Annotated in this window: 382 protein-coding genes, 6 rRNA genes, 3 pseudogenes and 5 riboswitches (2 of these 396 running past the window's edge); of the genes and pseudogenes, 294 read left to right on the top strand and 97 right to left on the bottom strand. The window is 45.8% G+C overall.

The window, feature by feature from the left end; translation table 11 throughout:
* From queG to MKY73_RS26345, 6 genes are all read left to right on the top strand, one after another.
* On the top strand, positions 1-1150 hold the 3' portion of the coding sequence (gene queG / locus MKY73_RS26370) for a tRNA epoxyqueuosine(34) reductase QueG (protein ID WP_339304263.1). Its footprint begins 740 nt before the window's first position; the window shows 1150 of its 1890 coding nt (coding positions 741-1890); its start codon lies beyond the left edge, outside the window; its stop codon occupies positions 1148-1150.
* A gap of 20 nt (positions 1151-1170) precedes the next feature.
* Positions 1171-2202 (top strand): HD domain-containing phosphohydrolase, encoded by a 1032-nt coding sequence (locus MKY73_RS26365; RefSeq protein ID WP_339304261.1) that lies wholly within the window; start codon positions 1171-1173, stop codon positions 2200-2202.
* A 165-nt stretch (positions 2203-2367) separates the two neighbouring features.
* The gene (locus MKY73_RS26360; protein ID WP_017690778.1) at positions 2368-2631 is read left to right on the top strand and encodes a YneF family protein; all 264 of its coding nucleotides are present in this window, start codon (positions 2368-2370) and stop codon (positions 2629-2631) included.
* Between the two features lie 50 nt (positions 2632-2681).
* Positions 2682-3275: a GTP cyclohydrolase I FolE gene (gene folE / locus MKY73_RS26355; RefSeq protein ID WP_339239415.1), complete on the top strand. Its 594-nt coding sequence runs from the start codon at positions 2682-2684 to the stop codon at positions 3273-3275.
* A 192-nt stretch (positions 3276-3467) separates the two neighbouring features.
* Entirely contained in the window at positions 3468-4322 is an 855-nt protein-coding gene (locus MKY73_RS26350; RefSeq protein ID WP_339304259.1) for a lipoate--protein ligase family protein, read from the top strand.
* Positions 4323-4393: 71 nt separating this feature from the next.
* A complete protein-coding gene (locus MKY73_RS26345) occupies positions 4394-4618 on the top strand; it encodes a hypothetical protein (protein WP_339304257.1) in 225 nt (74 codons plus the stop codon).
* Positions 4619-4771: 153 nt separating this feature from the next.
* Here the strand turns inward: MKY73_RS26345 and MKY73_RS26340 are convergent, their stop codons facing one another.
* Both MKY73_RS26340 and MKY73_RS26335 read right to left on the bottom strand, forming a co-directional pair.
* On the bottom strand, positions 4772-6052 hold the full coding sequence (locus MKY73_RS26340; RefSeq protein ID WP_339304255.1) for a Fe-Mn family superoxide dismutase: 1281 nt from the start codon (positions 6050-6052) through the stop codon (positions 4772-4774).
* A 159-nt stretch (positions 6053-6211) separates the two neighbouring features.
* Positions 6212-7237, bottom strand: a complete 1026-nt coding sequence (locus MKY73_RS26335) for an alpha/beta fold hydrolase (RefSeq protein WP_339258701.1) — start codon at positions 7235-7237, stop codon at positions 6212-6214.
* Positions 7238-7596: 359 nt separating this feature from the next.
* On the opposite strand from MKY73_RS26335, the gene MKY73_RS26330 reads away from it, so the two are divergent.
* Entirely contained in the window at positions 7597-8340 is a 744-nt protein-coding gene (locus tag MKY73_RS26330; RefSeq protein ID WP_017690772.1) for an IclR family transcriptional regulator, read from the top strand.
* Positions 8341-8488: 148 nt separating this feature from the next.
* A riboswitch (TPP riboswitch) is annotated at positions 8489-8602 on the top strand.
* A 416-nt stretch (positions 8603-9018) separates the two neighbouring features.
* A complete protein-coding gene (gene thiC, locus MKY73_RS26325; RefSeq protein ID WP_339308763.1) occupies positions 9019-10803 on the top strand; it encodes a phosphomethylpyrimidine synthase ThiC in 1785 nt (594 codons plus the stop codon).
* 528 nt (positions 10804-11331) lie between these two features.
* On the opposite strand, the gene MKY73_RS26320 is transcribed toward thiC, so the two are convergent.
* From MKY73_RS26320 to MKY73_RS26305, 4 genes are all read right to left on the bottom strand, one after another.
* The gene (locus MKY73_RS26320; protein ID WP_339304253.1) at positions 11332-12021 is read right to left on the bottom strand and encodes a hypothetical protein; all 690 of its coding nucleotides are present in this window, start codon (positions 12019-12021) and stop codon (positions 11332-11334) included.
* Between the two features lie 176 nt (positions 12022-12197).
* Positions 12198-12365, bottom strand: a complete 168-nt coding sequence (locus MKY73_RS26315; RefSeq protein ID WP_017690769.1) for a hypothetical protein — start codon at positions 12363-12365, stop codon at positions 12198-12200.
* 418 nt (positions 12366-12783) lie between these two features.
* A complete protein-coding gene (locus tag MKY73_RS26310; protein WP_339304251.1) occupies positions 12784-13626 on the bottom strand; it encodes a zinc ribbon domain-containing protein in 843 nt (280 codons plus the stop codon).
* 81 nt (positions 13627-13707) lie between these two features.
* Entirely contained in the window at positions 13708-14658 is a 951-nt protein-coding gene (locus MKY73_RS26305; RefSeq protein WP_339304249.1) for a YafY family protein, read from the bottom strand.
* A gap of 348 nt (positions 14659-15006) precedes the next feature.
* Between MKY73_RS26305 and MKY73_RS26300 the strand changes: the two genes are divergently transcribed.
* The 7 genes from MKY73_RS26300 (at position 15007) to MKY73_RS26270 (ending at position 19504) form a co-directional block, all read left to right on the top strand.
* Complete coding sequence (locus MKY73_RS26300) at positions 15007-15705, top strand: response regulator transcription factor (RefSeq protein WP_339304247.1); 699 nt, start codon at positions 15007-15009, stop codon at positions 15703-15705.
* On the top strand, positions 15698-16786 hold the full coding sequence (locus MKY73_RS26295; RefSeq protein ID WP_339304245.1) for a HAMP domain-containing sensor histidine kinase: 1089 nt from the start codon (positions 15698-15700) through the stop codon (positions 16784-16786). The genes MKY73_RS26300 and MKY73_RS26295 overlap by 8 nt, the downstream gene beginning before the upstream one ends.
* A 99-nt stretch (positions 16787-16885) precedes the next feature.
* A complete protein-coding gene (locus tag MKY73_RS26290) occupies positions 16886-17749 on the top strand; it encodes a M15 family metallopeptidase (RefSeq protein WP_339304243.1) in 864 nt (287 codons plus the stop codon).
* A 27-nt stretch (positions 17750-17776) separates the two neighbouring features.
* Positions 17777-18334, top strand: coding sequence for a VanZ family protein (locus MKY73_RS26285; protein WP_339304241.1), 558 nt, complete (start codon positions 17777-17779; stop codon positions 18332-18334).
* Positions 18335-18346: 12 nt separating this feature from the next.
* Positions 18347-18556 (top strand): hypothetical protein, encoded by a 210-nt coding sequence (locus MKY73_RS26280; protein WP_339304239.1) that lies wholly within the window; start codon positions 18347-18349, stop codon positions 18554-18556.
* Positions 18557-18755: 199 nt separating this feature from the next.
* Complete coding sequence (locus MKY73_RS26275; protein WP_339304237.1) at positions 18756-19193, top strand: hypothetical protein; 438 nt, start codon at positions 18756-18758, stop codon at positions 19191-19193.
* A complete protein-coding gene (locus MKY73_RS26270) occupies positions 19190-19504 on the top strand; it encodes a hypothetical protein (RefSeq protein WP_339304235.1) in 315 nt (104 codons plus the stop codon). The genes MKY73_RS26275 and MKY73_RS26270 overlap by 4 nt, the downstream gene beginning before the upstream one ends.
* 108 nt (positions 19505-19612) lie before the next feature.
* On the opposite strand, the gene aroC is transcribed toward MKY73_RS26270, so the two are convergent.
* Entirely contained in the window at positions 19613-20668 is a 1056-nt protein-coding gene (aroC, locus tag MKY73_RS26265; RefSeq protein WP_339304233.1) for a chorismate synthase, read from the bottom strand.
* Positions 20669-20779: 111 nt separating this feature from the next.
* Here aroC and MKY73_RS26260 point away from each other — a divergent pair, with 111 nt between their 5' ends.
* Positions 20780-21661, top strand: a complete 882-nt coding sequence (locus MKY73_RS26260; RefSeq protein WP_339304231.1) for a LysR family transcriptional regulator — start codon at positions 20780-20782, stop codon at positions 21659-21661.
* Between the two features lie 150 nt (positions 21662-21811).
* On the opposite strand, the gene acnA is transcribed toward MKY73_RS26260, so the two are convergent.
* Complete coding sequence (gene acnA, locus MKY73_RS26255; protein ID WP_339304229.1) at positions 21812-24526, bottom strand: aconitate hydratase AcnA; 2715 nt, start codon at positions 24524-24526, stop codon at positions 21812-21814.
* 376 nt (positions 24527-24902) lie between these two features.
* Here acnA and MKY73_RS26250 point away from each other — a divergent pair, with 376 nt between their 5' ends.
* The 14 genes from MKY73_RS26250 (at position 24903) to MKY73_RS26185 (ending at position 40909) form a co-directional block, all read left to right on the top strand.
* Positions 24903-25907: an amidase domain-containing protein gene (locus MKY73_RS26250; protein WP_339308762.1), complete on the top strand. Its 1005-nt coding sequence runs from the start codon at positions 24903-24905 to the stop codon at positions 25905-25907.
* Positions 25908-26044: 137 nt separating this feature from the next.
* A complete protein-coding gene (locus MKY73_RS26245; protein WP_339304227.1) occupies positions 26045-27145 on the top strand; it encodes a D-alanine--D-alanine ligase in 1101 nt (366 codons plus the stop codon).
* A gap of 30 nt (positions 27146-27175) precedes the next feature.
* Complete coding sequence (locus MKY73_RS26240; protein ID WP_062837611.1) at positions 27176-27499, top strand: hypothetical protein; 324 nt, start codon at positions 27176-27178, stop codon at positions 27497-27499.
* Positions 27500-27656: 157 nt separating this feature from the next.
* Positions 27657-28658, top strand: a complete 1002-nt coding sequence (gene uvsE, locus MKY73_RS26235; protein WP_339304225.1) for a UV DNA damage repair endonuclease UvsE — start codon at positions 27657-27659, stop codon at positions 28656-28658.
* Between the two features lie 98 nt (positions 28659-28756).
* Positions 28757-29629 (top strand): inositol monophosphatase family protein, encoded by an 873-nt coding sequence (locus MKY73_RS26230; RefSeq protein WP_339304223.1) that lies wholly within the window; start codon positions 28757-28759, stop codon positions 29627-29629.
* 221 nt (positions 29630-29850) lie between these two features.
* Complete coding sequence (locus tag MKY73_RS26225; RefSeq protein WP_339239431.1) at positions 29851-30141, top strand: hypothetical protein; 291 nt, start codon at positions 29851-29853, stop codon at positions 30139-30141.
* A gap of 206 nt (positions 30142-30347) precedes the next feature.
* Positions 30348-31670 (top strand): stalk domain-containing protein, encoded by a 1323-nt coding sequence (locus MKY73_RS26220; protein ID WP_339304221.1) that lies wholly within the window; start codon positions 30348-30350, stop codon positions 31668-31670.
* Between the two features lie 249 nt (positions 31671-31919).
* Entirely contained in the window at positions 31920-33707 is a 1788-nt protein-coding gene (locus MKY73_RS26215) for a histidine kinase (RefSeq protein ID WP_339304219.1), read from the top strand.
* Positions 33682-35235, top strand: a complete 1554-nt coding sequence (locus MKY73_RS26210) for a response regulator (protein ID WP_339239436.1) — start codon at positions 33682-33684, stop codon at positions 35233-35235. The genes MKY73_RS26215 and MKY73_RS26210 overlap by 26 nt, the downstream gene beginning before the upstream one ends.
* A gap of 220 nt (positions 35236-35455) precedes the next feature.
* On the top strand, positions 35456-36739 hold the full coding sequence (locus MKY73_RS26205) for a sugar ABC transporter substrate-binding protein (protein WP_339304217.1): 1284 nt from the start codon (positions 35456-35458) through the stop codon (positions 36737-36739).
* A 139-nt stretch (positions 36740-36878) separates the two neighbouring features.
* Positions 36879-37781: a sugar ABC transporter permease gene (locus MKY73_RS26200; protein ID WP_253429934.1), complete on the top strand. Its 903-nt coding sequence runs from the start codon at positions 36879-36881 to the stop codon at positions 37779-37781.
* Positions 37782-37786: 5 nt separating this feature from the next.
* Positions 37787-38626, top strand: a complete 840-nt coding sequence (locus MKY73_RS26195; protein ID WP_339242906.1) for a carbohydrate ABC transporter permease — start codon at positions 37787-37789, stop codon at positions 38624-38626.
* A gap of 74 nt (positions 38627-38700) precedes the next feature.
* Positions 38701-39942, top strand: a complete 1242-nt coding sequence (locus MKY73_RS26190; RefSeq protein ID WP_339304216.1) for a GDSL-type esterase/lipase family protein — start codon at positions 38701-38703, stop codon at positions 39940-39942.
* 550 nt (positions 39943-40492) lie between these two features.
* On the top strand, positions 40493-40909 hold the full coding sequence (locus tag MKY73_RS26185) for a sensory rhodopsin transducer (protein ID WP_339304213.1): 417 nt from the start codon (positions 40493-40495) through the stop codon (positions 40907-40909).
* 75 nt (positions 40910-40984) lie between these two features.
* On the opposite strand, the gene MKY73_RS26180 is transcribed toward MKY73_RS26185, so the two are convergent.
* From MKY73_RS26180 to MKY73_RS26165, 4 genes are all read right to left on the bottom strand, one after another.
* Complete coding sequence (locus MKY73_RS26180) at positions 40985-42142, bottom strand: Ger(x)C family spore germination protein (protein ID WP_339304211.1); 1158 nt, start codon at positions 42140-42142, stop codon at positions 40985-40987.
* Positions 42139-43608 carry a spore germination protein gene (locus tag MKY73_RS26175; protein ID WP_339304209.1) on the bottom strand — a complete coding sequence of 490 codons (1470 nt, stop codon included), beginning with the start codon at positions 43606-43608 and terminating at the stop codon, positions 42139-42141. Before MKY73_RS26175 ends, MKY73_RS26180 begins: the two co-directional genes overlap by 4 nt.
* A complete protein-coding gene (locus MKY73_RS26170) occupies positions 43589-44695 on the bottom strand; it encodes an endospore germination permease (RefSeq protein WP_339304208.1) in 1107 nt (368 codons plus the stop codon). The genes MKY73_RS26175 and MKY73_RS26170 overlap by 20 nt, the downstream gene beginning before the upstream one ends.
* A gap of 264 nt (positions 44696-44959) precedes the next feature.
* Positions 44960-45904: a DMT family transporter gene (locus MKY73_RS26165; protein ID WP_339304207.1), complete on the bottom strand. Its 945-nt coding sequence runs from the start codon at positions 45902-45904 to the stop codon at positions 44960-44962.
* Between the two features lie 168 nt (positions 45905-46072).
* Here MKY73_RS26165 and MKY73_RS26160 point away from each other — a divergent pair, with 168 nt between their 5' ends.
* On the top strand, positions 46073-47470 hold the full coding sequence (locus MKY73_RS26160) for a PLP-dependent aminotransferase family protein (RefSeq protein ID WP_339304206.1): 1398 nt from the start codon (positions 46073-46075) through the stop codon (positions 47468-47470).
* An 83-nt stretch (positions 47471-47553) separates the two neighbouring features.
* Here the strand turns inward: MKY73_RS26160 and MKY73_RS26155 are convergent, their stop codons facing one another.
* Together MKY73_RS26155 and MKY73_RS26150 are read right to left on the bottom strand one after the other, a co-directional pair.
* A complete protein-coding gene (locus MKY73_RS26155; protein ID WP_339239447.1) occupies positions 47554-48873 on the bottom strand; it encodes a glutamate-1-semialdehyde 2,1-aminomutase in 1320 nt (439 codons plus the stop codon).
* Between the two features lie 131 nt (positions 48874-49004).
* The gene (locus tag MKY73_RS26150; protein WP_339239448.1) at positions 49005-50048 is read right to left on the bottom strand and encodes an LCP family protein; all 1044 of its coding nucleotides are present in this window, start codon (positions 50046-50048) and stop codon (positions 49005-49007) included.
* A gap of 128 nt (positions 50049-50176) precedes the next feature.
* Here MKY73_RS26150 and MKY73_RS26145 point away from each other — a divergent pair, with 128 nt between their 5' ends.
* The 4 genes from MKY73_RS26145 to bcp are packed head-to-tail and all read left to right on the top strand — an operon-like array spanning position 50177 to position 53319.
* Positions 50177-51223 carry an ABC transporter ATP-binding protein gene (locus MKY73_RS26145; protein WP_339239449.1) on the top strand — a complete coding sequence of 349 codons (1047 nt, stop codon included), beginning with the start codon at positions 50177-50179 and terminating at the stop codon, positions 51221-51223.
* Position 51224: 1 nt separating this feature from the next.
* The gene (locus tag MKY73_RS26140) at positions 51225-52019 is read left to right on the top strand and encodes an ABC-2 family transporter protein (RefSeq protein ID WP_339239450.1); all 795 of its coding nucleotides are present in this window, start codon (positions 51225-51227) and stop codon (positions 52017-52019) included.
* Positions 52020-52023: 4 nt separating this feature from the next.
* A complete protein-coding gene (locus MKY73_RS26135) occupies positions 52024-52809 on the top strand; it encodes an ABC-2 family transporter protein (protein ID WP_339239452.1) in 786 nt (261 codons plus the stop codon).
* A 45-nt stretch (positions 52810-52854) separates the two neighbouring features.
* Positions 52855-53319 (top strand): thioredoxin-dependent thiol peroxidase, encoded by a 465-nt coding sequence (gene bcp / locus MKY73_RS26130; protein WP_339304205.1) that lies wholly within the window; start codon positions 52855-52857, stop codon positions 53317-53319.
* Positions 53320-53429: 110 nt separating this feature from the next.
* On the opposite strand, the gene MKY73_RS26125 is transcribed toward bcp, so the two are convergent.
* The 6 genes from MKY73_RS26125 to MKY73_RS26100 all read right to left on the bottom strand — a co-directional run bounded on the left by MKY73_RS26125 (position 53430) and on the right by MKY73_RS26100 (position 59552).
* Positions 53430-54551: an endospore germination permease gene (locus MKY73_RS26125; protein WP_339304204.1), complete on the bottom strand. Its 1122-nt coding sequence runs from the start codon at positions 54549-54551 to the stop codon at positions 53430-53432.
* A gap of 48 nt (positions 54552-54599) precedes the next feature.
* Complete coding sequence (locus MKY73_RS26120; protein ID WP_339304202.1) at positions 54600-55724, bottom strand: endospore germination permease; 1125 nt, start codon at positions 55722-55724, stop codon at positions 54600-54602.
* A gap of 20 nt (positions 55725-55744) precedes the next feature.
* Entirely contained in the window at positions 55745-55981 is a 237-nt protein-coding gene (locus tag MKY73_RS26115) for a hypothetical protein (RefSeq protein WP_339304201.1), read from the bottom strand.
* Between the two features lie 7 nt (positions 55982-55988).
* Positions 55989-57191 carry a Ger(x)C family spore germination protein gene (locus MKY73_RS26110; RefSeq protein ID WP_339304199.1) on the bottom strand — a complete coding sequence of 401 codons (1203 nt, stop codon included), beginning with the start codon at positions 57189-57191 and terminating at the stop codon, positions 55989-55991.
* Between the two features lie 20 nt (positions 57192-57211).
* Positions 57212-58726, bottom strand: a complete 1515-nt coding sequence (locus MKY73_RS26105; RefSeq protein ID WP_339304198.1) for a spore germination protein — start codon at positions 58724-58726, stop codon at positions 57212-57214.
* 178 nt (positions 58727-58904) lie between these two features.
* Positions 58905-59552 (bottom strand): DedA family protein, encoded by a 648-nt coding sequence (locus MKY73_RS26100; RefSeq protein ID WP_339304197.1) that lies wholly within the window; start codon positions 59550-59552, stop codon positions 58905-58907.
* A 241-nt stretch (positions 59553-59793) separates the two neighbouring features.
* Here MKY73_RS26100 and MKY73_RS26095 point away from each other — a divergent pair, with 241 nt between their 5' ends.
* From MKY73_RS26095 to MKY73_RS26040, 12 genes are all read left to right on the top strand, one after another.
* Positions 59794-61113 carry a polysaccharide deacetylase gene (locus MKY73_RS26095; protein WP_339304195.1) on the top strand — a complete coding sequence of 440 codons (1320 nt, stop codon included), beginning with the start codon at positions 59794-59796 and terminating at the stop codon, positions 61111-61113.
* A gap of 103 nt (positions 61114-61216) precedes the next feature.
* Positions 61217-62206 carry a MoxR family ATPase gene (locus MKY73_RS26090; protein WP_339304194.1) on the top strand — a complete coding sequence of 330 codons (990 nt, stop codon included), beginning with the start codon at positions 61217-61219 and terminating at the stop codon, positions 62204-62206.
* Positions 62203-63462, top strand: a complete 1260-nt coding sequence (locus MKY73_RS26085) for a DUF58 domain-containing protein (RefSeq protein WP_339304193.1) — start codon at positions 62203-62205, stop codon at positions 63460-63462. Before MKY73_RS26090 ends, MKY73_RS26085 begins: the two co-directional genes overlap by 4 nt.
* A complete protein-coding gene (locus MKY73_RS26080; protein ID WP_339304192.1) occupies positions 63449-65815 on the top strand; it encodes a transglutaminaseTgpA domain-containing protein in 2367 nt (788 codons plus the stop codon). The genes MKY73_RS26085 and MKY73_RS26080 overlap by 14 nt, the downstream gene beginning before the upstream one ends.
* 17 nt (positions 65816-65832) lie before the next feature.
* Positions 65833-65973: a hypothetical protein gene (locus MKY73_RS26075; RefSeq protein WP_339304191.1), complete on the top strand. Its 141-nt coding sequence runs from the start codon at positions 65833-65835 to the stop codon at positions 65971-65973.
* Between the two features lie 214 nt (positions 65974-66187).
* Positions 66188-67726 (top strand): glutamine-hydrolyzing GMP synthase, encoded by a 1539-nt coding sequence (gene guaA, locus MKY73_RS26070; protein WP_339239472.1) that lies wholly within the window; start codon positions 66188-66190, stop codon positions 67724-67726.
* Between the two features lie 246 nt (positions 67727-67972).
* Positions 67973-68212: a hypothetical protein gene (locus tag MKY73_RS26065; protein ID WP_339304190.1), complete on the top strand. Its 240-nt coding sequence runs from the start codon at positions 67973-67975 to the stop codon at positions 68210-68212.
* Between the two features lie 367 nt (positions 68213-68579).
* Positions 68580-68679: riboswitch (purine riboswitch) on the top strand.
* A 172-nt stretch (positions 68680-68851) separates the two neighbouring features.
* Positions 68852-70228, top strand: coding sequence for an NCS2 family permease (locus tag MKY73_RS26060; RefSeq protein WP_253430011.1), 1377 nt, complete (start codon positions 68852-68854; stop codon positions 70226-70228).
* 812 nt (positions 70229-71040) lie between these two features.
* Positions 71041-72592 (top strand): 16S ribosomal RNA (locus MKY73_RS26055).
* Between the two features lie 315 nt (positions 72593-72907).
* Positions 72908-75832 (top strand): 23S ribosomal RNA (locus tag MKY73_RS26050).
* Between the two features lie 143 nt (positions 75833-75975).
* Positions 75976-76092, top strand: a 5S ribosomal RNA gene (gene rrf, locus MKY73_RS26045).
* Together the 16S, 23S and 5S rRNA genes form the textbook arrangement of a ribosomal RNA operon.
* A gap of 362 nt (positions 76093-76454) precedes the next feature.
* Positions 76455-77456 carry a ketoacyl-ACP synthase III gene (locus MKY73_RS26040; RefSeq protein ID WP_339304188.1) on the top strand — a complete coding sequence of 334 codons (1002 nt, stop codon included), beginning with the start codon at positions 76455-76457 and terminating at the stop codon, positions 77454-77456.
* A 179-nt stretch (positions 77457-77635) separates the two neighbouring features.
* On the opposite strand, the gene MKY73_RS26035 is transcribed toward MKY73_RS26040, so the two are convergent.
* Positions 77636-79570: an amidase family protein gene (locus MKY73_RS26035; protein ID WP_339304187.1), complete on the bottom strand. Its 1935-nt coding sequence runs from the start codon at positions 79568-79570 to the stop codon at positions 77636-77638.
* Between the two features lie 372 nt (positions 79571-79942).
* On the opposite strand from MKY73_RS26035, the gene MKY73_RS26030 reads away from it, so the two are divergent.
* The 25 genes from MKY73_RS26030 to MKY73_RS25910 all read left to right on the top strand — a co-directional run bounded on the left by MKY73_RS26030 (position 79943) and on the right by MKY73_RS25910 (position 109781).
* Positions 79943-82072: a DNA topoisomerase III gene (locus tag MKY73_RS26030; RefSeq protein WP_339304186.1), complete on the top strand. Its 2130-nt coding sequence runs from the start codon at positions 79943-79945 to the stop codon at positions 82070-82072.
* Between the two features lie 161 nt (positions 82073-82233).
* Positions 82234-82371, top strand: a complete 138-nt coding sequence (locus MKY73_RS26025; RefSeq protein WP_278296959.1) for a hypothetical protein — start codon at positions 82234-82236, stop codon at positions 82369-82371.
* Between the two features lie 137 nt (positions 82372-82508).
* Positions 82509-82772, top strand: a complete 264-nt coding sequence (locus MKY73_RS26020) for a DUF1294 domain-containing protein (protein ID WP_017690702.1) — start codon at positions 82509-82511, stop codon at positions 82770-82772.
* A gap of 177 nt (positions 82773-82949) precedes the next feature.
* A complete protein-coding gene (locus tag MKY73_RS26015) occupies positions 82950-83384 on the top strand; it encodes a universal stress protein (RefSeq protein ID WP_278296957.1) in 435 nt (144 codons plus the stop codon).
* Between the two features lie 273 nt (positions 83385-83657).
* Positions 83658-83759: riboswitch (purine riboswitch) on the top strand.
* Positions 83760-83950: 191 nt separating this feature from the next.
* Positions 83951-84436 carry a 5-(carboxyamino)imidazole ribonucleotide mutase gene (gene purE / locus MKY73_RS26010; RefSeq protein WP_105602018.1) on the top strand — a complete coding sequence of 162 codons (486 nt, stop codon included), beginning with the start codon at positions 83951-83953 and terminating at the stop codon, positions 84434-84436.
* Positions 84433-85635, top strand: a complete 1203-nt coding sequence (purK, locus tag MKY73_RS26005; protein WP_339304183.1) for a 5-(carboxyamino)imidazole ribonucleotide synthase — start codon at positions 84433-84435, stop codon at positions 85633-85635. The genes purE and purK overlap by 4 nt, the downstream gene beginning before the upstream one ends.
* Complete coding sequence (gene purB / locus MKY73_RS26000; RefSeq protein ID WP_339304181.1) at positions 85632-86930, top strand: adenylosuccinate lyase; 1299 nt, start codon at positions 85632-85634, stop codon at positions 86928-86930. The genes purK and purB overlap by 4 nt, the downstream gene beginning before the upstream one ends.
* Before the next feature lie 378 nt (positions 86931-87308).
* Positions 87309-88184 (top strand): phosphoribosylaminoimidazolesuccinocarboxamide synthase, encoded by an 876-nt coding sequence (locus MKY73_RS25995; protein WP_339304179.1) that lies wholly within the window; start codon positions 87309-87311, stop codon positions 88182-88184.
* 299 nt (positions 88185-88483) lie between these two features.
* A complete protein-coding gene (gene purS, locus MKY73_RS25990; protein WP_017690695.1) occupies positions 88484-88729 on the top strand; it encodes a phosphoribosylformylglycinamidine synthase subunit PurS in 246 nt (81 codons plus the stop codon).
* A 4-nt stretch (positions 88730-88733) separates the two neighbouring features.
* The gene (gene purQ / locus MKY73_RS25985; RefSeq protein ID WP_124118546.1) at positions 88734-89423 is read left to right on the top strand and encodes a phosphoribosylformylglycinamidine synthase subunit PurQ; all 690 of its coding nucleotides are present in this window, start codon (positions 88734-88736) and stop codon (positions 89421-89423) included.
* On the top strand, positions 89401-91644 hold the full coding sequence (gene purL / locus MKY73_RS25980; RefSeq protein WP_339304177.1) for a phosphoribosylformylglycinamidine synthase subunit PurL: 2244 nt from the start codon (positions 89401-89403) through the stop codon (positions 91642-91644). The genes purQ and purL overlap by 23 nt, the downstream gene beginning before the upstream one ends.
* Positions 91629-93107, top strand: coding sequence for an amidophosphoribosyltransferase (gene purF, locus MKY73_RS25975; RefSeq protein WP_339304175.1), 1479 nt, complete (start codon positions 91629-91631; stop codon positions 93105-93107). The genes purL and purF overlap by 16 nt, the downstream gene beginning before the upstream one ends.
* Before the next feature lie 3 nt (positions 93108-93110).
* Positions 93111-93554, top strand: coding sequence for an immunity 26/phosphotriesterase HocA family protein (locus MKY73_RS25970; protein ID WP_339304173.1), 444 nt, complete (start codon positions 93111-93113; stop codon positions 93552-93554).
* A gap of 128 nt (positions 93555-93682) precedes the next feature.
* Positions 93683-94723 (top strand): phosphoribosylformylglycinamidine cyclo-ligase, encoded by a 1041-nt coding sequence (gene purM, locus MKY73_RS25965; RefSeq protein ID WP_339304171.1) that lies wholly within the window; start codon positions 93683-93685, stop codon positions 94721-94723.
* Positions 94723-95340, top strand: coding sequence for a phosphoribosylglycinamide formyltransferase (gene purN, locus MKY73_RS25960; protein WP_339304169.1), 618 nt, complete (start codon positions 94723-94725; stop codon positions 95338-95340). The genes purM and purN overlap by 1 nt, the downstream gene beginning before the upstream one ends.
* A gap of 294 nt (positions 95341-95634) precedes the next feature.
* Positions 95635-97182 carry a bifunctional phosphoribosylaminoimidazolecarboxamide formyltransferase/IMP cyclohydrolase gene (gene purH / locus MKY73_RS25955; RefSeq protein WP_339239487.1) on the top strand — a complete coding sequence of 516 codons (1548 nt, stop codon included), beginning with the start codon at positions 95635-95637 and terminating at the stop codon, positions 97180-97182.
* A gap of 127 nt (positions 97183-97309) precedes the next feature.
* Positions 97310-98575 carry a phosphoribosylamine--glycine ligase gene (purD, locus tag MKY73_RS25950; RefSeq protein ID WP_339304168.1) on the top strand — a complete coding sequence of 422 codons (1266 nt, stop codon included), beginning with the start codon at positions 97310-97312 and terminating at the stop codon, positions 98573-98575.
* A 716-nt stretch (positions 98576-99291) separates the two neighbouring features.
* Positions 99292-100629: a hemolysin family protein gene (locus MKY73_RS25945; RefSeq protein ID WP_339304166.1), complete on the top strand. Its 1338-nt coding sequence runs from the start codon at positions 99292-99294 to the stop codon at positions 100627-100629.
* Between the two features lie 243 nt (positions 100630-100872).
* Positions 100873-101955 carry a hemolysin family protein gene (locus tag MKY73_RS25940; protein ID WP_339258782.1) on the top strand — a complete coding sequence of 361 codons (1083 nt, stop codon included), beginning with the start codon at positions 100873-100875 and terminating at the stop codon, positions 101953-101955.
* A 265-nt stretch (positions 101956-102220) separates the two neighbouring features.
* Positions 102221-103174 (top strand): ring-cleaving dioxygenase, encoded by a 954-nt coding sequence (locus MKY73_RS25935; RefSeq protein WP_339308761.1) that lies wholly within the window; start codon positions 102221-102223, stop codon positions 103172-103174.
* Between the two features lie 14 nt (positions 103175-103188).
* Complete coding sequence (locus MKY73_RS25930; RefSeq protein ID WP_339308760.1) at positions 103189-103794, top strand: alpha/beta hydrolase; 606 nt, start codon at positions 103189-103191, stop codon at positions 103792-103794.
* 217 nt (positions 103795-104011) lie between these two features.
* Positions 104012-106303: a glycoside hydrolase family 3 C-terminal domain-containing protein gene (locus MKY73_RS25925; protein WP_339304164.1), complete on the top strand. Its 2292-nt coding sequence runs from the start codon at positions 104012-104014 to the stop codon at positions 106301-106303.
* A 369-nt stretch (positions 106304-106672) separates the two neighbouring features.
* Positions 106673-107563 (top strand): alpha/beta hydrolase, encoded by an 891-nt coding sequence (locus tag MKY73_RS25920; RefSeq protein WP_339304163.1) that lies wholly within the window; start codon positions 106673-106675, stop codon positions 107561-107563.
* Positions 107564-107853: 290 nt separating this feature from the next.
* Positions 107854-109146 carry a threonine ammonia-lyase IlvA gene (ilvA, locus tag MKY73_RS25915; protein ID WP_339304161.1) on the top strand — a complete coding sequence of 431 codons (1293 nt, stop codon included), beginning with the start codon at positions 107854-107856 and terminating at the stop codon, positions 109144-109146.
* A gap of 50 nt (positions 109147-109196) precedes the next feature.
* Positions 109197-109781 carry a GNAT family N-acetyltransferase gene (locus tag MKY73_RS25910; protein WP_339304160.1) on the top strand — a complete coding sequence of 195 codons (585 nt, stop codon included), beginning with the start codon at positions 109197-109199 and terminating at the stop codon, positions 109779-109781.
* A 125-nt stretch (positions 109782-109906) separates the two neighbouring features.
* On the opposite strand, the gene MKY73_RS25905 is transcribed toward MKY73_RS25910, so the two are convergent.
* Complete coding sequence (locus MKY73_RS25905) at positions 109907-110875, bottom strand: hypothetical protein (RefSeq protein WP_339304158.1); 969 nt, start codon at positions 110873-110875, stop codon at positions 109907-109909.
* A gap of 316 nt (positions 110876-111191) precedes the next feature.
* Between MKY73_RS25905 and MKY73_RS25900 the strand changes: the two genes are divergently transcribed.
* Together MKY73_RS25900 and MKY73_RS25895 are read left to right on the top strand one after the other, a co-directional pair.
* The gene (locus tag MKY73_RS25900) at positions 111192-114272 is read left to right on the top strand and encodes a copper amine oxidase N-terminal domain-containing protein (RefSeq protein WP_339304157.1); all 3081 of its coding nucleotides are present in this window, start codon (positions 111192-111194) and stop codon (positions 114270-114272) included.
* Positions 114273-114569: 297 nt separating this feature from the next.
* The gene (locus tag MKY73_RS25895) at positions 114570-115475 is read left to right on the top strand and encodes an AraC family transcriptional regulator (protein ID WP_339304155.1); all 906 of its coding nucleotides are present in this window, start codon (positions 114570-114572) and stop codon (positions 115473-115475) included.
* Between the two features lie 28 nt (positions 115476-115503).
* Here MKY73_RS25895 and MKY73_RS25890 read toward each other — a convergent pair whose 3' ends face one another.
* Positions 115504-116316, bottom strand: coding sequence for a DUF1129 family protein (locus tag MKY73_RS25890; RefSeq protein ID WP_339304154.1), 813 nt, complete (start codon positions 116314-116316; stop codon positions 115504-115506).
* Between the two features lie 412 nt (positions 116317-116728).
* On the opposite strand from MKY73_RS25890, the gene MKY73_RS25885 reads away from it, so the two are divergent.
* The 3 genes from MKY73_RS25885 to MKY73_RS25875 all read left to right on the top strand — a co-directional run bounded on the left by MKY73_RS25885 (position 116729) and on the right by MKY73_RS25875 (position 118943).
* A complete protein-coding gene (locus tag MKY73_RS25885; protein WP_124118563.1) occupies positions 116729-116962 on the top strand; it encodes a hypothetical protein in 234 nt (77 codons plus the stop codon).
* 261 nt (positions 116963-117223) lie between these two features.
* A complete protein-coding gene (locus tag MKY73_RS25880) occupies positions 117224-118054 on the top strand; it encodes an alpha/beta fold hydrolase (protein ID WP_339239500.1) in 831 nt (276 codons plus the stop codon).
* Positions 118055-118157: 103 nt separating this feature from the next.
* On the top strand, positions 118158-118943 hold the full coding sequence (locus MKY73_RS25875; RefSeq protein ID WP_339304153.1) for a class III extradiol ring-cleavage dioxygenase: 786 nt from the start codon (positions 118158-118160) through the stop codon (positions 118941-118943).
* 167 nt (positions 118944-119110) lie between these two features.
* Here the strand turns inward: MKY73_RS25875 and MKY73_RS25870 are convergent, their stop codons facing one another.
* Together MKY73_RS25870 and MKY73_RS25865 are read right to left on the bottom strand one after the other, a co-directional pair.
* Positions 119111-119323, bottom strand: coding sequence for a hypothetical protein (locus MKY73_RS25870; RefSeq protein WP_017690673.1), 213 nt, complete (start codon positions 119321-119323; stop codon positions 119111-119113).
* A 154-nt stretch (positions 119324-119477) separates the two neighbouring features.
* Positions 119478-120017, bottom strand: coding sequence for a DoxX family protein (locus MKY73_RS25865; RefSeq protein WP_339304151.1), 540 nt, complete (start codon positions 120015-120017; stop codon positions 119478-119480).
* 337 nt (positions 120018-120354) lie between these two features.
* Between MKY73_RS25865 and MKY73_RS25860 the strand changes: the two genes are divergently transcribed.
* The 4 genes from MKY73_RS25860 to corA all read left to right on the top strand — a co-directional run bounded on the left by MKY73_RS25860 (position 120355) and on the right by corA (position 124679).
* On the top strand, positions 120355-121431 hold the full coding sequence (locus MKY73_RS25860) for a DUF3048 domain-containing protein (protein WP_339304149.1): 1077 nt from the start codon (positions 120355-120357) through the stop codon (positions 121429-121431).
* 316 nt (positions 121432-121747) lie between these two features.
* Positions 121748-122365 carry a DUF47 family protein gene (locus MKY73_RS25855; RefSeq protein WP_062836231.1) on the top strand — a complete coding sequence of 206 codons (618 nt, stop codon included), beginning with the start codon at positions 121748-121750 and terminating at the stop codon, positions 122363-122365.
* Positions 122366-122379: 14 nt separating this feature from the next.
* Positions 122380-123369, top strand: a complete 990-nt coding sequence (locus tag MKY73_RS25850; protein ID WP_062836232.1) for an inorganic phosphate transporter — start codon at positions 122380-122382, stop codon at positions 123367-123369.
* Positions 123370-123719: 350 nt separating this feature from the next.
* Positions 123720-124679 (top strand): magnesium/cobalt transporter CorA, encoded by a 960-nt coding sequence (gene corA, locus MKY73_RS25845; RefSeq protein WP_076333421.1) that lies wholly within the window; start codon positions 123720-123722, stop codon positions 124677-124679.
* Between the two features lie 228 nt (positions 124680-124907).
* On the opposite strand, the gene MKY73_RS25840 is transcribed toward corA, so the two are convergent.
* Both MKY73_RS25840 and MKY73_RS25835 read right to left on the bottom strand, forming a co-directional pair.
* Complete coding sequence (locus MKY73_RS25840; RefSeq protein ID WP_339304147.1) at positions 124908-125996, bottom strand: DNA alkylation repair protein; 1089 nt, start codon at positions 125994-125996, stop codon at positions 124908-124910.
* A gap of 135 nt (positions 125997-126131) precedes the next feature.
* Entirely contained in the window at positions 126132-126767 is a 636-nt protein-coding gene (locus MKY73_RS25835; RefSeq protein ID WP_339239506.1) for a tyrosine protein kinase, read from the bottom strand.
* A 452-nt stretch (positions 126768-127219) separates the two neighbouring features.
* On the opposite strand from MKY73_RS25835, the gene MKY73_RS25830 reads away from it, so the two are divergent.
* Positions 127220-127510, top strand: coding sequence for a YerC/YecD family TrpR-related protein (locus MKY73_RS25830; RefSeq protein ID WP_017690665.1), 291 nt, complete (start codon positions 127220-127222; stop codon positions 127508-127510).
* Between the two features lies 1 nt (position 127511).
* Positions 127512-128297, top strand: coding sequence for a CbiX/SirB N-terminal domain-containing protein (locus tag MKY73_RS25825; RefSeq protein WP_339304145.1), 786 nt, complete (start codon positions 127512-127514; stop codon positions 128295-128297).
* Positions 128298-128366: 69 nt separating this feature from the next.
* On the opposite strand, the gene MKY73_RS25820 is transcribed toward MKY73_RS25825, so the two are convergent.
* Complete coding sequence (locus tag MKY73_RS25820; RefSeq protein WP_339304143.1) at positions 128367-128936, bottom strand: TetR/AcrR family transcriptional regulator; 570 nt, start codon at positions 128934-128936, stop codon at positions 128367-128369.
* A gap of 169 nt (positions 128937-129105) precedes the next feature.
* Here MKY73_RS25820 and MKY73_RS25815 point away from each other — a divergent pair, with 169 nt between their 5' ends.
* Positions 129106-130032 (top strand): 2-dehydropantoate 2-reductase N-terminal domain-containing protein, encoded by a 927-nt coding sequence (locus MKY73_RS25815; protein WP_339304142.1) that lies wholly within the window; start codon positions 129106-129108, stop codon positions 130030-130032.
* Between the two features lie 76 nt (positions 130033-130108).
* A complete protein-coding gene (locus MKY73_RS25810) occupies positions 130109-130525 on the top strand; it encodes a DUF4395 domain-containing protein (protein ID WP_339304140.1) in 417 nt (138 codons plus the stop codon).
* 97 nt (positions 130526-130622) lie between these two features.
* On the opposite strand, the gene MKY73_RS25805 is transcribed toward MKY73_RS25810, so the two are convergent.
* Positions 130623-131339: an NPP1 family protein gene (locus MKY73_RS25805; RefSeq protein WP_339304138.1), complete on the bottom strand. Its 717-nt coding sequence runs from the start codon at positions 131337-131339 to the stop codon at positions 130623-130625.
* A gap of 524 nt (positions 131340-131863) precedes the next feature.
* On the opposite strand from MKY73_RS25805, the gene MKY73_RS25800 reads away from it, so the two are divergent.
* The 5 genes from MKY73_RS25800 (at position 131864) to MKY73_RS25780 (ending at position 137366) form a co-directional block, all read left to right on the top strand.
* On the top strand, positions 131864-132745 hold the full coding sequence (locus MKY73_RS25800) for a diacylglycerol kinase (RefSeq protein ID WP_074093499.1): 882 nt from the start codon (positions 131864-131866) through the stop codon (positions 132743-132745).
* 394 nt (positions 132746-133139) lie between these two features.
* Complete coding sequence (rlmD, locus tag MKY73_RS25795; RefSeq protein WP_339304136.1) at positions 133140-134909, top strand: 23S rRNA (uracil(1939)-C(5))-methyltransferase RlmD; 1770 nt, start codon at positions 133140-133142, stop codon at positions 134907-134909.
* A gap of 294 nt (positions 134910-135203) precedes the next feature.
* Entirely contained in the window at positions 135204-135962 is a 759-nt protein-coding gene (locus tag MKY73_RS25790; RefSeq protein WP_339304134.1) for a hypothetical protein, read from the top strand.
* Positions 135963-136093: 131 nt separating this feature from the next.
* A complete protein-coding gene (locus tag MKY73_RS25785) occupies positions 136094-136540 on the top strand; it encodes a hypothetical protein (protein WP_339304132.1) in 447 nt (148 codons plus the stop codon).
* Between the two features lie 259 nt (positions 136541-136799).
* Positions 136800-137366 carry a sigma-70 family RNA polymerase sigma factor gene (locus MKY73_RS25780; RefSeq protein ID WP_339304130.1) on the top strand — a complete coding sequence of 189 codons (567 nt, stop codon included), beginning with the start codon at positions 136800-136802 and terminating at the stop codon, positions 137364-137366.
* Positions 137367-137536: 170 nt separating this feature from the next.
* Here the strand turns inward: MKY73_RS25780 and MKY73_RS25775 are convergent, their stop codons facing one another.
* Complete coding sequence (locus tag MKY73_RS25775; protein ID WP_339304128.1) at positions 137537-138472, bottom strand: 2-dehydropantoate 2-reductase N-terminal domain-containing protein; 936 nt, start codon at positions 138470-138472, stop codon at positions 137537-137539.
* Positions 138473-138620: 148 nt separating this feature from the next.
* Here MKY73_RS25775 and MKY73_RS25770 point away from each other — a divergent pair, with 148 nt between their 5' ends.
* On the top strand, positions 138621-139202 hold the full coding sequence (locus tag MKY73_RS25770; RefSeq protein WP_339304126.1) for a TetR/AcrR family transcriptional regulator: 582 nt from the start codon (positions 138621-138623) through the stop codon (positions 139200-139202).
* Positions 139203-139337: 135 nt separating this feature from the next.
* Here the strand turns inward: MKY73_RS25770 and MKY73_RS25765 are convergent, their stop codons facing one another.
* Positions 139338-139481: a leucine-rich repeat domain-containing protein gene (locus MKY73_RS25765; RefSeq protein WP_339304124.1), complete on the bottom strand. Its 144-nt coding sequence runs from the start codon at positions 139479-139481 to the stop codon at positions 139338-139340.
* Between the two features lie 214 nt (positions 139482-139695).
* Here MKY73_RS25765 and cysD point away from each other — a divergent pair, with 214 nt between their 5' ends.
* Both cysD and MKY73_RS25755 read left to right on the top strand, forming a co-directional pair.
* Positions 139696-140595, top strand: a complete 900-nt coding sequence (gene cysD, locus MKY73_RS25760; protein WP_253430176.1) for a sulfate adenylyltransferase subunit CysD — start codon at positions 139696-139698, stop codon at positions 140593-140595.
* Position 140596: 1 nt separating this feature from the next.
* Complete coding sequence (locus MKY73_RS25755; protein ID WP_339304122.1) at positions 140597-142270, top strand: GTP-binding protein; 1674 nt, start codon at positions 140597-140599, stop codon at positions 142268-142270.
* A gap of 271 nt (positions 142271-142541) precedes the next feature.
* On the opposite strand, the gene MKY73_RS25750 is transcribed toward MKY73_RS25755, so the two are convergent.
* From MKY73_RS25750 to MKY73_RS25740, 3 genes are all read right to left on the bottom strand, one after another.
* The gene (locus tag MKY73_RS25750) at positions 142542-144407 is read right to left on the bottom strand and encodes a leucine-rich repeat domain-containing protein (RefSeq protein WP_339304121.1); all 1866 of its coding nucleotides are present in this window, start codon (positions 144405-144407) and stop codon (positions 142542-142544) included.
* Positions 144408-144590: 183 nt separating this feature from the next.
* Entirely contained in the window at positions 144591-145472 is an 882-nt protein-coding gene (locus MKY73_RS25745; protein ID WP_339304119.1) for a GNAT family N-acetyltransferase, read from the bottom strand.
* Positions 145473-145573: 101 nt separating this feature from the next.
* A complete protein-coding gene (locus MKY73_RS25740; RefSeq protein WP_339304117.1) occupies positions 145574-145780 on the bottom strand; it encodes a DUF2536 family protein in 207 nt (68 codons plus the stop codon).
* Between the two features lie 386 nt (positions 145781-146166).
* On the opposite strand from MKY73_RS25740, the gene MKY73_RS25735 reads away from it, so the two are divergent.
* The 3 genes from MKY73_RS25735 (at position 146167) to MKY73_RS25725 (ending at position 149342) form a co-directional block, all read left to right on the top strand.
* On the top strand, positions 146167-147159 hold the full coding sequence (locus tag MKY73_RS25735) for a tRNA-dihydrouridine synthase (RefSeq protein ID WP_339304116.1): 993 nt from the start codon (positions 146167-146169) through the stop codon (positions 147157-147159).
* A gap of 284 nt (positions 147160-147443) precedes the next feature.
* Entirely contained in the window at positions 147444-148013 is a 570-nt protein-coding gene (locus tag MKY73_RS25730; RefSeq protein ID WP_339304115.1) for a hypothetical protein, read from the top strand.
* Between the two features lie 162 nt (positions 148014-148175).
* Complete coding sequence (locus MKY73_RS25725) at positions 148176-149342, top strand: cobalamin-independent methionine synthase II family protein (protein ID WP_339304114.1); 1167 nt, start codon at positions 148176-148178, stop codon at positions 149340-149342.
* Between the two features lie 190 nt (positions 149343-149532).
* Here MKY73_RS25725 and MKY73_RS25720 read toward each other — a convergent pair whose 3' ends face one another.
* On the bottom strand, positions 149533-150111 hold the full coding sequence (locus tag MKY73_RS25720) for a GNAT family N-acetyltransferase (RefSeq protein ID WP_339304112.1): 579 nt from the start codon (positions 150109-150111) through the stop codon (positions 149533-149535).
* A 75-nt stretch (positions 150112-150186) separates the two neighbouring features.
* Entirely contained in the window at positions 150187-150921 is a 735-nt protein-coding gene (locus MKY73_RS25715) for a TVP38/TMEM64 family protein (protein WP_339304110.1), read from the bottom strand.
* 159 nt (positions 150922-151080) lie between these two features.
* Between MKY73_RS25715 and MKY73_RS25710 the strand changes: the two genes are divergently transcribed.
* Positions 151081-151773, top strand: coding sequence for a response regulator transcription factor (locus tag MKY73_RS25710; RefSeq protein ID WP_339239549.1), 693 nt, complete (start codon positions 151081-151083; stop codon positions 151771-151773).
* Positions 151766-153109, top strand: coding sequence for a HAMP domain-containing sensor histidine kinase (locus MKY73_RS25705; protein ID WP_339304108.1), 1344 nt, complete (start codon positions 151766-151768; stop codon positions 153107-153109). Before MKY73_RS25710 ends, MKY73_RS25705 begins: the two co-directional genes overlap by 8 nt.
* A gap of 84 nt (positions 153110-153193) precedes the next feature.
* Here the strand turns inward: MKY73_RS25705 and MKY73_RS25700 are convergent, their stop codons facing one another.
* On the bottom strand, positions 153194-154729 hold the full coding sequence (locus MKY73_RS25700) for a carboxylesterase family protein (protein ID WP_339304106.1): 1536 nt from the start codon (positions 154727-154729) through the stop codon (positions 153194-153196).
* 114 nt (positions 154730-154843) lie between these two features.
* Between MKY73_RS25700 and MKY73_RS25695 the strand changes: the two genes are divergently transcribed.
* Entirely contained in the window at positions 154844-155659 is an 816-nt protein-coding gene (locus MKY73_RS25695; protein WP_339304104.1) for an AraC family transcriptional regulator, read from the top strand.
* Here the strand turns inward: MKY73_RS25695 and MKY73_RS25690 are convergent.
* A complete protein-coding gene (locus MKY73_RS25690) occupies positions 155656-155859 on the bottom strand; it encodes a hypothetical protein (protein ID WP_339304103.1) in 204 nt (67 codons plus the stop codon). The two genes, MKY73_RS25695 and MKY73_RS25690, sit on opposite strands and share 4 nt — an antisense overlap.
* On the bottom strand, positions 155860-157023 hold the full coding sequence (locus MKY73_RS25685) for a glycoside hydrolase family 27 protein (protein ID WP_339304101.1): 1164 nt from the start codon (positions 157021-157023) through the stop codon (positions 155860-155862).
* Between the two features lie 379 nt (positions 157024-157402).
* Here MKY73_RS25685 and MKY73_RS25680 point away from each other — a divergent pair, with 379 nt between their 5' ends.
* From MKY73_RS25680 to MKY73_RS25665, 4 genes are all read left to right on the top strand, one after another.
* Positions 157403-158110, top strand: coding sequence for a DNA alkylation repair protein (locus MKY73_RS25680; RefSeq protein WP_339304099.1), 708 nt, complete (start codon positions 157403-157405; stop codon positions 158108-158110).
* A 242-nt stretch (positions 158111-158352) separates the two neighbouring features.
* Positions 158353-159582 carry a PD-(D/E)XK nuclease family protein gene (locus MKY73_RS25675; RefSeq protein WP_339304097.1) on the top strand — a complete coding sequence of 410 codons (1230 nt, stop codon included), beginning with the start codon at positions 158353-158355 and terminating at the stop codon, positions 159580-159582.
* Positions 159583-159600: 18 nt separating this feature from the next.
* Positions 159601-160686 (top strand): endonuclease NucS domain-containing protein, encoded by a 1086-nt coding sequence (locus tag MKY73_RS25670; protein WP_339304096.1) that lies wholly within the window; start codon positions 159601-159603, stop codon positions 160684-160686.
* Between the two features lie 178 nt (positions 160687-160864).
* Positions 160865-162046, top strand: coding sequence for a DUF4317 domain-containing protein (locus MKY73_RS25665; protein ID WP_339304095.1), 1182 nt, complete (start codon positions 160865-160867; stop codon positions 162044-162046).
* Positions 162047-162216: 170 nt separating this feature from the next.
* On the opposite strand, the gene MKY73_RS25660 is transcribed toward MKY73_RS25665, so the two are convergent.
* The 3 genes from MKY73_RS25660 to MKY73_RS25650 form a co-directional block, all read right to left on the bottom strand.
* Positions 162217-163335: a response regulator gene (locus MKY73_RS25660; RefSeq protein WP_339304094.1), complete on the bottom strand. Its 1119-nt coding sequence runs from the start codon at positions 163333-163335 to the stop codon at positions 162217-162219.
* Positions 163332-166463, bottom strand: a complete 3132-nt coding sequence (locus MKY73_RS25655) for an ATP-binding protein (protein ID WP_339304093.1) — start codon at positions 166461-166463, stop codon at positions 163332-163334. The genes MKY73_RS25660 and MKY73_RS25655 overlap by 4 nt, the downstream gene beginning before the upstream one ends.
* Positions 166464-166606: 143 nt before the next feature.
* Positions 166607-167554, bottom strand: coding sequence for an AraC family transcriptional regulator (locus MKY73_RS25650; protein ID WP_339304092.1), 948 nt, complete (start codon positions 167552-167554; stop codon positions 166607-166609).
* Between the two features lie 169 nt (positions 167555-167723).
* Here MKY73_RS25650 and MKY73_RS25645 point away from each other — a divergent pair, with 169 nt between their 5' ends.
* The 9 genes from MKY73_RS25645 to MKY73_RS25605 all read left to right on the top strand — a co-directional run bounded on the left by MKY73_RS25645 (position 167724) and on the right by MKY73_RS25605 (position 180955).
* On the top strand, positions 167724-168743 hold the full coding sequence (locus tag MKY73_RS25645; RefSeq protein ID WP_339304091.1) for a glycoside hydrolase family 88 protein: 1020 nt from the start codon (positions 167724-167726) through the stop codon (positions 168741-168743).
* A gap of 13 nt (positions 168744-168756) precedes the next feature.
* The gene (gene gnpA / locus MKY73_RS25640) at positions 168757-170943 is read left to right on the top strand and encodes a 1,3-beta-galactosyl-N-acetylhexosamine phosphorylase (protein ID WP_339304089.1); all 2187 of its coding nucleotides are present in this window, start codon (positions 168757-168759) and stop codon (positions 170941-170943) included.
* A gap of 129 nt (positions 170944-171072) precedes the next feature.
* Positions 171073-171921, top strand: a complete 849-nt coding sequence (locus MKY73_RS25635) for a GNAT family N-acetyltransferase (RefSeq protein WP_339304087.1) — start codon at positions 171073-171075, stop codon at positions 171919-171921.
* Between the two features lie 194 nt (positions 171922-172115).
* Complete coding sequence (locus tag MKY73_RS25630) at positions 172116-173918, top strand: sensor histidine kinase (RefSeq protein WP_339304085.1); 1803 nt, start codon at positions 172116-172118, stop codon at positions 173916-173918.
* 11 nt (positions 173919-173929) lie between these two features.
* Complete coding sequence (locus tag MKY73_RS25625; RefSeq protein WP_339304083.1) at positions 173930-175522, top strand: response regulator; 1593 nt, start codon at positions 173930-173932, stop codon at positions 175520-175522.
* Positions 175523-175679: 157 nt separating this feature from the next.
* Complete coding sequence (locus MKY73_RS25620; RefSeq protein ID WP_253430299.1) at positions 175680-177353, top strand: extracellular solute-binding protein; 1674 nt, start codon at positions 175680-175682, stop codon at positions 177351-177353.
* Positions 177354-177488: 135 nt separating this feature from the next.
* On the top strand, positions 177489-178463 hold the full coding sequence (locus tag MKY73_RS25615; protein WP_249913521.1) for an ABC transporter permease subunit: 975 nt from the start codon (positions 177489-177491) through the stop codon (positions 178461-178463).
* A gap of 42 nt (positions 178464-178505) precedes the next feature.
* A complete protein-coding gene (locus MKY73_RS25610; RefSeq protein ID WP_339308758.1) occupies positions 178506-179378 on the top strand; it encodes a carbohydrate ABC transporter permease in 873 nt (290 codons plus the stop codon).
* Positions 179375-180955 carry a glycoside hydrolase family 43 protein gene (locus MKY73_RS25605; protein ID WP_339304080.1) on the top strand — a complete coding sequence of 527 codons (1581 nt, stop codon included), beginning with the start codon at positions 179375-179377 and terminating at the stop codon, positions 180953-180955. The genes MKY73_RS25610 and MKY73_RS25605 overlap by 4 nt, the downstream gene beginning before the upstream one ends.
* Before the next feature lie 113 nt (positions 180956-181068).
* Here the strand turns inward: MKY73_RS25605 and MKY73_RS25600 are convergent, their stop codons facing one another.
* The gene (locus MKY73_RS25600) at positions 181069-182013 is read right to left on the bottom strand and encodes an alpha/beta hydrolase (RefSeq protein WP_339304078.1); all 945 of its coding nucleotides are present in this window, start codon (positions 182011-182013) and stop codon (positions 181069-181071) included.
* A gap of 197 nt (positions 182014-182210) precedes the next feature.
* Between MKY73_RS25600 and MKY73_RS25595 the strand changes: the two genes are divergently transcribed.
* From MKY73_RS25595 to MKY73_RS25585, 3 genes are all read left to right on the top strand, one after another.
* The gene (locus MKY73_RS25595; RefSeq protein WP_017690603.1) at positions 182211-182540 is read left to right on the top strand and encodes a metalloregulator ArsR/SmtB family transcription factor; all 330 of its coding nucleotides are present in this window, start codon (positions 182211-182213) and stop codon (positions 182538-182540) included.
* Between the two features lie 166 nt (positions 182541-182706).
* Positions 182707-184482: a sulfate permease gene (gene sulP / locus MKY73_RS25590; RefSeq protein ID WP_339304076.1), complete on the top strand. Its 1776-nt coding sequence runs from the start codon at positions 182707-182709 to the stop codon at positions 184480-184482.
* Positions 184483-184653: 171 nt separating this feature from the next.
* Positions 184654-185649 (top strand): phosphotransferase, encoded by a 996-nt coding sequence (locus MKY73_RS25585; protein WP_339304074.1) that lies wholly within the window; start codon positions 184654-184656, stop codon positions 185647-185649.
* A 100-nt stretch (positions 185650-185749) separates the two neighbouring features.
* Here MKY73_RS25585 and MKY73_RS25580 read toward each other — a convergent pair whose 3' ends face one another.
* Entirely contained in the window at positions 185750-186469 is a 720-nt protein-coding gene (locus MKY73_RS25580) for a response regulator transcription factor (protein WP_339304072.1), read from the bottom strand.
* A gap of 267 nt (positions 186470-186736) precedes the next feature.
* On the opposite strand from MKY73_RS25580, the gene MKY73_RS25575 reads away from it, so the two are divergent.
* From MKY73_RS25575 to MKY73_RS25510, 14 genes are all read left to right on the top strand, one after another.
* Complete coding sequence (locus MKY73_RS25575) at positions 186737-187957, top strand: ABC transporter substrate-binding protein (protein ID WP_339304071.1); 1221 nt, start codon at positions 186737-186739, stop codon at positions 187955-187957.
* Positions 187950-188909 (top strand): NHLP bacteriocin system secretion protein, encoded by a 960-nt coding sequence (locus MKY73_RS25570; RefSeq protein ID WP_339304069.1) that lies wholly within the window; start codon positions 187950-187952, stop codon positions 188907-188909. Before MKY73_RS25575 ends, MKY73_RS25570 begins: the two co-directional genes overlap by 8 nt.
* A 43-nt stretch (positions 188910-188952) precedes the next feature.
* Complete coding sequence (locus tag MKY73_RS25565; RefSeq protein ID WP_339304067.1) at positions 188953-191109, top strand: NHLP family bacteriocin export ABC transporter peptidase/permease/ATPase subunit; 2157 nt, start codon at positions 188953-188955, stop codon at positions 191107-191109.
* 26 nt (positions 191110-191135) lie between these two features.
* Positions 191136-194054, top strand: a complete 2919-nt coding sequence (locus MKY73_RS25560) for an NHLP bacteriocin export ABC transporter permease/ATPase subunit (RefSeq protein WP_339304065.1) — start codon at positions 191136-191138, stop codon at positions 194052-194054.
* A 101-nt stretch (positions 194055-194155) separates the two neighbouring features.
* Positions 194156-194524 (top strand): hypothetical protein, encoded by a 369-nt coding sequence (locus MKY73_RS25555; protein WP_339304063.1) that lies wholly within the window; start codon positions 194156-194158, stop codon positions 194522-194524.
* Positions 194525-194693: 169 nt separating this feature from the next.
* A complete protein-coding gene (locus MKY73_RS25550; protein WP_339304061.1) occupies positions 194694-195998 on the top strand; it encodes a cation:dicarboxylase symporter family transporter in 1305 nt (434 codons plus the stop codon).
* Positions 195952-196839: a GNAT family N-acetyltransferase gene (locus MKY73_RS25545; RefSeq protein ID WP_339304059.1), complete on the top strand. Its 888-nt coding sequence runs from the start codon at positions 195952-195954 to the stop codon at positions 196837-196839. The genes MKY73_RS25550 and MKY73_RS25545 overlap by 47 nt, the downstream gene beginning before the upstream one ends.
* A 19-nt stretch (positions 196840-196858) precedes the next feature.
* Complete coding sequence (locus MKY73_RS25540; RefSeq protein ID WP_339304057.1) at positions 196859-199318, top strand: beta-ketoacyl-[acyl-carrier-protein] synthase family protein; 2460 nt, start codon at positions 196859-196861, stop codon at positions 199316-199318.
* A 36-nt stretch (positions 199319-199354) separates the two neighbouring features.
* Positions 199355-199660: a phosphopantetheine-binding protein gene (locus MKY73_RS25535; protein WP_339304055.1), complete on the top strand. Its 306-nt coding sequence runs from the start codon at positions 199355-199357 to the stop codon at positions 199658-199660.
* On the top strand, positions 199657-200400 hold the full coding sequence (locus MKY73_RS25530) for an SDR family oxidoreductase (RefSeq protein ID WP_339304053.1): 744 nt from the start codon (positions 199657-199659) through the stop codon (positions 200398-200400). Before MKY73_RS25535 ends, MKY73_RS25530 begins: the two co-directional genes overlap by 4 nt.
* A 43-nt stretch (positions 200401-200443) precedes the next feature.
* Complete coding sequence (locus MKY73_RS25525) at positions 200444-201175, top strand: SDR family oxidoreductase (RefSeq protein ID WP_339304052.1); 732 nt, start codon at positions 200444-200446, stop codon at positions 201173-201175.
* A gap of 48 nt (positions 201176-201223) precedes the next feature.
* A complete protein-coding gene (locus tag MKY73_RS25520) occupies positions 201224-201430 on the top strand; it encodes a hypothetical protein (RefSeq protein WP_339304050.1) in 207 nt (68 codons plus the stop codon).
* Positions 201423-202376 carry an ABC transporter substrate-binding protein gene (locus tag MKY73_RS25515; protein WP_339304048.1) on the top strand — a complete coding sequence of 318 codons (954 nt, stop codon included), beginning with the start codon at positions 201423-201425 and terminating at the stop codon, positions 202374-202376. Before MKY73_RS25520 ends, MKY73_RS25515 begins: the two co-directional genes overlap by 8 nt.
* A gap of 90 nt (positions 202377-202466) precedes the next feature.
* Positions 202467-205823, top strand: a complete 3357-nt coding sequence (locus MKY73_RS25510) for an ATP-binding protein (RefSeq protein WP_339304046.1) — start codon at positions 202467-202469, stop codon at positions 205821-205823.
* Positions 205824-206019: 196 nt separating this feature from the next.
* Here the strand turns inward: MKY73_RS25510 and MKY73_RS25505 are convergent, their stop codons facing one another.
* Positions 206020-206403, bottom strand: coding sequence for a DUF6713 family protein (locus tag MKY73_RS25505; RefSeq protein WP_339304043.1), 384 nt, complete (start codon positions 206401-206403; stop codon positions 206020-206022).
* 368 nt (positions 206404-206771) lie between these two features.
* Between MKY73_RS25505 and MKY73_RS25500 the strand changes: the two genes are divergently transcribed.
* From MKY73_RS25500 to MKY73_RS25490, 3 genes are all read left to right on the top strand, one after another.
* Positions 206772-208151, top strand: a complete 1380-nt coding sequence (locus MKY73_RS25500; protein WP_339304041.1) for an amino acid permease — start codon at positions 206772-206774, stop codon at positions 208149-208151.
* Between the two features lie 497 nt (positions 208152-208648).
* Complete coding sequence (locus MKY73_RS25495) at positions 208649-209551, top strand: SDR family oxidoreductase (RefSeq protein WP_339304039.1); 903 nt, start codon at positions 208649-208651, stop codon at positions 209549-209551.
* 263 nt (positions 209552-209814) lie between these two features.
* Positions 209815-210810 (top strand): hypothetical protein, encoded by a 996-nt coding sequence (locus MKY73_RS25490; protein WP_339304037.1) that lies wholly within the window; start codon positions 209815-209817, stop codon positions 210808-210810.
* Positions 210811-210881: 71 nt separating this feature from the next.
* On the opposite strand, the gene MKY73_RS25485 is transcribed toward MKY73_RS25490, so the two are convergent.
* Positions 210882-213404 carry a transglutaminase domain-containing protein gene (locus tag MKY73_RS25485; RefSeq protein WP_339304035.1) on the bottom strand — a complete coding sequence of 841 codons (2523 nt, stop codon included), beginning with the start codon at positions 213402-213404 and terminating at the stop codon, positions 210882-210884.
* Positions 213405-213707: 303 nt separating this feature from the next.
* Between MKY73_RS25485 and MKY73_RS25480 the strand changes: the two genes are divergently transcribed.
* Both MKY73_RS25480 and MKY73_RS25475 read left to right on the top strand, forming a co-directional pair.
* Positions 213708-214127, top strand: a complete 420-nt coding sequence (locus MKY73_RS25480; protein ID WP_339304033.1) for an ester cyclase — start codon at positions 213708-213710, stop codon at positions 214125-214127.
* Between the two features lie 128 nt (positions 214128-214255).
* On the top strand, positions 214256-216634 hold the full coding sequence (locus MKY73_RS25475; RefSeq protein ID WP_339304031.1) for an amylo-alpha-1,6-glucosidase: 2379 nt from the start codon (positions 214256-214258) through the stop codon (positions 216632-216634).
* A gap of 63 nt (positions 216635-216697) precedes the next feature.
* Here MKY73_RS25475 and MKY73_RS25470 read toward each other — a convergent pair whose 3' ends face one another.
* Positions 216698-217465, bottom strand: coding sequence for a GNAT family N-acetyltransferase (locus tag MKY73_RS25470; protein WP_339304029.1), 768 nt, complete (start codon positions 217463-217465; stop codon positions 216698-216700).
* A 153-nt stretch (positions 217466-217618) separates the two neighbouring features.
* On the opposite strand from MKY73_RS25470, the gene MKY73_RS25465 reads away from it, so the two are divergent.
* The 3 genes and pseudogenes from MKY73_RS25465 to MKY73_RS25455 all read left to right on the top strand — a co-directional run.
* Positions 217619-218281 (top strand): SprT family zinc-dependent metalloprotease, encoded by a 663-nt coding sequence (locus tag MKY73_RS25465; RefSeq protein ID WP_339304027.1) that lies wholly within the window; start codon positions 217619-217621, stop codon positions 218279-218281.
* A gap of 129 nt (positions 218282-218410) precedes the next feature.
* Positions 218411-218797 carry a DUF1801 domain-containing protein gene (locus MKY73_RS25460; protein WP_339304025.1) on the top strand — a complete coding sequence of 129 codons (387 nt, stop codon included), beginning with the start codon at positions 218411-218413 and terminating at the stop codon, positions 218795-218797.
* A gap of 20 nt (positions 218798-218817) precedes the next feature.
* A pseudogene (locus tag MKY73_RS25455) lies at positions 218818-218961 on the top strand (cysteine hydrolase); the annotation flags it as partial.
* A gap of 361 nt (positions 218962-219322) precedes the next feature.
* On the opposite strand, the gene MKY73_RS25450 reads toward MKY73_RS25455, so the two are convergent.
* Positions 219323-219610, bottom strand: coding sequence for a DUF6809 family protein (locus MKY73_RS25450; RefSeq protein ID WP_339304023.1), 288 nt, complete (start codon positions 219608-219610; stop codon positions 219323-219325).
* 143 nt (positions 219611-219753) lie between these two features.
* Here MKY73_RS25450 and MKY73_RS25445 point away from each other — a divergent pair, with 143 nt between their 5' ends.
* The 4 genes from MKY73_RS25445 to MKY73_RS25430 all read left to right on the top strand — a co-directional run bounded on the left by MKY73_RS25445 (position 219754) and on the right by MKY73_RS25430 (position 223697).
* Complete coding sequence (locus tag MKY73_RS25445) at positions 219754-219963, top strand: helix-turn-helix transcriptional regulator (protein ID WP_339304021.1); 210 nt, start codon at positions 219754-219756, stop codon at positions 219961-219963.
* Between the two features lie 200 nt (positions 219964-220163).
* Positions 220164-221747 carry a glycosyltransferase family 39 protein gene (locus MKY73_RS25440; protein WP_339304020.1) on the top strand — a complete coding sequence of 528 codons (1584 nt, stop codon included), beginning with the start codon at positions 220164-220166 and terminating at the stop codon, positions 221745-221747.
* Positions 221748-221751: 4 nt separating this feature from the next.
* On the top strand, positions 221752-222300 hold the full coding sequence (locus MKY73_RS25435) for a hypothetical protein (protein ID WP_339304019.1): 549 nt from the start codon (positions 221752-221754) through the stop codon (positions 222298-222300).
* A gap of 407 nt (positions 222301-222707) precedes the next feature.
* Positions 222708-223697, top strand: coding sequence for a phosphotransferase (locus MKY73_RS25430; RefSeq protein ID WP_339304018.1), 990 nt, complete (start codon positions 222708-222710; stop codon positions 223695-223697).
* A 214-nt stretch (positions 223698-223911) separates the two neighbouring features.
* Here MKY73_RS25430 and MKY73_RS25425 read toward each other — a convergent pair whose 3' ends face one another.
* Complete coding sequence (locus MKY73_RS25425) at positions 223912-224514, bottom strand: hypothetical protein (protein WP_339304017.1); 603 nt, start codon at positions 224512-224514, stop codon at positions 223912-223914.
* 270 nt (positions 224515-224784) lie between these two features.
* On the opposite strand from MKY73_RS25425, the gene MKY73_RS25420 reads away from it, so the two are divergent.
* From MKY73_RS25420 to MKY73_RS25410, 3 genes are read left to right on the top strand one after another with little or no spacing between them, the layout of a single operon-like run.
* Entirely contained in the window at positions 224785-225534 is a 750-nt protein-coding gene (locus tag MKY73_RS25420; RefSeq protein ID WP_339304016.1) for a GyrI-like domain-containing protein, read from the top strand.
* A gap of 25 nt (positions 225535-225559) precedes the next feature.
* Positions 225560-226009: a hypothetical protein gene (locus MKY73_RS25415; protein WP_339304014.1), complete on the top strand. Its 450-nt coding sequence runs from the start codon at positions 225560-225562 to the stop codon at positions 226007-226009.
* Positions 226006-226446: a hypothetical protein gene (locus MKY73_RS25410; RefSeq protein WP_339304012.1), complete on the top strand. Its 441-nt coding sequence runs from the start codon at positions 226006-226008 to the stop codon at positions 226444-226446. The genes MKY73_RS25415 and MKY73_RS25410 overlap by 4 nt, the downstream gene beginning before the upstream one ends.
* A gap of 103 nt (positions 226447-226549) precedes the next feature.
* Here MKY73_RS25410 and MKY73_RS25405 read toward each other — a convergent pair whose 3' ends face one another.
* Positions 226550-226954, bottom strand: coding sequence for a CBS domain-containing protein (locus MKY73_RS25405; RefSeq protein ID WP_074093601.1), 405 nt, complete (start codon positions 226952-226954; stop codon positions 226550-226552).
* 177 nt (positions 226955-227131) lie between these two features.
* On the opposite strand from MKY73_RS25405, the gene MKY73_RS25400 reads away from it, so the two are divergent.
* Positions 227132-229219 carry a penicillin-binding transpeptidase domain-containing protein gene (locus MKY73_RS25400; protein ID WP_339304010.1) on the top strand — a complete coding sequence of 696 codons (2088 nt, stop codon included), beginning with the start codon at positions 227132-227134 and terminating at the stop codon, positions 229217-229219.
* A 113-nt stretch (positions 229220-229332) separates the two neighbouring features.
* Here the strand turns inward: MKY73_RS25400 and MKY73_RS25395 are convergent, their stop codons facing one another.
* Positions 229333-230088 carry a class I SAM-dependent methyltransferase gene (locus MKY73_RS25395; protein ID WP_339304008.1) on the bottom strand — a complete coding sequence of 252 codons (756 nt, stop codon included), beginning with the start codon at positions 230086-230088 and terminating at the stop codon, positions 229333-229335.
* 81 nt (positions 230089-230169) lie between these two features.
* On the opposite strand from MKY73_RS25395, the gene MKY73_RS25390 reads away from it, so the two are divergent.
* From MKY73_RS25390 to MKY73_RS25345, 10 genes are all read left to right on the top strand, one after another.
* Complete coding sequence (locus tag MKY73_RS25390; protein WP_339304006.1) at positions 230170-230325, top strand: hypothetical protein; 156 nt, start codon at positions 230170-230172, stop codon at positions 230323-230325.
* Positions 230265-230606, top strand: coding sequence for a hypothetical protein (locus MKY73_RS25385; protein WP_339304005.1), 342 nt, complete (start codon positions 230265-230267; stop codon positions 230604-230606). The genes MKY73_RS25390 and MKY73_RS25385 overlap by 61 nt, the downstream gene beginning before the upstream one ends.
* A gap of 168 nt (positions 230607-230774) precedes the next feature.
* The gene (locus tag MKY73_RS25380; protein WP_339304003.1) at positions 230775-231056 is read left to right on the top strand and encodes a hypothetical protein; all 282 of its coding nucleotides are present in this window, start codon (positions 230775-230777) and stop codon (positions 231054-231056) included.
* A 113-nt stretch (positions 231057-231169) separates the two neighbouring features.
* On the top strand, positions 231170-231406 hold the full coding sequence (locus MKY73_RS25375) for a hypothetical protein (protein ID WP_315936631.1): 237 nt from the start codon (positions 231170-231172) through the stop codon (positions 231404-231406).
* The gene (locus MKY73_RS25370) at positions 231406-232185 is read left to right on the top strand and encodes an HNH endonuclease signature motif containing protein (RefSeq protein WP_339304000.1); all 780 of its coding nucleotides are present in this window, start codon (positions 231406-231408) and stop codon (positions 232183-232185) included. The genes MKY73_RS25375 and MKY73_RS25370 overlap by 1 nt, the downstream gene beginning before the upstream one ends.
* 399 nt (positions 232186-232584) lie before the next feature.
* Positions 232585-232821 (top strand): hypothetical protein, encoded by a 237-nt coding sequence (locus tag MKY73_RS25365; protein ID WP_339303998.1) that lies wholly within the window; start codon positions 232585-232587, stop codon positions 232819-232821.
* Positions 232822-232972: 151 nt separating this feature from the next.
* Positions 232973-233260, top strand: coding sequence for a hypothetical protein (locus tag MKY73_RS25360; RefSeq protein WP_339303996.1), 288 nt, complete (start codon positions 232973-232975; stop codon positions 233258-233260).
* A 69-nt stretch (positions 233261-233329) separates the two neighbouring features.
* The gene (locus tag MKY73_RS25355) at positions 233330-233629 is read left to right on the top strand and encodes a hypothetical protein (protein WP_339308757.1); all 300 of its coding nucleotides are present in this window, start codon (positions 233330-233332) and stop codon (positions 233627-233629) included.
* Complete coding sequence (locus tag MKY73_RS25350; protein WP_221822389.1) at positions 233629-233808, top strand: hypothetical protein; 180 nt, start codon at positions 233629-233631, stop codon at positions 233806-233808. Before MKY73_RS25355 ends, MKY73_RS25350 begins: the two co-directional genes overlap by 1 nt.
* A 333-nt stretch (positions 233809-234141) precedes the next feature.
* Entirely contained in the window at positions 234142-234528 is a 387-nt protein-coding gene (locus MKY73_RS25345; RefSeq protein ID WP_339303995.1) for a hypothetical protein, read from the top strand.
* A gap of 64 nt (positions 234529-234592) precedes the next feature.
* On the opposite strand, the gene MKY73_RS25340 is transcribed toward MKY73_RS25345, so the two are convergent.
* Positions 234593-235144, bottom strand: a complete 552-nt coding sequence (locus MKY73_RS25340) for a DUF4238 domain-containing protein (protein ID WP_339303994.1) — start codon at positions 235142-235144, stop codon at positions 234593-234595.
* A gap of 811 nt (positions 235145-235955) precedes the next feature.
* Here MKY73_RS25340 and MKY73_RS25335 point away from each other — a divergent pair.
* Positions 235956-236588, top strand: coding sequence for a hypothetical protein (locus MKY73_RS25335; protein ID WP_339303993.1), 633 nt, complete (start codon positions 235956-235958; stop codon positions 236586-236588).
* Here the strand turns inward: MKY73_RS25335 and MKY73_RS25330 are convergent.
* Positions 236576-236977 (bottom strand): DUF6173 family protein, encoded by a 402-nt coding sequence (locus MKY73_RS25330; protein WP_339303992.1) that lies wholly within the window; start codon positions 236975-236977, stop codon positions 236576-236578. The two genes, MKY73_RS25335 and MKY73_RS25330, sit on opposite strands and share 13 nt — an antisense overlap.
* Positions 236978-237502: 525 nt before the next feature.
* Between MKY73_RS25330 and MKY73_RS25325 the strand changes: the two genes are divergently transcribed.
* The 6 genes from MKY73_RS25325 to MKY73_RS25300 all read left to right on the top strand — a co-directional run bounded on the left by MKY73_RS25325 (position 237503) and on the right by MKY73_RS25300 (position 242509).
* Complete coding sequence (locus MKY73_RS25325) at positions 237503-238360, top strand: hypothetical protein (protein WP_339303990.1); 858 nt, start codon at positions 237503-237505, stop codon at positions 238358-238360.
* A 73-nt stretch (positions 238361-238433) separates the two neighbouring features.
* Positions 238434-238844: a hypothetical protein gene (locus tag MKY73_RS25320; RefSeq protein WP_339303988.1), complete on the top strand. Its 411-nt coding sequence runs from the start codon at positions 238434-238436 to the stop codon at positions 238842-238844.
* A gap of 319 nt (positions 238845-239163) precedes the next feature.
* A complete protein-coding gene (locus MKY73_RS25315; protein ID WP_339303986.1) occupies positions 239164-239670 on the top strand; it encodes a hypothetical protein in 507 nt (168 codons plus the stop codon).
* A 391-nt stretch (positions 239671-240061) separates the two neighbouring features.
* Entirely contained in the window at positions 240062-241348 is a 1287-nt protein-coding gene (locus MKY73_RS25310; protein WP_339303984.1) for a site-specific DNA-methyltransferase, read from the top strand.
* A gap of 61 nt (positions 241349-241409) precedes the next feature.
* A complete protein-coding gene (locus MKY73_RS25305; protein ID WP_339303982.1) occupies positions 241410-242054 on the top strand; it encodes a hypothetical protein in 645 nt (214 codons plus the stop codon).
* A 242-nt stretch (positions 242055-242296) separates the two neighbouring features.
* A complete protein-coding gene (locus MKY73_RS25300) occupies positions 242297-242509 on the top strand; it encodes a hypothetical protein (protein ID WP_339303981.1) in 213 nt (70 codons plus the stop codon).
* A 12-nt stretch (positions 242510-242521) separates the two neighbouring features.
* Here MKY73_RS25300 and MKY73_RS25295 read toward each other — a convergent pair whose 3' ends face one another.
* Positions 242522-243055, bottom strand: a complete 534-nt coding sequence (locus MKY73_RS25295) for a hypothetical protein (RefSeq protein WP_339303980.1) — start codon at positions 243053-243055, stop codon at positions 242522-242524.
* Between the two features lie 484 nt (positions 243056-243539).
* Here MKY73_RS25295 and MKY73_RS25290 point away from each other — a divergent pair, with 484 nt between their 5' ends.
* From MKY73_RS25290 to MKY73_RS25115, 36 genes are all read left to right on the top strand, one after another.
* Positions 243540-244364 carry a phage terminase small subunit-related protein gene (locus MKY73_RS25290; RefSeq protein WP_339303979.1) on the top strand — a complete coding sequence of 275 codons (825 nt, stop codon included), beginning with the start codon at positions 243540-243542 and terminating at the stop codon, positions 244362-244364.
* Positions 244345-244911 (top strand): hypothetical protein, encoded by a 567-nt coding sequence (locus MKY73_RS25285; RefSeq protein WP_339303978.1) that lies wholly within the window; start codon positions 244345-244347, stop codon positions 244909-244911. Before MKY73_RS25290 ends, MKY73_RS25285 begins: the two co-directional genes overlap by 20 nt.
* Complete coding sequence (locus MKY73_RS25280; RefSeq protein ID WP_339303976.1) at positions 244896-245675, top strand: hypothetical protein; 780 nt, start codon at positions 244896-244898, stop codon at positions 245673-245675. The genes MKY73_RS25285 and MKY73_RS25280 overlap by 16 nt, the downstream gene beginning before the upstream one ends.
* Before the next feature lie 598 nt (positions 245676-246273).
* Positions 246274-246471: a hypothetical protein gene (locus tag MKY73_RS25275; RefSeq protein ID WP_339303974.1), complete on the top strand. Its 198-nt coding sequence runs from the start codon at positions 246274-246276 to the stop codon at positions 246469-246471.
* 385 nt (positions 246472-246856) lie between these two features.
* The gene (locus tag MKY73_RS25270) at positions 246857-248101 is read left to right on the top strand and encodes an FxLYD domain-containing protein (RefSeq protein ID WP_339303973.1); all 1245 of its coding nucleotides are present in this window, start codon (positions 246857-246859) and stop codon (positions 248099-248101) included.
* A gap of 14 nt (positions 248102-248115) precedes the next feature.
* Positions 248116-249264 (top strand): trypsin-like peptidase domain-containing protein, encoded by a 1149-nt coding sequence (locus MKY73_RS25265; RefSeq protein WP_339303972.1) that lies wholly within the window; start codon positions 248116-248118, stop codon positions 249262-249264.
* 119 nt (positions 249265-249383) lie between these two features.
* On the top strand, positions 249384-249983 hold the full coding sequence (locus MKY73_RS25260; protein ID WP_339242912.1) for a TetR family transcriptional regulator C-terminal domain-containing protein: 600 nt from the start codon (positions 249384-249386) through the stop codon (positions 249981-249983).
* Between the two features lie 32 nt (positions 249984-250015).
* Positions 250016-251236: an MFS transporter gene (locus tag MKY73_RS25255; protein WP_339303971.1), complete on the top strand. Its 1221-nt coding sequence runs from the start codon at positions 250016-250018 to the stop codon at positions 251234-251236.
* Between the two features lie 137 nt (positions 251237-251373).
* Positions 251374-251541 (top strand): DUF3934 family protein, encoded by a 168-nt coding sequence (locus tag MKY73_RS25250; protein WP_076333364.1) that lies wholly within the window; start codon positions 251374-251376, stop codon positions 251539-251541.
* 165 nt (positions 251542-251706) lie between these two features.
* Positions 251707-252138 carry a MarR family transcriptional regulator gene (locus tag MKY73_RS25245; RefSeq protein WP_339303970.1) on the top strand — a complete coding sequence of 144 codons (432 nt, stop codon included), beginning with the start codon at positions 251707-251709 and terminating at the stop codon, positions 252136-252138.
* Between the two features lie 80 nt (positions 252139-252218).
* Positions 252219-253379 carry an ABC transporter permease gene (locus tag MKY73_RS25240; RefSeq protein WP_339303969.1) on the top strand — a complete coding sequence of 387 codons (1161 nt, stop codon included), beginning with the start codon at positions 252219-252221 and terminating at the stop codon, positions 253377-253379.
* A gap of 253 nt (positions 253380-253632) precedes the next feature.
* Positions 253633-254550, top strand: coding sequence for an ABC transporter ATP-binding protein (locus MKY73_RS25235; RefSeq protein WP_339303968.1), 918 nt, complete (start codon positions 253633-253635; stop codon positions 254548-254550).
* Between the two features lie 4 nt (positions 254551-254554).
* Complete coding sequence (locus tag MKY73_RS25230; protein ID WP_339239650.1) at positions 254555-255709, top strand: ABC transporter permease; 1155 nt, start codon at positions 254555-254557, stop codon at positions 255707-255709.
* 1 nt (position 255710) lies between these two features.
* Positions 255711-256817, top strand: a complete 1107-nt coding sequence (locus tag MKY73_RS25225; RefSeq protein ID WP_339239653.1) for an ABC transporter permease — start codon at positions 255711-255713, stop codon at positions 256815-256817.
* 105 nt (positions 256818-256922) lie between these two features.
* Complete coding sequence (locus MKY73_RS25220; RefSeq protein WP_339303967.1) at positions 256923-259589, top strand: condensation domain-containing protein; 2667 nt, start codon at positions 256923-256925, stop codon at positions 259587-259589.
* Positions 259562-260701 carry a condensation domain-containing protein gene (locus MKY73_RS25215; protein WP_339303965.1) on the top strand — a complete coding sequence of 380 codons (1140 nt, stop codon included), beginning with the start codon at positions 259562-259564 and terminating at the stop codon, positions 260699-260701. The genes MKY73_RS25220 and MKY73_RS25215 overlap by 28 nt, the downstream gene beginning before the upstream one ends.
* A gap of 14 nt (positions 260702-260715) precedes the next feature.
* Positions 260716-262323: a non-ribosomal peptide synthetase gene (locus MKY73_RS25210; RefSeq protein WP_339303963.1), complete on the top strand. Its 1608-nt coding sequence runs from the start codon at positions 260716-260718 to the stop codon at positions 262321-262323.
* Positions 262304-263779 carry a condensation domain-containing protein gene (locus MKY73_RS25205; protein WP_339303961.1) on the top strand — a complete coding sequence of 492 codons (1476 nt, stop codon included), beginning with the start codon at positions 262304-262306 and terminating at the stop codon, positions 263777-263779. The genes MKY73_RS25210 and MKY73_RS25205 overlap by 20 nt, the downstream gene beginning before the upstream one ends.
* 15 nt (positions 263780-263794) lie before the next feature.
* Positions 263795-264955, top strand: a complete 1161-nt coding sequence (locus MKY73_RS25200) for an ACP S-malonyltransferase (RefSeq protein ID WP_339303959.1) — start codon at positions 263795-263797, stop codon at positions 264953-264955.
* A gap of 36 nt (positions 264956-264991) precedes the next feature.
* A complete protein-coding gene (locus MKY73_RS25195; RefSeq protein WP_339303957.1) occupies positions 264992-268765 on the top strand; it encodes an SDR family NAD(P)-dependent oxidoreductase in 3774 nt (1257 codons plus the stop codon).
* 24 nt (positions 268766-268789) lie between these two features.
* A complete protein-coding gene (locus MKY73_RS25190; protein ID WP_339303955.1) occupies positions 268790-273283 on the top strand; it encodes an SDR family NAD(P)-dependent oxidoreductase in 4494 nt (1497 codons plus the stop codon).
* Positions 273280-274497, top strand: a complete 1218-nt coding sequence (locus tag MKY73_RS25185; RefSeq protein WP_339303953.1) for a beta-ketoacyl synthase N-terminal-like domain-containing protein — start codon at positions 273280-273282, stop codon at positions 274495-274497. Before MKY73_RS25190 ends, MKY73_RS25185 begins: the two co-directional genes overlap by 4 nt.
* Before the next feature lie 14 nt (positions 274498-274511).
* Positions 274512-275237 (top strand): thioesterase domain-containing protein, encoded by a 726-nt coding sequence (locus tag MKY73_RS25180; RefSeq protein ID WP_339303952.1) that lies wholly within the window; start codon positions 274512-274514, stop codon positions 275235-275237.
* A 14-nt stretch (positions 275238-275251) separates the two neighbouring features.
* Positions 275252-276847, top strand: coding sequence for a non-ribosomal peptide synthetase (locus MKY73_RS25175; protein ID WP_339303951.1), 1596 nt, complete (start codon positions 275252-275254; stop codon positions 276845-276847).
* Positions 276825-277481: a hypothetical protein gene (locus tag MKY73_RS25170; protein ID WP_339303950.1), complete on the top strand. Its 657-nt coding sequence runs from the start codon at positions 276825-276827 to the stop codon at positions 277479-277481. The genes MKY73_RS25175 and MKY73_RS25170 overlap by 23 nt, the downstream gene beginning before the upstream one ends.
* 11 nt (positions 277482-277492) lie before the next feature.
* A complete protein-coding gene (locus MKY73_RS25165) occupies positions 277493-278164 on the top strand; it encodes a 4'-phosphopantetheinyl transferase superfamily protein (protein WP_339239681.1) in 672 nt (223 codons plus the stop codon).
* Positions 278165-278370: 206 nt separating this feature from the next.
* Complete coding sequence (locus MKY73_RS25160) at positions 278371-279024, top strand: accessory gene regulator B family protein (protein WP_339303949.1); 654 nt, start codon at positions 278371-278373, stop codon at positions 279022-279024.
* On the top strand, positions 278987-279154 hold the full coding sequence (locus tag MKY73_RS25155; RefSeq protein WP_339239685.1) for a cyclic lactone autoinducer peptide: 168 nt from the start codon (positions 278987-278989) through the stop codon (positions 279152-279154). The genes MKY73_RS25160 and MKY73_RS25155 overlap by 38 nt, the downstream gene beginning before the upstream one ends.
* Before the next feature lie 213 nt (positions 279155-279367).
* On the top strand, positions 279368-280717 hold the full coding sequence (locus MKY73_RS25150) for a GHKL domain-containing protein (RefSeq protein WP_339303948.1): 1350 nt from the start codon (positions 279368-279370) through the stop codon (positions 280715-280717).
* Between the two features lie 24 nt (positions 280718-280741).
* Entirely contained in the window at positions 280742-281476 is a 735-nt protein-coding gene (locus MKY73_RS25145) for a LytTR family DNA-binding domain-containing protein (protein WP_339239689.1), read from the top strand.
* Between the two features lie 517 nt (positions 281477-281993).
* A 16S ribosomal RNA gene (locus MKY73_RS25140) occupies positions 281994-283545 on the top strand.
* Positions 283546-283850: 305 nt separating this feature from the next.
* Positions 283851-286777: ribosomal RNA gene (locus MKY73_RS25135) — 23S ribosomal RNA — on the top strand.
* Between the two features lie 77 nt (positions 286778-286854).
* A 5S ribosomal RNA gene (gene rrf, locus MKY73_RS25130) occupies positions 286855-286971 on the top strand.
* A 199-nt stretch (positions 286972-287170) separates the two neighbouring features.
* Positions 287171-287794 carry a deoxynucleoside kinase gene (locus MKY73_RS25125; RefSeq protein WP_339308755.1) on the top strand — a complete coding sequence of 208 codons (624 nt, stop codon included), beginning with the start codon at positions 287171-287173 and terminating at the stop codon, positions 287792-287794.
* Positions 287791-288447 carry a deoxynucleoside kinase gene (locus tag MKY73_RS25120; RefSeq protein ID WP_339303947.1) on the top strand — a complete coding sequence of 219 codons (657 nt, stop codon included), beginning with the start codon at positions 287791-287793 and terminating at the stop codon, positions 288445-288447. Before MKY73_RS25125 ends, MKY73_RS25120 begins: the two co-directional genes overlap by 4 nt.
* A gap of 218 nt (positions 288448-288665) precedes the next feature.
* Entirely contained in the window at positions 288666-289148 is a 483-nt protein-coding gene (locus MKY73_RS25115; protein WP_339303946.1) for a hypothetical protein, read from the top strand.
* Positions 289149-289714: 566 nt separating this feature from the next.
* Here the strand turns inward: MKY73_RS25115 and MKY73_RS25110 are convergent.
* From MKY73_RS25110 to MKY73_RS25080, 7 genes are all read right to left on the bottom strand, one after another.
* Positions 289715-290458, bottom strand: coding sequence for a MerR family transcriptional regulator (locus MKY73_RS25110; protein ID WP_339303945.1), 744 nt, complete (start codon positions 290456-290458; stop codon positions 289715-289717).
* Between the two features lie 430 nt (positions 290459-290888).
* Positions 290889-291554 (bottom strand): thiamine phosphate synthase, encoded by a 666-nt coding sequence (thiE, locus tag MKY73_RS25105; protein WP_339303944.1) that lies wholly within the window; start codon positions 291552-291554, stop codon positions 290889-290891.
* Positions 291554-292369, bottom strand: coding sequence for a bifunctional hydroxymethylpyrimidine kinase/phosphomethylpyrimidine kinase (gene thiD, locus MKY73_RS25100; RefSeq protein ID WP_339303943.1), 816 nt, complete (start codon positions 292367-292369; stop codon positions 291554-291556). Before thiD ends, thiE begins: the two co-directional genes overlap by 1 nt.
* Positions 292366-293178: a hydroxyethylthiazole kinase gene (gene thiM, locus MKY73_RS25095; RefSeq protein ID WP_339303942.1), complete on the bottom strand. Its 813-nt coding sequence runs from the start codon at positions 293176-293178 to the stop codon at positions 292366-292368. Before thiM ends, thiD begins: the two co-directional genes overlap by 4 nt.
* Before the next feature lie 1104 nt (positions 293179-294282).
* Positions 294283-295356 carry an ABC transporter substrate-binding protein gene (locus tag MKY73_RS25090; RefSeq protein ID WP_339303941.1) on the bottom strand — a complete coding sequence of 358 codons (1074 nt, stop codon included), beginning with the start codon at positions 295354-295356 and terminating at the stop codon, positions 294283-294285.
* Between the two features lie 172 nt (positions 295357-295528).
* Complete coding sequence (locus tag MKY73_RS25085; RefSeq protein WP_339303939.1) at positions 295529-296332, bottom strand: ABC transporter permease; 804 nt, start codon at positions 296330-296332, stop codon at positions 295529-295531.
* Positions 296319-297086, bottom strand: a complete 768-nt coding sequence (locus MKY73_RS25080) for an ABC transporter ATP-binding protein (RefSeq protein WP_339303938.1) — start codon at positions 297084-297086, stop codon at positions 296319-296321. The genes MKY73_RS25085 and MKY73_RS25080 overlap by 14 nt, the downstream gene beginning before the upstream one ends.
* A 176-nt stretch (positions 297087-297262) precedes the next feature.
* Positions 297263-297365, bottom strand: a riboswitch (TPP riboswitch).
* Between the two features lie 153 nt (positions 297366-297518).
* Between MKY73_RS25080 and MKY73_RS25075 the strand changes: the two genes are divergently transcribed.
* The 3 genes from MKY73_RS25075 (at position 297519) to MKY73_RS25065 (ending at position 300242) form a co-directional block, all read left to right on the top strand.
* Entirely contained in the window at positions 297519-298229 is a 711-nt protein-coding gene (locus MKY73_RS25075) for an aspartate/glutamate racemase family protein (protein ID WP_339303937.1), read from the top strand.
* 118 nt (positions 298230-298347) lie between these two features.
* A complete protein-coding gene (locus MKY73_RS25070) occupies positions 298348-299223 on the top strand; it encodes a radical SAM/SPASM domain-containing protein (RefSeq protein WP_339303936.1) in 876 nt (291 codons plus the stop codon).
* A 350-nt stretch (positions 299224-299573) separates the two neighbouring features.
* Entirely contained in the window at positions 299574-300242 is a 669-nt protein-coding gene (locus MKY73_RS25065) for a pectate lyase (protein ID WP_339239716.1), read from the top strand.
* Between the two features lie 185 nt (positions 300243-300427).
* Here the strand turns inward: MKY73_RS25065 and MKY73_RS25060 are convergent, their stop codons facing one another.
* Positions 300428-301381, bottom strand: coding sequence for a copper amine oxidase N-terminal domain-containing protein (locus tag MKY73_RS25060; RefSeq protein WP_339303935.1), 954 nt, complete (start codon positions 301379-301381; stop codon positions 300428-300430).
* Positions 301382-301547: 166 nt separating this feature from the next.
* A riboswitch (TPP riboswitch) is annotated at positions 301548-301658 on the top strand.
* Positions 301659-301886: 228 nt separating this feature from the next.
* Here MKY73_RS25060 and MKY73_RS25055 point away from each other — a divergent pair.
* From MKY73_RS25055 to MKY73_RS25010, 10 genes are all read left to right on the top strand, one after another.
* Positions 301887-302480: an ECF transporter S component gene (locus MKY73_RS25055; RefSeq protein WP_339303934.1), complete on the top strand. Its 594-nt coding sequence runs from the start codon at positions 301887-301889 to the stop codon at positions 302478-302480.
* Positions 302481-304058 (top strand): ABC transporter ATP-binding protein, encoded by a 1578-nt coding sequence (locus MKY73_RS25050; protein WP_339303932.1) that lies wholly within the window; start codon positions 302481-302483, stop codon positions 304056-304058. It abuts the gene before it with no gap.
* A complete protein-coding gene (locus tag MKY73_RS25045; RefSeq protein WP_339303930.1) occupies positions 304033-304827 on the top strand; it encodes an energy-coupling factor transporter transmembrane component T in 795 nt (264 codons plus the stop codon). Before MKY73_RS25050 ends, MKY73_RS25045 begins: the two co-directional genes overlap by 26 nt.
* Before the next feature lie 100 nt (positions 304828-304927).
* Entirely contained in the window at positions 304928-307231 is a 2304-nt protein-coding gene (locus MKY73_RS25040) for a PQQ-binding-like beta-propeller repeat protein (protein ID WP_339303928.1), read from the top strand.
* Between the two features lie 131 nt (positions 307232-307362).
* Positions 307363-308172, top strand: a complete 810-nt coding sequence (locus MKY73_RS25035) for an ATP-binding cassette domain-containing protein (RefSeq protein ID WP_339303926.1) — start codon at positions 307363-307365, stop codon at positions 308170-308172.
* Positions 308169-308840, top strand: coding sequence for a methionine ABC transporter permease (locus MKY73_RS25030; RefSeq protein ID WP_339239730.1), 672 nt, complete (start codon positions 308169-308171; stop codon positions 308838-308840). Before MKY73_RS25035 ends, MKY73_RS25030 begins: the two co-directional genes overlap by 4 nt.
* A gap of 83 nt (positions 308841-308923) precedes the next feature.
* Positions 308924-309763 (top strand): MetQ/NlpA family ABC transporter substrate-binding protein, encoded by an 840-nt coding sequence (locus MKY73_RS25025; protein WP_339258959.1) that lies wholly within the window; start codon positions 308924-308926, stop codon positions 309761-309763.
* Between the two features lie 496 nt (positions 309764-310259).
* Positions 310260-312257, top strand: a complete 1998-nt coding sequence (locus tag MKY73_RS25020; RefSeq protein ID WP_339303924.1) for a methyl-accepting chemotaxis protein — start codon at positions 310260-310262, stop codon at positions 312255-312257.
* Positions 312258-312328: 71 nt separating this feature from the next.
* Positions 312329-312634: a PAS domain-containing protein gene (locus tag MKY73_RS25015; protein ID WP_339239734.1), complete on the top strand. Its 306-nt coding sequence runs from the start codon at positions 312329-312331 to the stop codon at positions 312632-312634.
* Positions 312635-312828: 194 nt separating this feature from the next.
* Positions 312829-316053: a response regulator gene (locus tag MKY73_RS25010; protein WP_339303922.1), complete on the top strand. Its 3225-nt coding sequence runs from the start codon at positions 312829-312831 to the stop codon at positions 316051-316053.
* A gap of 21 nt (positions 316054-316074) precedes the next feature.
* Here MKY73_RS25010 and MKY73_RS25005 read toward each other — a convergent pair whose 3' ends face one another.
* Both MKY73_RS25005 and MKY73_RS25000 read right to left on the bottom strand, forming a co-directional pair.
* A complete protein-coding gene (locus MKY73_RS25005; RefSeq protein WP_339239740.1) occupies positions 316075-316749 on the bottom strand; it encodes a response regulator transcription factor in 675 nt (224 codons plus the stop codon).
* 135 nt (positions 316750-316884) lie between these two features.
* Entirely contained in the window at positions 316885-317748 is an 864-nt protein-coding gene (locus MKY73_RS25000) for a helix-turn-helix transcriptional regulator (RefSeq protein ID WP_339239744.1), read from the bottom strand.
* A gap of 139 nt (positions 317749-317887) precedes the next feature.
* On the opposite strand from MKY73_RS25000, the gene fabF reads away from it, so the two are divergent.
* Entirely contained in the window at positions 317888-319126 is a 1239-nt protein-coding gene (gene fabF, locus MKY73_RS24995) for a beta-ketoacyl-ACP synthase II (RefSeq protein ID WP_339303920.1), read from the top strand.
* Positions 319127-319250: 124 nt separating this feature from the next.
* Here the strand turns inward: fabF and MKY73_RS24990 are convergent, their stop codons facing one another.
* Positions 319251-320480, bottom strand: a complete 1230-nt coding sequence (locus MKY73_RS24990; RefSeq protein WP_339308753.1) for a nitrate/nitrite transporter — start codon at positions 320478-320480, stop codon at positions 319251-319253.
* Between the two features lie 425 nt (positions 320481-320905).
* Between MKY73_RS24990 and nirB the strand changes: the two genes are divergently transcribed.
* The 3 genes from nirB (at position 320906) to MKY73_RS24975 (ending at position 326131) form a co-directional block, all read left to right on the top strand.
* On the top strand, positions 320906-323032 hold the full coding sequence (gene nirB / locus MKY73_RS24985; RefSeq protein WP_339303918.1) for a nitrite reductase large subunit NirB: 2127 nt from the start codon (positions 320906-320908) through the stop codon (positions 323030-323032).
* 82 nt (positions 323033-323114) lie between these two features.
* Positions 323115-325247: a molybdopterin oxidoreductase family protein gene (locus tag MKY73_RS24980; protein ID WP_339303916.1), complete on the top strand. Its 2133-nt coding sequence runs from the start codon at positions 323115-323117 to the stop codon at positions 325245-325247.
* 143 nt (positions 325248-325390) lie between these two features.
* Positions 325391-326131, top strand: a complete 741-nt coding sequence (locus MKY73_RS24975; RefSeq protein ID WP_339303914.1) for a hypothetical protein — start codon at positions 325391-325393, stop codon at positions 326129-326131.
* A gap of 79 nt (positions 326132-326210) precedes the next feature.
* Here the strand turns inward: MKY73_RS24975 and MKY73_RS24970 are convergent, their stop codons facing one another.
* Complete coding sequence (locus MKY73_RS24970; protein WP_339303912.1) at positions 326211-327143, bottom strand: AraC family transcriptional regulator; 933 nt, start codon at positions 327141-327143, stop codon at positions 326211-326213.
* 162 nt (positions 327144-327305) lie between these two features.
* Here MKY73_RS24970 and MKY73_RS24965 point away from each other — a divergent pair, with 162 nt between their 5' ends.
* The 6 genes from MKY73_RS24965 (at position 327306) to MKY73_RS24940 (ending at position 339145) form a co-directional block, all read left to right on the top strand.
* Positions 327306-327590, top strand: a complete 285-nt coding sequence (locus tag MKY73_RS24965) for an Atu4866 domain-containing protein (RefSeq protein WP_339303910.1) — start codon at positions 327306-327308, stop codon at positions 327588-327590.
* A 17-nt stretch (positions 327591-327607) separates the two neighbouring features.
* Positions 327608-328345, top strand: a complete 738-nt coding sequence (locus MKY73_RS24960; protein ID WP_339303908.1) for an SDR family oxidoreductase — start codon at positions 327608-327610, stop codon at positions 328343-328345.
* Positions 328346-328751: 406 nt separating this feature from the next.
* Positions 328752-329171: a hypothetical protein gene (locus MKY73_RS24955; protein WP_339303906.1), complete on the top strand. Its 420-nt coding sequence runs from the start codon at positions 328752-328754 to the stop codon at positions 329169-329171.
* Between the two features lie 24 nt (positions 329172-329195).
* Positions 329196-334166 carry a DUF4132 domain-containing protein gene (locus tag MKY73_RS24950; protein ID WP_339303904.1) on the top strand — a complete coding sequence of 1657 codons (4971 nt, stop codon included), beginning with the start codon at positions 329196-329198 and terminating at the stop codon, positions 334164-334166.
* A 625-nt stretch (positions 334167-334791) separates the two neighbouring features.
* Positions 334792-337503 (top strand): glycoside hydrolase family 3 C-terminal domain-containing protein, encoded by a 2712-nt coding sequence (locus MKY73_RS24945; RefSeq protein WP_339303902.1) that lies wholly within the window; start codon positions 334792-334794, stop codon positions 337501-337503.
* An 82-nt stretch (positions 337504-337585) separates the two neighbouring features.
* Positions 337586-339145: a glycoside hydrolase family 30 beta sandwich domain-containing protein gene (locus tag MKY73_RS24940; RefSeq protein ID WP_339308751.1), complete on the top strand. Its 1560-nt coding sequence runs from the start codon at positions 337586-337588 to the stop codon at positions 339143-339145.
* A gap of 270 nt (positions 339146-339415) precedes the next feature.
* On the opposite strand, the gene MKY73_RS24935 is transcribed toward MKY73_RS24940, so the two are convergent.
* The 5 genes from MKY73_RS24935 to MKY73_RS24915 form a co-directional block, all read right to left on the bottom strand.
* Positions 339416-340204, bottom strand: coding sequence for a formate/nitrite transporter family protein (locus MKY73_RS24935; RefSeq protein WP_339303901.1), 789 nt, complete (start codon positions 340202-340204; stop codon positions 339416-339418).
* Positions 340205-340286: 82 nt separating this feature from the next.
* Positions 340287-340679 carry a hypothetical protein gene (locus tag MKY73_RS24930; protein ID WP_339303899.1) on the bottom strand — a complete coding sequence of 131 codons (393 nt, stop codon included), beginning with the start codon at positions 340677-340679 and terminating at the stop codon, positions 340287-340289.
* Complete coding sequence (locus tag MKY73_RS24925; protein ID WP_339303897.1) at positions 340676-341200, bottom strand: HEAT repeat domain-containing protein; 525 nt, start codon at positions 341198-341200, stop codon at positions 340676-340678. Before MKY73_RS24925 ends, MKY73_RS24930 begins: the two co-directional genes overlap by 4 nt.
* A 5-nt stretch (positions 341201-341205) precedes the next feature.
* Positions 341206-341445, bottom strand: a complete 240-nt coding sequence (locus tag MKY73_RS24920; RefSeq protein WP_339303896.1) for a bacteriocin immunity protein — start codon at positions 341443-341445, stop codon at positions 341206-341208.
* A gap of 807 nt (positions 341446-342252) precedes the next feature.
* Positions 342253-343242 (bottom strand): zinc-binding dehydrogenase, encoded by a 990-nt coding sequence (locus MKY73_RS24915; RefSeq protein WP_339303894.1) that lies wholly within the window; start codon positions 343240-343242, stop codon positions 342253-342255.
* A 103-nt stretch (positions 343243-343345) separates the two neighbouring features.
* Here MKY73_RS24915 and MKY73_RS24910 point away from each other — a divergent pair, with 103 nt between their 5' ends.
* Positions 343346-344284 (top strand): LysR family transcriptional regulator, encoded by a 939-nt coding sequence (locus MKY73_RS24910; protein ID WP_339303892.1) that lies wholly within the window; start codon positions 343346-343348, stop codon positions 344282-344284.
* 53 nt (positions 344285-344337) lie between these two features.
* Complete coding sequence (locus MKY73_RS24905) at positions 344338-345438, top strand: beta-eliminating lyase-related protein (RefSeq protein ID WP_339303890.1); 1101 nt, start codon at positions 344338-344340, stop codon at positions 345436-345438.
* A gap of 132 nt (positions 345439-345570) precedes the next feature.
* On the opposite strand, the gene MKY73_RS24900 is transcribed toward MKY73_RS24905, so the two are convergent.
* Positions 345571-346605 carry a PocR ligand-binding domain-containing protein gene (locus MKY73_RS24900; RefSeq protein ID WP_339303889.1) on the bottom strand — a complete coding sequence of 345 codons (1035 nt, stop codon included), beginning with the start codon at positions 346603-346605 and terminating at the stop codon, positions 345571-345573.
* Between the two features lie 305 nt (positions 346606-346910).
* Here MKY73_RS24900 and MKY73_RS24895 point away from each other — a divergent pair, with 305 nt between their 5' ends.
* The 5 genes from MKY73_RS24895 (at position 346911) to MKY73_RS24875 (ending at position 354275) form a co-directional block, all read left to right on the top strand.
* Positions 346911-348053, top strand: a complete 1143-nt coding sequence (locus tag MKY73_RS24895) for a glycerol dehydrogenase (protein ID WP_339303887.1) — start codon at positions 346911-346913, stop codon at positions 348051-348053.
* Positions 348053-349822 carry a dihydroxyacetone kinase subunit DhaK gene (dhaK, locus tag MKY73_RS24890; protein ID WP_339303886.1) on the top strand — a complete coding sequence of 590 codons (1770 nt, stop codon included), beginning with the start codon at positions 348053-348055 and terminating at the stop codon, positions 349820-349822. The genes MKY73_RS24895 and dhaK overlap by 1 nt, the downstream gene beginning before the upstream one ends.
* 406 nt (positions 349823-350228) lie before the next feature.
* Positions 350229-351284, top strand: a complete 1056-nt coding sequence (locus tag MKY73_RS24885; RefSeq protein WP_339303885.1) for a hypothetical protein — start codon at positions 350229-350231, stop codon at positions 351282-351284.
* A 405-nt stretch (positions 351285-351689) separates the two neighbouring features.
* Positions 351690-352865, top strand: a complete 1176-nt coding sequence (locus tag MKY73_RS24880; RefSeq protein ID WP_339303884.1) for an alanyl-tRNA editing protein — start codon at positions 351690-351692, stop codon at positions 352863-352865.
* Between the two features lie 105 nt (positions 352866-352970).
* A complete protein-coding gene (locus MKY73_RS24875) occupies positions 352971-354275 on the top strand; it encodes a DUF1963 domain-containing protein (RefSeq protein WP_339303883.1) in 1305 nt (434 codons plus the stop codon).
* A 227-nt stretch (positions 354276-354502) separates the two neighbouring features.
* Here the strand turns inward: MKY73_RS24875 and MKY73_RS24870 are convergent, their stop codons facing one another.
* Together MKY73_RS24870 and MKY73_RS24865 are read right to left on the bottom strand one after the other, a co-directional pair.
* Positions 354503-354850, bottom strand: coding sequence for a DUF1801 domain-containing protein (locus tag MKY73_RS24870; RefSeq protein WP_339259006.1), 348 nt, complete (start codon positions 354848-354850; stop codon positions 354503-354505).
* Positions 354847-355422, bottom strand: coding sequence for a GNAT family protein (locus MKY73_RS24865; protein ID WP_339303882.1), 576 nt, complete (start codon positions 355420-355422; stop codon positions 354847-354849). The genes MKY73_RS24870 and MKY73_RS24865 overlap by 4 nt, the downstream gene beginning before the upstream one ends.
* 180 nt (positions 355423-355602) lie before the next feature.
* Here MKY73_RS24865 and MKY73_RS24860 point away from each other — a divergent pair, with 180 nt between their 5' ends.
* Both MKY73_RS24860 and MKY73_RS24855 read left to right on the top strand, forming a co-directional pair.
* Positions 355603-356058, top strand: coding sequence for a GNAT family N-acetyltransferase (locus tag MKY73_RS24860; protein ID WP_339303881.1), 456 nt, complete (start codon positions 355603-355605; stop codon positions 356056-356058).
* Positions 356059-356480: 422 nt separating this feature from the next.
* Positions 356481-357833 carry an amino acid permease gene (locus MKY73_RS24855; RefSeq protein ID WP_339303880.1) on the top strand — a complete coding sequence of 451 codons (1353 nt, stop codon included), beginning with the start codon at positions 356481-356483 and terminating at the stop codon, positions 357831-357833.
* A gap of 266 nt (positions 357834-358099) precedes the next feature.
* Here the strand turns inward: MKY73_RS24855 and MKY73_RS24850 are convergent, their stop codons facing one another.
* The 3 genes from MKY73_RS24850 to MKY73_RS24840 all read right to left on the bottom strand — a co-directional run bounded on the left by MKY73_RS24850 (position 358100) and on the right by MKY73_RS24840 (position 359903).
* A complete protein-coding gene (locus MKY73_RS24850; RefSeq protein ID WP_339303879.1) occupies positions 358100-358990 on the bottom strand; it encodes an SDR family oxidoreductase in 891 nt (296 codons plus the stop codon).
* A gap of 68 nt (positions 358991-359058) precedes the next feature.
* A complete protein-coding gene (locus MKY73_RS24845) occupies positions 359059-359403 on the bottom strand; it encodes an antibiotic biosynthesis monooxygenase (protein ID WP_339303878.1) in 345 nt (114 codons plus the stop codon).
* Between the two features lie 152 nt (positions 359404-359555).
* Complete coding sequence (locus tag MKY73_RS24840) at positions 359556-359903, bottom strand: helix-turn-helix domain-containing protein (RefSeq protein WP_339239823.1); 348 nt, start codon at positions 359901-359903, stop codon at positions 359556-359558.
* A 294-nt stretch (positions 359904-360197) separates the two neighbouring features.
* Between MKY73_RS24840 and MKY73_RS24835 the strand changes: the two genes are divergently transcribed.
* Positions 360198-361952: a HAMP domain-containing methyl-accepting chemotaxis protein gene (locus MKY73_RS24835; protein WP_339303877.1), complete on the top strand. Its 1755-nt coding sequence runs from the start codon at positions 360198-360200 to the stop codon at positions 361950-361952.
* A gap of 177 nt (positions 361953-362129) precedes the next feature.
* On the opposite strand, the gene MKY73_RS24830 is transcribed toward MKY73_RS24835, so the two are convergent.
* Positions 362130-363041, bottom strand: coding sequence for a LysR family transcriptional regulator (locus MKY73_RS24830; protein ID WP_339303876.1), 912 nt, complete (start codon positions 363039-363041; stop codon positions 362130-362132).
* A 116-nt stretch (positions 363042-363157) separates the two neighbouring features.
* Between MKY73_RS24830 and MKY73_RS24825 the strand changes: the two genes are divergently transcribed.
* A complete protein-coding gene (locus MKY73_RS24825; RefSeq protein ID WP_339303875.1) occupies positions 363158-364201 on the top strand; it encodes a 2,3-butanediol dehydrogenase in 1044 nt (347 codons plus the stop codon).
* A 201-nt stretch (positions 364202-364402) separates the two neighbouring features.
* Here the strand turns inward: MKY73_RS24825 and MKY73_RS24820 are convergent, their stop codons facing one another.
* The gene (locus MKY73_RS24820) at positions 364403-364915 is read right to left on the bottom strand and encodes a GNAT family N-acetyltransferase (protein WP_339303874.1); all 513 of its coding nucleotides are present in this window, start codon (positions 364913-364915) and stop codon (positions 364403-364405) included.
* Positions 364916-365044: 129 nt separating this feature from the next.
* Positions 365045-365809 carry an AraC family transcriptional regulator gene (locus MKY73_RS24815; RefSeq protein ID WP_339239831.1) on the bottom strand — a complete coding sequence of 255 codons (765 nt, stop codon included), beginning with the start codon at positions 365807-365809 and terminating at the stop codon, positions 365045-365047.
* Between the two features lie 386 nt (positions 365810-366195).
* On the opposite strand from MKY73_RS24815, the gene MKY73_RS24810 reads away from it, so the two are divergent.
* The 6 genes from MKY73_RS24810 to MKY73_RS24785 all read left to right on the top strand — a co-directional run bounded on the left by MKY73_RS24810 (position 366196) and on the right by MKY73_RS24785 (position 374510).
* Positions 366196-368517, top strand: coding sequence for a beta-L-arabinofuranosidase domain-containing protein (locus MKY73_RS24810; RefSeq protein WP_339303873.1), 2322 nt, complete (start codon positions 366196-366198; stop codon positions 368515-368517).
* An 83-nt stretch (positions 368518-368600) separates the two neighbouring features.
* Complete coding sequence (locus tag MKY73_RS24805; RefSeq protein ID WP_339303872.1) at positions 368601-369167, top strand: Uma2 family endonuclease; 567 nt, start codon at positions 368601-368603, stop codon at positions 369165-369167.
* Between the two features lie 717 nt (positions 369168-369884).
* Complete coding sequence (locus tag MKY73_RS24800) at positions 369885-370616, top strand: hypothetical protein (protein ID WP_339308749.1); 732 nt, start codon at positions 369885-369887, stop codon at positions 370614-370616.
* A 12-nt stretch (positions 370617-370628) separates the two neighbouring features.
* On the top strand, positions 370629-372317 hold the full coding sequence (locus MKY73_RS24795; RefSeq protein ID WP_339303871.1) for a VWA domain-containing protein: 1689 nt from the start codon (positions 370629-370631) through the stop codon (positions 372315-372317).
* A gap of 19 nt (positions 372318-372336) precedes the next feature.
* Positions 372337-373476, top strand: coding sequence for a toxic anion resistance protein (locus MKY73_RS24790; protein WP_339303870.1), 1140 nt, complete (start codon positions 372337-372339; stop codon positions 373474-373476).
* Between the two features lie 272 nt (positions 373477-373748).
* Complete coding sequence (locus tag MKY73_RS24785) at positions 373749-374510, top strand: SH3 domain-containing protein (protein ID WP_339303869.1); 762 nt, start codon at positions 373749-373751, stop codon at positions 374508-374510.
* A 236-nt stretch (positions 374511-374746) separates the two neighbouring features.
* Here the strand turns inward: MKY73_RS24785 and MKY73_RS24780 are convergent, their stop codons facing one another.
* Complete coding sequence (locus tag MKY73_RS24780; RefSeq protein ID WP_339303868.1) at positions 374747-375346, bottom strand: TetR/AcrR family transcriptional regulator; 600 nt, start codon at positions 375344-375346, stop codon at positions 374747-374749.
* 382 nt (positions 375347-375728) lie between these two features.
* Between MKY73_RS24780 and MKY73_RS24775 the strand changes: the two genes are divergently transcribed.
* On the top strand, positions 375729-376487 hold the full coding sequence (locus MKY73_RS24775) for an SDR family oxidoreductase (protein WP_278296680.1): 759 nt from the start codon (positions 375729-375731) through the stop codon (positions 376485-376487).
* Positions 376488-376655: 168 nt separating this feature from the next.
* Here MKY73_RS24775 and MKY73_RS24770 read toward each other — a convergent pair whose 3' ends face one another.
* Positions 376656-377690 (bottom strand): LacI family DNA-binding transcriptional regulator, encoded by a 1035-nt coding sequence (locus MKY73_RS24770; RefSeq protein WP_192132664.1) that lies wholly within the window; start codon positions 377688-377690, stop codon positions 376656-376658.
* A gap of 445 nt (positions 377691-378135) precedes the next feature.
* On the opposite strand from MKY73_RS24770, the gene MKY73_RS24765 reads away from it, so the two are divergent.
* The 4 genes from MKY73_RS24765 (at position 378136) to MKY73_RS24750 (ending at position 383186) form a co-directional block, all read left to right on the top strand.
* A complete protein-coding gene (locus tag MKY73_RS24765; RefSeq protein WP_339303867.1) occupies positions 378136-379422 on the top strand; it encodes a maltose ABC transporter substrate-binding protein in 1287 nt (428 codons plus the stop codon).
* Between the two features lie 137 nt (positions 379423-379559).
* Positions 379560-380915 carry an ABC transporter permease subunit gene (locus tag MKY73_RS24760; RefSeq protein WP_339239848.1) on the top strand — a complete coding sequence of 452 codons (1356 nt, stop codon included), beginning with the start codon at positions 379560-379562 and terminating at the stop codon, positions 380913-380915.
* The gene (locus MKY73_RS24755; protein WP_091015889.1) at positions 380912-381748 is read left to right on the top strand and encodes a sugar ABC transporter permease; all 837 of its coding nucleotides are present in this window, start codon (positions 380912-380914) and stop codon (positions 381746-381748) included. Before MKY73_RS24760 ends, MKY73_RS24755 begins: the two co-directional genes overlap by 4 nt.
* A 151-nt stretch (positions 381749-381899) precedes the next feature.
* Positions 381900-383186 carry an MFS transporter gene (locus MKY73_RS24750; RefSeq protein WP_339303866.1) on the top strand — a complete coding sequence of 429 codons (1287 nt, stop codon included), beginning with the start codon at positions 381900-381902 and terminating at the stop codon, positions 383184-383186.
* Positions 383187-383254: 68 nt separating this feature from the next.
* Here MKY73_RS24750 and MKY73_RS24745 read toward each other — a convergent pair whose 3' ends face one another.
* A complete protein-coding gene (locus MKY73_RS24745; RefSeq protein WP_339303865.1) occupies positions 383255-385411 on the bottom strand; it encodes an alpha-amylase family glycosyl hydrolase in 2157 nt (718 codons plus the stop codon).
* A gap of 446 nt (positions 385412-385857) precedes the next feature.
* Here MKY73_RS24745 and MKY73_RS24740 point away from each other — a divergent pair, with 446 nt between their 5' ends.
* From MKY73_RS24740 to MKY73_RS24730, 3 genes are read left to right on the top strand one after another with little or no spacing between them, the layout of a single operon-like run.
* Entirely contained in the window at positions 385858-387234 is a 1377-nt protein-coding gene (locus MKY73_RS24740) for an alpha/beta hydrolase-fold protein (protein ID WP_339303864.1), read from the top strand.
* A complete protein-coding gene (locus MKY73_RS24735) occupies positions 387231-388589 on the top strand; it encodes a hypothetical protein (RefSeq protein WP_339303863.1) in 1359 nt (452 codons plus the stop codon). The genes MKY73_RS24740 and MKY73_RS24735 overlap by 4 nt, the downstream gene beginning before the upstream one ends.
* Before the next feature lie 45 nt (positions 388590-388634).
* Positions 388635-389996, top strand: a complete 1362-nt coding sequence (locus MKY73_RS24730; protein ID WP_339303862.1) for a fatty acid--CoA ligase family protein — start codon at positions 388635-388637, stop codon at positions 389994-389996.
* 179 nt (positions 389997-390175) lie between these two features.
* Here the strand turns inward: MKY73_RS24730 and MKY73_RS24725 are convergent, their stop codons facing one another.
* Entirely contained in the window at positions 390176-391948 is a 1773-nt protein-coding gene (locus MKY73_RS24725) for an alpha-glycosidase (protein ID WP_339303861.1), read from the bottom strand.
* Between the two features lie 186 nt (positions 391949-392134).
* Complete coding sequence (locus MKY73_RS24720) at positions 392135-392716, bottom strand: hypothetical protein (RefSeq protein ID WP_339303860.1); 582 nt, start codon at positions 392714-392716, stop codon at positions 392135-392137.
* 425 nt (positions 392717-393141) lie between these two features.
* Here MKY73_RS24720 and MKY73_RS24715 point away from each other — a divergent pair, with 425 nt between their 5' ends.
* The 27 genes and pseudogenes from MKY73_RS24715 to MKY73_RS24585 form a co-directional block, all read left to right on the top strand.
* Positions 393142-394155: an iron-siderophore ABC transporter substrate-binding protein gene (locus MKY73_RS24715; protein WP_339303859.1), complete on the top strand. Its 1014-nt coding sequence runs from the start codon at positions 393142-393144 to the stop codon at positions 394153-394155.
* Between the two features lie 96 nt (positions 394156-394251).
* The gene (locus MKY73_RS24710) at positions 394252-395265 is read left to right on the top strand and encodes an iron ABC transporter permease (RefSeq protein WP_339303858.1); all 1014 of its coding nucleotides are present in this window, start codon (positions 394252-394254) and stop codon (positions 395263-395265) included.
* Positions 395262-396305 carry an iron ABC transporter permease gene (locus MKY73_RS24705; protein WP_339303857.1) on the top strand — a complete coding sequence of 348 codons (1044 nt, stop codon included), beginning with the start codon at positions 395262-395264 and terminating at the stop codon, positions 396303-396305. Before MKY73_RS24710 ends, MKY73_RS24705 begins: the two co-directional genes overlap by 4 nt.
* Positions 396306-396318: 13 nt before the next feature.
* Positions 396319-397140, top strand: a complete 822-nt coding sequence (locus MKY73_RS24700) for an ABC transporter ATP-binding protein (RefSeq protein WP_339303856.1) — start codon at positions 396319-396321, stop codon at positions 397138-397140.
* 550 nt (positions 397141-397690) lie between these two features.
* A complete protein-coding gene (locus MKY73_RS24695) occupies positions 397691-398713 on the top strand; it encodes a hypothetical protein (protein WP_339303855.1) in 1023 nt (340 codons plus the stop codon).
* A 168-nt stretch (positions 398714-398881) separates the two neighbouring features.
* The gene (locus MKY73_RS24690) at positions 398882-400237 is read left to right on the top strand and encodes a diaminobutyrate--2-oxoglutarate transaminase (protein WP_339303854.1); all 1356 of its coding nucleotides are present in this window, start codon (positions 398882-398884) and stop codon (positions 400235-400237) included.
* Positions 400231-401664, top strand: a complete 1434-nt coding sequence (locus tag MKY73_RS24685) for an MFS transporter (RefSeq protein WP_339303853.1) — start codon at positions 400231-400233, stop codon at positions 401662-401664. Before MKY73_RS24690 ends, MKY73_RS24685 begins: the two co-directional genes overlap by 7 nt.
* Positions 401642-403429 (top strand): IucA/IucC family protein, encoded by a 1788-nt coding sequence (locus MKY73_RS24680; RefSeq protein ID WP_339308747.1) that lies wholly within the window; start codon positions 401642-401644, stop codon positions 403427-403429. Before MKY73_RS24685 ends, MKY73_RS24680 begins: the two co-directional genes overlap by 23 nt.
* Entirely contained in the window at positions 403404-405239 is a 1836-nt protein-coding gene (locus tag MKY73_RS24675; RefSeq protein ID WP_339303852.1) for an IucA/IucC family protein, read from the top strand. The genes MKY73_RS24680 and MKY73_RS24675 overlap by 26 nt, the downstream gene beginning before the upstream one ends.
* Positions 405236-406012 carry an aldolase/citrate lyase family protein gene (locus MKY73_RS24670; protein WP_339303851.1) on the top strand — a complete coding sequence of 259 codons (777 nt, stop codon included), beginning with the start codon at positions 405236-405238 and terminating at the stop codon, positions 406010-406012. The genes MKY73_RS24675 and MKY73_RS24670 overlap by 4 nt, the downstream gene beginning before the upstream one ends.
* The gene (locus MKY73_RS24665; protein WP_339303850.1) at positions 406009-407490 is read left to right on the top strand and encodes a type III PLP-dependent enzyme; all 1482 of its coding nucleotides are present in this window, start codon (positions 406009-406011) and stop codon (positions 407488-407490) included. Before MKY73_RS24670 ends, MKY73_RS24665 begins: the two co-directional genes overlap by 4 nt.
* Positions 407450-409297, top strand: a complete 1848-nt coding sequence (locus MKY73_RS24660; RefSeq protein ID WP_339303849.1) for an IucA/IucC family protein — start codon at positions 407450-407452, stop codon at positions 409295-409297. The genes MKY73_RS24665 and MKY73_RS24660 overlap by 41 nt, the downstream gene beginning before the upstream one ends.
* A 264-nt stretch (positions 409298-409561) precedes the next feature.
* Positions 409562-413050, top strand: a complete 3489-nt coding sequence (locus MKY73_RS24655) for a glycoside hydrolase family 2 TIM barrel-domain containing protein (protein ID WP_339303848.1) — start codon at positions 409562-409564, stop codon at positions 413048-413050.
* Between the two features lie 194 nt (positions 413051-413244).
* The gene (locus MKY73_RS24650; protein ID WP_339303847.1) at positions 413245-413715 is read left to right on the top strand and encodes a DUF4362 domain-containing protein; all 471 of its coding nucleotides are present in this window, start codon (positions 413245-413247) and stop codon (positions 413713-413715) included.
* Between the two features lie 76 nt (positions 413716-413791).
* Entirely contained in the window at positions 413792-415270 is a 1479-nt protein-coding gene (locus tag MKY73_RS24645; RefSeq protein WP_339303846.1) for a hypothetical protein, read from the top strand.
* Between the two features lie 130 nt (positions 415271-415400).
* Entirely contained in the window at positions 415401-415781 is a 381-nt protein-coding gene (locus MKY73_RS24640) for a hypothetical protein (protein ID WP_339303845.1), read from the top strand.
* A gap of 597 nt (positions 415782-416378) precedes the next feature.
* Positions 416379-417173 (top strand): DUF4183 domain-containing protein, encoded by a 795-nt coding sequence (locus tag MKY73_RS24635; RefSeq protein WP_339303844.1) that lies wholly within the window; start codon positions 416379-416381, stop codon positions 417171-417173.
* 82 nt (positions 417174-417255) lie between these two features.
* Positions 417256-417540, top strand: a complete 285-nt coding sequence (locus tag MKY73_RS24630; RefSeq protein ID WP_339303843.1) for a DUF4183 domain-containing protein — start codon at positions 417256-417258, stop codon at positions 417538-417540.
* Between the two features lie 254 nt (positions 417541-417794).
* Positions 417795-418991 (top strand): WXG100 family type VII secretion target, encoded by a 1197-nt coding sequence (locus MKY73_RS24625; protein WP_339303842.1) that lies wholly within the window; start codon positions 417795-417797, stop codon positions 418989-418991.
* Positions 418991-419464, top strand: coding sequence for a hypothetical protein (locus tag MKY73_RS24620; protein WP_339303841.1), 474 nt, complete (start codon positions 418991-418993; stop codon positions 419462-419464). Before MKY73_RS24625 ends, MKY73_RS24620 begins: the two co-directional genes overlap by 1 nt.
* 102 nt (positions 419465-419566) lie before the next feature.
* The gene (locus tag MKY73_RS24615; RefSeq protein ID WP_339303840.1) at positions 419567-420229 is read left to right on the top strand and encodes a hypothetical protein; all 663 of its coding nucleotides are present in this window, start codon (positions 419567-419569) and stop codon (positions 420227-420229) included.
* A 253-nt stretch (positions 420230-420482) separates the two neighbouring features.
* Positions 420483-421649, top strand: coding sequence for a WXG100 family type VII secretion target (locus tag MKY73_RS24610; RefSeq protein ID WP_339303839.1), 1167 nt, complete (start codon positions 420483-420485; stop codon positions 421647-421649).
* A gap of 3 nt (positions 421650-421652) precedes the next feature.
* Entirely contained in the window at positions 421653-422126 is a 474-nt protein-coding gene (locus MKY73_RS24605; protein ID WP_339303838.1) for a hypothetical protein, read from the top strand.
* A gap of 292 nt (positions 422127-422418) precedes the next feature.
* Complete coding sequence (locus MKY73_RS24600) at positions 422419-422889, top strand: hypothetical protein (protein ID WP_339308745.1); 471 nt, start codon at positions 422419-422421, stop codon at positions 422887-422889.
* 445 nt (positions 422890-423334) lie between these two features.
* A complete protein-coding gene (locus tag MKY73_RS24595; RefSeq protein ID WP_339303837.1) occupies positions 423335-423823 on the top strand; it encodes a hypothetical protein in 489 nt (162 codons plus the stop codon).
* A gap of 127 nt (positions 423824-423950) precedes the next feature.
* Complete coding sequence (locus MKY73_RS24590) at positions 423951-424430, top strand: hypothetical protein (RefSeq protein ID WP_339303836.1); 480 nt, start codon at positions 423951-423953, stop codon at positions 424428-424430.
* Between the two features lie 213 nt (positions 424431-424643).
* Positions 424644-426161 (top strand): annotated as a pseudogene (locus MKY73_RS24585) (DEAD/DEAH box helicase family protein); the annotation flags it as partial.
* A gap of 42 nt (positions 426162-426203) precedes the next feature.
* On the opposite strand, the gene MKY73_RS24580 reads toward MKY73_RS24585, so the two are convergent.
* On the bottom strand, positions 426204-427988 hold the full coding sequence (locus MKY73_RS24580; RefSeq protein ID WP_339303835.1) for a hypothetical protein: 1785 nt from the start codon (positions 427986-427988) through the stop codon (positions 426204-426206).
* Between the two features lie 53 nt (positions 427989-428041).
* Positions 428042-428788 (bottom strand): hypothetical protein, encoded by a 747-nt coding sequence (locus MKY73_RS24575; RefSeq protein ID WP_339303834.1) that lies wholly within the window; start codon positions 428786-428788, stop codon positions 428042-428044.
* A gap of 351 nt (positions 428789-429139) precedes the next feature.
* Here MKY73_RS24575 and MKY73_RS24570 point away from each other — a divergent pair, with 351 nt between their 5' ends.
* The 4 genes and pseudogenes from MKY73_RS24570 to MKY73_RS24555 all read left to right on the top strand — a co-directional run bounded on the left by MKY73_RS24570 (position 429140) and on the right by MKY73_RS24555 (position 435286).
* Complete coding sequence (locus MKY73_RS24570; RefSeq protein ID WP_339303833.1) at positions 429140-429712, top strand: sigma-70 family RNA polymerase sigma factor; 573 nt, start codon at positions 429140-429142, stop codon at positions 429710-429712.
* Positions 429709-431049 carry a hypothetical protein gene (locus MKY73_RS24565; RefSeq protein WP_339303832.1) on the top strand — a complete coding sequence of 447 codons (1341 nt, stop codon included), beginning with the start codon at positions 429709-429711 and terminating at the stop codon, positions 431047-431049. Before MKY73_RS24570 ends, MKY73_RS24565 begins: the two co-directional genes overlap by 4 nt.
* A 233-nt stretch (positions 431050-431282) precedes the next feature.
* Positions 431283-434421, top strand: a pseudogene (locus MKY73_RS24560) (DUF3427 domain-containing protein).
* Positions 434422-434929: 508 nt separating this feature from the next.
* Positions 434930-435286, top strand: a complete 357-nt coding sequence (locus MKY73_RS24555) for a hypothetical protein (protein WP_339303831.1) — start codon at positions 434930-434932, stop codon at positions 435284-435286.
* A 167-nt stretch (positions 435287-435453) separates the two neighbouring features.
* On the opposite strand, the gene MKY73_RS24550 is transcribed toward MKY73_RS24555, so the two are convergent.
* On the bottom strand, positions 435454-435795 hold the full coding sequence (locus tag MKY73_RS24550; RefSeq protein WP_315794627.1) for a helix-turn-helix transcriptional regulator: 342 nt from the start codon (positions 435793-435795) through the stop codon (positions 435454-435456).
* Between the two features lie 141 nt (positions 435796-435936).
* Between MKY73_RS24550 and MKY73_RS24545 the strand changes: the two genes are divergently transcribed.
* The 4 genes from MKY73_RS24545 (at position 435937) to MKY73_RS24530 (ending at position 440778) form a co-directional block, all read left to right on the top strand.
* Entirely contained in the window at positions 435937-436452 is a 516-nt protein-coding gene (locus MKY73_RS24545; protein WP_339303830.1) for a HEPN domain-containing protein, read from the top strand.
* A gap of 517 nt (positions 436453-436969) precedes the next feature.
* Positions 436970-437296 carry a nucleoside triphosphate pyrophosphohydrolase gene (locus MKY73_RS24540; protein ID WP_339303829.1) on the top strand — a complete coding sequence of 109 codons (327 nt, stop codon included), beginning with the start codon at positions 436970-436972 and terminating at the stop codon, positions 437294-437296.
* Complete coding sequence (locus MKY73_RS24535) at positions 437280-439724, top strand: DEAD/DEAH box helicase family protein (RefSeq protein WP_339303828.1); 2445 nt, start codon at positions 437280-437282, stop codon at positions 439722-439724. The genes MKY73_RS24540 and MKY73_RS24535 overlap by 17 nt, the downstream gene beginning before the upstream one ends.
* Positions 439725-440178: 454 nt before the next feature.
* A complete protein-coding gene (locus tag MKY73_RS24530) occupies positions 440179-440778 on the top strand; it encodes a hypothetical protein (RefSeq protein ID WP_339303827.1) in 600 nt (199 codons plus the stop codon).
* A gap of 142 nt (positions 440779-440920) precedes the next feature.
* Here the strand turns inward: MKY73_RS24530 and MKY73_RS24525 are convergent, their stop codons facing one another.
* The 3 genes from MKY73_RS24525 to MKY73_RS24515 are packed head-to-tail and all read right to left on the bottom strand — an operon-like array spanning position 440921 to position 443926.
* Positions 440921-441709, bottom strand: a complete 789-nt coding sequence (locus tag MKY73_RS24525) for a MerR family transcriptional regulator (RefSeq protein ID WP_339303826.1) — start codon at positions 441707-441709, stop codon at positions 440921-440923.
* A complete protein-coding gene (locus MKY73_RS24520; RefSeq protein ID WP_339303825.1) occupies positions 441684-442610 on the bottom strand; it encodes a DUF2268 domain-containing protein in 927 nt (308 codons plus the stop codon). The genes MKY73_RS24525 and MKY73_RS24520 overlap by 26 nt, the downstream gene beginning before the upstream one ends.
* 59 nt (positions 442611-442669) lie before the next feature.
* Entirely contained in the window at positions 442670-443926 is a 1257-nt protein-coding gene (locus MKY73_RS24515; protein WP_339303824.1) for an MFS transporter, read from the bottom strand.
* Between the two features lie 276 nt (positions 443927-444202).
* Between MKY73_RS24515 and MKY73_RS24510 the strand changes: the two genes are divergently transcribed.
* The 3 genes from MKY73_RS24510 (at position 444203) to MKY73_RS24500 (ending at position 446261) form a co-directional block, all read left to right on the top strand.
* The gene (locus tag MKY73_RS24510) at positions 444203-445492 is read left to right on the top strand and encodes a galactokinase family protein (protein WP_339303823.1); all 1290 of its coding nucleotides are present in this window, start codon (positions 444203-444205) and stop codon (positions 445490-445492) included.
* 172 nt (positions 445493-445664) lie between these two features.
* Entirely contained in the window at positions 445665-445946 is a 282-nt protein-coding gene (locus tag MKY73_RS24505; protein WP_339303822.1) for a hypothetical protein, read from the top strand.
* 36 nt (positions 445947-445982) lie between these two features.
* Positions 445983-446261, top strand: coding sequence for a hypothetical protein (locus MKY73_RS24500; RefSeq protein ID WP_339303821.1), 279 nt, complete (start codon positions 445983-445985; stop codon positions 446259-446261).
* A gap of 627 nt (positions 446262-446888) precedes the next feature.
* Here the strand turns inward: MKY73_RS24500 and MKY73_RS24495 are convergent.
* On the bottom strand, positions 446889-447140 hold the full coding sequence (locus MKY73_RS24495; RefSeq protein WP_339303820.1) for a hypothetical protein: 252 nt from the start codon (positions 447138-447140) through the stop codon (positions 446889-446891).
* A gap of 156 nt (positions 447141-447296) precedes the next feature.
* Here MKY73_RS24495 and MKY73_RS24490 point away from each other — a divergent pair, with 156 nt between their 5' ends.
* The 3 genes from MKY73_RS24490 (at position 447297) to MKY73_RS24480 (ending at position 448990) form a co-directional block, all read left to right on the top strand.
* Entirely contained in the window at positions 447297-448112 is an 816-nt protein-coding gene (locus MKY73_RS24490; protein ID WP_339303819.1) for a hypothetical protein, read from the top strand.
* Positions 448113-448192: 80 nt separating this feature from the next.
* Positions 448193-448645, top strand: coding sequence for a hypothetical protein (locus MKY73_RS24485; protein WP_339303818.1), 453 nt, complete (start codon positions 448193-448195; stop codon positions 448643-448645).
* A gap of 48 nt (positions 448646-448693) precedes the next feature.
* The gene (locus MKY73_RS24480; RefSeq protein WP_339303817.1) at positions 448694-448990 is read left to right on the top strand and encodes a WXG100 family type VII secretion target; all 297 of its coding nucleotides are present in this window, start codon (positions 448694-448696) and stop codon (positions 448988-448990) included.
* A 115-nt stretch (positions 448991-449105) separates the two neighbouring features.
* On the opposite strand, the gene MKY73_RS24475 is transcribed toward MKY73_RS24480, so the two are convergent.
* Positions 449106-449639 carry a hypothetical protein gene (locus MKY73_RS24475; protein ID WP_339303816.1) on the bottom strand — a complete coding sequence of 178 codons (534 nt, stop codon included), beginning with the start codon at positions 449637-449639 and terminating at the stop codon, positions 449106-449108.
* Between the two features lie 353 nt (positions 449640-449992).
* Positions 449993-450271 (bottom strand): hypothetical protein, encoded by a 279-nt coding sequence (locus tag MKY73_RS24470; protein WP_338591354.1) that lies wholly within the window; start codon positions 450269-450271, stop codon positions 449993-449995.
* 242 nt (positions 450272-450513) lie between these two features.
* On the opposite strand from MKY73_RS24470, the gene MKY73_RS24465 reads away from it, so the two are divergent.
* Positions 450514-450876: a hypothetical protein gene (locus MKY73_RS24465; RefSeq protein ID WP_339303815.1), complete on the top strand. Its 363-nt coding sequence runs from the start codon at positions 450514-450516 to the stop codon at positions 450874-450876.
* A gap of 111 nt (positions 450877-450987) precedes the next feature.
* Positions 450988-451533: a hypothetical protein gene (locus MKY73_RS24460; protein WP_339303814.1), complete on the top strand. Its 546-nt coding sequence runs from the start codon at positions 450988-450990 to the stop codon at positions 451531-451533.
* 135 nt (positions 451534-451668) lie between these two features.
* On the opposite strand, the gene MKY73_RS24455 is transcribed toward MKY73_RS24460, so the two are convergent.
* The 3 genes from MKY73_RS24455 to MKY73_RS24445 are packed head-to-tail and all read right to left on the bottom strand — an operon-like array spanning position 451669 to position 455430.
* Entirely contained in the window at positions 451669-452832 is a 1164-nt protein-coding gene (locus tag MKY73_RS24455) for a Ger(x)C family spore germination protein (protein ID WP_339303813.1), read from the bottom strand.
* Entirely contained in the window at positions 452829-454337 is a 1509-nt protein-coding gene (locus tag MKY73_RS24450) for a spore germination protein (protein ID WP_339303812.1), read from the bottom strand. Before MKY73_RS24450 ends, MKY73_RS24455 begins: the two co-directional genes overlap by 4 nt.
* The gene (locus MKY73_RS24445) at positions 454300-455430 is read right to left on the bottom strand and encodes an endospore germination permease (protein ID WP_339303811.1); all 1131 of its coding nucleotides are present in this window, start codon (positions 455428-455430) and stop codon (positions 454300-454302) included. The genes MKY73_RS24450 and MKY73_RS24445 overlap by 38 nt, the downstream gene beginning before the upstream one ends.
* Before the next feature lie 202 nt (positions 455431-455632).
* On the opposite strand from MKY73_RS24445, the gene MKY73_RS24440 reads away from it, so the two are divergent.
* The 5 genes from MKY73_RS24440 to MKY73_RS24420 form a co-directional block, all read left to right on the top strand.
* Positions 455633-456526, top strand: coding sequence for an NAD(P)-dependent oxidoreductase (locus MKY73_RS24440; RefSeq protein ID WP_339303810.1), 894 nt, complete (start codon positions 455633-455635; stop codon positions 456524-456526).
* Positions 456527-456800: 274 nt separating this feature from the next.
* A complete protein-coding gene (locus MKY73_RS24435; RefSeq protein ID WP_339303809.1) occupies positions 456801-457532 on the top strand; it encodes a nuclease-related domain-containing protein in 732 nt (243 codons plus the stop codon).
* Positions 457533-457794: 262 nt separating this feature from the next.
* Positions 457795-458658 (top strand): hypothetical protein, encoded by an 864-nt coding sequence (locus tag MKY73_RS24430; RefSeq protein ID WP_339303808.1) that lies wholly within the window; start codon positions 457795-457797, stop codon positions 458656-458658.
* Between the two features lie 351 nt (positions 458659-459009).
* Complete coding sequence (locus tag MKY73_RS24425) at positions 459010-460818, top strand: ABC transporter ATP-binding protein (protein WP_339303807.1); 1809 nt, start codon at positions 459010-459012, stop codon at positions 460816-460818.
* Positions 460799-461373: the start of an ABC transporter ATP-binding protein gene (locus MKY73_RS24420; RefSeq protein ID WP_339303806.1), read on the top strand. It continues 1264 nt past the right edge of the window; the window shows 575 of its 1839 coding nt (coding positions 1-575); the start codon lies at positions 460799-460801; the stop codon falls past the right edge of the window. Before MKY73_RS24425 ends, MKY73_RS24420 begins: the two co-directional genes overlap by 20 nt.

The raw sequence follows: 461373 nt of genomic DNA, 5'->3' as shown, positions 1-461373 counted from the left end.
CCGTCTGTACGGTTGTGACACATGTCAGATTGTCTGTCCGAAGAACCGGGGCAAGAACTGGGATCACCATCCCGAGTTTCACCCCGATCCGGAGATTGTGAAGCCACTCCTGCTGCCGTTACTGGATATCGGTAATCGGGAATTCAAGGAACGTTTCGGTCAGAGTTCTGCCGCTTGGCGGGGCAAGAAGCCAATTCAACGTAATGCCGTTATTGCCCTGGGCAATTTCAAAGATAAAAGTGCTATACCCAAACTTACAGAAGTATTAAAACGTGATCCGCGCCCCGAGTTGCGGGGAACCGCAGCCTGGGCGTTAAGCAGAATTGGAGGAGAAGACGCCATGAGAGCAATTGGGGAAGCTGCCGCTAACGAACAAGATGGGAACGTACTAAGCATGCTGCAGAAGGCCGAGGAGCGACTGAGTTCGTCCGAGACCTTACCCAAACAGCCAGAGGCTGGACAAGTGAGTGAGAAGCAGCTAGAGCAACAGAAAGAGCGCAATGCATTACAGGCGTTACAACAGGATTTGAAAATGGAAGCGGGGAATGAACTGGGGAATGAACCGGGTAGTGAGCAGCCTGCACAGCCTGCCAAACCGGAAGCCGCAGCGTGGAGGCCTTCTGCAGTTACGGGTCTTCATGGCAAACCCGTATACTACGATGAGGTACTGACACCGATTGGTACACTTACGTTATGCGCGACGGATGAAGGACTGTGTCACATTGATTTTGGCGCCTTTCACGTACGTGAGGCTCATCTGCAACAATGGGCCCGTACATGGATTGGCGAGTATCGATATGAGAAGAATGAAGAGAAGCTCAGCGAAGCTTCACAGCAGATACAGCAGTATTTTGCAGGGGAGAGAAAAACGTTCGACTTGCAGCTTGATCAGCTTGGAACACCATTCCAGCTACAAGTATGGCAAGTTCTGTCCGATATATCTTATGGAGAGGCCTCATCACACCAACAGGTTGCGGAAAAGATCGGCAGACCCAAGGCTGTTCGTGCAGTTCTGGACGCCATTAGCAAGAATCCGATTCCGATTATTATTCCCTGTCACCGCATCAGCGGTAAAGACGGCACCCTGGTGGGTTATGTAGGCGGTCTGCAAACCAAGGAGCAATTGCTCGCATTGGAGCAGCGATCGTAACGTAAGAGCGGGGGACGTTCATGAAGTATGTAAACGTGGAGAGCGTGGAAGCGGGGGAGCTTCTGGGCAAGACGGTATATTCCAGTAATGGTACGGTACTGCTGTCCGCCGGAGTCCAGCTCACCGTATATATGGTCAATACGCTGAAGCGTATTGGCGTGACCATGTTATACATCCAGGATGAAGCGTATAAAGATGTGGAACCAGAGGACATTCTGGATGAAACCACGAAACGGGCAATAATTAACGAAATGAGTGTCACACTCGAATCCATTCGCTCCGGGAAAGATTGGAGTCCTAAGAAGGTCGCCCTCAGTATAGAGAAGTTGCTGAACGATGTACTGAACGGGCGTGAACTGCTCGTGCAACTCACTGATATTCGTACCAAAGACAATGCACAGTATGTTCATGCGATGAATGTATGTTTGTTATCTTCGGTCATCGGACTGAATATGGGACTCAATTATAATCAACTGAAGGACCTTGCTGTGGGGGCATTATTGCATGATATTGGCAAAGTGGGGGAACCTCCTGGCAGTGGCTCGGTTGCAAATTCTTCGCTGCACCACACATGGCGGGGATTCGAAGTGATTAAGAACAAGCGGGAGTTCAGTCTGTTGGTCGCCCATACAGCCCTGCAACATCATGAGCATGTTGATGGTACAGGTATGCCAAGAGGTATTAAAGGGAATGACATCCATCTGTTTGCGAGAATCGTCAGTGTGGCTAATATCTATGATAATCTTATTAATGGGTTATTGAAGGACAGTCTGTTGCCACATGAGGCATGTGAAGAGATGATGGCGTTGTCCGGTACAAAGCTGGATCGGGACATTCTGATCGAGTTCAACAAGAGTGTATCCGTGTATCCCAATGGTACTGCGGTACGACTGTCTACTAAAGAGACTGGCGTCATTGTGCGCCAACATCGGGGATTGCCCGGCAGACCTGTAATCCGGGTGGCGCGCGGAAGTACGCGTTATTCTCTGGATGTGGTTGAAATTGATCTGGCTCAGCATACTACCGTTTTCATTGAAGCTGTCATGACGTAGCTTGTGTGGGATTCAACTGGAAAATCCGTTTGCTCAAGGCGTGCGGAAATGCTATGATACTTTCAGGAAATCCGGTCTGTGTCAGGTTTGCAACATGTGCAATTAACATCATGAATTGACACGGATTATCAGGCTTTTTAGAATGCATACAGAGGTGTCTAAGAGATGGATATTGTTATACCGATTATCACATTGATTGTTGGTCTGGTCGGGGGATTTTTCATCGGGGTGTTCTACTTGCGTAAACAACTCGAGAAAATGCAAAGCAATCCGGACATGCTTCAGAAAATGGCGAAGCAAATGGGCTACAACCTGAATGGCAAGCAAATGCAGCGTGCCCAGCAGATGATGAAGAATCAGCAGCCAGGAGCGAAAATGCCTCAGCCGCAACAGCATCCTGCGCGTAAAAGTTCGGGCCGCCGAAAATAATAGCAGGGAATGGCTGCTTACAGTGTGTGTTCGAAAGGAGGCGTTCGGCAGTGGCTGGCGTTAAAGATTATGTGAATTCAAAAGTATCCGACAATCGGGAAAAGATCGAGTATCATGTAGAGCAGATCCTGAAATTGATCGGAGAAGATAGTACACGTGAAGGGCTGCTTGAAACGCCTGCACGAGTGACCCGTATGTATGAAGAAATTTTTGGTGGATATGAAGTGGATCCGCGCGATGTGCTCGGTGTCACGTTTGACGAGAATCATGAAGAACTGGTTATCGTCAAGGATATCGTCTACTACAGCCAGTGTGAGCACCATATGGCGCCGTTTTTCGGCAAGGTGCACATTGGGTATGTTCCAAGCGGCAAGATTGTTGGTTTGAGCAAAATGGCTCGTTTGGTTGAAGCGGTAACACGTCGCCTGCAAGTTCAGGAACGTATTACTTCACAGATCGCTGACATTCTGACAGAAGCTGTCGAGCCTCATGGCGTGATGGTCGTGGTGGAAGGCGAGCACTTGTGCATGTGTTCCCGCGGCGTGAAGAAACCGGGAAGCAAGACGGTAACGTCTGCTGTACGTGGTTCTTTCCGTGAGAATCCGGCACAACGTGCAGAGTTTCTGTCTTTGGTAAAAGATTAAAATTCGGTACGTCCACTTCATGGACAAGCCGAATCAGTAGGTCCTTGTGGTTTTGGAAGCGGGAGCTTCTGAAGCCGCAGGATAGGATATAAATAAGCCGTGTTCCCAGGGGAACCGGCTTATTTATATATGGCGTTGACCTTCCTATATACTGAATACATACGAATTCGTTAAGCCGGAGGTAATGAAACGATGAGTGCACCTTCCCATTCAGAATACCCGATTCAGCCGGAACAGGGACGACAAGCGGATATACATGCTAGATTGCGTCTGCAAATCTGGGAGACACCACTCAAGCGACAAGGCAGTAGTGTACTCGAAGCTTTTGCATGGGAAGAAGTCATGTGCAGACGGGTTGGGGCAGGGCATCTGCCAGTTGCACACATATGGCGACATCCAGATGCCTTTGTAGCCGGTCTGCGTGACCGCAGGTTGCCACAGGCTGTAGAAGCGATGGAACGGATAAGAAGCCAAGGGACAGCGGTCTGTGTTCGACCTTCAGGAGGAGCGGCCGTACCTCTGAATCCAGGGGTAGTTAATGTGTCGCTGATTCTGCCTAATCCCGGACATGCGATCAATATCCATGATGATTTTCGGGAGATGGCTTCGATTATAGCCGAGTCGCTAACGCCATGGTCTAATCAGGCGCAAACGGGTGAGGTTCAGGGTGCTTTTTGCCCGGGGGATTATGATGTCAGTGTAGGTGGGCTGAAATTCTGTGGTATTGCCCAGCGCAGACAGGCCAAGGCGTATATTATTACCGCATTTATTATCGTGGAAGGTCAGGGAGATCAACTGGCAGCAGACGTGCGTCAATTCTATCAACATGCATCAGGCGGAGCCAGTGAAGGATATCCTGATGTTCAGCCGGGCACGATGGCCAGTCTGAAGGAGTTGGCTAGTGTCCCTTCTGCCGCAGCCTATACCGCCTCATTGGTACGAACTCTGCGTGATCGCTATCCACAGGCGGAAGCCAGCAAAGTGCTTAGCGTTGGCTTTGAAGAAGTGCGTCTGACAGCTGAGCAGATGAAGCTGCGCTATGACTGAGTTCTTGATAATCGGACTTGGAATTGGGTAATAGAGATGATATGATGTGATTTCGGAAGGAGAGTGTTAGGATGGAGACGTTGAGATATACGTACTTATATGAGGTTGTATCTACAGGCGAAAAGTCTGAGTTCAGCCAAATGGCAACAAGCAAGGAAGAGGCTGCTGCACTGATCGTTGCTCGTATCGCCGATCTGGAGTTTACCGATGAGGCAGATATCGAGCTGGGCGACCTGATCGCTATTAGCAAACAGGTTGGCGACAACTATGTAGCGTGCGAGGGCTGTGCTTCTTAAGTGAGCATAAGCATTTTGAAATAGAAAGTCTCTCAAAATATAAGCAAGTCTCTATTACATGGGGCTTGCTTTTTTGTTTACACCAAAAAGAGATATCTTGCAGTCATTCGGCTGGAGATATCTCTTTTCATTCCATCTAACTAAGCTCAAGCCTTAATAAGGCGGCCACAACAACTTGCGTGCTGTTTCGTAACGTTCGGCAACAGCCGGCCAGTAGACGACATTCCACCAATCCTCGATATACTTTTTGCGTTCATTCTGGTGTTTCAGGTAATAGGCATGTTCCCACACATCCAGCGGCAGGAGTGGAACGATATCGGACTGGGACAGGTTCTGGTGTTTTTCCGCCTGCAAAATCTCCAAACGATGTGCTCTTGGGCTCCAGACAAGCATCGCCCAGCCACTGCCCTCCACTTTGTTCGCCGCTTCCGTAAATTGATTCTTGAATGCTTCATAACTTCCGAAATCCCGTTTGATCTGCTCAGCAAGCATGCCGGAAGGTTTACCGCCGCCAGCAGGATTCATAATGGTCCAGAAGATCGTATGCAGGTAGTGGCCTGCCCCGTTGAAGGCAAGTTCACGTTCCCAATGCTTGATGAGTTCAAAGTTATTCTTTTTTCGCGATTCCGCCAGCTTCTTCTCTGCTACATTTAGTCCGTCCACATAAGATTGATGGTGTTTATCGTGATGGATACGCATCGTTAGCTCATCAATATGTGGCTCCAGTGCATTATACGCATAGGGGAGGGGCGGCAGGGTATGTCCTCCAATGGGAACCGGCTTTTCTTTTACTGGAGGTGCTGTAGAGCTGGGCACGGCTTGTGTTGTTCCGGTAGAAGGCGATTGAACAGTTGCGGATTGGATCTGCGCTGAAGTGGCAGGTGCATTTACATTCCCCTCTGGAGAAGTTGGCGCTTCTGAAGCTTGGCGATGGATGCTTGCTGACCCTGACGTATGCAGTGCATTTTCCAGAAAAAGTGAAGGCTCTGAATCCGTTTCTCGCAAGATGCCAGGTTGGCCAAGTGTATCCAATACGCCCAGAAAATACTCTGATTCGCGGATAAAATGCAAAATAAGTACTTTGGCAAGCGGAACAGCTTGCACCGCAGCACTTTGCTCCAGAAGAACATACAGCTGTTTGATGAACTCTCTCGATTGCTGCCGAGCAGCCGACACAAGTTGATCGATACAACGAACGATGTAGGGAGCAGGTGGATGGGTTGCGGGCAATAATTGTTTTAACAGCTGATTCGCTACTCGCTCAGTGTTCGCAAAGGTAGCCTCCCATTCCTCCAACAGCTTGACGTATGGGGGCTCCAGATCGGGCACCAGTGCACGAATGACGAGTGTATGTTCTTTCTCCTGCTCTTTCCAGAAACGGATTTCTTCCAAGGTCCGCAGAGGCAGCAGGTGACCATATCCATCCCAGTTCATATATAATGGACCTCCTTCAGTTGAATTTCATCGCATATGTAGACCGTTGCTTCATGCGTCCCAAAAGTATATTCCGCCGGGCTGTTGTCCTATGAGTGCAAAAAAAAGAGCCCCTGAGGGGCTCAAGAATCAACGGGAAATTCGATGATTGAAGTTTGGTTATTCTCCACTATTCGTGTTTTGAACATCGTCACTGCTTGTTTTCGTTACATGACTCAGGAAAGTCGAGACACGGCGAAGATATTCCTTTGGATGCTCCCGGAAGATCAACTCATGGTGTGCATCCTGGACGATCCATACATCCGAGTATGGATTGGTCTGGTTGGCGGCGAGCTGTTCTGCAATCGGATAAGGCGCCTTCTCATCTTCCGTACCATGAATGAAGAAAATCGGGAACGGATAATCTTCCTTTTTCACTTCCTGGTATGGAATCTGCTGCAATCCGGTACCATTCAGAACAGGGAACAACAGCTTCATGATCTCCAGTGTAGGCTGACGCGGGAGATCGATCTGGTTATGGATGTTGTGGTACAGCGTATCCGGCTCAAGCAGGAACGTACTGTCCAGAATCATCGCATCCACTTCCTGTGTAATCAGTCCGGTTTGAAGCGCCGTACCGGCACCCATGGAGAAACCCCAGACTACCAGTTCCTGCGCACCGCGCTGCTTGGCGAACTGGATCGCACCCAGCAATTGCTGTGACTCAGCCTTGCCACCTGTGGCTACAGCTTTGTTCACCTGTGAGGCGAAGCCATAATCGAACATGACGACGTTGAACCCAAGTTGATGGGCATAGTGTGCCAGGTCATACATGGGTACCCATGTTTCTTCACGATTGGCACCATAGCCGTGACTGAAAATAATCGTTTTGCTTGCGGCATTGTCAGCAGGGATATACCATCCTTGCATTGTCCGGCTGCCATCTGCTGCCGGGAACGTGATGTCTTCGTACTTCATGTTCTTGGCCTGCATCGGATTGGAGAAGACAGGCGCTACAGTCGGGTTGGATAATACCCATGCGATGTAACCATGCAGTGCAATAAAACAAAACAATAGAAAAAATACAACGGAGAGCAGCAGCGCTACGATAATATGTTTGAACCGAATCAGCCTCGGTGATAGGGAAGAGGGCAGATCGGACACTTTTGTTTGCAGCGGGGCTTCGCTCTGGGATGTTGGATACATGAATGCCCCTCCTTTGAAGTTCAGTTGAAGATAACAACGACATGAAAAGAGAATTTCGTTTATTTCAGAGCCTGCTTCAGAGCGATATCTTAATGTAATATATCTTTATCGTATGTTCCAATATAGTCAAAGTCAATTGATTGAGGGCATTTGTTACGCAATTGTTATATAGTTCTTAAGATATATGGGTAACATTACCTTAGTGTGTAAATTACAGGGGATTAAGTCTTATAAAAAGGAAAATTTTACACGCTGGCCTATTTCAATTTTGACTCTTTTTGGTTTACAGATGAGACCGTTTCTCATATAATTTATGTAACCAAGTTTCATGTGATGAAACATGAGGAGGGCATTATGCCATGGAAGATCGCAAGTTAACCGTCCGGGCTGTGGAACGGGCGCTGGATATATTATTATGTTTTACCACACGCAGTGATCTGGGACTCACCGAGATTGCCAGCCAGATCGGCTTGCACAAAAGTACAGTACACCGTTTGATGGCTACGCTGGAGGATCGTGGGTTCGTAATCCGCGATGCAGCAACAGAGAAGTACCGACTAGGCATCCGAATCTGGGAGCTGTCGGCTCATATGTCCCGCAGTGATGATCCCGCTATTCTGCTGCTGCCTGCGATGGAGCGACTGAGAGATCGATTGGGGGAGACCGTGAGTCTGTACCTGCGTGATGGCAGTGAGCGGATTCGGATTCAGGCTGTGCAAAGTGATCAGGCGATTCGCCGGGTCGCTCCCGTCGGTGTTAGACTCCCGCTGTCTGTTGGCGCATCCAGCAAAGTCTTGATGGCGTTTGCCACGGACGAGGATCGTGAGGAACTGATGAACGGGCCGGAGTGGCCGGTGTTTATTGATCCGGCGGTGTATTTGGCGCAAATGGGAGATATCCGGGATAACGGATATGCGACGAGTTATGAGGAGCGTGAGCCGGGAGCTGCTGCGGTATCTGTACCGATTATGGATCGCCGAGGCAATATTGCAGCTGCCCTCTCGGTCTCAGGGCCTGTTAGTCGACTCTCACAGGAGACATTGCATGAATACGCACCTGTGTTGAAGGATGCTGCTACGCAGATGGGGCTTATGTTATCCTGATGTTGAGGTAAGGTTTTTCTCCAATTGAGCTGGTGATCTGGAATATAAAGGTTGTTTTTATGTTCCGGTTGCGCTACTCTGTAATGGACGGCCCAGTGGGGCCAGCTTCATTGAATATGAATGGCGGCTTATGTAAGCCGCAACTTGTTAACGTTACTGGGGGAGTCCGAATTGTCCGGACTGAGACGGAATCGCATGAGATTCCGGACCCTTTGCACCTGATCTGGATCATACCAGCGTAGGGAAGTAATCGGCGATATGACCACAACCACCACATGTGACTCTTGAAGGTCTCCGATAAGGAGCTGCACACAGGAGCATTATTGGTGATGGACATTCAAGTCGGTTCCTTCGGGGACCGGCTTTTTTTATTACAGTGAACGGGCGATATATCACAGACTCCATGGACTGCTTTTTCAATAACCTGCGAAAGTGGGCTTGGATGAAGAGAGTACTTGGCGTAGATCCATGATATGTGCTAACTTCGGGTCTGTTGTGAACTGTACATGAAAATGTCTCCGCTGGTCTGCTGTAGGATCGCTCTTTCTTCTCTGCGCTCTGCATGATTTGGGATAGGTACGTAAGCAAGCCAATGATGCTACCAACCAAACCAGCGAACGAACACTAAGGAGGAGACGAGCGAACATGAGTACAGGAAATCAAACGGGACAGCAAGCGATGGAACAGGAACATAACGGTCAGCAGGTGGAAAAGGAAACAGGAGCGGCCGGACGGGTTCAGCCCTTTCCGGGCAGCCGCAAAGTCTACATTCAGGGCTCACGGCCGGACATAGCTGTACCGGAGCGTGAGATAGCCCTTCATGACACGAATACTCCCCAAGGGGTGGAGCATAACGAACCGCTGCGTGTCTACGATACGAGCGGCCCCATGACCGATCCCGAATTCCAGATGGATATTCGGAAGGGATTACCTGCGCTCCGAAATCATTGGATTATGGAACGCGGTGATGTTGAAGCATATGAGGGCAGAGCCGTTCAACCCGAGGATAACGGATTAAAGCCTGGAGGGCGGAGAGCCGGGGCAGAGGAATACCCTGGATTTCGGGGACAACCACTGCGTGCTCAGGCTGGGCGTTGTGTCACGCAGATGCATTATGCACGGCAGGGCATGATTACACCAGAGATGGAGTATGCCGCTATCCGTGAAGGCGTGGAACCTGAATTCGTGCGGCAGGAGTTGGCGAGTGGACGGGCTATTCTTCCCTCCAACATCAACCACCCGGAGAGTGAGCCGATGTTGATTGGTCGTCATTTTCACGTGAAGATCAATGCCAATATCGGCAATTCCGCTGTATCTTCCTCCATCGAGGAAGAAGTCGAGAAGATGACCTGGGCGGTACGATGGGGATCAGATACGATGATGGATCTGTCCACAGGCAAAAACATTCATACCACCCGGGAATGGATCATTCGTAACTCCCCAGTGCCGATTGGTACGGTGCCGCTGTATCAGGCGCTGGAGAAGGTGAATGGAGAGGCTGAGGCGCTGACCTGGGAGTTGTACCGTGACACGCTCATTGAGCAGGCAGAGCAGGGCGTGGATTACTTTACGATTCATGCAGGGGTGCTGCTGCGTTACATTCCGATGACCGCCAAGCGGATGACAGGCATTGTGTCCCGGGGCGGGTCCATTATGGCAGCATGGTGCCTGGCGCATCATCAGGAGAATTTTTTGTACACCCATTTTGAAGAAATCTGCGAAATTATGAAAAGGTATGATGTGGCGTTCTCTCTCGGGGATGGACTGCGCCCAGGAAGCATCTACGATGCCAATGACGAAGCTCAGATGGCGGAGCTTGCTACACTTGGGGAATTAACGCAGATCGCGTGGAAGCATGATGTGCAGGTGATGATTGAAGGCCCGGGTCATGTACCGATGCATAAGATCAAGGAGAATGTGGATCTTCAGATGGAGATATGCCAAGAGGCACCATTCTACACACTGGGGCCACTGACGACCGACATTGCCCCGGGATACGATCATATTACGTCCGCTATTGGTGCGGCCATGATCGGCTGGTTCGGTACGTCCATGCTCTGTTACGTTACGCCAAAAGAACATTTGGGGCTTCCCAACAAGGATGATGTACGCGAAGGGGTTATTGCCTACAAGATCGCAGCCCATGCCGCGGATCTGGCGAAAGGCCATCCACGCGCCCAGCGCCGGGATGATGCGCTGTCCAAGGCACGCTTCGAGTTCCGCTGGCGGGATCAGTTTAACCTGTCACTCGACCCGGAACGGGCACTGTCCTACCATGATGAAACGCTGCCGGCAGAAGGGGCCAAAGAAGCTCATTTCTGCTCGATGTGCGGGCCGAAGTTCTGTAGCATGCGCATTACGCAAGACATTCGTGCTTTTGCGGCGGATAAAGGATTGTCCGAGAATGAGGCTGTAGCAGCGGGTATGCAGGAAAAGGCAGAAGAGTATCGGACACGTTCCTAAGCGCGGGTACAGCGCAAGCTGGGAAGTCTGACATCATTTGAAGGTGAGCATACTGCTATCATATCTTCTTCGTCGTATTGATCAGCTTCCTGATACTTTTTATCAGTATTATGGTTGATTGTCTGACAGATGTTTAATAAAATGAATGTAAGTAAACACAAATAAGAGTAGCCAGGCCAATGGCTACTCCTGCACAGCATTTGCGGTGGGTATTCCTCCGAGTGCAGCAAGTTCAGATGAAGTGACCCGTCAGGCCGTCAACCTGTGGCGGGTCACTTCTTTTTTCGATCGATGTATGTCAGGAGCGCAATAATTAACATCGCGAACACGATTACGTCGTTAAAAGAGAAGTTCATAGGATCACCTCCCACTGGAGGTAAGCCTATTTCCCACCACAAATTGGCTGTACATAGTGATTATACCATTTGAAATGCTCTTCTTCGAGAGCATTTTTATTTTGCAAAAGGAGCCTAGCATTCGATTTTTTAAATGTTTTTATTGATTGTATGTCTCACTCCAAATTCCCTACTACTGTCGAGTCACTCCCAAATTCATCTCCAAATACGCCGCAAGCAATGCCAGCGGACTATGAATCGCAATGCCTGTGTCTGCAGTAACCTGTGCGGCTGCGGGAGCCATGGACAGTTGGGCTGCCACTACCATTGTACCCGGATACTGCTCAGCAATCTGCTGTAATCCTTCACGTACCGCTTCGAAATACCCTTGCCGATCTCCACGCATAATCAACTCAAATGTCCTAGGGATGCATACCGCTTCCGTCTGAGATGCCTTGGCAACATGTGGCTGCCCATTCTCATCCTCGTGCTGTAACGCCTGATTCACCCGTGCCATCGTTCCTTCAATGGTTGCTGGGTTGGTGAATGCTATGATGTAATCTCCCTTTACTCGCCGCATCTCCTGCAATAGCGGATCATCTATGCCGATCACAGGCACAGGGACCTGTATGGCTTCCTGCTCCAGTACTGTCGCAAACAGGCTACACGTGACCAGAATGGCATCGGCATGACACTCGGCGATCCATTGGAGCGTCTGGGCTACCTTCTTCTGAATGACGACATCGGAAAAGTCAGCGTCATGTTTAAGACAATCCAGGCCTGGATCGACGTAATGGACCAATTCAACTTCATAAGCAGCAAGCGTCTCTTCAATTAAGGCGATATTGGAATAGTGAGCGTGAAAACAACCGATGGTGATCATGTGCTAAATCCCCTTTTACAGTTCGTATAATGTGATGGTAATCGTAGATATTTAAACCATTATAGAAACATGCCTGAGAACTGTACAGTTGTTTGCGATTCAACGCCAATAACCGTCCTCCCGCCAAGCTGCGGAAAGACGGTTCATAACCGGACTGGCAATCGTCCAGCTTCATTTTATCTAAGGGAAGGAGAAGCATTTTTCTTCGCCATTTTTTGCTGTAAAATTTCATGAAAGGATAGACCTTGAGTGTTCTCATTCTCCTTTTTAGGAGCAGTGGTCGCCGTGTTGCGCGGATATTGGTGATGGTACGGGATCATTTGCTGAATAGGCATGCGGATCATCTTGGTTCCTCCTTTGAAGCATATTTGTGAATTATGTATTTCGACTGGTTACCCTGCCAGGTGCGCATATAGGTATATGTGACTTGTTAGACGAAATAGAAGAGTTTAAAGCGTAATTCCAATTGGATTGTAGTGATTTTACCCCGTTTTCAGGAGATGTAAACGGTTTTAGGGAAATTCAGGAGTATAGAACCTGATTTGAAAGGATTTGTGTGGGAGGATGGAATCGGTTGTTATGCGAATGGTCCTAATTCTAGGGAAGTCAATGGTGCTCGCCTCTGAGGCATATGTCCAAGTGACTAGGTATGATATATGCTAACTAACTTGGTCCTATGGTCGGGGTATATTGCTCATAAAATGTCAAAAAAACTGCCAAGATCTCTTGGCAGCTACAGATTTGCTCATTTAATTAATTCTGTTACCTGCGTTCTTTTACCGCAATATATACATCCACCTGTGTATGCTCCGGGTCTAAACTCCGCTCATCGTAATACTCAAAATCTCCCGTAAATGTGCGGTCACTCTGATGGCTCCACGCCCACACCGCTTCCCACACTTCGCTGACCACTTCAACCATCGGTCCGGTTCTCGAAGTAAACACTGCATAAGTAGCAGGAGGTAGCTGCACCTCATCGAATCCTTCAGGCAGCAGTTCACTCTCACCGACTTCATGTCCGATCAAAATGGTATATTCACCGACAATGCCATCCGTGTAATCCGTGTAACAGCCGTAGCGTGCAGCTTCAGTAGCCGGAATATGTTCGGAGGCAAAATAACGCCCCCACAACGCACCGATGCTGCCTTTACCGCTCATCTCAATCGCGTTGGTTGTACGTGCGGACAGTCCGGCTAGGCGTTTGCCCGGAAGGGTGACATAGCGAACGGGTTCTCCGGCAAGCAGAGCATCGTTAACCGCAGAAGAAACGTCAGATGACGATGCTCCTGCATGAATAGGTGCATTAGCGACAGTCGCTGTCCCGTCCTGACCGTTCCCTACATTTACTTCATTACGCCAGCGTTTCAAAAAGGGCAGTTGGTTGCGTAACATCGAGCGAGCAGATTCCTCATCCATGCCTTCTTCCTTCAGAATGGTGGTGCACATCTCCGTCATGCCTCCAAGCGAGATTCCTGGCTGTGCAAACTTCCCATCCTTGTAACAATAGATACAGTACTCACGGGTTGTGCTTCCATCTGCCTCCGTTCCGAATTGGGCAGGGATGGTGAGTGGCATGCCGCAGCTTTGACATACAGTAACGTTCATCTTTTAGTCCTCCTTGGGTATATATGCAACTTCAACCTGAACATATTTGAAGTATACGGGGAGGAACTGGACAGCTGTCTGTCAGGTTTGAGCGGAGATTTTATAAGTTTGAACAATTTGTTCGGCTATACGGCACACATTATCCCGAATATGCAAGGGTTCCAGCACCTCAACATCCGCCCCAAAGCCCAAGATGAAGCCGTACAGCCAGTTATCTTCTGGAAAAGCGACCTGGCTGATATAATAGCCGTTCCCGTCAGGCAATACATTTTCAATACCGAACCATTCCTCCGCAACATGATGGATACGGGCATGGAATCTCAGGGTAATCCCAATCTGGTTGTCTGGCCGGCTCCATTCCTGCTGCCACGGGCGGTCTTGAAGGTTGATGGGTTTTCGTTCAAAGTGCTCTGCAGCAAGAGAGACGTCTTTCATACGAACCAGCTTGAACATGCGGAATTCATTTCGTTCATGGCAAAAAGCATACAGATACCACGCGTGCCTCTTCAGCACAAGCGTGTGGGGTTCAACTGTACGATAGGTCTGTGCACCTTCGGCGCTGCAATAGGCAAAATAAATGCATTGAAGCTGATCGATTCCCTGATCAATAACTTTTAATTTCTGTTGCAGCGCTTCAGGGTGCGTCCACGTTGAATGATCCACGATGAATCGGTGCGTGTTGGCTTGAAAATCTTCATTCTTGGCTTCCGGAACGATACTGCTTAGCTTCTCCACCAGCAGTTCACGTGCAGCATTTGTATGTGAGGTGGATATGCTGCGCAGGGCGGTGACGATGGAAACAAGATCCTTGTCAGTTAACAGATTGCGATCCAGACGATACCCTTCCGCCAGACCGATGCCTCCGCTTGCTCCCTGATAGGTCACGACCGGAATCCCGGCTTGTCCCAATGTGTCGATATCCCGATAGATCGTCCGGATGGAAACTTCAAACATATCGGCCAGGTCTTTTGCCTGTAATCGCCCTCGGTTGATAAGCAGTACAACGATGGCTAACAAACGTTCCAGTTTCATAGCTACCTCTTCCTTTTTTTATTTGTGTTTATATAAATGAGCTATTTCTTTTACACTTTAACGGAGAGGACAGAAAAAACCTGAAAAAGCGAAGCGTTCGCCTGAGAGCTTTCTGAAAGAAAGCTGCATCGGAAGCATACGCTTATCACCGGATTTTCCCCTTTGGAAAAGGGAATCAAAAAAATCTGGGGATAACAGCGATTGGAAGGTTATTCTGACATCGGAGTGAAAAGTGTAAAATTTTTGTTCTACTTATATAGCATTGTTTTCAATTGTTTATCTTGTACTTATCTGTTAGATTCATAGGTGTTATATTGCTCAGCATCCCATATAGGAGTGAAATAAGCAATGAAGCGAATTACGATTCTGATTGCGGACGATGAAGTAGAGATCGCGGATCTAGTGGCTTTACATTTACAAAAAGAAGGCTATCATACCGTCAAAGCATCTGACGGACAGTCGGCACTACAGGCGATTCAGACACATGCCATTGATTTGGCCGTACTGGACATTATGATGCCGGGTATGGACGGCTACGAGGTGACTCGTAAAATACGGGAGCAGCATCATTTCCCGATCATTTTCCTGAGTGCCAAAACCTCGGACATGGATAAAATTACGGGGCTGGTGATGGGTGCCGATGATTATATGACCAAACCGTTTAACCCGATGGAGCTTGTAGCACGCGTGAATTCCCAATTGCGGCGCTCATTGCAATTCAGCCAGTCCACAGCGGCGGTTCAGCGCTCGATTCTGGAAAAGGGCGGACTTGTCATTGCACCGGAGCAGCATAGCGTTACGCTTTACGGTAAACCGCTGGAGTTAACACCGAAGGAATTTGATATTTTAGTGTTGCTTGCGAGCAATCCGAAACAGGTATTCAGCGCAGAAAGCATTTTTGAAAAGGTATGGGGAGAGGCTTATTTCGAAAGTGGCAATACCGTTATGGTACATATTCGGACGCTGCGCAAGAAGCTCGGAGAAGATGTGGACAAGAATAAGTTTATCAAAACCATCTGGGGCGTGGGGTATACATTCAATGACTAAACGCAGAAGCTTTCGCACAACGATGATTATGCTGGTCGGTCTGAGCATGCTGTCTTCTGGCGCCGTAACATTTATCGTGTACAGGCTGTTGCAGATGTATTATGCAGGGGTCAGGAGAGAAGATCCGCTGGCGGAATATCGTAATATCATGAGAAGTATTGGCGATCTATATGTCTTTATGCTACTCTTCATCCCGCTTGCGATTTTGTTTTTCTACTTGTTTACAAGACCCTATGTCACGTATTTCAAAGAGATTTCCGCAGGCATTAATCACTTGGCGAATGGAGACTTTCAGCATCGTGTACAGATTTCTTCGAAGGATGAGTTAGGTACGATTGCGGAGGATGTGAATCTGGCAAGTGAGAAGCTAAGGGAAGCGGTGGAACGAGGTGACTTTGCCGAGAACAGCAAAGACCAGCTCATCGTAAACCTTGCGCATGACCTACGAACGCCGCTGACCTCTGTGCTTGGATATTTGGACCTGCTCATGAAGGATGATCAACTGACAGAGGAGCAAGTAAGACACTTTACATCGATTGCATTCACCAAATCACAGCGTCTGGAGAAGCTGATTGATGATTTGTTCGAAATTACCCGCATGAATTATGGCATGTTGCCTATAAACAAAACACGGCTGGATCTTAGCGAACTGCTGAAGCAGATGAACGAAGAGCTCTATCCTGTATTTGAAAAGAATCATCTGATTACCCGGTTGAAAATAGACACTGAACTTACCATCTCCGGTGATGGTGAGCTGCTGGCTCGTGTGTTCGAGAATCTGCTGATTAACGCTGCACGGCACGGCAAGGATGGCATGTACGTGGATATTAACGGCTATCGTGATGCAGACCGGATCATTATTCAGGTGATTAACTATGGGGGACATATTCGTCCGGAGGAATTGCCGCATATCTTCGATATGTATTACACAGGAGATCGTGCCCGAACCCCTCAAGAGGGTGGGACAGGCCTTGGCCTATTTATTGCCCGCAATATTGTAGAGCAGCATGACGGTACGATTTCGGCCCAGAGCGATGTGGTAAGGACGCAATTCGAAGTTCGTTTGCCGGTATTCCGATAAGGTTCAACGTATAATTTAAGAAAAACTTTAAAATTGCCCTGCTTTTTCTTTAACTTGTTTTGTCTATCCTTGATGTATGAGTTATAAGGAGGAGCAAGCATGAAAAAGTGGGGCTTTTTAATATGTATCGTTTTGGTTGGATATATTGTTACACAATCACCGGGATGGCTTCAGCAGAAGAATGAGCTGCCCATCGAGATTCAGAATACGCGTGAAAATCCCGCAGGTTATACGGTATCCGTCACAGGAAATATTCAGGATCAGGTACATAAGGGCAATTTGTTACTGGTTAATAAGCAATACCCCGTTCACGAGGAGGGGATTAGATCCGATATTGTATATGTGGCGGATGAGGATGATCTGCTTCGTGGATATGGAATAATGGATCGGAAAATCATGTTGTCCCGACTGGTGGCGCAGGAGTTTCAGAAGATGGTTGAGGCAGCAGGGGAAGAGGGAGTTCGATATTTTCTCATGAGCAGTGGGTACAGGGACTTTGAGAAGCAGGACGAGCTATATCAGGAAATGGGATCAGACTATGCACTTCCTGCAGGTCACAGTGAGCATAATCTTGGCTTATCCCTGGATGTCGGTTCAAGTCTGGCTGCCATGAATGAAGCACCGGAGGGTGACTGGTTGGAGAAAAATGCATGGAAATACGGATTTATCTTGCGTTACCCGAAAGATAAAGTAAGCATCACGGGTATTCAATATGAACCATGGCACTTTCGGTATGTGGGGTTGCCCCACAGTGCGATCATGCATAAGAACAATCTGGTACTGGAGGAGTACCTTGATATGTTGAAGGAGAAGGAGAACATCTCTGTTGAAGTAGAGGATGAGACGTATCATATCCGCTATTATCGGGCCACTGGAGATACGACTGTTTACATACCTGAGCACGGCGAAACTGAAATATCGGGTGACAACATGGATGGCGTCATTGTCACCGTAAAGAAATAACAGGGCAACACAAGGGGGCCAAACAACATGAAACACAACAACCAGAAGAAAAGCAAACATAACATCCTTTGGACTGCCGTGTTCATTATCTATTTATATCTGCTGACGAAGCTGATCCTGTTCAAAGGAAGTGCTGTCGACTTTGGCATCGTGAAGGTTCGACTGATGGTATTCTTGCAACAACCGGGTCTGATTCATGCGCGAACCGTCAACCTGACGCCATTTCAGGAAATTTCACGAGACTGGAACAGCCTGTCATTACATCGTCCAGGTACAGCTATCCATCTGGTAGGGAATGTTCTGGCTTTTATCCCACTAGGTATCTTCATTCCTGTTCTGACGGGCAACAAATTATTCTCTGGAATAAAGGTATTCCTGCTGTCCCTGCTGCTCAGTCTGGGGTATGAGGTGACACAGTTAGTGACTGGCATGGGCATATTTGATGTGGATGACCTGATGCTTAATACGCTCGGCGGCTTGATTGGATATATCATTTTCACCATGGCCATTGGCCTGAAAAGGGTGTTGGTGGGAGGAGAATCCCGCGAGACGACGAAGTTAACCTCTAAGGAGAGTCACGTGTAAGGAGGGAATACGTTGATTATCATCGCGATACTGTTCATTAGCGTAGGGCTAATGTTTCTCGTGTATCCACACAAGGTAACGGATGCTTCGGAAAAACAGATTACGGAGCGATTGATCATGTCTAGATGGGTCGGAGGCTCGTTAATTGCTCTGTCGTGTCTGTTTCTGATCATGGGTACGATTCAATTGTTCGATCAAGCCTCACATCACATTGGGCATTAGAACCAGTACAATTTAACAAAGCAGCTTCGGCTAAAGCTGATCCAGAACTGGCTCATATTTGTACTTTGATTGCTCACTATCCACATACATGGAAATGTATATGATGGGGGGCTTTTTTGCATTGCGAGTAACATTACGAGTAGGTTAGAGTTAAGTTAACACATTATGATTTCTAATATTCATATAAGGAGGTTATTCATTGTATTCATTAGCTAAAGAGCTTGCAGGTAGGATGAGATCCATCATAGCCATTGAAAGTGAAATTGCTGAAGCAGAGGCCCAGCAACGTGGCGAGCAAGTTGTACTTGGTTTAGAACGGCAAAGATCCAAATTGATCAACAGTTGTACCCGAGATGAGTTATTAGTGATCAAAACTGTGATGAACGTTGGGTTAAGGGAGAGAGGATATCGACATTACTTTGATTCAGATGAAATTGAGATTATTACCCTACCTATTGAGTTGAACGAACATGAGTTAATGCAGAAATATTCTTATTATTTAATACATAAGACTGAACGTGAACTTGCCGACCGGATCGAGTACTATACGGCTGTGTCGGAGCAACTGAGAGAAGGTATGCAAATATTAAAACTCCATCCTGCTGACAAATCAGGTTCCAGGAGGTTTACAAGATGATTATGAAAATTTCGTATTATACACCAGACGGGCATTATTTTTATGTCCCTGACCAATATGCAGAGCAGATTGAAGAGTGGAGAATTGAATTTTCTGATTTTTTGCAGAGTATAGAGGGTAAACATCCGTTTACACAATACACAGAGTCCATTAATTATGATGGGGAATTGGAGTATGCTGTGTTCGTACGGAGTTACGGTGGAGATGACTTTGTGGATTGGATCAATGTTGAGAAATTAAACAGCAGAGGGCTATACCGGATCGCAGAACCTCCTGATGATTCCGAAGTCCGAATAAAGATTGATTTTTGATATAGTTTATCTGCTTCAATTACGACTAGATATAGACGGAAAAATCGATTTATCTATATCTAGTTACATCAATTCAAATTTAGTGAGTTATGAACTTGATTTAAATGATTAGTTTAAAAGAGCCGCCTGACGCTTATAGTGATCTTCAATTACTAAACAAGCCATAGCTTCAATTACAGGAACAATTCTAGGGCAGATACAAGGGTCATGTCTTCCTTCAGTGACAATAACCGTATCTTCACCATCTACATTAATCGTATTTTGAGGTGTTGATATGGAAGAAGGTGGCTTTACGGCTACTCTAAAAACAATATCTTGCCCCGTACTAATTCCACCAATGATTCCACCGCTGTTATTAGTTAAGAAACCAGCACTAGTCATCTGGTCATTATGTTCGCTTCCTAACATGTTAGCAGCTGAGAATCCAGCTCCGAATTCAATACCTTTGACAGCACCGAGGGATAACATAGCTTTAGCTAGATCAGCATCGAGTTTATCAAACGCAGGTTCACCTAAACCAGGATCTACGCCTCTAATGATACATTCAACGATTCCTCCACAACTGTCTCCAGCTTTAGCAAGTGACTCGATCTTTTCTATCATTTGTATAGCAGCATCAGGATCGCACGTTCTTACAGGATTGGCTTCTATTGAAGCTTCATCAAACCGGTTAATTGTAATCTCACCAACTGCAGTCGTATAGGCGAGGACAGATACGCCTCTTTGCTCTATAAGTTTACGTGCAACTGCTCCAGCAGCAACTCTTGCGGCGGTTTCTCTACCCGAAGCCCTGCCGCTACCTCTGTGATCACGAATGCCATATTTTTTGAGATATGTGAAATCTGCATGCCCAGGACGAAAAGAGTCTTTGATATCACCATAAGCCTCTGGTCGCATATCAGTGTTATATAAGATAATACTAAGAGGCGTGCCTGTTGTTTTCCCTTCGTACATACCAGAAAGGACCTTAATTTTATCATATTCTTTTCGAGGAGAAGTTATTGAAGATTGGCCTGGTTTTCTGCGATCCATCTGTGCTTGAATGTAAGATTCTTCTATGGTAACGCCAGGTGTAACCCCGTCAATAATTACGCCAACAGCTTCTCCGTGAGATTCGCCAAAAGTAGAAATTTTAAATCTTTCACCAAAAGTATTACCTGCCATGATGTTAGCCTCCCTAAACTTGCTTTGCTCTTCATCTTATAGTAACTGTATAATTGTGATAAATGAAATTGATAAATTTGGTGTTTGTCATAGAGAGAGGTGATATCACTAATGCAAATTAATACAGAATGGTATCGAATTTTCTTGAAAGTATCCCAAACCGAAAACTTAACCAGGGCAGCCGAGCAACTTCACATGACTCAGCCATCGATTAGCTATGCTATCAAACAGTTAGAAGAAAACCTAAGTATTGAATTGTTTGAGAGGCTTTCTAAGGGTGTTCGATTGACACAAGAAGGAAAGGTATTGGCTGAATACATTGAGAAGGCATTCTATCATATTGTGGTAGCTGAAAATCAAATTGATTTGATTAAACAGAATAAAGTGGGGATTGTTCGTATAGGTTCCAATGGAGGAATCATCAAAGATGTGGTGTTGCCAATCTTGGATGAATTTCATGAAAAATATTCAGAGATCCGCATCCGTTTATTACAGGCGAAAACCAATGAAATAATAAAACATATTAAAGAAGGTCAACTGGATGTTGGATTTGTTTATTTGCCAGTCAATGTATCGGAAGTGGTTGTGAGGCCCCTCAAATCTATTCAGAGTTGTTTTGTTGTTGGACCCAAATTTCAATATCTGGCTGACGAATTAATTACAACGGAAAGGTTGACAGAGCTTCCTCTATTATTGTTGTCCTCAGGTAGCACAACTAGAAGGATTTTAGAAGCGTGGTTTGCTACCCAAGGTTATAAAATTAAAGCAGATATAGAGTTGAACAGTGTAGATATGCTAGTGGAGTTTGCTAAGAGGGGTTACGGTGCGGCTTTTGTAACAAAGTCATTTGTTCAGAATGAACTAGCTCAGGGTAATCTATTTGAGCTTAATATCGAGCATCCTACACCTGTACAAGAACTCGGAATCGTTACTAGAGATAAAAACAGCTTAATTACTGATATCTTAATGGGCATGTATTTAGAGAGTCATTAATTCAACTTGGGCAGCTCAAGTCTCTCAACCAACTCTTGATATGGAAGTCGGAATAAAATCGAGCAAGCAAATAGAAGCCCCCCATCAAAGCCAATGGCAATGATGGGGAGCTTCTTTAATATAACTTCATATCACGAATGGTTAAGGCAATTAAGCTTTTTTCATCATTTGACGCAATACGGTTTGCAGGATACCGCCGTTATGGTAGTAATCCACGTCAACCATGCTGTCCAGACGAGCGATAACAGGGAAGTCGAACTGTGTACCGTCTTCACGAGTTACGGTAACTTTCAACTCTTGTCCTGGCTTCACATCATTGCTGAGACCCGTAATGTCATACGTTTCACGTCCGTTCAGACCAAGGCTGGACCAGCCGTGACCCTCTTGGAATTGCAATGGCATTACGCCCATGCCGACCAGGTTACTACGGTGAATCCGCTCGAAGCTTTCGGCGATAACGGCTTTGACGCCGAGCAGGAATGTACCTTTTGCCGCCCAGTCACGGGAGCTGCCTGTACCGTACTCTTTACCAGCGATAACGATCAGGTTCTGTCCTTCATCTTGATACTTCATGGAAGCATCGTAGATGGACATTTCTTCGTCCGTTGGCAGGTACTTCGTGATACCGCCCTCGGTGCCCGGAGCAACCTGGTTACGGATACGAATATTGGCGAACGTACCACGCATCATGACTTCATGGTTACCACGACGTGAACCGTAGGAGTTGAAGTCTTTGCGCTCTACGCCATGCTCTTTCAAGTACAGTCCAGCCGGGCTGGATACCGCAATATTACCTGCTGGCGAGATGTGATCCGTTGTTACGGAATCCGCAAGCAATGCCATAACGCGTGCAGAACGGATATCTGCGATATCGTTCAACTTGTCGCCAAGTTCTTGGAAGAACGGAGGATTCTGAATGTACGTGGAATTTGGATCCCACTCGTACAACTCACCTTCCGGTACAGAGATTGCATTCCAGCGCTCATTGGCTGTAAATACGTTCTCGTACTTGTTGCGGAACATCTGAGCGTTCAGGGAACTAGCGATGGTATCCTTGATTTCCTCGGAGCTAGGCCAGAGGTCTTTCAGGAATACAGGCTCATTGTTCGTATCATAACCGATTGGATCGGTTTCAAAGTCAATATTCACAGTACCTGCAAGTGCATATGCCACAACGAGTGGTGGAGATGCCAGGTAGTTGGCTTTAACCTGTGCGTGCACACGGCCTTCAAAGTTACGGTTACCGGACAATACAGCCGCAACGGTCATATCGTTCTCAGCAATCGCTTCGCTCACTTCGTCTGGCAGTGGGCCGGAGTTACCGATGCAAGTCGCACAGCCGTAGCCGGCAACGTTGAATCCGAGTTGGTCTAGATATGGAATCAGGCCTGCTTTTTCCAGGTACTCGGTAACAACAAGGGAACCTGGAGTCAGACTGCTTTTCACATATCCTGGCTTGGTCAGGCCGCGTTCAACTGCTTTTTTCGCCAGTAGTCCTGCTCCAACCATAACACTTGGATTCGAAGTATTCGTACAACTTGTGATCGCCGCGATCACAACAGCGCCTGCTTTCAGTTCACTGCTCGAACCGTTCGGGTGCTTGACAGGTACGGTTTGTTCGATTTTCTCATCGCTCAGCCCGTATCCGCCTTTATCTACAGGTGTACGGATGATGCTGTTGAAGCTTTCTTTCATTTGTGTCAGCTCGATGCGATCCTGTGGACGTTTTGGTCCTGCAAGACTTGGTACAACAGAGCCGAGATCCAGTTCAATCACATCTGTGAATTCAGGGTCAACGGTGCTGGAAGTACGGAACATGCCTTGAGCCTTGTAGTAAGCTTCAACCAACTCCACTTGCTCGTCAGGACGGCCAGTGCTGCGCAGATAGTTCAACGTTTCACTATCGACAGGGAAGAAACCGATCGTTGCGCCGTACTCTGGTGCCATGTTGGCTACTGTTGCACGGTCAGCCAGACCGATGTTGGCAAGACCAGGTCCGTAGAACTCTACGAATTTACCAACAACGCCTTTTTTACGAAGCAACTGGGTAACGGTCAGTGCCAGATCTGTTGCTGTTGCGCCTTCACTCAGGCTGCCTGTCAGTTTGAAACCGATAACGTCCGGTGTTACAAAGTAAAGCGGTTGGCCCAGCATACCGGCTTCGGCCTCGATTCCACCAACACCCCAACCAACAACGCCAAGTCCGTTGATCATGGTGGTGTGGGAGTCAGTACCTACGAGGGAATCCGGGAATACAACGGTCTCGCCGTCAACAGTTTTCGTTGCTGCAACGGAAGCCAGATACTCCAGGTTAACCTGGTGAACGATCCCTGTGGATGGTGGAACTGCACGGAAGTTGTTGAATGCCGTTTGCGCCCAACGCAAGAAGCGGTAACGCTCTTCATTACGCTCGAACTCGACTTTGATATTGTAATCAAGTGCATCGTTGGTACCAAAAGCATCAACCATAACAGAGTGGTCGATAACGAGATCGACGGGTACGAGCGGGTTGATCTGTTTCGGATCGCCGCCTGCTTTTTTCACGGTATCACGCATTGCAGCGAGGTCAACGACAACCGGTACACCGGTGAAATCCTGCAGTACGATACGTGCAGGAATGAATGGAATTTCCTTGTTATTATCACGGCCATCTGCCCAGCCGGTCAGTTGTTTTACATGTTCTTCGGTAATGGCACGTCCGTCGAATTGACGAATTGCTGCTTCAAGCAACACTTTAATGGAGAAAGGGAGTCTGGAAAGATCGCCGTGGCCGTTTTCCTGAAGAGCATCGAGACTGTAGTAGCGGTAAGACTTGCCTCCAACCTCAAGACTGCGAGCGGCGGAGAAATGATTCTTTGCTGACATACATGTACCTCCTTGGGATGTGTCGGTGAGATGAAGAAAACGTTCATTTAGGTGAAGAACAGGCCTTCATCGTTCCGTGTTCTTGTTCGTTAGTTTCATCAGATGAAACGTAATTTCATAATCATGACTTTAGTATTAAGTATACCGTTTTCACTTCCGTACGTAAAGGTCTTTTTGCCTGATCAAGCAAGCATTTGGACCAATGAAGGCGTTTTCGTGAAGAGGGCAGGAATAAGATATCTCGTGTACCTGTATTTGCCGAATTTTGGACCTCCATCTCGAGCCGTGTACATACAACCGGGGACCCTCTCATATGAATAGTAGGAGTTTATATACGCAATGATTATTCCGGACAGATCTCATGCCAAAGGGGGACATAGGCTTGGAACGGGAATGGAAGAGTGCCTTATATACTTACGTGAACCAGTACAATCGCTGTGAGATCGACTACCGTCCACAGACCAGCGAACGGATCGTTACCGATCCTGAATTCGTGGTGGAACGGGGAGAGCGTATGGCAAGGCTGGACGAATGGTATCGTAAGCGGCGCGCCGTGCCTCTTCGCAGCGAGACCAGCGCCAAGCTTGTGCGCACGCTTATGGATGGACAGGAAGAAGCCGTGGTGGATGTACAATTGTACAGCAGACTGTTCTATGAGAAGAGCGGTATTACCCACCGGGAGGACCGGATTGAGCGGGAGCGGTTAACCTTTCTGCGGCAGAGTGATGGATGGATCATTGGACGGGTTGAGCGAGAAGTGCCGGAGCGTCGCCCTGCGGGGGAAGGGCGTCCGTTTCAACAAGCTGATTTTGTACAGGCGATGAATCGACCGCTGCTGAATCGGGAAGTGTTGGGTCAGGGAAGAAGCTCAAGGCAACAGTCCTATCGCAGAGATCTGGCGGTTGCCTATGCGGATCGGTGGTGGAATGCGGGGAATCCGGCATTTGAGGAATTTGATGTGGATTGCACCAATTACGTGTCCCAATGTCTCTTTGCAGGGGGCGCACCCATCCACTATACTGGTAGAAGAGAAGCCGGCTGGTGGTATAAGGGGTATGTAAACGGCTCCGAAATGTGGAGTTACAGCTGGGCAGTTTCCAACAGTCTGGAGCGTTATTTGTCAGGTAGCAGCTGGGGTCTGACCGCGACAGAAGTGGAGCGTCCCGAGCAGCTGATGCTCGGTGATGTTATTCTCTACGATTGGGATGGAGATGGACGATTTCAGCACAGCACCGTTGTGACCGCGTTTGATGCGGGTGGTATGCCGCTGGTCAACGCACACACGGTCAGCAGCCGTCACCGATTTTGGGATTACCGGGATTCTTACGCTTGGACGGAGCGGACGGTATACCGGCTTTTTCATATTTCAGATGAGTTTTGAACACGAAAGATTTTCGGGATGCGGTGACGCAGACATCCAGTTCCGTGTAAAATAAGACCAGATAACACAAGCAGAAAAACAAGGGTGCTGAGCATGCAAGCATGACAGCATCAGGCACAGATAATCGGAGGGTACACATGAGTATGGATAAATTAAAAGTAGGCGTCGTGTACGGCGGAAAATCAGGCGAGCATGAGGTGTCGCTGCAAACGGCGTTTGCTGTAACAAACGCATTTGATTACGAGAAGTATGAACTGGTTCCTTTTTATATCTCCAAGCAGGGGACGTGGAAAAAAGGACCTGTCATGCATGCGCCGTTCACGCAGATTGAAGATTTGAAGCTGGAGCAATCGGCGGGTGGAACGCAGGATGCGCTGAACGCACTGTTTGGCCGATTGTATGGCGGAGCAGAAGCGCTAGACGTGATGTTCCCTCTGCTGCATGGTACGTTTGGCGAAGATGGCACCATTCAGGGCATGTTCGAGATGGCGGATATGCCATATGTGGGTGCAGGTGTACTCGCTTCGGCTGGCGGTATGGACAAAGTGGTCATGAAAAAGCTGTTTGCACAGGCAGGCATTGACCAATGTGCCTTTACGTATTTTAATGCTACACAATGGAAGCAGACAGAGCACGAAATGATCGTACAGGTCGAAGATCAGCTGGGGTATCCTTGTTTTATCAAACCGGCCAATCTGGGCTCCAGTGTGGGCATCTCCAAAGCGCGTAACCGCGATGAGCTGAAGACAGCTGTCGAGTTCGCACTACGGTATGATACGAAGGTGGTTATTGAGGAGTTCGTTGAAGCTCGTGAAGTTGAGGTTAGCGTGCTCGGCAATGACGAGCCAATGGCTTCCGTTCCAGGCGAGATCGTATCCTCCGGGGAGTATTATGACTATGCGGCCAAGTATATTGATGGTCAATCACAGATGCTGATCCCAGCTCCACTGGACCCGGAGGCCGCAGATCGCATTCGCGAGGCAGCTCTGCAGGCGTTCCGTGCGATTGAAGGTAACGGCATTTCACGTGCGGATTTCTTCATTCGAAAAAATGACGGCGCATTGCTTATTAATGAAGTGAATACCATGCCTGGTTTCACACCCTATAGCATGTATCCACTTCTTTGGCGTGAGACAGGTGTATCGTATGCCGAATTGCTGGATCGCATGATTGAGCTGGCACTGGAGCGTTACAACCGCAAGCAGGCACTGAATTACGAGAACGGCGTACAGGCGTAGCCTGCAACCACAAGATCAGGAGGGATATGCATGGGATTTCAGACTGAATTCAATTCCGTATGCAAGTTCAAGAGTGAGCAGGAGCTGTTCGAACTGCTTGAATACGGACGCGGCAAAATGGTCAAACAGGGCTTTCGGGTATTTCCTACCGGCCAGAAAGTGATTGCATACACACCGGATAACGTGGCTGTAGCCATCGTGAAGATCGTGGTTTCCATTGCAGAGATCAACTTCCAGGGACAGGAAGTAACCGAAGTGGAGATGCAACTGATCCGCAAACTGACGGAGGAAGAATCACGTATCCAGACCGCGCTTGCCGATGAGATGTTCTTTGGAGAACAAGCGCAGGAGTAGTGATTTTGACCGGGAATGCGGGTTGGATGGACTGATTTGCCAGAATACGATTATGGTCACTCTTTTAGGGTAAAACTTGGTTATATACAGTGACGGTACATCCTGACGGCTGAACATGCCTTGCAGGTTCTCCGCCCTAATAGAGAGGAAGAAATTCATGCTCGTACGCTTTGGTTACGTGGCCATGTCCGTGCTCATAGAGAATGCCTCGCCTTCCCGGACCATGACCATGTCGAGTTTTAACAAAATCGGTGACAGGGAAGCAGCGATCCGCAAGCTCGAACGGATTGCAGCAGAGAACCTGCATAATACATTACGTTTGCTCAGGCACAACAAGGGCAGCCATATTCATGTATATCGCTTCTCTTCCAAATTGATTCCACTGGCAACACACGAGGATCTGAATGACTGGGACCCGTTCCCGGCTCTGAAGCAGGACTTTGCGGCCATTGGTGATTTTGTAAAGGAAAATCATATGCGTGTATCCTTTCATCCGGATCATTTTACCGTACTTAGTACACCCCGTGAGCAAGTTCTGCGCAACTCGATTCGCGACCTTCGTCATCATGTTCGGATGCTGGATGCCATGGGACTGAATGCCACTGCCAAGAACAATATACATATTGGTGGTGCATACGGGGACAAGCCTTCGGCGGCGCTTCGTTTTGAAGAAAATTTTTTGAAGCTGGATCGGGACATTCAGGAGCGGCTCACACTCGAAAATGATGACAAAACATTCAACGCACCCGAGACACTGGCCGTGTGCCAGCGCCTGGGATTACCCATGGTATTGGATATCCATCACCAGTGGGTTAACAACGAGGGAGAACAGCCATGGGATCTGTGGCCTGATATTCTGAAGACCTGGGAGTCACCGCTTGCCCAGGCAGATTCACCGGCTGATCAGCCATTGCCGCCCAAAATTCATGTCTCCAGTCCGAAGAGTGAAAAGGATGTGCGAGGTCATGCGGATGGCGTGGAGGTAGAGCCTATGCTCGACTTCTTGCGTCATATCGCAGCAGACACCCCAAGGCTTGACGTGATGATTGAGGCCAAACGCAAGGATGAGGCTCTTGTGCAGCTGATGCAGAAGCTGGCATTCTATCACGAAGAAGGCGTGGAGTGGGTGGACGAGTCTACCGTCATCATTCATCCGTAGAGCCAAAAGGGGCTTGGGCAACGAGAAACTTTACGACCTGCGGGGCGTATACTTTTAACAAGTATTTCAACTTTTCGTAGATTGATATAGAAAGTAGAGTGAACGCTTTGAATGAGAAGGAAAAGATACCTTATGTCGTGACAAGCAAAAGCTATACTGCCGTTGCTATTAATGCAGCTTCCAAAGCTGGCGAATGGATCAAAAGCCGTCTTGGGACGGTAGCTGAACTTGGCACCAAATATTCAGCCCAGGATCTGGTGACCGAAGTGGATAAAGGAGCGGAGCAGATGATCCGCCGCCTGATTCTTACGCATTTTCCCAACCATGCCATTCTGGGTGAAGAAGGCGTAGAACCGGGACCGGAAGCTTCGGCAAAAGCATTGAAAGAGGCCGAGGAAGAAGAGTTCCTGTGGATTGTTGATCCGGTGGATGGAACGACGAACTTCGTACACGGATTCCCGTTTTACTCGGTGTCTATCGCATTGGCTCATAATGGTGAAGTCATTGTCGGCGTGATCTACGACCCTTCCCGTGATGAAATGTTTGTTGCGGAAAAAGGTAAAGGAGCTTACGTTCACGGCAACAGGATGCAAGTATCCGGTGAACAGGAACTGGCTCAGAGTCTGATTGCGGTTGGATTCCCGGCAGACACAACCTTTGCGTTGCCACTGAATATGGCTGCTGTGCAGGCGCTGGCTCCGCAAGTTCGTAACTTGCGTGCAGGCGGATCTGCTGCCCTTCATCTGGCGTATGTTGCCGCAGGGCGTCTCAGCGCCTACACCGAAGTTGGGTTGAAACCGTGGGATATTGCCGCAGGTGCGCTGCTGGTTGAAGAATCTGGCGGCAAGGTGACCGATACCATCGGAACACCTTATCAACTGTCAGTAAGTCATGTCGTTGCCAGCAATGGCAAAATCCATGATGCACTGACGGATGTGTTGAAGGAAGCGAAAGCAACGGGTCTGGAGTGAGTTTATTCAACTCATCGATGCTTTAATTACTTTTAATTGTACATTAACGGAGGGGACAGAAAGAATCTGAAGAAGCGGAGCTAAAAGCTTTCTGAAAGAAAGCTGCTTCGTAAGCATATGCTACGCCTTTATCACCGATCGGAAGATGGTTCTGTACACGAAGTGAAAGTACAATAGTAATAATTAACGCATGTATGACTTTAATTAAAGGAGCGAAAACAATGGATGAATCCAAAGAACTGGAACGACGGCTCAGTGATATGCTGACGGAAGGGGACATGGAAGAGTCCGGCGACACCGATCAGCGTGAACGCCAGCTGATTCCTCCCAAATATGAAGTGCGAATCCAGACAGAGCGTGATCCGATTGTCGAGGAAACGTTAAAGTACCGGAAGATGGCACGCGAATTGGATGATCGTTATGATCGATATCTGGAGCGAGCTACCGGGAACAAACCGGAGAGCGACAAGGGGCATTCGAATGCCGAAGACTCGGATAAGCCGCAATCTTAACTAATCACTGAACGTCATAGCTGTGCTTCACCAGTAACAGACTCCCCATCCGGGAGTCTGTTATTTCATGCGCACTTCCAGCAGAGAGGACAGCGCCTGCTTTAAAATGATAGAATAGAGTAACACGAACTTATATCATTGGAATGAGCGATGTACTATATATTAGTGTGAATGAAGATAGATTCACGAAAAGGAGTGTTACCTGAATGAAGCGTAAACGGATATGGGAAAATACGGCTGCCGGTTTAACGGCGAGCATGTTGGCAGGAATGCTGCTCTTCACATCTTCTGCATTGCCTGCACACGCGGCTGACACCAAAACCGGTGTACTGCCAGCGGGTACAAACGAAGCTTCGCTGACTGCGAAGAAAGATGCGGTAGCCGTAACGAAGGAGTTCCGCATCGTCACATTGGGAGATTCCATAACGGTAGGTTATGAGCCTAACACGAAAGAATTGCCTTATGGTTATGTCGAACGTCTGCAGGAGCAAGGTTTGCTGCACGGACGTACACAGGTGGACAACTACGGGATTGCGGGACTTAAGACCAGTGGTCTGAAAAACTTCACTACTGCAATTAAGGATGGCAAAACACTGACTTCCGAAGCCATTCAACCAAGTCTTCCTGATCCAAGAGCGGGGCAGATCGGAGCCAATATTGTTGCAATCCGTGAGAGTGTAGCGCAAGCCAATCTGGTTGCAATTACCATTGGGGGAAATGATGTATCTGAGCTTCTTGGTACAGCAGACAAACTGAGTGATCAGGAACTGCAAGCGAAGTTAGAAGAATTACTTGCAACATATACAGACAATGTTAGTGCAACGATTAATACGATCCATGAAATTAATCCGACCGCTACAATTGTCATCGCAGACCAATATCAACCGATGCCAGAAGTAGCAGGCAAGACACTCTATGCCAAACTGATGGAGGCATCCCAAGGTTTCACACAGACGATTGATGGAATTGCAGCTAAATTCTCTGCTCAAGGAACCAATGTCAAAGTCGCACACGTGGCCAAAGAGTTTGTTGGCGGTGAAGGCACGATGACTCATATGATCAAAGATCGTGATTTCCACCCGAATCAATTCGGATATGCGGCCATTGCCGAAGTATTTGCCAAAACGATCTGGGGAGATTACACCAAGCTGACTGCACCTGCCACAGGTGAACCCATGAATATTATCGTGAGTGGCAAAACCTTGAATACACCGTACAAACCAATTATCCGTAACGGCAAAAACTTTGTGGCGATTCAAGATATCGTGAACGCTGTTGGTGCCACTACGGTATGGGATAACAAGACTTCAACCGCAACCATTACATATGGAGAGCGGAAAGTTGCTGTCAAGATTGGTGCCAATGCGGTGAAGGTCAATGGAGCATCGGTTACTGTGGATACACCTGCATTCCTGAACAAGGTAGGCAAAGAGTCCAAAACCTATGTCCCTCTTGCCATGGTAGCTGAAGGTCTTGGCTTTGATGTGCAGTATGTAGCGAAGCTGAGAACGGTTTTTGTTAATCCGTAAGATATATTTCATGCTTTAGCATGATGTGATTCAACAGCCAGAATGCCTTGATCTGTTCAAGGTATTCTGGCTGTTTTGTGTTCTTTTTGAGTTGCTGACACAGATGGATCACTCCTCTAATGACCTGAAATGTTGGATAAATATATCTTGTCAGATGCCCAGTGGATGTGTAAATATGAAAATAACTTACAATAAAACGATTAAACCATAACACGACAGCACCCTTCGCAAGGCAAAGGAGCGCTTAGGATGACTAAAATTAAGAACGCTTTCACAACACTGCCGATTCATCACAAAACGATTCTTCTCATTGGCATTTTGATGTTAATCAGCTTTACGTTTTATGCATCTGTACTCCGATATGTGTTCAGCATCTATGATCGTCAAATCTACGAGAAGTCCTCGCAAGTCCTCAATATGTCTTCAGTAGGCATTGAGAATCAACTGCGTGAGATGTCCAGTCTCTCTTTCAAGGTGATGTCAGATGAGCCGCTTCAGCAATATCTGCTTCAACTTGAAAAGGCCGAGACAGGTTACGAGAAAAATGGTCTGCGCAAAAAAATTACTAACCGGTTAGTTGCTTATGCAGGGTCTGAGAAATACGTCTATTCCATGCTATTTATCGATAATGATAATAACGTTATGGCTGCAGGGAACCGGGAAGGAATTTCGGAGACAAAACAGAAGGAACTGGTGACACTGGGAGACCGATACTCGGGGTCCAATGTGTGGCATACCAGCGGGGATCAACAAGCTAGGCTTTTATCCGTCCGACAGGTGAAATCTTTTACAGGTGGGGCGTTTACGCTGGAAAAGCTCGGTACGCTGATTATCCGTGTCCGTCTGGACCGAATTGTCCAGGATCAGATGCAAGAACCGGCAGAGGACTCCCAGTTGTTGATTACGGATGGAAAAGAAGTGATCTATCCAACAGAATCAGCAGTCAGTGAAGCGGAGATAGAGTCAGAATTGAAGCGAACCCAACCTTATGGTATCGCCATGTTTGAGCATGGTCGTTATTTTGTCGCCCGGGCCAACTCTTCCTACACTGACTGGACTTACCTATATACGACGCCTTTTGATCAGATGTTTAAACAAATTCAGTTTGTCAAACAGCTGGTCACGGTCATCTTTATTATGATTTTTCTGGTCGCACTGATTATTGGAGCGAAGTTTTCTCGCAGTATCACCCACCCGATTGCGCAGTTGATCAAAAAGATGCGTAATATCGAAAAAGGCGATTTGGATAAACTGGAGGAGGCTGCCCTTGGCAATGTTCCCATATCTCCACAGAATGAGGTTGGGCTGCTGCATCGCACCTTCAAGATGATGCTTCAACGGATACGTGAATTGATTGATGAGAACTATGCCAAGCAATTGGTGATTCGTGAGACGGAGTTGAAAGCGCTTCAGGCGCAGATTAATCCACATTTTCTATACAACACGCTGGAATCAATTAACTGGTTGGCCAAAGTGCAGAAGCAACGACAGATCTCGGAAATGGTTGAGGCGCTTGGATTTCTGCTGCGCAGCTCTGTGAATATGTCCGAGAAGTGGATCACGCTGGAAAGAGAGCTGGACATTGTTCGCAGTTACGTTACGATTCAGCGCACTCGTTTTGAGGAGAGACTTAATTTTGACATGGAGATTGCCCCTGAGGTGGGAACGGCCCGGATTCCCAAGTTAACGTTACAGCCACTCGTGGAGAACGCCATACATTATGCACTCGAACCAAGCATCGATCCCTGCCGAATTCGTATTCGGGCGAGAGCAGATGGAGATAAGGTGATTATCGAAGTCGAAGACGACGGTCCGGGGATGACACCGGAATTTCTGGAACAACTACACGAAGGACGTATTCAGACAAGAGGACAGGGCATTGGGTTATCTAACATCCAGGAACGAATCAGACTGACCTTCGGTGATGAAGGTGGAATGGTGATGAGCAGCAAGCCCGGATCAGGAACTGTAGTATCGATCAGCATACCTTGGATCAGAGAGGACGATGACGATGTACAAAGTGATGCTCGTAGATGATGAACGTGTCATTCTGGAGGGAATTTCCCAAGTGGTCGATTGGGCCGCGGCAGGTACGGAATTGGTGGGTACGGCGAGGAATGGGATTGAAGCATTGGACAAAATCGGACAGTCGAGACCTGACATTATTATAACGGATATCTCCATGCCTGGTCTGGATGGTCTCGGACTCATAGAGAAGGCATCCGAAGCATATCCAGGGGTACGTTTCATCATGTTATCCGGCTACAAGGAGTTCGAGTATGCCCGCAGGGCGATGCAATATGGTGTGAAGCATTATTTGCTCAAACCATGTAATGAGAATCAGATCCATGATGCGTTAACCGAACTGTTGCAGGAACATCAGGATGCTCAAGTGAAGGAGCATGTTGCTGGTGAGATGAAACAGCGATTGCAGCGTGTTCTTCCGCATGTGAAGGAGCAATTTCTGCTGGAATTCATGACCAACCGAACCTATGGGCCAGTTGATCTGGAATATTATCAGGAGCTGTTCGATCTGGAACTTGAAGAGAACACAGTTCGGTTACTGCTGTTCCGAATCGTGGATGAGCATGATTACAGTCACTTATTTGCGATCAAAAACATTGCCAGTGATCTGCTACCAGATGTACTGTTAAGCACTACCATTGAAGGCAAACTTCTGATTCTGCTTGCGGATTCAACTGATCCGGGCCGATTGGAAGAAAATATTGAAGAGGTTCGGGCTGCATTTACCAGACTATATAAACTGGAAGTGACCGCTGCGCTGAGTGAAGCAGATCGAATGATCCAGTCCCGGCGGTTGTTTCGTGAGGCATTGCAGTATCTGAACCATCGCTTTTTTATTGGTGAAGGCAAACTGATCACGAAAAATGATCTCGTTCTGGCCGGAGAATGCGATGGCGTGCATGTAGAACAGGATGCGGAGCAACTGTGTCAGTTGATCAAATCGGGCAATACAGAAGAAACCGCGGCAGAGGTGGATCGTCTGTTTGATCTATTATCGCGTCAGCAGTTGGAGATTGAGGTGACTCGTTCTTATGTAGTGCAGCTGTATTCTGCGATGGTTCATGTATGTCCGCCCGAGGAGGCAACAGAATTCACCCAGCGTATGGCGGAGCTACCTCATATCGATACGTTATCTGGATTAAAAACTTTTGTTGCAAGCAGTGCAGCCCGGCTAACTTCCGGGTATTACAAAAATCATATCAGTCGCCAGTCTTCTGCCGTGGAGAAGATGATGGATATTGTGGATCGTCATTATGGAGAGGCGGATCTCTCGCTCAATGGAGTCGCCCATCAAATGTTATATATGAATCCGGATTATCTGGGCAAGATTTTCAAAAAAGTCACGGGCGAGAATTTCTCCAATTACGTCAATCGTCTGCGCATCGAACGGGCGTGTGATCATATCCGCAGAGGTGGGGATGTTAAAGTATTCGAACTCGCTGAGTTGTTCGGATTCGGCGGTAATTCGCAATATTTCAGTCAGGTGTTCAAAAAATGGACCGGTATGACACCTACGGAATTCCGCAGGATCGGCATATAACAATGGGATATCAATCGTATGACTCATGTCTGGGGAGGATGAACAGCGCTGAGAGGGGGCTGTTGTCCTCCTCTGTTTTTTGAACCAACAAGACGGTTTTGTGTATTCAACTCTGGTCGTACATTTGCGAAAATGACATTAACAAGTTTGTGAAAGCGTTATCAGAAATAAGAGGGTAACGCGTTCACACAACCATATCAACATAAAAGGGGAGATTGGCATGGTGAAAAAGGCAATATTCCTGATGATGGCTGCGTTGCTCGTTTTTACAGCGGCATGTAGTTCAGGTGGAGGAAGCGAACAGGGGTCTTCGGATGGATCGGTTACTCTGCGGATCGCTTGGTGGGGTTCGGATGCACGGCATGAATATACACAGAAGGTCATTGACCTGTACAAGTCGAAAAATCCGAATGTCAAAATTGACGTGGAATATGCTTCATTTGATGACTACTGGAAAAAGCTCGCACCACAAGCAGCAGCAAATCAATTGCCTGACATCGTTCAGATGGATATTTCCTACATCAGCCAATATGCACAGAATGGTCAGCTTGAGGATCTAGCTCCTTATCTGGGCAACCAGATCAAAGTAGACGATGTGTCCGAGAATGTAATTAGCACAGGTGTAATCAATGGCAAACAATACGGTGTACCTGCCGGTGTTAACGTTCTGGGCTTCCAATATGATCCGGCGTTGCTTAAAAAAGCAGGCATGGATGCAATCCCTGACAATATGACTTGGGAGTCGTACGAAGCACTGGGTAAACAAGCCGCTGAGAAAGGTCTGTATTTGGATGGAGGGGTAGCTCCGGATATCTTCTTCCATTACTTCCTGCGTACCAAAGGCTTGTCGCTATACAATGCGGAAGGTACAGGTCTTGGTTATGATGATGACCAATTGTTTGTTGAATTCTTCGGACTTATGCGCCGCATGATTGAGCAGGGCGCAGCACCTACACCGGATGTAGCCAACCAAACCAAAGGCATTATTGAGGAATCGGATCTCGTGAAGGAAAAAGGAATTGGCGTATGGCAGTGGTCCAACCAGTTCGTAGCTTTGCAACAGGTAGCGAACCGTCCGCTCGAAATTGCTCCAATGCCAGGACCTGATATGGAAAAAGGACTTTATATGCAACCAAGTATGTATTGGGGTGTAACATCCAACTCCAAAGTGAAGGAAGAAGCGGCTAAATTCATTGATTTCTGGGTGAATGACGTGGAAGCCAACAAACTGATCAAAGGGGAGCGCGGTGTACCAATCTCCGGAGCCATCAAGGAAGCCATCGCACCTGAGCTGAGTGACGCCACGAAACAGGTCTTTGAATTCGTAGCCGCAATGGAGCCTAAGGCTTCACCAATGAGTTCACCGCCACCGGTGGGTTCACCGGAAGTAATCTCTGCTCTGGCCGATGTGGTTGAAGAGTTGAACTTTGGCAAAATCACACCTGAACAGGCAGCAGAAACATTCCGCAAAAATGCCGAATCGGTACTTGCAAACAATAAATAACAGTTGAATGATAGCTTGCTCGTCCCACTTCAGGGATGGTCGGGAATGGGGCTGCTCGCGAATGCGAGGGCCTTTCCCCGTCCAGATGACCGAAGTAAGGATGAGAGAGCAAGCTGATCCATGAAGGAGGTTCGTTCCATTGAGGCAGTATTCGTCGTTACGTCGAAACTTAACCGGATATGCGTTCATAAGCCCGTTTATTATTGGATTCCTGGGCTTCACACTCATCCCCATGTTTGTATCCTTATATATGTCGTTCACGAGTTATAACTTGTTCACTTCTCCGCGGTGGATTGGGCTCGATAACTACACCAAAATGTTTTTTGATGACCCGAAATATTGGAACTCGGTCAAAGTGACGTTTCTGTATGTATTCATTGGGGTTCCGTTAAGATTGATCTTTGCCCTCTTCGTAGCGATGGTCCTCAACACTGGCTCTCGTATGATTGGAACGTACCGGACGTTGTATTACCTGCCATCCATTATCGGCGGTAGTGTGGCTGTATCTATTATGTGGCGTAACCTCTTCAGTAATGAGGGTGTTATCAACAGCGCTCTAACGGCAATTGGGATTGGGCCTATAAGCTGGTTTGGTGACCCGAATGCGTCCCTGGTTATGCTGATCTCACTGTCTGTGTGGCAGTTCGGTTCGTCTATGCTGATCTTCCTGGCTGGTCTCAAAAATATCTCCCCTGAGATGTACGAGGCAGCAGGTGTGGATGGGGCGAATCCGGTTCGGAAATTTTTCAGCATCACTTTGCCGCTTCTTAGCCCAATCGTCCTGTTCAATATGATCATGCAGACAATTGGGGCATTCATGACCTTCGTACCTGCTTACATTATCTCCAAAGGCGAAGGCGGCCCAATGGACGGTACCATGCTGTACTCCCTGTATCTGTTCCGTCAGGCATTTATGTTTAACAACATGGGGTATGCTTCGGCCATGGCCTGGATCATGCTCATTATGATTGGAATACTCACGGTGGCTGTGTTCCTGACATCCAAGTACTGGGTATTCTATGAATCTGAAGGAGGGAAGTAACGATGATGGTATGGAAAAATGTAAAATGGCCCGTGTATCACCTGTTCGTTGCAGCTCTTGCCCTCCTGATGCTCTATCCCGTACTCTGGATGCTCTTCAGTTCATTCAAGGAAAGTCGTACGATCTTTGTTACCGCAGACACCCTGTTTCCAGCAGAGTGGATCTGGAGTAACTATGTGGATGGTTGGAAAGGAACAGCAGGAAGACCGTTCATGGATTACATCACCAACTCCCTTGTAATTGTAGTTATATCTACCATCGGTGCTGTGATATCGTCATCACTGATCGCTTTTGGTTTTGCCAGACTTAGCTTCAAAGGTCGTAGCTTCTGGTTCTCCATTATGATGTTGACGCTGATGCTGCCACATGACGTGGTCTTGGTTCCTCAATACATTATCTTCACGAAGCTGGGTTGGCTGAATACGATTCTGCCAATCGTTGTCCCTACATTCTTCGGAATGCCGTTCTTCATCTTCCTGATGGTACAGTTCATTCGAACAATTCCGAAGGAGCTGGATGAGGCTGCAACCATTGATGGATGTAACAAATTCAGATTATATATTCAGATTATTATGCCGCTGATCAAGTCATCTCTGGCAACAGCAGCGATTTTCTCCTTCTACTGGAGATGGGAGGATCTGCTCGGCCCGGTATTGTACCTCAACTCGCCTGAGAAATATACCGTATCGATGGCACTGAAAATGTTCCTGGATAGCGAATCTGCTTCCAACTGGGGCGCCATGTTTGCGATGTCCATCGTCAGTCTGGTTCCGGTTGTAGCGGTGTTCTTCATCTTCCAGAAACAAATTGTTCAAGGGATGAGTACCAGCGGATTGAAAGGATAAGCAGGCTTAACTGTATATCTTCGTATCTTGCCCGATTGAACGTTTACGAAAGTTAACCAAGGAGGTTATCGCTTTTGAATAAAGCTCAGGATCGTCAGGCCGTTGCCATGGAGGCAGCGGCAGAGGGCCAGGCAGTGTCCGTGACCAGCTGGAAGTATAACTTTGGACCGGACTCGGGAAGAGCAGATGAGACAGGGGATTATCTGAAAGTAACTGCAACAACCACATATGAGGAACGAGGCGGATACGGATTCGAAGCGGGTTCTCTGGTGTATGAGAAACAACGCATCGGAGATGATGACGTGTCGAATTCCACGAAACAACATCATAACAATCCGGGGCAGACAACCATGTCTGCCCGATTGCGTTCGAGCTTCTGTATTCCGCTCAAAGCATCCTTCATCGTGGATGTTCCCGATGGAACCTATCAGGTTTTACTTGTTGCAGGTGATGAATTAGCTGAGACAGTAACCCGTGTGAAAGCTGGTGAGGGCAGGCTTGTACTGCCAACCATTCATACACTTCCCGGGCACTTTGCAGAGGTGCGATTCACGGTCGTTGTTCGTGGCGGCAGACTTCGTTTGTCATTTTCCGGTCCCGCGCCAAGAATCAATGCGTTAGAGATCACCCTTGCGAATCAGACCATGACTGTATTTCTTGCCGGGGATTCAACCGTAACGGACCAACCGGAAAGTGGGTATCCGTATTGTGGTTGGGGCCAGATATTGCCAGCACAGTTCAAACATGATGTGGCAGTGGATAATCATGCCCAGTCAGGGCGCAGTTCCCGCAGTTTTATGAATGAAGGCAGGCTCAGCGCCATTCTGGAGCGAATCAAGCCCGAAGATTTTCTGTTTATTCAATTTGGACATAACGATGAGAAGCCGGACCCTGAACGTGGGACCGACCCATTCACAACATATAAGGAATATCTGAAAAAATATATCGATGCTGCCCGTGAAGCCAAGGCTCGTCCGGTGCTCATAACCCCGGTACATCGTCGCTATTTTGCGGATGATGGCACACTGACCGATACACATGGCGATTATATCATCGCCGTACGTGAGCTGGCGGAACAGGAAGGTGTACCGCTGATCGATCTTGCAGAGCGCAGCCGCCTTCTGTTCGAGCAGGCGGGAGTGGAAGGCACCAAGGACGACTTTATGTGGGTGCTGCCAGGCGAGTATGTGAACTTCCCTTCAGGCGTGGAGGATAACACGCATTTTCAGGAACGCGGTGCCCGCCGCCTTGCCGAGCAGGTGGCAGAAGCCATCCGCGAGTTGCAATTGCAACCGTTGCAGATGTATCTGCGGTAGGTTCATGCCCTTAATTATTAAGCGAGTTAAACGAAGTAACGAGCGAGCAAAAGTTGCCCAGCGAAGAGCGAAGGCAATAATTTTTTAAAATCAGTTCGGCGAGCATAGCAGCGGAGGAGGACGGAATCGGGTAGAGGGAGCGAAGCGTCCGCCTTTGGAACGGGATTTCCCCTGCCTGAGGGGGAATAAATAGAAATCCCGAGCCAACAGCGGCCCATAGCCCGATCCGTCCACCGAAGCGACTGCTTTGCAAGTTATTTTAAGGTTTAAGAACTGTAGCGAGTTAAACGAAGTAACGAGCCAGCAAAAAGTTGCCCAGCGAATAGCGAGGGCAATAATTTTTTAAAATCAGTTCGGCGAGCGTAGCAGCGGAGGAGGACGGAATCGGGTAGAGGGAGCGAAGCGTCCGCCTTTGGAGCGGGATTTCCCCTGCTGAGGGGAATAAATAGAAATCCCGAGCCAACAGCGGCCCACAGCCCGATCCGTCCATCGGAGCGACTACCGTGCGAGCCCACCCGATTTTAACTTAATGATTGGAGGATATATTTCAATGACATTGGAGCCGACCAAACAAGGTGCATCAGCCCATAAGAACGATCCGACAGCCACAGGTCATACCTACTGGGTTATCCCTGATGGCTACATCCCGCCGGAGAGCAGCGGCACACTGGAAAGTCACGAGAGCATCTGTGTATTAAACACAGGTGCCGCCGATGCGGAGCTGAACATCACAATCTATTTTGAAGACAGAGAACCACTCGAAGATATTGTGGCGGAGGTGCCAGCGAGAAGAACAAAACATATTCGTACCGCATCGCTGCAATCGGGAGAGCAGTCTATCCCGTCAGGCGTACCTTATGCCATCACGGTTTCAAGCAATATCCCAGTCATCATTCAGTACAGTCGTTTGGACACCACCCAGCCAGAATTGGCTCTGATGAGTGTCATGGCTTATCCATTAAAATAACGTATCGACTCGGCACGAAATTCAAACCCAAAAGAAGACCAGTACTTGCATGTAATGCAGGTCACAGGTCTTCTTTTATTTATTGTATTTATACGTGCTCGCATTAAGGATATCTACATGGACCTCCACTTTGCCAAGCTTGAAACGCTTAAGGGGATCAGCCCGTTGGGCGACTTCCTGCTTCCATAAGGGTAAGTTGTGGCGATAGAGATGTTCCGCAAGACCGTATGAATCAATCTTGCGTGACTTGGTTTTTTCGAACGTATCTCGAATCTCGGATTCGATCTGTTTTTCCGCTTCTTGTTCCATGGCATGAGGCGTACGCGGGGCTCCATGGTCTTCGGTGATGGAACTTTTGACCGAGGTAACCAGATCGAATGTGACGCCGTCTCCTTGTTTCCTGGCCGTGATTCTGGTCTTGGGATTACGAAGCATCAGGGTTAAATCAGGAGTCTTTCCGCCATTCCCATACACGTACAAAGGATATTGATGAACACGCTTATATTTCACGTATCGTGTACCGTCTGCATCTGCTCCTGCAACTCTACCTTGACTTTTGCCTTGGGAAATGACATAAAATCCATCCATTCTAACAAGAGGTGGGTTTTTATCGCCATTGAACCACGTTTCATTCCTTGTGGAGACCGAAGGTAAGAGAATGACGGAAGCTGGTTCCCGTAATCCATCGAGAAGCTGATGTAGCCGAATAGGTTCGTAACCGGAATGCTGTTTGTATAGCCTCATGGGTTCGAATATCTCAATGGTCTGGGCGGATTGGTTCAGCAGCGCAGAAGGGGAGAGTACTTCCGGAATGTCCTGCTCAGTCGCATAAATCCAAGGTGTATATCTCAGTTGACCTGAATGCAGCAACGTATTAAATATATCCTCCAACTTTCCGTCCAAAGCATTTTTTGATAAAACAATGGCCTTAACATGAGTCCAGAGCGTTTGCTGCTGTGACGTTTCATACAAGTCATTAATAGCCATGCTCAGAGTTGTACCCTCGCCTCGTCCAATCCACATATCCCTTGTTTCCCGGGAAGTTGGTGTTTCCTGTTTTGCAATACTGGAGAAGTCTATCAATTGGGCATACGCAATATATTGGTTGTCCACATAGTCTATTCCTATCGCTGTGATGAAGTTAATACTTTGCACTTCCTTGGAATCCCAGCATCCGGTTAGCAGGATCAAGCACCCCACAAGTAGGCAAGTCGTGGACGTCCATCGGATCATGGGCGTTTTCTCCGACGAGTGGAATCTTGGGTGTGAAGTGCTTCCGGACGCTTATTTTTATTCATGGACGGCGGCATGGATACGGCCTGCGTGAAATCTCCTGGAATGTAGGGAGAGACTGGCGTCAGATAAGACACTCCGTAACATTCTAAGGATACAAGGTGAACCAACAGGGCGAATAGTCCAATCATGAATCCGAATAGTCCAAGAATGGAAGAGATGAGGAGCATCCCGATTCGGACATGGGCAGTAGCTCCGCTCAGCACGGTGTTTACGAGAATATAGCTGGAGATAACTGAAATGGCTACCGTGACTATGATGGTAGGAGACGTAATCCCTGCGCGAATAGCGGCATCCCCAATGATAAGCCCGCCGACCACGCTTACGGTCTGGCCCAATGCACGTGGTAACCTGCGACCAGCTTCGTTGAATAGCTCGAACATAAAAATCATCAGAAATGCTTCCAGTGTCACAGGCATGGGCAGGCCCATTCGAGTACCAGCAATTGTAGCCAAGAGCGGTAGCGGTATCTGTTCCACATTGAAACTGGTCAGGCCAATATAGAAGGCTGGGAAGAAACAGGCAATCAGCAGTCCAGAGATGCGCAAGATTCGTTCGAAGGTAACGATGAAAAAGGGTGTACTCCTATCTTCAGGAGATTTCAATTGATTGAAAAGTGTAGTTGGCGCAATGACTGCTACTGGAGAACCTTCAATGAGAACGGCAAAACGTCCATTTAACAGCGAATCGACAACAAAATCAGGACGTTCAGTGTTATCCGTGAGCGGAAAGATGCTCCGAACCCCTCCCATGACAGCCCGCTCCATGATCGAGGTGCCCAGAATGCCATCGATTTCAATCTGATCCAGATTGTGTCGTGCTTCTTTTAGAATGTCTGGATTAATAATATCTTTTACATATAGAAGTCCAATGGCAGTTTGAGTACGTCCGCCTTTGACATATTTCTCGTAACACATCGAAGATGTTTTCATTCGTTTGCGAATAAGGGCCACGTTGGTCGTGAGTTCTTCGGTGAATCCATCGCGCGGGCCTTTAACGGATGTTTCGATGGCTGATTCTTCAGGACTACGCCCTGGTATATCAGCAATATCCAGACTGCAGGATTGAACACCGTTATCGAAGATGATCAGTAGCTGTCCACTAAAAATCAACAGATTAAGTTTCTTGAAATTGGTGATATCCTCAATCGGATTTAAGGTTAATCCCAATTCTTTGGGATGTGATTCCTCAATAATTAGAGCGTGCTGCTCCAGACGTGGAATAATAAATTGGTTGATTTGTTTACCATCGACAAGCCCTTCGCAATACAGTAAGATTACCGGCTGATCGGATTCATCTTTGACAGGAAAGGTCTGAATAACAACATCTGCGCATGGATTGAACTGCTCTTTCAAAGAGGCAAGCAGTGTTTCATGGGACGTGGTGTCAATCTTTTGATGCTCCATGATGTTTCCTCCTCTGATGGCGTGAATGGATAAAGGCAACCGTCGTTGCTATAATCGCAAGTCCGCTCAGATATACGAGATTGAACGGGAATATGTATTCGACCAGAAGCTTTTCGAAGGTCATATCATCCATAGGATACAACATGGTCAGGATAAAGAAGACACCCAACGAGATACAACTGATAAGCCTTTTGGTAGAGCTCTTAATATTCCATATTTCTACTACAATATACATGGCAAGACTAATTCGGGTGAATGCACCTGCGAGCCATTGGTAGATGGAAAAGAAGTCGGTCTGGGCAATGTATTTGCCCAAAGAGGCAATTCGCCATTCTTCAAAGGCAGGATATCTCATTTTGGCAGCCTCAAAAGGATCGAATTCCACAATTGCCCCAATGAGTGGGCCGACAGTTAGTCCTACAAGAATGAGTGCGAGCATCAGATACTGCCATACACGTATACGTTTGGTGAGATGAGGCTGGATGTACCAGATGAACAGCAGTTCAAACATGCCTGCAAGACTGTAGACCATGCCATTAAGAATAGGATGCCAGCCATGTTCAAGAACGGGCAACAGACGACTGTAGTCCTTGTATTGGGTATTTACGATAGCAACATAGAAACCTAACAAGACAACTAGTGGCAGGACTAAACCTGCGGTAAAGGCCAGCGAGCGAATACCTTTATACGCAGCGTAGGCACAGAGAGACATCAGGGCAATACTGGTTACCAATACGGGCGTTTCGGTTAGATAGTTCGTTTTAGCCCAAGCGGTGGTATCGTGCAGGGTGAAGTAGATGACGCTGAGAAAAAAGAGACTATTACCAACTCGAAATAACAGGCCAATAGGCTTTCCGAGACGGGAAGTTAACCAATCATGCAGCGTTTGATGCTGAAGGAAACGAGAGACATAAGCGAGCATTAGCGCGAATATCAGAAATGGTCCGGCAGATAGCAGGACGGAAATCCAAGAATCCCTTTTGGCCGTAGCCAAAAGGGCAGGAATAATCAGAACATGGCTGATCAAGCCAACGGACAACATGATCAACATCATGGCTTGTAAAAAAGAAGGCTGTGTTCGTTTCATGCTGAAGAGTCCCCTTTTCCCATTAGACTGTCCTCAGCAGTGTTAACGTGTTTGAAGTCCTTCATACAGGCATTGCATGGAGAGATCAAAATAACGGATAACCCTGGCTTTACGTACCTCAAGCATCGTATTACATGTGACCTGTCGAGCCTGTCGCGTTCCTTCTATAAGAATCTCTTTCACAATCTGCTTGCGGAAAAACTGATGATAGATGAAAAACAGGGCAGATATCCGGTGTCCCCGATCGGTACGATGAAGGCAGGATCAGTTTTGGCCTTGGCCGGTCTCAGTGACCAGCCTATGTTTGCGACCGCTCATATTGGTGCCAAGCACACCTGCGATAATCAACAATGCACCAATATAGTGATGACTACCAACAGGTTCGTTCAATATCCATGCACCTCCTACGATGGAGATGAGTGTGGACAGGTTGCTGAATACGCTCATCTGGGACGCCTCCAGATGCGTCAGGGCATAACTCGCGAGCAGGGTGGAGATCATGGTGGAAAGAATGGCCAGATAAGCAAGGGCACCCAAATAGGAGGCATCTCCCAGTGGTTTGATGTAGTCCATCATGGAACCGCTAGAAGCATGTCGGACCAGGGAGACAGCGTTAAATACAACACAGCCAACCATCAGCGTGACCCATGTTAATTCCATGGGTTTGTACTTCTGGGTTAATGGTCTCGCAAGTACGCCATAACCTGCAAAACACACCGTGGATAGCAGCAATAATGCAATGCCCTTCAGGTTACCCAAAGACATGCCATTACCTTGCATCATGAAAATAAAAACAACTCCAGCGACAGACAAAAGCAGAAAAAGCTTCTGCATGGTGGATGTTCGTTCTTTCAAGAAGACAGAAGCGAGAATGAGAGTAAAAACAGGGGCCATAGCCTGAATAATACCCGCTTCCGATGAGTTGGACGAGACGAGTCCAAAGGCTTGAAAGGCAAAAAATAGGACGGGAGATAACAGCCCGAGTGGAATAATTCGCCACAGATCACGAAGGCTCAGTCGGATTTTGATCCAACCCATAATTACAGGAATGCTAACAACGATTAGCGACAGCGCAAATCGGTGGGCAAGCACATCAATGGGATGTGCAACAGTGACCGTCATTTTAACAAATAGAAAAGATAGACCGATAATAGCCGCATACAATACAGCTGCGATATATGCGTAACCCCGAGTATGTGCTGTGTTCATGAATGCTCCTCCAATACATTTGTCATAACGTATAAATCTTTATCATCCTGAAATATGTCAGGTTCAAGGCATGTGCTTGCCTTATTCAATATACTGCCGGGTGCATCGTGCTACAATAGATAAAAGGTTAAACTGTAACGGTACAGTTATAGGAGAGGAGTGGGTGCGATGAGAAAATATGAAGTGATCGCCGAAGCATTAAAGCAGTGGATTCAGGAGCAGATGCAGCAGCAGGATCGTCGCCAGTGGGCAGATAAGGGCATTCGACTGCCAGCCGTTCGAGTTGTAGCTGAACAGTATCAATGCAGTGTAAGCACAGCAATTCGTGCATATGAATGGTTGGAGCAACGGCATTTGGTGTACGCCATACCTCAATCCGGTTATTATGCTGTACAGAATGGGACAGGTGGTCAGGACATGGACTGGCAGGGAGCATTGGACTTCGCTTCGGCTGCTCCGGATCCAAGGGTGTTCCCTTATGCAGACTTTCGTCACTGTGTGGATCAAGCGATGGAGAAGAAACAGGCAGAGTTGTTTATGTATGGAACAGATCAGGGATTGCCTTCGCTAATTCTGCTGTTGCAGAAGCAGTTTGCGGATTATCAGGTTTTTGCAAGAACAGAGCAGTTCTTTATCACAACAGGTGTGCAACAGGCGCTGGCTGTACTTGCGTTGATGCCTTTTCCCAATGGAAAGAGAACAGTGATGCTTGAACTACCGACCTATCACAATATGCCTTCTCTACTGAGTGGATTGAATGTACCTATTGCTGGTGTGAGACGTACCCAAGATGGGCTGGATTGGGCATCGCTTGAACGTCAGTTCGCAGAGGAAGAGATCAAGTTTTTCTATGTCATGCCACGCTTTCACAATCCGATTGGTACATCGTTAACGGTTGCGGAGAAGAAGAGACTGATCCGGCTTGCTCAGCGGTACGATGTGTATCTGGTGGAGGATGATTATCTGTCTGATCTGGAGGACAATACGAAACAGGACCCGCTATGGTCCTATGATACGGAAGGCCGGGTCATCTATCTGAAGAGTTACTCCAAAATTTTGTTTCCAGGCTTGCGTATTGGTGTATCCGTTCTGCCCTTACCACTCATTCAATCTTTTGGTGTTTACAAAAAAATGCTTGATATCGACACTTCCGTCCTGTCTCAAGCTGCTCTGGAGATCTATGTCCATAGCGGCATGTTTGCTCATCACAGGAAAGTGATTCGCAACCGCTATGCTGCCCGGATGCACACGGTGCAGGAGCAGCTGGACGCTTATCCAGACTTTGCTCCGTTTATGGACGCTCCTCGAACAGGAGGAGAGCATACGGTGTTACCTTTGGCGGGTGATATGCCGCTTCGTGTTCTGCTGTCCCGGCTTCAAAAGCGCGGAGTCATCGTTGATACGACTGAACGGTATTATCCAGAGGGAACCTATCAGGTACATCAGGATCAGATGTTGCGATTGAACATCTCCAATGTGCCGAAGCAGCGAATCGAGGAAGGGATGCAGGTGATCCGAGAGGAAATTTTGAAGCTGCAAAAAACAAAAGGCGTCCGCACAAGTTGAACACTTGTTGGACGCCTTTTTTCTTAGTTGCTGTCTTTCAACTATTTTGTACGTTACATCTGAATGAGAATTAATTATTCGGGTTATTCCTGAGCCATCGCCTTGAAGGAAGCTTCTGCGGCTTCCAATGTAGCCTGAACATCCTCGTCTGTATGAGCCGTGGTCAGGAACCAGGCCTCATATTTGGATGGAGCGAGGTTAATGCCACGGTCCAGCATGTGACGGAAGAAGGAAGCGAAGCGTTCCCCGTCTGTGTCTTGAGCATGATCGTAGTTCGTCACCGGGTGATCACAGAAATGGGTGGAGAATGCTCCGCGAATCCGGTTGATTGTCAGTGCAATCCCATGACGGTCAGCAGAAGCTTGCAGACCTGCCGTCAGATCGATAGCAAGGCGTTCCATCTCTTCGTATACACCTGCGCCTTGCAGAACCTCCAGACATGCAATACCAGCCGAGATGGATGCAGGGTTACCAGCCATCGTTCCCGCCTGATAAGCAGGGCCGAGTGGAGCAACCTGCTCCATAACGTGTTTGCGTCCGCCGTAAGCACCGATGGGCAGGCCGCCACCAATAATTTTACCAAGAGCCGTCAGATCCGGTTCAATCTCCGCATGATTATCGAGTCCTGCATACGTCTGTGTGGAACCGTAATGGAAACGGAAAGCTGTAATCACCTCGTCATAGATAACCAGTGAGCCATTGGCGCGTGTCATGGCACAGAGACCTTCCAGGAAGCCGGGTTCCGGCATAACCATACCGAAGTTGCCAACGATCGGTTCAACCATGACCGCGGCAACATCGTCACCCCAGTGCTCCAGTGCAGCTTTGAGGCTATCCAGGTCATTGTAAGGCACGGTGATGACCTCTTGCGCAATACTGGTAGGAATGCCGGCACTATCCGGGATACCCAGCGTGGACGGGCCAGAACCGGCAGCCACAAGCACCAGATCCGAGTGACCATGGTAACATCCGGCGAATTTTACGATCTTGTTGCGTTTGGTGTAGGCACGAGCTACCCGAATCGTAGTCATGACCGCCTCTGTACCAGAGTTAACAAAGCGTACTTTATCCATGGAAGGAATGGCTTCCTTCAGCATTTTGGCAAGCTTGATCTCTAATTCAGTCGGGGTACCGTACAGTACTCCATTGGCTGCAGCTTCTGTAATTGCCTGCGTAATATGAGGGTGGGCATGTCCTGTAACAATCGGACCGTAAGCGGCCAGATAATCAATGTAACGGTTGTCATCAACATCCCAGAAGTGGGCGCCCTGGGCTTTTTTCATAAATACAGGTGCACCGCCGCCAACGGCTTTAAACGAGCGTGAAGGGCTGTTCACACCTCCTACAATATGTTCAAGTGCTTCTGCGTATAGAAGTTCGGATCGGGAACGTGATGGTTTCATAAGATAACTTCCTTTCGTAATTCAAAATATAATAAAGGTACAAGCCACAGAAAGATATGATGATTTTCTCATAATAGTATAGCCGGGCACAACGAGAGGGCAGCGTAATGGCTGCCCTCTGCATGTTTAGATTACTGAGCCGGTTGTTCTGACTTCTGATCGTCACCACTGGCTGTTTTATCTTCGGTGCTGGTCGTACTATCATCCGTTGTAGCAGGCGGGTGAATAATATCCTGAATATGCTGCTTCAATTTTTCTTCATTTGTAACCGTTAATACTTGCGCACCACCTGCTGTACGTTCTTCTTTCAACAGGTTCATTGGTGGGATCTGCTCACTGCCGTTCATGCTGCTCTGGTATCCGAGTCCACCCAGCTTCCACATATCGGAGAGTGTCAGATTCGTATCTACGTAAGGATTAACCTGTTCCAGAATGGCAGGCAGTTTGGCTATGGTAGTGGTGGACTGCATTTTTGCCGTAACAGCTTTCAGCAATTCACGCTGACGCTCGGAACGAGCGAAATCCGACATCGCATCATGACGGAAACGAACGTACATGAGAGCTGTCTCGCCATCCAGATGCTGATACCCTTTTTTGAGATCAATATCGTATTCGTTATTGTCTGCTTTACTTGTATAGTGCATGTCTTTCTCCACATTAAAGTCAACACCGCCAACGGCATCCACCAATTTGATGAATCCTTGGAAATCCGTATACACATAATACTGTACAGGAATGCCGAGCAGGTCGCCGGCAGCTTGCATCGCTGCATTCGGGCCATGGGTAATGGCAGTGTTGATCCGCTCTTTACCATACCCGTCAATATCGACGTATGTGTCGCGCAGAATGGAGAACAGATTGATTTTTTTGGTAAGTGGGTCGAGCGATACGACCATCATGCTGTCGGAGCGGGGAACTTCACCTTTTTTCAATCCGCGCGCATCGACACCCATAACGAGAATATTGACCGTCTCTGTGCCTTCCCATTTGGGTGGGTCAGGTGTATTTACTTTCTCCACATTTTCGATACCGGCGAATGGTGATTCGTCACCGTCTTTTGCCAAACCGTCCAACTGATTGAGAATAGAACCGAAATAGTATGCCGCAGCTCCTCCGACAATTAACACGAAGGCGGCAAGAGAAATCCAGATGGTTCTCTTCGTCTTTCTGGTCATGCTAGCTCTCCTTTGTATTTGAGATGAAATAAAAAACGAGTTCAGGTATTGCTGAATTTTGACTGATACCATTATAATTTCTTTTTGGGCTACAAGCAATTTCAACAAAATCCAAGTGAGGTATAATCATGCTGGCGATTGATGTCAAAGATTTGCGCAAGTCGTTTAGCGTCCAGAAAAGCCGAGGTGGGCTGAAGGGCGCGTTCCAGGACCTGTTTGCACGTCAATACCAGGAGGTATTGGCTGTAAATGATATTTCATTTCAGATTCCGCAGGGCGAAATATGCGGATATATCGGGGAGAACGGTGCCGGTAAATCAACAACAATCAAGATGTTGACCGGCATTTTGGTGCCTACTTCAGGGCAAATATCGGTTGGTGGATATGTTCCGTATCAGGAACGGGAGAAGTTTGTACAGAATATTGGTGTTGTTTTTGGTCAGCGCAGTCAATTGTGGTGGGATATTGGCGTTATCGAATCCTTCCATTTATTGCGCAAAGTATATCGTGTAGGAGAGGTCGATTTCCGTAAAAGGCTGGATGAACTGGTTGAGCGATTGCAGCTTCAGGACCTGCTCAGTCGTCCGGTGCGGAAGCTCAGTCTTGGTCAGCGTATGCGCTGCGAGTTGGTGGCAGCATTGTTGCACAACCCGAGTATTGTTTTTCTGGATGAACCAACCATTGGTTTGGACATTGTGGTGAAGTCGGAAATTCGGGATTTCTTGAAGGACATGAACAAGGAGCATGGAACAACCATTCTGCTCACAACCCATGATTTGCAGGACATTGAGGCCCTATGTTCCAGGGTGATTATGCTTGATGCGGGTAACATCATCTATGATGGAGGTCTGGATCATCTGAAGTCCCAATGGGGAAAAGAACGGGAAATCCGTTTCAAGTTCGGTTCAGCTCACAACATGAGTCAGATGCAGGAATGGACTGCAGCGTTGCCTGTACGTTGGACGGTAGAGAATGAATTGTCTGCATCCGTATGGATTCCACTGGAATTGAACGTTTCGGATGTACTCGGACGTGTCGTTGGACAAGCCGATATTACCGATATTCAGATTATCGAGATCAACACGGATGAGATTGTGCGCAGTATTTACCAATCCGGTTCCGCCGAGCGTCCCGAGATTGTGGGAGCAGGGAAAGAAGCGGTGAGTGTATCCTAAGATGAATAGTGCATTTATTGATTTTATGCGCATCCGTTTTCTAACGATGCTGGCATACCGAGTGAATTATTACTCTGGCATTTTGATATATACGCTGAATATCGGCGTGTATTACTTTACCTGGCAAGCCATTTATGGCAGCAGTGGTGAACTTGGCGGCTTTACGGCAGCACAGATGACAACCTACATCGCTGTATCCTGGATGGCACGTGCTTTTTACTTTAACAACCTGGACCGTGAGATTGCCGCAGACATACGGGATGGCTCCATTGCGATTCAATTCATCAGGCCAATCAACTACGTTATGGTCAAAATGATGCAGGGTCTTGGCGAAGGCATTTTCCGCTTCCTGCTCCTCATGATTCCGGGGATGCTCATTGCCATTCTGCTGTTCCCGGTTGAACTGCCTACGGCGCCGTCGGCGTGGATTGGCTTTCTCGTTATGCTGTTCTTCAGTTTCCTCATTAACTCCCAGATTAATGTGATCACGGGACTGGCGGCATTCTTTGTGGAAAATAATGAAGGCATGATGCGCATGAAACGCGTCGTGGTTGATTTGTTCTCCGGTCTCATCATCCCGATCAGCCTGTATCCAGGCTGGATGTCCGCGGTGATGAAGGTATTGCCTTTTCAGGCCATTACGTATCTGCCCGGTTCGGTCTTCACTGGAAGAGTGGAAGGTACCGCCATCTGGAATGTACTCGGTATTCAGGTGTTCTGGTTCGCTTTGCTGCTGCTTCCGATGGTACTGATCTGGCGTAAGGCGCGCAAGCGTCTGTTCGTGCAAGGGGGATAACAGAATGTACTATATGGGTCTGATCTGGGAATATTTGAAGAACTACATGAAAACACGACTCACGTACCGTGCTGATTTCTGGGTGGAGATCCTATCGGATCTGCTGTTCCAGGCAACCAACCTGATCTTTATCTTTGTGGTCTTTCGCCATACGGATAACCTGGGCGGCTGGAGTGAGAGTGAAGTGCTCTTTGTTTATGGATATTTTATGGTGCCCTATGGCATTTTCAGTTGTTTTATTAATCTGTGGGGATTCAGTGAGCGGTATATCGTCAAAGGCGAGATGGATCGTATCCTGACACGCCCTGCACATAACCTGTTCCAGATCTTGCTTGAAAATGTAGACCCGCCTGCACTCGTGGGCTCGTTTATCGGCTTGATTATCATGATCTTCAGCGGAGCAGAGATGGGCCTGGTGCTGGAATGGTGGCATATTCCTGCCTTGATTATTTTGGCACTTAGCTCAGTCATGATCTATGCCGGAATCTATACCACACTGACTTCGTTGTCCTTTTATTCGGACGCACCAACAGGTATTCTGCCATTGATGTATAACATCCAGGGATATGGGCGTTACCCGGTAACGATCTACAACCGTGCCATTCAGGTGCTGCTGACCTGGGTCATTCCGTTTGCCTTCGTTGGCATTTATCCAGCGGCACTGTTCCTGGAAAGGTCCGAGATGCATCGCATGGCACTGCTGACACCTGTGATGGGGTTGGTGTTTGGTTCCGTGGGTTTGCTTTTGTGGAATTATGGCGTGAAACGGTATCGTGGAGCAGGATCATAAAATGCCCTCAACGCAATTCGTGGGCGAGACTAGGGAGGAATTGACATGACGTTAACTGTAGGCGGATGGGCACCGGACTTTGAGCTTCCGTCCAGTACGGGAGAACCGGTGAAGCTGTCGGATTACCGCGGACAGCGGGTACTGCTTTATTTTTACCCCAAGGATATGACCTCGTCCTGTACGCAACAGGCTTGTGATTTCCGGGATCGACATGCTGAATTTGAAGGGCTGAACACGGTCATTCTCGGGATTAGTACTGATCCGATGAAACAGCATGACAAGTTTATCGCCAAATATGGACTGCCGTTCACCTTGTTATCGGATGAAGAGCATGTTGTAGCCGAGCAATACGGTGTATGGCAGCTGAAGAAGATGTATGGCAAGGAGTATATGGGTATGGTTCGCTCCACTTTTCTGATTGATGAAGAAGGGAAATTGATCAAGGATTGGTCCAAGGTTCGGGTCAAAGGACATATTGAGGCTGCCCTTGAGGCAGTGAAGGACATATAGACCTGCCCGACAGAATGTTTAACAAACCATCAAAGGCTGTGTTCACGGTAAGTTCCGCGAGCACAGCCTTTTCGTTGTCGAATTGCAGCATTTTAATCGGCTACTTATGTTTAAGGAGTTATACGATCCGAGGAGATCGGTTTGCGGTTGCGGGAACGAATGCGATAAACCAGTAAGAGGAAGAGTGGGATAATAAAGCTGACGGTAATATCCCAGTCCACCCAAGCGGGCATAATTGTATCCGTGTAGAAAATAACATTAGGTGAAATCAGGATACCGAGTGCAAATAATAACAACGACGAAGGCAGAATCAGAGGCTTGTATGTCTTTAATCGAAATAATTGTGCTGTTCCCAATACAAAAGCAAATAGATACAGCAAACTCTTGAAATAGGTAGAGATTAACCACGCAATAGCCATGACGGCTTCAATTCGTTCGAAAAAATTGCCAATATTAATTTTCTGTGAAAGTACATATGAGATGTAGATGCTGTGTTGCGTGACGGTTGCTCCCATAACCATGATGGAGAGCAGCAACAGGAGGCTTAACAATAAACCGCCAAAGAAAGTAGCCAGCAAAAAATCTCGTTTGAAATGGGGTCCGGGGTTTACATATGGGAGAAACACCGAAAGAACAATAAGTTCACCAAAGGAAGTAAATGCTCCTCGGATCGTGGACTCGATGATGCGGACCAAGGGCATATCAAAGTAGGGCTGAAGATTAGCGCTTTTGGTTTGAGGAATTAATCCCAAAAAGAGAAAAGCTATAAATACGACAACGATGGGGGTTAACAGTTCTGAGGTTAATCCTATCGTGCGAAAACCATGCATTAACCCCCAGACCAAGGAGCAGATGATCATCAGAATAATAACCCTGATGGGGGTCTGAAGATAGATCTGGGTGGTCATGAAATCCCCGACCTCACGAACACATATGGCTGCACCTATGGCGAAATAGAACAGATAGGCAGCTGAAAGTATAGAACCGACCCAGGTGCCAAGTAACTTGGAACAGATTTCAAAAAGAGATAATTGGGGATATGTTCGGTGGAGTTTATACAGAACCCACATGATCACAAGACCAATGGGCAGACCAATCAGAGAACAGAACCATGCGTCTTGTTTGCCTATTGCCGTAACAAGTGAAGGGTAGATCAGAATCATGTCTCCAACCATGACCAGGAAAGTGAGCAGTGTGAACTGCCGTATGGTGAGTCTTTCTTTTATCAACATGTTCTTCTGCTCCTTTCCATGAATGAATATCCTATTTACCCTCCGGAGTTATCCTTCAGTTGTTGGTTGGGGTGTTGAATTGGATTTTCTACGGGACTTCACTAATGCTATCAAAAATAGCATACCGGGAAGAATGATACCTAATGTTGTGTCCCAATCTACCCAGTAAGGAACGATGGTGATAATGATAAATGTCAGACTCGGCGCAACGAGATTGGCCATTCCATATACGAGCAGAGCCGAGGGTAGAATCAGCATTTTGAACTGCTTTAGCTTGAAGAGTTCTGCACATCCAACAATGAAAGCATATAAGTAGATTATCGCTTTGAAGTAGGTAGAGATGAGCCAAGAACAAGCCATAATCACCTCGATTCGTTCAAAGAATCCACCAATGCTAATCTTCTGAGATAAAATAAACGAAGCGTATATATTATGCTGGGTAAGGAAGGGGCCGAGTACGAGCATGGATATCGTAACTAAAATAGCAAGAATCAGGTTGCCGAGCCCTGCCGAAATAATCATGTCACGCATAAGATGACGGCTTCTTGCAACGTAGGGCAGGATCATCAGGATAGGAATGGTTTCGCCGATGGGATAGATGATGCTAACCAGAATACCCTGTGCTATGGGCACAACGCCCGTATCTGTTACGGGTTTCAGATTACTTGTGTCCACCTGTGGAAGAAGACAGAAAGCCAGTATCACGATGAACAATATAGCGATAGGCATGAGTAGTTCACTCGTTCTTGCGACGGTCTCCAAGCCGTGGTACACACCCCAGCCGATGGCAATAACAAACATGAGTATGATGACACGAATAGGGGTGTACTGGAAAATCTGCGAAGTTATGAAATCACCTACTTCCCGGGTATGTGTAGCTGTGCCAATCAAAAAGAAGAACAGGTAGAAGCAAGAAAACAAGGTGCCAGGCCAAAAACCCAAAGTATTTCGAGCGATTTGCACCAAATTTTTCTCCGGATATATACTGGCTAATTTTATAATCATAGCCATGAGAGCCATCCCTAGTGGAACGCCAATCAGAGCGCATATCCAGGCATCTTGCTTGGCATAGGATGTGATAACGGAAGGGTAGATCAGCATCATATCTCCAACGACCAACATAAATGTAAGGGTGGATAATTGTCTTGTCCCGATCCGTCCCTTTTCTAGCATGATGTACCCTCCCTTATCTCCTAAGTTCCAGTTAAACGGGCTAATAAATGGTTCACGGGATCATAAATCCACATAATGATGTAGAGGGGACTAGGGAATTCCCATAAATTGGATGCTATGACACCGAAGACCGTAGCTGCAAGAAGCATTACGCTGTACACCGCTGTTTCTCTCCACTCCTTCTGGCGAATGAGTTTAGGCAGGTCAATCCAGCCAATGATCACTGCTACAACAATAACTGCGAGTGTAAGCAACACACCTTTCTCACTCCTTCAATTGATTTTTAAATGAATCATCCAGTGTACCTACGCGTTTAATCTGTACGTTAGCTTTATACTTGATATCCAGTTCTTCAAAATGTTTGTCCCAATCATTTTCCATCTTCTTGAACAATTTGGGATCTGCATGATACACTTCCTGTCCAAAACCAAATATATCAACATGGAATTTTCGTTTTACTGAATTGACAGAGTTCTGCATCAGTTCAATTAACCGCTCCTCACTATCTGATTCCAGTTCTTTGAGAACTTTCATCGAACCAATCTTAATCCCGCATTCAACTGCACCTATGGATGAGACATTCTTGACATCAATGTTGATTATGGGCTTACCATTGACCACTTTAGCTTTTCTTTTGGTTGTTGTGCGGAGTGCCTTAAACGTAACATTGCCCCCCTCCCGACAAGGCAGGTGGCTGACATTTGATTTTACATTGTCTCGGATATAATTGTAGCCTTTGGATTCATTCTCCGTTAACCAACCAATCAGTTTATCCTTCCTGAAGACACTTAGTCCCGTCGTATTGAGGCGAGCTGGTGAGCGAATCGTAGATATGTTCTCTTTACTACCGCTTCGTTTATGATCGCCTATAATTTCCATACCTGTAATAACGGGCTGAATTCCAGGGGATAACATGAACTCCATTAACTCATCCCCGGTTACCGTTGTAGTGGGAGACCAAGTTTTGGAAGATATATCAAGAGAATTAAACATTTTTTCAGCAGGAATATTATCCAAAGGTGTGAGAACGTCAAGTAGCTGGGACGCAGTAGTATTCTTGGCGACCAAGACGTAATAATCAGGTCTTGCTGTAGGCTCACGCATTAACGCCTCGATGACATCATATATTCCGTCCTTACGTGCATATTCTTCGCCAAATACCAGAACCCGGATATGCGCAAGGAAAATTCTGCGTGGGCTGGTCTCCGTTAGTTTCTGAATGGCTTCGAACAAAGTGTGAGCGGATGCTTCGTACTGTGTAACAGGTGTACCTTTCCCTCCCCCAGCCTTGGAAGATACCTCATTCGGTACAACCACCTGAGCACTGACTTTAATCATATCTCCATCTTTGTCCACGCCGAGACCCAGCATAATACCGAGTTCGTTTAGTTCTTGGCGATCCCAGCATCCGGTAAGGAGAGGGAGCAGAACGACACAGGATATAATTAAGCATAAGCATCTATTCATAGTGTGCACTCCTTACCTAATTACCGCTTTGTTTTTTTGGCGGATTGTCTAACTTCGTTTGTAGTACTGGTAGAAAGCGGACGAGTTTTCATATGGGACCAAGGTACACGAAAGATCGTATCTTTGAGGTCTTTCTGAATAAAGGGCGCAAAAGGAGACATATACGGTACCCCAAATGAACGCAAGCTGCACAGATGGGTTACGGTAATTAAGAGAACAATCAAGATGCCATAGAATCCAAAGGCAGCGGCGAGAATCATTAAAACGAACCGTAATATGCGTACGGAGATGGAGAGACCATTTTCCGGAATCACATAGCTCGATATCGCAGTGATGGATACGATAATGACCATTGCAGCAGATACAACTCCCGCATCTACCGCAGCTTGACCAATAACAAGAGTTCCCACAATGGATACGGCCTGACCGACTGTTTTCGGTATCCGAATGCCCGCTTCTCGCAGAATCTCATAAGTCAGCTCCATCAGGAGGGCTTCGATAAAAGCTGGAAAAGGTACGCCCTCTCGCTGAGCCGCCAAACTGATCAGCAGGTTGGTAGGCAGCATCTCCTGATGGAACGTAGTAATGGCAATATAAAAGGAGGGGGCAAGCAGCGCAATAAAAAAGGCCAGATATCGAATCATTCGAATCAGCGTACTGATATCTGCTCGTTGATAATAATCCTCCGGAGACTGAAAAAAATGAACAAACAAAGCAGGAACTAGCAATACAAATGGTGTCCCATCTACAATGATTGCAACTCGACCTTCAAGCAAAGCGGCAGACACGGTATCAGGTCTTTCACTGTTGTAGACCGTGGGGAAAATCGTTCCTGTCTTGTCCTGTACCAGTTCTTCGATATAACCACTCTCAAGGATGCTGTCAATGTCAATCTCATCGAGCCGTTGACGAAGTTCCTGAACAATCTCCTGATCCACAATATGTTCCAGATAGAGCACAGCTACCCGAGTCTTCGTGACTCGGCCAATCTCTCTTTCTTCAATCCAAAGATGAGGATCTCGAATTCGTTTGCGGATCAAGGAGGTGTTGGTACGCAGGTTTTCATTGAAGCCCTCCATCGGTCCACGAACGACGGTTTGAGAGACGGGTTCTCCAACGGAGCGATCTTCCCAGCCTGCTGCGCCAATTTTCAATCCTTTGACTGATCCTTCGAGCAGTAAAATGGCCGATCCCGAAAGAAGTGCATTCAGCACATCTTCGATATCATCCACCAGCATTACATTACTGGCGATGAGGATATCATTCTGAAGGTAACTGAGATGTTCATCGTCAGCGGAGAATTCTGGGAGATCTTGTTTTTGCAGTAATGACTCCATGATGGAATGATTCAGAATCTGAACATCCACCAATCCATCGATGTATAACATGACGGCAGGCCATTTATGTAGGCACTGGAGAGGGCGCATCATCAAGTCGTTGCTGTTCCCCATCACGCGCTTGCAGTATTCCATATTTTCGCGAAGATCCGGAGAGATTGGCCTGTGATCTTGATGATTCAGTTTCGATTCGCGCATACCTTCACCTCCCTATACATCCTATATTTGCAAGTAGTATGACCTGGATGAATTCGTATTATCACAAAAAACAAAAAAGAATGAATCGTCCCTGCACTGTTTCAGAAAAATGCAAAAAAAGAGCCGCGACTACTCGCGACTCCTTGCTTGATTATTTTAGATGGACGTTTGTCCACATTTACTTTTGTCTTTGTCGTACAGGGGTTGGCTTGGATACGGCGGATCTTGATGCCCATGCTTTGCGGTAGCGGTAAAGCACGGCAACAATAAGCAATAAGCCAACTCCTCCCACGATATATGCTGCATATTGATGAGCCAGATGGAATACGGCATTCCATTGGGGCCCGAATATTTTGCCAATGCCGAGAAACAGCACAACCCAGAACAGCGCACCTGAGTAGGCGTAGAGAGCGAACTTGCGAAAAGGAACAGCGGCTATACCCGCAAAATATCCGGTGAAATGCCGAACTCCCGGAATGAAATAACCGATGAAGATTAAAGCATTACCATATTTGGCGAACCACTTTTGCGTTTTATCGAGCTTGTCCTGCTTCAGCAGAAACCATTTTCCGTATCGTGTTATAAAGGGCAGTCCTGCTTTGGCTCCAATAAAATAAGTAATTGTCATGCCGATCGTTGTTCCCAGAAAAGCCAGTATGGTGAGGATTCCGAAGTCGAGATGACCCTTGTAAGAGAGAAACCCTGCATAAGCCATCGTTGTTTCACCAGGAAAGGGAAGTGCGATGAATTCAAGCAACAAGCCAAAGAACAATACGCTGTATCCGTAGGACCCAAACAGATGTTGGACCTTCTCAAGCAATTCCAATAGATTTCACTCTCCTGAAGACGGGGTGGGAGCATGAATCTCTCCAAGGTGTTGTGTATACGTTATACCTGTCCATTATGCTACCTAATCTGAAGCGAAGAATCAATCACACACCATACCAAATTGTGAAAAAATATTAAACAAAAAGGCGTCTTTTTTCAAGAAAGCCTCCATATAATTCTAACAAATCTGCTGAAGTCTATCAGCAAATTCACTAGAGACGGTGGAGGGCGATTCGTAAATGGTACAGAGACCGGAATTAAGAATCAAGGAAAAAGGGGAAATCTCCGTAACATCCATACATACGTTTTTATCTGGACAATGGTCTGTCATTCTCGTGCGAATTGCGATATTGCTATGTGCATTCGCGGTATATGCTGCATTTTCTGCGTATACAGGCATAGCTGATGCATCTTCTGCTTCGGGCTCAGCAGAGCCATCCTCGGCAGCCAAGAATACGCAAGACAAGGTAGTCTATTTGAGTTTTGACGACGGACCGGGTAACCATACCCGAGAAGTATTGGATATTTTGCGCAAAGAGCAGGTTCTGGCCACTTTTTTTGTACTGGGTGAGCAGGCAGAGCGGTATCCCGAGTTAATCCGGTCGCTGGTGGAGGATGGACATGCTCTGGGCAATCATACGTTTAATCATCAATACAAACAGCTGTACAGTGATTTTAAAGTATTCTGGAACCAGATCAAGCAGACAGAAGACGTGCTGGAGCGTATAACTGGTTTCCGTCCGAATCTGGTGCGAGCGCCAGGAGGTACCTACGGACATTTTGACCAGAGTTATTTTGATCTGCTGCAATTGGGTGGATACACCGTCATGGACTGGAACGTCGATAGTGGGGATTCCAAACGAAAAGGTGTTCCGGCCACAGAAATCCTTAAAAATTCCACTAAAGTACCTGCGGGAACACGTTCGGTGATTGTCCTGATGCATGATGGAGGTGCGCACGCTGAAACGGTAAAAGCACTTCCGGGTATTATCAAATATTATCGTGATCACGGATACCGTTTTGACATCATAAAGAGTTCGGATCAGCCGGTTCAATTCCGAGTTCATCCCGATGCTAAGTATAAGTCCCGCAAGGCTCCGGGAAAGGCATGGATCGCAGAGCATGTAGAAGGTAATGCTGCGTTGTGGCTCACAAGCAAGAAGCTGAAGATAGAGGTAGGATTGGCTGCGGCAACCTTACAACCTGGAGAATTCCGAATGGATGGGCAGCGAATCATGGTGCCTTTGCGTACATTCATGAAAAAATTCGGGGGCAGCACGCGCTGGGACCCAGAGACAAGGACAGCAATAGCAGTATGGAAGGAAAGAACGATTCATGCAGACAGTGTGAGCGGAACGATGAGCTCAACAGGGGTAATTGAAACAGGAGCAGTACAGAGTCAGGGGGGAACCATCTGGGTTCCGTTACGTGAGTTACTGGAGCAGATGGGGTTAAAAGTGAATTCCTTAAGCAGTAATAAGGCAGAGTGGACGGTAAAGGCGGGCGCTTCCAGGCCCATTTCGGCAATGAATCTCATATTTAAGTATAAAATGATCTGAAGAAAGTCATGCTTGCAGGACTATTCTCTCTACTTCCGGGCAACACTGAATCATAGATTACTATGGTTCAGAAATGCCGATGGACGGAAGGAGATCAGGAGAAATGTCTTATATCCGAATGGAACATGAACATGCAGTTGAATTGTTAAACAGGGTCATGAAGCGTGTTGAAAGTGTGATTGTTGGCAAAAAAACAGAGATTCGTTATGTCCTCACTGCAATGCTTAGTGGGGGGCATGTACTTCTGGAAGATGTACCGGGTACCGGGAAAACCATGCTGGTTCGTGCCGTTGCTTCTGCGCTCGACTGCTCCATGGGCCGGATTCAATTCACATCCGATGTCATGCCTGCAGATGTTACGGGCAATTCAATCTATCATCCACATACAGCTGAATTCAAGTTTCGCCCCGGACCTGTCATGTCCAACGTTGTCTTGGCGGATGAAATAAACCGGGCTTCACCCCGGACTCAGTCTGCCCTGCTGGAGGCAATGGAGGAACGACGTATTACGGTTGATGGAACAACCTATGCCTTGCCACGCCCCTTCTTTCTGCTGGCGACACAGAATCCGTTACAGTTTGAGGGTACGTACCGTCTGCCTGAAGCGCAGCTGGATCGATTTATCATGAGGATTGGACTGGGGTATCCCGATCCGGAACAGGAATTGGAATTGTTAAGTCGGATGCAAGGTAGAGAAGAGCTTGATGAACTTCGCCCTGTCCTGCTTGCTGAAGAAGTTGTAGCCATGCAGCGTGAAGTCAAACAGGTACATGTTGACCCGGTCGTCAAACAGTATCTGGTGGCTGTTGCTGTGGCCTCTCGCAGCCATCCGGCGGTCAGATTGGGTATCAGCCCGCGTGGAACACTAGCCTGGATGGCTGCGGCGCAGTCGTTTGCCTACCTTCAAGGACGCAGTTATGTCATTCCCGATGACGTGAAAGAGTTGGCTGTGCCCGTTCTCTCACATCGAATTCAATTGAAGGCCCAGAACAGAGCAGAGGTTTGGGGACAAGTCCAAGTCATTGAAGAAGCCTTGTCATCGGTCCCTGTTCCTGTACAAATGGCATCACAGGGAAGGGGACGGAGGCAATGACTGCTCTGGGACAACGGATGTTGAGTGCTGTCCTTGTGGTGGCTTCGGCTTCCTTATATCAGTGGCATGGTGGCAAAGCAGCGTTGTTTCTATCCATTATGGCTTGCTTGATGTTCATAGGAGGTCTGCTTCTCCATTGGTTCGGACCACGGCGTATTCACATCCGTCGGAAAATACATGCGAATCGGATTGAGGCAGGCGAGCGGGTGCGGGTTCAAGTTGAACTGGAATTCGAATGTCGTATTCCATTGTTATGGATCGTTCTGTGCGAAAATTCACCTGCAGGTGTTCATCGTAAATTAATTTTCCCGGGAACTCGGCGACAATTTTGCTATCAATATGAATGTTCTGGTTTACGCAGAGGGGTCTACAGATGGGATACGGGCAGATTGTACTGGGGAGATCTGTTTGGCTGGAATACCCTCTCTGCAGAGAGCCTAGGCGGCACCCCCTTGATTGTTGTTCCTCAAGCATCGGCTTGGGGGGAGGGGGATTCGGCAGAATTCGCAGCGATGATCGAAGGTCCTCTGTCGGAGCGAAGAAATAGCCAGGGAAACCGTAGCCCCGAGTTCCGTGAATATCAGCAGGGTGACCCGCTGGGACGTATTCATTGGAAAAGCACAGCCAAAACGGGGCAACTTCAGACCTTTCTGCCCGATACCACAGATCTGGCTTCACTGGGCATCCTTCTGTATGAAGGCGCATCGGGTTATGAGGTAAAACAGCCAGAGACTATGGAAGTACCTGCTTTTGAACGAGTGGTGGGTGCAGCCGCCCGCTGGATTCATACGGCTGAGCGGGACGACATTCCTTATCATCTGTGGATGGAAGGCCGAGATAAGAGCTGTGATGAACAAGATCAATGCCGACATGGGTCATTCCAGGCAGATGATGAGCGTCATGGTCTGGACAGACTAGCAGGGGCGCGAATATCCACAGCCCAATCCGTGTCGGTTTCACTCCGAACGGAGATGCTGGATGGACTGGCGCGCGGTTCGCGAATTGTGGTTCTCACAGGTAAAATCGATCAGGTTCTGACCGAATGGATTATAACTGCAATGGGTTCAGGTTATCGTGTAGAAGTGCAATTGGCTGAAACGAACCAGCTAGGATCGAAGGATAGATTCATGACTGGAATTGAGCATGACAGCTCAAGTATAGAACAGCTTCGTCACACCGGGGTATTGATTCAAGCGGTTACAGACGTTGCGTTATCTTCATTGGGAAAGGTGGAGGTAACGGATGTGGGAGCGTAATAAAAACCAGGAAGCCAATTCCACTGTGGCGGCTGACAAAGCGTCAACAGCACGTCTGAGATTAGAATCGGTCCATTCTGTAGTTAGAAATGTGAACCACACTTCTCTTACAGAGATAAAGAATGAGGGATCTGTTAGAGTGCCGGTTCTGTATAGGATCTTTATTTCGGCCATTTTACTTATACTGTCTCTGGAGTGGATATATCCTGTTACGTCATCAGGTCAGCAGGGCAGTGAACGTTTCTTGTCCGTAATGGCGGGGTTAACTGGAGCATTGCTGCTCGTTGGGTTAATTCGTACAGGGTGGATCACCGGAATACTGATCCGATTATTTATTGCACTCGTTGCGCTATGTCTGATGTATGGAGGAAGTGATCCTGCCCGTTGGGCGGTTGCATACCCGGGAATACTTTCAGCGGATATGGACACCTTTATGGATAACTGGCGATTCCACTCGATTAGTACAGAAACGAGAGGGCTGTTCATGATGTGCGGCTGGAGCATGCTCATGGCTTCTGTGCAATCCCTTGTATTGTTGCGTAGAAGCGTTATGCTGTTTGGCAGTGCAACGCTGGTATACTTGCTTCTGCTTGAATCCTTTGCGGGGTTAGATGTATATGCTTCAGTAATACGGTCTGTGTTATGGACTTTTCTAATTCAGGCTCTGCTTCAGCTACTACGCCTCAACGGAGGAGTAACTACCCCGAGTTATCGTGGCAGTCCCTATGGCCGTTGGAGCGTTATAACCATTGTTGCTTCCACAGGTATGGTACTTTTCTCTGCGTTACCTGGTCAGTTCGCTTCCATACCTCAACCGGAACGCATATCCCTGGAGCAGATGGGTGAACGCATAGCTCGCTGGGCAGGTTATACGCAGCACAGTAGCATCCCTGCTGCAACGGCGGTAACGGGATATAGCACGGCAGATGCGCCCATGGGAGCACCTCTGGTGCAGGGGAATGCCCTCTTTTTTACAGCGAAGAGTCCGGAAGTGACGTATTGGCGAGGAGAGACTCGTTCATATTATAACGGTAGTACCTGGAGTGACCCAGAGCAAAGCTTTGAAACGGCCAGTCCTTCCGGAGTCCTGCGTTCTGATGGTTGGGAGAATCAAACCTATTGGAAACGTATCCGCCAAACGGTCAAGATGAAACGGGAATGGATAGGGCCGAATCCATTATTTACCGGGGGAATCCCGCTGAATGTATCGTTTCAAGATAAGAACAGCAATAATGAGGAGAACATGCTTACGTTGTTATCTAATCGAGAATCCGCAACGTTGTGGCTAGCAAACGCCGGCGAAGATAATATAGTTAAAAATTATACGGCAGACGTCATGTTTCCTGTGGCCTCGCCGGAACAGTTACGTCTGTTAGGGAATGCGAATAAAGGGAAAGATCCTGCCTCTATACGGAGGACATATCTGCAATTGCCCACATCTCTCCCGGGTCGGGTGCAGACGCTCGCCAAGGAAATCATTCAAGGTAGTGAGACTCGGTATGACGCTGTACAAGCCGTCAAGACTTATCTGGCTGCTCATGCCGAGTATACGCTCGATACCCGTATGCCACCGCGTGGAACAGATTTTGTGGACGATTTTCTATTCGTCACACGGCAGGGGTATTGTAATCATTTCTCCACTGCCATGATTGTGTTGCTGCGTGCAGAGGGAATTCCTGCACGCTGGGTTAAAGGCTTCGGGTCTGGGATGGCTGACCCGAATATACCGGGTCAATATATCATTTCCCAAGGAGATGCACATTCCTGGGTAGAGGTGTATTTTCCGGGGGCAGGGTGGATGCCGTTCGAGGCTACGCCGGGCTTCACCATGGCGCAAGGCGCGGGCGAAGATGTGGCAGCACTCGCCGGGCCGCAGCCTGTTGTAGAGACTCCGCCGTATATGAGCGGCGGATGGGCTAACGCGGGCGCATGGCTGCTCGCCCGCGCACGGGCCATTGCCGCGGAGCCGTGGCTCGCGGCAGCCCTTGTCGCAGCGGCCCTGCTGGGCGCCGCTGCTGTGATCCGCATGCGGCGGCTGCGCCCCGCGCTGCGGATCAGGCTGCTGCTGGCATGGCCGCGCAGCAGCTTTCCAGACCGCGAGCGGTTGCTGGGCGCCGCCGCTCCGGTCTGGGCCGCGCTCGCGCGCCGGTACGGCCCGCGGCCGCCGGGGATGACGCTGCGTGAATATGCAGCATCACCGGCTTTGGCCGCAGGCGCGGACGGCGCGGACATCGCGCGGTTTGCAGCCGACTGGGAACGGCTGCTGTACGGGCCAGACCGTCCGCTGCGCGCAGACAGTCTGGACTTCCTGCGCCGGGCACTTCGTTTGGCCCGGCGATTGCAGGCGTTGTAACCCAAGGATGTTACAACATGGAGGCCACACAACCTGCCGGTGATTACACTCTCGCTATCGCTTCCGATACAGTTTGGCAGGTTGCAGCAGCAGATGATCACCACTGGCGCACCTATTCTATTGTGCTTCGGTTGTCCATTGTTGCATGTTACACATAAGACGCCTTTCGCGCTCCGCTGCGAACGAGGCGTCTTTCCACGATCATACACTTGAACCAGCATCTTGCTGCCATGTTTTCTGATCGGAATTTCATATTTAGAGGCATTTGGTAATCCTGTTTTGATATGTCGAAAAAAGGAGTTTCGCCTTTCCTTGACGGTATGTTTTGTCGTTGCGTATAATTAGTTTCATTGAATTGAGGGAGGCACGGTTATGAATAAGCAGAATGAGATTGTGGTTGTCCTTGACTTTGGGGGCCAATACAACCAGTTAATCGCCAGAAGAATCCGGGATCTTGGCGTATACAGTGAGCTTTTGCCGTATAATACACCGGCGGAGAAGATCGCAGAATTGGCACCAAAAGGGATCGTATTTTCAGGTGGGCCGTCCAGCGTATACGCTGAGAATGCTCCACACGTGGACCCGGCTGTCTATGACCTGGGCTTGCCGATCTTCGGGATCTGTTACGGGATGCAGCTTATGGCTCAACAGCTCGAAGGTAAAGTAGAGCGTTCCGAGAAGCGTGAGTATGGTAAAGCAGACCTTGAATTTGCTGCTGGATCTGCACTTGCAAAAGGCATTGAAGGTGAACATACCGTATGGATGAGTCACGGTGACCACGTGGTTACACTTCCTCCAGGTTTCAAATTGGATGCAGGCACGGAAAGTGCGCCAATCGCTGCCATGAGCGACGATGAGCGTAAATTGTATGCTGTTCAGTTCCATCCGGAGGTACGTCACTCAGTTCGAGGTAACGACATGATTCGCAACTTCCTGTTCGAAATCTGTGGTTGCGAAGGCAACTGGACGATGGAAACATTCATCGATGACACGATCAAAGACATTCGTGAAAAAGTGGGCGACAGTAAAGTACTGTGTGCTCTTAGCGGCGGCGTAGATTCTTCCGTTGTTGCTGCATTGCTTCACAAAGCCATCGGTGATCAACTGACATGTATGTTTATCGACCACGGTCTGTTGCGCAAAGGTGAAGCTGAGAGTGTAATGGAGACGTTTGTTGGCAAATTCGACATGAAAGTTGTCAAAATTGATGCTCAAGAACGCTTCATGTCCAAGCTGGCTGGCGTGGATGATCCAGAACAAAAACGTAAAATTATCGGTAACGAGTTTATTTACGTATTTGACGAAGAGTCCAAGCAGTTCGATGATTTTGCATTCCTGGCGCAAGGTACACTGTACACGGACATCGTGGAAAGTGGTACAGCGACTGCACAGACGATCAAATCCCACCACAACGTGGGCGGTCTGCCTGAGGACATGAACTTCAAACTCATCGAGCCACTGAGCACGTTGTTCAAGGATGAAGTACGTAAAGTCGGTACCGAGTGTGGCCTGCCGGACGAAATTGTACACCGTCAGCCGTTCCCTGGTCCGGGTCTTGCGATCCGTGTTCTGGGTGAGGTTACCGAAGAGAAACTCAAAATTGTTCGTGATTCGGACTACATCCTGCGCGAAGAGATTGCCAAAGCCGGTCTCGACCGCGAAATCTGGCAGTACTTTACAGCTCTGCCGAACATGAAGAGTGTAGGCGTTATGGGTGATGCACGTACGTATTCCTACACTGTAGGTATCCGTGCCGTAACATCTATCGACGGTATGACTGCGGACTGGGCACGTATCCCTTGGGATGTGCTGGAGAAAATCTCCGTACGGATCGTTAACGAAGTCGATAACGTCAACCGTATCGTTTATGATGTAACATCCAAACCACCTGCAACGATCGAGTGGGAATAGGATATACGCCTTAACAATAGTTTGAAAAAAGACTCTCTTTTATCTGCGGTGTCTAGCAAATAGAAGGGGGTCTTTTTTATTGCGTACCGTACCGTATGAGTAAACATTAATCCAGGCGCTGTTCCTTATTAATAATCTCTAGAATTTCATCCCATTTTAAAGTTCATTTCATGATTCTTTCAGGTCTAGGCTGTATAATAAGGATATACTAAGAGCTAATATGGCTACTGAAAGGAGATTGAATGTATGCGTAAAACCGACTATATGAGCAAATGGAAAATGGGCATTGGAAGTGCATTTCTGATGGTGATGCTGGCAGGGTGCGGTTCAGGTATGCAAGACCTGGCTTCCGGTTCAGGAGACTTTCCACTTGTGAACTTAGAGGCAGCGGATGCTTCATCCGATCAGACCAGAAACCCGGACTTAACAACGAACACGAATCAGGAACAACAAGAGGGACAGGATGCTCCACAGACAGCGATTTAACTAACATAGGACTGATCCGGTAAAAAAAGCTCCGGAACATGTCACCAATTGCTCCATATACCTAATTAACATTGACTATTCACCTGATTGCCAAAACGCATCAGAAACATAAGCTGGCCAGATTAGAGCGCTTTTCGCCCTTTGATCAGGCTAGCTTTTTATGTTAAACCGCTGAACTTTCTAGTCTGACAGAATGAACATATCCCCTTAAGAATTCATCGAAAAAAGCGCATACAATTGGGTTGTAAACCGCTGAACTGGTTCAATCTGTTAAATAATACGAACGATATTATAGGATATCGATATTAACATTCGTTTTTATCATTGACAAAAACATACTGCCCTCCTAAAATAGTGATGGGAAACAAACAAATAGCGCATACTTATTCGTATAATCCTGGGGATTGGCCCGGGAGTCTCTACGAGATCACCCTAATGATCTGGCTACGAAGAGGAGAAGGCTAAGCAGATGAATTCTACATGATTGCGGGGACATCACGCACATTAGAATTTTTTTTGTTCTTAGTAAAGGCATCCTGCCACTCCTTGTCAGCTGAACCCTGGGTGAAGATTCTTCATCAGGGTCATTTGTCGTTTTTCAATATGGCTTCAACATCTCTAAGGGGGAGTTAGTGAATTATGGATCGTTTTTTTAAATTAAAAGAAAACGGAACAAATGTTAGAACGGAGATTGTTGCGGGTCTTACAACCTTTATGACAATGGCTTACATTCTTTTCGTAAATACGTTGTTCTTGGGACAGGCCGGAGCGGGGATGTCGGATAATGCAGTATTCTTTGCAACAGCCGTCGGTGCCGGATTAATGACTATTATTATGGGATTGTTCGTGAATATTCCAATCGCGCTTGCACCAGGTATGGGATTGAATGCGTACTTCATGACTGTTGTTCTAAGTTCGAACGGTGCGATTACTTGGCAGGCTGCTCTCGGAGCAGTATTCCTTTCCGGTATCGTGTTTATTATTTTAACCGTGACAAAGATTCGGCAAATGCTGCTTGTTGCAGTTCCGCAGTCGATCAAAATGGCCATTACGGTGGGTATCGGTCTATTTATTACCATCATCGGTTTCAAACTTGCTAATCTCGTGGCGGTAACCGTTAATGTCGCACCAGACGCAGACCTGAGTCAGCCGATTCCGGGTAGCAGTTTTAACCTGTCATTGGGCAACTTTGTAACACATCACGATGCATTGCTGGCTCTGATTGGTTTGCTCCTAATTGCTATACTGATGGTTATGCGTGTCAAAGGCGCTCTGCTGATCGGGATCGTAGTAACAACGCTGATTGGTATTCCAATGGGTGTTACGAATCTGAGTGGTCTTTCAGGCGCAAGCTGGTTGCCTAACTTCAGCGATCTGGCAGTTGGACAACTGGATTTGAAAGGTGCTATCAGTCTCGGATTGTTCGAGATCATCTTCATCTTCACCTTCGTTGAATTGTTCGACACGTTCGGTACGATGGTAGGTACGGCAACACGTATGGGGATTATGAAGGATAAGAAAAAAGGCGAGAAAACGATCGGTAAAGCGATGCTCGTTGATGCAGTTGGTGTCAGCGCAGGTGCTGCACTGGGTACGAGTACCATTACGGCATACGTTGAAAGTGCTTCAGGCGTTGAGGCGGGTGGACGTACAGGACTGACTTCGGTAACGACAGGTTTGCTGTTCATTTTGGCCCTGTTTATCGCTCCGCTTGCGCTGGTTGTTCCATCCGCTGCGACAGCTCCGGCATTGATCATCGTGGGTGTGCTTATGATGAGTCAAGTACGTAGCATCGAGTGGGATGATTTCCTGCAAGCTTTCCCTGCGTTCCTTACGATTGTATTGATGCCTTTCACAGGTGGAATCGCGAACGGGATCTCCGCAGGTATCGTATCTTATGTCATTCTGGCGGTGTTCAGTAACTTGGTTACAGAGCGTAAAGTGAAAATTCACTGGCTCATGTGGATCTTGGCGATCATTGTAGTCTGCCGATATGTATTTATTGGCGGGGAGTAAACATACAATAGTTGTGATAAAGAATACTGCATTAAGTATGTAAGCTTATAATTATGAAAGAAAAGCGGAAGCCACGGGATCTAAACCCGGAGCTTTCGCTTTTTTTGTTTTCTTTTCTTGAGTAAAATGAATTTCAAAATTGTTTTCCTTCTATAATAGAAGGAGTGAATATCATGCTCTATAATTTGTTGATTGTTTATTCAATGAAATCACGGATATTAAGTTTCTATAATAGAAGTATCTATACTGTTCTTTCTTTCAATAGGCGGATGATGATGAAGTGAACTTTTCGTGATATAAATGTAATCAACAGAGTCAGTAGGGCGCTTATGCATAATGAGTTTCTCTACAAATTGATTAGAGCGCATATGGGAGTCTTATGCATATGTATCATTGGCTGGCTATAGGTAATTGCTTGTTAAAAGGAACAAAGGATACTTTCTTTTATAAGAATTAATGTATTTAGAAAAAAGACTTGCGTTCCATAATTGTACATGGTATATTCTATTTCCGGCCAAAAAAACACGAGATACACGGTGCGGCAAGCGAATGAAATAAGCTTCGAAAGAAACTTAAAAAAAGAGCTTGCAAAGTTGGTTCGGACATGATATTATATAAGAGTTGCTGAAGAGAACGACATTTAGTAACGAAACAAGTTTGATCTTTGAAAACTGAACAACGAGTGAGTAAACATTCTGCTTGCAGAATGAACGCGAAAGTTCGAAACAAGCCTTGGCTTGGATCGACTGGAGCACAAATGAGATTTTTAATCTCGTCAGATTCAAAATGAGCTTATCGCTCTTTTCAATACTTTATTGGAGAGTTTGATCCTGGCTCAGGACGAACGCTGGCGGCATGCCTAATACATGCAAGTCGAGCGGAGTTGATAAGAAGCTTGCTTCTTTGAGACTTAGCGGCGGACGGGTGAGTAACACGTAGGCAACCTGCCCTCAAGTTTGGGACAACTACCGGAAACGGTAGCTAATACCGAATAGTTGTTTTCTTCGCCTGAAGGAAACTGGAAAGACGGAGCAATCTGTCACTTGGGGATGGGCCTGCGGCGCATTAGCTAGTTGGTGGGGTAACGGCTCACCAAGGCGACGATGCGTAGCCGACCTGAGAGGGTGATCGGCCACACTGGGACTGAGACACGGCCCAGACTCCTACGGGAGGCAGCAGTAGGGAATCTTCCGCAATGGGCGAAAGCCTGACGGAGCAATGCCGCGTGAGTGATGAAGGTTTTCGGATCGTAAAGCTCTGTTGCCAGGGAAGAACGCTTGGGAGAGTAACTGCTCTCAAGGTGACGGTACCTGAGAAGAAAGCCCCGGCTAACTACGTGCCAGCAGCCGCGGTAATACGTAGGGGGCAAGCGTTGTCCGGAATTATTGGGCGTAAAGCGCGCGCAGGCGGTCATTTAAGTCTGGTGTTTAATCCCGGGGCTCAACCCCGGATCGCACTGGAAACTGGGTGACTTGAGTGCAGAAGAGGAGAGTGGAATTCCACGTGTAGCGGTGAAATGCGTAGATATGTGGAGGAACACCAGTGGCGAAGGCGACTCTCTGGGCTGTAACTGACGCTGAGGCGCGAAAGCGTGGGGAGCAAACAGGATTAGATACCCTGGTAGTCCACGCCGTAAACGATGAGTGCTAGGTGTTAGGGGTTTCGATACCCTTGGTGCCGAAGTTAACACATTAAGCACTCCGCCTGGGGAGTACGGTCGCAAGACTGAAACTCAAAGGAATTGACGGGGACCCGCACAAGCAGTGGAGTATGTGGTTTAATTCGAAGCAACGCGAAGAACCTTACCAGGTCTTGACATCCCTCTGACCGGTACAGAGATGTACCTTTCCTTCGGGACAGAGGAGACAGGTGGTGCATGGTTGTCGTCAGCTCGTGTCGTGAGATGTTGGGTTAAGTCCCGCAACGAGCGCAACCCTTGATCTTAGTTGCCAGCATTTCGGATGGGCACTCTAAGGTGACTGCCGGTGACAAACCGGAGGAAGGTGGGGATGACGTCAAATCATCATGCCCCTTATGACCTGGGCTACACACGTACTACAATGGCCGGTACAACGGGCTGTGAAGCCGCGAGGTGGAACGAATCCTAAAAAGCCGGTCTCAGTTCGGATTGCAGGCTGCAACTCGCCTGCATGAAGTCGGAATTGCTAGTAATCGCGGATCAGCATGCCGCGGTGAATACGTTCCCGGGTCTTGTACACACCGCCCGTCACACCACGAGAGTTTATAACACCCGAAGTCGGTGGGGTAACCGCAAGGAGCCAGCCGCCGAAGGTGGGATAGATGATTGGGGTGAAGTCGTAACAAGGTAGCCGTATCGGAAGGTGCGGCTGGATCACCTCCTTTCTATGGAGAATCGTTTCCCGCGTGGAAACATTCAAATAAGCAGCTTAGCTGCAAACTTACTCACTCGTTGCTCAGTTTTGAGAGCTCAAACTCTCAAACAGCTTGCTTTTGCATGGAGCTTGTTCTTTGAAAACTAGATATCGAAACGAAAGTATAATGCGAATTAGAACATTCCTTTTTAGCTGAACTTGTGTATAACAAGTTTCAATAAAAACGGTAGTTAATTGCTGTTGCGATGGTATCGAGTGGGAGCGACTTTTGGCTTTGGACACAGTCCAAAACAAGGGAAGCGAGCGATCGAAACCGGAGCAATTTGGTTAAGCTACTAAGAGCACACGGAGGATGCCTAGGCGCTAGGAGCCGATGAAGGACGTGGCGAACAACGAAACTGCCTCGGGGAGCTGTAAGCAAGCTTTGATCCGGGGGTGTCCGAATGGGGAAACCCAGCTGGGGTAATTTCCAGTTACTCACAACTGAATACATAGGTTGTGTAGAGGCATACCAGGGGAACTGAAACATCTAAGTACCCTGAGGAAGAGAAAACAATAGTGATTCCGTCAGTAGCGGCGAGCGAACGCGGAGAAGCCCAAACCAGAGAGCTTGCTCTTTGGGGTTGTGGGACGTCTCACATGGAGTTACAAAGGAACCGGTTAAGCGAAGAGGTCTGGAAAGGCCCGCCAAAGAAGGTAAAAGCCCTGTAATTGAAAGTCTGTTCCCTCCGAGACGGATCCCGAGTAGTGCGGGGCACGTGAAACCCCGTATGAATCCGGCAGGACCATCTGCCAAGGCTAAATACTTCCTAGCGACCGATAGTGAAGCAGTACCGTGAGGGAAAGGTGAAAAGCACCCCGGAAGGGGAGTGAAATAGAACCTGAAACCGTGTGCTTACAAAAAGTCAGAGCCCGTTTTAGGGGTGATGGCGTGCCTTTTGTAGAATGAACCGGCGAGTTACGTTCCCGTGCAAGGTTAAGGTGAAGAGCCGGAGCCGCAGCGAAAGCGAGTCTGAATAGGGCGACATAGTACGTGGACGTAGACCCGAAACCGGGTGATCTACCCCTGTCCAGGGTGAAGGTGCGGTAACACGCACTGGAGGCCCGAACCCACGCACGTTGAAAAGTGCGGGGATGAGGTGGGGGTAGCGGAGAAATTCCAATCGAACTCGGAGATAGCTGGTTCTCCCCGAAATAGCTTTAGGGCTAGCCTCGGAAAACAGAGTCGTGGAGGTAGAGCACTGATTGGGTGCGGGGCCCGCAAGGGTTACCAAGCTCAGTCAAACTCCGAATGCCATAGACTTACTTCCGGGAGTCAGACAGTGAGTGCTAAGATCCATTGTCAAAAGGGAAACAGCCCAGACCATCAGCTAAGGTCCCCAAGTGTGTGTTAAGTGGGAAAGGATGTGGAGTTGCACAGACAACCAGGATGTTGGCTTAGAAGCAGCCACCATTGAAAGAGTGCGTAATAGCTCACTGGTCGAGTGACTCTGCGCCGAAAATGTAACGGGGCTAAACACACCACCGAAGCTATGGCTTGATGCTTGCATCAGGGGTAGGGGAGCGTTGTATAAGGGTTGAAGGTGTACCGTAAGGAGCGCTGGACATTATACAAGTGAGAATGCCGGTATGAGTAACGAAAAGATCAGTGAGAATCTGATCCGCCGAAAGCCTAAGGGTTCCTGAGGAAGGCTCGTCCGCTCAGGGTAAGTCGGGACCTAAGGCGAGGCCGAAAGGCGTAGTCGAAGGACAACAGGTCGAAATTCCTGTACCACCGTAAGCCGTTATGAGCAATGGGGGGACGCAGTAGGGTAGTGACGCGGACTGATGGATGTCCGTCTAAGCAGTAAGGCTGATGTGTAGGCAAATCCGCACATCGTAAGGCTGAGCTGTGATGGGGAGCGAAAATTGTAGTAGCGAAGGTCATGATCTCACACTGCCAAGAAAAGCCTCTAGCCAGGTGAAGGTGCCCGTACCGCAAACCGACACAGGTAGGCGAGAAGAGTATTCTAAGGCGCGCGGAAGAACTCTCGTTAAGGAACTCGGCAAAATGACCCCGTAACTTCGGGAGAAGGGGTGCCCCGGTAGTGTGAATAGCACGAGGGGGCCGCAGTGAAAAGGCCCAAGCGACTGTTTAGCAAAAACACAGGTCTGTGCGAAGCCGTAAGGCGAAGTATACGGGCTGACGCCTGCCCGGTGCTGGAAGGTTAAGGGGAGTGGTTAGGAGCAATCCGAAGCTGTGAACCGAAGCCCCAGTAAACGGCGGCCGTAACTATAACGGTCCTAAGGTAGCGAAATTCCTTGTCAGGTAAATTCTGACCCGCACGAATGGCGTAACGACTTGGGCGCTGTCTCAACGAGAGATCCGGTGAAATTTTAATACCTGTGAAGATGCAGGTTACCCGCGACAAGACGGAAAGACCCCATGGAGCTTTACTGCAGCTTGATATTGAATTTGGGTACGATCTGTACAGGATAGGTGGGAGCCTTTGAAGCGTGAGCGCCAGCTTGCGTGGAGGCAACGTTGGGATACCACCCTGATCGTATCTAGGTTCTAACCTGGTACCGTAATCCGGTGCGGGGACAGTGTCAGGTGGGCAGTTTGACTGGGGCGGTCGCCTCCTAAAGAGTAACGGAGGCGCCCAAAGGTTCCCTCAGAATGGTTGGAAATCATTCGAAGAGTGCAAAGGCATAAGGGAGCTTGACTGCGAGACCTACAAGTCGAGCAGGGACGAAAGTCGGGCTTAGTGATCCGGTGGTACCGCATGGAAGGGCCATCGCTCAACGGATAAAAGCTACCCTGGGGATAACAGGCTTATCTCCCCCAAGAGTCCACATCGACGGGGAGGTTTGGCACCTCGATGTCGGCTCATCGCATCCTGGGGCTGAAGTAGGTCCCAAGGGTTGGGCTGTTCGCCCATTAAAGCGGTACGCGAGCTGGGTTCAGAACGTCGTGAGACAGTTCGGTCCCTATCTGTCGTGGGCGTAGGAAATTTGAGAGGAGCTGTCCTTAGTACGAGAGGACCGGGATGGACGTACCGCTGGTGTACCAGTTGTTCCGCCAGGAGCACCGCTGGGTAGCTATGTACGGACGGGATAAACGCTGAAAGCATCTAAGCGTGAAGCCCCCCTCAAGATGAGATTTCCCAGTATGTAAGACCCCTTGAAGACGACGAGGTAGATAGGCTGGGGGTGGAAGTGCAGCAATGCATGGAGCTGACCAGTACTAATCGGTCGAGGGCTTATCCAATAGCAAGTGATAATTCGCATGTTTCGTTTCGAATCTAGTTTTCAGAGAACGATCTCTGAAATGAAAATTGGTACATCACAGAACGTGTGTATGATTTTCAGTTCCATAACTGATTTCAAGAAGCTTTGCTTCGACAAATCGCGTTTGGTGGCGATGGCGGAGGGGTTCCACACGTACCCATCCCGAACACGACCGTTAAGCCCTCTAGCGCCGATGGTACTTGGACCGCAGGGTCCTGGGAGAGTAGGACGCCGCCAAGCAATCGAAGGACACACTTGATGATATCGAGTGTGTCTTTTTTTATTTGTTTTGATCGTTAATTTATATTATATGTGTAAGTCTAAAACAACCTGGGTTCATTAGAGGTTGCTTTTTGATATCCAAAAAATAATAAGCATTGTTCTATTGTAGAAATTTTCACGTCGACTACGAGGTTCAAGCACCTCCGCATAACTCCATGCTAAAGTTCGCATGATTAAGGGTAATCATTATTTAAACGACTGGAAGGATTAAGATAGGAATACAAACAAATCATATTTATAATAAATATTTTATAAAATTAGTACCAAGTACTAAGACTTAGTGCTATAATGGTAAAAAACCAAATGAGGTGACTGCCGATATGAATCATCAATCAAAGGCAACGATCACGGCAATGGGGGCGTATGTTCCCGATCGAATATTAACGAATGCTGATCTGGAGAAATTGGTCGAGACAAGTGACGAATGGATTGTGCAACGTACAGGCATGAGAGAACGGCGAATTGCAGCTGAAGATCAATTTGTATCTGACCTGGCAACGAAGGCTGTAGAGGATATGATACGTCGTTATGAAGTAAGTGTAGAAGATGTGGATATGATTCTTGTGGCGACCAGCACACCTGAATATGCATTCCCAAGTACGGCATCCAGAGTCCAAGCTAATCTCAAGATTCCACACACAGGTGTACTTGATCTAAATGCGGCATGCGCTGGTTTTTCCTACGGGCTGCAGCTTGCTGACAGTCTGGTGACCAGTGGAATGTACCGCAAAGTGCTAGTTATCGGAGCAGAGACGTTATCCAAAATTACGGATTACACAGACCGCACGACTTGTGTCCTGTTTGGGGACGGAGCTGGAGCCTTCTTGGTGGAGAAATCTGCACTTGATGAAGGTGACTTTATGGCAGCGATATCAGGTACGCATGGAGAAGGCGGTATCCATCTTTATAAGAGTGGTCTGTCTTCAGAGATGGATGGAGTGCCTTTACAGGGCGAAGGTTGTTTGGTTCAGAATGGACGAGAGGTTTATAAGTGGGCTGTACGCACGATTCCAGAGCAATTGGATAAGCTTATAGCAAAAGCTGAATTAAGACCTGAACAGATTGACTGGTTTGTCCCGCATAGTGCCAACATGAGAATGATTGAGGCTGTTTGCGAACGTGGTCCGGTTCCTTTGGAACGTACTTTAACCAGTGTAGAGTATCGTGGGAATACATCTGCTGCTTCCATTCCGCTTGCTTTACAGCTTGCAGTGGATGAAGGGAAATTGAAAGAAGGACAGACTGTAGCTCTCTTTGGTTTTGGTGGTGGTCTGACTTACGCAGGTCTGGTGCTGAAGTGGAGCGTGCCGGACAAAGTTTAGTAATGGACAACATACGACTGTATGCAACACAAAAATAAATAGAGAAAATAAAAGAGACCACCCGGACTCCATGCAGTCATGAAGGAGGGTGGTCTCTTTAGTGAGAACTCGTTTAAATAAAATGATATGAATGCATCTGTTTTTTGTGTTAAAAGGAAATGTTTAATCCCATAAATATTTTACGGCGTAAGCTTAGGCGCTTGGCGGTGATGTGTACCTTGTTCGTAGCTGTAAGCCAGCTTGATCAAGGTTCCTTCGTCAAAGGCACGACCCAGGAATTCCATACCAACAGGCAAACCATCGGTTGTAAAACCAGCAGGTACAGTAATTGCCGGGAAGCCGGAGAATGGACTCAGACGATTGTTACCACCAGATGTTTGACCCTCGCCGATCACACTAGCTGCCTGTGTGGACGTAGGATAGATGATGGCATCCAGATTATTATCTGCCATTACTTTCAGCAAGGATTCACGTGTAACTTGGGTACGTTTCAGGACGATATCTTTGTATTCGGTAGTCTCCAACGTTTGGCGTGCATCCCGCGTTTTCATCGATTGTTCTTGGGACTTATCAAACTCTCCGGAAGCGATGATCTCGGACAGACTGTGATATGGAGCGTCTGCACCCAATGATTCCAAATAGTCATTCAGCTGGAACTTGAATTCATATCCACTAAGGCTTGGGTATTTGTTGATCTCAGCCAAGTTCGGGATAGAAATTGGAACTGCGGTAGCGCCAAGTGACTTCAATTCTCCCACAGCTGTGTTGATGACGTCAGCAACGGCTTTTTCTTCAGCTTTGGTACTTGGGATGAGTTCTGTGGCCACACCGATGCGAGCACCTTTCAGTCCATTTACATCCAAGAAGTCAGTGTAGCTGGAAGGGATTTTCCCAACCGCGTAAGCTGTAGCGACATCTTTTTTGTCATAGCCGGCTGTAGCATCCAGCATGATTGCGGCATCACTTACGGTACGAGCCATTGGTCCACCGACATCCTGTGTCAAAGCCAATGGGATAATGCCTTCACGGCTGGATAGTCCGATGGTTGGGCGGATACCCACAAGGCTGTTGAAGCTGGAAGGGATTCGGATCGAACCGCCAGTGTCTGTACCCATGCCGGCTGCGGCAAAGTTAGATGCAATGGCAGCGCCAGTTCCACCGCTTGAGCCACCTGGATAGTGATCCAAGGCGTAAGGATTCAGCGTTTGTCCACCCAATGAGCTGGATGTTGTGATGCCAAATGCGAATTCATGCAGGTTTGTTTTGCCCAAAATAATGGCGCCGGCTGCTTTGAGTTTCTTCACTTGTTCAGCATCGTGAGCAGGAATGGAATCTTTCAGACAGATACAGCCTGCAGTTGTCGGCATGTCATTGGTATCGAAATTGTCTTTCACCAGAATAGGAACGCCATGCAGTGGTCCACGAGCGCCTTGAGCTGCACGTTCTTCATCCAATTGCTCCGCAATTTGGAGTGCATCCGGGTTCAGGGTCAATACCGCGTTGATGCTTACACCTTGATCATCGTATTTTTCAATGCGGTCCAGATATTTCTGAACCAGTTCTTTTGATGTCAGTTTTCCTTGCGTCATAGCGGCCTGGAGATCCATGATGGTTGCTTCCTCCAGGACAAACGGTTTTATGTAATTATAGATGCGATCTTTCAGTATGGAGAGGTCATTCTCGGTAAGTACAGCATTTGGAAGGAAGAGGGATTCCGTATAACCTTTCATCAACCCCGCAGTGTTCAATGCACCGACAGCACCTGCAAAGGTGGATTCATCCGGGACATCCTTGAATGATTCGGTAGTCGAATCCAGCTTGAGCCATTGTTGCAAGGCAACCGCAGCATCTTTACGTTGTACGGTTGTTCCGGAGAGCTTGTCCATGGTAAAAGGAACACCTGCAAGTGTAGCGGCTTCTTCCATGGCCTGAACAAATGCTGCCGGCGTAGCAGGCGCTTTCCCTTTGGAGACAGCTGCTATTGTTGTTTTACTTGTAGGCGTTGCCGTTGCGGCTGATGCCGAAGGTACTGTTCCTCCCCATGTTGTGGCAACGACAGCTCCCGCCAGTAACAAAGCCCCACTTTTTTTCAATACAGATCCATGATAAGTCATGCATCCACGCTCCCTTCCTGTGTCTCATTGATGTGTGTTAACAGCGATTCTGTTTCTATGCTTTTGACACATTGTATAGTTATGTTAGGTAATCTTACAATGTTTATATTTATCCAAAAAAACGTATACATCAATATTGATCGGTATAAAATCTTATTCATGCTTCTATTTACTTGATTACAGTAAAACTATTAATTATCCTTATGTAAAGAAATATGACATGAATTCGATATGTTGATTAAACATTAGATACAGAATGCGAGTAAGATTAGGGAATGGAGATCACAGAGCATACCTTTAGTGCGAGATGATATAATGAAAAGATAGGAATAAAAGAGACATAACGTTCTACCAGAGAGGAAGAGATATGAAGTGAAGACATTGGTGCTCGCAGAAAAACCATCTGTAGCACGCGAAATAGCCAGAGTTATGGGCGCGCGTGATAAACATAAAAGTTATATGGAAGGCCCGAAATATATCGTTACCTGGGCGCTGGGGCATCTGGTTGGATTAGCTGAGCCAGAGGATTACGATAAGAAGTATGCCACATGGAATCTGGAGGATTTGCCGATTCTGCCAGAGCGTACGAAACTGAAGGTACTGAAAGAGACCAACCATCAATATAAAGCCGTACAGCAGTTGATGAAACGTCAGGATGTGGGCGAGTTGGTCATTGCCACAGATGCGGCCCGTGAGGGTGAATTGCTGGCCCGTTGGATCATGCAGATGGCGGGGTGGAAAAAATCGTTCAAACGTCTATGGATTTCATCTCAGACAGATAAGGCGATCAAAGACGGATTTGCTTCGCTAAAGCCAGGCAGTCAGTTCGACCGTCTCTATGAATCAGCACGTTGCCGGGCAGAGGCCGACTGGATGATTGGACTTAACGTGACTCGTGCGCTAACTGTTCGTTTCAATGCGCAGTTGTCTGCTGGACGGGTGCAAACGCCGACCTTGGGCATGATTATGGATAGAGAAAATGAAATTAATGGGTTCCGCTCTCAGGAGTATGAGACGTTAACGGCAGATTTAGGCGATTTTCAGGCTGTGTGGCGGGCAGCAGGGGGAGATTCACGCATTTTCAACCCCCAAGAAATGCAAGAATTAAAGAAACGGGTAGACGGGCGCAAGGGCACGATTGCCCAGGTGAAGAAAAGCGAGAAAGTAGAGCCTCATCCACTGGCATATGATCTGACGGAGCTGCAAAGGGATGCCAACCGGAAATACGGTTTCTCTGCAAAGCAAACATCAAATGTCCTGCAACGTCTGTATGAACAGCACAAACTCGTAACGTACCCACGTACGGACAGCCGGTACCTGACTTCCGATATGACAGCTACATTGAAAGAACGTCTGGACAGTGTGGCCATTGGACCTTATGCGTCTTTGGCACGTCCCTTGCTGCGCAAAAATCTGAATATCACCAAACGTATTGTGGATGACAGCAAAGTGACCGATCACCATGCCATTATCCCCACGGAGCAAACGGTGCTTCTAAATCAATTGAACCCGGATGAACGCAAATTGTACGATCTGATCGTACGTCGTTTTATCAGCCTGTTCTATCCGGCAGCGAAGTATGATTCCGTTGCAATCACGGTTCAAGTGGGGAATGATTCCTTCCATGTCAAAGGTACAACGGTGAAAGAAAGTGGATGGCGCGAAGTATACGGCGGTGATTACAGCGATGATGACGATGACCGTGCTGACGATGCAGCAGACCATGAGCGCACTCTTTTGCCAGATGTGCAGCAAGGACAGTCCGTGACGGTTCAGCGTTGCCATATTAAAAGTGGACGGACGATGCCGCCCAAACGGTATACCGAAGCCGTTTTGCTTTCCCAGATGGAAAAGCATGGACTCGGCACTCCGGCTACACGAGCGGATATTATCGAGAAGCTGGTCAGTTCCGACACGATAGATCGTCAAGGCAATAGTATGCATCCAACTGGCAAAGGGAAACAGTTGATTGAACTGGCTGCCCCACAGCTACGTACACCGGATCTGACTGCTCGCTGGGAGGCTGAGTTGGAGCGAATTGCCCGTGGGCAAGGGAAACCGGGACCGTTCCTGGATGGTATCCGTTCAATGGCCAAAGAGCTGGTGTCTACGGTAAAAGGCAGCAAAGCGGAGTACAAGCCACATAATGTGTCGAATAGCCATTGCCCGGACTGTAATGCACGGCTGCTGGAGAAGAAGGGCAAGCGCGGCAAGTTTTTAGTATGTCCTACGGAGGACTGCGGGTATCGTCGTTCGGCAGAGAAAAGATTGTCCAATCGTCGTTGTGCGCAGTGCCACAAAAAGATGGAAATCAAAGAAGGCAAAGCGGGGCTATACGTGCAATGCTTACCTTGTGGTATTACAGAAACATTGAATAAGGACAAACAGCATGTGAACAAACGCGATCAGCAAAAACTCGTAAAACAATATGCGAAACAGGAGTCCATTGGGTCTAACCTCGGAGAGCTGTTGAAGGCGGCTATGGAGAAAAAGGGAGAGTAAAGCAAGCTCTGAGTTAGCGCAGATCGCATCCATCATGTACCGCTAGTTGCGAATAAATGGCGCTATGGAAAGTGATTACTGCGTGTGTACCTAATCATACATGTGAAGGGGTATAAGATCCTCTGTTTTCAGGCAACGTAAGCCAAGGAGGTGATACCCATATGCCGCACAACAAACCCGAAAAGATCCATAACCAGCAGAACAAAGACAGCATTAGGGAAGAAAACATCGATGTTCGTCCAGCCAAAGCAGCCAAAAGAGTACCCAGTCTGAACGGTATTCCCAAGCAGGAGTCCTAAAATTATCTAAACTGTCGATGTTAACGCGTGCCTCGCAGAATATTTGCGGTTCCCCACCGGTGCGTTGAACATGTCTCTAATGAGGACTATAATGGAGACAGGGAGATGTCCCGGGACAGGGGGATCGCTAGAATTATATGCAAACCGGACTTATATTGTGGTTTTTATTTATTAATGTAGTGGGTTATCTGGTGATGTCGGATGATAAGAGGCGTGCACAACAGCGTCGTGACCGTACACCCGAACGGACGTTATTCTTGCTTGCGTTTATTGGCGGTGCTTTGGGAGTCTGGATCGCGATGTATCGGAAAAGGCATAAGACCAAACATCCCAGCTTCACCATTGGCATTCCGTTGTTATTGTTCCTAAATGCGGTAATCTATGGTTACTTTATTCAATGAGCCATGGAACTCATGGTTAACCGATCATAGTATGGTCTCATATGTAAATTCATTCGTATAAATGGTTCATTGTGGCTCGGGAACGTTTAAGGAGTTATATGATTCTGTTAGTTGATTACATGTCAGACCGAAGCTTGCTTCGCGTGCTCTACATATAAAGGAAGGGACGGGATTCACATGTTATTTTCCAAAATTTTAGTGGCTTATGACGGTTCCAAAGCTTCAAATAAAGCACTTGATCGTGCGATTGAGTTAGCCAAAGTGTCCCCGAATGCAGTATTAGATGTCATCCATGCTTTTGATTTCCCGCGTGTATTCATCGGTGAGGGACTGGCTCCACTGCCACCTTCCCTTAATAATGATTACTACAATCTGGCGGTGCAGACAACAGATGAAGCGAAAGAACGACTTCAAACTGCCGGTGTAACGGCCAATGTGGATCTGATTCAAGGCGCGGCTGCGGAAGTGTTGCTTGATTTTGCCAAAGAAAATGATTCAGATATCATTATTATTGGTAGCCGTGGACTCGGTGGGATTCGTGAATTTGTCCTGGGTAGTGTCAGTCACAATGTGGTGCAGCATGCTCAGGTTCCAGTACTGATCGTAAAATAAGGGTGCAGTGTGTACACACTGAAAAGCAAGCAAGAAGCCGGTTGTCTTCGAGAGATTGAAGAGGAGCCGGCTTTCTTTTATGGGATGAAATGGATGTCTAAGTGAATTAAATGAAGCAATTCCCGAACATTATATTTGTCAATATGTTAAATGTTCGTCTTTAAGTTGACATTAGGTGTAGGGGATTGTTAGAATGTTAGATGTGTCGATCAGGTAAGAATAAGGTCGAGTAGGAACGAAATGTGTAACACTAGATTACCAAAATGAACGAAGATAGTTTGATAGATATTTGCTCGTATAACGCCGGGAATAGGGCCCGGAAGTATCTACCCGGGAACCGTAAATTTCCGGACTACGAGGAGATACGGCTGAGAGTCGCATGCAATCAGATGCGGACAGCAAGCCCCCTTTTGGCATGCCCAAATGAGGGATACGTATTTCTTGGAGTCCGGTGTCCGAAGAAAATGTGATGTTTTCGCGGGTAGCGGATTTTTTCATTTCACACGATAAGAGTTCCTTCATATCAGATGTAATCAAAAAAGCTCAGACGGGAGTTGGATGTATTCATGTCACTGCAAGTCGCTGTAATTATGGGCAGCAAGTCAGATTGGGAAACGATGAAGCATGCGTGCGAGGTGCTGGATGAACTGGAAATCGGATATGAGAAAAAGGTGGTCTCAGCCCATCGTACACCGGATTTGATGTTCGAATACGCAGAGCAAGCCATTGATCGGGGATTCAAGGTGATCATTGCAGGCGCAGGCGGGGCAGCACATCTACCCGGTATGGTCGCTTCCAAAACGATGCTTCCGGTCATTGGCGTTCCTGTTCAATCCAAAGCATTGAACGGTCTCGATTCCTTGTTGTCCATTGTTCAGATGCCTGGTGGTATTCCCGTCGCAACGGTGGCAATTGGCAAAGCAGGAGCAACGAATGCAGGACTGCTGGCAGCTCAAATGATCGGTGCTTTTGACCCGGATGTCCAACGTCGCTCTGAAGCTCGCAGGGAGCGCATTAAACAGGAAGTGCTCGAAAGCAGTGAAGAACTATGAGTAGAGCCGCGAACCAATCCGGCATGGCAGGAGAACTGAAAAATGTCCTGTTACCGGGGAAAACAACCATTGGTATTCTTGGAGGCGGACAGCTGGGACGTATGATGACGCTCGCAGGAACGGCAATGGGGTATCGATTTGTTACCCTTGATCCCGCTTCGGATGCGCCTTGTGGTCAAGTTGCTCGTCAGATTGAAGCGGGATATGACGATGCCAAAGCTGCGCTGGAACTGGCTCGGCAATGCGATGTTATTACGTATGAATTCGAAAATGTGGATGCAGAAGTCGCTGGACTGCTCGAGCGTGAGTCCTATGTTCCGCAAGGAAGTGCGTTGCTGTACACCACACAACATCGATTACGTGAAAAACGTGCAATTGAAGCCGCTGGAGTAAGAGTTGCGCCTTATCGCGAGATCACCAGTGCGGATACGATGCTTGCTGCTGTAAGTGAACTTGGCGTGCCTTGTGTACTGAAGACGGTGACTGGAGGTTACGATGGCAAAGGCCAGCGCGTAATTCGGGATGCGAATGAGGCTGTGGCTGCGTACGATGAGCTCGCAGCTACAGGTGCCGAACTGGTGTTGGAACAATTCATTAAGTTTGAATGCGAGATTTCGGTTGTTGTTGCGCGTAGTACCAATGGAGAGATCAAGACGTTCCCGCCAGCGGAGAACATTCATGTAAATAACGTTTTGCATGCTTCCATTGTACCGGCCAGAGTTGCCACTGACATCCAGATTGAAGCGCAAAAGCTGGCAGCAGCGGTGGCAGAATCAATGAAGGCTGTTGGATTGCTTGCTGTAGAACTGTTTGTAGCGGCGGATGGAAGACTGTACGTCAACGAACTGGCGCCAAGACCACATAATTCCGGTCACTATACGATGGAAGCTTGTGCGACTTCTCAGTTCGAACAACATATCCGTGCGATCTGCGGACTACCACTTGGGGACACTTCGTTATTGAGCCCGGTTGTTATGGTCAATGTGCTTGGAGAACACCTGGAAGGCATTATCGCCAGAACAGGGCAACCTGATGCAGAAGCGATAGAACTCGGTGTGATTCCCAAGCTTCACATATATGGTAAAACCGAAGCGAAAACAGGTCGTAAGATGGGACATGTGAATCTGCTTTGTCAGGATGTTGAAGAAGGATTGCAATGGATTGAACAAACTAACCTCTGGAGGAATACAAATTCATGATTGAACGTTATAGCAGACCCGAAATGAGAGCCATCTGGACCGAAGAGAACAAATTTCAATCGTGGCTGGAAGTTGAAATATGTGCATGTGAGGCGTGGGCTGAACTGGGTGTAATCCCTAAGGAAGAAGCAGCATTGCTTCGTCAGAACTCATCTTTTGACATCGACCGCATCTATGAGATTGAAAAGGAAACACGTCATGACGTAATCGCATTTACACGTACGGTATCTGAAAGTCTGGGTGCAGAGCGGAAATGGGTGCACTACGGACTGACTTCTACAGATGTCGTGGATACGGCTCTGGGATATGTACTGCGTCAAGCGAATGAGATTCTGGAGAAGGATATCGTGAATTTCATTGAAATTCTTCGTGAAAAAGCACTGACGTATCAGCACACACCAATGATGGGACGTACGCACGGGGTACATGCAGAGCCAACAACATTCGGACTGAAAATGGCGTTGTGGCATGAAGAGATGAAACGGAACCTGGAGCGTTTCCGTCATGCAGCAGACAATGTACAATACGGCAAAATCTCAGGTGCAGTAGGAACGTACGCGAACATCGATCCTTTTGTTGAAGAGTTTGTCTGCGAGAAGCTGGGCACGAAGCCTGCGCCAATCTCGACTCAAACATTGCAACGTGACCGTCACGCGGAGTATATGGCTACATTGGCGTTGATCGCAACGTCCCTGGACAAGTTCGCTACAGAGGTACGTGCACTTCAGAAGAGCGAATTCCGTGAAGTGGAAGAAGCTTTTGCAAAAGGTCAAAAAGGATCTTCCGCAATGCCGCACAAGCGTAACCCGATCGGCAGTGAAAACATCTCCGGCCTGTCCCGCGTCATTCGCGGACATATGGTATCAGCATACGAGAACGTAACGCTTTGGCATGAACGCGATATCTCGCACTCTTCTGTGGAACGTATCATTCTGCCGGATGCAACAATGCTGCTGAACTACATGCTCAACCGTTTTGGTAACATCGTGAAGAACCTGACGGTATTCCCTGAAAACATGAAACGTAACATGGAGCGTACCTACGGGGTACCATTCTCCGGTCGCATCATGACCAAGCTGATCGACAAAGGCTTCAGCCGCGAGCAAGCGTACGATACCGTTCAACCACGTGCGATGCAGGCATGGGAAGAACAACGTCAGTTCCAGGATATCGTGAAATCCACCCCGGAAATCACGGAAGTACTGAACGAAGAGGAAATCGCAGATGCATTCAACCCGTCATGGCACTTGAAGCACGTCGATACCATCTTCAAAAAGCTCGGCTTGAACGATTAATATATAACTCCCATAAGGCTACAGCACAGAATGATGGACTAGCAGGGAACGCAGAGGACAGAAATAAGCTGAAGAAGCGAAGCTAAAAGCTTTCTGAAAGAAAGCTACTTCGGAAGCATACGCTGCGCCTTTATCAAGCTTGGAACAAGTTTTCTAACTAAAGTATAGGTTGATTATGTGTTCACGCTGGAACGGAGAAGGCAGAAAAAACCTGAAGAAGCAAAGCGCTCGCCTTTATCACAGGATTTTCCCCTTTAGAAAGGGGATCAGAAAAATCCGGGGATAACAGCGATCGGAAGGTTCTTCTGCATTCGGAGTGGCCCGCGTGATGAGGGGAATTGAACTTATATTTTACATCTCCTGAAAGAAGGTGAACCCATGGCACTGTCCACTGCGGCAGATCTCGTTAAAGCACCTCTGTTATATAAAGGAAAAGTACGTGAATTGTACGATCTGGGTGAACATTTTCTGATTGTAGTTACCGACCGAATCTCGGCATTTGATTACGTGCTGGACCCGGCAGTTCCCGAGAAAGGAAACGTACTGAACAAGCTCAGCAGCTTCTGGTTTGAACTGACAGGCAGCATGATGGAGAATCACGTGATTCATACCGATGTGAACAAATTGGGTGATCTCGTCACAGACCCAGAATTGCTCAAAGACCGCATCATGGTAACCCGCAAAGCAGAACGCATTGATATTGAATGTGTCGTGCGTGGATACATCACTGGTGGTGGATGGAGACAATACGAGACGAGCGGTGAAGTCAATGGCATTAAACTGCCTGATGGACTTCGCAAGAACGCCAAGCTCGAAGTTCCCATTTTCACACCGGCAGCCAAAAATGATGTAGGACACGACGAGGACATCTCGATGGATCGCATGAAAGAACTCGTGGGCGAAGGACTTGCAATGGAGCTTCAGGAAAAAAGCCTGCGCTTGTACGAATTCGCGCGTGATTATTGTGATCAGCGTGGCATCATTCTGGCAGACTGCAAATTCGAGTTCGGCATCGTGGATGGCAAGGTCATTCTGATTGACGAAATCTTCACCCCAGATGCTTCACGCTTCTGGGCCAAAGAGAATTATGAACTCGACATCGAGATCGATAGCATGGATAAAGAGCCAGTCCGCACCTATCTTGCAGGAACGGATTGGGACAAGAACAGCAAACCGGATCCACTCCCGCAAGCCGTAGTTGAAGCAACAACCGCCAGATATGTCGATATTTATAACCGTCTAACGGCACAATAAATAAAATTGTTTTCACTTAATGGTCAGTCTCGACCATTACACACCGTGCAACGTAAAAAGGTTTAGGCCTTTAAAAAACGTCGCATGGACTAGCGGAGGGGCGGAATTGTTCTTAAAGGAGCGATAGCGTTCGCCTTTGTCCCCGGGTTTTGACCGCAGAGCGGGCCAAAACAATCCAAAAAACCTGGGGACAACAAGCGACCGGAAGAACAATCCGCCCCGGAGCAAGCACCACTGCCCCACCTTTTAACAGCATAAAGCATTTATCCCGTTCATTACTGAGGAGGAACATAAGGATCATGATCAAAGCAACCGTATATGTCACTATTAAGCAAAGCGTACTCGACCCGCAAGGCGTAGCTGTTCAAGGAGCCCTGCATTCCATGGGATTCAACGAAGTGGAAAGTGTACGGATCGGTAAAGTCATGGAACTCAACCTGGATACAACAGATCGTGCGGAAGCGGAGAAACGATTGAAAGTCATGTGTGAAAAGCTGCTGGCCAACACCGTTGTTGAAGATTACCGCTACGAATTGGAGGGTTAATCTCATGAAATTTGCAGTTCTTGTGTTCCCTGGCTCCAACTGCGACATCGACTGTTACAAGGCAGTGGAAGATGCGATTGGACAAGAGGTAGATTATGTATGGCACACGGCTACAGATCTTTCGGCTTATGATTGTATTTTGGTTCCGGGTGGTTTTTCTTACGGGGACTACCTGCGTTGCGGAGCGATTTCCCGCTTTGCACCGGTAATGAACGAGGTAGCGAAAGCTGCTGAACAAGGTAAATATATTTTGGGCATTTGCAACGGATTCCAGATCCTGACGGAAGCGGGATTGCTTCCAGGTGCATTAATCCGTAACACTTCCCTGAAATTCCGTTGTCACGATACGGTATTGAAAGTGGCAAATGCAGATACACCATTTACACGTGATTATGCACCGGGCGAAGAGATTATCATCCCGATTGCTCACGGTGAAGGCAACTATTATTGCGACGAGGAGACGCTCGCGAGTCTGCAAGCGAACAACCAGATCGTATTTACGTATGGTACGAACCCGAATGGTTCTCTGGGTGATATCGCGGGAATCTGCAACGAGGGTGGAAATGTGGTTGGCATGATGCCGCATCCAGAGCGTGCAGTGGATTCACTGCTAGGTTCGGAAGACGGCAAACGTATGTTTACATCTATTTTGAAAGCATGGAGGGATCGGCATGACGCAGCAGCTATCCGCTAAGGAACCGACAGCAGAACAGGTCGCAGAACATAAACTTTACGCACAGATGGGCGTGTCTGACAGCGAGTATGAGCTGATCTGTGAGTTCATGGGCCGCAAGCCAAATTACACGGAAATCGGTGTATTCAGCGTAATGTGGTCTGAGCACTGCGCATACAAAAACTCCAAACCGCTCTTGCGTCGTTTCCCGACAAGCGGCCCTCGTGTCCTGATGGGACCTGGTGAAGGTGCCGGAATCGTGGATATCGGTGATAATCAGGCCGTTGTTTTCAAAATTGAAAGCCATAACCACCCTTCCGCGGTAGAACCTTATCAAGGAGCGGCGACAGGTGTGGGCGGCATTATCCGTGATATTTTCTCCATGGGTGCAAGACCGGTAGCACTTCTGAACTCCCTTCGTTTCGGTAAGCTGGAGAGCGATCGTGTTAAATATCTGTTCGAACATGTTGTAGCAGGTATTGCTGGATACGGGAACTGTATCGGTATTCCTACCGTTGCGGGCGAAGTGATGTTTGATGAGAGCTATGAAGGCAATCCGCTCGTTAACGCGATGTGTGTGGGTCTGATTGATCATGACAAGATTCAACGCGGTGTAGCCAAAGGTGTAGGTAACCCGGTTTATTATGTAGGGCCACCAACAGGTCGTGACGGTATCCACGGTGCAACGTTTGCATCCGTTGAGCTGACAGAAGAATCCGAGTCCCAACGGACAGCGGTTCAGGTCGGTGACCCGTTCATGGAGAAACTGGTGATGGAATCCTGTCTGGAATTGATCGACACGGGCATCGTGCTTGGAATTCAGGATATGGGTGCTGCGGGTCTGACATGTTCAAGTGCAGAGATGGCAAGTAAAGCGGGTAACGGTCTGGAATTGTATCTGGATCAGGTGCCACAACGTGAAGAAGGTATGACACCTTACGAGATGATGCTGTCCGAGTCTCAGGAGCGTATGTTGTTCGTCGTTGAGCCCAAGGATGAAGCGCAGGCGATGGAAATCTTTGAACGTTGGGGCGTAATCTGTGCCAAAGTTGGTAAAGTAACGGATGACGGTCGTCTGAAATTGATCCACCATGGCGAAGTGGTAGGGGATATGCCAGTAACAGCACTGGTTGACGAATGTCCAGTGTATGACAAGCCATCTTCTGTACCTGCGTACTATGAGCAAAGTGCTTCCATCGACACGCTTCGTTACGACGAAGTGTCGGATCTCGGCGGAGCGCTGAAACAAGTACTGGCTTCACCAACGGTTGCAAGTAAGAAATGGGTGTATGATCAATACGACTACATGGTGCGTACAAGTACTGCCGTTCGTCCAGGGTCGGATGCAGCCGTAGTTACGATTCGTGGCACACGCAAAGGTCTCGCAATGACAACGGACTGTAATGGACGTTATGTGTACCTTGATCCTGAAGTTGGTGGACGGATTGCCGTGAGTGAAGCTGCGCGTAACATTGTATGTTCCGGTGCAGAGCCGCTGGCGATCACGGACAACCTGAACTTCGGTAACCCGGAGAAACCGGATATTTTCTGGCAAATGGAGAAAGCGGTAGACGGTATGGCAGAAGCTTGCCGTGTGCTGGATACGCCGGTCATCGGTGGTAACGTAAGTCTGTACAATGAAAACGCCAAAGGCTCCATCTATCCAACGCCAGTAGTCGGTATGGTAGGTCTCGTTCATGATACGGATCATATCACGACACAAGCATTCAAATCCGAAGGTGATGTGATCATCCTCCTCGGTGAGACCAAAGCTGAACTCGGCGGCAGCGAGCTGCAATACGCCGTTCATGGTCAGACGGAAGGCCGTCCGCCAGAACTGAACTTGCAAACGGAAAAAGCGTTGCTTAGCACGGTGCTTGAAGCTATTCAATCCGGTCTCGTTCGCTCGGCGCATGACTTGTCTGAAGGTGGCCTGGCTGTAGCACTTGCAGAATCATGTATCAGCGGTAATGTAGGCGCACAGGTGAATGTGGAGACTGCACTGCGTGCAGATCACGCCCTGTTCAGTGAGAGCCAATCCCGTATCTTGTTGTCGGCTACGCCAGAGCAAGCGGGTAAACTTGAAGCATTTGTACGTGAGCGCGGTGTACCTGTAGCTGTGATTGGACGTGTAGAAGGAAGTAACCTGACGATTGAACTGAACGGAACATCAGCCGTGAGCGAACCTGTAGGAGGTTTGGCTCAGGTCTGGGAGGATGCGATTCCATGTCTCATGAACTGATGACAGGACCGTTGTGGACAGGCGATTATTATAATGAAGGGTCCGGCAAGGAAGGACTCGACAAATTGAAGGAAGAATGCGGCGTGTTCGGGGTGTTCAGACACCCTGACGCGGCTTCACTCTCCTATTATGGATTGCATGCGCTGCAACATCGGGGCGAAGAAAGTGCAGGCATGTGTGTGTGTGATGGCAGCCAGTTCAACTATCACCGCGGAATGGGTCTGGTGAAGGAAGTATTCACCAAAGACCTGATGCAGACATTAACCGGCGATATTTCCATTGGACATGTCCGGTATTCTACAAGTGGTGACAGTAAACTGACGAACGCCCAGCCATTGGTATTCAAATACCGTGATGGTGATCTGGCAGTAGCAACCAACGGTAACATTGTAAATGCACCAACGATTCGGCGTGAGCTGGAGCAGAGCGGTTCCATTTTCCAAACAACAAGTGATACCGAGGTTATTGCGCATCTGATTGCACGTTCCTCCAAAGGGCTTGTGGAAGCAGCAAAAGAGGCATTCCAGCGTATTGTTGGTGGTTATGCGTTTCTGATCATGACCAACGATAAGTTGCTCGTGGCTTCCGATCCACACGGACTACGTCCGCTGACGATGGGTAAGCTGGGAGAGGCGTATCTGTTTGCATCCGAGACTTGTGCACTGGAAACAATCGGCGCAGAGTTAATTCGTGATATTGAACCCGGTGAACTGCTTGTGCTGGATGCAGATGGACTGCATGAAGATCGCTTCGATCATCATAAACACCGCAAGGCATTATGTGCGATGGAATATATATATTTTGCTCGTCCAGATAGTGATATGAACGGTGCGAATCAACATGCAGCCCGTAAACGGATGGGAAGCCGCATGGCGATTGAGTCGTTTGTAGATGCGGACTTGGTTACGGGGGTACCAGATTCCAGTATCTCAGCGGCCATTGGTTATGCGGAGCAAACGGGTATTCCGTATGAGATGGGTATGATCAAGAACAAATACACCGGACGTACGTTTATCCAACCAAGCCAGGAATTGCGGGAGCAGGGTGTGAAGATGAAGCTGAGCGCAGTGCGTCGTGTTGTAGAAGGCAAACGTGTGGTCATGATTGACGACTCGATTGTACGGGGAACGACCTCCCGCCGGATCGTGAACATGCTGCGTGATGCAGGAGCAACGGAAGTTCATGTACGCATTACATCGCCACCTTTCAAAAACCCTTGTTTCTATGGCATCGATACACCGGACAGCCGCGAATTGATCGCTTCACAGCTGTCGGTGGAAGAGATCTGCCGTGAAATTAATGCGGATTCTCTGTCGTTCCTCAGTCCGGATGGACTGATTGCATCCATTCAGGGAGATAATCAGGATGATCCCAAGGGCGGGCTTTGCCTCGCATGTTTTGATAATGATTACCCAACCCGCCTCGACTTTGGCGGCGAAGAAAAATTCGGCTGCAGCTGTTAATCCATGCAGATGAGAAAGAATTATAACGAAGGTGACGTGTTCCTGATTCCGATGAAGGATGGCCGATTTGCGGTATGCCAGGTGGTATGCGCGCTTAAAGACCGTTTCAAAAAGGCATTTTCGTTCGGCGTGATGAGCATTCAGCGTGACGAAACCGTAAGTTTGGAAGATGGTGATTTTCTCTTCTATTCCTTTGGAAAGCGTAGAACCAACATCATATTTACTTCTCCGGTCAATATCCGAAACGGATCGTGGAGGATTGTGGGTAACACACCTTTGACGCCCGAAAAGGAAAAGCTGAAAGTGTTTCAGTGTGCCGGACATTTATACCGCGGTGATGAGTACATTCGTAACCTCCCGATAGAAGAGTATAGTCAGTTTAATACACTCGGCGTAGCCGGATTTGAATTGGTACAAAACCATCTGTTAGAGATGGAGCAAGGATAGGTAGGTTGGACTTAACATTGACACGATAAAATCTGGAGATAACGGCAATCGAAAGGTTGTCCAGTCATCGAAGGGGGACGTGTTAATACGCTGGTTCAATTTTATAAGATATGAAGGGTGTGATGGTTGTGTCCGAAGCATATAAAAAGGCCGGCGTCGATATCGCGGCAGGTAATGAAGCGGTTGAACGGATGAAAAAACACGTGAAGCGTACCTTCCGTCCGGAAGTGATGACAGATCTGGGTGGATTCGGTGCCCTGTTCGGTTTGAACAAAGATAAATACGATGAGCCAGTGCTTGTATCGGGTACGGATGGCGTAGGCACCAAGCTGAAAATTGCATTTGCGATGGATCGTCACGATACCATCGGAATCGACGCGGTAGCCATGTGTGTGAACGACATTGTGGTACAGGGTGCAGAACCACTCTTCTTCCTTGACTATCTGGCTTGTGACAAAGTTATCCCTGAGAAGATCGAAGCTATTGTTGCAGGTATCGCTGAAGGCTGTCATCAATCGGGTTGTGCGCTGATCGGCGGCGAGACGGCAGAGATGCCGGGCATGTACAGTGAAGGCGAATACGACATTGCCGGATTCACGGTAGGCATCGTGGACAAAGCGAAGATCATCAACGGTACAACCATCGCCCCTGGCGACACAGTGATAGGATTGGCTTCGAGCGGTGTTCACAGTAACGGATTCTCATTGGTGCGCAGACTTTTGTTGGAAGATGCGGGACTTAATCTGCATGATGAAGTAGCGGAACTGGGCGGTAAGCTGGGGGATTCTCTGCTGGAACCTACGAAGATCTATGTTAAACCCCTGTTGTCCCTGCTGGAAAAGGTGAAAGTAAAAGGCATGGCACACATTACAGGTGGTGGCTTCATCGAGAATATCCCACGTATGTTGCCGAGCAACGTGAATGTGGATATTAACTACGGCTCTTGGCCGATCCTGCCGATCTTCAACCTGTTACAGGAAAAAGGATCTGTCTCGAACCGTGACATGTTCACCACATTTAACATGGGTGTTGGGCTTGTACTGGTTGTTAATGAAGCAGATGCAACGGAAGCACTGCAACAACTGAAAGCATCTGGTGAAGAAGCATACATCATTGGACGTGTTACTGAAGGAGATGCGCGAGTAACCTTCACGGGAGCGGATGTTTAATGGCGAATTACCGCATAGCTGTATTTGCCTCGGGTGAAGGGACTAACTTTCAGTCATTGGTCGATGCAGTACGGAACGGTGGGCTGAATGCATCCGTAGATCTGCTCGTGTGTGATAAACCGTCTGCACGTGTTGTGCAGCGGGCACAGGATGCAGGCGTGGATTGTCATCTGTTTACTCCGAAAAATTATGCTTCCCGTGAAGCCTATGAGGCTGAGATCGTGGAAGTGCTAGAATCCAAAGAGATCGACTTGGTCGTTCTTGCCGGATATATGAGATTGTTGACTTCGGTTGTGGTGGATCGTTACGCAGGGCGGTTGATTAACATTCATCCGTCCTTGCTGCCGGCATTTGCAGGCAAGGATGCGATTGGACAAGCACTTGAGTATGGTGTGAAGGTGACAGGCGTGACTGTGCATTTCGTAGATGGAGGTATGGATACTGGCCCGATTATTGCCCAGCATCCGGTTCCCATTCTGCCACAGGATACGCCTGAGTCAATCAGCCGATCCATCCATGCAGCCGAACAGCAGCTATATCCTGAGGTTGTTTCCTGGTTCGCTCAAGGTCTGGTTCATTTAGATGGTCGTCACGTCACGGTTAACAAACCGGTTTGATATAAGTTGAAATTTTTTTACACGTTAACGGAGAGGACAGAAAAAACCTGAAAAAGCGAAGCGTTCGCCTTTATAACCGGATTTTCCCTTTAAAAAAAGGGAATCAAAAAATCTGGGGATAACAGCGATTAGAAGGTTGTTCTGTCATCGGAGTGTCCCGTGTAAACATCTTGGTTCAACTTGTATAACAGAAGTCGAATATTGGTACGCATTTTGTGATATTTCTCGGGAAATAAATCGGCTGTGTTTCGTCAGGAAACGCGAAGCCATGGGACATTAAAGGAGGAGCATATTGTGAGTATCAAAAGAGCGCTGGTCAGCGTATGGGATAAAACAGGCATCGTGGACTTTTGCCGCGAGCTGTCGCAAATGGGTGTGGAGATTATTTCGACAGGAGGTACAAGCAGCCTGTTGTCGAAGGAAGGCGTACCTGTCATCGGAATTTCGGATGTGACCGGATTCCCGGAAATTATGGACGGACGTGTCAAAACATTGCATCCGGCAGTGCATGGTGGGTTGCTGGCTGTTCGTGACAGCGAAGAGCATAAGCGCCAGATGGAAGAGAACGGACTGGATTATATCGACCTCGTTGTCGTTAACCTGTATCCCTTCCAAGATACTATCGCTAAACCCGATGTGACGTACGAAGACGCGATCGAGAACATTGATATCGGTGGTCCTACCATGCTTCGTTCTGCTGCCAAAAACCATGCTTTTGTTAGTGTCGTTGTTGACACAGCAGATTATGGGCAGGTGCTTGAAGAAGTTCGCAGCAATGGAGATACCACTCTCGAAACACGCAAACGGCTTGCGGCAAAAGTGTTCCGTCATACGGCGGCTTACGATGCAGTTATTTCTGACTATCTCTCCAACCTGAACGGTGATCCGTTGCCAGAGCGTCTGACGGTTACTTACGAAAAACTCCAGGATTTGCGTTACGGCGAAAATCCACATCAGCAGGCGGCATTCTACCGCAAACCGCTGGCTGCTCAAGATACATTGACAACAGCGGAGCAATTGCATGGCAAAGAGTTGTCTTACAATAACATCAACGATGCGAACGCAGCATTGCAAATTGTGAAAGAATTTGAAGAGCCTGCGGTTGTCGCGGTTAAACATATGAACCCATGCGGCGTAGGCATTGGCGCAAGTATCTATGAAGCTTACAGCAAGGCATATGCTGCAGATCCAACGTCCATCTTTGGTGGAATTGTGGCAGCCAACCGCATTATCGATAGCGATACAGCGGGCAAATTGAGCGAGATTTTCCTGGAAATCGTGCTTGCTCCTGACTTTACGCAAGAGGCACTCGATATCCTGACGAAGAAGAAAAACATTCGTTTGCTCAAAACGGGTGAACTGAACGCTGCTCGTAAACGGGAGAGCCAATTCGTGGTAACTTCCATCGACGGTGGTATGATCGTGCAGCAGTCCGATGTACATTCCATCGAAGCGAGCGAACTGAACGTGGTAACGGATCGTGCACCATCGGAAGAAGAACTGAAACAGCTGTTGTTCGGCTGGAAAGTAGTTAAACACGTGAAATCCAACGCGATTGTACTGGCTTCGAATGATATGACAGTAGGTGTGGGCGCTGGACAAATGAATCGTGTGGGTGCGGCCAAAATTGCGATTGAGCAAGCGGGCGAGCAAGCAAAAGGTGCTATTCTGGCATCCGATGCGTTCTTCCCAATGGGTGATACGCTGGAACTGGCAGCAAAAGCCGGCATTACAGCGGTAATTCAACCTGGCGGTTCGATCAAAGATGAAGAATCCATCAAAGTAGCCAATGAATACGGAATTGCCATGGTCTTCACAGGCGTTCGTCACTTCAAACACTAGAACGAAAAAGGTTTAATAAGGGGTGTCGCCTGTCATGTTAATGACTTATGGTACACCCCCTCTTTTTTAGGTTTTTAACACGCAATAGCGTAACAAATTCAGTTATGTACGGAGGGGAACAGAACGAATGGATATTCTGGTAGTAGGCGGCGGTGGCCGGGAACATGCAATCATCTGGGCGCTGGCGAAGAGTCCAAAGGTAGACAAGATTCACTGTGCACCGGGAAATGCAGGCATTGCTCAGCTGGCTGAGTGTCATGCCATTGCGGTAAATGAATTCGATAAACTAACGGCTCTTGCTGTAGAGCTTAAAGTAGGTCTGGTGGTTATTGGCCCGGATGATCCGTTGGCGGATGGAATCGTGGATGCATTTGATTCTACAGGTATTCCGGTATTTGGACCTCGTCGCAATGCAGCAGAGATCGAGGGAAGTAAAACGTTTATGAAGGATCTGCTGCACAAATACAACATTCCAACCGCAGCCTATGAGAAATTCGACAATTACGAACAGGCTCAAGCATACCTGAATGAGCAAGCCATTCCGGTTGTCATCAAGGCAGATGGACTGGCAGCGGGCAAAGGAGTGACGGTAGCTTATTCCCGTGATGAGGCTGATCAGGCACTTCGCAGCATCATGGTGGATAAAGTGTTTGGTGAAGCAGGAGCGAAAGTGATCATCGAGGAATTCCTTGCAGGGCAGGAAATGTCCATTCTGGCTTTTGTCGATGGGGAGACCGTTCGTCCGATGGCCGCAGCACAGGATCACAAACCCGTATTCGACAATGATCAGGGGCCAAACACAGGCGGTATGGGGACATATTCACCATTGCCACATATCCCGGCTTCCATTATTGAGGAAGCCGTGGAGACGATCATCAAACCAACGGCTAAAGCAATGGTGTCCGAGGGACGTCCATTCCAGGGTGTACTGTTTGCCGGACTGATGATCTCGCCCGATGGCAAACCCAAAACGATTGAGTTCAACGCACGTTTCGGTGATCCGGAAACACAAGTGGTTTTGCCACGTTTGAAGAGTGATTTGTTTGAGATCTTCTGGGCCACTGTTCATGGCAAGCTGGCCGATATTGAGATTGAATGGAGCGATGAAGCCGCTGTATGTGTGGTACTTGCTTCAGGTGGATATCCGGGTCCTTATGCCAAAGGTGTAGTCATTGAAGGACTGGATCATGTGGATGATGCGGTTGTATTCCACGCAGGTACAGCGCGTAATGAAGCAGGAGACTGGGTCACCAACGGTGGACGGATTCTGGGCGTTGTGGGCCTTGGTGCTGATATTGCCGAAGCTAGAAACAAAGCCTATGCACAGGCGGAGCATATCCAATTCGATGGCAAACATCAGCGGACGGATATTGCTGCTAAAGCACTGGTATAGAATGAACAAAGAGTCCGTAAAGATGTGTGCCGGAAAGGTATTTGCATCCTGCGGGCTCTTTGCTTCGTATATAGATGTATCTTGTGTAAACGATCGGACTTGTCCATAGGTGAAGGATAGGGGAAAGAGACGAAACAGGATTAAACCTGGATGTTCAGGTATGTTTAATGCCCTGAGGTACAGGGTAGTATTTTTAGAAATTGGACTATACTAAACTTGTGAACAATATCACATTATGAGGTAATAACCATCATATTATATAAAGTACGTAACATACATAGAGACTAATTTGTGAACATTATACTGTAACCTTGTTCCAAACCATAACGTGCAACTGGATGGTTGAGAGGGAAACATGGTATACTTTTCGGAAACAGGAATGAGTACGAGGGGAGGTGGATATCTATTGGGTAGGCGATATTGTAAATTGTCCAAATGGCGAATCTAGGTGGAGTTAAGCGAGGAACAATTGACAGCATGAGGGGTAACCCGATTTGAATGAAGAAGTTTCTGCAAGTCATTGACTTCATCTTGAATTCCTGTTTTGTAATTTTACAAGGTCAAACGTAAGACTTATACAAAAATTATCATTGAAATCGATTTTATATAAGGCAGACGTCGTGTTGAAAGAATAACAGTTGATGAATGGTTAACGTAGTTAACGGATCACACTGTAACTATCTCTGGAGGTGAATCCCTGAGAACCGGGGAAATCATTGGACATAATTACCATATTGAATATCGCTTTACTTATTATCTTGATTGCATTGACTGCATTTTTCGTGGCATCGGAGTTCGCTGTAGTCAAAATTCGTACATCAAGAGTGGATCAACTGGTTGCCGAGGGCAATAAAAAGGCCGTACTTGCCAAAAAAGTTGTCTCGGACCTGGATTATTATCTGTCAGCCTGTCAGCTCGGTATTACAGTCACCGCTCTGGGACTGGGAGCACTCGGAAAACCGACGGTTGAGAGATTGTTATACCCGGTATTCAATTATTTAGATGTACCTGCTTCAATTTCGTCAATCGCTTCCTATGCAATTGCCTTTATCCTCGTCACGTTTTTGCATGTGGTTGTTGGTGAGATGGCACCTAAAACATTGGCGATTCAGTTTTCGGAAAAGCTGACGTTATTGCTCTCACCACCTTTATATTGGTTTGGTAAAATCATGTATCCGTTCATCTGGGCGCTCAATGGAGCCTCACGTGTTATTTTGCGGGGATTCGGTGTGAAGCCTGCTGAACATGATCAAGCCTACTCGGAAGATGAGATCAAAATCATCATGAACCAGAGTTATGAAGGGGACGAGGACAACAAGACCAAGCTTTCATATCTGGAAAATGTATTTGTGTTCGATGAACGTGATGCCAAAGACATCATGGTCCCACGTACGGAACTGGTGACTTTGAATCAGGATATGACCTATGACGATATTATTCCTATATTGGATGAACATAACTATTCACGTTACCCTGTCATTGAGGATGGGGACAAGGACCGCATTATCGGCGTTGTGAATGTGAAAAAGATTTTGCCGGACATGGTTGCCGCAAGATCGTATCAACTGAGCGAGTTCGTTCGTGAGATCCCGTTTGTTTCCGAAGTTACACGTATCCAGGATGCGATGATTAAAATGCAGCAGGAACGTGTACACATGGCTGTAGTCGTGGATGAATACGGTGGTACTTCAGGAATCATTACGATGGAGGATATTCTGGAGGAACTGGTCGGTGAGATTCGGGATGAATTCGATGCCGATGAGGTGGCTGATATCCAGGAGACCGGAGAGAATCAATATCTGATTAATGGCCGGGTGCTTTTGGATGAAGTGGAGCGGCAGTTTGGACTTAGCTTTGAAGGAAATGAAGAGATGGATACGGTGGCCGGATGGATTCAATACCAGAAGGGTGTAGGTGTGGAAAAAGGCGACACGGTAGAACACGGAGATTATGTCTGGACCGTTGTGGACGCCGAGAACTATCACATCAAGCAAGTTCTTCTGGAACGAGTGAGCGGCGCTGAGGTTGAGGAAGCTGCTAGCGATCTGACGTAATCTTAGCCGGAAATTTTAAAAATTTAAATGTTTTTGCGATAACGTAGCAGTGTATGGGACGGAATCGATTCTGAAGAAGTGTAGCGTTCGCGTTTGCAGACCAATTGTAAACCTTTGAAAACAACAATCAGGGAAATTGGGAGGCAATGGCGATCGGAAGAACGAGCCGTCACCGGAACGTCACTCGTGCAACCTTAATATAAATTTTACTTGGAGGTGAATCCCTCAACCTGAGGGAAATCATTGGACGGAATAATAGCCTTGAATTTATTTTTAGTAGCCGTATTTATCGGTCTGACAGCCTTTTTCGTTGGAGCTGAATTTGCAATTCTTAAAGTACGGATGTCCCGAATCGATCAATTGATCTCGGAAGGTAACAAAAAGGCAGTACTGGCCAAAAAAGTGGCGCACAACCTGGATTATTATCTGTCGGCATGTCAATTGGGGATTACCATTACGGCGCTCGTATTGGGAGCCTTGGGTGAACCTACCGTTGAGAAAATGCTGCACCCGCTATTTGAGCGCATGGAAGTGCCAGCGGCGTTGTCTACCGTGCTTTCCTATGGTATTGCTCTCGCGATTATTACGTTCCTGCACGTGGTTATTGGTGAGTTGGCACCGAAAACACTGGCGATTCAGTTTGCAGAGAGAATGACGCTGTTGCTGGCACCACCATTGTACTGGTTCGGTAAAATCATGAATCCGTTCATCTACGCGCTGAATGGAGCTGCTCGTCTGTTGCTTGGCATCTTTGGTGTAAAACCTGCTGGGCATGATACCGTTCACTCGGAAGAAGAGCTGAAGCTGATTATGGCACAGAGCTATGAGAGTGGCGAGATCAACCAGACGGAGCTGGATTATCTGAAGAATATTTTTGCTTTTGATGAGCGTTTGCTTCAGGAGATCATGATTCCAAGAGACAAAATCGTTACCTTGAATAAAGAAATGCCGCTTGATCAGATCATTGAGACGCTGAATCGACATGAATACACGAGATATCCTGTTATTGCAAATGGAGATCAGACGCATTTTGTTGGTTTCATCAACACGAAAGAAATGCTGACAAGTGTGGCTGCAGGCCGTGCCTTTAATATGGAGACATTTGTCCATAATACGCCGAGTTTCTCCGAGCGTTCTCCGATCAAGGACGTGCTGATTCAGATGCAGCAAAGCCGTGTACACATTGCAACCGTGAAAAACGAGGCAGGTGTTACGGTAGGTATGGTTACGATGGAGGATATCCTTGAAGAGATTGTCGGAGATATCAAGGATGAATACGAGCACAAAGATCTGGTGAATCCTCCAAAAAGAATGAAATTGGTTTAAGCAGCAGTGTTAAAAAGAAATTACAGCATTAACGAAGTATCTAAGTAAAGCAACGTAATTGTTATAACGATAAGCAGGTTCCCGAGGTGCTCGGGGCCTGTTTTTTGGTTTGCATCTTAATTTTAAAATAAATGCTTGCATATTGTAGTGCAATGGATTAATATAAATTTAAAGAATCTTAAATTAAAGATAAATAACAAAATCAATACAATAAATAAAAGAAGCGCATCTAACTTATGATATTACTAAAACCAAGGGAGTGGAGATTATGTTCAGAACTTCAGGCATTCATCACATTACAGCTTTTGTAGACGATGCACAGAAAAACGTTGATTTTTACGCAGGCGTGTTGGGTCTCAGATTGGTAAAAAAAACAATTAACTTTGATGCACCAGACGTGTATCACTTGTATTATGGGAATGAGCAGGGTGCACCGGGCACAATCATCACCTTTTTCCCACAGCAGAATTCAAGAAGAGGTGTTATTGGTTCAGGTCAGACTGGAGTTACCGTATATGCGGTACCTGTAGGAAGCTTGCCTTTCTGGAAAGAACGTCTTACTTCCTTCGACATTCCGTATGAAGATAAAACCAGATTCGGTGAGCAGTACATTCGTTTCTTCGATAAAGGTGGCCTGTTGCTTGAACTGGTTGAGCGCGAAGGTGGCCAGCCAAGCAGCTGGAGTTTCAACGGTGTGACACCGGAGCATGCCATCAAAGGATTCGGCGGTGCGGTATTGTTCAGCCACGTTCCTGAGAAAACCATGGATGTATTGGTGAGCAAACTCGGTCTGGAGCAGGTTGGGGAAGAGAACGGACTCCTTCGTCTACAGGCAAGCGGCGATATTGGCCAGATCATTGACATTCAGTCTACAGGCATTCAACGCGGGATTGGCGGAGCCGGAACGGTTCACCATATTGCATGGCGTGCCAAAGACTACACGGAGCATGAGCAAATTCAGCAGGATCTTGAACAATCCGGGTATCATCCAACGCCAGTCATCGACCGTCAATACTTCAACGCTGTGTATTTCCGGGAGCCGGGAGGCATACTTTTCGAACTGGCTACCGATCCTCCGGGATTTGCACGGGATGAACCGGCAGAGAGCATGGGGGAGAAACTGATGTTGCCTGAATGGTATGAACCACAGCGCGAGCAGATTGAACAATTGTTGCCACGAATTGAAGTACGTGAATGGAAGGGAGAGTCCAAATCATGACTACAACCAATACAATGAAACATATCTATAAAGCAGGTGCTCAGGCGGATGCGCCAACAATTTTGTTGCTTCACGGTACAGGCGGGACTGAGAACGATCTGATCGGTCTTGCGGAGATGATTGCGCCAGGAGCTGGCATCCTTGGGGTACGGGGTAACGTATCGGAGAACGGGATGCCCCGTTTCTTCCGCCGCTTGGCCGAAGGTATTTTTGATGAAGAAGATCTGATTGCTCGTACGGCAGAGCTGGGATCTTTTGTAGATGCAGCTGCGGTGGAATACGGGTTCGATCGGTCCAATGTGTATGCACTGGGATACTCTAACGGTGCCAACATTGCTGCAAGCCTGATCTTCCATCAAGCGGATGTTTTCAAAGGTGCGATTCTGCATCACCCGATGGTACCGCTGCGTGGACTGGAATTGCCGGATCTGAAAGGTCTGCCTGTATTCATTGGTGCAGGCGAGAATGATCCAATTGTACCAAGACGTGAAACGGAGGAACTTGCTTCGCTGCTTAGCGGTGCAGGTGCCGATGTAAACACGCATTGGGAGCGTCAGGGTCATCAGTTGACTCGTACCGAGGCAGAAGCTGCGGCAGTTTGGTTTAAGACACAGGCGTAAGCGCGGTGGAGTGACGGTTATGAAACAGATAGAGACAGCCTGATCGTGAAGATCGGGCTGTTTTTCCATTTTAATTTGATCATCGATAGGCGGAGGAAATGATTGACTGGTGTTATGTAAACGGTACGAACCGGGTAAACATTTGAATGTGTGATAGATAACCTTGTATGCTTATTTTATATAGCTATGCACGACATCATGAACTGGAGGGGTTAATGTGGAACGTAACATCAAGGAACTGGTACAGCGGATGACACTGGAGGAGAAAGCGGGTATGTGCTCGGGGCTGGACTTTTGGCATCTGAAAGGGGTGGAGCGTCTTGGCATTCCTTCCATCATGGTGACGGACGGACCTCATGGGCTACGCAAGCAGGATAGCAGTGCAGATCATCTCGGTCTGACGTCGAGCGTGCCCGCAACCTGTTTCCCGTCTGCGGCAGGACTGGCTAGTTCATGGGACAAGGATCTGGCGCGTCAGGTCGGAGTAGCCTTGGGTGAGGAATGTCAGGCTGAGGATGTAGCGGTATTGCTTGGGCCGGGTGTGAATATTAAACGTTCCCCACTGGGCGGACGTAATTTTGAATACTTTTCCGAAGATCCGTTGTTATCTACACAGATGGCTACCGGTCATATTCAGGGTGTGCAGAGTCAGGGCGTGGGTACGTCTCTCAAACACTTTGCAGTCAATAATCAGGAAGAACGGCGCATGTCGATTGATGCGGTGGTAGATGAACGGACGTTGCGCGAGATTTATCTGGCGAGCTTCGAAGGTGCGGTGAAGGATGGACAGCCGTGGACGGTGATGTGTTCCTACAACAAGGTGAACGGCACGTATGCAGGTGAGAATGAATGGTTGCTGACGGATATCCTGAAAGAGGAATGGGGACACGAAGGGCTCGTGGTATCAGACTGGGGTGCGGTTAATGAACGTGCAGACGCCCTTGCAGCAGGACTTGAACTGGAGATGCCAGCAAGCGGCGGAATCGGTGAGCGTAAAGTGATTGATGCCGTAGAGAGCGGACAATTGCCGCTGGACAAGCTAGATCGGGCGGTGGAGCGTCTGCTTACGCTGATCTTCAATGCCGTTGATCAAAAGCAAGAAGGGGCTACATATAATAAGGATGAGCATCACCGACTTGCGCGCAAGGTGGCAGGCGAGAGTATGGTTTTGTTGAAAAATGAAGAAGGTATCCTGCCGCTGGGGCGTGCAGGAAAAGTGGCGTTAATCGGAGCATTTGCGCGTAAACCCCGCTTCCAGGGCGGTGGCAGTTCCCACATTAATCCAACCAAAGTGGATGATATTGTGGAAGAGATGACACAGGTGGCTGGCGAAGGTGTAACCTTCTCCTATGCCCCAGGTTATTGGATTGAAGCGGATGATGTGGATGAGACATTGATGCATGAGGCTGTTCAGGCAGCGAAGTCGGCGGATACCGCTGTAGTGTTCGTTGGATTGCCGGATCGTTATGAATCCGAAGGGTATGATCGTTCCCATCTGCGCCTGCCTGACAATCATATTCGGTTGATCGAAGAGATTGCGAAGGTTCAATCACGTGTCGTCGTGGTTCTGAGCAACGGATCTCCAGTAGAGATGCCTTGGCTGCCGAAGGTGCAAGCGGTGCTCGAAGCGTATCTTGGCGGACAGGCGGTTGGTGGAGCGATAGCCGATCTGTTGTACGGAGAGGTGAATCCGTCCGGCAAACTGGCAGAGACGTTCCCTGCCAAACTCAGCCATAATCCATCTTATCTGAACTTCCCGGGCGAAGGGGATCGTGTCGATTATCGGGAAGGTATCTTTGTGGGTTACCGCTATTATGACAAAAAAGAGCTGGAGCCCCTGTTCCCGTTTGGTTATGGACTGAGTTATACAACATTTGAATATGCCGACCTGAAGGTAGATCGCACGGAACTGACCGATCAGGATGAGTTGAATGTGCAAGTTCGGGTCACCAATACCGGAGACAGAGCGGGCAAGGAGATTGTACAACTATATGTCAGCGACGTGGAGAGCACAGTGATTCGCCCAGTCAAAGAACTGAAGGCTTTTGCCAAAGTAGCGCTTGAACCGGGAGAGTCAAAAGTAGTGAGCTTTACACTAAACAAGCGTTCATTCGCCTATTACAATGTGGATATGAAAGACTGGCATGTGGAGACTGGAGAGTTCGAGATTCAAGTGGGCAGTTCCTCACGGGACATTCATGTGCAGACACGGGTGAATGTAGAGTCCACAGCGACATTCCTTCCAACTTATACGCGTAATAGTACATTGGGGGATATCCAGCGTGATCCGGCCCATAAAAAGCTGCTCGAACAGGCTTTGCAGCAATTCCAGGAGGCCAGTGGATTTGGCGGTGAGGATGCGGGTGACCATGCGGATATGATGGATGCAATGATGAAATATATGCCGCTGCGTGCACTGGTTGCGTTTAGCGGTGGGGCCATGACGGAAGAAGCGATGAACGAGCTTCTGGAGCAGCTGAACAACAAGGATCATGGTATTCGGGGATAAGGGGCAGCAGCCTTAAATCGAGTATTCATCCATCCTTAGAATAAGCGAATGTGCAATCCGTGGAGGAACTGCGCACGAAGCAACAAGAAGGTGTATGTGAGGACCAGCCGCATAGTGGCTGGTACAGTTACCCGATCTGATTATGGATCGGGTTTTCTTTTTCATAAGGGAAAAGAGGGAGAACGGAACGGTGGGATAGGGGATAATCCATGCAATGCAACAGAAAGTGATAGAAACGACAGGACGGCTGTAACATTGATGAAGCAACATGGTTGTGGTAAAGGATGGAGTATTCTATAATGGAGTAATTGATAATCATTTTCAATTAGATCGGTGAACGATGACTATGGATGTAATCAGGAGGAGAAGATGAATCCTAACTCTAGCTCACATACGTTTGGCTCAAGTGCGTTTGTGGAGACCCGCGATGGTCGCAAATTACATTATATGTCCAGGGGAACAGGAGAACTTACGGTTGTATTTGAATCCGGTATGGGTGCCTCCAGATCGAACTGGGGATTAGTTGCACCAGCCATTGCTGAGCATGCACGCGCCGTCGTGTATGACAGGGCAGGGGCGGGACGAAGTGATATGGACTCGGCTTCACGTAGCCTTGAACGCATTGCAGGTGACCTTGGGGAACTGCTGACTGCGCTGGGTCCGGGGCCTTTCATTCTGGTTGGACATAGCTGGGGAGGTCCGATCGTACGGGCTGCGGCGGCTGCACATCTGTCTCGATTACGTGGCATTATTCTGGTAGATCCATCAGACGAGCATTGCAAAATGTATTTTTCCAAACTTACTAAGATGAGCTTTGCCTTCAATGGTTTCCTTATTCCAATCATGGCACGTACGGGTTTATATAAGTTGCTCGGCAGCAAAGCGGGAAGCATTCAGCCTGACGATGTGGCGGCGGATCACCTCAAGGAAGATTTTACTGTACGAGCAGCCAGCACGATGCTTGCGGAGGGCAAAACATTTCTGAGTGACATGGCAGCGCTGCTGGAACATCCTCCGGCTCTGGGTAATCTGGAAGTCAGCGTGATCTCGGGTACGAAACCGGGTAAGGGAGAGGGGAAAATCAGACCTGCACTCATCAAGGCGCATCGCCAGACGGTGAGCAAGCTATCCAATGCAAGATGGATTGGGGCAGATCAATCGGGACATATGGTTATATATACAGACCCTCAGGTCATTATCGATGAAATTGTACGAATGATAAATGAAGTGAGCTCAGGCGCAAGATCAGAACAAAAGTGATACAATACAAAGAAAAGCAGTGCGCGACATTGCTAGATAAGTTGAATTAGCCATTTACACGATAACGAAGAGGACAGAAAGAACCTGAAAAAGCGGAGCGTTCGCCTAAAAGCTTTCTGAAAGAAAGCTGCATCGGAAGCATAAGCTATCACCGGATTTTTCCCTTTAGAAAGGGAATCGAAAAAATCTGGGGATAACAGCGATTGGAGGGTTGTTCTGTCATCGTAGTTTCAGTGTAAATAAACGTTGTTCAACTTATATAGACCATAAAAGCGGAGTGTGGAGACAACATGAAACCAGTTGAACAAGAACCAACGGGAACCACAAATCCCGGCCGTGCCAGTGTTGGCATGGAAGATATCGTGCGTGCACATCATGTGCTGCGTGAGGTCATTGTAAGAACGCCGTTGCAGCGGGACGCTGTATTGTCGGCCAAATATAACTGTAATGTGTATCTGAAAAGGGAAGACCTTCAAGTGGTGCGCTCGTTCAAAATTCGGGGTGCCTATAATATGATTCGCAGTCTGACACCAGCCGAGATGGAGAAGGGTATTGTCTGTGCAAGTGCGGGCAACCATGCCCAAGGCGTCGCTTTTAGCTGTAATGCCCTTGGAATTAACGGCAAAATCTTCATGCCGAGTACAACCCCGAACCAAAAGGTGAAACAGGTAAGACGTTTTGGCGGTGACAACGTTGATGTGGTGCTGATCGGGGATACGTATGATGATGCGTATGCTGAAGCGATGCGTGCATGTGACGAACAGGGCATGACGTTCATCCATCCGTTTGATCAACCGAAGATTATTGCAGGTAATGGTACGGTAGCGATGGAAATCATGGAAAGTCTCGATGAGAATGCCGACTATGTGTTCGTGACGATTGGTGGCGGAGGACTGGCGGCCGGTGTGGGAACCTACATGAAGACTGTGAGTCCGGAGACACGCATCATTGGTGTTGAGCCACTTGGGGCAGCCTCCATGAGTGAGGCGATGTTCCGTAAACAGGTTGTAACGCTGGATGATATTGATAAATTCGTGGATGGCGCAGCGGTGAAGCGAGTTGGCGACCTGACCTATGATATCTGCAGCAGTATACTTGATGACATTGTGAAAGTGCCGGAAGGCAAAGCCTGCACAACCATTCTGGAACTATATAATGAAAATGCAATCGTGGTTGAGCCTGCCGGTTCCTTGGCAGTTGCGGCGCTGGAGCAGTATCGTGAGCAAATTGTGGGCAAGACGGTGGTCTGTGTCATCAGTGGCGGGAATAACGATATTGACCGGATGCAGGAGATCAAAGAACGTTCTCTGATCTACGAAGGTCTGAAGTATTATTTCATGGTTAATTTCCCACAGCGTGCAGGAGCATTACGTGAATTCCTGGAGGAAGTTCTAGGGAAGAATGATGATATCACCCGGTTTGAATATACGAAGAAGCATGATAAGGAAAATGGCCCTGCCCTCGTGGGCATTGAGCTGATGTACAAGGAAGATTACCAACCGCTCATTGAACGTATGAACCGCAAAGGTATCGCCTATACCGAGCTGAACAAAAACCTGAATCTGTTCAACATGTTAATCTGATGAATTATTCAACAAGGCAGTCAGACATGCAGTCGGAGGTGAAATGAAGTATGCAATCAGATCACCAAGAAACATCTCCTCTGATCAGACCAGGGAACATCGAAGATGCTGATCAAGTCATTCCGTTGCTGTACCAGGCGATAGGAGATATTGCTTACGCGCTTGCGGGTGAGGTGGATCATGAGAAGGCAATGCAGATTTTGCAGGATTTCTATGTACAGGAAGACAATCGGATTAGCTATCGTCATGTGACAGTGATGGAGCAGGATGGACTTGTGGCGGGAATTCTCGTAGCCTATGATGGCGGTGAAGCGGATCGTCTGGACCAGCCGATTCTGAATCGCCCTGGACGAAGTCGGGATGAGAAGTATACTTTGGTTAAAGAAACCCGCCCGGGTGAGTATTATCTGGATACTCTCTCGGTAAGTGAAGCTTATCAGGGGCAGGGCATCGGCCGGGCACTGATGGCTGCTTTTGAGCAGCAGGGCAGAGATCTGGGTCACTCGCAGGTATCCCTGATTGTAGAACGGGACAATGGCCGTGCGCTAATGCTCTATGAACGGCAGGGATATGTCAAAGACGATGTCATTGTCATCGCAGGACATGAGTATAATCATATGGTCAAGCCACTTTAATAGAGCAAGAAACCAAGAAGAAACCGCTACAGGGAGATCCTGTGGCGGTTTTTGTCGTAATGATATGTTGTAGCGTAGCCTAAATATTTAGGCCTCAATATTAATGTGACAAGGAACAGATTAACTCAATAATTGGCATAATCGCTGACCGGCACATGCTGCTCCAGCCATTTCTCGACTGCAGCCGTTTTCTCATACTTCGATTCCTTAACCACGGCCATAAAAGCAACCAGCTTAGTCAGGAACTCACTATCAACGGATGCAAGACGCTGCAAGACACCGTTGTAGCCTCTTTGGGCGTTCGCCACCATTTTGTTCGTGTCATAATCAAACAGCGGTGTGTTGTTCAGCCCATAAAAAGTATACAGGGTATAACTGTTTAACAGATTATGCACCTGCTTGGCCCGATTTGATTTCGGATAGAGTTCCAAAAATTTTTCCTGGCTGAGTGCTCGAAGGAGAATTTCCTGATAGCCAATGACCAGAGCACCGTCATCCGCAGGCAAGTTTTTCGTTTCCTTTGTCATGATATGGATGTAGCTTGAGATATCCTCTTTAATGACAGAGGTATATTTCACGAATGCCGCATAATTCATTATGGGATAGAGAGAGCCTTCGAGCATCACGAGACGGTAGCCGCTGTCACGGGATTCTTTTAGAAGTGCACGCAGATCGGAGTCCTGGGTACGCTCCATAAGTTTGGTGAAGCTATCGTTCATCTTGTAAGCATTGATCATCTTGTCCTGAACGTTAGGAACGAGCAGGCGGTCCGTCATGGCACCCAGCGCCTTCAGGCGAGCATTCTCCAATTGAAGCACCATCAGGGTGGCGTGATGTTTTGTTACTTTTTTGATATGAGATTCGAGATAAATATCCGCGGCAGGCAGGCCGTTTTTTTTGTAGAGCATGGATTGAAATGTTTGATATATGGTTGTTGAACTGGCAGTTGTGACTTTGGAATCTGTACTGGAAGAAGCGGCAGAAGCAACTCCGGATAATGGGGCTACAGCCGTTTGGATCAGCATGAGGACGGCGGTTGCTGTAATGAAGGTACGCATGCCTTTACGTTTGGCAGATTGAAACGATGATGTCATGGATATGAACCTCCCGTAGTTAAGAAAATGATAGGCGTTGTTCACTAGTCACTATACATTAACGTAATTGGGGCAGGATGTGGTTGCGGAATAGTGACAAATTTTTCTGTTATTTTTAACTTTTGGAGGGTGGAAGATAGAGGAAGATTTCTGCGAAAATATTTTTTGTACAACTGGAAACTTTTGAGCTGATCGGAACGTCTTAGTTGTGCACAGGTAAATACAGGAATGAATGAAAAGAACAACGAATCTATTTCGATGTTAACTACATGCGAGAATGGGGATATGGGATATGAGGAAAGCGGGAGGAAAACAAGTGAAGAAGGTAATGTCAGCGCTGGCTGTATCGGCCATGCTGATGTCCGCACTTCCAACGTCGGTTATGGATGCAGCTGCGAGGATCAGCATATATATTAATGATGCAGAGTTATCATCTGCTCAGGCACCTGTGATGAAAGGTGGACGCGTACTGGTTCCGCTGCGGTCGATTTTTGAAGGATTGGATGCGAAGGTACAGTACACGAACAGAACCAAAACGATTGTTGCAACTCGCGACGATCAGGAAGTTACATTGACACTCGGTTCCAAAACGGCATACATCAACGGGGAAGCGATATCGCTGGATGTACCTGCAAACACGATTAAGGGCAACACGATGGTTCCGATTCGTTTTGTCAGTGAAGCTTTTGGAGAAAAAGTATTCTGGAACTCGCGCAATCAGCGTGTAGATATCAAGACAACGGTAACGCCACCAGTGGATGAGACACAATATGCTGCATGGAACATCTATGGTTCGGTATCCGGAAGTAACGGGGATGGTCGTGACCTGACCGTGAGCTTCACACGTCCAACGTCGGAGAAGGCGGTCTCTGCTTACCGGATTATGTTGGTGAAAACACGCGATGTGAATACCTTCACGGAGTCGGCAGCATCGGCAGTACCTTCTGCGAACTATACATCTGTAACACCGAATGGCAGCAACCCGAAACTGACGCTTAATGCACAGACGCGTGACGTAAACGGTGATTTGCTTAATAGCAACGAGACGTATCGCCTGTATGTTCTGACTGTTGGTAACAGCAACAATAATTATAAAAATGCATTGAACTGGTCTTCCCAGGCATTGAAGCTCAATATTGTGAAATCCACAGTACAGGCAGTTACAAGTCTGCGTGCCGCAGATATTAGTGACTATGGCGATGGCCGTGATCTGGAGATTAACTTCACGCAGCCGAGCACAACATCGAACATTACGTATTATCGTGCATTTGTTGTCAAAGCGAAGGACTCTTCTGCGTTCAATCTGGCTGCGGCGAACAAAGTGTCCAGTGCTAACTCCACGATCATATACAAAGGAAACAGTACCGCAGTGAAAAGCCAGCTGACTTCTTCGACTCGGGATACGTCCGGCGAATTGATCAAGAGCGGTACAGCATATGTAGTATACATCTTGTCTGTAAGCACAAATACAACAACAGACAGCAAGCTGTCCGCAGCATCTTCTTCACTTACCCTGTCCGTGAACACAGCAACGTCTCCAGTGATTACACAGGTGAGAGACAACTCGGATTATGGAGATGGACGTGATATCCAGGTGAGCTTCAACCGTTCATCGGATGAGTCCAAGGTGGCGAATTATCGCGTCTTCGTGGTGCGTAACTCGGTTGCCAGCAACTTCAATCTGACGACAGCAAGCAATCTGTCCTCCAGTCTGTACTATACGGTGAACAAAACAGGCAACAACATTACAACGACATTGCCTTCATCCATGAAGGACACAAGTGGTTATAACGTAACGAATCTGCAAGATTATCGTATCTTCGTGATGGCGGTGGGCAATCAGCAAAATGGATACACCAATGCGCTGTCAGCTTCCTCCACTGTGCTGAGACTTACAACGAACGGTAACGCTGGAGTTATTAGCAACCTGGCTGTTGCGGATATTAGTGACTACGGTGATGGCCGTGATCTGCGGGTTTCGTTCAACAAAGCTGCGGATGAATCCAGAATCTCTGCCTATCGAGTATATGTCGTTCGTTCCGCTAATGTGGGCAGCTTCACGCTGAGCGCAGCTAATGCATCGAACAACTATACACAGGTGAACAAAACAGGTGGTAACCTGTCCGTTACGCTTCCGAATGCATATGATACAAGCGGTTCTAAAGTCCAAGAAGGTGTGAGTTATCGTGTATTTGTTGTATCGGTGAGCAACAGTGGGAATGCTAGCCAGAATGCACTGTCTAGTTATTCTTCATTAATCACATTATCTAAAACTGCTGTGTTGACTGCACCAACAAGCATCACAGCAAAGGATATTGGCGATAATGGCAATGGTAGCGACATAAGTGTGACGTTTAATAGATCGGCGAATGAGACTAACGTTCATCACTACCGTGTGTTTGTAGTAAAGAAAACGAATGTAAGTGGATTTGATCTGGCAGAAGCGAATCGAAATCCTAATTTTATTCCCCAGAGTAAAACTGGAGGAAGCGGAAACTACACTTTGACTTTAAATAATGCAAGAACGACAGATGGCGCAGATATTCGAAATGATGAAGACTATCGTATATTTGTACTGGCGGTGAGCAATACCGGTACTATTTCGAATGCTCTATCTACGGTCTATTATGATCTTAGGTTGTCTGTAACTGGTGAAGTTGGGAAAGTTAAAATCACTAATGTTGAAGTTAAGAAAGAAGAGCAAGCAGCTGGAGATGTAACGGATGTGACTTTGACATACACGGAACCAGATTCCAAAGTAGGGATCGGACGTTATGTTGTTATGGTTGCTCCGACAGGAAGCGCATTTGGGCTCAATGTAGCGAAGAACATAGCGAAAGAAAACAACTCCAATACAATAAAATCTGTGGAAACATCTGGAGGCACTGCCACACTTCCGAGTGTACTGTCTGATATCAATGGTCAAAAAATTGAAGCAGGCAAATCATACACGGTGTATATTTTATCTGAATCAAACGATAATAATCGTGAATCAAGTTTGGCTTCATCTACATTCACGATTAATGCGAAGAAACAGACAATTACGCCTGTTGAGAGTGTAAAAGATCTAAAAGCAACTGTAAGTGCTTCTTCCATTAGTGTAAGTTTCACTAAACCAAATGAAGCAGGCATTGCTCGCTACGATGTGTATATCGTTAAAGAAGAGGGAAGCTCAGGAACTACTGGGAAAGCTTTAAAAGATGTTAGTACGGGTGGTAATCCTTTAGCAACAGTGGATATTGGAATTTCCGCCAAGGATTCAGATGATGCCACTTTTGGAGTAGGAAAATACAAAGTTTTGGTAGTCTCAGTGGTAAGTGAGCCGACGAAATATACTTCCGTCAGTACATCAGAAGCATTTGAGATTTTACCGGCTCCTTCTGGGACTGGTCAGTGAACTGCCATTAAGAGCCATCCTCTATACAGGGTTCATGAATTTAGATAAGAAAACGTGGTTGAAAGAAATTCATAATGGATAATTGAATTTTAGGAATTCGAATTAATTAACTCCCTTTCTATACGGAAAGGGAGTTTTTATCATTCCCTCTTAGATACCGTTTAACGTCCTCGTGGCAACTTGCGTTTTGAAAATCTTGTCGCCAAAAAGGTTCCTTAGACCATTGCTGCAATAGGACGACCCGATGGATAATAGAAGGAATAAGCTAGAAGCCTATGAGCCGAAAGGAATGATGGAATGCTTGCGTTTCGTTTGACGGGCCAGCCGGATTCCCGGTTGCCACTGTACCTGTATTGTGTGGGCACGCAGGAAGCGAAAGTTCTGCATAGACCGGATGGATTTCCGGTATATCAGTTGTTTTTGTCACGGGGTGGTGAGGGACAGTTCAGGATTTCGGGAAAAGGGACGTGGACGATGGGAGCAGGGCAGTTATTCATCGTGGAACCCAAGGTTGCGCATGAGTATGTGCCTCTTTCCAAATCCAAAGGAGAACTTGGTTATATCGGTATTGGCGGTGAATCGGCTGGATCGATACTTCATAGCTCGGGTTTGCTTCAGAACGAGCCGTATCCCATCTCCAGTTTTGAATTCATCTGGTCGCGGTTAGCAGATCTGTGGCACGCGCTGGATCAAGGAGCAACGGAAATGTGGAACACTTCAACTCTGATCTACCAGCTCATTTTGGATATAGCACAATCAAAAATTGCATCGGATGTCGGTCGTGTGGATATTGGATCATCTATGGTGCAGGAGGAGATAGTAACACGTTCGAATCAGGAGTCCGATATGGGCAAGGATGCACTCGTCCGAGCAGTAGCATTGATGCATACGCATTATCAGGATGACCTGTTATTGAGGCATGTCGCTGACGCAGTGGGTTATTCGGTGCAGCATCTCAATCGATTGTTTCATCATCATTATGGCGTGACAGGACATCAATATATGCAGCGATTGCGGTTGCAGAAGGCTTCGGACTGGTTGAACAAGCACCCAAGCGCAAGCGTGCGAGAGGCGGCAGAAACCATCGGCATGGAAGTGAACTATTTTATCCGGATGTTCAAGCGGGAGTTTGGAGAAACACCAGGCAAAGGAATCAAACATAGGCACCAGCTCCAAAAGGAAAAAGACCTCACGAATTCGTGAGGCCCCTTAATTGATGATATAACGCGTGTTATGCTGTTTTCTTTTGACCGAATAAAGGCCTTAACGTTGCAAGCCCAACAATGCCGATTACCGCACTCACCCATGGAGCTAGTGCGAATACCGGAAGTTTATCACGGAGCGGATACCCGACAAACAGCACGAGTACCACGACCACGATATAGATGATGATTCCCCGAATATTGACCTTCGGTACCTTATTTCTGTCGGCTCCTTCATCGTCTGGTCGCTCAGCAAGGCGGCGGAGCATCTCTACCAATGCGATTCCGCCAACGGCGGCTACGATTAAGGAGAATAGGCTGATGTGTTGGAACGCTTCCGTATCTCCACCAGTCCAACCCACGAACAATCCTGCACATCCTTGGATCAGCATGACAAAAGACAGTGCGGCCCATGCAATCATGGCATACCACTTTGGTGTCCGTTTCGCTGGCTCGGCATTCTCCGCTGGCTGTGGTTCAGCATCGTTGGCTTTCTTTTTCGATGAAGCTGATGCATTCTGACCACGGGTTGGAGTGGATGTACCCACCTCAGTGGCAGCCGTCTTCTTCGGTGCTGTATCTGTTATCCCGAGCTGTGAATGGATGTCTTGTTCCAGATCAGGTCCGTATAGCTCGCGAGCGGGTTTGTTATCCCGCTGAGCCTGTACGATCGCTTTTCCTGCGGAGAGAATCCATTCTTCCTGTGTTCTCTCGTCCGCTGGTGCATGACGCGCAATGGTGCTGATCTCGTCATACAATTTCACATGTTCAGGTGTCATACGACTCATCTCGGTTATTTGCCGATTCTGTATTTCTTTCAGTTTCTTATAGGAAATCCCCAATGATTGCTCCCCCTGTCTACACACGTTCTGATCTTCCAGTTATCTGAAGACCCTGACGGTATTTTAGTATACGGGAAGGGCTCTCGTTTCGCAAAGTCATTCCTTATTAAAAAGCTGCTCATGGTTGGCCCAGATGCCCACACAGGCCAGAATGACACAGGTGCATAACAGTACCAGTTTACCGTGATGTTGAATCCATTCCAATAAATGTACCATGAATTCATTCCTTTCGGCAGAAGGATTCCGAGGGATATGCTGCCAACGATTGTTCGTTTATTTTCCCCCATTCATGTGAAAAAATACCTTCAGGCATCACAGATCTAACGATTGTGTGAAGTATGCATAAAGAGCAGCCGATTCCATCACAATAGTAGCATTTCCAACAGAAATCCAAGATTGGAGTGTGCTTGTTATGGACAAACAAACAGATTTGACGCGTAAGCTGCTACTGAACAGCAACTCCCGTGGAGTTGTGGACGAGGTTGTATCCTTTGAGGAGAATCTGGAGGACACGGAGTATGCAGAAGAACTGACAGATGGCAACTTGAAGGGAAGAAGTTTCTGGGACAACAGTGATTCGGGTCATGAGCATGAGTGGAATGGACGGGTGGAGACCCACGAGATGTTCCGCAGAAGCTACGAATAACGTCCTGAAACCCTTGGTTTGAATTCCAAAAAGATAAAAGATATCCGGGCCAGCTGTCATCAGCATGGCTCATTTTTTTGCGCTTATCATCCGATAAAATGAAGACTGGCATTCGACGTAGAAAGGGTTCTTCCTTACGTTGACTTGCAGGTTACGGGATGATAATATATGAATAACATCTTAATACACACTAAACTTATCGGATTATATATATATAATAAATGAAACTTAACAGGCTAAGCGTGGAAAGGGGAAATCGGTATGGAACGTCAGATCAGTATCCGTCATGGACAGGAAGAATTAACAGCCACGATTCACTATCCGGTTGTGAAAGATATCAAGGAGGAGAAGAGTCAGCAGCGCGTACCTCTGGCAGTCATCTGCCACGGTTTCGTGGGTAGTCGGATCGGTGTGGACCGTTTGTTTGTAAAGACTGCCCGTGAGCTGGCTGAAGACGGTTATCTGGTTCTGCGTTTCGATTATATCGGTTGCGGAGAGAGCAGCGGGGAGTATGGAGCGGAGGGACTGGAGTCCATGGTGCTGCAGACCCGCTCGGTGCTGGATTACGCGGTGAATTGCAGTGATGTAGATCCTACACGCGTAACGCTGATTGGTCATAGTCTGGGTGGTGCCGTTGCATTACTAACAGCTGTGCGCGATAAACGTGTCAAGAATCTGGTGATGTGGTCCTCCGTGGGTTATCCATTCAATGATATCGTGAAGATTACGGGACGGGAAGTCTACGATGAAGGCGTGAAACTGGGTGCGGCTGATTATCTCGGATACAAATTCACACCTACCTTCTTCGAATCTCTCGCTGAACATCAACCATTCCAGGAAGCAGTTAAGTTTAGCGGTGATGTTCTCGTCATGCATGGCACGTCAGATGAGATTATTCCTGTAGACTACGCGTTCCTGTATCAAAAGGTATTCTGGATGCGTCAGGAAGGGCGTTGCGACAAGGAGATCATCTTCCAGGGCGATCATACCTTCTCTTCAGGTAAAGAGCGGGAACAGCTAATTACGCGTACCAGAGAGTGGCTGGGTGAACGTCAGAAGATCGAGCAGGATTGGCAGCACTGGATGATATAAATGGCAGGATTGCAACGGTATGGGGATGTCAGCTTGGAAAAGCGCCTTCTTAGGGGTAAAATAGAAGAGTAAGCATTCTATCCGTGTCTGGAGGTTGGCAGCAATGACATTACCCGCACTTTTCATTGCGCATGGTTCTCCCGCTCTGGCGGTGGAGAGCAATGACTACACTCACTTCTTGAACCAGCTTGGAGACAGGCTGCCGGCTCCGAAAGCCATTGTCGTATTTACGGCACATTGGGATTGTCCTGAACCGTCCGTGACGATGGATGATACACATCAGACCTTGCATGACTTTTATGGATTTCCTTCTACGATGTATACGATGGAATACCCTGCATCCGGGCAGCCAGATCTGGCGAACGAGATATGTGCTTTGTTCACCCGCAGCAATCTCGCGCATCAGCCGATTCGAGGCCGGGGATTGGATCATGGCGTATGGGTACCGTTGCTCCATATGTATCCCGAAGCGAATATCCCTGTGATCGCTGTATCTGTAGACTCGCTGCGTACGCCGCAGGAACAGTATGATATTGGCCGAATGCTGGAACAGCTGCGTCATGATGATGTGCTGATCATTGGCAGCGGTGGAACGGTTCACAATTTACGTATGCTGGGCGATACGGATGAACCGCAGGAGTGGGCGGTGGAATTCGATAACTGGATTGGGGATCGCTTGGAGCAGTGGAACACAAGAGAACTGTTTCAATATGAGAAAAAAGCCCCTCATGCACGTATGGCAGTGCCGTCGTATGGGACAGAACACCTTGCGCCTTTGTTCTACGCGATGGGTACAGCGGATATGTCTCGATCAGCGAAGCGTCTATTCCAGTCTTACCCTTATGGAACGCTCAGTTTGAACTGCTGGCAGTTTGGAGACGGCGTGTAACTTGGAACAGACAACAGCCTGAATATGGTGTTAGAAACAAGTTGGGTACGGATAACATGTGTTAATGTATACCATTACAATATATAAATAAAAGAAGGTTCCTGTAGACCCTTGATGGGCTAAAGGAACCTTTTTTCAATACGAGGACTTATGCATGCAATGGATCTTTATTTGCGGATTTCGAACAATTCACAGTCTGTACGCGAATGATAAGCAAGTTCACTGACACTGGATTGTACAACTACGGTATTGCTGTCAAAACGGATAATAATGCCACCCGAGTCAATCTGGTGATTATCTTTAAAAACGCGAACCTTATACTTCATATTCATGGCTTCCTGGAAGTCTGCATCGGTCTCAAGACGTCGCTGGGTCGGCATATCGTGTACTCCTTTGAAGTTCAACTTTATGTTCATCATAATATGATTTTCTGTGGATGGGCAAGTCAGTCAGGACATTCAGGATATCTTGAAAAGTAAAAAGCCCTGCTCTCCGGGGGATGGAGAGCAGGGCGGCAGCGTTGTAAATTATTGTTTAAGCTGTTTTATGAGTTGGGCTAATCGTTGGTGTGTCTTTTGGGTGATTACCTTTGTTACGAGTGATCAATCCGCGAAGGTAAGGCAGTACCCAGTGATCCAGACCGATTTTACCTGCATTTGCACCAGCAACAACGATGAAGATTTCCATTACAACCAGTTGAGCGTTTGTGCTTACTGTTCCCGAGAAGAGGAACGCGAAGTTCATGACCATTGCCATCAGTGCTGCCAGTGTAGTGAAGCAGCCAAGGATGAGACCCAAACCTACAAGGAATTCACCCAAAGGGATAACGAAGTCGAACAGTCCTGCGTTTGGTACTGCGAATTTCTCAAGGAACGTTCCCCACCATGCTTGAACTGCCGGATGATCACCCGTTGTTTTTTCCAGTGCTCCTGCAAGGAACCCACCAGCTTCGAATCCGCCAGTTAATTTGCTCCATCCGTGAGTCATCCAATCGTAACCGATATACACCCGAAGTACTGTTAAAATCCACATTGCCACTTTGTTTTCTCTAAGCCATTGGTTTGTGCTGAACATATGAACCACTCCTTCATGGAATCTAGTGTGTGTTGTTTTTGTTTTTCTAAGTGATCACCTTTGATGTCTTTATTGTATAGTCCAAAAGTCGTTTTGTTTGTGATTAAAATCACAATCTAGTTCAAATTTTAAGTAAGGTTTGAGAAGTTCACATTTAGGACATATTTTTCTCGCTATTCGCTGTTTCAAATGCGAATTTCTCGCTGTATCAAGGCCTCCTGGGCGCAGACAAATCGGATGGGGTGTGATTAAATGGAAAGAAATACGTGAAATGGTTGCCCACATGAGACATATATCACAACTTAGAACCAGGCCATATCGTTCAGGAGGTCCTATATTGAAGCTTTTTAAATGGAACAAAGCAGCATCGGCTGCATCCCTGTTTATTCTCTCATTGAGTCTTGTTGCCTGCCAAAACCAGGAGGCTTCTCAGATGCCACTTCAGCCAGAACCGACACCTGCACCTGTACAGGAAGAACAGACTGTGGAGGAGTCCAACGCTTCTCTCTACACAGCGCCTCTTACAGGTCTGCCTGTAGATGAAGCGATTACGCGTCGTCCCCTTGCCGTCATGATTAATAATGCACCAGCGGCTCGGCCCCAATCGGGTCTGAGTTCCGCCGATATCATTCTTGAAGTCCTCGCAGAGGGAGGCATTACCCGGTTTATAGCCATCTTTCAGAGTGAAGGCGGTGCTGAGACGGTTGGACCTGTTCGCAGTATACGTCCATATCTGATTGAGCTTGGTGAGAGTTATGATGGGGTGCTTGTTCATGCCGGAGGCAGTCCGGAGGCGTATTCCATTTTGCAAAGGCAGCAGAAACAGCATATGGATGAAATCTCAAATGGAGGGCCTTACTTCTGGCGTTCCAAGGATCGTAAAGCGCCGCACAATCTGTATACTTCAGCGGAGAAGTTAAGAGAAGGGGCAGACATCAAGGGTTATAGCCATGAGTTTAAATCTCCCGTATACATCTATAACGAAGAAGGTGCAACATCCGCAGGAGAGGCAGTGAAGCAATTCGACATCCATTATTTATTGGATAGTTACCGGGTGACGTATGATTATGATGAAGTTAGCGGACGATATATGAGAATGGTGAATGGTAAGGCAGATCAGGATCTGGATAATGGGACTGCACTTGGCGCAGCAAATATCATTGTGGCAGGTGCAGATCACAAGGTGCTCGATAGTGTAGGTCGGTTGTCCGTCAATTTGGAACAGGGCGGGGAAGCCATGTTGTTCCAGAAGGGCAAAATGATTCGTGGGCAGTGGGTGAAGAAACAGGGGGATATTATCCGGTTTGTTCAGGATGGCAGTGAAGTTGCTCTTGTGCCGGGTAAAACCTTTATCAGCATTGTTCCCAATCAACCGGAATTCTCCAGTCATGTGAAGCTGGCTGTGCAGCAATAAAAGATGTAATGAAAGAAAACAATGAAACAGGTATGCATTTTGTTATCGAAAAGGCGTTATATTGTATCTTGGCGTGAAAAATAGAATCGTGTCGATTCTGTCTTTGGATGTCGAATTGTAAACGCAGTGTAAAATCTTGACTTGAATTTACCATTATTCCAAATAATTAAGATTCATTTCAGATTAATGTGATAAGAATATAAAAAAGGATCACACCTTTTGTACAAACCATGAAACAAATATGATAAGATATCAAAGGTTGTCATTTCATGTTTCATCGGTTATCGGCAATTTTTTCCGTAAAGGGGATAGGGCTATGAAGCTTAAGAAGAAGAAGGATATATTTTTTGAGACACTGGAGAACATGGCAGATACGGTTGTTCAAGCGGCAGATTATTTCTCCCAGCATGTTTCCAACCTTCAGGATGTGACTCTTTTTGCCAATGAAATGAAGAAGTACGAGTCCCAATGTGATGACTATGTGCACACAATCATTACGGAACTCAACAAAACGTTTATCACGCCGATCGAACGCGATGATATTATGGAGCTGACAACAACACTTGATGACGTATTGGACGGACTTGAAGCAACGGCTTCCCGTTTCTATATGTACCAACTGACGGATCCTGACGAATATATCGTGCAATTTGCTGAAATTTTGCGCCAATCGGCTTACGAAATTCAGAAGGCTATTCATTTGCTGTCTCAGAAAAAATTGCTGGCGATTCGTGAGTACACGATTCGATTGAATGATCTGGAAAATCAGGGTGATGAAGTGTTGCGCATGTGTATCAAGAACCTTTTCGCTACCGTTCCTGATCCGATTGAATTGATCAAACGTAAGGAAATTTACGAGCGTCTTGAGACAACAACGGATGCTTGTGAACACGTGGCCAATGTGCTCGAATCCATCATCATGCGTAATTCTTAAGGAGCCAGAGAATAATGGAAACAACGATTTGGGTATTAGGTATAGTCGTCTTCCTTGCACTGGCGTTTGACTTCATCAACGGTTTTCACGACACGGCCAATGCCATTGCTACTTCAGTATCGACACGGGCACTGACGCCACGTCGCGCGATCCTTTTGGCAGCGGTAATGAACTTTGTCGGTGCGATGATGTTTACAGGCGTCGCGAAGACGATTGGGGGGAGTGTAACCGACCCCACCACGCTGGATAACGGGATCGAGGTCGTCATAGTCACCTTGATCGCTGCGATTATCTGGAACCTGGTTACATGGTGGTTTGGTATTCCGTCTTCTTCATCACACGCATTGATTGGAGCCCTTGCTGGTGCCGTGCTCGTTGGCGCAGGTTCCGATAAAGTGAAGTGGAGCGGGTTCATTGATATTGTCGGAGGTTTGCTATTATCACCTCTAATCGCATTTGCCATCGGTTATGTGGTCATGACGATTCTCAAATACATTTTTGCCAAACGCAGTCCGCATAACGTGAATAAAGGTTTCCGTACGGTACAGATTTTCACGGCAGCACTGCAAGCTTTCACACATGGTACGAATGATGCACAGAAAGCGATGGGTATTATTACGTTTGCTTTGGTTGCAGCAGGTGTACAAGATCATCTGGAAGTACCACTGTGGGTTAAAATCTCAGCAGCAACCGCGATGGCTCTGGGTACATCCATTGGTGGTTGGAAAATCATCAAAACGATGGGTACCAAAATCTTTAAAATTGAACCAATTAACGGTTTTGCCGCCGATCTGTCAGCTGCTTCCGTTATTTTCACAGCAACGTTGCTTCACCTTCCAGTTAGTACAACGCACGCGATCACATCAGCTATTCTGGGTGTGGGTTCCGCAAAACGTTTCTCTGCTGTGAAATGGGGACTTGCTGGACGAATCATTATTACGTGGTTCATTACAATTCCAATCACTGCTGGACTGGCAGGATTGCTGTACTGGATTATTTTCTAAAAAGAGAAGTGATCCCGTACAAATCCGGAGTTACCAGACAAACTGTTCATAACTGTGTGAATATCGGGATATGTGGACAATTATACAACCAAAATCAAGAGACGCCTGTGCATGAACGTGTGGACAGGCTGGATATGTGGATAGCCATCCGTGGAATGATAAACCAAAAGAAGATATTCCTGTGGATACAGGGAACTGTGGATAGGGAAATGAGAGAAGCCAACAGGGTTGGCTTTTTTTGTTGTCGAGTTTGTAGGTGTCTGTGGATATTTGGGGACACGTGGGAGACGTGTCTATGGTTAACGTTGTACAATGATCTAAAGATACAGGACAAGGACGTGGTCTGATTTATGATTCGTACACTCGCCATTACACGAGAACATCAAGTCTCCGTGAACGTACCGCTTACACAGCTGGATCTGAACGATTACGCCTGGGTATGGGCGGATTTTAACCAGCCAACGGAAGAGGAAAGCCGTTTGCTGGATACATATTTTCATTTTCACCCCTTAGCTATTGAGGACTGCCTGCATGTGTTGCAGCGGCCAAAGCTTGATTATTATGAAAATCTGCAGTTTCTTGTACTGCATGCACTGAACCCGTCCACACTGGAAGCCGAGGAGGTTGACTTGTTTCTCGGAGCGAACTTCCTTGTATCCTTTCATCATGGTGTACTGGAGGAAGTGGATGAAGCGTGGGAGCGATTATTGCACCATGCACATGAACGTACGATCTGGGCGCGAGGTCCGGTGGCAGCGGCTTATACGGTGATGGACAAGCTGGTCGATCATTATTTTCCGTCCCTATTTGCCATCGAGGATGAACTGGCTGAACTGGAGAACCGGGGTGGACAAGAGTCCGTTGAAGACCTGATGAATCAGGTGTTTGACTTGCGAAGCCGATTGCTGAAGCTCAGAAGAACGGTCGTACCGATGCGGGATCTGCTCTATCGAGTGGTGAACTCCCAGCATGTGCAGCGAACAGGGGAACATACGGCTTATTTTACCGATATCTATGACCATTTATTGAAGCTGACGGACATGATTGAAGCCGATCGGGAGATGACGGCCGACCTGCGCGACAGTTATATTTCCCTGAACTCCAACCGGATGAATCAGATCATGAAGACACTTACGGTGATTACGACTGTATTTATGCCGCTCACGCTGATCGCGGGTATTTATGGCATGAACTTTGCCTATATGCCTGAGCTTCAGTGGAAGTTTGGGTATGGGGCGGTGTTATTATTGATGTTTGTGCTTGGTGGCAGTATGGTGGCTTGGTTTGTGAAGCGTGGATGGTTTAAGTAGAACGTGTTACATTTGGATAGCGGTGAGGGTAGGTAAGGGGAATTGCAGTTAGAATTACATATAAAAAAAGGCCACTGGGTCATGATCTCGGGCAGAAATAACTGTAGGGAGATGATGTTTGCCAGATGGCCTTTCTGATGCTGCTATAGATATGCTAGAAATATTCTATCCACATGTGAATAAGTATTTCTTTGGAGTGAGATGTGTATAACTTACGATTGCTTCTTGTTACTCCATTTCAAGAACAAAAGAAGTTGTTGCTGCCGCTTGACCATTCACTACAATCGTTAGCGTATGTAGTCCGGCATAGTATTTTCTCGTTGTAATGATTTTGAACGACTGCTTAGTGGCTACCTTGGTTCTGCCTGTCGGATACATTTTATCAGAGCATTTGAATCGTTTGGGAGCCTGCTTGCCGTTTGCCTTCATATAACCCATCTCATATTCAATTCGCAGCATCTGTGACTCACCACTCTCATTAACAACATCAAATGAAAAATGAAGATCCTCGCCAATGGCAATCGTATCTTGTACAAGATGAAGCTGCTCAATGTGAATGGAATCCTGCTCGTTATAACCAAAAAGACTTAGTGCTTTGGGATGTCCTTTCTTCAGTAAGGACCTACTGGCATGCCGGACAATCCAATCTGTGTGGGCATGTTGTCCATACCAGGTGGTGGCCAGATCCAGGACCAGTTCGGGGTGGTCTTTGGAGATGTCATTCAGATGATTGGCAACACTTTTGCGCACATAGAGGGACTCGTCCTGTTTCAATGCGTGCAGAATCGGAAGTACAGGTGTTGGATCAGTGATAAAGTTCTGAAGTTTGGCACCCCATGGCAAACGTGGCCTACTGCCCTCACTGGCAAGTCTGCGGATATGCTCATTATCGCTATCTGCCCACGCCATCATATGTTTCATCGTTTGCATGGGATAACGTTCAATAAACGGGCGTACCGCAAACTCGGAGCTGGAATAAGGTGTGAAGAGGGTCAGATACTTCATGGATAATTCGTAATCCTCCGGCTCAAGTCCGTTCACTTCGATAAAATCCGGTACAAACAGATATTCAACACCTCTCATATTCGGAGCGGCTTGTTCGATAACATGTAACGCTTCTTCATAATTATTGGGCAGCACTTCGGTCAACGCCAGTGTGATTCGGCGAATGCGGCCTTTGAATTCCAGCTGTTCCCAGCCTTCAGCGAAAACCAATTCATGAAATAGCTGTGTATCCAGCTCTGGGTAGAATTGATGCAACAGTTCGCCTGTCCGATCGATTAATGCGGGCGTGTATTTGTCTTTGAAAAGTTCCATGGTCCGCCTCCTTTAGTTACTATTCAGTATACCTCAAAGTTGCAGAAATAAGAACATAGGTTCCTGAAATTTTATGTGTGTAGTGATGAACGCGGTTAAGGCACCCGCCTTCTGTATGGGGGTGCCTGGATGAGTTTAACGTTTGCGACTTTTGGGACGGCGCTTCGTGGAATTGGATTTGCGGCGGACTGGAGTTGTGTTGCGACGACGTGGAGTGCTCGTTTGTTTATTCGTCCGCTTGCGTTTCCGTCTCCGGGGCGGCGTATATTCTTCGTAGTCTGCGTCAGCCGCGCTGTTATTACTTTTACCTTTTCCAAAAGGCAGAATGCCCATAACGAGTTTCATCATCGGAGCCATCTGCTGGATGCCGCCGACGACCTTCTGCATTTTGCCTATTCCACTCATGATGCCATCAATACCGCCGAAACGGTCGATCATTCCTTTTAACTCACCGATGTTAGCTAATGAAAAGCCTGAACTGCCAGAAGCAGGTGTCGGTACCGGAGCTGGGGCAACAACCTGTGCTGCACCTCCGTATAAGTTCCCTCCAGCTACACCTTGCCCATAGGGTACGACTGCAGATGCTTCGACTTCACCGAAGCCCGGGTAATGGGGCTCTACTCCAGGGTACATCGGTTGAATCTGAGTTTCATTTAAAGACCGCTGAACCATACCGGGCGGCACATAGGCAGAAGTATGTGCCTGCCGATGTGCATGAGAAGACGGTCGGTGCCCTTGTGCTGGCTGGCGGTGATAATAATGTTGTGGCATGAACGATCACGTTCCTTCTATTGGATTTCGGAATTGCGTTCCACAAGTTTCATGACAGTGTACATCATATGCGGTAGTGGAACTCCCTTTTGTTATACTGTATGTCATTCGCGGAGAGACGGCGTAGGCGGGTATCCCGGAAAACGGGATATTTGCGGATTTGGGCGCATGGCATGATGGCAGGTTGCCAAATAGTAAAATATAGTTTAGACACAAATTTGTCACAATTTAGCGAGTTGAAATCCTACATAAGTAATCGGATATATACAGGTGAAAACTGGGAAATAGCGGGGTAATTTCATCTGATGTGCGCGAGGGGAGGACAATAGTACCTTTTGTAAGCGGTAACATGTATTTTTATTCTGTAGTGCGTGAAATCGGTAACGCTTGAAATACCAACTCAGTGTGAGTACAATGTAGGTACACAGTAACCGCTAGGGGATGATGATGAAATGCAGCTGAAAAAGCTAAATGATAAAAGCATTGAACAACTATTTGAGGCTATTTTGACGTTAAAAGATATTGAAGAGTGTTATGTTTTCTTTGATGACCTCTGCACAGTAAACGAGATCCAATCCATGTCCCAACGGCTGGAAGTGGCTCGTATGTTGGGTAAAGGCAATACGTATAACCAGATTGAAGCAGAGACAGGTGCAAGCACAGCTACAATCTCACGTGTCAAACGCTGCCTGAATTACGGCAATGATGGTTATAAAATGACGCTGGAACGCCTGGGACGCTAACATGAAGAAGCCGGGCGTACTCATCATCAGTCACGGTTCACAGGAGCAGACCTGGGTGGAATCCGTCGATGACGCGATCTCCCGGTTGAATCTGCCTATTCCATTGCCAGTTGAAGCTGGTTTTCTTGAACTAGTGGAAGGACGCTTAATCCAGGACGGTATCGACCGACTGGAAGCACAAGGCATAACCGATATTCTGGTCGTACCTCTATTTGTTTCATCCGGGAGTACACATGTGGATGAAATTGAATATGCCATTGGCGCAAAGGAAACACCTGATCGCGAAACGGATCTGGAACCGTTCCATGTCAAGGCTCGGGTTCACTTCGGTTATCCAGTAGATAACGATCCGGATATTGCCGTGATGGTGTGGGATAAGGTCAAGTCACTCTCGCAGCAGCCTGAGCAGGAAACGATTCTGCTGGTGGGACATGGGAGTATTCATGATGGTTTTCGCGAGCGTTGGGAAGCCGGAATCTCTTCCCTTGCAGAGCTTGTGCAGGAAGTTAGTGGTGTAGCCCATACGGATTATGCGTTGTTGAATCCGGAGAGTGTGTATGACAAAGTGAAGTACTGGAGCGAAGAGCGGGGGAACCGGGTTATTGTGGCGCCGCTGTTTTTGAGTGCCGGTTACTTCACGAGGAACGTAATCCCGGACCGATTGAAGGAACTGGATTATGAGTATAGTGGTGAGACGCTGTTGCCTCACCCACTGCTTGGGCAGTGGCTGGAGCGCCAGATCCAGATTTTGTTGGAGAGATGTAATGAGGTTGGGGCTTCTTCTTGAAGTATATCAAAACCACGTCCAAGGACGTGGTTTTTTTATTTGTTGTAGATCACCCCAATGAGGATTAACTTATCCACTGATGGGTGCGTGCAAACTGAGATGCAGCTCCAGTAAACCTATTAATTGTTCAACAATCTCTTCCGCAGGATAAGGCATGGCATTCATAATCCACCATTCCATCAGGCCAACGGCAGCAGAAGCAAGAAACTGTGTGGTAATCTCTCTTTTCATACCTTCCTGGATGCCGCAGGCATCCAATTGTTCCTCCACTCCTTGGACCATTAATGTCATCAACTTACTACGGAACGCTGGAATACCTTTTTTGGTTAGAAGTGTGGTATAAGTCGTGGCATGCTGTTCCAGATAACGGAAGGCCCGGAGCAGTGCATCCTTGGCAGTAACGGATGTTGGAGTAGGGCTTTCGATCATACAGGCCTCCAACAAGTGCTGCAAATAGGTCTCAATGCATTGATCCAACAGGTCGAACTTGTCAGCGTAATGCAAATAGATGGTTCCTCGGTTTACGTTAGCCCGATCAGCAATATCGTTTATCGTAATTTGCTCGAAATCCTGTTCCTCCAGTAACCCGACAAAAGCTTCGATTATCGCCTTTCGTGTCTTGAGTACTCGTCTGTCCATGGCCCCTCCTATAGATGGTTTTCAACAATAAGGAATCATTCGTTGATTATTCAACAAAAGCGGATATTTTAACGATTGAAGCATGGTAGGTGCTTTGTTACTCTTATTTTATCAACAAATGTTGATAAAACAACGATTATTCATAAAATATGAAATTGAGGGATAACCAATGAAAATATTAGTGTATGGTGCGGGGGTTCTGGGGAGTCAACTGGCGCACGTCCTGGTGCGCGGCGGCAATGATGTCACTATTCTGGCTAGAGGGAAGCGGGCAGAGGAGCTGGAGAAGGATGGAGTCGTCATCCGGCATATGTTTCAATTCAAAACGACAGTTGATCCGGTTCGGGTCACCAGAACGTTGGAGGTGGATGACCAATATGATCTGATTTTTGTTGTGATGAAATATAATGATTTTCCTTCCGTGTTACCTATTCTCGCAGACAATCAGAGCAGCAATATTGTGATTGTGGGAAACAATGCAGATGCACGAAGCATGCAAAACTTTTTGGAGGCAAACAGCAAGGTGGCAAAACAGATCGCGTTTGGATTCCACGTGAGTGGAGGGAAGCGTGATAAAGACCGCATGTTATCGATCGGTGGAGGCAGCGGACAAATGGTGATTGGCAGTCTGGACGGTGATATCAAATTTAAACCTTTGCTGGATCAAGCTTTCCAACATGTGAAATACAAGTTGAATGTTCTAAGCGATATTGATGCCTGGTTGAAAAGCCATATTGTGCCCATTCTGATGCTGAATGCAGTGAGCTTTAATGAGAAGTTTGAGTTGATCAAGTTGGACGGGAACAGAAAGCAAATTCATCATATGATTAGGGCGATGGATGAGGGCTTCAGCGTACTTGAGGCAATGGGCATAACGATTATACCGGAGATTCAGGCTAAAATGATTCGTAAGCATCAACGGATGTTGTACCTTCTGTTGAAGATCTACAGTGTGCTTCCAATCCATAAGCTGATTGCGGGTTCTTTTGGAGAGATTGAGGCACTAAATAATGTATTTAACGATTGGAAAAAGACAACAGGCATCCCGACACCCCATTGGGACGTGCTGAAAAGAGATTTTACTCCCCTTAAATAAAGTCTACTCTTGCTCAATAAACCAATACCGACTACAATAAAACCAACTAATAAAATAGGAATAAGGTGATATTCTGATGCGGGAAGTGCCCATGCGCTATGTGAAAGCGAATCAGGTCGGTATTGTGTTGTTTGTTTTACTTTCTTTTGTGTTCAATCCACTTGTAGTTCTGGGCGCGCTGTGGAGCATTCAGGTGGTTGGTCTGGCTTCCGGTGGCAAGCTTAATCTGTTTGTGCAAATTGGGAAAGTTGTGTTGACCGATAAAGGGACAGAAACGCAGGCAGTAGAGCTGCAGCGATTCAATAATATTCTGGCTGTGCTCTTCCTGTCTCTGGCGATCATTTCATTTTCTCTCAGCTGGACGGTCGCAGGTTATCTATTTGCTGTGATGCTTCTTGCAGCTGCAAGTGCCGCCTTGGTGGGCTATTGTGTGGGCTGCACCGTATACTTCTGGTACAAACAATTGCGCGCTGGCAGAAAAATTGGATTTTGAGGTAGCGGAAGCGATATGGAATGATACGATGATTTTATATGAAAATCCCCTCCAGTGAATGGTTCACTTGAAGGGGATCTTCTTTTTTTTTTATATCTTATCTGAACCAGGCTTTGTTTAAATTGTTGGTAAAATTGTTATCGTTGAAAGGTACGTTGGCACTGCCAAAGTCTGTGATATTGAGCGCATTTCGTGCTGCAGAAGTCAGGTCGTCCCATCCGATTAAAGGTTGTGTTCCCCCAACAACGTTGGTGACGCCGAGTTCATGGTTAAGTGGCCAGGTACTATTATAGGAAACTAACGGATGATCCCCTTGTGTATTGGTATTGCTCGGTGTGACGTTGGTGAACTGGCCGTGACCGGAATACGCGATGGAGAGGATTTGGGGATTGGCCGCTGCCGGATTATCCACCCACACGACGATACCTTCCCAATCATGACGATGGCCGAGTCCAGGGGAGGGGGAGTCTTTGGGGAAATACCACGAATACATGATAGCCCACACCCCATTGTGCCAAGAGGAACGGGAGTAAATCTGTCCTGTACTGGAGCTGCAGTTTCCATTCGATGACCCGGACGTATTCAAGCCAGCACTGGTATTGCCCTGTTGATCCACTGCGGGGAAAGGCACACAACCATGATAGACTTTGAGAAAAGGCTGGAAACGCTTGGCTGCTTGTTGTGTCACGGTGACTGGGGAGACTTCCTGAAATCCGACAACCTGATCATGATTAATTGCTGCTGCTTCAACAACGGTGACCCAAGGAATACATGCCATAAGAAAGACGAGGAGCATTAACACGATTTTTTTCATTCACAGTTCTCCTTCACGGGTATGATGTGGTGCGAAGTTGAGGGTGCACTAAAACTATATTGGAAAAAGGTTTATAGTATTTATCTTTTTATCTTGAGATTTGTAAATTTGTAGCATATCTATATCATAATCATATGAAGGCATCATAATTGAAGACTAATTCCTGTCCAAGCGGGCAGAATGGTTGATGAATGAGACTATTTTACATCAAAGGCAGTGGGACAGATTCAGGATTGGTGCAGGAGGTTTATTGGGTAGTGGAAGGATTCGTGGATACATATATGAAAAAATATACTTATAGATTGCAGGCTAGGACATCTTTACATTTGATGATATGATAGGAGTTAAAGGCTTTGGAATGAGACGGAATTCCTGATGCATAGATATAGGTAAGACGAAAGATTAGAGCAGAATGAACGGAAGTCCATTGTTGTGTTAAAAATATGCCCTTTGGTGGACTGATGCAAGGTAAGATTATGAGGTCATATGGACTCATGGATAATGTGGAATAGGTGGCGTATGAGATGAAAAAAGCTCGCTTAATATATAATCCGACCTCAGGCCGGGAAGAAATGAAGAAACGTCTGGCTGATATTTTGCAGCGTTTGGATCAAGGTGGTATTGAAGCTTCATGTCATGCAACAACAGGTGAAGGTGATGCAACCCGCGAAGCGGAACTCGCGATTGAACGCGGCTATGACATGATTATTGCTGCTGGTGGCGATGGTACGTTGTACGAAGTCATCAACGGTATGGCTGAGCGGGAGAACCGTCCTCCGCTGGGTGTGTTTCCTTTGGGAACAACGAATGATTTTGCGCGTGCACTCGGCATTCCGAGACAGTGGGAAGATTACGTGGATCTTGTCATTAACCAACAGCTTCGTCCGCTCGATCTGGGCAAAGCGAATGATAAATATTTTATCAACATCGCCGGTGGCGGCTCATTGACTGAACTGACCTATGAAGTACCGAGTCGTCTGAAAACGATGATTGGGCAACTGGCCTATTATATGAAGGGTATTGAGAAAATGGCGAGCCTGTCTCCTCAGGAGCTGATTATTCGCGCCGACGGTCAGGAAGAGATTCATGATGAATTCATGTTATTCCTTATCGCCAATACCAATTCGGTTGGGGGATTTGAAAAGCTGGCTCCGGGTGCAACCATTGATGATGGTCTGTTCGATGTGATCGGTGTCCGCAAATGTAATCTGGCTGACATGATCCGCCTCGTAACACTCGCGCTGCGTGGGGAGCATCTGAACGACAAAAAAGTGGTACATTTCCAGACGAGTCATATGGAAGTTACGTCGCCGGGTTATGTGCAACTGAACCTTGATGGAGAGTTGGGCGGCACGCTGCCAGCCACATTTACGAACCTCAAGCATCATCTGCAATTGTATCGTTGAAAATGTGGGTGCTGGGGGCAGTGTGGGTCGCTTGCGAAAAGCAATGTTGATCGCTTCAGAAAAGCTATGATGCTGCAGCTTTTGAGGTGAGTTGGATTCAGCTCTGCGGTAAGGTGAGATGGAAGTGGATTTTCCAGTTGCCGTGTATGGTGGGATCGCGTATAATCTCATGTGGTCACCATGCGTTGAGCTTAACGAACTCAGAAAGCCTTAATGTGACGAATTCACCGAAGTTGCGAATCTAACGAATCTCAACGTCGTTATTTTGGAGGAAATGATCTAATAAGGTCGTAAAACACCATCCGAGGTTGATATAACGTTTCTGAAGTTCATTAGAAATTCGGAACGTTATTTTTGATGTGATACCATATAAGAAGAAAGAAGTGAATGTACGTTGTCTAATACGAACCGCAGCGGTCGTGGAAAAAACCGCCGGAATTCGGCTGCCTCTCAGGGGCAAGGGAACGCTTCAGCGTCCCGTCAGCCAAGTCAATCATCTCGTCCATCACCACGTCAGCAAGGAAAAGAGGTGCGGCCACAAGGCGCATCTCTTTCTGCCGTTCGTCCAAAGGGAAGAGCGCGTGAATCTGCACCAATCGAAGGGCTGCCCGTTAGCAAAAATGAAGAGACCGTTATCGACATCATTGGTATGAACCATGACGGTGAGGGTGTAGGTCGTGCGAATGGATACACGCTCTTTGTACAGGGTGCGCTTCCAGGTGAAACCGTACGTGTACGTGTGATGAAAACCAAGAAGCAGTATGGCTACGCCAAGTTACTGGAGATCGTGAAAGCCAGCCCGGATCGTGTGTCCGCGCCTTGCCCGATCTACGATCAGTGCGGCGGCTGCCAGATCCAGCACATGAGCTATGCCGGACAGCTTGCGTGGAAACGCCAGTTGGTAGTCGATAATTTGCAGCGGATCGGCAAGTTGAACGTGATGGTGGAGGATGCAGAGACGTTGGCATCCAAAGCGCAGGATGACACTTCAGTTGGTGAGGCGGAACGGTTGGAACATGATGCGAATCAGACAACTGGACCGGCTACATCTGAAGTACAAATGATTGGAAGTAATCGTATTCGTCTTCGCCTTGAAGGTGTTATGAACGAAGAGGATACGGAGCAAGGCATTCGCGTCCTTCCTACAATGGGCATGGACGAGCCATGGCGCTATCGCAACAAGGCACAGGTACCTATCGGTGCAGCCGAGGGTGGCCTGGTAGGTGGTTTTTACGCTAAAGGAAGCCACCGGATCATCGATATGGAGAGTTGCCTCATTCAGCATGAGCATAATGACGAAGTGGTTGCGAAGGTTAAGGAGATCGGCAGTCATTTTGGAATCAGCGCCTACAACGAAGAGACAGGTCGCGGCTTATTGCGCCATGTCGTTGTGAAGAAGGCGTTCCGTACTGGCGAGATGATGCTCGTACTGGTCACGAATGGTCGAGATATTCCGTACAAAGACGAATGGATTGGCAGTATCCGTGAAGCGATTCCGCATGTGGCAAGCATCTGCCAGAACGTGAACAAAAAACAGACGAACGTCATCTTTGGCGATGAGACTCGCGTCCTGTGGGGCCGTGATGTAATCTATGATTATATCGGTGATGTGCAGTTTGCGATCTCGGCGCGTTCGTTCTATCAGGTCAATCCAGTGCAGACGGAAGTACTGTATGGTAAAACGGTAGAGTACGCTGAACTGAGCGGCAAAGAAACTGTAATTGACGCCTATTGCGGCATCGGAACGATCTCTCTTTTCCTTGCGCAACATGCAGATCAGGTGTACGGGGTAGAGATTGTACCTGAAGCGATTGAGGATGCTCGCAGCAATGCGCTCTTGAACGAGATGCGTAACGTGAAGTTTGAAGTTGGCGCATCCGAGGACGTTATTCCACGCTGGAAAGAACAAGGCATCGAAGCTGATGTCATCGTTGTCGATCCGCCGCGTAAGGGCTGCGATCCACGTTTGCTGGATACAATCCTTGAGATGAAGCCGGAGCGCGTGGTGTACGTCAGTTGTAATCCGAGTACGCTGGCACGTGATCTACGTGTGCTGGAGGATGGCGGGTATCGCACGGTTGAGGTAACGCCAGTGGATATGTTCCCACACACGGTGCATGTGGAGTCGGTGGCGATGTTGGTTAAAAACCATACGCAGGTCTAAGGGTAATAAACCAAAGAGTAATTTATATTATTATTCAAACTCCTAACTTGAAGACAGCCGAATGGCTGTCTTTCTTTTTATCCATGTTCCGGTAAAAGTCGAGGAATTACAGAATAGAGTAGAAGAAAAGAAGTTTTGATAGCTTAGCGGTTCTTCGAATCTAGTGCGAGTTTAACTACTTAAAATGATCATATATTAAAAAGTATAGAGCTATTTTTTTGATCACCTGTTACAAAATCTTTAATGTTTCGTCTTATATATTGAAATAATAAAAAAAACTGGGAGGTTTACAAAATGAAGAGATTACTAAGTATTTTGTTAACAGTTGCTTTATTCTTTACTTTACAGGCAGTAGCAGGCGCAGATGTAAAAAAAGTTACGTTATCAGATATTGATCAAATTCTTAGGGACAGTGGAACTCCGGAGAATATAATTAGCGGAATGGATGATGAATTAAAACAAATGATTTATGAGAACTCTGGCTCTAGCCCAGAATTGAAATTTATTGAAGTTCAACAAGAAGTTGCCCCACAACTGTTTGCCTCCGGTTATTCAATACCATCCTCGGATTTAAAAATTGAAGTTTTGGCTTTCTCGGTTGGAAGTGGTAAGGCGGATATTTATCCAGTATATGAGTGGCTAAAACCTGTAAAACCCAAAGGTAAAGACTACTTCGGCTATTCTACCCACAGTGATTTTAGTGTTGTTGCTAATACTCGTAGCAACTTGATCTGGTACAAACTTAACTCTGGGGATAATTGGACTAGTGCCGGTGCCGCAACGTATACTGGAAGTAGTCTGACGGGGTACGAACATTCCGGTAGTAGCTTAGGAACTCCTGATTTTCCTATCTATATTAAAGGGAATTTTTCTTTTAGGGTAGATATTGATAAAACAAACCCTGTGAAAAAAATCGCTATATCTTATGTGCATGACACTTCATCTGGAGGTACATTCGGTTATTCTATTGGTTATGGTCCTGCTTATATTTCAGTGACCCCCTCTTCTAGTAACGTAGGTTATAATACGAATGTGTATAATCTGGTTTTCTAATTTTTAGTTTCTTAAAATGGGGCTAATTGATATTACCGATTAGCCTCATTATTTCTGGATTAACCTTTGAGGTTGTAACATACTAATCAGGTGCATATACATATATTCTAGAAAGGGGTTGAAATCAGTAAATGAGCAAAAAAAAAATTCTTATTGGTACTCTTGTGATAATTCTTTTACTTGTTGTATTTGTACCAAAATTTATCAGCTATTATAATGATAAGAATTACTACTCAAACAACATGGTTACTTATTTTTCATTGGCGGAATTTTCAATTCTTGATAAATATGTTGAGGGAGATACTTATTATTTGAAGTTAAGTATCGATAGTGAGTATTTTGACTCTAAATACAAATTGAAAGGTAAAACTAAAGAATATTCTCTTGGAAAGAATATAGACTTGTTCAATAAAATCGATCTAAATAACCTCAAAAAGTATACAGGGATTCAGTTAGAATCAGTAATCCCTTTAAATAAGATCAATCAAGAAGAAAAATCTAATCTACAACGTGATCCTATTAGTGTAATCTCAAAAGATGAGTATAATGACTTTATTACCATCCTTGATGTCTACTAAATTCAACGGTTTTATTTATACTATTGATACCTTATAGATTAATTCAAGAGTTTCCTTAACTGGGCGCTCTTTTTTTGTATAATTTTTCTCTAAAATCTGGAAATAAACGGCTAACTGGTTATGTAATTTCTGTTAAGTTTGAGTTATAATTTATTTGTAATAATTTGGTTTATTGTTTATAAATTTTGAAAAAAAGTGATAATCACATGCGTTTTACCAGGGTGTTCAATGGAAAACTAAATTTAAAGGAGGATACTCAATGAAACCAATATATTTTAGCTTAGCAGATGAAGATAAGAGCTTTATGTTGGAACTATATATAAAATATCATCCACTAATTAAATACAAAGTTTACGATACAGTTGGAGACTCAGATGTTGTGAATGACTTAACTCAAGAGGCACTGCTTAAATTAATACCGAAAGCTTCTCTTTTACGCACCTTAGATCGTTACAGAATAGCAGCGTATGTTACAATTACAGCAAAACATGTTTGTTATGATTATATTCGTAAAGAGGCATGTCGTAACAAACATTATATTGTTGGACCAGAAGAAGATTTCGCGGTCCAGATTCCAGATTTAATAGTTAAAATAGAAGAAAACTATGTAAGAAACGAGAGAATTCACGAATTAAAGAAAATAATGCTTGAACTATCAGAAAGGGATAGAAGATTATTGTATTATAAATACAACTTGGGATTGAAAGACAAGGAGATTGAAGTGGTACTAGGGATTCCTCAGAATCACGTACGACAATATATTGCTCGTGCTAAGCAAAGAGTACTTAGAAAATCACAAAATGGTAGCGTTCTCAATTTTGAGTAACAATACCTTATATGCTTTGAGAAGTATGTTATCAACAATACATTTACCTGTTATTAATAAATAGCTACTTTGCCCGAAGCTTCTAGCGTTCGGGCTATATTTGTTATAACCAAAGTATAATCAATAGTAGAGTTGATGGTGATCTGAACAATATCAAGTTTTCCAGTTTATCAGTTTTTAATAACTTTGTGATGTTCAGTGTTTTCTAATGCGGAGGTTAGACATGGCAAAGGTATACCTAACTTTTGGGCTTCTCTCACAACTTCAAGTACAGCAAAACTGGACGTACTATTATTGTATTCAATGAAAAATCGTGGTAAGCTGCCCTTTGCAAAAATAACCTTGTTAAACAGCAGGCCGAGAAGTGCCGGTGGGATCTTGGTCAACAATAGAGTAATCGCGTCCATCTTTGCACCTCTTGCTTTAAGAACAGGCTTCATTTCTCGCATTCTCTTGCCGACATTTGCGAATGAGTCACCATGATTCAAGAGTGCTGGGAAACTTCCCCGTTTTAACACCTCGGTCTCCATCGCCGCATTCATGGCATAGTGATTCCATAACCAGCTTTGCATATCCTTGATCCAATTGATTTTAAAATTGGCGCTTTCAAATAGTTCTTTGACCTTGTTGTTTATCTGTTCCGTGCCTACCCTTGGTTTTTCCAGAAATATCATTTTTAAAAAGCCGCCCCTAAGCTTATTGTCCTCAATGCCGCCTCCTGCTCCTGGGAATCCAAAGACAACATTGTTCATAGACAGGGGCAAGATTGATGATTTTAAATCTTGCCAAATATTGTTGAATATTAAGATCGGGGTGTTACCAGCAGTAGTTGAGAGTATTCTTGCTGCTTCGGGAAGTTGTTCCGTATTGACACTCGCAATAATGAGATCATAATTTGGGCTTATCTCCTCATGCAGCTTGATTTTCCAGCTTTCCTGGATGAACTGTTTTCCTTTTCGTGCGTCCCACATTTCAAGCGCGATATGACTTCCGAACGTTTCTTTCCTCCCTTTTCTAACGTAAAACTCAACGGTATGCCCTGCCTTCTCTAAAGCCCAAGCGTATTGGGTCGATATTACACCTCTACCGAAAAATAAAATTCTCATCTTAGCCTCCTAATATCCATATTCATATTTGTCGATAATCCAACAACGTGTTGTATAATGTCATTGTATAGATTCACTATTTGGTCATCAACCATCAGATTTTTAATATCTGTCGTATAATCAATTCAACAGAAAATGGAGGTTAACAATGAATAAGCAACCTGAAATTACGGAAAAAACAAGGCAGACATTTATAAATGTATTCTGTGATTTATATTGCCGAAAACCAATCGAAAAGATATCCATTCAAGAGATTGCTAACCAATCAGGATATAATCGGAGTACATTTTATCAATACTTTACAGATATCTATGATCTTTTGGACTGCGTTGAAGAACGTATGTTGAAATCGATCAAGGAGGAAATGGCAGGAAGAGAGTTTTCTACACATACTATCCAAGATGCACTTCAATGCTTGGAAAATGCAGAGGAAATTTCAGTTCTTAAAGCTGTATTGGGCGACTATGGTTCTGTTCATTTTGTGGAACGCTTGAAAAGAGAAATTCCCTTTGAGCGATTGATTATGGATTTTTCAACAGATGATGTCTTGGCACCCTACATCATTGAGTTTTACATATCAACATTAATATCTATGTTTCGTCTTTGGATACACAGAGACAAAGATCTATCGTCGGAGGAATTGATCAAGCTGATCGATAGTCTATTTTCAAAGGGGATAACACCGTATCATATCTTTGGCACGGTCAATCCGCAACGCTCTGGTGTGTAGCGATGATGGTTAGAAAGCTAAAGATAAACAAAAAGGGGTCGGGAATTACAAATTCTCGAACCCCTTTTTTGTCTTTGTTTCAATACCATCCATTAACTGTAGTAGTTTAAAACTCCCCATCATCCCAGGCGGTAATTAATACACATGCACATCCGTACCAAGCACGGATTTGTTTTGTACGGTATTACCGGATAGGTACACCTTTTGCAGATCAGGCACCTTACTTAGAGTCTCGATATTGGAAATGGCATTGTTCTCGAGATGAAGCTCAAGTTCCATGTCCCTCCGATTTCCATTTGCAACTCAGCACAAATCATTCGTTCAGGCGATTTTATTATAGGGAGAACCGCTATTCAATGCTGAATATTGTCGATCCAACACATAGACATCATAAATTTTGCTTTTTTCCACTTTGCAATAAAGATGGAATCTGATAGGATAAGTTTATAAATACGATGGTTTTAGTGAGGATTAAAAAGGAGGCCGCCTTGCCATGCAAGAATTAACACATCTGGATCAACTTGAGGCTGAAGCGATATACATTATCAGAGAAGTAGCAGCGGAGTGCGAGAAACCGGTCATGTTGTATTCCGTCGGCAAGGACAGCTCGGTCATGTTGCACTTGGCCCTAAAGGCTTTCTACCCCGAGAAGCCGCCGTTCCCATTCATGCATATCGATACAACCTGGAAATTCAAGGAAATGATTGAGTTCCGCGACCGAAAGGCGAAGGAATTTGGTATCGAGATGATCGTGCACTCAAATGAAGAGGCTATTCAACAAGGAATTAACCCCTTCGACCATGGTTCCGCATATACCGACATTATGAAAACCACAGCCCTGAAGCAGGGATTGGACAAATACGGATTCACGGTTGCGTTCGGTGGCGGAAGACGTGATGAGGAGAAGTCGCGTGCGAAGGAGCGGATTTTCTCGTTCCGGAACAAGAATCACTCGTGGGACCCGAAGAACCAACGTCCGGAGATGTGGAAGCTATTCAATACGCGAATCAACAAGGGAGAGAGCATTCGAGTCTTTCCGCTGTCCAACTGGACTGAGAAGGATATCTGGCAATACATTCGTCGGGAGAACATCGATATCGTTCCGCTTTACTCCGCCGACGTAAGACCGATCGTTAATCGTGACGGGCATATCATCATGGTGGATGACGAGCGGATAAAGCTTGAGCCTGGCGAGAAGGTAGAGATGAAGAAGATTCGCTTCCGCACGTTGGGTTGTTACCCGCTCACGGGCGGAGTCGAGTCCGATGCCGTTACGCTGGATGAGATCATTGAGGAGACATTGGGTGCGTTATCTTCCGAACGGACCAGTCGGGTTATCGATCAAGAAGCGGCGGGAAGCATGGAACGACGCAAACGGGAGGGCTATTTCTAACATGAAGAGTCTACTTAAATTCATTACCTGCGGAAGTGTGGATGATGGCAAGTCCACGCTGATCGGACATATGCTCTATGAGGCCAAACTGCTGTTTGCCGATCAAGAACGCGCGCTTGAGCTCGATAGTCGATTGGGAAGCCGAGGCGGCAAAATCGACTACTCGCTGCTCTTGGATGGTTTGCTGGCCGAACGCGAACAAGGGATTACCATTGATGTGGCATATCGTTATTTTACGACGTCTCATCGTTCCTTCATCGTGGCGGACACACCTGGACACGAAGAGTATACGCGCAACATGGCTGTAGGCGCTTCCTTTGCCGATCTAGCCATCATTCTGGTGGACGCTACCAAAGGCATCATTACCCAGACCAAACGCCATGCACGGATCTGCGCCCTGATGGGGATCAAGCATCTCGTATTGGCTGTGAACAAGATGGACCTGGTCGGCTTCGATCAGAGGACGTTCGAGGCAATCAAGGAAGAGTTCATCCAAACGACGGCCGAATTCCAAATCAAGAGCATTCAGGTCATTCCCGTGTCCGCTACGGAAGGGGACAACATTACAACCCAGTCGCCGAATGCACCCTGGTACGAGGGGTTAGCTTTATTGCCGTATTTGGAAAGTATAGATGTTCATACTACCGATGATACGAAGCCTTTCATGATGCCAGTTCAGCGTGTAAGCAGACCGGACCATACGTTCCGTGGGTTCCAGGGCCAGATCGAGGCTGGAAAGATTTCGGTCGGAGACGAACTCATGACTCTGCCAAGTCGGGAGAAAGCCAAGGTTAAGCGGATTTTGGTGACGGACCAAGCTCAAGATTCGGCTTATGCTGGCCAACCAGTTACGATACAACTGGACCGCGAAGTTGATGTCTCGCGGGGTTGCGTGCTCACGATGGACAATCAAGTCCAAGAAGCTGACAGCTTTGCTTCTACAATCCTGTGGATGGACGATTCCGTCCTGACTCCGGGCAAGCATTATTGGGTAAAGGTCGGAACGAAGACTCTTCCAGGCACTGTAACGGCGATTACCCATAAAATTGACATTAACACGGGCCATACCGTTCCGGCCGATCAAATTGTTAAGAACGAATTGGCCAAGTGTGAATTCACGCTGTCGGATCAGATCGTCTTCGATTCCTTTGAACACAACAAGAGCATCGGAGGTTTTATCCTCATTGATCGTGTCACCAACATGACCTCTGCTTGCGGAGTCATCGATCAAGCTCTGAAGGGAGAAAGCCGATATGCCACGCTGGATACGGGGATCACGAGAGATGTTCGCGCCCAGCAGAAAGGACAATCTCCGCTCACGGTATGGTTTGCTGGCTCGGATACGGTAGCTCTCGCCAAGGAAGTGGAGAAGCGACTAATGTCATCCGGTTACCATACGATGCTGCTTGAGAGCGTCAGTGGAGAAACGCTCCGCGGAACGGCAGAGATGGCAAAGGTGTTGAACGACGCCGGCCTGATCTCACTGGTATCCCATGATTCTATCAGTGCGGGCGAACTTGAGACAGCTCGAGAAATCATCGGGGGCAAAGGATTTATCGAAGTTAACGCGGACGAGATCGGCGGAATGTCCATCCAGGATGCCGCGAAATCCGTGGTTAAACGAGTCGTGCAATCCGTTATCGATCACAGTCCTTCAAATAACTACGACATTTAATAAGCATGTCCGATAAAGCGGTTGCCGATTAGGCAGCCGCTTGTTTGTTTCGTCAAGATCCCTTTGTATGGGGAGACTGATCTATGGATGCCAACATCACCCGTGCTGAGGTTGCAGCTATCGTCCAAAGAATATGGAAGGCTTCTGACTTGACTTAAAACACCGAAAGGGTTCCCCCATGCAGGAAGAAATGCATAAGGGGAACCCCTTTTTGTCTTTGTTTTAATACCATCCATGTTAGTCTAAAACTGGCCAACATCCGAGGCGGTAATTAATAGACGTGCACATCCGTACCAAGCACGGATTTGTTTTGGACGGAATTACCGGAGAGATACACCTTTTTCAGATCAGGCAGTTGGCTTAGGGTCTCGATATTGGAAATGGCATTATTCTCGAGATGAAGTGTTTCTATGGCCTGCCAGTTACTCATGAATTCGAGAGAAGCCAAATTGCTGTCTTGCAGAGTAAAGGAACGTAGAGCAGACATGCTGGCAAAGTAAGCCATCATCTGGTCAACTTCAGTAACAGAGGTATTGTTTATGCTGAAATACGGCTGCTCTAAGGTCAAATGTTCAAGTACGCTGTTCTCGGCTGCTGCCTTTTGTTCAAAGTTCAGCCTGCACTCGGAGCACATCAGAGATTTCACCTGCTTCAAACGAAATAAAGCATCGCTCTCCTGAAATAGTGACGAGTCGTAAATGCTTAGAGCCTCTAGGCTGGACAAGCCATCCAAGGCGCCCAGACGGGTTATTTCATCGATCTCCCAGAGCGAGAGTTGCTCCAGTTTTGGGAATTTCCCCAGAGCAGCCAAGTTCAATTCCCCACTTCCGCCACGGAGCGTCAGACTGGTTGTAGCCGGGGCCTTTAGCCCGGGGAGAAAAGAGCTTGGAATTTCCACTCGCTCTACTTTAGGCAATGTCAGCACTTCTGCATTCTCGTAGTAACCGGACAACGTTAATTTCCGCAGAGAGGGCAGACTGTTTATGGCCTTTACCGAACTAAGCTGACTTAGAGAAGCCAGACGTAGTGAAGTAATGGAGGCCTTGCCGTCCAAGGGCTCCAGGCTTGAGAAGTTTACGCTTTCGAGATCAAGCGTTTGTAGAGCAGGCATATTTTGTACAAAGTCGATAGACTTTACATTTGTTAAAAAGGATAGCTGAAGCTCCTGAAGCTGGGTCAAGGCGTACAGCGGTTGCAGGTCTGTGGTTTCACTGTATTGTATAGATAAGGATGACAGCCCGGTCATGGAGGACAACCATCCCAGTTCATCGACAAAGGTGAGCGACAGGGACTTGAGCGGCAGCTTGTTCAACAGAAAGAAATCTGTTACGGATTCATCCACATAGGTAATGGATAACGAGCTCAGATTAGGAAACTCCAGCAGCATGGCCAATTCCTGATTGCTGCGAAGCTGAGTGGAAAGCTCCGTAATTTTAGTTTTGTCGCCAAAGTAGCCCGAAAATTTGCTGAAGGATTCGTTAAAAGCACCTCCGTAACTTTTTAATCCGGACATATGGGCCAAAGTGGTTTGATCCGTCTGGGAGATTTCATAGGTATTCGTCAGATCGAGTGCCGTCAGTCCCGTAAAGGCTTCAAAATCCCGCTGATCGATCTCCTGGTTATTCAGTTTCTTGTCCTGAGTCACATAAGTGATTTTCTCAGCCTGTTCATCGCTGAAGGGGTCGGAGAAGCTGTATGTAAACTCCCACTGGTCATTATCCGAATAATCTACAGTTAAGTAACGAATACGAGCAAGTTCATCCTCAGTCGGCAGGGCAGTCCCTTTATCGAAGATATCTCGCAAAAAGGAGAGCAGAACCTCGCTTTCAGGCATCTTTCGCACAGGCAGTTTGGCTTCTGTTGGTGAATGAGTAGAGCTGACATTGGAGTACACATAAGTACCGATGGCACCGGTTAACACCAGTATCAGTATAAGTAAAAGCTTTACGGAGACAGCCTGCTTCGGCGTTGCCTTGGGAGGAGTTCCATGGTAATGATTAATCGTCTGGTCCACGTAATAGACATTATTTTGCTTCAATAGAAGCTCTGTTTCACAATAAGGGCACTTTAGAATTTCACCCTCTTTGTATTCAATTCGTCCGTTGCAATTGGGACAGTTTAACGGAATAAACGCCACAAATGTCCTCTCCTTCGTTATGATGTTCATCAATTTATGCCAAACGGTCATCTGACTTCATTATACCTTGTGAATTTACGTTTGATGAGAGAAAGAAGTTTCACATAACGAAGGAGCAGGGAAATCCTGCTCCTTTTGATCTTTTTTAGGTATGGCTGAGGGAAGGTATGATTAAATAAATCATTAAGCGATTGAAGTAATCGGATGTTTAACATGCACTGGGTAGAGATGATCCCCAGGGGTTCTTACAAATAAGCCGTCATTGGTGAGGGTACTTTTTAGAACGAGATGTTCTGTTGGATCTGGTGTGAAATGGAAGGTTATTGTCTCCGTATACTCATCTGCAATCTTATTCAAGATATCTTTCATATTTATTTCGTTTAAGCTAACAACGTCGAAGAGCTCAATATGATTGTCTTCTTTCTGATAAATAACGATGACGTTTTCATCTTTTAAGTAATTAATATCATTACTAAAGACATTCAGGCAATAAAACATGAGTATGCCATGCGTCTGGGCGGTTCCGAAATGCCGAGAAACAGGCAATCTTTCCGATGCGAATTTTTGAATAAGATGTAAATCATCCGCGTTAGTAACATTGAGTTTCCGAAGGTTCGCAGGTTTGGGTGATTTTTTTGCCGTATAATCCATTGAAAAAAGATGTTCTTCCACCGGCTTAAAACCAAACTTGGGGTAAAAATCAAGCACCGATTCATTGGCAAAAAGGTACATGCAATCGTATTTGTTCTCGTATTCCTGTAAGACTTTGTTCATTAAACGTGTAGAGAGTCCTTTCCCCTGATAATCAGGATGGGTCATCACCGTGCCGATTTGAATCGCCTTTTTCTTCTCTCCGTGAATAATGAGTTCAAGGATGTTAACGGAAACGTTGGCAATCACCTGGTCCCCATCGACATATGAATAAGGGACGTAACCCTCGCCCCAGTACCCTTGTTGATACCAATTTTCAAAATCAATATCAAAAGTCTCGGCAGCAAGCTCGAAAAAACTCTTGCGCAGTACTTCATTGTTTTTATAATTCTTCATAAATATTAATTCTTGCATGGTATTCTCCCCTTAACCCTCAATAGTAACTACTAATATGACCATGCCGTAACTGCAATTAAGTCAGTAATCTGGTATTCACTATTCAAAGTCTTGGTTCATTAATCTAAGGCAAAATGCACGACTGCGCTATATAACATTTTGGTGCGAACAGGATCAAACGTTACTTGATGTTGGACTTGCTTCACACGCAGCATTAATGCCTTATTGATTTCAATACGTTCTTCGATCGCTCGCGCCAGTTCATGAAAGTCATAAGCCTGCAAGCATTCGACTTTATCTTTGATTATATCCAGTGAAATTTCCATATATCATTCAGGCCTCCTTAAAATCTCGATTTGCAGGTTAAAAGCCTGTCGAGCTTCATTTTAGAGGAGCTTTTCCAGTTCGGCAAGTGCAATCGGGCTGAAAATCTAATAAAGACGTGATAAAATCGGGAAAGGGCAATTTTGAGATCATCGAACGTTCAATAATCTGAAGGTCTAATGGAAGTAGTAACAGATACTGCTGTTTGAAGGAAGTTCATTTGCATGGTATAAGTGAAGAAGAAGCTAGGACACCATAATGTGAATTGCAACGAAACTGCGAATGATCATGTAAATGATAGGCCAGCAGTTGCATGAGTTACGAGTTTACTATTTTAACTATTAATGAGGACAAAGACTGTCCTGGAATGTATAGAGGAGCTTTTGAGATGACAAAGGAAAATTTTTGGCGTGAATTGCCGCGACCATTTTTTATACTGGCACCCATGGAAGATGTGACGGATGTTGTGTTTCGGCATGTCGTAAGTGAAGCGGGCAGACCGGATGTGTTTTTTACGGAGTTTGCGAACACAGAGAGTTATTGTCACCCGGAGGGGCACCATAGTGTGCGTGGACGGTTGACGTTTACAGCGGATGAACAGCCGATTGTGGCTCATATCTGGGGAGATAAACCGGAATTCTTTCGTGAGATGAGTATCGGTATGGCGAGGGAAGGCTTTAAAGGTATCGATATTAATATGGGCTGTCCTGTAGCGAATGTGGCGGAGAATGGAAAAGGAAGCGGCTTGATCTGCCGCCCGGCTCTTGCGGCGGAGATTATTCAGGCGGCAAAAGCCGGGGGCCTGCCGGTCAGTGTAAAAACGCGTCTCGGATTTACGGAAGTCGACGAATGGCGCGACTGGTTGACTCATATTTTGCAACAGGACATTGTGAATTTGTCCATTCACTTGCGGACGAGAGAAGAAATGAGCAAGGTAGACGCTCACTGGGAACTGATTCCGGAGATTAAGCAGCTTCGTGATGAGATCGCTCCTAATACACTTCTGACGATTAACGGGGATATTCCGGACCGTGAGACAGGCCTTAGACTCGCGGAGCAATATGGTGTGGATGGCATTATGATTGGACGCGGTATTTTCCAGAATCCGTTTGCGTTTGAGAAGGAGCCGAAAGAACACAGCAGTGAGGAATTGCTTGATCTGCTACGGCTGCATCTGGATCTCCATGATCAATATTCAGGACAGGCGCCACGTTCGTTCAGCGCGCTTGCCCGTTTCTTTAAAGTCTATGTCCGCGGATTTCGAGGAGCTAGTGAACTCAGAAACAGCCTAATGAACGCCAAGTCGACAAGTGAAGTTCGTACGCTGCTCCATGAATTTGGAAATAGGGATCAAGTTGAGGCGGAGGAACGTGGGATTTAAGTTTCCGGGTTCGGAGAAAGAACGGACGGAGCGTAAAGCTTTTCTCGATTTGATAAAATGTTTGAAGTGGAAAATAGTGATTGTACTACGTGCCATTGGTGGATTGTAAAAAAGAAACGGGAGCTATTCCGTTTCTTTTTTTAGGTGTTGCGAACACTCATAACATCACCAACTGGATTAATCCAATTGTGATCAACATGAGACTTCCCTTTGTGTGGCTGTGTTATAATTTTTAAAATGATCGCCGCAATACGTGCGGTAGGCTTTTGATAATAGGAGGATCTATGTCCTGGAGTAAACTTAAGCAACAATTAGAGAGTTTTCTTAGTCCCGCGTTAATTGGAAAAGTGGAGTATCGTGCAACCAGCTATCGCTATGCCCCTGATAAATCAGGCAATTGTTACATTACCGTAGATCAAAAGAACATCCTGAATATGAGTGATACTTCAACGCCGATCCGTTGGTATCAGACGGAACAGGAGATTAAGAACGACCCTAACATTCTCATTCCTGTAAGTGAAGATGAGATTGAAGTTATCCGGCAAGAGTCCAAAGGCAATATCCCCGAGGATCGATTGCATATCATGGCAAGGAGCAGAAAAATCTCCGTACATGCCAAAGCGCTTTTGGCGGCACAGGCTGCACTCAGTAAATCAAATTTTACCGTTGCAGCTACCACATATTTATCTACTTCTATAGAAGATAATCTGGAGAGCAATGATATCTTGTTTAATATTCTGGCTTTAATGGACAGACGGGTTGGCAAAAAACGAATTCTGAACATGTCCGAGCAGATCAAATTAAAACATCCAGCGGTGCAATATTTCTATGAACTGCGTCGTCGTACGGTGTGAAATTTAAATAACTTGTCATGGATAGAGATACACTGTGAACTCAATGAAATCTGCTAACAAGTGGGTATAGCTTTTAACTATAACCAGTTATGGTTTTTAAGTATCCCTTCTAACTGCTCTCGGCGTGATATGATCATGGTATACAACGAGGGGGTAATTTACATGACTGACAAGTTCCAGATCGTAGGAAGTTTATTGCGGCCGGAAGAGCTGCTGAAATATAAAACGCAAATTGAACATAACGATGATATCCAATATCCGTTCTATGAAAACTACGAAGGATATGAGAAGTGCGAGACGGAGGCTATCAAACAAGTTGTAGCCAAGGAGATCGAACATAACTTGTCCGTTGTTACCGATGGCGAATTCTCCAAATCGATGTGGCATCTGGACTTTGTATGGGGATTTGGCGGTGTGAAGCGTTACATCGCGGATCATGGCTATTTCTTCAGAGATGTGGACGGAACTTCGAAGTATGAAACACGCAAAGATATCGGACTGCGCATCACGGACAAATTAAGCGGAAAAAATCATCATTTCATTCAATTGTTCCAACAACTGCAAGACACGGCGGGTGACCAGCAAACGAAACTTTGCGTACCATCGCCATCCCATATTTTCGGTGAACTCTCCTGGTCAGATAACATTGGGGGTACAGATTCCGTTTATCAGAACAAACAGGAGCTCAAAGAGGGCCTTGTAATCGCTTATAAGGAATTCGTCGAAGAATTCGCTGCAGTGGGCGGTAAAATTCTGCAATTCGATGATTGCTTGTGGGAACTGTTTGCAGACGACAATCCGAACTCTCCATTTACAGGGGAGCATATTAATCAAGATGAAGTACAGGGTCTCGCTACCGAATTTATTGACATTAACAATACCGTGATTGACTTTGGTCATAGCCTTGGCTTGAAAATGTGGACACATAACTGCCGCGGCAATTATGATTCCCGCAACATGGGCGGTGGATCATATGTGAAAATCGCCAATTTGTTCCTGAAGCAATTGAAGTATGATCGTTTCTTCCTGGAGTGGGATGATGATCGTGCGGGTTCACTTGAAGCGTTGGAAGTGTTTAAGGACAGACCTGAAACAGAAGTGGTATTAGGTTTGCTTTCATCCAAAACAAGTACACTCGATGATGAAGCACGTGTTGTCCGTTTGCTGGACGAAGCATCGAAAATTATCGATAAGGATCGGCTGCTGCTGTCTCATCAATGCGGTTTTGCATCCTGCGATGGCGGTAATGAATTAAGCGAAGCTCAGCAATGGGCGAAGATTGATCAGGGGCAGAAGATTGCGAAGCAATATTGGGGCAGCACCGTCTAAAATTCAAGCTGAATATATTGTGACCTTATAAACACATTGCTCGATCAATAGTGTTCTGTGCGATAATAAACGGCGACTTTTCCTCTGGAATCTATCCATGGAGAAGCCGCCGTATTTGTTGTGGAACGTACATGTGGGTACGTTCTCATTTCTATAACTTTTTTAAACTAATGATGAGGCTTGTTATTCTTTATTTTTGTAATTCACGCTGTGCGAGCCATTCCTTTTTCAACAAAGCATATTGATACGTATTCTCGTATTTCGGTGTGCCGTCCTCATTTTTGACAAATGAAATGAACTCCAAAAAAAGACCTTCCCGGCGCATGCCCAGCTTCTCACATAGTTTCTGGGAACGGAAGTTATCATCCTCGACATAGGCGTACAGTCTTCTTATTCCCTGTTCCATAAAGAGATGCTCGATGAAAGCATTAGCGCTTTCACTTGCGTACCCCTTCCCTTCGAATCTTCCATTAAAATTCCAACCAATACTGTACGTATCTGAATTCGAATCCTTATCTGTATCAGGATTCCGATCTTCCCTCATGCCAAACAGCTCACCGATCAGCTCGTTACTGTCTTTCAGGCAGACTGCGATTTGGGAATCGTCATTGCTTCTTTTTGCGACCTCCGCCGCTGCGTCTTCCAGTGTTGAAATTCGGTGATCCATAAAGCAATTCACTCTGGGATTTGCTGTGTATTCCAACAGTCCGGCTGCGTCTGTTACGGTGAAATTTCGCAGGATTAATCGATTGGTTTCAAGGTTTTGCATGAAATATACCTCCAGTGTTCATATCAATAGATTAACTTTGTTCGTATTGTATTTCTTTTTATTCTACCAAACACACTAATCTTTACTATAGCTGGGTGTAGCTTTGGGTTTGGCTTTGGTTCTGATTCTGTCAGACCGGGAGAACAACCCCACCAATTTCTCCCTATAGATATAACCGAGCACGAACCCGATCACAGCGATAACAGAAATACTAATGGCGATCGTATATTGTTGCATATGAATGGTGGACCCCACGGCGGCAGATGCAATGATCCATGGCAGCCGACCGACGATAAGGATCATGAAGAACTTAAACGAACGAATTGAGGTAAGAGCGGCAACAAACACAAGCATGTCTTTGGGCAAGCCGGGAATCACGAAAAAGATGAATAAAAAAGCGGAGAACTTCTTTTCATCATGAATAAATGACATCCACTTATTATTTTTCTTTTGCAGCAGCCGTGAAATATAAGCCCGACCGATAAAACGAGTGAAATAAAAGGCGATCGCTGAGCCTAGTATCAAACCTACAGTTGTATACAATGAACCAATGGTTGTACCGTAAATATATCCGCCTGCGATTTGTACCACTTCTCCTGGAATAGGTGCAACCACGATCTGAAGAATCTGAAATAAAATAAACATGACCGGACCCCAATGTCCGGTTGAATGAATATATTCTCTGAAGTTGTCCATGGAAGACATGATTTTAATAATGGCAGGAGAATAATAGACCAGCAGACCAATGGACAACATTATGAATAGACCCAACAATAAGTTAATCATTACTTTTTTTGAAGGTTGTGGCATAGCTGACGACCCCTTTGTATAGTAACCTCTAGATATTTACAGTATAAGTCGAAGTTCTTAAGAGATACCTACATAACTTCTGAAGAATTCTTAAGTCGATTGTATTTGCTGGTAGTCGCTAATAGCGCATATTATACTGAAATTAGACGGAGGGATCAGATGAGCAAGAAAATTCTAATTGCTGATGATAACAGCGAAATTCGTGAAATTGTAAGGATATTATTAGAGAGCGAGAATTATGAAGTGATTGAAGCGATAGATGGTCAAGATGCGATTGATAAAGTAAACGAAGAGACGGATCTCATTATCTTGGATATGATGATGCCCAATAAATCAGGTTTGAAGGCTTGTCTGGAGATTCGTGAACAAACAAGCGCACCGATCCTGTTTCTCACGGCGAAAACGCAGGATTCTGACAAACAATTGGCCTTTTCTTCCGGCAGTGATGACTTCTTGTCCAAACCCTTCTCTTATACAGAACTCGTTTCAAGGGTGAAGGCCTTACTACGGAGGTATTATGTTTATCGGGGCAAAGAGAAGACTGAAGAAACAGATCAAATTATCGTTAAAGATCTTACCGTCCATCAGGATTCAAAAGCCGTGTTTGTTGGGAAGAAGGAAATTGCTCTAACTGAAATTGAATACCAGATTTTGCTGCTGCTGGCTAAGAAGCGACGAAAGGTATTCTCAGCGGAAAATATATATGAGAGTGTTTGGGGGCAACCCTACTTTTATACATGTAATAACACGGTGATGGTTCATATTCGTAATTTGAGAGGCAAACTGGAGGATGACCCGCAGAACCCTAAATATGTGAAGACCGTTTGGGGGAAGGGGTACAAAATTGAATAGATTACTAATGGGGAAAAAGCTGAAGATTAAACTGGTTCTGGCGGTTGTCATTTCTTTGATCATTGCCACAAGTGCTTTCGTTATTTTACAAATTGTTGGCGAAACGGTATTGGATAGTTATTTAAGCAAATCCACTTTTGTAGAGAACAGGCAGCAAGATGCGCTTGAACGATTCGAAGCGTTCGTGAACAATCAGAACGTGTCAACACGAGATCATGAGCAATTGTCTGATTGGATAAGTCATGAGCGCTACTTAAATCTGTATATTTTTGCAAAAGAAAAGTTGATATTTTCCTCCAACACGGAGATTGATCCTGCCATTAACGAGGAGCTGTTAACTCAATTTGTACCATCGAAAATACCCATCACCACCATCCATTTTGCGGATCAGGATGCCCAAATATATTTGGTTGGCTTTTATGAGTATCAATATTACAACCTCATTCTGATTATTGGTGTTTTCATAGCAGCTATCGTGTTCATCGTTTCCTTTCTACTGATAATTAATAGGAAAACGTCGTATATTGGCCTGCTTGAACAAGAGATCAAAATACTTGAAGGTGGAAATTTGGAATATTCGATTACGGTATCGGGAAAGGATGAACTGTCATCTTTGGCCCAGAGTATAGATGAGATGAGGAAATCTTTTGTGGAGCGGCTCGGCAGCGAGGAGAGGGTTAGGATGGCCAACCGCGAATTGATCACGGCGATTTCCCATGATTTACGAACGCCACTCACGATTCTATTAGGGTATATGGATATCATAGAGCTCAACAAGTATAAAACACATGAGGATCTGTTGCAGTATATTCATAATAGCCGGGAGAAGGCCTATCAGATCAAAGTGCTGTCGGACAAACTATTTGAGTATTTCACGGTATCCTCTGCCGCTCAAGAAGAGGCAATAGAATTTGAAAGGTATGAGGGCAGAGCGCTTATCGATCAACTCATCGATGAACAATTAGTGGTTTTAAACGATATCGATGTGCAGGTTCAGACAGATGCACATCATGAGGAGTTTTTACTTGAACTCAATCTGATCGCCATGCGTCGCGTAATGGATAACATATTTTCAAATATTCGAAAATACGCCGATCCAGTGTTTCCCGTTCATATCCAGATTTCTTTGAAGCAACAATGGGTCACTCTTGAGGTGGAGAATAAGATTAAACGTGTTGGCAAAAAGAAAGATAGCAACGAAATTGGGCTCGTTAGTTGTCAGAAAATGATCGAACAGCACAATGGGACGTTGAAGGTGTCACAGGAAGAAGATACGTTTTCACTACAAATTACGCTACCTGTCATCTCCAATAAACCAACACAGACTCATATATAATGGGAAAAGAGAGATGTTATTGTATTAAAAGAGCCATGCATTCGCATGGCTCTTACGATATCGTCAGAAGGCAAGCCTCATGTCTCAAACAACAGGTGCACTCTGTTTCTTGAAATATTGTTCAATGAGAAACGAGAGCATTGGTCCAGGCTCAGCCTGCTGTAATTGAGACTGATCACCAAATTCCATGAGATACGGCTGTTCCGTAGTACAAGGAATCCAATGAGGCATCCGTTTTCCGGTGGCATCTGAACCGTTCGGGTCACCTGTAGCAATAAAATTGGATAAATAATTGCACATCTGGCGGGCCAGATCATAATGTTTGCCCGTGAAAGGTCGCCAGCACTTGGCCAGTGTCTCGAAGAAAAACCACAGATCGACGGAGTGGAAGGTTCCCGGCTGGTCCCATCCCGGAATCTCGGCGTCAAAGTTATAATAATAAAGAGGCATCTCAGACGCATGACCGCTGTTCGCGCGGATGGCGAGCAGAATGGCATGTTGGATCATGCGTACTGATGCTTGTTGCAAAGCCTGCTCGATTTGGCCGGTCTCGGTCTCACATAGCTGCAAAAAGGCAGGAGCATCCTCGCCGAACAGCTCAACAGCCATCTGTTTCAGTTCTTCCAGATTGGCTGCGGCGGGACGGGTCCAGAATTCGGAAGATGTATGCCCCAGCATGACGGGGATTGCCTCGCGCTCCTGCTGAACAAAACGAGTAAACGGATCGCCTGCGCAGAATTGATCGTCGATGACGGTTCCCCAGAAGCTTTTGTATTCGAGTGCTTTGTCACGGAGAAATTCAGCATCCAGTTGTCTCGCTTCTGCAAGGGAAGATAAGCCCAGGAAGTCGAAAAATGCAACCCCGGCCTGCTCAGCTTCCCGCAGTGTGGAACGGACAGAAGGCACGCGGACTTTCGGGTACAACTCCGTAGCCATGCCGCTCATAATGACGGCTCGCTGGAACAAGCCCTTATTTTGCGGAGAGGTCATCTGGCTGAGTACACTTCCTCCGCCTGCCGACTGTCCACCGATGGTGATCTGGTCCGGATCACCACCAAAGGCGGCAATGTTGCGTTTGACCCACTGCGTGCCTGCTTGTTGATCGAGATGACCGAAGTTGGCGGGTGCATGGGGAGATTCGGTGCTAATCTCGGGATGACACAGGAAACCAAAGGCATTCAGTCGATAATTAATCGTTACAACGACAATACCTCTGCGAGCGATTCGCTCGCCATCAAATTCCATTTCGGCCGTATGGCCAACCTGTAGGCCCCCGCCAAAGTACCAGACAAAGACAGGCAACTTCTCGTCCGTGCGCTTGGCGGGTGTCCAGACATTCAGATACAGACAATCTTCGTCCATGGGCAGGTCAGGATCAACGGCCCATTCGCGGGTGTAGATATTGTTATCATCGATGACTGTTGGGGCTTGCATGGAGATAGGGGCAAAATCGAAAGCTTGCAGTACACCGACCCAGTTCGGCTGCGGCTGTGGAGCACGCCAGCGATTCTCACCTACAGGAGGCGCGGCAAAAGGAATTCCTTTGAAGCTGGTAATCCGCGGGTCCGCCGCAGGCAGTCCTTGCACTTGTCCATGTTCTACCGTAACCATTCTAAGCATAACAACAATCTCCTCTCTGGATTTAGGTTGTAAGCGTTACCGAACATCTGATTAACGATATGAAGATAAACCGAACGCGAGAACCGAGTAGCTGTAGAAATGGGGGAATCAAGGTTGAATCCGATTTGGCATGAGAGTAACAGAGCCAGTAATTTGTATTTTATCAGCGGTGGTCACAAGCCAGCTAATTCTCATCAATGGGGGCCAGGCGTGCGTGACGTTTATGCGCTGCATTATATTATCCGCGGTCAAGGGACGCTGGAGACGGGCGGCCGCGTATTTCGGTTAGTCACGGGGGAAAGCTTTATCATATTTCCGCAAAAGGAGATTTATTATTATCCAGACCCGCAAGATCCATGGGAGTATGTCTGGGTGGAGTTTAGCGGTGAGGATGCCGGACGGTTGCTGGGGCTAACGCAGCTTTCAGAAGTACAACCCGTAGTGACGGTCTCACCGGAGACACTGCAGCCTTTTTATCACCTTGCCTGGAACGCAGGTGCATCATCCTATGAATTGCTGCGGGCGGATGCGCGTTTGCGTCTGCTGTTATCCTACTATATGGAATATTATCCGAAGGAGCCGGAGGTAAACGCCAAGGACTACGTCTGGCTGACTAGAAAGTACATCGAGCAGAACTACTGGAAGCCGACATTGACCGTCACGGAGATCGTAAAGGCAGTCAATCTGGAGCGCAGCTATTTGTTTCGTCTGTTTAAAGGAGCAACCGGCAAGTCTGTTTTGGAGTATATGACATCCTGTCGAATCGGGCGCGCCTGTGAATTGCTGAAGACGTCGGGTCTGCCGATTCAATCGGTAGCCTACTCCGTCGGCTACAATGATCCGTTATATTTTTCCAAAGTATTCAAGAAAGTAACTTCACATACGCCAACAGCGTACATGATGCTGCACCGGACGAAGGCACACCGTTAACGGAACAGGGCACAGTTCCCGGACTCTCGAAAATAACGAATCAGCTTCTCAATAGGCTCGCGTCCACAGTTCAGCTTCACTCCGAGACAATCAATGCATTGAAATTGCCGGGCAGAGATCGAGATCAATTTAAGGTAGATGCCCACATCATCTGAAGATAGCGGAACCTGACAGGAGGTGCACAGGCGATGTTGAGCCATCTATTTCACCAGTTTGGCCCGAACGACAAGACAATCATGTGCTGCGACAACCGGAGCGAAGCGTTCACGGAACACGCCAAGCTCTTGATGTTCCCAGCAGTCATACAGTGACAGCGCATAACCCGCAGCGTAAGGCAGACCCATATCCCAAAATTGCAAAGATAATTCCCGCTGGCTGTCACTCAGGTTGAAGAAGCCAATAGCTAGATCACCATCTGTAAGTACCTTCACCAGCATAAATACATCGTCTGTGTGAAACCATTGCGGCTCTGGTTTAATGCGGTAAGCTCCGCGCGCTTCTACATCCTGATTGATGGCAAGCAGGTCAGGATTCAGAAGAATATCTTTGGTAATCTGGTTAGCCTTGCGCACGTCGCATCCGATCATTAATGGAGAACCCATCATGGACCAGAGGGAGAAGTGGGTTTTATATTCGATGTCGTTGCATCCGCCGATACTGCCAATATAATCATTGTTGCTTCCACCGTACATCCCAACGATTAGCATATCCATGTCATTATGGCAGAAGGAGCCGGTGTAGCTTTGTTTCCCCAATTGAGACAGGGCAAGTTCCTTTACTGAGTCCCAGTTGTCGCGGATATCGCCAGTGGAGCGATACATGTGGGCACCCGATTCCCGAATCCAGTCGTATACGTCGTCAGCTCCCCAGTTGCAGGCGGAGAACAGGATATCCCGTCCGCAGTTTTTGAGCGCCAGGCTCATCCGTTTGTACAGCAGCTCTCCTGAGATATGTCGTGGCTTGAAGCAGTAATCATATTTCAAATAGTCAACGCCCCATTCGGCAAAAAGGGCAGCATCCTGGAATTCATGCTCAAAGCTACCTGGATACCCAGCACAAGTATGCGTACCCACGCATGAATACATGCCGAACTTCAAGCCTTTGCTATGGATATAATCAGATAGCGCTCTCATTCCGCTGGGGAACTTCTCCGGGTCAGCTACCAGATTGCCACTTGCATCCCGTTCCTTCAGGCTCCAGCAATCATCAATGACGATATACTCGTAGCCAGCGGCCAGATAACCTTCCGATACAAACACATCAGCGACATCCCGAATTAATTGTTCATTAATATCCCACGTAAAGGTATTCCACGAATTCCAGCCCAGCGCAGGGGCAAAGCCTAATACTTGATTGTTGCTCATGATCTCGCATCCTTCCTCTCCTCAGTTTCACGATACTAAACTGAACATAAACGATGAGCGACGTTTCCTGCCATAGCTTAACGTTGCTTGGACATGGACATATGTTGCTCAGCTGTGCTGGGGGAATGATTGCTTCAATCCAGACTTTGGGCAGGTATTCAGAAGTGGTGGGTAGAAGCATTAAGGAAGGAAAAATGTCTATCTGCACAGAATTTATGCTATCTTTTCAGGAATCTGTGGGGAATGATACTATGAATACTATGATCGGTAATCATGCTCGAACAGGATAATGTGTGATTTTCCATCGGCTGTTCGTTAAACATAAGTTTCTGTTTGATATGATCAGATATATAAATTATAGGATGGGGAGGGTCACCAAATGAATCTGGATGAAGTGATGCAAGAGCTGGAAGCGCTGGGTAAAGAACGAACGAAAAAAATCTACATCTCCAATGGTGCGCATGAACCGCTATTTGGCGTGGCAACCGGGGCGATGAAACCAATGGCGAAGCGGATCAAAAAGGATCAACCTTTGGCGGAGCAACTCTACGCGACGGGCAATTATGATGCAATGTACTTTGCAGGCGTGATTGCGGATCCTGAAGTGATGACGGAGGCTGATTTTGACCGTTGGATCGATGCTGCTTATTTTTACATGATCTCTGACTTCATCGTTGCCGTCACGCTGGCAGAGACGGATATTGCTCAAGAAGTTTCGGATAAGTGGATTGCGAGCGGAGATGAGCTCAAAATGTCAGCAGGATGGAGCTGTTACTGTTGGTTGCTCGGCAGTCGAAAGGATAGTGAGTTTTCTGAGAATAAACTGACGGAGATGCTGGAACAGGTAAAAAGGACGATTCACGAATCTCTGGAACGAACGAAATACTCGATGAACAACTTCCTGTATACCGTTGCAACATCCTATCAACCGTTGCACGATCTGGCGGTAGAGACGGCCAAGGCGGTGGGACCTGTCGAAGTGAATAAGGACATGCCAAAGAGCAAGCTGCTGAATGCCTCTGAGAATATTCAAAAGTCAGTGGATAAAGGGCGGGTAGGCTTTAAGCGTAAATATGTTAGATGTTAACTGTAATCAAATTAATATGTGTTTTTAAAAGACGTAGGATAATCATCCTACGTCTTATTTTATAATTACTCGATATAAACAGGCAGGAAGGACTAGATAAATCGTCGAATATTCTGGGAAAGGAACATGTTTTATTTTACAGGTCTGAGGGTGAGATTTTACTTAGTATTTTCGTTAAAAAAATTCTGTAATCATGTTTCGTTATCACCAATTTTTTCTTTAAAAGGAGGACTAAGAATGACATGGACAAAATATATGATAATGTCAATCGGTTTATAACAAATAATGAATCTTTTGACCTTTTAAATTCCAAACTCAATGAGTTCAATCCATTCAAGATAATGAAGATTGATAAATTTGAAATAAGACACTCTAATATCCTAGCGTGGCTCCTAAGTCCAAGTGAAAACCACTTCTTGAACGATATGGTATTAAAAAAAATAATTACTGAAATAATATGCAGAGATATCGATATTAAAAACCATAGTATGCAAGTAACAGATGTTTTATTAAGCAGCTTTCATGATGTTGAAGTATTACGAGAATGGAGAAATATTGATATTATTGTTATCTCAAAGAGCAATGAGTTTGTCCTTTTTATTGAGAATAAAGTACATGCTCGATTAGGGAGCCATCAGTTAGAGAAGTACATAAATTTAGTTAAGGATAATTACCCCAACATCAAGCACGTTATTCCTGTTTTTCTTACTTTGAACGGAGAGGAATCGCCTCACCCAGAATATTATAGCCTAGGACATTCAGATATATTGAGACTGTTAAATTCGTTGTTAGTCCTTAATAAGGAAAATATGAATTCTAAGATATATGATTTTATTAGTTATTACATAAGGACATTGGAGGTGCTTACTTTGGAGGATGAACAACTTATAAAACTTTGTCGTGATATTTATAAGCATCATGGAGAAGCGATAGAGACGATTATTAAATATGGGTATGTTTCTAATTCGACACTTAACCAAGCAACTGAAGTTTTAAAACCTGAGCTAAATTGTATTGGGTATCATGAAGACCGAGATTTTCATCTAAGAGATAAAGAATATTGGTTTATCCCAAAATCGTTAGACTCAATCCTTCCTCGTTTAGTAACAAAATGGAGATCTCCAAGACCGGTTAGCTATTTCTTTGCTGCTGAGGATAATAGTTTGCGCCTCATCCTCGAGGTGGGACCGATAGCGAACTTACATATAAGGAATGCCTTCTTAAATTATATTAACAGTCAGGATAGTAATAAAATTTTTTCAATAAGGACCAGTGCCTTGAATAAGTTAGATGGTAAGTATACGAGGATTCGTACCAAGAGTGTAAAAGTGGATGACTGGACGGATAGCGAACATGTAGTTGAACGTATGAGAGTATTATTAGAAAAGGTATTTAAATATAACGAAGTTAATGCCCTATTAGTTACGTTATTAAACGAATTTCAACTGGGAAAACCAAATGAAACTATTTAATCGAAGGAAGTGTACTGAATGCCAATCGAACTAGGTATCTGGAAAATCAACAAAGGTATTGAGAAGGTTCACTTCTCAAATATTGAAACTGAGCGTAAACTTGAAGATGTTATATCCTCTGATATCAGCATCATCGACCCTACGGTAATGCTCATTGGGCGACAAATCACTACGGCATTTGGTAAATTTATTGATATTCTCGCTATGAATTCCGAGGGGAATTTGGTTATAATCGAACTCAAGAGAAACAAGACGCCACGTGAAGTCGTTGCTCAAACTTTGGATTATGCTTCTTGGGTTCAACAGCTAAATTACAATGATATCACACGAATTTACAGTGAGAAAAATCCAGGAAAGCAATTGGAACAAGATTTCGTAGATTATTTTCAGACAGATCTTCCAGAAACGTTGAATGAATCGCATCTGTTATTAGTAGTTTCGGCTGAGCTGGACCCGGCTACAGAGAGAATCATAAACTACCTAACTAACTTTGGCGTGCCTATAAATGCACTCTTTTTTCATTATTTTAAAGATGGAGATAACGAATACTTGGCTCGAAACTGGCTTATTGATCCCAATAGTTTTGAAGCTAAATCAATCAGTAATAGGCCCTTAAAAAGTGGAAAGGCTCCGTGGAATGGAAAGGACTATTACGTGTCACTGGGTGATGGTGAGTATCGGAATTGGGAAGATTGTAGAAAATATGGTTTTATTTCAGCCGGACAGGGAAAATGGTATAGCAGATCATTAAGTCTTCTTAAACCTGAGGATAGATTATTTGTATGCATCCCTAAAGTTGGCTATGTTGGTGTTGGAATCGTACAAGAGGAAGTTGTACCTATTAAAGAGTTCCAGGTCTTACACGGTGAAGAAAACGTACCTTTACTTAATTCCGATTTGCGAGTCAAGATGGATAAGGATGTTGATGATCCTGATCTGTGTGAATATGTTGTGCGTGTAAAATGGATAAAGACGCGTGCTAAGCAGGAGGCGATCTGGGAGAAAGGGATGTTTGCAAATCAGAACTCGGCTTGTAAATTGCGGAACCAGTTTACTTTGGACAGACTAACAGAACATTTTGAGCTGGAGAAAGAGATCAAGTGAAATGTAATACACAATAAAAAGATCTAGTAATGTTACCCTAAGTAAGAATTTTTATAAAATATTTCCATTTTAATACACTTGAATTCGGTTTTGCAAGATAAAATGCCCTTCTAGCGAAGGGTTTTTATTTCGTTTATACTTGTAAGGCCAATTTACTTGAGGAGTTGTCTAACGAATCATGAATAAAAAAGAAGTCGCGCATATACGCAAGCAGTTTAAACTCGATCACGATCTACTGAATATTTACGATATTCTCAACGTCTATATTACGAAGGAAACCAACGAGGTCTATCACTGGGAGCGTCACCCGTTCGAACTGGTGGATAGAGAGAAACAAGAGCTGTACATGGGCAATTTCAAAAAGCTGCTGACAGGTGATTTGGATCAGAAGTTGTTTGAGTTAAAATTCCAGGAAGCGGCGGAGGACCCGGCCCAGGTACTGCTTCATCAGGCTTTGGTCACAGGTGATCCAGACGAATGGCAGGACCTCATGCTGTTGCTCGTGGATCGAATGCTGGTGGATGCCAAGTATGAGCGGGACATGGTTGCTACGTTCGTACGTGGACAGTATTATCTGCCGACCAAGGCTAGAAACGAAGCCACGGAAGAGAGCGAGAAGAATGAGGTGTTCGCCCATCCGTTCATTCTGTGCAGCGTGAATTCCACGGAGAAGCAGCGGAAAACGCTATTGTTTGATTACGTGGAGAGAGAATTCAAATACAACATTATTGTCGATCCGATTATCAAATTAAGCACGCCAGAGCAAGGATTCTTGTATCCTAGCGTGACCGACAACTACTCCGATGTGAATCGAGTGTTATATTGCACAGGGAAATCCAATTTCCCGGACCCGCATTTTGTTGAAAATGTATTGAATGGCGAAAGATCCGTAACCGCACTGGAAGAAAGGGCGATCTTCGAAGATATCGTGAAGGAAGTGGCCGGTGAACAGCTCGATTCAGCCACCATTGCACATGTGTATGAAGAGATCAACCGCGTGATCGAAATTAACGAAGAGTCCCATGAGGAAGAACCTCCGAAGCTGGATTATAAAGATCTGGAACGTGTACTGACCGCAAGCGGTGTAGAGGATGTGACAACGGAGAAAGTGGAACGTGCCTTCGAAACGATCGTGGACAACAAGAATTATGAGATGAAAGCGACCAGTGTTATGCCGAAGTTTACGTCCAAGTCCATCAAGATCGAAACTAAGATTGCTACGATTTCGGTTAGCCCGCAAGACCTAAGATATGTGAAACAGGTGAACTATCAAGGCAGACGTTGCATCATGATTGAAGTGGACGAAGATGTCGTGATTGAAGGGTTTACCCTTAATACAGAAAAACTTATCAATGAGTAATTGATTCTAGACCCTGATGATGTAATATCATCAGTTATGGACGAATGAACGTCCATTTATTGCAAAAAGCCCAAGCCTAAAGGAACACTGAACGGCTCCCTGTCGTAGTAAACCATAGAAGACTACGATAGGAGCAGTTCAGTATGCCAAGGCATGGGCCTTTTGCTGTTTCATGACTGCCGTAGGAGTTGTTTGATTTCCGCTGCCGGACTGGAGCCAAGTTCTTCTTTGAGCAGTTCCTCCAGAACAAGATACTGTCGCTGGGCTTCGGTTCTTCGTCCAAGCGAGAGATACAACAAGATGATCTCACGATGAATATCTTCCCGAATCGAATCAATCTGGAGGATACGTTCAAAATAATACAGCGCCCGTAACGTCTCGCCTTTCTTCGCGTGATAGTGGGCAGCGGTTTCCATCGTCATGAGGAAGTCCAGTTCCAGCTGTCTGGACCACGCGAAAGCCCACTCATAGTGCCTTCCTTTCAGGAGTTCACCCGTATACAACGTGTCCATTCGCTCGAAGAGCTCGGGGCGATGTGCCGAAGCCTGACGCATCTGACGGAACAAGGCCTCGAACTCGTACAGATCACAGTTGATCGCTTCCCGGTCGATGCGGATGCCATTCCTGTCCTTAAGAATGATTGGCACATCGCTGTTATCACCGATGGCACGTCGCACGTAGTACAGTGTGGAATTGATGTTCGTCCAGGCCTTCTGCGGACTGAGGTCCTTCCACAACGTATCAGCCAGTGCATCGCGGGTGGTTGATTTGGTATACAACAAGAAGGCGAGTAACTCTTCCGTTTTGGGCGTTCTAAGTTTGATGGGGCTATCTGCTCCGGCTCCACCGAACACGGTAAATTCACCAAACAGACGAACGTTCAGTTTCGGTTCTGGCAACGCTAGCCCGGGCGTTGTCACGGATTTGTGAAGCTTTTCCTGCAACCGCTGAATGCTGCGGTTCAGTCGCTCTGCCGTGACCGGTTTAATAACGTAATCGATCACCTCTTTGTCGAAGGCCTGCACCGCATATTCCTCATATCCAGTCACCAACACGATGGGAAGCAAAGGGTGATGTTTCCGCAATTCACCAATGAGGTGCATACCCGAAATGCGAGGCATCGTTATGTCCAGAAATGCTGCATCGAAGCTATTCTCTGCCGCGTATTCACAGGCTTCTTTCGGATCGTGAAACGCACGACATACTTCAACTTCTCCGCTTTCTGTCAGAATACGATTCAGTCGCTTGAGCGACAGATCCTCATCATCCACGATGATGACTTTTATCATGTCTCATAACCCCCGTTCCCATCTGTGCTAATCCGTTGATTAGGAAGATCAAATGTAATGCGCGTTCCCTCGCCGTCCAGACTTTCCATCTGAAGGTGTCTTCCATACAGCAGGTTCAACCGGCTGGAGATATTCCATATTCCCACGCCGTTACTGCCGTCCGTGGATTGCCGAATTTCCTCCATTCTTTGCTTGGTTATGCCGATTCCGTTGTCCTCGATAGAGAAACGTGTTTCCGTATCATTCAGATTACGAATGGACAATATGACGCGACCACCGCGAATGCTGGACATCAGCCCGTGCCGAATCGCGTTTTCGATCAGGGGTTGCAACGTGAGGGGCGGAATATCCATATTTCGGTTCACGTCCGCATCCACATCAATAATGACCTCCAGCCGTGAGCCAAAGCGTGCCTGCTCAATGGCAACGTATGCTTCGATCATCTCCAGTTCGTTCATCAGGCTGGTTTTGGAGTCCAGATGTTTGAAGTGCACACTGCGCCTTAAGTAACTCGATAATTGCAAAATCAATTGTTCTGCCTGATTCGGCGCATCTACACACAATTCGGCAATGGCATTCAGAGCGTTATACAGAAAGTGAGGGTTCATCTGTGACCGCAAAAAGGAGATCTCGGCATCTCGCGCGGCTTGAACAGACGTTATCATCCGGGTCAAACCGCCGATCCGTGCCAGCAATTCCTCTGATTCAAACGGTTTTGATACGAAATCATTGGCACCTTTCTCCAAAGCCAGCTTCAACTGGTTGGCTTTATTACTTGCCGTCAGCATAAGCACCGGAAGCTCGGAAGGAGAGTAACGTTCCCTGATCCGTTCCAACAATTCGTACCCTGTCATGTCCGGCATCATAATGTCAGCAATGACCAGATGTACGGCGGGAAGCTGGTCGAGCAGATCCAGTACAGAAGGGGAGCGTGAGGTTACCGCATAACTGTAGCCTTCCAACTTCAAGAGATTCACTATGGTCTGTAAATTAGCCGAGTCGTCGTCCACAACGATGATCCATTCGTTGAGATGCCCTTCCACAATCGTTGGTTCTTCGAACCTTAGTAACTGATTACCATGACTTGTAGGAGCTATGGTAATTGGCTTGACGTTGGATCGTTTTTCACCTTTGCCATCGGCCAACGGAAAAGTCAGGATGAACGTGGCCCCCATGCCAGGTGCCGATTCTGCATGAATGGTTCCTCCATGCAGCTCTACCAGCTTGCGTGTAATGCTTAGTCCAAGTCCGGTGCCTCCGGCAACGACTGGTCCTGTATCTGCTTCCTGCTCGAATGGCAGGAAGATATGCTCCAGCTTGTCCTTGCCGATGCCACGACCGGTATCGATAATGCGGATTTCCGCTTTGCCTTGAACAACCGCAGCACGGATGCTAACCGTACCATGTTCCGTGAACTTGACGGCATTCCCGATCAAGTTATGCAAGATCTGAATCAATCGGTTGCCGTCGGCATAGATCGGCGGGAAATGCGCCGGGATATGGTTCATGAGTTCCACCTTTTTCGAGCCAAGCAGGAAGGAGTGCATACGCATGACGGATTCGACAAACGAGTAGAGATCGGTCGAAGACCGGTGGAGCGGGATGTCGCCATGTTTCATTTTCGAATAATCCAGCAATTCATCGACCAGGTAGGTTAATCGTCTCCCGCTTCCCGTCACAATCGCCAAGTTATGCGCCTGATCGTCGGTAAGCGGGCCTTCGGCACCTTTGAGCAGGCTCTCACTGATGTTGACAATCGCATTCAGCGGTGTTTTGAGCTCATGCGAAGTGTTGGACAGGAAGTCGTCCTTTACTTTATCCAGCAAGAGTAACTGGTCCTTGAGAGCGCGTACCGTACGATATGACTCGAAGAATCGAAGGACCGCCAGAAACAGCATCAGGATGCTGAACAGGACAATCGAGACCTGGCCGATGTTCATATTTTCCTTAAGTGAGATGGAGAAGAGGTTAATGTCCAGACAGTACAGTGTGATGCTTAAGAGAGCCGCGTACCACAGAAAAGCAGACAGTCGTTCACCCTTCTCACTCCTCAGAAACTGTGATGCGCATTGATACAGCAACCAGAGCAGCATCAACGTGTACATCACGACGACGTAAGGCGCAACAAGCCCATAGACTGAGATTGGCAGGAGTGCGACCATACATAAGTAAGCTCCGAAGATGATCAGAATCACCGTCGTAAGCAGACCGGACAGGATGCCTGTTTTGAATCGGTAGAAGTAAAAGGTCAACAGACCCAGACATGCCATGGAGCAGAAATCTTTTAATTTATAGAGCGTGCTAAAGGAGATTTCCGTATTCAACATGGATAACACACGTTCGCTGATCATGCCGTTATAGAGTGCATACAGCAGACAGACTAGACCAATCAGCAGCAGGGAATCGTCCCTGTTTCGGTAGAGTGCGGATCCCAGGTAACTGATGAGGAATATGATCGCAATGGTAGCCAGTACAGCAAGCGTGCCGAATTCAACGGCTGTGCTAATTTGATGTTTATTCAGCATGGCTGCTTGTTCGCCGAAAAAGAGTGGCCCTGGAATGCCAGAGTCCGTGTAATCGTAATTAGCCACCCGGATCAAAATTTCAATGTCACCGCCATGATAAGGGAAAAAGCCAATCTGGGGGGAGTTACCCGGTCGGTATCCCGCTGATTTCTCCATGGCATGTCCGTCTTCCAGCAGCTTGTTGCCATTGATATAGATTTCGCTGGCAAAACGAATGTTCATTTTTTTGATCGCCAGCGTTCCCAGGGCAGGTACATTTCGGAGCACCAGTCGATACGTGGCAAAGCCGTGGGTTGGCAGTCGTTCGCCGTCTATTTTAAGTCGATTCCAGGAACCGGGAACTTTTGCATAAATATCATGTGCTTTTGTGGGGCCAACCTGATTCGGAGTTGCAGATTCCACAGGAAGCAGCTGGTTCCAGTAAAATTCCCACTCCCCGTCCAGCTTGATCCGCTCCTCCTGTTCCGGGTTCCAGTCCGATAGGTCCATAACACCTTGACGGGCATGAAGAGCCGCAGATTGGGGTTCTCTGATCGTTGACAGGAGCAGAACAGTAATAGCGAGTACAACAGTCAGGACAATGCCTGAAATTTTTAATAACACGAAGTGCTGCTCCTTTAGAGGTTGTTTGATCCATGGATAGATTCGAACCAAATTTCTTGTATTCTATCGGCATTGTAGCGAATAACGCTAGGGGGCGCAATCAAATTTCGACATTTTTTTCTATTATTGTTGCGTGCGTGAATTCATACCCAACCCGTGAATTCCAATATCGACGCTTTTGCAGACTGTGCTTCCGTATGAGCCGCTTTGCGCCAGGTTTTGGGTGATTCTCCCATCAGTTTGGCAAAGCAGCGGTTAAAGCTGGAGATGGATCGGAAGCCAACTTGCTCGGAGATGGACAGAATGGAGGACTCCGTGCTTTTCAATCGCTTGCATGCCTCTTCAATTCGGGTACTGTTCAGAAAATCAAGCGGTGTGGTTCCCATAATTTCATGGAACTTGCGGCGAAAATGCGTTGTACTCAGATGACACAGATCAGCGAGGTAATCGATGGTCACAGGCATCATATAGTTTTTGGTGATAAACTCCAGCACGGGTGAGATGACCAAGTCGCCTTGGAGGTCTCGTTCCCGTTCCTGATTCTGCGCTGACCAGCTCTCGTTGCTTGCATGAAGTCGAAGCAGTTCGATGTATAGAGACATCAATAAGCCGTACGCGCTCTCCCGATAATAGGGGGACTGCTGCTTAATCTCTTCTACGATTGATGTTGCGAGTGAGTGAATTTTGGGATGCTGCTCCTTATTCAGAATGCAATTGGTTCCCTGAATCGCCCATAGATTCGGTTCAATGTGGTTTTGGGCTGTTTTGAGTGAATGGCGGAAGAGTTCTTCCGGTGAAAAAAAGATATAAGCCCACAGGCTGGCGTTATTAGGTGAACTATATGTGGTATGCGGAAGGTAACGGGGAATGAACGTGACGTCGCCTGCCCGAAACGGTACAGATTCCCCCTTAATCTCCATGACCCCCTCATCCGAATAACAGATGCCAATCTCCATGTGGTTATGGAAATGAAGATGCTCACTCTTGATATCGGATATTCTCCAGCGGTCTCCACTGAGTAACAGGACAGGGAAATCAATCGGTAGGCTGTAGTGACGATATTCAATGACAGGTTTCTTCGGTTTGGGCATTGTCGAGGGCTCCTATGTATAAATGATTGAAATTGCGCACTTTTGTTGTGAATATGCTTAGATTGAGACTATTTTACTGCGTACAATGGAATAAGTAAAGCGTTTACAAATGGACGGACACCTCTCAAGGCGCACTTGGGGGTGTGTGCGCAGGGAGAGGGGAATAACAATGCTTCAAGTGAAATATGACAGAGAACAGATTCTGCACGTAATCGAGAACGTTACCAAGAAAACACTGGATATGGATCTGACATGGGATTGGCCCGGCGGTGTGGCCTATTATGGTGTATCCAGAGCCTATCAGACAACAGGCAACCAAGAGATTCTGGACAGGCTGGTGAAATGGGCAGACGAATATATCGAGCTGGGTCTGCCAAGTTGGACTGTAAATACATGTGCCATGGGTCATGTGCTCATCACTTTATATGAAGAAACAGGGGATCAGAAGTATTGGGATATTGTTCTCAGCAAGGTTGATTATCTCCAGAACCATGCCCTTCGCTTTGGAGACAATGTGCTTCAGCATACAGTATCCGTGTCCAATGATTTTCCGGAACAGGCTTGGGCGGACACCTTGTTTATGGCGGCATTTTTCCTGCTCCGTGTAGGTAGCAAATTAAAGGATGAAGCCATGATTCAGGATGCGCTGAATCAGTATTACTGGCATATCAAGTATCTTCAAGATCCAAGCAGCAGTCTGTGGTATCACGGTTATAACAATATCAACAAGGACCATATGTCCGGATTTTACTGGGGGAGAGCGAACGCTTGGGGCGCCTATACGATGTCTCAAGTGAAGCCGCAATTGAACGACTGGTATCTGTATCCGCAATGTATGGATGTAGAATGTGCTCTTCGCGATCAATTGGCGGCTCTGAAGCTGGTACAGACCGAGAACGGCTTGTGGCGTACGGTGCTGGATGACGTAGAATCGTATGAAGAGGTATCAGCTTCCGCGGGTATTGCAGCGGCAATGATCAATAACGGCAACCCACTGCATACCAAATATGTGCAAAAGGCACTCGAAGGCATCCTGAACAACATTAGCGAAGATGGACGTGTGCTTGGTGTATCTGGCGGTACAGCAGTGATGAAGGATCGGGATGGCTATCGCAATATTCCTAAAGACTGGATTCAAGGCTGGGGTCAGGGCCTAGCACTCGCTTTTTTGTCCGATATGTTGAGATAGGGAGGGAACCCAATTGTCCAAATTAACCAAAGGCTCCTTTACACTGCCGGGAGAATCCGGTTATGAGGCCCTTACGCTGGAACTTGCCGATCGCTGGGGTGCTGATGTGATCCGTGACAGTGACGGTACGAAATTGTCTGATGAGATTATTAATGCCGGATATGGCATCTATTCAACCATTTGCATCATTCGGGATCATAATGAGTGGGCATCCCGTAATCTGGATAAGCTGCAGCAATGTTTTCTCATTACGAATCCGAAGGTCGCTGTACAAGATTATGTATCCATCTATCTGATGGAGGATTTTTTTGCTGAACAATTCAGGGTGAATGATTCCAAAGAAGCGTTTAAGTATTGGCAGGTATATGATCGAACGACTGGAGAAGAGGTACCAAGAGCACAATGGAATTATGAAAGGGAATCTGGCAATGTAGTGATTACTGGCGTTGCTCCCTGGCATAAATACACGGTAAGTTTCATGGTCTATCGGATCTGGGAAGAGATCTCCATGTACAATCATACGACGAATAACTGGGATAAAGAGCATCTGATGCAGATTGACCCAATCTATACGGAAACGCAAATCTATCTGCTGGATTGGATGGAAAATTGGTGCCAAAACCATCCGGAAACAACGGTTGTACGTTTTACATCGCTATTTTATAATTTCGCCTGGATCTGGGGCAGTGATGAGCGGAACCGCCATCTGTTCTCGGATTGGGGTTCCTATGATTTCACGGTAAGTTCGAGAGCGCTGGATCTGTTTGCTCAGAAATATGGGTACTCACTCTCAGCCGAGGACTTTGTGAATGGTGGTAAGTATCAGGTCACTCATATGCCTGCGAATCAGCGAAAGTTGGATTGGATGGCCTTTATCAATGATTTTGTGATTGAATTCGGCAAGAAATTAATTGATATTGTGCACAAGCATGACAAGCTGGCTTATGTCTTCTATGATGACAGCTGGGTAGGCATGGAGCCGTACAATGATCGCTTTCATGAGTTCGGATTCGACGGCATGATCAAATGTGTATTCTCCGGATATGAGGCGAGAATGTGCTCAGGCGTTAAGGTGGATACCCATGAGATTCGCTTGCATCCCTACTTGTTCCCGGTTGGCCTAGGAGGGCTTCCTACCTTCAAGGAGGGCGGAGATCCTACCCTTGATGCAAAGAAATATTGGATTAATATTCGGCGTGCGCTGCTGCGTGAGCCGATCGACCGGATAGGCTTGGGTGGGTATTTGCATCTGGTTGAGCCTTATCCTGATTTTGTGGATTACATTGAGAAGATTGCCCATGAATTCAGGGAAATGAAAGAGCTCCATCAGAAGGGAAAACCTTATCAGATCAAGACAAAAGTAGCCGTTCTGCATAGCTGGGGCAAGTTAAGATCGTGGACCTTGTCCGGTCATTTTCACGAAACGCATATGCATGATCTGATTCATGTGAATGAGGCATTAGCCGGGTTGCCTGTTGACGTGCAGTTTATTGATTTTGATGATATTTGTCAGGGCGTATTGAAGGATGTGGATGTTGTCATTAATGCGGGTTCTGCTGGTTCAGCATGGAGCGGTGGAGAGCATTGGAGTGACCACAAGTCTGTGGACTTATTGACCCAATGGGTGTATGAGGGTGGTACCTTTATTGGCATTAACCAGCCTTCGGCAATGGATGGGTACGACAGCTATTTTAGAATGGCACATGTGCTTGGGGTGGATGAGGATACAGGCGCCAGAGTTGTTCATGGCAAATGGTCGGTTGAGGTTAATGATGAGTATGGTTTGGTTCCGGAAGCTGCGAATATCACGTCAAAAGGTAAAGGTAGCATTTATCTAACGGATGGGACAGCCAAGGTATTGCACGAGACAGATGGTAACATCACGTTGTCCACACATGCCTTCGGAAAAGGAAAAGGGATCTATTTACCTTCCTTCGAATTCAGCTGGGCAAATACAAGATTACTTCTGAATTTGATTCGATTTGCGGGCAATGAATTCCATGAAACACAGTACATCACGGATAACTTGTATACCGAGTGCGCTTATTATCCTGAGAGCAACATATTGGTTGTGATCAATAATAGCGATCAGGTTCAGTCCACGACGATCCATACAGAGCATGGAAAACAGACCATGGAATTGGAGCCGTATGATACGGTGATCACCAAAATTGGTTTAACCAAATCGGTATCCCCATAGAATAATGACTCGATAGACCGTATCCCTTAACCAGGGAGCGGTCTATTTAGTGATATATTTAAATAAGGATAGGGATCATGAGCCCTAATATATTATTGTTTTCATCTATTCAAAGGAGACAGTGCTCTAATGTACAGTTATAAAATGTTGGACAAGATAAGCACGGAAACACTTCACCAAGCGTTTGTGGATGCGTTCTCCGACTATCAGGTTACAATGGATCTGCCCTTTTGGAAGTTTCAACAAATGCTCCAACGAAGAGGGTATCACCCCGAAATATCTATAGGAGCCTTTAAGGATGGGAGAATGGTCGGATTTGTTATCAATGGACTTCGAAGCTGGAATGGAAAGGCAACTGCGTATGACCTTGGGACAGGCGTTGTACAAGAATGCAGACGGCAGGGCGTTACAAGCCATCTGCTCTTGAATATTCAAAAGCTGCTAAAAGAAAAAAATATAGCGCAATATCTGCTGGAAGTCATCCAATCCAACGAATCTGCAGTTCAGCTTTACAGTAAACAAAACTTCAAAATTCAAAGGGAATTCTCATGTTTCCAGCTGGAAAAAGATAAATTCATACCGAAAACGACCTGCGCGGTGGAATGTGTGGAGAGAATTGATTTGCAGCAGTTTAAGGAATTTTGGGATGTGGAGCCCTCCTGGCAAAATTCAATAGATTCCATCTACGCTGTACCAGAAGCTTTTAGCTATGTAGTTGCACGTCAGGATCACAAAATTGTTGGCTATGGCATTATAGATCAAAAAACAGGTGAAATTCCACAGCTTGCAGTGAACCCAAATTATCGGGGCAAAGGTATTGCAAGCAACATCCTGACAGAGATGGTCAAGCGCACAGAATCGCCTAGGCTCAGTGTCCTCAATGTGGAATCTCATCTCAAACCGATGGTAGATTTCCTCCTGGTCAAATCAGGTTTTACGTATCATGTTGGCCAGTATGAAATGCTCCTGAAATTATAACGTGATCGTCGTCTCGACGTAGGATCAAATCGGGTTCAACGAAAATATGTGAGATATTCGTATCTGTCCTGTTGGGCCAGTCGATCGGGAGGTTGAATTAAAGGCCTCCTGAATTCCTGGATTGGAGTATCCAATCATTCCCTTACTCGTTATAATAATGTGGATGTCAATGTAAGAGGAGACAACGATAAGACATGAGCCGCAAGACACACTGTAAGCGCATTCAGTTTCTGGATGATTGGAGCCTCAAAACGAAGTTGTACATATTGTTCATTTTTTGTGTGCTGGTTCCGGTCCTGGTCACCAATACCGTGTTTTACCTAAGCATCAAAGGTAACATAGAGGAGAAGGAGCATAGCCGATTCAATGAAATGCAGCAAAGGATCAAGTTCAACCTGCGAAACAGTATAGACAATAGCTTGTATGTGTCCAATTTTCTCTATACCGATGGAACGCTGAACCGGTTCATGGAGTCCAAGTATCGCGATCAGGAAGACTATTACTCTGCCTACTATGATATGCTTAGCAACAACAATCTGGTCAGGTACTATTACAGCTACCAGCAGGTGAACCAAGTTACGTTTTATGTTGGCAATGATACCTTCGTCAATGGAGGAAACTTCATTAAGCTGGATGATGAGGTGAAGAAAAGTGATTGGTATCAAGCGCTTATGAACACAAGCGACCATATCATGATCTATTCGTATTTTGACAAGCAGCAGGCAGAGATGTCGCAAAGTCAGGGAGGACGCAAAGTCAGCATTATTCGCAAGCTGGATTACTTTGGGGAGCAGCAGGTTGAAAAGGTGTTAAAGGTTGATCTGGACTATTCTTTCATCAACAAATCGCTTAAAAATGAGGGAGCGAACGGGAAGGTATATGTCGTATCGGATGGCAGGGTCATTTTCTCGAACGATTCCGAAATGAACCAGACGCGCCAGCCATTTAATCTGATTGCGAACAGTCCAATTGATCCTGTTCAATCCATGCAATCGATTCCCGTCGTATCCGAGGATTGGCAGATTTTCGTCAGCACGGAAAAATTGGATGTTCTTTCGGAGATTGTTAACTCCAAGCTTAACTTGACGTTGCTGATCATTCTTAATCTGTTGGTGCCCACACTGCTGATCTGGTTGATATCCAGATCACTGGTCATCAGAGTTGATCGGATAGCGAAGCACCTGGATCAAGTGAAGCATGAGAAATTTGAGGTGATATCGGGACCTGTGGGCAAGGACGAGATCGGTAGCCTGACTCATAGTTATAACATGATGGTCATCAAGATCAAGAATCTGATTGAGATTGTGTTTAAGGGTCAAGTGGAGCGGCAAGCCCTCGAGCTCTCCAAGAAGCAGGCGGAGCTGAAAGCCCTTCAAAGTCAGGTGAATCCCCATTTTATGTTCAACACCCTTGAAACGATCCGTATGCGGAGTTTGATCAAGCAAGAGCTTGAGACCTCCGATGTCATTCATAGACTGGCACTGCTGCTGCGTCAGACGATCAATTGGGGCGACGATCTGATTACCATCGCACAAGAAATCAATTTCGTGGAAAGTTATCTGAGTATTCAGCAGTATCGCTTTGGCGAAAAGCTACAATTTGCAATCAGGATCACTGACGAATCCATTGCAGCGATGATGATACCCAAACTAACCGTTCTCACCTTTGTGGAGAATGCTTGTATCCATGGCATTGAAGGGATAGCAAATGATGGGGTCGTGGAGGTATTATTCGAAATTCGAAGTAATGCGCTCTACATTTCCATTCGAGACACCGGCGTCGGTATGGATCAGGACAAGCTGTCCTCGCTCCGCAAAATGATGCAAGACCCGAGTATGGATCGGATGAGCGAGCTTAGCAGCATTGGCATGATGAATGCATATATTCGGCTACGGATGTATTTTGATGATTTCGTTCAGGTGCACATATTCAGTGAAAAGGGGAAGGGGACAACGATTGGCATTCAAATTCCTCTTATGCTGGCATCCCAAGAATAAGGAGCGAGGATATGATCAACGTGCTGATTGTGGACGATGAGCCATTTATTCGCCAAGGACTTCTATTGTTAATTGATTGGGAGTCTTACGGTTTCCAGATTTGTGGTCAGGCTTCCAATGGCAAGCAGGCATTGGAAGCCATACGCGCTGTGCAGCCGGATCTGGTCATTTCCGACATCAAGATGCCGGAAATGGACGGCATGCAGCTTGCGCAAACCTTGTATGAGCAATATAACGGTGATATCAAGCTGATTCTGCTTAGTGGATTCTATGAGTTCGGATATGCCAAGCAGGCAATTAAATATCAGGTGAATGACTACATTCTCAAGCCTATCGTGAAGACAGAACTGGTACAGGTGCTTGAAGAATTCAGGGAGGCATTTCACGCACGGACAGAAGAGAAGCGTTATCAGCAAAAAAAGGATCATATGATTATGGCCCAGCATATGCAGTCAATCTTGCTTGGGGTGGCTGAGGAGGAGGCTGTTACGAGTCTGCAGCCCCACTATCAAGATGCCGGCACAATGCGTTGCATTCTGATTGAGGTGGAAGGCGTTCCAGAACAGGGAATGGATTGGTGCGCTCGGGTTGAGGCATGGGTGGATGAGCCCTTGCCGGGGCAAGTTTTGAAGCCGTTTACAGGTGATAAAAATGCGGTTCTGCTCATTGTTACGGATCTGATGGTGAAACGTAAGGCAGCGGCCTTGGAGCACTATTTGACCCAACTACATACCGAGTTGAGCCGCGATCAAGGAGCGGTGGTTGCTTGTTATGTTGGGAAGGAAGTACAGGGGTTGGAGGCGCTGCATGAGTCTTATCAATCCTGCGGCATAATGAAAAACTTACGTTTCTTCACCACGTGTGGGCCCATTTATTATTTCGAGCTTATGGATACGACCCTATTTATCAATCGGCCAGGTCAATTCGAAAAACAATTGTTTGATGGGCTGGTCAAGTCTATCGAGGAACAGCAGACGGATGAGCTATACAGCCATGCAAAGGCCATTTTTCAATATTTTCTGGATGAGCGAATCGAGCCTGCTATTGTCCGAATCCACTTGCACTATTTGGCATACAATTTGCTGGATCTTGTGAATAACGATACGGTTACTCCAGATTCCGGGCTGATGGAATCGGCTTTTCTGAAGGTGAACTACGCGATGTTATCCATGGAGGAAAACATTGAACATTTATGTGAGTTCTCACTTATGTGCGCAGAGGAGCTGAAGGAGCAGCAAAAGTCGAAAGGGATGGGCATATTAGCCAAAATCGAGGCCTTCATTCACGAGCATTACAGAGAGAATATCAGCCTGAAGCTGCTGGGAGAGCAGTTCTACATGAACAGCGCATATCTGGGACAGATTTTCAAAAAGCATTACTCGATCAGCTTCAGTGATTATTTGAATCAATTGCGAATAGAGGAAGCCGCGCGGCTGTTGCGGAGAACAGATCAAAGAGTATACGAGATTGCAACAATGGTCGGATATCGGGACTCCGATTATTTTATTAGCCGGTTCGAGAAACTCATGGGGGAGACGCCTGCACAATATCGTAAAAGTGCCCATGCTGCGTACTCTCTTGATTCAACATCCTGCACTCCTTGACGGAGCGGCGGGATATTTTTTTCGCAGATACTGGAATTAGTGGGATTCCGTCTATAGTTTATCCCGTTGAGAGGGGCATGGAAGCATGATAATTTTAAGTCAGCCTTTGGAAAGCGCTTTCCAAAAAGCTTCTGTCAATATAATCGATGGAGGGGTCATGATGAAAAAGGATGTTAGAAAAAGAATCAAGTATAGTGCTCTGCTAGCTTTAATACTGGTCATTGCACTCGCTGGATGTACACCGGGATCGTCCTCGAAAGGGGAAACAACAGCAGATGGAAGGGAATTGAAACAATTTTCAGCCTTTTTTGCTGTACCTGGGAAAATTGCGCCTGACGATAATCGGGTGTTAAAAGCTATTGAGGAGAAAACCGGCGTCAGAGTTACGATGGACTGGCTTACGGGCCAAACAGCCAAAGAACGAATTGGTGTGCTCATTGCAGGCGGCGAATATCCCGACTTTATCGATGGGAGTGATGGTACTCAGCAACTGGTAGCAGCAGGGGCGCTAGTACCACTTGAGGATTACATCGATAAATATCCAAACATCAAAAATTACCTGGGTGAAGACTGGAAGAAGATGAAAAATACGACGGATGGACATATCTACTTCATTCCTCAGTTCGGCAATATACAAGAAAAGTCGATGAAAGTAACCCATGATGGAGAAGCGTTCTGGATTCAGAAGGCCGTACTGGAATGGGATAATTATCCGACAATCAAAACACTTGACCAATACTTTGACTTAATTGAACGGTACAAAGCAGCGCATCCGACCGTTGATGGTCAGCCAACCATTGGATTCGAGATTATCTCTTATGACTGGCGTTATTTCGCACTGGAGAACCCTCCGCTCTTCATGGCTGGTTATCCTAACGAAGGCGCAGCCATCGTTGATAAAGAAACGCTGACGGCCAAAAACTATAATACTATTCCCGAAGCGAAAGCATATTTCAAGAAGATCAATGAAGCATATCATCAAGGCCTGGTCGATAACGAAACCTTTACAGCAAACTATGATCAATATATATCCAAAATTTCAACCGGACGTGTGCTGGGCATGGTGGATCAAGGATGGCAGTTCCTTGATGCCGAGGCATCACTCGTGAAGCAAAAATTGTATGACAAAACCTATGTACCGTTGTCCATCACACTCTCCGAGGATGTCAAAGGACGCTATCAGAACAATCCAATCCTTAACGTGAATGGTGGCTTGGCCATTACTAAGAGCTGCGAGGATATTGAAGGGGCACTTCAATATATTAATGATTTGCTGGACCCTGAGATAGAGGTATTGAGAACCTGGGGACAGGAAGGCGTGGATTACCAGGTGGATGACAAAGGCGTGTTCTCCAGAAATGAAGAGCAACGTGCGAATTCCAAAGATCCGGACTGGGTGCTTGCGAATACGGGAAGCCCATTGGTCTATTTCCCGCATCATGAAGGCATGACCGCTGATGGGAAGAATGCTCTTGACCCTAAGGAGCAGCCGGAGGAGTACCTTGCCACATTGAATGACATCGATAAAAAAGTGCTCAAGGCTTATGGATATACGAAGTTTACCGACTTCCTGGAGCCTGCGGAGGAAAATGAACCGTGGTTCCCGATCTACACCTATAATTTCGAACCGAATAAACCAGAGACCATTGCCAGACAGAAGATGGACGATGTTAAACGCAAATGGCTGCCAAAGGTGATTATGACTTCACCAGCCGAATTTGATAAGGCTTGGGAAGAGTATCAAGCCACGCTCAAGGAGAGTGCAGATATTAAAGCATATGAAGATGCGCTGACGGAAGAAGTTCGCAGACGTATGGAACTGTGGGGATAAAGGCCTGTCACACCGAAAGGCTATGGGAACCCCGTAGCCTTTCTTACACGCCAGATTCGGGAGATTGGATAGGAAAGGAATCGATTCATCCAGACTGGGTGATATAGATAAACTCGTCAGCAAGGAGAGAAAAACATGGCCAAAAAGGAGCTGCAGCCTTCGTTAAAGACCAGCCATATCCCAGCGGGAACAAGCTGGATCGGGTACAACCTGTCCAGAATGAAAAGTCAGCGACAATTAATGTGGATGTCATTTCCGTTTATTGCGTTTATCGCTATTTTTGCGTATGGACCATTATGGGGCTGGTTGATGGCTTTTCAGAATTATAGACCAGGCATTGGTTTTATGGAGCAGGATTGGGTGGGGCTGGATCATTTTCGAACGTTATTCACGGACCCTACATTTTTACGTGTCATTCGCAATACGCTGGCGATGAGCCTGATCAGTCTGTTTCTGGGATTTGTCGGTTCAATTGGTCTGGCGCTCTTATTGAATGAGCTGCGGATGGTATTGTTCAAACGCGTGGTACAGACGGTCTCTTACCTTCCGCATTTCCTGTCGTGGATCATCGTAACAGGGATCGTTGCGAATGTATTGTCAACGGAAACCGGAATTGTGAATGTACTGCTGACAAAATTGGGTCTGATTGATGCACCAATCAACTTTTTTGCGGAACCCAAATACTTCTGGGGGATTGTGGGTCTGTCCAGCATGTGGAAGGAAATTGGTTGGGGTACGATAATCTATCTGGCGGCCATGGCGTCGATTAATCCGAGCTTATACGAAGCAGCTTCCATTGACGGAGCCGGCCGCTTTCGCAAAATGTTCAATGTCACACTTCCAAGCATCAAACCAACGATCATTATCCTACTTATCATCAACGTGGGTAACGTACTGAACGCAGGTTTTGAGATTCAATACTTGCTGGGGAACGGACTTGTGCAGGATGTGTCCGAGACAATCGACATTTTTGTTTTGAAATACGGAATTAATCTCGGCAACTACTCACTTGCCACCGCCGCAGGCATTTTCAAAAGTGTGGTCAGTCTGGTGCTCATATTTATCGCCAACGGGATTGCCAAGTCTCTTGGTGAAGAGCGGTTGATATGATAAGGGGGCAGAACTGTGAAGCGATTTCGTAGAAGACGAAGCATGGGGGATTCAATTTTTTCCATCACGAATGGCATATTTATGTTGCTTGTCATGGTTGTTACGTTATATCCTTTTTTAAACACCATTGCCGTATCTTTCAATAACGGACTGGATACAATCCGCGGAGGGATCTATCTCTGGCCGAGGGAATGGACGCTGCAAAATTATGTCTCCGTATTCCAGAATCCGAATCTGACACAAGCTGCATTTATTTCGGTTGCCCGAACCGTGGTTGGAACGGTTGTGCAACTGTTCTGTACCGCGATGTTGGCCTATGTGCTGAGCCGCAAGGAGTATATGTTTAACAAATTGGTCACGACGCTGTTCGTAGTAACGATGTATTTCAGCGGCGGTTTAATTCCGGGATACATGCTGATCAAACAAGTGGGGCTGCTGAACAGCTTCTGGGTATACATTATTCCCGGTTTGATCGGGGTGTTCAACATGATTGTCATTCGTACCTACATTCAGGGACTCTCGGAGGGATTGATTGAATCCGCGAAGATGGATGGAGCCGGAGATTTTCGGATTTTCATGCGTATCATACTTCCTCTATCCAAGCCGGTGCTGGCTACGGTCGCATTGTTCATAGCTGTAGGTCAGTGGAATTCCTGGTTTGACTCCATGTTGTACACGGCGGGTAATCGGAATTTGACCACTTTGCAGTATGAGCTTATGAAATTATTATCCTCTGCGACCTCACAGGGTGGAACCGTCAACGTGGATTCATACAAAAATGTGACCAACATGGTGACTCCTGTATCCATTCGTGCAGCAATCACGGTTGTGACGGCCATGCCGATCGTTTTACTGTATCCGTTCTTGCAAAAATACTTTGTCACTGGACTCACCATTGGAGGGGTAAAAGAATGAAAAATGCAAATCAAAACGAACAATGCACGTTTAACAATCCGATTATGCCCGGATTTTATCCAGATCCGTCCGTTTGTCGGGTGGGTGAAGATTTTTATTTGGTGACCTCGACTTTTGCCTATTTTCCTGGGGTTCCGATCTTTCAGAGCCGTGATCTTGCACATTGGAAACAGATTGGAAATGTACTGGATCGCCCTTCACAATTGAATCTTCAGGGAGCAGGGCATTCACAAGGAATATTCGCTCCAACGCTTCGGTATCATGAAGGCACCTTCTATATGATTACAACCAATGTATCACATGGCGGCAATTTTGTTGTAACCGCTACCGATCCGGCTGGGCCATGGTCTGATCCTTATTTTATAGAAGGCGCAGAAGGAATAGACCCTACGATTTTCTTCGATAACGGCAAGGCATATTACCTGGGTACACGTCCTTGCTCTGAGGGAGTTCGTTATAACGGAAACTGGGAAGTTTGGCTGAGGGAGCTTGATCTGACCACCATGAAACTGGTGGGGGACAGTTACGTGCTCTGGCGTGGGGCCATGGTTGATGTTATTTGGCCTGAAGGACCGCATCTGTATAAGATCGACGAATATTACTATTTATTGATTGCAGAGGGCGGCACAGGACCCAACCATGCCGTGACCATTGCGCGTAGCCAAAGCTTAACCGAAGGGTACGTTGGAAATCCCAATAATCCAATCATTACGCATCGCCATTTGGGCAAACGATACCCTACTGTTAATGTAGGACATGCCGACTTGGTGCAGGCTGCGAACGGTCAATGGTTCATGGTCATGCTTGCTTCGCGTCCTTACGGTGGGAGCTTCAGCAATCTGGGGCGGGAGACGTTCCTTGCTTCGGTCATTTGGGAGGACGGATGGCCAGTTGTCAATGAAGGGCGCGGCATCCTGGAGGAGCAGGGTACGCTGGATTTAAAACCTGTTCCGGTAGAGCCCCAACTGCGTTTTGACCATTTTGACAGTGATCGTCTGGGCTTGCAATGGATGTTTTTGCGCAATCCTCAGGAAGACCTGTATTCATTAACCGAGCGCAAGGGATATTTGCGATTGAAGCTGAAACCGCAAACCTTGAAGGAAAAAGAGAACTCCAGCTTTGTCTGCCTACGGCAAAGGCATATGGATTACGTGGCAGCCACAGCGATGGAATTTGTGCCCGGGAATGCAAATGAGACGGCTGGTGTTGTCGTCATTCAGAACGATCAGTATCATGTACGGATTGAGCGTGCACTGGTTGAGAAACAGCAGATGCTGCGTGTGGTGACCTGTATAGATGGTCAGGATACCCACATTGCGCAGGTCGCGCTGGATGATGAAGTATCGCGGGTGTATATCAAACTGGCCGCAATAGGTCAGCAATTAAGCTTCTACTACAGCACAGATGGAAGTCGGTATCATCTGGTTGCGGAACAGGTGGATACAAGCAGCCTGAGCACTGAAGTGGCCGGCGGCTTTGTTGGCTGCTGTATCGGAATGTTTAGCAGCAGCAATGGGACTTCATCGGATCAGGTAGCGGATTTTGACTGGTTTGAATATGGTTCCTATGAAAGTTAGTTAGATGACAGAATAACAGCAAGTAAGCTCAATCCGGTGGCGGTAGTCCAGGGATTGAGCTTTTTTTCTCTTTGTTTAAGCGAAAACTGTGGGGAGTGGGGCCGCGTTACAGTTTATTGTCCAGCTTCATGTGCTGAGTTTTTTATGATGTTAACAATTTTACGCTGAGCATCCCTGGCTTCCGGAATCGGATAGAGGACGAAGACATGATTCATTTTGGGATAAATGTACGTTTGGTGATCGATTTTCTGATCCGTCAGCATCTTGTCGAGCTTCATATTATCAGGAAACAAACCTTCGTGAGTTCCGATAAAGATGCTGATTCTACCAAGGCCAGTGAAATCTCCGTAGATTGGACTGATTAACGGGTCATTTAGAGGTTTATCAGCTGCCCAGATTCGCCGGATGACATCATATCCTTCCACAGCGAGCATCGGGTCGCGAGTCTCATAATCAAATATGACCGGATTGTCCAGCACCATATCCACACAAGGTGATAACAAGATGATATCTTTGGGTTGTGGGAGATCATGCATTTTCAGATAATGGGCCAAGGCAAGGGATATGTTGCCTCCTGCGGAATCCCCCATAATGGTGAGTTGTGCCGGGTCGTCCACAGAGGCAAGCAGATTCCGGTATAGATTGAGCAGTTTCGGATACGTGTGCTGATAATTAAAATGAGGAACCTTTGGATAGATGGGAGCAACCACCTTGGCATTCAGAGCCTGAGCCATGCGATCCATGAATTTCCAGTGTAAAGACAGCGGCTGGTGTGTATGCGCCCCGCCATGAATGTAGAGAATGACCCTCTGTTCACGGGAATGCTGATCGTTTAATGTGAATACCTGCATGTCTTCATGGGAGCGTTCTTTGATGGAAGATGACCATTTTGTTTTAGCCAAGGTATAGGGTTTAATGTTTTCCAAGCCCATATGATCCAGGTGTTTGCGAGTAAGCTCGCGTGTTGAAAAATTTTTTTTGGTATCTAACGTTGCGATATATTTCTCGAATAGAAAACTCGTCAACGAGCGTTTATGATTATGGATATACATATTCATTGAGGAATCACCCTTCCTGATGGAGTTCAGATATAAGATCTGTGAAGAAGAATATAAATAAAGTATAAAGGTTGAAGTGTACTGCAAGGTCAATCTTAATTTTTCCATCGAACCGTTTACGGTTAGAGTAAAGCATGGTATCCGTTCTATGTTATGATATTTGCATCTTCAAAAGTTCGATTGAAGGGGCATAGCGTATGAATCAAAGCATACAACAGTTTAAAGCGGATTTTTTCAAAGCATTGGCACATCCGATGCGTATTCAGATTTTGGAGCTGCTGAGTGAAGGAGCCAAGAACGTGAATGAACTGCAAAGCATTCTGGGATCGGAAGGCTCTGCTGTTTCACAACAACTGGCTGTACTGCGCAGCAAAAACGTTGTCCATGGAATCAAAGAAGGCACAACCGTCACCTATTCGCTGCGTGATCCGCTGATTAAGGACCTGCTGGCAGTCACCAAACAGATTTTTGACAATCATCTGGTTGATGCCATTTCCATGTTGGAAGACATTCGTAAAGAGTCCTGACACAACAAACAAGAGCAACTGGGTGTCATCACCGGAGGTTCTTGTTTTTTGTGTTAGTCTCCTGCGGGAAATGGTGTGCAATCCGATTGACAGGATGTGTGCGGGGGAGTAGTCTTTTGTGTATATTCAAATATTTAAATATATGAAGAAAAGAAGGTTTTTGTTCATGAGATGGATGGGGAGATATGCTGGTTACAATGCTGCCGCTTTTCGCAAGGATCTGTTATCGGGGCTGATTGTAGGTATTATTGCAATTCCACTCGGTATGGCCTTTGCCATCGCTTCCGGGGTCAAACCGGAGTATGGATTGTATACCACAATAATCGCAGGGATTCTCATTTCCTTGCTGGGTGGGTCCAAGTTCCAGATTGGCGGGCCAACGGGTGCATTCATTCCGATTCTATTCGCCATTGTGATGCAGTATGGATATGAGAATCTGTTGATCGCGGGAATGATGGCTGGTTTGATGCTTGTTCTTATGGGCGTATTCAAGCTTGGTGCATTAATCAAGTTCATTCCCAGGCCGGTGACAATCGGTTTCACGGCAGGAATCGCCGTTATTATTTTTAGCGGACAGATTCCGAACTTCCTGGGACTTCGCGGCATCGAGAAGCATGAGGACTTCTGGTCCAATATGAAAGAAATTGGGATGCATATCTCGACAGTTAATATATACAGTGTGCTTACAGCTGGAATCTGTCTGGCTGTTCTTCTGCTTGTGCCCAAGTTTGCACCAAAGGTGCCTGCATCACTGGTGGGGCTGATTCTTTCGACGGTAGTCGCAGCGTTCCTTTTCGAAGGGCAGGTGGCTACGATCGGTTCGTCCTTTGGCGCCATACCTAACGCCTTGCCTCAGTTTCATGTGCCGGAGATCACTTGGGAACGTATCATGAACTTGCTGCAACCCGCTTTTGTCATCGCCATGCTGGGTGGCATTGAGTCGTTGCTGTCAGCTGTGGTTGCCGATGGCATGACCGGAAGTCGACATAACAGCAATCGGGAGTTGATTGGGCAGGGAATTGCCAATATGGTGACGCCGCTATTTGGGGGCATTCCTGCAACAGGAGCGATTGCGCGTACAGCAACAAATATCAAATCCGGCGCAGTATCGCCATGGTCTGGCGTGATTCACGGTGTAGTGGTACTGCTGGTACTTGTTCTCTTTGCGCCATACGCATCTCACATTCCTCTTGCGAGTATGGCTCCGGTTCTGATGCTGGTGGCTTGGAACATGAGTGAACGGAGATCCTTCATGCATGTCATGAGAACCAAAACGAGCGATTCACTCGTTCTGCTCATTACCTTTTTGCTTACTGTATTTACAAGTTTAACGACAGCTGTAGAGGTGGGGTTGATTCTGGCTGTTGTTTTATTCGTTAAGCGGATGAGTGAGATGTTGAAGGTTGCCAAAGTACTGCCCGATCCCGAGCATAAACATGAGAAAGTCATGGCCCACATGGTTCGGGAAGGACATGACTGTCCGCAGATCAGCTTATATACGATTGAAGGACCTTTATTTTTTGGTGCGGCAGATATGTTCGAAAAGCCGGTCATGGATTCGATTCATCGACGACCGGGCATTTTGCTGTTGCGCATGGGTAAGGTACCCTTTATGGATACAACAGGCGAAGCTAACCTGGCGAGTTTAATCAAGCATTTTGAACGGTCGGGCGGGATTGTATTGTTATCGGGCATACAGGAGCAGCCACTTGAGATGTTGAAACGAACGGGTCTGTTAGAGCGTTTAAATCCTGCACATCGGTTTGAACATACTGGGGAAGCCATTAATTATGCGTTACAGCATTTGAACGAGGAGAAGTGTAAGGGGTGCAAACATTTTGCCTTTCGTGAATGTGCTGTATTGTCGAGCGCTGGAACCGATCCAGAGCGTAATAGCCTTCTGAAATCTGGGAAGCGGGTCAATGCAAGCAGTTCTGTATAATCCACGCAAGAGAGAAGGAACTTTGGAAATCCAACGTTGATGCACCAACCCGTTTGAAATATATATTCTGGAAAATTAACGAAAAATAGACTATGTTATAGGTTGATAGGTGAATACGGTTACATCGTTTATCAGATGAGAAATAATCATATAAACTGAAGGAGTATACATATGTCCATTCAACCGACGGCTTTACGGTCAGTGCTTAACCCCAGGTATCTGGAGTCTGCATTGAGCAATCAGTATGACATTGGAACATGGGAAGAATGTTTGTTTTGGCTTAGAGGATTGAATGATACTTACCGGGTTCGCACGTCCAGTGGCATGTATATTCTTCGGATCTACCGCACTGAAATTTCGGAGGAAGATGTTCAGTATGAGCTTTCGTTATTAGCTCAACTGAAGAACGTTCTAACTTCTGCGGAACATACCGACATTGGAGAATTTATTCAGAAGAAAGATGATACGGGATATACGGTGCTGGACGCTGCAGAAGGCAAACGGGTTGCTGTAATGTTTCGTTATATTGAGGGCACGGAGAACAACTTGGAGGATGAGGAGTCTTGTTACGCCTTTGGTCAATCTGCCGCTGAATTGCATAAGGCTATGGATCAGGTGAACGTGGGACTGCCGCGATATGAGCTTGATTTGAAATTTCTTATCGACGAACCCTTAGAAAGAATCATCCGGTATATCGGTGAGAACCATGAAGCAGCAGCATTCCTCCATACGTTTGCAACAGCATTAAAAGAACGCATCTTTGCCACTTCCAGCCAAGACCTGGACTTTGGTCTGTGCCATGGGGATATGCATGGGAATAACAATGCATTTCAACAGGAGCATTCGTTTATCCATTATGACTTCGAATGGGCAGCCAAAAGCTGGCGTGCTTACGATCTGGCCCAAGTGAAAATTCGGAAACGGCAGTCGGGTGATTCAGGGCAGAAACAAAGACTGTGGGATGCGTTGATGAAAGGATACCGGTCGGTTCGGAAGTTTACGGATGCAGATGAACAGGCGGTTGATCTCTTTATTATCGCTCGAAGGTTCTGGGTGATGGGTCTGGATGTTGCTTTTATCGAAAGTGATATGGGAGCTCTGGATTATGGCGAGGATTGGTTGGATAGTTTCGTGGAAGAGTTTCGGGGCGCAGGTCTCGTCGATTAATTATTCAAAGAAAAATATAGTTACCTTCATCATGCCGCCAATCTGGCGGTTTTTTTTGGGTTTGACTAGAAATCAAAAATGACATACCTGTGTGTAGCGTTTACTCTGCGAGTTCAACAGGTTTGTCATTGAACTTGTAGCCAACGCCCCGAATCGTACGGATATAATGTGGCTTGGCAGGGTTTTTCTCCAGCTTCTTCCGCAAATTATAGATATGTACCATGACCGTATGTGTGTCGCCCATATGTACATCATCCCAGAGCAGTGAGAAGAGCTGTTCATTTTTGTATACACGATTGGGATTCTTCGCCAGGTGGAAAAGCAATTTGAATTCCTTGGCCGACAAAGCGATGGGTTTGTCACCTACGAGCACACGGTGGGTGGCCGGGTCGATGAGTAGTTGATCAAATACCAGTGTTTCATCCTTCTGTTCCTCTTGTTTCTGTGGCATGTTGTTTCTCCGAATATGGGCCTTAACTCGTGCAATCAGCTCAATCGGACTAAACGGTTTGGAGATAAAGTCATCCCCGCCCAGGCCAAGTCCGATGACTTTGTCTGTAGCTTCGTCCTTACAACTTACGAACAAAATAGGGACATTACTCGTTTTGCGAATCTCACTACAGATCTGGAAGCCATCCATTCCAGGCAACAGCACATCGAGCAGTACAAGATCCAGTGAGTGCTCCTGTGCAGCTCGAAGTGCCTCAACGCCAGTATATACAGAAACGGTATGAAAACCTTCCCGTTTCAAAGACATAGTTAATAATTCATTGATTTCATGGTCATCATCAATAATCAAAATCGTGTTTTTTAAAGACATACGTCGTTCATTCTCCTCATGTATATCGCTTTAGTCAAAGTCCGTATCCTTCCAATCATTCATCGAAATAAGCAGAACCGTCATCCATGCTTTCTGTTTCAAGTATCGCACGTGGACCGGAATAAGTCGATTGAATACACAAAATTTGATATGAAATTGAGGTTAACTTGAATTTCAATTTATGGTCTTGAGGATTAAGCACCTTCTATAATTAATGATATTAAACTTGGGCGTCCCAAGTTGATTTACTGGAGGGAGATAGTACTCGTGAATGGTATTAGGGGTATACATCTGAGATGGGTGTTGTGGAGTATGGTCTTGCTTGTTGCACTGGTAATCAGCGGGTGTTCATCGGATGCTGCACCAGACCAGATTAGAGAAAAGACGCTTGGAGGGTCATCAAATGATGTCTTCGTCGGAGCGGTATGGCCTTTTGAGAAGCAGAATGAACAATTTCGTGAAGGGCTCCAGTTGGCGCTGGAACAGATTAACAAGGCGGGTGTTCTGGGAGGAAAGCAAATCAAATTGTTAGAGATGGACGATGGAGCTTCCACGACAAACGGTATGGCCATCGCTCAGCAATTCGCCGATAATCCCTCTGTTAGTGCAGTCATCGGACATCGGGGATCTGCTGTAACCGTACCTGCTTCACGTATTTATGCGAATGCAGGCATCGTACTGTTGTCTCCGGCATCGACATCGCCAAAATTGACCGATGTGAGCAGTCCTTATATTTTTAGGAATATACCGAATGATAATCAGATCGGGCAATCACTTGCCTTGTATGCTGCAGGTACGAAGCATCAGAATATTGCAATCTACTATACTGATGACGAGTATGGTAGAGGGCTCGCGAATGCTTTTGAACAACAGGCTACGTTATCCGGACAGAATGTGGTTGACCGTGTATCCGGTTATAAGGACGGAGCAGATATGATTCGGATCGTGAACAAATGGGAGACCCTGGACACAGATCTAATCATGGTAGCGACAAAGGTGGACGAAGGAATTACGTTTGTCAAAGCGATCCGTGCGGCGGGTATGAATACCCAAGTCATCGGCGGGGATGCGCTTGACTCTGCTGAATTTGCACAAGGTGGCGGGTCTGTAGAAGGGGTTATCGTTGCTTCCGTATATGATAACCAGGGGCAATCGACCATTAATCAGGATTTCCGATCCCTATACATTCAGAAATATGGAAAGGCACCAGACAAATGGGCAGCACAGGCTTATGATTCTCTGAAACTGCTCGCTGCGGGTATAGATGGAGCTGGCTCCCGAAGTCCGAAGGATATAGCAGAAGCTCTATCCAACCTGACGTCCTGGGAAGGGGTGACGGGTGAACACTTCTTCGATGCCCAGGGCGATGTTCAGGGAATGAGCATTGTGATGAAGAAGTTGCAGCAGGGCAAGTTTCAGATCCTGAAAGAGAAGCCCGATTCGGAAGATTCAGTGGAAGGTTCAGAACAGGGAGGTCAGGATGAATAATCAGGTTTTTCGAAAAGTAACCCTTGAGCGCCTATCTTCTCCTGAACAGCTGGATAATCTGGTACGAGTCACCTCTCCCCGTGGCTGGTTGATGCTCATCGGAGCAGGTTTAATTCTGGCAGCTGCACTGTATTGGGGAATATTCGGCACCATGATCACGAAGGCAGAAGGACAGGGGGTGTTGATTCGGCCGGGCGGCCTAAAAACAGTGCATACCTCTTCGGAAGGTGCAATCTCCGATATTGCTGTGGTGGAGAATGACACAGTTCAGCAAGGAGAGGTAATTGGCCGGATCGAGCAACCGGCATTGCTGGACCAGATCAGGCAAACGAAACTTTCCATCACGAATCTACAAAGTGCCTCATCCCGAGGTAAATCAGGGTCAGCAGCGGAGCTGAGCAAGTTAAGACAGCAGCAGGAACAACAGTTACTTAACTATGAATACCAGACACGAGTAGTCAGTCCTTACGCGGGAAAGGTTACCGAGGTGTTAGTCAAGAATGGAACGTATGTTGGTAAAGGAACGGAAATGTTCCGGATGGAGACCTATGGGTCCCAGACGGATGAATTAATAGGGGTTATGTATGTGCCAGTGAATCAAGGCAAACAGTTACTTCCGGGCATGGAAGTGCGGATCTCACCAAGTACCGTTAACCGTGAAGAATATGGCTCCATGATTGGGCAGGTTGTTTCGGTCTCCGAATTCCCGGTAACGTTACAGGAGTTACAGTCTACGCTGGGTAACGAGGGGCTTGTGGAGCAGATGGCTTCACAGGGTCTCTCACTGGAAGTTCGCGTTAATCTCTCACCTAACTACGAACTGTCGAGTGGGTATAACTGGACAACCAAACAGGGTCCCCCTGTGCGTCTGAATAGTGGAATGACGGTGGATGGAAGCATTATGGTTCATTCACAGCGGCCGATTTCAACCGTCATTCCCTATTTCAAATGATGAACCAACATAGCATAACAGGCACAGGGAGGAGAATGAAGTAGTGGTCCCAAGAAGAGTGAAAACGCCCACGGTGTTACAAATGGAAGCTGTAGAATGCGGAGCTGCTTCACTGTCGATCATACTTTCCTATTATAAAAGCTTCATTCCGCTAGAGGAGCTTCGGATATCCTGTGGAGTATCCCGTGATGGCAGTAAGGCGAACAATATTCTTAAGGCAGCAAGGCAATATGGAATGGAAGCCAAAGGATATCGCAAAAATCCGGAGGATCTGAGGAAAATGCCATGGCCGGTCATTATCCACTGGAACTTCAATCATTTTCTTGTATTGGAGGGCATTCAGAAGGATCGTGTGTTCCTCAATGATCCGGTTACGGGTCCGAGGGAGATCACCTTTGAGGAATTGGATCAGTCGTTTACGGGTGTAGTGCTGACGATGAAACCTGCTGAGGGATATGTCCCACAAGGAAAAACATCGAGTCTGCTCAGCTCTCTCTCCAGTCGAATCAAAGGCTCGGAGAGGGCACTGATCTATGTGATCATAACAGGCTTGTTTCTGGTTCTCCCCGGTCTGGTCATTCCGGTGTTCAGCAAAATCTTTATTGATCAGATCTTACTTGGTCATCTGAACGATTGGTTAATCCCATTGCTGATTGGGATGGGAATTACGGCACTGCTGCGGGCATTTCTGACGTGGTTGCAGCGCTATTACCTGCTAAGGCTGGAGATGAAGCTGGCTTTAAGCTCATCCAGTCGATTTTTCTGGCATGTACTCCGATTACCCATTGAATTTTTCTCCCAACGGCATAGCGGAGACATCGCATCGAGGGTTGCCATTAATGACAGGGTTGCGCAGTTGTTGTCTGGACAGCTGGCTGTCGCGGCACTGAATTGTGTCATGATCCTGTTTTATCTGCTCCTGATGTTACAGTACAGTGTATTGCTGACTGTGGTCACGGTTGGGATATCTCTGCTTAATATTCTATTCATGCAATTCATCACGCGAAAGCGCAACGATCAGAATCTGCGCCTGTTGCAGGAAAGCGGCAAGATGCAAGGTGTCTCCATGAATGGACTTCAGGTTATTGAGACATTGAAGTCCAATAGTTCTGAGTCCGATTTTTTCGCCAAATGGTCAGGTTATCAGGCAAAACTATTACAATCCAATCAGCAATTTGGCGTATCGAATCAATTTTTGATGTCTGTTCCCGTACTGTTAACCAGTCTAGGAGCTGTTTCCGTGTTGTTTTTTGGTGGTTTTCAAGTCATGGATGGGGTGCTAACTATTGGTTCGTTGGTTGCTTTTCAAAGTCTCGCTACAAGCTTCAATCAGCCTGTGAATGAGATGGTCATGCTGGCCGGAACGATTCAGGAGGCGGGAGGAAACATGAAACGTCTGGATGACGTGCTGCAATATCCGGTGGAACGTCAGATCCTATCGGATCTGGATGAAGCAACAGAAGCGAAGGATAACGCGAAATTATCTGGCCAGGTGCAGATCAGCAATCTGACGTACGGATACAGCAGGTTGGAAACACCGTTGATTCATCAGTTTAATCTGTCCATTCAGCCTGGCATGAAGGTGGCTTTGGTTGGAGGTTCGGGCAGTGGGAAATCCACGATCGCGAAGCTGATTGCCGGAATTTATGAACCGTGGGAAGGTGAGATTCGTTTTGATGATCTGCGTAGGGATGAGATTTCAAGGCATCGGATGGGCAATTCCCTGGCGGTTGTCGATCAGGAGATTGTACTGCTTGAGGGTACGATCAAGGAAAATATTACGTTTTGGGATGCGACGATTCCCGAGACCGATATCATTCGTGCAGCCAAGGATGCCGTAATTCATGATCACATCGCCGAACGAAGCGGTGGTTATGACCACATGATCTCGGAGAATGGTGGTAATTTTAGCGGCGGACAGCGGCAACGTCTGGAAATAGCTAGAGCTCTTTCGGGCAATCCATCGATTCTGATTCTGGATGAGGCGACGAGTGCACTTGATCCGGCAACGGAGAAATTGGTAGATCACAGTCTTCGGCGCAGAGGTCTGACCTGTATTACAGTGGCTCACCGTTTGAGCACCATCCGGGATGCAGATGAGATCATTGTATTGGAACGCGGGAAAATTATTGAACGGGGGACGCATACGTTTTTGATGGAGCAAAACGGATATTACACCCGTCTCATTCAGAGTCAGTAATAGGGGGGGCAGAAGGGGGTGGAAGTGTGGCAGAGCCAATCAGGCCGGATATGGATTTATTTTTTGCAAAGGTTGGAACGGGTCACGATGTGGAAGGAAATAACCCTGTTCTGATCACGGATGAGAATAGTGTATGGTATGTCGCTTCCGGTTACGTGGATGTATTCGCCGTAGTCATAGAAGGGGAGAACGCCGGGACAAGACATAAACGCCGTTATATATTCAGCCTGGATGAGGGTGCGCTCTTATTCGGATTTGACAATGATCAGATGGTGGAACGTATGGGATTGTTGCTGACAGCGTCTGTCGGTACAAAAGTGTTTCGGATGGACAGGTCGCTCTTCTTGAACGGCAGAGCGAACGAGCAGTGGGATAACGAGTGGCTGGCATCCAGGGTAGATCAGTGGATCGGCAGTTGGTCGGCATCACTGAATGTAAGGAATTTGCCGCTGGAATTCACGCTGTTGGAACCAGGAGAAGAACAGAATCTGGTCCCTAACCAGACCTGGAGACCCATGCATACTGTATGGGTTAAAGTGAAGGATGGCTCGGTATTGTGGGGGGGAGAACATACTGTTACTACAGAAGACGCCGCTTACATACCCGTAACATCTTCGGGCTGGCTGGAGACGCAACAAGCGGCTGTGATCGATGTAAAAGCAACGCAGTTCTGGTTACCCACAGATCCGTCACTTCACGGGTTATATGCCTTTCATCGCTTAATTGCCAGCAGGCTTGCAGTTGTCGTTGCCAAGGAGCGCTTACAGGAACAGAAACGCTTGCAACAGCGAACGGAGCATGATGATTCACTTATGGACCACGCGCTCAAAAAGCTGATGGCCGTTACCGGACCCGATGAGCAACAAGTCGTTTCCTTTTATTCTAACGATCCGCTCTACCCTGTAGGAAAGGTCGTTGGAGACTATGCTGGCATCGTGATAAAGCCTGTTACACGGAAATTAAAAAGCCAATTGAAGCGTTCGCCTGTTCAGGAGATGGCGGAAGCTTCCGGTGTGCGTTCCCGTCAGGTCGCACTTAAAGGGAAATGGTGGGAAGCAGACAATGGACCGCTTGTTGGATATCTGGAGAATTCAGGAGAGCCGATTGCGCTGATTCCGTCAGGGGCTAATTCATACCGATGGGAGAATCCATTAAGTAGGGAAAGTGGAATCGTTAATGCCGAAATGGCCGTGACGATACAGCCGATGGCATACATGTTTTATCGGCCTTTTCCTGCAAGGGAGCTAGGTCTCAGAGACCTTCTTCAGTTTGGTGCTCATCACTCGGTTCGTCGGGATCTTGTCATGGTGATTCTAATGGGGGCTTTGGCTGGATTACTAGGCATTATGGTACCGCTCGCTAGCGGTATTCTGGTGGATACCATTATTCCTGAGTCTTATCGAGGGCCGTTGGTACAGATGGCCTTTATCCTCATCGCGGTTGCATTATCGATTGCCTTGTTTCGCCTCGCAGGTTCACTTGCCGCTATGCGTTTGGAAGGGCGGGTGGAGAATGCGGTTCAGGCTGCTATCTGGGATCGATTACTGAATTTGCCGGTTTCGTTCTTCCGAAACTATTCAGCCGGAGATCTGGCCTCCAGAGCGGGGAGTATTAATGCGATCCGCCAATTGTTATCAGGTGCGGTAATCAGTTCGCTGCTAACGGGTGTATTCTCCATTTTTCAATTTGTTTTAATGTTCCGGTATAGCCCTGTTCTTGCCTTGGTGGCGGGTGGACTTGTCCTCATATCCATGTCATTTACCGTTACGATTGGTCTGTTACAGGTACGTTACCAGCGTCGGTTGCTGCAACTTCAGGGACAGATTGCTGGAACCGTACTTCAACTATTGAACGGAATGAGCAAATTTCGAATGGCTGCAGCGGAGAATAGGGCTTTCTTTTTGTGGGCCAGAGCATTCGCGGAGCAGAAAAAGTGGTCCTATAAGGTGCGTATGATGGATAACTTATCCAGTATGTTTCAATCCTTTTTCCCTTTGCTGACATCGATAGTGCTGTTCTACCTTGTGGTCTCCACCCATTCGGTAATGTCTGCAGGGCAGTTTATCGCATTCTTCGCTGCTTTTACCAGCTTCCTTATGGCTATGCTCGGAATGGCTACAGCGCTGTTATCAGTGGTAAATATTGTTCCATTATATGAACGGGCCAAACCCATCCTCAAAACATTACCCGAAATCCATGATCAGTTAGAAGATCCGGGTGAGGTAAGCGGAGCGATCGAGATTCGTCATATCCAGTTTCGGTATGAAGAGGATCAGGCACTTGTGTTGAATGATCTGTCGATGGATATCAAATCTGGACAATATGTAGCTTTTGTCGGTGCATCGGGCTGTGGAAAGTCTACGCTGATGCGATTGTTACTTGGTTTTGAACAACCGCAGAGCGGCTCTATTTATTTTGATGGCCAGGATCTGCGTTCTCTTGATATCAGCTTGCTTCGCAGTCAGTTCGGTGTGGTGTTGCAAAACAGTAAACTGATGTCCGGTGATATCTTCACGAACATTACAGGAACGTCCGCTCTTACGATTCAAGATGCTTGGGAAGCCGCAGCCATGGCTGGATTCGATGATGATATCCGCAGTATGCCAATGGGCATGCATACGGTGATATCTGAGGGTGGAGGTACCCTGTCTGGTGGACAACGGCAGCGATTAATGATCGCTAGAGCGATTGCCAAAAGGCCCAAGATTCTCTTTTTCGACGAAGCCACAAGTGCATTGGATAACCGGACACAGCGTGTTGTGAGCCAAAGTCTCAGCAAGCTTCAGGTGACACGGATTGTTATTGCTCACCGGCTTAGTACCATTACACAGGCGGATCATATCTATGTATTTGATAAAGGAAGAATTATCCAGTCTGGCACCTATCAGGAGCTGATGGAGCAGAACGGACTCTTTGCGGAACTTGCCAGCCGTCAGCTGGCATAAAATTTGAACTAAACTTGAAGTAACCTTGAGCGTTGCTTGAAACTGGGCTGTTATGCTGAATAAGGTAAGAAACCAAATCGATCTATTGGAGGAATACGTACATGAGTTGGACAGAAGAGCAGATTCAGGAGACGGTAAACGCAGTTATGGTTAAAGCAAGTTCGGATGCAGCATTCCGCGCATTGGCTGTGAGCGACATCTATGCAGCAATTCAGCAAGAAACGGGTCAAGAAGTACCACGTGAATTCAAAATTAATGTAGTGGACGGAACAGGATACCACGCAACAATTGTATTGCCGGAAGCACGGGGTGAGGCGGATGAGTTGACAGAAACCGAGCTGGAGTCTGTTGCTGGTGGTAGCAAGGATGGCGCAACTGATTTCTTCAATGGTGTTGGTAGTATTGCCGAGGATGCTGCAAGAGCAGCCATCCGTGTTGGAGAGAATGTTGGTAATTCTTACGCGAAATAGTTTTATCCATACTTATATTGAAATGTATTAAATGAATTGGAGTGCTGTCCACCTAACCAGGTGAGTGTAGCACTCCAAATTGCTTAGCACGAGCCAGATCGGTTGCTGTCTGAACAGGATTCAGTACAACAGCCCCTATGGCTACAAAGACAAACAAGAGGGTGCCTGCGTGTCAAGAAAGACAACTTTCTCATTGAAATGGATCAAATCGTTCTGGATGATTGTGCTCTGTATGGTGTCTGGAATCGCGGCAGGATTATACGTTCCTGAGTTGGCTCATGCGGTATCACGTTTTGGCGATCTGTACCTGTCCTTTCTGAAGATGTGTGTCATTCCCATTATGATGACCGCTATCATCTCCAGTATCGGCAGTCTGTTTATCCAGAGCGGAGCGATGAAAATGATTGCTCGCATGTGCATCGTGTATACACTGGCATTGATATTCTGTGGTGTGCTGGGACTCAGTCTTGGGGGAATCGGTCGTCCGGGTGCGGGGTTGCCAGAAGATTCCAAGCATGTACTTGGTGCTATTGTATACGATCTGAGCGCCGATATCGGTACCCTGTCCATCGAAGAGAAGCCGCAAGGTGTATTGTCGTTTTTGCTTAACATGATCCCATCCAATATATTCACAGCGCTGACGGAAAACAATACGCTGCAAATCTTGTTTTTTTCCGTGATCGTTGGGGTGGCAGTGGGCATGATGCGGACACCGCAGGGAGAAGATGTGCTGAAGATTGCTGATGTATTGTTTGGAGCCTTTCAAAAGGTGATTTCCTGGTCCATGTACGTATTGCCTTTTGCACTTTTCTGTATGATGGCAGGGCAATTCTCTAGGCTAAATATGGATATTTTGCCTGCCATGATGAAGTTGATCATGATGTTTTACATTTGCAGTATGATTCTAATTATTCTATCTGTTGTGATAATGGCTGTGACATTGCGGAAGCCTGTCCGGGTCATCCTGGCTGCGTTGAAGGATACGTTAATTCTGGCATTTGGTACACGTAATAGTATCGCTACTGTTCCGACTTGTATGCATGCGCTGAATATGAAGCTTCAGCAAGATTCACGTATCGTTCAATTAGTGGTACCCCTGGGTATGATCATGTGCCGATACAGTATGGTACTCGTGTACACGCTGGGCATCACCTTTACCGTCCAATTGTACGAATTCGAGTTCACGTTGTCACAGTGGATCGTGGTGCTTGCAGGGGCAGTGGTGATATCCATTGCAGGTGCAGGCTCCCCGGGTGTTGTCTCTATTGGCATGATTGCAATAATTGCGGGGATGCTTGATCTGCCTTACGAAGTCACCATCATTCTGCTCCTGGCTATGAATCCGATCATTGATCCCATCATTACGGCTGCGAATGTATCAATACAATGTCTAACAACTTCACTATTATCAGCCAGAAAGGAACATTATGATCACTATCAAACGGTTAACGCTCCAGAACAGGTTGAAGTATAAATCGTTCATGTTCCAGTGGTTATACAAACTGGTGGAGCTGAGCTTGAATGATTCGCTTGAATCCAATCGTTTCATGTTGATCGGGGCAGAGTCGGACGGTGTCCCCGTGGGACTGATTGTGCTTGAACGGCGAGATGGAGACGGGCATGCAGTCCTGCAGTGTATCTTCGTATCGAAGCAACGGCGCAGGCAAAAAATCGCTACACTCCTGCTCCGGGAAGCACGAAGCCTATGTGTGGAGAATCAACTGTCTGTGCTCTCCCTGAGTTATTACTCCGGCAAGTCTTCGACCGATACGATTGAAGCATTATTGCATAAGGAAGACTGGACACAGCCGCGATGTGAATCTGTCATTTTTCATATTCATCTTGGAAGCGGGATTGATCAGGCGGCTTGGCTAAGGGAAAGAGCCATACCCCATGGGCTGGAGTTATTTCTCTGGGCAGATCGGGAGGAAAGACAACTTAGACAATCCATTGAAGCAGGAGAGCTTGATTTCCCTTCATTTCTATCTCCGTTCAAAACCTTTGCTCCCCTGGAACCAAGCAACAGCTTTGGTATTCAATCCACTCAAGAAATTCAGGGTTGGTCGTTGACGTATCGACTGGACGAGGACACGATTTTGTATGATGCACTATATATTGCGCCGGAATATCAACAGTTCGGTTTGGCTTTTCAGATGCTGGGCAGATCGATCCGCGTCCAAACGGAAGCAGGTATCCCTCACGCGATGTTCACGGTTAACCACAGTACACCAGTCATGATGAAGCTTGCCCGGCAGTGGCTTGCACCTTATTCATGGAAGACGAGTGAGAAACGAAGCTGTTACATTCGATTGTAATAAGGAGAGGAGGACGAGTATGAGAGACAGAGAGAACACCAACACCAAGGATCGTATTGTAATTACAGGGATGGGCGTATTATGTGCACTCGGCGATCATCCGCAGATGGTGTATGAACGCATGTTTGCTGCCGAGACCGGAATTCGGGAAGTCACACGCTTCAACACGGATAAGCTGCAGAGTTCACTTGCAGGTCAGTTGGAGGATTCCATCCGAGAGGCGGCACTCTCAGGCACAGCGGAGCAATCTATGGACTTGTGTGCACGTTATGCGATTGCTGCTGCGAGAAAAGCGCTCTTGGATAGTGGCCTTTCGATAAAACATACGGATGACATGAAGCAACACAATAGGGCGAAAGGAACCGGCCGCAAGCCATCCGTGACACCTGCGCGGATCGGGCTCACGCTGGGGACGTGTAACGGTGGGGTTCTGTCCTTGGAAGAACAGTGGAACCTATCTGAGCTGGACGTCGATCATACCTCCCAATACCCATTTTATCAGCAAGGCGATGATACAGCGCGCGTACTGGGGGTAGAAGGACCAGTTGCCACATTAAATACGGCATGTGCTGCTAGTGGTAATGCCATAGGCTATGCAAGTGATCTCATTCGTTGGGGATATGCCGATGTGATGCTCGCTGGTGGATCTGACCCGTTGTCGCATAGTGTATATGCCGGATTTAATGTACTCCGTGCACTGAATTCACGTCCCTCTTCCCCTTTCAGCACCCAATATGGATTGAACCTGGGAGAAGGTGCAGCCTTTGTTGTATTGGAGAGACTGGATGCTGCACTCGAACGCGGTGCAACGATATACGCCGAATTATGTGCCTACGGATTGAGCAACGATGCTCATCATATGACGGCTTCTCACCCGGAAGGTGCAGGCATACAACATGCAGTGGATATGGCGATCAGCCTTGCCGGAGTACCCAAAACGGATATTGAATACGTAAACGCACACGGAACCGGAACACAGGCCAATGATCGCGCTGAAATTAGTGGTCTGCAGAGTAGTTTCGGGCCCGATATGACGATTCCTGTAAGTTCAAGCAAAACCTATTTTGGTCATACACTAGGTACTTCTGCGGCATTGGAGCTGGTTACCTCGCTCTACGCCATCCGGCAAGGATATGCTCCGGCTACGCTTCATTTTGAAGAACCTCGCGAAGGCTGTGAGGAAGTGGATATCATTCAACATTTAATGCGCCCCATGCACCCGGAATATATGATATGCAACAATTCTGGGTTCGGGGGACATAATGTTTCGCTCGTACTGCGTACGAATGGAATTGAAGAAGAGTGGCATTCGAGTGCACAGGATACTGAACGTGAGAATTCATATGAATTGCATCAGGGTGAAACAGTCTCCAGACGACGTGTTGTCATTACTGGGATGGGTTCCGTTAGTAAAGGGGATATGCGAAAGGGCAGCGTACTCCCTGCGTTAGCAAATGACGACAGACTGGTGACTGAAACATCTTTATTTTCTTTAAAAGATTACGATAAGAGCAGATATGAGCGCAGAATGAACCAGCTTACACAGAATACGATTGGTGCGGTCCTTGCGGCGATGGAGGATGCAGCAATGAGCGAGTCTGAGCGGGAACATATTGGCTTTATCTATGGTACAGCACGAGGAAGCACGAGCAGTATTTCGAACTTTCTGGAGTCTGTATTTGTCAAAGGACCAGAGTATGCGAGTACGATCTATTTCCCGCATACGGTCATTAATTCAATCGCCGGTCAGACAGCCGAGAAATTGAAATTCAAAGGATTCAATAGCTCCTTCAGCACAGGAGGCAATGAAGGAGTGACTGCTGCGCTGTATGCAACCGGCAAGATCCGAGAGGGGGCCCTGACTTCTTGTCTGATTGGTGCAGGGGATGAACGCTCCCAGCTTACAGAGGATATCGACCGGGCTAAAGGATTGAAGAATAGCCGTTACGATATGAGTGAAGGAAGTGTCTGTATGGTACTCCGTGATCTGGAAGAAGCTGTTCAGTCCCGATCCGGGATCTATGCGGAACTAAGTGGACTCGGTGTTGCTTTTGGAACAACGCAGAACGGTGCAAAGCAGGGAGAGACGTTGATCAGAGCTGTTGCCGATGCACTTCATGAAGCTGGAGCCAACATGGAGCAGATGGATCTGATTTTGCTCAATTCAGTGGGACGTCCTGGCGAATTGGAGTTAGAGCAGAGCGCCATCTCTTCGATGGGCAAAGGCGAGGCTGCACAATCTGTGCCAATCATTACCCTTAATGCGTGTACTGGCTATGGGGAATCGTACAGTTCGATGTTACATCTCGCGGCGGCCACAGAACTTGTGAGTCTGGGAGCAGCGAGTGAACTTGCCAAAGGAACCTACGCCCATTTTGGCTTGCCTGAGTGCACCTCTGCGTATCGGCATATTTTGACCATCAGCTCTACCGTTAACGGCAGTTATTCTGCTGCCGTTGTCAGTAGCATCGCTGAGTGAATACCGTCAGACTAAAATCCAAGGAGGTTTATACATATGACAAATGATTACGAGGTAGAAATGGATGAGATCAAACAGACAATCAAACAGACGTTGTTAATTGATCGACTCAAATTGGAAGACATCACCATAGAGGAAATTACGGATGATATGATTTTATTCGGTGAAGAACTGGGACTGGACTCTGTAGAGGCGTTCGAGGTTATGGTTGGCATGGAGGAAGTGTACGGTGTGATGGTCGAGGACCTTCCCGCGACGGAATTGAAGATTCATCTGAAAAATGTGCAGTCTATTGCGGAACTGATTATGGTCAGAAAGACCAAAGGACTGAGAGATCAATGAGCTTTAGTGATCACGTCGTTGTAGTTACAGGTGTATCACGTGGCATAGGCAGGGCCATAGCGCTGAGGTTCATTGCGAAGGGAGCCATTGTAGCAGGCATTTATGTCAAGGACGATGCCGCGGCGGATGAGTTAACAGCAGAGGTAGGTGCAGCTGGTGGTCAGATGCTGTTGTTTAAAGGCTCGGTTGCGGATCATGCTTTTGTAGCGAATGTGATGAAAAAGGTGTTTGATACATTTGGGCGTATCGATGCCTTGATCAATAATGCCGGAAGAACGAGCGACCAGATGGCACTGCGGATGGAAGAGGAGCAGTGGAATGAGGTGCTGGACACCAATTATGTTGGCGCCTGTTATTGTTCACAGGAAGCTGTTAGATACATGGTTCTTCAGAACAGGGGAAGCATCATCAACCTGGCATCCGTGAGCGGCATATATGGCCGGGAAGGGCAGTGTAATTATGCAGCATCCAAAGGTGCTTTGATGGGGCTGACGAAGTTGTATGCCCGTCTGTATGCTTCGCACAACATTCAGGTCAGTGCCGTTGCACCAGGTATGATTGATACCGAGATGACGGGGGAAGTGTCGCAAGAGAAGCTGAATGATTTTTTGCGTCACACCCTGACCGGAAGGCAAGGATCTGTAGAAGAGGTAGCTGATGCAGTGGTATACCTTGCAGGACCGGCGGCGAGTTATCATACCGGACAGACGTTAAAGCTGGATGGGGGATTTTTGCGTTAAGTCTGAACCTTAATTGAAATGAAATTAAAGGGAGGGGAAGCTGGTGAAAACCGCATATGTACATCATGCAGAGAGTATAGCTGTGCAGGTGATGGCTGTACATTTGTTACAGCGTGGCCTGCAGGTTACAGCAAGCTTTGCCACAGTGAAACAGGCAGAGAAGTTTCATTCCGAGCTGTCTGTACACGACCAGAATAACTGCCAGATCATCGTTGCACCTGATATACAGCTAAAGGATGTTGAATCCCTACTGTCAGCATCTGCTGAGCATATGCAAGGGCTCGACTTCTACATCCATGGCAGTAGCTGGACTGATGAACAGGTAGAACTTGAAGGGGACCCGTTGGCCTTTGCCCTGACTAGCCAGCGTCAGTTGAGTGAACTTTTTCTATATACACGTGCTGCGGGGAATATCATGGCACGTAAACAGAAGGGGCAGATGGTTATACCTATGCTGGCAGATATGCTGCATTATAGTGGATTTCCTTCTTCCCCGGTATATAATCAGGGTGCGCTGGCTTATGCCAAAAGTTTTGCCAAAGAGATGACGCCTTTTCGAGTTGCAGTTAATACATTGACGTGGGGCTTCTACTGTGCGGAGAACCACATGAATGCAGGACGGAATCGCAGAAAGATTTATGATATGTATACCTTAAAACCTGCTGTGCCTGAATTGGAAGAACTTATACAGGGTCTAGGCTTGTTACTTGACTATGGTCAGGGAATGAGTGGTCAAAATATAACGTGGGGTTACGGTATTCCGTCTGTGCTCTGATACGGTCTGAGACAATACGGCTTCCGTAATCTTTGAAAGAGGAAGAAGATGGAATATCAACAGAATAAAGACGATCCGGATCAGGAGCTGCTGGAAGAAGAGCTGGAAGAGGTTGTCGGTGGGTTGGCAACTGTTTCAATTGCGCGTTGCAAAGTCTGTCATATTCGAATTGCCGTGTATGAGATGAGCGTATGCGCAGCTTGTTTTCGCAAGACCCAGGTTCCACTTGCAGGGGAAGGGGCTAACCATGATTAGGAGATATGGTCGGCTGACCTTTTTTCTGTTGTTCACATTAACCATAGGACTTATGATTTCGTCCTGTACAAGCGTGATGCGAGGTGTTGAACCCACTAAAACAAGTTCGCAAATGGAGACGATTCAGTTTCCAACATCAAAGGAAGCTTACATCGCAGCGGCTAAGGGAAGTGAGCCAAGAGTCTATACTCCGGAACAGTTAGAAGGATATCCCCAGGACATCCGGGATATTTTGAGCAGGGGCAAGCTGCGAATTGGATTGAAGGTGGAGGACAGCTATCCGTTCTTTTACACCGATGAAGAAGGTATATTGCGCGGGAGCGATGTTGAGCTTGCCAACGACATCGCTTTTAAACTCGGGGTAAAACCGGAATATATCCGAACGGCCGCTTCTTTTGATGAGGTGATTGATCAGGTGTCTTCCGGGGATGTGGACGTTGGCATTTCCAAATTGAGTATCACCCTGGAGCGGGCAAAGCGAGTTCTGTTTTCGGATGCCTATCTACATTTTAAACAAGCACTGCTCATTAACCGTCTTGAACTTGCGGAACTCGGTCAAAATGGCGAATATCCGGATGTGCTAACGTTGCTTCAGCAACACGGAACACAGATCGGCATTGTGCGAGGGACGTCTTACGTAGGCTTTACACGCGAACTTTTCCCCATGCAAGAACAGACTGCCTACAACAATACTTCCGAATTGTTTGATCATGTACGGCAAGGCGAAGTGATTGCTGCTGTCTATGATGCTTTTGAAATCTCACGTTATCTGAATCAACATCCGGCCTACTCTCTTGACCTTCAATATGTGCAGCTAGAGGATCAGGATGACGACATTGCGATCGCCGTTGATCCGCGGAGCATTCATCTTTATCAGTGGATCAATACGTATCTTCACATGCAGGAGAAGAACATTCAGCGCTGGCTTGAAAACTATGGCATTTGAACAACAGGGGTTGTGCTATGATACATGGGTGGGCCATATAGTGGACTTTTTAATTCATTAATAAGGGAGGAAATTAGCGGTGGGACTTCCATGAAAAAACATATATCCTATCTGTATTTCATCTTTCCGATTGTTTTGTTTTTTCTGATTCTCACTGTACTGATTTTGTTTCAATCGCCTCCCAGTCCCAATAAGCAGCAAGTTAAGGATGGTCATCTATCCATAACTCATGAATCCCTAATCTCTGCCCAAGGGAGCCAGTTGGATGGGATGTGGGCATTCTATTGGGAGCAATTACTGGAGCCCAAGGATTTTGCTAGTGGCCATACGGGTCCGATAAGTTACATTAATGTTCCAACATCTTGGGGGGATGATGAAATCAATGGGCAGAAGCTTGGTAATACGGGCTTTGCCACGTATCGTCTGGTGGTAGATTTACCAGACCGAGATATAACGTTGGGATTGCTAACCTCGGGGATAACTTCCGCACACCGATTGTGGATTAATGGCAAACTGGTATCGGAAAATGGGATTGTGGGACGTACGTTACAGGAATCTTCTTCCTATAAGGTGCCTGCTCTGATCCGAATGGAGGCAGGGCAGACCCAAGCTGATATTGTCATTCAAGTTTCGAACTATACACATCGAAAAGCGGGTCTGTTTGGCTCTCTAACGATTGGTGAGTATAATCAACTGAATCAATCCATGAAATACAAACTGGTATCCGAGAGCATGATTATTGGCTGCATGTTGATTATGGGGCTCTACCATATCCTGCTGTATACACTGCTGAGCAAAAATTGGGAGTCTCTGTATTTTGGTCTGATCTGTATTCTGCTAGCCATGAAGAACGGCTCTGATTCCCAATACATTTTATCAGAGCTTATTCCGGGAATGAGTGGTGATATGTTCCTTAAGATTGAGTATTTAGGCTTCTTGGGCAGCGCGCCACTCTTTCTGCTTTTTTGTTACTCCATTTTTCCCAATGAAATGTCCAAACGATTGCGTAATATATTATGTATTCCAGGGTGGCTGTTAACTTTATTTATCCTGTTTACACCTGCTCAGGTATACACGAAGATTGCGTTGTTCATGCAGGCATACGCCATTTTGCTCGGGTTTGTGATCATTCAATATGTGGTCCGAGCTGCTATGAAAAATGTTGCTGGTGCGCGCTGGATGCTGGCAGGTACTGTAGTATTCTTCATTACTGTAGTGAATGATATTTTAATGAATAACGGTATAATTAGAACAGGGATCTACTTCTCGTACGGTCTCCTCTTTCTCATTCTCTGCCTTTCAATTGTTGTATCAACCCGATTTTCCAATGCCATGAGAACCAATGAACGATTGTCTTCGCGTCTACTTGATTTGGATCGGGTTAAAGATGAGTTTCTTGCGAATACCTCTCACGAGCTTCGTACGCCGCTCAACGGAATTATCGGGCTTACGCAGTCATTACTATATAGCTTGAATGACCAGTTGGAAGATAGCCAACGAATGCATCTGAACATGATCGTTTCAAGTGGTCAGCGTATGTCCTTTCTGATTAACGATATTCTGGATTATGCACTTCTTAAAAATAACGATATACGTCTGCATCGAACCCCAATAAATCTGCACCAATTGGTCGAGGTAGTCCTCACCGTAGTTAAACCGCTCATTACAGGCAGGGATCTTATATTACACAATCGAATTGATCCTCAATTTCCACCGATTGAAGCAGATGAGAATCGAATGCAGCAAATTTTGTTTAATCTGATCGGCAATGCGATCAAGTACACGCCATCAGGTCATATTGTGATTCGTGCACAGGTTGTGCAGGGTGATGTGGAAATTCAGGTAGAGGATACGGGGATTGGCATACCGGAGGATAAATTTGCAGTCATTTTCAATCCATTCGAGAAGCTAGAATCCATTGATAACACGGGGACCGGACTTGGGCTAAAAATCACCAAGCAACTTGTCGAGTTGCATGGAGGAGAAATTAAGGTACAGTCAAAAGTGAATCAGGGCTCCCTTTTCTCGTTCACGATCGGGCAGCATAAGAAGAATACTTCATTTGCGTTATCGGTTAAGCATAACAATGAATTTATTCAGAACGGTGTAAACACCCTTAGTTCTATTACAGGACTGGAGATAGCCAGTTCACATCATCTTAATGTCGAAGTCAGTTCCGGGGAAGAATCGGAGGTACAACCTTATCACGTGTTAATTGTGGACGATGAACCCGTTAACCTGCAAGTGGTGATTCAGCAGCTTGCCCCACTAGCTTGTGTATTTGAAATTGCGAACAGTGGAACTGAGGCACTTGCGCGTTTAAATGAAATGCAGGATATCGATCTGGTGATTACGGATATGATGATGGTTGGTATGTCGGGATATGAACTATGCGGATTGATCAGGGAGCGTTACAGCCTAATGGAGTTACCTATTCTGATTATGACAGCGAACAATAGAGATGACACGATTACAGCTTGTTTTGCTGCTGGAGCCAATGATTATATTTCAAAACCGATTGGACGCAATGAACTCATAAGCCGTGTACGTACACTGTTGTTGTTAAAAAGATCTGCTCAAGAGTTAAGTCTGAATGCACAGCAACTTGCAGAACTGAATCAGCAGTTATCCGAGTTGAATATCAACCTGGAGTATCGTATTCAGGATCGTACGGTAGAGCTGGAGCAGAAAAATAAGGATCTGGGCCGTCTGGAATTGTCACGCAGACGATTGCTGAGCGATATATCCCATGAACTGCGCACACCGATGACAGCAATTCAGGGTTATGTGGAGGCGATTGTATCCGGGTTGGTGGATGACAAAGAGGACCAAAAAGTATATCTGCAAATGGTCTTAGTGAAGGCTCTGGGATTGAATCGTCTGATTCATGATCTATTCGAGCTGTCCCGACTGGAATCTGGCAAGTCTGAAATGATCTTAATGATGATGAGCTTGCAGGAGTTCATGGATACCATTCAGGACAAATTCAGGCTGGATATTACACGTGCCAATCTGAGCTATGAGTTTCAGATGGACATTCCTACTGCTCAGCTAAGGGATTATCAAGTCGTGATCGATATGGATCGTATTACCCAGGTGTTGACGAATCTGGTGTTTAACGCGATTCAGCATACAGATGCGTATGGGATGATCCGTCTCCATTGTTCCATTGAGGAATGGGAAGGTGACAGTGACAATGAATCGCCGGGACAACTCACGATTCGTGTGGAGGACAATGGAGCAGGTATTATGGAAGAGTCACTTCCCTTTGTATTTGATCGCTTTTTCCGTGAGAAACACAATCGGCATGTGGTTCAGGGCAGTGGTGTTGGACTTGCGATTGCGAAGGAAATCATCCAATATCATGATGGGAACATATATGTAGAAAGTGTGGTCGGAAAAGGGAGTTCCTTTTATTTCACGCTGCCTCTGTATGTTTTGGATTAGGGGAATGACAAGGCTTTACAGGCAAGTAAGCCAGAAACGGGTGGTGTTCAACAGGAAAAACGAGTACTCAGGGTTCATCCTGGTTCTCGTTTTTTTTGTTTGTTTTGCATGGAGCGCCTTGAGCGGCGATATTCATTTGCTAGTTTGATGATAACATTCGAGATACTGGTTGAGATTGATGTCGTTAGAACACATTTTACAGTTTCTCTACATGTTGAATGGCTATCAACACGGAATGAATTAAAGCAATTATTCCCATAGGGTAGATCAATGATCTGGAGAACCCGTTTTTAAATTCATTTCGAGGATGTTTTTCAAAAAAGAAGTGTAATACGGTATGTATGATGAAAAAGATATCCAGAACCCAAAATATAATGGTCTGATACGAGCTAAAAAGAAGAGAGAGGATGATGGTGTACATCGGCAAGTGAATCCAGGTGAAATACCTGTAGGCTTTATCATCTTTCATATCTTTTAATACAATAAACAATTTCCACTCGGACCGCCTGATCGCATCCATTTCATGAAGCAGGAATAGAGAAAGGTTAAACAAAAATAAGACCAGTAAGAAGTCAGGCATGTGAAGCCTCCTATTTATCAATTTTATACAAGCAGATCGATAACGACAAGTCGCCATAATACCCAAAGTTACAATACGTGAGCTGTCCATAGGGGTTCCAGTGACCTCCCTGTAGAGTCAGGGAAAAGGAAGTCTGGCGCTATGATTACACAACACTGCGATGAATTGTTGAATCAGTTGTCTGCCATATTCATTAAGCGGTTATCCTATACCTATATGTGTAGTGAATCCGTTTCCTCACATTCCTTGTTGTATTTCTGTGGCACATCTCGTACAATTTGATGAAGCAATTCTGCATTGCGTTAATGTGAATGTGAAAATTAAATAATTACATCAAGAAGCTGTACACAAGAAAAGGGGAGAATCGCTTGGAATCAAAGCAACTATCTAGAGGGCTAAAGCCCCGCCATGTTGAGCTGATTGCACTCGGAGGTACAATCGGCGTTGGCTTGTTCATGGGATCGGCGAGTACGATCAAATGGGCAGGGCCGTCCGTGCTGCTGGCCTATTTGCTGGCCGGTATCATTATCTTTTTTGTCATGCGTATTATGGGGGAAATGCTGATTCAGGAGCCGGTCACGGGTTCGTTTGCGACATTTGCTCACAAATATATTAGTCCGCTTGCCGGATTCCTCACCGCCTGGAGTTATTGGTTCCTGTGGGTTACAGTTGGAATGGCGGAAGTTACGGCAATTGGCATCTATGTCGGGTATTGGTTCCCGGATATTCCGCAGTGGCTGCCGGCACTTGCCGGGGTGCTCATCATTGCGGCGGCGAATCTGGCGGCTGTGAAGTTCTATGGGGAATTTGAATTCTGGTTTGCGATGATCAAAGTAATGGCTATTGTAGCCATGATCGTGATCGGAACGGGGCTGATCTTCTTCGGATGGGGGAATGGGGGGCAGCCAATCGGGCTGTCGAATCTGTTCAGTCATGGTGGCTTCTTCCCTGGAGGCATCAAAGGTTTCCTCTTCGCACTGTGTATCGTCACGGCTGCGTATCAGGGGGTGGAGATGGTCGGTATCACAGCAGGCGAAGCGGAGAATCCGAAACACACCTTGCGTAAAGCGATCAAAAATATCGTGTGGCGTATTCTTATTTTCTACGTCGGTGCCATATTTGTCATCGTAACCTTGTACCCGTGGAATGAGGTAGGCGAGACGGGCAGTCCGTTTGTGCTCACCTTTGCCAAGGTCGGCATTGTTGCTGCAGCGGGAATTATCAACTTTGTGGTGCTCACGGCGGCCATGTCGGGATGCAACAGCGGGATCTACAGTGCAGGACGGATGCTGTACACGTTGGCTGAGAATGGGCAGGCACCTGCCTTTTTCAAAAAGCTGTCCAAAGGTGGGGTTCCCCGCAACAGTATCGTCATTACGATCTCCTTGTTGTTAATCGGAGTTGTACTGAACTACCTGATGCCAGACTCCAAGCTATTCCTGTACATCTATAGCGCAAGTGTTCTTCCGGGCATGGTTCCATGGTTCGCGCTGGCGTTCAGTCAGTTCAGATTCAGAAAGCGCTGGGGCAAAGAGATGGCGGATCATAACTTCAAGTCCAAATGGTTCCCGATCAGCAATTACATTATTATTGTGTATCTAATCCTCGTCATTATCGGTATGGCGTTTAACCCGGATACGCGCTTGCCTCTGATTGTGGGAGCTACGTTCATGGCTATCGTGGTGGCTGGATATTTCGCATTTGGCATCGGAAAAAGACAACGCATAGATGGCGGCAAAGATCGCTAATCTAATATTCAGTAACCAACTTATATCGTAATATCATACGTGCATTCCTTGAAATGACTGGAGAACCTGCGGGTGATTCAGCATCATTCAGGGAGTGCTTTTTTTATCTGGAAATACATGTTTGATATAAAACTCTCCAATCTCCTTAGATTCTAAGCCAGGCAGTTGCCAACGAAAATGAGGCAGGTCCAGTTTAAATTTGGCCAATCTCGGTTACAAAGAAAAGAGTGAAACTTTTAAGAAAACAATATAAAAAATAAACTTTAAATTTACACACTCTATTTAAATTGAACTTATTTTCTACACAATAACGTAGAGGGCAGAGAAAACCTGGAGAAGTGAAACGTTCGCCTTTATCACCGGATTTCCCGTTAATTAGGGATAGAAAAAATCTGGGGATAACAGCGATCGGAAGGTTACTCTGACCGCGTAGTGACCAGTGTAGAATCATCGCGTTCTATTTATAGGGTGTAAATTATTCCGAGGAGGAATTGAACATGGCTAATCAAGACCAGCACACCATGCAAGATCCAACGACACAGTATCCGAAGGCTACACCGGAGTGGAAACAGCAACAGGATGAGCCGGGACTTCAGCGTGAGATGACTCCTGTTCCTGATGCAGGTGAGAAAAGTTATAAAGGCAGCGGACGTTTAACAGGACGCAAAGCGGTTGTGACCGGAGCTGATAGCGGAATTGGCCGGGCCGCTGCGATTGCGTTTGCCCGTGAAGGTGCAGATGTTGTTCTGGCATATCTGCCGGAAGAGGAAGCAGATGCACAGGAAGTCGTGAAGCTGATTGAGGAAGCTGGCCGCAAAGCAATTACGATGCCAGGTGATCTGAAGGATGAGAAATACTGTGAGGAACTCATTGAATCTGCGGTCAAAGAGCTTGGCGGGATTGATATCCTAGCTAACGTGGCAGGTAAACAGCAGTTTGTAGAGCAGATCGCGGATCTGACCACCGAGCAGTTTGATGCAACGTTCAAAACAAATGTCTATTCCATGTTCTGGCTCTGTAAAGCAGCTGTGAAACGCATGAAGCCGGGCAGCTCCATTATCAACACATCGTCGATTCAGGCGTACAAGCCTTCGCCAATCCTGCTGGATTATGCGACAACGAAGGCAGCCATTAACACGTTTAGCAAAGCATTGGCCCAACAGGTGGGCAGCAAAGGAATTCGTGTCAATGTTGTTGCACCAGGTCCGGTTTGGACACCGCTGCAAGTTGTAGGTGGACAACCAGTCGAGAAGCTGGCCGAGTTTGGTTCCAATACACCGCTTGGTCGTGCAGGACAACCTGCCGAGATGGCTCCGGCATTTGTGTTCCTGGCAAGCCAGGAATCCAGCTATGTGAGCGGCGAAACATTGAATGCGAATGGTGGTACGGTTAGTCCGTAAGGTTTTAGATAATCCGATCATAGTATCATTATAGTATCAGAGGATACCATCTCCATAGTGGGGGCGGTATCCTCTTTTTTTCGTTAAGATTAGAGAAATAAATATTTTTATATATGAAAGCGTTCTTATTTAAAACGGGAAGGGTGCATGGTAATATATTCAAGAACATGTTCTTAGCTCCCAGATTTAAGAGTGCGTTGCTTATACAATGAATCTGTTCAGAAGAATACACTATGCCTAGGAATCGAAGGAGGAATTCTGTAATGGCCAAGAATGTACTTAAACTAGGTGACCCTGTCATTAGCACGTACACATCTTATGGGGCATTAACATCCATTATGCACGAAGATTTATGGCCATGGATTTTCAATAACTTTATACAGATCAGGTACGCACATGGATGGGGAATTTTTTCGTTTGATTCTCATCAGTTTCTGCTAGGTACCTGCCCTGGAATTTCCTTTTACAACCTGCCACAAGAAATTGTGATTAACAAATGGGGAAAATCGCTTAAGCAAGTGATTACGGAATCAATAGATATGGGATATTATCTATATATTTATGCAGACAGATATTACATTGGGTGTACAGACTATTATCAAAAAGAACATCTCATGCATGAACTATTGGTGTACGGGTATGATCTGGAACAAAATGTGATCTACATTGCTGATAATCTGGAAGATGGTAAATTCATACAAACCTTATGTAGTCTGGATGAACTTGAGAAAGGCTACTGGAGTATGTCTAATGAGTACAGTTTTTGGACAGAGATGAGATTTCTTAAGCCGATCGAGAATATCAATTACGCCGTCCATGTAGAACAGATAATAACGGCGATGGAAAACTATCTTCAATCAAGGGAGACATATGATTTAGTAAGGGATCAGCAATACGATTTTGGAATGCAAGCCATTCAGCGCATCTTTACAGATATTGAGCAGGTAGCCCTAGTTGGGGAAGAATTGGATTCACGAGTTTTTCATCTTTTGTATGAACATAAGCTGCTGATGGAGTTGCGTTTATCTTACTTAATGGAGAAATCAATCATTGAGCCAGATGCAGCATTTATGGAAGCAAGCACTGGTCTGAAACAGGACTACTTTAAATTGAGAAATATTGTTCTCAAATACAATATAACGCGTGATGCAAGTACACTCCGTAAAATAAGTGAGAGATTGCAAGAGAATCTTACAAAAGAGAAAGTATTTATTTCTTCTTTTATTACCAGATTGCAACAGGTTAAATTGCTGGCTTGAAGCCATCCAATAACAGACCAAAAATCCCCTTTGCTTGTTGGAAAGCAAAGGGGATTTTTAGTGAAATTAAGTTACTTCTGTTCTGGTTTCGGATCCAGGATGGCATAACTGCCGAGCGTGGCCAGTTGCGCCGTATTCAGTAGGGCTTCATCCACAGCAGCAAGGGCTTCACCGGCAGCTGTCATGAGCTCATCAGAATCAACAGGTGAGGCAAACCGGAGAATGACCCGGTTCTCTCCTTTTTTGAGTTCACTCTCCGCCTTGGTTTTGTACTCATTAATGGAAGCGACTTCGAGATCATTCTGCACATAATAATCATTGGCATCGCTCTCGCCATCGAACATCGCGAGTTCGGAATCAAGCCAGTAATCCTTATCTGCTATCGTTTTCTGACTGGCAGCAGTCTCATCGTTGGCATTGTACAGGAAGTAAGGGATGCCGGAGTTCGTCAGGTTGTTGGTGGCATCGACATGGAACCATTCGTTTCCGATTTTGACCTTGTTCCAAGCATGTGGAACGCCGCTGGAAGCGCCCGTTACGACGATGCTTTCCAGTCCCGAGAGATCGGAAAGCAATTTGTAGACGGAGGCATAGCTGGCGCATACCCCAACACCTTTGACCAGAATACCGTAAGTGGTAAACGAGTCATTGAACTGTGGGTCGACATTTTTGAAATTGTTCTGCTCTGCATTCTCCAGCGCTGCATCGTCATACTTCGCGTTATCGTTCAGATAATCGTAGATGGCTTTACGTTTCTCGTCTTCGTTCATGCCATCCTTGATGATGGAAGCCACAACTTCGTTTGCTTTGGCAATAATCTCATTTTGCTTCTTCTGAATACCACTTGCAGATTCATTGTAATGAATCGAAAGGGTAAGCGTACCATAGTTATATTCGAAACCTTCCACACCAAGAATCAATGGATTCTGGTACATCACTTTCAGAACCACATCCGAGAGTGTCGTGAAATTTTGAGCCTCGGGAAAAGCCTTTAACGAAATTTTATCTTGTGCCGCAATCATGTTTTTGGCCAAAACTTCTTCCAATGCGGAATCTGCATTGATCATTGCATCACCTGTAGCAGGTTGGGGCACAGTTTCCTGATTACCTTGTTCTACATTTTGCTGTGTATTGGATTTCTGTTCATCTACCAGGTTGTCTTCTTCAGCTTCAGGAGCTGGAGCAGGGGCTTCATTGGAAGCTTCTTCAGAAGCCATATCTGAAGAATTATCAGAATTATCATCGGAAGCCTCAGTAGATAGAGGATCAGTTGCATCTTCTGACGTTCCAGTATCCGTTGTAGACTCTGTAGTTGGAGTTTCCGAAGCTTGTGCTTCTTCTGTTTCCGTTGCAGACTCAGGTGCATCATGATTGTTGATGATCGTTGGCACGTCAGGTGCAGGAACGTAAGGTGTATCATTCTTTGGTTCCACCAGTCCGTTGCTAAAATCGGCTACGGTTTGCTGAGCAAGTCTGTCCAAGTCTGCTTGAGTCACATTCTCTACGCGCACGTAGCTTTTCAGAGCTGTTCCTTTAACGTGAAAAGGAATATTCGTTTCATTGAACTTTGAAATCTCTACGCTTTCGGTATCATAGACAATGGTTTCACGGGTTAGAGATCCGTCATTGTACTCAACTGTTGTTTTCTGAGGAAGCACATCTATATTCTTTAATTTCTCCATATACAATTGTTCTTTCAAAGATGTTGGTAACTGGGAAGCAAGCGGAGCTGTAGGGACACCTCTGCTAAAATTGGATTCTTTGCCTCCACCGATGGCTGTGACGTAATATTCTCCTCGTATACCATGGTTCTGATGAGAAGTTATCAGTTCATTATAAGTGCCGAGCCCGCCTTTTCCGTCTCTCAAAAAATCATCGAAAGACGTCTCTGTCGTCACGGCAATATCTAAAGGCAGACTATTGCTGAAAGCATCCTCTGCGCCAGTTAGAGGTACATTGGTTTCGAAGTTGGTTAGGTCAGAACGTTTATAAATTTTGTATTCAGTGGCACCTTCAACTTTGTCCCAGACCAACTTGAACCGTCTATCTTTGTCAATTTCGTATCTTAGGTTAGGTACGGGTAAATCCGATTTCACTGTAAACGGAATAATGATGGGGTGATCGAGTAGTGTTAGATTTTCTGCATCTGGATCATAATTCAGACGAATGTAATAAATGGGGGCACCGCCCCAAGAACTTTGATCCTTGTTCATCATGGAATCTGAACTTAATACGCCCCATCCAAGAGGTTTAATGGAAACACTATTGTCGTTTGTTTCTGGAATAGCATATACATCGCTTGCTTTGAGTGCTTTGATATCGGTATGTACACTTATAATGTCACTAGCTGATAGGTTACTTTTACGTAAATCTGCTTTAAACTTGAATGTAAATTCTTCATCCTGAGCTACGTTGTACATCGGCATGATCGCTTGTTCTGATTCAGAGCCGTATTTCTGCTTCAAACTTAAAATGGTAGAACCTTCTACGACTTCGGTAGGATTATTCTCGGACGGGCTGCTTTCCTGCTCAGTACTCTGGCATCCAGCCAGTAACAGGGTGAGCGCAAACATAATGAAAAATAGACGTTTCATGATACACCGCTTTCTTGTTTTTCTGAGTTGCTCTAATGGCTACGTTTCTACACACCGAAAGATTATCAGATATGGTTAAAAACCATATGCGAACCTCTTAACATCTAAACCTCCTATTAATTTCCTGACATCCTTTGCTAGTTTATGGTCATATTGACGCATTGTCAAGGTGAGAAGGTAGGGTTTAAGTCCTGTAGAACAATAGAACAGATGTAATTCCGTAGCGTGTGTTCCATGTTAAAATACAAGAATTACTCTATATTTATATATTGCGGAACATTTGAATAGACTGGAGTGGCTCAGATGACAGCAGAACAGATTGTCAGATCCTTTTTTGAAGAAGTCCGATCAGGCCGGAATCCGGATTATGCAAGCACTGTAATGGCGGAACAGGTACTGGCCCATCAAGTGATATCCGAAGAAGAGGTCACGGTGACCCGAACGCCTTCCGATTATGCGGATCATGTGCGAGAGATGATTGAAGCTTACGGGGAGTTCTCACTTGAGATCCAGGAGTTGCTGGCGCAAGGGGACAAAGTCTATGTGCGCTGGAAACAAACCGGTACCCATGTAGGAGACGTGGACGGATACACACCAACGAATTTGCCAGTGATCGAAATTGCAAGTGCGGTATACCGGGTGGCAAACGAACGCATTGCAGAATATTGGATTCAGATTGACAGGCTAGGCATCGAAAAACAATTGGAACGGAATCGGAGCTGATTTTTCAGCTCTTTTTTAGTTTTTGATTTTCTGTAAGCGTTCTCGTGTTATAATGAACCAAGTTGTATACAAGTTACCTAAAACGTTTTCTGCCTTTTGACTCCATAATCTGAAAGCGAGGATCAGAGATGATTAAAGCAACGGAAGATAATCAATATGTTGAACTGACAAGCCCGACAAGTTTACCGAAAGCATCCGGATTTCTTTGGAATGAAAAGATGATGATTCATGTGAATTGCCGAGGATATGCTGTGGCCCAATTTATGCAGCCCGAACCTGCCAAATATTCGTATGCGCCCAACCTGGAAGCGAAGACATTTATGCAACCGGAGCAACCATACTATGCCCACCATCCGGGTCGGTTTGTTTACATTAAAGATGAAGTAAGTGGCGAAATCTTCTCAGCCCCGTATGAACCGGTTCGCAAGCAGGCGGATAGCTATACGTTCGCTGTAGGCAAACATGATATTCATTGGAAAGTGATTCAGGACGACATATGCGTTGAGATGTCCCTGCGTCTGCCGAAGGAAGATGTGATGGAGCTGTGGCGTGTGAAGGTAACCAATCTGTCTTCGAGAAAACGCAAGCTGAGTATCTACCCGTATTATACGGTCGGTTATATGTCATGGATGAACCAATCCGGTTCCTATGTGGAAGAGTTACAGGGCATTGTCTGCTCGGCGGTTACGCCATACCAGAAATATCAGGATTATAGCAAAATCAAAACCTACAGTGACAAAACCTATCTGCTTGCAGATTACCAACCGACCGCATGGGAAGTGAATCAAGAAAGCTTTGAAGGCGAAGGGGGACTTCATCATCCTTCTGGACTTCAGTCGGAGACACTCGCTGGTGGAGATGCGCGATATGAGACACCTGTGGCCGTATTGCAATACAGAGTAGATCTGGAAGCTGGTGCTGAGCAGGCCTACCGATTTATCTTTGGCCCGGCTCATGATGAGGCAGAGATTGAGGGCATCCGTCAGCATTATTTTGTGAAGCAGAATGAGGAAGGACAGGATGGTTTCACGGCTGCCGAGCAGGAGTATGCCGATTATATTGCGGAAGGGCAGGGAAACATTCAGATCCAGACATCGGATGGCTGGCTGGATAATGTCGTGAATCACTGGCTGCCTCGTCAGATGTATTATCACGGGAAAACAAATCGTCTCTCGACCGACCCACAGACCCGGAATTATCTGCAGGATAATATGGGGATGAGTTACATTCAACCGCAGGTTGCGCGGGCTGCTTTCCTGACTGCATTGTCACAACAGCATATTAGCGGCGCCATGCCGGACGGCATTATTTTGCACCCGGACGCAGAATTGAAATATATTAACCAGATTCCTCATACCGATCACTGTATCTGGCTTCCGGTCTGTATGAAGACTTATCTGGATGAAACCAATGACTATAGCATTCTGGAGGAACAGGTTGCTTTTACAGACAGTGAACAGAAGCTTTCCGTACTGGAACATATGAATCTTGCGATGCGCTGGTTAATCCATGAGCGGGATGAGCGTGGGTTGAACTATATCAATCAGGGTGACTGGTGTGATCCGATGAACATGGTGGGATACAAGGGCAAAGGCGTATCCGGCTGGCTGACCATTGCAACGGCATATGCTTTTAATGTTTGGGCAGAAATTGCTGAACAGGCAGGGCATGCAGAGGTTGCAGCGGAATTCCGTCAGGATGCCAATCAGACGAATGCGACAGCGAATGAGTACCTGTGGGATGGGGACTGGTATGCCCGAGGCATTACGGATGATAACGTGGTGTTTGGCGTAAGCAAGGACGTGGAAGGACGCATCTATATCAATCCTCAGAGCTGGGCACTCATGAGCGGTGCTGCCGATCAGGAGAAACAGGAGAAGTTAATCCGCGCGGTAGAGGAGCAATTGGAGACGCCATATGGTGTCGAGAAGCTCGCGCCGTCTTTCACAGCGATGCGGGAAGATGTAGGCCGTGTCACGCAGAAACATCCGGGAAGTGCAGAGAATGGTGCAGTGTACAACCACGCGGCAGCTTTCTATATTTATGCATTGTATCTGGTAGGAGAGAAGGAGAAAGCGTATCGTTTGCTGCGTAAAATGATTCCGGGGCCCGATGCCGAGGATATTCTCCAACGGGGTCAGCTCCCCGTATTTATCCCGAATTATTATCGCGGAGCTTATCGTCAATTCCCACGTACAGCCGGGCGCTCCAGTCATTTGTTCAACACCGGCACAGTGCCTTGGGTGTATCGTTGCCTGATCGATGGATTGTTCGGCCTGCAAGGTCACGCACAAGGGCTTCAGGTCCGTCCGCAACTTCCTGAAGATTGGAACGAGGCGTCGCTCACGCGGTTGTTCCGCGGGGCTAAGCTGAACGTGAACATGAAGAAGGATGCAACAGTCCAGACGATTGAAGTGTATGTTGACGGTGAACGGATCGAAGGTGACATCATCAAGAATATCCAAGCTGGCGTGAAATATGAGGTGCTGGTGAAGCTGCCTTTGTAGAAAAGAGTACGGAGAACTGCCTTTCCTCTATTAGGAGGAGGGCAGTTTTTGCTGTCAGCTTGATCAGGACTTGTTCCATTCTTTGACTCTGTACCAGTAGCTATATACTTCCGAATAACCAAGCTTGGCGTAGAGCTTTACCGCAGGTGCATTATTTGCAACAACTTGCAGATAACTGGACGTGGCGCCATTCTCTTTTGCCCAATGCAGGAGGTGAAGGATCATCTGTTCAGCAAGTCCCTGATTCCGAAAGTTAGCATCTGTAATGATATCATACAACCCAACATAGGCGCGTTCAATTACACCAAATCCACAAGCGACGACTTGCCCGTCAAGTAACAGCGAGATGAAACCTGCCTTTGTGCGAATATTGTTCAACATAAGTTCTGTCGTTTCCCGTTGCAGATCATTCACCTTGTTCAGTCGGCAAAAGTGATCCAGCCACGCTGTGGTCAACTGTTCGTCAATCTGTACAGCTTGGTGCACAGGTTCTTTGATATCATCTAGACTCCGAGTCTGGATACGAGTCAGATCCACAACAGTATACCCTTTGTCCTGCAAAAGCTGGTCGAGATGATCCGGCTGAATAAACGGCGTGATTTTGAAAATCGTACTTAACTGATTGGAAGCATAGATACGCTCACATTCCTCAATTTTTTCATGCACATCCAGAGTGGAGTAGTAGATGGGCTGAATGGAATTGGCACGTTTGGTATACCCTTTGGCAAAACGCAGTACCCAGCCGTCATATAGTAAGGTAGACAAGGGCTGCCAGTGGTTAAGAGATATCTCTTCAATGGTTTTGTGTTCTGTATCCGTTGTATGCGTCATATCCAACCTCCGATTTTATGATGTGATAATAATACATAATTATGTATAAAAATACAACATAAATACATCTATCGCCGAACAGTATGCATTATGATGGGAGATGGTATACAATTTGATTTGGTTGAATGAATAACTTTAGAAGCGGAGCGCATTATGTTAACGATAGAGATGCAAGGCCATAACATTAACTGTCACATCGAATACGGCAAACGCAAGAAAGTTTCCATCACGATGGACTTGCCTTATATGGTAACGATCAAAGCACCCAATGGTACCAGTGAAGACATGATCCGGCAACTTGTGGAGCAGCATGGAGATGTGATTTTGAAGAAGTCCACTCTGATGCAGCGGGCGCTCGATGGTCCTCAAGCCAAGGAATACGAAGACGAAGGCAAAGGGAAGTTTTTACTTTTTGGCAAGGAACGCACATTACATGAATTAATTCCTGTAGAGGGACTTACAGAAGAGGAGCTGCGAGCGAATCTGAAGAAGTTTTATTTTGCTGAGTGTAAACGCATGATTGGGGAGCGCATTGGACGTTATCAACAGGAGTTGAAGGTGAAGCCAAAGTCGATAGAGATCGTAGATTCCCCCACCAAATGGGGCAGTTGCAGCTGGGACAAAAAGCTGACGTTCAATTATCGCTTGGCAATGGCGCCACTGGAAGTGATTGATTATGTCATCATTCATGAACTTTGCCATATTCACCACATGAATCATGATCGCTCCTTCTGGCGACGTATTGGCAGTATCATGCCGGATTACAAAACAAAAGAAGATTACCTGATGCGAAATGGTCGGGCCATGACGTTGTAATTACAGACTTAATTTTTCACTTCAATTTGCAGGAAAGTAGCTGTTCCTCTTGTCCATTTGAAGTACAATATAAGCAAATATATCCGTACCACGAATGCATTCAAGTACCTGTGGTGGAAGGAGTCCCAGATGGCTGAGAGTAACCATTATTCTGTGCTGGTAGATGAATATATCTCGGAGTTTGCACCCGATGTACAGGTCAGATTACAGGCGTTAAGACAGATTATTCGCGAGTCGGCTCCGAATGCCGAAGAGAAGATCAGTTACAAGATGCCCACGTATGCGCAGCATGGGAATCTGGTTCATTTTGCCGCATATCAGCATCATATTGGCTTTTACCCTGCCGCCAGTGGCATTCTGGCATTCAAGGAGGAACTCTCCAAGTATAAAGGCGCCAAGGGATCTGTGCAGTTTCCGCTGGATCAGCCATTGCCGGAGGATCTGATTCGGCGGATTGTGGAGTTTCGGGTGAAAGAAAATGTGGAAATTGCCAGGGAGAAGAAACAAAAGAAGTAGGAAATGATGGATAAAAACCTGACGCAACAGGTTCGGTGAACACAGCGGAGACGTATGAGATGCCGGGGCTGGACATTCAGGATTTTGTCGATTCGATTCTGAAATGGTCTAATTGCATTGAAGTTTTATATGTGGATGAGTATAAAGAAATGTATCGTATCTAGCGTAGTTTATATGTGACGCCGGAAATTTGAGTATGGTATAATAAGAGCAGATTAGACGTAAAATGCAAAGAGAGCCGTGCTGGTAACACGACTCCTCCGAGCAATAGCCGCTTTTAAGGGCGGTGGGCTTCGGTAACATAAGGGCACGATGAAATAGACCGCATTCCTTTGCTACGGGGGCGGTCTATTTGCGTTTATCGGACAGAATGGCAACGATGAGCGTACCAAAGGTAAGCATCAGCAAGATTGCTTCAAAAACTGTCACAGGGCATCCCTCCCTTCATGGCGAGGTAGCCGACCGACCCTTTAAGCCTATTCTATTGCTTTGTTGATTATAGCATATTTTGTAAGAATCCAGTTGTTAGAAGCTGTTTATATGTAATTCGTTCATTAGCTGAAGGGCATCCCGAAACCCTTGTAAATAAATCTCTCTTTCCAAAAGTGTTTGCATAGAGAGTTGTGAATCTTCATATAGAAAAAGGGTTTGATTCAGTTGTTCCGGTAAAGCTTGACGGATATTCTGAAAGTAATGCTCAGATTCTTTAGATAGTTGGGTATAATCAGGCTGCGTGTGAGACAAATTGTTGTATAATAACTCTAAGCGCGTTCGGATTAACGGTTCTGCTAAAGATTCCAAGGATTCTTTCACTATGTACACCTCTTTTTGAGTATTGTGTAGGTATTAAATTCCCATTCGAACACTACAGTGTGCATTATGTTTATTAGAATATACAACTTGTAGTGTGCTTTGTCAACATCACAGTGTGCATTTTAGTTTGGAGGAGAAATCGTATGATCAAGATTCATTTATCTCGTATTATGGGTGAGAAAAGAATTAATATTGCTGATTTATCCCGACTAACCGGATTACATAGAAATGGGATTGCCAAATTATATAATGAAGAAACCGATGGTGTGAAGTTTGATACGCTGAATCGAATATGTGAGGCTTTGGATTGTGAGATTCAGGATATCATTGAGTTTATTAAGGAAGAGAAGTGATCTTCAAAATTAGCTTAAGGCCCTATACTTTAAAAAAAATTGGACATATAGACCGGTTACCTTTTCGAAGGGACGGTCTTTTTCTGTTTGTATACAAATGCTGATCTGCACCGATTGCAAGCGTTACTCCCTTTCAGCAATTTTTCAGCCAGAGCGATTATAATACTCACGGAATCCTGTAATCGAAAAGGAGTTTTGGCATGTCTAAGATGCTGCATAAGTCGTTTTATCTCATTTTGCTCGTGTTTGTTGCGGTATTTATTGCTTCGTCCCTACTGGTTCGGGCACAGTATAACTACGCCATGTATGGGGACAATCCCATTCTGGGCATGCAGCAGTGGAGTATTTTTCTCCCGGTCATTCTTTTGCTTCTTGGTTCAGGTGTCGGGTTATATGCGCTATGTCTGAAACTGAACCAATACAGACCGAAGGTAGTCATTCCCATTGTACTTTTATGTTCTCTGGCCATTCAGATCATCATCATTTTCGTATTTCCGAGAGTGCCTACCGATGATTCGCAGACCGTTCTTTCACTCGCCATGAACATGCTGTATGACCAGGATTACTCCTCGTTTGAAACGGGTGGTTATTTGCACATGTTCCCGTTCAACTACTCGATCGTACTGTACCTGAAGACGTTGCTGTACCTGTTCCCGGATAACTATCTGGTCATCAAACTGTTTAACATTTTGTTTTCAACATTAACCACATTCATGATTTACCTTATTTATAAACAAGTGAATGACAGATCCACAGAACGTGATTACGGTGTGTTGATCTTTGCAGCGACGTACCTGCCGTCCTTGTTCCTGAACAATCTGATCTATAACGATGTGATCGCCACAGCATTTCTGACATCGTGTTTATACTTTATCATTCGTTTTGTGCGTGAAAAGTCATGGAAAACCATCGTCATTGCCGCTGTTTTTCTTGCGATGGGAAACTATTTCCGAAGCATTGGTGTGATCGTGCTGATTGCTGCCATCATAACTATCCTGCTAAATATGCGGAGCCTCGGAACGAAGAAAGTTATCCTTTCCATCGCTGTGCTGGGTATGCTGTTTAATGTACCAACCTGGACTCAGAATGCGGTTCTTCAATCCTCCGGTGCCGTGAGTGAACCTGTTGGAGAGAATGCCGCACCGGTCTATATGTGGCTGAATATGGGGATTAATCTGGAGCGTTTTGGCTTCTGGGACAACATGGAGAGTTATCAGATCTATCAGAGACAGGCCAACTACAATAAGGCCGAGAGCGCAGCATTGTTCAAACAAGAGATTGGCAGCAAGCTGTCCGAAGCAAGTGCGAGTGACTTGGTGCAGATGTATTACAAAAAGATCATATGGACCTGGACCGAAGGGACATACCAGATGGACCGATACGGAATCGGCAATGAAAGTTCCATCGGTGCCGGAAGAGGAAGGGGAGGCGCAATCGCAGGGTCCTATAGTTATACCAATGCGGTAACAGAACTGTTGCAGGGGGATTCGGCTTACCGGACGGGATTACTCTGGATCGTTTATGTGATGAATTTCCTGATGTACTGTTTTATTCTCATCCGGTTAATCGGTGGAATTCGTCGTAAACGGTATGACGAAGTTTCATTGATTCTGGTCATTCTCGGATTCATCGGTTTTTATATTCTCTGGGAGATTAAGTCCAGATACATCTATCCTGTATATCCGTTGTTGGTTGTGCTGTCCTATATGGGGTTCAAAGACACGTATGACTTCATATTCCATCGTAAAGGTACCTTGGAGCAATATTCTCTGAGAAAAAGGTGATCATATGCGAAAAAAACAATATTTCATATCGGTTACGCTATTCCTGTTGCTAGGATGCTTGGTTATGCTGACAGCTTGCGATGTTATAACCGCCCAGAATATTACCAACACCGGTTCTGTGCAAGGTATGAACGGGTTTGGGATGCCAAATGGTGGCGGTCTGGGCATGAACGGAGGAACACCAAGAGGTGGAAGGGGTACCCCGGGCACGAATGATCGAACAGGCAGTCCCGACATGACGCAGGGGACGATGAATGCCGACATTACGGGTAGAATCGTCTCCGTGGAGGGAAACACAGTTACGCTGGCGTTACTTGAAATGCAGGATACCTCATCTCCAAGCATGGAATGGAAGGATACCGGAATGGAATTGAAATTGAATATAAAAGATGATGTCACTATTACTGAAGGCATGGGAATGCGGCGTTCGGGCAATGCCAGCGCAAATGGGAATTTGTCCATTCAAGTGTCTGATCTTCAAGAAGAAGACATCGTAATGGTGTGGTATAAGGACAACACTGAGACGGTAGAACGGATGAGGGTTGTTCAGTAAAAGATGATGGGATTATCGTCATTTTGTAATTGCTTACATTTGGCTTATCGGCTATTATGGAAACAACTGGTTTTTTTTGGAGGGAGTGAGCGTCATGAAACGACGGTCTAAGATGGTATGTTCGATCACTACAATGAAGGTAAGCTTAAACTGAATAATTCCGGCAGATCATTCAGATACAGTGTGGGACACATCCAGTTTCCCAGTCGATCTGAGATCTGCTGATATATAGGGATATAACTGCTCAATTTTTCTGGCGTATGCGGGGTTTATTTACTTGTGCAAATTTCTCATACACTCAGAATTTTTAAAAACCGCAGGCATAGCCTGCGGTTTTTTGCGCGCAAAAATAGGCACACGATGGCTATAAGCCATCCACACGAAATGATTAAAAAGGAGAAATGCCCATGTTATCATTAAAATATTTATTTCAAAATAACGACCTTGCCGAGATGATTCTGAAGAATTGGAGTTATGATCCCGAGTCGCTGGATATGTTTGAGTATTATCGCATATCCTCCAATGCCGTGTATCCGTTTAGAGATCAGGGAGAGGTCCGATTGCTTCGCTTTGCCCCGGTAGAGGAAAAGAATAAAATCAACCTTAGCGCTGAACTGGATTTCCTCCGTTATCTTCGAACGAATCATTATGGAGCCATGGAGGTGGTACCTGCCCATTCAGGAACAGAACTCGTAGAGACTCACACGCCGTGGGGAACATACTACGCTTCTGTATTCAAGCGAGTACCCGGATCGCAGTTAGGGAGCATTGAACTGAATGACTCCATTCTGTACAGCTATGGTGAGGCTTTGGGTGAACTGCATCATTTATCGCGATCATTCATAGCTGAGCAAAAGGAGAAGCAGCGCTGGACCTATACAGATGTTTTGGATTGGATGCAGAAGATTTTGGAGGGTTTTCCTGCGGAGACGGCTGCTCTGAACGAGGCAGAGCTTCTCCGAACGTATTTTGCAGCATGGCCGATAAACAAGCAAAATTTCGGACTTATCCACTACGATTTTGAACCGGACAATGTCTTCTATGATGAAGGTAGCCAGTCTTGTTTTGCCATTGATTTTGATGACTCGATGTATCATTGGTACGCGATGGATGTGAAGCAGAGTCTGGATAGTCTGCGTGAGGAAATCGAGCCTGAGCAATGGGAGAAGAAGCAGCAATTGTTCCTGAACGGGTACTGGTCCAAGGCGGGAGAACGTTATGATCTGGAGAGCATGTTCCCCGCATGTCGCCGGTTTGCCAATCTATATGGATACGTGCGTGTGCTACGGTCTGCCGAAGAGAAATTTTCACATGAGCCGGAATGGATGAGTGCACTCAGAGCAAAATTGAGTCAGAAGATGGCTGAACAAGCGGAGCAATTTGGTCATCCGATGTAAAGTCTACACGTAAACAGTGATCCCCATAGATTAAACATTGAACGTAAGTCACATCCCATACCAGAATCAATCCTCATAACTAACCAGCTTGGGAAATCGAATGTAGAATCCCCGAGCTGGTTTTCTGATTCTGCTTAAAGGCAGGTATGGGGAGCATAAAGGCCAAGCATGTGATAGAAGACGTTTGAAAATATGAAATTGGAAGTTTATTTGGTTAGTCGAGACTCAGGTCGAAATCAGGCTCACACATATAATCTATTGGGTACAGATCATCACGGGCCGAGATTAATGCACGGAAGTGAAGATAAAGATTATTGGGTTGTACCACAATGCCACCAACACGATGAGGTATTAGTTCAGCCACGACGAAGACATCTTCGGCATTGTTACATTTAAAAAGAACATTCTTCGGATGAATAACTTCCTCCAGGTAACTGTATGTCATCACATGAAACGTTTGTGCACGCCAGTTTGTCTTGATTACTTTATAGGACTGTGTGCGAACTAGGTCCAGATAACGTTCCAGCTGGAACGTATGTTCAAATTGCGTAATATAACCTTGTTGATCTACATCAATCGTAAACTCCACATCATAACTGACATGCATTTCATCTTTATAAGTTCCGTTCATGACCTTCATGACGTCAAAGTGTGATCCGAATGCCGGATCTTCCACATATGGAATGGTAATGAGTTCGGGGCCAACATAATCTGTGATCTTACTGTTCATGGAAGGTGGGCTGTAATACTTCGATGGCTGAAGATCAATCGACCCAATCATGCTTCCAGGAAAACCAGGGCTGCAAGTTATTCGCATAGTCATCTCCTTCGTTGTTGGTCAGTAGTTAGACGAACGAGTAAGAAGAAAGTTGCACCAGAATAAGGAAATGGAAGGTGAACGTGAATCCGGCATGTATCGTTTGAATAGGAATACTGGCACTATTTCCAATCTACCTTCTCTTTTGTTACAGTAAACCTAGGACGTATTGGAGGTATATATCATATATGGAACAAGCACTTCAGATCCTAAGTACCCGATGAAGCCAGTTTCGATGAGGAGTTCCCCAATCCAGCCTTCACAGGCGAAATGGCAGAAGAGCAACCAGCTGTTCTGCAGCTGGGCTACTATAAACAACATACGAATGTACACGCCCTTGGCTTCCGCGAGGAAGATGGGGCGTATCAAATTGTTTTGAATGAAGAAGAGGATCGGGATCTTGCAGATTCCAGGATGAGTCGCCGAGAGGTGGAGGGAACGTATCTTTTTACGGCCCCCGATGCCAGCAGCGCCTACCAATGTTTTCACGAATGGGTCATGGAGAACAGTGCCCCGTATCGCTCTTGGAGAGGAGTCCATCGAATGAATGTGAATGAACATGTAATTGAACAGCAGCCGCTTACCTTTGTGGGAATCAAACAAACATTTTCTTGTGTGGATGGTGAGAATTTAAGAGGGATTCCTAAGATGTGGCAGGAAGCTATGGCAGACGGAATTGAGGAACGTTTAAACGGGTTCAATAACGGAGCTATTCCCGGTCTGGTGGGTATCTGTGTAGATCAGCGAGAGCTGCATGAAAATCAAATGGAGTATTGGATTGCTACCTCTCACTCAGGTGAAGTGCATGAAGGTTTGGTGACAATCGAACTTCCCGCGTCCCGTTGGGTTGTATTTGAGGCCGATGGATTAGAACCGGAGGCGATACAACGATTGTGGCACCATATTATGACAGAGTGGTTTCCTTCCACTTCATATAAGCATGCAGGGATTCCGGAACTTGAAGTATATAGAGGTCACGGCACACCTCCCCAAGTCTGGATACCTGTAAAATCTGTGTGAGCAAAATTGAATTAGGAGGCCGACGATGTTATCCAACAAAGTGATTGATCATTGCCAGGAGCAAGGCTGGTGGCATGAAGATGTTCCAGCGGCATACGAAGAAGCATTACGGAAGCTTGAGATTGATCTTCATTCGGATTTTGCCCAATTTTATTTACATGCAGAGGACGGACCGACTTTTTACAGCAGGCATCAGGAGTTGTATCAGATCTGCTGGTTCATGGAGAACACCGTATATATGGAAGACATGAATGTAGCACAGCTTACACTGGGACTTCCCGAGGCGTATATTCCACTGGACAGTTTTGAAGGTGAAGGTGGATTTTTCTACAATCGTCGTACGGGAGAAGTAGTACTGGTGGAATTGGGGGAGTCCATCGAACGGTTTCTCAATGGCGAGAGCAAACCGCAGTGGGCTGATTTCAATGCTTTTCTGGAATGGTATTTCGTCCTGGAGGAGGAGACGGTGCAATGAAAGATCTGACACCGGAACATGCCGAACTGGAGCGACAAATTATAGAAACGGTAGAAGCCGGTAATGTGCTGGATGAGACGCAGCAGCATGAACAAGCCCTCATCTATTATGATCAGGCATGGGGCATGTTGCCCGAGCCGAAGATGGAATGGGAGATCGCAAGCTGGATCGCATCCTGTCATGCGAATGCACATATCGATCTGAAGCAATATGAACTGGCAAAGCCGTGGGCTGAGATATCGTTACATACGCGGAGTACGGATAGAAATACGAGTCCATTGATCGATCTCGGCATGATCTGCATGAGACTTGAACAGCATGACGAGGCGTATATGTATCTGCACCAGGCGTATGAGTTCGGCAGAGAGCGGGCATTTCAGGGAAGTTCGAAGGAAGTACTGAGTTATTATAAGGAAGAGCGGGCTAGGCGCAAGTAGAGCCAATTCCATATCCATACCATGCAACGAAAAGGGTACCCCGGTTTGGCCAAACATGACCATAGGAGTACCCTTTCAATTATTACGGCATGTTCGACTTCATCTAATCCGAAATGTTACGCGTATAGTATTCAATAATATCCTTACGACGGATAATACCGAGGAAGACACGATCGACATCCACCACAGGCACAAAATTTTGGTCTGCTGCAAGTGTCAGCATATCCTCCATCTCAGCCTCAATGAATACACATTCATTATATACCCGATTGTTAATCTCATGGACTTGAACCTGATCCATCGTATCAAAAGTCAATCCGGGTGTATTTCGCATTTTCCATAACAAATCGCCTTCGGACAGGGTAGCAACATATTTTCCATCCTGGTCAATCACGGGAATGGCGGTGTAGTGGTGCGATTCCAATTGCTCAATAGCATCTTTCATGGAAGCGGTAGACTTGATATAGGCCACTTCGGCTTTGGGGAGTAAAAAATAGCTGATTTCCATCATCGGGCTCCTTTTCAGCCTTTTGCATAGCAAAAAAGCTTTAGTATGTAATCTCACTATCCTTATTTAAACATATTATGTGAGCTTTCGGCTATTTTTAATGATAAATTCGTCAGATTTGTTTCATTGTTTAAATGGCGCTGGAAATCTATAGTGTATATTAGAGGTGATGTAACCATGAAATCCAAACGTAAATTAATGTACGGACTGCTACCCATCTTGTTTGCAGGTGGAATCGGAATGTATCTATACATGCAGAATAACAAAGAAGCAGAAGCCAAGCCCCAGACTACCGTGAATCAGTACGTAGAGCATCTGCAAAAAAAGGAGTTTGACCAGCTGTATACCTTGATGACGTCTGCTTCGCTGCAAGAGTCCGGCATGAACAAGGAACAATTTGTTGAAAAATACAATGCGATCTATTCAGGTATGGAAGTATCCACCGTCAAGGCAGAGGTTAAGCCAGTGGATATTGCCGAAACGGCGGCCGATGGCAGCAAGACCGATGCAGAGAAACAAAACCCGGATACATATGAGGTGGATTATAACCTGCAGCTGACAACTTTTTTGGGGGAAGTCAGTGAGACGCATACATTGAAACTGGTTCGACTGGAGCTTGAAGATGGAAGCAAAAGTTGGAAAATTAACTGGCAGCCCTCGCTGATCCTGAATGACATGATTAAGGGCAGTAAGGTACGCGTGAGGACACTGTTCCCTGAGCGTGGAGACATTGTGGATCGTGATGGTTTGCCACTGGCTACCAAGGGTACGATGAACGAATGGGGCATTGTACCTGGGAAACTTGGTGATAACCCGGATCAGATGATTACCCGAATCGCAAGTCATTATCAGGTTTCGGAAGATGCCATTCACAAGGCGCTTGCACAGACATGGGTGAAGCCGGAGTACTTTGTCCCGATTGGTTCAACAGAGGAGTTTGACGTGCCAGAATCTTTGAGCGGGGTTACGATGCAAAGCAAGGAAATTCGTTATTATCCACTCGGCGATGCGGCTGCGCACCTGATTGGTTACGTGCGTAAAGCCACCAAGGAAGATCTGGATAAGGATACAGAAGGCTATTATCGCGCAGAGGATTGGATTGGCAAAGCGGGTTTGGAGCAGTCCATGGAGAAACAGCTGCGTGGTGAACGGGGTGGATTGATTGAAATTACGGATGAATCCGGCAACTCCCGTGCTGAGCTTATTCGCAAGGATGCTGTAGATGGACAGAATGTTCAACTGACGATTAGCTCCAAACAACAGAAGAAATTGTATCAGACATTGTCCAGTGGTGGAGACGCCGGTGCGATGGTTCTGATGAATCCGACGGACGGCAACTTGCTGGCGTTGGTGAGCGCGCCTTCCTATAACCCGAACAAGATGGTTACAGGACTTACACAGGCAGAGTGGGATGCTTATTCGGCGAATGAGAAGCTTCCTTTTATCAATAGAGTCACTACTCGATATGCTCCAGGATCAACTTTCAAAGCAATAACTGCGGCAGCAGGCCTAATGGAGAAGGTAACGACAGCGGACAAAACCCATGAGATTTCCGGTTTGCAGTGGCGTAAGGACGACAGTTGGGGCGGATATTACGTCAAACGTGTGAAGAGTTTATCTCCGGTGAACATGGTCGACGCACTGGTGTACTCGGACAATATTTACTTTGCCATGGAAGCAATCGAAATGGGGAGCACCAAGTTTATTGATGGAATCCAGAAGTTCGGCTTTGGCGATAATTTTGGACTGGATGAACTGTATCTGAAGTCAAGCCAATATGCCAACGAAGCACATCTGGATCTGTCGTCTGAGGTATTGCTCGCGGATACGTCCTATGGACAAGGGGAGATGTTGATGTCCCCGATTCATCTGGCGTCGTCCTTTACACCTTTTATTAATGAGGGGAAACTGGTGAAGCCTGTCCTGATTGAGGGAAGAGAAAGTACAGACCCTGAGATAGTTATTACTCCGGAAGCCGCAAATACGGTTAAAGATGCCTTGAGAGAAGTTGTTTCCCGGCAGGGAGGCACAGCCCACACCTTGAATTCAATCGCTGGAGGGCTCGCAGGCAAGACGGGAACAGCCGAACTGAAAGCGAAAAAGGGAGAGAAGGGGCAGGAGAACGGATTTTTCGTAGTGTTTGATACCGACTCTCCGACCTACCTGTTAACCGCTGTAATTGAAGAAGTGAACGGCAGAGGCGGAAGCCATTATGTCGTGGATAAATTAAAGCCTTTTTTGGAAAAACTCGAGATTTCGCAGTAACTCCAATGTAATGTCTAGCCTCACAAGCATAATGAAAAGACCCGGTCACCATGTTATGGTTCTCACATGTGACCGGGTCTTTTTTTGTTCTTTTTTATTCAATATGGAATCATTTATTTCCGAGCAGTAATCATGAAGCGTGCCGAGTTGGTACGAATGCCCTTCTCGTCGCGATGTTTTTTCACAAACTGTTGGAATCGTTCAACGTCCGTTTCTACTTTTCCGAAATCAGGAATGATGGGTGCATGCGTCAGGAGAAACATCAAATCTTCGGGTGTAGCGTAATGCTCCACCACATTATATTCACGGGCCTGAATGTCATGAAAACCTGCTGTTTGAAGTTCATGCTTGTAGCGTTCCATCAAAGTGCCAGGCTGAATGCCAAGGCTCTGCCCACGGCCAAAAGCTTCTGAAATGTTGGATTTATCGTGTTCGCTGACCTGCTGGGTTAGAAAAATCCCGCCCTCAGCAAGAACCCTGAATACTTCTGATGCAGAGAACCCGGAGTGTCTGGAGGATATTACATTGAAGAAGTGATTTGGGAATGCCAGGTTCTCTGCGTCCATATGAAGAAAGCGTACATTGGAATGAGCTCCCGCAGCCCGAAGATTCTGCTGTGCGGTCTCAATCATTGCTTGAGCAAGGTCGATTCCCACCAATAACAAGGCCTTTCCCGCAATGGACAAAACAGCTTCTCCACCGCCTGTTCCAATATCCAGTAACAGATCGGACGATCGCGTACGGCGAACAACTTCCTCATAGAAGTTCCATCCGATGTTCTCCGAGACAACATTCATGGAGCTGAAGTTCCAGCCATTCGTCCGGCCTACGCGTTCATAAAAGTCAGCATAATCTATATTATTTTTCATTTACATTTCCTCCAATTGGACCAGTTGAGCCGCCAATTGATCAAGAGCAACCAACTGGACAAGAAGAGGAGACGGGCAAAGGTGACGGACAGCCAACCATTCCGCCTACAGGCGACGATGACGGCACTCCTTCCTGTATTAACGATGGAGGAAGTGATCAGTTCGGATCAAAGGAAATGGACTTTGGTTCTGGTAATCCAGAAGTTGACCAACCGCCAAGCGATCCCCAACACGTAGCACAAGAAGATCCACCTGCACCTGATAAAGTCACTCCACCTGTTGAGATCGGCAAGGAAGAACTTGAGCTGTTCATTCTCAATCAACGGCCAATCTTTGATGATATCAAACTTGCTGACGCTCCTGCCGATTTCCCTGCCTTGTTACAACAACGGAATGAGGGTAAGACGTGGATGGAGATATCCAAAGAGATCAATGTTCCAAGCGGACAGATCAGCACCAAATACGGAGCATACAAAAAGCGTGTTACTAAAATGATGCAGGATGGCGTAGCAGTCTAAGCATCTTTCATATAGCAGCATCCCCCGGTCGAACGTTGGCCGGGGTGACCAGCTGCATGCATCATACAGAACGTATGATCTCAAATTTACCAAGAAAGGGCGACATCAATGACAGAATCGGTCAAATAATATCAAATTCAAGCTGAGCTGGAGGCGTTGCTTCCACGCATGCAACGTGTATTTAAGCAAATTAAAGACATGGAGGACGAGTGGCCGAACCACTACGATCGGAATGATCCTGAAGAACAGTATCAACGTGGAATGTTCTACAGAGCAGGTGATCTGATGGACGATGCAGCAAGAGTTTTGTCCCAGGCATTTGCTGAGGTAAGGGATGAAGGGTATGTTCAACGGAATTCTAACGGTCGCTACGCGTTAAACGGAAGAGAGTTGTTCAGCAGCTCAAATATTGAATTTCTGGCTACTGATTTTGACCCGCCACGTTTGTAGCTGCTCGCGTTGAACATTACGATGGAGATTATCGATTGGTTAATCATCGTGATATTCCTCTGGATGGTCTACGTGCACGTAATAAATGAACTTGGTGAGGAAGGAGCAACCATATGAAAAATACATTGGGAGATTTACAAAATCACTTGTTCGCCCAACTTGAACGTTTGAGCGATGAGGATATAACCGGTGAAAAACTTAATGAAGAAATCACCCGAGCCAAAGCAGTTACGAGTGTAGCTTCTCAAATTATTGCAAATGGATCTCTTGTTCTGGAAGCTGCAAAACTTGCTGATGATCGGATGAATGCCAACACCATTGTTCCTGCAATGCTTAAAGGTGAAAACTGATGGCGTGGTACACACCTGAGCAGAAGAAATTTATTCATGATATCGCACAGGGTAGATATAACTCAGAAATTGCTGAATTATTTCAAGCTGAATTTGGTATTGAGGTTTCAGCAGGTCAGATGAAATCTTTTAAAGCTAATCACAAGATTAAAAGTAACGTCCCGCGTAAACGTACAACTGGCGATGAAGGTTTATTCACACGAGAACAAAAAGAATTCATCGAAAAAAATGTTGAGGGCCGACAAAATCAAGAACTCGCTGATCTAGTCAATGAGAAGTTCGATCTGCAGATCACTGCAAAGCAAATGAATACCTATAAAGCAAATCATGATTTAGTAAGTGGTTTAGATTGTCGGTTCCAAAAAGGATTAATCCCTAAAAATAAAGGAACAAAGGGCATGTACAGTGCTGGGGGCAACCATACTTCATTCAAGAAAGGACATCGCCCTCTTAATTACATGGAAGTTGGATCTGAAAGAATCAATACCGATGGATACGCGGAAATCAAGATTGCTGATCCGAACAAGTGGCGTGGAAAACACTTGATCGTTTGGGAAAAACATCACGGACGCGAAGTTCCGAAAGGTCATGTAGTCCTTTTCGGTGATGGGAATCGAATTAATCTGGATCCGGATAATTTAGTTTTGGTGTCTCGTGGCCAACTCGCAATCATGAATAAAAGAGGGTTGATTCATAAAGACGTTGAGTTAACCAGGACTGGTGTAATCATGGCAGACATCATTAAGAAGATTTCAGATCGGAGGCGGAAGAGGAAATGAGAATCGACAGCTGTCCGATACCCGCCACGTGCTCTTACTGCAGCAGTGACGTTATCTATACCAGCAACGCAGCCATTTATGGCAAAGAATATGGTAACGGCCGAGTGTACAAATGCACCGGCTGTGACGCTTATGTGGGCGTTCACACTGGAACGGATATCCCTTTGGGTCGGCTGGCCAACCGGGAGTTGCGGCAGCTCAAGAAACGATGTCATTCATTATTCGATCCTGCTTGGAAAGGTAAGAAGGTAAAACGCCGTCAGGCATACAGCATATTAGCTTTCAAGTTGGGCATCCCCGTTCATGAATGTCACTTCGGATGGTTTGACATGGACTTGTTGATTAAAGCGATTAACATTCTCCAACAGTCGGAGTGGCACAACCTTAGGAGCTGAAAACATGGCCATAAATTCCGATGTAATCAAGCTGATTAATCGAACGCTTACCCCGTTGATCGATTCCGGTTGTCACATCGATAAGATAAAAATGGTCGTGGCTGAAGGTACTGAACTGGTACAGCAAGGAACAGTTCAGACATGGTATGGAACTTTACGAGTCGAACCAGGAGACCGAGTACCGCAGGGACGTGCTTACCTTATTGAAGATCGGTATCAAGGGTCCGCATGGGTAAAATAATCGACTACCGCGATGTTTACGAACGATTAAAGGAAATTACCGCAGATAGATGGATTCGTGAACTGGATTGGTTTGAAAAGCTTTATGAGTGGAGGATGAACGATGAAAGCCGTAACGATAATTCAGCCCTGGGCAACACTGATCGCCTTGGGTGTTAAGACATTTGGAGACACGAAGTTGGGCCACAAAGCACCGCGGCCCGCTTGCTATCCATGCAGGACAGAAGGTAGCTAAAGAAGCTTGCTCGATCCCTCAAATCCGCGAAGCGTTGCTGAAATATGGTATTAACGATTGGGGTGGCTACATGCCCGACGAATACCATTTTGGAGACTATAGTGACGGACGATTCGCCTGGCAGCTCGACGACGTTGTTCAGCTGCAGGAGCCAGTGCCAGCGAAAGGCCAACTGAGTTTATGGAACTGGGAGGAATCAGGATGACAACGAGAGCAACTTTAGAAGAACCTCAGCCGTCGGCAGAAGGAAGTCTATGACTATATTTGACTATTCATTGAAGACAACGGTTATGCTCCTACGATCAGGGAGACTGCTGAAGCACTCATGGTGTCGTCATCTTCTACTATTCATTCACACATTAACACACTCATTCGTAAGGGATACCTTACACATACAGCAGGTGGCGTTCGTACCCTGGCATTGACCAAGAAGGGTAAACGGCCAAAAGTCGTAACTCAAGCGGGTATCATGAGATGGATTCAAGATCAAGGCATTGAGCAAACACATGATGCCAAAGTCTATAAGCTGTTGTCAGATCTGCAGGAAGGCATTCAATCGGGGAGGATCTGCTGATGATCAATTATCGGGATGTTAAAAAAGAAACGTGGACCAAGGAACGGATTGAGCAGCATCTGAAAGCAATTGGTGCTGAGCATCCACCTAAACGGCCTGACAAGTTGCAAAAGGCTGTAACTGCTCCACAACAGCATAACGGCAACAGCAGATACTATAAACGCGGGGGTGAGTGGTAATTGGAACGGGATTTTAGGGCGTTGCTTTTGGAGTATGAATATCCGCAAGACCTGGTAAACGGCTGGTCCGTTGAAGAATATGAGGCGGAGTGGGACGAGTTTTGCAACGAAGTTATTCCAGTATAATAAATATCCCCCGCGAGCTTGGCGGCCAGGCGGGGGATGTGGTGGATGTTATTTCCTCATTCCTCTTATTAGTATATCACAGGATAAAGGGGAATGAGGGGAATGGCGATGGCATGGGGATAAGGGGAACTCTTTGCAAAAGCATCTAAACAGGAAATACTGCGGACAAAGTTCCTGCTCGATAAATATACAGATATGGTTTCCTTAATGAGAGACTTTGAGCAATTCGAGCAGGATATGCAACAAGTTGGCATTGATGGCGAAGCAGCTCGCCGCATCGATCAGACAGACCTGCATGCTGATAAAACGGCAAACGCTACGATTCTTATAGAGAAACAACGCTGGGTATATAAGAGATATCAATTTTACACTCATCAGCTTGAAAGGGATCAACGGCTAATTAAAGACGAAGATGCACGTAAGGCGGTTGACTACAGATATGTTCAGGGGTGTTCATATAAAGAGACCTTATTGTTCTTCCGCCGTAGTTATAGCGATAGTACAGTTCGTCGCAAGCTTGTAGAGGGCACAGAGAGCATGGCCAACACCTTGAAACTTATGGGGTTTTTTGAACAGGATGACGCGGAATTTTAAGTCTTCTTATACATTTACACAACAAAAGACACAGCGGCTTAAAAGGTAAGCCGCTGTGTCTTTTTTATTCGTAATCAGTTGATTTTTCTATATGATTTGTTTTATCGAGGATTAACTTCTTGAAATCGGATACGTTTTCGACAGTGTCATCTTGTTTGTACCATAGAAAATCATTCTCTTTAGAGAAAACAAAACGATCAGAGTGCAATCCGGTATAGCTATTTAAAATAGCTAAATTCTTCTTTGATGAGATAATGAGATATGGCGGCATATCTTCAAAACGGCCCAATAACATGATTCGGCTGCTTAGGGGTATGCTAACTTCTGTTTCTAGTAGACTGTGACCTGGAGAAGACCAGATTCCACGATCTTTGTTTGTTGTCCAATGGAGACTAACTGGATTATCTGAGCAGATAAAATCACCAACCTCTGGCGGAGAATAGACTACAGCCCAATTTCTTGCACCAAGAGAAGGAAGAACAGCATCCATTGCATTCAATAGAAGGCTTACATATGTATTGTTATCAAAAGAAATTTTAAAATGTTCACCAACAACCAATCCTTTTAGTTCTTCGTACGATATTTCATCATTAACTTCTACTCCAGCATTTCTCATGCTTTCTTTGATGCCCTCGTACCGTTCAGGTGATTCGAGAATCAATTGTGAAATAAGTCAAGATATGTCCTCTAGTGGTTTGATTGAATGTTGTTTCATCCTAGATGGCGTTCTCTGGGATAACAATGCTATGTAATTAATCAGAGTATTATAATCCTTGTGGTCTTTAGGGATTTTGTGGGTTTTACATAGATCTTTAATGATGGGGGCAGAAGCATCTTCTACTATTTTAAATATGTCTTCCATTACATCAGGTTGTGTATCAGGCAAATCCACATTGTAAAGTTTTTTTCATACCCTACACTTTCTGGGACAGATTCGCGTTGATTCCCTGTTTTTTGGTCAAATACCCACAATAGGCTATTCTTATTTCCATCCTGAGTGAATAATGAGAGATGAAATGCCGGGACATAATGGTGCCTTACCTTTGTCATAAAATCACCTTTCCATGAATCCGATTTATCAGAAGAGATATTGTAAATCAAATTCTATTCACGTATTGCCTTCTCCTGCTTAGATTTGACTGTAAAGTGAAAAACTCATGACTGTAATTTGCCTGTACTATGAACACCATATGACCATTTTTCCATGTTACATTAGGAGCATAGAAAAAGGCGAGAATGAAACGCACAGCTGCTCATGCGGCATATGACTGGGGCGTTCCTCTTCTCGCCTTTTTTATATTCAGCAAAACAACCGATGGGCCAACCGGGAAGCATTCGAGTAAAGGGGAACTTCTGATAGAGTTTCTGGCTATGCTCCTTCGGTTGTTTTGCTGTTTACACAAATTATCTATATGGAGGTATAAATCATGAAACCATCTATCGGTTGTACAGTACATTATCAACGCTACGGAACACCGGGTAGAGAATACAAAAGCGAACCGAGCGCAGCGATTATTACCGAGGTCGTGAATGAAGAAGAAGGCATCGTTCATATGACAGTGCTTAACCAGATAGGCTTCCACTTTAACCGAGACGTACCTTTCTCGGAAGAACCAAAACCCGGGCACTGGAATTGGCCACCAAGGGTAGTCAATATTTCTTCGGATCAGGGAGTTACCGAGAGCCTTAAACAATTCGCCCAGAAGCTTCAGCAACCGGAAATGAGAGCGATCCTTCAGGAAACGTTTAGTGAAGCAACTCAAATTGCTAGTGAAACTCCTGATTTCTCTAAAGCATTGGAAAAATTCTTTGAAGTATCGAGTATAGAATCGGATGAAATTAATGACTCTAAAACTCTTTACAAATTACTTTCCCATGAATTGAGGAAGATGTCGCCTGAGTATACAGAAAAATATTTCAATGAAATGTTAATTCACAAGGACGGATTGGAGTATCACCTATCATTCGTTTTTCCCATGAATCTCTCAGACGAAGCGAGAGAAAAACTTAGGCTGTATAAAGGTCTGATGACGAAAAAGGATACTAGTCAATCTTCTTGATCTTCCTCAGATTCCTGGATAAAACCAATTCTTCTCGCAGGACGCTCAGGATCAGATTTGGGAACAACTGTAATCAAAAAACTTAATTGACTAACATGTTGGATTAATTGAGACCGTTGACCGTTTACGTACCCATGAAAAAACATCAAAGATGGATTGTGGTATCCAATGTCTGTGACATTCATCATGACCGATTGACCAAACGATGCAAGCTGCAAAGCTATTTCTTCATTCGGGGTCAAGTTTTTCTCAAAGTCTCTTATTTCTTCCATGAGAATCTCGTACTGAGTGTCTGCCATTTTACGTGAGCCAGGCGCAAGAGCGATATCAAACGGCGACTTTTCCAAATCAGACTTTTGGATGGACATGAAATCTTCTCGATTAAACATATACAACTTCCTCTCTTCTAGTAATGGTGCGCAAATACCATTTTAGCAGAAAGAGGAAACAACAAGTTAGAATATATGTGAAATAGCGAGGGATCAGTAGGGAACGACGGGTTTCTTCCATACCATTGGAGCTCACCCGTTTTCTGTTCCTTGACCCGATTTTGGAACTTCAGTAAAATGGTCTTGTTCTTCCTCTATAGTTACATAGTACGTATGCATTTAAAGCAAAGAGCGCAGCGTTTTTGCGGCGACCGTTTCGGGCGCATGCTTTTAGGACGTAACATCAACTTCATACATATCACACTTAAAGTCGTTCCTTCACTGGATCGGCTTTTTTTATTGGAGGTTTATATGATTAGCAGAAGACGGAAGAAGATACGCATTCGCCCCAACAAGCAGCCTGAGAAATGCAAAGGTTGTATATGGGGTAGATGGGATGGAGTGAAGCAGTTTTGTAGTAGACCTAGATGTGTTAAGGAAAGAAATATATTACAATAATCAATATAGTTAACAGGAGGTAGAAACATGGAGAACAATACCGAGCATGTTGTAATGGAAAACGTTAAACTCGATGAACCAGTAGTTAAACTGAATGAGTATTTTAATTTGATTAAAGATAGAGAAGAAACAATTATTGCTTGGAATCAGTCAGAACAAATATCATATGAAAGTAGTCCAACTATTTTTTATGATTGCTTAAGGTTGGCTTTACCTAAAGTAAATCTGAGATTAAGAAAAATATCCGGGTCTGAAGAGGGGCATTTCTATGCATTGAATAAAGGGAAAAACTCTCTGCTGATTAATTATTATGGTTCTAAAACCATCGACGTCTCAAGTGCACCAGAAGAAGATGCTTACCTTATAGGCGATCATGAAGTAGAACACATAAAAAGAGTAATGGACATAATTTTTGAATACAGCCAGATTCAACATACAGCTATGTCTAATTCTGAATGGAAGACAACAGAATGGTCTTACGCCTACAATAATTATTTATCCTCTTGTTCCACTCCTTATTTAGAGCAAGCTATCCTCAGTGTTATCACTGCATTAGAAGCTCTTTTGGTTACCGGGAGTGATCAAGTCAGTTATCGTGTATCTTTAATTGCTAGTCTTTTGATTGAAGAGGATGAAACAAAAAGAAAACAAACATTTGACTTGATTAAAGATATGTATAATTTAAGAAGCAAAGTAGTTCACGGAGATATTTCGGGATTTTTAAAAAACATCGCTAGACCAGATATTTATGATAGATACTTCAAATTAAAAGAGGTACTATCAAAAATTTTGGTCAAAACATATAAGATTCCTATGAAAACTGTTCTCTCTCAGATAGAGAATACAATCTTCAAAGCGCCAGCAGTGACCTTTGAAGATCACTAGACAACTATCACAGTGCTTATTTTGAAGGAAAATACTCCCCGATGTCGAAAAATGATGTCGAGGAGGGATTAATATGGAAATGTACAAAGAGTTTAAAAGATACTTTGGAAACAGATCAATCTCTACGGATTTACTAATGCATATTCAAAAAAGTCAGCTAGAGGAAAGAGTAATGGCATTCTACCCGGAGGATTGGTTCGGTAAAGAAAAACCAGGGGTCACATTATTCACGCAGAAAGATATTATTTCAATAAAGAAAGACACGAAAGTTTTGAGCGAAATCATTTATAAAAATTACAAGGTGACTAAACTAGACTATTTAGAACACCTTAATGATCGCTATGCCGGTTCGAAATTAACTATCACTCTGGATTCAGGAGAACAACTGATTTTTGATGCTTCCAAAGTTGATGACGAAGATTACATTCAAACATTTTCGAGTTATATCAAAATGGTATACGAATTTCTTAAGGAAGCATCCTAAATCGGGTGCTTTTTCTTTTGCTCTCATATGACGAGATGTGAGCCATTTAAAGCTTGAATAGGTGAGAATGTCCGTTTGCAGGGAACAGTCCATTGAAGAGTGGAGAACAGGCATTGAGTGAGCGTACGCACGAATATGATGATCACCGAAAAGTTGAAACCAACTCAACACAAATTAACTTTGATATCCACCTATATATTATGCATGTATGGTTTATAAAAGGAAAATATGAATATATTGTAACATCTATATTAGGAAAATATTGTATCATTAATTTTGTAGGAAAAAAATTACATACTATACTAGGAGGAATTACGTTATGAACAAAAAAAAATTGACTGCAGCTTTACTTGCAACAGCTATGCTGACACTCACATCGGTTGCATCTGCAGCTGATGTGATCAAGGAGGCTCCTTCTCAACAATCTACTGTATCTACAGCAGTAAATGGAGCTGAACAAGATTTTGTTGATATTAGAACAAAGGTCATTGATGAAACGGTATATTATCCTATGGATGCTATCATGATCAGTAACGTTACTCATACAGGAAGCACTGCATACAAAGGCGAGTTTACAACAGCAAAGGGGAATGGCGACCAACTTAATGTTTGGGTCAAAAATAATGCGTCCACTCCAGTTTACGTAACAATTAGTCGCGACGGAACTGATATACACAGTAGCTATAAGCTGGATGGAAAAGATCAAAAGACATTTAATTTTGTCCAGTATGTTCCTACAGGTGGAATCACTGGCAATTGGAAAGTGTATGTATACAACAGCGATGGCTCAAAATACAATCTCAGCATTAATGCAAGACAATTCTAATATTGTCACATTGTTTTAAGCACCTCTAGTGGGTGCTTTTTTTGTTGCCATAAATCATAGGGGGTCAAAATGGTGAAGGGCAAACCGCAATAGTCCGCCCTCTTTGCTTATTTGGATTTCATTGCTTGGATTACTGCAGTCTTATATTTGTATCGGTAAATCAAGACTAAGCAAATCCACGGGATTGTAACGGTCAATAGAGCCGTCATCATATGCGTTCACTCCTTTCAGTATTCAGGTGCCCTAACTATCGGTCTATGGGTAGGAATAGTTGGGATGGACAGATGAAGAATTTTGGAATTGGCATTTTCGAACTTCTCAATTCGAGTAGTCACTATAAGAATCGCTCTATGTACAAAGATTGTTGCTGAAATAAATGGAGGTAGAGAACATGAACATCAGAATCGTGCCAATCGATCAGATCAATGCAGCAGCCTACAACCCCCGCGTTGACCTTCAGCCTGGAGATCCAGAGTATGAAAAGATGAAGCGTAGCATCGAAGAATTCGGTTATGTGGAGCCGATCGTCTGGAATGAACGTACTGGGAACATGGTCGGTGGACATCAGCGGTATAAGATCATGGTTAACGAGCTGGGGCATACTGAACTGCAGGTGTCTGTTGTGGATCTTGACGATCAGCAGGAACGGCTCCTGAACATCGCTTTGAATAAGATATCTGGTCGTTGGGATGATGAGGCACTTGGTAGGTTGCTTGGCGAGCTGCAGTCCGATGGGGCCGATCTGGTGTTGTCCGGTTTTGACACTGAGGAGCTTAATGAACTGATCGCGGAGTTTGGCACAATGCCGGATACGGTGATTGAGGAACCCGTCGTTGAGGATGATTTCGACGTTCAAGGTGCATTGGATAATATTCAGGTTCCTGAGACACAACGAGGCGATATCTGGCAGCTTGGTCCACATAGATTGATGTGCGGGGATTCCACTAGCGAAGAGGATGTCAGTTGCCTGATGGATGGGGAGCTGGCTGACCGGGTAGTGACCGACCCGCCATACAATGTTGCTATAGAGAGCGATTCGGCGCGCTTGGCTGCCGATGGTCGCAGCAGCATACAAAATGACGACATGCCCGCAGAGGAATTCGCGGGCTTTTTGCATGACGTTTTTGAACGTTATGCTGGTTTGATGGATCCGGCAGCAGGTATTTACGTTTTTCATCCTTCATCCTATCAGAGGGAATTCGAAGACGCCATGAATGCTGCAGGTATTGTTGTTCGGAGCCAGTGCGTGTGGGTTAAGAACGCAGCATCGTTCGGCTGGTCGCAGTATCGTTGGCAGCATGAGCCAGTATTCTATGCCCACTTGAAGAAGAAGGCCCCTTCTTGGTACGGGGATCGCCGGCAAAGCACGGTTTGGCGTTCGGGATTAATGGTGGATGATCAGGATCCCTCGACGGTTTGGGAAGTATCCCGCGGCGATGTAGGGAAGTACGTCCATCCAACCCAGAAGCCGCTTGAGCTTTTGGCCATCCCAATTAAGAACAGCAGCCGACCAGGAAATACTGTTGTGGATCTCTTTGGTGGCAGCGGGTCCACGCTCATGACCTGTGACCAACTAGACCGAATCTGCAGAACCATGGAGATTGATCCAAAGTTCTGTGATGTCATCAAGCAGCGGTACCAGGAAGCTACAGGTATTAAGCCAGTGTTGATAATATAGTGAAATAATATGGTATAATTACCCACATATTTAAATTCAATATGAACTACAGGAGAATAATATGGAAAAGGAAATTATACCTATAGTAAGTGCCGCTATTGTCGCCGGAACCACTCTGGTAGTTCTGATCATTAACAAAGTCGTAGAATATTTTATGTGGAAGAGTAATTTAAACAGAAAAGGTGAAGAGAAGTATCTTGAAAGAAAAATTGATACTCTGCATTTAACTATCGTAGATATATTTGAATTGACGGCTGAAACATTAACTCTCGGAAATGAATCAGATCAAGGAATTAGATCAACAATAAAAGAAGGATTTAAGAGTGTAGATGATACTTTTAGAAAAGTAATAGCAAAAGCTTCCCCATTTTTAGATAAGAAAATAATGGATAACGAAGTAGATCATGTCTACATGCTTACAGCATCTATCAGGGAACTTATGAGACAACATGATAAAGAAGGAAATGTTAAACTTTCTATTATTGAGTCTCAAGATTTCGGATACAAGGAAATTAAGACGTTAGAGGAAGTAATACGCACTCATATTTTCTGGTTAAACGAAGCTCTCCATGAACTAAAGGATGAATTGGCAATACTTGTGAATCCTATACAAAAATCCGCACCACAATGGAAAAGTTTTGCTATGATTCTAAGTATCATTGTTAACTGTTTACTTGCCACTGCCTTATTCTTTTCATTGGTATAAAAATTGGTGAATCATCACGAGCTTCTTTAATTCAATAGTGTGGCTATACCACCTACTGTAAAGGTGGTTTTCTCTTTTCTATGTCCATTAATCAAGATGGACAAAACAAAAGGGAAGACGCGGTAACGTTTCCCCATGCTCCCAGGGTATCCCCCGGCTGAGATAGCTGCCCGCCGCGCGCGGCATTATCGACAACATCCGCTATCTCGCATTCCATCATAACGGAAAGCTGAGGGGTACGCATGAGAACACCAGATGAAGATTTATTGCAACATGAGCTCGCTGTAATGGAAGGTATCCTTGAGAGTAAAGAGCAGTACCGGAAAATCGTTAAGGCTGCCATAGCCCAGTGGGTTCGTGAATTACAGGCTGGTCATATAAAGATGCAGACCGTTCAAGATTTGGAACGGTTAATTGAGCTGGATATCAAGCTTCAGCTAGATGAATTATCGTAATAGAATATTAAATTATGGAACAACGATTTTGCTCACTTCAGGATTCCTTTCAACTTCCTCTGCAACGAAGAGATGCTTGTTGATAAGAAATTTTGTCCTCCAGTAAGAAAATTTATAAATGCGCGAAACGAATGTAATGAAGATAATAGCTAGGAACAAACAAGAAGTTATATCAACTACTGCTCCGAAAAGAGTAACCAGAGTATCAAGAGTATCTTTAAATACTGTTGCAGTCAATGTAATTACGATTGCTAAGATTGGTATCAAAGAAGTAACCATCTTTAGAATATCATCAAATAAACTTTCATTTTCATACTGTTCTTTCTGTGTTTTTAAGTTCACTAAAATAGCCCTAAATAGTTGAGGGTTCTTTTGATAAAGGTTGTTATATGACGCTAACAAAGCAAAAGAAGTAGAAATGTCACGATTATCAAAAGGTTTTTCTAAATCTTGTTTTAGTTTTTTGAAACGCGATCTTTCTACTGGAATTGTCAAGAAAGTCAAAATGCCTAGCGTTATACTCATCCATAACAAGTAATTTCCCATAAGCTTTCCACCTCGTGTTCTTTTTAATCTCTTTATCGGAATAAATGCTGATCTTTGTTTATTAGTTTTCAATTTAATTTTTGGAGGGAGAACAATGTCTGTTAAAGCTATCAGAAAATTATTCCGGCTAAGGCCATTCAGTTCGAGGGAAACAGCTCGACACATACAGATGAGATCTTCGCTTTTGTTCAGGTGCCAATTTCGATTGACCTTGCGGGTAGCACTGTAAAGCTTCGAGTGATCGTCGATCCATTGAATCCATTGGTGGTACCTGTCGGGGATTATATTGTTAAGGACGCAGCCGGGACACTGAAACACATGAAACAGGCAGATTTCGAATCTGAATACACTGTAGTGAAATAGGGGCTGTGACGGGTAACTGTCACGGTCCTTCTTTGTTGGGGTGGTGATGAATGTAGATGGCCAGAGAGAGAAGTCTCGAACGGGACAAAGATAACTGATGTGGCTGGAGAGCGGCGGGTCGATGAAGTTAAAGGACATCGCCGCCGCTCTTTCTGTTGGGGAGACTCAGATCCGAAAGTGGAAGTCTCAGGACGGTTGGGCGGCTGAATTGAATAGTAACGTTACCATTGAAATCATTAGTAACGTTACCAAACGAAAAGGTCCCCCGAAAGGTAACAAGAACGCTGTTGGGAATCGCGGGGGAGCACCGCCAGGGAATAAACGTGCTGTCGGCAATAAAGGCGGCAACGGTGGACCGTATGGGAATAAGAAAGCCGTAACCACAGGTGAATATGAAACCGTTTGGCTGGATGCCTTGGAAGGTGACGAGTTCGATCTCATCGATTTGATTGATACTGACCCGCTTCTACAGGCTGATGAAGCCATAATGAAGTTTGAGATCCGCGAACGTCGAATGCTGCTACGGATCAAGAGATTGACCGATGGTCTGACTGAGAGGGAGCGCCGTGTTCTTTACGAGCTCAAATCAATCAAGGAAGCCATGACGGTTCATGATGAAATGACGGGTAAAATGAAGACCATTCCTGTGACCCGAACGGAGTTGGTCGAATCTCAGGTAGAAGAGAAGACCTTCCGTGTGATCGATGATATCATTTCGCTCGAAGAAGCGTTAACCCGTGTGCAGGCTCAGAAGCTAAAGGCAATTGAGATGAAGGCCAGGCTTCTGGACGAAGAGAAACGCGTCCGCATCGAGATGCTGAAACATGAGCTGATGATCAAACGCGGCGGATCTGAACCGGATAAAGTTGAGGATGACGGCTTTATGGATGCTCTGAGGGGAAGAGCTGCGGAGGTGTGGGCTAAAGATGGCAACACTGAAGCTTAAACCTACACCTTTCAAGTGGCAGCCTTTCTCAGATAAGCAAGTCCAAGTTCTGACATGGTGGATGCCTGAAAGCCCTCATCATGATATGGATGCCATCATTTGTGACGGATCGGTTCGTGCCGGCAAGACAATCGCAATGTCCTTTTCATACATCGTTTGGGCTACGGAAACGTTCCGAAGCGAACAGTTTGGAATGGCGGGTAAGACGATCGGTGCGCTGCGCCGTAACGTTGTGGGTCCACTTAAAAGGATGTTGGCCAGTCGTGGGTACCAGGTGCATGACAACAAGACGGATAACGTCCTCACGGTTTCCCGTGGTCTTGTAAGCAATCAGTTTTTCCTCTTTGGGGGTAAGGATGAGCGTTCACAAGAGTTGATTCAAGGTATCACCTTGGCAGGTATGTTCTTCGATGAAGTGGCGTTGATGCCGAAGTCCTTCGTGGATCAGGCAACTGCTCGTTGTTCGGTTGAAGATGCAAAGATGTGGTTTAACTGTAACCCTGCAGGTCCGTACCACTGGTTCAAGGTGGAATGGTTGACAATCTAATCGTCAAACGTGCCATTCATCTGCACTTTACAATGGAGGACAATCTTTCGTTGTCCGAGCATGTCCGGGATCGTTATCGCCGGATGTACACCTGGATATTCTATGACCGTTTCATTTTGGGGCTTTGGGTTATGGCCGAAGGCGTGATCTTCTCCAAGTTCAACGACAAAGTTCATAAGAAACCTCGTGATTGGTTCCCGGCTGAGTTTGACCGCAAGTTTATTTGTGTCGATTACGGAGCCAATAACCCGACTACGTTCTTGAAATTTGGCGTCCGGGGTGAGGTTTATTACGAGTTGGACGAATATTACCACGATATCAAGGAAAATGGAGAACGGACAAACAGCGAATATGCTGATGACCTGCAGGCGTTTGCTGATGGCGACGAATACGCGATATTCATTGACCCGAGCGCCAAGGCTTTTATCATTGAGTTGAAACGCCGGGCAATCAACCATGTTCGCGCTGCTGTCAATACTGTATTGGATGGTATTCAGACGGTCTCCAATCGGTTTCAACACAATGAATTGTATATTTGCACCGACAATACCAACTCCCTCAAAGAGTTGGTTTCTTACATTTGGGACGATAAGGCAGCCCAGCGCGGCGAAGACAAGCCTATCAAGCAGAATGACCATACCTGTGACGCGCGGCGGGATGGAATCCATACCGATTACCTGATGCAACTTGCGAAACAACGGCGATCAGAAAGGGAAGCCACGCCGAAAAAACGGCCACAACGCGAACGACCAAGTCAGCGGTAGAAAGGAGATTACATGAGAAGAGTAAACGCAAGAGTGATTAAATCTCGACTTCAGTCAGCAAGAGCAGCACTTCCACAGCGATCAAGGATGAAACTACTACGTATGGCAAGGATTTAATCGAGCCACCGTACAACCCGAAAAATTTGATAGAAATGACTGAGGAAAGCACGGTCATACCGCAGTGTATCGATGCTTACAAACAAAATATCGCTGGTTTCGGTTTTGGCTTAAGGTACAAGAAGGATGATACTAACGTTGATGAGACTCCAGAAATGGAATCGAGTGGGACAAAGTGACGGAGCTCTTGCAGTTCTTCAATTTCGATAAACCCTTTAAAGACGTGTGGGCCGAAGCCCTTGAACATCGTGAACAAACTGGTAATGGATACATTGAAATTATTAGAGACGGTACTAACATGCCAGTCGAAGCTGAGAATATGGAACCTCAGTACATTAAGACAACCAAACTCGGCGATTCAGTGGAAGTATCTATATGGTGTAATGGAAGGGAATTTAAGCGCAAGAAGAGATTCCGCAAGTACCAGCAGGAGATCAACGGCAATAAGGTTTGATTCAAGGCATTTGGTGATCCGCGTAAGATGTCTTGGAAGACAGGCCAATACGTTGAAACTATCCCAGAAGGTGAAGAAGCAAATGAGATCCTGCATTTGAAAATTGGAAGTGGTGCGTACGGGATTCCCCGATGGATCAGCCAACCTCCATACATGTCGGGTAGCCGTAAGGCGGAGATATTGAACCTGAACTACTTTGATCAGGGGCGCCATGTACCATTGTGAGTTTGATTAAACAGGACAAGAGAGTTGTGCCGAATCGTTCTATTGTAAATGATCGAATGGGATCAAATGGACAGACGTATCCCTTGATAGCTGGTACGCGTTTTGACCCAGCCCTACCACTATGTACTTCGAACAATACGGAGCAAATCCGTGTCACCTCACAAGTTGGAATGTCTTCATTATATTCAATTGACAGCGTATTCGCGAGGTTCTATTTTGAGTTGGAATCTGTTCTATGCAGATTTTTGTCAATTTACCTGTATGGTGTAATATTCCTTTTTACTATATGATAAATATCGATTCAGTTGGTGTTTTTAGCAATGGTTATGATAGAAGAACCCCAAGAAAGCGGAGTATACATATGTTCTTAAGTGGAGGGATCAGGGTGTATTGTCATGTATGTGGGACCAAAAACAGTCCGGCGGATAACACGTGCAGAAAGTGTAGAACCAAATTAAAAGAAACAGGCTCTACAGAGGAACAGATCTGGGCAGAAACAGCCATTGACTTGGATAAAGGAACGCAAAAAGCACTTGATTCGTTGTCCCGTCAGCAGCAACCTGCTTCCAAACAGGGAAATACGGGTCAAGGTCGTGCATTTAGCTGGATCATTCCCTTGCTCCTGGCAGTAGCTGTAGGGGGGCTGCTAACCTATTATTACAAGTTGGAGACAGGTATAAATGCAGAGGTTAAATTACTGCACCAACAGGCAGAACAGGCTGCACTAGAGGGGAAATACAAAGAGGCACTTCAACTGCTGGACAGCGCTCTAACGAAACGACCGAATTATGATGCACTTATACAGGATCGGCAAATTACGGCGAAAGCGTTCAACTTGATGAATCAGTTGGAGGAGGCATCGACAAGTCTGAAGACTGGAAAGCTGTCCGCGGGAGATAAGACCATTCAGGCTGTAGCCAAAACACTGATGGAGCGGGAAGAACCTGTTTTCTCCAAAGTGCGTGCCGTGTTAAATAACAGAAAGGTAACGCTGGCCGTATTGAAGGTGAAAAAGGAAATCGACAGTTTGACAACAATAGAGGCACTAGCCGAGAAGTTGGATACCATATCAAATTTGAAAGGTAAGGAAGCTGAAACGGTAGAGAAGCAAATTGTCGACAAGCTCGCAAGCATAAGTTATAAAGAGGCCGAGCAGCAAGTAAAGCAAAAGAATTTCACAACTGCTTTACAAACGGTCGACCAGGGATTGTCTTATGCACCGGAAAATGAAAAATTGACTTCGTATCGTGAACGGGTGCTCAGTGAAAAAAGGGCATTTGAAAAAGCGGAAGCGGATCGCATTCAACTGGCAGAGCAACAGGCTGCAGAAGAAGATTTGATGAATCGAACGGCGGCAGTAAGCGTTGTGAATGTTGATGCGACACTGGATATGTACGGGGATCTCTATATTAGTGGTTCATTAATTAATAATGCAACTCGTCCGATCTCTTCTGTCACAGTTTTGATTGATATTTATAATATAGACGGTGTATACCTGGGCCAAACTTATGCAGATGTGTATCCAAGCTGGCTGGATGTGGGGGAAGAAGGTTTCTTTGAAACCTATTATTATGGTGTGTACGAGGAAGCGGAAATCTCTGTTGTGAATGCAACGTGGTATCTCGAATAGGAGGACAGGTTGGAATGGTCAAACGAACATGGAGTACGATCATAGCCAGTGCCATTATCATTGGTGCTGGAGCAGCAGGCGTGTTCTGGATACACGAGCATTCAGCAGATCAGTTGCAGGATGGGCCCAGACTTGCTGTTGTCGAAGTGAAGGATACGAAAAATGCAGCAACAACGACTGCTTCCAAGCAAACCGTGAAGAAGACACGCAAACAAATTATTGAAGAAAGTCAGAAGAAAGTAGTTACAATTGAGAGTAGCAGCGGATTGGGCTCTGGTTTTCTCTATAATGATCTGGGAGATGTCGTGACCAATGCGCATGTGGTTGAGGGGATGAAGGAAGTAACCATTCGGACCTTGAACCATGAAGAATATAAGGGGACCGTTATTGGTATTGGGGAAGAAACAGACGTAGCTGTGGTCAGGGTGCCTGATTTGAAAAAGGTGAAACCTCTGGCTATTGCCAAATCTAAAGCCGAGACTGGAGATGAAATCCTAGCTCTGGGAAGCCCGCTGGGATTAGAGAACACGGTAACTACAGGCATTATCAGCGGTGTTGGACGCAGCTTCGAAATTGCGCCTTACATTTATAGCAATCTATATCAGATCTCGGCGCCGATTACCCATGGCAACAGTGGTGGACCTTTAATCAACGCAGAGACCGGCGAAGTGCTTGGTATTAACTCAGCCGTTGTGGAACAGGAGGGCGGGATCGGATTCAGTATCCCTATCACCAGCGTGCTGAAGCAGGTGCAAGCCTGGTCCAAGAAGCCATCCAGCCCAACGGCGATTCAGACGGCGGGGGGAAATGGAACGGAATCGATCTCTACTTCTGCGGAAGCAGAAGGGCTGGTGACCGAGTTTTACAACAGTCTGAACTTAAGTGACTATGTTACAGCTTATGCGTTGCTCGGAAGTGAATGGCAGAGCAGCACAAGTTATGCCAAATTCAGTGAGGGCTACCTCAATACCAGTTATGTGACTATTGGAGAGGTCTCTTCTATAGACAAGGGCAATGATGGAATGGAAGTGACAGCAGTGATTACAGCCGATGAACGCAGGGATGGTGAATATGTAACAACGAAGTATAAGGTCACCTATCAGGTTGCTTCTGAGAATGGTCAATTGAAAATATTGCATGGCAAAGGTAAAAAAGTGAAATGATTGTGGAGGGAGGGTTGGCCGATGTGCCAAGTCTCCTTTTTGATTGCTTATATTCGATGCATCTGTTAAAATACAGAACGAATGTTCAGTATGCATGGAACGGAGTGAATGGAATGAATATGAATAAAAAACAACTTCAAACCGAGCAGACCAAGAAGAAACTTGCGGATGCTTCCAAAGCCCTTTTTGTACAGAAAGGCTATAAAGCAACGTCCATTGAGGATATTGTAGCTGCGACGGGTAGCAGTAAAGGCAATATATATTACCATTTTAAAAGCAAAGAAGGTCTGTTCCTTTATCTAATCGATGAGTGGGACCGGGAGTGGGAAGCGAGCTGGGCGGCCAAAGAACATCTCTATCGCACCTCCACGGAAAAAATTTACGGACTGGCTGAACAACTCGTCATGGATGATATGAATCACCCACTGACGAAGGCGGCAGATGAGTTCTTCACTGGGGAGAAGAAAGAAAATGATATTGAGGAGCGGATCTCCTTGATGTTTGAGCGGCATATTCAATTTAATAAACAAATGATAGAACAAGGGATTGAGAGCGGCGAGTTCAAAGCAGACAATGTAGATCATCTTGCACTGATCTTGGAAAGTACCATTATTGGCCTAAGCCAGATGTCACGGGGCATGGAGCCTGAACAGGCTCTTGCGTTATACCGCCAGGCTGCCAGTGTATTCTTGCATGGCATTGCAAAAGATAAAGCTTAAGCAACATTTTGACAACTACGGAGGATGGAATCATGGCATTACTAACACGGAACAGGGGCGCATTGCTGCTGTTAATGTTTAATATTTTTCTTGTTTTTACGGGTATTGGTCTGGTTGTGCCGATTATGCCTGCGTATATGGATCTTCTCCATATCACTGGCTTCACAGTTGGATTGCTGGTCGCGGCATTTTCCTTTACACAGTTTCTGTTCTCCCCGCTTGCGGGTCGTTGGTCGGATACGTGGGGACGTAAAAAAATTATCGTTGGCGGTATGCTGATCTTTGCCGTATCGGAGTTTATGTTTGGTGCGGTTAATGCACCGGTGCTGCTCTTCGCAGCCCGTATGCTTGGTGGGATTGGAGCAGCGATGATCTTCCCGGCGGTTATGGCGTACACCGCAGATATTACAACAGAGGAAGAACGCGGCAAAGGGATGGGTTTGATTAATGCAGCGATTACAACCGGGTTTATCATCGGACCGGGAATTGGTGGATACATTGCTGACTTTGGCATTCGAATTCCGTTCTACGCCGCAGGGGTTGCCGGTTTGCTGGCATCCATCATTACATTAATTATTTTGCCGGAATCTACCCGAAGCACAGGAGAGCAAAGTAAACCTGTGGCTGGCGAGTCGAATGTCAAAGCTCCGGGCATGATATCTCAATTACTGAATTCGTACCGTGAACCCTACTTCTTCAGCTTGATTATTGTGTTTGTTATGGCATTTGGTCTGGCGAACTATGAGACGGTATTTTCACTGTTTGTGGATCACAAGTTTGGCTTCACGACCAAAGACATTGCATTTATCATTACATTTGGTTCCATCGCGGGTGCGGTTGTGCAAGTATCCCTGATTGGTTGGTTGCTCAACCGATTTGGTGAAAAGATGGTCATTTCGGTCTGTCTGTTGTTTGTAGCCGTATTTGTATTGTTGACCTTGTTCGTGCACACGTATTGGCTAATCCTTGTCGTAACGTTTATTGTGTTTCTGGGGATGGATATTTTGCGTCCGGCCATCAGTACACAGATGTCTAAACTGGCACAGGAACAGCAGGGTTTTGTGGCTGGACTGAACTCGGCGTATACCAGCTTGGGGAATATCGCAGGTCCGATTGTGGCTGGAGCACTGTTCGATGTGAATATTAACTATCCTTACGTTTCAGCAGCAGCCGTTCTGGCGATCTGTTTCCTGTTATCCCTGCGGGTACTTCGAGGAGGCAAAACGGTGAAACAACCGAAGGCTGAAATGTAATTGTGAGGAAAAGACGTAGGAGTATCGATTTTTGGTATAATAAGAGATGCTGGAAGTGAATTAGATGGGCTGGGTTGCATAATAAGTTACCGAGGACGGTCATTTTTAAGCATATACAGGATTATTGGAGTGATAACATGAGTAAAGCAAAAGGTAAAGGCGGCACCGGCCGTGGCACGGGAAAAAAAGGCTGGAACCGATGGCAAGCCGCCGCTAACCGGGCAAAAAGTACACCGAAGCCTTATAAAAGTAAAGGTACGAAGAAGAAGGACGATACCGAAACTTCAAGTGGCAAGCCCGAGTAAGTGTGGTTTGACGATGCCAGAGGAGAGAGCTGCCTGACTAACGGGTGGGTCTCTTTTTGTTTGGAAATATATTAAATTAAATTGACAGTAGTATAGATTTGGTAATAATATAGAGCTTACGCAAATTAGATGGTAGTGCTACTATATAGAGAAAGGAGCATCAGTATGCCTGTTAATATGGATGAAAATCCACTTGGACTGATTCTGTCACGGACGTATCTGGCATATAAAAAAACAACAACCAGAAATCTGAGTGAACAGGATATTACGCCGGAACAATTTGCAGTTCTGAATGAATTGAGCAAGGCTGGAAGTCATATATCACAGAAAAAACTGGCTGAATTAACCGTTCGGGACCAGACAACTGTGGGTAAAATTATAGACAAGTTGATTCGTAAAGGTCTGGTGACAAGAGAAGAAGATCCACAGGACCGCAGAGCGGTATTGCTTTGTTTGACGGCGGAAGGACTGGAAATGAATAACGTTCTGACACCAAAGGCAAAACATCAAGAGCAAGAGGCACTCGCCGGATGTTCCCCTGAAGAGCTTGAAGCATTCATGAATGTGATGAATCGCATCTATGAAAAGATGAAATAAATTTTTTTGGCTAAATATGTGCATGTGCATATATATGTAGTGCAATTATTTTAATTTTAACTAATGGGAGTCGTGAACGAATGAAAAGCTTCAAAGATTTTCTTAAAGTGCCACAGACAAAAATAGGGTTGGTATTTGCATTAATTGTTCCACTGTTATTTGTCGTGATCTGGATGACGGGGTATCATCAGGCGACGGAGAGAGTCGATCAACTTCACGTTGCTCTGGTGAACGAAGATGGGACGCAAGGGACAGAGGTGCAGAAGCAGATTGAGACACTCGCGCCGTTTCAGGTAAATGTGCTGGATTCTGCGAAGGAAGCCGAGCAACAGATGAATGCGGGTAACTATGCGATGGTTATTGTTATTCCGGAAGGATTCACTGACCAGATTGCAGGCGGTACAGAAGCGAGTTTGTCCTTTTATATCAATCAGGGAAATGCCGATGTAGCCAAATCCATTGTGGAACATGCGGCGACCGGAATGACTGCACAAATGGGTCAAGGGATTCTGGAATCCAGGGTTCAAGTGACACTTAATAACGATAGTATAAACAGCGATGAACTGAGTTCAGCTATTGGACAAGCGATGGCGAAGATGAATGAAGGGCCTGTGCAGGCTGAAATTAATAAAACGAACAGTGTAAGTGATTTTGCTACATCCATGCTGCCTATGATTCTGGGTTTTATCACCTACATTGCTGCGATGACCATGAACATTCAGTTCAATATCACGTCGAATATGATGAAGCGCAGCCATACCAAATGGGAAATCTTCTGGGGACGGCAAATGCTATTATTGTGTATAGCTGTGATTGTTCCCCTGATTGTAGATACAGTCGCTCTTCAGTTCACGGATGTTGCGAGCTCCTTCGGCGCGTTGTATCTGTATCATGTGCTGGTGAGTCTGGCTTGTATCTGTTTTACACAAATGAGTTTTGCCCTGTTTGGTAATGCAGGCCCTCTATTTAATGTAGCGATGGTTCCACTCCAGTTGATGACTGCAGGAAATATCATTCCAGCCGAGATGCTGGCGCCATTTTACCGTCATATTGGAAACTTTCTGCCCGCCTCCAATGGGGTACAGGGATTTATGCGTTTGATCTATAGTGGAGAAGCCGTAGGTGGATACATGGTGCATCTTCTGTTGATCGCGGTTATAACGTGGGGGATTACGCTGCTGCGAGTTGGCATGCAAAAGAACAAGTCTGCCCAACCCACAGTCGCAACGGTTACAGCCTAAACATAATAAGAAAGATCTGATGTGCAGCAACGATCCTGAAGATACGATATATCGTATCTTCAGGATCGTTGTTTTTGTTATTGAGCCTAATAATCAGAGGTCATGTTTTAACGGTTACGAAGCCAAAATCTGTTTCAGAAAGTACAGTTATTACTTCATACGTGCCTGTTATGACATGAAAGTTTAAGTGATGAGATTGAGTGCTAAACTAAGTTTACATAAAAGGCACAACAAATCTAGGAGGTAAACGAATATGCAAACGGTATTTACTGGAGAGAATATTCAATTCAGTTATAACAAAAAGAAACCAGTACTAAAACAATTATCCTTATCGGTTGGAGATCGTCAGATTTACGGCTTACTTGGTCCCAATGGGGCAGGGAAATCTACTTTAACCAGAGTTATGCTTGGGCTGGATAAACCTCAAAATGGTAAAATTCAGTGGTTTAACGAACATCTCAATGCAAGCACAAACAAACGAGTAGGTTATGTTCCACAGGATTTGGCCTTGATTTATGACCTATCTGCTTATGAGAATGTATTGTTTTTCGGTAAACTGTACGGATTAAAGGGAGAGCGTTTGATGAAACAGGTTCGTTTTGCCCTTGAATTTGTTGGACTGTGGGAAGAGCGCAAACAAAAACCTAAAAAATTCTCGGGTGGCATGAAACGAAGACTCAATATTGCTTGTGGTATTGTCCACAACCCGGATGTCATCATACTGGATGAGCCAACAGTGGGGGTTGATCCACAATCCCGTAATCGAATTTTGGATGCCATTATAGAGTTGAATCAACTTGGAACAACCGTTATCTATATTTCTCACTACATGGAGGAAGTTGAACGAATTTGCTCTCATGTCGGAATTATCGATGATGGACAATTGCTCTGCCAAGGTAAGCTCAATGATGTAATTCAGGAACATACAGACCAGGCTATCATTCGTTTGGAGCTACAACGTAAAAGTACGGCGTACACCAAGCAGCTTGAGGATTATGTTGTATTACTGGAAGAAGGCAACAATGTCGAGTTGGGAGTCCCTAAAAATGACGTGAATGCAATAAGTCAGATCAAAGAGTCTTTTGGCGAAGATGTGAAAAGCTTTCAATATATTACCCCTAATCTGGAACAAGTGTTTTTCAAATTAACAAGAAAGAATCTGAGGGATTAGATCTATGTGGACGATATTTGCAACGAGTATGAAGCGTAAGCTTCAGAACCCTGTCGTATTTGTCAATTACATCCTGTTGCCGCTTCTTTTGATTATGATTCTGGGGAATGCATTGTCTGGTGTGTTTCAGACAGGAGATAAGGAAACAAAGTCCACCATCATATCTCAGATTTCAACAGTTGTGGTCAATGAAGATAGTGGAGATGTAGGGAAAAATATTGTTTCATTCCTTAGTAGCGAAGACAATAAAGAGATGTTTAATGTCAAGGTAGGCTCTAGTAGCACACAAGCGCTCAAGATGTTGGAGTCTGGAGAGGTAGAACAGTATATATATCTGCCTAAAGATCTAACAAGTGAGTATGAGAAAAATAAGAACGGTAACATCACGGTGTATGGTAAGGACAATAATATTGAGAAAGTTAATATTACAGACCTGGCCCTATCAGCCTATGGTGATGGCTACCTGGCAATGGAAGTTGCGAGTGCGGGCAATCCGAATATTGTATATTCACATGAGTATAGTAACATGTTGGTTGCTCCGGGAACTGCAACAGAGGCTTCCACGGAGAGTGGTTCCAATATTTCAGCGATGAGCTATTATGGCGTGACTATGTTAGTTCTGATTCTTGTATATGGTTTGGCTAATACCATGAACTTTGTACAGGAAGAGTACAGTGAAGCATTAGGAGATCGTTATCTGGTTAGTCCAATTTCCAAAACAGCTTTAATTATGGGGCAGTTTCTAACAGGGTGTACGATATCTATTCTTCAAGGCGCAGTCATTGTATTCTGTGCAAAACTCTTCTTCAACGTCAGCTATGGAGACAACATGATGTTTGTATTCTTCATCATTATCGCAGGTTCAATTTTCTTTAACGCTCTAGGTCTGCTCTTGGGGGTTATTGGACGCCGAATCAAACAAGTGGATGGTGTAGTGACATTGTTGATTCCGGTTATGACTTTTGTGGGTGGCGGATTCGTTAAACTTGATATGGGTGAGCTCAGTTCCATAAGCATCAATGAAGTGTTCCAACGTCCAATGTTCGATTATATTGGGCAAGGCGTAATTGATTTGATGCCTGTATTTACTGCCCTTATTGCTGCAATGGGATTTGTTCTAATTGCAGTGTACTCCCTCACAAGAAAGGAGGCACGATAAGATGCGGGTATTCGAACTGTATTTAAGACGTATTTTCAAGCGAAAACTTACCTTTATCTTAATCTTGTTGTTGCCAGTTGTATTCACGTATTCTGTAGTAGCGCAATATGAGGAAGCAACCAAGGTCACACTTACGATGTATGTAGAAGATTCAGCTGTGAATTCTTATATCACGGATATGCTGAAGAAGCAGAATGTCACCATTACTCAAGCAGCTTCGGCAGATGATGCTATTCATCATAGTACCAATCTGGGAATTGTATTTCCTTCAAGCACTCAGGACATATTTAATGATCCTGATCTGCTCAAGGTGAATAGTTACGTGAATGAGCAGAATTTCAATTCAAACTCGTTGGAGATTAAACTGAATAGTGTATTCTCTGTTTTAAAAACATTGGCCAAAAATGCCACCAGTGAAGAATCATTAACCGCAGGTATGAAAGAAGCTGCAGCAACCAAAGCTCCAATACAAGTGGAACAGAAGATTCTTGGAAACCCTAATGCGGTGGTATTAACGAGTTCATTCAATATGATTGTGTTTATCATTATGTTCCTTACAATGACGAATACACTGTTATTCCTTGGTGATAAGGTGCATACCACGACCCAGCGTTTATTACTGGCAGCGAGCAGTAAATTGAGCTACTATGTGCAGACCGTAAGTGTGTTTGCAGTCATCGGTGTAGGACAATTTATACTTATGATTGCTCTTATGACTGGAGTTTTCCAAATTGATCTGTCTTTATCGTTCGGAGAACTTCTGTTGCTCGTCTTGGCGTATGGATTACTCAATATGATCGCGGCAGGTATTGGGTTACTGCTTGTAAGTCGTACAACCAAAATGTCTACCGGGCGGTTGCTTATTACCGTAGTATCGCTTCCTCTGGCGATGTTAGGCGGAACACTCTGGCCAAGTTCAATTATGCCTGAAGGTATGCAAAAGATTGCAAGTGTGTTGCCTACCCATTGGATTACAGAGTTGAACAATGAGATGTTCAGTGGGTTTACAGGTAACAGTAGCATGATTACAGTGCATATTATCAGTTTGTTCGTCTGTGCTGCGGTTATTTTTGTACTACTGACAAGAGTGAGAACGGAAGATATTTAAGCTCTTCCAGCGTATAAAATATAGCAGAACCTCGTTTTCCCGGTACATCCTCGAATTGAAGGGAGATGCCGGGGATACACGATGGAGATCGGAGGACGGATTATCTTGACCATTCAGGTTGCGCAAACCATCGAATTATCCAATCTATCATCTCTACACGAAAAAATTCTGTATGCCGAGAAACATCGTAAGAACTACGATATATTCTTCACCGTGAAATATGATTCTAAGTGGGCGGCTTGTAATATAGCTGATGCTATTGAACGAGTAATGGAAGGCCATAAAGCTTTAGGATTAACCATTGTACAGAAGGAGTCCCAATATGCTTTTTGTTCAAGGCTAAACACGCCTAATTCATTTAGAAGTCATATTTCTCTTCAGGATGTCAAACTGGATGTTTTTGAGGGAGAAGGGTTGGCAAAATACTATATAGATGAAGCGGAGTGCAGAATTGAATTTCTTATCCATCATCTGGTGTTTGATGGCGATTCGATGAACGAGTTCATGAACGCATTGGAATATTCAGTGCTTCATGGTGAGTTCTCTGTTCCTGCTGGTCTGTACGATATGCCAGAGAGGTCCCTAACAATTCGAAAAAAAGATTCATCGATGCTCCATGACTATTTCGAATCCTTTAAGTCCATATCCCATTTCTCTGCTCATGAGCTATTGGAAGATCCCGTTTATGGAAAAGTCAAATTGTCATCACAAGTGTGGGAAGCCATAGGATCCTTGGCACAAAAGCTCCGGATTACCAAATTTGGTGTCATATTATATGCAATAGCTCTTGCAACGAAGCGTAGGCAATCCCGTTTCGGGATAGTTATATCACGGCGGAATCATCAGACAGAACAAAATCAGATTGGTAATTATACAGATGTTGTTCCGTATTCATTTCAGTTGTCAGAACAGCTGAGTTACAAGGATAACGCCAAAGCTCTGTTCAAGAATTTTTTTGTGGCTATTGAATCTTCAAGTGCATTAACTTATGAGGAATATATGAATCTTATTGGCGTGAAGGGTCTTGACTTGGTCGTCTCTTATACACGAATGTCAGATCCAATTGCCCATTCTGAAGTGTTCTCAACCTTTGTTTTGGGAGATTATTTGTACAAATATGATAACCATACCCAATTCAATGAATATGAAGACGGTCTATATATGGAGTTTCGTTACGATAACACGTTAGTAAAGGGCGTATGTGATTGTTTGGGAGAGATGGTACTTGAATTGGATAGTATTAATCTCGATGAGCAGTTAAGTATGAGTGGGCAGGAAGTAAGTATCGAAAAAGGTGAAGTTGAGCCAAAAAACAGCGCCACTATTCGTGCTGGTAAAACTCAGCGGAGCTCTACACTCCAACTTTTATTTGAGCGATATAACGAAGAAGATCATCTACTGGATACGGATATCACCTCTTTCGAGATTGCTCAGATCATTACGGATGCCTACGATTACTATGACGTTCAATTGTCTTACCATGATATTTATACTTCATCTACAATTAAAGAATTGAAACAGAAACTCAGTAAAAAGTCCATTTCAGAACGGGAGGATGGACCAGAATCGACTAACCCTCATCATTATCATCTTCCTGGCTTTTTGAAAACAATCTTTATTGATAGTTTTCGTTTCATAAATACGGATATGTACAATGTAAGTTATGCTTTACGTCTAACGTCTCAGGCAGCCAGCCATATGGAAAGGGTTAAGGAAGCTATTGAACAGGTTATTCAAGCAAATGATATTTTTTTCACTTCATTTGAAATGCAGGATGGCCAGTTTATAGCTTCAGTAATGCCTCAGCGGCAGGTACATATTGAATGGGTGGATGTAGGAGATTTAAGCGATCTACAGCGAGATCAAGAAACACTTCGTATACATCCTCACTCAAAATTATGGGACTTCAAACTTGTTCATTTGAATTCTACAGGAGATATGTATCTGTACTTCAATATTCATCATATACTTATTGATCATATGGGTATTCAAATCCTTAAAGATCAGATAACAGAGTGTTATAACAATCATAAACCTGTATATTCGCAATATGCTTCATTGGCAGAGGAGTACAGTCATGCTACCTCTATAGCCCTCAAGCAATGGGAAAGTCTTCTTCCGTACAAACAATTCCACAATCCGGGTAAATCTTCTCTTGGTAGTGGATACTTTCATCCATATCACTGGACCCTGGATATAGGCATACCGAATTTCGAAGAGACAGAATTAAGGATACTAAACGTAGTCCATTATTCATTATCCAGATATTTTGATTACGAAGAGGGATATATTGGTGCTGTCTATCATGGGCGTGTTATAGCACGAACCAGTCAGGTCATTGGTTCATTTGCCAGAGTCTTACCTTTGTTCTTCTCCACTACGAATTCGGATATTCTGAAGAACAGCCTTTATATTGCAAGAATGAACCAAACGGTATCTTTAATGGATTTGAATGAACATGGATTTAATCTTTCCTATCCTCGTGTTGTTTTTCAAACACTGCAAGAAGGGGAAGACCCTGAGGATTCATCTATATTTGATCAAACGATTGAATTTGATGGATTATCCAAGTTTCAAATTTTCGTTCAGCTGCGTAGAGGTTTTTCAAATTCCCAACTGAGTGTGTATATCGATAGTAACGTATATGACTCAGAAGAAGAAAGACGGATAATGGTTGCTTTTGAGCGAGCTTTGAGGGAGTTTCAGATAATTCCTATGGATATTGAAGGAGGGGGGAACATCAGATGGACCTTCTTCAATCTAGCGAACTGACATATATACAACGAAAAATGTTTATCTGCAATCAATTGCCTGTGTATCGTTTGCCATTCATCTATGAAATTCCAGAACCTGTTAGTCTTAAGGAGGTCTGCACTGCTCTTTTAATAACAATACAGGAGTGTCAAACCTTACAGACCCGGTATACCTATGATGCGGAGCACCGAATGTTTAATCAAGTTTATCACCGCCTGGATCCACATCAATTTGAAATTCCACAGATCTATTTAGATGAACATCCCGAAATTTATTTGAAGCAAAGGAAAGAAATGATCGATCTTACCAAAGAATATCCCTGGAGAACTCAATTCGCAGAGTATAAACAAAAGATGTATTTACTAATTGAATTTCACCATATCTGTATTGACGGATGGGGGATTCGAAACTTTGAATCTATGTTTATGGCTCACCTTGCAGGACGATCCCGGAATTCACCAGATAGCGACTTCGGTTTTTACCAACGAATTAATGAGTTACAAACCAACAAGTCTTCTTTTACTAAGGGAGAATTCGTAAGGCTATCTGGACAAAATATGCATGTAACAACTAAAAAAGGTTATTTAGAGCGTCTGATAAAACAATTGAAACCTGAACAATTTCAACATATTGAGCAAATTTCAACCTTGTTGAAAGTAACCAGGAATTCAGTTTTCCAAGGATTATGGGAATCGGTATTAGAACAGACTTGCACAGGCAGCGTGTATGGAACTATAGGTAATTGGCGTATGAGTATGGGAGCATTTCATGAGATTGGTTGTTTTGTACAGATGCAGTCCCGAAGAATTGTTAGGGGACGCGACATTTTAGCAACGATCAAACAAATCTCCTTGGATAATCTCAGTGCGTTTGCAAAGCGGGGTAAGGAGCCACACACACTATGTACCAGTGATTACCCAGTTGTCTATTCCTATGAAGAAGATATGTTCAGATACTTTCAATATATTCCTGCGGATAACTTAAACAAATTTGAACTATACATCCGTGTTTATCTAGTGAATGATAAAGCGCAGATCGAAATCGAATATAATTCAAGCCAATACAGTGAAGAGCAAACTCGTTATATGTTAGATCTATTTGATACAACGCTGGAAAACTGTCTTGTCTGAAAGGGGGATTTCTGTTGAATGTATTAGAAGAATTAGATTGGAGTTTCAATACGCATAAGGAGAAAATTGCGATTAAGGATTCCTCAAAGACGCTGACGTATGGTCAATTGGATATACTGACAGCCAGGGTAGCAGCACATTTAATGTGGCAAAAAATAGCCAATGAAGATGTGGTAACTATTGAGGCGGAGGATAAGTTGGAGGCGATCATTCTCATGCTTGGAGTTGTCCGAGCGGGGGCTGCATATTGCGTCATTCCACAAGACTATCCGAATCATCGCAAAAATAAAATGCGTACTAAAGTGAATGGCAAAGTCGTACTTCGTAGTCTTAATGAAATAGAGAAGCAAGAGTGTGCTCGTCAAAATGTGGTACAAGACGTATTGGGGGTACAGCAAGCTTCTCGCCAAGCTAACAGTCTCTTATACATTATCTTCACTTCTGGATCAACTGGCGAGCCTAAGGCTGTAGCTATTGAAGATCGATCTATTGAAAAAATTGTGAGACAAAATGAATTCTACGAAGGCAATGTGATTGGTCAATTTGCTCCTCTTGAATTCGATGCATCCGTCTACGAAATTTTTGGCGGATTGCTGAATGGGATGACACTTAGAATGGTAAGTAAGGATGACAGTCTAGACTTTGATATCCTCCCAGAGATTTTGGAAGAGATCGATACGGTATTTCTGACAACACGATTGTTTAATCTATATGTTGAAGAATGTGTGGAGGACTTGAGCAAGTTACAACTCATCTTAACGGGGGGTGAACGTGCTTCCATCAAACATCTGCATGAAGCGGCGCAATATTGCAATGTGTACAATGTGTATGGCCCAACGGAAACCACAGTCTTTGCCACCCGATATAAAGTAATTGGGGATGAAACAGAGATTCCGATCGGGAAGATGTTTGACCAGGGAAATTCTCTCATTCTGGATGAAAGTGGCATACCGGTTAACCGTGGAGAACAAGGACAGTTATTGTTATCTGACTCAGGTTTGATGAGAGGCTACATCGACAATGACCAAGCGAATGAAAAAGCGTTTGCGTACTGGGAGGGGCAACGCTATTATCGGACAGGCGATGTTGTTTATGAGAGTGCCGGAGGGGAATTGAACTATGTCGAGCGAGCAGATCGGCAGGTTAAAGTCTCTGGATATCGGATTGAACTTGGCGAGATTGAACGTTGTGCATACAACTATGGCCTAAATAAAGAGTGTCTTGCTCATTACGATGGTACACGGCTGTACCTGTTTGTAACGGATATGATCGAACTCGAACCATTCCGTCAGCATCTTCGCAATATACTGCCAGATTATATGATACCAACAGTTAAGGTGGTGGGCAAAATCCCGATGAATAACAATGGTAAAACAGACATGCAAGCAATGAACCGACATAAAGATCAGGAGTCCAATAGTGTAAACAAGGTTGCAGAAGTAATGACAAGTGTACTCCAAAGTGAGCTAATCATGAATAAGACCTTTTTGGAGCTGGGTGGTGACTCTATTAAAGCAATGGAAGTCATCTGGAAATTAGGAGGAGAGGGTTATCCGATAGATCTGGATATGCTATTTACACGCACCTTAGGAGAGATTGTGAATGATGTCAAAGCCGGCTAGTGATAGTGAAAAAAGAATTATTAATAGCAGTTTACTGAATCCTACGGCTTACAATATTCCCATGATTGTGAAGTTTGGGGAAGGGCTTAATGTTGCCAAAATGTATAATCTGCTTACATTATACTTTGAACAATTCGATATTTTCCGGACTTCCTATCGAATTGCTTCTGACATTGAGAGATGGATCACGGCAGAAGTACCTACAATTGAAATTTGCTCACAGTCTAAGTTTGAACCTCAAGCAATGCTCGATGCTCATTTGATATCGGTGGAAGATAAAGAGTTAGTCAAAATTGTATTATGTAAGGTGGCTGATGAAACCAATGATTACCTTTTTGTTAATGTACATCATGCGTTACTTGATGGCTTAAGTATTAATCTATTTTTGCAAGATGTAATTGCAGCATATCTCTCGGATGAGCCATTGGCCTTCCAATGCAGTTCGGTGGAAGAACATACGGATTCTAATATTAACTCACAGCGTAATACAGTTGATTTTGGAGAATATGAAGGATTTAAATCTCGGTTGCTCAACAAACAGATTGAGCATGTGAACTATCGAAGTGAAACTGTGAAACTCGGGAGTATGGTCAAACACAAATACACGGATTTCTCTTTATGTCTGACTGCTTTTGCAATCAGTATAGCCGGCTGGCTGAACCATAACTCCGTGTATCTGGCTTATCCCTATCTGGGTAGAAATCAGACCAATTTTAGAGCACTTGGAAACTTTGTTCAGTTAGTTCCTTTTCATAAGAGGTTTGATACACAGAATTATTCAAGCGTGGAGCAACTCACTGCAGAAGTTCAACAACAGATATTCAAGGATCTGACAACGAGCAGCCATTATGATGCTGTGAGATATCGGGAGTCCATGAAATGTATGAACATTTTTCGGGATATCATATTTGACTACAAATCAGGAAGTCTGATCGAGACTACGCTTAGTCATGAGCATGCAATAACACTCCATGAAATCGAGACATATCGCGATGAAAAATATGGTCTTCACTTCTCAATATATAAACAACTGAATGAACTTCATATAACAATGATATCCAGCGAATATAGTTCGGAAGACATGGAACAACTGTTATCTTTTTTTAGTCGTAATGTCCATGCATTATACGCTGATACGGAAATAGGGCTGGATCAAATGTTACGTTTGAAAGATGAAACTAAGACAGATGGAGATAACGCTTCTCCAAACGTTATCTTAAGAGAAGATAACTATGAAGTTATATACAAAGAGGTATCCGGGATGGTATGCACATTGCTGAATGAACAGACTGTACATGCAGAAGAGAGCTTTTTTGATCTCGGTATGGATTCGACACTCTTGGTAAAGTTCAAAAAAAGAATACGAGAACAATTCAAAGTGAATTTAAAAATAAGTGATTTCTTTAATCACTATACTTCCGAAATGCTGACACATAAAATTCTTGAACGATTATAAGGAGGATAACTCGATATGAAAATTGCATTAATGTTGGCAGGACAAGGAACTAAAATTAGCGAGGAAGTAAAGGAAGCATGGCTGAAAAATAAACAAACACTAAAATGGATTGAGCAAGCAGAGACACAGTTGCAGGAGCCGATCCGAGAGTGGTTCTGTTCTGATCTAAGCCAAGACACACGAAAAGCACAATTGGCAACCTACGTAGGGTCCATGTGCATGTATCAATTGTACCGGGAACATGTGGGTTTATATCCTAGCATCGTTCTTGGACACAGCCTGGGTGAGATTACAGCACTAACCATTGCAGGTGCTCTAAGCTATAGTGAGGGATTAAAACTGGTAGATGTGCGAGGAACTGCCATGAAAAAAGCAATAGATACACAAGAAAGTACGGGCATGACAGCTGTGTTTGCTTCACCGGAGAAGGTTGAATCGTGGTTGAGCGATAGACAAGATATCTATATAGCCAATTATAATTCTTCTAAGCAAACGGTCATTGCAGGTAAGAAGGCTGATCTGCAGGACTTCGTCAAACAAAACAAGGTAGAGTCTGTTCCTCTAGGAGTCAGTGGCGCTTTTCATACTCATTACATGCAGGCAGCAGCAGACGAAGTTTATGATCAGTTGAACAGTTTTTCGTTTAACCCATATTGGAGTACTGAAGTCATTAGCAACGAATTCGCAAGACCGTATCAGCCTTCTAATGTTCAGAAGGGGATATCCAGTCAGATGGTAAATCCCGTCTGTTGGACACAGTCTGTAGATTATGCAGTGAAGCAGGGCATTCAAGTATTCATTGATTTATCCCCGAACGGAATGTTTGTCAAAATGCTTGGAAATCAGGTCCAAGTGCACGCCCTCCACAACGAAGAGCAACTCACTAAGCTTAGTAATGAACTGAAAGACGACATCGAAGTCAATAAACACTACAGTGTCTTTTCACGAGCACTAGGGATTATTGTCTCGACCAAAAATAATAATGAAGATCCGGAAGCATATGAAAATATTGTGATTAGTGGATATAACCAGATCAAATCACAGATTGGAAAAGAGGCAACGGCTGAGGATGTAGAAAAAACGTTATCCTTGTTGGAGCTCATTCTTCGGACCAAAAAAGTTCCAGAGGAACAAATCATGCATTATCGTAACAAGTTAGCCTGGAAAGCGGGATAAATTCCTGGAAGCTGATCAAGGAGAGGAGGAAAAGGATTGAGTATAGGAGATATTGCTATTATCGGTATGGACCTTACGCTTCCAGGGTGTGGGAATATGAATGATGCATGGAATAAAATACGTGACAAGCGAATTTCTGTGGGGAAATTTCCGACTAACAGGCATGCACAGATTGGTGAACTGGTTGAGGACATATTCATGCCAGGTTCATATCTTGAACATATCGATCAATTTGATCATAAATATTTCAACATCGCACAAAAAAGTGCTGATTTTATGGATCCCAACCAGAGATTGACCCTGTTATCAGCCACCCGGGCACTGAATGATGCGGGTTGCCTTGAGCAGATCCGCGGTACTCAAACCAGTGTATATGCAAGTGTGAACTCCACACAGCAATATCAATATCAATTATTGTTGCAGCAGCGTAAGTTGAAACCGGATCTGCTTGGGATGTTAAACTCGACCATATCAAGTCGCATCCAATATATCTATGACTTACGTGGTGCTTCCCTAATGACGGATACGGCCTGTTCATCATCACTGGTATCTATTATTCAAGCGTCAAATGATCTTAGACAAGGGATTATTGATCAGGCCATAGTCGTTAGTTCTAATCTTTATGTTAAGCCGGGGTACAAGTCCGATAAATTGGTAGACATTTTGGCAACAGATGCGAGGACACGTACCTTTGATGATCGAAGCACAGGTACATCCATTGGAGAGGGCGTAGGTTCTGTAATTCTCAAACGGAAGGAGGATGCAGAACGGGATGGTAACTTTATCTATGGTCTGATCCGCAGCTACGCCATGAATAACGATGGTCAAACGATGAATATGTCATCGCCTAACCCGGATGCGCAAGAACGACTGATAGAACAGGCATGGGCTCCCCTTCAGGATGAGATGCAGCAGCTGGCATTTATTGAAGCACACGGTACGGGGACAGCTATCGGAGACACGATCGAATTTGAGAGCCTGAGTAATTACTTTTCAGAACGTGTTAAAACAAAACAGAAAATTGCTCTGACAGCAGGTAAGTCCAATTTCGGACATCTGGATGTAACATCAGGATTGTTCTCATTGATTAAGTCGGCCTTATCTTTACGTAACCGCGTTGTGTTACCTCATCCGGATTTTCAGATCCCCAATGAGGAGATTGATTTTGAAACATCAGCTTTCTATATTCCGGATCAATCTGTTCCGCTGGAAGAACATGCGCTTGCAGGTATTAGTTCTTTCGGCATGACAGGTACAAATGCTCACGTTATTCTTCAACAATATAGCTGTTCGGTGCCATCCCAAGTCAAGGAGTTGCCATTGAATTTAAAGAGTTACTGGTTCCCATTGGATGAAAATTCATTCACAGTACAAGATGATCTTCAGCGCTTGGAAACGGATGAGTGGCTTATCGTGCAGTTTCCTTTACACAGTAAGAGACAATGGGAGATTCGCGAACATCAGTTCAATGGAAAACATCTGCTTGTGGGTACAAGTATTTTTGAAATGATAGCCCAGGGGTTAGGTTGTACACCTTACACTCTTGAGCACTATGACATTAATGGTCTTCACATTATGAATCAGATGGCGGTTCAAGACGGTCCTCTGACGATTCTACTCAAACTGGACAAGAAAACGTTAAAGGTGGTTGTAACATATACGACTGCTGGTGTGTTGAAGACTTGGCTACAGTTTGAGTTACATGATAAATCTTCATCGCACAAACTGGTAATAAGAACGGCTACAGAGCTGGATCAGAGAATAAAAGCAGGAGAACTTATGGAAGTCGCTGTAACAAGCCAAGTTGGAGGCGAAGGAGTGGAAGATATTGCTGTATCCCGAAGATGGGATGTAGTAGATCGTTTATGGACTAATCAAGAACATACAAGAGCTGTAGTTAAGCTGAGACCTCCTTCAGAGTACAAAATGGAATTCTCAATGTATAGCTTTTATCCCTCCATTCTCGATCCTGCCTTCAATGCTCTAAACCGAATGGCTGAACCGGAACAGATTGTGTTTCCATGGTATTGGAGCGATATCCGTTTTGAGCAGTTTGAACTTGTAGGAGAAGAATTCTATTCGGAAATAGAATTAGTAGATCGCACCATGGATGAACGAGGAAACATCATCCTATCACTTAATGTTAATTTGTTCGATGGACAGTGGAATCTTATTCTATCTGCTGATCATTATAAAGTGAAAAATGCTCTTAACAAGGAAGAACCGAGTCCATACTTTAAGCAAGAAGAGATTATACCTGCAACGTTTACACAACATTCGTACAGTCCATCCGAAGCGATCCATTTTGTACATGAATCCTTGCGTTCACAGCTTCAACTTGATAGTCCAATAGTCTATTTTACGGAACTAACAGAAATCAACGAGAAGGCGATGGGGCTTCAAGAGAAAGATATGATAAAGCACGTATACCTGTGGGACCGGAATTATACAGAGGTAGATCGTATTGCGGATGAGACGTTTACCCTTGGAAAAGTGCTAATCAATTTAAATAAAATCCTGCATATGAAAAAGTTCTATTACGTAAATTCAGGAGTTTTAGGATACACAGGTAAGAAGAGTGAGTATCCCAAAATGAATGCCTTAAATCGTTCCATAGCCATGGGTGCCTATGCCTTAAGACTGGAAGTGAATAGTGAAGTTATTGTTGTGGATACAGATCATACATATTCAACGGATGTGGGCCGAGTTGACTATGGATCAGAGCAACATATTATTCACCGGGAAGGTGAGTTCTATATCCTGCGTTTGAAGAGTTTGAAAGTGGATGAATCATCCCAGGACAAATTCTCTGAAGGTAAGACTGTACTGATCGTTGGGGCTAGTTCTGGAATTGGTGAGGCATACACAAGAGATTTGGCTGATCGATATGCTAACATCCATATCATAGCTGCGGGAAGAAGGTCCGTGTGGGATGGTCTGCCATTAAGAGATAATGTGAGTTATCTCAAGTTGGATATATCTAATGAGGATGAGGTTTCTTCTTTTGCTGCTCAGTATCATGGCAAACTTGATTATATTCTGAACTTTGCAGGTGAGCCGGCTCAGGGATTGTTTGTTAACAAGTCCAGGAATGAGTTTTGTGCGAAGACAAAAGGTAAAATTGAAGGTTCACATCTGTTGGGAATGTATTTCCCTGAAGTGCAAGAGATTATTCATTTCTCCTCACTAGCGGGTGTGATTGGGGCGATGGGACAAGCGGAGTATTCCATGGCTAATGCATATCAGTCGGGCTTGCCCTTAACCAATACGAATGTAAGAGTTCTCAATCTAACGGGTTGGCAGGATGTAGGTATGTCAGCAGGAATGGAAGATTATTATTTCGAGAAATTAACCAGTGCAGAGGGCATTCCATTATTAAATCGGTTCATTCAATCGAATGCCAAGTCGGCTGCTCTCTTTAAGCTAAAACGTACAGCAGATGAATATTCTTCTCTCTTCAGTCCTGTTACAAAAATGCACAGGAAGCAACAAACTGAGAAGGTATACACGGGTTCTGATCGTGTTAAAGATCATATCGTTGCTGCATGGGGGAGAACTCTTGGTGAAGATGATTACGACCATAATGTTAGTTTCTTTGAACAAGGAGGGGACTCTATTACAATCGTACATTTATGTGATGAATTGAATCTAGCGTTTCCTGGACAATTCGATGTAACAACATTGTTCTCTATTGCAACGATACAGGGTCAGGTTGATCTTATCAATCAGCTGGACAACCAGGAGGCAGTGACAGAACAGAGTGATGGTCATTATGATGCAGCAGAGATGCTGGCATTTCTCAATAAATAATAATCATGAAAGAGGCGATTGAACATGAAGGCGAGTGAGTATATCTTCGGTCAGATTCAAAAGGGCCAACTTGATTCAGCAGTAGGCAAAGACTTATTAGAAGAGATTATTCCTGATGATATTGCAATAGTAGGCATGTCATGCGAATACAGTGATATCAAAGATACATTTGAGTTTTACCAAACGGTTAAAAACGGAAAGCAGGGGTTTAAGGAATTTCCCAAAGGTCGAATTGCTTATATTCCCGAAGATCACACTTATCTGCACAACGGAGCCAAACATTTAAAGATCACACCAGAGGAATTCCTGGAGAGATTGTGTAAAGAAAAGGGATCTTATCTCGATGATATTGATACCTTTGATTATGAATTTTTCGGTATCAGTCAGGACGAAGCCAGATATATTGATCCCACGCATCGTTTGGTTATGAAGCACTCCTATCTTGCTTTGGAGGATGCAGGTATTCGCCTATCCGATGTTAAGGATAGCAAAACAGCTATCTATGTAGGCAAAGACAAATCCATTACAGCAAGTTATCGTTCTGAGATCGAAGAGGACTCCAATCATATAAACTCAGGAAACTGGGAAGGCATACTGGCAAGTCGTCTCAATTATATATATAACTTGTCTGGAGGTTCGTTTGTCGTTGATACAGCTTGTTCCTCCTCGTTGGTCGCTGCACATATAGCATTGAAAACACTTCGGGATAAAGAGATTGATACAGCAATTGTTGGCGGTATTGCTCTTGGACTATTCCCACGTCAAGGCAGCGTACTCGATCAATACAGTAATGTGGAGACACCGCGTTCCTTCCTGAAAGTATTTGATGCTGAGTCACAAGGGACGATCTTTGGCGAAGGTGTAGGTATTGTTATTCTGAAAAGGTTGAAAGATGCGATAGCAGACAATGATAACATTCATTCTATTATTCGTGGCAGCATGATTAATAGTGATGGCAAATCTAACGGTTTGACCGCCCCTAATCCCCATGCTCAAAAGGATCTTCTACTGGATGCCTATACAAGCAGCCATATCTCACCTGAAACAGTGGATTACATTGATGCACATGGAACGGGTACGAAACTTGGCGATCCTATTGAAGTTCGAGGACTAACGGATGCATACAAAAAATATGTGATTAAACGTGGCTTTTGTGCATTAACAAGTTTGAAAGAAAATATCGGCCATACCGTAGGAGCAGCAGGGGTAGGCGGATTGATTAAGATGTCGCTGGCTCTTCGCAATCAGGAAATCTTCCCCAACCATTCTTTTGAAGCTCCGAATGAATATATCAAGTTTGTGGACAGTCCATTCTACATTCCTACCCAGGCTGAGAAGTGGATCAAAGGAAAGTACCCGCGTCGAGGAGGAATCAGTTCCTTTGGATTCAGCGGTACCAATGCTCATGTGATTCTTGAGGAATATGAGCACGCTGTAAACGAATCAGATCATGACCCAATGGACTTTCCATTTGTTTTCACGGCACAATCGACTAATCAATTAATCAAGATGTTGTACAAGTATGTGAAACATGAAGAATACATGAGCGAATATAGACTACAAGATATTTCATATACCCTTATTCATAGAAGAAACTGGTTTAATACAGGAGTTGGTTTCCAAGCTAACTCAATGGAAGAATTCATAACAAAAGTAAGAGCGGCGATAACATTGCTGGAAGGCCAAGTGCCAACAGACGGAATCTTTACGACGAGTGATCGAGAAGTAACAACGGATATGAAAAAACTTATCCATTATCAATTGAAAACAGACTATAGACAATTTGACTTGAATGAGCTTATTCAACTCAAACTGGATGGGTACGAGACGACATTTGACGAATATCCGTATGAGAAGGCCAGAACTGTAACATTACCTGGTTACGAATTCAAATCTGATATTCTATGGGCTACAGTTAAACGATATAGTCCACCTGTTCAATCAGGTCCAAGTCTTCCAGTGAAAGCGACATTGATTCAAGAGCAAGTGATCAGATCCGCCAAATCGGATGTGTACCAAGTCAACTTATCCCCAGATGATTGGTTCGTGGATGATCATCGGATTGGAGGTAAGCGTACGTTCTCAGGTACCACGTATACCGAATTGGCTGCTGAGCTAGCTTCCTTATACTTTGACGAACCTGCGTTCACGTTAGAAAAGTTGTATTTCAAAAATCTGATTCAGCTCGATGATAAAACAGATAAACGTTTCCTGATTCATGTGAACAAGCTGTCCGCCAAGCAACTGGATATTGAGGTTCTCTCATACGAGAATGATGATCTGGAGCAGTATACGACTCATGCGGTCTTTACACTTAAACCTCAGGAAGCAATGGAGAAGCATAAGCTTGATTTGTCCTCAGAGGTACAGAATCAATTGAAACCTACAACAATGGGAAGTACAGAAGAGGAAAATAACTTCTTCAAAGGACGTTGGAACTTTATCGCTCAGGACTTCCGGATGGTTCATATGGCCGATTCCAAATTGCTTCTCTCACTTGATCTGCAAGAGGAATTCCTTGAAGATCTTGACGCCTACCATCTGCACCCTTCCATGTTGGATGGAATTCTGGGGGCTATGGTATATGAACGGGCTCAGGCTCGCCAGAAGACATATCTTCCCTTGTCTTATGGTCGGTTTACCTATACAGGAGTAAGATTCACCAAGAAGATGTATTCCGTCACCGAACTTCTTTATGACATTACCGGTGATCATGATGTAATCACTGCGCACATCCATGTGTACAATGATCAGGGGGATCTAGTTGCTTATGTAGATAAATATGTTATGAAGTCTTTTGCCAATATGTTATTTAAGCCGTATCTTCATACTATTGGGTGGGGACGTTCAACAGTTGAGTTTACAGGTGGAGAAGAAGAACATTGGGTTGACAAACAAGTGTTACTGATCAGCAATGATCTGGTTTCAACGGCTGAATCTTCTACAATAACTCGTGTGAATTATGAGCAATTAGATCAGATAACAACAGGGATTAGATATGATCTGGTAGTTTATGCACCGTGGATTGGATTGGACATATCTGATCCCGGGAAAATTGAAGATGAGATGATGAAGTACTTCCTATTCGCCAAGACGGCTAACAAGTTCATCAAGAGAGGCGGTAAATTAATTTTTGCAGCTGATCAGGGTCTTGCTTTGGAGAAAGACCAGCTTCAAGTTAACCCGCTTCAATATGCAATGCTGAGTTCAGGTCGGATTGTGGGTTTGGAGAATACGGGTTTCACCACACAAATGATTCAGATCTCCGAGTTTAATATTACCGAGTTGTTAAAGGTCGCTGCTCGCAGTGAACTGGACGGTAAAAAAGTCATTGTTAATGATGGAATCATATACGAAGAATCTCTCATCGAAAATAAAGATTTGAAGTATAGATCTGTAGACTTGTTGAAGGATGACTGCGTTATTGTCACAGGGGGTTACGGGGGTATCGGGCTTGAATATATTGAGCAGCTACTCGATGTGAATGCCGAAGTACACATAGCGGTATTGGGACGTACAGATATCCAAGTAGCCCTCGCTTCCAAACAAGAACGCACACCATATGAAGACAGCAAACTAAATAAATTGAATAAGCTTATATCTAAAGCGGCTGACCTGGAGTTCTACCCTTGCGATATTTCACATGAGTCTGAAGTACAGACAACTATAACTAGAATTCAAGCGAAATATAATATAGCTGGAATTATTCATTTGGCGGGAGTTCCAGAGGAAGGCATGTTGTTCTCCAAAACGGAGGATGAATTCAAAAATATTATAGCACCAAAGGTTACGGGTACACTTTTGCTCCAAAAGTATGTCGACGCAGACAAGTTACAATTCTTTGTTACCAGTTCTTCAATGACTACAATTACAGGTTCTGCCGGCCAGTTCTCTTATACCGTGGCTAATGCATTTTTGGAAGGGACGGCACTATCTGATTCGTTAATAACAGCAATACAGTGGCCGGGATGGAAAGAAACGGGAATGGCCCTTAATTTCGGAGATCTGGATGCCGCGGATGAACATCTCTTAATGAAATCTGTTACTAACATGGAGGGCAGAGAATATATTAAACTTTCGCTTCATGCGGGAGACTCCGGTTTTATTGCAGGTGAATTTAACACATCCAAGGTCGAAGAATATTTAGGCGCATATATCCAGTTACCAAGCGGTTACAGTGATGGAAAATCTCGAAATAATGTGGAAGGGGAAGAGGAGGAGGCTCGTCCTTATCAGATCAAGGATTATGGTTCTTTAACAGTAACTGGGACGGATCGTCAGGATGATATTGAGAAGTTTGTTACCGTCGTATTTGCTTCGGTGCTTGATCTTAATGAGATTGATGTGCATAAGAGCTTTACCGATCTGGGTGGAGATTCTCTCAAAGCATTTGGCATTTACGGGCCTATTGCAGAGCAGTTTAACATTGATATAGAGGTTGCTGATGTCTTTATCTACCCGACGATTGTGCAGTTAAGTGAATATGTGAAAGAGCTGATGGAAGAGGCTGCAGCATGAGTAAATCCAGTTCTCGTGTCGTCATAGTAGACTACCGCTGGGATATGCCGGCGAAGGATGATTCGCAAGCGAAGCAGCTTCTCCATAGCAAGGACAAGCTCTGGGAAAATAGAATAGAGCAGTTGAGCGAGCGCTTTAGTCAAGATTTCCACGGAGCTAGCTCATTCGATGGGATTTTCTATCCATCCATTGAAGAAAGATTTGCTTTAGAAGGCATAGATGAGGAAAAAACAACATATTTGCTCTCCAGCGAAAGAATCACATTATCGTTGTTTCAGTCGCTCATCAATCAGAATGTCGTGACAACGAAGCACGATGTGTTGGTATCCAACGGAAGTGCACAAACAGACTTGATATCCAAATCGGCCTATTTGGGAATGCAGGGCGTTGATTTTATGAAAGCTATAGAGTTACTTGATCCGTTGGCATATCTGAAAATGCTACGTTTATCCAGGCCGCCAGCAATTCAGATGGTAAGCGAAGCATCAACTTCAGGTATAGGGGCTTTATATAGCGGGTATAACGCCGTTAAAAAGGGGAAGTTTAACACAGCCTTGGTCGGTGGTTCTTGCGCTAGTACGATGCCATTCCCCCATGAGTTATCCAACTTTGGGTTTGGTTCTGATCGATTCACTCAACCATTCGAACAAGGTGCTTCAGGGCACTATTTTTCAGAAGGAGGCGCTGCCTTTCTAATTAAAGAAAGGCAGCAAGCCCTTGCAGATGGAGATCACATTCTTGCTGAGATTAAAGATATCACCGCAGGCACTATGGGAAGTCCTGTAATTAATCGCAATGCAGTTAAAAAACTGGTGCTTCAATCTCTGGCAGATGCCGGGGTACTTCCTACAGATGAGATATTTATGGACCTGTATGGAAGAGCTAATGAGATCGATGATACTGCTGAGTTTTCCTGTTTGAAAAATGTACAGAAGGTATTCCCTGGTTTAAAGGGAGGATATCTCAAACAGCATGCTCAATACATGATTGGATACTATGGATTACTAGGTTTATGTCGTTTGCTGGAATCGAAGAAAAATAACACAGAGCTACAGGGCGGTGTTGTTACTCAGCCAAACTCTTATATAGGCAAGATAGAACCGGATCAATGGACGACTCAAGTGAATGATTATCATTGGATTACAATGCCCATGTATTCAATGCATGGCAACGTGTATAACTTAGTCATTCATATGAATCCTGATGAAGGATAGAGGAGGAAATAGACATGCAACTGATATGTTTTCCTTATGCTGGAGCTCATGTAAATGTATTTGTTGAACTACAAAATCAAATCAAAAACAAGTATCCCCATATGCAGATCATGTCTGTGGAATATGCTGGGCATGGGAGACGGTTTTCTGAGACAGCGTATCAGTCCATTCAAGAGAATGCGGCCGATCTATACATGAGAATTACAGCAACAATGAATAAAGAAGAAGAAATTATGTTGCTTGGATACAGTATGGGTTCAATTGTTGCCTATGAAGTTGCACAAATGCTAATCAGGGAAGGCTACAACATTGTCAAACTGATTTTTATGGCCGCTACTCCGCCTCATCGAATAGATATTCGAAATGAGGATTTATCAGGAGATGAGGAACTTCTTCTACGCTGCAAACATTACGGATTGATTAAAGAAAGGCAGTTTGATTCTGCACAGATGCGTAAGCTGTTTCTGCCAGCGCTTCGCCATGACATTAATGCAGTGAATACGTACAATGTCGTCAACAACTATCAGAGCTATACATTTGATGAAAAAGTTCAAATTGCTGTTTTTCTAGGTCAGCAGGATCTGTCTGTCGCCGATGAAGATTATTGGACAGACCTTTCCGAGAATGATGTACAGTATCATTTCTACCATTCTGGACATTTCTTCTTATATGACCACCAGAATCAAGTCAGTCTGGATGTTATTGATTTTATTACTAATTCAAATAAGACCATTATCTGAGGAGGGGTTAGAATATGAGTTTACTTGGAATGCTTCAGCAAAGCGTGGAGATGTATAAGAACAAGATTGCCATTTCCGAAACGAATCGTATGGTTACTTATGGAGAATTGAATGCATTGTCGAACCAGTACTATGACTGGCTAGAAGAAAAAGGGGTATCCGTTAATGATATTGTTGCTATTGAACTGGAGAGAAGCATAGAAGCTATTGCTGCAATGATCGCCATATTAAAACATGGTGCAGCATATACGGTTATTAATAAAGACTATCCAGAGACTCGTAAGGAGTATATGAGACAAACACTGGACATTAAGATAACGATCGAATCTGTTTTTGAGGTAGATCATCAAAGGATGGAAGAGTGGTCAGGTGTAACGAGAACAGAGGATCAAATGTGTTATGTCATTTTCACATCGGGAACAACATCCCTTCCCAAGGCAGTGGGAATTCCTGATCGTGGAGTGGTGCGATTATTGCATGAAGATCGTTTGGGATGGGACGCAGCTAAGACCATTTCTCATATCAGTCCTCTAGAATTTGATGCTTCAATTATTGAGATCTGGGGGGGATTGCTTAGTGGCATGACCATTGCGCTACTTTCCAAAACAGAGGTTCTGAACATTTATCTGGTTGAAAAACGAATTCAACAAGAAATTGATATCATGTGGATAACGAGTTCCTTGTTTAATTTTTGGGTGGATAAAAAACCTGAAATGTTCAAGAAATTAAGTCATGTTATTGTGGGCGGGGAGCAGCTAAGCTTGTCACATGTGGAGAAGGTCCTGCCGTTTACGAAAGTTATTAACGGATACGGTCCTACGGAGAACACTGTTTTCACTACACTAGATGTAATGGAAGGTTCTGTGGACGAGATTGCAATAGGAACGCCAATTTTCGGAACGGAAGTATATATCGTTAATGAGCAAGGTGAGATGAGTAATGAAGGGGAACTTTACGCAGCGGGAGAGGGAGTAGCCTTAGGATACCTTGGTAACCCCGAGAAGACGAAGGAATCTTTTATTAGTTGGAATGGCCTACCTGTGTATAAGACGGGTGACCTTGTACGAGTGAATGCAGACGGCCGAATAATCTATATGGGAAGAAAAGATACCCAGGTTAAAATTAATGGTTACCGCATTGATCTTCAGGAAATCGAATCTACTGTAAAGTCGTTGGGTATCTCCAACTGTCATGCTTTTGTACAGGATAAAAAAATCTACCTTGCTGTTACAACACGCCAAGAAAATATAGCAAGCCAACTAAAACGATTGCTTCCTATTTACATGATCCCGTCCAAAATAGCTTATGTTAGCGAATTGCCTTTGACAGGGAACGGGAAGACCGATACTAAAACGTTGTATGAGCATTATTTTATTACCAAAACGAAAAGACTTATTCGAATTTTACAGCGGTATTTGAATGCGGACATCACTGAACAGACCAATTTGTTTGAGTTCGCCATCGATTCAATTACGATCTGGGAGATTGCAAGAGAGATTAATCATTCGTTCCACAGTGATCTCAGTTTCTTTGATATTATTGAGAATCCGACAGTTAATGAGATTACCAAAATGTTAGGAGAAGAATATGATGCAGCGTACAATTTATGATTTTCTGCTCCGAAAGTATGAACTGCATCATGCAGGTCAAGATCCTTCATTTAGGAAAACATTTACGGGAAGCATGAAGTGGTACTGGGGATTAAAACTAATTGTAGTGGGTATCTACATTGCTCTTTTTCTCCATTATGTAGGAAAGGATCAGTTTCTTCCGTCGGAAACGTATTGGTTTATTGGGGGAATTGTGTTCTCATTATTCGTTATTACCTTATCCTACCTGAATATTTTTACAGCCTGGTTTGCCATCATGCTTGGAAAACATCGTAAATGGATAGACAATCTATTAATTATTACAGGTATTCTGTTGTGTATAAAACTCCCCGTGTATACGTTTGGAAATGGTGATGTTAACTTTTTCAATATACAGGAGTCACTGCTTCTTCCCGGTATATTGATGATTGCTATGGGGCTCTATCGTAAAGTTCATTATAGATCTTCAAAAGTAGTACCTTGGTGTGCAGCCGTGAGTCTTTTGATCTCAGCAGTTATTCTTGTTAAATTCCCAATTGATTCTATCGGCCAGAGTATTTATCTTGGATTTATAATGTTGGTAAATGCAGGTTTTATCATTGATTTGCTAGTGCTCTATATGTTGCATTTCAAATCAAGAATGCTGGCACATTGAGGTGAATGCGTATGATTACTCCAAATCTGATTGCAATTAGTGAGCAAGAGATTGAGGCTGACGACATCTTGAGTCCTTATGAGCATGAAATATACGATAACATAACCAATGAAGGCAGAAGGAAAGAGTTTCTGGTCGGGCGATATGCTATTAAAAAAAATCTGAAGGATCAATTTCCCTCATATCATGGGGAGATGAATAATATCTCTGTTGAATATGGGAGTCTGCGTTTTCCACTGATTCATGACAATCTGTTCGAAGTGGGATTAAGTCACTCCAAGACATATGCTCTTTCTGTACTATACAGCAAGGATAACGTAGTCGGAGTTGATATAGAGACCATACGTTCAGATATCCCGATTGCAGAGATGCTTAGTGAGGCCGAGAAAAAACTTATAGAACATCTTTACCCAGCTTTACAATTTGCCTATATATTCTTCAGTTGTAAAGAGGCACTGGGGAAAGCGTTGAAAATGGGACTTCTAGCTGATTATTCAATCTATGAGATAAGTGAAGTTGTTTCAGAATTAATACATGGACAAGAAGTGTTTCGTATACAATTCAAACGATTTCCGTTCCTTACAGGTTATAGCTTTATGAAAGATGATAAAGAAATATGTAGTTTGGTTGTACCACAAAAAGTTGATATAAGGGAGGTACTGAGATTACTCATTGCTTCCTGAATCAAGAAATAGAAAAACCACCACGGTTAGTAGTCGTACAGACTACGAAATCGTGGTGGTTTTGTCTTTTCATGCAGTTACGTGACATTATGAAGCGCTTATGACATAGGTAAAGGCAGATCATGTACGTTTGTGACGGAAAGAATCAATAGTATGAAGGGAACGGATGTATAGGACTTTAATCCCCTATAATTAGTACCAGAGAGGTGATCAACATAAAAGAACAACCCGCAGTACATACCAGCTTAACGGAATCATTGGCTAGTAAGATTGCACTATGGATTAACAAGGAGCGTGATGGAGAACACATTCGATACTTAAAGATGAAGCTTGGTATTGAAACGTTATTGATTAATACCATGAAAAGTGTTTTGGTCTATGGTCTGGCTCTCTTATTCAATATGCTTCTGGAAACGTTAATTGTACATGCTACATATTATGCTGTCCGTCGAATATCATTTGGATTGCATGCCAGTACAAGCTTCAGATGCAGCATGATCAGCATCATGTTATTCGTTGGTTTACCTTACATATGCTCATACATAATGATTGGCAACGATATGGTTTTAATTACTGGATTGATCTCTGCAGTGCTTCTGTATCGATATGCGCCAGCAGATACTGACAAATTCCCACTTCTTGGAGCGAAAAGAAGAAAGAAACTGAGAATGGCTTCTGTACGAACAGCAGTAATTCTCACTTTGATTGCATTTTTATGTCCAAGTCATACGGTCAAAACATTAATGATGACAGGCATGTTGTTACAGATCATTTCAATTCTTCCCGTAACATATAAAATACTTAAGAGGAGTGTTAGAAATTATGAAAAATATGAAACAGATGCTGTTGGACGGATTTAAGAATAATGTAGCAAAATCAATGGAGGTAATGGCGATTAAAAGTGGAGAGATTGCGATGGAAACGAGTTGTTCACTTTTTAATTATGAGTCTAAAATCCCGAGCGAATTGTTGTTGAGTAATAAGGAGTAGTTAAATATTACCTGATTTATCCTAATAGTCTATCTTACTTTGTACCCAGCTATGGACTGGTGAAACAGTAAGATAGACTATTTTGTTGATAAATTTTACATTATTTCATATAATCATGATTACGAACCCCTGCTAATTTTTGTTAATGATTCAGAATTTATTACAGGCAAGAATCGCTCAATCTTTATCACATAGAGAGAAGGGTAATTGATAATGTTGCTGATTATTGGTTCTATAATTCAAATGGTAACTTTTAGTTTGTCTATTCCTATCATGTTGAAGAATCAATTTAGTCGGAAGTATATTGCTTTTATGGCCATTGTTTCAAGCATTCTAGGATATTTCTTTTTTTTAGTTATGGGATCAGCAGCTAGTTTTATAGTTTTATTGTTTCTAATGTTAAGCGTGTATTATCAATTGAGAAAGTTCATTCTTAGCATTCTAATTCCTACGATTACGCTTATTTTTATGGTCATAAGCGATTACATATGTGGTGTGATAAATATCAGGATTATCGGTGGTTCCAATGCATCTATTCAAAATAATGGTTTCCATATGTTACTTTCTGTCACGGGAACTATGGTTTTAACATTTCTAATGAGTGCAATAGTTAGGGGGCTTTTTACAAAGTTAAATAGCCGAGATATCTTTTTGAAAAAATATGGTTTATATCTATCGATTTTATCCATTTTTACTGTTGTGATTTTTTACATCAATATATGGATCGGGCAACGACAAGGTTTCTCAGATGAGAATATTCAAGCCAATAGTTTACTTTTTATATTCTATTTTGCATTGTTAATTGGAGTTTTCGTTGCATTAACTCGAACAGTTATGAAAGAGTCGGCACTTCTGAATCGACAGGAACAGTATGAACAATTAACAGAGTACACGGAAAATTTGGAACACTTATATACTGACATGCAGAAATTCCGACACGATTATATCAATATTCTTCTGAGTATGTCTGAATTTATTCGAAATAAAGATATGGAACAGTTACAAATTTACTTTGAAAAAAAGATTATGCCAATCAGCCAAGGGATGCAGTCTAATACATACAAGTTAGGGCCGTTACATAATCTGAAAGTACAGGAATTAAAAGGTGTCATATCTGCCAAGATGATTAAAGCACAAGAGTTGAACATTGATGCGGTAATTGAGGTGATTGAGCCTATTGAGCACATCAATATGGATTCTATTCAATTATGCCGATGTGTAGGGATTTTGCTAGATAATGCTATTGAAGAAGCGATTCATTGTGACGAACCGATTGTGAATTTAGCACTGATTCGTAACGAAAGAGGCATATTAATTGTGGTCATGAACAGTTGTAGAGAGGAAACTCCTGAATTATATAAACTTTTTGAAAAGGGCTTTTCAACCAAAGGCAACAATCGTGGACTTGGTCTTAGTAACTTAAAAGAGATAGTTTCACAGTGCGAGGGTGTGGCTTTGGATACTGAGCGTAAAGAAAAGACATTTATTCAAATACTAGAAGTGCTCGAGCCCTTGGTCAACAGTGATGCCAATAGATCTGCGAGCAGTGTGATATTAGGATAACTCAGTTTAAGTGGGGGGAAGGGCATGTTGGAGATTTTTATATGTGAAGATGATGAAGAACAACGCAAACGTTTAACCAAATATGTAACGGACTATATTATGATAGAGAACTTAGATATGAAGGTTGTTGTCTCTACTGCACATTCTAATGATATTATTGAATATCTCCAGCAAAATAATACAACAGGTCTATATTTTTTGGATGTAGACATTCAGGAAGAGAAGAGTGGAATTGCACTCGGAGCGGAAATTCGTCAATATGATACTCAGGGAGCCATAGTATTTGTGACGACACATTCAGAGCTGACCTATCTAACATTTACTTATAAAGTAGAAGCAATGGACTATATTACAAAAGATAATTTCACTGATATACAAAAACGGGTTATCGAATGTATTAATACGGCAAATCAGCGATATGTTCAAAATAAACAAAACAGTCGTAAAATTTTTCAAACAAAGTCTGGAGATAAAGTCATCAGTATTGAATACAACGATATTTTATTTTTTGAAACCTCTCCGCAATTACATAAAGTGATTCTTCATGCTAAAAATCGTCAAGTTGAGTTCTATGGAAAATTGAAAGCTTTACTTGAGATGGACAGCAGGTTTTATCGTTGTCATAACTCGTATGTAGTGAATAAAGATAATATTTCAGAAATTGATTTTGCCACGAGAGAGATTCAGATGGTGAACGGTCAGATCTGCTATGCTTCCAGTCGGTTTTTGAAAGGATTAAAGGATATCGTTCAAAAGTGAGTATATTAGCCCTCATTTGTTATAGCTGCTTGCAGTCTATTATAAATGAGGGCTAATATTATGTTTGAAGTGGAAATGAATCTTATACTCCATTAATATGTGTCTATACATATTTTATAATGAAGAGAAATGTGATGAGCCAAGAAGGGCTGCAACTAAATAAGTAATTTTAATAAAGTATTGCAATTGATGTTCTGGCGTGATATATTATTATTCCGGCCAAGAAAACACGAGATACAGGGTGCGGCAAGCGAATGAAATGAGCTTCGAAAGAAACTTGAAAAAAGAGCTTGCAAAGTTGGTTCGGACATGATATTATATAAGAGTTGCTGAAGAGAACGACATTCGGTAACGAAACAAGTTTGATCTTTGAAAACTGAACAACGAGTGAGTAAACATTCTGCTTGCAGAATGAATGCGAAAGTTCGAAACAAGCCTTGGCTTGGATCGACTGGAGCACAAATGAGATGTTTAATCTCGTCAGATTCAAAATGAGCTTATCGCTCTTTTCAATACTTTATTGGAGAGTTTGATCCTGGCTCAGGACGAACGCTGGCGGCATGCCTAATACATGCAAGTCGAGCGGAGTTGATAAGAAGCTTGCTTCTTTGAGACTTAGCGGCGGACGGGTGAGTAACACGTAGGCAACCTGCCCTCAAGTTTGGGACAACTACCGGAAACGGTAGCTAATACCGAATAATTGTTTTCTTCGCCTGAAGGAAACTGGAAAGACGGAGCAATCTGTCACTTGGGGATGGGCCTGCGGCGCATTAGCTAGTTGGTGGGGTAACGGCTCACCAAGGCGACGATGCGTAGCCGACCTGAGAGGGTGATCGGCCACACTGGGACTGAGACACGGCCCAGACTCCTACGGGAGGCAGCAGTAGGGAATCTTCCGCAATGGGCGAAAGCCTGACGGAGCAATGCCGCGTGAGTGATGAAGGTTTTCGGATCGTAAAGCTCTGTTGCCAGGGAAGAACGCTTGGGAGAGTAACTGCTCTCAAGGTGACGGTACCTGAGAAGAAAGCCCCGGCTAACTACGTGCCAGCAGCCGCGGTAATACGTAGGGGGCAAGCGTTGTCCGGAATTATTGGGCGTAAAGCGCGCGCAGGCGGTCATTTAAGTCTGGTGTTTAATCCCGGGGCTCAACCCCGGATCGCACTGGAAACTGGGTGACTTGAGTGCAGAAGAGGAGAGTGGAATTCCACGTGTAGCGGTGAAATGCGTAGATATGTGGAGGAACACCAGTGGCGAAGGCGACTCTCTGGGCTGTAACTGACGCTGAGGCGCGAAAGCGTGGGGAGCAAACAGGATTAGATACCCTGGTAGTCCACGCCGTAAACGATGAGTGCTAGGTGTTAGGGGTTTCGATACCCTTGGTGCCGAAGTTAACACATTAAGCACTCCGCCTGGGGAGTACGGTCGCAAGACTGAAACTCAAAGGAATTGACGGGGACCCGCACAAGCAGTGGAGTATGTGGTTTAATTCGAAGCAACGCGAAGAACCTTACCAGGTCTTGACATCCCTCTGATCGATGCAGAGATGTATCTTTCCTTCGGGACAGAGGAGACAGGTGGTGCATGGTTGTCGTCAGCTCGTGTCGTGAGATGTTGGGTTAAGTCCCGCAACGAGCGCAACCCTTGATCTTAGTTGCCAGCACTTCGGGTGGGCACTCTAAGGTGACTGCCGGTGACAAACCGGAGGAAGGTGGGGATGACGTCAAATCATCATGCCCCTTATGACCTGGGCTACACACGTACTACAATGGCCGGTACAACGGGCTGTGAAGCCGCGAGGTGGAACGAATCCTAAAAAGCCGGTCTCAGTTCGGATTGCAGGCTGCAACTCGCCTGCATGAAGTCGGAATTGCTAGTAATCGCGGATCAGCATGCCGCGGTGAATACGTTCCCGGGTCTTGTACACACCGCCCGTCACACCACGAGAGTTTATAACACCCGAAGTCGGTGGGGTAACCGCAAGGAGCCAGCCGCCGAAGGTGGGATAGATGATTGGGGTGAAGTCGTAACAAGGTAGCCGTATCGGAAGGTGCGGCTGGATCACCTCCTTTCTATGGAGAATCGTTTCCCGCGTGGAAACATTCAAATAAGCAGCTTAGCTGCAAACTTACTCACTCGTTGCTCAGTTTTGAGAGCTCAAACTCTCAAACAGCTTGCTTTTGTATGGAGCTTGTTCTTTGAAAACTAGATATCGAAACGAAAGTAAATGCGAATTAGAACATTCCTTTAAGCTGAACTTGTGCAAACAAGTGAAGTGTTTATAAGGTAGATTGCTGGAGCGAGTGATCGAAATGGAGCGACTTTTGGATTTGCGCAAGCAAACCAAGCGGAGCGACAGCTCGAACACGAGCGCAATGGTTAAGCTACTAAGAGCACACGGAGGATGCCTAGGCGCTAGGAGCCGATGAAGGACGTGGCGAACAACGAAACTGCCTCGGGGAGCTGTAAGCAAGCTTTGATCCGGGGGTGTCCGAATGGGGAAACCCAGCTGGGGTAATTTCCAGTTACTCACAACTGAATACATAGGTTGTGTAGAGGCATACCAGGGGAACTGAAACATCTAAGTACCCTGAGGAAGAGAAAACAATAGTGATTCCGTCAGTAGCGGCGAGCGAACGCGGAGAAGCCCAAACCAGAGAGCTTGCTCTTTGGGGTTGTGGGACGTCTCACATGGAGTTACAAAGGAACCGGTTAAGCGAAGAGGTCTGGAAAGGCCCGCCAAAGAAGGTAAAAGCCCTGTAATTGAAAGTTGGTTCCCTCCGAGACGGATCCCGAGTAGTGCGGGGCACGTGAAACCCCGTATGAATCCGGCAGGACCATCTGCCAAGGCTAAATACTTCCTAGCGACCGATAGTGAAGCAGTACCGTGAGGGAAAGGTGAAAAGCACCCCGGAAGGGGAGTGAAATAGAACCTGAAACCGTGTGCTTACAAAAAGTCAGAGCCCGTTTTAGGGGTGATGGCGTGCCTTTTGTAGAATGAACCGGCGAGTTACGTTCCCGTGCAAGGTTAAGGTGAAGAGCCGGAGCCGCAGCGAAAGCGAGTCTGAATAGGGCGAGTTAGTACGTGGACGTAGACCCGAAACCGGGTGATCTACCCCTGTCCAGGGTGAAGGTGCGGTAACACGCACTGGAGGCCCGAACCCACGCACGTTGAAAAGTGCGGGGATGAGGTGGGGGTAGCGGAGAAATTCCAATCGAACTCGGAGATAGCTGGTTCTCCCCGAAATAGCTTTAGGGCTAGCCTCGGAAAACAGAGTCGTGGAGGTAGAGCACTGATTGGGTGCGGGGCCCGCAAGGGTTACCAAGCTCAGTCAAACTCCGAATGCCATAGACTTACTTCCGGGAGTCAGACAGTGAGTGCTAAGATCCATTGTCAAAAGGGAAACAGCCCAGACCATCAGCTAAGGTCCCCAAGTGTGTGTTAAGTGGGAAAGGATGTGGAGTTGCACAGACAACCAGGATGTTGGCTTAGAAGCAGCCACCATTGAAAGAGTGCGTAATAGCTCACTGGTCGAGTGACTCTGCGCCGAAAATGTAACGGGGCTAAACACACCACCGAAGCTATGGCTTGATGCTTTGCATCAGGGGTAGGGGAGCGTTGTATAAGGGTTGAAGGTGTACCGTAAGGAGCGCTGGACATTATACAAGTGAGAATGCCGGTATGAGTAACGAAAAGATCAGTGAGAATCTGATCCGCCGAAAGCCTAAGGGTTCCTGAGGAAGGCTCGTCCGCTCAGGGTAAGTCGGGACCTAAGGCGAGGCCGAAAGGCGTAGTCGAAGGACAACAGGTCGAAATTCCTGTACCACCATAAACCGTTATGAGCAATGGGGGGACGCAGTAGGGTAGTGACGCGGACTGATGGATGTCCGTCTAAGCAGTAAGGCTGATGTGTAGGCAAATCCGCACATCGTAAGGCTGAGCTGTGATGGGGAGCGAAAATTGTAGTAGCGAAGGTCATGATCTCACACTGCCAAGAAAAGCCTCTAGCCAGGTGAAGGTGCCCGTACCGCAAACCGACACAGGTAGGCGAGAAGAGTATTCTAAGGCGCGCGGAAGAACTCTCGTTAAGGAACTCGGCAAAATGACCCCGTAACTTCGGGAGAAGGGGTGCCCCGGTAGTGTGAATAGCACGAGGGGGCCGCAGTGAAAAGGCCCAAGCGACTGTTTAGCAAAAACACAGGTCTGTGCGAAGCCGTAAGGCGAAGTATACGGGCTGACGCCTGCCCGGTGCTGGAAGGTTAAGGGGAGTGGTTAGGGATTAGTCCCGAAGCTGTGAACCGAAGCCCCAGTAAACGGCGGCCGTAACTATAACGGTCCTAAGGTAGCGAAATTCCTTGTCAGGTAAATTCTGACCCGCACGAATGGCGTAACGACTTGGGCGCTGTCTCAACGAGAGATCCGGTGAAATTTTAATACCTGTGAAGATGCAGGTTACCCGCGACAAGACGGAAAGACCCCATGGAGCTTTACTGCAGCTTGATATTGAATTTGGGTACGATCTGTACAGGATAGGTGGGAGCCTTTGAAGCGTGAGCGCCAGCTTGCGTGGAGGCAACGTTGGGATACCACCCTGATCGTATCTAGGTTCTAACCTGGTACCGTAATCCGGTGCGGGGACAGTGTCAGGTGGGCAGTTTGACTGGGGCGGTCGCCTCCTAAAGAGTAACGGAGGCGCCCAAAGGTTCCCTCAGAATGGTTGGAAATCATTCGAAGAGTGCAAAGGCATAAGGGAGCTTGACTGCGAGACCTACAAGTCGAGCAGGGACGAAAGTCGGGCTTAGTGATCCGGTGGTACCGCATGGAAGGGCCATCGCTCAACGGATAAAAGCTACCCTGGGGATAACAGGCTTATCTCCCCCAAGAGTCCACATCGACGGGGAGGTTTGGCACCTCGATGTCGGCTCATCGCATCCTGGGGCTGAAGTAGGTCCCAAGGGTTGGGCTGTTCGCCCATTAAAGCGGTACGCGAGCTGGGTTCAGAACGTCGTGAGACAGTTCGGTCCCTATCTGTCGTGGGCGTAGGAAATTTGAGAGGAGCTGTCCTTAGTACGAGAGGACCGGGATGGACGTACCGCTGGTGTACCAGTTGTTCCGCCAGGAGCACCGCTGGGTAGCTATGTACGGACGGGATAAACGCTGAAAGCATCTAAGCGTGAAGCCCCCTCAAGATGAGATTTCCCAGTATGTAAGACCCCTTGAAGACGACGAGGTAGATAGGCTGGGGGTGGAAGTGCAGCAATGCATGGAGCTGACCAGTACTAATCGGTCGAGGGCTTATCCAATAGCAAGTGATAATTCGCACACTTTCGTTTCGAATCTAGTTTTCAGAGAACAACCACTCTGAAATGTAAGCTACGCGTTTGGTGGCGATGGCGGAGGGGTTCCACACGTACCCATCCCGAACACGACCGTTAAGCCCTCTAGCGCCGATGGTACTTGGACCGCAGGGTCCTGGGAGAGTAGGACGCCGCCAAGCAATCGAAGGACACACTTGATCATATCGAGTGTGTCTTTTTTATTTCAATGTAATTCATTTAATGTAATTCATTAGTTCTGATTTGCCTTGTTATATACATAAAATACTGGCGTTCCAATCCTTAAAGCTGTGATACAATAGGTGAGGTCTATATAGAAAACGGAAACACGCATAAGTACGAGGAGGAACAGTGAACACAATGAAATCAGCCCCGTTTATTGCCGTGGAAGGTCCGATCGGAGCGGGGAAAACAACGCTGGCAACGATGCTTTCCCATGAATTGAATCTTCCGTTAGTTAAAGAAATTGTAGAAGAGAATCCATTTCTGGCTTCCTTTTATCAGGATATCGACGAGTGGAGTTTCCAATTGGAAATGTTCTTTCTGTGTAATCGGTTTAAACAACTGGAAGACACGGGTGCTCATTATATAGAGCAGAATACCCCAGTTATTTCGGACTATCATATTTATAAAAACATGATTTTTGCCGATCGTACCTTAAAAGGAACGAAGCGGGATAAATACCGTCAAATTTATCATCTGTTAACAGATGATCTGCCCAAGCCCAATCTGGTGCTTTATATTGAAGCTGAACTCGATACGCTGATGTACCGCATTAACAAGCGTGGACGCTCATTTGAGCAGGACATGGACCCGGCATATATGGAACAACTGATCGCTGATTACAAAACAGGTATGGACTATCTTGCGAATAGCTCAAATCCGCCAGTAATCATTAAGGTCAATGCAGAGCAACTTGACTTTGTGGAACATCCTGAACACTTCAGGCAAATTGTTAATCAGGTAAAGGAGTATATTATATGAATAACTATGGCATTCCAACGAATGCATTAATTACGGTAGCAGGTACGGTTGGAGTGGGGAAATCCACGTTAACAGCTGCGCTTGCACAGCGTTTAAATTTCAAGACTTCTTTGGAACAAGTGGATCATAATCCATATTTGGAGAAGTTCTATCATGACTTTGAGCGTTGGAGCTTCCATCTGCAGATTTATTTCCTGGCAGAGCGCTTCAAGGAACAGAAAAAGATTTTTGAACTGGGCGGGGGATTCGTACAGGATCGTTCAATCTATGAAGATACGGGTATTTTTGCACAAATGCATGCAGATCAAGGAACCATGTCTTCTACAGATTTCGAGACATACAGCAGTTTGTTTGAAGCGATGGTGATGACACCGTATTTCCCACATCCAGATGTACTGATCTATCTGGAAGGAAGTCTGCCTTCAATTTTAAACCGAATTACGGAACGCGGACGCGAGATGGAGATTCAAACGGACCGTTCGTATTGGGAATACATGCATGAGCGTTATTCTGTGTGGATTGATCAGTTTACGGCTTGCCCTGTGCTGCGTCTGAACATTGATGAGTATGATGTGCATGATCCGACATCGGTGGATGCTATTTTGGCACAGATAGCAGCTGTCATTCAGCCTGCCAAGGAAGCGCAAAGATAAGAGAGAACGCGTTTTTCAATGTAGTTTTCTGAATTACAGTGGTTATATCTAAAATATAGATACGGACAACATCCCTTCTACGGCTATTATGCTGTTGGAAGGGATGTTTTTTATGGTCAACAGTAGAAAAATGTTGAATAATAGGCCTTTTTGTGGTTTCATAGGAAAGGTGAATTCTGGAAAAGAAGCATATGCATGACTCAGGAGGGAAAGACAACGTGGAAGAGAAACAAGGTGTTAAAATCGGTATGCCGATCATTGGTGGCTTAATTGCAGCCATTCTTGGTGGCATCGTGTGGGCGGCTATTGCTGCAATGACCGAGTATGAGGTAGGATTAATTGCGATTTTGATTGGAGCGCTCACGGGCTACGCCGTGGTGTTGTTCTCCAATAAACGAATTGCGACAGTACATAAGATTATTGCCGTACTGTTTGCACTCGTCGGCATTTTGCTGGGGAAATATCTGACGGTGGTTTATTTTACTTCCGAACTGTTTGGCGATGTAAGCGTGATGGAACTCGTGTTTGATAGCGAGATGATCAGTGCGTTTGCAGAAACCTTCCAGGACTATTTCAGTCAACCGATTGATCTGTTATTCATTGTGCTTGCAATTGTATCTGCATGGCAGATTCCTGGTCGTATGGCGAGAACCAGTCTGGCTTCAGACGCAACTTCATCGGATCACGCGCCAAGAGCTTAATCCGATAGACGGTGGACGCTGGCAGCAAAATGAAGGACGTCTGACAGAAGAAACTTAATGCTCATCATCCTAAGCAACTGGTGAAAAGGATATAACAAAGAACTGGGAGCGGAAGAAAAAGTAGTAAAGAGCATCTACTGTGAAAGTTACTTATAAAGTACTCAGAGTGAGCAGCAGTTAGGCTTGTTCACATTGCGGCTGTGGTACTTGAATACATAAAAGGGACGTAACCGCCTAAGAGGGCGTACGTCCCTTTTATGTATTTACTAGGCTTTAGGCGGGTTATGGCGCATAACTGTAGCAACAATTCGGGTCGATTCATTTTATTTGCCACGTTATCCTTGCATATATCCAGCATGTTCATAAGGTTAATTCTAAGAACGATATGACCACCATAGGAGGAAGGTTATAACATCCTGATCTCATATACAGCGAATAAGGCTGATGACGAGAGATAACGTTTACCACTATAGGACAGAGGTCCAAGTTACAGACGATCGTTTACAGCGCTCATCTGATGGCAATGAGAGTTGAATATATTGCTTGTGTTTGAAGACAGGGCTATATTATTTGTTTTGGTTAGCAAATACAGCCATGGCATCTCGCATAAATGCGGCCAATCCATCGCCAAACTGATCAATATTACGTGTGAAGCGTTCATCGTCCACGTACATCTGACCAAGTCCTCTAAAGGCTTCAGGCGAGTAGCTTCCCATTTGGTTTAGCCAAGTGTACCACTCTTTGATGCCTGCCTGTGCCTCCGCAGATGCTGGTTCTGTGTGACGAAGTGAAGCCAGATGTTTGTAAATTTCGTTCATTTGATCGGATAGTGCCTTTTGCTCCGTGGTCGATTTACTGTGCAGCGTCTGATTTGCCTGATCTACGGCTTGGCTCCCCCAGCGTTCACGTGCTTCCTGTTCATACGGATTCTGGCTAAAATCAAACCCTTCGAATTGTTCCTTGGCTGTCATTTTAAGTTCTCCTCTCACGTGTAGAACGGTTTTATCAATAGTAGCAATCATCTGGTCCAAGCGTTGGCGCCTCTCCAGCAGAATAAGACGGTGCATATTTAGCGCTTCTTCTGGATCGAAGGAGGGGTTGGTTATAATGTTTTTGATCTCCTTCAGAGAGAAGTCGAGTTCCTTGAAAAACAAAATCTGCTGCAATCGTTCCAAATTAGCATCTGAATATAATCGATATCCGGCAGCAGTTACTTCGTCCGGGGTTAATAGTCCGATCTCATCATAGTGATGCAGTGTGCGCACACTGATCGAGGCAAGTTCGGCAACTTCTTTTACTTTCATGGCCATGAGTGAAACCTCCTTACAACACCGATTGTACAGTGTCACGTTACGTGAGAGTCAACAGTTGAAAATGAAAAAAACAAGATGCGAGCATTGAAGCGGCATCTTGCTCATAGATTGATGAGTCCTGCTGACTGGGTGATGCTGAATGTGACTAGAGCCGATTGGAATGTGAGTAGATGTGACTGGATGTGAATAGAGCTGATTCGGATGTGAGTAGATATGGATAGATGTGAATAGGTGTGACGAAATAAATTGTAGGATTCAGTCACTATAGGGTGGCGGCTGCGCTTTGATGTCGAAGACATGGGTTGCTGCCGCGCGCTGGGGTGTTATGGGGCTCCTCTGTTATGGAGAGGAGAGCGATTGGTTGTGGGTTGTGGGCTGCACCATGTATTCGGTGCAGCCCACGGGCTGGCTGTGCAGGGAAGCAGGGCTACGCCCGCATCCCGCGCACTGCCGCAGCGAACTGCGCAGCCGCTGCGCACACATCGGCCGCGCCCGCGATGGCGGAGATGACGGCTACGCCGTCGGCTCCAGCCGCCATCACGGCGGCCGTGGTATCGGGCGTAATGCCGCCGATACCCACAATCGGAACTGCGATGCCTGCGGCACGCAGTTCCGCAACCCCTGCGGGGCCCAGCACAGCGTGGGCATCCGCTTTGGAGCGCGTCGGGTACATGGGCCCGACGCCAAGGTAGTCGGCGCCCGCCTGCACAGCACGGCGCGCCTCATCCACAGCGTGGGCGGATACGCCAAGCATCCGCCCATCTCCAATGCGGGCGCGTACGAGCGCCGCGTCCGCATCATCCTGGCCGACATGCACGCCGTCGGCCTCCACCGCTACAGCCAGCTCCACATCATCGTTCACGATGAACGGGACCCCATGCTGGCTGCACACCTCGCGAAGCCGCATCGCAAGCGTCATGCGAGCTTCGCCGATCAAGGCGCCAGTTCCCTTTTCGCGGAACTGGAACAGCGTAATGCCGCCAGCAATAGCCTGGCGCAGCACTTCCACAGGGTCTTGCGTCGTATTCACGCTGCCCATGACCAAATACACCTGCATCGCACGTTGTACCGCTTCTGCATCCCAAGGGCACATCACTGTTCACCTCGCTGTCTGCGCTGATACGCAAAATGGTTTGTTGGCCCATGTCCGGCCCCAATCCCCAGCTCATCTTCAATGGCTGCCTGAATGAATGCTCTCGCGGTCGTTACGGCAGCCAGAACAGGTGAACCCTTGGCTAACTCTGCGGTGATCGCAGCAGAGTATGTGCATCCCGTTCCGTGTGTATGACGTGTTACCACACGAACATTCTCCAGATAATGAAAAGACTGCCCGTCGTAGAGCACATCCACGATCATGCCACTTCCTTCATCATGACCACCTTTAACCAAAGCATACGTTGAGCCCATCTGTACAATCTGTCTCGCGGCTTCTTCCCGCTGATTCAGATTCGTGATGGACATTCCGGTAAGCAGTTCCGCTTCCGGAATATTAGGTGTTGTGATCAAGGCATGGGGCAGCAGCTCCGTAACCAGCGCCTGTACAGCTTCCTGCTGAAGCAGGGGGGCACCGCCTTTAGCGACCATCACGGGATCGATGACCAGATTAGACCAACGGTAGTGCCGCCATTTCTGAGCAACTAACCGAATTATCTCAGCACTATATAACATGCCGGTCTTCGCCGCAGTTGGCTGAAAGTCTTCGCCGGTCGAGTCCAACTGTTGAGCGATACCATCATAAGGGATGGGAAACACACCCTGCACACCTGTTGTATTTTGAGCGGCAATTGCCGTGATAACCGTCATGCCATATACCCCAAGCTCCTGGAACGTTTTTAGATCGGCCTGAACTCCTGCGCCGCCCCCGTTATCAGAGCCCGCAATGCTTAGCGCTTGAGGAATGCTGCTCATACTGCACCTCCACGGATCTGACGGATCTGTGCGCGTTCTGCCAAGAGGTCGGGCGTTACTAGTGCCAGTTGATTCAACAACTCTATCTGGAAGCTGCCTGGCCCCTGATGATCCGTCTTCTCTGCCGCCAGTTCAGCCGCTACGCCATAAAAAGCGAGTGCTTCAACAACACTGCCTGGAAGATCGTCTTCGGATTCCGCTATGGCTGTAAAAGCGCCAATCACCGAACTGAGCAGACAGCCAGTACCCGTGACCTGAGTAAGCAGGGCATGACCATTACTTGTGAGGAATGTGGACTGTCCATCTGTAATGATATCTTCCTTTCCGGTGATGACCACGATACAGTCAAGTTGTTGTGCTGCCCGCTCCGCAATGCCGATCCGGTTACCTTCACCTGATCCTGCATCGACACCTTTGATACTCCAGCTCTCACCAATGACATTGGCGACCTCCGCGACATTGCCGCGCAGTACCGTGAGGCGAAGCTCACGAACGAGCATCTGAACGGTTTCTGTACGATAGGCGGTTGCGCCTGCGCCGACGGGGTCCAGCACGACAGGCACGTGATGTGCATTAGCCGATTGGCCTGCAAGTCGGATCGCCTGAACGACTTTGTCATCGAGTGTGCCAATGTTGAGCACCACGGCTCCTGACATTTTGGCGACATCAGCGACCTCTTCATGAGCATAGGCCATAAATGGGGATGCACCAAGCGCAAGCAAACCATTGGCTGTAAAGGGAGCAACGACAAGGTTGGTGATATTGTGTACCAGCGGATTTTGCGTACGAACACGTTCCAGATAAGACATATAATTTCCTCCTTGTTTTGAAGTAACGCCACCGGCAGAAGCCTGATATGCAGAGTCACTCAACAGAATAATAGGATATGAGTCTCCGTGTTGAGCAGGGCGAACAGTGTAAAGACAACGAGAGACGTTACAGCGGTAAAAGCAGATGTAAAAGATAAATCCAATTCATAATGCAATAAAGATGGATTAATGTAACTGGGTATGGAAGAACAAACGGAATCATCTTGATCAATATCTAGCCTTGATTGAAACAGCTAAAAGGTAGAGCCACATAAAAATGTAATTCGCAAAAAAATAGTAATAATACAAAAACGAAACAGTACAACAGTACAGCAATGTAACAATGCAACAGTACAACAATGTAACAATGCAACAGTACAACAATGCAAAATACAGAAAGTGACCCCAGGGTAAGTCTCCTAATTCAGGCAAGCGGTATAGTGAAGGACTTGGCGTTCAAATAGAGTCTTGAAGCCCAAACCCAAACCAAGCTGGTAGCTCTTTTGGCGAATTCCTTCCGCAGGTTCAGACGGTGTTTCTAAAGAACCCGGGACATCTTATTTGGCTGTCAAATCCTACTTTTGAAATGTAAGGAACGTCAGACACGTTATTTCCCTGAATTCCTTGATTAAAACGATGCAAACGGCTGTTTATTCTAATATTGCGTGTCTCAGATTCCTTAGATTTCTGAGACTGCTTTAAATCCTCGAATAAGACGTCTCAGATTCGTTAGCGCTCGCCGCATGCTCTACTCCGAACACATTAGGACGCGATTCAGCTCCCGGTAGATTTGAAGATGTGCGCTAATGTACATGAACAAATGCATAGCTCCAAGCCGCCTAAACGTATACAAGGTACTCGATCACATACCATGTCATCCAAACGTATACAAGGTACTCGATCGCATATCATGCCACTTAGAATTACTAAAGATTATGATTCTCCACTCCTTGCTCCAGCCAGTTACATTACGGAAACCTTTTACATTTCGTAAACCTTGTTGCCCCTAACGCCCACGTTTTTGCTAACTTTTCTTTCAATCCTCTTACTTTCCGATCCCTTTCTTTTAGTCATTTTCCTTCATTCCTTGTGGCTTTTCTTTACTTACTCTCCTTGCAGATTAATAAAAGCATCCTCGGCTTTCACCGATTCAGGAATCATTTCAGTTGCAACGAGCCATGCACGTACATTCTCCCACGATTCCATTTCCTGCCGACCAAACGGTTGACCTTCTTCATTCATGAGCGGCAGTAGAATAGCCAGGCTTTTGGTTTCGATCTTCGGGTCAAGCGGAGACGTTTCATTCTCATGAGCGAGCAAAATATTCAAGGCCTCTTCTGGATGCTCCGTCACATATTTCTGTCCTTCCTGGATCGCTTTGACGAACCGGGTCAGTTGTTCTTTTTTGGCTTCCATACCAGCTTCACTTGCGGTCAGGACCAATTCATAATAATCAGGCACGCCATAGTCGACAGGATTAATCGATTTCATGGCATGGCCTTCTTTCTCCAAAATCAATTGTTCATGGTTAATAAAACCACCCATAATCGCATCCGCCTGTCCAGAAGCCAGGGAAGGAATCAGATCGAATCCAACGTCGACCAGCTTCATGTTATCCGGGTTGCCACCATCGTGGCTGATCATCGTACGTACCATCGCGTCATACAGCGGAATCGAAGAATAGCCAACAGTCTTTCCTTCAAGGTCTTTGGGTGAACGCACGTTGCCATTCGCTTCGGTCAACAGATGTACGAGCGGGTGGCGAACAACAGCAGCAATGGAACGTACAGGAATGTTCTCACTACGCGCGAGCAAGATTTGAGGCTGATAGCTTAGAGCCAGATCGATTTTACCGGCAGCAACCAGTTTGAGTGAATCATTGGTATCCGCAGGCATCTGAATGTCGACATCCAGACCTTGGTCTGCAAAGTATCCTTTTTCCTGAGCTACATAGATGAAGGAATGTACTGCATTGGGGTACCAGTCGAGCATGATGGACAGTTTATCTTTGGTATCTGATGCTGGTTCTGTTACAGTCGAGTTTGCTTGCTGTGCATTGGTTTCCGAATCTGTTGTTGGCGTGTTTTTGCCAGCACCCGTGGTGCCGCATCCGCTAACGATCAGCAACAGGCTTATGAGTATAATGGGAAGCAGGGAGTATATACCTTTGTTAGTCATAAATGAAGTTCCTCATTTCATCGTTTGGGTTTGTAGAAAATGGACAGCAGCATGTTAACGGACAAAGTGACAATGTACTGATTAAAGTTAGCTGCTGGAATGGTGCATAAGTTATGTTGTGTAGAGCGTAATTCCTGTAGTAACATCTAAATTCTCTCTACATTTTATCCAGCTATTTTTTCGCTTCATGGCGCCGAGTGCCAAAGCGTTTCTCCAGCCAGGCAATCAATATAAACAAAACGATCCCGAGCAGGGATAACAGCACAATAGCGGCGAACATCGCGTCCGTGTTCATGTTGCTGGACATGCGGCGGCTGAAGTATCCGAGACCTTTGCTGCCACCGAGCCATTCGCCTATCGTTGCACCAACCACGCAGTACACCACAGACATCTTTAGCCCCGAGAAGAAGGAGGGAAGTGCCAGTGGAACCTGGAGTTTGCGAAAAATATCCCACGTGCTGGCTCCCATGGTGAGCAGTAGTTCACGCTGCTCTGGATCGCCTTGGCGAAGTCCATCGTAGGTACTCACCACAATGGGAAAGAAGGCGATCAGGAACACCACCGCGACTTTGCTCCACAGCGTGTAGCCAAACCATAGGATGAAGACGGGGGACAGGGCAATCAACGGGATCGTCTGACTGATTACGATGAAGGGATATAACGCTTTTTCAATCGACCGATTCATATGCATACCAGTTGCAAGTGCAATTCCGGCACCAATGGACAAGCCAAAACCAACAACAACCTCCATCAAGGTAGCAGGCAGATGTGTAGCCAGCAGGAGGTGACGATGCTCATACAGGGAGTTGGCAATCGCCGTTGGGGCTGGAATGATGAAGGAGGGCACCCATCCCATACGCACAATCCACTCCCAGAAGACAAGCAGCAAGAGCAGGAGCCAAATAAACAGACCATAACGGTCAAGCCAACGCCTTACGTTATTCTTCATGCAGTTTCCCAAGTTATCCTCTCGCATGCAATTGTTCCTCCAGTCGTCGTCTCATCTGAACGAGCGCCGGTTCGTAGATCATGTCCGAATGTCTTGGACGTGGCAAAGGTACCATCAAATCTTGTAGCGGTTGGCCTTGGCTCCCCGGAGTTAACAGGATAATCCGATCACTGAGTAGCAGGGCCTCTTCAATATCATGCGTAATGAACAACACGGTTTTGCCCAGATCTTCCCACAGCTCCAGTAGCCAGCGATGCATCTCGCGTTTGGTTAAGGCATCGAGTGCGCCGAATGGTTCATCCAGCAGCATGAGATGGCCACCTGTCAACAAAGTACGAAGCAGTGCGACACGTTGGCGCATGCCACCCGACAGCTCGTCCGGGTAAGCATGCGCGTAGCCGGATAAGCCAAATCTGTCGAGCCCTGCCATTATGTCTGCGCGAATTTTTCCCTTATCATGTCGCCCTGGAGCAAGTTCAGCGGGGAGCATGCAATTCTCCATGACGGTTCGCCAGGATAACAGGAGGTCCTTTTGCGGCATGTAGGCCACCTGCCCCAGTCGCTTTCCTTCAGGGACCCAAGGAATTTCAATGGTTCCGTGGGTTGGCTCAAGCAGGCCTGCCAGCAGCTTGAAAAGGGTGCTTTTACCGGAGCCGCTGGAGCCGATGAGCGAGACGAATTCGCCGTTGGCTACACGCATCGACACATTGGAGAGCACGGGGGAATCCCTTTTTCCCGGGAAAGCGTAGCTCATGTTGTGAATGGTTATGTTATTATCCATCTCGTTCTGTTCCCCCTTGTTATTCCAAATTCAACTTCAAACTGCGGGATCTTTCATTACACCTGCTGATCTGCCCGCAGAACGCGAAAAAGACCCACCCATTTCCGGAGAAATGAGTGGGTCTGTAAGTTCAATTCACATTAAATTTCATCATCAACATGAAAAAATCCGCTTACTGAAAGGCCGCTCCACTTCCCTCCGCTGGTATGATCCAGATCAGGTTCAAAGGGTCCGAATCATTCGATTCGTCTCAGCCGTAAGGCTCCCCTAGTGCATTGTTCAAGATATGCAGTTGTGTGTTCAGCATATATCACATGCAAGTGGAATGTAAAGGGGGCCGTGGGTTTATTTAATGAAACAGATACGATACAATATCTACTGAATTTCTATACACTGCTTTCGGGATGTAATCAATGGAAGGGGAAGTGTAATATGAAAACGATTGGTCTTATTGGTGGAATGAGCTGGGAGTCATCGTTAGAATATTATCGAGTTATTAATGAAGAAGTGAAAAATAAATTGGGAGGATTGCATTCAGCCAAGTGCATTTTATATAGCGTGAATTTTGAAGAGGTCGAGCGTTATCAAGCTGAAGGTGATTGGGAAAGCGCTGGTGAATTATTAGGGAATGCTGCTCAGTCATTGGAAAAGGCAGGAGCAGAAATGATTGTAATTTGTACAAATACGATGCATAAAGTAATTAAACATATTGAAGAAAAAGTGACACTACCCATCGTACATATTGCTGATGCAACAGCAAATCAAATTCATAAGTCCCATATAAGTACGGTTGGTTTACTCGGCACGAAATATACGATGGAACAAGACTTTTATAAAAAACGAATTGAATTTAATGGTATTAAGGTTTTGATACCGAATGAAGAGGATAGAAAAGTTGTCAATAAAATAATATACGAGGAATTATGTTTAGGGAAAATTGAGCCCTTATCAAGGGATTATTATAAAAAGGTGATCCAAAGGCTGGTTGATGATGGAGCTGAGGGAATCATATTAGGTTGCACCGAAATTGGATTATTAGTAAAAGTAGAGGATTCAGAAGTTCCCTTATTTGATACAACATATATCCATGCGATTGAATCTGTTCATTTGGCACTAGCCAAATCATTTGACTCAACCCGATAAACCCGTTCTCTGATTTACCTTGGCTCATGAACTCGATATAATAGGGATGGGCCGTACAGGCCGGATCACAAAATGCAGGTGGGATTGTTCTCCCTCCTAGGCAGAATGGGGACCCAAGTTGAAAACGTTCAAAAAAGTATATATTGAGATCACAAGTATCTGCAATCTGGCTTGCAGCTTCTGTCCGCAGACACAGCGTGCCAAAGGATTCATTGACCCTGAAGTCTTCAACAATATACTGGAACAAGTTAAACCACATACCAATCATATTTATCTACATGTCAAAGGCGAACCCTTGCTGCATCCCAAAATAGATCTGCTGCTTGATTCCGCACATGAGAAGGGACTCAAGGTGAACATTACAACGAATGGTACCCTGCTGCCCAAGACTCAGCATAAACTGCTTGGAAAACCGGCGCTGCGGCAGATGAATTTCTCTCTGCACAGCTTTGACGGGCATGAAGGTTCAACCGACCGTGACGGATATCTGAGCAACATTCTGTCTTTTGTACATGAGGCGGTGAAACACAATGTCATCATCTCATTCCGGCTATGGAATCTGACGCAGGATAACTTCACGAATGCTCAGATGAATCGTAATCGGGAGACCCTAGAAGTGCTGGAACGTGAGTTCAATCTGGATTTTCACATTGAGGAAAAAGTCGTCCCAGGCAGTGGGGTCAAAATTGCCCCGAATGTATACCTGAATCAGGATCATGAGTTCCAGTGGCCAAGTCTGGATGCACCTGAAGATGACGGCAAAGGCTTCTGCCACGCATTGCGTAGTCAGGCGGCTGTGCTAGTGGATGGAACAGTGGTTCCATGCTGTCTCGATGGCGAGGGTGTGATTAACCTGGGTAATGTGCACGAGAAGTCATTCTCGGAGATCATTGAAGGGGAGCGAGCGAACAATCTGGTATATGGCTTTTCCAAACGGGAAGCTGTGGAAGAGTTGTGTCGAAAGTGCGGTTATCGTCAGAGGTTTGGAGCCTGACATCTTATATCAGCAAGCTGGAAGCCATTCAAGATCACACATTTGAAAGACAAATGTAGTGATCTTTCTTGTTTACTGGGGATTAAAGTCAGAGGTACTTACGTTACATATGAGCATACCAGAGGTTGATATCAGCATATTGTTCAAAGTTCCTGACTTGCAAAAAATGCCGATATAACAGGCATTATGCGATGTCAGGATATATCTGATCTAATGATTATTCTAGTTACCTTCCTTATTTGGTAAGATTAGGTTGTGAGTTGGGCAGAGGTGCACCTCTGGCGAACTTTCAGTACAAGCCCAGGCTTGTACACGATCCAATAACGAGAGAATAAGGGAGGAATAAAGTAATGAAAAAAATGTTGACGTTGTTGTTGTCGGCTGGTTTGGTTGCTTCCATATTTGGTGCGGTTCCGGCTGCTGCTGCGCCTACAGTTGTTAATTCAACGATTATTGTTCCAGCGGGAACAACTTATGACGGTCAAGGCAAAACATTTGTAGCCAATCCTTCCACATTGGGTGATGGGTCTCAAGCAGAGAATCAGAAACCGGTATTTCGTCTGGAGGCAGGGGCTACGCTCAAAAATGTAAATATCGGATACCCTGCTGCCGATGGTGTTCACTGTTATGGTAACTGTAATATATCAAATGTAGTCTGGGAGGATGTGGGTGAGGATGCACTCACATTGAAGTCGGCCGGAACGGTCAACATTACCGGCGGTGCGGCGTATAAGGCCTATGATAAAGTATTCCAGATCAATGCAGCCGGAACGATTAACATCAAAAATTTCCGTGCAGATGATATCGGCAAGCTGGTACGTCAAAATGGTGGAACGACCTTCGCAGTTAACATGACGCTGGATAACTCCAATATTTCCAATGTGAAAGATGCTATTATGCGTACAGATAGCAGTGTATCTCAAGGGAAAATTACGAATACGCGCTATTCCAAAGTGCCAACTCTGTTCAAGGGATTTGCTTCAGGTAAAACCAGTCAATCCGGCAATGTCCAATATTAAACAGAGGATGAATCACTGGAGTTGATAAACGTGTAAGCTCCACTTGTGATTGGAAGGAAGTTGGAATATAACGTAAAAAAAGAGCGTCCCAAGGTCATTGCCACACTGACCTTTAGAGACGCTCTTTGTAATGCTAATGTCATAGTATTGTTTTGTTGAGCCATATGTCATATTGGAGGCTCAAATTATTTTTCTCCCGGAACTTCAACGATGACTTTGCCTTTTTCGGGAACATCAGAACCGGTATCAATGGAGCCCGATTTGTTCATGATCTCGTAGGAGGTTTCTTCAAGCATGCGAGAGTATTTAAATGATACGAGTGTTTGACCTGCTACGGAAGGACGAGTTCCTGCTTCAGCGACGGCTTTGGTTTTAATAAAGAACAGGTCACCGACGGTTCCGGCATTATTGCTGATGTTGGCCTGCCATTGCAGCAGGGCACTTCCATTTTTGTGGATATAATAACTGACCAGATCGTTGTCCTCGATAACGAAGAAACGATCCTTTTTGCCTTGTTCAAAAATGTATTTAATGGATGAATCCACCGGACCCAGAGGGGTGCGAATATCAAGGCGGGCTTGTCCCAGTTCAGAGAAGCGTGGCAGATGAAGTGCGGCTTCACGCGCCACAGTCAGATCGGAACTGTTATATTCTTTTACAAGAGTAGCATCGGTAGTGTAAATGTAAGCTTCCTTGGCCTTCTGGTTCCACTGCACCTTGGCACCAAAAGCTTCACCGATGGCACGGAGCGGAAGCATCGCTTTGCCATTCACGAGAATCGGCGCTGAAGACAATGTCGCACTTTGGGCATTTTTCTTCATTGTTTTGCTGTTTGGTGTAAGGATATACTTATCACTGCCTGTGCTAATGCTGATCTCTTTGGTTTTGTTATTGTAGCCAAACGTATAGTTGCCGAGGAATTGAAGCTCAGTCAATGCCACGTACGTAACCCCCTGCCGTATGACAACATCATATTGAGCTTTAACATTGTTAATATAGGCTGTCGGATTAGGTTTAGTTGCAGCGGCTTCCGCCACAGTGGATGAGAGTAAGGCAGGTGCCGTGCCTGCGGTGAGTATCGAAGCGGCAAGAATCATTTTCCATGTTTTAACCTGCCAAACAGAGTTGTACTTTTTCATTATTATCCATCTCCCTTCTAGCATTTAAGACGCATTACATAACCTAAATGTTGCATATTATGGAAAGAAAATTTTCAGATATCTCCCTTCCCATTACCCCATACGAAGCATGATGACTTTCTGGGGATTGTCACAAATACCCATCTGATGTACATTAGAAGCAATGAAATAAGTGAACCGGGAGCTCAATGAAGTTGGGCTGAGAGAGTGGCCTTGTGCCGCTGACCGTACATCTGATCTGGGTAATGCCAGCGTAGAGAACATGGATTTGCAGTATGTAAGGGTGAAGTGTAGGAATGAACGTGGATGAACAACAGACCTTTTTGAACTGTGGTGGTGTATCTGCCAGGGCGGAGAGGAATGGTTGATATTCCGTATTTTTGACATCCACCCAATACATCATTGTGAGGATTGTATACTGCGTGTTAGGCCTGCCCGGAACCGGGGAGGCTTTTTCGTTTATTTTTACAACCCCCACAGGGAACAAAGGAAGGACGTAGAGAACATGGCAACAACAACAGGCAACAAACGATTGAAATTAACGGATATTCTGGTAACCATCGTAATCGCAGTGGTGTTTGGGGTGATTTACAAGATATGGGGGCCTACGTATGACTTGATGAAACCATTCGGCGTTCATGCGGAGCAGATGATCTACGGCATGTGGTTTATGGCGGGCACGTTTGCTTTTGTTATCATTCGTAAACCAGGCGTGGCTATCTTGGCCGAGGTTGCGGCTTCAACGGTAAGTGCTTTTCTGGGCAGTGAATGGGGCATGTCCACACTTGTGTATGGTCTGTTGCAAGGGTTGGGAGCCGAGATCTTCTTCGCCGCATTCCTGTATCGTAAAACCAATCTGTTTGTCACTTGTCTTGCAGCAATTGGAGCCGCAGCGGCCTCGCTTGTGCTGGATTATCAGTATGGCTATATCGATTCACTCTCGGCCTGGAATTATACGTTATTCATTGGATTCCGCTTCATCGGAAGCATCCTGATTGCAGGCGTGTTCGCATATTATCTCGCCAAAGCATTGGAATTGACCGGTGTAACACGCTCCCTCAGACCGGTATCCAAACAGGATTATGAGGCGCTGGATTAGATGAACGGAGAGGGGAATCCGCAAGCGGTAAGTGTGACGAATCTAAGAAGCAAGTTCCCGGGAGAGAAAGCCTTGGTATTTCAAGGCTTGTCTCTTTCTGTGCGTCAAGGCGAGAAAGTGCTATTGCTCGGCCCAAGTGGCTCCGGTAAATCGACGTTATTGCAAATATTGAGTGGTCTGATACCACGTTCGGTTGAGATCCCGATGAAATGTGATGATATTCTGGTTCCCGCCAAAGCAGGAGTGATCTTCCAAGATCCGGATACCCAATTCTGTATGTCCTATACGGATGAAGAGATCGCATTTGTTCTGGAGAATCGGAATATTCCGCGTGAAAAGATGCCGGCGCTGATTGAATACTATCTGCAACAAGTGGGGTTATGCTTGGAACAGAATCGTGTATTGATCCAGTCCATGTCTCAGGGGATGAAGCAACGTCTTGCGATTGCTTCGATGCTTGCCATGGACCCGGAGGTATTGTTTTTGGATGAGCCCACTGCACTGCTGGATGATGAGGGTACTTCCCAAGTGTGGGACACCGTTAGACGGATTGCCAGTGACAAAACGATCATCATCGTTGAACACAAAATAAACGAGATTGTAGATATGGTCAACCGCATCATTGTGTTATCAACTGAAGGGAAGATTGTGGCGGATGGGCCAGCACAGCAGGTATTTACGGATGAACGGGGCAAGTTGCAGGCTTATGGAATCTGGTATCCAGGCGTGTGGGAAGAGCATGAGCAGGAGAGGGCAACGAAGGAAGAAAAGGAAAATATGACTGGTGACTATCTAGTCAGTGAAAATCAGGGCTTTCGGAGCCTGGAAGGACGGCAATCGTTTGGCTTATCCGATGCAACGGGGAGATTACCCCTAGCTCACGTCTCATCCTTATCGTCTGTATCGTCGTCACATCGGCCTGTACTGGACTTGCAGCAGTTCACCGGATGGCGTGGAAAAACACCTTTCATTCAGGTGGAACAGGCCAAGGTATGGCACGGAGATTGGATTGGTATTGTCGGAGCCAATGGAGCTGGCAAGAGTTCATTGTTGTTATCTCTGATGAATATTCTGAAAACAACAGGTCATTATGAGGTGCACGGTCAGCCTTCTGGCAAAACGGAACAGCTTGCAGATCAGATTGCGTTTGTCTTTCAGAACCCGGAGTTTCAATTTGTAACCAACACCGTGGCGGAAGAAGTGGAATTCTCATTGCTGGGGGGCAGGCTTACAACGGAAGAAAGACATGCCAGGACGGATCATATGCTGAATCAATTTGGACTAATCGACTTGTCCGAGCGCCACCCCTATCAATTATCAATGGGACAGAAACGACGTTTGAGTGTGGCCTCTGCATTGGTCAGAGAGCAGCGAATTCTGTTGCTGGATGAACCCACATTCGGACAGGATGCCCGCAATACATTCGCCATGTTGGCACAACTGGAGCAACTGCGGCGTGAAGGAACAGCTATCGTTATGGTTACCCATGATCGTGAAATTGTAAAAAGATATTGCACCCGAATCTGGACGGTAGATGAAGGGAGGTTGTCTGATGCAGCTGTCGTTTCCTCATCGTGAAACCTGGCTTCATGCCGTCAATCCTGGATTGAAGATGATTATTCTGACGATAATGTTTGTCATCGTTATCCTTATTCACAATCTGAATGTGATGGCCAACGTTGCGATAGCGATGATGCTGTTGCTGGGCTGGACAGGGCACCCGTGGTACAGATTGATCCTGTACGCATCACCGTTCATCCTGGTGTTTATCTCCACATCTACAGGCATGATGATGTTTGGTAAGGGGGAGACCACATGGTATAAGTGGGGATTGATACACATTACGGAAGAGAGCTTTTATCGCGGATTACATCTGGGATTTCGCTCGCTGAGCATGGCAGCCGCTGGGTTACTCTTTGGTCTTACGACCAAGCCGATACGGCTGTTTTATTCCCTGATGCAGCAGTGGAAGCTTCCTGCAAAATATGCCTATAGCTTTCTGGCCGCGATGCGCATGATCCCCATTTTGCTGGATGAATTCCAGACGCTCCGTTACGCTATTCGTATTCGTGGAACAATGCAGCGCGGTTCGCACTGGAACGTGTATGGTACACTCAAGCGTTATGCTATTCCTCTGCTGGCACAGAGCATTCGCCGTGCACAGCGAATGGCGGTAGCGATGGAAGCGAAGGGATTCACGGATGGGGCGAGCCGAACGTATTACATTCAGATGGGCTATTCCCGAGCTGATCTGTGGTTTGTATTTTATTATATCCTCACCTTAACAGCTGCTTATTACATTGGGATCACCTTTCCTTATCATGCTACGATGGTAGATGTAAGGTAATACTGGGAGATAGAGAGAAATATATTGAGGTAAACGGTAACTTTTTCCTTCGCACAACGTCTATATGGAAATAACTTCTAATGGATGGGGATGAACGAGAGTGAAGACGGGTCCTGACTGGCAGGGAATGGGGTACAAGTGGATGACCATGACTGGATTATCAGCTGTACTGTTGATGGGATGGATGCTGCTGGATTCACAAAAGGTAGTGCTTGGAGGACAAGCTTCGGTTACAACGCCCCAAGCTTTGGGAGCAAGTCCCCAAGCCTTATCAACAAAGTTGGCTTATAAACAAGGAGAATCCGTTACGCTCATGAATGATATTCCCCTGTTTCAAAACAGGAGGGACAGCAGTGTGGCTCCTGACCAAATGAAGATTGAATACTATACAACAAAAAACGAGAAGTATAGGTTGGCATCGGTTCGAGGCGAGTGGTTGCAGCTTAAGTCATCCGATCATGGAGACTTCTGGCTGCCAAGTTGGTATGCAATGAAGGAGAGCAGAAGCATGACGGAAACAGCTCCGCAAAGTCTCACCCTTCAATCGGGCAGCAAGCTGTATCTGGCTCCAGACAGTGCTACAACCTGGACTTTTGAGAAAGCGTTAACAAGTAAAGCTGTTATTGTTGCAAAGTGGAAAGGATGGTATGGCGTCTCCATTGCTCCACGAACCTGGAGTAAAGAATCCTCCACGTATCGGCCAGGACTCTTCTGGATCAAGGCAGAGGCTCTAGAGCAGAGGAAGAATGTGGCTGATGGTTGGTTCCAACAGAATACATCGCTACCGACTTCGGTTATTCGTCATTTGACGGATATTAAGCTGAACAAGGCAACCACCTCCAAACAAGTGGCTGGGTGGTTAGGCAAACCGGATTGGAAAGAGAGTTCAAGCAATTTGAATGATACCGGCTATGAAATGAATATTGGGCAGACCTGGAGATACGAGCGGGAAGATGCACAATTTCTGGTCACATTCAACAAGAATGGCAGACTGGTCAGAACACGCTGGAATTTAGCACAGGATAATCGAAATGCTGTCGTTTCCGATTGGAACATCAGTCGGGCGGATGAAACTGGGTTCACAACAAAAATCTATGGCACAACGCTGCCGACGACAATCCCTTGGAAATCGGTATGGACCAATCAGGGGGATATCAACTATACCTTTTTGCAAGCAGCTACAGATGATGTTCTCCTGATGAAAGGGGATGACGGTGGGTTTAGTGGGTTTCATTATGAGAGTTCAGCATACGCACTTGACCGACATTCCGGCAAGAAATTATGGGAGATTAACGCGGGATATGGAAGACAGCAGGTAGAGGTGGATGCAGAGCGCAGATATGTTACAATCTACACCGATTATGACCCTGACAAGAAAAAATACGTGGATCGTATTCGTCATCTGGACTTGAAGAACGGACAGGTCACTTGGACGTATAATCCTAAGCAGAAATTCAGACTGAATGGCATCACCGCTGCGAAGAACGTTGTGGTTGTGGATAGCCCCGTTGTGGAGGGTTCAAGCAACAGTTGGTTGACGGTTCTGGACAGTGCAAACGGAAAAACATTGTGGACGCGAAAACTGGCTACGGGTTATGAATTATTGAACAAGAGTGCAGATGACCCTTATGTGTTGTATTGGGAAAAGAATGAACTGGTTGCAGCTGATCCTCGATCAGGGCGAACCGTATGGAGCTTGAAGGCCAAACGATCCACCATAGAACAATTTGTGAATAATCCATATTTTGATGGAATTGAACGTCTTGATCCCTTTACAACCAGGAATGCTGAAAGATGGCTATCATTAGATAATCAGTGGCTGCTGCTTGATCTGAACACGGGGAAAAAACTTGCACAATTTCCTGCACAGGCAGGACAAAGATTTGAAGAGCTGAATGATGGCATGCTGTTGATCCGTGAGAACAAAAACGGCGATCATTACGGAGAGTATAAAGATTTTACAACTACCCTGTACGATGCCAGGACAGGCAAAACACGGTGGACACTCAAGGGCAACATTGAACGAGGACTGGTGGAAGAGGATCAGTTGTATGTGATTAAAAATGGTTACCCCGCGGCTTTGAATTATGATACGGGGGAGACGCGTTGGAATGCCAAAGATACGATTGCCACTCTCAGGTATCCCACGAATCAGGGGAGCTATCTGGTCATTGATGATCAGTTGCTGCTGCCCATGGATGAGAATTGGTTGGTATTGAATAAAAACAATGGAGCCTTGTTAGGTCGTGTACATGACGTGGCGATGGGAAACCCGGAGCATCGCGACCGGGATGCGAAGAACGGAATGATCAACCGGATCGGCAATGAAGTGTATGTGGGTTCGTCCAACGGACGTTTTCGCGTGTATGAAGCCAGCCGCCTTCAGGAGGCAATCTCACCTTAAAAGCTTGTCTCATCAGGGATGTTGATTTATTATAAATGAACAGGATTGCTCGCGCTCCGGTTATCGGCTGTGCGGGCTTTCTTCATGTGTTCTTGAAGAACCATGCATGATCATTCACGGGAGGACTCTCCATGATCTCATTATATGGTGTAAGCAAACGTTATAACGAGCGCGGTTCCCGTGCAGATCAGGGATTCGAAGCGTTAAGCTCGGTGTCGCTCGAAGTGGGACAAGGCGAAATTCACGGCATCATCGGTTCGAGTGGCGCAGGCAAATCCACGCTTCTGCGGATGCTCAATGGTCTGGAAAAGCCGGATGAGGGTGAGGTTGTTGTGAATGGGCAGCACCTGACCCAGATGAGTGAGCGCACTTTGCGTCTGGCACGAAGGTCCATTGGCATGATCTTTCAGCACTTCAATCTGGTCAGTAATCGGACGGTGAGTGGCAATGTCTGTATGCCGCTGGAACTGGCCGGGATGTCCCGTACACAGCGAGTCGAGCGTGGACTTGAGGTGCTTAGGTTTGTTGGACTGGAAGACAAGGCAGATCAATATCCTGCTCAGCTTAGCGGAGGACAGAAGCAACGTGTGGCGATTGCACGCGCACTCGCCAGTCGTCCGGATGTGCTGCTCTGTGATGAACCTACCTCTTCGCTTGATCCACAGACTACGAATGGCATACTGGATGTGCTACGTCATATCAATGAAACGCTGGGCGTGACCATTGTCGTCGTGACGCATGAGATGGAAGTGGCTCGTAGACTATGTCACAGGGTATCCGTCATGAAGGATGGGCGACTCGTACGAACATTGACTGAAGCGGAAGTGAGCAGTATTCCCGCTCCGCAGCCGGATCTGCTGACCTCCTTGCTTGCGGGTGAGGAATATGGGATGGCAGGTTCGTCTTTGTTCCGTCAGACAGAACTGGGGGACAAGTCATGAGGTTACCTGAATCTGTACTGAAGTATCAGCATGAGATATGGCAAGCGATCGGAGAGACTTTTGTCATGGTAGGCATTTCCATTGCAGCGGCTGTTCTGATCGGGTTACCTCTGGGTACACTTCTGTACTTATTCCGGAGAGGACAACGGTATCAGAATCAAACGTTGTCTTTTGTACTCGGCAGTATCGTCAACATCATTCGTTCGTTTCCGTTCTTACTGCTGGTTGTCTTCATGATTCCATTCACACGAATCGTCGTTGGAACGTCCATCGGTACACTGGCGGCAACCGTTCCACTCTCAGTCATTGCGATTGCTTACTATGCCAGACTCGTGGAACAAGCGTTGCTGGATGTACCGAAGGGCGTGGTTGAAGCTGCATCATCCATGGGGGCATCAACGATGCAGCTCGTGGTGAAATTCCTGTATGTGGAGGCACGATCTGGCCTTGTACTGGGACTCACCACAGCTACGATTAGCTTTATCTCCTACTCGACGGTGATGGGCATTGTAGGTGGCGGCGGGGTTGGAGATTTTGCCATTCGCTACGGTTATCAGCGCTTCGAAACGGAGATCATGGTATTTACGATCATCATTATGATTATCCTGGTACAGATGATCCAATTCACAGGCAGCAGATTGTCCCGCTGGCTGGATCGCAGATCCTGAGCGTAGTGACACGGTACATGATTGAAGAAAGTGCAGTAACAAGGAAGACCAATACAGATTATATGATGAGGGGTAGACATACAATGAAAGCAAAAATGATGCTTATGTTGCTTGCAGTAATGCTTGTCGTAGCTGCTTGTGGCAAAAAAGAAGAAACACCTGCGGCTGAAGGAACGAAAGAAGATACACAAGCTGCACAAGAGGTTACGCTGAAAGTGGCCACATTAATTCCGCCAATGACAGACGTACTGGATATTGTTAAACCACTCTTGAAGGAAGATGGCGTCAATCTGGAAGTTGTTGTATTGTCGGATAACGTTCAACCGAATACAGCACTCGCGAACAAGGAAGTAGATGCAAACTTCTTCCAACACGTGCCTTACATGAATCAATATAATGAAGCAAACAATGCGAACCTGGTGCCCGTGCAGCCCATCTATAATGCTATCTACGGCGGCTACTCCAAAAAGTACAAAACGATTGAGGAATTGCCAGAAGGTGCAACGATCGCCATTGCGAACGATCCTTCCAACATTGGTCGCTCTCTTGTGATGCTGGAGCAGAACGGATTGATTAAGCTGAAAGAAGGCGTAGGTTTTAACGCTACACAGGCAGATATCACCGAGAATACGAAGAACTTCAAGTTTGAGGAAGTGGACTTGTTGATGCTTGCACGCATGATGGATGACGCTGATCTGGTAGCCATGACACCTGCTTATGCCAGTCCGCTCGGTCTTACACCGAAAAAAGATGCACTGTTAACCGAGAAGGATGATTCCCATTTTGCGATCACCCTGGTTGCCCGTGAAGATAATAAGGACTCCGAAGCGATCCAGAAGCTGGCTAAACGTATGGCGGGCCCAGAGGTCAAAGCCTTCTTCGAAGAGAAATATGCAGATATCGCTATCCCGGCATTTAAATAGAGAATACGTGGGAACAACGTGAATAGCCTTAAGATCTAAGCGATAACGCTTGGATCTTTTTTTTTGTCCTCACGTGCTTATTAACAAGTATTTAGAAAGTTAACAATTAGGTCATATCCCCGGAACATTTTATTTAATAGTTTTTTTGTATAATTTGTTTGAAAATAGTTCTTTAGAATTATAAATTAAGAGATTTTATTGTATTTTCGAGCGTGAAAAATGTCTTTTACAAGAATGGAGACCTAGTTTTTAGAAAGATGGTTTACACTCTATGAGAGCTATATAAGAGCTATATAAGTTGTATTAATCATTTACACGAAAACGGAGAGGACAGAAAAAATTGAAAAAGCGAAGCGGTTGCCTAAAAGCTTTCTGAAAGAAAGCTGCATCGGAAGCATAGGCTATTACCGGATTTCCCCTAAAAAAGGGTATTAAAAAAATCTGGGATAACAGTGATTGGAAGGTTGTAAAATTAATCTGGAAGAGGTAGAGAAATTTGTCCCAAAACAATAGTAAACCGACCTGGTTCAACAAGATACATAAGAGCTTTAAGGCAAAGCTGGTGGTGTCCTTTATTGCTTTCCTGGCCATTCCTTCGTTAAGTATTGGAGTCTTATCGTATAACAGTGCCAAAGGTGAAGTAGAGAAGCAAATTTTACATAGTGCGATGGAAAACGTGAACCTTGCCAGTGCGACGATTGATCTCTCAATCAATGCCAAACGGAATCATATTGAATACTATGCCAAAACACTTGCAGAGCAATTAAGACAGGAAGATGCCGAGGTTCGGGTTGTGAACGAATTGAAGGGGTATGCTGCGCAGAACACAGACATCATCACCATAGGTGTGGGCACAGAGGCAGGTGTGTATCTCATGTCCTCTGATGCGGAGATGCCTGAAGATTATGATCCGCGAACCAGACCATGGTACACGGAAGCCATGGGAACTCCACAGCAGGTGATTGTTACAGATCCCTATATATCTGCTGAGACAAAAGAGATCACCATTACGATTGCAAAGGCATTGGAAGACCAATCGGGTGTGGTCCAGCTGGATCTCGATCTGTCGGACATTAGCCAATTGGTTAGCGGAATTAAAGTTGGAGAGCAAGGGCATCTGATTCTGCTGGATGCCAGTGAAAAGTATATCTATCATCCGACAATGCAACCTGGAACAGATGCAACAGAAGATTTTTGGACACAAGTGTATACGAACGAATCTGGTAACTTTAGATATACCTTTGATCAGATGGATAAGGTCATGTATTACGCTACGAATGCATCCACGGGATGGAAGGTCGCTGGCACCATGTTCTCCTCTGAAGTAGAGGATGCTGCTGCGCCCATTTTGAATCGAACGATTATGGTAATTGTTGCTTTTCTCGTCATCGGAATGTTGATCATCTGGCTGGTGATGCGATCGATTGTTAAACCGATTCGTCAGTTGAAGGTTCAGGCGATTCAGGTGAGTGAAGGAGATCTAACCCAGACGATTACAAGTACAAGTAATGATGAGATTGGTGAACTGAGTGAAGCATTTGGCAAAATGCAGAGCAACCTGCGTGACTTAATCCAAAATGTGGAGAACAGCGCCAATCAGGTCGTTATCTCATCGGATGAAATGACTCAGAGTGCGGAATCAACCAGTGCAGCCAGTGAGCAAGTAGCACGAGCTATTCAGGAAATTGCGAGTGGCGCAGAGAAACAGACCCAGGGAATTGAACATAACCATCAGGCCATGAATGAAATCACGATTGGCATTACAAGGATCGCCGAACGTTCCATACATGTTGCTGATTTGGCTAAACATACAACCCTACAAGCGGAAGAAGGCGGCAACACCGTCAAACAGACGGTGAGTCAGATGCAATCGATTCAAGAGACGGTAGAACAAACAAACCTGATGATTCAGGCGTTATATGAACGATCACACCAAATTTCAGCGATCACGGAGTTAATCGGAAACATCGCCAAACAGACAAACCTGCTCGCACTGAACGCATCCATCGAAGCTGCTCGTGCAGGTACACATGGCAATGGATTCGCCGTTGTAGCAGCAGAGGTTCGCAAGTTGGCAGAGCAATCCGGGCAGTCTGTCAATGAAATTACCGTGCTGACTACGGCGGTACAGGAAGATATGGCTGCTTCCGTTCGCATGATGGAAAAGGTAACTTCAGAGGTGGGAGAGGGCATGGAGATCTCTACAGAAGCGATTCGAAAGTTTGAACGCATTCTGGATAGCATGCGTGAAACGACACCTCAGATTGAAGAGATTGCAGCTACGTCACAAGAGATTACAGCAGGTGTACAGGAAGTATCTGCTGTATCCAATGAGTTGGCTGGCATTGCGTCAGGCAACGCTGCAACTTCCGAAGAAGTGGCCGCTTCCTCAGAGGAGCAGCTGGCAGCGATGGAGCAGATTTCTGCCTCGACTCGTGGCTTGTCTACCATGGCGGAAGAGCTGCAGCACCTGATTAGACAGTTTAAGTATTAATCGGGATCGCAGATACGAATATCACACAGGGACAGCATCACATGATGTTTCATCAGAGGGAGTGGACAGCCATGCAACCAGAACTCAAAGCCTTCTTGCTGCTAACGGATGCGGTCATGATTACAGATGAGGAGGGTGTGATTCTAGATGTGAATTCCGTTTATGTAACCAAAACAGGATTCTCACGGGAAAGCACCATAGGTCAGCCTGCCCGATTGCTAATGGATACGCACTGGAGAGGAAATCAGACCTGGTCCGGTGTAGCCAAACTGATGAAGGTAGATCAGGAATTTTGGGAAGCCCAAGTTACGATTACATCGGTTTATTTGAACGATTCTCTCTTTTATATCAGTATTTTTAATGATGAATTTTCATGAAAAAAAATCGTTGTTTTGTGATAAGGGTATGTTAGCTGAAAGTGGGAATTATTTTCAAAAAAAAGGTCAATATCGTCAATTGAATAAGGGAGCCTGGCATACTATGATTTGTGTACCGGGGGACTGCGAACGTGAATCTGGCAACATTCATTGAATGCATGAAATCCTGAAGTCGTAATGTGGACGGTGACCATTTGCTACGCGATCTTGTGTTAAATTTCACGCTAATTTTGATCTTTGTTTTCCTGACTCATCACTATCTGAACCAAACCAATGCTACCCGTTCTACATCCATCACGACTCGGATCATTATTGGTATTACACTGAGCATGTTGGGTACGGCGCTCTATTATTTCTCTATTGTGCTTGAGGATGGAACATTGTTGAATTTCCGGGCCAGTGTATATCTGCTCGCCGCTTATTTTGGGGGAACTGGCTCTGCCTTTGTTACTTTTGCATTCATGTGGATTTTTCGCATTAATATGGGGCGTAATCCTTTGTTGGAGAACTGGCAGTATGCGTTGGCAGAGTTGTTATTTGTTGTAGCCGTATGCCTGATCTTTCAGTATGTTAGGGGATTTATACAAAAGTGGTTGTCTGGAGCGTTGCTGCTGATAACTGTGTATGAGTTTTTCGTACTAAAGATATATTCTCCTTCTCTGCTAATGTTGGGACAGATTCTCCTTTTTCAAGGTATCTGCATGCTCTTCGTTATATTATTCCTGTACTATCTGAACCAAAATCATCGATATAGGAGATTGGTCATTCAAAGGGATCAGGAAATGCTGGAGATGCTTCGGATGCAGCCGGGTTTTACGTTTAAAATCCATAAACAGAATGGAAAATTTGAGTACCTTCTGCTTGAAGGGGAGATGCTCTCCCGACTGGGCTTGGATATGAATAGTCTGAAGCAAGATTACAAGCTGGGTACATTGAACATTTTACCTCAGGAAAAGGTAGAATTTCTGCGAAAGCAGTTTAACCGGGCCTGGGAAGGGGAATCTTTTTTTTACGAGATTGAGCATGAAGGGTTCTATTCGCTGGTGAAAATTCGCCCTCTTCGAGAAGAGGGGGTTGTGAAATATGTCGTGGGATATGGACTCGATATCACGGAACACAGAGCAGTTAAACGAAGGATTCAAGAAAGTGAAGAGCGATATCGAACACTTGAGCGCGTGTCGGCAGATTGGTTCATCGGTATGGACAGCAACAGGTGTATTGTGTCGGTTAATCAGAAATTTCTGGATGTGCTCGGTCTCAGCAGGCAGGAAGTGCTTGGTCGTCAGCTTGAAGAATTGTTGTTCATTGAGCAATTGGATAACTGGTTGTTCATTTTCCAAAAAGCCTTGCATCACAATATAGCCCAGGATACGGAATTAAGTTTCATCATTGGAGAAGCTCATGAGCAGCATGTTCGGGTTCACTTGTATCCTGTCAAAGGACTAAACTCAAGTGAGAAAATTAAGGCAGTCATTCGTGACATTTCGGATCACTATAGACGTGTTAAGGCTGACAAAGCAAGTCAGGCGAAGAGTGAGTTTCTCGCATTCATGAGCCACGAGATTCGTACCCCACTGAGCGGCATTATCAGCTTTTCGTTGTTGCTTCAACGAACAGATCTATCTCCACAACAGAAGGATTATTTGAGTAAAATTAATGCGTCCTCCCAAACCTTGCTTGCCCTCGTAAATGATATTCTTGATTTTTCGAAAATTGAGGCAGGCAAGCTGATTTTGGAGAAGGTTTCTTTTTCACCGGAGGATGTGATCAAACGTGTGGCAGATCAGGTCGGTGTGGCCATCGGACACAAAGATATCGAAGTGATCTTTACAACCGATCCCGATCTGCCGTTAACGGTGATTGGTGATCCCTTCCGACTTGAACAGGTGTTATTGAATCTGCTGAGCAATGCGATTAAATTTACGGAGCATGGATATGTGACGTTGCAGGCAGAGGTGCTTTCATTGGAGGCGGAGCAAGTTCAGGTCCGTTTTGAGGTAGAAGACACGGGAATCGGAATCTCACCCGAACAATTGGAACGGCTTTTTGTCCCGTTTACTCAAGCAGAACCTTCAACGTATCGAACATATGGTGGTTCTGGTCTTGGACTGGTCATCTGTTACCTTCTGGTGACCTCCTTGGGAGGAAGTTTGCAGGTGGATAGTGTTCTGGGAGAGTACAGTCTGTTCTCATTCGACTTGATATTTGAACTGGCAGAATCGGAAGAAGAAAGTTCCTTTCTGCAAACATACCCTCTTCTATATTACGCGGATGATGTGGTGATCGTTGAGGAAGACGAACGAATGGGTGCGAATTTGAAGCAGATCCTCCACTCATTCGGGATGAAGCCGAAGCTGTATCCTTCGTTGAACCATATGATGGAAAGTGATTGGTGTATACCAAAGGCAGAGGGGATAAGTTCAATATTATTGATGATAAATATGGATGCAGCACACGCACACCATCGTTTACCTTGGAACAACCTGATGAAGCGATTGAATCGAATCAAATTTCAGATGGTGGGTTATACCCATGCCTTTAGTGCAAATGCCCTGTGGAGTGAGGAGAGATCCTTTCGCCCGGATCTCATGATGATCAAACCGATTACACGTCTGGGATTGTTCGAAGTGTTACTTGCACTTCAGGGTGAAGGGCCATTGGAGGACAAGCGGATGAGCGAAGGCGACGAGTTCCATTCGCGTAACCTGAAAGGCCACATTCTGATAGCTGAAGATCATGAAATCAATCAATTGGCCATTCGGGCCATGCTGGAGCATATCGGATTCAAGGTGACGCTTGCAGACAGTGGCACAGAGGTTTTGGAGAAATTGCACGAACAAACATGGGAACTGATTCTGATGGATCTCTTAATGCCAGATATGAATGGTATTGATGCAGCAAGGCACATTCGCAAGATGAGGAAATATGACCGTACACCCATTATCGCGCTTACAGCGAATGCTTTAAAAAGGGACGATGAGGTATATCTTGAAGCGGGCATGAATGCAATCCTGACTAAGCCCATACAGGAACAACAGATCGCAGCTATGTTGGACATATGGATTGATCTAAAAGGCATAAGAGAGATCAATGGAATCGATTCAGATAAGGCCATTAGACAGATGGACGGCAAGCCGCATATTCTGCAATATGCGCTTACGAAATTCAGGACGGAGTATGGTTCGTTTCAGCAAAAGCTGGCGGCACAGCTTCAGCAACAGCAGATTACTGAAGTAATCCGTAATGTTCATTCTCTTCGAGGCGTAGCTGCGAATCTGCATGCAGTGGACCTGATGTGTACGGTTCTCCAGCTGGAGCTGCTCTTATCCGATCCGTTACTCGAAGAAAAGGCACTAAACTCGGTATTAGAGAAGGTGCAACAGGAAATTGATAAAATTACCGGGTCTCTGCCATGGTGACCTGAATAAAGTTATATTATTTTAAGGAGTAAACTTATATCCGACCCCCCAGATGGTTTGAATGTATTGGGGGTTTTTCGGATTGTTCTCGATTTTTTTGCGAAGCTTGGTAATGTGCACATCGATGGTGCGATCATTAATGCCGGCATCAATACCACGAATGGCTTCAATCAGGGCATACCGGCTGTAGACCTTGCCAGGATTGAGGATAAACAGCTTCATGATCTCAAATTCGGAAAATGTCATCTCCACTCGCTGGTTATTTAACAGAACGGTTCTTCGCGCCAGATCGAGAGATATTCCAGTTTCCTGTTCAGTGACAATAGAGCTGTTCAATATGGCGTAACGACGCAATACAGCCTCAATACGTGCTTTCAGTTCCTGCATGCTGAAAGGTTTACATACATAGTCATCAGCCCCATCTGTTAATGATCGAATACGTTCGGATACTTCGGTTAACGAAGAGATGACAATGATGGGGATTGCCGTATGTTGGCGCATGAGAGAACAAGGATTCTTATTACCCGAATCAGGGAGCAGCAAGTCAAGAAGCAGGATATCAGGCCGCGCTTGAAGCTGTAGAAGACCATCTCTTGCGTTATCGACACGGGTAACATCATACCCTTCACCTTGTAAATACAAGGATAATGTATCGCCTAACATGTTGTCGTCCTCTATGATAAGCACTTTCGTCATGATATTCCTTTCTGAACCCCCTTCTTGTAGAAGGATTAAGATCCATGGATTAACTTAATATACCTGATATTTAAAACAGGCTGCATGAGGATGTCAAGACTTTAACATGACTCCAAGAAGGTGAGAGAATCTGGTTTATTGCTCGCCCAAATGTGGATGAGCTTCACGCTCGATCAGGCGCATCAGTTTGCGCTCGGTGGCTGTCTCTGGTGCAGGGGTGTAGACACTGCAACGCAGATCGGAACTACCCTGAACCTGCAACGAAGTCAGATCAAACAACATTTTGCCTGCTTTGGAGTGCCTGAATTCGATTAATACGTCCGGGGCACTGCTGACGCTGCTTTGTTTCCAAAGGGTGTGAAAATCGTGATGTCTGTTCATCATGTCGTCCAAAAATAAATTATACCATTCATCATCAACATACTGACCATAATAAGCACGAAAGATCGCCAGAAATCCGCTAACAAAATCCTCCCAGTTCACCGCGAGCCTGCGAAACTCCTTTCGATCAAATAAAAGACTGATCATATTCCGCTGTTCGGGGGCAATCTGTTCAAAATCCATAAAAACATGCCGGGCTGCATCATTCCAGCCAACAATGTAACAACGCCGATCCGAGATCACGGTAGGGCAGTGATGAAGTTCTTGCAAAATTTTCTGCAAGGAAGGGTGAAGTTGAACAGGTTCTTCTTCCAGTGTCGGCAGTTCGGAGTGATGTTCCATGGCAAGTGAAAACAGATATTTTCGCTCATCCGCAGTAAGTCTTAGTGCTGAAGCGATGTTGTCCAAAACCGAATGGGATACCTGAATATCCCGACCTTGTTCAAGCCAGGTATACCATGTTGTACTTACTCCTGCCAGTTGGGAAACCTCTTCTCTCCTCAAACCAGGCGTTCTGCGCCGGCTTCCAGTGGGTAAACCGACAGATTCGGGAGAAATTTTGGAACGCTGTGTTTTTAGAAAAGTAGACAATGCCTGTAACCTGACATCGTAGTTCAATCCATCACCTTCCGTCCTCGTTATCATGGTAGTCATTATACTATTATAATTGACAACTTGTAATAGGATATTCAAAAGTGCACTATTAGTGGCATAGCGTAAGAATGAAGAAAGATAACAGCGCTGAAGGAGGATGGATATGGAACGAGTCGTCATTACAGGTATGGGAGTCATCTCTCCTTTGGGAAATGATGTACATACATTCTGGAATGGATTAATTGAGGGTAGATCAGGAATATCAACAATAGAACATTTTGATACAGCTTCCTATAAAACCAGAATCGCTGGTGTGGTCCGTGATTTTGATGGTGAAGAGCAATTTGGACGCAAGGAAGCAAGGCGTATGGACCGCTTCGTTCAATTCGCTGTTGCTGCTGCGGACCAGGCAGTATCCCAATCGGGTCTTGTGATGGACGAACTGGACCGCGAACGGGTAGGTGTATATATTGGTTCAGGAATAGGCGGAATTCAAACATTGATGGAACAAGGCAAGGTCCTGTCTGATCGGGGACCTGCGAGAGTCAGTCCAACACTCGTACCTATGATGATATCCAATATGGCTGCAGCTATGGTTAGTATGAGGCTTGGTTGCTGGGGGCCAACATTGTCCCCAGTAACCGCTTGTTCCATTGGCAATACAGCCATTGGAGAGGCTTTCCGTCTTATTCGTCTTGGCGGAGCCGATGTCATTATTGCTGGCGGGACAGAAGCGGCTGTAACCGAAGTGTCACTGGCAAGCTTCGGTAATGCGACAGCGTTGTCAACAAGAAATGAAGCATTCCATGCAGCAAGCCGTCCATTTGATGCGGGGAGAGACGGTTTTGTCATGGCGGAGGGCGCTGGGATTGTGGTTGTTGAGTCACTATCTCATGCACTGGAACGAGGGGCAAATATTCTTGCCGAAGTAATTGGATATGGTGCCAGTTCAGATGCATATCATATGGTAGCAACCCATCCGGAAGGACGGGGGGCATATCTGGCGATGAAAGCAGCGCTTAAAGAAGCTCAGATTGAACCTGAAGACATCGATGTAATTAATGCTCATGCCACCAGTACGGAGGCGGGTGATCTCTCTGAGACGAGAGCGATTAAGCAACTTTTCGGGGAAGCCGCCTATGATGTTCCTGTCACAGCGAATAAGTCCATGACAGGACATATGCTTGGTGCAGCTGGTGGTGCGGAGGCGATCTCACTTATTCAAAGCCTGCGTCATGGCATCATTCCTCCAACCATCAATCAGGAGCAGAGTGACCCTGAATGTGATCTTGACTATGTACCCAATGAGGCAAGAAGAGCAGATTTGCGGATTGGAATGTCCAATTCCTTTGGTTTTGGCGGTCATAATGCGGTGATTGTTCTTCAAAAATATTCTTCTTAAGCAAAAAGAACAGCTGAAATAACCAAAGGAACAGCGCAGCCTGGTGGGGCCACGCTGTTCCTTTGGTTATACGCGAATCATTCGTACCACGGTACCCTAATTAACAGGCGAGTGTCTGCACGCTTTACGAAGAGAGAGACGTTGATTCCGGCAAGCCTTTGCTGCCCCGACTCAACCAGCTTACACGCCAGCGGGATTGCATGAAGAGAACAAGGAACAGGGAAGCTGCAGCAATCAGGCTAAGAATGACGAAGCCTGGAGTATAGGATTGGTAGCTGCTATATAGTTGACCGAGAATCAGCGGCAGTGCGTATCCGCCCAACCCGCCAGCCGCGCCTACAATGCCTGTCATCAGGCCAATCTCGTTACCGAAGCGTTGCGGAACCAGTTGGAACACGGATCCATTTCCAGCTCCCAGACACATCATACCGAGGAACAGCATGACCACTACAACAGGAAGTGGTGGCATGAAGGATACTCCGATCAACATGACGCAGGCTCCTGTATAAAGGAAAGTCAGCATGCGGGTTCCACCAATTTTGTCTGCCAGATAACCCCCTACAGGCCGGAAGAAACTGCCTGCAATGACACAGAAGGTGGTAATATCTGCGGCTCGAACAGGTGAAAGTCCATACTGGGTGTTGAAGAAGATGGTTAGATAGTTACACAATCCAACGAAGCCGCCAAAGGTTACACAATAGAAGGCACAGAACACCCAAGCATCTTTTTGTTTAAGCAGACTTCCATATTGGGACAATTTTTTGGGCTCAGGCCGGTTAGGACTATTCTTGGCAAAGATAGAAAAGAGAATAAATACGAGAGCAATCGGGATAATAGCAAGTCCGAACACAACTTCCCAGCTGCCAAAATGCGTAGCCAAGCGATTGGCAAACAACGTCGCGAGTACGGTTCCACTGTTACCCGCCCCGGCGATACCCATGGCAAGACCCTGGTGCTCTTTGCCATACCATTGGCCCGCCAGCGGCAACGCAGCAGCAAAGGAGGCGCCAGCCACACCCAGCAAAAGTGCCACCACGTAAAGCTGGCTTAAGGAGTCAACCCATAACCAGCCGAGTAATAAGGGAACCAGGGTGACGAGCATCCCGATCTGTGCGGTTAGTTTCGGACCGATATAATCAGACATGAAGCCGAGTACAAGTCGCAGGATGGAGCCGCCAAGAATAGGCAATGCGACCAGATTGGCCTTTTCCAATGGAGTCATCGGATAGTCCAATGCGATGACAACTGCGAGTGGACCCAGCATCCCCCATATCATAAAACTGATGTCAAAGTACATAAATGCCCCGAACAGGGTGGGTTTATGCCCGCTTTTCCAAAAACTTTTGCTCTCCATCATCCATCATCGCTCCTCATCCAATTAAGATCTTCGTAATTTGTCTATGTGCGTGTTAAGGCAGAAAAAGGCCGCAATTCGTCCAGATCAGAACGATTTGCGGCCCCGTTGCCGACAGGCGGTACACGTCATTGTGTTCCCGCATCTGAGTTGATCACAGCACTGTGATTTTGATTCAAATTATAAGCAAGAGAAAATGGTGATGTCAACAAAAATTACACGTAATTTTAATTAATTCTTTTTTTGATCGTGTTTCGTGGTTTTGATGTTAATTATGTTGACATTATATTTGGATTCCCTTAATCTGAATCTAATATGAATCCACACAATGGCGTGTGGATTCCGGAGGCAACGGTGCCCTTTTCCGAATGACGGAGAAGGGATTTTTCTGTTTATTTTCAGGTGAGAGAGATAGGGGGAAGCCCATGAGCAGAAGCAAACTGGTGATTATCGGGAATGGCATGGCAGGAATGAAGTGTGTTGAAGAGATCCTTGCACTGGAGCCTGATACGTATGAAATTGTAATCTACGGCAATGAACCCCGTCCCAATTACAATCGGATCATGTTATCAAAAGTATTGCAGGGGGAGCATTCGCTACAGGATATCATAATTAATGACTGGAGCTGGTATGCCGAGCATCAAATCCGGCTATGCGCAGGTGAAACGGTGCACCGAATTGATACCCGAGGGAAATATATAGAGACTGAATCCGGCCTAAGAGAAACATATGATGTCCTGATTCTGGCGACAGGGTCTTCGCCGTTTATTCCACCGATTCCAGGAGTGGATAAAGAGCGGGTTATGTCCTTCCGAACCATTGATGATTGTATGCGTATGTCCGACTATTCCAGAGAATTTCGCAAGGCCGCCGTTATTGGGGGTGGATTGCTTGGACTGGAGGCTGCACGTGGGTTGCTGCATCTGGGGATGGAAGCTGTGGTGATTCATAATGCACCTTACATTATGAACCGACAGTTGGATCAAAAAGCAGCTGCGATGCTTCAGAAGCAGCTTGAAGACCAGGGCATGTCCTTTCTTTTGTCCAAAAATACGCAGAAAATTACCGGACGATCACAGGCGCAGGGACTTCTGTTCACAGATGGTTCCAAGCTTGAAGCTCAGGTTGTCATTGTCGCTGTAGGCATTCGGCCAAATGTGGATCTCGCCAGACGAAGTGGAATTGCCACAAATCGGGCAATTGTGGTAGATGACTATATGCGCACCAATGTACCGGATATATACGCAGTTGGGGAATGTGCAGAACATCGGGGAATCAGTTATGGTCTGGTGGCCCCCTTATACGAACAGGGGAAGGTGCTCGCACGTACGCTCTGTGGACGGGAAACGCATGAATACAAAGGATCGATTCCCTACTCACAGTTGAAGGTATCGGGAGTTGATGTTTTCTCGGCCGGCGAGATTAGTGGTGAAGGCATGCAGACCGCGATTCAACATCTGGATGGCATTCAAGGCACATATAAAAAAGTGCTGATGAAGGCCGGCAAAGTGCGCGGAGCCATTTTATTTGGAGATACAGCCGAAGGAACGGCATTGCTTGGACTGGTGCAACGAGGGGCGGATGTGGCGGAATTGGCTCCGCATGAAGGGGCCACAGACCCGGCTGAGATGGCTGCTGCCGCATTACCGACTCAGGAGACGGTATGTGCCTGCAACAATGTGACCAAGGCTGCCATTATGAAGGCAATTCAGGAACAGGGACTGGAAACGGCAGATCAGGTGAAGGAGCAGACCAAGGCATCGGGTTCATGTGGTGGCTGTCGCCCGATGGTGGCTGCACTGTTGAAACATACGCATAACCTGAAAAATAACGGGGGTACTGGAGTGGTAGCCACAGCAGATAAACCTGCTCCAATGCCTGTATGCAGTTGTACGGAGCTTGGGCATGCAGAACTGAAGGAAATGCTGGCTGACATCGTTGATCGGGAGACATATCTACCCTTGATCCTGAAGCAACTGGGATGGGGAACGGAATATGGCTGTGCTGTATGTCGTCCAGTAATCCACTATTACTTGCAAGTATCCGTTGGAACGATAGTTGCTCCAGAGTTCGAAGGTCACTCCGAGGTTCATGTGCGCTGGGATAATCATATCCCGTCGTCATCCTATGCCAGAGATGTGAGTGGGTTGGCTGCGCAGCTTCGTGCCAGTTGGATCAGTGCAGTGATGCCGTCATCCGTGAATATAGGGGTTGCACCAGGGGCGGGATCATTAGTGAGCGCACTGGTTCAGGATATTGGTTTGCTGGCTTCACCAGCTGGATGGGAGATCTATGCAGGTGGTCATGCAGAGCATCCGGTCAAGCAAGGTAGTTTGCTCGGGGTGGCTGAGACGGAGATGCAAGCGGCGATGCTTGCATCAGCCTGCCTTCAATGGTATCGCCAAACCGCTTGGTATGATGAGCCGTTATGGGCATGGACGGAACGATTGGGATTCATGTCGATCAGGGAAACGCTGCTGGATGACCAATTACAGAAGGAACTTGTTGCGATTCATCATCATGAGGGGATGTGGCTTCAGCATCCCCGATGAAGCAATCTCTTGAATCTTCCGCGGTTCAAGGCACCGTCTGAAACGGATTGGTCGATTACATCTGAAAGGCAGGGATGGGAAAATGGAATTATCGATAACTTCGGAAATGGCAGTATCCAAGCTGTATGTAAAAGAAACACAGTGTCCATATTGCAGTGTGCAATGCAAGATGACAGTTGTAGAGCTGGCCGCACCTGTTGCAGGCCGGAGCCGAGCGGAATATACGGTCCAAGGCGTTCCGAATGAAGCTTCTCAGGGCAGGCTGTGTGTGAAGGGTATGAATGCTCATCAGCATGCGCTCAGTGGTCAACGATTAATGAATCCGCTGATTCGTCGCAATGGTGAGCTTGAACCCTGTTCCTGGGAAGAGGCCATTCAGACCATCGCAGAGCGGTTTCAGAACTTGAAAGATTCATACGGAGCAGATACGGTCGGAGTATACGGAGGCGGATCTTTAACAAATGAGTCAGCCTATCTGCTTGGCAAGTTCGCCAGGGTTGCTTTGGGGACGAAATATATCGACTATAATGGACGATTCTGTATGTCAGCTGCCGCTTCGGCCGGAAGTAAAGTATTTGGGATGGACCGAGGACTGACGTTCCGCCTGTCCGATATACCGAAAGCGGGCTGTATTATACTTGCCGGAACCAATATCGCAGAATGCCAACCTACACTCTTGCCATACTTTAATCAGGCGAAGGAGAAAGGGGCCTTTCTCATCGTTATTGATCCCCGTAAGACGGCAACCGCTGCTATTGCCGACCTTCATTTGCAGGTGAAGCCTGGCATGGATGTTCTGCTGGCAGATAGTATGTTGAAGGTGATTATGGATGCCGGATTGGTGGACCCTCATTTTATAGGCGAACGAACGTATGGCTACGAGCAATTGATACAAGGGTTGGCTGATCTGCAACTCGAACAGTCGGCACTAGCATGTGGAGTCGATCTGGCCCTGATTCGTCAGGCTGCACTGGCCTATGGTGAGGCAGAGACAGGCATGATCATGACAGCACGTGGCGTGGAGCAACAGACGGATGGGCATATGGCCGTCAGGCATTTTCTCAACCTGGTGTTAGCGACTGGCAAAATTGGCCGAGAAGGCTGTGGATATGGTGCGATCACAGGTCAAGGTAATGGGCAAGGCGGACGGGAGCATGGGCAGAAGGCTGACCAGCTGCCGGGCTATCGGTCCATTGAAAATGAAGCCGATCGTGCCTATGTGGCATCCGTCTGGGGCGTGGACCCTGCAAGTTTACCGGGTAAAGGGGTTTCGGCCTATGAGATGATGGAGAAGGTTCATGATCAGGAGATTCGGGCATTGCTTGTGATGGGCTCCAACCCGGTTGTATCCAATCCCAATGTGCGTTTGGTGGAAGAAGGACTGCGCAAGCTGGACTTTCTGATCGTGGCAGATATGTTTCTATCCGAGACAGCGCGACTGGCGGATCTGGTTCTCCCGGTTACATCTTATATGGAGAATGAAGGTACACTGACCAATCTGGAGGGGCGTGTTCTGCTCCGTGAACAGGGGCGGCCTGCGCCAGGAGAAACGCTCGATGATTGGGATATATTATGCCGGATTGCCGCGCAATTGGGTAAAGCTTCTTATTTTGAATATGATACTGCTGAAGATATCTTTAATGAGCTTCGCGTGGCAAGCCGCGGCGGAGTCGCTGATTATTATGGCATTACCTATGAGCGTTTGCGTAACGAGAAAGGGGTATACTGGCCGTGTTCTGCCCTGGAGGATCAGGGAGAAGGACTGTTATTCGGTGATCGATTCGCACATCCCGATGGCAAAGCGGCATTCACATGTGAGTCAAGCCTGGGATGGAACGATATATCACCGGAATTCCCCTTAATTCTTACCAACGGACGTGTGCTCCCTCATTATCTTACAGGGGTGCAGACGCATCGCAGTCCGGCACTTGCAGCTCGTGAATTGGAGAACTTCGTTGAGCTTCATCCGGTTACCGCTGCCCGTCATCGTATTCACGATGGAGAGTGGGTAGAGATACAATCGGTGTACGGAAGTTTCACGGTTCGTTCGCGCATCAAGGATTCCATTCGGGAGGATACCTTGTTTGTGCCGATGCATTGGGGTGGTGTTCAGAATGTGAATCGGGCAACCAGACCGGAACTGGACCCGTTCTGCCGTATGCCCGGATTCAAGACGGCGGCAGTAACCATTCGACCATTGCGATTAGCCAAATAATCCATACAGGTTTCAGCATACAGGTTTCCAGGCATCATAAGGTGCTCTAATGCTAACTTCGAGAACGGATATGTAAATGACTGGAACTTAAAAGCAGAATAAAGCGTTAAGAATATATACTGACTAAAGAGGTGGTCAAACCTTTGAAAATGAAAACATTGGTTTCACTACTCACCCTACCACTGGTAGCTGCATCTGTATGTGGCTACATATACTTGAACAAGCCGTCTATAGTTAGTGCTCAAAGCGATGTTGAAGCCGCAGCACTTAAGGCGACCCAGGGTAAGGTGGATTATATTAAGGAATCGTTTGAAGACGGATCATATATCGTTCGCTATCGGGACCGTGTGAATTTGACAGAAGTCACTGAGGAATACCGTGATAACCAGCTTCATTACAAAATGATTATTGAAGATGGTGGTAAGAAAATCACTTCGTATGGTCGAGATTTTGAGACGGGAAAATTGGTTGGGAACACTTGGACCATGCCGGACAACATAGCTGCTGAAAATGAGAAGTTGCTACAGAACTCGCTGTTGGAGAATGCTAAAGAAGAATTACAAGGTCAGGATTGGACCGTACTGGAAACTGCGGGAACACACTCCCGTTCTGCTACAGAGCGTAACGAGCAAAAGGCTGTTTCTGAAGACACACTCCACAAGGAAGTGGTAACCATTGATGTAAATACGGGTTTACCGACGCAACGTGTGATTTATCAGAAAGACAAAAACGGTGAAATTGTAACCAGACCAACCAAGACCGAAGAGTACAAGCATTTGGATTCTATCCCGATGAAGATCCAGAGCTTTGCTCCGGAAGAATCGATTGAGATTAGAGAAATACCGGCGCCGGTCATTGAAGATAAGGTGCTTGGAGGGTCCTAAGATTTTCTATTTCATCAGCAATTACAATTACAAGAAAGCCAGCCCTCATATTTGTTGAGAGCTGGCTTTTTCCTTGAATTTAGCCCTCGATCTGGAGTGTATGGCGAAGGCGCTTGATATCACTTTTAGGAGGAAGGCCATACATGCGGGCGTACTCCCGACTGAACTGGGAAGGACTCTCGTACCCAACCTGGAATGCCGCATCGGCCGCATCGGTTGAACCTGCAAGTAACATTCGCCGGGCCTCCTGCAATCGAATCTGTTTTTGATATTGCAGTGGGCTCATGGCGGTAACGGCTTTGAAATGATAATGCAATGAGGACGTACTCATGTTAATCATGGAAGCCAATTGTTCGATTCGCAGTGGATGGGCGTATTCGGAGTGAATGACTTCAATGACTTGGGCGATGTGCTGTGCATGACTGTTCTGGACTGCAAACTGCCTGATGGAATGTCCGTGTTCATCCTGAATCAGGCGATATAGAATCTCCCGATTCATAAGAGGTGCAAGTGCAGGTATATCTTCAGGTGTATCCAGCAATCTGACCAATCGGATTATGGCTTCCAGAAGCGGAGGTTTGTTTGAGCTTACAAACAACCCACGACGTGTTGAGTTGTTGGATTTGGTGTGTGCGGAAGGAGAATCTTGAATAAGATCAAAAACCTGCCCCGAATCAAAATCAAGTCGTAAGCAGAGATAAGGGTGTTCTGTCGTTGCCTGTACCACTTGTCCTGAAATAGGCAAGTTTATGGAAGCGACCAGATACTGTGAAGAGTCATAGGTATAGCTCTCTTGTCCGAGAATAACCAGTTTGGAACCTTGGGCCACAATGCACAAGGCGGGTTCGTGCACGGTATGAATGGGCTCTGAAACCTGGGAAGCACGGATCAAAGCAAGCGAAGGAATTGCGGTTAGATGAATCCCGTCATCGTGGGCGAAACGACCGATTAAGCGGGCCAATTCCTGTTGCTGCTCAATAATAGCTGTACCCTGTTCCGTTTTGGATAGCATGGATTGCAGGCCCCCTTTCCTGATACTCATAACCATTTTAAAATGCGTTGGACGAATAGGCAAGAATACTGTGGGATTCTTCTATCGTACAGAGATTGATCGACTACATAATGAAATTAAGCAATTGAATCTGTTGGCAACAGAAAGGAGTGACGGGGAAATATGGCAGGTAATGGATCAGAAGACAGACCAGAATTGGAGCACCCGTATGTAGGAATGTGGGTGACGAAGAACGGGTACATCCGACATGAACTGCTTCCTTCCGGTCGTTATGATGAAGCACGGGGAGATAGGCAAAGTGCGTACCAAGGTCGATATGTAGTCGAAGGAGATCATATTGAATATGTGGATGATACTGGCTTTACTGCGGATGGAGACTTTAAGGAAGGTGTGCTTTATCATGCAGGCATGGTTCTGTACAGAGAAGATGCACAATTAAATACCTAATAGGGAGAGAAGTCGATATGTTTAATGTAAAAGGGAAAGTCGTTGTAATCACGGGTGCAAGCAGCGGAATTGGGGAGGCAACAGCGCGTCTGTTAGCAGAGCAGGGAGCACATGTTGTTATTGGTGCAAGACGAGTGGATCGTCTAGAGGTGATGGCTTCCGCCATTCGCTCGGAAGGTGGTTCAGTAGAATATCATGCCCTTGATGTTACACAGCTGGAAGACATGCAAACGATCGTAGAGCTTGCGCTCAGTCGTTATGGACGTTTGGATGTGATAGTTAATAATGCCGGGGTCATGCCACTATCAGCCCTTGAAGCACTAAAAGTGGACGAGTGGAATCGTATGATTGATGTTAACATTCGGGGTGTTCTACACGGCATTGCAGCTGGGCTGCCCGTTATGAAAGAACAGGGTTTCGGGCAGTTTGTTAATATCGCTTCCATTGGAGCTTATGCCGTGACACCAACAGCCGCAGTATATTGTGCAACCAAGTACGCTGTCCGGGCGATCTCGGAGGGTCTGCGACAGGAGGTAGGCTCAGATATCCGCGTGACCATTGTATCGCCAGGTGTGACTGAATCCGAACTTGCCGAATCCATCTCTGATCATGGAGCACGGGAGTTTATGAAAGATTATCGGAGCATATCCATTCCAGCCACGGCTATCGCTCAAAGCATACTATACGCGATCAACCAGCCGGCTGAGGTGGATGTGAATGAAATTGTGGTAAGACCCACTGCAAGCCTAGTTTAAACCTCGCTGTAAGATTCCGAAGACGCCCCTACCATATATACGGTTGGGGCGTTTTTTTGTACCTTATAAACAACTTGGTTCATACTTCAGGGTGACCAACCACTAATGCTATCAATAATAAGATAGAAGAATTTAACATGGGCAATCCAGAAAGAGGTATTAGCTGATTTTGCGTATATGTACGCAAGTAGTTCATAGTTCCGTGGTTCCACGTAAACATGAGGATTGGCTCATGAATATGGATTGAATTTTAGTTATGATGTTCATTAGGGGTACATATGTACGTATTTTTAATTTTATTTTGGGATAGATCGCCATTGTGAGTTTAGGTTATTACGCATCGTGGTATAGATAGCGGGGCTTATGGAAGCTTCTTCAAATAGGGCAGGACAGAGGGGGCATGACAGTGAACATATGGATAACGGTAAAAAGTCTGGGTAAGCGCAAGCCGGTACTTGCCAAGCAAGCTGCCGAACTTCCGGAAACAACTCATACGCTAAGGCAGCTCATTGAAAATATGGTGGCTCTGCAAGTAAAAGCTCTTCAGGACAAGAAGCAACAGGCGGAATTGCTCGCCTACCTGATGCCGGATGATATTGAAGCGCAGGGAGCGGCGGGGAAAGTCGGGTTTGGCGCAGTATACAATGAGGGTGTTCCTGATCTGAATGGCGCGATGAAGACAGCTATAACTGCCTTTGAGGATGGATTGTACAAAGTGTTTCTCAACGATGAAGAATTGCAGGAACTGGACAAGTCAATTTTGATACAAGACGGAGACAACGTGGTGTTTATCCGATTTACAATGCTTGCCGGACGTCTGTGGTAGAGAGTGATGAAGGAGGAGAACAGGATGAATCAGGAAGATCAAGTGCAGGTGTATATGGATGAATTGCAGGAAAGAGCCAAGTCGTTAACAGGGGTACAGCTTGAGTTGGCAGGTTATGTTGTGGAGATCGCCGGGTCTACGTATTTGCGTGGAGACGAAAAGATGTTTTTGAATACAGAAAAGTTGCTTGGAAGGCTGGCTGCAGAAACGCAGAAGCCATTGTTCCAACCACTATTGGATGTGCTCCAGCATCTGGCGAGTGAATCATTGGTTGCACGATTCCGTTATATTGCAGAGCGTGCGATCCGTTTCCCATACAGTAACAACTATGAACGCAGGCCCTTCCGCACATCCGATCCGGAGCAGCATGTAGCACAGGTCATCCGTAAACTGATGGGATTGTTCCGGATGGAAATGAATAATTTTTCCCTGGAAGAATATGTGTCACTTCGTGAGTACAAGCTGGATTATCTGCATGAGATCCGTTGGGTCCTGGCGGATTGTATCGCGTATGAACTGGATCATCAGGGCGGAGGTATGAAGCAGGCGCTGCACGATATTATATATGGTGACAATCAGAATGCATTGTTAACCCATGAAATGATAAAGGGCATATTCATGAGCGATCAGGTGGAAGCCTATCAGATGGTAGGTGAGCTGCTGGTGGCAGCACGGTTGCAGGAAGGTCTGCGCCAAAGCATTGTGGAGCGGATGGATGAAGGAACACTGGAAGCCTATATTTACATATTAAAAATCATTATCGACAACAACCTGATTCGCTTCAGTTCTGTGGTAAGAGCGCTCGCTGTCTGGACAGGGATCGGTATAGAAGCAGCCAATCAGCGAGTTGCTGCACAGCTCATTGAACAGGCTCATGAGGCGCTGGTGCAACCAGAGGTACGCGAAGCCTGGCAGCAGGAAGCGAACGCGAACAAGCTCTTTATCAGCCTGTGGGCGACAGCAGTCATCGAAGAGAATGATTTGAAGAGCAAGATCATCGAGATTATGGATCAAGGCCAATTATATCAGAAGATCGTGGCCCAATATGTACTGGCTAACAGCCAGAACCGAGAGCTTCGATTGGACATTGCACGTCGGTATCTGGAAGCGCAGGATACCGAGTTAATGCACTGGATTGTGACCAACTATGACGCCATGTATATGTATAACTGGAGTTTCGAGAATGGTGAGAATCAGCGTAGCGTTTACGTGTGGCCATTGCAGGCTCTTGAAGATAAGGGATTGCGGCGTCAGGACTTTGACCGGTTCAAACAGATGTTGGCTGTCATTCCAAAAGGCGGGTCAGGCGGACCATCGGGTGTACTTGAGTATGTTCACTACCGGATTGATATGGATGATGTAGTCAAAAAAATGTTATATCTGGCCGCTTATGATATGGACCCGGAATGGATCGGCGAAGTCATTGCAATCAAGGACCGCCTAAGCCCGGAACTGCGCGGAGAACTGTTATCCCAGTTTGTTCAGCATCCTGAGAATGAGGTGCAAAGACAGTTTGTGTTTGAGAGTCTGTCTGATAAAAGTATGAGTAACCGGGAGAGTGCACTCGCCAAGGCGAAGTTGCTCACGTTGACGGTTGAAGAGATGGAACAGATGGAGGCACTGATGAAGCTCAAGACAGGCTCGCTTCGTCAGAAGGTCATCCATGTATTATTACTGCAACCTATAGACCAATTGACGGTCTCACTGAAGCGACTTTTGCAGGCCAAGAGTGAGTTGCAGCGTCTGGGCGCACTCGAATTGTTGACCGAGATTGCGGCAGATCCGGAGCGGGCAGATCAGCAGGAGACATTACAGCCATTGGCGCAGCTTATTGAGACACCAACTGCCAAGGAACAGAAACTGCTGGATAAGCTGACCGATCAGGGGAGTCGTTACACAGCTTCCAATGGATTTGGTTTATTTGATCCGAAGCGACGTGAGCCATTGCTGGATGAGATACGTGATCTCAAGGACGATACTCCGAAGGACATCTTCACGCTCTCTCTGGACAAGACCAGACCTTTTCTGGAGGGTCTCAATGAATTGGTGCATGAACACAGGGATTATGAGTATGAAGTGGAGTACTACGCTGGCTATAAAGAAACATTGTTAGTTGGAGCGAGTCTTCGCTCCAAGGTTCCGTATGGAGAGCGCAATGAAATGAAGCAGATGCAGCAGTTTCCGCTTCATGAGGTATGGGAGAACTATATTCAACATGGCGAGTTTAGCAGTATGGAGTTAATGCAGTTGTATATGGTTATACAGCTCCGGGATTTCAATGGCAAATTGAGCGACCATTACAGTTACTTCCATGATCAGTATGGCTATGAAGAACTGCAAAAGATTCCGTTACTGGAAGGCTGGCGCAAGACGTTTGCTGAACAAATCTATCCGCTGGAGGATATCGAAAAACTGCAGCAGATGCTGAATTCGTTACCGTATAAGGATCAGGTAGTGGCGCTTATATCGGCGGCATTTCTGGATAGCGATCCGATCGACACGTTTGAGATAGCCGAGAAGACTTGGGCCTCTATTATTGCGAGTATGCCTGCTGATCGACTCGAAAAGGAGTCAGGCATGCTTCATATTCTGACTGCACCCTGGAATTATGTGGTTCGTGGCAAAATTTATGACGATAACAGCTTCAAACGTTTCTTCCAGACGGCTTACCAGTTCACCAGTCTTGTAGAGCGTAGTGAGCCGCTGTCTTTACTGTCACTTGAAGATTTCCTCCGTGCGTACCAGTTGAACCTGATTGACGAACAGGAGATATATCGACAGGTTCTGGTCGGTGGGAATCGTCTGATGTTTATTCGGAACTTAACATCCACTCGTACGGAAGAGATCGCAAGTGACCCGAAGCTGATTCACTTACGGGATACGGTCGTTAATCGGATTCTGGAAATCGAGCTGACCCGGGGAGAACTCTCTACAGAAGTAAGTACACTTGCCATGAAACTGGAACGAATTGAAGGCATGGAACACTGGGTACATCTAGTCTCTGCGATGGATCAGGATACCTTTGTCCGTGGATATATCTACAGTTATGGGGACAACACAACACGCAAAGAGACGTTCAGCTATCTGATTCAGAATTGTCATCCACGGGATGGAGAAGATGAGAAACAACTCGGAGAGTTGCTCCAGAAATACCCGATTAAAGAGAAAAAATTGCTGGAAGCAGCCATGTACGCGCCACAGTGGATGGAGATTGTTGCAAAACATCTGGGATGGGAAGGTCTTCGCAGTGCGGCATGGTACTTCCATGCTCATATCAATGAACGCTTTACTGCGGAGAAAGAAACCATCGTGGCCCACTATTCTCCAATCTCACCACAGGACTTTAATGAAGGTGCGTTTGATATCGCTTGGTTTGAAGAAGCTTATGCTGCTGTCGGGGAGGAACGGTTCAATCTCTTATACGATTGTGCCAAGTATATTTCCGGGGGAGCCAACCATCGCAGATCCCAATTGTTTGCGGATGCTGCACTGGGCAAGCTTCGGCTGGAGGATATGCGTGATTCCGTGTCAGACAAGCGAAACAAAGATCATTTATTAACTTACAGTCTGATTCCATTCGCCGTAAATCGTGAACAGGATCTGCGTGAGCGTTACGACTTCATTCAGAAATTCCTGACGCAGAGCAAGCAATTCGGCGCACAACGCCGCGCAAGTGAAGGTGTAGCATCACAGATTGCACTGGGGAACCTTGCTCGTAATGCTGGCTATGCCGATGTTACGCGGCTGATGTGGGACATGGAAGCACGTAAGCTCGATGAAATGAGATCTTTCTTTGAGCCACATGCATTGGATGCTGACACGACAGCACAATTGGTCATTGATGAGGAAGGCCAGCCCGAGATGGTTATCGTTAGCAAAGGCAAGACACTCAAATCTGTACCTGCCCGGTTCAAAAAAGATGGATATATCGCTGAAATGAAAGAGCTCAAATCGGATCTGGTGGATCAGTATCGCCGGGCAAGGCAGGAGCTGGAGCGTTCGATGACGGCTGGAACATCCTTTACACGTCAAGAAATTGCCAGTCTGATGCAAAATCCGGTTATACATCCGCTGGTAAGAACGCTTGTATTCCAGTCAGGTGACAAGATGGGAAGATTCGATGTATCGTCCAGTGGTTTGGTTGCTCCAGGACCAGAGGGTGCGATCTATTCGCTAGAGGAACAGGATCAACTGTTGATTGCTCATCCGCTTCATCTGTATCAGAGCGGAAGCTGGAGTGAATTCCAACGGGATCTGTTCACCCGCCAGGAGCGTCAGCCGTTCAAACAGGTATTCCGTGAATTATATCTTCCTAACGAGGATGAATTGGCTAATGGTACAGTGTCCCGCCGATATGCCGGGTATCAGATTCAACCGAAAAAAACAGTTGCTCTGCTCAAAGGACGCCAATGGACAGTCAGTTATGAAGAAGGTCTGCAGAAGGTAAGCTACGAGCATAATCTGATTGCAAATCTCTATGCCATGGCGGATTGGTTCTCACCGGCAGATACCGAGGCGCCAACGCTGGAGACGGTGCAGTTCTACGATCGTAAGAGCTACAAACCTGTACCGTTGCAAGATGTGCCGCTGACGTTCTTCTCGGAAGTTATGCGTGATATCGATCTGGTGATCAGTGTTGCACATGTGGGAGGCGTAGATCCGGAAGCCAGCCTGACAACAATCGAGATGCGTCACGTCATTGTGAACGAGTCGTTGCGTCTGCTGAAGATCGACAATGTACGTTTGGACGGGAATTACGCACGAATTGATGGTGAATTGGGTGAGTATGCTGTTCATCTGGGGAGTGGTAATGTGTTCAAACAAGCCACAGGTGCACTTCATATTGTTCCGGTGCACAGTCAGCATCGGGGTCGAATCTTCCTGCCATTCCTCGATGAAGATCCGAGAACAGCTGAGATTCTGTCCAAGGTGATGTTGCTCTCCGAAGATAAAAAGATCAAGGACCCGCAGATTCTTGCACAGTTACAGAATTAGAAGTTAGTGAATTAGAAGTGAACCGCCCTGTGGGGCGGTTTTTTTATTTGTTACCCCGATTTTCAATGTATCTCCGAATCTCGTGAACAAGCGGGAGAGACTTCAACATAAAGCGGCTGAGGAACCTGATAAAAGGGACCTCAGTTGCTTTTATATTTTTGGATATTTCAATGGACCGGATTGGTTCCGTTTTCAAATAGACTTAGGACCCAGAGTGTGTCGACATATTCCTTAATCTGATAATTAATTGCATTAATTGGTTTATCGGGAGTGGGTCAAACCGACTGTTTTTAAAAGTAAAGAATCTGTTCGAAAGTAGTTACGGAAATGTAAATAATTCGTTTTCTTGTTTTGTTATCTGAACTCAAATAGAGGTGATGCCAAAGAACTAGGCTCGTTCCAATTGATCTATTACCAAATTTAAGGGGATGTAATTCGGGATCAGGTCGGCTATCGTTAGGAAGCGAAATCTGCTGACTTGCTTGCAGGCTGCAGTTTCAGAAGCCATGTGCAGGACGACCTGAATGCTTGAAAGACTGGGATCAAGCCAGTTTGCATTCCCTTGTATACATGTACTCAAGATGTGTACGAGAAAAATGATCAAGAGAGAAGGAGAGCTTACAACATGAACAGAAGACTCAATCTAATTTTCCTCAAACGATGGTTTATGCTATTAATCATCGTGGCGGTTGCGGCTATGCCGCTGCATGCCTTCGCCGCGGAGGCGGAATCCGGGGCTGATCGGCCTTGGATGAACAAATCCTTATCTGCGGAGGAACGCACCGAGCTGCTGCTCAAGGAGATGACGCTGGAGGAGAAAGTTGGATTCGTAACTGGTAAAGTAAATAACTATTATGGTTTCTATAATGATGGATTGGAGCGCCTCGGCATTCCGGCATTACAGATGGCAGATGGACCTGCAGGGGTACGTGTGGCCAACCCGGATGTGCAGGACAAAAAGTCTACGGCACTGCCTGCACCAATTGCGCTAGCTGCTTCCTGGGACACTAATCTTGCCAAGAAATATGGTGATCTGATCGGTCAGGAAGCACATGATACAACACATAATGTAGTTCTCGGCCCTGGGCTGGATATTGCACGTACACCATGGGGGTCCCGGAACTTTGAATCGCTCGGGGAAGATCCATTGCTTGCTTCCGGCATGGGTGCAGCGTATGTGAACGGGATTCAAAGCAATCCGGTTATCGCTACAGCGAAACACTACATCCTGAACAACCAGGAGACGGAGCGTTTCACCACCAATGCAACAGCCAGCGAACGTGCCATTCAGGAAGTCTATGCACGTCCGTTCCAGGCGATGGTTGAAAAAGCGGATCTTGGTTCTGCAATGTGTTCATTTAACCAGGTGAACGGTACATACGCTTGTGAGAACAAGGAGATGCTGACCGATGTTCTTCGGGATCAGTTTGGCTTCGAAGGGTTTGTCATGAGTGACTACGGTGCAAACTTCAGCACAGCCAAATCCGCCAATGCGGGTCTGGATCTGGAGACACCGGGAGAGCCGTATGGCAAATGGGGAGACAAATTGCTGGAAGCCGTGAACAAAGGTGAAGTCAGCGAGCAAACCATTGATGAGAAGGTTAGACGCATTTTGCTTCAAATGTTCGAGAAAGGGCTGTTTGATAATCCTGTAACCAATACACAAATCAATGCCAAGAAAGACGGCAAACAAGCACGTGAAATTGCAGAAGAGAGCATGGTTCTTTTGCAAAACAACGATAATGTGTTGCCGTTGTCCAAGAAAAACGTGAAATCCATCGCTGTCATCGGACCGGATGCAGATAACGCATCGGCTGCTGGTGGAGGTAGCAGTCTGGTTAATCCGACGTATACTGTAAGTCCACTGCAAGGCATTCGTAACCGTGCCGGTAATGGTGTGGATGTAAAATATGCAGCCGGAACCGATCCAATCTCCGCAGGAGATGCATTTAATGGACCGTCTGCCGTACCTTCTACTCTTTTATCACCAGCGGATGCTCAGAAGAGTGAAAGAGACTATGGTACAGATCGAGCGGAATACGGTCTGCGTGCTGAATACTGGACGAATAAAGAGATGGAGGGTAACCCTTCTCTGGTCCGTACAGACAATCAGGTCAACATGAATCTTGGATTCTACAACTATGAAGGTTTTAACGCACAATCTTCCAAGCTTCCAGTGACACCAACGAAATTCAATGCCAAAATGTCAGCTCGTTGGACAGGGGCGATCACAGCTCCTCAAACGGGTGAATATAAACTGTCCCTAACCAGTCTCGGTTCTGCGAAACTGTATGTGGATGATGAGTTACTCGTAGACAATCAAGGTGAAACATTGAGTACAACCAAGAAAGAAATCACGTTCAAAGAAGGCGAGTCTCACGACATTCGGATTGAGTATCGTACCGATTTCCCGGTACAGTCCAATCACGATATGGGTGCGCAGGTTCGTTTTGGCTGGGAAGCTCCAGAGGATGCTGTTGATATCAAAATGCAAAAAGCAGTTGATCTGGCGAAAAAATCCGATGTGGCCGTCGTGGTAACACGTACGTATGACAGTGAAGGTTATGTGGACCGTTCCGATCTGGAACTGCCAAATAACCAGGAGCAGCTGATTCGCAAGGTAGCGGCAGCAAATCCAAAAACGATCGTGGTGCAAATGAGTGGTCGTGCTGTTGAGATGGATTCCTGGCAAAACGAAGTGCCATCCATCGTTCAGGCTTGGTACGCAGGTCAGGAACAAGGTAATGCCGTGGCACGTGTTCTGTTCGGAGATGTGAATCCATCCGGTAAGTTGCCGGTGACGTTCCCATCAGATGATTCCCAGACCCCGGTATCTACTGCGGAACAATTCCCGGGTGTAAATGGGGTGGGTAACTACTCCGAAGGTATCTATGTAGGGTACAAAGGATACGACAAAGAAGGCATGACACCTGCGTTCGCCTTTGGACACGGACTGTCGTATACCGATTTTAATTATCGTAATCTGCATGTGAAGAACACGGGCAAAGGCGACAAAGCAACCGTTGAAGTGTCTCTGAACCTGCGCAATACCGGCAAAGTTTCCGGTGCAGAAGTGGTACAGGTCTATGTCGGCAATCTGCCAACCAAAGTGGAGACGCCAGAGAAGCAGCTTGCTGGTTGGGCAAAGGTTGATCTCAAAGCAGGTAAGCAGCAGCGGATTAACATTCAATTGGATCGCAGTGCACTCTCCTATTGGGATGAAACATCCCATGAATGGGTAATGCCTAAGGGTAAAGTTCAAGTGTATGTCGGCAGTGCATCAGATGATATCCGTCTGACAGGCAGTGTGAATATCGGAAGCAAGTCTGGTAAATAAAAGTGAAGTCAGGGATATCGCAAAAATGAGTCGTGGCCTAGTGGCCGCGGCTTTTTCCATAATGGAAGGAGAGTGAAGTGTGATGAACATGGGCTGGCGAGAGCATCCCAAACGATGGATCATCCTGTTCATCGCTGTTTGTTGTTTCGGTGTAGGGGTCTGGCTTATCTTCAACCGAAGTGAACAACCCGCTCCGCCACCGGTTGTGGACAAGCAGAGAGCGGCCGAAGTCTGGTTAACCACAGGAGATCAGCAAAATCTGCTTACACCACAAAAGCCTATTCCAATTACAGATCAGAATGATGCAGACACAGGCTCTTCAGTCGCTTCAACGCAGGAGTCAGTCACTTCTTCGTCGGAGTTCACCATACAGATTGATCCGGACAAGACGTATCAAACCATGGATGGATTTGGTGCAGCGATGACAGGTTCGTCTGTACATCTGATTGATCAGCTTCCAGAGGAAAAGCAAGCACAACTACTGAAGGAACTGTTTACTACAGAAGGGCTAAACATGGATATGGTGCGTCATACGATTGGTGCTTCCGATTATTCGGTGGGTGAATCAGGTGAGGCTTCGAGCTATACCTATGATGATATTGGATCCGGCACGGATTATGATATGGAACACTTTTCAATCGATAAGGATCAGGAAGTTGTGGATATGTTGGAGCGTGTAGTTAGGTTGAAACCGGGTCTTAACGTACTGGGCACACCGTGGACGGCCCCGGCCTGGATGAAGTATGGGGAAGAGAAGACCACTAACGGCTGGTATCTGGATTATAACAATCCCAAGGTATATGAAGCTTATGCGAGATATTTTGTGAAGTATATCGAAGCTTATCAGGCGAAGGGCATTCCCATCTTCGGGATCACGTTGCAAAATGAACCGGAATTCACCTCGGATAAATATCCGAGTATGAGTATGGGAGCCGAAGAACAAGCCATGTTCATTCGGGATGATCTCGGCCCGGCGCTACAGGCTGCGGGACTGGACACGCGAATCATCGCGTATGATCATAACTGGGATCAGGCGGTCGATTATACCAGCAAGGTGCTCGGTAATGAGCAGGCTGCTGCTTATGTCGATGGATCTGCTTTCCACTGTTATGCAGGTGATCCATCTGCCATGTCGGAAGTGCATGAGCGCTTCCCAGACAAACATATTTATTTTACCGAATGTAGTGGTGGGGAGTGGAGTCCTGATTTTGGCGAGAATTTGAGCTGGCAGATGTCCAATCTCATCATTGGTGCACCTCGCAACTGGGCGAAGAATGTACTGCTCTGGAACATTGCACTCGATCCGAAAGGGGGTCCCACGAACGGGGGCTGTGAGAACTGCCGTGGGGTTGTGACGATTAATCCGGACAGTGATGAAATCACTAGAAATGTCGAGTATTATGCGTTGGGCCACATCAGCCGTTATGTGCGTCCGGGAGCTGTAAGAGTGGATTCCACGCAAGAACACGGGCAGATCGAGAACGTTGCCTTCCGCAATCCGGATGGAACGATGGTGCTGGTGACAGCTAACACAGGTGAGGAAGAAGTCTCCTTTGATGTAGTTATGGACGGAGATTCGTTTCGATATGTACTACCTTCCCAATCGGCAGCAACCTTTCGCTGGAATCCGAAAACGGGTTAGAACGTTGATTCAAGCTTGGGGATTAGGAGTATAGATGGAGAGGTGTCATGGTAAATACATGTGGAGTTATTTAGAATAGGCTGATAAGTGATAAGTGATAAGTGATAAGTGATAAGGGGGCAGGCGGGGTAACCATAAGCCTGCCCATAGAGAAACACCCCTGCAACCTTCTGCCATACATGGCAAGGTTGCAGGGGTGTTTTGGGTTTCTCTTACCGGTTAGCCACGGTCAATGGACCTGGCCGGAAGGGGATCTTTTTTTACCGGAGATTAATGTGCCTCTTCATCTAGAAACGGTTTGTTCACCGCATAATACATAAAGCCCATCAGCAGCACACCACCCACCAGATTACCCAAGGTCACGGGAACCAGGTTGTGAAGCACACCTTCAAATGAGATGGTCCCCGGGTGATTCAGCACAAGTGCAATCGCGAACGTACACATATTGGCGATGCTGTGCTCATATCCCGAGATGAAGAAGCAGAACACAAAGAGCATCATGGCGAACATTTTGGCTCCATTCTCCTTCATGAACATCGGCACAAAGAACGCCATACATACAAGCCAGTTACACAAAATTCCCCGGAAAAAGAGCTGCATGGTTGGGACCTCCATCTTGTGCTCCACCACGCTTAACAGAAAACCATTCACCTGAGACGAGTCGAACAATCCGGTCAGGTAGATTAACAGGGCAAACACGGCTGCGCCCATCAGATTACCGCTATAACTCGCAATCCACAGCTTGATCACTTCGAACCAGCGCAGCTTCTTGCGCAGCGCAGCATATGTGTAATAAAACGTATTGCCCGTGAACAAGTCACCGCCACCGTAAGCGATCAGGATAATGGCCGCGCCAAACGTAATGGCTGCCATCGGATAGGTAAACGGGGACTGCTCCATATAAAAGAAGTTACCTGTCTTAAACGCCACGATGACGCCGAATCCGATAAACATACTGGCCAGCATGGAGCGTGCAAGGTACCTGATTAAGCTTTGTTTGTAGATCTTGTGTTTCTTCAGAGCAAGTTGTTCCACGTTCCGTAGAGCTTCCGTTTCCATAATTCTCCTCCAGTAGCATGATGTCTTGCTTACCATTATAACGAAATTATGGAAATTGGGGAGGTGGAACTTGGATTACTGATTATTTAACCGGATACGGATACATGCAGGATCTAAGAATTTCGTTCTTTTGTTCCTCTGTTCGTTCGTGCTGCGCCAATTCTTCTGCATAGGAACGCTCCACCTTGGCGCGCATAAAACGCTCCGCATGTTCGTTTGGACGAGAGTGAAGTTCTTTGGCGTACTCACCAAATGCGCTGACATCACGTACCTTTTCCAACACACTGTTCAGTAGCGGACTGCCTGCATAGAGCAAGGAGGCCGTCTCTTCAGATTCAAACTTGAGGAACAGAATAGCTTTCTGTAAGGCGTTGATTTCACCTTGGGTGAGGTAAACAGCCTTCGTAGCATGCTCTCCTGATGCTCCTGATGCTTCTGATGTTCCTGGTGAAAATGGTTCATGGTCCTGATTCATAGATCATCACTTCCTGATATGGAATGCAGTTCTCGCCTGGCGGAAGCGCCGAAATGCGGATGAGATTGAAGAGATTTTAGCGCAAGGACTGCGCCCGGAACATGTTTGTGAGCAGTAAGAATAGCAAAAGCTGCACCTTGAAGTAAAATGTAGGCATCTCCTAACAATACATCCTGGGCCAACGTAATCTCAGCTTCCGTAGCAGGTAACAAGGCCAGAGTCTGTAACGCATAAATCTGTACATCCTCATCTTCTTCGGAGTCACGAATGAGCTGTGCGGCAGCATGACGAATTTCATCCAAAAGTGAGGAAGACTCTGCCATGCCCAAAGCTCGCCATGCTTCGATACGGATGAGATCCTCTTCATGTGTATCCATGCCGATAGATAGAACTTGATGTGTAAGTTGGCTATCGGTTAGTTCGATCAGATCACGAAGTGCCTGGATTTTCTCTTCACCAGTGATTTCGTTAAAATCAGGGTGTTCATTGTTGTTATGATTGAAATGATTCATATCAGACATCTGCATCATTCACCTCCTGAAGAATATGAAGATGGGGGCGGAAGAATGATTGGACGAGCTGCCAACGCCTCCTCTACAATCTGTTCTGGTGTCAGGTCTCGATCATCCCAGAAAATCAGATTACTCATCTCTGCGTAAGGCACCTGCTGTTGTAGCTCCGTTAACATGTCATCCAACTCGGCTTCCGTTCCCTCGGCATCCATCAGTTTGCGAACCAATTCTACCAAATGCGAACGATTGTCCATATGTATTTACACCTCCTGAATGATTAATATCGTGAACCAACTAGAGCGAGCGCTAAAGAGCTTTAACGAGCCCTAACGAGCATTAACGAGCGGCAAACAAGCAAACGAGCCCTAACGAGCTGCAAACAAGCAAACGAACGCCAACGAATCTGAGACGTCTTATTCAAGGCTGAGAAGCGCCCGCGGAAATCTAAGGAACCTGAGACACGCTATATTCGAATAAACGACCGTTTGTGGCGTTGTAGCCAGTGATTTTTGGGAAATAACGTGTCTGAAGTTCTTTACAATTTAGAAAGAGGACCTGAAGGCCATATAAGACGTCCTGAGTTCCTTAGAAAATCGCCGACCCATTCGCCAGGCTCAATCAACTTGAACTTCAAGACTTTTTAGATGCTGAAACCCGTCATCGTATTGCTTACCTGAGTTTAGTGACACACCCTAGTCTTGTATTGGGCTCGATCCAGTCACTGCGATTCGATCCAATCCATGCCACTTCAATTCAGATCATTTCGTTCTAATAAGAGTGGACTACAATCTAGATAAATTAAACTAAACATTTACACAAAACGGAGAGGACAGAAAGGACCTGAAGAAGCGGAGCTAAAAGCTTTCTGCAAGAAAGCTGCTTCGGAAGCATACACTTCGCCTACAAGCTTTCTGCAAGAAAGCTACATCGAAAGCATACGCTATCCCCGGATTTGCCCTTTGTTAAAGGAATCAAAAAAATCTGGGGATAACAGCGATCGGAAGGTTGTTATGTCATGGGAGTGTGAAGTGTAAATATTCTTTAGTTCAATTTATATAACATCATTCAATCCGTATAGCCAGATTACCAAACTGCTCGCCATTTTTCATGCGTTCGAATGCTTTCGGTACATCTTGCAACGGATATACACTATCGATCACAGGATGTATATCATGTTGCTCCACCCATTGCAGCATCTGGATAAACTCCTCACGGCTGCCCATAGAGGTGCCGATTAGACTGACCTGTGGGAAGAAGATAGAGCGAATTGGTAGGGTCAGATCATCCCCCGAGCTTGCACCATACATCACGATACGCCCACCTGGTCTAATTATATCAAAATATTTGGGGAACATGGCTTGTCCGATGCTATCCAAGATCATGTCCACAGGTTCTAAATCGCTCTGCAAGCTCCAATCTCCATGACTATCCAATGCATGGGTAGCACCCAAGCGCAGTGCCTCATTTCTTTTGGCTTCACTTCTGGAGGTAACAGTCACCTTGGCACCAGCGGCTACGGCCATGAGCAGGGCAGAGGTCGCTACACCACCACCAATACCGGGAATGAGCACATGTTCACCTTGCTTTAATACACCGCGAGTAAACAAGGCGCGATAGGCCGTCAGCGTTGAAAGGGATAGCACGCCTGCTTCCTCCCAGGATAGATGAGCTGGCTTAGGCAGGGCATTTTCAGCAGGCAACGTGATATATTGAGCCAGTGTTCCATCCGTAGGACCACCAACAATATCGGGCACGATGGGCACGTTATTCGCAAATTCCCAACCGAGCGTAGGATGGATAATGACTTCATCACCTTTCGCAAATCCTCTTACGCCTTCGCCAATCCCAACAATAATACCTGCTCCATCGGAACCGGGAATGAGCGGGGTGTCCTGGGTTCCACGTGCTGCCATGATGAATAGATCCCGATGGTTGATTCCAGCGGATTTTAGTTGGATCTGCACTTCTCCAACTTCTGGTACCCGAGATGTTGACTCTGTATATTGAAGACCTGCAAGACCTTTCTGGCCTGAATGTACGATAGCTTTCATGTTAACTATTCCTCCTGTCTATATAGCCAGATATAACTACTGAGCCTCATTGTACAGACGGAGCAGATTCACGTAAAATGAACAAAAATGATTGTCAGTATCAATGAAAATAATAGATAGCATTTTGCATGAATCGGATGGTGCAGAATGTCGATATAAACGACGAGCAGGTGATCAAGGTATGGATGCAGGTGATTTGAAAATATTTCAGGCGGTTGCCCGCGAAGGTAGTATCAGTAAAGCTGCACTCGCACTTAATTATGTACAATCCAATGTAACCACACGAATCAAACAGTTGGAGACACAGCTACAAGTACCGCTGTTTCATCGTTCCAATCGGGGAATGTCTCTTACACCAGCGGGCGAGAATCTGCTTGTGTATGCGGATAGAATATTGGAATTATTATATGAAGCAGAGCAGGCCACACAAGCGGGTAACCCGCCGTCCGGCATGCTTCGTCTGGGTGCCATTGAGACAGCGGCTTCCACTTTCCTCACGCCGCTCCTGGCCGAATACAGTTCATGTTACCCGGAGGTACACCATGCGCTTGTCACGGGTGGGACCCATGAGCTGAATCAGAAGGTAATCCAACATGAATTGCATGGGGCGTTAATATATGGCCCAATCGATCATCCTGATCTGAACTATATGAAGATGTATGACGAGGAATTGGTGTTGATCGCCCAACCTGGAGTGCATGAGATACACGAGTTATTATCCAAGCCAATGTTGTTTTTTGAGATCGGATGCACACATCGCACTCAAGCGGAATCCTTTCTGCAAGATCAGGGTATCCACTCACTGAGCATTATGGAATATGGAACACTGGACACGATCCTGAATGGAGTATCTGCCGGGCTCGGTGTATCATTGCTGCCACGGTCTTCGGTTACCAAAGCAGAATTAAGAGGCGAAATCTCAGTGATGTCTTTGCCAGATCCCTATTGCCGGTTGGAAGTAGGATTTGTGTATTCCCGTGGTGAACATATATCAAGTGCGCTAAGCGCTCTGGTACAGATCATTACAGAACCAGAACTATAGCGGTTATTGAAAAAGTAAGCTTTTGAATATGTATTATAAAGGAGTGAATGAATTTGGAGGATACTACGCTAACATTGGCTGATGCATTTAATCAGGTAGAATTTATTGTGGGAGGTCATGGCAGTCGCCAGGTGAAGGTGCTTCAGAACGTACTGGACCAGATTGATGGGGAGACCTTCAGTGATCACTACGGCAACGGTCCGATCATTGAAGAATTTCAGCAACAGATGGCTGACATTCTCGGCAAGGAATCGGCGGTATTCTTCCCAAGCGGAACGATGGCGCAGCAGATTGCGTTACGAATATGGTGTGACCGCATAGGAGTGAAGCGAGTAGCTTACCACCCCCTATGTCATCTGGAAATCCATGAGGAAGACGGATTGAAGGAATTACACCAGATTGAATCGATTTTGCTGGCGGATAAGGATCGGTTGATTCGTTTACAAGATGTACAAGCGCTTGATCAGGACATTGCCTGCCTGCTCTTGGAACTGCCACAACGCGAGATTGGCGGGCAATTGCCGGCGTATGAAGAACTCGAAGCGATCTCGGCCTATTGCCGTGAACGCGGGATTAAGCTGCATCTGGACGGGGCACGCCTGTTTGAGATTACTCCCTATTACGAGAAAACGCCTGCGGAGATTTGCAGTCTTTTTGATACGGTGTATGTGTCCTTTTACAAAGGGATCGGGGGCCTTGCGGGGGCCATATTGGCCGGAGACACGGATGTGATGCAAGAGTCGAAAGTATGGAAACGTCGGCACGGTGGTGATCTGATTGGCCTGTATCCGTATATTCTGAGTTCCCAGTATTATTTCAATGAACGGATTGGCAAAATGGGGCTTTATTATGAGCAGGCTAAAGAACTGGCATCTCTATTGAATGCGTGTCATGGGATACATACCTTGCCTGAGGTACCTGTATCGAACATGTTCCATGTACATTTTGCGCTCGCTGCTGACGAAGTTGAACCAATTCTTGTGCAAATGGCTCAGCGGTTTGGTATAGGAATGACTTCTTATCTGAACAAGACGAGTGGGAACAGCTGTGCCTTTGAATTGTCTACGGGTGATCGTTATGAGAAACTACCCCAAGATAAGCTGCGTGCAGCACTGGAATGGCTGGATCAAGAATTGCGTACACAGGTGAGATAAGCATAAACAATAAACAACAAACAACGGCTAATCAGTGGCGAAAGTCCTGATTCAGCCGTTATTTGCGTGATCCAATGGCAGAGTGAAATATTTTCCAACCTTATCTTTGATACGAAAAAAGTAAAAGTGCACCTACATGTTCTCCTGGATGTATTTACGATAGAGGGCAGGCGTGATCTCCTCGAACTTTTTGAATATTTTGATAAAATATCCCGATTCATTGAATCCCAGCTCGTCACTGATCTGTGAGACAGGCATGTCGGTGACCTCCAGCAATTGCTTGGCCCACTTAATCTTGAGTTTTGCAAGGTAGGTTGTGAAGTTCTCTCCGGTTTCCTTGGCAAACAGCCTGCTGAAATAACTCGGACTCAGGTGGCATAGATCAGCCATTTGTTTGAGCGAAACCTGTTCGCTTTTGTGACTGTGAATGTATTCAAAAGCAGGCTGCAGCACCGGACTGGAGCTTTCCGTGTCACTTGGGCTATTTTTGAGATAGGCATCCGCAATCGCATTGGTCATCTCTTTTTTGATCGACTCGATATTGCGAATGGAGTACCCAGGCAGAATGGTGGAGAGGTTTAACGACTCCTGATTGCCTGAAGCTTTTTCAAACATTTCCACTAACAGATTTTTGTTGAGTGCTTCTTCCACAATGTAGTTGCAGAGCAGGGATAACATGTTGGAGATTTTCACAATCTCTTCATACGTCATCACAGGCAGCTGGGCGTAATCTTCCTTTAATTCCTCCAGCTTCGCTGCATGCATGGGGACGTTTTTGGACGTGACAATTTGCTCCAAGTCGCTACCTTTCTCGGGATCGGCGAGTTTCACTTGTCCTGCCATGACGGCGCCGATATATTTACCATCGATTGTGATCGGAATCGCGATATCTATAATATTGAAATGGCATAAATACACATAAGGCTCATTCAACCGAACGGCTTCCAGACCGCCGCGCGAATCACATTTTTGGCAGTAGGGGAGAAGCTCGGGGTCTTTGCGTACATTCTGGCAGAAGGCCTGACAGCTGCTGTGACTGGTTACGGGAATGCCTTTATAATCCACGGTGAGGATCGCCAGTTTCGTTACTGTGGCAAGTGAATCTTGTAGACGCTTCCATTTATTAAGGTCAAGTATTTTATTGATATGCAGATATTCTTTAATCATAAGATGAAACCTCCTTAGCTAACCTGATTCATAATTTAGGCCGTTAAAAGTTAGCAAGTTGTACATATTAAGATGTAATGATGACGGGTAATGTATGATGGGAGGTCAAAATTCAACCATCTCATGACAATAACATACCATGATTGCGCCAAAAAGCAAAAAATTACGATTGTAAATTATAATAATTTGTTATCAAAGTCCACTGTAAACCTGCTGGCTATGCGTTATATTAAGGTCAATTGCAAGAGATTAAAATTTAATGTATTCACTACACCATTCCATATCCTTAGGAGGCATATATTAATATGAGAAAAGCATTTATCAGCCCAACCAAATATGTACAAGGCGAAGATGAGTTGTTGAACCTGGGGTACTTTGTTAAATCTTTCGGAGAATCTGCCTTGCTGATTGCACACCCGGATGATGTACAACGTGTCAAAGCAAAGCTGGATGCAACAGCTGAGAAATTTAATATTACGTTTGTTGAAAGCGGTTTTAAAGGGGAATGTTCCCGTGAGGAAGTTGCTCGTCTGCAAGCGATCGCGAAGGAAAAAGGATGTGACTCTACGATCGGTCTTGGTGGCGGTAAAGCCATTGATGCGGCCAAATGTGTAGCTGAAGGCGAAGCACTAATCATCTGCCCAACGATTGCGGCAACAGACGCACCGACAAGTCACTCCGCTGTATTGTACACACCGGAAGGTTCTTTTGACGACTATGCTTACTTCAAGCAAAGCCCAAGTGTGGTTCTCGTCGATACAACGGTAATTGCGAATGCACCAACACGTTTCCTCGTATCCGGTATGGGAGATGCACTCTCTACATACTTCGAAGCAAGAGCAACAGCGAAATCCTATTCCCGTGTAAACGCAAGTCTGCCAATGGGTTCTCGCGAAGGATATACGCCATCCGCAGTAGGTACCAATGCGGCACTTGCCCTGGCAAAACTGTGTTATGAAATGCTGCTGACTGACGGAGCCAAAGCGAAAGTGGCGAGTGACAGTAACGTCGTGACCCAAGCGCTAGAGAACATCGTTGAGACCAACATTCTGTTGTCTGGCCTTGGATTCGAAAGTGGCGGTCTGGCCGCAGCACATGCGATCCACAACGGTTTGACTGTCTTGGAGGGAACACATCATTTCTTCCACGGGGAAAAAGTATCCTTCGGTACGATTGCACAACTGGTCCTTGAAAATGCACCAACCGAAGAGCTGCATGAAGTCATGGACTTCTGTCTCGAAGTGGGACTGCCGATCAGCTTGGCGGATATCGGTGTAGATACGATTACTCAGGAAGAGTTGTTGAAAGTGGCAGAGATTGCTTGTATTCCGGAAGAATCCATTCACGCGATGCCATTCCCAATCACCGTTCCTGAAGTGGCTGCTGCCATTGCTGCGGCTGACCGAATGGGTCGTGAGTACAAAGCAGCACGCCGGGAGGCAAAATAATGAAGAAAATCATTAACCAGGCTGAACATGTTGTTATGGAAATGTGCAACGGGATTGCGCTTGCACACCCGGAGCTTGAATTTTTGAAAAAATATAAAGTCATCAAACGCAGAGAGATTCAGGCCGATAAAGTCAGCCTGATCAGTGGTGGCGGCAGTGGACATGAACCGGCTCATGCAGGTTATGTGGGTAAAGGGATGCTGGATGCAGCGGTATGTGGAGATGTATTCGCATCTCCTTCCCAAATCCAGGTGTACCAAGCGATCAAGGCAACAGCTAGCAACAAGGGTACACTCCTGATCATCAAGAACTATAGCGGTGACATGATGAACTTCAAGAATGCAGCGCATCTGGCAGAAGAAGATGGCATCGACGTACAGTATGTTCGTGTTGAGGATGACATCGCTGTGCAAGACAGCTTGTACACCGTTGGACGCCGCGGTGTTGCCGGAACTGTCCTGGTTCACAAGATTGCCGGAGCAGCGGCCGAAGAAGGCCGCAGTCTGGCCGATGTGAAATCCGTTGCCGAGAAAGCAGCTCAGAATGTTCGCAGTATTGGTTTTGGATTCACATCCTGTACCGTGCCAGCCAAAGGCACGCCTACATTCGAAATTGCTGAAGACGAGATGGAATTCGGCGTAGGGATTCATGGTGAGCCCGGAATTCGCCGTGAGAAGATCGTGTCTGCCGATGAATTGGCAGGACGTATGGTTGAAGCATTGCTGACAGACATGAAGCTGGATAAGGATGCATCCGCTGAGATTGCGGTGCTCGTGAATGGTTTTGGTGCAACGCCACTGCAAGAACTGTACCTGCTCAACAATTCCGTTCAACGTGAGCTTGCAGGACATGCAGGTCTGAAGGTCGCGACTACGTTTGTAGGCAACTACATGACAAGCATCGATATGGCAGGGGCATCGGTTACGATCCTGAAACTGGATGATGAACTGAAGACGCTGTTGTTCAAGGAAAGTGATACCCCTGCATTTAAAGTATCCGGTCCTCCAGTAGCACAAGTGGCATATTCCGAAGCGCTGGAAGCGGTTGTGGGTGAAGACGCTCCCGTATCATATGAAGTGGAGACGGATGCATCTGCTGCGGTAATCGAAGGCAACCAATTCTCACTGGACAATGTCGTCTATCTGATCGATAAAATGGGTGAGATCATCATCAAGAACGAGGTACCGTTCTGTGAACTGGATTCCCATGCTGGCGACGGCGACTTCGGTATGAGTGTGGCCAAAGGCTTCCGCCAGTTGAAACGCGAATGGAATCACATCATTAATGAACATAAAAAAGACATCGGATCGCTCCTGGATGCATGTTCCTTGGTCATCATGGAATATTGTGGCGGCGCATCCGGCCCGATCTGGGGTTCGGCATTCCGTGCGGCTGGCAAAGCGGTAGGGGATAAACAGCAATTAAATGTTGCTGAATTTGCTGAGATGATGCATGCCGCCGTGCAAGGAATCCAGTCTACTGGAGAGCGTTCCTTCGGACGTGGTGCCGTTGTAGGCGACAAAACCTTGATTGATGCACTCGTTCCATGTGCCGATTCCTGGACACAAAGTGCGGAGTCTGGCGATGACTTCAAAACTGCATTTGCCAAAGGTGCAGCAGCAGCCGTTGAAGGTGCGAAGAAAACCGAAGATATCGTGGCACGTATGGGCCGCGCGGGTACCGTCGGTGATCGCAGTCTGGGGTACCCAGATGCTGGCGCGTATGCGCTGGGTGTTATTTTCACAGAGCTGTCCGAGTCGATGAAGTAAATTTGTCGGCAAACTCGTAAATGTAAAATTATAGCGTGTTTTCTCTACGAAGAGGATGTCCATAAGTCATGAATATGACGGGGGACATCCTCTTTGCTGTGTTATTTTGTTGTAATGAACCTGAGTTGGGTTCGTTAGCAATTGGAGCGAGGGTGAATTCCTTTTGAGACAGCTCCTCCGTTATATAGCGTATATAATCAACCTAAATTCGCTTGTTGAAAACTTCTATAATAAACTCTATCTGGAAATTACAGGTGATAATTCATATACTTATAGGAGTATGGAGTCTGCACAAGCGATCAGATTTCTCACATCCGTATCTTACGGAAGAAGCTTAGAATGCTTATAAGGGGCGTTTGGATGTAGCCTATAGTTTTTGAGAAAAAATAATACGGAGGTAGAAGTTATGAGCGATATAAAACTGCCAATGATAAGACCTTCTGTACATGGTTACCTATGTAATGCCTATCCACTCTCAATTGTAATGCAGCATAAACAATCGGAGGCTTGGTTTTACAGTAATTATATTCAATTGATTTGTGCTGGAAACTTTCCAGAAGGGAAATTCTTTTCGTTTTATACATCTAACTTGCCTTGGTATGATTTCTTTATGAGTTGTCCTCTCATTAACTATCAAAAGATCAACCAGCGCTTTTTGGAAAAATATATGGGGGGCATCATCAGCTTTATTTGTGATTCTATTGATCAAAATCAGTATATTCATTTATATGTAGATGAAAGTTATATTGCCCATAAAAAGGCGTATAAAAAATATGCTTTGCCGCATGAAATGTTAATTTTCGGTTATAACAAAGAGACATTAAAATTTTATGTTTCAGGTTATAATTCAGATGTTATATTCGGAGAATATGAGGTAGGCTTTGAAGAGTTTCTAGTCGCTTTTAACAATTGTGATAAAACAAAAAATAGAGAATATGTATGTTTATTATCTTATAACCCAGAGCATAATTATCATTTTGATCTAAAATTGATTATTAGATCTTTGAAGGAGCTAAGGTTTAGTCTCAATTCATCTTATCATTATCGTTCTATGAGCACTCCTTCTAATTGGATCTTTGGATTATCCATCTATGATCATATTGTTCAATATTTAAGTGATCAAGTTAGTAGATTAGGGGAAAAGATTGATATACGAATCTTTCATACCATGTGGGAGCATAAGCGTGTGATGTTGAATAGATTAAATTATTTGAAAGAACATCATTATTTGGATGATGCTGACGAGCTTATAAAAATATATTCTGAAATTGAATCGGATTCAAAAATTTTAAGAAATTTGGCTATAATATATAACAAAAATGAGAACGCCACCAGTATAACTTCTATCATTGAAAAACTGAAAAAAATCAAGACTATAGAAGAGAATGCATTAAGCGACTTAATTTCAAAGTTGGAAAGTGTGGAGATCGATGAAAAGCTCCTGAGTCATTATTATCTATAATGTTGACAATACACAGCTAGCGATTTATTAGCTACAACTAAAGGGGGAGTCAGAGAAAGCGGACTTAGCTCCCCTTCGCATCAACTAATGAGCCTCCAATTTCCTTCCGAATGTCCTGTTCTCTGCACGCTTGAATAACCATACATAATCATGTTTAATAAACCGAGTACAGCCTGCTTCCAATCCTAAGACTGCACTTCCATAGACAATGGCTAGGACAACGCTCAGCATGCTGAATAGGCTTATGAGCTGTATCTCACTGTTACTCTAGTGTTATTGGCTTGATAATGTTAAATAGTGTAAGCTTGAGAGCAGATAAAAGGGTTCTAATGAAGCGTAATGCGATATGTCAAACGGGCAACAGAAGTGGTATCTATATGAATGAGAAGGGATCTGGATGATTCAATGACTCAAAAAATCTATTATGACTCTGCTTATACAAGAGAGTGGCATACAACAATTACTGGAAAAGTAGACAAGGAAGATGGTGTATATGTCACGCTGGCGGAGACTGCTTTTTACCCGCATGGGGGTGGACAACCGTGTGATGTGGGACAAATTGGCGGCATCGCTGTACTGGATGTAAATATCGAAGACGGAGAGGTATGGCATAAGCTGGAACGTGCTCCTGAACAGAGCGAGGTACAGTGCGAGCTGGATTGGGCGCGAAGATTCGATCATATGCAGCAGCATACGGGACAGCATTTGTTATCGGCAATGACGTTGAAAGTGGCTGAAGCGATGACGCTCAGTTTCCATCTTGGTACGGAGTATGACACGATTGATGTAGCTGCTGAGTTGGGAGCGGATCAATTGACCATCATTGAACAAGAAGTGAATCGTCAGATCTATCGTAATGCTCGCATCAACACGTCCTGGGTTACGGCAGAAGAGGCTGCACAATTGCCGCTGGTGAAGCAACCTACGGTAACGGAAGACATTCGTATCGTCGAGATCGAAGGTGTGGAGTATAACGCCTGCGGCGGAACCCATGTGTCGGCGACAGGTGAGATTGGCATCATCAAACTGTTAAAGACCGAAAAAGTGAAGGGCGGCACTCGTATTTATTTCAAATGTGGAACAAGGGCGCTGAATGAATTCACATCCACACAACATGTGCTCAATAGCATTATGGTTAAATTAAAGACCAGCAAGGACGAATTATTGGAGCGCATTGAGAAAATGGAGCTGGAGCAAAAGCAGCTGCAAACCGAGCTCAATGCAGTGAAAACAACCAATGATGCCTACTATGCGGAGCAACTTCTGGTTGCTCGCGAAGGGCTGGTGATTGCTCAGGTCTTTGAAGACAAATCGCTCAAGGATATGCAGAGCCTGGCTACCAAATTGACGACAGACCATGAAGGCCTCGTACTCTTTGCCAGTATCTCCGAGGCAAAAGTTGTTCTGGCACAGAACGGACAGCCGCCTGAATGGGCTTGCGGACCTTTCTTCAAAGGCAATCTTGGTGCCTACCAGGGCAAAGGTGGCGGCAGTGAGAAAATGGCTCAGGCCGGCTTTGCCAGCAGTGAAGACGCGCTTGCCTTTTACGAATTCACCAAGGACCAGTTGGGACATCACTGATCTGTATTTTGCAGATACGAATACGAGACAGGTAGCATTGAAATATGAGTTGGACAAGCACGTCACATTGTGGCGTGTTTTCCATGGATTTTAGGAGGTGGAAAAATGACAGAACGAATTCCGTGTATACGGGAGGCATGTGCAAACACCATTTTGCCAGCAACGGCTGCCAGAACAGGGGGGTATTGCATGCCTTGTAAGCAGGAGATGGAGCGCGAGGAGCACCAGAGATACATTGAAGCGAATCGACGTGACGTGAACATGTATGCAGGTATCACAGACCCGGTTGAAGTATTGAAAATCATGCACGAACCTCAGGTTCGCGACCCATTAATTCGTTATGTGCCCTATGAACAATCCAAGGAAGAGGTATATCTATCCTTGTCTGCAGAGCAACAAGATCAGATGAAGGATTATGCGATGCAGCGGATTCAGGCTGGTGATGAAGATATCGGCAAAGACATTCTGATATACCTCGTTTGTTACCATGATATATCGTTGACCAACGAAATTCCTGAGCTGCTGGAACAGGAGATCTATTATCCTGCGATTTTGGTTAAAAGTGCCTCGCCTGAAGTTCGAGATCGGCTCCTGCAGCAGGTGAATACCGATGATGAGAATCGGAACCACATATTGCTCATGCTGGCCCATATCGGGGATGATGTTGTCGTGCAGCAGTTCCGGCAATGGAGACAATCTTCGCCATCCTGGGCGAGCGAATTGTACGTGGCACCTGAGCATTACACCACTGAAGCAGGATGGGAGCTTACGAATGACGGGCAGCGCAGAGAATTATTCACCACCCCAAGTTATTCACTCTATAAAGTAACAGAAAATGAAGCAACTAACGTGGCAATATCCGGAGATTCGCTATTGATGCTGACCCCGAGCGCTCAAGGTTGTCCATGGTGTGGTAGTGCATTAACGTCCTTAATTAATCTGGATGTTAAGCATCCGGCACTGCGGGATGTGTCTTGGCATGCCGAGCGACTTCGGATCCAGACTTGCGTGATATGCAGCAGTTATGGCGTAGTTTACATGGAGTTGGACGCAGCCGGGGAACCGTTATGGAGTTCACATAATGTCATGCCTATGGGAATGGATGAGATTGACCTGGAAGACTATGGTGAACTTGCACCGGATGTCGGCCGGCAGTTTAGGATTGCGAATGCATCGCGTCATGCATTCCATGCCAGCGAGTGGGGGATGGAGCCATCGCTATCTCAGATCGGGGGCCATCCGGGTTGGGTTCAGGATGCGGAGTATCCACCATGTCCATGCTGTTCCGCGAGAATGAAGGCTGTCGCACAACTGGATTGGGGCGAGGTTGAGGAATATGGTGAGGGTATGTATTACATGTTCATATGTGAGCCGTGTCAGATGACCGCCGTATCGTATCAGCAATCTTGAGGTGGAAGCTTTGATTATAAGCCATTATAAGTGGTAATCTTATTTGTAATATTACAGGGCTGTTCAGGATGGAATGACAGTCGTTGACAGATCATAATAAAGGGACCGCCCGTAAGTTCTTGAACTTCCTGGGAGGTCCCTTTGTTTGCCCCGCCCCACATTACCGCCAGCATAATAACATCTAAGTTACTCCTACTGGTGCATATGCTCCTGTTCAATACATCCGTCTACAATTCCGCAGATGCTTGCTTTAACAAACCAGCCAACCACTCATAATCCGGCGTATCTTTTTCCTTGAGCTTGATCGTTTTGCGTTCTTCCGGGCCTTCAAATATGCCATCGGGTAGATCAAGTCCGGTTGCATGAAAGATCGTGAAGGATACGGCTTGTTTGGATGGAGAGATGACCGCAGCGTAACTTCCGTTTTTCAAAAAATGAGGTTTCTTGTATTGCACGCGTTCCTGCACGTCTGGGATGGTATCATGCACCATTTGTCGCAATTGTTCAGCGACTTGTACTTGCCAGGGGATCTGAATCTGTTCAATAAACGCAGTAACTTCTCCATTCTTGTTCATGCTTGTTCATCCTCCGTATGGATCTGATTGTGTATTTCCCATTCTGGTCTCAGGATTCCCATCATTAAGCGGTCGTAACGTTTGCCATCACGATATACTGCTGAACGTGCCCGACCTTCCAATTGAAAACCAACCTTTTCATAGGAGCGAATCGCTTTGGCATTGTAGGCGATGACATCGAGACCAACCCGGTCCAGATTCATCTCGTGGAACGCATATCGTAAAATAAGATTCAACGCTTCCGTGCCATATCCCTTGTTGCGATGTTCCGCAAGTCCGATGCCAATGGCAAGCTGTCCGCAGCGGTTGTTCCATTCAATGCTATGAATGACGACAAAACCAATCAGCGTATCCTCTTCATGCGTGCGGAGTCTGAAGTACACTTCCTTGTTCTTAGTCTCGCCCTCATCTTCCAACTGTTTCTCTGAATAGGGAATGGCAAGATCAGTATCTACATTCCGTAGGTATTCCGGGTCTTCGTTCCATTGCAGCATGGTCTGCACATCTTCAGCACGTGGGGGTGTCATTTTCAATCGTGTGCTATAAAACAGGTTATCCGTTGTTAGTGTCATAGGGTTCTCCTTTTACATCTGATAGCCTCATCATAATGGAAATAATAGGTGAATCACAATAGAACATTTTATTGCATATAAGTGGCCTCTTGTCATGAAACCTAACACGGTAGTAAGATGAATTAATCGAAATGCATTCAGTGATAGAACTAATAAAAATGTCAGCAGGAGTGATATGTTTTGGAGATCAAAGTGGATGATTTGAGTGGAGTACAAGTGAAGGCATTAATCGCAGAGCATTTGCAAGGGATGGCAGCGGATTCGCCTCCAGAGAGTATTCATGCGCTGAATCTGGATGGACTCAAGAAACCTGAAATTACATTCTGGTGTGCATGGGAAGGCGACGACTTGCTCGGTTGCGGGGCCATCAAAGAACTTGATCCAGAACATGCAGAATTGAAGTCGATGCGTACGGCTTCGGCCCACTTGAGAAAAGGCGTAGCGAGAAAAATTTTGGCTCACATTATGGAGGTTGCCACAGAACGTGGCTATAAACGAATTAGTCTGGAGACGGGTTCAATGGATTCATTTATCCCGGCAAGGAAGCTGTATGAAGATTTCGGATTCGAATATTGCGAACCATTCGCGGACTATATATTGGACCCCAACAGTGCATTTATGACGAAAACAATCTAAATGGATTCGCATGAGAAACCAGCATTCTATTTTTACAGGATGCTGGTTTTTTATTTATTTTGCAACATATCGTACATTTTTAAAGTTGGAAAAAGAGTAGAATACACGCAATGATGTAACATGGACCATGCTATGAAGGGGTGGAAGGAGCTGTGGATGATATATTGGTGGCTAGATCAGATGAATCCGCTGTTTGTCGTCTTGGTGTTATGTCCTATAATTGCTGTGGTGCTTACCTGGATTGTATACAGATTGCTTTGTGCCATTGTGGGGTATAAAACATAGGTTATGTCTAAATATGCTTGGGATGAATTGGCCATAAGGAACTTCTGGGCTGATTGATGAACAATAGGGTATACTGGACATTATGTCTATGAAACAAGACAGTATTACAGACGTTTTTTACATCAGGAGGATTTGAATTGGCTCAGACAGAAGGAACACTACAGAAGAAGCTTAAACCAAGACACATCAGTTTTATGGCTATGGGTGGTGTCATTGGTACAGGGATTTTCAAAGGCAGCGCAGAGACGATCGGACTCGCAGGTCCGGGCGTTATTATCACGTACATTTTTGCCGGATTATTGCTGCTGGTGGTTATGGCCGCGATGGCGGAGATGGCTACGGTGTATAAAAACAAAAATATGAAAGACTTCGTGCAGGAAGCATTCGGTAGCAGAGTTTCCTTTGTTATGGGATGGATGTATTGCTTCCTATGGTTATCGGTATGTGTTATTGAGGTGATTGCCGCCGGGAGCTTTTTGCAGTATTGGTTCACAGAAGTACCGCTGTGGATGCTGAGTCTGGCGTGTGCGGCGTTCATTATACTTGTTAATCTGCTCAGTGTGGGTGTGTTCGGGGAATTTGAGTTCTGGCTGGCCGGGATTAAAATTGCCATGATCATCATTTTTATCTTCCTGGGTGCAGGGTTGATCTTTGGCATTATTCCAAGTGATAACACCCCTTATCTGCAAAATTATACACAAGCAGGCGGGTTCTTCCCCAACGGTTGGTCATCGATCTTCTCGGCATTGCTTGTGGTCATGTTCTCTTATGGGGGATCGGAGCTGATTGGTCTGACTCTGACGGAGACGGAAAATGCAGAAAAAGTGATGCCCAAAATCGTGGGCAATTTCATGCTCCGAATTATTCTGTTCTTCACCTTGCCGATTCTCATCATCTGTGGTCTCATCCCATGGAATGAGATTGGGCCGGAGAGCAGTCCGTTTGTACAGGTGCTCGCCTCAACGGGACTACCGGGAGCAGCACACATTATGAACTTTATTTTGGTGACGGCAGTCCTATCTGCAGCTAACTCAGGGATCTACGGTGCATCCCGGATGATGCATTCCATGGCAGTGGGTGGTGAAGCTCCGAAGGCATTATCACAGACAAATCGTAACGGCAGCCCGGTTAATACCTTGCTGGTGTGCGCGGTTGTATTGCTCGGGGGCTCCATGCTTGGTCTGTTCGCGCAGGATCAACTGTTCCGTGTATTGCTCGCAGTTCCGGGGTTCGTGGTCATCCTTGTGTGGATCTGTATTGCCTCATCACAGTTAAAACTGCGGAAGAGATATCCGGTTCAACCGACCTTCAAAGTTTGGGGTTTCCCTTACATCACCGGAGTAGTGGTACTATGTCTCACTGTGATTGCTGTGATGTTTGTGTTCGATGAAGGTAATCGGTTTAGCATTAGCATCTGTCTTGCCGTGCTTGCGTTGCTGATCATCTGGTCCCTGATTCGATTCAGGAGGACGAATGGACGGACAGTTTAGTATGAATGAGAGTCATAATTAATGAGAAAACTTTATAAGTAAAATAGGGACTGCTTTTAGCAGTCCCTATTTTATACACTTTGAACGAATATATTGTTCTATAACCAGAACCGCTTGCTAGAATAGACATTAACACATTCTTATTACTTATTAGACATATATCTAATCTTTGGGTAGCTTTTCCCAAGGGGTGGAGTACTTTGCGGCGATTTCACCAAAGCGTACTAGTTATGCTTCGCCCTTTTTGTTTAAGTGCATGTCAGCTTTCAATCTTCAACTTTAGAAAACGGAGATTTGATTTTCAAGAATTCCTTATATGACATTGGTTTTCGGCCAATCAGACGTTCAAGATCTCCAGACGTTTCCGAGAATTCTCCAGTGTTTATTGCCCGCATCCAACCTAATAAGAAATCAGTCATATGAACAGGTAAGCCATTCGCTACCATAGTGTCAATATATTCGGTTTCGCTAATTGCCTCGTAAGGGATATTAGTCTCACTAATCTCCGAGAGGGCTGCAGCGATATCTTCGAAAGAGCTTCCCTCACTGCCACTTAGAGTATATGACTTATTTTCGTGTCCGTTTTCGGTGAGGACGGCTACGTTGGCTGCCGCCAAATCATCCAGAGATGCAGCGGATACTTTACCTGAACCCTTTGGTACTCGCACACTTCCAAATTTAAGTGCATCTCCAGAGAACGAATTTATGACTTCAAGATATGGTGGATTCCGCAGGATTGTATAGTCTAATCCGGATGCTTTAAGCGTTTGTTCAGCGAATAAGTCTGACATCGTTACTTCGGGCAAAATTAGATTTGAATTTTCTTTTCGTATGATCGACGTGAAGATCACTTGCTTAACCCCAGCCTGCTTTGCGGCAGCGATGACGTTGAAATGTTGTGTATTGCGATCGGTAAATGCTACCGCGGAAATGAGCATCACTTTTTCAACACCATTAAAAGCTTGTAGAAGAGAGTTATAATCAAAATAGTCGCCCTGGTGGGCTTCCACACCTTCTTTAATAAATCTTGCCACTTTATCAGATTCCGGATTACGGACTAACATAGCGACCTGATTTGACGGAACTTTTTTGAGAAGAAGTTCTAGCGTTCTGCTACCAAGATTACCTGTTGCTCCAGTAATAAGTATTTTCCCCATATTTACAACTCCTTTGAACGTCTATACATACATGAAAATATTTTGTTTCACATTCTCATCTTGAAAACTTACCGTCTTACATTCGTCAGTGTACTACCCCATTCACCGACTGGTTCAAGCCAGCTTACGATTCTATCATCAATGAGGTTGGTAAGCGCACCTTCATACTCAGCACGATAAGGTTTAGTAAGTTCATCTTGAATCCAACTTTCTCTTGTTCCTTGCCAGATTTCATAGATCACCAGATCATCAGAATGATCAAGATCATCGGAGACGATCGCATTAACAAAAGTGGGTTCACTTTTGAAATTGCTAATCATCGCGAATAGATTGTCTCGGAAAGTTTCTTTCTTACCGGGCTTAATTTTGAAACGGATATTGAGAACAACTTGTTTGTTGGTTGTTGACATCATTACACACTCCTCAATTCTTTTATTTTCTTTATATTACAAGGCTCATTATGTACCATGTAGCACTTTTAAAATAGTACGTACTTTTTGGTTATATAGTAACCAAAAAGTGATAATTGTGATGAATCAGATCATAAAATGATTTTGAAATAACTCTATTCTACATTTATTCTCTGATATTCATCCTTGCTCAATGTCTTCTCTGCATAATTCTGACCCCATTCACAAAGGGCTCGCAGAGTGGGTTCAAGTGACATGCCCATTTCTGATATTGAATATTCCACTTTTGGTGGTACCTGATTGTACATTGTTCTTATAACTAGATTATCACCCTCCAACTCCCGTAATGACTGGACTAACATTTTCTGAGAAATGGTTGGCATGAGTCTTTTCAATTCACCGGTCCGTTTAGGACCTTTTAATAAATAATACAGAATAAGAGGTCTCCACTTTCCGCCAATGACATCCAAGGTAATTTCCAGATCACAATAAAAAGTTTTCAATTGAGAAACACCATCCCTCTTTTAGTTTCGATAATTATAGTACATGTGTTGATTCAATCAACCTTCCTACACAACACTCCTAATACAGAATAAACATAACTCATTTAAGCCTAAATGCAGTTCCATCGACCAAAGCTACCACAACCATGATAGCGTTTTATTTCAACCCAATATTTTCTTGCCTAATTCGACATATTCGTTTACTATTTTCCCATACTTAGTGCTTCAAGCATGCGTTTTTTGGGTAGCGTCTAGTCAAAAAGGCTTGGGTTCACGGGAGAGGAAGAGGAGCGGATGATCGGTTTTTTTAGAAAGCGTTTGGTTGTACGCATTGTTGCAGTCGTTACACTGGCCATGACGATTATAGCTGTTGGCAGCATGCTGTTACAGGTGGCCAATATGAAGCTGGCTGCACAGGAGGCCATTTCCAGTTACAATATCCAAATTGCTCAGAGTTATGTGAATCAGCTGGATACAGAATCTTATGCCGAGTTTGCCAAGGATCCCAAAGAGAATGACGCATTCTTGAAGATTCGTGATGAATTGGATGATTTTCGCGTAAGGATTGGTGCAATGTATGTCTATTTCGTCAAAATAGATGATAAAGGTACCCCACTTATTATGGTGGACGGTATGAAGGATGCGGATAAAGCTTCACCGATTAATGAAGTCACGGATGTCCCTCAGGAGGCTGTCCAGAAGCTGTTGCAGGGGCAACCAGCCAGTTCTTCAATTATTAATAATGAGGATTATGGCAACTATATTTCCTCTTACGCTCCTATGCTCGATAGTAATGGCACTGTAACAGGTGTAATTGGTATTGATACGGCGGTATCGGTGATCGGAAACATTGAATCGGATATCATGAAATCGAGTATTCCCTTCTATGCTTTACTGCTACTAATTACCCTTATAGGTATTGCCGTTGTCATGACGTTTATCGTAAGGGGACTGCGACCACTTCAACCGCTGAAGGCGAGTGTGGAAAAAATGGCGCAGGGTGAGCTTGCAGAAGCCAACCAAATTTTGACGTCTTACCGTCTGAAAAGCAAAGATGAGATTGGAACCACATATCAAGCAATGATACATATGTCCGGCAACTTGAACAAGATCGTGAGTAACATGGTTGAAGGCGTGGCAGTAACCACCAATATTTTATCGGAATCAACGAAGGAATTTAATCGCAGTACCGAAGAGATGATTGAGATGAGCAGGACGGTTGATCAGTCAGTCGAACAGATCAGGCAAGGGGCGCATACGCAGAAGCAGGGTGCGAGCGATAGTGCGAATGCGATGGAGGAGATTGCCAAAGGCATAACGGACATTTCCGAATCCTCCATGATCGTATCGGATGCAGCAACAAGTGCGCTTGCTACAGCAGAGTCCGGTAAACAGAGCATGACATTGATGAAAACACAGATGGAGAGCATCTCACATGTCTCAGGTGAAGTTGTAACGATGGTTCAGGTGCTGAACAACTATTCCCAAGAGATTGGTGGTGCCTTGCACACGGTTCGTGATTTTGCGAGTCAGACGAAGCTGCTTGCACTTAATGCATCCATTGAAGCAGCTCATGCAGGAGAACATGGCAAAGGTTTTGCGGTTGTGGCGGATGAAGTTCGCAAGCTGGCTGAGGCCTCAAGCACATCCATGGAACGGATCTCCGACTTGCTGCTTCGCATTCAACAAGAATCACAGCAGATTGGCTCACAGATGGGGGTTACCGCGCAGGAGATTGGCCAAGGTGTTACGATTACCGCAGAGGCGGAGCAAGCTTTCGCCCATGTGGTTGATGCGTTCCAACTGGTGACTCATCGTATTCAAGAAGTCTCCGCTGCGGCAGAGGAAATCTCGGCAGGATCGGAAGAGGCCGCAGCCTCCGTCAATACGATCTCGCAGATCTCAGCCGGGGTCTCGGATCATTCGGATGAAATCTATCGCTTGATGCGTGAACAGTCGGCCATGTTCAACAGGGTGGCGCAGACTTCCACCATGCTGGAGCAGCAGACCAACGAGATGAGCGAAGCTGTGCGTAAAGTAAAAGTATAGTTTTTGTAGTTGGAGTATGCTGTAGCCATAGTTTACGTAAGAGGCAGCAGAAAAAAACCTGGTCTGTTGTATAGCCAGTGTAACGATGTAAGGCATAAAAAAGTGCTCCGTTCCTGGAGAAGTTGGTGAGTATCCCAAACTTCCTTCAGAGGCGTAGAGCACTTTTTGTTTTTCATATCACTTTGATAGATGATCCAGCTCTATCGCCTGTCTGAAGCGTCGGGCGAATCGTTCTGCGGCTACGGCGGCCTCTTTGGATTCCGTCTGCACGAAGCCAATGTGCATTTTGGGTTGATCGATTCCAGCGATCTCTACCATCTTCACCAGACCTTCCTTCCATAATGGATTTTGGTAAAAGGAAAAGTCGTGACCAATCGTGGCAGCAATATCGTTTCGTAACACCATGTTGATGGCTTCTGAATTATTTGTTTTGAACAGAATGGACAGAGATCCATGATCATAGGTGAATTCCCTGAGAAAGTCTTCGATGAAACCATCTCGATAAAGTGCCAGCTTGTGTTCTTTTAATTGATCTGGTGAAACACGGCTGTGCTTGGCAAGTTCAGACAGGTGATGAGTACCAATGACCAGCTTGCCCGAGTACATGGGACTGAAGTGAAGTCCATCGAATTCCCGCAATTGCTTGGCATAGATCGCGATAAAGCCCAGATGGGTTTTGTTATTCCGAATATCCTCGATAATTTCCATGGACCCTTTCTCTTCAATGGAGATGTTAAGTTGCGGGTGCTCACGCTTCATATCTGCAGCAGACTGGACAAGATAGGGCATGACACTTGGAAAAGTAGCCACATGAAGCTCACCGCTAAGAGAGGAGGCTTCTGCGTTCAGGGATTTCAATTCATCAATCCGCTGTAAAATGTCCAGTGCCTTGGCTATGAATTGTTTGCCTTCGGGCGTGGGATGAGTTCCCTGCCGCGAGCGTTCGAACAGGATGATCCCCATTTCTTTCTCCAGACGATGAACCGATTGGCTGATCGCCGATTGTGTGACATGCAGATGCTCCGAGGCGGCGGAGAAGGATTGGGTTTTCGCAATTTCAACGACATATTCGAGCTGTTCCAGATTCATGAGTTCATCTCCGTTTAGCATTAATACAACTAATGTTAACATTAGTATCTATAAATATGAATAATACATGAACAGCGATATAATATATAGACAATCATATAAAGGGGATGAACTTCATGAAAGCAGCAGTATGGTATGCCCATAAAGATGTGCGTGTTGAAGATCGCGAGGTTCCGGTTGCTCAAGCAGGACAAGTCAAAATCAAAGTGGAATATGCGGGGATCTGCGGCAGTGACTTGCATGCTTATCATCATGGTGTGGGCATTCAAGAAGGCGAGAATCATCCGCTCTCAGGACAGAAAGCACCGCTGACATTGGGTCATGAATTTGCAGGAACCGTGAGTGAATTGGGTATTGATGTAAGCGGTATCAGTGTGGGGCAGCGAGTTGTGGTAGAGCCATTGTACCACTGTGGAAAATGCGAATACTGTATCCAGGGGCGTTATAACCAGTGTACTCAATTTGGATTCGTTGGACTGAATGGTGATGGTGGTTTTGCGGAGTATGTTGTTGTTGAATCCTACATGGTACATCCCATCCCGGATAACGTAACATTCGAAGAAGGCGCGCTCGTTGAGCCTACGGCAGTAGCCTTTCACGCCGTTCGACACAGCAAATTGAAAGTAGGCAATAAGGTAGCCGTATACGGAGCCGGTCCGATTGGATTATTGACCATTCTGTCTGCCAAAGCAGCAGGCGCTTCTGAAATCTATGCAGTCGATGTATTTGAGGAACGTTTGGACTTGGCAGCCAAGCTGGGGGCGATTCCGGTGAACAGTGCCAAAGTTAATGCAACCGAAGTGATTTTGCAACAATCGGGTGGCATTGATGTGGCTTATGAGGCAGCGGGTGTACAACCAACGATGGACAGCGCGGTTGCGGTTGTCAAAAAAGGTGGAGAAGTTGTTGTGATCGCTGCGATTCCGAATCCACTTCAGGTAAACTTCCTGGATCTTCTGGTGAAGGAAGCAAATCTGACGGCAACACTGGCATATCGACACATTTTCCCAGAAGTAATCTCATTGATTGCGGAAGGGTCGCTCGATGTGAAACAGGTTATCACCAAAAAAATTAAACTGGACGACATCGTAGAGGAAGGGCTGGAGCTGTTGATGAGCGACAAGAGCCATGCGAAGATTTTGGTGGAGATTGGCGGCTAAAGACTTTTCGCTAACTTCTCACTAACAAGGATAGATTTTCATATCAACGTAATTGAAGTATAAATTTTAGATCGTGAAAAAGGCCGTTCATCCGCATGAATGGTCTTTTTCACGTTATTCAAGTAGAACAGTCATCTTTCACTGGCTATCTTCATGAATCATATTTCGCTAATCGCGGTCGCAGTTCGCTAATACCTAATGCTAGGAATCATAGCGGTAGCAAATCGCCTTACCCCCACTACTCTCGGAGCTGAATTCCTTATCCTCATAGAATCCAAAACGCTCATATAAACGGATGGCATTGACCATCTGACCGCCCGTATATAAATACACTGTATTTTTGCCCATCTCTTTGGCAGATTCCACACATTGCTGGAGCAATGCTCTGGCGATCCCGTGGCCTCTCCATCTTGGATCAACACCTAATAGTCGAATAAATGGATAATCGATAGGCAATTCAAAATTTGGATAGGCCTTATGCGCTGTTTCGAACAATTGCACCGTACCGACAATCTGATTATCAATCTTGGCGACCCATAGTTGTGTCAGGTACGGATTAACCACAGACTCTCTAATGTCTTTTAAGTAGGCCTCCCAACGTTCATTTTGCTCAAATGTCTCCCGATACTCGGCATAACTTGCAACAAGGATATCTACGATCTCTGGATGGTCTGTTTCTGTGGCAGGAAGAATGGTAACGGCAGCCGTTGTCATCTTATAATTCCTCTTCTCTTATGGGTTAAGTATGATATAGAGTTTTCTTGCATTTTACCATAACGGATTCCATCTGATTGATTCAAACTTTCTATAGTTCACTCAGTCATTTCTATAGATCAAAGCGCGTTAGCGATTGAGTTGTGTGGAATACAGATGATTGCGATATTCGGTTGGCGTATTGCCTTCGTATTGCTTGAACATGCGCAGGAACAGCTTGTAATCGGAGAATCCGCACTGTCCGGCGATTTCTTTTACACTGGCATTGGTGTTGAGCAGCAGTTGTTTCGCCCGGCGAATTCGTTCTGTGAGGATATAGGTTTTAAGTCCAGTACCTTTCTCGCGCTTCACCATTTTGGAAATATAGTCTTTGTTAAAATTAAAATTCTCCGCAATCTGACTCACCGTGATGTTTGTATGCAGATGAATATCGACCCACTTGCAGATATGGTCCACAATCGCATTGTGCGGGCGATAATCCGCCTCTATATTACGTTCCAGTTCTCGGAACAATAACAGCAGAGCAGCGTCAGCTTCCTCGGGAGAGAAGGAGGACACATGCAGCAATTGCTTAAATAACTGATTGGCCATGGAAGGAACCTGAATGGTGGCATGTGTCCTGAATTGGTTGAATTCTGGCTGGATGGCATCATAGTGAACCCAGTAGAAGCTGACGGGTGTGTCGCTGACCTGATAGCCATAGTGGGTGCGACCCGCGCGCAGAAACAACAGATCGTTGGCACGAACTACGTACTTTTCGTTGTCCTCCGCGATGTACATCTCACCTTCCAGCATCAAAATGATCTCGTGAACAGGCATGCTGCGTCTCATGTGGCTCCAGTTGCCGTCGGATATGAACTTGCCGCAAAGGTAATGTTCCAGTGGCTTTTGCATAGGACGGATTTATCCACCTTTTCTTGGATTATGAGTCTGATGTTATTACATTTTATTTGATAACATGGGGATATTCAAGCAGTGGGGTGGATTGTTGAGTATAGGACATATGGAACGGAACACGGATTTTACCCCTTAAAAATTAATCGATGAAATTGCATGTGAATATCTTTATAAGTTGAACTAATCATTTACATGATAACGGAGAGGATAGAAAAAACCTGAAAAAGCGGAGCGTTCGCCTTTATCCCTGGATTTTCCCTTTAGAAAGGGGATCAAAAAATCTGGGGATAACAGCGATTGGAAGGTTGTTCTGTCATCGTAGTGTCAGTGTAAATAATCTGTAGTTCAACTTACATAGTACATACCGTGAAGGAGTGAGTGTCATGATTGATACGAAAAAAGGATTTCTGGGACCGGAACATGTAGAGCTGTTACATGGTGTGTTCCAAACATCACAAGAGGTGGGGGAGCGTTACCTGTTATCGCTGGATATGGATCGGTTCCTGGCTCCATGCTTCGAGGCTCATGGTTTACCTGCCCGAAAAGAACGCTACGCGGGTTGGGAGGCACGTACCATCAGCGGACATTCCCTTGGACATTATCTGTCTGCCCTGGCTGTGACGTATCAGGCAACCGGGAATATGACGTTAAAAGAAAGACTGGATTATGCTGTCACCGAACTTGCGAGAATCCAGGATACCACGGGGAGCGGGTATATCGGTGGTTTGTCCGAAGAACCTTTCCACATGGCTTTTCGAGCAGAGAATATCGGTGGATTCAATATCGGTGAATACTGGGTTCCCTGGTACAGTGTGCACAAAATCTATCGCGGTCTGATTGATGCGTATAAACTCACTGGTAACGGACAGGCACTTGAGGTGGTTACTCGATTTGCAGACTGGGCGGTAGAAGGTTTGCTCCCGATGACAGAAGAACAGATGCAGACGATGCTTCTAAGTGAACACGGGGGCATGAATGAAGTATTTGCACATTTGTATGGGATCACGGGCAAGGCCTTATACCTTGAGATTGCCAATAAGTTTACCCATCAATTGATCCTGAGACCTTTGGAGCAGAAGCAGGACGATCTTCAAGGCAGACACGCCAATACTCAGATACCCAAAGTGATCGGTGCTGCTGAAATCTACAATCAGGACCATAGCCATGAGAGTTATAAGACAGCGGCAGAATTTTTCTGGAACACGACGGTGCATCATCGTTCTTACGTATTTGGCGCGACGAGTATTTCGGAGCATTACGAAGCGAAGGGCATGGAGAGTCTGGGCATCAAAACAGGAGAGAGCTGCTGTACCCACAACATGATGCATTTGACGAAACAACTCTTCGCCTGGAATCACGATAGCGCCTACATGGACTATTATGAAAACGCCATCTATAATCACATCCTCGGCACGCAGGACCCCGATACGGGGAACAAAACGTATTTTGCCTCAACACTGCAAGGCCACTACAAAATCTATGGGACTCACGATACCGCCTGGTGGTGCTGCACAGGATCAGGCATGGAGAACCCGGGCAAATATGCCGAGGCGATCTATTTTGAGGATGAACAGGACCTGTACGTCAACCTGTATATCGCTTCTCAGCTGGATTGGACGTCTAAGGGAATATCCCTGAAGCTTGAAACCGACTTTCCTTATTCGGAAAAGGTGACCCTGACGATCACCGGAGGCAGCGCCTCGGCCCATCTAAGATTACGCGTGCCCTCATGGCTGCAACAGCCAATGACGGCAACGGTTAACGGGGATACGGAACATCCGTATACACGGATCGAACCCGGCTATCTCTCCATCGACCGCACATGGTCTGCGGGCGATGTCATCACAATCACCCTGCCGATGTCGCTTCGCCAGTACACTGCCCGGGATGATGCGCACAAAGTAGCCTTTCTGTACGGCCCGATTGTGCTCGCCGGTGCACTGGGAAGCGAGGGTCTTCCAGAGGACACAATTGTGGACGAAACAGCATTGAATCCCAAGACCGCACCTGTACCTGTGATCTGGACGGAGCAGGAGGATGTACAAGAGTGGATCAAGGTTGTAGATGCAGAGACGTTAACATTTGAACTTAGCAAGGATGTCACTTCCACGGGCGAACCCGTGAAGCTGATTCCGTTCTATGATGTGCACCATGAATTTTATACCGTGTATTGGCCGTTTAACGATGAAGGTGATGCGCTCGAAAAAGAGCTGAACGATATCACCATCGACAGGGTTCAGGCTGACGGTCAACAGGATGAGATTGGACATCAACTGGATAGCAACTGCCGTGGGGAGCATCACAACGGTTCAACCACAGATGGCCGTAAGAAGTTGCATATGTGGCGAGAGGCTTTTGGTGTCAGCGGGGCTTACTTCAGTTACCAACTGGCGGTGGATCGCGCCGCAACCAATTATCTATGTGTGGCCTATTGGGGTGGAGATTATTCTACATTTGAACGGGAAGGTATGTTGTATGAGAGACAATTCACCATTACCGTGGATGGCACACGCATTGGAGAGCAGCGAATTCATATGAACAAAATCGGCGACGTATTCTATGTGACCTATAATATTCCTGAGTCCGTTACATCAGGTAAAGACAGCGTTAAGGTCATGTTCCAGGCGGAGGGTGACAATGGCTGTGCCGGGAAAGTTGTAGAGGTACGCACCACGCGAAGCAAACCGGCATCACTCTTTGCATGATAAGAGGCATGGTGTGAAAAGGCGCAAACACAATGTTATAATGAAAATAAATTACGGTTAGTTGGAAAGAGGAGGTTGGAAGTGTGGCAAAGCCCGATAATAAAGGTACTTATAACTTTCAGGATTGGTTAACTTGGGAGGGGGCATGGGAATTAATTAACGGCAAAGCTTTTAATATGTCTCCAGCACCCACTTCATTGCACCAGTTTATTGTGGGTGAGCTGCACTTCTCTTTGCGGACTTTTTTTCAGAATCGGAAATGTTTCGTGTTTGTTGCCCCTTTTGATGTGTATTTTAGCGAAAATGAACAATATGACCTGCCAGATCAAGTTGTACAGCCTGATTTATCGGTGGTTTGCTCCAAAGACCAGATATCTAAGAATGGCTGTCACGGTGCACCTTCTTTAATTATCGAGGTGTTATCGCCTTCGACTGCGCTAAAGGATTTTAACGAAAAATTTAACTTGTATCAGAAATACGGCGTGAACGAATACTGGATTGTTGACCCCGGGAATGAAACCGTCCATGTGTACACGTTGGAGGATGGCAGTTATCAGACTCGTCATCTGTATACTGAGCAGGAAACGATGATATCTGTCTTGTATCCTGAATTGCACATTCCGCTGGATTCGTTGTTCAAGCTAAGGTAATGCGTAGCGTCAACCTGTCTGCGACAGAGGAAGCAATAAGGTAGCCGTTTTCTTATGCTAACGAACCCTACACGCCTTAATTGAGCAATATGGGTGAGGTGGAAAATGTAACGAATCTCAGCGACTCTATTTTATCTGAAATAGGCGATAAACAACGTTTTTACACCTAATACACGAATATAACGTGTCTCAGGTTCGTTGCATTTTCAGATGAGCTGACATGCACCCAATAACGTTACCTCAGTTCGTTAGCTATAGAGCACCCAACCTTAAACGAAGAAACTACCCATAAGAGGCGAAATCGGATGATCTCCGTTTCGTCTTTTTTATGCTTCAGTAGTGTTTGTAGTTCTAACATGTTGTGTGAGTGTTCTTGTGACCCCTGTTTTGCATTGCTTATTTTTCAGACAAGTCTTATATAAAAAATGACACGCATAGCCATTTTCCACGTATTACCTGATAACATTTCTTATCCACAATCTGCTGTCTTGTAAAACTCACTTTGTACGGATTGACCACAACATTTCCTGCCAAGTTCCACGTTGTCCCTGAAAATATGAAATGGGATAAGCCCAAACCACGTATATTATGAGTATCCCAATATCCAATGTTATCCACCTGAGAGCGTTAACATCATGTACAATAGAAAAAGTGGAACAGGAAAATAACGACATATAGCTTCAATATATAACATGAAAGGAGGTCGGATGATTGAACATGATTAAGTACATACAATTCATGGGATTAATCCTCGTTGTTGTTGCTGTGAATGTTCTGGCATTCTCACCCGGCTTTATCGGGCTGAATTTCGGGGAGGGTGCATTCACAACTTCGCTATCCGTTACCCTGTTGTTCGGCAGTGCAATGGCACTCTTATATGGCAGTTACACCATGCTGTTTAGACAGCCGGTGGTTCTGCCCGTGAAGCATATCGAAACACATGAAGATTATGTGGAAGCTTTATCTTTTTATAGACGCATCAAAGTCCTCGAAGAAGATATTACGCTGGGGCTGTCTCAACTTAGCCGGATGAAAAAGAAGAAAGAAACACTCCTGAATGTGCTTCATCAGCGGTTTGATCCGGGGGAACTAAGCTACAAAAAATTCGCATCAGTCACGATGGAAGTGGAGAAGCTGTTATACCTGAATATCCGCAGTGTACTGAATCGGTTGAATGTATTCGATGAAGCCGACTATGCCAACATGATGAAATCCAAATCCTCAACACTACCCCAGAAACTTTTTCAGGAAAAAACCAAGGTATACAACGATTATTTGTCTTATGTGAAGAATGCATTACACACCAATGAGGAAATTTTGCTCAAGTTGGATCAGTTGTTACTTGAGATTTCACGCCTCGACAGCTTTGAAGCAGGAGATATTGAACAGATGCCTTGTATGCAGGAGATTGATCAGTTAATCAAGCACACCAAATTATACAGACAGTGAGGGGTTGCTCGTATGGCCAAGAAGGGAAAGTTTTTTTTCATATCGATTGTAATGCTGGTACTCGTATTCGGTCTGGTCTATGCAGGAATAACATTAACATCGAACTTTGGCAAGTCGACCACACAGGTGAGCACAGAGAATGCAGGTAAGGAACTGGGCAAACTGTACGCGGACATTGCACCAGCGACGGCAGAACCGGTCAAAGGACAGATTGATCTCGATCCGGTCGACGTAGCGGAATCGCTGCCGGATATCTCCAAATTCGCAATTGCCGTAGAGAATACAACGAATGATTACGTCGAAATCTTCTCTTCCACGGAGAAGTCAGGCAGCGGGGTAGATGGCTGGTTAACTGAAGTGGGCGAGGAATTCAACAAAGCAAAAATTACCGTTGGCGGGAAACAGGTATCTGTCAAAATCCGCAACATTGCCTCCGGAACGGCTAGCGATTATATCAAATCGGGCAAGTATATACCTGATGCATTCACGCCTTCTAATGAACTGTGGGGCGAGATGGTTGAGGCCAGTGGGGTGAAAACAGAGATGGTTTCCAAGCGATTGGTTGGGAATGTCCCTGGTATTGTCATTTCCAAAGCCAAGTATGATGCACTGGTTGATACTTACGGCTCCGTGAATGTAAAAACCGTAACTGAAGCGATTGCCAATAATGAACTCGCGATGGGATATACCGATCCATTTGCCAGCTCCACAGGACTGAACTTCCTGGTAACTGCACTGAATACGTATGATAGCGCCAATCCGCTGGGCGAGAAGGCGATTGAGGGATTTGAGAAATTCCAGACGAATGTACCGTTTACAGCCTCGACAACCATTCAGATGCGGGAAGCTGCCAAGTCAGGCCGACTGGATGCCTTTGTACTCGAATACCAGACGTATGTGAATACTGCCGATCTGAAGAGTGGTTACGTCTTTACACCTTTTGGCGTGAGACATGACAGTCCGCTGTATGCATTGGGACAATTGCCGAAGAACAAACAGGAGATTATCCAGAAGTTTGCGGAATTCGTAACCCAGGCGAAGTACCAACAATCAGCGGAAGAGTTTGGTTTCAATGGGTTGCAGGATTACAAATCCGAACTGGCCACCGTGGATGGCGGCACGTTGTTGTCTGCACAGAAAGTATGGAAAGAAAAGAAAAACGGTAGCAAACCGATTGCCGCTGTGTTCGTGACGGATGTATCCGGAAGCATGGACGGCGAACCGCTTAACCGACTGAAGGAGTCCCTGCGCAAAGGTCAGAAGTACCTGGGTACAGACAACAGTATTGGCTTGGTTTCATACTCCAGCGGGGTAACTGTGAATCTGCCGATTGCCAAATATGATACAAACCAGCAGTCCATGTTTGTCGGAACAGTGGATAGTCTGCAAGCTGGCGGAGGGACGGCTACTTTTGACGGGATCGTGGTAGCGATGAAGATGTTGGAAGATTACATGGTTACTAATCCGAATGTGAAGCCGCTGATCTTTGTTCTGAGTGATGGCGAGACCAATGAAGGTCATACCCTGAAGGATATCCGCGATCTGGTCGAGACGTACCAAGTGCCAATCTATACAATTGGGTACAACGCGGACATCAAGGCTTTGGAGAGCATCTCCAGCATTAACGAAGCGGCAAGCATCAATGCCGATACCGACGATGTCGTGTACAAGATCGGGAACCTGTTTAACGTACAGATGTAAATTTAAAGGGGGAACTGAGATGTCATTTTCAATGGAAATACCGAGCCAGAAGGAAATTCAGAAGGTGATTGAAGAAGAGGTGAAACCCGTGCCCGCCGAGGTCGCGGAGCTTCAACAAGTGGCGAATGCCAACGTAGAGATGATCATGACACTGGATCTCGAATCCCTGGAGAAGCGCAAAGAGATTCTGCAATCCATTGACGGCTTTGGCATGAACACGATGAGATCCTCTTCCGAGAAAAACGCCTTGCTTCAAGTCTCCGTTGGACATCTGTCCAAAACGGGAGACGAGGGCGGTCAGGTTGCCAAAGGCTTGACTGAGCTGCATATGCAACTGAAGGATCTCGACCCGAGCGTGGTCGACTTTGCCAAAACCGGATTTCTCGGGAAATTGTTCAATCCGCTTCGCGCCTATTTCCTGAAATACCAGAAGGCTGACGCAGTCATCGCTGACATCGTAACCTCTTTGGATAAAGGCAGATCCACCCTGCGTAACGATAATACGACGCTGGAGATCGAACAACAGAACCTGAGAGATCTCACCAAACGACTGCAAAAGGAGATTCAGCTTGGCGTGCTCATGGATGAGTCCATCGACGCGCAGATTGAAGCCGCCAAGGCCCGCAATGAGGACCCCGAGAAAGTCCGCTTTATTACAGAGGAAGTGTTGTTCCCACTCCGTCAGCGGGTCATGGACCTGCAGCAAATGCTGGTTGTGAATCAACAGGGCATCATGGCCATTGAAGTGGTCATCCGTAACAACAAGGAGCTAATTCGAGGGGTAGACCGGGCCAAGAATGTAACGATCTCGGCACTGAAAATTGCCGTTACGGTAGCGAGTGCTTTGTATAATCAGAAGATTGTTCTGCAGAAGATTGAATTGCTGAACCAGACAACCAATGATCTGATTGCCGGTACATCCAAAATGCTCAAGGATCAGGGAATTGCCATTCAGAAGCAGGCATATGAAGCCAGCATTTCCGTGGATACGATGAAACAGGCGTTCACCGATGTGTTGTCAGCACTCGATTCGATTAGTCTTTATAAGCAGGAAGCCCTCCCTAGAATGCGCGAGACGATTAACCAGTTCCGTGAACTTGCGGATACCGGGGAGCAGCAGATTCAGCGTTTGGAGAAAGGGCAGAAGCTGGGGCTGTAATGAGCAGATTAAGGCCAAGGACATAATCTGAAGGAAAAGACTCCCGAGGGAGTCTTTTTTTGATATCGTCTTTGCATAATTCATGGTATTGCTCCGCGTACCGAATTTCGACGAACAGAATCATTCTGAACTACCTTTTGTAGATGGGGAGCTGCTTGTTGTTTGAATCAATCCACTGATGGAATCTCATATACAATTATAGCCAATTGGATTAAAATTAAAGAGGTTTATAGTCGGGCAATTGGACTAACTATATACAGAAATAGAGGGATATGATGAAGGGTCAGAAGGTGTTTGCCATACTGCTGGGAGCGACTGTTGTATTGAGCGGTTGTGGCGGGATTGAGATTACGATTAAGGAAGAAGGGAAGAGCCAAGAATTACAGGAGACAACCAAACCAGGTGTACAGTCAGACGTAGTTCAAAGCGGAGAGCAGGTAGAGTTAGTGGTTGACTCAAAGAGTGAAGCTCAAACGGAAGTTAACAAGGTTCAAGAAGATATGGCTCAGGCAGTAGAGAAACCGAAGGAAGAAGCAAGCTACGCTGTGGCTGAGACGTCAGCAGAACAAAGTATTGATTATCTGAAGCCAACGTCTTCAGAAATAAATCTACGCGTAGCACCTAGTATCAATGCAAGATCAGTAGGTATCCTATACCAAGACGATGAAGCTGTATATCTGCACCGCAAAAATTTTGATCCCACGGACGGGCGTACCTGGTATCAGGTAAGTATTTCGGATGGAAGCATCGGATGGGTGAGCAGTAAAGTGGTGAAGCAATCGGATGGTCGTTATTACGAAGGAATTGCGTACTCCATATCTAAAGCGCAGTTCATGACCGTATCGGTGGCCCATGCCAATATGCGAGATATACCTTCGATTAATGGATCTGCAGTTGCCGTTGTCGACAAAGGAGATCAGTTGGAACACTGGGGCGGTTCCGTTTATGATCCATCAGATGGTCGTACATGGTACGAAGTGTGGACAAGAGATGGGAAGTACGGATGGATTAGTGGCAAAGTAATCACTTGGTAGACGGGATACTAGGTTTTTATATACCAAGTTTACAAGAGATACATATTAGCATATTTAAACAGTCTAAACGGACCGAAGCCAGAGGAGCACCAGCTTCTCTGCTGAATTTACTCATTAGGATATGAGAAATACGTATATGGAAGATACATCCGCGAACTTACGGTTGAATGAGGGTAACCTGCCGATCCAACCGTTCTTTTTATTTTAACAATATGGAACTGCTAAGAAGTAGAATTCTATACAGGGGGACGCTTTAAAGTGTTTTCAGGCTTGTAATGAATGATCTTGAATAACTCCTCGGCCATGTAGGTAGGGCTATGCTTGAAATCCTGCCTGATCCACTCCATGATCATGCCGAATATCGCATGAGACTGGTAACTTGCCAACAGTTCATGGTTAATGTGCTGCGGGAAGATGTGATTCAGATCCTGTAAGGAGAGATCGCGAAGAACATCACAGATCATGCGCTGGAAGTTGGACGAAGCCTCGGACTGTACAACCAGTGTATAGAATTGTGCATGCTGGTGCACATGTTCAAATATGGTGATGGCCGAAGAGGGCATCAGACCGACCTCGAACTCTTTCAACCCTTGATAGGGTTTGCGAAAAGAAGTCACCAGATCCTGAATCACATCATTGATGATTTCGTTGAACAGGTCTTCTTTGTACTGATAATGCCTGTAGAAAGTACCTCGATTCAGGTCGGCGCGCTCGACAATATCCGTAATCGATATTTCTTTAAAGGGATGTTTTTGCATCAAATGGATGAGAGCATCCTTCAGCGCAGCTTTTGATTTTTTGATTCTTCGGTCCGTTGAATTCAGAGTTTCAGACATCTATTTTACTCCTCTCTATATAAGTTGAACTAAAGAATATTTACACTGGCCACTTCGATGACAGAACAACCTTCCAATCGCTGTTATCCCCAGATTTTTTTGATTCCTTTTATAAAGGGGGAAATCCGGGGATAAAGGCGAACGCTCCGCTTCTTCAGGTTCTTTCTGTCCTCTCCGTTTTGTGTAAATATTTAGTTCAATTTATATAGTTCACTTAAATAGTTAAAGTACATTTGGGCTTAATAGTGTTGTTTAACGTACAACTGGACAAGCTTTTACTGATTGAAGTGAATTGCTATGACTTATTATACTAAGGATAAGAGTTAATGAACATTTGTTTGTTAACTTATTGTAAACGAATACACAAAGGAGGATACATGGAATGAAACTTCAAGATAAAGTGGCAGTTGTCACAGGTGCTGGTTCAGGTATGGGGAAAGCGATCGCGACGTTATACGCCCAAGAGGGTGCAAAAGTAGTCGTATCGGATATTAACGAGGAATCCGCACAGGCGGTTGTGAATGATATTAAGGCACAGGGAGGGGAAGCGATTGTGGTTCTGGCCAATGTAGCCAAAGAAGAAGATGTGCAGAATCTGATTGATACAACGGTGAGCACTTACGGTACAGTAGATATTCTGATTAACAATGCGGGCATTATGGATGGCATGGAGCCTGCAGCGGATATAACGGATGAGAAGTGGGAGAGATTGTTCGCTGTGAACACAACCAGTGTGATGCGGACAACGCGTAAGGTATTGCCAATCTTCCTGGAAAAACAAAAAGGCGTCATCGTGAACATTGCTTCGGCAGGTGGATTGCACGGCGGACGTGCAGGAGCAGCCTATACGGCTTCCAAACATGCGGTCGTGGGCTTCACCAAAAATACAGGGTATATGTATGCTGAGCAAGGCATTCGTTGTAATGCGATCGCCCCAGGTGCCGTGGCAACCAACATCAGCGCATCCATGACTGGCATTAGCCCATACGGTGCAGGACGGCAACAGCTGGGTATGGCAATCAACCCACGCATCGGGACGAGTGAAGAGATCGCCAAGGTGGCCTTGTTTCTTGGGTCGGACGAGTCCAGCTTCGTGAACGGAACCGTCGTTACAGCTGATGCAGGTTGGAGTTCCTATTAATCCATTCAAGCGCAGTCGAGCTTGGAGTACCGAAATAGTGCGAACAGTCAGGAAGCCGCATAACCATATGCGGCTTCTTTTTTTGTGTTACTCCGAGAACGGTGGATCACAGCGCCATATCCCGTATAGGACAAACGTTTGCATTTCTACACGAATGCTCGAAATGAATCAGTTTGACGGTGGCTTTGGTTTGGAAAAGAGTGAGGATTCACGCACGATCAGACGATGGGGAATAATGACCGGATTATGAGGCTGTGGTTCCCCGCTTAGAATTTTCAACAAGACCTGAACGGCTGTATAGCCCAGCTGATAGGTTCCAATGTCTATAGAGCTTAAGGGTGGTGAAGCCAGCTCCGATAAAGCAATATTGTTAAAACTGACCACGCTGATATCCTCAGGCACCAGATAATGAAGCTCGGCAAGAGCTCTCAATACCCCAAAGGCTACATTGTCATCAATGACAACGATTGCGGTGGGTCTGTTCGGCAAGGACATGAACAGCGACATCGCCCTGAACCCACTTTCCTGTAGAAATTCACCTTCCACAATCCAGTCACTATCGGCATCCAGCCCGGCTTGGGCAAGCGCTTTTTGGTATCCTAGCATGCGATCATGCGATAACGTAATGTCCGGCGGGCCGCTGACAAATCCAATTCGCGTATGCCCTTGGGCGATCAGATGATGTGTCGCATCATAAGCAGTCTGTACATTATCGTTATCCACCATGGGGGCATTGGGATGAGCTTCGCTGCGACCGATTAACACAAAAGGAAACTTTTCCGCTTCCAAAAATGAAATGATGGGATCGTCTCGTTTGGACCCAAGCAACAGAATGCCATCCACTCTGCGACCATGAACAAGACGGGAGATCGCGTGCAGTTCATTGTCTGATGAAGTTTCAGTGGTTAGCAGCAATTCATAATTCATACGGGTGGCGTGTGTAATAATACCCCGCAGCAGTTCCCCGAAAAAGTAATTTTGAAACAACTCTTCAGCAGGACGCGGAAGCATAATGCCAAGGGTATGGGTCGTCTTGGAAACCAGGCTCTTCGCCATGATGTTGGGATGGTAGTTCAATTCTTTCATGATTTGCTTCACTTTGAGAGACGTCTTGGTGCTGATTCTGGGATGGTTGGAAATCACTCGTGACACTGTAGAAGGGGAAACACCCGCCAATTTGGCAATATCCTTTATCGTAATCATGTAAAAAATCCCTTCTGAACAATCGTATAAATATTCTCCTATGGTAATCCAAAGGATACGATAAATCAATTGCTAACTGCCACATATGAGTTGCACAGGAAGTAAAATAAAGGAAGAAAGAGTCTGAACAAGGAAATAGGAAATTACTGTAGGTAAAAGAGGTAAATTGGTTAAAATTGAGCAAATACGGCTTGTGCAAACGTTTGTGCAAAGAAAGTTAGGTGTTGTATGATGTGATTGTTATTGTAGCGCTTACATCTATGGATTTATATACTTCTTGACTTATTTCCCCCTACATATTGAACGAAGGAGTTATCTTGTCTTCCATTTGAGCAAACGTTTGTACAAAAGTGAACATGGAATGCAAAACCTGACAACATACGCAGACAAAAGGGTGAAAAGCGCGAACATTGTTGGACCAAGCAGAGGGAAGGGGACATTTTACATGAGAAAATGGCAAGGGGCAACATTGTCCGTCATGATGGCTTTCACACTGGCTGCATGCGGAGCTGGAGGTGGAAGTCCATCTCCAACTACGTCAGGTGAAAATCCGGAGGAAGTGGTAGAGCTGACAGCCGAGAATCTTCAACCGGAAGAAGGGGCAACCCTGGTGATCTGGGAGGACAAAAATCAAAGCAGTTTTATTGAGCAAAGAGCCAAAAAATTCGAAGAGAAGTACGGGGTAACGGTCAAAATGGAGGAGCTACCTCCAACCGATCAGGTCACCAAACTAACGACGGATGGCCCGGCGGGTCTCGCGGCAGATGTTGTCGTTTTCCCACATGATAAGATTGGTAGCGCTTCAGAGGCGGGACTTATTCTGCCCAATGACATATTTGAAGCAGAGACCGCAGAGAACACCAGCGACAACGCACTGAAGGCCGTAACGTTCAAGGATATCCTGTACGGCTATCCGTACAGCGTGGAGACGTATGCTCTCTTTTACAACAAAGCATTGTATCCAGAAGCTCCGAAAAACTTTGATGAGATTATCAGCTTCGCCAAGACGTTCAATAACGTGAAATCCAATCAATATGCGCTGATGTGGGAATTGCAGCAATTTTACTATAACTATGCATTCCTGGCTTCACAGGGCGGTTATATTTTTGGGGACAACGGGATGGATAGCGCGGATCTCGGTCTGAATAACGAAGGAGCCTTGAAGGGTGGACAGTTCTTGCAGAAGCTGAAGTCGGAAGTACTGCCGCTCAAGATGGGTGACGTGAACTATGATATCAAAAAAGGATTATTCTCCAGCGGCAAGCTGGCTATGGATATTAACGGTCCGTGGACCATTGCCGATTATCGCAATGCCGGTATTGATTTTGGCGTTGCTCCGCTTCCGGCAATTGATGGCAGTCCGATGACCTCCTTCTCAGGTGTCAAAGCCTATTATGTAAATGCATTTACACAATACCCGAATGCATCGAAGCTTCTGGCAGCGTTCCTTTCCAATGAAGAGGCTCAGATGGAGAACTTTGATCTAAACGGTACACTCCCTGCGAACAAAAACGTGGCTGCTGATTCGAAGGTGCAGGAGGACCCAATCAATAAGGCGTTCTTGGAACAGTTCAACAACTCGACACCAATGCCTTCCCTTCCTGCCATGGACAGCGTATGGGGACCGATCACGTCTGCGATTACGGATATATGGGATACCGATAAGGACGTGAAGGCATCGCTGGACAATGCCGTGAAACAGATCCAGGAAAGCCTTGCTACCGTCCAATAGGGACGAACGACGAATCAGAAGATATGCTAAGAATTGTATAGATTGAACTTAATATTTACACAAAAACGGAGAGGTACAGTGTAAGTACACTTTGTTCAATGTATACACGTTAGCAAGAGGTGGGGAGGAGAGAGCAAATGCAGCAACAGCATGTCCCGGTGCCCGTTGGACCGAACAGGGAAAGACAACACCGGATGACAGCGGCTATATGTTCCATCATACTGCAAGGTCTTGGACAGCTGTACAATCGACAGTGGATTAAGGGAATTTGTCTATTGTTACTGGAGGGAGCAGGGCTTGCGTACCTGCTTCCTCGTCTGTCACAGGCTGTATGGGGCATATGGACACTGGGGGAAAATACACAGCGTTTTGTCAAAGTGAATGGGTCCACCGTACTTCAAAGGGGAGACCATTCCATCTTTTTACTGTTGGATGGCATTATCGTACTACTGGTGTTTTTTGTGTTTATTCTGATCTACATCCTGAATATTCGGGATGCATACGTCACGGGAGTCGCCAGGGAAGAAGGGAAGAAAACCCTGGGGGCAGGGGCTTCGCTTCGAAACATGATGGACAAAAACTTTCCCTACCTGTTTCTGTCCATTCCGGCACTGGGCATTCTGTTTTTCACCGTTATGCCGATTCTGTTTACGATCACGATTGCATTTACCAACTACTCGGCCCCGGATCATATTCCGCCAGCCAAACTCGTGGACTGGGTTGGCTTCAAGACGTTCAGTGATCTGATTCAGTTGAAATCCTGGAGTCAGACCTTCTATGGCGTACTGACCTGGACGGTCATCTGGGCCATTCTGGCGACAGTCACCACTTATTTTGGCGGTGTGCTTGTGGCACTGTTGATAGAACAGCGGGGCATACGCTTCAAGAAGCTATGGCGCACGATTTTTATCCTGCCTTATGCGATCCCGCAGATCATTTCTTTGCTGCTCATGCGTAATCTGTTTAATGGCCAGTTTGGACCAATCAATACGTACATGCGTGCATTTGGGCTGGAGGGGTTGCCCTGGCTGACAGATCCGTTCTGGGCGAAAGTCACCGTCATTGTTGTCAACATGTGGATCGGTATTCCCGTCAGTATGGTGCTCATTCTGGGTGTATTGACGGCCATCCCTCGTGATCTCTACGAGGCTGCTGAAGTGGATGGAGCATCCGCATTTCAGAAATTCCGAATTATTACGATGCCATTCATTCTTTTTGCTACAACTCCGGTACTCATCATGCAGTTCGCCGGAAACTTCAACAACTTCAATGTCATCTTCCTGCTGACGAACGGAAATCCGCTACGCGGAGATTATCAGTACGCGGGGGCGACAGACCTGTTGGTAACCTGGCTCTACAAGCTCACGCTCGACAATAACAAGTTCAATATGGCTTCAGCGGTAGGGATTATTATCTTCCTTATCATCGCTTCATTCTCCATCTGGAACTTCCGCCGCTCCAAATCATTCAAGGAGGAGGACATGATTCAATGAAGACACGTAATAATCCGCTGCGACTGGCTCTGAGTTATGTGTTATTGGTGATTATCGCTATTGTCTCCATCTACCCGGTACTCTGGATCTTTCTCTCTTCCCTAAGACCGGGTGCGGCATTGTTCAGTGAACGGTTGTGGCCCGAAGCATTCACGCTGACTCATTACGGCGAGTTATTTAATAATCCGTCCTTTATGTATGGAAGATGGTATATGAATACGCTAAAAATCGCCTTTTTCACGATGATCTTCTCCACGTTGATGGTGACACTCGGGATGTACGCACTGTCCCGCTTCCGCTTCCGTGGACGTAAAACTATTCTCTCCACCATGCTGATTCTTGGCATGTTCCCAAGCTTTATGAGCATGATTGCGATCTATATCATTTTGCTGCAAGTTAAATTGCTCGACACCCACGCTGCGCTCATTCTGGTCTATTCATCCGGAGCAGTACTGGGTGGATTTATCGTCAAAGGTTTCTTTGATACGATTCCTCGCAGTCTGGACGAAGCTGCTCGCATGGATGGTGCCAGTCACCTGCGGGTATTTACCAGCATCATCCTGCCCTTATCCAAGCCGATGCTGACCTATGTGGCACTAACCAGTTTTACCGGTGCGTGGATGGACTTTATCTTCGCCCGGCTGGTGCTGCGGACGAAGGAAAACTGGACGCTGGCGGTGGGGATGTGGGATCTGGTCAACCGGTATCAGGACAGTAACTTTACGATGTTTGCTGCGGGTGCGGTACTGATTGCCATTCCAATTACCCTGCTGTTTGTATTCCTCCAGCGATTCCTTGTTCAAGGGCTGACGGCAGGAGCTTCCAAAGGTTAGTCCCTGTGCCATAACAACATAGTTAGCCGCGATAACTGCGGCATATCCCAACTAGGCACTTCCGTAATGTCATGTCTTTGTCGACTGACAGAACTGCGGAAGTGCCTGGTTCTATATGGGCTCGAATCTTGATTAGGGAGGAACGTGATTCATGGGTATGAACTCGTCCAGTGAGCCGGAGATTGTGGGGTACCAGGATGGACAAGCTGTATTGCATAATACCAAAACTCCGCAAACGCTATGGCATAATGTTACCTTTCGGAGGATATTGTACGGCTACGGCATCTCGGTCTTTGGAGATTGCTTCAACGGGATTGCGATCAGTCTGTGGGTGTTACAGACCACAGGGAGTGCGAAGAGTATGGCGGCCGTGCAAATCTGCAATATGGCCGTCAGTTTTTTATTTGGATCGGTGGCGGGTACGGTTGCAGACCGATTGGATCGCAGGAAGCTGATGCTGGCCTCGGATGTATTCCGCGGCGTAATGGCTGTGCTGATTGCGATTAGCTTATTTGGTTGGCATGCGCCATTCCCGGTGGTACTGCTGTTGCTCTCACTCTCCATGTTTTCAAGTCTGTTTCAGGCACCTGCATTCCACGCCTCTGTGGCAAGTATGGTAGGCAGGGAGCATATTCAACAAGCAACCGGAACCATTCATATGGTGGATAATCTTGCCCGAATCAGCGGTCTGGCCGCGGCGGGCGTTGCTGTGGCTGCATTTGGAGGATTCGTCGCCATATTAATTACAGGGGCAACCTTTCTGTTGTCTGCAGTCTGTGTGCTGATGGCGGGCCGCTTTCCTGAAGTACAGCGATCCGTTAGTCAGCAGACCACGTTTGTTCAGGAATGGCGCAATTCGTTTGGCTACATCTATCGGAATCGTCTGATTCGATCCATTGTATTGCTTAATCCGGTGCTAATCTTGTTTTTCATGTCAGCCATGATGCTGGTTCAAGTGATGGCAGTTAAGGTATGGGAGGCGAATCCGGTACAGTTTGGATTAATTGAGACCTGTATTCCACTTGGATATATGATGGGCTCTGCACTGCTGATTGCTTCGGGGAAACGATTGAAGCGAAGAGGGAGATGGGTATTTATCGGTCTGATTGTTTTAGGCCCACTCTATATTCTTTTGGCGAATGTATCCTCGTCAATCATGGCACTGCCGTTAATCGTGGCCGGAGGTGCGATGTTCGCCTGCTGTACGATGCTCACCCAGATTATGCTGAGGACAGCCGTACCGGACGAGCTGCAAGGAAGGGTCTATGGTGTCGTTGGAACAATCACCAGTACAGCGCCTATTCTGGGATTGACTGTTGTTTCCGTATTGGCAGATCAGTGGGGGGCAGCTTCTGTGCTGCAAGGCGTGGGCATACTGCTACTGGCGACAGGTATTCTGGCCGTTACAACCTTGAAGTCGATCCGAACCTATCAATAAAGTTACAGCAAAACCCGGAGCATACGCTGCGTTAGCGTAACTCCGGGTTACCTTGTGGACTGAATATTCTATTGCCAGTTTACATTTACAGTCGCTGTACCGCTGGCTGGTGTGGTGAACGTGTGGTTGGAACCACCTTCCCACGTAATGGTTGCCCCATTTTTCTTGAAGAATTTGAACTCCAGTTGTTTTCCAGCGGGCACGCTCACATCATAGTACCAAGTTGGGTAGGCGTGGATAACCTGATTGAATGCAGGCCCAATAGCTGTTGTGCCCGTACTCCAGTTGCCGAGTTCTGCCACGTTACCCGTCAGGTAGATGTTCTGACCCAGTGTGGTGGAAGCATTGTTAATGACGAATCGTACCGTGACCTGATCACCCGTAAGGATGGTGAAGTTGTTATACGCATTACTGTTGACGCCATTCGCAGCTACTTTTACAGCATAATTGCCTGCTGAAACAGCTGGAATGGTTACTTTGATTTGCGTATCTTCCCAGGATGTAATGGCCGCACCGGTAACGGCTGATGTACCGAAGTATACGGTGCCTTTGGTGGAACCGAATCCACGTCCACTAATCGTAACAACATTACCCGGTTTGCCCATGACAGGACCCACATGTCCGATGGTTGGTGTTGTTTCGCTCGTTGTATATTGCCATACCGCGGTTGCTCCGGCAGCCAGGGTGAATGAAGAGACGGTGCCATTGGTGGAAGTGATGTTATTACCGTTCAGTGCGCCGTCCAGTACATCGGTGTAGTTGCCTGTTGGCAGCGAAGTGCTTAGGTTCGCAATGCTCGCTGATGTGGAGAGATTACGGTTCACGGCAACAACAGCTACACTTTTGCCGAATTTGCGCTCATAGATATACACATCATTATTGATCCAGCGTTGCTGCGTGGAGCCGTAGGCAATAGCCGGATTGGATTTGCGAAGAGGGGCTAGCTTGCTGATGACGTTGAAGGCCGTTGTTGTTTTGGAGAAAGAAGGCATTTTGGCCCGATTGTCAGGGTCCCCGTTACCTGTCAGATACTGTTCGGTACCATAATAGATGGCAGGTACGCCGCGTGAAGTCAGCGTGAAGGCCAGCGCCTGTTCCAGACGACGGTTATTGACGGCACTTGTTTTGAAGCGATCCATATCATGGTTGTCGATAAACGTAACTTGATCATTCACCTGATTATAATCTGCCGCTGTGCCTGTAATCATCGAATCGAGGGCATACATGTTGGATGTATTATCCCGGAAGACGTTACGTACGGCAGAGTTAAAGCGGAAATCAAGCAGACTCATCCCGGATTCATTGGCAAATTCCGTGTTATCCGCATCGGATGCAGCAGATCCCAGGAACCATTCACCGAAGGTGAATACAGGTTTATGTGCATAGATGGAGGACATCCAGCTCTTTTGCCAGCCGAGGGGCATATGTTTCACCGCATCAACACGAATACCGTCTACGCCCATATCAAGCCATAGCTTGATTGCATCTTTGAAATATTGGTCAATGGTACTGTTATTGTGATTCAGGTCAGCCAGGTCATAGAGGTTTTTGTAGATACCATTCTCCAGGGAGGAAAAATCGGAGCCGCCGTTGTGATGGAAATAGCCATTCGTATCATTGGTGTATCCGCCAACCAGATTACCATTATCGTACAACTTGCCATTCTCCGCAAAAGACGTATCGGTTTCCATGGCAGGAGATGTATGGTTCGGTGCAAAGTCAATGACGATTTTGATGCCTTTGGCATGAGCGGTCGTAATCAGATTCTGAAAGTCAGCCATCGTTCCGAAATACGGATTGGTCTTCTTGAAATCACGTGCCCAGTAGCCATGATATGCTGTGTTGATTACGCCGCCATAGTTGATCGTGGCGAAGATATTCTCAACCGGCTGGGATATCCACAATGCTGTAACGCCCAGATCGCTGAAATAGTTATCGTTTATTTTGTTGATCAGTCCCTGCCAGTCGCCTCCGCAATACAACTTCAGGTTGCTGCATGTGGCATCGTAGGCAGCTCCGGTGGGATTGTTGGAAGGATTGCCGTCCAGGAAGCGGTCCGTAAAGATCTGATAGATGACGTCTGTACTGAAGTTCTGCTTGTTGGTAACTGCGGTATCCGCATCGGCATAGATCGCGGAAGCAGGCAGATAGGGAAGTGCGCCTCCTGCAAGTAAACTGAGTGTCAGTGTAGTGCTGAGGAGTACGCGTTTGGCCATTTGAAACATAGTAATCCACCCTTCTCGTGAATGTAGTAGTTTAGATAAACAACCAACCTGGCTCTTGAATAATAGCGCTTTCAATACAACGGAATGATACGCAGTGGATTGAAGACTTCCCTCCTTTTGACACGCCAACAACCCCGGCATCTCCTTCGGGAGTTACCGGGGTTGTCCTAAACCGCTCTGGTTTAAAAGCATGGCCCTCGAGTTATGATCACAACGTTATCGTAAGAAATATTGGATCTTATGTCAATAACTTTTTTGGAAGCATTTATTTTCTATTTTTATGTTTACAAAAGCACGTTCGCGCATTAAACTATTCGCAGATTCACAATATAAGGGCTATGTATCCCGGGACACGCACGTGTGTTTTGGGACAACCCCGTCTCTTCTGAGGCGGGGTTATTTGTATTATGCAGTCGAATCGGGAGAAGAGAGGCGGTTGATGATCGTTGAGTACCCATTCTGTCATCGAATGTTTGGAAGGCATTCAGGCATCACGGCTGGGCAATATCCGCAACATTTATGTGTATCTCCCGCCCGGTTATCATGAGCATACAGCTCGGCATTATCCGGTTCTGTATGTTCATGCAGGGCAGCGGGCTTTTGGTCCATCCGGGCCAGGCAATGAAACATGGAATATCGATCAGGCAGCAGACGGTCTTATTTCTTCCGGGCAGATTGAATCACTGATTATTGTCGGCATTACGCATGTCCGTCCAGTCACGCACAACGAATTCTATCACTTCATCGCTCCGGAGAGAGAGGCCGTGAGTGTGGGGTGCTCAGGCATCGCCTATGAGCATTTTATCATTCATGAACTCAAGCCGATCATTGATCAACGGTACCGGACGTTGCCGGACAAGGAGAATACCGGGCTGTTGGGTTCATCTGCTGCTGCACTTTGTACATTGCACATGGGGATGCGAAATTCGGATGTTTTCGGAAAACTGATCATGATGTCGCCATTCTATGTGGATGTGCAGCTGGACGAAACATCGGAAAGCGGGCTGTTGGAAGAAAACATGTATCGCTTGCCAGAAGAGGTACCCGACGTTCGGATGTGGATGGATATTGGAGACACGGAAGGTCTGTTTCTGCCTTCCCAGGTCAGAAGGGTAGCTCATCAATTACTTGAACGCGGAGTCAGATCGGATGAGGAATTGGCATTTCTGGAACAGCCGGGTGCCTGTCATCAGGAAGGTGACTGGGGAGCACGCGTTCATCTCCCGTTACTATACATGTTCGGCCACGTTGGTAAACCCACCTCGCTTCAACTGCTTGGCAGGGATGTCATCGGACTACAGGGTGGAATGACCGTGTCTATCAATGCACTAATGCACTACGAGAGCGGATGGGTTCGGAGTCTGCTGCATGGAAATTATACTTCAAGTGACCCGGATGTAATCCAGGTTCGTTCGAATGGAGAACTGGTGCCTGTCGGCATTGGAAGTGCATCCATCACGCTGACTATGGGGGGACTGTCTGCTACACGCATCTATACGGTGGTTCCTGAATTGTCCACTCATGTGGAGGTCTGCATTCATGCAGAGGTAGCCTCAGAGGAAGGGACGCAAACGATCTATGGTGGGATGGGCATGAAGCTTGTTCGTTCCGGTATAGGTCGATATGAAGGTTGTTACCGTATTCCACGTGATAGTGGATTCTCCTTCCGGTTTACTCGCGGTTTCCGCCGCTTCGAGACCGATGTGGATGGCAAACCTGTTGTCAATCGGGTATTTCGAGCGACAGATGATATGTCTGTGCATTATCTAATCCAATCCTGGGGCAGTACGTCAGCCAAAACGGGAACAGGAGGCCAAAAATGATCATTCCTTCATTCGCTCCAGTGCTGGACATTCCCTATTATTATCCCTGCAATTTTCCTCTGATTCATGAAGTGCTCCATCAGCAAGGATCCATCACAAGTCTTGCACTGCTGGCGGCAAGCCGGCTGTACAGCCTTCCATCGTGCGGGGATAACGGACTGGTGAAGCCTTATTTTCACAAACTGGATTATGTAGAGCCGATCTGGGAGATGTATGGTCAGCGAGAGCTGGACAGCTTCGAGGAAGGCAAGGCGCAGATTAGGCAGCATATCGGCGATGGTGGACTTTTTTTGGCTACAGGAACCAGTTATCATCTGCCTTATTGTGAGGATTATCAGAATCCCGAATACATCCGCAAACACGTGAAGCAAGGCTCCCGATTGCATCTGGTAGATCATTGGATTGCCGTGTATGGTCTGGAAGATGAGCATGTTCACGTCTATGATCCAGTGCCCTCCAAGTACAAGGGGAAGGTTGCTCAAAGAGCCTTTCATGATTTCTGGAAAGGGAACCAATGCATACCCGAGCTTGCTCAGGCGAAGCGCAAAGAGAAACTCCGAACGTTTGGCACCATGGACATTCGGGCAACTGTGCAGCTTGACTCTGCCGGGTACCGAGACATGTTGACCCAAGCGTTAACAACGCAGATTGAAGAATTTCTGACAGGCCGGACGATTACACAAGGAGAGCGGAATTATTATTTTGGACATGCGGTGTCTCTGCAGCTCCTGGATACGTTGCATGGAACGAAAGAAGGGGATCAATCCAATGAAATGTTAATTTCGGGTCTGCTGTTCGATATGCGATGGAGTCGGTATTTTCTTCGAGATCTTCTTCAGGAGTCTGCCTTATGGCTAGGTTCACCACTCGATCAATATGCAAGAAAATTCAGCGACATCATTGTACGGTGGGAGAAGGCATACAATATGCTGCAGGTCAGCCGGATGAAGAACCGCGAGCACTGGAAAGTACAGCTTACAGGTGTCATTAAAATGTTGGTCACGGATGAATGGCACTGGTATGAGTCGCTTCGACAGTCCATGCCTCAGGCAGATTGCTTTCAACGTCAGATCGTGCCAAGGGTTGGACAAGAACACAGGGAGGCTTTGCTTCGTATCGTGCTGGATAGTTGCCGGGAGTTAAATGCATACCATAATACATCGATTCCGCTTGGTGAGGGCGGTAACGCTCCGCTATACGGACGAAATGGGCAACTGAATTCGCTGGAACTCGTGTCATTGCTTGCTGTGGTGGAGCAGGGATCGTTGGGGTACGGGAATGGGAGCTGCTCTGACGGAGATAGCTGCTGCTTCCATGCCGGAAAGTCCCTATCAGACGGTAGGCTCACTTGTTGATTATCTCGCACAACAATATTCGCCTGCCGGTGAGGAGGAAGCAAAATGTTAAATCAATTCTTGCTTGAACGATTCGAGGAACAGGGACAGCATCCTGCACTGATCTGGAAGGATCAGGAGTACAGCTATCAGTGGCTGCTGGAACAGGTTGGTGTCATGGGTGAATGGATTGCAGCAGAAGGACTGGCTGGGCAACTTGTAACGCTGGAGGAAGACTATTCCCCATATGCAGCGGCAGCATTGGTTGCTTTGCTCGGCCAAGGGTGTATCGTGCTCCCCATGGATCGGTACCTGGTTGAAGCCAAACGACAGGAATACATCGAACTGGCACAGGTGAAATGGCGATTGGGCGTTGAAGAAGGCAAGCTGTGCATTCGGCAAACGTGTGAAATTTCTGGAGAGGTTCCTGAGTTGTTATCTACGCTGGCACAGGAGGGTGTAGGAGGCCTGGTACTCTTTTCATCTGGATCAACTGGAGTGAGTAAAGCGACTGTGCATCGTGCAGACCGGCTGTTACATCGTTTTCGCCGGCAGGTTCGGCCCTTGCGAACGATTCCATTCATGATGTTTGATCATATCGGCGGTGTGAATACCCTGCTGCAATCCCTGTCCAGTGGGGGATGTCTGTGTATCATTGCGGATCGATCTCCCGAAGAAGTGTGCCGGACGATTGAGAAGTTTCGTGTGCAGGCGCTGCCCGTCTCCCCAACATTCATGAATCTGTTGCTGTTGGGCAGAAACGATGAAGGGTATGACCTGTCCAGTCTCGAGGTAGTATCATACGGATCGGAAGTGATGCCTGAGTCCGTACTGGCAGCCTGGAACCGGAGATTTCCACAGATCAGGACGATACAGGCCTACGGTATGTCTGAACTTGGTATTCTGCCGACCCGCTCCAAAGAACCAGGTTCTCTGCTGTTCTCCATTCAAGATGAAGAGGTCAAGTACCGGGTGGTGGAAGGAGAATTGCAGATTCGTACAGCAACAGCGATGATCGGATATCTGAATGCACCATCACCTTTTACGGAGGATGGATGGCTGCGTACCGGAGATGAAGCCGTATTGGAGCAGGGGTACATTCGAATTTTGGGCCGCCGTTCGGAGATTATTAACATAGGGGGACGGAAGGTATATCCTGCGGAGGTTGAGGGTGTGCTGGAAGAGATGGAATGTATTGAAGCGGCGGTAGTTTCGGGAGAACCGAGTGGTATCACGGGCCAGAGAGTGAAGGTGACTATCCGGCTGGCTACAGAATGTACTCTAACCGATCTGCGGCGGTCCATCTGGGAATATTGCCGGGATAAGCTGCCTTCATACAAGATTCCGCAGAAAATCGTAATTACACAGGGAGAACTCGTAAGTTCGAGAATGAAGAAAATCCGTAAACCGATGATGTCGATATCCTGAACGAAATCATGTTTCTCTGATTCGTTAGGCATTTAGCCCGCGTATAATGAAGCGAATAACGTGTGCTGGGTTCGTTAGAATATGACGTATAAGATACAGAAGAGGCTGTCCCTGGTCGTCAATATGACCTAGAGGACAGCCTCTTCTGGAGTTATATCGCCTTGTTAGCTGTATTTATATCAAGCTTCCGCAGGTTGTTTGACCTCCATTTGCAGTAAAGAGAAGCCGTAAGCTTCCAGATCGAGGGTCAGTTTGTTTTGCCGGGATTCCACTTCGTTTAATGTATACAGATTTCGCCAAACGTTACGATCTGCCAAAGGCAGTTCAAGAGTACATGGCTCATCTCCCGCATTCAGCACAAGAAGCATGCGCTCACCCGTATGCGAATCCGATCTTTCGATGGCAAGACAAGGGTCTCCGGCCTGTGCATATACAATCTTCAGTTCCGTGCTACGCAGTGCCGGGTGCTGTTTGCGAAGGGCGATGCTCTGGGTGAAGAATTCCAAAAGTTCGCGGTTCTGCTTGGTCTCATCCCACTCCATACACTTGCGGCAGCCCGGATCATATCCCCCGTCAAGACCCACTTCGTCTCCATAATAGATACATGGTACACCTGGATACGTAAGCAGCAACGTAACGGCAAGTTTCATCTTGCGCTCATCTCCATCACACAAGGTCAGCAGTCTGGGTGTATCATGACTTCCGAGCAGATTGAAGGCAGCTTCAGTAACCGTTTGTGAATAGGCTGCAAGCAGTTTGCCGATCTCATTGGCAAATCCGAGACCGTCGAGCTTTCCGTTCACGGTATAGTCCAATACCGAATTGGTAAACGGATAGTTCATCACGGCATCGAACTGGTCCCCCTGAAGCCACATGAGCGAATCATGCCAGATCTCACCGAGCAGATAGGCATCAGGTTTGATGGCTTTTACCGTCTGACGGAATTCGCGCCAGAACTGATGATCCACCTCGTTGGCTACATCAAGCCTCCATCCGTCAATGTCCATCTCCTCAATCCAGAACCGTCCGACCTCCAGCAGGTATGCCTTGACTTCTGGGTGTTCCGTATTCAGCTTCGGCATAAGCGGTTCAAAGGCAAAGGTATCATAAGTGGGTATGCCATCCTCCACACGCGGTGGCCAGTCTTTGATATAGAACCAGTCTGCGTAGGGGGAAGCGGCTCCATTCTTCATGACATCGACAAAAGGAGGGAACTCTCTGCCGGAATGATTGAATACCGCATCCAGAACGACTCGTATGCCGCGCTGATGACATGCATCCACAAAGGTCTTGAACTGTTCATTGGTTCCAAAATGAGGATCGACCTTCATATAATCGCCTGTATTATATTTATGATTCGTGGTGGCCTCGAACAGGGGACAGAAATAGATGGCATTGATGCCCAACTGGCTGATGTGATCCAGATGATCAAGCACACCTTGCAGGTCCCCGCCGAAGAAGTTCACAGGTGTGGGTTCCCCTCCCCAGGGTTCAGCATGGTTGGGACTGATGGAAGGATCGCCATTGGCATAACGTTCCGGGAAAATCTGATAAAACACGGCGTCCTTCACCCAGGCAGGCGGTTCAAAAATGTCGACCGGATTCATAAATGGAAAATCAAAGAATTCAAGTGGATGATCAGGCAGCGCCTTCTCGAATCCGCGCTCCGTCATCCAGACCGATTCCTCTCCCTGAATCAATTGGAAGCCATAGCGTAATCTGCGATAGGGAGGTGAGGTCTCGGCTTCCCAATAATCGAACATCTCATCCCGGGCAAAGATGCGCATGGGGATATGTGTGATCGTTCGATCCCAGGCATATTTGTCCCCGGTAATGGCAATCACCGCATCCAGATCACCGCGTTTGGAACGAAGACGCAAATGCATGGTCGAGCGATCATAAGCATAGGACCAATTGAGTTTGGGACGATGATAAATGGCTTCAAGAATCATGTGAATCACTCCTCGTTAGATGATGAGATTTCAGATCAATGCGGCCATAAAACGCAAAAAAGGCACAACCTCTATTGTTCACGAGGTTGTACCTTTCGGCAGCATAGCCTTTTGATTATAGTGCTATTATACGAACTAACTCAGCAAAAGAAAACACTTTTTTTCCTTAAATTTCAAAATTGTTTTTTAGAAATCATATCCAAGACTATTGGCGTAGGCAGACAGTTCTTTTTGATATTTCTCGATATTTTTCTTGCCGGCAGCAATTTTGGCATTGGCTTGTTTCAGGACAGCGCTGTTTACCGTAGTTTTGGAGACCGCTTTTTTGGCGAGTTGGAATCCTTCCAGTTGCGTATAGCTACCTTTGATCAGGCTGGCATGGATTTTTTGCAACTCTGCAGTTTGCGGTTTAATCAGTTTCAGCTTGGATACATATTTGGTGTAGTTAGGAATCGCAGTGTTGGTCAGTTTCAGGAACACGGACTTGCGATTGGAAGATGTAATGTAAAATCCGCCTCCCAGTGCATTGAAAGCTTTCTCCTCATATACTGCTGCGAGATCCAACTGATCCAGGTAGTTCAGGAAATCTTCTTCTTCAACCGTAGGAATCGGTTCTTGTTCGGACGTGTCAACTTCTTCATAGTATTCGTCTTCCGAATATGTAGTGGTTGAGTCATCCGCAGCAGCGGCATAAGACCCTGCAGGTGCGAACACCCCGCCGAGCAAAACAAAACTCATAATGATTGATAGTATCCATGATTTCTTCACGTGCCAATATCCCCTATCTGTAGATGTGATTTTATTCCAATGGATAATCTAACATAGTACGACAAGAAATTACAGGAATTGTTTTACAGTAAAATCCTTGGTTGAATGCATATGAATGAATAATAATCCACCAGCATAAAGGACATGTATTAGATGAAGCTAAAAGTAAGAAGAAAGATTTTCATATTTAGCAGGTGAGATAAAAATTACATATATGGCATATGAGTGAGTGCATTGTATCGACATATATTATATAGGTTTAGCTTATATGTATCTATTTATTGTTGTTTTAAGAAGTTATAAAGTTCGACAAATCGTGTGAAGGTTTTCCAAATAAAATGCTTGTATAATGGTTTCTTCTCCATTACAATACAATTGATAATGAGATTCAATATCATTTAGAAGAAAAAGGGGAGACAGGTTACATGTATAAAGTAAAAAAAAAGCTATACATTTATGCAGCGCTTATTCTTATGATTTCGCTACTTGCTGGTTGTGCTTCGGGTGGAAGTACAGAGACAACGAATACGTCCAGCCAAGCTGCAAGCAGCAATGACAGCAATAATGAAAGTGATACAACTGCCAGTGCGGCTGAAGATCAGACCCGAGTGATCAAGCATGCCATGGGTGAAACGACAATAAAGGGAACCCCGCAAAAGATCGTGACGCTGTTCCAAGGTGCGAATGATGTAGTCGTTGCACTGGGCGTGAAACCGACAGGCGTGGTTGAATCATGGGTTCAGCAGCCCGTCTATGAATATCTGAGAGCCGATCTGGATGGAGTTCCACAAGTAGGACAGGAATCCCAGCCCAATCTGGAGGAGATTAACAAGTTGAAACCTGACTTGATTATTGCTACGAAGATCAGACATGAAGAGATCTATGAGCAATTGTCGCAGATCGCACCAACGGTAGTAACGGAGACCCTGTTTGACTGGAAAGAAACCGTGAAGATGGCTGGGGAAGCGATGAATATGGTTGAGCAATCGGATAAACTGTTGTCAGATTGGGATGCCCGTGTAGCAGATTTCAAAGAGAAAATGGGTGATCGTCTGCCAATTGAAGCAACCATCACGAACTTTAGAGCCGATCAGGTTCGTATTTTCTACATGGGTTATGCAGGTAAAATTCTGAAAGAGCTTGGATTCACCAGACCCGAAGGACATGATGCAGACACATGGGGAGTTGAATTGACTTCCAAAGAGAATATTCCCGATATGAATGCGGACATGATCTTTAACTTCAATTCAGGCACCGAAACCGATGCGATTCAGAAAAATTATGATGATTGGACCAGCAGTCCGCTGTGGAAGAATCTTGATGCAGTCAAGAACAACCAACTGGTTCAGGTTGATGAAGTGGCCTGGAACATGGCAGGTGGATACACATCGGCGAACATGATGCTGGACGATCTATATAAGCAGTTCAACCTGAACTAACTAACAGGAGCAGGACCTGCCGTGCACCAGGACATTCGTTAACGAAGTGTATGGGCAGGCAGGTCCTTTTCATTTTACAGATGAAAGAGTGAGAATATGTTTCCCCTATTTACAAAGGCAAGCGCCAAGATCTATGGATTGGCTGGTTTATTCATATTACTTCTACTTGCTTGCCTAGCCAGTATGATTCTGGGACGCACGCATATCACATTGCAGATGGCATGGGATGCGGTGCAATTCTATGACGATAGCTCGGTGGAACATGTGGTGCTCCTCACGGAGCGCTTGCCACGTACCATTATTGCCGCTGTCGTTGGTGCAAGTTTGGCTGTGGCAGGTGCACTGATGCAGGCATTGACACGTAATCCGCTTGCATCACCAAGTGTTTTCGGGATCAATGCAGGGGCAATCTTTTTTATTGTCATTGCCATCGTAGTATTGTCCGTATCCTCGCTGACCACCATGATGTGGTTTGGTTTTGCCGGAGCTGCGGTTGCCGCGGCGATTGTGTATGCCTTGGGTTCCCTTGGTCGGGATGGCCTGACTCCGATCAAAATTGTACTGGCGGGGACGGCAATCTCGGCATTGTTTGCCTCGTTCACACAGGCGATTCTCGTACTGGATGGAACCGGATTGCAGGATGTACTCTTCTGGCTTGCCGGTTCAGTTAGCGGGCGGACATTGGATATGTTATATCCTGTACTGCCCTACATGACAGCCGCAGCTATTGTATCTCTGTTTATGGGCAGAGCGATCAATCTACTGCTAACGGGTGACGATATCGCCAGAGGCATGGGACAGAATGTACTTCTGGTCAAGGTGCTCATGGGCGTTGTTACCGTATTGCTGGCGGGTGGTTCGGTTGCCGTAGCCGGTTCGATCGGTCTTGTCGGTCTGGTTGTCCCGCATATCATGCGTGCGTTTGTGGGCAATGATTACCGCTGGCTTGTTCCCTATTCAATTGTAGGGGGAGCGATTCTGCTGTTGTTTGCGGATGTTGTTGCAAGACTGGTGATCATGCCACAGGAAGTTCCACTCGGTGTCATGACTGCACTGATTGGCGGACCCTTCTTCGTGTACATAGCCCGCAAGGGGGTGACGAAGATATGAGGAAGATGTTGACTTTCCGCAACAAAAAAGACACCTTATCGATGCAAATGGAACGAAAATCCTTGGTTGTCATCAGTGTATGTATGCTCTTGTTTGTAGTTGCAGGAGTAGTCGGTACCAGTGTGGGCAGTGACTTTATTTCTCCGCTGGATGTACTTCGAACGATATTGGGTCTGAACGAAGGGGAACATGACTTCGTCGTGCTGACCCTGAGATTGCCACGAGTGTTATTGTCCCTGCTTGTGGGTGCAGCGCTCGGTATGTCAGGTGCGCTCCTGCAAGGTATTATCCGTAATCCATTGGCCTCACCGGATGTCATCGGTATCACTGGCGGAGCAGCTGTTGCGGCTGTAGGTTTTGTTACGTTGCTGGGGGGAGCGGTGAGCATTAAATTGTTACCGTTGTTCGCTATCGCTGGCGCAATTGTGACGGCATTGATCATCTACGTACTTGCCTGGAAAAAGGGCGTCAGTCCGATCCGCTTGGTGTTAATCGGAATTGGAGTGTCGGCCATTACCGGAGCTGGAACGACCTTTATGCTGATCCTGAGTCCGTTCTACACGGCAGGTCAAGCCTATATTTGGCTGACAGGAAGTGTGTACGGAGCATCGTGGACTGATGTCCGAACGATACTGCCGGTTATCGTGATTGTTGTACCGCTGGCGATCTGGCTCGCCCGCAGCCTGAATGCACAGGAGTTTGGAGATGATCTGGCGACAGGACTGGGGGTAACGGTACAGTGGTATCGTTCTGCATTGCTATTATGCAGTGTACTGCTTGCGGGAATCGCCGTGGCTGTGGCCGGAACCATTGGTTTTGTTGGCCTGATTGCTCCACATATTGCCCGGAAGCTGGTCGGTCGGATGTTTGGCAGTATGCTGATCGTGTCTGGACTGGTTGGTGCTCTGCTCGTATTTGCAGCAGATCTCATAGCTCGTACGGCCTTTCTACCGCTTGACGTTCCCGCAGGGGTATTTACCGCAGGCGTAGGCGCACCATTTTTCCTGTATTTGTTGTTCAAGAATCGAAATCAGTTTTGAGGAGGAGAGGGCTGTGAGTATTCTGGAAGCCAAGGAGCTTACGATCTCCTATGGAGCAGATCCCATTATTGAAAATTTGAACCTGACCATTCCCAAGGGACAGATCACCGTCCTGATTGGCAGCAACGGTTGTGGTAAATCTACGTTGCTGCGTACGATGGCCCGGTTGCTGAAATCCAGCTCCGGTTCCGTGCTGCTGGATGGTGAAGAGATTGCGAAGCTGCCGACCAAGGAGATTTCAAGACGCATGTCCATCCTGCCACAGGGTCCAACTGCCCCGGAAGGGCTGACGGTGAACCAACTGGTGAAGCAAGGACGTTATCCGCATCAGTCATGGTTGAAGCAGTGGTCACGAGAGGATGAGCGCATGGTCAAGCTGGCACTGGAGTCCACGCATCTGACTGAACTTGCGGATCGGCCTGTAGATGCCCTGTCCGGTGGACAACGTCAGCGTGCCTGGATTGCAATGACCCTCGCACAGGGTACGGAAACGCTGCTGCTGGATGAACCTACAACCTATCTGGATATGACTCATCAGATTGATATCCTCGATCTGTTGTTTGAGTTGAATGAACGGGAAGGACGCACGATTGTCATGGTACTTCATGATCTGAATCTGGCATGTCGGTATGCGCATCACATTGTGGCTGTTCACAACAAGTCCATCTACGCGGAAGGTAAACCCGAAGACATCATTACGCAGGAGATGGTCCGTAAGGTCTTCCAGATGGAGTGTGAGATTGCGGTTGATCCACTCTTTGGTACACCAACCTGCATCCCGCATGGAAGGGGAAGGAAACTGAATGGGGAGCAGCGTTACACTCAGTTGGCTTGATTGCTTCAATAAATGATTCGACGAATGATGATTCAAGCGATATCGCTATTCTTTTCAACCCTCTACATCAACTCCCTGCATGCAAAGCAGATCACAGAAAAAGGCAAGCTCTTGGTTTCATACAATCCAGAGCTTGCCACTTGTTGTACCTGTTCTTCGATGTAACAAAACCACACCTGCATAAATCTAGCCCAAAATCAATCTTATTTTTCCTTAAAAGTTTATTATTGACAACAAAGATCGAATTGCCATAAAATAGATTTTATATGATATTGATAATCATTATCAATATGTGATTACAAAAAAATTGATGAAGTATGAGCTATATAAGTTTAATTCAAATTTCACACGTTAACGGAGGGGGCAGAACAGATCTGAAGAAGCGTAGCGTGCGCCTTTATCACCGGATTTCCCCTTTGTAAAGGGGTTCAAAAAAATCCGGGGATAACAGCGATCGGAAGATGGTTCTAACCACGCAGTGATTTCGTGTGAAAACTCTATTCAACTTATAAAGGAGCGAGTACCTTCATTCGATCGAGGAGGATTTTCAGTGTTTCCGAAAGGGATTCATAATCTGCAAAACCGACTCATTATAAGCAAGGCGAGAGAAATGGGCATCACCTGTGAGCCTCTTCTTGAGGGATGTGAAGATTTTCTGAAGCTGGCAGTAGGGGACAAGCAGATCATCATTAACAAAACCAGATCTCATCGTCTGCCGTTAATCGCCGGATTGCTCGCGAAGAACAAGCAGGCATGTAATATGCTGCTACATGAACAGGGCATGCCTGTACCTTCCTTTATCGTGATCCCGGAGATGGGAAGTGAAGCAGTAGCTTTTCTGATTAGATACGGCTCCATTGTAGTGAAGCCGCTGGATGCGAGCAGTAGCATGGGCGTGACGCTGGATGTGCGTACCGAAGAGGAACTGGAGGCAGCCATTCATCTTGCGAGTGTGCACGGCAGCAGCATTATGTTGCAGCAATATGTGACCGGAATCGATTACAGAGTACTAATCATTAACGGTGAAGTGGCGGCTGTGAATGAGTATCGACCTGTCTATATCGAGGGGGATGGAACTTCAACCGTTCGCACATTAATTGAACAGTTGAATCAGGAACGAATGAAGATGACGTCCATTGGCGAGTATGAAGCGTTTCCCCAGGTGGATGCAGAAACGGAACGACTGCTGGAGGTATTACATGCACAAGGGACAAGTCTGGATGAAGTTCCTGCCGCTGGTGAAGAAATCGAGCTATATGATCTCCGTAACTCAGCCGCCGGAAAAATCAGTGAATTCTACAAGGATTGTACCGAAATCATTCATCCCGAGAATGCGCGACTGATCGTTCAGGCGGCCCAAACTCTTCAGATTGATGTAGCAGGGGTCGATGTTCGTTGTCGTGATATCCGCACGCCGCTCTCCAGAGAAGAAGGGGGCATTCTGGAAGTGAACGCCTTGCCAGATCTCACACACCACGTCTTTCCCCAAGGGGGGACAACTCGTGATGTGGTTCGGTTATACCTGGAATACTTGTGTCAGGAACAACTTGAATATAAGTCATATAACTTATAACAACGAATAAACGACGATATATAAAGGATATCAGATGACGGATACCCTTATTTATAATTCGGACCTTACCTGATTTTGAATCCATACCATGCCATATGCAAAATGCAGAAAAAAGAAATTACAGGCAGCAGTTAAGCCTGAATCGATGATAAGGAGCGTTAAAGGGCTATGTCAGTAGAAGTGCAGACGGAATATCTGAAGATGCAAAATGAGAAGGAATCCAATGCAAGATCGTACCCCAGACATTTCCCGCTTGTTATTAGCAAGGCCCATGGGGTGAAGGTTACCGATACGGATGGCCGCGTATTCTACGATTGCCTGGCTGGTGCAGGAACATTGGCGCTGGGGCATAACCATGACACGGTGATCAACGCCATTCGTGATGTCCTGGATCAGCAGATTCCGCTACATACACTGGATTTGGCAACGCCGCTGAAACTTTCCTATATGCAAGAACTGTTCTCCATTCTTCCATCAGAGATGCGAGATCAAGCCAAAATCCAGTTCTGCGGTCCAACGGGAGCGGATGCAGTAGAAGCAGCTATTAAGCTGGTCAAACATGCAACGGGTGGCAAATCGATTCTTGCCTTTCAGGGAGGTTATCACGGTTCGACCCAAGCAACCATGTCGATGAGTGGCAACCTGAGCAAGAAACAGCATCTGCAAAGCCTGCTGCCAGATGTACATTTCCTGCCGTTTCCTTATGAATACCGCTGCCCATTCGGTGTTGGTGAGGGCATGACGGCCCGGTTAAGTGCACAGTATATCGAGAACTTGCTAGATGATTGCGAGAGCGGTATTGCTGCACCGTGCGGAGTCATTGTGGAGACGGTGCAGGGCGAAGGCGGAGCGATTCCGGCAGACATTGAATGGCTGAAGGAGCTGCGCCGAATCACAGCAGAGCGAAGCATTCCACTCATTATCGACGAAGTGCAGACAGGCATCGGACGCACAGGCCGTATGTTTTCATTTGAACATGCCGGAATTGTACCCGATGTAATTATCTGCTCCAAAGCGGTTGGCGGAAGTCTGCCCATGTCTGTCGTCATCTATAAGGAAGAGCTGGACCAATGGCAGCCTGGTGCACACACAGGAACGTTCCGTGGCAATCAGCTGGCCATGGCTGCGGGACTGGCCACACTTCGTTATATCCGGGAACAGGATGTTCTACACAATGTACATCTGCGCAGTGAGCAGTTCATGAAGCAACTGAATGCATTGAAAGAGCGCTATGCCGAGATTGGTGACGTGCGAGGCAGAGGACTGATGATCGGCGTTGAGGTGGTTAATCCGGCAGGCCGCAAGGATCGTCTGGGACATTATCTGCCTAATGGTGCACTTGCTGAGTCTATTCAACGTGAATGTTTCAAGAATGGATTAATTGTGGAACTGGGCGGCCGTCATTCAGCGGTTGTTCGTTTTCTACCGCCGCTGAATATTACGGAGCAAGAATCGGGCGCGATTCTTGCGATCTTTGAAAAATCAGTAGCTGAAGCGATTGCCCTAGTAACGGCTGCATGCTGAAGCTATATCTGGTGAAGAGGCATGCCGTATTACTCGCGATTCTGCTCGGTGCTTTTTCGCTGGTGCTGACCAATAGTGCATTTAACCTGCTGCTGCCTTATTTTGTGCAATACTATCAGATCTCTACCACAGCAGGCGGATGGATCATCGCCCTCTACATGCTGGCCATGACGTTAACGATGCCGCTGGCTTCCCTGATCGTAGACCGACTGGGCCGGAAGCAGACGTATATGCTGGGCATCACCATCTATGGCGTGTTCTCAGTGGCAGGTGCACTGTTTTATCACTCGATTGAGGTACTGTTGCTTGTGCGTTTCATGCATGGGGTTGCCGCCGGGCTGATGATTCCGTTATCGCTCGTGTTGTTGTTTGATGTATATGGACCGGAGGTAAGGGGACGAATTACAGGGGCGTGGGGGTTGCTGCTTATGCTTGCTCCTGCGGCTGGGCCAACGCTGGGCGGCTTCATCATTCAGTATGGACGGCTTGAAATGCTGTTCTGGCTGAATGTGCCGCTGGCTGTATTTTCGTTCATCGGGTGCGGTCGAGTCATTCAGACTTATATTCCCGCCCGTAGGAAACGATGGCATCCAACCAGCATCATGCTGCTGATCTGTTCGGTAGGTGCCCTTAGTCTGGGTGTACAGTTGTATACGAGTCCTGTCGTAGCGGTATGGATACCTTGGCTGCTGATTGTGCTCGGTGTGGTGTTACTTATTCGTTTTGTCCAGACCGAGAACGGTCGTAATGAACCGCTGATTCGTTACCAGTTGCTGCGGCGTAATGCCGTCTTTCCACTGACTGTGCTGATCTCGACCATTCAGGATTGTGTCATGTTTGGCGTGATCTTTGCATTGCCACTATTGTTCCAGGATGTCTTCCACCTGTCACCAGCCATGTCCGGTGCACTGTTCATTCCCTTGTCCATCTGCACCAGTCTGTTCATGTGGATTGGCGGCAGCTTGCTGGATCGCGGTCGGTCAATACAATTTATCGCATGGGGGACTTTGCTGGTGTCGATATCGATCTTGTCATTTGCCGTTCTACCCATGGGAGCATCGATCTGGATTATAGGCATGCTCATGGCGTGCCGTGGAATTGGCGTTGGCCTGTCAGGCATGAGTATATCTGCGATTGGTCTGCAAGCATTACCAGACGAAGACATGCACGAAGGGTCGGTGTTATCGACCACGATTGAGCGGCTGGCATCTTCGTTTGCAGTGATGGGTATGACCCTGTACTACGATATGCGCTGGCAATGGCTTGCCCGGGCAGGAACGTCCATGGAGATGGCAAAATGGGGAGCGCTCAAAGAGATCTGCATCGGCCTTGGCTGCGCCATACTGCTTACACTTCCCCTGGTACTACTTATAACCCGAAAGAAGGTTGGCATCATTGTTCGAGATGGAAAACAAGCTCCGGTCTGAGGCAGAGCAGCAGGCTCATGAACATTCGTGCAAGCTTCTGCTGAACTGTTACATCCGTGAGCTTGCGTTAGAGAAGGCAAACGATATTCGAATCAATCCGAATACCCTGACGTACGCGGTTGCTTTTCCAGCCAGTGGGGTGACGGTGACTGGACAACTATCCTATTACTCTGCGATGGGAGAGCATGAATATCTCAGCATGGAATCTGGAGGAGAAGCAGTGCATGATCGCGACCTGGTTCGCTGGATCACATCTGAGCTAATTGGAGATGGGGAACCGAGAGCGAGTTCGGACCAACATGGAATGTTGAAGAGTATGGCGGAAATGAAGAGCTCACTTGAGGTGGAGAATGTACATCCATTGGGTGAGAATACGAATCGTGTCGAGGCAGCGTATGCCAGAGATTTTGCACAAAAGGTAGATAACAGTGTGGGCAACCTTACGTTGTATATCGAACAAGCAGCTGGTCTCGACATCCACGACTATCGCACATCGGAACAGTCACTGTTATATGGTCACCCGTTCCATCCATTTCCGAAGAACTCCAAAGGCTTCAGCGAGCAGGATGTTCAGAAGTACAGTCCGGAGCTGCGCACATCGTTTCAGCTCTGTTATATCGCGGTGAGACAGGACGTCTATGTGCAGGAATGGGTGGATGACGAGACGGCAATGGATTTGCATGATCTCCTGCGGAGCCATGTGGAGCCGATGTTAAAAGAAAAGAGTGAAATGTATGGGCTGCTGCCCGTCCATCCATGGCAATACACATACATATCACAGCTGACCGAGGTACAGTCTTATATTCGAGATGGAAAACTGATTCTGCTTGGCAGTGCTGGGCCAACCGTCTATCCAACTTCTTCGGTCCGTACAGTCTATATTCCCGCATGGAACTGCAATATCAAGCTTTCACTGAACATGCAGATCACGAACATGATTCGCACCAACAGTGCTGAGCAGATGCGCAGAACACTGGATGCCTCCAGATACGTCAGGCAGCAAGACTGTTTCGGTGCTGAACTGCACACCCATATTGCGTATGAGACAGGTGTAGCGACTTGTGCCTTTGAAGATGAAGAGTTAACAAGTCTGTTTACGATAGCTTATCGGCCCATTGAGTTCGACCCTGCGAATACGTATGTCTTATCCAGTCTGGTTGAGGCACCGCTTCCCGGGATGCGTTCCAGGTTGATGACGATGCTTGGTGGTGGACGTGACATTGCCGAGCGTTGGCTGGATCGATATCTGGAATGTTCTCTGCTGCCGATTGTACGAGCAGCGGGAGAGAAAGGCATTCATTTTGAAGCCCATTTGCAGAATACCCTTGTGACTTTGAAGGAGGGGTTGCCTGTCGATTTTATCGTCCGCGATCTGGAAGGGGTCAGTGTGGATGAGGAACTTATCCGTGAGCAGGATCGTGCAACGTCCGAATTGTTATTTTATTCGCGGGAGAAAGCCTGGGCGCGGACATCGTACTATTTTATCGTCAATCATCTGGGGTCTATGATTCATGCCCTGGCGCGAGATGTGAACGTTCCGGAGGAGCATTATTGGAAGCAGGTACGTGAGGTGCTTGAGGGTGAACTGGAACGAACGGGCAATGCATATGTGCAACATCTGCTGACGACGGATGCATTTCTGGCCAAACAAAACTTGGTGAGTTGTCTAAGAGGGATCAGCCAGACTCCGGTTTATGTGCCGGTGAACAATCCAATGAAACGAATAGGGAGTGAAGTGCGTGGGAGTCGTGGGATACAGGGCTGAAACAAGCGGCAGGACAGAAGCAGTCTACGTGAGTGTACAGGAACGGATCATGCGTCAGACATTGGAGGCGATGTGGTTCGAGGGCATTTTGGACAGCCAAGTCAGTGGGAGCGAGTGGCGAACCAGCGGCCTCACATCTTCTGGCGATTCTGTGGTGTACACGTGTGAAGCAGAGCGGAAGTTTTCATTTGGCCGGGTGAAGGTGAAGAAGGGTTCGATTCAAAGGGAAGGGGTTCACTGCACCGATCTGGATCTGTTTTTGGAGGAAATCGTGCTGAATTCATTGAAGGGTGCGAATGTGACGGCTTTTATTCAGGAGCTGCTCGAAACGATGGCAAAAGACAGCCAGTGCCGGGCGATTTTGCCTTTGAACATTCCGCTAGAAGATCGGCATTATGATGCGCTCGAAAGTCACATGACCGACGGTCATCTGTATCACCCGAGTTATAAGTCGCGGTTGGGGTTTTCTCTGAAAGACAATCTGGCGTATGGGCCTGAGTTTAACTCTGAAGTTGCGTTAGTCTGGGTGGCTGTGAAAAAAGAACTTGCTCAGACCGCTGTATCCGCGGGCTATAGCTCTGAAGAATTGGTAAGGCAGCATCTGACTGCGGAGGACATGCAGCGATTTCAAGAGGTTCTGGAGGGTGATGGGCAGACAGGTTCTGACGCGAATGATCGATATGTGTTCCTTCCGGTTCATCCATGGCAGTGGGAGCATCAGTTGGAATCGGTATATGCCCGTCAATTGATGGATGGAGATATTGTGTATCTTGATTCATCGTCTTCGCCCTATCGTGCACAGCAGTCGATCCGTTCGCTGTCGAACCGGATGAATCCGGAAGCCCCTTACATCAAACTGGCCCTTAGCATCACCAACACGTCGAGCACGCGAATTCTGGCACAGCATACGACCCAGAACGCACCATTAATCAGCGATTGGCTGGATGAACTGGTTCGTCAAGATGAGCTGTTGCAGCAAGCGCAGTTTGGCATTTTAAAAGAAATCATGGGACTGTCATTCCGTTATGAGCAGTTGCCTGCAACACAATATGGACGGGCCTACGGCACACTTGGAGCCATCTGGCGGGAGAATGTATCCGTTCATCTGAGGCAAGGCGAGACGGCATGGCCGCTAAATGCGCTGATGTTGTTACAGCCGGATGGTGTTCCATTTATCCAGGATGCTGTAGAACGACATGGCGTGGAGAATTGGAGCGAGGCCCTTGTTCGCACGGTTACACTGCCGATCATCCATCTGCTCTACGCTCATGGAATTGCGCTGGAGTCTCATGCTCAGAATATCATTTTGGTACTGGAAGATGATCTGCCGAAACGAATCATAATCAAGGATCTGCATGATGGTGTTCGCTACGTACCGGATCAACTGTTACACCCGCAACAGGCACCGAAGCTGAACCCCGAGCCGGAAACTCATCGCAAGTTCAATCGATATTCCTTCATCTATGCGGGAGATGTGTCGGAAGTCCGTGACTATACGTATGACGCATTCTTCTTTATCTGCATGACGGATATTGCGTTGGCCTTTGAGAAGTTTGGATTGTCAGAGCAGTCATTCTGGCAGCTGTGCGCAGGTGTAATTGTGGATTATCAGAAGCAGCATCCAGAATACGAGGAGCGGTTCGTTGCCTTTGACCTTTTTGCCGAAGATGCACTGATCGAAGAGATGACCAAGCGCCGTCTGTATGGGGATGGGGAGTTGTATTTCCGTAAGGCGAGCAATCCGCTCAAGGTATCGAAGGATGCACTGGAATCACAGGGAATGCCCGAATTAAAGGGAATCGTCGAATGAGAATTAATACGCTGAAGGAAAAGATTGCACGGAAACAGCCGGTGTATGGCCTTTTTGTATCCATACCACATCCAATTATCATTGAGATGATTGGACATGCAGAATATGACTTTGTCATCATTGATCTGGAACATGCCACAACATCGATGGAATCGGTAGAAGAGTTAATTCGGGCGGCGGAACTGGTCGGCCTAACTCCGCTGGTACGTATCTCGAAGGTGGAGCGAGCGGAGATTCTTAAAGTGCTGGACTGTGGCGCACAGGGCATCGTTATTCCGCATGTTGAGCAGCTGGAGCAGGTGGAAGAAGCGGTTCGATACGCCTACTATCATCCGGTCGGAATGCGGAGTCTGAATAGTGGTCGTCCTGGTGTATTCGGGAAATATCCGCTCACGGGATACATCGGGGAAGCGAACGAACAAGTGATGATTGTCCCCATGATTGAAAGTGCAGAGGGCGTTCGGCAAAGTGCACGGATTCTGTCTCATCCTCAGGTGAGTTTTGTATTGGAAGGTGCGGCGGATCTGTCGCAATCCCTCGGCGTGCCATGGCAGACCGAGCACCCGGATGTGAGACAGGCGCTGGATGAATTGCATACTACCGCGCAGCAGTGCGAAGTACCTTATGCTACGGTCACGAGAGGCGTGGACGAAATGGCGCTCTGGGCTGAGCGGGGAGTACATATATACGTGCTGGGTGATGATCGGAATACGGCTTTCCGGGCATATATCCAAAAACGGAATGACTACAGGAATGCGGGTGGGCAGATATGAAACCAAGTGTATGGCAGGCGATCGATGAACTTCAACGAGGGATGGAAGACCCGGTATGTGCGTATATCTATGATCTGGCTGGCATTCAGGAACAGGTACGTCAGATGCTGGGCAGCATGCCTGGAAACACACAGTTGTTCTACGCGATCAAGGCGAATCCTGATCCACGCATCATTGAGGCGTTGCTTCCATTGGTAAAGGGCTTTGAAGTGGCTTCCATTGGAGAGTTGCTCAAAGTTAGAGCTGTAAGTCGAGAGGTTCCAATTCTGTTTGGAGGTCCGGGTAAAAAGGAGAGCGAGCTGCGACTGGCCATTGAGCATGGCGTGAGTTACATCCATGTGGAGAGTCTGCTGGAGCTGCGGCGCATCATTGTGATTGCGAAAGAGCGAGCGAAGGAGCATAAGCATGATCAGGTGCAGGGAATCAAGCAGAAGCAAGGATCGGAGCAGCAATCGAAGCTGAGGTACACGCAAGTGTACGGCGAGGAACTGAGGCAGAAGATGGACTGTGAGCACCAACAGGAATTGGAGCAGACGTACGAAGGCAAGCACATGCGAGGGCGGGAGCAGGTACTGGAGGACAAGCATGAGCACCACCATGAGCATGACCACGGTCAAGCTCATGAGGTTCGCATTCTTCTAAGGATCAATCTGCGAAGTAGTATGTTACCCCGAACGAAGATCGTTATGGGCGGGGGGCCGAGTCCTTTTGGAATTGATGAAGAGGCAGTGGAAGAAGCCATCGAACTTATTCGTGTGGAAGGCGCGGGTGTGATTCGGTTGAGCGGGTTCCATTTTCACTCTTTGTCCAACAATATGGACGCCAGGCTGCACGCCGAGATGATTGAGCTGTATTTGCAAAAGGTAGAGCAGTGGCAGCACCAGTATGGTCTTCCTGTGGAAGTGGTGAATGCAGGAGGAGGATTCGGTGTGACGTATGATGGAAGTCCGGGATTTGACTGGCCCTTATTCACTTCCCTGCTGGAGCAAAGTGAAGCCAGACAACGCCTTGCTTCACGTGGAGGCGAGTTGTATTTTGAATCGGGCCGACTATTGGTGGCAGACCACGGGTATTACGTAGCAGAAGTTACGGATATCAAAACTTCTCATGGTGAGTATTTTGCCGTGTTGAGGGGAGGTACGCACCATAATCGTCTGCCTGCTTCATGGGGACATAACCATCCATTTCAGATTATGGCGACCGATCGCTGGAAGCATTCATTTGTCCGGCCAGAGGTGAGGGGGCGTCGAGTCCATATCGTAGGTGAGCTGTGTACACCCAAGGATCGCATGCATTCTGATGCGGAGGTAGCACTGCTGCGGGTGGGAGACATTGTTTTGTTTGAAAAGTCCGGGGCTTATTGCTGGACCATCTCGCATCATGATTTTCTGGGGCATCCGCACCCGGCATTCCATTATCTAACGGAGGACAATAATCATGTCAACACTGATGAAGCGTTCCAGTCTGCAAGCCGCTGAACGCCGGATTATGGCGGATCTGATGAATTCATTTTTGGCCGAGCAATTACTCCCACTGGAGGATCACCCATTCATTGATTTTGCCGCAGCACCTGCACCGTTCAGAAGATTGTATAAGGAATATGACGGCGAGGTGCAGAGACAGAATAGTGATTCTTACATTAGATTGCATACGCATGGTGTATTGTGTCTGATCGAAACAGGAGTAAGACAGGCGATTCAATGGGTTCAGGGTTCACCGATCTACGAAGAGAAAGCAGAGGGAAGCTGGGTTCTCCTAGATTCTCCGGCAGAGGTTGGACGTGCGGTGTTGCAGCGGGCTGTGTCAGATGAAGAATATAGGCAACCCGGAGTGGCGGAATTCCTGACTAGTCTGAATATTGCTGTAGAGCAGTATGCTTTGAGCTGGGAACAAGTCCAGTACCTGTCCGCCAACGTTCCGGTGTCTGCTTATGAGTGGTTTATCAAAGGTGAGCGTGTTGCTGCATTGCGGGATCGTCCGTTCCACCCATCGTCCAAAGCCAAGGTGGGATTCAACGCAGAAGATGCAACACAGTATGCAGCGGAATTCGGAAAGGCGATTCCGCTGCGCTGGGTGGCTATACGGCTGGATGCCGTGCAGCAAGGTTGCGAAGATGGGTTGTCCATTTTGGACGTCTTAGACGATGTTCAGCGTGAAGTGGTGGAAGCTGAGTTTGCCCGAAAAGGGATCACGCTCTACGAATATCTGCCGATGCCTGTTCATCCGTGGCAATTGCAGCATGTGATTCTGCCTCGCTTCACTGGAGAGATTGAAGAGGGCAGCATTGTTGTATTGGATATAGAAGCGGGCGACGTACAGGCCACATCCTCTCTGCGCTCGATGGCTCCGTCAACCGAATCTAATCTGATGCTCAAGCTGCCCGTTAGTGTGCTGTCGCTGGGGGCTGCTCGTTATCTTCCAGTAGTTAAGCTGTTGAATGGTCTTGCTGGAGAACAGATGTTAAGACAGGCCGTTACTTGTGACGAGACGTTGAAGGATAAGGTATATATGTGCGAAGAGCAGAATTGGTGGGGGTTCATGCCCGAATCCATGGGACTGTTCGATGATCATCCCCGGCATCTGGCTGCACAGATTCGTGTGTATCCCTCTGAGTTATTGGGTGAAGATTACAAAGTAATCCCAATGGCCGCACTGGGTGTGAATCTGGATGGACATCATCTATTAACGGAGATTCTTGGAGATGATCTGAGCAGCGCAGATGTTCTCGACTTTTATACTAACGTAGCGACTACGTTCTATGATATCGTAATGCGTTTGTTCAAGGTGGGTGTTGTACCTGAGATTCATGGTCAGAACTGCTGTCTGGTCTTAAAGGATAATCAGGTAAAGGGTCTCTTGTTCCGCGACCATGATTCTGTACGTCTGCATCAGCCTTATCTGGACAAGCATGGCATTGCAGACCCTGCCTATCATATTCGCCCGGGATACTCGAACAGCCTGTATAACGAGACGATCCAGAAGTTGATCTTCTATGTGCAGTCTTTGGGGACGCAGGTGAATCTGGCTGCGATCATGGAGGCACTGAGCGAGGTGTATCACATCCCGGAAACGAAGTTCTGGGAGATCACGGAGCAGGCCTGGAAGGAAGCGCTGACTCATGTGCAGCTTCCCGAAGGTGACCGGGCCGTGCTCGCTCATGCGATATTTGAGAGCAAGGCGTGGCCCGTGAAGTTAGTTGTCCGTCCGCTGCTTGAAGCGGATGGGGTGCCTGGCGCGATGCCATCGGGCAAAGGCATAGGGTGGAACCCTTTTTACAAGGGATAGGTATGGAACAGCGAAGGTGACCCGGTTGACGGGTTGCCTTTTTGGCTTGTTGTCATTGGGAGTTGAAATGCTTGGAGGGGATTAAATCGTTCAACAATCTGGCTAAAAAATCTTGTGAAATGGAGTTACAGGAAAGAGACTGATGGTATAATCGGGTTATGTGTTATAGTCATAGTTGTGCATTACCGAAAAGGTTTTCGTAAAAATCGATATCAACTGTTGTAACCGCAATCATAATCTACTTCAAGAAAGTGAGAATCTACGATGAATCAGAAGAGGCTTTTTAATGATGGATGGCAATTTGCGAAAAGCAAGCTGGATGTTACGGAACCTGCAGGTCTGGTGTATGAACCTGTGGAGCTTCCCCATGATTGGCTGATATATAATACGCTCGAACTTTACGAGGATAGCATTGGATGGTATCGCAAAACGTTTCATTACACGAAGGATGGGCAGCATCTATTGCTTTGTTTTGATGGCGTATACATGGATTCGTCCGTGTATGTGAACGGGCAGTTGGTTGGGGAGTGGAAGTATGGATATTCCGCGTTTGAACATGAAATCACGAATGCACTGGTGGAAGGCGACAATGAGATTGTGGTCAAAGTGGTACATCAGAGCCCGAACAGCAGATGGTATTCCGGGGCTGGAATCTATCGCAACGTGTGGCTAAAGACAAGGGACCGCAACCATATTGTGACGGATGGAACGTATGTATCGATTCAGCAGCAGCCGGATGGCTGGCAGGTGGAAGTGGATACGGAACTGAGCCTGGAACAGAATCAGCAGGCAGAGTTGGTGCATGCGATCCGGTATGAAGGTCAGGTGGTGGCGTCCAGCCAAGCGAATATTACGGCTTCGGTGGGTGAGAACGCGGTTGTATCGACAGATAGCCAACAGATCATTGTGGAGAATCCAAACCTGTGGAGCCCGGATGCACCACACCTGTATGAGCTGGTCACGGAACTCAAACTGATCTCGGGAGATCAAAGCGAGAAGATCATTGAGACGGTATCCCAACGTATTGGATTCAAGGACGTTAAGTTGGATCCGAGTGAAGGTTTCTATCTGAATGGGGTCCATACGAAGATGAACGGTGTGTGTGAACACCATGATCTCGGGGCATTGGGAGCGGCGTTTAACCTGACGGCACTGCGTAGAAGATTCGTTTTGCTCAAAGAAATGGGCGTTAACGCCATCCGCACCGCGCATAATATGCCAGCCAAAGAGTTCATGGAACTTGCGGACGAGATGGGTATGCTCGTGGTATCTGAAGCGTTCGATATGTGGGAACGGGCCAAAACGCCATATGACTATGCGAGGTTTTTCCCTGAGTGGGCGCATACGGACGTGAAGAGCTGGGTGAAACGTGACCGTAATCACGTCAGTCTGATCATGTGGAGTATCGGGAACGAAATCTATGATACCCATGCGGATGAGCGCGGACAGGAAGTGACCCGGATGCTGATGGATTATGTACTGGAATTTGATCCAAAAGGCAATGCGGGCGTGACCATCGGTTCCAACTATATGCCATGGGAAAATGCACAGAAATGTGCGGATATCGTGAAGCTGGCAGGCTACAACTACGCGGAAAAATACTATGATCAGCATCATGCAGAACATCCGGACTGGATCATCTATGGCAGTGAGACGTCTTCGGTGGTGCAAAGCCGTGGGATCTATCACTTCCCGTTCGAACAGCCGATCCTGGCCGATGATGACGAGCAGTGCTCGGCACTCGGGAACAGTACGACAAGCTGGGGCGCAAAGTCGGCAGAATATTGCATTTTGGCTGAGCGGGATCGTCCGTATTCACTGGGCCAATTCCTGTGGACCGGATTCGACTATATTGGTGAACCGACTCCGTATCATACGAAGAATTCGTATTTTGGACAGCTGGACACGGCAACGTTCCCGAAAGACGCATATTACATCTACCAGGCAGCATGGACCGATTATAAGAAAAATCCGATGGTTCACCTATTCCCTTATTGGGATTTCAACCCGGGTCAGATCATTGATGTACGCGTGTGCAGCAACGCGCCGAAGATTGAGCTGCAACTCAACGGGTTGACGATTGGCACCTACGATATCGATCACGCCCATGGAACACAGCTATCCGGCTGGTGGAAAGTCCCTTATGAAGAGGGCGAGCTGAAGGCGATCGCGTATGATGAGAACGGTGTTGTGATTGCGACCGATGTACAACGATCCTTTACGGATGCGAAGAAGATTCGTCTGCAGGCGGATCGGGAGCAATTACAGGCGAGCGGCACAGATCTCATTTTCGTGGAAATTACGGTGGAAGACGAAGCGGGTAATCCGGTGCACAATGCGAACAACCGCGTTCAGGTTCAGGTGTCCGGTGCAGGGCGATTACTGGGTCTGGATAATGGAGACAGCACGGACTATGATCCATACAAAGGACTCAGCAGAAGGTTGTTTAGCGGCAAACTGATGGCCATTATCGGAACAACGGATGAGGCTGGGACAGTACGGATCGAAGTATCTTCGGAAGGATTGGAAGGTGCCGCAGCTGAGTATGAAGTGCAGGTTGTGGGTGCGACGGATGCCGATGGTGATATAAAAGAAGTGCATTCCGTCTTCATGGTCAATGAAGAACGTCCGGTGCTGACGGGCAGTGCTCAGGAGATTCCTTTGCGGAAAATCGAGATCATCAGCGAATCAGGACAGTTGCTCGATCCGTCCAACCCGGAGTTGGTCGTAACCGTCAAGCTGTATCCGGAGAACACGTCCTATCAGGACATCGAGTGGGCTGCTGTGAATGATGGCGGCATCGAATCAAACATAGCCAAGGTGGAAGTCCTTCCTGCGGGAACGGATGGCAATGGAGAGAATCAACATACGGTGAAAGTATCTGCGATTGGTGACGGGGCGTTCCGACTTCGCGCTACCAGTACGAATGGTACGGACAAAACAAAACTCATCTCCCAGCTGGAATTCAAGGCGGAGGGTCTCGGAACAGCTTACAAAGATCCATACGGCTTCATCACGGGCGGATTATATGATTACACCAAAGGTGAGGTTGGTAATGGGAATGAACGCGGTGTAGCAACAAGTCGGGACGGGGAGACACATGTAGGCTTCCGCAATATCGATTTTGGACCCTACGGTTCCGATACGATCACGATTCCGATCTTTGCCTTGTCGAGTGAAGAGTACTTCATTCAGATTTGGGAAGGCATGCCTGACGAAGAGGGCAGCACAATGATCGCAGATGTGGTATATGACAAGGAATCCCAATGGAATGTGTACCAGGAAGAGACATATAAGTTGTCCAAACGCCTGAGCGGGATTACGTCGATCTGCTTTGTGTTGAAGCAGAAGATTCATATCAAAGGGTTCTCATTTGAGCGCCAGAGTCGCGCATTTGAACAGAATGCGGCGGCATCCTGTGACCATCTTTATGGAGATACCTTCAATATTGAAGGTGATCGAGTGGAAGGCATCGGGAACAATGTATCGCTGGAGTTTGAAAATATGGACTTTACGAGCGAAGGTACTTCGAAGCTCGTCATTCATGGCCATTCACCAATAGATAAGAATACGATTCATATCCGCTTCGCAGGTGCGGACGGACAGAGTAACCAATTGGTTGAGTTCACACAATCCGAAGGATATGAGGAGCGGGTGTTTGAGCTTGAACGCGTGACAGGTGTGCAAAAGGTAATCTTTATCTTCTTGCCGGGAAGTCAGTTTGACTTCGACTGGTTCCGCTTTGAGAAATAGAGTAACCAATCAATCCTCTTCAAGTAACAGATGTTCTATCAGAACATTGAGTTACTTGAGGGGGATTTTTATATAGTTATAACGAGCGAGCGAGAATGAAGAGTGCTGAGCACTCATGCTATTTTAGAGACAGAACATAAAGAGAGAATATAACCAATAGAGTATTTTTAACGTTGTACATATGAGGTGATCAAATGAGAAAGTGCCTACTCACTCTATGTATATTGATTGGGTTGTTAACAGGTTGTAATCCGATTCATCAGCAGGCCATTGACTCTGAAGAAATCATGACTTCTTTTCCTGACATTATCGAACCGCATAACCCTGACCAGGCAGAGCAGAGTGGAGATGTGGTTGTACTCATGAACGGCATGCGAAACGGCGACAAGTGGAGGACGTTCCTGAAGCACGTGAGCAAAGAGCAAGCGAGTCAAGTCCGGGTAACCCAGTACACGATTGAAGGTGGGCCTGTGATCCACGAACTGGTATATGACGGCAAGGTGATTCAAACCACATATGATGATTCAAGGGATATGTATGGTTCAGGGCAGGGTGAAACTTCAAATACGTGTAAAGGGATCAGTACGATAAAAAGTGAACAAGGGCGCACGTTTTATGTGTTAACCGATTGCGAAAAGGAAAATATCTTCTCTCTTCCGAAGTAATCTTCGATTCTTTCATCATATAAATAGGTTTATAGAAGGTAGATTGAATCGTCATATTATGGAAGGAGCTCATCAGGTGAATTACGTGCTATCGACATCTATCGCTTCAACAAACCATCAAGTACAAGCCTTCGCACAGGAACAAGCCTTGGTATTGCAGGATAGTTGGATTCTTCGCTTTAGTGAGCCATTGATGTGGGTGCTGGTCGCCATGTTCATTGTGCAATGTCTAATCTGGATTCGGAATTACTTAAGCCAAGGTACATATTCGGACGAAGAAGTGGAGCAGGCGGACCCTCTGTTTCTGGCTTATTTACGTAGTAAGGGAAGATTAAAGTTAAGGGATACACAGGCGTCGCTATTCCAGTTAACCCGTTCTCGGGTGTTATGCCTGCGCATCGTGCAAGCAAAAAAGAGATATCGGGACGACAAGTATGGGCCAAATACCACACTGGAGTATCAAAATGAGCAACCTACTGATGCGGTAAATGCAGACGAACGCCAACTGTTGCAATGGATGCTGAAAGAATATAGCTTCGGTCAACAGCGATTCCGACTGGATGCGCTGGCAGGACCAAGCTCGAAGCAAAGTACACAGTCTGAAGAGATGCAGCATTATCGCCGTAAGGAAAAAGTCATAGGGCAGGGATTGGAGGCATGGAAGAATGTCGTTCTCGAGACGCGGCAGGACTGGAACGGTCTGATCCGAACGCCGCTTCTGCTCCGCCTGCTTGTGATGCTCGTATTTCCTGTGTTGTTTATCTTGACCTGCGCATTGTGCTTCACCAATGGGGCTGGGATTCAGGAGAGTATCGCTCTTGCTGTGACGTTGGTGCTCTGGTTGGTGGCTGTAAAACGAATTCGAGTGCGCTGGCCTTATCAGCTGGCTAGTGTAGGATTATTGGTCACAATAACACTGTCCGCTACGGGGGAATCAGCCGAGAACAGTATGCTCATTGGCGTAATTTTCTTGTCGCTGTTACTGCGTCTAATCTTGCCTGCTCGTGTAGTAGGTTCCTCTGCCCGGGATTGGGCTGTCTCCATGCGCCGCTGGCGCAGACGCTATAAGAAAGGCATTCCAGTAGATCGTCTGCACGAATCTGCAGAGAGCATGGAACGCATTTTACAGACGGCTCTGGTGCTCGGGATTGGATCCCGTTGTGCACGTAAGACCGATTGGAGCCCACTCCAGAATCATGTCGATCCCGAACTCAGACGTTTGGTGCAGCTAAAATCTGAACAAGTCGACAGCGTGCCTGTTTCTTCCACACTTACACACGCCCCATTATTAGCGCTAGCATTGCATCTACGTGGAGTATTTCGTCCCATGTTAGCTGCGGAGTATCCTTATGAGCGTTTGAATTACGTGACTGGAACGTTGGAAACGGGGTCATCCGTTAGCAGCACGGGATATAGTGGTAGTTCAACAGGGTATGACAGTGGGCATTCACATCATCATCACCATCACGACAGTTCTGGTGGACACCATCATGGATCGGATCATGGAGATTCTGGGGATTCCGGTGGAGGCGACTCAGGTGGCGGTGGAGATTAACAAAAAAAGAGTTCATTCATGGTGCTCATGAATGAACTCTTTGTAGTTCCAAATGGAATGGAGTGACGGTATCGTGTTACGCAACTAATAATAAGTAGTAACCATTATTATGTTTTGGAGGAGGAGCACATTGAAGCGGTACTGGTTGTTATGTATATTGATATTCGTATTGGCAGGCTGCGGTCAAAATAATAGAGAAAAGGCCATAGAACAATTAACTCAGTTTCAGAGGAACGATGCTTCTTTGATTGTTTTCACTGACCGTACTGCAGAGCGGTCATTTATTGTGGATTTACAGGAGAAATTAAATGAAGTGAATAACGAGAATTTGAGGGCAGAAGGCCCAATTACTAACGTAACCTTTTATAATGTCCGTGATGAAAACAAGTTTGATTATGAGAAGATTTTTGGTCTGAAATCATATCCCTACATGATTCTGTTCGAGAAAGGCCAGATCACATTGGAAACACAGGAGCCGGAAGAGATCGTTCAGTATTTTAAGAAGAAATAAGAGTCTACTAAAAAAAACGTGCACGAATACTCGAAATATCTGGCTAATGAATGTTTCTTGCCTATGGATGAGAAAGCTCGATTGGTTCAGCAAAATAACCTGGAACTGGATCGAGAATTGCGTTCCTAGGGAGGAGACAATGAAGTCATACTACCAAGACAAAGGACAGCTTTAACAGGACTTTTTTCTTTTTTATTGGGCTTCACTCATAGTTATTCGCACACTCTCCGAATGTGTTAAGGACATAGTATAGGGCATATATACTGTGTGTCTTGGCCTAAGGAGATGACCATTTTGAAGGATCTGAACAAGAGGACAGCCACCCTCAACCGATTAAGAACCAGTCGTTCTAAGTCGAAATGCAGAAACAAACACTTGGGAAAACGAAAGAAATGCCATAAGATCCGTAGATCTTACCGAAAAAAGTACCGCTCCCTGAAGCGTCCATTAAAATTACAGAAAATGGCCCGAGAACAAAAAGTCATTGCATTACCGAGAGGGGGAGGCAGCAACCTGGTATGTGCTGAGCCGATCCCCTTGCATGCTCCGTCGAGACAACATGAATTAAAGACTGTAAGTCTCCCAGGGGCGCAAGGTGTGGCAGGCGCTCAAGGCCCCGCCGGATCACAGGGCGAGCCGGGTAAACCGGGGGTTCCCGGAGTGCAGGGTCCTGTTGGTCCTCACGGGGGGCTGGGTCAACCGGGGATTCCCGGAGCACAGGGCCCCGCAGGGCCTCAAGGTGGACTGGGTCAACCAGGAGTTCCCGGAGCACAGGGCCCCGCAGGGCCTCCAGGTGAGCTGGGTCAACCGGGAGTTCCCGGAGCACAGGGTCACGCAGGCCCTCAGGGTGAACCAGGTCAACCGGGAGTTCCCGGAGCACAGGGTCCCGCAGGCCCTCAAGGCGAGCAGGGTGAACCGGGAGTTCCGGGAGCGCAGGGTCCCGCAGGTCCTCAAGGTGAACCAGGTCAACCGGGAGTTCCGGGAGCGCAAGGCCCCGCAGGCCCTCAAGGTGAGCAGGGACAACCGGGAGTGCAAGGACCAACGGGTCCCCCAGGTGAGCAAGGTCCGCCGGGTACGATAGCCGGATTAGAAATCATTCCTACGGCAAATCGTTACTTTTATTTTCCAGACACAGATCTGGATTTGTCCGCCTCAGTTATAATTCCTGCTACATCATTCACAAATGACGATGGCGGCAGCATAATAGAATTTGCCGGAATTGGACTGAACAGTTTCAACAATCTATATATCAACGGGATCGTCCAACAGGGAAACTCATACGTTGTAAGTGCGGAGAGTTTGTTTTTTTCGTCACAAGACGGTGTGATCTTTGCAGGAACACCTATCACTATCGAGATCATTATAATAACAACCAATATCATAAATGGTTAAAATTGGTTTTATACACCGGTTCCTTTGCCCTCACTGCGCTCGAATCTACCACATATACTATGTTAGGTAGGAGGTGAGAAACATGCCACTTGTGACACCATTTCAGAACAGTTTAAGATTTGCTGCAACCATTGGTGATGGAACCGGTACTGGGGCAACGTTTGCCATTGCTGCGACTGATTTTACCAACGATGCTGGTGTAGCCGCAACAGCATTTCCAGGCACCTACAACTACTACAATCTTTATATTAATGGCCTTATGCAAACAGCAGATACATCCTCGGCTACCACGACTACAATTACAATCCCCGGGGGAGATGCATTAAATGCCGGGACGCCAATTGTCGTACAATTTGTAGTGTCTTAAAGAAGATTTAATCATGCTGTATCATGATCTTGTGCGACTTCTATCCGTGATAGAAGTCGTTCTTTTTGTACAAGCTACCCAGTCGACTCAATCGCATTCATCCATGCATTAATGTGCAACAACAGTTACCCAAGGATGTTGCTCAACGACCTATAACCTTTGAGGAAATGATCCTTCCGTTTGATTCCAATCCTCCTTCTCACTTGTTAAAATTTAGGTGTATAAACTACGGTCAGGTTGGCGGTGAAGATAGAATGCAACGTATTCAGGTACATCCCGATGTGTTGGACGAGAAAGCGCGATTGGTCCAGCAGAAGAAACAGGAACTCGATCGAATGGTCAGGGAACTGGAGAAATCCATCTATATGTTGCAATCCGATTGGTCTGGTGTGACCGGAGAGCGTTTCTTCTGGGATTTTATGCAGGCAAAAGAAGTGTTCCCGACTACACTCGGTCTGTTGGACAAGATCCAGAATGAGTTTACGTTTATCGCAAAGAACTTCAGAACAACGGACGGCTCAGGCGAGGTGGCGTTGTACATCCCAGAAGAGCTGAAGCGCAATTTCGCTGTAGGACTGCTTGATAAATCCATAGGAGAAACAATAACGGGAATGGGGCAGACAGCAGAAGCTTTCTTCTCTAACCCGTTCAGTACAATAGGCAGTGTGGCATATGCGATGACTGTGGGCAAAGTTGTAGATGTTGGGCGGGGCATTCAATTTGCATGGGATGCTGCCTGGGGCACGGGAACGGCGAGGTCTGATATAGAGCAATTTGTAGAAGACCAGAAGAAGCAGATTGATGAGAGTGGAGCAGGATATTACGGTGGAGCGATGACAGGTCAGGCTCTGGCGTATGTATTGTTTGGGAAAGCCTTTCGTTCGATGGATGACAAGCATACCGATCTGGGTGGATCTGGTGTTAAAAGAGAGGGACCGTATACTCTCAATGAACCTGTAAAGATTAGAACAAATAAAGGGATAGAAGTTGAGTTCACGAATCCATCAGGAAATAAGATTAGCTGGGTTGAACAGAATCCTAAAAATATACCAAACGCAATCGAAAGTTCGTTAAAGAGTCCTAACTCAGGTAGAGCTCTAGAGGGAAGGGTGGCGGAGTATGTTCAGCAAAGAATTGAAGTACTTGGATTTGCATTAAAAGCAAATAATCTTACGAATAATGAGGTTGCAGGAGATCTAGATGTTGTTACTAGTAAACAAATTATTGAAGTTAAAAAGTCTACAGCGGCCTTAGACATGGAACAGATCGATAAATATATTAATTCAGACAATGCTAAGTTTTTCAATCATGAAATGAAAGAAGTTATTGTCTATATTGACAAGCCAATTGATTTGACGAATAAATACGTAAAAGAGAATATGGATTCTCTTAAAAATTCAGGTGTTATTGTTGTAAATTCACTAGATGAATTAGGAGGAGTATTGAAATAATGGGAACGTCAGCAGCTGTTGTATTTAGAAGTGGGGAAAGTATCGAAATAAATAAATTATTACTCCGTTTAGAAGAGTTATGTAATAAGGAGGGATTATTTTATAGTCATGACATGAAAAAGATTGATGAAGCCTCAAAATTAAAATATTGTGAGTTTTGCATTAGTGATATTCCATTAAAAGATAGCTTTGACAGACAACTGATGTTTGGACTAGCAGATGAACCATACCCTCATAAACTTGTTAATTTTGAATGGGATTCTCCAGAAATAGATTACTTTAAAACAGTAGTATCTGGTGATTTTGAAGATAATGAAGATTTGTTATTTAAATTTCTTTTTTTATTTTTGAATGAATTTCCGGATGCAAAAGCATGGATTGAGGAAGATTGGTTTTATAACTTGGATGATATGAAAAAGATAAACGTATCCTACAATGACAATTGGTGTTACATGGATCCTAAAAGCTTTTGAAATAAAAATATACAACTGAATTATAGATAAAGCATATAGCACTTCTACCACACAAACGTAGAGGTGCTTCTTACTATAAAGAAATTAGGAGAACAGCTTGCCATGATACTAAAAAAACGACTTTTAATGATCGGATGTTGTATTGCCTTTGTGATCTTACTTATTCTAACCTATAGCTATTATAAAGAGAAAAGAATGTATGAACAGTATCTAACGATGAATGTCCGCCAAGATCTTGTTGATCTGAAGAGTGCGATTATCAATAATGATAGTTTATTTAACCGAATACTGGAGAATGACAAAATAACAAACGAGATGGTTGAGGATGGAGAGCAGGCTAGCCAGCTTTATTATAACTTTACAGATATGATACAGATAATCAATAAGTATAATTTGATGAATCTAAGTTTCGGTCAAGAAGCCAATTGGTTGGTCAAACCTGCAGCATTATTCACAGCTGGCTTAGGTCCAGACGACATAATGCCACTTACCCTTCACCGTATGGGAATGACATTCGTGAGGCTGGATATAGCCAGTTATCCTGTAACAGCTGAACTTAAGGCTAGAATTGAGGAGTATCAGCAGTTAAATCAGCGATGGCTGAACATTGTTGGGGATTTTGAATCCAAGGAAACAAACGAAAAGGATTGGCCCCAAGTATTGAATGATCTGGAGCAAGTGACCCGAAATTATTTTCAAGAGAATAATGTAAATTTTGTTGACGATGACGTTTGGAGAGATGCTTTGAATCCGAGGTACGAATGATGAGATATTCACATAGCTGATCGGATCAAATGGGCGGAAGTCAGTTAATCGTTCGTTGGGGTTATGCTTAGGCAAAACAATCATTTTCGCTTAAATCCAAAATGCACTAACACGCAAAATATCTGGCTAATAAATGTTTCCCGCCTACTGCATTTTTGAAGAGAAAATGAATCCTTCGTTTGATTCCAATCCTCACTCTCACTTGTTAAAATTTAGGTACATAAACTATGGTCAGGTTGGCGGTGAAGATAGGATGCAACGTATTCAGGTACATCCCGATGTGTTGGACGAGAAAGCTCGATTGGTCCAGCAGAAGAAACAAGAACTGGAGCGAATGGTCAGGGAGCTGGAGAAGTCGATCTACCTGTTGCAATCCGATTGGTCTGGTGTAACCGGAGAGCGTTTCTTCTGGGATTTTATGCAGGCAAAAGAAGTGTTCCCGACCACACTCGGACTGTTGGACAAGATCCAGAATGAGTTTACGTTTATCGCAAAGAACTTCAGAACAACAGATGGCTCAGGCGAGGTGGCGTTGTACATCCCAGAAGAGCTGAAGCGCAATTTCGCTGTAGGGCTGCTTGATAAATCCATAGGAGATACAATAATGGGAGTGGGCCAGACGGCAGAAGCTTTCTTCGCTAACCCGTTCAGTACAATAGGTAGTGTGGCATATGCCATGACAGTGGGCAAAGTGGTAGACGTCGGGCGTGGTATTGGATTCGCATGGGATGCGGCCTGGGGTACGGGAACGGCGAGGTCTGACATAGAGAAATTTGTGGATGAGCAGAAGAAGCAGATCGATGAGAGTGGAGCAGGATACTACGGTGGGGCGATGACAGGGCAGGCTCTAGCCTATGTTTTGTTTGGCAAGGCCTTTCGTTCGATGGATGATAAGCATACCGATCTGGGTGGATCGGGTGGAGGTAAGAAGGAGTCGAATAAGGGGACCAGTGGGATCGGTGATAGAGATATGACTGAGCCTACCTTACCAAAGGGAAGTAAACCAACTGGAAATTATGGAGTAGGTGATTCCCACGGGATAAAAAAACAAAATGAAACTGCTGACTTCTTAGCTGAACAAGGTTATGAAATCAAAATGTTAGACGAAATAAATGGCGGAAATGGCTATGGAATCAAGGCAACTTCTAATCCTGACTTTTTAATTCAAGGTAAGGTTTTTGACTGTTACTCGCCCAAGGAAGATGCAAACGTAGATAATATTCTTCGAAACATAGCAACGAAAACTAAAACGCAAGCGGAAAGAATCGTTGTTAACCTAGATGAATTTCCCACTGAAAAAGTTAGTGAACTTAGTCAAGGAATTATCAGAAAAGCAAATCCAAACGGAGATTTGAAAAATCTGAAAGAGATTTTATTCGTTAAGGACGGTAACATAACACGGGTGTTTGGGGAGGATTAATAGATGGACTATGAGTTATTTTTACAAATTAAGCTCGATCGTAATTCTTTAGGGAAACTGATAGAGCAATATGTTACTGAATCAGTTGTTGAGAAAGCTTCTTTCCAAAGTAATGATGAGGAAATAGTAATTGGCAGTAGATTTTTTACGTTGCATCTTGAAATTGAGGACATTTCTGATATCACTTTTGTTCGACAGCATTATAACTTAGATGTGAATGTATGCATTAGAACTCAATTGTTTGGTAGTACTTTTTCTGAAGGTATAGAGCATATTTTCAGAATTATTAGTAAGCTTATAAAACATACTGAGGGTAATCTTTTATTCCTAGAAGATGGTTCTACACAACTGCTTAGAATGGAGAATGGTCTGTTGACGGTCAATAATCGGTTGGATGAATATCAAACAAAATATCTAACTTCAAAGCTTCTTATACTACTTGACCATCCTTATATTGAAAAGGAGCTAACAAGCTAAAGAAGCAGCAGGTAAATTAAATAATGACACTACTTAAAGGCACTTCTACCACAATGTAGAGGTGCTTCTTATTATAAAATATTAGGAGAACAGCTTGCCATGATACTAAAAACAACTTTTAATGTTTGGATGTTGTATTGGCTTAGTATTCTTAATTGTTAAAAGCGAAAATATGTGTGGTGAACATGCCCTTAAATGTTAATTTAAGTATAAATTAAAAAATCCTTCAACTATGATAGACGGTATCTGAATTGCGACTATACTCATATACTGAATTGGAGCTAAATTCGTGATGATAAAATATAATTATAAACTGAAATATATGGATGAATTTAATATGGTTGTATTGGATTTTGACGAGGAAAAAACACTAGAATTCGCCAGTATGATAAGTGATCCCTTAGGATCTGATATACCTTGGAGATATGAAGATTTGAAGAAAGATATTGAGAATTATCTTGATTTGTTAAGGGGGGAGATACCCGAATATAGACATGGAGGAAATGCATCCAGCGTTATATCACATAAAGACTATACAATAATTGAAGATCCATTTTACGACGAGGAAGAAGATGAAGTTGAACCGATCTGTAAGTTAGAGACGATTGAATTTGTGAAAATCATATTACTATGGGCCTATGAAACCTACAAATTTAAGAGCAAAAGGGGAGTGATTGCTCTAGAGGAGGCAGGAATGGTTATGAAATGGGTTGAACAGAAGATGTTAGAAGTTGAAGATATAGAAAACGAGTCTATACAATAGCTAATTTTAAGCTCATTTCGAAATTTCAAACTGTTTCTGATGACTTTGATGATAATGAGGATTTATTATTTAAATTCCTTTTTGCTTTTCTGAATGAATTCCCCGATGCAAGAGTATGGATAGAAGAAGATTGGTATTACAATCTAGAAGATATGAAAAAGATAAAGGCATCCTACAATAATGATTGGTGTTATATCCCCCCCCAAAAAACATTTTAATGAAGCAAAAAAATTAAGAATGAGGCACTTCTACCAGACTACAAGCAGAGGCGCCTCTTCCTATGAAATCAAAACAACTAGATTGGTTAGATCGTTAGATAATGAGATTAAAACCTAAGAAAAGGAGAAAAAATATTTTTGGTAATTTTTATTTTGGAGGTTAATCTGAATATAGAGAATTAAAGAATTCAATAACTAAAACAAATTAAAGTAAAGGCGAAAAGGTAATGGAATATTCATTGAAGTTGAATGGAAAACAAGATCCTTTATGGTTGAAAGGATTAATTGAAAGTAAGAATTTTGAAGTGAATTATATGAAACGACAACACAATGCATTGTTCATTCATGAGTTTGATCTAAGCGGTGGTTTAAAAATTACTGTTTATGATAATAATTTTCCGGCTAATCATCCAGCAGCGACTTATGAAACGATGTTCCAAGAAGAGGATTTTATTTATCAACAAACAATATCTTATGAATTGGAGAATAACCAACAATATGAATTATGGTATAAAACAATGTATGAAATTTCTTTCGCTATATTAGAATCACTTAGAGTAGATGGTGTATTCTATCATACTTCTGGAGAAGAGATATTTCTCTTCAAAAACAGAAAGTATACATTCAACGGAACTTATTTTGAATTGCTCCAGACTCATTATGGAGAACTCCTTGAGAATATCGAGTATTCGGTTTTTACGAAACCTCACAACTGAATTACAGATAAATAATGTTAAATGCACTTCTACCAGACCAAAAGTAGAGGTGCATTTTTATGGAAAAAAGGATACTAGCAAGTACTACGATAATAAGATTGAATACTAAATGTTGAGGTGAAACAGAATGTTATTGGAAAATGCAGTATCCAAACTAAATAATATAAATTGGGCCTTAGTAGGTACTGTTATCTCTGAGGAGGATACTAAACTCGGATATGAATTTCTCAGAAGAATGGCTCAATTTTATAAAGCGGAGCAGCTGAAGCCTATGCCACCTGCATTTACAAATGTGGCGAAACTGCTAGGAGATCAAGAAGAGGAATTAGATATTTCAGCTTATTGTAGTTCGGAGGCTGTCGCATATTTGAATCAAAACTCATATGTGAAAAGATTATTTGAATACTATCTACAGTTGGCGAAGTACGCAGAGAATACTCCGAGCATCAGCCAGTATCTAGACATATATGAACCGTTAATTATACTTTTTGAACGGGGGGGCTCTTTTACCATCAAACCACTCTCTCTAGAAATTACACAAGTCTCACATTTTCCATTAAACAATTGGTATGAAAAATTTGTTGAGAAAGATCCGATTGATATATAATAATCTGTAGATCATTAGGTTAATATTTCGCATAATCGTATTCATAGAAAAGCACTTCTACCAAACCAAAAGTAGAGGTGCTTTTTCCTATGAAATCAAACAACTAATGAAATCTTCCACCAATTGGTCGATAATATAGAAGAAACAACTTGCAGCTCATTATATACATAAAGAACTATCTACAACCATCCTACACCCACACGAGGTACATTCATGAAACAAGGTATATATGAACAGCTTATCAACACCATCACCAGACAGGAGATTTCGGCGCTGGACCCGGATGTGTATAACATTGGGACCGAGAAGCTGGATGCAGAGGAAGCACGGAAATTGCTGTCCACGTATTTGGCGGCGGTGACCCGGCGAGCGCTCAAGATTGTGCGGGAACAGACGGAAGATAAGACGGCAGTGTTGGCGCAGATCCGAACATGTAATGAGATTATTGCTACGCTGAAAGGCACACTGGGGGAAGAAGAGTACAACGAATTGCAATTGGATGAGCAGGGGGAAGTGTTGACCCATGTGTATTCCAAGCTGAACAGCATTCGGGCGGTCCGGGATACCCGAATCGTTCGTCCAGATACGCCGATCTCCCAAAGCTCTTTATTCACAGGTGCAAAGTCCGAACCGAGTATGTTATTGGAGCTGCAAAAGGAGATCGTGACCGCCGATCGGATCGATTGGCTGGTGTCATTTATCAAATTCAGTGGGCTTCGCCTGCTACTGGAACAGCTTCAACAATTCACAGCGGGCGGTGGGAAACTACGGATCATCACGACCACCTATATGGAGGCAACCGACCTCAAGGCTATTACTGAACTTAGCAAACTACCTAACACAGAGATCCAAATTTCGTATGATACCAAAGTGACACGGCTGCACGCCAAAACGTACATTTTCCACCGTGATACTGGATTCACCACCGCCTATGTCGGCTCCTCCAACCTGTCCAACCCGGCGCTGACCAGTGGTATGGAGTGGAACCTCAAGGTGACGGAGAAGGATTCACTCGATGTGCTGCGCAAGATTGAAGCGACCTTCGAGAGTTACTGGAATGACCGCGAATTCACGCGATATGTGGCTGAGGATGAGGGACACGAGGCACAGTTGAAGGCGGCTCTGAATCGCAAAAAAGATCACCCAAACGACTTTCACCTCGACATCCAGCCTTACGATTATCAAAAAGAAGTGCTGGAGCAGCTGCACGCCGAGCGTACGCTGTACGGAAGAACCCGCAACCTGATCGTCGCCGCCACAGGCGTTGGCAAAACGGTCATCTCTGCCTTTGACTACAAGCGATTCCGGGCAAGCCATGCGGGAGCAAAGCTGCTTTTTGTCGCCCATCGGGAAGAAATCTTGAAGCAAAGCCGTGACACGTTCCGGTATATTCTGAAGGATATGAACTTTGGTGAGCTGCATGTCGGGAATCACCGAGCGGAGGCGCTGGACCACTTGTTTGTTAGCATTCAGAGCTTTAACGCGATGAAGCTCACGGAGATCACCAGCCTAGACTATTACGATTACATCATTGTGGATGAATTCCATCACGCCGCTGCGCCTTCGTACCAGAAGCTGTTGTCCCACTACGAACCGAAGATTTTGCTAGGACTTACTGCAACACCGGAACGGATGGATGGCAAAGACATTACCGCTTACTTCGATCATACGATTGCCGCCGAGATCCGTCTAACCGATGCAATTGACCGGAAGTTACTGAGTCCTTTCCAATAGTTTGGCGTCACCGATACCGTTGATCTGTCTCAACTGCCGTTATTTAGAGTATGTGTCTAAAATCATAGCTTCATATAGGATTCTTAATGTCAGTTTATTAGGTTCCACACTACTTGTGAAATTTGTAGAGTTTCTTATTAAATATTCTCGCAAAGCTAACTTTTCGTTATTAGCGAGCTCCCTTTTATCTAAAATTGTAGTTGCTCCTAACAAAAGAGAGGTTGTTGTTGTGTTATTAGTCCCCATATCTGTTCTAAATTTTTCTTCAGACAATGAGAAATAGTAATCTGCGTCCTGTAGTTTTAAATAACAGGATATATAATATAGTTGATTAGAAAGTTCTCTTTTTTGGTCTTCATTTAAAAGATTAAAAATTTCACTAGTCGCAGTAATGAGCGATTCTTTTTGTTTGAAACCAAAGATACTGGATATTCTCAAAGTGTAATTTAAATTTGAGACATAACTTTCTGCTGATTCTTTATTTACATTACTAAAATCTATTCTATTTAAATACGATTCAATTGATGAAATTTCAGAATCAGTGAATTTCAAACCTATTTCATCAAAACTCTTAATTAAAAAATAAATATTACCCAAGTGATCCGTATCATTATTATTTAAAATATTTCTAAAAACTAGAATAGATTGATCTTTTAGCAGATTTTGAAGTTTTCTTGAATCAAAAGCGAAATTAGAACTTCTGGATAATTTTAATCCGTAATAAACTTCATTTAGATTAATTTCAGGAGAATGATATTTTGTGAAATTACTACTAATAAAACCTTTATAAAAATCTAAGGTTTTTTGGTTGTAAGGAAACTCAGAACTTGCTTTTTTAGAAAGCAAGATGAGTTGAAAGACGTATGGTGGTTGAATAGTGAAATATTGTTCGTTAGTTCCTATACCATAGAAATCTGGATGTTTTCTTACAAATTGTTCAAGATTTTCTTTGTTGCTTCTTTTATAATCTGATACGAAAAAATCATTAATATTATTCAATTCAATTAATACGGCCAAGTCAGACCACTCTGTATCTAACTCATTTGAATTTTCATTCCAATGTTTGAGCCAAGCTTTCCTTTTAACCAATGTTTCTCCATCCAGCACGGTACTAGTGTAACCTAGTTTATGCAAAGAGTTTATGATTAATCCTCCATTGTTAATAATATTCTCATAAATTGAGTTAGAAGTGAAATATCTATCATCTAGCATCATTTCTAACAATTTATTTTTCATTTCCTGTATTCTTAAATCTTTTATTTCCAGATTGGTTATGATGTTAATTGCTACAGAAGTGGCAGCAATTTTCTCTTCCATTGATTCATTGATATTATCAAAATAAAAAAGATGTTCGTTAGGGTCATATAAGTTAAAAAGCAAATTTTGGTAGTCAAAATTATTCGAAACTTTCAAGTCTTTGTTGATATATGAAAGCATTTCGATGTTTTCAAGATTGGATAATCTATTATCGAATTTGTTAAATAAAGGAAGAAGTTTATCTTTATTATTGACGAGTTTATTTGTTTCGTATCCTAATTCGTTTAAGGTTTTTAATGCCCAATATGTATAATATAAATCTGGGGAGTTTTTATTAATACTTAGACTGCTAAAGGTATCAAGATTATTTCCTTCATAGTATGAATTCTTTAAAATTTTATTCAATTCATCTTTTTTAATTACCGATGAGAAGGGATCATATTCGATTTTCACATTGTTATGGTCAATGATAACATCTTTTGAACCAACAAAAATAAATTTATTGTAGGAATATATTAATATTATAATTATCATAGAAATAATTAAAGTAATTACATACTTTCTCATGTTGCCCTCCATTTAAAAGGGGGGACTAATCCCCCCTCATCCTCCGTAATAATTTATCCTGGAAAATCAACGTTACTTGTAGCAGTAGATAAATATCCAGTGTTACCTACTCTATATCTTGCAGTAGTGCTATGGGTGCTATAAGAAATATTATAGAACTCAGCTCGTACACCGGAGTAATAGTTTTGATAATCATATTGCTTACCATCAGTAAGTTCATCCCAAACAATTTGAGCTGAATTGTTTCCAGGCTCAAAATTAACTGATCCTGAAGCAGGCCATGAAAAGCCTAATCCGCTTCCTTTTTGTCCAGTCACTGAGAACTCATCTGATTGATTAATTGTATTGGCTCGTGTATCTGAATTCAAAAATGAATATGAGTTCCCTGACCAAACAACCAGGTCATTAGTAATTAGATCGCCAGCATAGTACTTTACAGTATCATGATGTGATGCTTTAAGTTTTTTAAGAGGGTCTGTTCCTTCTGCACTTCTATAGTAAGTATATTCAATTGAAGCTTGGGGAGAAATGGTATTTTGTTCTTTGATCATTTCCCTCATTCGTAAAGCTTCAATCTCTTGAATGGCCTGATTATAAGTCTGTTGATCTACATCTGGGGCATTTGTAAATGAAAAGCTACCTGAATTATTAGGAGATATAATTTTAAAAGCAGGATTATTACTTACTTTTTCGTAAATTTTCTCATTTTCTTGAGAATCAGCAAATGAAGTTGAAGTGAAAACAACGCTTAAGGCTAAAGTTAAAAAAGGTATCATGATTTTTTTAGTTTTAATTCTCAATACAACAGCCTCCCTAGAATTTGTAATGAAAAACGGCCGGATTTCATTTGAGTTCACTCAATAACAATATTATCTTTCAATCACATTAAATGGAATAGTGAAAAGTGACTAATAACATAATAGGGAGGGATTACCTATAAAATGTATAATTATGTCAAAAAAAATGTGAGGGATTTTGAATTTACATCGCGTAGTAATATATATAAGACAATTGCTTGAGTAATGTTTTCCACGTTTAGTCAATTGTAAGACAATAATAAGTTTAATGGACGTGATATTGCATGCAAAATAATTGTATAAGGTAATCATTATGTTTTGAAAATTCAAACAAAAGATATTGGGAGGGATACAATGGGAACGTCCCAACAAGATGATACCCTGAGAAAACTCATTAAAAAGGATACAGATGTTCTTGAATCCCTCATACTTGAACTCAGCTCTCCAGTATATAGTCTTATTTTTAGGATTTTAGGGGGGCAGGCTAACAAAGAGGATATTGAAGAGTGTGTAAGTGATGTATTTGTCGATGTATGGAATAAAATTGAAAGTTTTGATTCCTCAAAAGGATCTTTAAAGACATGGATTTTTATACTGGCAAAATATAAGGCTTTAGATTATAAAAGAAAATTAAAACAAAAATATAATGTTCAAGAACTTAAAGATTATATACCGAGCCAAACCAATACATTGGATGAAGTTTTACGAAAATCCCAGATTGAAAGTGTGCTTGAAATTTTAAATTCTGTAAGTTCGGTAGATAAGAATATATTTTTAATGAAGTATTTTTATTATGAATCTATGGACTCCATAGCCGGAAAATTAAATCTGACGACAAAGGCTGTAGAAAATCGCTTGCGTAGGGTAAGGGAACTGATGAAAAAAAGATTGAAAATAGAGTTTCAAGAATGGAGAGAACATTCATGAAATCTGATGAACAAAAAATCTATGAGCAATTACTTGACGAATTAAGTATTGATGATGCATTAGGTGAGTTTAGCGACGTTCCTGTAAGTGAAGATGTATTTATTAATGATGACACGCTAAATCGAATCCGAGAAAAGACTTTCAGGAAACTGAATTTAAATCAAGAGCATAGTTATGATTCTGCTTGTAATGAAACGAAGAGGCTCAATAAAAAGTGGAAAATTAATAAGTGGAAAATAGGAGTCGCGGTGGCGGTTCTTACGTTGTTTGTTTCTGTAGTATATTCACCACAATTAAGAGCTCAGATTATGCAACTGATTCACTTTGTTCCTGGAATCGGAACTGTAAGCGTGGAAAATGAACAAGGAGATTATTATGTTTTATCGGATCATGTAAATTATGTCGGTGAAGATGGTGAAATTGAACTTAAAGGTATGCTTGTAACCCCTGAAAAATCACAAATTGTTGTATTTGGAACTACACCAAAGACATTCTCTTTTACTATAGAAAATGAGTATGGTGAGAAGTATAATTTTGAAAATATCGCAATGAGTTCAACTCAAGAAAGTTGGAAGGGAACTTTTCAAAATGAAGGAGTCGTTGTAGTTACGAATAAAATGAAGTTAATATATGATGATGATGTAATATTTTTTAATTTAAATAAATCCGAGGGAGTATCATCTTTTGAAGAGCTCGGAGCCACGATGAAGTCTAGCGAAATCAAATTAACAGCTATAAAAGAACAGGACGATTTCAGGAATAGAATAACGCTGGTTCCAAATCATGCCTCTAATATTCATATTGAGTCATATGGGTTGAAAAAAAATCAGTTAATTCAATCTCCTTATTTTACAAATGAGAAAGGAGAAAAAATGAATATAAATATTGAACAGGACCTTTTATCAGGTGGAAACCAGTTCTCTTATAATAAGATTGTGAAAGAATCGGATGTGTATCTTAATGTACCAGAATTATTGGTTAGGAAAACATTAAGTAAACCCGTTGATCTGAAAGTTCAAATACCAAATGAGAATTCAGCATTGGTTGGAGGCAAGATTGAGATAGATGACGCAGTGGTTGAGATAAAAGAGATAGAACGTTTGGATGAGAAAACAATCAAACTTAATGTCAGTGTAGATGGAACATCTTCTGTTAGCGATAAGCTGGTATACTTTTTTCCATCAAACTTCAAATCAGTTAACTACACATTGGATAAAAACAAAGGAACTATGGAGAGTATGATACTCGAAGTAGCAGAAAACAAGAATGAGATAACTTTGAAAATTGATGAAGTTTACTCAATTTTAAAAGGTCCCTGGGTTATGGAACTGAAATAAATGTACTGTTATTAGTTTCGAAGGTGCTTCAGTGTATCCTTTTATCGTAAAAGCACTTCTACTGGAGTAACAAGTAGGGGTGCTTTTTGCTGCTCCATCTAAAGAACTAATGAAATTATTTCCATGCTAGACGATAATATAGTTGAGGCCATACTTAGTTATACCAATTATCTAACTCACCATATACATAGAGAACGATCCACAACCATCCTACACCCACACGAGGTACATTCATGAAACAAGGCATATATGAACAGCTTATCAACACCATCACCAGACAGGAGATTTCGGCGCTGGACCCGGATGTGTATAACAATTGGGACCGAGAAGTTGGATGCAGAGGAAGCGCGCAAACTGCTGTCCACGTATTTGGCGGGGGTGACCCGGCGAGCGCTCAAGATTGTACGGGAACAGACGGAAGATAAGACGGCAGTGTTGGCACAGATCCGAACGTGTAATGAGATTATTGCTACTCTCAAAGGCACGCTGGGGGAAGAAGAGTACAACGAATTACAACTGGATGAGCAGGGGGAAGTGTTGACCCATGTGTATTCCAAGTTGAACAGCATCCGTGCGGTCCGGGATACCCGAATCGTTCGTCCAGATACGCCCATCTCCCAAAGCTCTTTATTCACAGGTGCGAAGTCTGAACCGAGTATGTTATTGGAGTTGCAAAAGGAGATTGTGACCGCCGATCGAATCGATTGGCTGGTGTCATTTATCAAATTCAGCGGGCTTCGCCTGCTGCTGGAACAGCTTCAACAATTCACAGCGGGCGGTGGGAAACTACGGATCATCACGACCACCTATATGGAGGCAACCGACCTCAAGGCTATTACTGAACTTAGCAAATTACCTAATACAGAGATCCAGATTTCGTATGATACCAAAGTGACCCGGCTGCACGCCAAAACGTACATTTTCCACCGTGATACTGGATTCACCACCGCCTATGTCGGCTCTTCCAACCTGTCCAACCCGGCGCTGACCAGTGGTATGGAGTGGAACCTCAAGGTGACGGAGAAGGATTCACTCGACGTGCTGCGCAAGATTGAAGCGACCTTCGAGAGTTATTGGAATGACCGCGAATTCACGCGGTATGTAGCTGAGGATGAAGGACATGAGGCACAGTTGAAGGGGGCTCTGAATCGTAAAAAAGATCAATCTAACCACTTCCACCTCGATATCCAGCCTTACGATTATCAAAAAGAAGTGCTGGAGCAGCTGCACGCCGAGCGTACGCTGTACGGAAGAACCCGCAACCTGATCGTCGCCGCCACAGGCGTCGGCAAAACGGTCATCTCTGCCTTCGACTACAAGCGGTTCCGGGCAAGCCACGTGGGAGCCAAGCTTCTTTTTGTCGCCCATCGAGAAGAAATCTTAAAGCAAAGCCGGGACACGTTCCGGTATATCCTGAAGGATATGAACTTTGGCGAGCTGCATGTGGGAAGTCATCGGGCGGAGGCACTGGACCACCTGTTTGTCAGCATTCAGAGCCTTAACTCCATGAAGCTGACGGAGATCACCAGCCCAGACTATTACGATTACATCATTGTGGATGAATTCCACCATGCCGCTGCGCCTTCGTACCAGAAGCTGTTGTCCCACTACGAACCGAAGATTTTATTAGGATTAACCGCGACCCCTGAACGGATGGATGGCAAAGACATTACCGCCTACTTCGATCATACGATTGCCGCCGAGATCCGTCTAACCGATGCGATTGACCGGAAACTACTGAGTCCTTTCCAGTATTTTGGCGTCACCGATACTGTCGACCTATCCCAGGTAAAGTGGTCGCGGAAAGGCTACGATCTGAACGAACTGGAGAAGCTCTATACTCATAACAAAATCCGTGCCAACCAGATCATCCAAAGTCTGAACAAATACGTAACCGATCTGGACGATGTGAAGGGGCTTGGGTTCTGCGTAGGGGTGGATCATGCGATGTATATGGCAAAAATATTTAACGAAGCCGGCATTCCATCCATAGCCCTGCATGGCGGGTCGAGTGAACAGGAACGTCATTCTGCGAAAGGACAGCTAGTGAACGGGGAACTGCGCATGGTCTTTGTCGTGGATCTGTACAATGAGGGCGTGGATATCCCTGAGGTGAACACCATCCTGTTCCTGCGCCCTACCGAGAGTCTGACCGTATTCCTGCAACAGTTGGGACGTGGACTACGGATGGCGGACGGCAAAGAGTGCCTGACCGTGCTCGACTTCATCGGACAAGCGCATCAGGAATACAGGTTCCAGGATAAATTCCGCGCCCTGATCGGCGCGACCAAACATTCCATCTCGTACTACGTCGAGAATGGCTTCTCGAACCTGCCACGTGGCACGTTCATTCAATTGGAAAAACAAGCGAAAGAATACATCATGCGCAACCTCAAGCAGATGAGTCGTAATCGCAGAGCGTTGATCCAGAAACTTCAAACGTTCCAGCAAGACACCGGACTACCGCTGACCTTGGCTCATTTTGTGGAACATCACGGGATGACTCTCTATGAATTGTATGGTGGACGTACGGGGAGAAGGTATTTTCACGGCCTGTTGGCCGAAGCCGGATTAACAGCACCTATTGAAGATGAACACGAAGAGTACATCCGCAGATTGCCCTCTGTGTTGACGATCAACTCCCGAAGTTGGCTGACGTTCCTGATCGACTTTATTGAAAAAGGCAAAGAAGCAACCACCGCCGATGAACGGCGCATGTTGATCATGTTCTATTACACCTTCCATCGGGCTGCGCCTGAGAAACTAGGGTTGAGCAGCATCGAAGAGGGAGTACAGCGTGTACTGTCTTGTGGGGCTTTTCGAGAAGAGCTTGTGGATATTTTCAAATATAATCTGGGTCATCTGCGATTTGTGGATAAAAGCAATTCGTTCCCGTACACTTGTCCACTGGATATCCACTGTATGTACTCCATCGACCAAGTGCTTGCCGCCTTCGGCTACTGGAATGCCCAGCAATCACCCGCCTTCCGTGAAGGCGTGAAGTATTTTGCCGATGAACAGACCGATATCTTCTTCATTACATTGAACAAATCGGACAAAGATTTCTCACCATCTACGCTGTATGAGGATTATGCGATTAATGAGCGGCTATTCCACTGGCAGACACAGAGCCGGGTATCAGAGCATACGGCTACCGCGCAGCGGTATATTCATCACCGCGAGACAGGCAACCGGATTGCGCTGTTCGTGCGGGAATATAAGGAGGAGCATGGCTATACGTCTCCCTTTGTTTTCCTGGGCGAAGCCGATTATGTGAGTCATGAGGGGAACAAACCAATGAGCTTTGTATGGCGGTTAAGGGAAGAGATGCCTGCGAAGATGGTAGCGGTGGCGAATAAGTGTATTGTTTGAAAACTAGCAGTATTAGAATATGTGTGGAGGCAAGGTCATGTGGGATAGAATTTTGGATGCACAATTTTTATCTAAATTAGGCGGAGTGGGCGGGATTGTTGCTATTCTTAGCTTTATGTGAACTTTTTTTAAGAAAAATCAGGTAATAACTTCGTTAACTTCATCCAAGATCGAAAGGTTAATTTCATCAAAAGAAAAGAGAACTTTGATAAAAATATCGAATTACATCTTTTATGTTATGATAGGCTCTATTTTTTCTGTTTTTCTGACAGTGTTATATTACAATCTTGGTGTTAATGAATATTTTACATTTTGTATTTCAATCATTGGAACAATTTTTTATTTTACTGTCTTATATGTTAGCCTTACACAAAAAAGTATTTTCGATAAAAGGTTATCAAGGTCAAAGAATCTTACATTCACATTAATCGTACTTACGTTACAAACATTATGTTTTTTCTCCGTGCTCCCAAGTTTCTTAGCCAGTAATATAGCAGAAGGTAGTTTAGTGTTAACTATGGACAAACCAGAAGTGTTATTAATTAATTTAACACTGAGTTTAATTACGTTGTGTTTCTCAAGTTCCATGTTTGTACTATTAATAATAATGACCTTCACACAACTCAGAGAAAAGTTTACTAGGTATGCTTATGAGTGTTTTTATGTTCTAGATCAGGAAGATGAGGAAATAAAATGGTTTATTTATCATCTCCTTGATAAGGATCATTTTTTACTTGGAAATTGTGAGTATATAAATGATGCTACAATTTTCCGTACCGAAGAGCGTTCTAAATTACTCTCCGAGAAAATCCATTTACTGAAATTATTGAAAAATAAGGAGGGGGAAATAGAATACTATATATAGAGAAAAACTGATATATAGGTGATGGCAAATGTTCCATTAAAGCAGTGATGCATTAGCTTCTTGTAAATCATGTCACTTAAAAAGTAGAAAACTTAAAATGTATTATAGATTTTGCGTATCGAAGAAACCCTATCATTCCAATAATGGAGAGATAGGGTTGTTGTTTTTTACATCAATATTCCTTTTATAACATTTTTGGCGGTTCGTATATGTTCTGAATTAGAGTCTCTTAGTAGTTGTACAATTTCCTTGATTTGCTTCTCATCTTCAGTTACTTCAAACTCTTCCTCTACATACGCAAATAATTGAATTAAGTTCACTTCAAGGGACTCAGCGATCTTTGCAAGGTTCACCAAAGAAACATTCTTTTCTCCACGTTCGATCTGTCCTATGTATGAAAAATGAAATCCGCCTTTTTCTCCGAGGGATTCCTGTGAATACCCTCTTTCTTTCCGTAGTGCGCGAATTCTGGCTCCGACCAGCTTCAAAACTTCTCTGTCCTCGTTCACGGTATTCACCTCTCTATGTTCAAAAGTGTAGACAAGTTTTCTCAAGGTAAACACCAAACGAAGAATACAAAATAATTATTTGATTACTATAGGTATCATTTTATTGTATAATACTGGTATTAACTCTTTGGAGGGATGACAATGGCAAGAAATTGGTCCATAACCGAAGCACATTGTAATCACCAAGTAGATTTTACCCCACGTTTGCAAGACCATGATATCTCCACACAACCTAGATCCAAACAAACTCCTGCTTACCATATGCTACATACTACAATATTGGACTATCACCAACATGCTAAGTATCATCTCAAACTTGCCACCATCATGCGTAATCACAATCAGTTCAAAGCCTGCCTCATCCTATGTGATTGGGCTTTAGCCTCAATGATCAAGGCGCTATATATCTATAAGTATCAATCAATACATCTCCCCAAGGAACTCACCATGAACGTAATCTTGCCTCTAGTGCATACGGATACTGAACCCGGATTGGATATTGCCTTGTTCATCGGTACGATACAACATATCTCTTCCCTAGCAGATTACCCATATGACCAACCGATAGAACTGGACAACATTGAAAAGCTTCTTCAACGAACAGAAGAGATATTGGACGAGTTAGCCACTCGATTGAAGGATGATTCATCAGGGTAAGATGTTTTTTTTAATTGATCATTTGGGTTAAATGTTTGATTGATCTATGTTACGCTTACAAGATGACATCATCCAAATAAAGGATATATGAAGCAGAGATTACAAGGGATTTCTTTGCTTTGCATCTGGAAAGTAGGTGTACCTTTTGAAAAAGGTAATTGCTATCGCGTTTTTCATATTATCTATAATGGAATTGGTTACTCTAATCCTAATTGGTAAAAGCATGATGACTGGGTATATGGAACCGAGTACGTTTAGCGGGATAATTTCATTCCCACTAGGCGCTACGTACCTCTCGATCTGGATGTTCTTTTCACGGCAAGAGTTTACCGGAGGACGAGTCGCGGCACAGATCAGTTTTACAGCGGCATTGTTGACGGCGTGCCCATTGGTGTGTTTATGGATTGTTTTCTATTAAATCAACCCATCCCTCCCCATAGCAAATGGTATAATGGCAAAAAGGGAGATTCTGGCGCGAGGCTTGAAGGCTCTCACAGCAGAAAGGATGTTATACCACATGCCTACATACAACAAATTGGTGCGGGACAAGATTCCGCATATTATCACATCCAGTGGCAAGGAATGCCGCACACGCATTCTGGACCCTGAGGAATATAAGCAAGAACTAAGAACAAAGCTGCAAGAAGAATCGGAAGAATACATGAGTGCAGCAAGCGATCAGGAAGCACTGGAAGAACTGGCCGACATCCTCGAAGTGATCCGGGCGCTGGCAGAGGTACACGGTGCCAATGCAGCACAATTGGATAAACTACGGGCAGACAAAGCGGAGGCGCGCGGTGGATTCCAGGAACGGGTGTATCTGATCGATGTCGACGAAGCTTAACGTTAAACTCATTACAGATAACTTGGCAGACGAACTGATTGCCCGGATGCAAAATGCATCCGGGATTTATATTATGACGTCCTTTATCATGCAGTCTGGTGTGAAGTTGCTTGCGCCGCACTTAAAGCGGGCAGCGGAGCGTGGGGCAGAAGTACGGATGCTCGCGGGAGACTATCTGTATATCACGCAGCCGGAGGGCTTACGGGCGCTCTGTGAGGTCGATCCACGAATTGAAGCACGGCTGTGGCGAAGTATGGGCACTTCTTTTCACCCGAAAGCGTATCTGTTCGATCATGACAACGGCGAAGGACTACTGATCGTCGGCTCTTCGAACTTTTCGTTCACGGCGCTGAAGACGGGGTATGAATGGAATCTCGCGATGAATGCGGAGGCGGAGCCATATACGTTCCAGATGGCTTTGGATAAGTTCATGCAGAGCTTCTACCACGAGACAACCTTGCCGGTGAACCCGGATTCGATTGAACTGTATGAGGAAGAGTATCGCAAATATCACCAGAAGAACCCGGAGATGATCCAGCGCATCATGGAAATGGAAGAAGCGGAATTTGGCACAAGTCTGCCAGAGGACAAAGAGGAAGAGACCGCCGAGCTGTCGCTGGTGCCGATTCAACCGCGCTATGCTCAGTTGGATGCCCTCGAAGCACTTCATGGCACGATGGAGGAGCAGTACGATAAGGCGATGGTCGTTATGGCGACCGGGCTCGGCAAAACGTATCTGGCGGGTTTCTTCGCCCAGCGGTTCCAGCGGGTGTTGTTTGTGGCGCATCGGGAAGAGATTCTGTTTCAGGCGAAGAGGTCTTTTCAACGGATCATGCCGGAGCGCAGTCATGGGATATATAACGGTCAGTATAAGGATGGGGCGGCGGATTGTGTGTATGCTTCGATCTTTACGCTGAGTATGCAGAAGCACCGGGATGGTTTTGCGATGGATGCATTTGATCTGATCGTGGTGGACGAATTCCATCATGCGGCGGCGAAGACATATATGTCAGTGATTGAGCATTTTCAGCCGAAGTTCCTGCTGGGCATTACGGCGACCCCGGATCGACTGGATGGCAAGGATGTGTATGCACTCTGTGATGGGAATGTGGCGTACCAGATGCATTTTATTGAAGCGATCCGGCGAGGTTGGCTGGCGCCATTTCAATATTATGGAGTATTCGACGATACGGACTATTCGCAGATTCGCTGGATCGGGACAAAGTATGATGAGGAACAGCTCATGGCCGTTCAATTGCAAGAGGAGCACGTAGAGACGATCTATGCAGCCTGGGTCCGGCACAAACAGACGAGAACGATTGGCTTTTGCTCGTCGATCCGGCAGGCGGATTATTTGGCTGCGTATTTCCGAAGTCAGGGCGTGAAGGTACTTAGTTTGCATTCGCGTACATCGGAGATGTCGCGGGAGGAAGCCATTCGGCAGCTTGATGCGGGTGAGCTGGAGGTTGTTCTGACGGTAGATCTGTTCAACGAAGGGACGGATATTCCACGCGTGGATACGCTACTGTTCGTGCGTCCAACGGAGTCACTCACCGTGTTCACCCAACAGGTGGGGCGTGGTCTACGACTGGCAGAGGGCAAATCGCATTGTGTCATCATCGACCTGATCGGAAACTACCGGAATGCGGATGTGAAGCTGAGCCTTCTGGATGTGCGCGGAGATGAGGAACGAAGCGGAAAAACGATGGATTCGGTTGTGCCTGAGCTTCCGGCTAACTGTGGGATTCACCTGGAGACCCGGGTAGTGTACCTGCTTCAGGAGCTGAGCCGCAAACGGCTACCGCGCCGCGAGAAGTTGCATCAGGATTTTCTGGATGTGAAGCGAGAACTGGGGCGTATTCCGACGTATCTGGAGCTGCACCTCATGGGGCGTTCGAAGAGTATAGGGTATCGGAGCGAATTCGGTTCGTATGTTGGGTTTCTGTATTGGGCAGAGCTGCTGACCTCATATGAGGGAGAGATGTACGTCCGGCACGAGGCTTGGCTGCGTGATGTGGAGAAGACGGTCATGAACAAAAGCTACAAAATGATCGTGCTGCTATACATGTTGGAGCGAGGCGAAGCGCACTGGATGGACCCGATCACACCGGGGGAGATGGCAAGGTTCTTCCATACGTACCTGACGGAGAAAGAGTACCGGAAACGGAAAGACTTTTCGGACAAAGGCAAACTTGCGCTATGGGAATGGAATGATAAGACGGCAACACGGGTTGAGAAACTGATTATCGACATGCCAATGTCTATGTGGAGTGGGGCGAAGGGCAGCATGACACGATTCGAGCATGGCCTGTTCTCGCTGAATGTGCAGGTGAAGGATGCGGAGGAACAGGGGCTGCTATATCGCTGGACGAAGGAGATTTGTTTGTATCGGTTGCATGCTTATTTCGAGCGGGGGACAGGTAAGTAGAGAAGAAGTTCTTATACAGTCAGTCAAACTGAAATTTTACTTGGTAAATAAAAATTTACCAAGAAGAAAAAGCAAAAAGCGTACCATTGGAATAGTGGTACGCTTTTTGCTTACTTGAAATTAACTTTTTGCAGTTCACTTATATTATTCGAATAGGGGAACTTTCTAATAATTGCAGAGAGATCGAACAACAAATATATCAACTTAAAAAAGATTAGATATTATTAATATTAAAAGAGGGTTTTATTATAATTTATTGAATAATATATAATATATGGAAGTGGTATCGTCATAAGGAGGTGAACTATTTAGACCTATTTTTTATTAAAAAGTAGATTGTGCCAGAAACTAGTCCAGCTAAGATAAGAAGGCTAACAACGAGAATAAGTATATTATTCCACACAATATGCATTGTCGAAACCCCTTTCATAATAATTTTTAGGAGGTATTTAAAGTGAAGAAGATCAGTATGTTATTGACATTATTCTTGGTTTCAATATCCATTTCCGTTCTTTTTACTAATTCAGCCCACGCCAGTACAGGTGAGGAAGATACATCCTTAAAAATACAAAATATACTAGATAAGTATGAAGTGAACGAACCATTTTCTGACGAAGATACACAATATTTAAAAGAAAACTCAGCTTTAAACAATAATATAACATATATTCAAAATAAAGGGGACGTATCAGTCTTTTCGGTCTCAAAGAAATTTTTCACAGGTAACAATAAAACATTAGCTTTAACTGGTTATGTAGAATACGATAACGGATTCGGTAAAAATAGTTGGAATTTCTATATGGACGCATGGGACACAGCTGGCATAAAAAGAAACATCCGAGCTGAAGTTAAAATTGATTGTGTGGGTATTGTAAATTTTGAAACTGGAGCAATAGGTAAAATCTATAACAATACAGTAAGCCAGACATCGTCTGGAAAAGTGGATTTCCTTACCTTAAATAAGTCTGATTCATTCACAGGCCTACCTATGTTTGTTTATTATTATCCAAAGGCTACATTTGACGGAGTTGATTTAGCTGGTGAGTTCAGATAAAAACATTTCTAGAAATTAAAATATTCATCACCAGACCCATGGCTAAGGTGCTCTAGCCATGGGTTTATTAGATAGAAAATTTCCATAATGGGGCGTTTAATTGATATCATGGTTCAGTTTTTTCTGTGGGTTCTTTCGGAGATCATCTAACATCTTTCACACCTGATACCAGCTCATTTTCCACATAAAACATAATCGCTTGATACAAAAACCTCAAAAAATTCTCATCACCAAACTGATCAAAATAACCCGCATAGCGACGATCCGTTGTGTAGGCTTCAGCGATACACCTCAGAATCTCAGCATCACAACTCATAAACTGCTCCAGATAACCCTTCCATTCTTCCACCAACACTTGCACCTCACCAGAAGCAGGGGACAGATGCTGATGCTTCGCCAACTCCCGAAATACCTGCTCCATGTTGATCGAGAACTGCTGGTAAGCTTGTTCTTGCTCATCCGCAGACAGCTGGCTCATATTTGCTTCGAATTCCTGATATTTCTCGGTATTTCCGTAGATGAACTTTGCCTCGGATTCATATTGCTCTTGAATGGACAAGATGGAAGAGTCGTCAAACAGATGAAGATGAGAGATATCCGTCCCATCCACATACTCGTCCAACTGTTCGATGATGGTTTCGAGTTTTTGTTTGCGTTGAACGAGTGTACTGCGGTGCTCTCTTAGGATCTCTTTCTGTTCTTCTTTCGAAAGCTGCATCATGGCTGCAATGTCTTTCAAGGAGAAATTCATTTCTTTGAACAACAGAATCATCTGTAGATTCCCCAGTGCCTCTTGATCGTAATACCGATAGCCATTGTCCTCGACTTTGCTCGGTTTTAAGAGATTTGTTTTATCATAATAATGTAATGCGCGTTTGGTGATGCCTGTGATCTGAATAATATCTTTAACGGTGAAATAGGGTGTCTTCATTCCAAAAGTCCTTTGTTTCAGCAAGGATAACACTTGCCGGAGTGATGGTTGCTTCGGTGATCGGTGTACCTGTTTTGGTCAGATAGTATTGAATTAGATGATAACCGCAGGCATAACCAGCCGCATAGGGCATACCTACGGGCGTGAAATTTTGCAGTGTGGAAAGTTCATCGCCGTAAAGATAGGGATTAATCTGGTCAAAACCGGTGACATGCAGCTGGTCTTTCATTTGCGGTTTGATACCGTTGTTCAAAGTCTCCATATCCGTTTTGGCTACCCAGGGGCCTAGCAACTCTTCTCCATACAGGGATGTCGCAAAGCTCTCAGCTAACCCCTCGCTAACAACCATTTCCCCAAGCGTAACATGTTGATCCCACTGGATATATTGATACCTCACGTTATGATTGCATTCATGGGCTAACACGGATTGCATACGAGGTAGAGTATAGCTATTGGGGATCAGGTTCGCAATAATATAACCAGGGATTCCACCATCTCCGCTGATACCTTCGTTCATCGTGAGTGATGGGCTGTTCTTATCGCCTAATAAAATCGTATATAGATATTCGGAGACAGACAGCTCAATCCCATGATCTGTAAAGGTAGATAGACTCGTACGAACAGCTTCATGACAATGTTGCCAAAATGCTTCAGACGAGATCGCAGCTAACGATTCGTTAATCTCAGGTGTGATATCTGCGGGAGTGATATTCAACCAGTTATTCATCATGATCACATCGAAGCCATTAGGGTCTTGAGATCGAAACGGGATCTGTTGTATGTTCCATTTGTTCATAAAGGGACCCATCATACGCTCGCGGTATAACTCCAATTTCTCATCAGGTGCAGCCTGGATGAGCTCCTCATAGATTAGATCTGAACGTAACGCGGTAATCTTCATCCTTGATCTCTCCTTCTTATTCGCTTGAGATCATTATCAAGTATGACCTAACGTAACAGTCAAGCGTTGATGTTGCGCTGCTGGTTCTCTGCATGATTCTTCATCTTCATCGTGAATACCAGCGCAGACAGGATATAGATCAGGCTTAACAAGCGATAAGGGAGTTGCAGCGAGAATACGCGATCGAACGTCGTTTCACTAACCCGCACCAATAATCCACCGAGAAGCGTACCGACGGCACTAATGCCAAAGGATAGAAAGCGAAACACACTTCCAACCCGGCCAAGCATCTCATTAGGAACGGAACGTTGCAGGATGGAGGAACGGGTAACATTGTAGACAATAATGAAAAATGCAGCACAGAAATATAGGCTACCTACCATATATGCATTCGTGGTTAGACCCACGACACCGTAGATGATTCCCATGCACAGAATGGAGGAGATAATCAATTGTTTTGTACTCCATTTCTTGCGCATATATGCAACAGCTTGGCTCCCCACAATGCTGCCGATGGTTGCGATGGAGATGAGCATACCGAATGCAAAAGCATCCAACTGAAGCACGTCTCGTACAAAGAAGATCTGAGTAGCCAGGATGATCGAATACATCAGCGTAATGGTGACGGACAGAATGGCTAATCCGCGGAGAAAACGATCATGATAGACATATTGAATACCAGACCACATCTCGCGTTTCCAATTCTTCATTGGGCGAACTTGCTTCTTGGTTGTTTCCGTATCTCCTGGGTAGAAGTTTCCCTTCATACTGATCAAAAAGAGCAGAGCAATAACAGCCGTTACCGCGTCTATGGCAAAAGGAAAAACAATATGCAGGGTTATAATGAACCCTCCCAGAGCAACGCCCAGAATATCACTTGTGATTAACTGTCCGGCGGTGAACTGCCCATTGGCTTTTTCCAACTTACTCTCATCTACCAGTTGAGGAATCACGGTCTGCACCGTACTGTCGAATACGACCCGGCTAAGGCCAATCCCGAACATGAACAGAGCCAGAATCGGAATGCTCACCCATCCTCCCCAGATACATAACGTCAGAGCAAGCAGAAGGATCATTCGTGTAAAGCCAGCTCCAATCAGCATATGTTTGCGTGAGTATCGGTCAATGAGAACACCTACGGGTAGACTAAAGAGAAGCCAGGGGAGACGAAGTGCCGTCATGGTAATAGAGGCATACAGCGTATCGCTTGTAAGTGTGGATATGAGCCAAGGAACCGCAGCAAGCGTAAGTCCATCACCCAAAAAGGTAAGCGAAAATGCACCGAATAACTTGGTATAGTTCGACTTAATTTTCATCGTTCCCTCCAGCCATAAGATGTAAAGCATAGCTACAATAAGAATGGGAAATAATGTGTTTTCACTTAATAACAATGTAAGTTATTGCAAAATGGATTTCAATCCTATTTTTACAATAAATAACTTCACAAAACGCTTACAAACTTTCAATTCTACCCTACCTTTTCCGCTGCGAAGCTGAGATAATGGGAGAGGAATAAGGCATGAAACAGATGCGACAACGATGTTCACCAACAGCCCAAAAATAAAAGCTGCACATCCATAGGAGGACTATTAATGACGACACAACCATTGAATCTGATCCAATCCACGGAGGGTCAAGCCTTGCTTGCCCAAATGTATGGACAATCACAAGTAGCGGAACAGACTGCACGTTACACGAAGTTGAACGCAACGTTCGAAGAATACTTCGGAGCACAGGAAGGAAGCAAGCTGTTCAGCGCGTCAGGACGCAGTGAGATTGGCGGTAATCACACGGATCATAACCATGGTAAGGTGCTGGCGGGCAGCATTACGCTGGATACGATTGCAGTGGCAGCACCAACTGCGGAGTCGGTAATTACCTTTTACTCAGAAGGCTATGACAAGAAATATGTAATCGATCTCACGGACCTCACGCCCAATACGGAAGACGATGGCACAACAGCATTGATTCGCGGGATGGCTGCGGGTTTCAAAGAATTCGGACACAAGATCGGCGGCTTCCAGGCGTACCTGTCAAGTAACGTGTTCTCGGCATCAGGCGTAAGTTCCTCGGCGTCATTCGAGATGCTGATCTGTACGATTTTGAATCATTTCTATAATGATGGAGCAATGGATGTTGTCACTTTGGCCAAAATCGGTCAGTATGCAGAGAACCATTATTGGAACAAACCTTCCGGTCTGCTGGATCAGATGGCTTGTGCGTACGGCGGACTCATTGCCATTGATTTTGAAAATCCTGCACAGCCGGTGATCGAGCCTGTTCAGTGGGATTTCCAACAGAACGGTTACTCATTGGTCATTGTAAATACGGGCGGCAATCACGCCGATCTAACGGAAGATTACGCGGCTGTGCCCAATGAGATGAGAGCGGTTGCCCAGGCGCTGGGCAGTGAGTATGTTCGGGAAATTACAGCAGACGCCATCTACGCCAACCTCAAGAAGGTTCGTGAAGCGGCTGGGGATCGTGCCGTGCTGCGCGCGCTTCATTTCCTGGAGGAAAACAATCGTGTCGATGGTGAGGTTCAGGCGTTGCGTGATGGACGTTTTGCTGATTTCCTAAAACTGATTACAGCGTCTGGTAACTCGTCATGGAAGTGGCTGCAGAACGTGTATCAGAGTGGTGCTGTGAAGGAGCAAGAGATTGGTATCGCGCTGGCACTCACCGAGAATTATCTGCAAAACCTGGGTGATGGCGCTTGTCGTATTCATGGTGGTGGATTCGCAGGGGTTATCCTTACAATTCTTCCGAACGAAAAAGTGGAAGAGTATATGTCTTGGATGCACGACATGTTGGACACGCCAATTATTGTTGTTAATGTGCGTGCACAGGGTGCGGTGTGCCTGAATGCATTGATTGCCTAATGTAAACTAAACAGTATATAAATAAATAGTTATAATTCAAGGAAGTCCGGGCCATGCCCGGGCTTTTTGGTTTGTTCCATTTTTGAAAAAAACTTCAAACTTTGAAGGGCCGTAATGTGTTATTTAAGTAGTGGTTGTATCTCAATAATGTGCTTATGGGAGGAAGGATCAGATGATTACACCTACAGTAACTGGGCAGGAAGAGGCTCAATTATACGAGGAGATGCGGCGTGCGATCGAAGAATTCGAAGAGGGCGAGGATCGGCATATCGTTCTCAATCGGATGATCAGACAACTCAGATTCGCCAAATGGCGTAAAGATCGGATGCGCAAAGTCGATGCATACTGCCAAAGGATCAAGCCCGCGACATTATGGATTATCTTATCCACAGGTGCTCTGGTGCCCATCTTGTTATTCACGATGTTCATCTGGGTATCTCTATGGGTAGAGTAGCAGGCAACTAGAGAGATAAGGAGAGATCAAGTCCGTATGTTATTTATTGTGTTTTTTATTGCGCTCGTATTTGGTGCTTTGTTGATTTTTCGAATGGATGAGGATAGAAGGTTAAAAGCCGGAGCGCTGACCGTGGTCGTGTTCAGTATTTTGCTGTGTATGCTACTCATATTCCAAATGGGTAGTTACGGAGGCGATTCTTTTAGCTATCTAGGTTTTTTCAATATGTCGTATGGAGCAGCCAACGTATGGGTTCACATTTTTATTGTAATGACACTCGCGGCGTTACTGACGTATCTGGGTGCGGGTGAGTAGCAGAGGAGTGAGGTTAGACAGTGAGGGGAGTTGGTCAGGACTACTCGTCACTGTCTAACCTTTGGCATGTAACAAAGTGCAACGGCTCTGACGTAATTGTGAAATAGGGTGATAATGTTCTGGTAACAACGTGCTACCATTTATTATGGGTCATATTTAATACGGAGAAGAGTAATAAAGACTATATACTCATTTATTCGATGGGGTATATAAGATACAGAGCAAATACAATATAATAGTTCTACTTCTTTGGAAAAAAGAGGATGGGATTTATTGTGTACGACTTCCAATCACGTATAAAGAGCCATGCATCTCTACAAGGCTCTTGGGTAGTATCAATTCTTATAGGCTCAACATCTACTTAAGCGGTTTGATACCATCAGGCACTGAGCCTGTTTTCACTTCATAAGTATCATAATCAACCATTGAAAATATTTCCTGAGTTTTATTTCCTTTTACATATCCCGTCAGTGACACCGTATGAGACAAGTCAGGCGGAATGAACTTGTGGCCTGTAAACTCAACATCAATTCCATAGATACAGTGATACTTATACTAATCAATATTAATAGGGTTAGAGGTGTACGATATTTAATAATAAGCATATCTACTACTCCTTGTGGGAACCTACTTGATTTTTTGGTCAAGTAGCTCTTTCGGTACAACGGCTGTTTGGACTTCAAACGTGTCATAATCAATGAGGATGGTGATTTCGGTTTCTTTATTATTTTTAACATGACCACTCAAACTGATATTGTGACTAAGATCTTTTGGCATAAATTTATGATCAGTGAATTCCACTTCAGTATTATAGTGATCAATAAAGTATTGATGACCCACTTGAGTTGCTTCTTCAATAATTTTGTTTTGATTCGGCATAGAATTACATCCTCCCAATATAAGGGCTAAGATTATAAGTGAAATAGATACAAATTGAATATTTTTTAAAATATTCTTTAACCTCCTATATATGTGAACTTAACACTTTATAAATATACTTTAACTTTTTAGTTCAGTAAACAGAGAGGAGTTTTTATGGATACCTATATAACTGATAAAACATATAAGGAAATTTCAGAACTGGCCTATCTTAATTTGAATGAAGGAGATTACCCTGATACATTGGATTCGGCTAATTGGAAAGTGATTGAGCCAGATGGAGCAAAATTGCATAGAAAGTCTGGGTTCGACGCAGTTGTTTTAAAGAATGATCTTACAGATCAGATTGTCATCGGTTATCGCGGGACTGAACCGGAAGGGAAGCTGACAGATAAAATCGCGGACTGGGAGACGGATGCTTTGGATGTCGTAGGGGGCAGAACGAGAAGGCTTGAAGATTCCATAACCGATCCAGAGCGTCATAATATCTTCAAAAATAGTCCATTCAAACTCATGATGGATAATTCAAGCTGGGAAAACAATCAGTTTAATCAAGCTGAAGAATTGTATGAGGTAGTACAGAAAGCATACCCGGATTCAGATATTTCGCTAACAGGCCATTCTCTTGGCGGTGGTTTGGCTCAATATGTAGCTGCTCGTCATGATGTATCTGGTATGACATACAGTGCTCCAAGTGTAATGAATCTGTTGGATGATATAAGTTTGGCTAAGGTGAATGAAGGTCACTTTGACAACAAAATGGTTAAAGTGGTTCATCCGAGTGATTCTGTAGGAGCTGGCGGAGTAAGTGAATATGACAGGCACGTTGGACTTACGGTGTACAAGGGACAGGATTTTGACACCGCTAATGCGATGTATCAGAACTGGAAGTTTCAATTACAGTTAAAGGTCCCTTTTCAACCTCTCGGTGCAGGCTCGCCGATGTTGGTTCATGACGTTGGAGTAGAGTAGATCTGGATAAGCTGTACATTGGAAATATCGTTAGATTATTGGATTCCTTCTCGAAGGACGAAGGCAAGGGGTACCATTCCATGAAGCAATATGAGTTTGATAAGGATGGCAACTTAATTGGTCCGTTAATCAATCGTAGTACGGGAAAGACACTTGATATTTCTCCAAGATGGACTGCCCACCAGAAAGCAATGGCTGTGTTCTCTAATGTGATGTCTGGTGCAGTAGCTTCGTTTATATCGGGAGTAGGTAATTCTGGTGGTGGTAAGATTCAATTAACACCGGAAGAATTAGCTCAGTCTGCCCGGGAAATGAGACTGAGCTTGAGCGGATTTTCCAACGATGCACAAGCTTCGATTCAGATGTTCCAGACCCATATAGCAACGAGCGAAAGTCAGTCTTTTACCCCGATTGCTTATAATGCAACAGCTACTTTGCAACAAATTAACCGTTGGTACCAGGAGTCCATAAGTGAGATTGCAGATTATATTGAACGAAAGAGAGAGGATTTTGTAATCGCTGATCAGCAATAATAATAATAATGGAATTTATATAGATAGATTAACTGGAGGAAAGTGGACATGGGCAGAATATCCGTATCCCTGTCAGATTTACGAAGAGCTGTTCAACAATGCGAACAATTGCAGCAACGGCTCGTACAACAGGAACAGAAGATGCGTGCAATTCATGGAAGGCTGCAGCAGGATTGGGTAGGAAAATCGGCAGATGAGTTAACGTATAAAATGCAGTCTTTTGTAGAGGGAGCATCTGTGAAACTAACTGAACTTGAAGCTCATAAAGAGGAATTGAAGCGATACATTCGCAAAATGGAGGAAGCAGACAGAGAAGATCAAAGAAACCGCAGCAGAATACAGTAATTATCTATATCTGCTCACAAGTAAATAGTCAGATAGGAAGAAATCTTCCCATCTAACTATCCTTTATTTCGTTCATACATTTATGAAGTCACTAGAGTAATCGGACTGTTACTGTTTAGTGTAAATCAGGAATATGCTTGTTCAAAGATTGTACGTTACCCTGAATATACTGGTGGTAATCGCGGAAGCTGCTGATGTGATGCAAGGAATCAGAATTCTCGGATTGAATCTTAATCTTGCCATCCTGAGGCAATTTCTTCATCTCGGCAATGACAGATTTGGAACCTTGAATATCACCTGACATGTCCTGAATTCGCTGTAATAAAGCGGGATGTCCTTCATGCTGGAGCATTTCGGCGAGTGGTCTCATCTCCTCCAGCTTTTGGCTCGACCGTTCAAGCATGGTCATTACTTTGTCTCCATCTGTACTTGCACTAAGCGAAACCATCCGGTGGATATGATCTTTCTCCATACGCTCAAGCGCCTCAAGATGGGAAGCTTCCAGTCGTTTGGGATCACTCCAACTCTCCGTACGAACGGTGTCATTCTGCTGCGGGGAAGCATTATTCACAGTGCCATTGCCACAGCCCCATAACAGAGTTGAGCAGGTTAACACGGCTCCAACGGCGATGATACTTTTTAACCTCATACTGTCACTCCTTCAATAATTTCCTGAAGGTAGTATGAGCAATAATATCCAAAATGATGCTTACTCGCTTCATTTCTCTGCCATAATTAAGCACATCACTGGTTTATCTGGTCAAAACGGCCTAGATGGATTGAATATTATTTAGCTATTCGAACTGAAATTACAGACTTTCTGCTTATTTTTGTAGGATCTGTTTTCGGGTATACAGATATTGATTTATAATGATTGGATATATAAAGGTAAATTGTTACAAATAAACTACGCCTAACAACTGAAAAAAAGAGGCCTGGACGTTTTATCCAGGCCATTCCTAATGAAACACAAAATTTGGTGTATCACTTTGCAGTTTTTTCTCAGGAAGAAGGTACTTCCTTTTTCGGGTTTCGACTATCGATAAACCAACCTGGTCCTTCTACACTGATAACCTCCTGTGAGTCGTAGTTATAGGAAACGGTGATACGTTCATCCTCATGTCCCGTTATATGACCGTATAAATATAGACGTGAATGAATGGAAGGATCATCAATATCGTGACTCGTTACAATAAAGTCCGCATTATAGTATTTCTTTATGTACTCAACACTTATTGGTGTAGCTGTTTCAACAATACTTTGCTTATCTGAGGTAGACATACTTGAACATCCTCCTAATAAGAATAGAAAAATAAGTAAGGTCAGAGCTGCAGGTTTTATTCGCATAAGCGTTAATTCTCCTTTTATGGAAATAAAATCCAATCACACTTTAATATAAATTATTATAATAGACAGCGGTGTATCATGACATATGTAAATGAATGGAAGAGGCCGACCGCGAAGATCGACGCAAAGCTCGGAACCCTTAGTAATCGTCCTTATTTTCCGAGCTGGGAGGAATAATGTTTATCTATAACAATTTGGTCTGGCGCTGGACCATCAATTTTCTGTATCCTGCCATTATTTTTGTCTTTCAGAGCTGGGGCCCGATATTGAATTCATGGACAGGTCCTATTTTGTTCGTCGCGGTGTTCTGCTTTCTATGGAGCGATGTAAAAGACATGTTCCTCTCGACGGGATTGACATGGTTTATTGCCATCCCGTGCTGGTGGTATTGGATTGAACGTCCGAAACCATCGTTTGGCGCAGAGAATTTTGCTGCACATCTATGGTTAATTGTACTGATGTATATTGTCTTTGTGCTCATTCCTCAGACCTTAATCCTGACTACTCGGTTGCGGGTCATGCATTATTATAAGAAGTGAATGTTAGTTGAGCGTAGGCCGGCCGTTGCCGTTATTTTATAAATTGATCGTAGTAAAGAAGGTGTACAAAGAGGTATGCGTATGACTCGTAATTGGAAAAGGAGAACGTACGTGAAGTTCTTTGTATTGCTCGCTGGAATGCTGTTTTTGATACGTTCTTGTGGTCCGCAAGACATCGACACAATCTTAAGCGAAAAAGGCATTCCCCCAGAACAGGTAAAGCTAGTTACAACTATTGAACCGCGAACACAATTGGTTTTATATCAAGATCTCACTACGAATAACCTGACTCCTGCTTTGATCCAGCAAAAGTTGTGGTTCTCCGAACTAGACAAATTAGGCGGTGGTCTGCATGATAATCCGGCCGAGCCGCTTTCTTCTCATATATCAGGATACGAGAAGTCTAAAGGCAAAATGATCTATATTATATACGGTTATCTCCATAATGCTGATATTACCCAGGTAAATATTCGTTACGAACCAGATCCGGCATCTGCACAAGTGGAAGCCGAGATCGTTGAATCTTCTTCCGATCAATCCAGCGGTAGGTTGTGGTATGCGGTAATCCAGCAGCCGATTCACGAGATGATATGGGACATAAAAGGATTAAATGACGAAGGTCACATGATATACTCATCTCTCCATAGTGAAGATTAGGAAGTAGGCTGGCTGATGGAATGGAAACTTCGCAGTCATAGATCCGCATAATCCGAACTGCAAACGAATGATATCCATATAAACAAACACCCCTTATCCGTCGTACCAGACGGGCAAGGGGCTTCGTTTTTTTTGCTATACTTTCCTTTTATATTTCCCTGTATATGGGATCGTAAGGTGTATATTGAGTTCCTCAATAGAATCCTCGGATAGAATTAATTTTTCTCCGTCACCGGATAACTTGTGCCACAATTTCGGGTCTTTGCGGTACAGTTTTTCTTGCAGGCCGAATACATCCACTCCTCGTTCCAAGCCATGGCGATACGTTTCCATAATCTGTTCTTTTAGTTTATCTTCACTTATCCGGGTCATTTCATCGTATGGCATGGGAACCAGATATTCATATAATGCTGTTAGATATTTGGCATCAATAGAGAATGTGACGTGATCTCCGTGGATAATCGGTTTAATTTTAATGGTAGGCAGACCAACACTGAGGGCTCCATAGATGACATTGTCCTTCTGAATCAGCAAGGGTGCTCGGCGCATGCCTTTGACCAGCCAGTGGTAACCCGGTAGATCATTGTGTGACATGAACTCAAAATTCTTTCCCGTCCTCTCGAAAAAGGCTCCTTCGATCAGGAACAAATCATGTTCTTTTTTATTTTGCAGCCAGAGTTCCTTATTCAAAGAAATGACTGGTAGATACGTTGTAGTTGCGGGATCATTGTGCGTTGCAATCAATTCGAAGCTGAGTACGGGTGCAAATAAAGAATTTTCCATGTAACTGGGCAAAGGATTGTGGAGGATGCTGTCCAGCGGTGAAAGATTGTAAATGGATGCTGTACTCAAAATATCCAGTAAAGGTTCACGTGTACCATATACCCAGGTGGTATAACGGGCCTCGGGGAAGCGACCCAACATGTCAAACACATCTTTGATGTGTTTGTTATTCAACACACCCTCTGCAAGTACAATCGCGGTCACATGTCCCCAGGCGATGTGTAATTGCGAGGCCCGCCATAACTCATTCATCGCGAGACTCATCGTTTTTCCTTCCGCATGACCTACCCAGATCGGAGGAGGTTCCGCAGTTTTACTGGAGCTCTCACTTTTGGCTATACTCGAAAAATCCAGTGTCTGTACATAAATGTGATACATGCCGTCTTTAAAATCGACACCGATCGCCTTGGCATAGTCTACTTGCTGAATTTCATACGCACTCCAGCATCCGGTCGTCATGATGACTAGGGAAAGACTAAACAATCCTAGTACACAGCGACGCAACAGTCTGTTCATCGTTCATTACCTTCCTTGCGCGGTTTCTGCGTCTCCAAATAGACAGGTCTGCGTTTGCCAATGCCCGTTGGCATTTTGAATAAAGATGAGAGAGCTTGTTTGAAATTCAGTGGGGTTAAAGGCGTCAGATAGGGGATGCCGAATGACTTGAGATCAGTCAGGTAGATGAGAAATAAAATCATCGACAGAATGAACCCATAGATGCCCAGTGTTACCCCTAAGACAAAACATAGAAAACGAAGAATCAGGATGGAACTTGTCATGACTTGATTGACAATGGTTGCTCCAGCTACCACGGTTACAGCAATAACGACAATCATCAACGGGGAGACCATACCGGCGCGGATGGCCGAGTCCCCAATAATCAGACCGCCCACGACCGTTAAAGTCTGACCGATAGCGCTTGGCAAACGAACCCCGGCTTCCCGGAACAATTCCATCAGCAACATGATTAGAAACATTTCTATGCCAGATTCCATAGGCAGACCCATCCGTCCAACAGATATCGTTGCTACGAGTGGAAAAGGGATCTGATCCATATGAAAAGAAGTTAACGCAATATAAAATCCGGGCAAAAATATGGTGACCAACAGACCGATAAACCTCAACATGCGACCTACATTGACAGGTAAAAAAGGAAAGCTGGCATCCTCTGGTGATTTGAGCAACAGAAACAGATTAACGGGTCCGATGATTGCACTGGGATTACCATCTACAATGAGAATGAAGCGACCATTGAGTAAGCATTCTGCTGCAAAGTCTGGCCTGCCGGTATAGTGAGTTAACGGAAATAAGGTGATTTTGGCAGGTGATAACAACTCTTCAAGTTCATTGGCCGTCATGATACGTTCTGTTTCGATTGTGCGAAGGCGATGCTTGACTTCTTCAATTAATTCCGGGTTAGCAATGTTCTTGATATACATCAATGCTACCTTGGTGGCCGACCGTGAGCCAATAAGTTCGATATTGCAGGCTAATTGGTTGGTACGGAGTCTGGTACGAATCAAAGCGACATTCACGGCAAGAGGTTCAATAAAACCGTCCCTCGCTCCACGGATGGATACTTCTGTCGTGGATTCTTCAGGTGTCCGTGTAGGTATGTTGGAAATGTCTAGGCTCCACATGGCTTGAAGAGAGGGGAGGCAGATGAGAATATGTCCTTCAAATACACGTAGGGACATGAGTTCAGTCCCATACGCCGGATCATTCAGATCAAGAGTGCTCCACTGGAGACTGATATTTTTTTCGATGTCAGAAATGCGAACAAAATGAGTTGATTCATAGGTCCTTTTCAAATCTGGCAGAATGATATCATAGATGGCTTGAGTATCGACCATACCGCTGCAATAGCACATAATCAGCTTCATTTGCGAATCGCCAAATATATGTTTATCGATGATGACATCATCAGACCCGGCAAAAAAGGTTGTCAGATTGTGTTCGGTCATATGGAAAGGTGTATTCGGTTCAGGTTTTGTTGGTGTTGTTTTGGGTGGATTCGACATGTTGAGCAACCTCCTTGTCCTTTTTGTGAATGAGAGCGGCCAGCGTTAACAGGACAGTAACGATTGCCACATAAGCGAGCATGACGGGAAACTGGATATGGTCCACATAATAATCCACATAATCAATGCGCCACCACTGGATGGCAAAAGCGCACATAACGAATGAGATACAGAGAATGGCGATATATCGCTTCTTCGGTCTGCGGATATCCAGCAGGTCCACGATAAGATAGATCGAGATGGCTACTCGGGCGAATGAACCGCTCAGCCATTGGTAAATGGAGAGAAAATCCACGTGCTGAAACAACTTGCCGATATTCACAAGTTTCCATTGTTCATAGGGACTGTTTCGCTGTTTGGCAGCCTCTTCCGGGCCAAATTCCACAATGGCTCCCATGGTAGGTCCAATGGCCATACTGATCATGAAGATTCCAAGTAACAGGACATGCCACCAGCGAAGCTTGCTTTTGATCTCATGCTGGAACAGCATTAGAATCCAAATCTCCATTAGTCCGGCAAGAGAATAGATCATCCCCCGCATAATCGGAGCGAAGCCGTGTTCCATCATGGGGAATAACTGACCATAATCTTTATACTTCATATTGGCAGACATGACGAAGTAGCCAAGCAGAATAACCAGTGGCAGAAGGATGCTTGAAGTCATGGCAATAGAACGGATTCCTTTAGCTGCTGACCATGCTGCAACGAGTACACCGACTCCGGCTAACACATAGGTGGGTGTGAACGGCAGATAGGTAGATACCGTCCAGTTCGTTGTTTCATATAAAGTATGTGTCCCTAACGCAAGCAGCAAAATTGCAGCGGTTATGCGAAAAATCCACGATGGAATAATGCCAAACTCTCGGGTGATCCAATCGGTTAACCGCTGTCCACGCACGCGCCGAATAACGATAAACATCATGCATAGAAACAACATGAAGAGCGGTGCAGCTACAACAACTGACAACCAGCCGTCACGACCAGCCTCTTCAAGAATTGCAGGAATGGACAAGACGTGACAGACCAGTCCGGCACTTAATAAAATGATGGAAAAGGATAGCCAGATCGTAATTTGACCTTTTTCCTGGCTCATGGCATTCACCGTCCGCTCAAGGTAGTTTCCGTTAGGTTGCACAGCATATGGGAAATTGATTCCTTTTTCAGATTTTTTCACAAAAAGCTGCAAACGAGATGGACGGACTAACCAGAAAGCTATAACATACAGATATAGCAATGTCGAAGACAAGCATTGAGCGAAGTATAGAGAAATAGGGAAAATAGGGAGGAAACCTGCGATGACAAATACAACGAAGGCACCTGGAGAGACGAAAGTTGGCTTTATTGGTACAGGCGTGATGGGTAAAAGCATGGCTGGGCACATCCAGCAAGCGGGATATCCGCTGCATGTGTACACGCGAACTGCTGCCAAGGCGGAAGCGTTGGTGAAAGAAGGGGCCGTATGGCATGATACACCAGGCAAACTGGCTGCCGCGTGTGATGTCATCATCACGATGGTAGGTTATCCCAAGGATGTGGAGGAGATCTATCTCGGTGAGGATGGTCTCGTAGCCAATGCCAAACCTGGTGCATATCTGATTGACATGACCACATCCAGTCCGCTACTGGCGGCACGAATCTTTGAAGCTGCGGAAGCCAAAGGACTGCATGCACTGGACGCGCCTGTATCGGGCGGCGATATTGGGGCGCAGAATGCCAAGCTGTCCATTATGGTTGGAGGAAGCTCGGCGGCCTTTGAAGCCGTGCGTCCGCTGTTTGAGCAGATGGGCAGCAACATTGTGCTGCAAGGCAAGGCAGGAGCCGGGCAGCATACCAAAATGTGCAACCAGATTGCCATTGCCTCTGGCATGATGGGCGTATGCGAAGCACTCGCCTATGCCAAGACGTCTGGTCTGGACGCGGAGACCGTGCTGAAGAGCATTGCTACCGGGGCAGCCGGAAGCTGGTCACTCAGCAATCTCGGTCCGCGCATGATCGCAGGCGATTATGAGCCTGGATTCTATGTGAAACATTTTATCAAAGACATGGGTATTGCACTGGAGTCTGCAAAAGAGATGGGCATGAACACGCCTGGGCTGGCTCTGGCCGAATCCCTGTACCAGGAAATAGCGAATAATGGTCTGGAAGAGAAGGGGACACAGGTCCTCTACACCTATTATCTTCAGGCTTAACAACCAAGAGAACAGCAGCGCACTCTTTTTCGATTCAGGAAAGGTTGCGCTGTTTTTTTATTTTACGGCTTATTTATGCGTCTAAAGTCACGGAATTGGTTAAATGTTCATATGTACTTTGCGTATTGGAGAGATTTTGGTCGTTAACCCTTTATTTTAACCCCTCTTTATCCGACATAAGTAATAGAAGTTTACATAATGAGTGTGTCAAAGGATGTTATTCCTCCTGTAATGGTCACCCGTAACCCACACTATCTAAGAACGGAGCTTGCCCATGTTCAAGAAAATCCTGTCTCTGTTCAAGACACAGCCAGAGCTTGCGAACCAGATTACAGCTTCAGCTTCAGCTTTACCATCGACGACAGCCATTCCTCCGCGTATGGTTCGCAGTAAGCGCAAGAAAAAAGCGGAAGGGGATTGGACACGCCAGCCAGAGGAGCCTAGTACAGCAGATCAGCTGATTGGTCTTCCGAGTGAATATAAAGTGCTGAACGATCTGCTTGTTACCAATCCGAAGTCACGCTCCGGTTATTCGCAGATTGATCATGTTGTAATTGGACCTAGGGCCATCTTTGTAATCGAAACCCGGAATCTGACGACAGGTGAGATTCGCGGCGGAAGAAGAGAGGCCAATTGGTCGGTCAGCAGCAGCCGGGTCAAAATGTACAATCCACTCATGCAGCATCGTGCACATGTGGAAGCCATTCATGCACACCTCGGCGATTACAAAAGAGTGCGTCTCGTCTCCATGGTGACCTTCACGAACCGTTGCCGCATCAGTGTTGATCCTGCTGTAAGATATGTGAATTCGGATGAACTGATCATCTATGACCATGAATTGGTGGAGACGATTCAGCGCAAGACGGAACGACTTGAGTCTGAAGTTCCTGAGACTGTATTTCAAGAGAAGGATATTCAGGCGATTCACGCCCTTTTATCATCGGTGAACTCGACCGATCCTCAGATTCGGTCAGAACACATGGAGAAGGCCAAAGGAATTAAATAATCACATCTCATGAACACTGTTGTCCATACGGATGACAGTGTTTTTGTGTCGATCTTGTCAGTTAATACACGAGTAGTAAAAGGCTTTAGACACAGGTATATCGTCGTATACACCCCATTTTTGACTTATGATACAATGTAGAACGTGTTCAGTTGTGAATCGATTATGTTATCTGAAAGGATATTTATGTAAATAAGTTATTCAAGGGTTGGAGTAGAGGTTAATGTTTCTCAGGAATATACATACGATAGGGGAAGATCATATGATGAAATGGAATGATACGATAAAGACGTTTACGGTCATGTTCAGTGTGGCAGCGATACTGACAGCTTGTGGTGGTGGAGCGAAAGAGACATCATCATCATCCGAAACAAGCAGCTCGAATGCTGCTGTAACAGAAACGGTAGCAAATGGTTCGAATGCTGGTGAGGAGACAGGTTCAGACGCCAAAGAATCTTCTTTGACTGATGACGGCAAGATTGGAAAGGACTCTACACTGGAAGAGTTGAAGCAGCAGTACGCGGATAAGCTCGGCTATATCCGTATCCCGCTTAATGATCATCCGGTGCGCCGGGTTAGTGAGAACGATTCCAAAAATATAAATGTGGCCAACTATAGTGATGCTGTTGTGGACATGAATGCCGAGGTGCCGATTCATTCCGATTCACAGCGGTTGATTGATGATGCCTTTCCTTATTTCACAACTGTACAAGCACCTGACGAATCTTATGTAACATGGGAAGAAGCAACCAATCTGGAACGTGCCATGGTGAAAACGCTGTTTATCGCCCGTGAAGGTCTGTTAATCACAGAAGATGCGATGAAAAATAAGGATTACAGCAGTACGTCGTTCCAGGACGCTATGGATTTCTTCCGTGTGACAGCAAAATTTGAATCCATGGCACCTGTTGCTCAGCATCCACGTGACATCACGCTCAGTACGCTATACGACAAAGCCCGTACTTCGTGGGGCAAGCTTGCAGAGATGGACCCGGAGCAGGATGAAGCGGCGTTTGCCGAGATGTATAAGACGGCGAGAAGTGATGCCAATAATGCCATGGGGCTGCTCAATGTTCTGCTGTCTACAAATGAGGAAGAACGTGTAGAGGAGATCTACGGAAAGTGAAAGTAGCAAAGTCATAGTAGTGATGAACAGAATTGGAATGAGTTGAACGAATGAGCTATATGCCTAGGTCTCACATAGAACCCTGACTACCGGGATGATCGGTGGTTAGGGTTCTATGCGTTGTAGCGAAGGGATGCTTCATTTTTTGCTGCCAAAATGATGATAAGTTTGTTGTTTGGGAAAAGTAGGGTAATAAGAATAGAAGCGGCATTGTAAAATACGCTATAATAACCATATGTGTACATAGAAATGATTACATATTGGACGCAGTGGAGAAATCAACATGTCTAATGGAGGCTCTGAGCTGGAACGTGTTATCGGTTTAGGGTGCTCCGAGCCGGAGGAATGCTTATGATCAAGCTGTTGTACTACTTGAAGAAGTACCGAGTTGCCGCGATTGCAGCCCTGGTCATGATGTTAATTGAGCTTGCGGTGGAGCTGGCTCAGCCTTATCTGATCTCCAAGATCATTGATAACGGGATTCAACAGGGGGATTTATCTGTCGTCTGGATATGGGGCGGTGTGCTGGTTGGCAGTGCTGTGGTGGCTTTTGCTGCCGGGATTGCCAGTTCGTTCTTTGCGTCCCATGCGAGTCTGGGGTTCGGATACGATCTGCGGGAGAAGCTGTATGAGAAAGTGCAAACGTTCTCTTATGCCGTATTTAACCGGTTTGCAACATCGTCTCTGATCACCCGATTAACAGGGGATGTGACCCAGGTTCAGGACACGGTCTTCATGAGTCTGCGATTCATGACACGGGTGCCGCTGGTGGTTATCGGTAGCATGATTATGGCGGTGATCGTGAATCCGAGGCTGGGTCTGCTGCTGGTTGTCATGGTTCCTGTCCTGCTCGTCGTTGTGGTGTGGATGATTAAAAAGGCAGCGCTGCTGTTCCGTAATGTGCAGCGCAGACTGGATGCCGTCAATGGAGTCATCCAGGAGAATCTGACAGGCATTCGGCTAATCCGTGTCTTCGTACGGATGGGCCATGAGATTGAACGCTTTGCCGGATTCAGCGGCAAGCTGATGAAGGGCACAATCTCCGCGCTGCGCCTGACGGAGACCACGATGCCGTTCATGTTGCTGATGATGAATGTCTGTATCATCGCCGTGTTATGGTTTGGACGAGTTGACATCGCCTCCGGTAATGCAACCGTAGGTGAAGTGGTTGCGGTCATTAACTATCTGCTTCGCACCATCGGTGCCATGTCTGCATTGTCATGGATTCTGGTGACGTTCTCCAGAGCAAGCGCTTCGGCACAACGATTGAATGAAGTATTTAATACGGAGGATACGTCAGAGACTGAACAGAATAAGGCGGTATCAACTTCTGCACCATCTGTCGGATCTGTGAAATCTTCGCATTTTCCGCAATCTATGTACTCAACGAAGAAACAGCGCACTGTGCAGGGAGCGGTTGAATTCCGCAGCGTAGGTTTCAGTTATCCGAATAGTGAAATTACAGTACTGGATAACATCACGTTTACTGCAAAAGCAGGGGAACGTATTGCGATTATGGGAGCAACAGGCTCAGGCAAATCTTCACTGGTGCAGCTTATTCCACGGTTATACACAGAGGATGAAGGCAAGGTACGGATTGATGGTACGGATGCAACAGAACTGGATCTGTCCATGCTGCGTGGTTCGATTGGTTATGTGCCTCAGGAGGTTGTGCTGTTTACCGGTTCCATACGGGAGAATATTGCCTGGGGTCAGGAAGATGCTACCTTGGAGGAGATTGTGGAAGCGGCGAAGCGCGCCCAGATCCATGAAACGATTGAGAATTTACCAAACGGTTATGATACATTGCTGGGTCAACGGGGAGTGAATCTCTCCGGTGGACAGAAGCAGCGACTTTCCATTGCACGAGCACTGGTGCGCAGACCAAGAATTCTGATTCTGGACGATAGCACGAGCGCACTGGACGTGGCGACAGAAGGCAGACTGCTGGATGCACTGGAAGAATTGTCGTGTACGACGTTTATCATCACCCAGAAGATCAGTTCAACGACATCTGCTGATCTGATTCTGCTGCTGGATGATGGACAACTCATTGGACAAGGGAAACATGAAGACCTGATGGAATCGTCAGAGCTGTATCGTCGAATTCATGAATCACAATATGGGGAGGGTGCACAGCATGTTCAAAGCATTCATTGAGCCTTTCCGTCAGCCGCCACCCCCGATTGATCCGCAGACGTTACGATCAGGCGGTGGGCGCAAACCCAAGGCAAGGGCGAAGAACTGGTCCGGTACGCTAGGTCGGATCTGGACCTATCTGGCACGGCGTAAGGTTAAGCTGTCCATGGTACTGTTGATGGTGTTTGCCAGCTCCGCACTTGCTTTGCTTGGCCCCTACATGGTGGGGGTGGCCGTGGATGATTTCATCGCGGGTGAAGCCGGTTCAAGCTGGACACGGTTTCTGATTGGATTAACCGCAGTGTACGTCTTGTTCTCTCTAACATCCTGGTTACAAAACATATGGATGATCGAAATTGCACAGGAAACCGTGTTCCGCATGCGGTATGATCTGTTCTCCCATCTGCACAAACTGCCGATTCCATTCTTCGGTAAACGCCAGCAAGGGGAGATTATGAGTCGGGTGACCAATGATATTGAGAATGTCAGCGGTACGTTGAACAGCTCAGCGATCCAGATTTTCTCAAGTGTATTAACGCTGCTCGGAACGTTTGGCGTTATGCTGTGGCTCAGCCC

It is taken from the genome of Paenibacillus sp. FSL R5-0519, from assembly GCF_037974275.1.
Taxonomy (GTDB): Bacteria; Bacillota; Bacilli; order Paenibacillales; family Paenibacillaceae; genus Paenibacillus.
The sequence above is the reverse complement of the archived record's forward strand: the minus strand, read 5'-3'. Positions and strand labels throughout refer to the sequence as shown.

What these genes read in the sequence shown, in the direction of transcription:
- MKY73_RS25595 (WP_017690603.1), top strand. Translation starts at nt 182,211, where the DNA reads ATGAATCAAAGCATACAACAGTTTAAAGCGGATTTTTTCAAAGCATTG.
- MKY73_RS26210 (WP_339239436.1), top strand. Translation starts at nt 33,682, where the DNA reads ATGTACAAAGTGATGCTCGTAGATGATGAACGTGTCATTCTGGAGGGA.
- MKY73_RS25780 (WP_339304130.1), top strand. Translation starts at nt 136,800, where the DNA reads ATGAAACCAATATATTTTAGCTTAGCAGATGAAGATAAGAGCTTTATG.
- MKY73_RS26135 (WP_339239452.1), top strand. Translation starts at nt 52,024, where the DNA reads ATGTACTATATGGGTCTGATCTGGGAATATTTGAAGAACTACATGAAA.
- MKY73_RS24690 (WP_339303854.1), top strand. Translation starts at nt 398,882, where the DNA reads ATGTCAGTAGAAGTGCAGACGGAATATCTGAAGATGCAAAATGAGAAG.
- MKY73_RS24515 (WP_339303824.1), bottom strand. Translation starts at nt 443,926, where the DNA reads ATGAAAATTAAGTCGAACTATACCAAGTTATTCGGTGCATTTTCGCTT.
- MKY73_RS25275 (WP_339303974.1), top strand. Translation starts at nt 246,274, where the DNA reads ATGTCTTGGAAGACAGGCCAATACGTTGAAACTATCCCAGAAGGTGAA.
- MKY73_RS25735 (WP_339304116.1), top strand. Translation starts at nt 146,167, where the DNA reads ATGACAAAGGAAAATTTTTGGCGTGAATTGCCGCGACCATTTTTTATA.
- MKY73_RS26155 (WP_339239447.1), bottom strand. Translation starts at nt 48,873, where the DNA reads ATGAAACCATCACGTTCCCGATCCGAACTTCTATACGCAGAAGCACTT.
- MKY73_RS26140 (WP_339239450.1), top strand. Translation starts at nt 51,225, where the DNA reads ATGAATAGTGCATTTATTGATTTTATGCGCATCCGTTTTCTAACGATG.
- MKY73_RS24795 (WP_339303871.1), top strand. Translation starts at nt 370,629, where the DNA reads ATGGCCAAGAAGGGAAAGTTTTTTTTCATATCGATTGTAATGCTGGTA.
- MKY73_RS24465 (WP_339303815.1), top strand. Translation starts at nt 450,514, where the DNA reads ATGTTTATCTATAACAATTTGGTCTGGCGCTGGACCATCAATTTTCTG.
- MKY73_RS25895 (WP_339304155.1), top strand. Translation starts at nt 114,570, where the DNA reads ATGCTTGCGTTTCGTTTGACGGGCCAGCCGGATTCCCGGTTGCCACTG.
- MKY73_RS26080 (WP_339304192.1), top strand. Translation starts at nt 63,449, where the DNA reads ATGTGGGAGCGTAATAAAAACCAGGAAGCCAATTCCACTGTGGCGGCT.
- MKY73_RS24945 (WP_339303902.1), top strand. Translation starts at nt 334,792, where the DNA reads ATGAACAGAAGACTCAATCTAATTTTCCTCAAACGATGGTTTATGCTA.
- MKY73_RS25365 (WP_339303998.1), top strand. Translation starts at nt 232,585, where the DNA reads ATGGCCATAAATTCCGATGTAATCAAGCTGATTAATCGAACGCTTACC.
- MKY73_RS26020 (WP_017690702.1), top strand. Translation starts at nt 82,509, where the DNA reads ATGCAAACCGGACTTATATTGTGGTTTTTATTTATTAATGTAGTGGGT.
- MKY73_RS25435 (WP_339304019.1), top strand. Translation starts at nt 221,752, where the DNA reads ATGCGAAAAAAACAATATTTCATATCGGTTACGCTATTCCTGTTGCTA.
- MKY73_RS25815 (WP_339304142.1), top strand. Translation starts at nt 129,106, where the DNA reads ATGAAAATATTAGTGTATGGTGCGGGGGTTCTGGGGAGTCAACTGGCG.
- MKY73_RS26180 (WP_339304211.1), bottom strand. Translation starts at nt 42,142, where the DNA reads ATGATCCGATGGACGTCCACGACTTGCCTACTTGTGGGGTGCTTGATC.
- MKY73_RS24850 (WP_339303879.1), bottom strand. Translation starts at nt 358,990, where the DNA reads ATGGGGAAAATACTTATTACTGGAGCAACAGGTAATCTTGGTAGCAGA.
- MKY73_RS24590 (WP_339303836.1), top strand. Translation starts at nt 423,951, where the DNA reads ATGTTATTGGAAAATGCAGTATCCAAACTAAATAATATAAATTGGGCC.
- MKY73_RS25720 (WP_339304112.1), bottom strand. Translation starts at nt 150,111, where the DNA reads ATGCAAAACCTTGAAACCAATCGATTAATCCTGCGAAATTTCACCGTA.
- MKY73_RS25305 (WP_339303982.1), top strand. Translation starts at nt 241,410, where the DNA reads ATGGAAAAGGAAATTATACCTATAGTAAGTGCCGCTATTGTCGCCGGA.
- MKY73_RS25920 (WP_339304163.1), top strand. Translation starts at nt 106,673, where the DNA reads ATGAATCCTAACTCTAGCTCACATACGTTTGGCTCAAGTGCGTTTGTG.
- MKY73_RS25830 (WP_017690665.1), top strand. Translation starts at nt 127,220, where the DNA reads ATGCAGCTGAAAAAGCTAAATGATAAAAGCATTGAACAACTATTTGAG.
- MKY73_RS26300 (WP_339304247.1), top strand. Translation starts at nt 15,007, where the DNA reads ATGAAGCGAATTACGATTCTGATTGCGGACGATGAAGTAGAGATCGCG.
- nirB (WP_339303918.1), top strand. Translation starts at nt 320,906, where the DNA reads ATGAGCAGAAGCAAACTGGTGATTATCGGGAATGGCATGGCAGGAATG.
- MKY73_RS24770 (WP_192132664.1), bottom strand. Translation starts at nt 377,690, where the DNA reads ATGATTACGATAAAGGATATTGCCAAATTGGCGGGTGTTTCCCCTTCT.
- MKY73_RS24540 (WP_339303829.1), top strand. Translation starts at nt 436,970, where the DNA reads ATGCCTACATACAACAAATTGGTGCGGGACAAGATTCCGCATATTATC.
- MKY73_RS24470 (WP_338591354.1), bottom strand. Translation starts at nt 450,271, where the DNA reads ATGTCTACCTCAGATAAGCAAAGTATTGTTGAAACAGCTACACCAATA.
- MKY73_RS25710 (WP_339239549.1), top strand. Translation starts at nt 151,081, where the DNA reads ATGAGCAAGAAAATTCTAATTGCTGATGATAACAGCGAAATTCGTGAA.
- MKY73_RS25350 (WP_221822389.1), top strand. Translation starts at nt 233,629, where the DNA reads ATGATCAATTATCGGGATGTTAAAAAAGAAACGTGGACCAAGGAACGG.
- MKY73_RS25865 (WP_339304151.1), bottom strand. Translation starts at nt 120,017, where the DNA reads ATGTTCAGCACAAACCAATGGCTTAGAGAAAACAAAGTGGCAATGTGG.
- MKY73_RS25910 (WP_339304160.1), top strand. Translation starts at nt 109,197, where the DNA reads ATGCAATCAGATCACCAAGAAACATCTCCTCTGATCAGACCAGGGAAC.
- MKY73_RS25665 (WP_339304095.1), top strand. Translation starts at nt 160,865, where the DNA reads ATGAATAAAAAAGAAGTCGCGCATATACGCAAGCAGTTTAAACTCGAT.
- MKY73_RS24780 (WP_339303868.1), bottom strand. Translation starts at nt 375,346, where the DNA reads ATGTCTGAAACTCTGAATTCAACGGACCGAAGAATCAAAAAATCAAAA.
- MKY73_RS26035 (WP_339304187.1), bottom strand. Translation starts at nt 79,570, where the DNA reads ATGACTTATCATGGATCTGTATTGAAAAAAAGTGGGGCTTTGTTACTG.
- purS (WP_017690695.1), top strand. Translation starts at nt 88,484, where the DNA reads ATGATCAAAGCAACCGTATATGTCACTATTAAGCAAAGCGTACTCGAC.
- MKY73_RS24815 (WP_339239831.1), bottom strand. Translation starts at nt 365,809, where the DNA reads ATGCAAAAGCCACTGGAACATTACCTTTGCGGCAAGTTCATATCCGAC.
- MKY73_RS24570 (WP_339303833.1), top strand. Translation starts at nt 429,140, where the DNA reads ATGGGAACGTCCCAACAAGATGATACCCTGAGAAAACTCATTAAAAAG.
- MKY73_RS25850 (WP_062836232.1), top strand. Translation starts at nt 122,380, where the DNA reads ATGGAAACAACGATTTGGGTATTAGGTATAGTCGTCTTCCTTGCACTG.
- MKY73_RS25740 (WP_339304117.1), bottom strand. Translation starts at nt 145,780, where the DNA reads ATGGAAATTTCACTGGATATAATCAAAGATAAAGTCGAATGCTTGCAG.
- MKY73_RS24625 (WP_339303842.1), top strand. Translation starts at nt 417,795, where the DNA reads ATGCAACGTATTCAGGTACATCCCGATGTGTTGGACGAGAAAGCGCGA.
- MKY73_RS25725 (WP_339304114.1), top strand. Translation starts at nt 148,176, where the DNA reads ATGACTGACAAGTTCCAGATCGTAGGAAGTTTATTGCGGCCGGAAGAG.
- MKY73_RS25230 (WP_339239650.1), top strand. Translation starts at nt 254,555, where the DNA reads ATGTGGACGATATTTGCAACGAGTATGAAGCGTAAGCTTCAGAACCCT.
- fabF (WP_339303920.1), top strand. Translation starts at nt 317,888, where the DNA reads ATGGAACGAGTCGTCATTACAGGTATGGGAGTCATCTCTCCTTTGGGA.
- MKY73_RS24915 (WP_339303894.1), bottom strand. Translation starts at nt 343,242, where the DNA reads ATGAAAGCTATCGTACATTCAGGCCAGAAAGGTCTTGCAGGTCTTCAA.
- MKY73_RS24430 (WP_339303808.1), top strand. Translation starts at nt 457,795, where the DNA reads ATGATGAAATGGAATGATACGATAAAGACGTTTACGGTCATGTTCAGT.
- MKY73_RS26095 (WP_339304195.1), top strand. Translation starts at nt 59,794, where the DNA reads ATGGTACAGAGACCGGAATTAAGAATCAAGGAAAAAGGGGAAATCTCC.
- MKY73_RS26350 (WP_339304259.1), top strand. Translation starts at nt 3,468, where the DNA reads ATGAGTGCACCTTCCCATTCAGAATACCCGATTCAGCCGGAACAGGGA.
- MKY73_RS24980 (WP_339303916.1), top strand. Translation starts at nt 323,115, where the DNA reads ATGGAATTATCGATAACTTCGGAAATGGCAGTATCCAAGCTGTATGTA.
- MKY73_RS26260 (WP_339304231.1), top strand. Translation starts at nt 20,780, where the DNA reads ATGCAAATTAATACAGAATGGTATCGAATTTTCTTGAAAGTATCCCAA.
- MKY73_RS26220 (WP_339304221.1), top strand. Translation starts at nt 30,348, where the DNA reads ATGAAGCGTAAACGGATATGGGAAAATACGGCTGCCGGTTTAACGGCG.
- MKY73_RS25685 (WP_339304101.1), bottom strand. Translation starts at nt 157,023, where the DNA reads ATGAGCAACAATCAAGTATTAGGCTTTGCCCCTGCGCTGGGCTGGAAT.
- MKY73_RS25055 (WP_339303934.1), top strand. Translation starts at nt 301,887, where the DNA reads ATGGCAACAACAACAGGCAACAAACGATTGAAATTAACGGATATTCTG.
- MKY73_RS25460 (WP_339304025.1), top strand. Translation starts at nt 218,411, where the DNA reads ATGGCTGAGAGTAACCATTATTCTGTGCTGGTAGATGAATATATCTCG.
- purN (WP_339304169.1), top strand. Translation starts at nt 94,723, where the DNA reads ATGGCGAATTACCGCATAGCTGTATTTGCCTCGGGTGAAGGGACTAAC.
- MKY73_RS24755 (WP_091015889.1), top strand. Translation starts at nt 380,912, where the DNA reads ATGAAGACACGTAATAATCCGCTGCGACTGGCTCTGAGTTATGTGTTA.
- MKY73_RS25855 (WP_062836231.1), top strand. Translation starts at nt 121,748, where the DNA reads ATGAAGCTTAAGAAGAAGAAGGATATATTTTTTGAGACACTGGAGAAC.
- MKY73_RS25615 (WP_249913521.1), top strand. Translation starts at nt 177,489, where the DNA reads ATGGCCAAAAAGGAGCTGCAGCCTTCGTTAAAGACCAGCCATATCCCA.
- MKY73_RS25150 (WP_339303948.1), top strand. Translation starts at nt 279,368, where the DNA reads ATGTTGCTGATTATTGGTTCTATAATTCAAATGGTAACTTTTAGTTTG.
- MKY73_RS26295 (WP_339304245.1), top strand. Translation starts at nt 15,698, where the DNA reads ATGACTAAACGCAGAAGCTTTCGCACAACGATGATTATGCTGGTCGGT.
- MKY73_RS25470 (WP_339304029.1), bottom strand. Translation starts at nt 217,465, where the DNA reads ATGACGCATACAACGGATACAGAACACAAAACCATTGAAGAGATATCT.
- purE (WP_105602018.1), top strand. Translation starts at nt 83,951, where the DNA reads ATGTCACTGCAAGTCGCTGTAATTATGGGCAGCAAGTCAGATTGGGAA.
- MKY73_RS25280 (WP_339303976.1), top strand. Translation starts at nt 244,896, where the DNA reads ATGGTTGACAATCTAATCGTCAAACGTGCCATTCATCTGCACTTTACA.
- MKY73_RS26145 (WP_339239449.1), top strand. Translation starts at nt 50,177, where the DNA reads ATGCTGGCGATTGATGTCAAAGATTTGCGCAAGTCGTTTAGCGTCCAG.
- MKY73_RS24425 (WP_339303807.1), top strand. Translation starts at nt 459,010, where the DNA reads ATGATCAAGCTGTTGTACTACTTGAAGAAGTACCGAGTTGCCGCGATT.
- MKY73_RS24455 (WP_339303813.1), bottom strand. Translation starts at nt 452,832, where the DNA reads ATGAACAGACTGTTGCGTCGCTGTGTACTAGGATTGTTTAGTCTTTCC.
- MKY73_RS24760 (WP_339239848.1), top strand. Translation starts at nt 379,560, where the DNA reads ATGCAGCAACAGCATGTCCCGGTGCCCGTTGGACCGAACAGGGAAAGA.
- MKY73_RS25340 (WP_339303994.1), bottom strand. Translation starts at nt 235,144, where the DNA reads ATGAGAAATGCTGGAGTAGAAGTTAATGATGAAATATCGTACGAAGAA.
- MKY73_RS25155 (WP_339239685.1), top strand. Translation starts at nt 278,987, where the DNA reads ATGAAAAATATGAAACAGATGCTGTTGGACGGATTTAAGAATAATGTA.
- MKY73_RS24820 (WP_339303874.1), bottom strand. Translation starts at nt 364,915, where the DNA reads ATGACAACGGCTGCCGTTACCATTCTTCCTGCCACAGAAACAGACCAT.
- MKY73_RS24845 (WP_339303878.1), bottom strand. Translation starts at nt 359,403, where the DNA reads ATGATGTCAACAACCAACAAACAAGTTGTTCTCAATATCCGTTTCAAA.
- MKY73_RS25335 (WP_339303993.1), top strand. Translation starts at nt 235,956, where the DNA reads ATGAAACCATCTATCGGTTGTACAGTACATTATCAACGCTACGGAACA.
- MKY73_RS25660 (WP_339304094.1), bottom strand. Translation starts at nt 163,335, where the DNA reads ATGATAAAAGTCATCATCGTGGATGATGAGGATCTGTCGCTCAAGCGA.
- MKY73_RS25645 (WP_339304091.1), top strand. Translation starts at nt 167,724, where the DNA reads ATGCTTCAAGTGAAATATGACAGAGAACAGATTCTGCACGTAATCGAG.
- MKY73_RS24710 (WP_339303858.1), top strand. Translation starts at nt 394,252, where the DNA reads ATGTTTCCCCTATTTACAAAGGCAAGCGCCAAGATCTATGGATTGGCT.
- MKY73_RS25825 (WP_339304145.1), top strand. Translation starts at nt 127,512, where the DNA reads ATGAAGAAGCCGGGCGTACTCATCATCAGTCACGGTTCACAGGAGCAG.
- MKY73_RS25475 (WP_339304031.1), top strand. Translation starts at nt 214,256, where the DNA reads ATGATTAAAGCAACGGAAGATAATCAATATGTTGAACTGACAAGCCCG.
- MKY73_RS24600 (WP_339308745.1), top strand. Translation starts at nt 422,419, where the DNA reads ATGATAAAATATAATTATAAACTGAAATATATGGATGAATTTAATATG.
- MKY73_RS26040 (WP_339304188.1), top strand. Translation starts at nt 76,455, where the DNA reads ATGAATCATCAATCAAAGGCAACGATCACGGCAATGGGGGCGTATGTT.
- MKY73_RS26015 (WP_278296957.1), top strand. Translation starts at nt 82,950, where the DNA reads ATGTTATTTTCCAAAATTTTAGTGGCTTATGACGGTTCCAAAGCTTCA.
- MKY73_RS26330 (WP_017690772.1), top strand. Translation starts at nt 7,597, where the DNA reads ATGGAAGATCGCAAGTTAACCGTCCGGGCTGTGGAACGGGCGCTGGAT.
- MKY73_RS25395 (WP_339304008.1), bottom strand. Translation starts at nt 230,088, where the DNA reads ATGAAAAATAATATAGATTATGCTGACTTTTATGAACGCGTAGGCCGG.
- MKY73_RS25630 (WP_339304085.1), top strand. Translation starts at nt 172,116, where the DNA reads ATGAGCCGCAAGACACACTGTAAGCGCATTCAGTTTCTGGATGATTGG.
- MKY73_RS25875 (WP_339304153.1), top strand. Translation starts at nt 118,158, where the DNA reads ATGACATTACCCGCACTTTTCATTGCGCATGGTTCTCCCGCTCTGGCG.
- MKY73_RS24650 (WP_339303847.1), top strand. Translation starts at nt 413,245, where the DNA reads ATGAGAAAGTGCCTACTCACTCTATGTATATTGATTGGGTTGTTAACA.
- MKY73_RS25215 (WP_339303965.1), top strand. Translation starts at nt 259,562, where the DNA reads ATGGACCTTCTTCAATCTAGCGAACTGACATATATACAACGAAAAATG.
- MKY73_RS26320 (WP_339304253.1), bottom strand. Translation starts at nt 12,021, where the DNA reads ATGATCACCATCGGTTGTTTTCACGCTCACTATTCCAATATCGCCTTA.
- MKY73_RS24605 (WP_339303838.1), top strand. Translation starts at nt 421,653, where the DNA reads ATGGACTATGAGTTATTTTTACAAATTAAGCTCGATCGTAATTCTTTA.
- MKY73_RS26290 (WP_339304243.1), top strand. Translation starts at nt 16,886, where the DNA reads ATGAAAAAGTGGGGCTTTTTAATATGTATCGTTTTGGTTGGATATATT.
- MKY73_RS25805 (WP_339304138.1), bottom strand. Translation starts at nt 131,339, where the DNA reads ATGAAAAAAATCGTGTTAATGCTCCTCGTCTTTCTTATGGCATGTATT.
- MKY73_RS26160 (WP_339304206.1), top strand. Translation starts at nt 46,073, where the DNA reads ATGAGAAAATATGAAGTGATCGCCGAAGCATTAAAGCAGTGGATTCAG.
- MKY73_RS24580 (WP_339303835.1), bottom strand. Translation starts at nt 427,988, where the DNA reads ATGAGAAAGTATGTAATTACTTTAATTATTTCTATGATAATTATAATA.
- MKY73_RS24965 (WP_339303910.1), top strand. Translation starts at nt 327,306, where the DNA reads ATGGCAGGTAATGGATCAGAAGACAGACCAGAATTGGAGCACCCGTAT.
- MKY73_RS25235 (WP_339303968.1), top strand. Translation starts at nt 253,633, where the DNA reads ATGCAAACGGTATTTACTGGAGAGAATATTCAATTCAGTTATAACAAA.
- MKY73_RS24825 (WP_339303875.1), top strand. Translation starts at nt 363,158, where the DNA reads ATGAAAGCAGCAGTATGGTATGCCCATAAAGATGTGCGTGTTGAAGAT.
- MKY73_RS24800 (WP_339308749.1), top strand. Translation starts at nt 369,885, where the DNA reads ATGATTAAGTACATACAATTCATGGGATTAATCCTCGTTGTTGTTGCT.
- MKY73_RS24870 (WP_339259006.1), bottom strand. Translation starts at nt 354,850, where the DNA reads ATGAACAAGAATGGAGAAGTTACTGCGTTTATTGAACAGATTCAGATC.
- MKY73_RS25255 (WP_339303971.1), top strand. Translation starts at nt 250,016, where the DNA reads ATGGCATTACTAACACGGAACAGGGGCGCATTGCTGCTGTTAATGTTT.
- MKY73_RS26345 (WP_339304257.1), top strand. Translation starts at nt 4,394, where the DNA reads ATGGAGACGTTGAGATATACGTACTTATATGAGGTTGTATCTACAGGC.
- MKY73_RS24595 (WP_339303837.1), top strand. Translation starts at nt 423,335, where the DNA reads ATGGAATATTCATTGAAGTTGAATGGAAAACAAGATCCTTTATGGTTG.
- MKY73_RS25635 (WP_339304087.1), top strand. Translation starts at nt 171,073, where the DNA reads ATGTACAGTTATAAAATGTTGGACAAGATAAGCACGGAAACACTTCAC.
- MKY73_RS26075 (WP_339304191.1), top strand. Translation starts at nt 65,833, where the DNA reads ATGGAGGCCACACAACCTGCCGGTGATTACACTCTCGCTATCGCTTCC.
- MKY73_RS24505 (WP_339303822.1), top strand. Translation starts at nt 445,665, where the DNA reads ATGATTACACCTACAGTAACTGGGCAGGAAGAGGCTCAATTATACGAG.
- MKY73_RS24900 (WP_339303889.1), bottom strand. Translation starts at nt 346,605, where the DNA reads ATGATTAAAGAATATCTGCATATCAATAAAATACTTGACCTTAATAAA.
- MKY73_RS24895 (WP_339303887.1), top strand. Translation starts at nt 346,911, where the DNA reads ATGAGAAAAGCATTTATCAGCCCAACCAAATATGTACAAGGCGAAGAT.
- MKY73_RS25930 (WP_339308760.1), top strand. Translation starts at nt 103,189, where the DNA reads ATGAAACATATCTATAAAGCAGGTGCTCAGGCGGATGCGCCAACAATT.
- MKY73_RS25315 (WP_339303986.1), top strand. Translation starts at nt 239,164, where the DNA reads ATGAACAAAAAAAAATTGACTGCAGCTTTACTTGCAACAGCTATGCTG.
- MKY73_RS25585 (WP_339304074.1), top strand. Translation starts at nt 184,654, where the DNA reads ATGTCCATTCAACCGACGGCTTTACGGTCAGTGCTTAACCCCAGGTAT.
- MKY73_RS25405 (WP_074093601.1), bottom strand. Translation starts at nt 226,954, where the DNA reads ATGGAAATCAGCTATTTTTTACTCCCCAAAGCCGAAGTGGCCTATATC.
- MKY73_RS25225 (WP_339239653.1), top strand. Translation starts at nt 255,711, where the DNA reads ATGCGGGTATTCGAACTGTATTTAAGACGTATTTTCAAGCGAAAACTT.
- MKY73_RS25145 (WP_339239689.1), top strand. Translation starts at nt 280,742, where the DNA reads ATGTTGGAGATTTTTATATGTGAAGATGATGAAGAACAACGCAAACGT.
- MKY73_RS25610 (WP_339308758.1), top strand. Translation starts at nt 178,506, where the DNA reads ATGGGGGATTCAATTTTTTCCATCACGAATGGCATATTTATGTTGCTT.
- MKY73_RS26090 (WP_339304194.1), top strand. Translation starts at nt 61,217, where the DNA reads ATGTCTTATATCCGAATGGAACATGAACATGCAGTTGAATTGTTAAAC.
- MKY73_RS25775 (WP_339304128.1), bottom strand. Translation starts at nt 138,472, where the DNA reads ATGAGAATTTTATTTTTCGGTAGAGGTGTAATATCGACCCAATACGCT.
- MKY73_RS24715 (WP_339303859.1), top strand. Translation starts at nt 393,142, where the DNA reads ATGTATAAAGTAAAAAAAAAGCTATACATTTATGCAGCGCTTATTCTT.
- MKY73_RS24790 (WP_339303870.1), top strand. Translation starts at nt 372,337, where the DNA reads ATGTCATTTTCAATGGAAATACCGAGCCAGAAGGAAATTCAGAAGGTG.
- MKY73_RS26170 (WP_339304208.1), bottom strand. Translation starts at nt 44,695, where the DNA reads ATGAAACGAACACAGCCTTCTTTTTTACAAGCCATGATGTTGATCATG.
- MKY73_RS26335 (WP_339258701.1), bottom strand. Translation starts at nt 7,237, where the DNA reads ATGTATCCAACATCCCAGAGCGAAGCCCCGCTGCAAACAAAAGTGTCC.
- MKY73_RS24990 (WP_339308753.1), bottom strand. Translation starts at nt 320,480, where the DNA reads ATGGAGAGCAAAAGTTTTTGGAAAAGCGGGCATAAACCCACCCTGTTC.
- MKY73_RS25410 (WP_339304012.1), top strand. Translation starts at nt 226,006, where the DNA reads ATGAAAGATCTGACACCGGAACATGCCGAACTGGAGCGACAAATTATA.
- purK (WP_339304183.1), top strand. Translation starts at nt 84,433, where the DNA reads ATGAGTAGAGCCGCGAACCAATCCGGCATGGCAGGAGAACTGAAAAAT.
- MKY73_RS25770 (WP_339304126.1), top strand. Translation starts at nt 138,621, where the DNA reads ATGAATAAGCAACCTGAAATTACGGAAAAAACAAGGCAGACATTTATA.
- MKY73_RS26360 (WP_017690778.1), top strand. Translation starts at nt 2,368, where the DNA reads ATGGATATTGTTATACCGATTATCACATTGATTGTTGGTCTGGTCGGG.
- MKY73_RS24610 (WP_339303839.1), top strand. Translation starts at nt 420,483, where the DNA reads ATGCAACGTATTCAGGTACATCCCGATGTGTTGGACGAGAAAGCTCGA.
- MKY73_RS25110 (WP_339303945.1), bottom strand. Translation starts at nt 290,458, where the DNA reads ATGGCCATGAAAGTAAAAGAAGTTGCCGAACTTGCCTCGATCAGTGTG.
- MKY73_RS25555 (WP_339304063.1), top strand. Translation starts at nt 194,156, where the DNA reads ATGAGTTGGACAGAAGAGCAGATTCAGGAGACGGTAAACGCAGTTATG.
- MKY73_RS25165 (WP_339239681.1), top strand. Translation starts at nt 277,493, where the DNA reads ATGATTACTCCAAATCTGATTGCAATTAGTGAGCAAGAGATTGAGGCT.
- MKY73_RS25490 (WP_339304037.1), top strand. Translation starts at nt 209,815, where the DNA reads ATGGCCAAGAATGTACTTAAACTAGGTGACCCTGTCATTAGCACGTAC.
- sulP (WP_339304076.1), top strand. Translation starts at nt 182,707, where the DNA reads ATGAGATGGATGGGGAGATATGCTGGTTACAATGCTGCCGCTTTTCGC.
- MKY73_RS24880 (WP_339303884.1), top strand. Translation starts at nt 351,690, where the DNA reads ATGACTCAAAAAATCTATTATGACTCTGCTTATACAAGAGAGTGGCAT.
- MKY73_RS24960 (WP_339303908.1), top strand. Translation starts at nt 327,608, where the DNA reads ATGTTTAATGTAAAAGGGAAAGTCGTTGTAATCACGGGTGCAAGCAGC.
- purF (WP_339304175.1), top strand. Translation starts at nt 91,629, where the DNA reads ATGTCTCATGAACTGATGACAGGACCGTTGTGGACAGGCGATTATTAT.
- MKY73_RS25995 (WP_339304179.1), top strand. Translation starts at nt 87,309, where the DNA reads ATGGCACTGTCCACTGCGGCAGATCTCGTTAAAGCACCTCTGTTATAT.
- MKY73_RS25745 (WP_339304119.1), bottom strand. Translation starts at nt 145,472, where the DNA reads ATGCAAGAATTAATATTTATGAAGAATTATAAAAACAATGAAGTACTG.
- MKY73_RS25180 (WP_339303952.1), top strand. Translation starts at nt 274,512, where the DNA reads ATGCAACTGATATGTTTTCCTTATGCTGGAGCTCATGTAAATGTATTT.
- acnA (WP_339304229.1), bottom strand. Translation starts at nt 24,526, where the DNA reads ATGTCAGCAAAGAATCATTTCTCCGCCGCTCGCAGTCTTGAGGTTGGA.
- MKY73_RS24630 (WP_339303843.1), top strand. Translation starts at nt 417,256, where the DNA reads ATGCCACTTGTGACACCATTTCAGAACAGTTTAAGATTTGCTGCAACC.
- MKY73_RS25190 (WP_339303955.1), top strand. Translation starts at nt 268,790, where the DNA reads ATGAAGGCGAGTGAGTATATCTTCGGTCAGATTCAAAAGGGCCAACTT.
- MKY73_RS24865 (WP_339303882.1), bottom strand. Translation starts at nt 355,422, where the DNA reads ATGACACTAACAACGGATAACCTGTTTTATAGCACACGATTGAAAATG.
- purQ (WP_124118546.1), top strand. Translation starts at nt 88,734, where the DNA reads ATGAAATTTGCAGTTCTTGTGTTCCCTGGCTCCAACTGCGACATCGAC.
- MKY73_RS25430 (WP_339304018.1), top strand. Translation starts at nt 222,708, where the DNA reads ATGTTATCATTAAAATATTTATTTCAAAATAACGACCTTGCCGAGATG.
- MKY73_RS25310 (WP_339303984.1), top strand. Translation starts at nt 240,062, where the DNA reads ATGAACATCAGAATCGTGCCAATCGATCAGATCAATGCAGCAGCCTAC.
- thiC (WP_339308763.1), top strand. Translation starts at nt 9,019, where the DNA reads ATGGAACAGGAACATAACGGTCAGCAGGTGGAAAAGGAAACAGGAGCG.
- MKY73_RS24935 (WP_339303901.1), bottom strand. Translation starts at nt 340,204, where the DNA reads ATGGAAACGGAAGCTCTACGGAACGTGGAACAACTTGCTCTGAAGAAA.
- MKY73_RS25035 (WP_339303926.1), top strand. Translation starts at nt 307,363, where the DNA reads ATGATCTCATTATATGGTGTAAGCAAACGTTATAACGAGCGCGGTTCC.
- MKY73_RS24440 (WP_339303810.1), top strand. Translation starts at nt 455,633, where the DNA reads ATGACAAATACAACGAAGGCACCTGGAGAGACGAAAGTTGGCTTTATT.
- MKY73_RS25380 (WP_339304003.1), top strand. Translation starts at nt 230,775, where the DNA reads ATGCAACGTGTATTTAAGCAAATTAAAGACATGGAGGACGAGTGGCCG.
- thiD (WP_339303943.1), bottom strand. Translation starts at nt 292,369, where the DNA reads ATGAGCAGCATTCCTCAAGCGCTAAGCATTGCGGGCTCTGATAACGGG.
- MKY73_RS25880 (WP_339239500.1), top strand. Translation starts at nt 117,224, where the DNA reads ATGGAACGTCAGATCAGTATCCGTCATGGACAGGAAGAATTAACAGCC.
- uvsE (WP_339304225.1), top strand. Translation starts at nt 27,657, where the DNA reads ATGCTCGTACGCTTTGGTTACGTGGCCATGTCCGTGCTCATAGAGAAT.
- MKY73_RS26270 (WP_339304235.1), top strand. Translation starts at nt 19,190, where the DNA reads ATGATTATGAAAATTTCGTATTATACACCAGACGGGCATTATTTTTAT.
- MKY73_RS25445 (WP_339304021.1), top strand. Translation starts at nt 219,754, where the DNA reads ATGATCAAGATTCATTTATCTCGTATTATGGGTGAGAAAAGAATTAAT.
- MKY73_RS25415 (WP_339304014.1), top strand. Translation starts at nt 225,560, where the DNA reads ATGTTATCCAACAAAGTGATTGATCATTGCCAGGAGCAAGGCTGGTGG.
- MKY73_RS26245 (WP_339304227.1), top strand. Translation starts at nt 26,045, where the DNA reads ATGAGTATGGATAAATTAAAAGTAGGCGTCGTGTACGGCGGAAAATCA.
- MKY73_RS24730 (WP_339303862.1), top strand. Translation starts at nt 388,635, where the DNA reads ATGTTAAATCAATTCTTGCTTGAACGATTCGAGGAACAGGGACAGCAT.
- MKY73_RS25375 (WP_315936631.1), top strand. Translation starts at nt 231,170, where the DNA reads ATGAAAAATACATTGGGAGATTTACAAAATCACTTGTTCGCCCAACTT.
- MKY73_RS26025 (WP_278296959.1), top strand. Translation starts at nt 82,234, where the DNA reads ATGCCGCACAACAAACCCGAAAAGATCCATAACCAGCAGAACAAAGAC.
- MKY73_RS24565 (WP_339303832.1), top strand. Translation starts at nt 429,709, where the DNA reads ATGAAATCTGATGAACAAAAAATCTATGAGCAATTACTTGACGAATTA.
- thiE (WP_339303944.1), bottom strand. Translation starts at nt 291,554, where the DNA reads ATGTGCCCTTGGGATGCAGAAGCGGTACAACGTGCGATGCAGGTGTAT.
- MKY73_RS25030 (WP_339239730.1), top strand. Translation starts at nt 308,169, where the DNA reads ATGAGGTTACCTGAATCTGTACTGAAGTATCAGCATGAGATATGGCAA.
- MKY73_RS24655 (WP_339303848.1), top strand. Translation starts at nt 409,562, where the DNA reads ATGAATCAGAAGAGGCTTTTTAATGATGGATGGCAATTTGCGAAAAGC.
- MKY73_RS24950 (WP_339303904.1), top strand. Translation starts at nt 329,196, where the DNA reads ATGAATCAGGAAGATCAAGTGCAGGTGTATATGGATGAATTGCAGGAA.
- MKY73_RS24545 (WP_339303830.1), top strand. Translation starts at nt 435,937, where the DNA reads ATGGCAAGAAATTGGTCCATAACCGAAGCACATTGTAATCACCAAGTA.
- MKY73_RS26165 (WP_339304207.1), bottom strand. Translation starts at nt 45,904, where the DNA reads ATGAACACAGCACATACTCGGGGTTACGCATATATCGCAGCTGTATTG.
- MKY73_RS26150 (WP_339239448.1), bottom strand. Translation starts at nt 50,048, where the DNA reads ATGACCAGAAAGACGAAGAGAACCATCTGGATTTCTCTTGCCGCCTTC.
- MKY73_RS25050 (WP_339303932.1), top strand. Translation starts at nt 302,481, where the DNA reads ATGAACGGAGAGGGGAATCCGCAAGCGGTAAGTGTGACGAATCTAAGA.
- MKY73_RS24685 (WP_339303853.1), top strand. Translation starts at nt 400,231, where the DNA reads ATGCTGAAGCTATATCTGGTGAAGAGGCATGCCGTATTACTCGCGATT.
- MKY73_RS24445 (WP_339303811.1), bottom strand. Translation starts at nt 455,430, where the DNA reads ATGAGCCAGGAAAAAGGTCAAATTACGATCTGGCTATCCTTTTCCATC.
- MKY73_RS24875 (WP_339303883.1), top strand. Translation starts at nt 352,971, where the DNA reads ATGACAGAACGAATTCCGTGTATACGGGAGGCATGTGCAAACACCATT.
- MKY73_RS26175 (WP_339304209.1), bottom strand. Translation starts at nt 43,608, where the DNA reads ATGGAGCATCAAAAGATTGACACCACGTCCCATGAAACACTGCTTGCC.
- MKY73_RS25370 (WP_339304000.1), top strand. Translation starts at nt 231,406, where the DNA reads ATGGCGTGGTACACACCTGAGCAGAAGAAATTTATTCATGATATCGCA.
- MKY73_RS25200 (WP_339303959.1), top strand. Translation starts at nt 263,795, where the DNA reads ATGAAAATTGCATTAATGTTGGCAGGACAAGGAACTAAAATTAGCGAG.
- MKY73_RS24435 (WP_339303809.1), top strand. Translation starts at nt 456,801, where the DNA reads ATGTTCAAGAAAATCCTGTCTCTGTTCAAGACACAGCCAGAGCTTGCG.
- MKY73_RS25285 (WP_339303978.1), top strand. Translation starts at nt 244,345, where the DNA reads ATGGCAACACTGAAGCTTAAACCTACACCTTTCAAGTGGCAGCCTTTC.
- ilvA (WP_339304161.1), top strand. Translation starts at nt 107,854, where the DNA reads ATGAAACCAGTTGAACAAGAACCAACGGGAACCACAAATCCCGGCCGT.
- MKY73_RS25125 (WP_339308755.1), top strand. Translation starts at nt 287,171, where the DNA reads ATGAAATCAGCCCCGTTTATTGCCGTGGAAGGTCCGATCGGAGCGGGG.
- MKY73_RS24910 (WP_339303892.1), top strand. Translation starts at nt 343,346, where the DNA reads ATGAAAATAATAGATAGCATTTTGCATGAATCGGATGGTGCAGAATGT.
- MKY73_RS24725 (WP_339303861.1), bottom strand. Translation starts at nt 391,948, where the DNA reads ATGATTCTTGAAGCCATTTATCATCGTCCCAAACTCAATTGGTCCTAT.
- MKY73_RS25905 (WP_339304158.1), bottom strand. Translation starts at nt 110,875, where the DNA reads ATGACATCATCGTTTCAATCTGCCAAACGTAAAGGCATGCGTACCTTC.
- purL (WP_339304177.1), top strand. Translation starts at nt 89,401, where the DNA reads ATGACGCAGCAGCTATCCGCTAAGGAACCGACAGCAGAACAGGTCGCA.
- MKY73_RS25175 (WP_339303951.1), top strand. Translation starts at nt 275,252, where the DNA reads ATGAGTTTACTTGGAATGCTTCAGCAAAGCGTGGAGATGTATAAGAAC.
- MKY73_RS26305 (WP_339304249.1), bottom strand. Translation starts at nt 14,658, where the DNA reads ATGAAACTGGAACGTTTGTTAGCCATCGTTGTACTGCTTATCAACCGA.
- MKY73_RS24450 (WP_339303812.1), bottom strand. Translation starts at nt 454,337, where the DNA reads ATGTCGAATCCACCCAAAACAACACCAACAAAACCTGAACCGAATACA.
- MKY73_RS25510 (WP_339304046.1), top strand. Translation starts at nt 202,467, where the DNA reads ATGAAAAAACATATATCCTATCTGTATTTCATCTTTCCGATTGTTTTG.
- MKY73_RS25800 (WP_074093499.1), top strand. Translation starts at nt 131,864, where the DNA reads ATGAAAAAAGCTCGCTTAATATATAATCCGACCTCAGGCCGGGAAGAA.
- MKY73_RS24475 (WP_339303816.1), bottom strand. Translation starts at nt 449,639, where the DNA reads ATGAGGTTAAAAAGTATCATCGCCGTTGGAGCCGTGTTAACCTGCTCA.
- MKY73_RS25885 (WP_124118563.1), top strand. Translation starts at nt 116,729, where the DNA reads ATGGACAAACAAACAGATTTGACGCGTAAGCTGCTACTGAACAGCAAC.
- MKY73_RS25465 (WP_339304027.1), top strand. Translation starts at nt 217,619, where the DNA reads ATGTTAACGATAGAGATGCAAGGCCATAACATTAACTGTCACATCGAA.
- MKY73_RS25060 (WP_339303935.1), bottom strand. Translation starts at nt 301,381, where the DNA reads ATGAAAAAGTACAACTCTGTTTGGCAGGTTAAAACATGGAAAATGATT.
- MKY73_RS25025 (WP_339258959.1), top strand. Translation starts at nt 308,924, where the DNA reads ATGAAAGCAAAAATGATGCTTATGTTGCTTGCAGTAATGCTTGTCGTA.
- MKY73_RS24830 (WP_339303876.1), bottom strand. Translation starts at nt 363,041, where the DNA reads ATGAATCTGGAACAGCTCGAATATGTCGTTGAAATTGCGAAAACCCAA.
- MKY73_RS24680 (WP_339308747.1), top strand. Translation starts at nt 401,642, where the DNA reads ATGGAAAACAAGCTCCGGTCTGAGGCAGAGCAGCAGGCTCATGAACAT.
- MKY73_RS25755 (WP_339304122.1), top strand. Translation starts at nt 140,597, where the DNA reads ATGAAGAGTCTACTTAAATTCATTACCTGCGGAAGTGTGGATGATGGC.
- MKY73_RS25730 (WP_339304115.1), top strand. Translation starts at nt 147,444, where the DNA reads ATGTCCTGGAGTAAACTTAAGCAACAATTAGAGAGTTTTCTTAGTCCC.
- thiM (WP_339303942.1), bottom strand. Translation starts at nt 293,178, where the DNA reads ATGTCTTATCTGGAACGTGTTCGTACGCAAAATCCGCTGGTACACAAT.
- MKY73_RS25515 (WP_339304048.1), top strand. Translation starts at nt 201,423, where the DNA reads ATGATTAGGAGATATGGTCGGCTGACCTTTTTTCTGTTGTTCACATTA.
- MKY73_RS25260 (WP_339242912.1), top strand. Translation starts at nt 249,384, where the DNA reads ATGAATAAAAAACAACTTCAAACCGAGCAGACCAAGAAGAAACTTGCG.
- MKY73_RS25300 (WP_339303981.1), top strand. Translation starts at nt 242,297, where the DNA reads ATGAGAACACCAGATGAAGATTTATTGCAACATGAGCTCGCTGTAATG.
- MKY73_RS25440 (WP_339304020.1), top strand. Translation starts at nt 220,164, where the DNA reads ATGTCTAAGATGCTGCATAAGTCGTTTTATCTCATTTTGCTCGTGTTT.
- MKY73_RS25675 (WP_339304097.1), top strand. Translation starts at nt 158,353, where the DNA reads ATGGACAAAATATATGATAATGTCAATCGGTTTATAACAAATAATGAA.
- purD (WP_339304168.1), top strand. Translation starts at nt 97,310, where the DNA reads ATGGATATTCTGGTAGTAGGCGGCGGTGGCCGGGAACATGCAATCATC.
- MKY73_RS25690 (WP_339304103.1), bottom strand. Translation starts at nt 155,859, where the DNA reads ATGGCTCAACATCGCCTGTGCACCTCCTGTCAGGTTCCGCTATCTTCA.
- MKY73_RS26240 (WP_062837611.1), top strand. Translation starts at nt 27,176, where the DNA reads ATGGGATTTCAGACTGAATTCAATTCCGTATGCAAGTTCAAGAGTGAG.
- MKY73_RS25120 (WP_339303947.1), top strand. Translation starts at nt 287,791, where the DNA reads ATGAATAACTATGGCATTCCAACGAATGCATTAATTACGGTAGCAGGT.
- dhaK (WP_339303886.1), top strand. Translation starts at nt 348,053, where the DNA reads ATGAAGAAAATCATTAACCAGGCTGAACATGTTGTTATGGAAATGTGC.
- MKY73_RS25835 (WP_339239506.1), bottom strand. Translation starts at nt 126,767, where the DNA reads ATGCCACAACATTATTATCACCGCCAGCCAGCACAAGGGCACCGACCG.
- MKY73_RS25625 (WP_339304083.1), top strand. Translation starts at nt 173,930, where the DNA reads ATGATCAACGTGCTGATTGTGGACGATGAGCCATTTATTCGCCAAGGA.
- cysD (WP_253430176.1), top strand. Translation starts at nt 139,696, where the DNA reads ATGCAAGAATTAACACATCTGGATCAACTTGAGGCTGAAGCGATATAC.
- MKY73_RS25170 (WP_339303950.1), top strand. Translation starts at nt 276,825, where the DNA reads ATGATGCAGCGTACAATTTATGATTTTCTGCTCCGAAAGTATGAACTG.
- MKY73_RS25240 (WP_339303969.1), top strand. Translation starts at nt 252,219, where the DNA reads ATGAAAAGCTTCAAAGATTTTCTTAAAGTGCCACAGACAAAAATAGGG.
- MKY73_RS24520 (WP_339303825.1), bottom strand. Translation starts at nt 442,610, where the DNA reads ATGAAGATTACCGCGTTACGTTCAGATCTAATCTATGAGGAGCTCATC.
- MKY73_RS24615 (WP_339303840.1), top strand. Translation starts at nt 419,567, where the DNA reads ATGATACTAAAAAAACGACTTTTAATGATCGGATGTTGTATTGCCTTT.
- MKY73_RS24745 (WP_339303865.1), bottom strand. Translation starts at nt 385,411, where the DNA reads ATGTTTCAAATGGCCAAACGCGTACTCCTCAGCACTACACTGACACTC.
- MKY73_RS25245 (WP_339303970.1), top strand. Translation starts at nt 251,707, where the DNA reads ATGCCTGTTAATATGGATGAAAATCCACTTGGACTGATTCTGTCACGG.
- MKY73_RS25385 (WP_339304005.1), top strand. Translation starts at nt 230,265, where the DNA reads ATGGACTTTGGTTCTGGTAATCCAGAAGTTGACCAACCGCCAAGCGAT.
- MKY73_RS25790 (WP_339304134.1), top strand. Translation starts at nt 135,204, where the DNA reads ATGAAGAGATTACTAAGTATTTTGTTAACAGTTGCTTTATTCTTTACT.
- MKY73_RS26185 (WP_339304213.1), top strand. Translation starts at nt 40,493, where the DNA reads ATGACATTGGAGCCGACCAAACAAGGTGCATCAGCCCATAAGAACGAT.
- MKY73_RS25670 (WP_339304096.1), top strand. Translation starts at nt 159,601, where the DNA reads ATGCCAATCGAACTAGGTATCTGGAAAATCAACAAAGGTATTGAGAAG.
- MKY73_RS25840 (WP_339304147.1), bottom strand. Translation starts at nt 125,996, where the DNA reads ATGGAACTTTTCAAAGACAAATACACGCCCGCATTAATCGATCGGACA.
- MKY73_RS25495 (WP_339304039.1), top strand. Translation starts at nt 208,649, where the DNA reads ATGGCTAATCAAGACCAGCACACCATGCAAGATCCAACGACACAGTAT.
- MKY73_RS25680 (WP_339304099.1), top strand. Translation starts at nt 157,403, where the DNA reads ATGAATCTGGATGAAGTGATGCAAGAGCTGGAAGCGCTGGGTAAAGAA.
- MKY73_RS26105 (WP_339304198.1), bottom strand. Translation starts at nt 58,726, where the DNA reads ATGCGCGAATCGAAACTGAATCATCAAGATCACAGGCCAATCTCTCCG.
- MKY73_RS25250 (WP_076333364.1), top strand. Translation starts at nt 251,374, where the DNA reads ATGAGTAAAGCAAAAGGTAAAGGCGGCACCGGCCGTGGCACGGGAAAA.
- MKY73_RS26195 (WP_339242906.1), top strand. Translation starts at nt 37,787, where the DNA reads ATGGTATGGAAAAATGTAAAATGGCCCGTGTATCACCTGTTCGTTGCA.
- MKY73_RS25090 (WP_339303941.1), bottom strand. Translation starts at nt 295,356, where the DNA reads ATGACTAACAAAGGTATATACTCCCTGCTTCCCATTATACTCATAAGC.
- MKY73_RS25080 (WP_339303938.1), bottom strand. Translation starts at nt 297,086, where the DNA reads ATGGATAATAACATAACCATTCACAACATGAGCTACGCTTTCCCGGGA.
- MKY73_RS25715 (WP_339304110.1), bottom strand. Translation starts at nt 150,921, where the DNA reads ATGCCACAACCTTCAAAAAAAGTAATGATTAACTTATTGTTGGGTCTA.
- MKY73_RS25970 (WP_339304173.1), top strand. Translation starts at nt 93,111, where the DNA reads ATGCAGATGAGAAAGAATTATAACGAAGGTGACGTGTTCCTGATTCCG.
- MKY73_RS26215 (WP_339304219.1), top strand. Translation starts at nt 31,920, where the DNA reads ATGACTAAAATTAAGAACGCTTTCACAACACTGCCGATTCATCACAAA.
- MKY73_RS24490 (WP_339303819.1), top strand. Translation starts at nt 447,297, where the DNA reads ATGGATACCTATATAACTGATAAAACATATAAGGAAATTTCAGAACTG.
- MKY73_RS24930 (WP_339303899.1), bottom strand. Translation starts at nt 340,679, where the DNA reads ATGAATCAGGACCATGAACCATTTTCACCAGGAACATCAGAAGCATCA.
- aroC (WP_339304233.1), bottom strand. Translation starts at nt 20,668, where the DNA reads ATGGCAGGTAATACTTTTGGTGAAAGATTTAAAATTTCTACTTTTGGC.
- MKY73_RS25820 (WP_339304143.1), bottom strand. Translation starts at nt 128,936, where the DNA reads ATGGACAGACGAGTACTCAAGACACGAAAGGCGATAATCGAAGCTTTT.
- MKY73_RS26065 (WP_339304190.1), top strand. Translation starts at nt 67,973, where the DNA reads ATGCGTAAAACCGACTATATGAGCAAATGGAAAATGGGCATTGGAAGT.
- MKY73_RS26120 (WP_339304202.1), bottom strand. Translation starts at nt 55,724, where the DNA reads ATGCTAGAAAAGGGACGGATCGGGACAAGACAATTATCCACCCTTACA.
- MKY73_RS25320 (WP_339303988.1), top strand. Translation starts at nt 238,434, where the DNA reads ATGGAAATGTACAAAGAGTTTAAAAGATACTTTGGAAACAGATCAATC.
- MKY73_RS25425 (WP_339304017.1), bottom strand. Translation starts at nt 224,514, where the DNA reads ATGCGAATAACTTGCAGCCCTGGTTTTCCTGGAAGCATGATTGGGTCG.
- MKY73_RS25650 (WP_339304092.1), bottom strand. Translation starts at nt 167,554, where the DNA reads ATGCCCAAACCGAAGAAACCTGTCATTGAATATCGTCACTACAGCCTA.
- MKY73_RS24735 (WP_339303863.1), top strand. Translation starts at nt 387,231, where the DNA reads ATGATCATTCCTTCATTCGCTCCAGTGCTGGACATTCCCTATTATTAT.
- MKY73_RS25295 (WP_339303980.1), bottom strand. Translation starts at nt 243,055, where the DNA reads ATGGGAAATTACTTGTTATGGATGAGTATAACGCTAGGCATTTTGACT.
- MKY73_RS26205 (WP_339304217.1), top strand. Translation starts at nt 35,456, where the DNA reads ATGGTGAAAAAGGCAATATTCCTGATGATGGCTGCGTTGCTCGTTTTT.
- MKY73_RS25290 (WP_339303979.1), top strand. Translation starts at nt 243,540, where the DNA reads ATGAAGTTAAAGGACATCGCCGCCGCTCTTTCTGTTGGGGAGACTCAG.
- MKY73_RS25530 (WP_339304053.1), top strand. Translation starts at nt 199,657, where the DNA reads ATGAGCTTTAGTGATCACGTCGTTGTAGTTACAGGTGTATCACGTGGC.
- MKY73_RS25485 (WP_339304035.1), bottom strand. Translation starts at nt 213,404, where the DNA reads ATGAAACGTCTATTTTTCATTATGTTTGCGCTCACCCTGTTACTGGCT.
- MKY73_RS24765 (WP_339303867.1), top strand. Translation starts at nt 378,136, where the DNA reads ATGAGAAAATGGCAAGGGGCAACATTGTCCGTCATGATGGCTTTCACA.
- MKY73_RS24925 (WP_339303897.1), bottom strand. Translation starts at nt 341,200, where the DNA reads ATGTCTGATATGAATCATTTCAATCATAACAACAATGAACACCCTGAT.
- MKY73_RS25520 (WP_339304050.1), top strand. Translation starts at nt 201,224, where the DNA reads ATGGAATATCAACAGAATAAAGACGATCCGGATCAGGAGCTGCTGGAA.
- bcp (WP_339304205.1), top strand. Translation starts at nt 52,855, where the DNA reads ATGACGTTAACTGTAGGCGGATGGGCACCGGACTTTGAGCTTCCGTCC.
- MKY73_RS25605 (WP_339304080.1), top strand. Translation starts at nt 179,375, where the DNA reads ATGAAAAATGCAAATCAAAACGAACAATGCACGTTTAACAATCCGATT.
- purB (WP_339304181.1), top strand. Translation starts at nt 85,632, where the DNA reads ATGATTGAACGTTATAGCAGACCCGAAATGAGAGCCATCTGGACCGAA.
- corA (WP_076333421.1), top strand. Translation starts at nt 123,720, where the DNA reads ATGATTCGTACACTCGCCATTACACGAGAACATCAAGTCTCCGTGAAC.
- MKY73_RS25015 (WP_339239734.1), top strand. Translation starts at nt 312,329, where the DNA reads ATGCAACCAGAACTCAAAGCCTTCTTGCTGCTAACGGATGCGGTCATG.
- MKY73_RS25505 (WP_339304043.1), bottom strand. Translation starts at nt 206,403, where the DNA reads ATGCCTGACTTCTTACTGGTCTTATTTTTGTTTAACCTTTCTCTATTC.
- MKY73_RS25700 (WP_339304106.1), bottom strand. Translation starts at nt 154,729, where the DNA reads ATGCTTAGAATGGTTACGGTAGAACATGGACAAGTGCAAGGACTGCCT.
- MKY73_RS25325 (WP_339303990.1), top strand. Translation starts at nt 237,503, where the DNA reads ATGGAGAACAATACCGAGCATGTTGTAATGGAAAACGTTAAACTCGAT.
- MKY73_RS25785 (WP_339304132.1), top strand. Translation starts at nt 136,094, where the DNA reads ATGAGCAAAAAAAAAATTCTTATTGGTACTCTTGTGATAATTCTTTTA.
- MKY73_RS26085 (WP_339304193.1), top strand. Translation starts at nt 62,203, where the DNA reads ATGACTGCTCTGGGACAACGGATGTTGAGTGCTGTCCTTGTGGTGGCT.
- MKY73_RS24480 (WP_339303817.1), top strand. Translation starts at nt 448,694, where the DNA reads ATGGGCAGAATATCCGTATCCCTGTCAGATTTACGAAGAGCTGTTCAA.
- MKY73_RS25600 (WP_339304078.1), bottom strand. Translation starts at nt 182,013, where the DNA reads ATGAATATGTATATCCATAATCATAAACGCTCGTTGACGAGTTTTCTA.
- MKY73_RS25065 (WP_339239716.1), top strand. Translation starts at nt 299,574, where the DNA reads ATGAAAAAAATGTTGACGTTGTTGTTGTCGGCTGGTTTGGTTGCTTCC.
- MKY73_RS24705 (WP_339303857.1), top strand. Translation starts at nt 395,262, where the DNA reads ATGAGGAAGATGTTGACTTTCCGCAACAAAAAAGACACCTTATCGATG.
- MKY73_RS26060 (WP_253430011.1), top strand. Translation starts at nt 68,852, where the DNA reads ATGGATCGTTTTTTTAAATTAAAAGAAAACGGAACAAATGTTAGAACG.
- MKY73_RS24500 (WP_339303821.1), top strand. Translation starts at nt 445,983, where the DNA reads ATGTTATTTATTGTGTTTTTTATTGCGCTCGTATTTGGTGCTTTGTTG.
- MKY73_RS25205 (WP_339303961.1), top strand. Translation starts at nt 262,304, where the DNA reads ATGATGTCAAAGCCGGCTAGTGATAGTGAAAAAAGAATTATTAATAGC.
- MKY73_RS25345 (WP_339303995.1), top strand. Translation starts at nt 234,142, where the DNA reads ATGAGAGACTTTGAGCAATTCGAGCAGGATATGCAACAAGTTGGCATT.
- MKY73_RS26125 (WP_339304204.1), bottom strand. Translation starts at nt 54,551, where the DNA reads ATGTTGATAAAAGAAAGACTCACCATACGGCAGTTCACACTGCTCACT.
- MKY73_RS25580 (WP_339304072.1), bottom strand. Translation starts at nt 186,469, where the DNA reads ATGTCTTTAAAAAACACGATTTTGATTATTGATGATGACCATGAAATC.
- MKY73_RS24885 (WP_339303885.1), top strand. Translation starts at nt 350,229, where the DNA reads ATGAGCGATATAAAACTGCCAATGATAAGACCTTCTGTACATGGTTAC.
- MKY73_RS26315 (WP_017690769.1), bottom strand. Translation starts at nt 12,365, where the DNA reads ATGATCCGCATGCCTATTCAGCAAATGATCCCGTACCATCACCAATAT.
- MKY73_RS25075 (WP_339303937.1), top strand. Translation starts at nt 297,519, where the DNA reads ATGAAAACGATTGGTCTTATTGGTGGAATGAGCTGGGAGTCATCGTTA.
- MKY73_RS24750 (WP_339303866.1), top strand. Translation starts at nt 381,900, where the DNA reads ATGGGTATGAACTCGTCCAGTGAGCCGGAGATTGTGGGGTACCAGGAT.
- MKY73_RS25570 (WP_339304069.1), top strand. Translation starts at nt 187,950, where the DNA reads ATGAATAATCAGGTTTTTCGAAAAGTAACCCTTGAGCGCCTATCTTCT.
- MKY73_RS25005 (WP_339239740.1), bottom strand. Translation starts at nt 316,749, where the DNA reads ATGACGAAAGTGCTTATCATAGAGGACGACAACATGTTAGGCGATACA.
- MKY73_RS26310 (WP_339304251.1), bottom strand. Translation starts at nt 13,626, where the DNA reads ATGAACGTTACTGTATGTCAAAGCTGCGGCATGCCACTCACCATCCCT.
- MKY73_RS24670 (WP_339303851.1), top strand. Translation starts at nt 405,236, where the DNA reads ATGAGAATTAATACGCTGAAGGAAAAGATTGCACGGAAACAGCCGGTG.
- MKY73_RS25480 (WP_339304033.1), top strand. Translation starts at nt 213,708, where the DNA reads ATGACAGCAGAACAGATTGTCAGATCCTTTTTTGAAGAAGTCCGATCA.
- MKY73_RS24920 (WP_339303896.1), bottom strand. Translation starts at nt 341,445, where the DNA reads ATGGACAATCGTTCGCATTTGGTAGAATTGGTTCGCAAACTGATGGAT.
- MKY73_RS25400 (WP_339304010.1), top strand. Translation starts at nt 227,132, where the DNA reads ATGAAATCCAAACGTAAATTAATGTACGGACTGCTACCCATCTTGTTT.
- MKY73_RS24620 (WP_339303841.1), top strand. Translation starts at nt 418,991, where the DNA reads ATGGGAACGTCAGCAGCTGTTGTATTTAGAAGTGGGGAAAGTATCGAA.
- MKY73_RS25265 (WP_339303972.1), top strand. Translation starts at nt 248,116, where the DNA reads ATGGTCAAACGAACATGGAGTACGATCATAGCCAGTGCCATTATCATT.
- MKY73_RS25420 (WP_339304016.1), top strand. Translation starts at nt 224,785, where the DNA reads ATGGCAGAAGAGCAACCAGCTGTTCTGCAGCTGGGCTACTATAAACAA.
- MKY73_RS24495 (WP_339303820.1), bottom strand. Translation starts at nt 447,140, where the DNA reads ATGCCGAATCAAAACAAAATTATTGAAGAAGCAACTCAAGTGGGTCAT.
- MKY73_RS26365 (WP_339304261.1), top strand. Translation starts at nt 1,171, where the DNA reads ATGAAGTATGTAAACGTGGAGAGCGTGGAAGCGGGGGAGCTTCTGGGC.
- MKY73_RS25085 (WP_339303939.1), bottom strand. Translation starts at nt 296,332, where the DNA reads ATGCGAGAGGATAACTTGGGAAACTGCATGAAGAATAACGTAAGGCGT.
- MKY73_RS24940 (WP_339308751.1), top strand. Translation starts at nt 337,586, where the DNA reads ATGAACATGGGCTGGCGAGAGCATCCCAAACGATGGATCATCCTGTTC.
- MKY73_RS26225 (WP_339239431.1), top strand. Translation starts at nt 29,851, where the DNA reads ATGGATGAATCCAAAGAACTGGAACGACGGCTCAGTGATATGCTGACG.
- MKY73_RS24835 (WP_339303877.1), top strand. Translation starts at nt 360,198, where the DNA reads ATGATCGGTTTTTTTAGAAAGCGTTTGGTTGTACGCATTGTTGCAGTC.
- MKY73_RS24970 (WP_339303912.1), bottom strand. Translation starts at nt 327,143, where the DNA reads ATGCTATCCAAAACGGAACAGGGTACAGCTATTATTGAGCAGCAACAG.
- MKY73_RS24525 (WP_339303826.1), bottom strand. Translation starts at nt 441,709, where the DNA reads ATGAAGACACCCTATTTCACCGTTAAAGATATTATTCAGATCACAGGC.
- MKY73_RS26285 (WP_339304241.1), top strand. Translation starts at nt 17,777, where the DNA reads ATGAAACACAACAACCAGAAGAAAAGCAAACATAACATCCTTTGGACT.
- MKY73_RS25765 (WP_339304124.1), bottom strand. Translation starts at nt 139,481, where the DNA reads ATGGAACTTGAGCTTCATCTCGAGAACAATGCCATTTCCAATATCGAG.
- MKY73_RS25185 (WP_339303953.1), top strand. Translation starts at nt 273,280, where the DNA reads ATGAGTAAATCCAGTTCTCGTGTCGTCATAGTAGACTACCGCTGGGAT.
- MKY73_RS24785 (WP_339303869.1), top strand. Translation starts at nt 373,749, where the DNA reads ATGATGAAGGGTCAGAAGGTGTTTGCCATACTGCTGGGAGCGACTGTT.
- MKY73_RS24810 (WP_339303873.1), top strand. Translation starts at nt 366,196, where the DNA reads ATGATTGATACGAAAAAAGGATTTCTGGGACCGGAACATGTAGAGCTG.
- MKY73_RS25045 (WP_339303930.1), top strand. Translation starts at nt 304,033, where the DNA reads ATGCAGCTGTCGTTTCCTCATCGTGAAACCTGGCTTCATGCCGTCAAT.
- MKY73_RS25535 (WP_339304055.1), top strand. Translation starts at nt 199,355, where the DNA reads ATGACAAATGATTACGAGGTAGAAATGGATGAGATCAAACAGACAATC.
- MKY73_RS24665 (WP_339303850.1), top strand. Translation starts at nt 406,009, where the DNA reads ATGAAACCAAGTGTATGGCAGGCGATCGATGAACTTCAACGAGGGATG.
- MKY73_RS25810 (WP_339304140.1), top strand. Translation starts at nt 130,109, where the DNA reads ATGCGGGAAGTGCCCATGCGCTATGTGAAAGCGAATCAGGTCGGTATT.
- MKY73_RS26340 (WP_339304255.1), bottom strand. Translation starts at nt 6,052, where the DNA reads ATGAACTGGGATGGATATGGTCACCTGCTGCCTCTGCGGACCTTGGAA.
- MKY73_RS25540 (WP_339304057.1), top strand. Translation starts at nt 196,859, where the DNA reads ATGAGAGACAGAGAGAACACCAACACCAAGGATCGTATTGTAATTACA.
- MKY73_RS24485 (WP_339303818.1), top strand. Translation starts at nt 448,193, where the DNA reads ATGAAGCAATATGAGTTTGATAAGGATGGCAACTTAATTGGTCCGTTA.
- MKY73_RS25545 (WP_339304059.1), top strand. Translation starts at nt 195,952, where the DNA reads ATGATCACTATCAAACGGTTAACGCTCCAGAACAGGTTGAAGTATAAA.
- guaA (WP_339239472.1), top strand. Translation starts at nt 66,188, where the DNA reads ATGAATAAGCAGAATGAGATTGTGGTTGTCCTTGACTTTGGGGGCCAA.
- MKY73_RS24510 (WP_339303823.1), top strand. Translation starts at nt 444,203, where the DNA reads ATGACGACACAACCATTGAATCTGATCCAATCCACGGAGGGTCAAGCC.
- MKY73_RS25330 (WP_339303992.1), bottom strand. Translation starts at nt 236,977, where the DNA reads ATGTTTAATCGAGAAGATTTCATGTCCATCCAAAAGTCTGATTTGGAA.
- MKY73_RS26110 (WP_339304199.1), bottom strand. Translation starts at nt 57,191, where the DNA reads ATGAATAGATGCTTATGCTTAATTATATCCTGTGTCGTTCTGCTCCCT.
- MKY73_RS24535 (WP_339303828.1), top strand. Translation starts at nt 437,280, where the DNA reads ATGTCGACGAAGCTTAACGTTAAACTCATTACAGATAACTTGGCAGAC.
- MKY73_RS24775 (WP_278296680.1), top strand. Translation starts at nt 375,729, where the DNA reads ATGAAACTTCAAGATAAAGTGGCAGTTGTCACAGGTGCTGGTTCAGGT.
- MKY73_RS25620 (WP_253430299.1), top strand. Translation starts at nt 175,680, where the DNA reads ATGATGAAAAAGGATGTTAGAAAAAGAATCAAGTATAGTGCTCTGCTA.
- MKY73_RS24660 (WP_339303849.1), top strand. Translation starts at nt 407,450, where the DNA reads ATGTCAACACTGATGAAGCGTTCCAGTCTGCAAGCCGCTGAACGCCGG.
- MKY73_RS25870 (WP_017690673.1), bottom strand. Translation starts at nt 119,323, where the DNA reads ATGCCGACCCAGCGACGTCTTGAGACCGATGCAGACTTCCAGGAAGCC.